Genomic DNA, 401,051 nt, shown 5'->3' on the forward strand with positions numbered 1-401,051 from the left:
GCTCGCCGCGCGCTTCACGCTGCCGTGGTCCGCCTACGTGCGCCTCCTTTCCGTGAAGACGGCCGCGGCCCGCGCCTTTTACGAGACGGAAGCATTGCGCGAAGGGTGGTCGGTGCGCCAGCTCGACCGCCAGATCGGCAGCCAGCTCTACGAGCGGCTGGCACTGTCACGCAACAAGGCGGCACTGCTCAGGAAAGCAGCTGACTCCCAGCCGGGTGATCTCCTCACACCCGAGGAGGCCATTCGTGATCCGTTCGTACTCGAGTTTCTCGACATCAGGGACGAGTATTCCGAGTCGGATCTCGAGGCTGCGCTCATCCAGCACCTGGCAGACTTCCTGCTTGAGCTCGGCGACGACTTCGCCTTTGTGGGCAGGCAGCGGCGGTTGAGAATCGACGACACGTGGTTCCGGGTCGATCTGGTGTTTTTCCACCGGCGCCTGAAATGCCTGGTCATCATCGATCTGAAGGTCGGCCGCTTCAGCTATGCCGACGCCGGGCAGATGCATCTCTATCTGAACTACGCACGTGAGCACTGGATGAAGCCCGGCGAAAACCCGCCGGTCGGCCTGATCCTGTGTGCGGAGAAAGGGGCGGCCGAGGCCCACTATGCGCTCGACAATCTGCCCAACAGGATTCTGGCCGCCGAGTATCAGACCGTGCTTCCCGACGAAACGCTGATCGCGCGGGAGCTCGAACGGTCCCGTGCAGAACTGGAACGGCGGGGAATGTCCGGCGAGCCTGGCGATGCCGAATAAACTGGGTCGTGACGGCAGTCGCTTGCGGCTGCAACGCTTGCTGGCACAGGAGCGACATTGCGTGCGGTGCTCATGTGGGGCACTGGCGCAGACCCGGGCGAGGCACTTCTGCAAACGCCCCGGTTGTCACATCCAGCCGCCAGTAGAGGTTGACCTTGGCGACCAACGCAAGGTACGCGGTTTCAGGAAGCAGCCGATTTTGGCAATGCTCATGTTGCCAAGGTCGTCACGGCATATTGCGCGCCGTCGTTTCAGCAAGCTTACGTTTTCCGATACGTCGCCGGCCCCTTGGCCGCAACTTAAGCGAGGCTCGTCGCCACCTTGTTTCGACCGGTCGCCTTGGCGTTGTACAAAGCCTCGTCGGCTGCCTTGATGACTGTCGTTACATCAACATCCTGCTCTGGATCCCAGCTCGCGGAACCGATGCTGGCCGTTACGCGTCCGTATTCACTGCCCGCGTGTTCAATGGCGAGTTCACTAATGGCCGAACGGATCTTCTCGGCAATCACGGACGCGCCGTCCGGCGGAGTGTCGGGCAGGACAACAATGAACTCTTCGCCGCCGTAGCGAGCTGCGGTGTCGGCCGGTCGCCGAATGTTGTCGCCGATACAGCGAGCCACGGCAGCCAGTGCATCATCGCCTGCCTGGTGGCCGTATGTGTCGTTGTAAGCCTTGAATCGGTCAATATCAACAAACAGCAGTGAGAACACGCTTCGCGTGCGCTTGGCCCTGCGCCACTCCTGTTCGAGAATCTCCCCTAGGGTGCGCCGGTTGTTGAGACCAGTGAGGCTGTCAGTTCTAGCGAGCAACTGCAACTCGGACTCAGCACGCAGGCGACGCTGGAGCTGTGTACCGAGTATGAATGAGAGTGCGATGAACCCCAACGCGAACGCGCCCATCAGTGAGCCTATCGTGAGCGCCCGCCGGTGCCACGCGGCATAAATATCCGGCTCCGCTTCGGCAACCATGATGATCAGCGGCAGATGCGGGAAGTTCTTGAAATAGTAAAGGCGGCGCACCCCATCGATCGACGCAGTGTCGGAAAAACTGCCTTCCGGCGCGGACCTGAACTGCCTGAAGGTGCTGGCCCTGCTGACGTCGCGCCCGACAATCTTCGAATCGTAGGGCTGACGCATGATCATGAGGCCGTTGCCGGCGATCAGCGAAATGGCTCCGTGAGGGCCAAACGACAGTCCTCCGAACAGATCGTGAAAATACTCCAGGCTAATCGCCATCAGCACGATGCCGGCGAATGAGCCGTCCGGGTGCGATACCCGGCGACTCAACGCGATGCTTGGCGAACCATTGCGCAGACGGGAGCGGAAGGGGGCGCTCACGTAGAGGCCGGCATTTGGGTTGTCGCGCTGGACCTTGAAGTAGTCCCGGTCGGCGAAGTTGCCCTTGCGCGGTGTATCGTTGCCGGCGTCGATGATGACGTTGCCCGACGCATCTAGCACCAGCATCGAACCCAGATTTTTTGCGGTCGCGGCCCGATCGAACAGGAGCTGTCCTCGCAGATCAGGCGGCAAGGCCATCACCTTCTGATTGCCGAGCCCATCAACAACGGCCTGAAGCGAAAGCGCATAAAGCTCGAAATTGCGCTCGATATCGCGTTCTGCGATGAGCGTGAGGTTTCGCGACGTTTCGCGCGCCCGGTCCAGTGCATCCTTGCGACTCTGGTAGAGGGAGGTGACGCACAGCGACACCATAACGACAGCAATGACCAAGCCGCCCCAAAAAAGAGCGTGCGGTCCCATGAGCCACCTGAGCAAGTTATTCTTATTGGGTAGTGACGGCATGTTTACCTTGTCTTTGTAGAGTCGGAGCGCTGCGACAGGAGGCGAAAGAGGGTAGATCGGTGAATGCCGAACAAAGCCGCGATTTCCTGCATGCCGGTATTGCCCTCGTCGGCCAGACGATAGATATGGTCAAGCTGCGTCGGCGTGAGCGTCGGCTTACGGCCGAACCTGGTGCCGCGCGCCTTGGCCGCGGCCCGACCGCTGCTCGTGCGCTCAACGATCAGGCTGCGCTGGCATGCGCTGGTGCGCTACTGTGAAGACGGGCGCATCGAGATAGATAACAACACCGCGGAGCGATCGATCAGGCCGCTCGTTCTCGGCAGGCGCAACTATCTGTTCGCAGGTTCTGATGGCGGCGGACAGAGTGCGGCGGTCATCTACAGCCTGATCGGCACGGCACGCCTAAATGGCATCGAACCGTATGCATACCTGCGCACGGTGTTCGAGCGCATCGCAGAGCATCCCATCAACCGGATCGACGAGTTGCTGCCGTGGCGTTTGATGCCGCTGGAGCAGCCGCTCCGTCAGGCTGCATGACGATGGCATCGACTCGCAAACCCGCGTTGCGCGCGGTCAATTCACAGGTCCGGTCTACCAGCTGCACATCGAGCTGAAGTATCTGAAGCCAGCGGTCTGGAGACGGGTACTGGCCCCCGCCTCGATCAGGCTGCCGAAGCTGCACGTCGTGCTGCTATGGGCGATGGGCTGGGATGGCGGCCACCTGCACGAATTCGTGTTCGGCGACATCAACTACGGGGTGCCCGATCCGGACTTCCCGAGTGACCCGCCGAAGCTCAACGAAGCGCGGGTGAACCTGGGCCGTGCGCTCGGTGCGCTGAAGTCATTCACCTACATCTACGATTACGGTGACAACTGGCAGCATCGCGTGAAGGTCGAGAAGGTCCTGCCGCCTGATCCTGAGTTGCGCTCGCCCATCTGCCTGGACGGCCGCAATGCCTGTCCGCCGGAAGATGTTGGCGGCGTACCCGGCTACATCGAGTTCCTCGACGCGATCATCGATCCGGCTCATGAGGAACACCAGCGGTTGCTCGACTGGTGCGGCGGTAGCTTCGATCCTGCTGCCTTTGACCTCAAGGACGTCAACCAACGCCTCTTCGAGATCAAATTCTGATCGTCAAGGCGGCCGCCAAATGTCGCTTACCTTGAAGCGGCGCACGGTAATGCTCGGATTGGCATTCGCAGTTGCGACAACGGCGATGGCGCCCGCTGCTAACGCGCAGACGCTGAAAAAAAGGTATCTGAAGAGGACGAGCTCACGATCGGGATTGCAAACACGTGGCCTTGGGGAGTGACCAGTAAGTCAGGTGAAGTTTCGGGTATCTATCCTGACGTGATTGAAGCAGTGGTCAGTACGATGGGGGTTAAAAAAGTTGATTTCGTCGTCATGGATTGGAGCGCTCTCATCCCCAGTCTTCTGGCAAGAAGGATCGACGTTGTCGCCGCAGGCCTATACATTACGCGGGCGCGGTGTGAGCAAGTTATTTTCTCCGATTTGGTCAACTCCAGTGGCGTCTCTGCTACCGTGAAAAAGGGCAATCCCTTGGATATCCATGGGTTTGATGGAATCGCAAAGAATCCTCAGATTCGAGTAGGCGATATTCGTGGCGACTCCACAACGGCCGATGCGGTCGCGGGGTATTTCAAAAGAACGCATTCAGATGTATCAGGACAATACCGCTGGTATCGCCGCTCCGCAGGGAGGCCGGATTGATGCCTTGTTCCCGATAACATCTATCCGCCCGTCAAGCAGTTCGCGGGGGAGGTTCTATCGCGCTATGGTGTGACGTTTGGTTTTTACGATCCCATGAACTTGCAGTCGCTTTGTAATTTGGTAAAAAGCGGCCAAACCAAACTTATTTGGATGGAGGCACCCGGTTCCACCACGATGGAAGTCTGCGACATGCGGTCCGTCGTGCGAGTTGCAAAGTAAGCGTCACGGCACGGCCGTCTTGATCTGTGCAGTCGGAGACGCCAAAGTGGTTCCCACCACTTGAGTAGCGGGAGCCATTTTGGGATCAGAAGAGAAACCAGCGTCGGGAACGCGTAAAGTCAGTCCGAACCATAGCCCAGAGTTTCGGCGGTGCCTTGCTGCGGCCGCATGTGAACCGGGCGTATCTGTTTCGAAGCTCGCCCGAGAACATGGCATCAACGCGAACATGTTGTTCAGGTGGCGGCGACGGTATCGAGCGGACCAACATGCTGGGACAACCGAGCTTGTTCCGGTGACGGTCGTAAGCGAAGCGCCGGTCACCGTCACGCCGACATCGTCGGTCGAACAGGAGATCGTGAAGCCCACCGCGACCGTCGGCACAATTGAAGTTCGGATCGGCCGGGCGGTAGTGAAGGTCGATGGCGCGGTTGACGCCGAAACGCTGCGTACGGTGCTCAGGAGTGTGCGATCGTGATCGGCCTGCCAACGGATACGCGCGTGTGGATCGCGGCGGGCGTAACCGACATGCGCAGTGGTTTCCCGGCTCTTGCCACGAAGGTGCAAACGGCACTCGAAGAGAATCCGCTCGGCGGCGACGTGTTCATTTTTCGGGGACGTCGCGGCGATCTGGTAAAGATTTTCTGGGCAACTGATGACGGACCATGGCTTCTGGCGAAGCGGATTACCCGCGGGCGTTTTGTCTGGCCCCAGGCTGATGGTGGCAAGATCTATCTCACGTCGGCACAGCTGTCGATGTTGCTGGAAGGCATCGATTGGCGACAACCCCGTCGTACGGCCGTATTGTCGATGTTGTAAACCGGATAGAAGGCTCGTAAACTGCAGCGCATGCGCGATCATGCGCCACTTCCGGACACCGTTGCCGAGCTCCAAACCCTGGTGCTCGAGCCGCAGGCGTCGATGGCAAAGATGCTGCAGCAAATCGCGGAGCGCGACCGGGAGATTGTCGAACGGGACCAGGAGATTGAGCGCCTGACGGCCCAGATTGACAAGCTCAGGCGTATGCACTTCGGTCGCAAATCCCAGCAACTTGAGCGACAGATCGATCGGCTCGAAACCCAACTCGAAGATCTAGCAGCGGGCAGCGGCGTCGCCGATGTCCGCCGTGCGCGCGCTCGTGCATCAAGTTCAGGCGTGTCTGCGGCATCCCCGCAGGAAGCCTTGCCGCACCACCTGCCACTCGAGAAGCGCGTGCTCGAGCCCGCCTCGAACTGCCCGAAGTGCGACAACGTCATGGAGTTACTCGGCGAAGACGTGTCCGAGCAGCTCGCACGCGTCACGGCGATGTTCAAGGTCATCCGCACGATCCGTCGCAAGAGGATCTGCACCGGTTGCGGCCATATCGCGCAACCTCCCATGCCGGGACTGCCGATCGAGCGCAGCATCGCGCATCCGAGCTTGCTGGCCGAGATCATCGTTTCGAAGTATGCAAACCACACGCCGCTGTATCGGCAATCCGAGATCGCGGCGCGCGACGGCGTACGTCTCGATCGGGCCACCATGGCACGCTGGGTCGGGCAATGCGAAGAGCTCTGGCGGCTGCTGACTGAAGCACTGCGTCGCTACACGATGGCGACTGCCAGGCTCCACGCGGACGACACGCCGATCCCGGTGCTCCCGCCCGGCAACAGGAAGACCAGGAGCGGTCGGTTGTGGGTCTACGTGCGCGATGACCGACGCTCAGGTTCGCGCGAACCCGCTGCTGTCTGGTTCGCGTACTCGCCGGACCGCAAAGGCATCCACCCTCAGACCCATCTCGCCGGATTCGAAGGCGTCCTCCAGGCGGACGGCTATGCCGGCTTCAACGAGTTGACCGAAAGCGGCAAAGTTCGTCTGGCATCTTGCTGGGATCACGCGCGCCGATATGTGTTCAACGTCCATGAGACAGCCCCGTCGGAAACCACGAAGCGATGGCTCGACATGATCGGCGATCTCTACGAAATCGAGGCTGCTAGGTAAGGTCGCACGCGTATGTCCGGCCTGTTTGCGCAGGTCGTGATGCCTGCCCGCCTCTATGGAATGCGCTGGCGGGGTCCTCATCTGATCATCGAACACGAAGGTTCATATGCCTTATCGGGTTATCCCTGCCCCGGTCCAACCTGTTAGCCAATGTGGGTCTATCGCTTGCGCACCTCGATGAAGTAGTGCCGCGCGTCAATCAAGATGAGAGGACTGGCCACGCCGCGCCGGGAAGGATTCTCCTCAGTGGGGAGCTTTATCGGTGGTCGCGGTAAATCGGGTATCAACGAGCCTTCCATGACATGGGAGGCCTCGGTGCCCGGACGACACGTCAACGACCACCAGATGAGGCTTTACATGAAGCACAGACTCCACGAAGGGGCGCCCAGGGCGGCTGCTCGCGCCGGGTTCAGCGTCGCCACTGCCTACCGCATCGAAGAGGATCCGCGTTTACCATCGCAGAAGAAGGCGCCGCGCGAGCGCCGACGCGTGGATCCGCTTGCCGAGATATTCGACGCTGAGATTGTTCCGCTGCTTAAGTCCGCTCCTGGCATTCGGCCGGTTGGGGTGCTGGAAGAGATGCTTCGGCGCCATCCTTATCTGTCGCGCGGGGTGCGCCGGACACTGGAGCGACGCATCCGCGTGTGGCGTGCACTCCATGGCGAGGAACGTGAGGTTATGTTCCGTCAGGTGCACGAGCCCGGTCGTCTTGGGCTATCCGACTTCACCGAGATGCAAACTCCCGGCGTCACCGTGGCCGGTATCGTACTGGATCACCGCCTGTACCACTTCCGCCTGGCCTGCTCGGGCTTTGAGCACGCTCACGTCATTCTCGGCGGCGAGAGCTACGTCGCACTTGCCGAAGGGCTGCAGAACGCGTTGTGGGCTCTGGGTGGCGCGCCGCACGAGCATCAGAGCGACAGCCTTTCCGCGGCATTTCGCAACCTCGATCGCGAAGCGCTGTGTGCTCACTACGGTATGCAGCCCACGCGCAACAACCGCGGCATCGCCCACGAGAACGGCGCCATCGAGAGTCCCCACGGCCACCTCAAGAGCGTGATCCGTGACGCGCTGTTGCTACGTGGCAGCGTCGACTTTACCGACCTCGCAGCCTATCGCTGCTTCATCGACGAGATCGTCAGTCGCGTCAACGCGCGCAATGCCAAGCGAATCGAGGCCGAACATCCCTTCCTGCAGTTCTTCCCCTTTTCCTTATCTCCGAGTCAACGCAGGCATTCTCTCGTTGCCCTGGCAAGGGCTTGCATAGCGACTTCCGTAGAACGTTGACGAAGTCCGTCGCTCCGCCCACGCGTAAGCGACTATCAAAGGGAACTTTGACCGGGCATTGTCAATGCCGCCCGCATTTTCCCCAAAGGGGGCGGAGACCTGCAACTGGGAAGACCGCCTTCGTGACTTTGAGCATGATTGATTAGAATTGTTCTTGAACGGCGCCCCAAGCGGCCGAGCTGGTCAATCGGCGTGGGTAGAATCGAGACCCGTCAATACACGAAAAAAAGCGGTCCTCCGTGATAACACGAAGGACGGAAGCAAGCCGGCCACGGACGGGGGTTGTGGCAGCAAGGGCCGTGAAGGACGTCTGGACCAAGAGAATCCGACCTTCGACACCGGGCGCCACTCTACTGGGTATCAGCCGCGCATTGTCTACCGTCCGTCTGACAGGTCTCTCATTCTGTCGGAATCGGGCATGGATTCAGTCATCACCTGTCGCTTGAAACGTGCAGCTTAGTAAACTTCGACAGCGGGAAGGCCTGCGCCGTTTGCGGACGGTCCTGTCACGATAGGTTCGGATTTCATGCCCCACGCGATATTGATCTCGGGATCGTTCCAGCAAACAGTGCGCTCAAAGGTTGCGATCCGCTTCGACGTCGCTCTGACAAGTATCTCTGCAACGTCCGAGCGCACATGAAATCCATAGGCGAATCCCGGTGGAATCCACATCTGCCAGTTGTTTGCCGAAGAGATCCGCTCCCCAACCCAGCGCCCAAATGTGACTGACCACCGTCGGAGATCGAGCGCAACGGCGAATACCTCGCCGGTAACTACTCGCAACAACAGACCTCGAGGCTGCTGAATCTGATAGTGGAGTCCGGTCAATACGTTACGGGAAAAGACCATATGCTGATCCTGAACGAAGGTGTACCCGCGCGCCACATTCTCTTCAAACCACTCCTGGTCGAAGCTATCAAAAAACAGCCCGCGCGCATCGTTAGCGATGTGCGGTTCGACGATCTTCACATCGCGGATGTTGGTATGGCGTATACGACAAGGCATGGATTGGGCGGAAAAAAGGGTAGATGTGCTCATTCAAGGTCTCAAGACCCGATGCGTGAATCGATAGCTTGATTCCGAATGCCTTGGCTGCTCAAGCTACGTTGCAGACAAACTATTATATGAATCCGCCATCATGTGCTGCCGGAACAGATGCGCACGTTTCTTCCTGACGCGACGTCCAAAGCGAAGCCGCAACTGAGAGTACGCGCGTGACGTCGTGCGCCATGCGATACGCATACCCGTCTTCGACTTTCGACCCCCTTTACGACCCTTCAAGTCGATGGCGAGCATCCCTCCTGTTCTCCTCAATAACATGAGCGAGTTTAAGCGGCAAGAGCAATGCTGGCCATCATCTTCAGGAGTCTTGATCGGGGTCATTCTTAACTATGAAACTCGAATATCGACATCAATTTGCGTTCTAACGATTTGCACTTCGCCGCCATTCTGTTGTTTGTTTATGCTAGGCATCTTTCGTTGAGCCGCGATCAAGATATGATGCGCCGCAACGCAAGGAAACGTAATACGGAACATAGTAGAAACAAGCGACGGATCGCGCGGTCGGGGAAAAGATGAAGCGTAGCGTTCGCGGATGTGATGACGAAGTGCAAGAGAAGAAGGGGCGATCCGTCGCTCGTCATATCGGCATTCTGTTGTTTGATGGATTCTCTCTACTAAGCACAAGCGCTATTGCTGAGATATTCCAGCTCGCCAATGAGATCTATAGAAGCCGCAATCATGATCACAGGCCGTACAACGTCAATTTTTACTCAGCGAAAGGTGCAAAAATTCGATGTTCCTCGTCAATTGACATATGGACACGCGCATGCGATTTCGGCGACGTTGCCGAGTTCGACGCAGTGTTCATAGCAGATGGACCGGGTGTCGGGAATGCGCTCCTGGACAGCCGGGTCGTCAATTGGCTATCGGACCTAGTCGGGCGCGGTGTGGAGATTGCACCAATCGGTGAAGGGTGGCGACTATTGGAAGTTGCGGTGCGAAACCGGTCTACACGCGCGTTAAATGAAGGAATGGTTACGGGATTGAACGGCATAGGCGTGGGCGCCTCGCTTTACGATCTGGCTGACAGTGTTGAGCCCGCGCAAAATGCGCTGAAGATGGTTGCGAAAGACATTGGTGAGGAGGCCGCACGCGAAATTGCGGTTCGTATCCGCCCGGTCGGAGGAGGCGGCCTCTCGTTGATCTTTCCGCCAACGCGTGAGGACACCGCAACTGAAAAGATCAGGGCTGCGGCGCAGTGGATAAGGCAGAACTGCGACCATGTCACCTCTGTTCGCGATGCAGTGGGGATTGCGGCCATGAGTGAGCGAAACTTCCTGCGCCGCTTCAAGCAGGAGATCGGCGTTACGCCTTCAGAGTATCTGACTCAAGCGCGACTCGACCTAACTTCAAGACTGCTCGTCGAAACCAGATTGCCAATCGACAGTATCGCAAAGCAGTGTGGGTGGACAAACGGAGCGCGCCTGTCTCGTGTCTTCAAACGGCGCTTTGCGGCGACTCCGACTGAGTTCCGCGCACGCTTAGGCTGTCGGCAGTCGCCGGCGTAGTAGGCAGCAGGCAATTCTCAGTTCTCCCGCGTCCTGCGTTGATGGATCGCGTAGATCGGTCGGTCATCAGGGACCGGCTTGCAGTACCGCTCCGCTAGGAGTCCAGAAAGGCTATAAATCTTTACTTGGGCATGTCCTCTTTGGCTTCCGCATAGGTAACTTAAGAAAAGACACGATTTGGACACCTAGATGCGCAGGCCGGCCTAAATCGGTTTGACGCGACGTGACGCAAGGTTCGACGCTTATTGAAGGAGAAAGAAATGCAAAGCGGACAAGGACTCGGGGCCCGCTCATTGGACGGCATCTGCGTGGTTGCAGGCGCGCTGCTGGCAACGAACATACGCTTTGGCGAGTACCTTCAGGGGCGACCAGATAGCCCTCACGTCACGCTCGCACTGGCGATCGCGCTTGTTCTCTTCCCCGCCTTCGGTTTATATGAGTCATGGAGAGGTCGTCCGGTGTGGCGCCTACTTCGGCAGGTGTTTATTGCTTGGCTGGCGGTGCAGGCGTGTGGACTGGTCGTGATGTTTTCACTGCATCGTGCAGAGTTGATATCTCGTCTTTGGTTCGCTTACTGGACGGTGATGTCTGGCGGCGCGCTCATTCTCGTGCGACTCGTTGTATATAGCACCCTGCGTAAGATTCGCCATGCCGGACTTAACTTGCGGAATGTTGCGATAGTCGGCGACGGTAAGCATTGCCGTGAACTTGTGGAGAACGTCGATGGAACTCCGGACAACGGGTTCCGGGTCGCTGTTGTCTTCAATGTGCGTGACGGCGGAAAATCTCTTGGTGTACTGGTACCGATACACAACAACTTCCCGGAGTTTGTTGCTCATGTTCGGCGCGACGGGGTCCAAGAGATCTGGCTTGCACTGCCGCTTTCGGAAGAGGAAACGATCCAGCGCGTCGTAGACGAGTTCCGCTATGACCTGGTTAATGTGCGCTTTATCCCAGATGTGCAGAGTGTTGCGCTCTTTGCCGGGGGCGTTATCGACCTGATTGGTGCACCTGCCATCAATCTGATTGCTTCACCGGTGCCGACCCGTTCGCTTGTGCCGAAAGAAGTTTTTGATCGTCTGTTCGCATTCGCCGCGCTGGTTGCACTACTGCCGGCATTCATTGCCATTTCGATTGCTGTAAAGCTTTCTTCGAAAGGGCCAGTGTTCTTCCGGCAGTATCGGAAGGGGGCAGATGGCCGCGTGTTCCGAATCTACAAGTTTCGGTCGATGCGCCAACATGGGGAACAAACCGGCGTCGTCACTCAAGCGACTCGCCGTGACCCCCGCATCACCCAAGTTGGATCGTTTCTTAGGCGAACGAGTCTCGATGAGCTTCCCCAGTTTATCAATGTATTGCGCGGTGAAATGTCGGTTGTAGGTCCGCGTCCCCATGCGATAGAACATGATGAACTCTATCGAAAGGTAATTGATAACTACATCCATCGATACCGAATCAAGCCGGGAATTACCGGTTGGGCGCAGGTCAACGGATTTCGTGGCGAGACGGACCGCGTCGAGATGTGGTGGTCAAGTAATTTCGGACAGGCAGATAGGTTCTTTTGCTGTCGATTTCGCCTCGTAGGCGGCGGGCGACAGATAGCCCAAAGTCGAGTGCAAGCGCACGGGGTTGTAGAAGCCGACGATGTACTGCGTGATGTCCTGCCGTGCCTCGTCGTGATTGGCGTACCGGCGCTGCCATACGCGCTCCATCTTCAGGTTCAGGAAGAAGCGTTCCATCACCGAATTGTCCCAACAATTTCCCTTGCGGCTCATGCTGCAAACCACGTGATGCCGCTTGAGCAAGGCTTGATATGCGTCGCTTGCATATTGGCTGCCACGGTCCGAATGCAGGACCAATCCCGGCACTGGCCGGCGTTGCTGCAACGCCATGGTCAGTGCCGACATGACCAATCCGGCCGGCATGCTGGGTGCCATGGACCAGCCCACGACCTTGCGCGAGTAAAGGTCCAGCACGACCGCCAGATAAAGCCAGCCCTGGGCCGTGCGGATATACGTGATATCCGAAACCCACGCCCGATTCGGCTCAGCCACGTCAAACTGACGGTCCAGCACGTTCTCGGCCACCGGCAACGTATGCTTGCTGTCGGTCGTCGAAACGAACTTGCGCTTCCACGTCGTGCGCAAGTCCGCTTCGCGCATCAGCGTGCGCACCCGATGGCGGCCCGTGCGAAGCCCTTGCTCGCGTACGGCATGCATCACACGCCGGCTGCCGTAGCTCGCGCCGCTGGCAGCAAATGCTGCCCTGATGTGGGTCTGCTCATGCAGGCGCTTTGGGCTCGGCTTGGCGCGCCGGTGCGCATAGTAGCCCGAGCGGCTTACCCCCAATACCCGGCACGCGGCACTGACCGATACGGCCTTCTCTTGCAAGTGGGCTACCGCGCGGTAACTCACTTCAGTTCCCGTGCAAAGAAGGCCGAGGCTTTTTTTAGCAGGGAGTTGTCTTCACGCAGTTGCCGGTTCTCCGCCTCCAGTTGCCGAATGCGTTGCTGTTCGGCCGTCAGCGGCTTGCCCGCGCCAGCACCGCCCGCGCATTCCGCGTCGTACTGCGCCAGCCAGCGCCGTACCCCCGTCTCGCCAAGGTCCATCGACCGGCAAACCTCGCCCACCGACAAGCCTTGGTCTCGTATCATCTTCACCACTTCCAGCTTGAAGCTGGCATCGAATTGTCGGCGCTTCCTTGTCATCTAGCTCTGTTCCTCGTCGATTCCGGATTGTCCTCCTATCGACCTGTCCGAGGGAATTAGACCATTACAAGAAAATGGAAAAGCGTGTGGAGTACGACTTGTATTACATAAAGAATTGGTCGTTCATGCTGGATGTGAGGATCGTCCTTGCGACCATCGTAAAAGGATTTGTGAGCCGCAACGCTTACTAACGTTTTCCGAGCGCCCCGCAGTGGACCCCCTCGGGCGAATCCCGGCTGATACGTAAGTGCGACGCTCGCTCGAGTGACAGGAACATTAAAACAGATGGATGTTATGGCTTCATCAAATGTGTTTATCGAAAAGGTACGTCGCCTTTTTTCCTGCGGCGTTCTAGCGGGTGGTGGTCTTGTGGGCCTTATCGCACTTCTTAGCGGGTGCTCCGTTGCGCCGGGGATGCGGATGGTGCGGCCACCCGAGTTGCCGGTTTCGGCCGACTCTTCCGGCAAGAAGACCGGGAAGCGCGTCGAAATCCAGGAGATTACTGTTGGTTTGTTGCAGATGCTCAAAGAGAAGGAGCAAGGCAATGACAGAGGAGCGGTTCGTGAGCTGACCGTCCCGTCTAGTCCCTACACCATCGGCGTAGGAGATGTTCTGCAGATTATTGTCTGGGGCCACCCCGAGCTGATTGCCGCACAGGGACCACAAACACAGACGGTTACCCGCCAGGCCGACCCGGTGCCCGGCTTTGTAGTTGATCAGCGCGGAAATGTCGAGTTTCCATACGCCGGTAGCGTACAAATGGCCGGCCTGACAACCGAGGAAGCGCAGAAAACGTTGACCGTCGTCCTCAGTAGGGTTGCGTACAAGAATCCGCAGATAACTCTGCGCGTCGCGTCATATCGAGCGCGCCAGGTGTACATCGATGGTGAGGTGCACACGCCTGGAGAACTGTCTCTCAATGACATTCCGATGTCGCTCTATGAGGCAATAAGCCGTGCAGGTGGCTTTACCGCGGCAGCAGATCAGAGCCGTATGTCGCTGTCACGGGGTAAGCAGGTATACAACTTAAACCTGCCGCATCTTAGCGCTAGCGGCAGTGACCCGCGGCTTATCCAACTTCGTAGCGGTGATGCCCTTCGCGTGCCATCGCGAGACGAAAACGGCGTGTACGTAATGGGCGAAGTGAACAAGCCGGTTACAGCACTGCCCATGAAGGATGGGTCCCTTTCGCTAAGCGATGCAATCTCGCAAGCTGGCAGTGTCAATAGTGTGGTGGTCAAGTAATTTCGGACAGGCAGATAGGTTCTTTTGCTGTCGATTTCGCCTCGTAGGCGGCGGGCGACAGATAGCCCAAAGTCGAGTGCAAGCGCACGGGGTTGTAGAAGCCGACGATGTACTGCGTGATGTCCTGCCGTGCCTCGTCGTGATTGGCGTACCGGCGCTGCCATACGCGCTCCATCTTCAGGTTCAGGAAGAAGCGTTCCATCACCGAATTGTCCCAACAATTTCCCTTGCGGCTCATGCTGCAAACCACGTGATGCCGCTTGAGCAAGGCTTGATATGCGTCGCTTGCATATTGGCTGCCACGGTCCGAATGCAGGACCAATCCCGGCACTGGCCGGCGTTGCTGCAACGCCATGGTCAGTGCCGACATGACCAATCCGGCCGGCATGCTGGGTGCCATGGACCAGCCCACGACCTTGCGCGAGTAAAGGTCCAGCACGACCGCCAGATAAAGCCAGCCCTGGGCCGTGCGGATATACGTGATATCCGAAACCCACGCCCGATTCGGCTCAGCCACGTCAAACTGACGGTCCAGCACGTTCTCGGCCACCGGCAACGTATGCTTGCTGTCGGTCGTCGAAACGAACTTGCGCTTCCACGTCGTGCGCAAGTCCGCTTCGCGCATCAGCGTGCGCACCCGATGGCGGCCCGTGCGAAGCCCTTGCTCGCGTACGGCATGCATCACACGCCGGCTGCCGTAGCTCGCGCCGCTGGCAGCAAATGCTGCCCTGATGTGGGTCTGCTCATGCAGGCGCTTTGGGCTCGGCTTGGCGCGCCGGTGCGCATAGTAGCCCGAGCGGCTTACCCCCAATACCCGGCACGCGGCACTGACCGATACGGCCTTCTCTTGCAAGTGGGCTACCGCGCGGTAACTCACTTCAGTTCCCGTGCAAAGAAGGCCGAGGCTTTTTTTAGCAGGGAGTTGTCTTCACGCAGTTGCCGGTTCTCCGCCTCCAGTTGCCGAATGCGTTGCTGTTCGGCCGTCAGCGGCTTGCCCGCGCCAGCACCGCCCGCGCATTCCGCGTCGTACTGCGCCAGCCAGCGCCGTACCCCCGTCTCGCCAAGGTCCATCGACCGGCAAACCTCGCCCACCGACAAGCCTTGGTCTCGTATCATCTTCACCACTTCCAGCTTGAAGCTGGCATCGAATTGTCGGCGCTTCCTTGTCATCTAGCTCTGTTGTGAATGGCGGTCGGAATCCGACATTGGATGGCGGCGTCGGACAGCCGGGCGACGCGATTGCTGTTCAGCCCGGCGACTCTGGGACGTTTCATGAGGCTCACATTCGGGTGCGTCGGAGGGAGCCCGTAGGGCGAGCGCAGACGCACCGGGGATGTTCGGTTCGGCAGGGGGATGACGCGGGAATCGGGATGCGGTAGAAGAACGACTACAACTGACCGCCGAAGAAACAGGCCCGACACCGGTCCTAACCGCCAAGTTCATTCCAGTGTCGAGCCCCACACGCGCACAACGGGGTACGGGTGCCGGGCCAGTATGGCACGGCTGATCCGCCTCGTCGATTCCGCTTCGGCATTGACGGGGACTGCCGATGCCGGCCACTGGCCGCCTCTTTCTGTGCGCCCGCTGCCGGGCGCAGGTCGTCGTGTGCCGCCGTTGCGATCGCGGCCAGATTTACTGCGGTGGCGACTGCTCACAGGCCTCGCGCCGCGCCCGCCTGCGCGAGGCTGGCCAACGCTATCAACTCAGTCGTCGTGGCCGCTTTGCACATGCCGAACGGATGCGTCGCTATCGTCAGCGCCTCAATAAAGTGACGCATCAGCGTTCCCCGACACCCGTCGCCAATGCTCTACTGCCACTGACTTCGACGACGACGGCCACCGCATCGACATCCACTGTCGCCGCGCCCGGATCGACGCCTTGCTGCTTCTGTCGCCGCATCTGTTCGGGCCTTGTACGCATCGGGCCACTGCGCCGTCGGGTCTTCCGTGATGTTCGTACTACTACTGACAGAACAGGAAACGACCCATGACCATTGGAGCTGAACTCGAGGCGCAGATCCTGCGCTATTACCACGTGGAGAAGTGGCGTTGCGGCACCATCGCGCGCCAGTTGCGCGTGCACCGCGGCACCGTCCAGCGCGTGCTGGCCCAGGCCGGCCTGCCCAGGATTGGCGCCGTGCAGCGAGCCTCACAGATCGATGCTTACCTGCCGTTCATCCACGAGACGCTAAAGAAGTTTCCCTCGCTCACGGCCAGTCGCCTGTATGCGATGGTGTATGAGCGCGGCTACCGGGGCAGTCACCACCACTTCCGGCACCTGATCTCGCTGCACCGGCCACGCCCGGTACCTGAGGCTTACCTGCGCCTGCGCACGCTGCCCGGGGAACAGGCGCAGGTCGATTGGGCCAGCTTCGGTCACCTGCAGATCGGTCGGGCACGACGACCGCTGATGGCCTTCGTGATGGTGCTGTCGTGGTCACGGCAGATCTATCTGCGCTTCTTCCTCGATGCCCGTATGGACAGTTTCCTGGCAGGACATGCCGGCGCCTTCGAAGCATGGTCCGGGGTCCCCAGGGTTCTGCTTTACGATAACCTGCGTAGCGCCGTGCTTGAGCGTCAGGGCGATGCGATCCGCTTCCACCCGACATTGCTCGCGTTCGCCGCGCATCATCGTTATGAGCCTCGTCCGGTGGCTGTCGCACGGGGCAACGAGAAGGGGCGCGTTGAACGGGCAATCCGCTTTGTACGCGAGAGCTTCTTTGCCGCTCGCAGATTCACGGACCTCGACGATCTCAACGCCCAGGCGGCAATCTGGTGCGCGGGACCCGCTGCTGAGCGGCCCTGCCGCGAAGAACCCATGATCACCGTGCGCGAGGCCTTCGGGCGCGAACAGCCCAGCCTGCTCACGTTGCCGGAGAATCCGTACCCGTGTGAGCTGCTTCTCGCCGTGAAGGTCGGCAAGACGCCCTACGTGCGCTTCGACCTGAACGACTATACGATCCCGTATACCCATGTGCGACGCACGCTCACGGTACGAGCTGATCCCCGGCGCGTACGCATTCTCGACGGCGCCGATCTGCTCGCCACCCATGAACGCAGTTACGATCGCGGCGCGCAGATCGAGATTGCCGCACACATCGATGCGCTCGTCGCAAGGAAGCACGAGGCCCGTCACCATCGCGGTCTTGATCATCTGGCCCGGGCTGCGCCGGCCAGCCGGACCCTGATGCTGCACGCCGCTGAGCGTGGCGGCAATCTGGGCAATATCACCACGCACCTGCTGCGACTGCTCGACCGCTATGGCCCGGCCGAACTGCAGGCCGCGATCGAGGAAACCCTTGCCAGCGACGCGGCGCCTCATCCCAATCCGGTACGTCTGGCGCTTGAGCGCCGGCGCGAGGCACGGCAGGCCCCGCCGCCAGTCACCCTCATCCTGCCCGAACACGTGCGCAACAAGGACACGCTGGTGACACCACACCGGCTCGACATCTACGACCAGCTTGCGGGAGGCGCCGATGAACACGCCTGAGAACCTTCATGGGCGCGCGAACGCCCTGCGTCTGTACGGACTGCTCGCGCATTGGACCGATGTGGCCGCCGAACAGTGGGTCGCGCCGCTGTTGCAGTGGGAAGAGGATGAGCGCGCCCGCCGATCACTGGAGCGACGTATCCGCGATGCCCGCCTGGGCAACTTCAAGCCGCTGTGCGACTTCGACTGGAGCTGGCCCACGCGCTGCGACCGGCTTGCCGTTGAAGAGTTGATGTCGCTCGGGTTCGTCAGGGATACCGCCAACGTCGTGTTGATCGGCCCGAATGGTGTCGGCAAGTCAACCCTCGCGCTCAATCTCGCCTATCAGGCGCTCGTGCACGGTCACACCGCGCTGTTCACTACCGCCGGTCAGATGCTCGGCGAACTGGCCGCACTGGACAGCGATTCGGCGCTGCGTCGACGCCTGCGCCGCTATGCATCCCCTGACGTCCTGGTGATTGATGAGGTCGGTTACCTCTCGTACTCAAACCGCCACGCCGATCTGCTGTTCGAACTGGTCAGCCGCAGGTACGGATCGGCAAGTACCGTGGTCACAACCAACAGACCGTTCTCCGAATGGCACGAGGTGTTCCCGAACGCCGCCTGTGTCGTCTCGCTCGTTGACCGGCTGGTCCATCGCGCCGAAGTCATTGCCATCGAGGGCGAGTCCTACCGGGTCAAGGAAGCGCGCGAGAGGGCCGAGCAACGCGCCAGCAGACGCAGTAGCGCGCGTGCGGAGAAGAAATCATGAAGCGCCTGGCACACCTGCCTTCGGGCATCACCCGTGGGCTCGACTTCCTGATACCGGACAACTGGTCGCCGGAACAGGCGCTCGCCGTCGTCGAACTCATCGGGGATCTGCGTGCCCGGATCTGCATGCACTATGACCTCGCCCTGCATGACCTGCTGCACGAACAGCATTCCCCTCCCGAGGATCCCAATCTCAACGACATCGGCGATCCATTCTGATTGGGACCGGCCACCCCGACCGAGGCCGTCAACGGCGCTTCATTGTTGACGGTCCTGGTGAACCTTGTGCCGCCATTTATGTGCGGATTTACGCCGCCGTCAACATCTGTTCCTCGTCGATTCCGGATTGTCCTCCTATCGACCTGTCCGAGGGAATTAGACCATTACATAGCAATACGGCAGATGCAGCGCAAATGTTTGTCATACGCGGGATGAGCGGTAACTCTCCGAAGATATATCACCTTGATGCGAGATCACCAGTGTCAATGGTGCTCGCAAACCAGTTTGCGTTAGAGCCGAAAGATGTTGTGTACGTAGATGGCAGCGGCCTTGTCAGGTTCAGTCGTGTCCTGAGCCTTCTGTTGCCGGGAATTACCGCCGGGCTAACCGCAGCAATTCTGACGAAATAGTCAAGGGGAAACGTAGGAGGCTTTTGGCGCTACGTTTCGCCGTCGCCCAAAAGCTCGTGACCCATTATATCGGCAGCTAGAACTCGAAGAATACACTGATTAAAGCGCTTGGGAAGACTGGTCCAATCGATGATTCAAAGCATTCTCATTGTCTGTGTCGGGAACATATGCCGCAGTCCGATGGCTGCTGCGTTGCTCAACGAGCGTTTGCCAAGGACGAATATTGTGTCTGCGGGTCTTGGTGCCCTGGTCGGTCGGCCTGCCGAACCGGAGGCCGCGGCATTGCTCGCTGCGCGCGGGCTGGATGTGTCAACACATCGCTCACAGCAACTGACCGAGTTATTGTGCAAGCAGGCCAACCTTATTCTGGTGATGGAGCGCGGTCACAAGGATCAACTCGAGAGGCATTATCCCTTCACTCGCGGCAAGGTGTTTCGGTTGGGGGATCATGGCGGTTATGACATTTTCGACCCATTTCGACAAGGCAGAGAACGATTCGAAGCGTGCTACGAGTTGATCGATGCAAGTGTCCAAAGGTGGGCCCAGAGCGTGATGCGGTTGGCGTAGAAGATCCCCAACAAGGGCGTTTTGCACATGATGCTTTCGGTCAGGCAATTTGAAATGCGAATTCTCAATTCATGAACACAAATACTGGGCGCGGAGCGCTGAATCAAGATGAAGGTGAGGATATTGACTTCTCGTCCCTCATAGACACGCTGGTTAACGACTGGCGACGCATTGCCGTATCGGCGCTCGTCGTGTTCGTTGTCGCCTGCGCGTACATGGTGGTTGCGAAACCTGTCTTTCAATCTTCGATTCTGATCGAAGTCGAGGACAACCCAGACGCCTCCGCAAAAAACCTGCTGGGTGACATTTCGTCACTATTTAACGTTAAAGCTTCGTCAGATGCCGAGATTCAAATTCTCGGTTCGATGATGATCGTCGGTGGGACCGTCGATAACCTTGCACTCTTTGTAGATGCGAAACCTAAGTATTTTCCGTTACTTGGACGCTTTATTGCGAGACACAACTCGGGTCTCTCAACCCCCGGACTCTTGGGATGGGGTGGCTATGCCTGGGGTACGGAGTCGATCGAGGTTCCAAAGTTCGACGTGCCTCGAACATTTGAGGACGACAAATTCACGCTACTGAACCTGGGTGAGGGGCGGTATCGCATCGACGGTTCGGATCTTGACCATGCTGTGGAAGACCAAGTAGGGCGCAGCTTGGTGATCCAGACGGCCAAGGGGCCAATCACACTCGAAGTGAAGAATATTTACGCAAAGCCGGGTGCAGCGTTTTCGCTAACTCGCCACGCGCGACTTGAGACCATACCCGAAGGATAACGCAGCATATCTAAAGCTTGGACTCTACATTCCCGGCGGTTGGAGGCAAGCTAAGTTCGATCCCGTCGTGATTTTTTACGGACCTGTTTGGATGTGGCAACGGTAGCGTTCTCTCGGAGGATGAAATGGTTCGAATCAATCTATTGGGATGCCCGATGGATGTCACAACAATGAATGAAACCGTTGCGCTAATTACCGAGCGGGTACGACGCGGCGTTTTTACTCAACACGTGGTTGTGAATGCGGCAAAGATAGTTAATGCACGGAAAGACTCGGAACTTGCCCGGTCGATTAAGGCTTGTGATTTGATTAACATTGAACCGCCCCGGGAATCGTGGAGGCTGGTTGGTTTAAGTTGATGCGGGTTCTGCGGCAGCTGTTTCAAGTTGCCGATAGTAGTTTGCCTCAGCTTCGGCGGGCGGGATATAGCCGAGGGGTTCCATCAATCGATGATGATTGAACCAGGCCACCCACTCCAGCGTTGCTAGTTCAACGGATTCCCGCGTTTTCCAGGTGCGGCGATGAATCAGTTCAGCCTTGTACAAACCGTTGATCGTTTCAGCCAAGGCGTTGTCATAGCTGTCGCCCCGGCTGCCGACCGACGGTTCGATGCCCGCTTCGGCCAGCCGTTCGCTGTAGCGAATGCTGACGTATTGGGACCCTCTGTCCGAATGGTGTATCAAGGTTCCGTCGTCGCCCGGGCGCCGCGCGTAAAGCGCCTGTTCAAGTGCATCCAGAACGAAGTCCGTGGTCATCGAGCTGCTGACTCGCCAGCCGACGATACGGCGAGCGAACACATCGATCACGAAAGCCACATACAGCCAGCCCTGCCACGTCGAAACGTAGGTGAAATCCGAAACCCAGAGCTGGTTCGGCCGTGCCGCCTTGAACTGGCGATTGACCCGATCCAGCGGGCGCGGGGCTATGGCATCAGGAACAGTCGTGCGAACACGCTTGCCTCGCATCACGCCTCGCAAACCCAGTTGCTTCATCAACCGTTCGACCGTGCAGCGCGCCACCGCGATACGCTCCCGGTTCATCTGTTTCCAGACTTTATCCGCGCCGTAGACCTGCATGTTGGCCTGCCACACACGCTTGATCTCCGGCCGCAGACGTTCATCGCGGATTGCGCGAACAGAGCGCCGCGACGGATCACGAAGCTGCGCGGCATGGCGTCGGTAACCCGACGGGGCAATCCGCAAGACCTTGCAGATCGGCTCGACCCCGAAGGTGTCGCGATGCTGATCGATGAAGGCCTTCAGGACTTGAAACGGCGGTCGAGCTCCGCCTGGGCGAAAAACGCGCTCGCGACCTTGAGAATCTCGTTGGCACGACGCAACTCCTTGACTTCGCGCTCCAAGGCCTTGAGGCGCTCGCGCTCGTCTGTGGTCACGCCATCGCGCTCACCGTGGTCGACCTGGTCGCGCTTGATCCACTCGTGCAGTGTCTGCGGTGTGCAGCCGATCATGGGCGCAATCGATTCGACCGCCGCCCACATCGACGGATGTTCGCTACGCTGCTCGCGCACCAGCCGCACTGCGCGCTCCCGGACTTCCGGGGAAAACTTGGTTACCTTCTTGTTCATGGCTCCATTCTCTCAAGAGTTGGAGCCTCCACAAAATCCCTCAGGATTACCCACAAGTAATGTGATGGTGCTATTCGTTTTGCCTGAATATTCGGTACATCATCGTGATTTCGTGCAGGACAAGAAATCCACGCCAGATGACGGTAGGACCAGGCGGACGATCATGCTTTCGAGCGAGATACCCGCCGAGTCTGGCGATCCACAAGATGACCTGCGCCAGTGATGGCGGTTTATCAGGTATTTCAGTACTGCCATGCGTACGACAGTAGAGGGCTCGCCACTCGATTGGCTGCAGCAATACTTCGCATGGCAGGTTGCCATCAAGCCTTGCGAGCAACATGGAGTACAGGATCCTCCAGCTTACTACGGCGAACAATGCGGTGGCGCGGACGAATCGATCGAGATTGCCAAATTGGCGGGCTTCAATGCGACAGCCACTTTTAAGCACACGATGCCACGATTCAATCGTCCATCGGCGCGCATACCATGCCAGACGCTCAAGGGCCTGAGCGTGCGTTTGCGTAGGCACCGAAGTCAGTAGAAGCCATTCCAATGGCTCTGCTCCTTCGTCCAAGTTCGTTTCCTGTGCATGAATTGCAAACACTTCAATTTCGGGAAGCTTCTCGCGACGACGATTTTGCGGCGGACGAAGGCGTACGGGCATGCAGCGCACAACCAGCCGTGCGGTGCGTGCCGGGCGGTTTTCGCGTGCAGGCACCTGCAGTTGGGCCTCTCCAAGCACTGGCGAGGCCAGCACGGTTTCCCACAAATATCGATCGGGGTGAGCAACGCGTCGGTTCCACGACGCGCGCACCAACCAGTCGACGCCGGCAGGCCGCTGCGCCAGGAACACATCATAGACATCGCCTTCACGGTCGCTCACGCCGATGACATGCGTGCACGGACAGTGCGCCTTGAGTACGCCCAGTTGCTCGATGCCTTCGAGCCATTTCGCGCTCTCTTTTTGTTGTACGGTTCGTTGCCCGCGCAGATGTTTCTTGCCCAACTCCTCGTGCCTACGTTTCCAGGTCTTCATCCCGATCACCCCGAGTGGCAGCCCCTCTGGCGTGAGCGCAAGCAGACTGTGTATCAGGAAACCACGCACGTGTGGATCGGAGCCATATCCCAGACCTTCGGTTGCCCGCAGATGAGACAAATTGAACTCGGTGGTGTCCTGAACAGCAAGGACGACTGGCACCTGTTGCATACGACACAGCGTTTGACCGATGTGCCCACCCAGCACGCCATCGACATCCACGTGCGGGTTGTCGAAAAAACGATATGCCGCCTTCAGCTCCGAACCATTGAACGACTGCGGAAAAGAGCAATGTGGGCCCAACGAAAGCTTGCGTGCCAACGTCACGAGCCGTCTGGTCAGGCGAGCGTCGCCGAGCTCGGCGGCGCCAAACTCTTCATTTGCCCAATCATCAAGGTCAGAGGTGTCCGACAATGCCCGGCATCACAGATCACGAACCGGATCAAAGTTAACATCGGTCGTCACCGTTTACAAGCCATCGCCCTTCAATCGCATAGTCACGAGCGACTTATGGGTAATCCTGAGACAAAATCCGGGGCGGTTCACATCGATGGCATGGCCGTCGTCTGGGCGGCTCGGATACTCGGACACTATGTGCCAGAAAGAGTGGCCGGTGTCGATCTTTTCAGCAGACTGATCGAGGAATCGGCGCAACAGAGATTTCGCGTTTTCCTGCTCGGCGCATCCGACGCGGTGGTGTCTCGTGTCGCTGAAATCTGCACGGAACGTTACCCAGCGGTAGATATCGTCGGATACCATAACGGTTATTTTTGGGACGATGAACGAGCCGTAGTCGAGAAAATCAAAACTTCGAAGGCACAATTGCTATTCGTCGCGATTACGTCACCAAAAAAGGAAAATTTTATACACAGGTGGGGTAGCGAACTGGGTGTCTCATTTGTAATGGGTGTCGGCGGGACATTCGATGTCGTCGCCGGGAAGGTACGACGCGCGCCGGTATCGATCTGGGCGACAAGCGCCTGAACCGGCGTGCGGTCCTGTTGGCCGAACAACTGTCGGGCAGCCCATCGGCAAGCATCCCCGAGGCGTGTGGCGGCTGGGCCGAGACGGCGGGGGCTTACCGTTTTTTTGCGCAGGACAAGCTGGAATGGTCCGACATCATGGAGCCGCATTGGCGGTGTTCGGCTGAGCGAATGCGCGCGTGCGAGGTGGTGCTTTGCATCCAGGATACGACGGAGTTGAACTTTAACGGGCAGGACATTGCCGGGCTAGGACCGTTGTCGTACGAGGCCCAGCGCGGGATGTACGCCCACGCGACCTATGCGGTGACGCCACAACGCGAACCGTTGGGCGTACTGGATGCCTGGATGTGGGCGCGCGAAGCGAGGGACGCCAAAGGTGTGCGCGGCGGCATGAAGGAGAGCACGCGCTGGATCGAAGGCTACGAGCGGGTTGCCGAACTGGCCGAGACGATGCCGGGCACGCGTCTGGTGTACGTAGCGGACCGGGAATCCGACATTCTCGACTTGATGGTAAAGGCACATGAGATCGGATGTCCGGCGGACTGGCTGCTGCGCTCCCAGCACAATCGGGTGTTGCCTGAAGGCGGCAAGTTGTGGGACGAGGTCCTCAGTGGTGAGCCGCTGGGCGAGATTCGCTTTACGCTGGCTGCCCGCCAGGGCCAGAAAGCCCGGCAAGTCCAGCAGCAGGTCTGGGCAAGGCGTGTTGACGTGCCGGGCACGGCAGATAGCATGATCCCTGTCACTTGCATCGTGGCTCGGGAAGTCGGGGCGCCGGCAGATGTCAAACCGCTCGAATGGCGCCTGCTGACCAACCGCGAGACGGGTGATCTGCAGGCAGCGGCACAACTGATCGACTGGTATCGCGCGCGCTGGGAAGTGGAAATGTTCTTTCATGTGTTGAAGAACGGATGTCGGGTTGAAGCGCTGCAGCTAGCGTCAATCGATCGTATCCAGCGGGCACTGGCGTTGTTCATGGTCGTGGCCTGGCGCATTGCGCGGCTCATGCGCTTAGGTCGAACTTGCCCCGAACTCGACGCGCAATTGTTGTTCGAGCCCGATGAATGGCGCGCAGCGTTCATCCTGAACCGAAAGACGCCGCCCGACACGCCACCGTGTCTGAACGAAGTGGTTCGGCTGGTCGCGATGCTCGGCGGCTTCCTGGCCCGAAAGGGTGACGGCGAACCCGGCGTCAAGACTATCTGGCAGGGCCTGCAGCGTGTCATGGATTTCGCCGCCGGCATTAGGTTCGCGCGACAGATCGGACATGACTGACTTATGTGTAATGAGGTGCGTTCAAGCATGGGAGTTTTCACTTGTCGGAGGTACGTTTTGTTCGGCCGTATGCCTCGTTTCTTTTGCGAAGATGGCCTTTCCATTCAGGCCCTCTAGCAGGTCGCTCGCCAAGCTGGCACGATTTGGATCTTCCGCAAAAGGTCGCGCCTATATTTTCGTCGGGCTGGCGGTAGGGATTTTTGCCATGGTTGTGCTTGGCACATCAAAGGGCATTACCCTTTCGGTTGGAAACTACGGCTCACGATTCGAAGCCAATGCGGGAACCGGCATCTTTTCGATCTTTTCTTACGTCGTCGTTTCGGTAGCCGTGGTACGGTTGGCCTGCAGCCCGCATCGCAGCACTGTTTTGACTTCGCTAATGATTTCCGTTGCTTACGGCATGATCTTGTTTTTGACCCTAGGGGGAGAGCGTAATTACCTTGTAGCGGCTGTCGCACCTGTATTGCTACTTTCGTATATGCTCAGAATAATAGACGGTAAACGCTTGCTATTTTTCGTGTTTTTATGCGTTGTTGGCATAACGGGGCTCGCATTTGTGCGATACGGGGATCGCATTACATCCGGCGTTTGGTTGCTGGTCGCCACATACACTAGGGATACGGTTTTCCCGGTCGAGTCGCTTGAAACGATATTTTATCGAGATCATTTGAAATTCGTCGGGTTTGAATTTTTCTTTGAACAATTTTACTCAATAATTCCCCGCTTTATGTGGCCCGGAAAGCCGATTTATCTCGATACGATTGCATACTACTTCACCGAACATGTTTACGATTACGGTAAAGGCTTGGTTATCGCGCCAACGGGGATCGGATCGCTTTACCTGATGGGCGGGTGGCTTTATGTGATTATCGGTGTAAATATTGTGATAGGGATTTTTTTCATACTGGACTACTTAATATTCAATTGCAATATTCTATTTTTTGTGTCGCTATGGCCAACGGTCTTTTTTTCGTTCTTTAGCTTTCGCGAATCGATAGAGCTTGGGCTCTTCAAGATCATTGTCCATTCACTGGGCACTTTATGTATCTGTTTTTTGGCAGGGCTGGTTTATGCGCTGCTCCCCAAAAAACACGGTCATGCTGGCCGTCTTGAACGGGAAGGAGCGCTGTCCGTGCAAGACGTTTGAAGCTTCGAGGCAGGGAACCGCGCGGAAGGGTGTAACAGAAGGATCGTCCGTCGTTGACATTTTGTGGGCTGCCCCGATGTAAGGTTATGCATTCGCGAGGCGGCGGCCGTCATGGCAGCTAACATGGAGCGCGGATTGGGAGCCTTAAATGGTTTAATGCATGGCGTGGAAATGCTGAGCGTGCGGGCAACTGTTAGCGCGCACCGTCGCAGCTGACGGTTGGCTGGCGGCAAGAAGGCATTGCCGTGCGCTTTTCGTCCGTTATCTTTAAGTTCGGACCGGATAACCGCCGTCGTTGCTGAGTAGGATTCGCATCCGACAATTGCAACCGAGGACATGGTACGACGTCGACTCGAAGGGTCGCGTCCGCGCCCGTCCCTGCTCTACACCGAGGCAACTTCAGTGAGGCGAAGACATGCGCGCCGGAAAGCGGCGAGTGAATTTCCCCGACGTGCGCTCTCTCAAGGTCAGTGGCAGACGGTCGTATAGAGCGTCGCGTACTTGTCGATGATGACGGCGGATCCGAACTTTTTCTGGGCGGCGCGCTTTCCTGCCTTGCCCATGCCATTGGCGCGCGCGGCGTTTGACCAAAGCTCGCCGATTCTTTCTGCAAGCAGCGGTATGTTACGCGGCGGAACCAAGTATCCGGTCTCGCCTTCTTGCACGAGATCGGGAAATCCGCCAACAGCCGTGCCGATTACTGGGCGCCCCGCCCACATTGCCTCGAGCGTCGAAATCCCAAACGATTCAAAGTAGCTTGGCATACAGAAAATCGACGCGCGCGCAAAAGCGGCGATTTTTGATTCACCCACAATCCAGCCAATGAACTCCACCTGGTCTTCGATTCCAAGCGTTTCAGCTAGGCCGCGCCAACGAGCCGTATCTCCTGAACCCGCTACCTTCAATGGCACGCAGAGGCCGCGCAGCCGAAGTTCTCTGACCGCGCGAAACAACTCCTCTAAACCTTTGCTCTCCGCTAGCCGAGCAGCGAAAAGCACGTATCGGCCGTCGTCTATCGGTTGTGCACACGAAAGACAAGCACGTTCGGCCTCAACGGCACAATTTCCGATTACCGTTGGTAGCGATGTCGTGCCGAATGTCTTCAGCATATCGTCGCGATGACCACTTGACACGACGACACGTGCATCTGAATGGCGAACCATGCATTTTGCCGCGGCGCGATAGACTGCTCCAGCGCCCTCATAGTACTCAAAGAAGTCTCCCGAATGGACGTGAAAGATGCACCGCCGACGCATTACCTTTGCGGTTGCAAATATGACACCTTTTCGGACAAGCGAGCCGCGGGACGCAACGTGTAGATGCACGATATCTGCGTGCCATGCAGCATGTATGAAGCGAAGAATATCGGTGGAGACGAATTTCAGAATGTTCGTCGCAGACTTGAAGCTTCTTGTCGGAAAGATTGCTGTTTTAATCCCCAGCGATTGAAGGTTGTCGGCCTTGGACCGTAGGTCATTGAGCACTGTAGCGATCCCGCCTTTCTGTCCATATCCGGGCCCAACATGCAAAACGCGAATATTTCGATGTCTGGATCGTTTCATCCCTTTAGTCAAGCGTTGAATACTATTCATTAGTGTCACCACAATTTGTGGAATGATCCGTGATTCCGCGCTCGGTACCACAGGAGTACATCGGTAAGATGCTCACAACGAGCCCGATGGCGGAAGTGGTCCATCAGGCGGAAAGCTGGCCCACGCGCAGGCAAGAGGCGAGAATTGCGCAACTGCGCAATGCGGTCGCGCAGAGGCGGGATTCCGACAGATGCTTTCGCCTGCCCCGACGATGGACGATAAATAACGTACGCATACATCCAGCGGGATGTAGGAAGAAACAAATGCCACTACTCATATGGAGCGGGCGCTACTCTACGGTCACCGATTTCGCAAGGTTTCGTGGCTTGTCTACATCCGTGCCTCGACCGCATGCCGTGTGATATGCGAGCAGTTGTAGCGGCACGACGTGCAGGATCGGCGAGAGCAGTCCGTAGTGCTCTGGCATACGGATAACGTGGATGCCATCGTCGCTCTTAATGTGCGTGTCGGAGTCCGCAAAGACGTAGATGTGACCGCCACGAGCGCGCACTTCCTGCATGTTCGACTTGAGCTTGTCGAGAAGCGCGTCGTTCGGTGCGACGGTCACCACAGGCATTGCCTCCGTCACGAGTGCGAGTGGCCCGTGCTTGAGCTCACCAGCCGAGTACGCCTCAGCGTGGATGTACGAGATTTCCTTCAGCTTCAGCGCGCCCTCTAGCGCGATCGGATAATGTAACCCTCGGCCGAGGAACAGCGCGTCCTCCTTGCGCACGAAATCGTCGGACCACGCGATGATCTGAGGCTCAAGCGCCAGAACGGCGTTGAGCGCCGCGGGAAGGTGGCGCAGCTGATGGATATACTCTGCTTCCTGCGCGTCGTTGACATGGCCGCGAACCTTTCCGAGCGTCACTGCCAAAACGAACAGCGCGACGAGCTGCGTCGTGAACGCCTTCGTCGACGCGACGCCGATTTCCATTCCTGCATGGGTGAGGAACTTGAGCTCGGTGAGGCGCACCATAGCGCTTGTCGCAACGTTGCACACGGCGAGCGTATGTGTCATCCCCTGGGACTGCGCGTGCTTGAGCGCAGCAAGCGTGTCGGCAGTTTCCCCCGACTGTGAGACCGTCACCACAAGCGCGCGTGGGTTCGGCACCGACTCGCGATAGCGGTACTCGCTCGCGATTTCGACTTCCGTCCGGATCTTCGCGACCGATTCGAGCCAATACTTGGCGGTAAGGCCGGCGTAGTAGCTGGTGCCACAGGCGAGAATCAACACGCTGTCGATGCCGCGGAACACGTCGCTGGCCATCTCGCCAAACAACCTCGGACGAAACGTATCTGTGGCCGGAATTGTGTGGGAGATCGCGCGCGGCTGCTCAAAGATCTCCTTCTGCATGTAGTGGCGATACGGCCCAAGTTCGACCGCGCCACCATATGCCTGCACGCGGCGCGGATTCCGGACGACCTTGTCACCTCGAAAGTCGACGAGGCGCACGCCCTTGAGCGCGATCTCGCAGATGTCGCCCTCTTCGAGATAACTGATGTGCTCCGCGCTACCCGCGATGGCGAGCGCATCCGAAGCAATGAAATTCTCGTCATTGCCATAACCCACAACCAGCGGTGAGCCGGCGCGCGCGCCCACTAAGGTGTGTGGGTGGTCTTGATGCACTACGCCTATCGCATAGGCGCCCGTGAGTTGACGCACAGCTTCACGCACAGCCGCGAACAGGTCCCCCTTGTATAGGCTGTGAATCAGATGCGCGATGACCTCGGTGTCGGTCTGCGAGACGAACTCGTAGTGCTGCTCGCGCAGCGTTTCGCGCAGTGCCTCATAGTTCTCGATGATGCCGTTGTGCACAATTGCCAGCGAGCCGCTCGAGAAGATCGGATGTGCGTTGTTTATGGTCGCCGCCCCATGCGTCGCCCAGCGTGTATGCGCGATTCCCGTCACGCCTTCGAACCGCACTTCGCTCGCTTGATTGTCAAGCTCCGCCACGCGCACGACGCTGCGCACGCGCCGTGGACCGTCGCTCGTCACGACAGCCAGGCCGCAGGAGTCATATCCCCGATATTCGAGCCGCCGCAGTCCTTCAACCAGGACGGGAACGATATTACGACGCGCTACTGCGCCGACAATGCCGCACATGTAGTTTGGTCCTTTAGATACGAGAGGGTGAGCGTCTAGATGGCGGGAGGCTGAACCAACATCCAGCAATTCAGTCGCTGCTGTTCACCGGCAGGTCGCAACTGGCCTTTCGGGATTCAACGAACAACGCATCGGGGTTGAGCGAGCGTTGGCGACGTTAATATGCGTTCGCCATCCCGCTAGCGTCTGGGTTGGAATGCGTCGCTTTGATGAAGTTGCCTGGTACGGTGCGAGACACTTCACTGCGCTTCCGGTATTCGGTCGGCGTCGTCGATAGATGCTTTCGGAACAGCTTGGCCAGATGTCCTCCGCTGCCGATACCGCAGTGGCGTGCGATCTTATCGACGGGTAGGCGTGTTTCGACAAGCATCCTGCAACACAAATTCAGCCGAGCGTAGAGCAGATAGTCGGACGGCGTCATGCCCATTTCATTTTTAAAGCGCCGCAGGAAGTTTCGCTCGCTCATCGCCGCGACCTTCGCAGCAAGTTCCATTGAGACAGACCGACCGACGTTCTCGTCAAGCCATCGGGCAGAAGCGTTGATCTTGTCGCTGACATCCGAGGCAGCGTTCGTTCGAAAGAATGCGCCGGGAGGCGTGTTGCCTTGTGGCGCCATTGATTGGGCTATGTGTTGTGCTAATTCGGCGCCCAGATCCTCTTCGACGATATCTAACGCCGCGCGCACCGGTCTCATGCTTTCATCGAATAGTCGCGGCGCGATCTCAGGTCTTCCTGCGCCGATGCGGTCCATCTGCGGGTCAAGACATTTTTTCGCTTCGGCGGCGTCGTACAACAAGCGGCCCTCAGCAATAGGGTGAACCGTAGCGCTTGCATGACATACCCGACGCAACCAAGGGATGAGAAGTTCGTCGTGCAATGCCCGATGAGCGCTTATGCCACCTGCGATGAACAGCCTGTGCAAGTCGCTTTCGTATTGAAGCGAGCCGACGCGCTCCGTCCATACATACACAGCGGAGGAACTCGCAACCCGTCCGCCCGATGTGGACAACAGTGAGACTTCGTATCGAGAGTGTGCGCCATGATGCTGCAGTACAAGCGCGTTAGCTTTGTGAAATATTTCTATTACCCGCGGCCGTGTCTGGGAGTGCAAATCCATCGAACAACACCAAGCCGATGCGTTTGATATTTTGCATTTCCGGTGGTGCGTGGGACTTAAGCACGTCCGGTCGCGGCTTTGTGCAAGCAAACTCCATCGTACTTTCCCCGAGAATATGTATTCGGCGTCGCAGTAAAGGACTTTCCTCATGATTATGGGGTTTATCGCACGTAATTCGGCAAGAGCCGTTGTCGAATGGCCGAATGCGCCAACATTTTGACCGCTGAGGTCAAACAAACCGGTATTTCAGCCTATTGCCATCGCTCGGCTGCTCGACGTCTGATGCGCTCGGAATGTGTAGCTCGTCGCTGAACGCGTGGCAGCGTGTGAAGCACACTATCTTGCTTAAGCTGGGGCTTGAGCCTCTTGTGGCCCGTGCGATAATTCGAGAGAAGATCGGTCGCCATATGCAAGCTGCATCGCACCGCGCGCGTTGTCGATAGGACAAACAAGCGGCAGTGATGGCGATCAAGCAGGGCCTCTCACACAGGCAGTTTGTCTCGAAAGCGATGGAAGTAGGCGAGCGGTCTTGCCACGCGCCCGGTCAGGCAAGGTTCCACGAAAAAAAAGCCGCTGCTCGAGGAGCGGCGGCCGCAAAGTCAAAGGACTAGGCTGGCCCGCCTACTTGTCCTTCGCATTTCCAAGCGCGAATTCTAGCGCGAAGAGGAAGGGCACGCGCAAGGACTGCGGAATGCGACACGGTTTTGGCCAAAAGCGGGAGCTGCTATCCGTTGCCAACCCGAATCAGGACGAAGACACGCGCAGTGGAACTGCCTTCCGCGCGTCTCGGTACGCTGTCGGCGTGGTCGAAAGATATTTCCGGAACAACTTCGACAACTGTCCGCCATCACTGAAACCGCAGTGACGTGCAATCTTGTCGACGGGCAATCGCGACTCGCCCAGCATTCTGCAGCAGAGACTCAGCCGTGCGTGTAGCAGATAGTCGGACGGTGTCATGCCTATTTCTTTCTTGAACCGCCGCAGAAAGTTGCGCTCGCTCATTGCAGCGGCTTCTGCTACGGCGTCGATCGAGATCGGGCACGTCAGGTTCGCGTTCATCCAACGAACGGCGACCTTGATGTTGTCACTCGGCGGCCGGTCAACACTCGTTTCGAACAACTCGCTGAAGGACGGAGCCTGATGCGTGGACAGCGAGCCTGAAATCAGTTTCACGGTACTTGCGCCGAGATCCTGTTCGACGATGCGTAATGCGACGAGGGCAGCGCCCGACGTCGGTGTGAGCGACCCGTATATTTCATGAAGCGACCCGTCGCCGTTGGAATCGGACAGGCACTTACTTGAAAGAGCGGCCGCATCCAACAGACACCGTCCTTCTGCGATTGGCTGAACCATTTCACTCGATGAATACTGGTGACATAGCCAGTCGATCATGCGCTCATCCTTGGATGCATCGCGTACCCCGACTCCGCCAGCGATAAAGAACAATCGCTTGTCGTCCTTGCCACGGTGGCAGTCGAAGCGTTCTGTCCACACTACAACTGACGAAGAGCTGACGATGCGACCGCCTGACGCGGAGAGGAGCGCGACTTCATAGAGGGGGTGGTGATCTGAAAGGGTGGCGATTAGAGCGTTCGCTTTATTGAATATTTCAATAACTACTGCAACTTCGGGCAGCGCAAAGCCATCGGCCACCAGGATGTCGGCACGCGTTAGCGCCCGAATGGAAGATTTGCTCCACTGCAGCGGCAGGTGATTATCAGATTCCATTACGTTCTTTGCTTCCGAAAGAGTCGATGTGTTGAACTCTATGGTTGCGACGGTTGAGTTGTGCGGACCTGCGAGGGCCGCCGCTTGCCGAAATATGGCTAGGGTCGGTCGGATAGAGACGCGCGGTGCGTTCACCGACGTGGGACCCGCGTATTCTAAATGAAAACTTGATCGGTAATGACACTGCGTCTCGTTTTCATCGGGATTTTTTTCCAAGCCAAGAGGGAGGTGCGGACGGGGAATGCAACTGACCGGAACATTTTGCCAAATTCCAGTCGGATTTACGCACTTGCGGAACCGGTTCCTTTGGTATTCTCAGACAGAATGCTCGCGGCATCCGCCGACTGCCGGCAACGCTTTGCTACACCTGTACAATCCGCTCTCACCCCTTGTGTCATTTTTCCTTCATGAGCAACGTCGGAGTCCGGTAGACGAACGGGTGTGTACCGGGCTAAAGAAACAAAGACGCGCGACCGATAAAGATTTATGCGTAAAGAAGACATCCGAACCATCGTCGAAGCTGCCTGCGAAACCGCGGACTCAATTGTGGGCGCGAGAGCTTGGAAGACGGAAGAAGACGCCAGTGCTATGCACGATGTGATCTTTTGGGACATGCTTACCAAGCAACTGCCGGGCTACACGGTCGCCGAGGTCTTGGCAATTTTCGAAGAGGAGATTCAACCGAAGGCAAACCGATCAAGCTGAAGCTCGATCGACTTCGCCACGCTGTACAAGGCACGGGAAGTGTAGGTGCTCGACAACAACTTAGGCCGCGGGCGCAACGCAGGAGGCTGAGTAACCGTCGCTCAATTGGTCCACAGACTGCCCGCCCTCAAGTGGATAACGACTCGTTCGAGAGTCAGCCAATTCGCGCAGCTGCAGTGCTCGACTCGCTCGTTCAATTCAGAGTCGCCCCTTAAAGCAACGTGTTGCACGGCTATTGCACCTAGCTCATGAGCACTTGCCGACAACATCGGAGAAGAATCCGCCGCAGCCCTCGTTCGTAATGACGGAGGGGGTAGAATCCCCTCGGTCACTCGCGGGAAGGCCCTCGGAAAAATCCCGTCGAGCTCGTGGTACCCGCCGGTGTCCCGCGATCCGGCGGGTCTTTTTTTGCGGTGAGGAATCCGTTCAATCTTGTTGGTCGGGCTGTGACGCGGGCCCCTGTCACACAGTGCGAAAAACACAGGCGAAGCACGAGCCGCGAAGACCTCGCCGATCCTCGCAAGCGGCGTGTTGGGGCACGAGAGTTAGAACTTCACTCGGACGCCCGAGAACGAGGCCGCTTGCCTGTTGCTGGAAGATGCCGTGCCGACTTGGCAATTGCCGCGATGTTCTGATAACTGCTGCCCACGCGGGCCGACGCATCGCCTGCCGCGACTTGAAAGACCCCCTACAGATACAGGTCCGTCCGCTTGGATCGCGCATAGTCGACGCCGAGCGTGAACTTATGCCAACGCGGCTTGAAGTTCGCGCCGTTCGTACCGGCCAGATTGGTCACGCGTCCATCCGCGTATGTGCAGTCGCCGATCAGCGTAAGCAGGCGTGAATAGAAACGTGCGTTCAGATCGTTGTGAGCTCGTCGTCATAGGCGTCACAACATAGCGGCCTCTGATACTTCATAGTGTGGTGGCGGCTTGCTGCCACTTTGTCCGACTTCCGACATGCAAGTGCCGCTCATCGCTCGAGGAGTTAGTTTTTTCCGACGCAATTCGTGACTTCAAGGGCCGGCGAGTCCGGCTGCTCAATGATCCTGTCGAGACGATCGCTTGCGTCGAGCAGTAAATGGAAGGGTGTATCTCGCAATTGCCTGTCGTGTTCATTGAGAACCTGCGTAAGAAGTACGATGGTCTCGGGCGGATAGTTCCAGTCGCCGGCTTCGTTGCCATGCTCAAAGATGGTCGTAAGCTGCTTATCTGAGTCTTCAATTACGCGCGAATCGAGCAGCCCATGTCCGGCATCCGTGAGGAAGCGCGCGAGTAGCACGGCCGTGTACAGTCGACGGGTTGCTGCTCCCTTGCTCGCTGAGCCAGCACAGAAACGCTTGAACGTGCCAGCATCGATTGTGGATCGTATGCGGCGACTGGCCGCGCTCCTCGCGCAAGTAGCGGTCGAACCGTTGAACAAGATCGCCGAATGGCGGCGTATCAGGTTGCTGCTCCTGCAGTCGTCCCAGGAAGCGAAGCCAGGTGTAGCGGTCTGAATAGATCGTTTCCGCGAGAACTTTCCCGTCAGGATTCACTGATGCCGTCGGTGGTAACGAACCCAGCGATCGGCTGCCATCTCGACCTCCGCAGACGGAATCAATCGCCCGTTGTCGAGCGTGATACGCTGGGAAATAGCCAGGAGCTCAGGTGCAAGGCCCAACAGCGTTGAATGGGCTGCACCATCCTGTGCGCAGTGGGCCAGATAGCGTTCTCGATCATCGGCCGATGGACCATTGCGATGACGGGTCAGTACACGAGGGTAATGAAACAATGTACCGAACATGATCGGATCCCCGCCATGCAGGCCGAATCGCTGATCAGTGGCGGCAGACTGGTTGCGCTCGCCCCTGGGCACGACCTGATGATCGATCTTTACTGGCATCACTGGGAGCAGGAGCCCGAGCCGCTCGCGACGATCAGTGAACTGGTCATGGAAGCGGCGCGGCGAAGCCTGGTTCAGCCGGTCCCGGGGGGAAGAGCGCGCGAGTTGACGGAGCATTGCGACTCGCCGACGCGATGCTTTGCGTCGACCCTTCAGATCGCGGTTATCACGCCGCTCGTCGCCGGCATTTTTTCATGGAGGCAGTGGACGCGAACATGATGGTCGTAGCGCCGCCTGCGGTCGCCTGATCCGGGCAGTGATCGCGTCGCTGCGACAATCGGATCACCAACTGCGTTGTGGGCCTCGGCGTAGCAGGCTTGTCGACCGTTTGATGGTGCCGGTTGGTCGCTACATGGCTAACCCGAAGGAGCACGATCGGGGCCGGTTCGGGTGGCCAGGCGATCTATGACCGCACGCGCCCGAGTAACGGCGCGAACTGCCATGCGACCGGCACACAGGCGGAGGCGAGCAGCCCTGCCGGAAGCGGGAGCCAACCGGACAGATTGCCGATATCGGTCCAGTTCATTGCCGAAACGAGGAGGGAAACGATGGCGCCAGACAGCAACATCGCTGATGCCCAGTGCGGTGACGACCGCCAGTCAAAGTCGGCGTAGCGCAGTTTTATTCCGATTGTTCGACCGAGGTACCCCTTGCGCCGAAGATCATCGGAAACCCTTGTGCAAAGCTCCGTAAAGACGGCCGAGAGGGCAGGGCGACAAAACCAAATCGAACGCTCTCGGACCTCAATGGTCGATGGCAACGGCGATGGTTTCAAAGCGGGGCGATGCCGAGGCGGTGAGCCCACCGCACGAGTTCGGCGATGTTATGGGCATCAAGCTTCTGCATCATGTTCAGGCGGTGTGTTTCGACGGTTTTCGGGCTGATGGTGAGGCGTTCGGCGATATCGCGGTTGCGGCCGCCTTCGGCGATCAGCTTGAGCACCTGGCGCTCGCGCGTGGTGAGCAAGGCGCTGGTGACGTGCGAGCCGACCTTGATGGTTTGCCGGCGCATCGACTCGATCTGATCGAGGTTCAGCGCTGCATCGATATATTGCTGGCTGGCGCGCAGCGCAAGGATCGCGTCGAGGAGTGTGCCGGAGCTGCTGCGCTTCAGTACGTAGCCGTGTGCGCCGGCATTGAGCGCCTCGGCGACGCGGATCTCCGTGGTCGTGGCGGACAGCACGAGGATGCGCGTGTCGCGCCAGCGGCGGCGGATCGCGCGGATCGTATCGATGCCGTCGAGCGAGGGCAGCTGCAGTTCCATCACGACGATGTCGGGGCGGTGTGCTCTGCATGCGGCAATCGTCGCGTGGCCGTCGCCGGCGTCGGCCACCACGTCGATATACGGTGCGTCGGCAAACAGTCGACGCAGTACGTCACGAATCACTCCGTGCTCGTCGGCGATCACGATGGTGCTCACGCGGGACACGGCATGAAGTCTTGCCAGCCTGCCGCATGACCTGCCCGCCCCAGCGCGAAGAGGTCGCGGATGCGGAGGTGAGAGATTGGACAATGACATGATGGCTCCGGGGTGGTTAAATTTCATGTAAGTGTTGGTGCTGTCACGTTGACGATTCCGGGACAAAGCGGTGGCAGGTAAAGGGATCGCTCTCTCAAGAAACAAAAGTGTAGATGGCAACTATCATGCTGCCATCTACATGGTTATGCGCGATACTTCAAATTCAGGTTTTGCGTCCTGATTAACCGAGATCAACGATACGCAAATCAGCGGGCTCCGGTGCAAATAGCGCGGGGGCGAATCGGTTAAGGTGTCGGGTGAACGAATTGGGAACCGACGATGAGCAAGCTGAAGAGCCTGGAGGAATTGTTCGCAGGCCGTCACTTTGACCGCGATGTGATCATTCTGTGTGTTCGCTGGTACCCCCGGCGTCATAGTAGTTGTCGCCTCTGAACTTTCTTATCAAGAAGAGTCAGAGGTACAAGTTGAAGACGAAACAAACGTATTCTGTTGAGTTCAAGGAGCAGGCGCTGTCGAAGGTTCTGCAGCGCGGGAGCCGAACGGTTGGCGCCGTGGCTGACGAATTGAACGTGAACGTACTGACATTAAGGAATTGGATGAGAGGCACCGCCGCCGCGAACCGGAGCTCGAGTTCTGGGCACACAAGGCGTCCGGAAGACTGGTCGCTGGAAGAACGCCTGATTGCCTTGCAGGAGAGCCACGGCCTGGCGGACGAAGCATTGAACGGCTGGTGTCGGGAGCGCGGCCTGTTTTTGCATCATCTCGCGCAGTGGCGAGCGGATTTTTGCGCCGTTGGCGCAGCCGGTAGCCGACGTGAGAGCGCCCAGGAAGTACGGGATCTGAAGCAGGCCAATGTTCAACTGCGGCGCGAACTGAAGCGCAAGGAGCAGGCGCTGGCCGAAGCTGCGGCGCTACTGGTGCTGCAAAAAAAGTACCGCGCGCTCCTCGGGGACGAGGCCGAATGACGGCCCCTGAAGAGCGCAAGGCATTGATCGGCCTCATCAACGAGGCGACCCTGGCCGGGGCTCGGCAGGCGCACGCGTGCGAGATTCTGGGGCTCAGCGCGCGCACAGTTCAGCGCTGGCAGCGGGGCGAGCCTGACGCGATGGACGGGCGCTCGTTACGGCACCACGAGCCGCGCCACAAGCTCTCTGCCGAGGAACGCGCCGAGCTTCTGGCAGTCGCGAACTCGGCCGAATTCGGTCATCTGCCGCCAAGCCAGATCGTGCCGCGACTGGCAGACCAGCAACGCTATATTGCCTCCGAATCGACGTTCTACCGGGTACTGAAGGCCGAGAAGCAACTCGCCCACCGGCGCAGCGAACGGCCGGCCCACGCTCGCAGCAAACCCCGTTCAGTTTGCGCCGACGCGCCGAACCAGCTGTATTCCTGGGACATCACGTATTTGCCGACGACGATCCGTGGACAGTATTTTTATCTCTACCTGTTTCTGGATGTCTTCAGTCGCAAGATCGTCGGCTGGCAGGTCTATGCCGAGGAAAGCAGCGTACTGGCCAGCGAAGTCCTCAGGGACCTCTGCGCGCGCGAAGCGATACGGCCCAACCAGGTGATTCTGCATTCGGATAACGGCGGCCCGATGAAAGGCGCGACGATGCTCGCCACCCTCCAGGCGCTGGGCGTCATGCCGTCGTTGAGTCGCCCGGGCGTGAGCAACGACAACCCTTATTCCGAGTCGCTGTTCAAGACCCTGAAGTACCGGCCCGCTTACCCGCTCAAAGCGTTCGATACCCTGCTGGCCGCACGTACCTGGGTCGGCGCACTGGTGCGCTGGTACAACGATGAGCATCGTCACAGCGCAATCCGGTTTGTGACGCCCGCGCAGCGTCATGCCAACCTCGATCAGGATATTCTGGAACGACGCACGGCGCTTTACGCGAGTGCTCGGCAGCGCAATCCGCTTCGATGGAAGGGCCGCACGCGCAACTGGCAGCGCGTCGATGCTGTGCATCTGAACCCTGATCGCATCGATGACCAGGGCATCCATCAACAACGCCGCAATCTGGAGCGAAAGGCCGCCTGAAATTTATTCGTTGAGGCGACAACTAGCTTGAAAATTTCCGAGCCACAGAGCCCAGAAGATGTCGCGCAGCGATGAGAATTGACAGCCCAGTGAATCCCGACGTGGATGGCGAGGGGAACGTCGCCGAGCCTGCACCCGGACGGTCCCAGACGTCGCGGCCGGAACCTGCGGCCCGGCGCACCGGCACGGCCCTTGACATGTTGCCCCGGCGAGAAGGGCCGGGCGCGCATCGCCAGGCGCGCAGGATGCAGCCTTATTCTGAACCTCAACGGCAAGGGGCGCGCTCTTCGCGGGCGCAGGGCGGGGAGGATACCGCCGGGCATGCGTTGCGCGCTTTGCGCCGGCGCGAGTGGCCAGTATCCGACAGGACGGCGGACGATGCGCCCCGCAGGGGCCACACAGGTCCCCCGTCGTGGCCGCCGGGCACGCGCGACCTGCCCGGCTACCCGCGTCGGCCGGCTTTTGCCCGAAGCGGTATCGGGAGACCCCAGGTCGAGGCGACGGGCCCATCGCGCAAGCGAACGGCGCGCGATCCGATTGAAGTGCTGGATGAAAGGGACCGCACACGGGGGCGCATCGGCCCGCGTGAACCAGGAGATAACGTGCTGGCTCAGCGCACCGGCTACGGGCGGGAGCGGGTTTTTTCGCGCCCGGGGCATGCCGGCGACAACGTGCGCTCCCTGGATCATTATTTGCGCTACGGGGGCGAACACGGTTCGCGACCCGGAGAAGTCAGCAAGGCTGTCGAATGGGTGGCGGATCGTCTTGTAGACACCGACCGGTACCGGGGCGCGCCGGCTGCAAGCTATGCACACCTTGCCAACAAGCTGTGCAAGTATGCCGATCGTGAGGTCTGCCGGCTGGCACTGCAACGCATCGCGACCGAAGTGCTGAGGCCGGGCGCGCTGGACGGGCTCAGAGCGCGGGAAGCAGCCCTTCTGGGCAATGCGCTGTCCAAGGCGCGGCAGCACGGGACGTGCCGCGAGGCGGTGTCGGGTCTTGTCGGGCATCTCCGATCGCGCGGCCTGATCAGGACGCTGGACGCCCGGGATGTTTCGAATCTGCTGAATGCCCTGAGCAAGTGGTCTGACGATAGTAAGGTGCAGGGCGAAATGCGGGTCCTGGCCAGGCGCGTCGCAAGCGATGCGCGGCTGTGCCAGTCGATGAACGCACAGGATCTGGCCAACGCCCTGAATGCCCTGTCGAAGTGGCCCGATGAGCCCGACGCCCGCGCTGCGGCGCGGCGCCTGGCCGGGCGGCTGGCATCGGATACGGATGCGGACGCGCGGCTGCGCCAGTCGATGAATGCGCAGGCCGTGGCCAACGCCCTCGGCGCCCTGTCGAAGTGGCCGGACGAGGACTGGGCCCGCGCTGCGGCGCGGCGCCTGGCCGGGCGGCTGGCATCGGATACGGATGCGGACGCGCGGCTGCGCCAGTCGATGAATGCGCAGGCCGTGGCCAACGCCCTCGGCGCCCTGTCGAAGTGGCCGGACGAGGACTGGGCCCGCGACGCAGCGCGGCGCTTGGCCGGGCGGCTGGCATCGGATACGGATGCGGACGCGCGGCTGCGCGAGTCGATGGACGCGCAGGCTGTGGCCAACGCCCTGAATGCCCTGTCGAAGTGGCCGGACGAGGACTGGGCCCGCGACGCGGCGCGGCGCCTGGCCGGGCGGCTGGCATCGGATACGGATGCGGACGTACGGCTGCGCGAGTCGATGAATGCGCAGGAAGTGGCCAACGCGCTCGGCGCCCTGTCGAAGTGGCCGGACGAGGACTGGGCCCGCGCTGCGGCGCGGCGCCTGGCCGGGCGGCTGGCATCGGATGGGGATGCGGATGCGCGGCTGCGCCAGTCGATGAATGCGCAGGAAGTGGCCAACGCGCTCGGCGCCCTGTCGAAGTGGCCCGATGAGGACTGGGCCCGCGCTGCGGCGCTGCGGCTGGCCGGGCGCCTGGCATCGGATGCGGATGCGGACGTACGGCTGCGCGAGTCGATGAATGCGCAGGAAGTGGCCAACGCGCTCGGCGCCCTGTCGAAGTGGCCGGACGAGGACTGGGCCCGCGAGGCGGCCTGGCTTTTGGCGGCACGCCCGGGCCGCCCCCCGCTGCCATGGAACGCGTTCGACATGGGCCAGATCGGCCAGATCGCCAACGCGCTCGCCCGACTCGGGCGGGCCGAAGACCGGGACGCCGAACGCGCGCGCAGCGTACTCAGGGGGGTGGCGGTGCATCTGGAACTGCGCCCCGAACGTTTCGAACGCGCCGCCGGCGCCGCCGTGGGTACGCTGCTCAAGGCCTTCGGGCAATTGCGGATGCAGGACGCGCTGCGACCGATCGGCACGGCGGCGCTCGGGCGTGTACAGGCGCTGTGCCGCGACGGGCGGCTGCGCGACGCACCGCTGGAGAGCGTGGGCAACCTGTGCATGGGACTGCTTCCGCTGGCGCGCAGCGCGCAGTTGCGGCGCCACCGGGTGTCTGCGCTGCAGACGTTCAATGCGCTGCAGCCGGTGGTGGCGCGCAAGATCGACGCGTATCTGCGTCAGGCCCCCGGGGCAGGTGCCGGTGCGGCGCTGCGCCTGAGGGACGGCGATGAAGCGTGCGGCACCCGCTGTCCGGCATTGTCCATGTATCAGGTGCTCAAGGCGTACAGCCTGGTCGCCCACCAGTGGAAGCGGCCTTACATCGAGGGTGATCGCCCGTCCGTGAAGACGCGCCGGGAGGCCCTGAAGAACTGGGTGCAGGACACGCTGGACAGGACGCGCCCGCTCATCGAAGCGGACCTGCAGGAAAAGAGCTGGAACCTGATTGCGCAGATCGAGGCGGACGACGAGATCCTGGACGCGCTGGATCTTCGGCTGTCCAGCGGCGAGCATCGGGCGGCCCTCACGGCGCGTCATGCGCCCAGCCGGTTCGATCTGGCTGACCGCCATGAGAGCCTGCGCACAGCCGCAGGTGAGGTGCGGCCGCCGGAGCCGGGCGTGGGCGACACCGCGCATGTCACGGTGGATCTGCAGGGACGGGTTCTGGAGCCGAACGCGTCGTCCGACCCGGCGCAGCCTGCCTACTCGTTCCATGCCCGCCTGACCGGCTTGCCTCTGGTGGAGGTGCGCCTGCCGGGCGCGCTAAGCGGCTTCATGCTGGCGCGCACCTTCGAGTATCAGGGCGAGCCCTGGCGCTTCGACATGTTTGGCGGCAGCCGCCTGACGCGCGGACGGAGCAAACAGGCCAGGGACATCGCCGCGGGCCGTGGCGCGCCCCCGTCGGTGCTGCCGGCGGTGCGGTATGCCGACAGTGTGCCGGGCTGTGCGTTCATGGACCTGACGCAGAAACTGGCGCCCCAGCGCGAGGACTGGTCGCGCATGCAACGGGCGCTGACGGAGAGGGTGCCGCGCGACCATGTGGTGGAGGGCACGTTGCGGCTTGGCTGGTTTGAGGACTTGCCTGGAGCAGAGCATGCCTTCAGGCTGTCGGGGCCGCAGGGCGAGCGCATCGCGCTATGCCCGAATGACGGCTGTGGGTTGCTCAGATGGGACGTGGCGATGCGCATTCCGGTGGTGCGCGAGCATATCGAGGCATGGCAGGCGGTCAGGGCTGGACGTGGCAGTGAGGCGCAGAGAAAGCTGGTGGAGGGTCGGGAGCCGGGGTTCAACACGATGCCCCCGCAGGCATTGATGCATTTCCCGCGAGACGAGGCGGCGCTGGCCGAAGCCCGTGAGGCAATGAAGCACAGACTGGACGGCTTGCACGAGCAGGACCGGGGTCGGAATGCTGGCGCTGCGGGGCCGCAGTTGTTGCCGGAAGCGGTGGATCGCCTGACGCTGTACCAGCTGGCGGTTAGCGGTGGTTATCTGGGACGGCGTATCCGCGCGGTGCCCTCGGCAGACGACAGGCTGTATCTGCCGTCGATTCCCCTGCCGGGCTTCGGCAGGTTGCAGGACGATGTGCTGGTGGGCAAGCCGCCGTACGACAAGGAAAATCTGTTGCCAATTGCGCTCGGGCAGGTGGTTACGCCCGGGCAGGGCGATGTTACGGCACAGTTTCTGGACGAGTGCTTTGCCATCCAGTACAGCTATACCGGTTTCGATGACGACTCGGCCACGGCGGCCGACATGCTTCACAGCAAGGGCATGCTGATCATTGCCCCGCAGGGATACTGGTCGCCGGACCATCCTGAGCTGCATCTGGCGTGTTCGCGGGAGGACCTGAAGACGCTGTCGCGCTGGAAGCACGGGCGCGAGCGCGCCGCGCTACCGCAGCGGATGCTCAGCACGGGCAGCCTGCGGGTCAAGGACGTGCTGTTGCCGGGGCGACTCGGGGCGATTCCGATTGCGGAGCTTCGCACGCGGAACATGGACACGGACGGGGACGATGCGTTCGTGTATGCGGGCTATCCGGCGCTGGCGGCGCATATCCGTCGCGAGATGGCTGGGCGCCGCGAGCGGCGAGGTGCCGAGCGTTCGTTCAAGCCGCCGAAGACCGCCCACGCGGCCCTCGATGAACAGGGGCGTTACCATCCCGGACGGGCGCGCGAAATCCTGGCCGAGCAGCGCGGCGGGGCACTGCTCGGGCAAGCCAGCACGCTGGCCATGCGCTTTCTTGCGCAACCGGATGAGCTGCGCGAGGCCATGGCGCGAAGCATGATGTTCGGCACCTACGACGGGGTGGAGCGTGATTTGCGCAACGGGTTGCGCAAGCTGCTCAGCCAGGACGAGGATGCGCCGTCCTTGCAACAGTTGCAGACGCAGGCGTATGAGGCCATTGAGCGGGCCCATGAACCACAGGCGCACGAGGCGGCGCACCTGCTGCATGCGCTGAGCGGGCAACTGGGCACGGACCGGGCCCAGGCACCGCCGCTGCCGCCCGCGCTGGCGCAGCGATTCACGGCGCTGGGCAGCGCCTATGGACAGGCCGGCGACACGGCCGGGCGTATCCACGCGGTCCTGGACAACTACCCGGTGTGCCGTCTGTCGCGTGCGCAGTTTCCCGGCGGGCAACCCGGGCTGGTGCGGGGCGAACCTGAACTGTCCATGCGCAATCTCTTTACAGTGGCGGTGAAGGTGGGCACCGACGCGCTGAAGTCGGACACGGGCACGGATCTTTTTACGAGCGTGATCGAGCACTGCGAGATGGTCGAACGCCACTACCCCGACCGTTTGCGGCAGGTACCGTACAGCAAGCAGACGGTGGCAGAAATACGGGATGGGCGCTTCGATCCGCAGCGGGCGCAGACAGTGCTGCGGCAGATGCCCACGATGGCTGCGGGCGTCATGGAAGACGCCGTGCGGGCGCTGCAGCAGGCCGGGCTGCTCGGCGTACCGGCCACGCCGGCCGAGCGGGCGCGGACGGTGTCCCAGGAGGCGCTTGAGCGGGAGGCACGGGTGCTCAATGAACGCGCCCAGTGGGCCGAGCCGCGGATCACGGCGCTGCTGCGGGCAGCTCTGGAGGGGTGCGGTGTGCGCGGACATGAGCCCGAGCAGGCCGGTCTGGCGGGCGAGCAGCACCGGCTCAAGTCGCTGGGATCGCTGGGGGCCAAGCTGAGGAGGTTGATCGGCGGAGAGCCGCAGCTGGATCTGGCCCAGGCGAGCGCCCGGGTCAACGATGCGCTGCGCTATAGCGTGGTGCTACCCAGGCAGACGTTTGTGGCGCACTATCGGCAGATTCTTGCGGGACTCGATGGGCAAGGGTATGCCATGATCCAGCGTATCAATCACTTCAACCGGAAAAGCAGCGCTTTCCGGGCCGTAAGTGTCACGCTGCAGGGTCCGGACGGTCCCGCATGGGAAATCCAGTTCCATACCGTGGAAACGTTCGGATGCAAGGAGCAGCACCAGGACCTGTACAAGGAGGCGCAACGAAAGAGACAGGAGGGCGCCGCCCAGGACACCATCTGGTCGCTGCTCAGCCCGGCGCGCGAGGCCTTTTGCCTGTTAGCCGTTCCACCGGGGGTGGAGGAAATCGAGGACTGGAAGCCAGAAGCGGAGTTGATGGTTCGGCCCAGGCCCCCCGCGCCAGCGGTGCAGGGCGAGCCCGTGGCCCTTGTGGGGCTGGCCAGTCAGATCGAGATGCGCGCCAGGCGTATCGAAAGCGCGGTGTCGCCATCGCTGCAGCGAGCGCTGGCCCTCCATGGCGCGAAGCTGCGCGAGGACGGAACGGGCGGGGACTGGCGCAAGTTCATCTTCAAAAAGCCGAAAAAGATTGCGGACAAGATTGCCCTGCTGCAGCGCGATCAGCGCCTGGGCACACCGCAGGAAGCGGCCGTGCGGGTACGCGACGCTCTGCGCTACGAGGTCATTCTCAAACCGGAGGGCTTCGTGCAGGCCGCGCAGGGGATTCTTTCCAGTCTGCAAGGCGACGGCATGACAGTCATGCGCGTGAACAACGGCTTCACTGCGGAGCAGACCAGCTATGCCGGCCTGAACGTCAATATGCACGCCACTGATAAAGACGGCGGGGGCGACTGGGAAATCCAGTTTCATACTCCCGACAGTCTCCATTGCAAGCTGCGCACCCACAGGACTTACGAACGGATGCGCGCACTGCCGCCCCAAGACCCGGGCAAGGAGGCGCATCTGGAAACGCTGCGCAGCGCGGCGAAAGGCGTAGGGCGTCCCCCGCATATCGGGATGATCGCGTCCTTCGTCGGCTATCGGGAATCAGCAACGGCGCACCAGGCCCAGGGCGGCCCGATGAACCCGCCGTCTGGTGGGACAGCCGCTGGTCGTCAGGGGGGCGAGCCTGCAACGGCGCACCGGGCTCCGGCTCCCCGCCATGTCGTTGGCATTGACCGGAGGCGCGGCAACCCCGGGCGTGCTGACGAGCGTGCACGGGAATCTGGACTGGCTGCCATGCGTATTCCACGCAAAGAGAACAGCCATTCGACGGCAAAGTGAATCGTGATTCCACGGCAAAGTGAACAAGGATTCCACGCCATCGCGAACAAACGGAGCGCAGCGACGCGGGACCTTTACCTTTTTACTCGGACTGCGGCTTTGCGGTCAATCGACTGCGCGTCTTGCGCAGCGATTCGCCCGCGAGCGTGATGCGATGAGCGTTGTGCACCAGCCGGTCAAGGATCGCGTCGGCGACAGTGGGTTCGCCGATCGCCTCATGCCAGTGGTCCACCGGGATCTGGGAGGTAGCGAGCGTGGAGCGGTGCCCGTGACGGTCGTCAAGAACCTCAAGCAGATCGCGCCGCGCGGAATCAGTCAGCGGCGCCATTGCCAGATCGTCGAGAATCACGAGATCCGTCTTGGCAAGTTGGGCGAGCCATCGCGCGTAGCGCCCGCTGCCGTGTGCGATCGCCAGTTCCTCGTTCAGTTTCGGCACGCGCAGATAGCAGGCGGAGAACCCCTGGCGGCACGCCTGGATGGCGAAGGCGCAACCCAACCAACTCTTGCCGAGCCCGGTCGGGCCAACCAGGATCAGGTTCTGCCTCTCCCGAAGCCACTCACCGGTCAGCAGTCGGGCGGTGAGCGCCCGGTCCAGGCCGCGGGCGGTGCGATAGTCGATGTCCTCGGGCGAAGCGTCGGGGACCTTCAGTCTGGCCCGGCGCAGCCGGGCCGCCGTTTGTCGCGAGTCACGTTCACTGGATTCACGCTCGACCAGCAGCCCCAGACGTTCTTCAAAGCCCAGTCGGTCAATGCCGTCCTGGGACTGTTGCTCGGCAAGCGCCGCCGCCATGCCGGGCAGGCGCAGCGCGTGCAGTTTGTCGACAGTGGGATGATGCAGCATATAGACTCCCTTTCAGCTTCAGTGGTAGTACGAAGGCCCGCGCACGTTGGCATGCACAAGCGGCAGGTCGGCCTGCCCGGTGGCAGGTTCGGGCTCCCGGTCCAGGCCGTTCTTCAGCGTCGAGTCAATGAACCTGTAGTTCGGCGCTTTCAGATCGATCGCGCGGCGGCAGGCAGCTTCGAGCCGGTCGCGTCCGTAATCCTTGCCCATGCGCAGCACACCCAGGCAGGTGCGATACGACTGCTGGGGGTGCTTGCGGGCACCCAGCAGGTGCTGGATGACAGCCGCCGTATGCGGGCCGATGTCGGCGGCCCAGTTGCGCAGCCGCTCCGGGTCCCAGCCCTTGGCGACCGCCAGGTGCTCCGGCGGCATGTGCGCGTCGATCGTGGTGTGGTAGCGACGGCGAGCGCTTTTGCCGTGAGCGGCAATGCGTTGGCCGCGATGGAAGATCTCGACGGTGTTGATCGTGTGGCGCACGTCGACCTGTTCGCGCGCGTAGCGATATGGGACCGAGTAATAGTGCTGATCAAGTTCAACGTGATAGTCAGGGCCGATACGCGCGACCTTCCACTCAGCGTACTGATAGGGCTGCTCGGGCAAGGGCCTGAGTGCCGGACGATCGATTTCGTCGAAGACGCTACGGCGGGAGCCGGGCAGTTTCTTGAAGGGCCGGTTGTTCAGATCGCCCAGTAACGCGGCGACCGCCCGGTTGGCCTCGCCCAGGCTGAAGAAGCGCTGGTTGCGCAGGCGGGCGAGGACCCATCTCTGCACCAGGAGGACCGACAGCTCTGCTTTCGGCTTGTCCCTCGGCTTTTTACTGCGAGCCGGGATCACAGCCACGGAGTAATGCCTGGCCATGTTGACGGCGGCGTAAATCCGCACATAAATGGCGGCACAAGGTTCACCAGGACCGTCAACAATGAAGCGCCGTTGACGGCCTCGGTCGGGGTGGCCGGTCCCAATCAGAATGGATCGCCGATGTCGTTGAGATTGGGATCCTCGGGAGGGGAATGCTGTTCGTGCAGCAGGTCATGCAGGGCGAGGTCATAGTGCATGCAGATCCGGGCACGCAGATCCCCGATGAGTTCGACGACGGCGAGCGCCTGTTCCGGCGACCAGTTGTCCGGTATCAGGAAGTCGAGCCCACGGGTGATGCCCGAAGGCAGGTGTGCCAGGCGCTTCATGATTTCTTCTCCGCACGCGCGCTACTGCGTCTGCTGGCGCGTTGCTCGGCCCTCTCGCGCGCTTCCTTGACCCGGTAGGACTCGCCCTCGATGGCAATGACTTCGGCGCGATGGACCAGCCGGTCAACGAGCGAGACGACACAGGCGGCGTTCGGGAACACCTCGTGCCATTCGGAGAACGGTCTGTTGGTTGTGACCACGGTACTTGCCGATCCGTACCTGCGGCTGACCAGTTCGAACAGCAGATCGGCGTGGCGGTTTGAGTACGAGAGGTAACCGACCTCATCAATCACCAGGACGTCAGGGGATGCATAGCGGCGCAGGCGTCGACGCAGCGCCGAATCGCTGTCCAGTGCGGCCAGTTCGCCGAGCATCTGACCGGCGGTAGTGAACAGCGCGGTGTGACCGTGCACGAGCGCCTGATAGGCGAGATTGAGCGCGAGGGTTGACTTGCCGACACCATTCGGGCCGATCAACACGACGTTGGCGGTATCCCTGACGAACCCGAGCGACATCAACTCTTCAACGGCAAGCCGGTCGCAGCGCGTGGGCCAGCTCCAGTCGAAGTCGCACAGCGGCTTGAAGTTGCCCAGGCGGGCATCGCGGATACGTCGCTCCAGTGATCGGCGGGCGCGCTCATCCTCTTCCCACTGCAACAGCGGCGCGACCCACTGTTCGGCGGCCACATCGGTCCAATGCGCGAGCAGTCCGTACAGACGCAGGGCGTTCGCGCGCCCATGAAGGTTCTCAGGCGTGTTCATCGGCGCCTCCCGCAAGCTGGTCGTAGATGTCGAGCCGGTGTGGTGTCACCAGCGTGTCCTTGTTGCGCACGTGTTCGGGCAGGATGAGGGTGACTGGCGGCGGGGCCTGCCGTGCCTCGCGCCGGCGCTCAAGCGCCAGACGTACCGGATTGGGATGAGGCGCCGCGTCGCTGGCAAGGGTTTCCTCGATCGCGGCCTGCAGTTCGGCCGGGCCATAGCGGTCGAGCAGTCGCAGCAGGTGCGTGGTGATATTGCCCAGATTGCCGCCACGCTCAGCGGCGTGCAGCATCAGGGTCCGGCTGGCCGGCGCAGCCCGGGCCAGATGATCAAGACCGCGATGGTGACGGGCCTCGTGCTTCCTTGCGACGAGCGCATCGATGTGTGCGGCAATCTCGATCTGCGCGCCGCGATCGTAACTGCGTTCATGGGTGGCGAGCAGATCGGCGCCGTCGAGAATGCGTACGCGCCGGGGATCAGCTCGTACCGTGAGCGTGCGTCGCACATGGGTATACGGGATCGTATAGTCGTTCAGGTCGAAGCGCACGTAGGGCGTCTTGCCGACCTTCACGGCGAGAAGCAGCTCACACGGGTACGGATTCTCCGGCAACGTGAGCAGGCTGGGCTGTTCGCGCCCGAAGGCCTCGCGCACGGTGATCATGGGTTCTTCGCGGCAGGGCCGCTCAGCAGCGGGTCCCGCGCACCAGATTGCCGCCTGGGCGTTGAGATCGTCGAGGTCCGTGAATCTGCGAGCGGCAAAGAAGCTCTCGCGTACAAAGCGGATTGCCCGTTCAACGCGCCCCTTCTCGTTGCCCCGTGCGACAGCCACCGGACGAGGCTCATAACGATGATGCGCGGCGAACGCGAGCAATGTCGGGTGGAAGCGGATCGCATCGCCCTGACGCTCAAGCACGGCGCTACGCAGGTTATCGTAAAGCAGAACCCTGGGGACCCCGGACCATGCTTCGAAGGCGCCGGCATGTCCTGCCAGGAAACTGTCCATACGGGCATCGAGGAAGAAGCGCAGATAGATCTGCCGTGACCACGACAGCACCATCACGAAGGCCATCAGCGGTCGTCGTGCCCGACCGATCTGCAGGTGACCGAAGCTGGCCCAATCGACCTGCGCCTGTTCCCCGGGCAGCGTGCGCAGGCGCAGGTAAGCCTCAGGTACCGGGCGTGGCCGGTGCAGCGAGATCAGGTGCCGGAAGTGGTGGTGACTGCCCCGGTAGCCGCGCTCATACACCATCGCATACAGGCGACTGGCCGTGAGCGAGGGAAACTTCTTTAGCGTCTCGTGGATGAACGGCAGGTAAGCATCGATCTGTGAGGCTCGCTGCACGGCGCCAATCCTGGGCAGGCCGGCCTGGGCCAGCACGCGCTGGACGGTGCCGCGGTGCACGCGCAACTGGCGCGCGATGGTGCCGCAACGCCACTTCTCCACGTGGTAATAGCGCAGGATCTGCGCCTCGAGTTCAGCTCCAATGGTCATGGGTCGTTTCCTGTTCTGTCAGTAGTAGTACGAACATCACGGAAGACCCGACGGCGCAGTGGCCCGATGCGTACAAGGCCCGAACAGATGCGGCGACAGAAGCAGCAAGGCGTCGATCCGGGCGCGGCGACAGTGGATGTCGATGCGGTGGCCGTCGTCGTCGAAGTCAGTGGCAGTAGAGCATTGGCGACGGGTGTCGGGGAACGCTGATGCGTCACTTTATTGAGGCGCTGACGATAGCGACGCATCCGTTCGGCATGTGCAAAGCGGCCACGACGACTGAGTTGATAGCGTTGGCCAGCCTCGCGCAGGCGGGCGCGGCGCGAGGCCTGTGAGCAGTCGCCACCGCAGTAAATCTGGCCGCGATCGCAACGGCGGCACACGACGACCTGCGCCCGGCAGCGGGCGCACAGAAAGAGGCGGCCAGTGGCCGGCATCGGCAGTCCCCGTCAATGCCGAAGCGGAATCGACGAGGCGGATCAGCCGTGCCATACTGGCCCGGCACCCGTACCCCGTTGTGCGCGTGTGGGGCTCGACACTGGAATGAACTTGGCGGTTAGGACCGGTGTCGGGCCTGTTTCTTCGGCGGTCAGTTGTAGTCGTTCTTCTACCGCATCCCGATTCCCGCGTCATCCCCCTGCCGAACCGAACATCCCCGGTGCGTCTGCGCTCGCCCTACGGGCTCCCTCCGACGCACCCGAATGTGAGCCTCATGAAACGTCCCAGAGTCGCCGGGCTGAACAGCAATCGCGTCGCCCGGCTGTCCGACGCCGCCATCCAATGTCGGATTCCGACCGCCATTCACAGGCCATTTCCTGGTAGGTTGGATTGATGTCCGGATCGTAGAACCCCGGCTTGTGGACGCCCGATTTTAGATTGTCGGGCACCAGGATCTCGACCAGGCCGTCATAGAACGCGAAGGCGCGCACGTGCGAGCCGATCCAGTCGGGCAACTGCTGGGTCCAGGTGAGCTCAGCGAAGGTAAAACCGGACACGCCGAGCGCGGCGACGAACAGTTCAGCCTCGCGGACTTCACCGGTGTCCGGATTGATGATGCCGAGCTTCTTGCCCGAGTAGTCGACGAACAGCTTCTGGCCCGGCACGTGCGTTTGCCGCATCGTGACAGGAAGCCGCTGCGCCCATTCCTGGTAAGCCTTGCAGAACCAGCTATAGCCGCAGCCGTCCGGATGCTGCGCCTTGTATTCCTGCCACAGCAGATCGAGCGTGACGCCTTTCCTGCCGATCTCGCGATGCACCGCCGGCCAGTCCGGCATGCCGCGCGTTGGCTCGCGCCGTGCCGGCGGCGGATACAGTCTCGCCTCGAGCGCCGCGTCGTCCGTCAGCAGTTCCGGTGGCAGGGGCCAGCCCAGCCCCGCCAGCCGCGTGCGGCGCAGGTAATGCCACACCGTCGTTGTCGAGGCACCGACCGCGTCGGCGATCTCCCTCTGGTTGCGGTCACACTCGAAATGCAGCCGCAGCACTTCCCTGATTTTGCGCATGGTCAACCTGACATTTGCCATTCGGCACTCCCGACAAAACTGTCGATCGTGCCACCGTTGACCCGCGTCGCCGCCACCCCGAAACCGTGTTCGCGATGGCGTGGAAACCCTGTTCTTTTTGCCGTGGAATCGGCATTAACTTTGCCGTGGAATTCGTGTTCTTTTTGCCGTGGAATCCCTGTTCACTTTGGCGTGGAATATTCACTGCCACGCTGGTACAGGAAATCGCCCCTCTACCAAGTGGTCCTGTGTCTTCCGATCTTCAATCGCTTCTTGAGCAAATCAGCGCCGATGTGGGGGTGGCCAGCGGCCGGGAAAACAATTGCCTGCTGGACACGGTTGTGCAGCTCGCCCGCAACATAAGGAGCGGGCACGGACAGGAAATGCAGCAGACGCAACCCGAAGAGCTGCAGCACTTGCGAAACGCTCTGATTAACAGGGGCGCAGCTCGGCGCAATGAGGAGATCGACATTTACGGCGGAGCGGGGACGTGGCTCACGCAAAGGTTCGGTCTGCGCATTCAGGTCATTACTGACCTGCAAGGCACGGTGACAGCGCATCCGATCCTGGGTCAGCAAGGCCGGCTTGTGCATATCCTGCACACCCCAAACCATTTCCAGCCGCTATGGCCGAGGCCATCCAGAGCTCAGAAGTGAGGCCGCGCGGCTCTGGTGTATGGCGCGGGGATCTGGATGAGAGGCGCGCGACAAACAAGATCAACTGGTTGCGGGTTTTCGACGGCCATGGAGTTTGTCTGCAAGCCGCGCCCGGACTGGATTTCAGGTCAGAGTAGCCAGATCGGCTAAAGTCCAGATTTCTGGACGCAGCGAATGGCCCGAAGCCCATGCTGGCAAAAGATTCCAACAAGATTGCGCCTGGAGCAGTTCGAGCAATCTGTCTGGCCGCATCTGAGCCTGGACCGTCGCGGACCTCGCCCCACGCTGGCCTTGCACAAGATCTTCAACTACATCCTGCAGGCGCTGTACATGGGTTGTCAATGGAAGATGCTGCCGATCGACAGGAATGCAGAAGGTCACCCTGAAATCCACTATACGCGCATTTACCGCACGTTTCGTCGCTGGCAGGCCGATGGTTGTATCGATGCCATCTTTTTTTCGGGCTCGGTGCAGCAGCTTCATCAGGACCAGCTGCTTGACCTTTCGGTCATCCACGGCGACGGTACCACGACGGCGGCGAAGAAAGGCGGCGACAATCTCGGGTATAGCGGGCACAAGCATCTGAAGGGCGACAAGGTGGTAGCCTTGTGCGATCGCAACTGCAACGTCATTGCACCATTCATCAGCGCTCCCGGCAACCGCAACGAATCACCGCTGTTGCGCGACGCGCTGCCAAGCCTCACCGCCATGGCCCGCGCCATTGGCGCGGGCCTGCACGGTTCAATCGTCAGCCTGGATGGCGTCTACGACTGCAGGGCCAACCGCAAGGCGATCTTCAATCGCGGCATGACCCCGAACATCCCCGAGAATCCGCGCGGACGCAAAACACCGAAGCGAGGCCGCAAGCAGCGCTATGATCCGGCCATCTTCGAGGAGCGCTTCAGGACCATTGAGCGGGTCTTCGCCTGGGAGGACAAGTTCCGCCGTCTGCTGCTGCGCTTTGAGCGCATCAGTGACGTTCACTATGCGTTCAAGACGCTTGCCTATACGATGATCAACCTGCGCCACTACTGCTGAACCAGCGCGGGGCTCGCACTTCACTGACGGCGCCATGCGCCATGATCGCTCACGCCTGTTGCGCTCGCATTCCTGATCATAATGTACACCTCGATATCGAGATACCTGTCGCTTTTCACAACGATGTGCCTGGCTTCGCACGATCACCAACGGCCATCGTAGTTCTTCTCCGTTCGCAATGGACGGAAACCCGCAACCAGTTGGCTGATTACGCGTAGACCTTCGACACGGCGACCGGTTGGCCCGCGGCGGCAGTGAGCGCCCGCTCGATTTCCTGCAGCCGGAAGCCGTCGATCGATGCGCTGAAGTGGGTGGTTTCGCCGTCGTTCTTCGTAGGATCTTTCAGCCGCAGTACGCGGAAGGCCTGGTTGCGCTCGGGCAGCGTCTCGCGTTTCGCGTGGGTCGCGCTGTTGACCGGCCCGGCCACGCGTCGGTCCGGTCGTCTCACCAGTTGCTCCGCTTGCTGCAATGATGCGGCGTGCTTGAAGAAATCTGCGGGCAAGACGTCGGCCCCGTGCGCGGCGTGAGCTGTCAACAGCTTCGCGCGAAAGGTGTCCTCGAGGCTCGCCAGCGACGTGGACCGTCGCGACGTTCCCGAGGCATCCGGGGTGCTGCCTTGTTGCAAGCGGCTGTGCAACACATCGAACTCGGCTGCGTTCTTATGTGCCTTGATCGCGTAATGAAGCGAGAACATTACGCAGTCGTCGATCGATTTCTGCGCGGAGGTTTCGATGACGGCCACACGAGAGAGGTCCATGCCGGCGTTCTCCAGCGCGTCAAGCAGGCGGTTGTGCTTGGCCAACTGATTCGACTCGGGCATAACCTCTGCAAAGATGATCGCGGATTCGGTGATAACGATGCTCGGCGGCTGGCCCGGGTGCCTGCGCATGTCGGCCATGACATAATGATCACCAGGCTTGCCGGTGAGCGGCATCGACAGCGGGAAGACGGCGCGGAACGACGCAGGCCCATCGGCTCGCAGTACATCGACGAATTCGTCCTGATGTTCGAACCGGTGCAGGTTCAATCCCGGATTGCGCTGGTTCTCGACCTCAGCCATGGCGCCGAGATGCGCGATATCGAGGGTGGTGATCGACGGCGCGTTCGGAGCGCGCCGACGCACGCGGGCGACGGCCTCCTCGGCGTAGTCGCGCAACGGGCCGCTCGCATGGAGCAGCGCCTGTTCTACCGCGGCGATCTTCGCGCGTAGACGCGGCGGCAGGTGTTTGTCCTTCGACGGACGCACGAACGATATCGCGTGCCGTTTCAAGGATTCGAGGGAGGGACACAAGGACTTCCCCCGCTCGCGCGTTTTCGCTTCCGTACCGACTCGCAGCGGCGACGGCGGCGCGGTGCCTGAAGACGACGAACCTTGTGCATGGTCCGGGCCAAACAGCGACTGCACCGCCTTCTTGTTCAATGCGTTCTGGCGTCGCAGACTGGGCCCTGGCGAAGCAGGCGGCGACAGGCGACGCATGCTTGGTTCCGCGTGCTCTGGCGAACCGGCACCGTGTCTCGTGGCTGCAAATCTGCCGAGCGACGCCAGCATCGATCCGGTGATAGGACGTGCGGGCTCGCGAAACTGCGCTGCAGCTTCCGACGTCCGGCTCTCGACGCCGCGATCGCCCTCCGGACGGTCGACGTCCACGTGAAAACGCGAGGTCGGATTGATTTCCATGATTCGCTTCTCTCTGCCTATACGTACCGGTTGATCGCTTGGTAACGGGCCGTGGAAAGAGCGTTCCAACGCGACTCGCGTCTGTCTCGAAGCCGTGCTTCGCCCGTAATCCGGTTGCATCTGGCTCTGGCGTTCGAGTCCGGGTACCTCACTGCCGAGAAGCCGGTTTCAGCTGCGCTGGTCGAGTCCCTGTTGTCGCGTCAGCTTGACGACCTGGAGCCGACCCTGACCCGTCACGGCTATCGCGTCAAAGACCTCGTGGAGCAGTTCGACGCCAAACCGGCGGAGATCAAGGCGCTCTTCAGTAATTCACTGGACCCGGTGCGGACCGCGACGTTGCGGGACAAGATGCTCGCGACCGGGCTGCCGATCTGACTTCCGTTAGTTGCAGATAATGTGAGCACGCGGCGATGGAAAGCGAGCACAGTCGCAGATAATCCAAGCACGCGCGTCCGGTCAGTTGCAGTTATTCTAAGCAGGAATCGTCGTCGATTGCAAGCACGGCCAGTTTCGAATGCAAGCAGCTACAGCTACGCCCGCCAGAATCAGACAAAGAAAGCGTTGTGGGAGCTCGATAACTTGTGCCGTACGCTCTATATCCTCGAATTCATCGACGATGTCGGTCTGCGTCAGAGCGTCCAGAAAGCCTTGAACCGGGGTGAAGCCTACCACCGCCTGCGCCGCGCCATTGCTTACGTGAACGGCGGAAAAATGCGTGTCCGCACCGAAGCCGAGCAGCAACTCTGGAATGAATGCGCGCGCCTGATCGCCAACGCGATCATCTACTACAATACCGAACTGCTCTCACGCGTCTATGAACAGAAACGAGCGGCCGATGACCACGACGCGATGAAGCTGATGCGCCGCGTGTCGCCCGTCGCCTGGCAGCACATCAACCTGTTCGGATCGTTTGAATTCAGCCCGACCGGCTCGAGCATCGATATCGAGGCGCTCGCGGCCTACTACGCCGATCGGGCGTACTGGAGCCGGATTCTGCGCGAAACCGTAGACCCGCTCGAAGGCTGATGGCGTCACTCGAGTGACTGGCCCGCGTAAGATTGCCGCTCACAATGTTAACCTGATTCCATCAGCCGATGTCCGTCTTCTACGATCCAACTGGTTGCGGGTTTCCGTCCATTGCGAACGGAAGAACTACGATGGCCGTTGGTGATCGTGCGAAGCCAGGCACATCGTTGTGAAAAACGACAGGTATCTCGATATCGAGGTGTACATTATGATCAGGAATGCGAGCGCAACAGGCGTGAGCGATCATGGCGCATGGCGCCGTCAGTGAAGTGCGAGCCCCGCGCTGGTTCAGCAGTAGTGGCGCAGGTTGATCATCGTATAGGCAAGCGTCTTGAACGCATAGTGAACGTCACTGATGCGCTCAAAGCGCAGCAGCAGACGGCGGAACTTGTCCTCCCAGGCGAAGACCCGCTCAATGGTCCTGAAGCGCTCCTCGAAGATGGCCGGATCATAGCGCTGCTTGCGGCCTCGCTTCGGTGTTTTGCGTCCGCGCGGATTCTCGGGGATGTTCGGGGTCATGCCGCGATTGAAGATCGCCTTGCGGTTGGCCCTGCAGTCGTAGACGCCATCCAGGCTGACGATTGAACCGTGCAGGCCCGCGCCAATGGCGCGGGCCATGGCGGTGAGGCTTGGCAGCGCGTCGCGCAACAGCGGTGATTCGTTGCGGTTGCCGGGAGCGCTGATGAATGGTGCAATGACGTTGCAGTTGCGATCGCACAAGGCTACCACCTTGTCGCCCTTCAGATGCTTGTGCCCGCTATACCCGAGATTGTCGCCGCCTTTCTTCGCCGCCGTCGTGGTACCGTCGCCGTGGATGACCGAAAGGTCAAGCAGCTGGTCCTGATGAAGCTGCTGCACCGAGCCCGAAAAAAAGATGGCATCGATACAACCATCGGCCTGCCAGCGACGAAACGTGCGGTAAATGCGCGTATAGTGGATTTCAGGGTGACCTTCTGCATTCCTGTCGATCGGCAGCATCTTCCATTGACAACCCATGTACAGCGCCTGCAGGATGTAGTTGAAGATCTTGTGCAAGGCCAGCGTGGGGCGAGGTCCGCGACGGTCCAGGCTCAGATGCGGCCAGACAGATTGCTCGAACTGCTCCAGGCGCAATCTTGTGGCTCTTTTGAAAATGCAGTGGGTAACGGGGCTCACGAGGCATGCGGGTTGAAGCCGGAGAAATCGAGCTTGCCAGCAACGAGAAAGAGGACCGTGCGCATCGTCGCGAAGCGCGTGTAGCCGCGAGCCTTTCGCTTGGCCGCTTGAAACAAGCCGTTGATTGCTTCGATGAAGCCGTTGGTCTGGCGCGTCTGAGTCCAGGCGACGATGCCGTCGAAGTGCCGACGAATCAGACGCGCGACGTCCTTCATCGGCTCGACTTTCGAGCGCATGACGTTGGTGCACCACTGCCGCAACATCTCGGAGACGACATGGATTTGCTTGCGCTCGAGAATCTCGCGCAGTTGCTCGCGATACAGCCATGCGCGCGCGGTGCGCTTGGTGGCGTACTGCCTGAGCAGCGCCTCGAGGTCGGTCAATTGCGCCAGATTCAGTTTGTTGGCGTCCTTGAGCAGCGTCCAGCGCATCCCTTTAAGTTGTGGGTCGGCTTTCTGTTGTTGGCGGCGCACCGTATCAAGCGCCTTGGACGCGTGGGCGACGACGTGAAACTTGTCGAACGTCAGCCGCGCATTGGGCAGATGTTCGCCCACGCCTTTGATGAAGGCGGGCGACATGTCGATGCTCACCGAGGTGACCTGCTCGGGCGTGCCGTGGTGTTGGCTCAGATATGCCGCGAAGCCTTCAATCGTCTTCGCGTCACGCCCGGGCGTGACGAACACGACCCGTCGCGCCTGCATGTCGGCGACCAGCGTCAGATACTCGTGGCCGCGCCGGTACGAGGTTTCGTCAATAGCTACCGTGCTCACGTCCGACAGGTTCGCCGACGCGAGCGCGAGTTCCACATAGCGCGAACAGATGGCGTGCACGCGGTGCCACGACAGATTGACGATGCGTGCCACCGCGGCAAACGGCATCTGCTGCGCCAGCATCAGCACCAGCGCTTCGAACAGCAACGTGAAGCCGTCGAGTTGGCCGACCCAGTCGGGTTCCACCAGCCGTACCGCGCCATCCGGCAAGCGCACTCGCGGTACCCGCACTTCCAGATAGCACTCGTGCTGGAAGAAATTCAGGTGGCGCAGTCGCTTGATTTGCGTGTCATGCACTGGGTGCTCACCGGCGACCCCGGGGTAGGCGAAGCGGCTGCCAGCGACAAAGTCCACGGCAATCGTGAGCTGCCGTTTGGCCGTGTCGAAGTCGACGCCTTGCACGTACCACGGGGCCTTGATTCCCAAGGCGGCTTCAAAGAGTTGATTCGTCATGTTCGCTTCGTCTCGCATGGCTGGTTGCCGCATTCTGCCGCAACCAGCCATGCACCAGCTTGTCGGTTCAGGGCGCCTCAAGGGTTCGCTGCGCCGGGCTCACGCCCGCCCTTGACCCGCCAAATCACCCACTCGGGTTTCAAAAGAGGCGAAAAGATGGACGAAGAAATCGCGACGATCGAGAGGCGGTTGCGGGAGTGGAAGAAGGAAGACAAGGCAGTGAAGGCGATCATCGAAATTCCGGGCGTGGGCCTGCTGACGGCGACGGCTGCGGTCGCGATGATCGGAGATCCGAAGGCGTTCAGATCGGGGCGCGAGTTTGCGGCCTGGGTCGGAATTGTGCCGAAGCAGACCGGTTCGGGCGGCAAGGTGAACCTGCACGGGATCAGCAAGAGGGGCGACACCTACCTGCGCACGCTACTGATCCACGGCGCGCGGGCCGTGCTGACGCGCGCGAAGGACCCTGGTCCGTGGGTTGAGCAGATGAAAAAACGGCGACCACCAAACGTGGTGGTGACTGCTTTGGCGAACAAGATGGCACGGACGATCTGGGCGGTGCTCGCTCATGACCGATCGTATGAAAAAGGGTACGTGAGCATGAAGCCCGTCTGAGCGGCGGCCGAAACGTAGAAGATTAACGTTTAACACAGGGTGGATGTCGAAAAGTTGCGTTGGCAATCGCGTGAGATGACAAGACAGGTCGGACCGGGACTCACTAAACCTGAACTGGTTGCCGAGCTTCGAGCTGGTACCCGCAATGAGGCGTGAGTCAGCGGATTTCATCGGGGCCCGCAGCGACAGTATCGGCTGCAACAAGGCCGGATATACAGCTGCAACCCATCCTGTCGATGTCGGAACACACGAAACACTGGCGCAATCGGGACGCGTTCATATACAACCAGTTGAGCGTGTGGCCCATGTAACGCAGTTCGCTAGCCGTCTTGCCCTTGCGGTAAAGCCGTGCATCGGGATCGGTACTGGATTCGTGCGTCTCGTTGCTTCGCCTGCTACCCCTGAAGCCGCCGTCGCCACTGCCGCCGTCGTTATCGCTGTCGTCACTGTCCTTGCGCACAAAGCTCTTGTGCCCCGCCCACGCCTGGATCAGCGTGCCATCCACGCTGAAGTGCTCGCCCGACAACCAGTTCTTCTTCTGCGCGATGGCCAGCACTTCGTTGAAGAATTCGACCACCGCGTCGTGCCGGATTAAACGCTCGCGGTTCTTCGTGAACACCGTCGGCACCCACACTGAATCGTCCATCGACAGGCCGATAAACCATCGAAAAAGCAGGTTGTATTGCGTTTGCTCCATGAGCTGGCGTTCGGACCTGATGCTGTACAGCACCTGCAGCAGCATCGCCCGCAGCAGTTTCTCTGGCGCGATGCTCGGCCGGCCGCCCTTGATGTCAGCCTCATACATTCCGGCGAACAACCGGTCCATCTTCGCCAGCGCCTCATTCGCCATGACGCGAATCGAGCGCAGCGGATGCGAGTCCGGAACGAAATCGTCAGCTTACGCACGGAAAACAGACTTTCGGTGAACGTGTCGGCGCCGCGCATGATCTCCTTGGGGGTCGGGTGAGCTTCTCATATCAACGCTTTTACTATCCGTCGCGATGACTTCCGCGCGAGGTATTTCCGCAACCTGCTAGACGTACCGTACTGGCGCGAAGTCGTATCGCTTTATCTGGTCATCGTGGGTCAACAACACGATTCCTTCTGCCATCGCTTGACCGACGAGGAGCCGGTCGAACGGGTCCTTGTGAAGAGGCGGGAGGGCCGCAACTTCGAACGCATGCTGTGCTTCAATCGACAGCTCTTCATAACCAGCATCAAGCAGGTTCCTGCGAAGAACGCGCGCATCGACCTGAAAGTCCTCACGGCCCAGTGCGCTTTTGATGACAATTTCCCAGATGCTGGCGACGCTGAAGTAGAGGGTGTTGTCGGCGTCCTCGATGGCAGCGCGCGCTTCGTTCGACAAGCTAGGATCGTCAGCCGCAGCCCAGACCAACAGATGAGTATCGAGCAACAGCCTCACTTTGTCTTACCCTCAAACATGTCGCAGATCTCGTCCGCTGCCATAGTGTCGAAATCTGCGGGTACTTTGATTTGCCCCTTTAGGAACCCGATGCGCCGCGGCGGCTTTGCGGCTTCGGCATCGACGCGCACGACCTTGACCAATGGCTTGCCGGCCTTAGCGATTACGAACGGCTCGCCGCCGTTCACGGTTTCCTCGATTAGCCGCGACAGATTGGTCTTGGCATCGTGAATGTTGTAAATACGCATGGCAGCACCATATGAACTTAGTTTAGTGAACTTAGTTTATCCAAAACTTTATCCTCCCGCAATACGTTCAAAGTGGTGCTTTAGTGGTGCTTTGCCACGCGCGCTGCCTCAGATGGCGTGTTCGCGCCCATGCCCGCGGTGAGGTGGCTAAGCTTTACGACCGCTGACATCAGCTCAACCGCTGTTCGAAACGTGGGCCGGTCGCGCAGTCCGTGCTGCAGATGGGCGAAGCTCCAAGGGTTTTCACGCGCAGCATTCGGGCGATTTGACATAAAAGAAAGAGTGCGTTATCCGCTCTGGGTGGCTTGCCAGATAAATCCGCACACCTATACTCCTATTTGCCTGATGATATAGGCTATGCCGCTACTTCTACCAGGGCGGTTGCTGATTTCCGTGCCTCTATTCAGGCGGATCGCTGGACTTCCGTGCCGATCGCGGGCGCTCTGGTATCCAAAAGATATGGCAAATATTGCCGGAGACGGGCCCGTGAATACGACCATTTCGATCGAAGAACCACCCCGCATTATCGGGGCCGTGACCCGGATCTATTCCAGTTTGTTGCTCATCGGCTTTGCCCTGGTCCCCGCGTATCTGATTGCCTATCTGGCCGTTTTCCAGGACCCCAGCCTCAAGTTCGAAAATCACCTGTTCCACGAGGTCGCCATTGCCGCGGCGACGCTTGAGGGGCTGTTTGTCACGTACGTGACGTGGCGCTGCTACATGTCGTCGGGCGAGCCGCTGCTGCGATGGTTGACGCTGGGCTTTCTCGGCTTTGTGCTCGTCTACGCGCTGCATGGCGCATTCACCGGCCTGGCTCATTCTCATATCTGGCTGTTCCTGCTCTACGGACCGGCCTCGCGTCTCGTCATGTCGGTGCTGTTGCTGGTCGGGCTACTGTCCTACAACGAGCCCCCGCACGCCGTCGAGCGGCGCACGAAGCCGCGTCCCTGGCTGATGTGGTTTGCCGTGTTCGCCGTGATCGACCTTGCGGTGGCGTACATCGCGACCTCACCGATCGCGGGCGCGCTCGCGGTGCGCCTGTTAATGGAAGGCGGGGCGCTTGTGTTCTCGACGCTGAACGTCATGGCGCTGTTGCTGCGTCGCATCCGCACACCGCTGATGGCGATCTTCGGCATCTCGGTGACGTCCTTTGCGCTGGCATCGCTCGCGTTTATTCTCGGCAAGCCCTGGAATCATATGTGGTGGCTGGCGCATGTGATCTTCGCTGCGGGCTTTTTCCTTCTGAGTTACGGGGTCGTTCAGGCGTTTCTGACGACCCGGTCATTTTCGACGATCTACAGCCAGCAAGACCTGATGGCCCGGCTTGCCGAGGCGATGGCGCGCACAGAACGGGCGTTGCAAGAACTCCAACGGACAAATCAGAAGCTCGAACATCTCGCCGCAACGGATCCGCTGACCGGCGCAGCGAACCGGCGCCAGTTCATCCAGCGAGTCGAGGCGGAAATCGCGCGGGCCAAGCGCGGCGGAGCACCGTTCTCGTTGTTGGCACTCGATCTCGACAATTTCAAGAAAATCAACGACAGCTACGGCCATCAGGCCGGTGACGAGGTCCTGTGCCGCTTCGTGGAGAAATGTCTCGAGGCCATCCGCCCCTACGACGGCGTGGCCCGGGTCGGCGGAGAAGAATTCATGGTGTTGCTGCCGCAAGCCGCGATGGAGGCGGCACGGATGATTGCCGAGCGCGTCCGGGATGCCATCGCCAGCGCCGCGTTCGACAGCGGAACCGGGCGGGCCGTCCCCGTGACAGTCAGTGTGGGTGTGTCCGAGTTCGGCCGCGACGGTGACACGATCGACACGATCTTCCGGGTCGCCGATGAGCGGCTTTATCAGGCCAAGCACATCGGCCGCAATTGCGTGGTTGCGGCATAGCTGTCGCTGCCTGCATTTGAAACCGGGCGTCCAGCGCCGGCCTCTGACGACGCTGTGTCTGGACAGTCGCAGCAGGCAGGAGCACGGAGATCAGTGGGCTGGCCCGGTCGTTTTCGACAGCAACCACGTCGCAGGTGTGCGAAAAAATCCGTTTCTTGCAGGCGGTAACTCCCACCTTGGCTCAGGCTCGTGGGCATTCTCGCGTAATGTGGTTCCTGGCCGATGTAATCGGGCTGTTCTCAAACAACGTGGTCCCGTACTCACGCAATGTGGTCCCACGCGTGCCGATATTCTCCCAACTGGTTGCGGGTTTTCGACGGCCATGGAGTTTGTCTGCAAGCCGCGCCCGGACTGGATTTCAGGTCAGAGTAGCCAGATCGGCTAAAGTCCAGATTTCTGGACGCAGCGAATGACCCGAAGCCCATGCTGGCAAAAGATTCCAACAAGATTGCGCCTGGAACGGTTCGAGCAGTTGTTCGAAATCCGCCTTGCTTGCAATCGACGCGGCTTCTGGCTCGAATTAACTGCAACTGACGGAACTCACCTCTGCCCGGTGGCCAGCATCCGGTCGCATAGGGTTGCGACGGCAGCGGATCAAGAGTGCTGGGCTGACCTCTCTTCCAACAGTCGTCAGAATGGCTTCTGCGCGATAACAGTGGGAAACATCCGGGCGCGATCATCGATGAACCGAATATCGGCAAAACCGGCATCCTCAAGTTGTGCCAAGGTTTGTGCATGGGTGCGAAATGCGCTCCATTTCACCTCAATGACGCGCACAAATAAGAGATGCTGAAGCGACAACGATTCCTGGTCGATTTCCGTCAGCTTCCATGGCGATTCTGCTGACAGAGTTGGCGGTGGCGTAAGGAAACTGGTAACTAGCGAGCCACCCGGCTTTAGCATGTCGAAGAACGCGCGATATAGGGCGGTAACGCGGCCATTGTCTGGTTCATAGATATTGAGACCATTGCTGGTCAGTACGTCAATGGTGGCTTTCAGATTCGGCGTCCATGCGTCCTCGAGACGGAGCGACAGGCGCCCGGCTAGCCCCCGTTCCTCTGCGAGGTCGGATGCGTCGTTCAATGCCAGTTGATCCAGATCTATGCCCGTCAGAGTGACGTCCGGGTGCAGCTTATAGTCGAGCAACAGCAATTCATCCATCAACCCGCAAGGAACCGATGCCAGAGCAAGGCCCGGTCTGAGCAAGGCTTGCAATTGCTGCCGGAAAATTCCAAAACGTTCCCGGGTTGCGAGTACAACGGGTAATTTCTCAAAAATTCGGTACTCGAGATCGGAAATCGATCCTGCTGACATCGTTCCCGGGCGGTAGGTCACCAGTTGATGCCCCCGGCGTCATAGTAGTTGTCGCCTCTGAACTTTCTTATCAAGAAGAGTCAGAGGTACAAGTTGAAGACGAAACAAACGTATTCTGTTGAGTTCAAGGAGCAGGCGCTGTCGAAGGTTCTGCAGCGCGGGAGCCGAACGGTTGGCGCCGTGGCTGACGAATTGAACGTGAACGTACTGACATTAAGGAATTGGATGAGAGGCACCGCCGCCGCGAACCGGAGCTCGAGTTCTGGGCACACAAGGCGTCCGGAAGACTGGTCGCTGGAAGAACGCCTGATTGCCTTGCAGGAGAGCCACGGCCTGGCGGACGAAGCATTGAACGGCTGGTGTCGGGAGCGCGGCCTGTTTTTGCATCATCTCGCGCAGTGGCGAGCGGATTTTTGCGCCGTTGGCGCAGCCGGTAGCCGACGTGAGAGCGCCCAGGAAGTACGGGATCTGAAGCAGGCCAATGTTCAACTGCGGCGCGAACTGAAGCGCAAGGAGCAGGCGCTGGCCGAAGCTGCGGCGCTACTGGTGCTGCAAAAAAAGTACCGCGCGCTCCTCGGGGACGAGGCCGAATGACGGCCCCTGAAGAGCGCAAGGCATTGATCGGCCTCATCAACGAGGCGACCCTGGCCGGGGCTCGGCAGGCGCACGCGTGCGAGATTCTGGGGCTCAGCGCGCGCACAGTTCAGCGCTGGCAGCGGGGCGAGCCTGACGCGATGGACGGGCGCTCGTTACGGCACCACGAGCCGCGCCACAAGCTCTCTGCCGAGGAACGCGCCGAGCTTCTGGCAGTCGCGAACTCGGCCGAATTCGGTCATCTGCCGCCAAGCCAGATCGTGCCGCGACTGGCAGACCAGCAACGCTATATTGCCTCCGAATCGACGTTCTACCGGGTACTGAAGGCCGAGAAGCAACTCGCCCACCGGCGCAGCGAACGGCCGGCCCACGCTCGCAGCAAACCCCGTTCAGTTTGCGCCGACGCGCCGAACCAGCTGTATTCCTGGGACATCACGTATTTGCCGACGACGATCCGTGGACAGTATTTTTATCTCTACCTGTTTCTGGATGTCTTCAGTCGCAAGATCGTCGGCTGGCAGGTCTATGCCGAGGAAAGCAGCGTACTGGCCAGCGAAGTCCTCAGGGACCTCTGCGCGCGCGAAGCGATACGGCCCAACCAGGTGATTCTGCATTCGGATAACGGCGGCCCGATGAAAGGCGCGACGATGCTCGCCACCCTCCAGGCGCTGGGCGTCATGCCGTCGTTGAGTCGCCCGGGCGTGAGCAACGACAACCCTTATTCCGAGTCGCTGTTCAAGACCCTGAAGTACCGGCCCGCTTACCCGCTCAAAGCGTTCGATACCCTGCTGGCCGCACGTACCTGGGTCGGCGCACTGGTGCGCTGGTACAACGATGAGCATCGTCACAGCGCAATCCGGTTTGTGACGCCCGCGCAGCGTCATGCCAACCTCGATCAGGATATTCTGGAACGACGCACGGCGCTTTACGCGAGTGCTCGGCAGCGCAATCCGCTTCGATGGAAGGGCCGCACGCGCAACTGGCAGCGCGTCGATGCTGTGCATCTGAACCCTGATCGCATCGATGACCAGGGCATCCATCAACAACGCCGCAATCTGGAGCGAAAGGCCGCCTGAAATTTATTCGTTGAGGCGACAACTAGCTTGAAAATTTCCGACCTCGATATCGAGATACCTGTCGCTTTTCACAACGATGTGCCTGGCTTCGCACGATCACCAACGGCCATCGTAGTTCTTCCGTTCGCAATGGACGGAAACCCGCAAGCCGTTGATTGAGTGCCATGTCGTCGATCCGGCCAGCATTCCGGTCGAACGCCATCGGTCGACCTCGATTCCGCGTTCGGCCATCATCTCCTCCAGATGACGCAGACTCAGTGGAAACGCGACGTACCAGCGCACACACGTCAGAATCACTTCCAGTGGATAATGCAGGCGCTTCAGCACCTTGGCCAACCCCGGGTTCGGCATCTTCATCGATTCACTCATCAGCGACTTTGTGTCAGCCGGATCCAGTCCAACAATCGCTATCTTCATGATGAACGCTCCTTTGCCGTGGATATCACGACCTCTCCACTCTGGCATAAATCTCTCGCTGCGTAGCGGGATTCGTCCATCACATCAGAACGCACGGCGAAACGGCCGACGGACAGCGCAAAGCGCTCGCGTTCGCGTTCGCGGAAAACTATCTCGCGGTTGACACGGGTCAACCAGCTTCTGACTGCCTCGTGTACATTGGACGCACTGCTGCCGCGCACGCATTTTCCGCAGCCTCTCGTTGCATGCATGCGGACCGCTTCATCACGTCAGGATGATCCATCATGGCAGGCAAATCCGTCACACCCTTCGATCTGGACCGCGCGAATCTCTCGTTTGCGCTGCAAATGGTGAGTTTCAGCCACGAAGCCCGGCAGCAGGTTTCCGAGTTCGAGATGCAGCGCATCCGGCGCGATCTGGCGGCGGCGCATGCCATTCGCAATGCGGTGTCGACCGCTCATGACTGGAGCGAACTCTCGGCGTCTTACCAGTCCACGGTGCGCGATTACATGGCGAGCACCACAAACCTCTGGCAGCAAGGGCTGGACTCTGCCGTGCGACTGCAAAGCCAATTCAGCGAAGGCCTGCGCGAAGCGTTGGCGACCTGGCAATCGGCCTGGAGCGAGCAATGGCCGACGCATGCCCCCATGAATCCGGTCATGCTGCCGTGGCAGGAATGGCTGCGACGTATGGCAAGCACGGCGGCGGGCATGGCCTACGGACAAGCGGGCCGAGGCGACGTCTCCAGTCAGGTTACGCCGGTGACTTCGGCTAAATCGCCGGCCTCCAGCAACCGTCCGGAGCAGGGAGAGCATCATGCCGGCTAAGCGCGTAGCTTTCATTACCGGTGGCATGGGTGGCTTGGGCGCCGCGATCAGCCGGCGTCTTCACGATGCGGGCATGGTGGTCGCCATGTCGCACTCCGAGCGCAACGATCACGTTGCCACCTGGCTCATCCATGAACGCGATGCCGGTCGCCATTTCGTCGCCTATGAGGCCGACGTCTCCAGCTTCGATTCGTGCGCCCATTGCGCCGAGCGCGTGCTCGCCGAATTCGGTATGGTGGACATTCTGGTGAACAACGCGGGCATCATCCGCGACTCGACTTTTGTCAGGATGAACAAGGAAGATTGGGACAAGGTGCTGCGCACCGATCTCGATTCCATGTTCAACATGACCAAACCGCTGCTCGGCGGGATGCTCAAGCGGCAGTTCGGGCGGATCGTCAATGTCAGTTCGGTGAACGGCGCGCGCGGCGCGTTCGGGCAGACCAATTACGCGGCGGCCAAGGCAGGCATTCACGGCTTCACGATGTCGCTCGCGCTGGAGGTGGCCAGACACGGCGTGACCGTCAACACGGTATCACCTGGCTACCTTGCCACGGCGATGACCGCGGCGGTCCCCAAGGACGTGATGGACACGAAGATCCTCCCGCAGATTCCGGTGGGCCCATCCGACATTAAACTTTTGTTTGGAATGAATATGGCAACCGGAACAGTAAAGTGGTTTAACGACGCCAAGGGCTTCGGCTTTGTCACGCCGGATGACGGCGGAGAAGACCTGTTCGCTCACTTCTCTGATGTTCAGGGCAGCGGCTTCAAAACATTGCAAGAGAACCAGAAGGTCAGCTTCGAAGTGAAGCAGGGGCCAAAGGGCAAGCAGGCTGCCAACATCAAACCATTGTAACAAGCCCGGACGCTCCCCTCCTCGCGATGAATGGACTGTTATACGGTCTATTGATATTTCCGTAAATCATGACAACCGTTAAGCGCCTCAAGCGTTATATTTCCAGGACGGTCCTGGGGACAAGTTGGCATGGCGCAAAGTCGATTGAGCGAAGCAGTAAAGAAGGTTCTGGTGCAAATGGCTGGTCAGGCCGATATTTTTCCTATCGGTATGGATACCTTATCGATTGAACAGGACAGCATTCCAGACAGCGGGAGCAGCGGTATCTTTAAGCCCGAGCATGGAGAAGTTGAACTGAACCGTCTGCCGGCGGCTGCTCGAGATCAACGTATTCCTCTCCAGTGGCACGCTGCCCGCCGCCTTCACGTTGAATCCGGAAAGCGGACACGTGCTGTTCAGCTATCGCACGCCGCTTGCAAGCTGACCTCAAGACGCTCGCCAACAGCCTGCAGCTTTGCGTCGAGCAGGCGGAGAGTTGGCGCGTCGGCTATTTCTTCGACAGTCCCGTCGACAATTGGAATCTGTCCGGCGAGCCCGGTTCGCGGATTACGGTCTGAGCAAAAAGACAGCATGGTGCGGTGGCTAGGACTCGCACTCCCCATTCAACTGAACGAGGTATCGAGCGTGGCATACGAAAACTACATGAAGCTCTTGCATGACGTCTGTGATCTGGTGGGACTGGATGACGTCGCGCGCCTGATCGACGGCGGTCAGTTGGATATCTCCGGCCATACGGTGTCGATCCGCTACGACGAGTCCGTCGATCCGTTGGGTGTTGTGGCTGACATCGACCTCGGCCCGGTGCCCGAAGAGGACCGCGAAACCATCTACCGTCATGCGCTCGAAGTGAACTTCCATTCGGCGCCGGCTGGCAACGGCACGCTGAGCCTCGATCCGCAAGCGGAGCGGCTGCAGTACTCGTTCCGCTTCCCGCTCGACGGCACGCGCACGGCCACGGACCTGTTCGATACCGTGACCGATCTGCTGGACAGCCTGAATGACGTCGACAGATTTCCTTGCCTTGGTCGTAGGTGAAGCTCTGTCGTAATGGCTCGGCAATCAAATTGAGTTTGGTAGAGAAGCCTGCCAGCGCGGAAGCAGCCGTGGCATCTTCCATCTTCGCCAGCAGCACCAGGCGTCCGGTCCGTTCGACCAGTACTCCGACTGAAGACGCATTGTTCGCACCCTTGTCGGGTAAGAACGTACCGTTACCGGCACGTTCTCCCCTAAGAACCGGACGGGCGAGTCACCTCGCATCCGGCTCAAGCCATTCTTCAGCACCATGGGGTGGCACCGGACAAGCCGACGGGATGTTTCACGGCGCGACGACGGGCAAAGTAGGACGTCCATGCCGGATCAAACGGATTAGCGGGCCCACGGATCTTGACGTGACGCATGATTGCGACCGTCATTGCGCGGAATAGCCGCAGACTGCCGATGCTGCCGTCAGCCCGGGTTTCTTCCGTCGCAAAGTCCCATGACCGCTGTCCGTCTGTCCGGAAGTATCGCCTCCTCACCCATCGTGCTCCTTTCGTGGGGTGCCTGCGCACAGCCCACTTCCAGAGCAGTTGCCAGATGTGCGAGTCTATCAATGAGAAGGTTGCTTTCGCCACGACGTGGCGGTGATACATGGCCCAGCCCCGGATGAGCGGGTTGAGTTGCCGTATCAGCGCTTCCTGGGTGGCGCCCGCGTTGCCCTTGATGACCTCCCGGACCTTGTCAAGCAACGATTTGATGCTCTTCTTCGCTGGCTTGATCAGCAGTTTGCCGCCGTACTTGCGTACGTTCTGGCCAAGGAAATCGAGACCCTCCGTTATGTTCGTGATCCGGGTTTTCTCCTCCGACAGTTCCAGACCACGGTCCGCCATGAAACGACGGATCGCCGGAAGAACGCTGGATTCGAGCACTTCTTTCGAAGCACCGGTCACCACGAAATCATCGGCATACCGGATAACGTTGAGCTTGGCCGTGCGGCGTGCGAGTTTCGAGACACCGATACTCGCGTGTACTGCTGCCTCAAGTCCATCCAGCGCCATATTCGCGATCACGGGCGAGATGATACCGCCCTGGGGCGTGCCCGCCCGCGATTGGAACAGGGTTCCCTCATCAATATAGCCAGCCTCAAGCCACTTGCGCAGGACCGTCTTGTCCATCGGTATGTGCTCCAGGAACCAGAGGTGACTGAAGTTATCGAAACAACCCCGTATGTCACCTTCCAGAACCCACTCTGGCGATACACGCCTTGCCAGAGTGATGAAGCACTGTTCGATGGCGTCGGCAGTCGAGCGTTCGGGCCGAAAGCCGTAGGAATTCAGGTCCGCCAGGGTCTCCGCAATGGGTTCCAGAGCGAGCTTCCATAAAGCCTGCATCGCCCGACACCGCATACATGGGATTCCTAAAGGACGCTTCTTTCCATTACTCTTGGGAATGTAAACACGCCGCAACGGCATCGCACGATAACCCCGATGACGCAGCGACAACACGCCTTTACATCTGGCCGCCGAGGATGACCAGATCCTGCCGTCCACCCCCGGCGTTCTCTTGCCGCGATTTTCCGTCACCCGCTTCACGGCCAGCATCTTGCCGCTATGCGAGCGGGTCAGCAGACGTTGCAAGGATTGCACCTTGCCCCACCGGCCTTCCCGGACCGCCTTGGCGATACGCAACTGAAGTCGTCTCACCTCTGCCTCGATGGATGCCCAGTTTGCCTGGTCCCACATCCGGGCAGCGTGCGAGGGCGCACCAGCGCCCGACACTTCCGTGTCGTGCGCCGTCATCTGCTTTCCCTCGTATAACGATTGATCAAGTTTCTCTCGCCATGAATGACCGCGCGGAAGTCTGCCCGCTTTCGCGTCGGGCAATGTTTCAGCCCGTATCCCGTCCGTTACAGCCGGGCATTCGCTTTCTCCGCATTCCTTTACCCGCACCGCCAACAGCTCGCCTTGCGGTTCGCCTGCCCATTGGGCAGCGATACGGGCTTACCCTGTTCCACATGATTCTCCGGATGGTTCGGACCCGTCCTATGCGCCGGCGGCGTACTGTCCATGATGGCCCATTCATCAGAAGCCATTCCTTGCCGCATACCGTTTTTTGGTTCAAGCCTGTCAGCACGTTTGGCTTGTTAGGCGTAACGGCGCGTTTCGGACGTTCACATGTGTTGGTCGTACCCACCCATCCCTTGCGGTGTGGTGGTCAAGTAATTTCGGACAGGCAGATAGGTTCTTTTGCTGTCGATTTCGCCTCGTAGGCGGCGGGCGACAGATAGCCCAAAGTCGAGTGCAAGCGCACGGGGTTGTAGAAGCCGACGATGTACTGCGTATGTCCGGGGGTGTCCGGAATTTTGTGTAAACGGGTTGAGGTTTAACCCGGCACCAGCCGCTCTTCGAACTGGATTGTGAAGCGGTTCAGGGCCGCTTTCCAGTCGCGGATAGGCATCGTCCACTTCTTGCTGATGTTGTTCAGCGCCAGGTAGAACAGCTTGGTCACGGCCTCATCGGTCGGAAACGAGCTGCGGGTCTTGATTACTTTGCGCAGACTCATGTTGATCGATTCTATGGCATTCGTGGTGTAAATCACCTTCCTGATTTCCGGCGGGTAATCGAAGAACGGAATCACGCGTGCCCAGTTGCGCCGCCAGCTCTGCCCGATGGAAGGGTAGTCCTTGTCCCACCTGGCCTCGAAGACGCCGAGCATCTGCTCGGCCAACTCTACGGTCGATGAAGTGTAGATCGTCTTCAGATCGGCGGCGACTTCCTGCTGTATTTTCCACGGCACGAAGTTCAGGCTGTTGCGCACCATATGCACGATGCACAGTTGCACGGCCGCCTTCGGATAGACCGCTTCAATGGCTTCAGGGAAACCTTTGAGCCCGTCGACGCAGGCGATAAAAATGTCCTGCACGCCGCGCGTCTTCAGCTCAGTGACCACTTGCAACCAGAACTTTGCACCCTCGGTCTGGGCAATCCACAGTCCCAGAACCTCCTTGTGACCGGTCATGTTCACGCCGATGGCCAGGTACACTGCCTTGGTGCGCACCGCGCCGCTGTCGCGCACCTTGACGTGGATGCAGTCGAGATAGACGATCGGGTAAAGCGCATCGAGCGCACGGCCTTGCCAGACCTTCACCTCCTCGCTGACGGCGTCGGTGACCGCCGAGATGAGCGTGGGCGACACCTCCGTGCCGTACATCTCTTCCAGATGGCCCTGGATCTCGCGCACGCTCAGACCTCGCGCGTACAACGAAATGATCTTGTCGTCGAAGCCCGTCCAGCGCGTCTGATGACGCTCCACAAGCTTCGGCTCGAATGCGCCCTGACGGTCGCGCGGAATATTGAGCGGCAACTCGCCAAACTCCCCCTGCAATGTCTTGGCGCTATGCCCATTCCGGGTGTTGCCAGTGGCATTAGTCACCGCTTCGCTCTTGCCATGGCCCAAGTGCTCGGACATCTCCGTCTCAAGCGCTCGCTCCACCAGCATCTTCGTGAGCTGCTTGAGCAACCCGTTCTCGCCTATCAGATCTTCCGGCTTCTGGTAGTTCGCCAGCAGGCTGTCTGCCAGCTTGACGAGTTCAGGATCGGGTTTTTCTCTTTTGTTGCGTTTCGCTACGGTCATCTGTGCTCCTGTTGCTGACAGTTTCCTGCCAAATGACCGTTTACACAAAAATTTTTACACCCTCCCGTGCCTCGTCGTGATTGGCGTACCGGCGCTGCCATACGCGCTCCATCTTCAGGTTCAGGAAGAAGCGTTCCATCACCGAATTGTCCCAACAATTTCCCTTGCGGCTCATGCTGCAAACCACGTGATGCCGCTTGAGCAAGGCTTGATATGCGTCGCTTGCATATTGGCTGCCACGGTCCGAATGCAGGACCAATCCCGGCACTGGCCGGCGTTGCTGCAACGCCATGGTCAGTGCCGACATGACCAATCCGGCCGGCATGCTGGGTGCCATGGACCAGCCCACGACCTTGCGCGAGTAAAGGTCCAGCACGACCGCCAGATAAAGCCAGCCCTGGGCCGTGCGGATATACGTGATATCCGAAACCCACGCCCGATTCGGCTCAGCCACGTCAAACTGACGGTCCAGCACGTTCTCGGCCACCGGCAACGTATGCTTGCTGTCGGTCGTCGAAACGAACTTGCGCTTCCACGTCGTGCGCAAGTCCGCTTCGCGCATCAGCGTGCGCACCCGATGGCGGCCCGTGCGAAGCCCTTGCTCGCGTACGGCATGCATCACACGCCGGCTGCCGTAGCTCGCGCCGCTGGCAGCAAATGCTGCCCTGATGTGGGTCTGCTCATGCAGGCGCTTTGGGCTCGGCTTGGCGCGCCGGTGCGCATAGTAGCCCGAGCGGCTTACCCCCAATACCCGGCACGCGGCACTGACCGATACGGCCTTCTCTTGCAAGTGGGCTACCGCGCGGTAACTCACTTCAGTTCCCGTGCAAAGAAGGCCGAGGCTTTTTTTAGCAGGGAGTTGTCTTCACGCAGTTGCCGGTTCTCCGCCTCCAGTTGCCGAATGCGTTGCTGTTCGGCCGTCAGCGGCTTGCCCGCGCCAGCACCGCCCGCGCATTCCGCGTCGTACTGCGCCAGCCAGCGCCGTACCCCCGTCTCGCCAAGGTCCATCGACCGGCAAACCTCGCCCACCGACAAGCCTTGGTCTCGTATCATCTTCACCACTTCCAGCTTGAAGCTGGCATCGAATTGTCGGCGCTTCCTTGTCATCTAGCTCTGTTCCTCGTCGATTCCGGATTGTCCTCCTATCGACCTGTCCGAGGGAATTAGACCATTACACGCCTCTCCGCCTTTGTGCTGGCAGATTCCGCCTTACCTCACGGCTAGGCGTACCGGGTATCCGGCGGCTACGTTGTCCCCGAGGCTTCACACAGAACTGTTACCGGTTCTGCATGCCCGGGTAGGGAACAGCTGATGGAACAGCTGGTTTCATCAGGTCATACCTGCCCCCGTGAAACAGAGAAACATGCGACTTGCAGGTCGCACGATGAAGTCGCCCTCCCAATGTCCGGGCAGCAGTCGGTCTTCGACTTCGGGCGGCCGCACATGAATACTTACCATGTCGGGAATCTGCCAGCGTCGGTCTGTACCCCGTGTGCGCGGCATGCGCGTGCTGTGGCCCTGGCGCAGGCAGGCAATAAGCTGACGGCGCAGTTCGCCGCGCGGCTGGGCATAGATGGCGGTGTAGATGATTTCGTGCGAAACCTGCTGGGTCGGGTCAGTCGGATACATACGCTTCAGTGTGCCCGATATTTGCTGGGGTGACCATTTCCATTCAAGCAGGGTGAGAACGATGCGCCAGCAGACGCTTTGCCGGCAAAGCTTTGCGGGACGGCACCCGCACTGCGACGCGAGGCGCTGAGCGCATGCGCAGGTACGCAGTAATGGTTTCCTGGTCAAAGATGAAGACGTGGCGCGGCTTTCCGCGTTTGGCCACGACCACATCAACCTGCTGGGGCGATATTCGTTTGCGGTGCCGGATGCCGTCGCTCGTGGCGAGCTACGAGCACTCTGGCACCCAGATGAGGCTTAAGTCGGTTGGCTGTTCCATCACCCCCATTTCAGGGGGTTACCCGATCGTGCCGTTTGGTCGTTTGCCTGACACTCTCCGCAGTGCGGAAGTCCGTGAGCGCGTTTCGCGAGATCCACGCTCACCGCGATTTTCCACTCATACGATCCTGAGAGTGAAATCTGCGATGAAAGTCCCAGCAAAGAGTATCGCTGGCGTCATGACGGCGTCCGCAGTCGTGTTCGTGTTGACGCATGCAGCGCTTGCGCGTGCCATCGAGACCGAGCCAGTCCCATGCACTACCTGTGCTGAGGCGATCGCGATCGAGCCGGCCATCCAGTTGCCAGATCCAGCGGGCGAATCCGTTGCCGACGGTGAGGCAATACCGTTGTCTCCAACGCCGCAGCGAGTCGTGATCGATCCGCCTGACTCGCAGCAACAGTCCGCCTTGGCGGAGCCCGTGGTGCTGCCCGCTCTTCCTTCCGCTGCCGTGCCATATGGCGCGATGATCGACGATGCCGCACGCGAATACAACGTTCCGCCGGCGCTGGTCCGTGCAATGGTGACCACCGAGTCGAACTTTGATCCGCAGGCGGTATCTCCCAAGGGCGCGATCGGCCTGATGCAACTGATGCCCGCGACAGCGAAGCGCTTTGGCGCGGTCGATCCCGCCGACCCGCGCACCAACCTGCGCACGGGCACCCGGTATCTCCGGTGGTTGCTCGACCGCTTCGGCTCAGACCTGAAGCTGGCCGTGGCTGCGTACAACGCCGGTGAAGGCGCGGTCGACAAATACGGCGGTCAGGTTCCGCCTTATGCCGAGACGCGCGATTATGTGACCAAGGTCCTGAACCACTATCGCATATACAGCGGAGGTGGCGAAGAGGTATTGCCGACGGCAGTCAATGCTGCGCAACCCCTTCTCAAGACCTCGTCAGGGCCTGCTCGCCGTGTGAACGCCGAGCAGGCGTTGCAAGGCGTATCGCGTCTGATGCAGGCGGCCCTGTTTTCAAATTCGGCCAGCTGAGGGAGGGCGCGCAAGGTTGCCCCGGTAAATCACGCACCACGAATTTCCCGCCGTCTCGCAATAATTCAGGTCATCACCCGATCCTCGTCAGACGGGCTTTCGTGAAAAATGACTTCCATGCACACAGACACGCTTTAACAGAAGGGCGAACGATGGACTGGCTGCAGCGCTTGATTCAGGTTCCGTTTGTTCTTGTGATGTCCGCGCGCAACAGCACTGCAACACTCGAAATAGATGGATCGGTTGCCGAACTCCTCTCTGTCGGAGACTCAACGTTTATCGGTGTGGTTCTGCGGGGTATTGCGACGGATCGCGACGAGAATTGGTTGATTCGCGCCACGCTGATGCTCGCCGCGAGAGAGGATGCCCTCGATGATGCTTTGCAATGGAACAAGGGGCGGTGGCTGATCTGGCGGCGGTACGGACTCGAAACGTTCGAAGCCCAAGATGGTGCGCTCGAGCAACGTCTGACCGCACATCTAGAGTTGGCACGCGGGCTGAACAGTATTGCGAAACCGCGGCGAAGGCTGCTTAACTCAAACGTCGGGAACCTGGTATGAAGCTTTCTAAAACGTACTCACTCCTGGTCGCCCCGTCGATACTGTCCGCGGCATGGGGCACCGCGAATGCGACCATTGAGTTGAAAGGTCCAGATTTCTTTGTGGCGACGCGCGGCATGAAGGTCGCCTCCCTTCTAAAAGACTTTGGCGCTAACTATAGCGTGCCGGTTATCGTGAACCGCACGGTCAACGATACATTCATCGGCACGTTGAGCGGCATGGACGCGGAAGCGGTGCTCGGGCGGCTGGCGGGACTCTACAACCTCGCGTGGTACTTCGACGGCCGCGCGCTGTATGTCTATAAAGCGCAGGAAGTCGCGAACGAAGTGCTCGCGCCCGGTTACCTCGGCGCCGCCGAACTGTCGACCTATTTGCGTGAGGCCGGTGTGCTGGACAGCCAGTACTGCTCGGTCAGGCCAGCGGGCAAGTTCAATGCACTCGAAGTGTTCGGCGTGCCGGTGTGCGTCGCTCGTGTGAAGCAGCTTGCCAAAAACCTGGATGAGCAGATGCTCGACCAGGCGCAAAACCAGGAAACCGTGCAGGTATTCCCTCTGCGTTATGCGGCGGCGACCGACGGCTCATATGCTTACCGCAGCCAGTCAGTGGTGATCCCGGGCGTAGTGACGGAGTTGCGTGAAATGTCGCAAAGTCGCTCGCTGCCGATTGCCGCGAACAACGGCAAGATGGTGCCGAACGCGAGTGCCGGAGGCCTGCCGTTGTTCTCCGCGGATTCGCGCCGCAACGCGGTGATCGTGCGTGACCGCAAAGCGAACATGCAGTTGTATAGCGAGCTCATCAAGCAGATCGACCAGCGTCCGCAACAGATTCAGATCTCGTTGGCGATCATCGACGTCGATGCTGGCGACCTCAAGTCGCTCGGCGTCGATATGTCCGCTTCCATGCGCATCGGTCCGGGCCGTGTCGGCTTCAACACGGGTGGCGAATCGAGCAATGACGGGATGTTCTCTTCTCTGTTGTCCAACACGGGCGATTTCCTCGTGAAGGTCAACGCACTTGAGCAGACTTCGCGCGCAAAAGTGTTGTCGCGTCCGTCCATCGTGACGCTGAACAACATGCAGGCCGTGCTCGACCGAAACGTGACGTTCTACACCAAGTTGCAGGGCGACCGGGTCGCGCAGCTCGCGTCGGTCCCGGCTGGCTCACTGCTGCGCGTCACGCCGCGAGTGATCAAGGACGACGCTCAGGATGAAGTGATGCTGACGCTCGATCTGCAGGACGGCCGCCAGGGCAGCCCGACCAGCAATGCCGAACCTTTGCCGCAGGTACATAACTCCGGAATCGCCACGCAGGCGATCCTGAAGACTGGACAAAGCCTGTTGCTTGGCGGCTTCGTTCAGGATAACGAGAAGGAGGAAGTGCGCAAAGTTCCGCTTCTCGGGGACATTCCTCTACTCGGGAAACTCTTCTCGACCCGCACGACGGACAAGGGCAGCGTGGTGCGTCTGTTCCTGATCAAGGCCGAACCGCAAGGTTCGATCTAGGAGCGGCGAGATGGAAAAAACTTACTACCTTACTGTTCTCAACGGTCCACTTACAAGGCGCCACATCAGGCTTCCGGCTGGCGAAACTCGAATCGGAGGTGTCGATCCAGATCTGGCCGTCACTCTTGAGGATGCGCAGAGCGCAACGCTCACCGTATGCGCCAAAGGAGTCCGGATAGATAGCGGCGCGAATTGCTGGATTCGCGGCGAACGCGTATCCCTGCCGGAATGTGCACCCCTCGATCGGGTCATCGATCTCGGCGGTCTGGCTTTCGTGTTGCGCGATTCGGCAGAAGGCGACGGGCCGTCGGAAAGTCTGACGGTGCCGCCTCGCAGGAGTGGCCGTCCGGTGCGTGCTGCGACCGCGATTCTGGTGGCGTCGGTGGCGGTGTTCGGCGGAACCACGTTTGCTCTCGAACGTCTGTTGAGCGTGCCTACGGTGGCGGCGCAGGCGGACAACACTGCTGCCTGGCTCGCCGGTATCCAGAAGCGCTTCGCAGTAGATGGTCTCGCCGTGAAAACAGACGATCGGGGCGTTGCGACCATTACGGGGCAGTGTATGGGCTCGTCGCGCCTCGGGGCTTTGCGTGATGCGCTGCGCGAGCGTGGCGTGGCGTATCGGGACAACGTGATCTCTCAAAATGACATAGTGAATAGCGTCAGTGCCGCACTGAAGATGAACGGCTACGAAGACGCAACCGTCAAGTCGGGTGCGGAGTATGGAACGGTGGACATCGCCGGTCGCATCGATGCGGATGAGCGCTGGCAGCGCGTCGCCGAGATGCTGTCGACCACGCCGGGACTGAAGAACTGGATGGTGCGGGACCGCAGCAACGGCAGTGTCAAGGACCTGATCGCGCGACTGCGCGCAGCCGGGATGGTCGGCAAACTGAGTGTGTCTCGTGCCCGCGACGACATTCTGGTGACGGGCCTCCTCAGTGGCGCGGACAAGGCCCGGCTCGATGCGGTGATCGCCGCATTCACCCGCGATAACCGCGACGCATCGCGAGTAGTCGTTCAGGACATCGCGGCAGCGCCTTCGCTCAACAGGGTTTCCCCCGCACCGGTTGTCAGTTTCGGCGGGAGTCAACCTGCGATGTTCATCGAACTCGCCAATGGCACGCGGCTCACGGTGGGCAGCAGGTTGCCGAGCGGTTACGAGATCGTGGGGCTCGATGCCAATGGTGTCGATCTTTCGAAAGACGGTGAGCTAGCTCACTTTCCGCTCAATTTATAAGGAGTAGCGCATGTACTTGACCGAAATAGAAAATTGTTTGAGCAACGATACCGATGGCGGATGGCGTGAGTTTCTGCTCGGCCGTCTCGCGGAGATTCGCGCGGAATTTGCGGCACAGCTCGCAATGCCTCTCGCGCCGGCGGACTTTCGTCATGCGCTCGCGCGCGTCGACGCTTGCGATGCGGCCAATAGCGTAATCAATACCTTGGCGCGGCGATTCGACAAGTCGTAGCTGGCGGTTGCGATGTTTGGACGGCGTTTTGTGAAAACCCGAAGAAGCGTGTGTTTTTCCAATCGATAACCCGTGTGCGACTCCCTATAGTAGGAGCAAGCTCCAAGGAGAATCGGGATGAAATCGGTAGAAAGAATGGAACGGATGGTTCGCGGTCTGGAACAGACGCAGAACGAGCTGATCCGCATGGTGGCTCAATTCGACGTGCTTCAGAAACGCGTCACTGCATTGTCCGCGCAGGCAATGAACGACCCTGCTGCAGCGGAACAATTGAAGGCAATCGTCAAGGCGACGACCGAGCCGGATAGCAGCGGCAAGAGTCTCAAGGAGCAGACCTCGGACGTGATAGCCGCTGTGCGGGAAGCAGATCGCCACAGCAAGATTCTCAAGAAACAGTTGAGTCAGCCGGCCGATGTGGCTCCGGTTCCCGCAGCCGCCCCCGCGGAAAAGCCTTCGCGGACGAAGGCAATCAATCGGCGTTTTGCTTAATTGCACGCAACTTTAAACAGGGGATCAGTTATGTGCGTTAAGAGAACTGCGGACCCGGACCACGAATCCGGCGATGATGGAAGGTCGATCGGCCCTCCGAGCGCGCCGACAGACTACGGCGATTGGAACCTGCTGGAGTTCGCACAGGAAATCATGATGTACGATGTGTTGACCATGCAGCAGCTTGCCGCGAAGAAGTTAGCTCAAATCCTAGCCAATTCGAAGCTTGCGCGAGACGCGCAGGAAAAGGCCAATCTTGTTGATGAGTGTCTTTCTCGTTACACCGGACAAGACCCGAACGACACAAAAGATCTCCCGACGGAGGTTCGGAAATTTATGCAAGAAAACGGCATCCTGGTTGACGGTAAGGCCATTCCTGACACAGGGAATGTTACGAGAGGCGAAATGCAGGCAATCAAAGCTGCCATTGATAACTTCGTAAGCCGACAGACGGATATCAGTCAACAGGCGAATCTGGAGATCCAGAAGATCACGACAACGTACAATTACCTGATCGAGGCCACTAAAACCCTCATTTCGAAGGCGGCGGATCTCAATCAGGGCATCTACAATAAGCTGTGATGAAACCGCTTATCGAACATGGGCGCGCACAGGCCCTTCAACTGGTTCAGGAACTTCTGTCGATGGGTGCCTCGCTAAGCGGACTGCAAGGTGTCGACCAGAACGACCTCGATCAGGTGTACGCCTACGGTTACGCGCTCTTCAATCACGGCGACTTCGAAGGGGCCAGGCGGGTTTTTTATACGCTTGCGCGGATCGATCACAGCAGCTTCGAATACTGGATGGCGCTCGGGCTTTCCCTGCAGCGGCTGGCTGAGCATAACGAAGCACTCTTCTGCTTTTCCCGCTCCGCTGCGATTCGCCTGTCTGATCCGCGTTCGGCATACCTCGCCGGCTTAAGTTATCTCATCCTCGGCAACGAAGTCTACGCAAAGAAGGCGTTTGGCGCATCGATCAAATGGTGTGGGCAGCGGCCGGAGCATCAGGCACTGCGTGAGAGAGCCCAACGTTCGTTGGCGCAGTGTGATAATGAAGAGTGAATTGAATCCTAATGCAGTAACCCAAGGAGGCATTGACACGCCCAATGCGCAGGCGTACATGCAGTCCGGAATCCGGGGCGCGACCGGTAACGAGTCGGATGTGTCGATTGCGAAGAAGAAAACGCACTTGCATGTGGCGTCGGAACTGTTTGTCAGTCTGTCCGCTGGCGAGCGTGATTCGCCGCGCGGCGCGGCCGACTTCGTCCTGATGCCGGACACACCTGTCACGGCCGCCACTCAGGCTCAGGCTCGAAGTGCGTTGACCAACATACTGACGAAGCTGAATGTGGCGAGCGCCGTTGTGGTGGGGGGCATGGTGGTCGACAGCGACTCGCAGATACCTATGAGCGTAATCATGTATGCAGTGGGTGTCGTATCGCTGCAGTCGCTGAGCAATACCGTGCGCTTGGTCGGCAAGGCGCTGGAAATTCAGACCGACCGCCAAACCAAGGCCGTGCTCAAGCGCCTCGACGATTATCGTGAACAATTGCGCAAGCAGCAGGAGGAAATGGAGCAGGCTCGCAAGAGCAATATCTTTACGATGGCGTTCGACTGGGTGATCGGCGCAACCGAGGTCGTGGCGGGAATCGCGACGCTGGTGATCGGCGACGTTGCGGGCGGTGCCTTAGAAATCTACGCTGGCGTCCTGGGTCTTGCCAAAGCAACGCTGGAAACCGTTGCGCTATTCGACGAAGACGACGCAAAAGAGTTGCTGGATGTTGCAGGCGAGATCGGCATTGCGCAGATGATTCTGGAATGCGTGTCGATGCTGGCAGGCGCGGGACCTTACGGCGTCGCGCTGCGTCTTGCGCTGCAATCCGGCATGCAGGTCGGCAACGCGGTGATCGATCTGCAAAAAACCGATGCGCAGAAGGGGGCGGCCTCCGCAGGTGTGCAGATGGACGCGCAGCAACACATCATTGACGCCACGGAGAAGAGCCGCAAACAGACAGTCGAGTTCCTGCGGGATCTGTACTCGAAGAACGAGGCCGTCGTACGCGGCACCAGCGACATGATCAATTCGATCATGGAGGGACAATCGCGTATCGCCAGAAGCCTCGGTGGGTCTGCTGGCCGCTACCTATAACAGGGAGTTTGAAAATGACAACTGAAGTGATGCGCACAATCCAGTTCGACCAGAGCGTTTCGATGTTTCAACAGAAGTCGGCTGGCAACCGCGTGGATCGCGCGAGCACAGGGTTTGCATCGCCAGTCGGTCCGAATGCACTTTCGGATCAGGACCAGCAGGAACTGATTTCGTTTGCCGAAATCGGGCTGTTGATCGCGGTGGAGTTCCAGAAACTGCAAAACGCCGTGCGCGATTATTTGAGCACGGCGTTGATCAACGAATTCAAGCAAATGATCTTCGTTCTCAAGAAGAAGAATGACGCGATCGACGAAAATTTTAAAGCGGCGATTATCAAGAATACGATGGAGATGGTTTCGGGCATGGTCAGCCTTGCGTTTGCGGGCGCGGGTACGGCCCTCGGCGCCGGCAAGCCGACCGGGAATAAAATCGAAAACATGACGAAAGGGATGGAGCTGGGGGCTTTAGTTAGTACGGGGTTCGGCAAGATCGTCTCGTCCGTCGGAGATCTCGCGGCCGCCAGCGTCACCAAGGAGGCACAACAAGACCAAGCGGAGGCGGAGTTCGCTTCGCAGAACACCGACCGCTATTCCAAAGGCATCGAGCGGCTCGAAGGGATGTTGCGCGATCTCAGCGACAAATTCTTGCAGGCGCTCGCGGCGTTCCGTAAGCTGTATGAGCGTCTTACCAACTCGATGAAAGTCGCCTGATCCCAACGTCCCTGTAGAGAACATCATGACAATGGCCGAAAGCGAGCCGGTTACGCGTTATCTGCATTCGCGCGGATTCGATACTCGCATCGCTTATTTCGAGGACAGTGAATTCCAGCGCGGCATCGAAACCGTGTGGGGCGAACTCGAGTTGGTGTATCGCTTCGAAGAGGGCGTGCTGCTCGTGTGCCATGTTGCGGCATTGCGTGCTCCACAGGGCATTAGCGGGGCCGTCGGCAAGCTTGTGGACCTGCTTCACGACATCATGCGCGGGGTGCCGGACGTCAGCGAAGTTCGCGGTCTGGTGCCGGATGGCGGCCGTACCCCGGAGCAGCGGATCGCCCGCAGGCGCTACAAGCAATTGCTGATTGCGCAGGGTGCGCAAGAGGTTGAGCGCGATGGTGAGATGTGGCTGAGTTTCACCGTTCACTGAGTTGCGCTGCAGGGTGTCTTGCAGCACGCCGGCGGCACGCGCAGACGAGATGTTCCGTGCGGCTTTGCGTATTGCCGGTCCTCGCGTTCAGTTGAAGGTTCAAGCGCGCGATTACTCTCGATTCCATAAGCTGAATATGCTGTTCTATGAGAAATGCGGCGTATCGGCGAAACACTGGTTGCTCGAGCAGCATCTTGGAAAAGTACGTGAACTCCTTCTTGCAACAAGCATGAAGATAACGGACGTCGCGCAGGAGTGCGGATTCAATGGTCATGCGCACTCCTGCGAGAGTTTCAAGCGACGCTACAAGGACTGCATGCGAAGCCTCAGGCAGAAGAACAATCTCACTTTAGATGCAATGGAGGACAGCAAATGAGTATAAGTTCGAGCGATCCGAACCAGATATACAACACTCTGGAGCAGCAGACCGCGCAGCTCGGCCAGGAAGTGACGAGTATGGCGCAGAACGTCGATTTGACCGATCCCAAGCAGGCACTGCAGTTCCAGCGGGCCACGATGAAATACCAGACACTCTTCGGCACCAACAGTGGCTACATCGACATGTTGAAACGATTGCTTAGCGGGATCATTCAGAAAATATGAAAAACTTTGACCAAAGTGCCCGCCACTTGCTGATTCAGGCGGCCTTCGCGGCAGCGAATCATCGTCTTGGCTGGCAGATCGAAGCGTTGTACGCGATCTTGCCCGATATCGTCGAAGACGAGCGCGACCGGGAATTGGTCAGCGCCGTCATGCTGTACGGTCTGCGCAGCCGGGATGAGGCGTTGATGGAGATCGCGGGACGCGACGATCCCGAGGCGCGCGCGGTGCGCGCATTGATTTCCGGCGAGGAACTGTCCGACGAAGCCGGCGTGGCGCATCAGGACTTTGAGCATCTGCGCTGGCAACCCCTGCGTGTCACGCTGGAACGACGCCACTAGCATTACGATTTTCTGACTATCGCAGGAGTGCATGATGGACATTACGGCAATCAAGCTGGCGGCAAACCAGTTCGCGTCACAGACGCAGCAACCCGTCGCGCCGAATCAGGACGACGTGCACGCATTTGCGCGCGCCATGACGCGCGGCACGGAGACGCCCGACCAAACGGTGATCGAAGCACTGAACCTGGCGGAGCAGCACGCCACGCGGCCCATGAAGGATATCAGTGCGGCCGGCACCCGCCTGCTCGATCCGCAGGAAATGATCACTGTGCAGCTCGGCCTCGCGAAGATGTCGGTGGACCTTGATCTCGCGGCAAAGGTTGCGGGCTCGATCTCGCAAGGCGTCAACAAACTGGTGACCATGCAATGAAAACCGTCAGATTGAAATGGGTCGTGTTGGTGGTCGCACTCTTTCTCGCCGGATGCAAGGTTGAACTCTACAGCAGCCTGCCTGAAAGCGAAGCCAACCAGATGCTCGCGCTGTTGATGCTCAAGCAGATCCCTGCCGACAAGCAGACCGGCAAAGGCGGAGCTGTCACGCTGCGGGTGGAGAAGGACGCCTTTGTCAACGCGGTGGAGATTTTGCGGCAGAACGGTTTTCCGAAAGCCGCTAGCAAGAGCATGACCGACCTGTTTCCATCGAATCAACTGGTCACGTCTCCGACGCAGGAGCGCGCCAAGATGATGTATCTGAAAGAGCAGCAGCTCGAGTCGATGCTCGCCGCAATGGACGGAGTGATCACCGCCAATGTGGCGATCGCCCAGAGTACGGACGAGAGCGGCAAGCAGACCGGCGCGCCGTCCGCGGCCGTGCTGCTCAAATACTCGCCGGAACTGAATCTCGGCAACAAGGAAACGCAGATCAAGAGCCTCGTGCGCGACAGCGTGTCCGACATCGACGCGTCGAATATCAGCGTCGTGCTGCAGCCTGCGACTTATCGCTACGTGCCGGTGCGCGCGTCCACGGGCGACGACATCACGCAGCAATGGCGTGCGCGGATCGCGGCGAATCCGTCGCTGGCGATTGGCGCGGCTATTTCGGCTGCGCTCGCGATGATCGCGGCAATCGGTGCGGGCATCTGGCTCCTGCGCAAGCGTTAAGCCGCAGCTGCGCCAAGCGACCCTTTCCCCCAATCAGGACGCCCCAGTCATCATGAATGCGCGAACAGAACTGCCAGCCATTGACATGCATACGCCGATCGACCCGTGGCTGGCGCGCCTTTACCAGCTCGCCTGGAAGCCGGGCGAATGGATGGACGCGCAATGGTGGAGCACGCTCGGCCTGAGCGCCTGGCAGGACACTTACGCGGCACGTGCATCATGCCGGCCCGCGGTGGATGCGGCGATCGTGAAGCGCCGCGGCTTTCCCGATGCCGTGCTGCCTGCGAGCCTCATGCCTTCGCAAAAGCAACTGATACAGCTGGAACCTCATCTTCTGATGCGAGTTACCGCGCTTGGGCTGAGCGGCTTGAACTGCCAGGCTTACCTGCTGCTAGGTGAATACCGCCGGGTGTTGGCGCCGGTTCTCGGGGCGTCGGCCTGCGACCAGCTGATGGCGCTCCCGGCGCCGCGCGGGGCCCGACCCATCGAGGGGATCGAGCCGGAGCATCTGGTCGGGCGCGCAGCGGCGCTCGGACACGCATGGCTCGGCAAGCAACTGGAAGGATGTCCGGTATGGCGAGCCCTCGAAATGCGTTTGCCACCCGCTGCGCCATTGGCGTGCGATGTGCCGTCTGATCCCGCTATGTCTACTCTCAACCGGTTGGAGCGTTTTTTATGAATCACTTTGGACTGAGCGTCATGGAGCTGGATGGCGAAGCGCCTGCCGGTCCAGTGGTGAGCGCCGCGGAACTCGATCGCTACATAAGCGCGGCGGCTCGCATCGGCGCGGCCCGTCAACGGGCGGCGCGGAAGCTTTGGCGAACCCGGTGCGCACTCGCGGACGCACGTCGCGGGTCACGCGCGCGGACCGAAGCATACGCCTCCGAACTGTTGGCCGCGGCGCGCCGCGAAGCAGCGTGTCTTTCCGACGAAGCGCGTCTGAGCGCTGTCGGCGAAACGGTGACGTGGCTGGTTGCCGAGAGCGCGCTCGAAAGGTCGGTGGCCGCCCGGCTCGAACAGCGCTTTCGCGATCTGCTGGGAAGCGCGCTCAAGGCGTATGCCGCAGCGGAGCCATCGGTAAACCTGATCGCTAACCAGGTCGCGCGCCATTTGGAAGAACTCGCGGAGCACGGCAAACTGACTTTGCGCGTGGCTGCCGAGCGGGTCGAGCCGATTGCGGCGCGCATCGACCAGCTGACGCAGCAGAAGATGAATCTGGAAGTCGTGGCCGAGGCGACGTTGTCCGATGCTCAAGCCGTGCTTGACAGTCCGTACGTGCAGATACGGGTGGACCTCGAACGCCATCTCGACGAAATATTGGGCCGGCTGGCCGGTCCGGCAGGCGAACCGGAAGCGGATCATGGCCGGTATTGAAAAAGCTGCGCCGGACATGCGCATTGCAGACCGCGGCACGCAGTTGGCGGGCAACGGGCCTGTCAACGCACCCTATCAAGTCACGTCGGCGGCCAGCGCGTCGAGCCTGATCGCCGCGGAACTGGCAAACCTCGATCAGGAACAGCTCACCGAAGCGGAGGAAGGCGCAGCGCTGAATCTGGGTACCCGGCTGCGCGGCACGCTGTCTCCCCGCCGTCCCGACAGCTCGATTGTGCGCGGCGTGCTTGCGAAAATGAAGGCGAGCTTCGGCGACGAGCAGCGCGCGCGCGTGGAAGCGCTGGTCGAGCAGTTCGACGCGCTCGGCGACGACGAAGATCCGCTTGGCACACTGCGCGACGCAGGCTTGAGTGACGGCACGATCGCGCTGGTTCTTGCATCACTGCATGCGCGGGCGAATGGCGGGCGCCGCAAGCGGCTGAGCGATGCAATGGAAGCGTTGCTGGCCGAGGAGACCGACTGGGCGATGGAACTGTTCGGCCTGCTCGAACTCGGCCCGCATACGGCCGGGACCGCAGCCGAACTCAAGCAGTTGTATCAGCGCGCCAGCGAGGGCATGACTGGCCTGAGCCGGTGGCTGGGCGAGCTGAAAAAAGCCCGCGATCGGCGCGCCAAGATCAAGGCATTGCTGCGGGTGCTGGGACTTGAACTGTCGGACTCCGGCGCGGGAGCGAGCGACGAACGGCTGGGCGCGACCGTGATGGACCTGAAACGCCTGCTGATCTTCCTCGGTATCGAGGAGCAATGCGAGTACATCGCACAGTTGCTCGACACGGCCGGTGTCGACGGCGAACGTGTGCTGTCGAGCGTGCTGTCGATGGTCGATGGGACGTTCCTCTATCCGGACTGGATCCGGGACGAAGCGAGGACGCTGGGCCTGCCCCCGGAACGCGCGGCGACGTACTGCCAGCACATGCTGCAGGTGGTGAAGATGCTGCCGATGCCGTGCTTCAACGAGGCGGATCAGCGCTCGCAGATGATCGATACGCTGCTCCAGGTGGCTGAACAGTACGAGACGGAATAAGGAGGTGACGCACCGGCGCACCCCGCCGGACGGGCCCGCGCTGCTGATTCGCCGCTCCTGCGCCTGCGGCGCCCTTACGAGGCCTTACCGCACCCGGCGCGATTGCGTTCAGCGGCACGCCTCGTCGCGTGCTCCGCCAGCGCCCGCTGACCGCTATTCCCATTGCCTGCTCCGCTTTCCCCTGATCGCCAAGTTCAGGTCATCGCCTGATGGGCGCGATCGGCGCCGCAACGCACCATAGCGTTAAAGGAGGCCAACGCATGGACCTGAAGCTGGAGCGCAACCTGGAAACGTTCTTTCGCATGCTGCGGGTCCGGCCGGTGCGCATCGCGCCGTCGATTGAACTGACCAACGGCGAGCGCAGAACCTTCGTGGAAGTGCGCAACGAGCGCGTGATCCTCACGCTGGCAGCACCCATCGACGCGTGGCAGCGCGCTCCCGCTCTGCGGCTGATCGCTGCGTGCTGGCGCCCCGAGCGTACAGCGGGAATCGCGGTGCGGGCCTTTTTTGCGTCGGGCTATCTATGCGTGAGTTGCGCGTTACCACCGGATAGCAAGGCGGACCTCTGGTTGCGCCTGCATGGCGTGCTGCTGGAACTACTGGAATCATCTTTGAGGGGCGAACAATGAAGCGTATCAGCGGATGGCTGAATTTCAGCGGGGGGCGCCAGGAGATGCTGCTCGCGGTGATGCTCATGTTGGCAGTGTTCATGATGATCCTGCCGCTGCCGACGTTTCTCGTCGACGTGCTCATCGCGATCAACATCGCGCTGTCGATCCTGCTGCTGTTGACCTCAATCTCGGTGAGCGAGCCACTTGAGTTCTCCGTGTTCCCGTCGTTGCTGCTGATCTTGGCGCTGTACCGGCTCGCGCTCACCGTCAGCACCAGCAAGCTGATCCTGTTGCAGCACGACGCGGGCGACATCGTGTCCGCCTTCGGCAATTTTGTCGTGGGCGGCAATCTCGCGGTCGGCATCACGGTTTTCGGGATCGTCACGATCGTTCAGTTCATCGTGATCACGAAGGGTGCCGAGCGGGTCGCGGAAGTGGGCGCGCGGTTCTCGCTCGACGGCATGCCGGGCAAGCAGATGAGTATCGACGGCGATATGCGCGCCGGAGCGATCGACGCCGTCGAAGCGAAGCGCTTGCGATCGCTGGTACAAAAGGAAAGCCAGCTGTACGGGGCGATGGACGGCGCAATGAAGTTCGTCAAGGGCGATGCGATCGCCGGCATCATCGTGATCCTCGTGAACATCATCGGCGGCATGCTGATGGGTGTGTTCCAGAACGGCATGGACGCTTCGGAAGCGGTATCGGTCTATTCGGTGCTGTCGATCGGCGACGGTCTGATCGCGCAGATTCCCGCGCTGATCGTCTCGATCGCGGCGGGCATCATGGCGACCCGGGTGCCGGGCGAAGAGCGTCACCACCTGGCCCACGAGCTCGGCTCGCAGATCATGCGCCGCCCCCAAATGCTGATGGTCATTGCCGGCATGTTGGTAGTGTTCGCACTGGTACCCGGTTTTCCGATGGTCGTGTTCCTGCCGCTCGCGGCGGCGACCGCAGGCCTCGCCATCCTAGCGGTGAGGCCCGCGAAGCGGGCGGGGGCCGACGGCGCGAAGGCGGCCGGCGGCAGCGAGGTTCAAGCGAGCGTGACACCGGGTGCGGATGCGTTGACGGTGAAATTCGCGCCCGGCTCTATCGACGAAAAGGTACTGGCGGATGGGCTGGAACACCTGCGCTGGTCGACGTTCGACAAGCTCGGGGTAGCGGTGCCGCCGATGCGGCTCAAGGCCGATCCGTCCATGAGCGCCGAGAACATCCAGGTGTGTCTGTACGACGAGCCGGTGCTCACGCAACGCGTGCCGGGCAAGCTGATCCTGCTCGCCAAACAGGGCATGGATGCACCGGCCGCCGCGCAGGTGGACCGCTTGCCCTTTGGAGGCTTCGTGCTCAACTGGCTCGAACCCGGTGCGGCGGATGGGCTGGCGGCCATCGGTGCGCCGCTCGCACGGGACGAGGAGCGAATTGTCTATTGCGTCTCGCTGGTGATCGACCGTTTCGCCGAAGAGTTCATCGGAGTTCAGGAAGCGCGTCATTTGATGGATGCGATGGAGGAGCGCTATCCCGAACTGGTGAAGGAGTTGCAGCGGCAGTTGCAGATCAACAAAGTGGCGGAAGTGTTGCAGCGGATCGTCGCCGAGCGCATCTCGATCCGCGATCTGCGCACGGTGTTCCAAGCGCTGATCAAATGGGCACCGAAGGAAAAAGAGGCCGTCATGCTGTGCGAATACGTGCGCGTGGCGCTGCGGCGACAGATCATCGGCCGCCATCGCAGTGTGCAGGGCAACATTGGTGTCTGGCTGGTCGGCGAGACCATTGAGAACATGATTCGCAGTTCGATCCGTCAGACCGCGGCAGGTTCTTACTCGACCTTGGCACAGCCGCAGATCGATGCCGTGCTCGCGTCGATTCAGACAGCGCGAGCCGGCCGCGAGGACGCCGCCGCATTGCTCACGGAGATCGATGTGCGGCGTTTCCTGCGCAAGTTCATCGAGCGCGACATGTTTCATATTCCGGTGCTGTCGTATCAGGAACTGGGCGACGACGCGAACCTGAAAGTGTTGGGCAATATCGATCTGGACGAGGAGTTTAGCGATGCGAATGCCTGATGCCGACATCCTGGTGCGCCAGATCGGCGGAAATCTCGACCAACTCGTATTCGGCAGCGGCGTGACGCGGGCCGGCCGGGTAGTCGAAGCAGGACCGACGCTGGTGAAGGCGACGCTGCCGGGCGTGGCGATGGGCGAGTTGTGCATCATCGAGCCCGATGGCATGCAGGCCGAAGTGGTGGCGCTCGAACACGAGGTGGCACTGCTGTCGCCGTTCGCCGAAACGGTTGGTCTCCGCGTCGGCCAGATCGTGCGGCCGCTGGGCGCGGGTCACCAGGTGGAGGTTGGCGATCACCTGATCGGTGCGGTGGTCGACGGGTTGGGCCGCCCGCTCGTGGAACTCCCGTCTGACTCGCCGCGCGAGTGCCGTTCGCTCGACGCCCCGCCACCGAATCCGCTGACGCGGCGCCTGATCGACGAGCCGCTGCCACTTGGCGTGCGTGCCATCGACAGCGTGCTGACTTGCGGGCGCGGCCAGCGGTTCGGCGTGTTCGCCGCGGCGGGCGGGGGCAAGAGCACCTTGCTCGGCATGATCTGCTATGGCGCCGAGGCGGATGTCATCGTGCTAGCGCTGGTGGGTGAGCGCGGCCGTGAGGTGCGGGAATTCCTCGATCAGGTGCTCTCGGCTGAGGCCCGCGCGCGATCCGTCGCGGTGGTGGCGACGTCGGATCGACCCGCGTTGGAGCGCCTGAAGGCGGCGTATACGGCGACGACGATCGCCGAATACTTTCGCGACCAGGGCAAAAACGTGCTGCTGATGGTCGACTCGCTGACCCGCTTGGCAAGAGCGGGGCGAGAGGTCGGTTTGGCCTCCGGCGAGCGTCCGGCGAGCGGCAGTTACCCACCGAGCGTGTTTGCGCGCTTGCCTCGTCTGCTCGAGCGGGCCGGCAACGCGATGACGGGCAGCATCACCGGCATCTACACGGTGCTGGTCGAGGGTGACAATATGAACGAGCCGGTCGCTGACGAGGTTCGCTCGCTGCTCGACGGCCATATCGTGTTGTCGCGCAAACTGGCCGAGGCGCACCACTATCCGGCGATCGATGTCTCCGCGAGCGTGAGCCGCGTGATGAACCTGGTCACCGGACCCGATCACCAGGCACGCGCGGGCCGCTTGCGGCGTCTGTTGAGCCGGTACCGAGAGATCGAACTGTTGGTGCGGGTGGGCGAATACCAGCGCGGGCAGGACGCGGAAACGGACGAAGCGTTCGACCGGCGGGCGGCACTCGATAACTTCCTGCGCCAGTCGCGCACAGAGCGAAGCAGCTTTGACGAGACCTTGCGCGGGCTTGAACTGGCAGTGGGAGGCTAACGATGGACCTTGCGGCATTGAATGAATTGTTGAAGCTCAAGCTGATCCGTGAGCGCGGCCTGCGCTACAAGCTCTCCGCGATCGACAGGCGTGAAGCGGCACTGACCGACGAACGGCGTCGCTCCCTCAAGAGCCAGGCCGAGCTGCGCGTGGAGCGCGATGCGCTATTCACGAGCCAGCCAGTCGTCGAACCGGGCACCTTCAAGACGCTGAAGTATCAGCTTGCGCGGCTCTACGAACAGGACCGGGCCGCCGACGAGCGCGTCGTCGAGATTCATGCAGATCTTCAGGAACGCGAAGAAGATCGTCGGGCCAGGACTGCGGAACTGAACCGCAATCTGCGCGGCCAGGAAAAATTGACCTACCTGTTGGGAAAACTGGATGGCCGTTACACCGGTTGAGCGCAGCGTCGCTCCAGTCGCACGCAACGAGTCGCAGCAGCGCAATCCGTCGCCGTCGACCGAGCACGAGCGGCAGTTCAGAGAGAAGCTCGGCGAACGCCGCGGGCGCGAGCGTGACCGTGACGGGGAGCGGACCGGCAAGGATGTTTCGACGCGTCAACATGACGGCTCGTCGTTTGCCTTCCTGGTGCCGAGCCTGCAGCGCTGGAAAGACAATGACGATTCCGGCGGGGCGTCGTCGGAATCCGATACCGGCGCGAACATAAACGGCGCCGGGGTGATGAATGGCGACACTTTGCCGACCAGCCTGCAGACGCCCGAGGGAGCGCAGTTCAGGTTGAAGGCGCAGACCGACGGGACGTGGGAAGGCCGGCTGATCGGCGGGAGCTGGGATGGTCTGAGCATCGCCCTTACGGATCAGGGCGGTCAGCTGCGTGTGCGTCTGCGGCCTGCGGATCGCGCACAGCACAGCCGGTTGCAGGCGGTGCAGCGCGGCGCCGAGGCGGCCTTGACGGATACGCTCAGGCGCAATGTGTCGATCGAAATCGAACAGGGGAATTACGATGCAAATTCATGAATGGACTGACGAAGATCTGGCGCTCGCCGAAGAAATGGGCGCTGGTGGACGGATCGGTGACGATGCGCAGGCCTTCTCGTTCGGCTATCGTGAACTGGGAGGCGAGGGCCTGGTGGTGTCGTTGAACATGGATGGGCGCGATGCCGAGGCTTGGGTGGCCGAAACAGCGTTCTGCGAGTGGGTCTCGCCTTTGCTCGCCGCGCCGGCGTACGACGCTTTTCCGCCGGACCTGACAGGCGCGCTGGCAGCCTGGGCGCTCGCGCCGCTCGCCGAATTTGCGGAACAGTGCGGCGCCGGCGCGATCGCTGTGAAGGGCATCGCGCGGGGCACATGCTCCATCGCGTTCGGCAGTGCGCTCACGCTTTCGCGTGACGGATGGCACCTTGCGATCCGCCCGCTCGGCTGGGATACCGAAACGCTGCGCAAGTTCGGCGCCGTCATGCCGCCCGCGACGGTTGCCGCGCCAATCGTGGTGCCGGTTGCGCTGGTGGCGGGCTGGGCCTATCTGAGGCAGGGGCAAATCGATGCGCTCGCGCCGGGCGACGCGATCGTGCTCGATGCTTCGGCAAATGTAAAGCGGGGCGAGGCGTGGATGTTCCAGCAGCGTCCGTTGGCGAAAATTGTGGCATATGAAAGCGCGTGGCGCGTGGAGAGCGTGATGAACCAGGTAGAAGCGGAGATGATGCATTTCAACGGCGGTCTGGCGCTGCCGGATGAGTTGCAAGAGCTGCAGGATTTGCGCGAGATGCAGGCCTTGCAGGAGACGCGGGCGCTGGATGAAACTCGAGCGTCGCTGGTGCCGCGAGGCCATCCGGCAGTTGGCCGTTTCGATGACGTGAGGTTTGCGCTCACCGCCGAGATTGCATCGATGACTGTGCCGCTGGATACGCTGCGCAACCTCGCGCCGGGCCAGATGCTCGATACCGGCGTCACAGGCGAGGGCCGCGTCTCGCTGAAAGTCAACGGCTTGGGGATCGGTACGGGCAGGATCATCCGGGTCGGTGAGCGGCTGCTGGTGCGGGTGGATTAGGCAACGCAGAGCAAGGGCGCGCCACGACGGGCAACGGTGCCGGCTCGTTGCCCGTTCAAAGCCGGCGCGCAGTCAGGGCGCCGGCTTGACTGCGCGCGCGTCGAGCAATCTCAGGTTTTCGCCGGATGGGGGGCGAGGCATCAGTCCGCGACAATGCATCCATACTCAACGGAACCCGAACCATGCCCTTTGCCAACAACCCCATTCAGCTGATCGCGCTGCTCTTCGCGTTGTCGCTCCTGCCGCTGATCGCAGTGATGGGCACCTCGTTCCTGAAGCTTTCCATTGTGTTGTCGATGTTGCGCAACGCACTCGGTATCCAGCAAATCCCGCCGAACATTGCGATCTACGGCCTCTCACTGATTCTTACGGCGTTCATCATGGCGCCGGTCGGCATCGCGATCTCCGACAATCTGAAACAGAACACCATTTCGACCGACTCGCCCGATTTCAATCTGCAGGTCGAGCAGAACGTGCTGACGCCCTATCGCACGTTTCTCGCGAAGCAGGCCAAGCCGGAGCAGGTCAAATTCTTTGCGGGCATCGGCAAGAAGATGTGGCCGCAGGAATATCAAAGCCGCATTCCGGACGATTCTCTGGTCGTGCTGATGCCGGCGTTTGTCGTCAGCCCAATTGATCGAATCGTTCAAGATCGGACTCCTGCTGTACCTGCCGTTCATTGCTATCGATCTGATCGTCTCCAACGTGCTGCTCGCGCTGGGAATGATGATGATGTCGCCGATGACAATTGCGTTGCCTCTCAAACTGCTTGTGTTCGTTCTGATCGACGGCTGGGAACGGTTGCTGGCCCAACTCGTGGCGTCCTACTCATGAGCAACGTTGTCATTACCCAACTCACGTCGAACCTGCTGTGGCTCGTGTTGCTGCTCTCGTTGCCCGTGGTCGCCGTGGCGTCCATCGTGGGGGGCGGGGTCAGCCTGATTCAGGTTCTGACCCAGGTGCAGGATCAGACCATCCAGTTCCTTATAAAGCTCGTGGCGGTCTGTATCACGCTCGTTCTCACGTATCACTGGATGGGATCCGCGCTGCTCAGTTACACGATCGCGATCTTTGACCAGATCAGCATGATGGGGGAGTAAATGACTCACTGGACAGTATTCCTCTCGACAGTTGGGCTGTGCATGATGCGCCCGCTCGGCGTACTCATTCTGCTGCCGATGTTCACCAGCCGCAGTCTGGGGGGAAGTCTGGTGCGCAATGCGTTAGTGCTGCTCATCGCGCTCCCGGTGATTCCGGTCTATCTTGGCACGTCGGTGGCGGGCGTCGGAGCCAGCTTCAGCGGAACCGAGTTCATGGTGCTTTACGGCCGCGAAATCATGATCGGTCTGATGATCGGTTTCTGCGCCGCGTTGCCGTTCTGGGCGATGGATATGGCTGGCTTCGTGATCGACACGATGCGAGGAACGTCGATCGCCTCCGCGATCAACCCCGCTCTCGGGGAACAGTCGTCGATCTTCGGCATCCTGTTCTCGCAGATTTTGTCCGCGATCTTTCTCGTGTCGGGCGGATTCACGACGCTGCTCTCGGCGATCTACGATTCTTACGTCGCCTTGCCGCCGCAGCCACGCCTCGTCATCGGGCCTGGATTGATGCAATTCATCAGCAGCGAGTGGCGCATGATGGTGGACCTGTGCATCTCGTTCGTGCTGCCGGCGATGGCGGGCATGGTACTGGTCGATATGGCGTTCGGCTTCGTCAATCGCGCCGCTGAGCAATTGAATGTCTTTTTTATCGCCATGCCGATCAAAAGCGGCGTCGTCCTGTTCGTCACCGCGATCGGCATCAATTTCGCGCTAGGGGGGTTCAACGCACGCTTTGCCGGTTTCAAGGCGGTATCGGCGCAATTGATCGGGTTATTGCAATGAGCGAGAAGACCGAAGCGCCAACCGCGAAAAAGCGCCGCGACGCGCGCGAGAAAGGACAGGTTGCGAAAAGCGTCGATCTGACCACTTGCGCGCAGCTGAGCGTGCTGCTTGCGTTCTTCTGGTTCGAAGGCGCGGCAATGTGGCAAGGCATGCAAGGCCTCATCATTGTGACACTCGATTCGGTGAACCTGCCGCTTGAGCGTGCGCCCAGTCAGATCCGAGATGCTTTCTTCGCCTTGTCGCTGAAATTTATGGTACCACTGTGCGGCATTCTGTTTGTATCGTCGGTGGCGTCGATCCTCGCTCAGGTGGGTGTGATGGTCAGCCCCGAGGCGCTGGCGTTCAGAGGCGACAAGCTCAATCCGGTCAACAACGCCAAGCAGTTCCTGTCGATGAAGCGTCTGGTGGAGTTCGCCAAGTTGCAGGTGAAAAGCGCGGTGTTGGCGGTGATTTTCTACTACCTGATGCGCCGTTATCTCGGCTCGCTGCAGTTTCTTCCGCTGTGCGGCGCGCAATGCGGCGTCAAGTTGACGGCGGAGCTCATCAAGAACCTGTGGCTCGCGCTGATCGTTGTGTATATCGTGATCGGCGGATTCGACTTTGCATATCAGCGCTATCAGTTGAACAAGGAACTGAAGATGTCGCGCGATGAGGTTCAGCGCGAGTACAAGGATACGGACGGAAATCCCGCGATCAAGAGGAGGCGCAAGAAGGCGCACCGGGAGATCCAGAACAGCAATCGTGCGGCCAACGTCAAAAAATCGAGCGTGCTGGTGCGCAATCCCTCCCATATTGCGGTGTGCCTGTACTACAAGGACGGAGAGACGCCGTTGCCGCAGATTCTCGACATGGGCGTGGATGAGGTCGCCAAGCAGATGGTGCGGATCGCGGAGGCGGAGGGCGTGCCTTTGGTGGAGCACATCCCGGTTGCCCGTACGCTGTATGCGAAGTCCGCGGTGGGCGACTATATTCCATCGTCGCTGATCGATCCGATTGCCGAGATTCTGCAAATGGTCGGATCGCTCGACCGCGAGAAATGACCTTTGTTTGCGGCAAGCCGGTGTGTTGCCGCAAACCGGTAAATCGTCGCAAAACCCGGAAGAATCGCTATCGACGCCGCGCTAGGCTAACGAAGCACACTAATTTCGGATTACATATGACATATTCAACGATAGCTGTACGGCCCAGTCCAGACCAGTTCGACAGTTCGCGCGAGTCTAGCGAACAACCAGACTGCATGCACAACTTCGCTGCTGTGCGCATGCTCGAATTCGGTTTCGTGTTCGATGACGTACTGATGAAGTACCGGCAGGGCAACAATGGGACAGGGTCGCTCGTCATCGACGGAGCGGGCTGGAAAACTCTCATGGCCCAGATATTCTGTTTTTACGAGCGTCAGGAGGCGCGGTTGGACACCTACCTGAAGCTGATCGAGCAGACGGCAGTAGAGCAGGCGTCCTCGCGCGCAGCCCTTCCGAAAACGTTTGAAAAACAGCTTGATGCAAACCACTTAAAAATCAGCCAGTTGAAGGGAGAGCGTTCGATTTCGTGGGGTCCGGGCTCCGCAGGGCACCGGTCGGAGGATTGTTCGAGTTGCCGATAATCGCTCCATGGTGAACGACGGAGATGACCGTGAAATTCGAATTGATCCTGGCGGTGAGGGGCGAAGACGGCGCAACGAGCGAGGTGTCACTTGCCCATATCAGTCGAACCGGCGACGCGGAAGTGGCGATGCTCGGGCCGAGGCTGTCCAAAGGAAAGCAGGCCGTCGCACGGCTTCAGCACGAGATCGTCATGCACGAATTTGCGGCGACAACGCAGCAGGGGCGGCATTGCGCACGATGCTGCGTCGCGCGACCGATCAAGGACTGTCACGGCTCACAGTATCGCAGCCTGTTTCGCGACGTCGATCTGCGCGTGCTACGGTACGTGAAGTGCGGATGTAAGAAACCGCCTCGGGGCGCTGCACTGGCAGGTTCCCGTGCGCTTCGTCAGCGCTGCATCTCGGCCGAACTCGAGTGCGTGCAGAGCGAGTTGGCCGCTACGGTGTCCTATGGGCCAGGTGCGAACCTGCGTCCTCGATGGTCGTCTTCAGCAAGACCTCGCGAGGTGGCACCCGGCTTCCAGCCAACGACTCAACCTTTTTGACTACTACATGACTCCACCAAATCGAACGCTCTCGCGTCGTACAGTCTTCGATCTCAGCTCTGAGAGAGACAACACTTCGTTCGGGATCCGAGAGTACTCAATGCTAGTTAAAGGTAACTCGTCGCAAGCATCCCCGCCGGATCACGACTCCGATGAAAATAGTGTCGGCCAACTCAAAAGTAACAACCTAGAGAGAGACAACCGGGCGACACACTTGTTTGGTCATCCAGATCTGCTACCGCGCCCGCGGTCTCGATCCATTTCGCCGTCAGATGAGATGAATCAGGGAGACCGCGACGCGGCCCTCTTTGGGGCGGGCAGTTTGAGCGGAATTGAGGCAACTCCGGTGAGCAGTATCGACTATGCGGGTCTCGGATGGGAGTCACGAAAGACGCAGACCATCGAACCGGGAAGTCGTTTTAACCATGCAAACACTAGCGAAACCTTGCATGGCACTGGCCAAAGTGGTCACAGGGGGGATGCGATCTGGATGACTTCCGGACACCATGTCGACGCGGCCAGAGGTTACGCAGGACAGTCAGGAAAGCTCTTTGTTCTCGAAAGCAGAGCGTCACTCAATCTTGCTGTGCTGGATGAGCTGGGAAATCAAGTGTTTCCTGATGAACTTGAGGCGTGGAAAAATGCAGCGAAAGCGCATGGCCTAGATGGAGTTAAGACGACTTATCCAGATTTTGATGAGGTGGTGCTGTTCAATCGATCGAAACTAGATCACGTCACCACCCAAGACATCTAAAACTCACTGCTCTCTGGACGGCTTTGTCACGTTGGCGCTGCGGTCAGTTAGTAAGCAACTCAGCAAGGCCGTTCGCTGTTTCGCGTGAACATATTGCATGATCCGGACACAGTCTGGATGCCGAATGAAAGGGTGTCCATGTTCCATTCTCCGGATCGGCCAACATGTCAGAAACCTTAGATGACGAAACCGGCGCACGTCGCCGCACTGAGGTCGGTCGGAATCCGTGGACGCCAACGGATTAAGCAGCGATTTTACGCAAATGGAATCGCTGCGTGAAAGCGGCCGGCGACAGATAGTCCAAACGCTCCTGTGCGCGCTGCCGGTTATAAAAGATCTCGATGTATTCCGTGATTTCTTTCTGGGCCTGATTGCGGGTGACAAACTTGCGATGATAGACGAATTCATTTTTCAGCGAGCCCCAGAATGATTCGATGGGTGCGTTGACGCTCCTATGTCAAGCAGAGGCCCTGGAATCCGCTAAATCGGCGAGGATGAGCGGGTACAGTTCTCGAACTATGTAGCGCTTCAGTGGGTAGCGGCAAGGTAAGCGTAAAATTCCTATCATAAGCTTTGGGGTTATATAGACGCACGGAATCATTTCGAATTGACCTGGTAACGACTGGATTTTCTTCGGCTAATCTGAGCGGCCCGCTGCGATCAGGACGACTCGCATGGCCACCATCGAACGCACTGCCTATCCGCGCTTTCCCAAGGTCCTTGCCACGCGGGACCTGCAAGCCTGCTACACACCGCTGCCCGATGAACTGGAATAGGCGCGGCGGTCGTCCCGGGGCGAGCGCCCCCGGCTGGGTCTGCTGGTGCTCCTGAAAGTCTTCCAGCAGATGCATCATTTCCCGTCGCTCGACAGCATCCCGGTGGCCGTCGTCGAACACGTGCGCGCGATGGCAAATATCGGTCCCGCGGTACGCTTCGGATATGACACGCAGGCATCGCCGACGCTGTTCCGGCATTACGCCGCAGTGCGCGAGCACCTCGGTGTCAAGCCGTACTACGGCACCGACGCGGGCACGATTGCGACGCGTGCCGCACATACGGCTGCGCTGTCCATGGACCAGCCGGTCGACATCATCAATGCCACGATCGACGAACTGATCGCGCAGGACATCGAACTACCGGCTTTTTCGACGCTGGACCGGATTACCGAGCAGATCCATGCAAAGACCCAGGCGCGGCTTTTCCGGCGGGTCGCACGACGCCTTACCGATGAACAGAAGAACAATCTGGACCGTTTGCTGGCCCGCGACCTGTCGAGCCGGCAGACCGACTACAACCGCATCAAGCGCCACGCGAGGCGGCCATCGCGGCAGCACCTGGACCTGCTGATTGACCAGATTACCTGGCTCGACGAGATCGGCGACTTCACGATCGCGCTCGCCGGCGTCCCGGCATCAAAGCTGCGCTCACTGGCCATGCAGGCGATGTCACTCGACGCGTCCGCTCTCCGGAAAGACACCCTTTCCGAGAAACGCTACACATTGATCGTGGCGCTGCTTAATCGCATGCGCGTGCGTGCCCGCGACGATCTCGCCGACATGTTCGTGCGACGTATGGGTGCGATCCACAAGCGCGAGCGACGAACTGGAAATCGTTCAGCGCAGGCAGCGTGACAAGGTCGAGGATCTCGTGGTCCTGCTCGATGGCGTCCTCGACATTCTTGCTGACGAGTCCGACGAGAGGACGATCGCGCAGTCCATACGAAAGTGGCTTGCACCGAAAGGCGACCTCGAACCGCTGCGTGAGAGCTGTGCCGAGATCCGCGCATTCAGCGGCCGCAATCACCTGCCGCTGCTCTGGAAGCATTTTTGGGCGCACCGTTCGGTCCTCATGCGTCTCGCCCGCACGCTCGTATGGGATTCCACGAGCCAGGTACGCACGCTCCTCGATGCGCTCGGCGTTGTGCTGGAGAACGAAACGTTACACCGCGAATGGATCGATGCCGATGTGGACCTGAGTTTCGCAGCGGCGCGCTGGCGCAAGCTTGTGCGCCGCTCCCACGGTGAAGGGGCGCCGACCAACCGGCGCTATCTTGAGCTGTGCGTGTTCTCGTACATGGCGGAGGAACTGCGCGTCGGCGACCTGTGCGTGTCCGGGTCCGATGCCTACGCCGACTATCGCGGCCACCTGCTGCCGTGGCGACAGTGTGAGCAACAGTTGCCCGACTACTGCGCGAAAGTCGGCCTGCCGGAAACGGGCAGCGAATTCGTTGCCCAACTGCGTCAATGGTTGACCGACGCGGCGCGCAAGCTTGACGACGAGTATCCGCGCGAGCGCGAACATGTCACGATCGACCAGAAAGGCGAGCCAATCCTGCGCAAGAACACCGCCAGGGAAATTCCAGCCAGTGCAATCGCGCTGCAGGAGCGGATCAATGCGCGCCTGCCGACCCGCAATGTGCTCGACATTCTCGCGAACATCGAGCACTGGACGCATTTTACCCGGCCCTTCAGACCATTGTCCGGGATCGATCCGCAGATACGCAAGGCGGTCGAGCGGTATTTGCTGACAATCTTCGCGATGGGCTGCAACCTAAGCCCGACCCAGGCGGCGCGCCATCTCTATACCGACGTGACGGCGCACATGCTGTCATTCGTGAACCGTCGGCATATGAATCTGGACAGGCTCGAGGCCGCGCAGCGCGAGTTGATCGAGCTATACCTGCGGCTCGATCTGCCAAAGCACTGGGGCGACGGCAAGACGGTAGCGGCCGACGGCACGCAGTACGACTTCTACGACAATAACCTGCTTGCTGGCTATCACTTCCGTTACCGGAAAATGGGTGCGGTCGCCTACCGCCATGTCGCCGACAACTATATCGCGGTATTCCGGCATTTCATCCCGCCGGGCGTCTGGGAAGCGATCTATGTAATCGAAGGGCTGCTCAAGGCCGGCCTGTCCGTCAAGGCTGACACCGTGCATGCGGATACGCAGGGACAATCGGCCGCCGTGTTTGCGTTCACCCATCTGCTCGGCATCAAGCTGATGCCCAGAATCCGCAACTGGAAAGATCTCGTGTTGTACCGCCCGCACAGCGACGCGAAGTACAGGCATATCGACAGGCTTTTCACGGCGACCATCGACTGGGTGCTGATCGAACGGCACTGGCAGGAGCTCATGCCGGTGGCTGTGTCGATCCAGGCGGGCACGATCTCCTCACTCTTGCTGCTGCGCCGCCTTGGGTCGGAGAGCCGCAAGAACCGCCTGTATCTCGCTGCACGCGAACTCGGCAATGTCGTGCGGACGGTCTTTCTGCTTGAATGGATCGGCAGCCGGGAACTGCGCCAGGACGTGACTGCAAGCACCAACAAGATACAGTCGTACAACGGCTTCGCGAAATGGTTGTCGTTCGGCGGCGATGTGATCGCGGAGAATGAGCCGGAAGAGCAACAAAAACGGCTGCGCTACAATGACCTCATCGCATCGGCCGTGATCCTGCAGAACACGGTGGATATGATGCGGGCCCTGCGCGACATGGTGGCCGAGGGCGAGAAGGTCCGCACCGAGGACATTGAATTCGTGAGCCCATATGCGACGCACAACATTCGCCGCTTCGGGCGCTACCTGCTGCATCTGGAACGTCCGCCCGAAAGCTGGATCAACGATGCCCTGTTTGGCCGGGCGGCCCGGCCTCACGACGAAATGAGGTAACGCTGGATGAGTGCGAGAGCCGCGGTGACCACCACCCCGTACGGTGAAGTTGATGCCGCCGCACTGGAGGGACTGCAGGCGCGCTATGACACGACGCGGGGGCGTTGTCACGTTCGCGCGCTGGTCAGCTACGATGACGTGATGAAGAAGACGAAATCGCTCTACCATGGCCATCGATTCCCGGCGTCAGTCATCAGCCACGCGGTTCGGTGGTATTTCCGCTTTCAACTCAGCCTTCGCGACATCGAGGAGCTACTGTTCGAGCGCGGCGTGGTTGTCAGCCGTATCGATCCGGCGGTGGACGGACAAGTTCGGCGCCAGTTTTGCGCATCAGGTCCGGACTGTTGACGGCGGCGTAAATCCGCACATAAATGGCGGCACAAGGTTCACCAGGACCGTCAACAATGAAGCGCCGTTGACGGCCTCGGTCGGGGTGGCCGGTCCCAATCAGAATGGATCGCCGATGTCGTTGAGATTGGGATCCTCGGGAGGGGAATGCTGTTCGTGCAGCAGGTCATGCAGGGCGAGGTCATAGTGCATGCAGATCCGGGCACGCAGATCCCCGATGAGTTCGACGACGGCGAGCGCCTGTTCCGGCGACCAGTTGTCCGGTATCAGGAAGTCGAGCCCACGGGTGATGCCCGAAGGCAGGTGTGCCAGGCGCTTCATGATTTCTTCTCCGCACGCGCGCTACTGCGTCTGCTGGCGCGTTGCTCGGCCCTCTCGCGCGCTTCCTTGACCCGGTAGGACTCGCCCTCGATGGCAATGACTTCGGCGCGATGGACCAGCCGGTCAACGAGCGAGACGACACAGGCGGCGTTCGGGAACACCTCGTGCCATTCGGAGAACGGTCTGTTGGTTGTGACCACGGTACTTGCCGATCCGTACCTGCGGCTGACCAGTTCGAACAGCAGATCGGCGTGGCGGTTTGAGTACGAGAGGTAACCGACCTCATCAATCACCAGGACGTCAGGGGATGCATAGCGGCGCAGGCGTCGACGCAGCGCCGAATCGCTGTCCAGTGCGGCCAGTTCGCCGAGCATCTGACCGGCGGTAGTGAACAGCGCGGTGTGACCGTGCACGAGCGCCTGATAGGCGAGATTGAGCGCGAGGGTTGACTTGCCGACACCATTCGGGCCGATCAACACGACGTTGGCGGTATCCCTGACGAACCCGAGCGACATCAACTCTTCAACGGCAAGCCGGTCGCAGCGCGTGGGCCAGCTCCAGTCGAAGTCGCACAGCGGCTTGAAGTTGCCCAGGCGGGCATCGCGGATACGTCGCTCCAGTGATCGGCGGGCGCGCTCATCCTCTTCCCACTGCAACAGCGGCGCGACCCACTGTTCGGCGGCCACATCGGTCCAATGCGCGAGCAGTCCGTACAGACGCAGGGCGTTCGCGCGCCCATGAAGGTTCTCAGGCGTGTTCATCGGCGCCTCCCGCAAGCTGGTCGTAGATGTCGAGCCGGTGTGGTGTCACCAGCGTGTCCTTGTTGCGCACGTGTTCGGGCAGGATGAGGGTGACTGGCGGCGGGGCCTGCCGTGCCTCGCGCCGGCGCTCAAGCGCCAGACGTACCGGATTGGGATGAGGCGCCGCGTCGCTGGCAAGGGTTTCCTCGATCGCGGCCTGCAGTTCGGCCGGGCCATAGCGGTCGAGCAGTCGCAGCAGGTGCGTGGTGATATTGCCCAGATTGCCGCCACGCTCAGCGGCGTGCAGCATCAGGGTCCGGCTGGCCGGCGCAGCCCGGGCCAGATGATCAAGACCGCGATGGTGACGGGCCTCGTGCTTCCTTGCGACGAGCGCATCGATGTGTGCGGCAATCTCGATCTGCGCGCCGCGATCGTAACTGCGTTCATGGGTGGCGAGCAGATCGGCGCCGTCGAGAATGCGTACGCGCCGGGGATCAGCTCGTACCGTGAGCGTGCGTCGCACATGGGTATACGGGATCGTATAGTCGTTCAGGTCGAAGCGCACGTAGGGCGTCTTGCCGACCTTCACGGCGAGAAGCAGCTCACACGGGTACGGATTCTCCGGCAACGTGAGCAGGCTGGGCTGTTCGCGCCCGAAGGCCTCGCGCACGGTGATCATGGGTTCTTCGCGGCAGGGCCGCTCAGCAGCGGGTCCCGCGCACCAGATTGCCGCCTGGGCGTTGAGATCGTCGAGGTCCGTGAATCTGCGAGCGGCAAAGAAGCTCTCGCGTACAAAGCGGATTGCCCGTTCAACGCGCCCCTTCTCGTTGCCCCGTGCGACAGCCACCGGACGAGGCTCATAACGATGATGCGCGGCGAACGCGAGCAATGTCGGGTGGAAGCGGATCGCATCGCCCTGACGCTCAAGCACGGCGCTACGCAGGTTATCGTAAAGCAGAACCCTGGGGACCCCGGACCATGCTTCGAAGGCGCCGGCATGTCCTGCCAGGAAACTGTCCATACGGGCATCGAGGAAGAAGCGCAGATAGATCTGCCGTGACCACGACAGCACCATCACGAAGGCCATCAGCGGTCGTCGTGCCCGACCGATCTGCAGGTGACCGAAGCTGGCCCAATCGACCTGCGCCTGTTCCCCGGGCAGCGTGCGCAGGCGCAGGTAAGCCTCAGGTACCGGGCGTGGCCGGTGCAGCGAGATCAGGTGCCGGAAGTGGTGGTGACTGCCCCGGTAGCCGCGCTCATACACCATCGCATACAGGCGACTGGCCGTGAGCGAGGGAAACTTCTTTAGCGTCTCGTGGATGAACGGCAGGTAAGCATCGATCTGTGAGGCTCGCTGCACGGCGCCAATCCTGGGCAGGCCGGCCTGGGCCAGCACGCGCTGGACGGTGCCGCGGTGCACGCGCAACTGGCGCGCGATGGTGCCGCAACGCCACTTCTCCACGTGGTAATAGCGCAGGATCTGCGCCTCGAGTTCAGCTCCAATGGTCATGGGTCGTTTCCTGTTCTGTCAGTAGTAGTACGAACATCACGGAAGACCCGACGGCGCAGTGGCCCGATGCGTACAAGGCCCGAACAGATGCGGCGACAGAAGCAGCAAGGCGTCGATCCGGGCGCGGCGACAGTGGATGTCGATGCGGTGGCCGTCGTCGTCGAAGTCAGTGGCAGTAGAGCATTGGCGACGGGTGTCGGGGAACGCTGATGCGTCACTTTATTGAGGCGCTGACGATAGCGACGCATCCGTTCGGCATGTGCAAAGCGGCCACGACGACTGAGTTGATAGCGTTGGCCAGCCTCGCGCAGGCGGGCGCGGCGCGAGGCCTGTGAGCAGTCGCCACCGCAGTAAATCTGGCCGCGATCGCAACGGCGGCACACGACGACCTGCGCCCGGCAGCGGGCGCACAGAAAGAGGCGGCCAGTGGCCGGCATCGGCAGTCCCCGTCAATGCCGAAGCGGAATCGACGAGGCGGATCAGCCGTGCCATACTGGCCCGGCACCCGTACCCCGTTGTGCGCGTGTGGGGCTCGACACTGGAATGAACTTGGCGGTTAGGACCGGTGTCGGGCCTGTTTCTTCGGCGGTCAGTTGTAGTCGTTCTTCTACCGCATCCCGATTCCCGCGTCATCCCCCTGCCGAACCGAACATCCCCGGTGCGTCTGCGCTCGCCCTACGGGCTCCCTCCGACGCACCCGAATGTGAGCCTCATGAAACGTCCCAGAGTCGCCGGGCTGAACAGCAATCGCGTCGCCCGGCTGTCCGACGCCGCCATCCAATGTCGGATTCCGACCGCCATTCACACGGACTGCCCGTCGCAAGCCGGGCAGCACATGGCATCTCGACGAAATGTTCGTGACGCTGCGCGGCGAGCCCTAGCTGCTGTGGCGTGCAGTCGATGAGCACGGCATTGAACTCGACATCCTGCTTCAGAAGCGCCGCGACAAGGCCGCTGCCAAACGCTTCTTCAAACGGGTGTTGGCGGCCTGTCCTGCGGCGCCGAAGAAAATCGTCACCGACCAGTTGCGCAGCTACCCGGCCGCGAAAACAGAGATCCCTGAGCTGGCGAATGTGAAGCACGTGTTCGTCAAGGCCTGCGCGCGCGCGAACAACCGCGCTGAAAACAGATCATCAACCCACGCGTGAACCCGAGCGCCGGATGCGAGGGTTTCGCTTGCCCGACGCACGCAGTCATTCCTGTCGTGCTTCGGTCCGATCCGCCAGCACTTCGCGCTCAAGCGTCATCTGCTGAGCGCCTCGCTCTATCGCAAACAGCTCGCCGCGCGATTTGAAGCGTGGCGTCTCTTCACCGGCATTGCCCAAGCTCCGTCCACCGTCTTCTGAGACACGACTGTCCTTGCCGATATCTCGTCATGGAGTCAGCAATGTGACAGCGCCGACCTGGTTAGTGCCGTGCGTATCGGTGGAATAAAGGCGCGGAAAGCCATTCGGACCATAACAAGGGCTGTCCCTTCGGATTCGACTTGGCATACTCGTAGAAAAGCGAAATTAACTCCAGCCGATCATTGCGAAAATCTGAACGTCCTTCGTGGGCGACATCTTTGTGAAAATCCAAGGCTCGGCCGGGATTGAACGCGAGTTGCCGATTTATGATGTCGTCAAACGACACCGTTGCGGCATTGCACAGCATGTCGTGCATGGCAATGAAGATACCTGTACGACCCTGACCTACTCCACAGTGCACGTGCAACTTCCGTGGCTCGCCATACCCCGCTCCATCGCAACAAACGCATCCACATCCTCCGCGCGCGGTCCCAGATGGTCAGTCACCGTCAAGCGCACGTATTTTGCGCCCGCCGTTTTTACAAGTTCTTCTTCGCTAAAGATCGGTGGCCTGTTCAAGGTCACCGCGCGCGGGTTTTCCACGGCGCTCTTGACATCTTTTCGGTGAAGGATCTGCACCGTCTCTTGCCCCTTTAGCGCATGGATCCTTTCATGCTCGTCTGCGAGCACTTCTTCACGAGATTTTCCGACATTGGCCCAGTTATTGGGCACCCGCCAGGTACCGGGGTAACCGCCAACAATGGCATGAGACTCCTCGCGAACGTCCAGTACGGTCACCGGGCTCTCCGTCGACGGGCTCAACCTGGTAATTTGCTCGATGGAAGCGATACTCGCGCTGCCCGACACATGCAGGTCCTTCCAGCCCGTCGGGTTACAGTTTTCGGGCAGCTCAAACTCATCCGATGAACGAAAGTTCTCCGCAGATCCTGGGCTTCTGTCGTACTGTAGAACGGCAGCCGACGAGGGCCGTGGCGGGAGCGGCAATGAGTCTCTGAATTTCTGGATGAGTTGCGAACGGCGTTCGGTGCCCGACCTAGGAGACAAAGTGCTCGGTGAGTCAGCAGAGCTTGACGTAGTCCGCTTGCTTCGCCCCGGCAAGCCGTCGAACTCTGCGGGAGCCGAGCGCTTGGCATGATTGGGCACGATGTTCTGCTCAGCATCAACAGGAGAGTGCGCGCTCGAGATCTCGCTATTGTCGCCTGGTGGCGTAAAGGAGCTGGAGATGGGATTGGGCATTTAATTCATCCGTCGAAATAAGGTTCCGTCGCAATAAGGAAGCAGGCCGGCAAGAGCACCGAAATACAGAGGAATGCTTATGCAAATAGCGAATAGAATTGGCGGGCGGGAGAGAGTGCCTTACCGCTGTCGTTCATCTGACTTTTGCGAATCATATGCATGGTCTCGATTCCGCCCAGAATGATGCGTGCGCAACGAAAATTCCTGAAGCCCATCATTGGGCGGGTTTGACGCTTGATGGCCCGGTGATCCTGTCGACAATGTTGTTCAGATACTTTTTCTGGCGGACCTTGCTCGGCGCTTCCCGCTTGGCGTTGATCGCTTGCAAGGCAAGCCAGATTCGATCCGCTCCTATCGATCGTCACGGTCTGGGGCTCGCCATTCTGGTCGATTGCCTTTTCGAAATAAGCCCGGGCCGCAGCCTTGTCCCGTCGGGCTCGCAGCAGAAAATCAACGGTGTTGCCTGCCTTGTCGACAGCTCGGTAGAGATACCGCCACTCATCCCTGATTCGAATGTAGGTCTCATCCATCCTCAAGCTCTTGCCGACCGCCCGTTTGCACCGTCGAAAAGCCTTTTCCAGGACCGGCAACAGCACCAGAACCACCAGCACTATGCTTGATTTGACATTACCTCGGACCGCCTGAGTGAATCATGGGGTTCCAAGCCCAAAGCCCAATATTTTTGGAAAGTCTGTAAAAACAGCGGGTTAGGGGATGTACGGGATGAATCCGCGTCGAAAAGCTTCCTCCTGGAAATCGCGCGGCATCTGGCGCGCATCGACGATGTAGCCGTTCACCTCGAGCATCCAGGCCATGGGATTCTCGGCCAGCTGACTGGGCAGTGACCAGCGCGGATCCATTGCGCCGATTTTCAGCAGCGTGACGATTCCGCTGGCCTTGGCGGATCCGGTTTTCGGGCTCACCCTGAAATGCTCGCACAGCACGTCGGCCCGCATGTGCGGCGTCTGATGCCGGTCGAACAGGAAATTGACCCGGCCCACGGCATACGCAATCCCGCAGGCCCAGGAGCGCGCCGGGCCATTGATGAGTGGCGACGGACGTTTGCGGCACAGGGTCGCCGCCATGCGGCGGCAGAGGTCCCGGTACTCGTCGGTCAGGTGTTGCGCGCAGACGGCGTCGGTCAGCGTGATGATCTCGTCGTACCGGCCTTGCAGCGCGACCGGGATGCGCTCGGTTGGGTGGAGCATGGGTGTGGCCTCGATGTCAAAAGGGATTCAGTCCTGCCAGAAGTCCCGGAACCGGTCCGGCGCCAGTTCGGTGTACCGCGTGGTGTGCTGGATATTGCGGTGGCCGAGGTAATGCTGGATGGCGCGCGTGTCGTGTCCGTCGTTGGCCAGCTTGTAGCCGGTGGCGTGGCGCAGCATGTGGGGATGAACCGGGAAGGCCAGCCCCGCCTGCTGGCCAGCGCGGGTCACGATCTTGCGCACCGCGTCCGGGGTCAGCGGTGCCTGGCGCTCGCTGACGAACACGTAGGCGGTGTCCGGATAGTCGCGTCGCAGCCGCCGCAAGGCGCGCAGTTCAGGTCCGCGCAGCGGATGCACGGCGGGCATGCCGTTTTTGCGCCGGACAATATGCACCAGGGCCTGGGCGAGATCCACCTGGTCCCAGCGCAGACTGACCAGCTCGGAGACGCGCAGACCGTGACGGTAGGCGATCAGGATCAGGGCGGCATCACGCGCGCCGTGCCGACCTTCGCGAGCAGCGGCGGCAATCAGGTCCGCGACTTCCTTTTCCAGCAGATATTCGCGACTGCGGTAGGCGGCATTCGGTCGCCGTCGCGGAACTTTCCGGTTAACGATATCTGGCACGGGTCACTCGAGCGGTCCGCAAGCCGCGCCACGGCGCATGGCGGGGTCTTGAACTTTCCGTAATTGGACCATTATAGGGAAACTCGCGACTTTCTCCATCGCCTGGATGCGTGCCCATAACAAGAATCTCACCCTGCTGCCCGAGGCCGAGCGCCAGGCGCTGTATGACCTCCCGGATTTCGACGACTTCCAGCGTGCCGAGTATTTTGCGTTCACACCGGCCGAACTCGCGCTGGCTCAACAGCGCGCGGGATTGCCAGAACAGATCCTGTGTCTGCTGAAGATCGGTTATTTCAAGGCCAAGCGGGCGTTCTTCACCCTCACCGAACTGCCTGATGAAGATGCCGCATTCCTGCGCGAACGGTATTTCCCGGAACAGTCGCTGCAACCGAGACCGATCCGGTCGGCCGAGTACTATGTTCAGCGTCGCCAGATCCTGCAGCTATTCGACTACCGATCATGCTCACAGCAAGACGGCGAGCAACTGGCGCGCAAAGCGGCATACCTGGCTCGGCGGGATGTAACGCCCGCCTTCATCCTGACCGAACTCGTCGCCGGGTTGGCCGAGCAGCGCATCGTTCGTCCAGGGTACACCGTATTCCAGACGATCATTAGTGCCGCCCTGAGCGCGGAACGGCAGCGCTTGGGCGAACTGATTGAAGCCGCCCTGACAGATGAAGTAAAAGCCGCGCTGCAGGGTCTGCTTGAGCGCGAAGACACGTTGTCTGAACTGGCCGCCATCAAGCAGGATGCAAAACATTTTCGTCCCCACATGATGGCACGTGAGCGCAGCAAGCGTGCCTCGCTCGCGACGATCTACGATCTCGCCAGAGTCCTGCCGCCACAGCTCGATATTTCGCAACAGAATGTCACGTATTACGCGAGCCTCGCTCACTACTACACCATCTACGATCTTCGCCGGCTGCAGCCGGGTCAGCCGCGCCTTTACCTGCTCTGCTACGCGTGGCAACGCTACCGGCAACTGAACGACAACCTGGCCGACGCGCTACGCTATCACACGAAGAAATTCGAGGACGACAGTAAGGCCCGTGGCGAACAGCAATTCATGCACGCCCAGATCCAGCGACAGAAGGAAACCACCCAGGTCGGCAAACTCCTGCTGCTCTATGTCGACGAAACGCTTGATGACACTACGCCATTCGGCTCCGTGCGACACCAGGCTTTCGGCATCATGCCGAAAGTCGCCCTGCTGCAGGCGGGGCAGCGACTGAGCAACAAAGCCGTCAGTCAGATGGAACTACGCTGGCAAGCTGTAGATGCGCAAGCCGGGCAGTTCCGCTCACGATTACGTCCTCAGGCAATGGCACTCAATTTCTGCAGCACCGATGCCGTAGACCCATGGCTGGCCGCCTTGCGGTGGATGACGGGTGTCTTCGGCCGGCGACAACGCCTCGAACAACGCCCGCTTTCCGAAGTGCCGTCCGGTACGATTCCCAAACGGCTTCGACCTTACCTGCTCACGTTCGATGACGCGGGTCAGCCAACGGGGCTGCGAGGCGAGCGTTACGAATTCTGGATCTACCGGCAACTCAGAAAGCGTATCGATTCCGGGGCACTGCATCTCGACGACAGCATCCGGCATCGACGTTTCAGTGATCATCTGGTGACCCCTGACCGGGTCGCCTCCGTTCTCGATGAACTGGACCTGGCCTGGTTGCGTCAGCCATACACCGTTGCCATCGACAGGCTGTTCGACGAACTTCACGAGCAATGGCAAGTCTTCGATCGCGAACTGCGGCAGGGCAAACTCAAACATCTCGACTACGACGCCGAACGTGCGAAGCTGACGTGGCGCAAACCGAAAGCCGACAAGGAAAGCGAGGCCCAAACAGATTTTTACGCGAGGCTGCCGTTGCGCGATATCGCCGACATCTTCCGGTTTGTGAATGATCGATGCGACTTCACGTCGGCGATGACGCCGCTACAACCACGCTACGCGAAGAAAGTCGCCGATGAGGACAGCCTGATGGCCGTGATCATTGCCCAGGCGACCAATCTCGGCAACTTCAGCATGGCTCAGACATGCGATATCCCGTACCACGTGCTGGAGGCGACGCATCAGCAATACTGCCGCCTTGCGAACCTGCAGGCCGCCAACGACCGGATCAATAATTTCGTCGCGCAACTGCCGATCTTCGACCATTATTCGTTCGGCATCGAGACGCTTTTCGGTAGCGTTGACGGACAGAAATTTGCATCGGCTACACCAACGACCAAGGCCCGGCATTCAAAAAAATATTTCGGCGGCAGCAAGGGCGTCGTCGCATTTACATTGCTGGTCAACCATCTCGCGCTACGCACCAATCTTCTCGGTGCCAACGAGCACGAAAGCCATTACGTGTTCGACATCTGCTACAACAATACGACCGATATCGTGCCCGACATGATTACCGGCGACATGCACAGTATCAACAAGGCGAACTTTGCCGCCCTGTACTGGTTTAGCATGCGGTTGGCACCGCGTTTTACCAGCCTGCAGGCCCAGTTGCCTCACCTGTACTGCGGCAATGATATCGGACAATACGCACGCTACCTCATCAAGCCCGCGGGACAGATAGACCGGTCGTTACTCGACGATGGCGAAGCGGACATCAAACTGATCATCGCGTCGCTCGGTCTGAAGGAAATGAGCCAGCAGACACTGATCCGCAAACTTTGTGCGCTGTCAGCGCATCATCCAACCCGCAAGGTGGTCTTCGAATTCGACAAGCTGGTGCGCAGTATCTACACCCTGCGTTATCTGCGCGACCCGCAACTGCAGCGCAACGTCCATCGGTCCCAGAACCGGATCGAGGCCTATCACCAGCTACGGTCGGTCATCGCCCAGATCGGCGGCAAGAAGCAGCTTATCGGCAGGACCGATCTCTCTATCGCGATCAGCAACGAATGCGGCCGCCTGCTGGCCAACGTCGTGATCGCCTTCAATTCCGTGCTGCTGTCGGCCCTGTTCGAGCGCTATCAGCGCGAGGGCAATCAAAAAGCACTGGCCATGCTCGCGAAGATCTCACCCGTCGCCTGGCAACACATCCACTTTCTCGGACACTACATGTTTCGCGGCAATCTGAACCCCATCGATCTTGGCGTCCTGCTGTCCGGCCTCGACATTCGACATCCTCTAACGCATTGAATTTAAAGCATTCCCAAAATTATTGGGGTTTGGGCTTGGAACCCCGAACACACAGAAGTCCTATCTGATTCAGGTATCCAGTTTCGCCCGCCACTTTCGCCGTTCGCCCGAACTACTGGGCCCCGACGAGATCCGGGCCTGGCTGATCTATCTCCGGGAAGAGCGCAAGCTGGCACCCGGCAGCCTCGGCCCAACGATCGGCGCACTCCGGTTTCTCTACCGTGTGACGCTTAAGCGCGACTGGAGCGACGAGGATTTTCCCTTGCCGCGGAAGCCGTTCCGGCTGCCAGTCGTCCTCAGCCTGGAGGAGATCACCACCTTCTTCGAGTCGGTCGCCAGTCTCAAGCACCGCACCATCCTGATGACCGCGTACGCCGCCGGACTGCGGGTGTCGGAAGTCGTGCATCTGAAGGTCACCGATATTGACAGCAAGCGCATGGTTATTCGTGTGAACCAGTGGAAGAACCGTAAGGATCGCTATGTAATGCTCTCGCCGAGGCTACTCGAGATCCTGAGGCTGTACTGGCAGGACGCCCATCCGAAGGAATGCCTCTTTCCAGGCAGCATTCCGGGGCGGCCCATCACCCGCCATGCCGTGGGCGACGCATGCGAGCTTGCACGCAAGCGCAGCGGCATCACCAAACCCGTGACACCCCATTCTTTGCGACACGCATGTGGCAAGGGACACATGCTCCGCATCGAAGACATGCCCGGCAGCCTTCCACGAGCCCCGCCAGGTCCCACCCATGCGCGCTAGTTGCCACCGCACCTGTTTCCGTACACGTTCGCCTTTCCTGACGAGGCCAATGCGGCTGCACTCGTGCCTTCGATCTGCTGGCGCACCAGCGTACTCCAAAATGGCGGGTGATTTGCCGGTTCACGCGCACATTCGCGCTTCCTTTACACGTGATGCTTCCCACTCTCGCCGGAAGTCCGTGTGTGATCGCCTCTGCAAGACATCACAAATTACCGCGGCGGTCATTCAATGCCCATAGCGGCCACCGCCTGTGGAGCGGTTTAGCACAAACATTTTTTTGATTACCGGTCGCGGATCAGGTCCGACGACATGGCGATGCGCTGGTTGCCGCGACCGCCAACCAAAAAAATCTCTGCCTAACGTTATGTGTAACGTTAATTGACGAACTCGGATATTTGCCTGTCGACAAACAGGGCGCCGACGCGCTGTTCCAGATCATCAGCCAGCGCTACGAGCACGGCCCGACCATCATCAGTTCAAATCGCGCGTTCAAGCACTGGGCGGAGATCTTCAATCACGACAGCACACTGACCTCCGCGCTGCTCGACCGGCTCCTGCATCATGCCGAGACCGTCGTTATAGAAGGCAAAAGCTACCGCATGAAAGACCAGGACGGCACCGATTCCGCTACCCTGTGATCGCCTTCGCCATGGTGAGTTTCAAACCGTCCGTTTTAGACGAAATTCACGCCGCTGCTAACACCTGGGGCGACACGCCGTGCCATGGCGATGTGTTTCACACATCCAGCACCAGTGCGAGACGCTCGCCAACACGCTGGGCAACCTCGCCCGCGGCGCCCGGTCGCGGCGCGAGAAGCTGGAAGTCAAGATCAACCAGCCCCGCTCGCGGGGGCGCGCCGGCGGCCTCGCGGCCGGGATGGGGCCGGCCCGTCGGAGTCAAGCGCAGGCGCATCAGTTGGCGCGCGACCTCCGCACGCTGACTGAATGGCTGCGTCATGACATTCTGTCGCTGGCGGGGCCGCCACTCGCCACGCGCGAAGCGCTGTTCGATTTCATCGTCGGGCAACTGCGTGAGCGCGAAGCGCTGGATGCACGCCGTATCCGCCCGGTGCGCATCGCGCTGCAGAACCAGCGCGATGACCTGCTCGCGTTCGCCGGTGTGCTCGATGGGAAGCTCGCCGCGATCGCGCAGCGCGCCCACGTCCCGGAAGAGTTGGTGCGCGCCGCGTGCGTGCTGCACCGCAAGCCGCGCACCTCGCCGGCGTACTGGCAGGGATGGGGCAGGCTGCGCGCCAGGCTGGGCGGCCAGTTCCACGCCGTGTTTGGCGCGGTGTCCGAGGCGATGGCCCACACGCCGCGCAGCAGTTCACTGGTGGAGAACCTCAATTCGCGACTGCGCAACCATTTCACGCTGCGTCGCCATCTGGGGGCCCCTTATCTCGACCTGCTGCGCTTCTTCCTCAATCATCGGCGCTTCATGCGCAGCCGCCGGGCCGGGCGTCAAGGCAGGAGTCCGTGTGAGTTGATGACGGGGCGGGACCACCCGCACTGGCTCACGCTGCTGGGACTCGGAACGCTTCAATCGCGGCAGGCCTGAGCGCGGAAGGTCGAGACCCAGGACCTCCAACTCAATCGGGCTGCTCATCAAAAATCAAAATTCCACCGCCCTACGAGCGGTGCGGATCAGCTCGTCCGTGTTACCCAAAATCGGCGATTTTCGAACCACGCCGGGTTTTGCCAGTATGGCAAAACCCGCCGCGCCAACTTCCGGTCACGCTCGTTCAAACCCGCGCCGACAAATTGCTGAGTTCCCGCCGCGCGCTCACCTGCTTGACCGACTGCGCTGTGCCGACATACGACAGCCCCGACGTGCGCGACGCCGCATTCGACTCGTAGCTGTACAGCCCATGATTGGTCCAGCTTGCCGGCGATTGGAGCAGTTGCGCGATCTCGCCGCGAATGCGCAGCATCTCCCTCTGGTCGTCCTCGGTCGGCACGCGGCCGCCCTGCTCGAACATCCGCAGCGTGCTACGATACGCGTTGATTTCGGCCGCGGCATCCGGCTTGATGCGTTGCCGCTCGCCGTAGAACTGATTGCCGCGCGTCGCGTTGAGCTTGACCTTGGTTTGATACCTATTCAACGCCGCCTGGTCGCCGCCCATCGAATGGGACCATGCGTCGTGGCGGCTGTCGATGTATTGCAGGTAATTGCCGACCTTGGTGAACTCGGTGTCGCGATAGGTGCGCTCGGGCACGATGTCGCCGTCCTCTTCGTACAGCCGCAGCGTCGAGCCGGTGCCGGTCTGCATCAAGGTCGTGCCGACGCCGACCAGCGGCGCGCTCGAAAACGATAGCGAGTTGAACGGCCCGATGTTGCCGATCGGCACCGGCGGCGGACTCGCGACCATCGTGATGCTGCCGTTGAGGGCCGCGCGATGGCTGCTGCTCGATTTGTCGACATTGCGCGCGCCGCTCCGGTCGGTCGCGTGCGCTTTGGTCGAACTGATGACGCCCTCGCCGGTCACGAGCGGGCCGAACTTGACGTTGGCCGGGCTCACGTAGCGCGCGCCGCCCGTCACCGCGGCCGCGCCGTAGTTCGTGCTGCTCTTGTTGTCGACCCAGCCGATCGACACGTCCGGATCGGCGAAGAACTCGTGCGCCATGCCGTTCCACATTTCGTCCTTATTGCGCGGCAGTTGTCCGCCAGGACCGGAGCCGCCGAGCGTGCGCACCACCTGGGTCATCTTGCCGCGCCATGCTTCGGCGTCGGTGCTGCCGGTCTGGGCGAACGGCGTGCGGATCACGACGCCGCGCGGATTGCTGGTGTCGTGTCCGCCGACCACCGAACCGTAGCCGCTCGCCATCGCCTTGCCGCCCGCGAGCGACCAGCCGATGAACCCGCCGACGCCCAGGTGCGCGGACTTGCGCTTGTCGGTGCCGATGAAGATTTCGCCGTGATGCGATGTCGAGCCGACTTCGAGCACCGCGTGACGGCCTTTCAGATAACGCACGTCCGGCGCCACCGACGCGCTCGGCGCGCCGACCAGACCGAGCGCGGTCGCGATGTTCTCCGAGATGTTCGCGTCGAGCCCGTAGACGCCGCCGCTCGACATCTGCACGCTCCACGTGCGCGGCACGTTTTCGACCAGCTGGCACAGCGAATCGATGTTGCCTTGCGGCGTGGCCGGCGTCGCCATCGGATCCTCGCGGATCGCCTGCATGCGGTCGAGATTTTCGCCGAGCGTGCGGCGGGTCGCGCCGATCTGCGCGTTCATGTCCGCGCCCGCGCCGGTTGCCCAGCTGCGCAGCGTCCCGGCGTTCATCGTCGGCAGATCGCGGAACGCCGGGCTGTTGCGCACCGTGTCCCTGTCGACGTTCAGCGCACGCGCGACGTCGCCGGCGATCTGATTGCGTTGCAGGCGGCCGAACCTGGTGTCGTCGCGCAGCCAGCCCTTGATGCCGATGCTCGCCTTCCAGTGGCGCAGCGCCGCGGCGCGCACCGCGGCGTTCATCGTCGCGTTGCCCGGCGGCTCGCCGCGCCGCCGTTGCGGTGCGCTCACCACCTGGGTATTCAGCGCGTCGACCACCGTGTCGATCGATTGCAGCGTGCTGAAGTCCTTGTCCGGATGATCCATCAGACCGCCGGCGGTGCCCATGCCGAGCGCCGACAGCGGATCCTTGTCGTGGCCGAAGCTTTGCTTGACGCCGGTGCGAAAACGCTGCGCCGTGCGGTTCATCCACGAACCGGTGCGCGCCGACGTCGCATTGCGCTGCGCGTGTTTGACCACTGAGTACATCCGGTTCTGCACCTGGCCGACATCGGCTTCGGCGATCCCGTTGCGATGCGCGAGGTAGGCCGAGCGAAAACGCGTTTCAGGCTGCGCCCGCGGGCTGCCGAGCAACGCGTTGCCGCACAGCATCGCCTTGGCGGTCTGCGTATGCGGCGCCAGCGCGAGACTGATCGCGGACTGCTGCTGGCTTTGCGCGACTGGCGTATTGGTATCGCGTTCGGCGGGCGGCAGCATGGCGTTGGCCGCTTCGCCGAGTGCTTGCAGCGAGCCCGGCTTTTCATGGCCGGCCGGCCATGCCGACAACAGCGTGCCGGCCGCACGCCACGTCTGCCAGTCGGCTTCCGCGTGGACCTTGCGGTCGCGGTCGTTCGGCGCCTGGAGATTGCCGCCCATCGCGGGCGCCGCTTCGACGTCGCGCAGCGCGCCGAACGCGGCGCGCGATCGCGCCATCGCGCAGCGCGTCGCGAACGCGTCGCGCGCCTGCTGCGGATCCGGATTCTGGATGGTGCCTTGCAGCACGCCGAGCACATCGTTCGCGCGTTGCACATTGCCGCCGGTCGCTTCGGCGAGCGCGTGGCCGAGGAAGCGCGCTTTCGCGAGCGGCGGATTGCCACGCTGACCTTGCGGGATCGCTTCGCGGATGTCGTGCAACAACGTGTTGCGGGCGGTTTCGAACTGGGTGCCCGGCTCGGCCGGAAAGCTCGCGGCGAGATGCGCGTCGGCCGCGTCCTCGTCGCGCAACTCGGTGTGCGCGCGCGACTCGGTGCGCTCGTTCTTGCCGACCGCCGTCTTCACGTTGGTCTTGTTGTGCGAGTTGACGCCGAACGGCGTTGTCGCGTGTGGGTCCGGCGTATGCATTTGCGCGACGCTCGGCAAGATGTTGGGCGCGGGCCGCGACGCGCGCACCGTCGAGCGCGCATGGAACGGCGTGTTGGCCTGCGCCTGATTCGGCTGCGGGCCCGCGGGCGCTTGCGCTTGCTGTTGCTGAACCGGCGGCGCGTCGCCGGTGGAAGAAGAAGCCGAAGCGCCGGCGCCGCCAAAGCACGCCGGTCTCAGAAGCTGGCCGATCTTGCCCAACCCCGCACGGCTCCGCTCGGATTGTCGCGGCCGCGGCTGCGGCGGCGGTGTCGCGTCGCCGCCGCCCGGGGGTTCCGTCGCGGGCCGGGTTGTTGTCCGGAATTTCTTCTTCAAGAGGTCCGCGAGTTTGCTGAACCGTGTGCGAGCCAGCGGGCGAGCTGGCGGCCGTGGAGGTGTTGGGGTTGGCGAATACGACGGGGGTTTCCGTTGCAGACCGCTCGGCCGGCGAAGGGGAGCTCGCCGATTCGGCAGGCACAATCTCAGGCCGCGCAACAAGTGAGGATATCGGGGCTGTGTCCATGACGCATGGGTCGTTAGGTATTGTCAACTTGTTCGGTGAGCGGACGAGCAGAGGCGTTGCGAAGGTGTGCGATGCTGCTTACGCCGCCCAGCGGGCGCACGAAGCCCTTTCCCAGGTCGCCATGGCCTGGACACGTGCCTCGCGTTTCTGCGGTGCATTGCGGTTGTAGCCACAGCCCATGAACAGGTTGGCAACCTGCCCGTGGACCGAGGTGAATTGTTGAAGCTGGCGTGCCGATTTGAAACGCCTCATGACCTTCTCGCGCACCCGGGTCGGCTCATGCGAATTCTCGGCCCGGTTGTTCAGCCCCTTGTGCTGCCGGTGATCGACGTTCAGGCCGATCTCGTCGTTGGCCGCCTTGTAGCTGCGCAGCTTGTCGGTCACGATCACCCGCGGCCGGCCGAAACGCCTGAGCAGTTTGCGCATCAGCCGTTTCGCTGCGGCCTTGTCGCGTCGGCTTTGCACCAGCACATCGAGCACCGCGCCATGCTGGTCGACTGCCCGCCACAACCAGTGCTTCGTGCCGTTGATCGTCACGACCATCTCATCCAGGTGCCACTTGTCGCCCGGCCCGGGTGCGGTGGTACGAATCCGCTTCGCGATCGCCAGGCCGAAGTGTACCGACCACTTCCGGACTGTTTCGTACGTGAGCTCGATGCCGCGCGCGGCGAGCATCTCTTCGACCATGCGCAGGCTGAGCGGGAAACGGTAGTACAGCCACACCGCATAGCTAATCACATCCGGCGGAAACCGGTAGCCTTTGAACGAGATCGGTGCGTCACCTGGCGGTAGGGCAGAAACGGATTCTTTCTTCATGCCCCATTTTAACCGCACACCGCCCGCCAAGTTGACAATACCATGCCAGGTGCTTGCGAGACAAGTGTGAGTCCGACCACGATCTGGGTTATGCGTTGATGAAGCGCTTTCTGCCGATCTTCGTGAAGCGGCTGGACGCAACGAGGCTGCAATTGCTCGATGTCTACGGAAAGCGCTGAGATGGCTGCCGCTTGGGCCCCGGATCCGTTCGTGCCACAGATCTATCGTGTCGCCCGGACACGCCGCGAACTCGCCGACACCACAACGCTCGAGTTGGTACCGCTCGCCGGGAAGCGACCCGCTTTTGTGCCGGGGCAGTTCAACATGCTCTACGTGTTCGGTGTTGGCGAAGCGGCGATCAGCATGAGCGGCGACCGGAGCGACGACCGGTCTTTCGTGCACACTGTTCGCAACGTCGGTGCTGTCAGTGCGGCGCTCGCGAAGCTGGAAGGGGGCGCGACGGTCGGGCTGCGCGGCCCGTTTGGAACGGGCTGGCCGGTCGCCGCCGCCGAGGGCTCGGATATCGTCATCGTAGCCGGCGGCCTTGGCCTCGCGCCGCTGCGCCCGGCCATCTACGACGTGCTGGCCAACCGGAGCCGCTATGGACGCGTGATCATTCTGTTCGGAAGCCGCAATCCGAAGGAATTGCTTTACCGCCGCGAACTGGAACAGTGGCGACAGCGGCTGGATGTCCAGATCGAGGTCACCGTCGATCACGCCGACGCGGGGTGGCGTGGCCACGTCGGCGTCGTGCCGGCGCTGGTAGCGCGTGCGGCCTTCGATCCGCGCGAGACCTTTGCGCTGGTCTGCGGGCCCGAGATCATGATGCGCTTCACGGCCAATGCGCTGCGCGATGCCGGCGTTTCGCCCCAACGTATCTATCTCTCGATGGAGCGCAACATGAAATGCGCGATCGGCCTGTGCGGGCACTGTCAGTTCGGCCCTGCATTCATCTGCAAGGACGGGCCGGTGATGCGCTTCGACACGATTGCGGGCATCTTCGCGGTCCCAGAGATCTGAGATGGGCGTATCTGCAACGACCCCGCGCAAGCGGCCGCGGCTCGCGGTCTGGAAGTTCGCTTCCTGCGACGGATGCCAGCTTTCGCTGCTGGATTGCGAGGACGAACTCCTTGTGCTTGCCGATGCCATCGAGATCGCCAACTTCCCGGAAGCGTCCAGCACCATCGGGACCGGGCCTTACGACCTCTCGCTGGTTGAAGGATCGATCACCACACCGCACGACGCAGAGCGCATTCAGGCGGTGCGGCGTCAGTCGAAACATCTCGTGACGATCGGCGCCTGTGCGACCGCCGGCGGGATCCAGGCGTTGCGCAATTTTGCGGACGCACGCGAGTTCGTGGCCGCGGTCTACGCGTCACCGGAATACATCACGACGCTCTCGACCTCGACACCGATCTCCTCACACGTGCCGGTCGACTACGAGCTGCGTGGCTGCCCGATCAACAAGATGCAGCTCATCGAGGTTATCTCGGCATTTCTCGCCGGCCGCAAGCCGGCGATCGCGAGTCACAGTGTCTGCCTGGAATGCAAGCAGCGCGGCACGGTGTGCGTAATGGTGCAGGGCACGCCCTGCCTCGGGCCGGTAACGCATGCCGGGTGCGGTGCGATCTGCCCGGCTTTCCGGCGTGGCTGCTACGGTTGCTATGGCCCGATGGAGACGCCGAACATGGGTGCGTTGACACGCGAATGGCAGGCGCTCGGCGCGAGACCGCTGGATATCCGCCGCGTGTTGCGCACCTTCAACGCGACGGCACCCGAGTTTCTCAAGGAGAGCGAGGCTCATGGCGACGAAGACGATCCGGGTTGACTATCTCACCCGCGTCGAGGGGGAGGGCGCGCTCGATCTGCATTTCAAGGACGGGCAGGTGATATCGGCGCAGCTCAATATCTTCGAGCCGCCGCGCCTGTTCGAAGCGTTGCTGCGCGGGCGCGGTTTTGCCGAAACGCCTGACATCGTGGCCCGCATCTGCGGGATCTGCCCGATCGCCTACCAGATGAGTGCGGTCCATGCGCTCGAAAACGCCTTCGGCATCAAGGTCGACGGACAGCTACGCGTGTTGCGCCGGCTGATCTACTGCGGCGAATGGATCGAGAGCCATGCGCTGCACGTCGTGATGTTGCATGCACCAGACTTCCTGGGTTTCCCGGACGCGATCCAGATGGCTCGCGAGCACGGCGATGCAGTCCGCCGGGGCCTTGCCTTGAAGAAGGCCGGCAACGAATTGATGCGGCTGCTGGGCGGACGCGAGATTCATCCCGTCAACGTGAAGGTGGGCGGCTTCTACCGCGTGCCGGGCCGCGATGAGCTCGCGCCGGTCGCCGAAAATCTCCAGCGCGCCCGCGACCATGCAGTGGATCTGCTCCGTTGGGTGGCGGGCTTCGATTTTCCGGAATTCGAGCGCGACTACGAGTTCGTGGCGCTGCGGCACCCGGACGAATATCCGTTCAACGAGGGGCGGCTCGTCTCCACCCGTGGTATCGATATCGACATAAGCGACTTTGACACCGAATTCGAGGAGCGGCACGTTGCCCACTCGACTGCGCTGCATGCTGTGGTGAAGCAGCGCGGCGCGTATCTGGTCGGGCCGCTCGCCCGCTACGCCATCAATTTCGATCGTTTTCCGCAGCCGGTGCAGGCGTTGGCCCATGAAGCCGGGCTTGGCCCGGTCTGCCGGAACCCGTTTCGGAGCATCGTGGTGAGGGCGCTCGAACTGGTCTACGCGTGCGATGAGGCGCTGCGACTAATCGCGGCCTATGAGCCGCCAGAGTTCCCCGCTCTGCCGGCCGAGCCGCGCGCGGGCACGGGCTTCGGCTGTACCGAGGCGCCCCGTGGGATCTGCTGGCATCGATATCGCCTCGATGCAGACGGAGCGATCATGGAGGCGCGCATCGTGCCGCCGACCTCGCAGAACCAGCCGAGTATCGAGGCGGACCTGATGGCTGTCGCGACCGCCTCGCTGGATCAACCCGACGACGTGCTGCGGGATCGATGTGAACGCAGCATCCGCAATTACGATCCATGCATCTCGTGTTCCGCTCACTTCCTCAAACTTTCGGTGCAGCGGACATGACCCGAACCGTCGATCAGTGTGGCGCGCCACGCAAGGTGTTGGTGGTCGGCATGGGTAACCCCGATCGAGGCGATGACGGCGTCGGAGCACTCGTCGTGCGCAGCATCGCCGGACGGCTGCCGGCCGATGTATCGCTCGTCGTACGCAGCGGCGATGCGCTGTCGCTGATCGAGGACTGGGCCGGTTTCGATGCGCTGGTGTGCGTGGATGCTGCCGCGCCCGAGGCGACGCCGGGCCGCATCCTCCGGATCGACCTCGCCTCGGAGCAACTGGTGCGGGAGATGTCGTTTGCGTCGAGCCATGCGTTCGGCGTGGCCGAGGCAATCGAACTTGCCCGCACGCTCGGGCTTGCGCCACGCGAGATGGTCGTCTATGCGATTGAAGGCGTCTGTTTCGACCGTGGCGCGCCGGTTACCCCGGAAGTCGCGGCCGCTGTCGATGAAGTGGCCGGGCGTGTGGTGGCCGAGGTGGAGCGGCTTAGGCAACCCCTCAGGAAGACCGTTACGGAGATCGAACCTCATGCATGAATCAGGCATCGTCCGAAACCTGGTGCACCGGCTGGAGATTGCCGCACAGGAGAACCGCGCCTTGCGAGTCAGCGGGGTCGACGTTTGGCTTGGTGCGCTCAGCCAGTTTTCGCCGGAACACTTCCGCGAGCATTTCACCGACGAAGCGTGCGGCACCCTGGCGGAGGGCGCCGCGCTGCATATCGAGGTGTCGCAGGAAGTCCGCCATCCAGATGCACAGGACGTGATGATCACGGGCATCGAGTTCGACGTCCCGGACGGGGAAGGGTGACACGCCATGGATACGACGGGCGTCGATACCGCCGAAGCGGGGACGCGACTCCGGCTGCGGCTGGATGTCACCGGCGCGGTGCAGGGGGTGGGGTTTCGGCCCTTCGTTCATCGGCTTGCCGTCGGCGAGGGGCTGGGCGGCTTTGTACGCAACACGGGCGAGGGCGTGTCGCTCGAAGTCGAAGGCGCCCCACAGGCGCTTGAGCGCTTTCTGGCCAGACTCGACGCGGAAATCGCGCCGCCGGCAGCCATTCATCAGCGGCAAAGCTGCCGGCTTCCAGCCCAGGGGGAGCAAGACTTCGTGATTGCCCCAAGCGCGACCGGCGGCCCACGCTCGGCCATGGTGTTGCCCGATCTTGCCGTCTGTCCGGAGTGCCTTGGCGAACTTTGCGACCCGAACGATCGCCGCTACCTGTATCCGTTTACGACCTGTGTGCACTGCGGACCACGCTACAGTCTGATCGAGGCTGTGCCGTACGATCGCTCACGCACGGCCATGCGACACTTTCCGATGTGCGCGGGCTGTCGCAACGAGTACAGCGAACCGGCGTCGCGGCGTTTTCACGCAGAAACGAATGCCTGCCCCGAGTGTGGGCCCCAACTCGCGCTATGGGATACGGCGGGCGCCGTGCTGGGCGAGCGGCATCAGGCCCTACGGTCTGCGGCCGAAGCCGTGCGCCAGGGCCTGATCGTCGCTCTCAAAGGACTAGGGGGGTTCCAACTGATTGCCGATGCCCGCAGCGACACTGCGGTGCGCCGTCTGCGGGAGCGCAAGACGCGTCCGGCCAAGCCGTTTGCCGTCATGGTTCGGAGCTTGGCCGATGCGTCGATGGTCGCCGAGCTTTCCGAGATCGAGCAACGGCTCCTCTGCTCGGCTGCGGCGCCGATCGTTCTGGTCAAGGCGCGAGCGGATCTGCCTGGGATTGCACGAGGCATAGCGCCGGCCAACCCGTTGCTCGGGATCATGCTGCCCTGCACGCCGCTGCATGCCCTGTTGATGCTTGAGCTTGGCTTTCCCGTTGTGGCCACGAGCGGCAACCGGGGCGGCGAGCCGATCGTGACCGACGAGCGCGAAGCACTCGAACGGCTTGCGGGCATTGCCGATCTCTTCCTCGTGCACGACCGCCCGATCCTGCATCCGGTGGATGATTCCGTAGTACGGGTGATAGCGGGACGCGAGGCGGTGTTGAGGCGCGCGCGGGGCTACGCGCCGCTGTCGCTCGCCCTGCCGTTTTCGGCTGGCGCCGAGCCGGGACTCGCGCTCGGCGCGCACCAGAAGAGCACGATCGCGCTCGCCGTCGATGGACAGATCGTGCTCGGCCCTCATATCGGCGAGCTCGCCGCACCCGCAACGCGTGAGGCCTTTGCGCAGGCCGTCGAGGCTATGACGACGCTATACCACGTGCGCCCCCGGCATGTCGCGTGCGACCTCCATCCGGACTATTACAGCACCCGTTTTGCGGATGCATCAGGACTGCCGGTGCGACGCGTGCCGCATCATCTCGCGCACGTGCTGGCCGGCATGCTCGACAACGATCTCGCGGGCCCTGTGCTCGGTGTTGCATGGGACGGCGCCGGCTATGGTACGGACGGTTCGATCTGCGGCGGTGAGTTCCTGGCCGTCGACGCGACCTGGTACAGACGGGTTGCGCATCTGCTGCCGTTTCGCCTGGCCGGTGGGGAGGCCGCCATGCGCGAGCCGCGCCGTGCCGCGCTCGGCGCCCTCTATGCGACCTTTGGCGATGCCGCATTGGCGATGACGGACCAGAAGCCCGTCGCCGCTTTCGCCGCGCGAGAGCGACAGACGCTCGGCGTCATGCTGCGCCGCGGCGTCAACGCGCCTCTGACATCGAGCGCGGGTCGGCTCTTCGACGCGATTGCTGCGCTGCTCGATCTCGTGCAGGTCGCCAGCTTCGAAGGCGAAGCAGGGATGGCGGTCGAGTTTGCCGCGCAGCGCGCGCTGAGGTCGGTATCTCTGGCGGCGCCGCGCCTGTCGGAAGACGCCAGCGGCCTCGTGCTCGACTGGCGTCCGATGCTGGCCGCCGTCGTGGCCGCGTGCCGCGATGGCGTCCCCACACCTTCAGTGGCGGCGGCGCTTCATGACGCCCTGGCCGAGGCCATCGTCTCCGTCGCCACCCGCGTTGGGCTCGAGCGCGTACTGCTGAGCGGAGGTTGCTTCCAGAATGCGCGACTCGTCGAGCGGGCGGTTGAGCGGCTACGCGAGGCGGGCTTCGATCCGTACTGGCATCGCCGCATTCCGCCGAATGACGGCGGCATTGCCGTAGGCCAGGCCGTTTTCGCAGCCCGGCCGCTGAGCGGGGAGAAGATCTGATGTGTCTCGCCATTCCCGGACAGGTTCTGAGCATCGCAGGCGATGAGCCGCTGTTGCGGCAAGGACGGGTCGCCTTCGCCGGCATCGTCAAAGAGGTCTGCCTCGCCTACGTCCCCGAAGCGCAGCCTGGCGACTATGTGCTCGTCCACGCCGGTTTCGCCATCGCCGTGATCGACGAGGTGCAGGCCCTGAGAACGCTGGCTTACCTGGCCGGATTCGAGCCCGAGGATCTCAGATGAAATACGTCGACGAATTTCGCGACCCGGCCGTGACCCGCCGTTATGCCGACGCGATTGCTCGCATCACGACGCGGCCGTGGACCATCATGGAGATCTGCGGTGGTCAGACCCATTCGATCGTGCGGCACGGCATCGACCAGATGCTGCCTCGCGGCGTGAGTCTTCTGCATGGACCGGGCTGCCCCGTGTGCGTGACGCCCGCCAGCATCATTGACGCCGCGATCGCTATTGCCAGCCGGCCCGACGTAACCTTCTGCTCGTTCGGCGACATGCTGCGGGTGCCGGGTGAAACGGGCAGTCTGCTCGCCGCGAGGGCGCGCGGCGCCGACATCCGCATGGTCTATTCGCCGCTCGATGCGTTGACGATCGCGCGTCACAGACCGGAGCGCGAAGTCGTCTTCTTCGCGATCGGTTTCGAAACCACTGCGCCCGCCACCGCCATAGCTGTGTTGCAGGCGGAGCGCGAGGGGCTCGCGAATTTTTCGTTGCTGGTGTCTCACGTCCTTGTGCCGCCCGCTATCGACGCGCTTTTGAGCGACCCGGCCAACAGCGTGCAAGGTTTCCTGGCCGCCGGCCATGTCTGCACGGTGATGGGATATTGGGAATACGAGCCGATCGCACGCCGCTTCGGCATTCCGATCGTCGTGACCGGCTTCGAACCCGTCGATCTGGTGCAGGGCCTCTACCTGTGCATCCGGCAACTGGAAGAGGGCCGCGCCGAGGTTGAGAACCAGTATCTGCGCACCGTGCAGCGCAACGGCAACCGCCCCGCGCAGGACGTGCTCGGCCGCGTGTTTGCCGTTCAGTCTCAGCGGTGGCGCGGTATCGGCGAAATCGCCCGCAGCGGCTTTGGTCTCGCGCCCGCATACGCGCGCTACGATGCGCTGCAGCGCTTTCCGGATATCGCAGTGCCGCCTGAACGGTGCAGCGAATGCATCAGTGGCGAGGTGCTGCGCGGGTTGAAGAAGCCGGGGGAGTGCCCGGCTTTCGGCACCCGCTGCACACCGGAGCATCCGCTGGGCGCGACCATGGTGTCGTCCGAAGGCGCTTGCGCCGCCTACTATCGCTATCGCAGGCCGCTGTCCGCCGATGCAGCGGGTGCGCTCGGCTGCAAGGGGGGCCTATGAGCGAAACTCCACGCTTCGTCGCGAACTGTCCGCTACCGGCGACGGGCGGCGACACCATTGAACTCGCCCATGGCGGTGGTGGCCTGCTGACCCAGCGGCTCATCGATGGGCTCTTTCGTCCCGCCTTCGCGGGATCGCCGGACGATCTCACGCATGACGGGGCCGTGTTCGATATCGGTGGCGCCCAGCTTGCCTTCACGACCGATTCCTATGTGGTGCAGCCGCTGTTCTTTCCCGGCGGTGACATCGGCTCGCTTGCCGTCAACGGGACGGTGAACGATCTGGCCATGTGCGGCGCCGAACCGCGCTATCTGAGCGTCGGGCTGGTGCTCGAGGAGGGCTTTCCGATCGACGATCTGGGCCGCGTGGTGGTGTCCATGCGCGATGCGGCACGGGCGGCAGGTGTGCGCATCGTGACCGGCGATACGAAGGTGGTCGAGCGCGGCAAGTGCGACGGCCTCTATGTCAACACGTCTGGCGTCGGACTCGTTCTGGCGAGCTCTCCGGTTTCGCCCCGGCAAGTCAGGGCGGGAGATGCCGTGGTGCTGAGCGGCGACATCGGCCGCCATGGCATCGCCATCATGGCAGTACGCGAGGGGCTCGGATTCGAGACCACGATTGCAAGCGACTGCACGCCGCTGGCGGCCTGCGTGCGGGCGCTGATCGACGGCAAAATCGAACTGCATTGCATGCGCGACCTGACGCGCGGCGGGCTCGCGACCGCATTGATCGAAATCGCCTTGGCGGGCAGGGTGGCGATCCGGCTCGATGAAGCGGCCATTCCTGTGTCGGATTCGGTCCGCGGCGCCTGTGAGATCCTGGGCCTCGATCCGCTTTATGTCGCGAACGAAGGGCGGTTTGTCGCGTTGATGGCGCCTGCCTGCGCGGAGCGGGCCGTCGCGATCCTGCGCCGCTTTTTTGGGGACGCGGCCATCATCGGCACCGTCGAAACCTCCGCCCGGGCGGGCACAGTTGAACTGGGGACGATCGGCGGCGTGCGCGCACTCGACATGCTCGCGGGGGAGCAGTTGCCGCGCATATGCTAGTCGCACAGAAGGGGGGGATTGGCGTGCAGGATTGCCAGGCTCTGAATGGAAGTGGCCAGCAATCACAGGAATGCTTAAAACACGTCGACGCAGCCAAAGCCGTGCAAGGTTGAAGCGGACACGCTGATGTTTGAGCCAATCGGCTGCTGTGACGGCGTCGATTTCGCGGCCCGCACCGTTGCTGGAAAACGCGTATCCATGGTTCAACGGAAACTGGCCGAACAACTCGTCGCAGGTGCCGTAACCCCCCGGAAAAAACACAGCGGCTTTCGCACGTTCGAGCAGATGAAGCTTGCGGATCGCGAAGTAGTGAAAGCGGAAACAGAGGTCCGGTGTCAGATAGGGATTCGGCAATTGCTCGCGCGGCAGCGAGATGTTCAGGCCCACGCTTGGCGCGCCGCATTCGTAGGCGCCGCGGTTGGCGGCTTCCATGATGCCCGGACCGCCGCCCGTGATGACAGCGAGATGCCGCGACCGCGCCTGGTTCGCCGGGCGGCCGATCAGCTTCCCCAGTTCACGGGCCACATCGTAATAACCGCTGCGCTCGAGCAGCCTTGCCGCGACCCGCAACGCCTGCTGATTGGCCGGTGTAGCGGGATGCGCCGCCAGCGCGCGCTGTGCGTCTGCCAGACGCCGACGGGCTAGCCGCGGGTCGACGATGCGGGTGCTGCCATAAACGACGATCGTCTCGTCGATACCGAGCCTCTGCAGGCTCTCTTCGGTCTTCCAGTAGTCGAGCTGCAGTCGCACGCCGCACATCTCGGGGCGTTGCAGGAACGACGCGTCTTCGTCGGCCTGCAGGTATGTCGGGCTTTCGAGAAGATGGCGCACGCGTGGTGACAGCGTTCGACCGGCTGCGCGCGTGGGTGCCAGCTTACCGGGCATCGTCACGCGCGGCCATGCGGGCCGTAACGGCTTGCCTGTCGCGCGCTTGACGGCGCGGCCGCGCGCGAGGTTTTGCGCAGGGCGTGACATCAGCTCTGCGCTGGGCCGGAGATCGAACATGCCGCAGCGGCGGCCGCGGACCGGCCGTCGAGCGCAGACCTTTCCGCCAGCTCGACGCTTTGCTGATACACCGGCACCGTGCAAGGCCAACCAAGCGTGTCGGTGATTCGACGGCGCAACGCATCGGCGGCGGCGGGCTCACCGTGCGTAATGAACGTTTGCGCGGGCGCCGGCGATATCGCTGCGAGCCAGTTCAGCGTTTCGCTATAGTCCGCATGCGCGGACAGCGACGAAATCGTCTCGACATGTGCGCGAATTCGCACGTACTCGCCGTGAATCTTTACCGCTGGCTCGTGTGCGGCAATGGCGGCGCCGCGCGTGCCCGCGGCCTGATAGCCGACCAGCGCGATCGTATTCCTGGGGTCCGGCGCATACAGGCGCAAATGATGGAGCACGCGACCGCCGGTGGCCATGCCGCTGCCAGCGATAATGACCATCGGACCATGATGCGCGGCGATCGCTTTGGACTGCTCGACCGAGCGCACCATGACTGCCGCCTTGTCGATCATGGCCGCCTGCGAAGCCGTCAGGCGGTGCTCGCTCAGATGGTGCCGGTACACCTCCGTGACGCCGGTGGCCATCGGGCTGTCCAGATAGACCGGCACGTTTGCCATGCGCCCGGTCTGCTTCAGATGCGCGATGTAATAAAGGATTTCCTGAGCTCGTCCGACCGCAAAGCAGGGCATGACCGCGACGCCGCCGCGCGCGAACGTCCGCTCGAATAGCGCAGCCAACTCCTGCTCGGGATCGGTCGTGGCATGCAGGCGGTCGCCGTAGGTCGACTCGACGACCAGATAGTCCGCGTGCGCGAGCTTCATGGGGGCGCGCATGATCGGATCGTTCGGCCGGCCGAGATCGCCTGAAAAAGCCAGCACCGTATGGCGCCAGCAGAGCACGACGCTGGCCGCGCCCAGGATATGTCCGGCAGGCAGAAAGCGGAAGCACAACTCGTCGTTCAGTGGGGTGGGGACATCGAATTCGCGTGGCACGATGAGCCGCAGCGCGCGCTGTGCGTCGTCGAGCGTGTAAAGCGACAGAGCCGGCTTGTGCTTCGAGAAGCCATGACGGTTCGCGAAGTCGGCTTCCTCTTCCTGTAGACGCGCACTGTCGCGCAGCATGATGTCGCACAGGTCGGCCGTGCCGGGCGTGCAGTAGACGGGGCCGCGATAGCCGCTGCGCGCGAGCACGGGCAGGTAGCCGCTGTGATCGATATGCGCGTGCGTGAGGATCACGGCGTCGAGCGTGTCGACGGGCATGGGCAGCGGGCTCCAGTTGCGCAGGCGCAGGTTTTTCGTACCCTGAAACAGACCGCAATCGATCAGAATCCGCAAGCCGGCGGCTTCGAGCAGATATTTCGAGCCGGTGACGGTTTCCGCGCCACCCAGAAAAGTCAGTTTCATCATGCCCTCGCGCGGAACCCGCCCATGGCGGCGATAAATACCATTGCACTGCATTGGTCCGGCGCAGCTTTGACATGGATCATCGAATGCGGCCGGGCGGTTCGGCTTTCGCTTCACTATCGCATTCGATCGCGCGCCAGAATTCGCATAACTGGGGATGAACAGCGTCGTGCCAGCGTGGGCCCGTGAAAAGATCGTAATGGTCGCACTGGCCGATGGTCGCGCGCCGATGCCATGGCGCGTCCGGCGCATGACCTAGCACGTGCGCGCAATGAGTCTGATCCGCGCCGGTGACGTCGTCGCGGTCTGCCTCGATCGTGCAAAGCGGGACTTGCCCAAGCGCGCCGGTATTCCAGGCCGACCTGACGCGCAGGGTGCGCGACCAGGATGGCAGCCTGCTGGATGAAGCCCGGATAGATCCGGCGTCCGGACGCAGACGTTGAGCGCGCTTTCGGCGAACGCCCTGGCGAGGCGCCGTTGTGTATCGAGCAGGCCGTACCACATAGGTTGCCTCTTCGGATCAGGCATGCTGCCAACGGAACCCTGCCGGCCGCCCGATAACCGCATCGCACGTGCGGCGCGCGAAACGCGGGTTGCCGGCCACCGCTGCGCGCCACGCCGCCTCAATCCGCGAGCGAATTCAGTGTCGTTGCCAGCGCGCCTACGGTTTGAGCCAGGATCGGCAATTCGTCCTCGTTCAATTTCAGTGCGTCGCTCAGCGAGCGATGATTGATCCAACCCCGTACGACGCATCCGAGTCCGGCTGAAGCGCAATACAGCGACACGTTCTGTGCCATCGCGCCCGCCGCGACGGCGGAAAAAATATCGCGCTGCTGAGGCGGCATCGTCAGCAGGCGCGACATGTTGACGACATACACGAGATCGAGCGGTGCGTCGCCGACAAAATCCTGGTATCCCGTCATATTGCGCGCGTCGCTGTCGTGTTTGAGTACGAGCCGATGGTTTGGCGCGTCATAGCGATAGACTCCGTTCGGCAGCACCGCATAAAGGTCGATTTCATTGAAGGCATGGGCCGACGGCGCCGTGCGGCCGCCTGTCGCCGGACGGTTGACGCCGTCCGCCGCCCATAGCAGCGCACCAAGCGTCGCGGGCATCAAGGGTGTGTCGGAAAATTCGCGGGTGCTGGCGCGCAGCGCGAGCGCTTTCATCAGCGGCATGCCGCCGGCCATGTCAGGCCTGGGCAGCGTGATCACGGCAGGCGTTTCGCCGCGGGTACGAGCGGGGGCGCGTCCGGGCGCCGGTTCATAGGACAGCAGTTGCATATCGGTCATGATCGACTCCGTTCAAGGTCAGCGCCGGTGCATGCGCAGGTGAACCGCGCACGCGTTTTCACCATAGCCGCGCTGAACGCCTGTGCTTTGATGCGTGTCAACCGATCCTTCTCGCCGCGTATGAATCGTACGGCGCTCATGGTTGTCCGGCTCTCGTTGATGCAAATCAACCCGTATCGCAGCCGCGTACGTAGTCTCACTGCTGGTATCAGGGATGCCCGACAGTTGTTCACCGTGCGTCCGCAGTGCCCGGCACGCCGACCCGACTCAGTCGCAACCGGTTGAGCGCTGCTGCGCTTCGATGGCGAAGGGACGTGCCCCGCGCCCGCTCTGGCTCGCATGGCGGCTAGCGCCATTGAGCGCGGATTCGGCCATCAGGCGCGGCATTCATACACGATGACCTCGACAAGGATGAACCTGAACGTGAGCGTAGACCATCCGACTGAATTCCCCCATGCGCCGCAAGCCATGAAGCGCTCCGCATCTCGGCCGACTACCCTGGCGGCTGCCAATCAACTGTCCGGGGCGCGGGACGGCCATGGCGCGCCCGTGCCTGCACTTTCGCGCAACGAACTGGACCTGGCCGCGCACGCGGCGGTCGCGGCGCTGACAGGCGGTTTGTCGCCGGCTTCGATAGTCATGGCGGCTCAAGACTGGGCACTGCACATGATGCTCTCGCCTGGTAAGGCACTCGACATGGTCAACCGGTGCGCAATGGCGTATAGCGAGCTGACAGAACACGTACAGGTCGCGCCTACGGCTCATTGGCGCGCCGAGCCGGTGCGCGAAGACCCTCGGTTCTCTGGCGATTCATGGTCGCGGTGGCCTTACTGGCTATATCGGGATGCCTTCCTGCAAGTCCAGCAATGGTGGGAAGCGGCGACCACGGCGATACCGGGCGTCGAACGGCATCATGAGGAACTGGTGCGCTTCCTCGTGCGCCAATGGCTGGACGCATGCTCACCCAGCAACTGCATCGCAACCAATCCCGCGATACAGACGGCGGCGTGGCGAAGCGGCGGACTGAATTTCGTGGTGGGCATGCAGCATTGGCTTGAGGACCTGCGCGAGCTTGCCGGCGCGGCGCAAGACGACCGGGCATCCCCTTCGCATGCGTGGCTGCCCGGAAAAGACGTGGCCATTACCTCCGGCAACGTAGTGTGGCGCAACACCTTGTGCGAGTTGATTCAGTACGCGCCTGCAACAGCCACCGTGGCGCGCGAACCGCTCCTGATCGTCCCGTCCTGGATCATGAAGTACTACATTCTCGATCTTCAGCCGCACAATTCCCTGATTCACTATCTCGTGGACGCTGGCTACACGGTGTACACAATATCGTGGCGCAACCCGCCCGCAGCGTTTCGTGACGTCGGACTCGACGACTACCTGCGCGACGGTTTGTTCGCCGGGCTGGCTCAGGTCCGTCTACGTCACGCACAGCCGGTGCATGCCGTCGGCTATTGCCTTGGGGGCACGCTCCTCGCGATGGCGGCTGCAGCGCTGTTTCGCGATGGAAGAGGGCACGAACTGAAGACGGTGACGCTCCTTGCGGCGCAAACGGACTTTGCTGAGCCGGGCGAACTGGGCCTGTTCATCGATGCGAGTGAACTTGCCGCGCTCGACGCATTGATGTGGCACCAGGGCTATCTGGACGGACGGCAGATGTCGAGCGCTTTCCAGCTGTTGAATGCGCGCGATCTGATCTGGTCGAGGATGATGAGCGAATACCTGCTCGGACGGCGCTCGAAGCCCAACGACCTGATGGCGTGGAACGCCGACACCACGCGCCTGCCTTATCGCATGCACAGCGAGTACCTCACGCGGTTATTCCTGAACAACGATCTTGCCGAGGGACGCTACTGCGTCGATGGCCGGCCTATCGCCTTGTCCGACATCGAAGCGCCGACCTTTGTCGTCGGGACGGAGCGGGACCACGTGTCACCCTGGCGCTCGGTCTACATGCTGCATCTGCTGACGCATAATCCGTTGACTTTCCTGCTGACGGCAGGCGGACATAATGCGGGAATCGTGTCCGAGCCCGGCCATGCGGGCCGTTACTACCGATGTGTAACCCGTCCTCGCGGAGCGCCTTACCGCAGCCGCCGCGATTTTCTCGCCCAGACCACACCTGTCGAGGGGTCGTGGTGGCTCTGCTGGAACCAGTGGCTACGCGAGCAGTCGAGCGGGGAGGTGGCTGCCCGTGCAGTCGACGGCGCCCTCTGCGACGCGCCGGGAACCTATGTCTTCGAAAAATAGGTGAAATTCATATGAATGAGGCCGATAGGCTCGCTAATCCGGGGCTTACATGCGTCTCGATTGCCGTCGGCCGACATGGGGCGACGCGATGAACGACGAGCTGCGATCAGACGCGTCGGTCCGATCCGTTCGGCCGCGCCCTCTTGAGCACCATGAACGCCACGATCGCTTCCCCGAAGGTATCGTCGGGACGGCCGACCACTGCGGCCTCGGCCACCGCGACGCACGCTGACGGGCGCACTGCAACATTTCCCCGGCCGGATGTCGCCGCGCCTGCCGTTACGTGGCGCTGACCACGCAAAGCAACCGATTCTTGATGCGTATCAATTGCAATAGCGCTATCGGGTCGATGATGGATTCGTCGCGACGGCTCGCAAGCCGACACGCGCTCAGACATCGCGTGCGTCAACTGACGAAGGAAGGACATCATGGTCCACGCAGAACCGAGAATCATCGTCGCCGCAGCGGCCATTTTCACAGCGTTGGCCGGGATTGGAGGAACCATTCGTGGGCTGCTCTGTTCGCCAGCCCTGGCTTTATTCGCTGGGGCGCGGTCGCGGTGGTAGTCGGCGTCGCCTGCTTCGTCGCCTTGCTGAACTCTACGCCACGAGACGACGCCTGGCCCGCCGCGTGCCGCTGTCAGAACACTCCGCCCTCGCTTTCGCAGCCCTCATCCGGCCCGCCATGAAAGGCATCCTTCGACTCGCCTTCAAGTTGCTCATCAACGACAGCGCTAAATTCACCGCGCTGCTCGTCGGCATTAGCTTCGCGGTGTTCCTGATGATCGAAATGACTTCGCTGTTCGCCGGCATCCTGGACAAATCGTCGTCGACGGTGATCAACATCGGCGCGAAGATGTGGGTGATGGACCCGGCGGTGCAGACCATCGCGAACAGCATCGGCATGCCGGACTACGTCCTCGACGCGGTACGCAGCACCGACGGCGTCAAATACGCGGTGCCGCTGTATTCGGGCGGCGCGCTGGTCAAGCTGCGCGACGGCACTTATCAGGCCGTCACGGTGATCGGACTCGACGACGCCAGCCTGTTCGGCTGGCCGATCATGAAGCAGGGCAAGATCGAAGACATCTATGCCGAGAACGGCTTCATCGCGATCGACGACGCCGAGTTAGTGAAGCTGAAGAACCCCACGCTCGGTACGGATTTCGAGCTGAATGATCATCGCGGCGTGGTGGTCGGCATCGCGACTGTCGCGAGCAGCGGCCTGTTCGGCACACCCACGCTCTACACCACTTACAAGCGTGCTATCACCTACATCCCCACGACCCGCTACACCACCTCGTACATCCTCGTCGAGCCGAAGTCGCCAGCCGATATCGCGCATATCAAGCAAGTGGTGAAATCGCTCGGCTACGTCGCATACACGAAAGCCGAGTTCATGGCGCGCATCTCGCGCTTCTACAAATATGAAACCGGCCTCGGCACCAACATCATGCTGATGACGGTGATCAGTTTTGTGGTCGGGCTGTCCATCTCCGGGCAGACGTTCTACACGTTCATCCTCGAGAACCTCGAAAAATTCGGGGCGCTGAAGGCCATTGGCGCGAAGCGTCATGAACTGATTGCGATGATCCTGTTTCAGGCGACTTTCACGGCGCTGACCGGTTACGGTCTCGGCATCGGTCTGTGCGTGGCGCTGATCAGCCTTGCGCGGCTGCGCATTCCCGATTACGCGGCGATCATCACCTACGGCAACCTGGCGCTCGCCTTCGGCATGGTGGTGGTAATCGCCGCGCTGTCGAGCTACATGGGCATTCGACGCGTGCTGAGCATCGAGCCGTTCGACATTTTCCGGGGCTGACATGCCGAAATTCGCCATCGACGCGCATGGGGTCACGAAATGCTTCGGCGAGGGCGACGCGCGTACCTGCGCGTTACGCGACGTGTCGGTGCAGGCGAAGTTCGGCGAGATGCTGCTGATCGTCGGCCCGTCGGGCAGTGGCAAGACGACCTTGCTGAGCGTCATCTCCGGCATCCTGCGGCCCGATAGCGGCGACGTCGCGGTCGACGGCGTCGACTTGTGGAAGCAGTCCAACGACGCGATCGCGGATTTCAGGCTCAACCGCATCGGTTTCGTGTTTCAGGACTATCACTTGTTCGCGCGTTTGACGACCGCCGAGAACGTCGCGATTCCGCTGATCCTCAAACGGAAACCATGGGACGCGGCCATCGACGAGGCGCTCAAGTACCTGAAGATCGTCGGCCTCGAAAACCGCGCTCAACTGCCGCCGGTGAAACTGTCCGGGGGCGAGCAGCAGCGTGTGGCGATTGCCCGCGCGATCGTCAGCCAGCCCGACATCCTGATCTTCGATGAACCCACTGCGTCACTCGACGGCGATACCGGCCGCAGCATCATCGAGTTCGTCAAGCATCAGGTGCTCAATGAAAATCGCTGCATCCTGATCGTCACGCACGACAGCCGCATTTTCGATTACGCCGACCGGATTCTGCACATGGAGGACGGTCAACTCAAAGGCATCGATCTGGGAGGCGCCAAATGAAACGCAAGCTTGTCTTCATCCTTGCGTTCCTGGGCTTCGTCGCGGGGCTGCTGGCGGCATATGTGTACGGTATACAGCAACCGCCCCAGCCTCCCGTATTCACACCCGCGTCTAACCCTTATGCGCGCGGCCTGTACGCTGAAGGCATCGTCGAGAGCGATCAGCCTGCGGGCGAGAACGTCAACATCTATCCAAACGTGACAGGCACCGTGATGAGCGTGGCAGCTCAGGAGGGGGCGGCGGTGAAAGCGGGAGAAGTGCTGCTGACGATCGACGACTCCGTGCAACGCGCCACCGCCGCACAACTTGCGGCCCAGGCGGAAGCCGCCGCGGCGATGCTCGACGAACTGAAATCGCAGCCGCGCAAGGAAACGCTCGAGGTGGCGAGCGCTCAGGTCGGCGCGGCGGCCGCCAGCCTCAAGATGGCGCAGGACCAGTTCGACAAGCAGCAGCACGCGTTCGCCATTGAACCGAAAGCGGTCAGCAAGGACACGCTGGACAACGCGGCTAACGCGCTAAAAGTTGCGCGGGCCAATCTGGATGTCGTCACGCGGCAGTATCGGCTCACCCAGGCGGGCGCCTGGATTTACGACATTCGCAGCCAGCAGAAGCAGGTCGACGCGCTGCGCAAGGCGGCCGCTTCCGCGGACGCGCTGGTCGCCCAGTACACGATTCGCGCACCCAGCGACGGCGTGCTGCTGTCGGTGAATGCGGCCGCCGGCTCGTACGTTTCCCCTCAAGGGGTCTATCAACCCTACACGCAAGGGCAGGCGCCGGTACTCGTGATCGGTGCGCCCAACGGTCAATTGGCCGTGCGCTGTTACGTCGACGAAATCCTGATTGACCGCATGCCGGATCCGCACGCGTTGAAGGCGCGCATGTCCGTGCGCGGCACACACATTGAAGCGCCTTTGGAGTTCGTCCGCATTCAGCCTTATGTAACGCCGAAGGTTCAGCTAACGGACCAGCGGGCGGAACGCGTCGACGTGCGCGTGCTGCCGGTCATCTTCCGGGTCGCGCTCCCCAAAGGCGCGCATCTTTATCCAGGGCAGCTAGTCGATGTCTACATTGCCGCCGGATGACGCGCGCCACGCGCGCTGGCTCGACGCGTTGCGCCGTCGTGCGACACGCGCCGGTGCGCTGTTGCTGGCGCTGCTGCTCAATGCCTGCAGCGTGGGCCCTGATTTCTCACGGCCGCCGCCGCCGAAAGTCAATCAGTTCGTGCAAGGCGACGTGCTTCGCACACCACTCCTGGCGGCAGGCAGTGAGCAGACCTTTTCCGCGCAAGCGGAGGTGCCGACCGACTGGTGGACGCGCTTCGGTTCAATGGCCATCGACAGCGCAGTCGACGAAGCGCTGACCGGCAACGCAACGGTTGAAGGCGCGCAGGCTGCGCTGCGCCAGAGCAAAGACGAGATGCGCGCGGGCGCCGGCGTGTTTTTCCCGCAGGTGGACGCGGGTTTCAGTGCGTCGCGGCAGAAATATTCGCCGTTGCGGATCGGCGCGAACGAGCCGTCGACGCTTTTCAACCTGTTCACCCTGTCGGCTAGCGTGAGCTATGCGCTCGACATCTGGGGCGGTCAACGTCGCATGGTGGAAGCATTGCAGGCGCGCGCCGACGCGCAGCGTTACGCGGTTCTGGCCACCTATCTGACGCTGACCGTCAACGTCGTCAACGCAATGATCGCGCGTGCCGCCTATCACGATGAAATCACGGCGACGCTTGAAATGACCGATCTGCTGCGCGAACAGATCCGCATCACGCGAGCGCAGGTCGACGCCGGTGCGAGCGCCTATACGGCGGTCGTGACGCTGGAAAACGAACAGGCCACGCTCGAAGCGTCGCTGCCCGCGCTCGAACAGAAGCGCGCGCAGGCCGAGGATCTGCTGGCGTCGCTGTCGGGCATGCTGCCGGCCGACTGGGATGCGCCTGATCTGTCGCTCGGCGACATTACGCTGCCGGCGACCTTGCCCGAGACCGTGCCGGCTTCGCTGGTGCGGCGCCGCCCGGACATCCTGCAAGCGGAAGCGGCGCTGCACGTGGCGAGCGCCAATGTCGGCGTCGCCACTGCCAACCTGCTGCCGGGCATTACGCTGTCGGCGTCCGGCGGGTACGACAATACGTCGATGAGTACGCTGCTGCACCGCTCCGGCCAGATCTGGACACTCGCGGCCGATGTGACAGCGCCCATCTTTCACGGCGGCACGCTCTGGTTCGAGCGCCGCGCCGCATTCGATGCCTATGCGCAGACGCGTGCGTCATACCGGCAGGTGGTGCTGAGCGCCTTCGCGCAGGTGGCCGACACATTGCGGGCGCTCGAAAACGACGCGCATGCGCTTGACGCGCAAACCCGCGCACGGGACGCCGCCGCGGAAGCGCTCCGGCTCGTCAAAGCCGAGTACGTCGCCGGCACCGTGGGCTATGTGCAGATACTGATCGCGGACAGCCAGTTTCATCAGGCGCGCATTGCGTGGCTACAGGGCGTGGCGCAACGGCTGCAGGATACGGTCGCGTTATATGCGGCGCTGGGTGGGGGATGGCAGAGCGGGCAATGACCGGGCAAGTTTTTGAGTGAGAGTTCGCGGGCATCGCGCCGGGAGGGCGATGCGTGGAGGGCGCGGGATCGAGGCCCGCGCAGCGTGCGCCTCAGACGTTGCGCGCCTTAGGTGCGGAAGCCGTCGACGCCGGCGCGTCACCCGGCTGGTTCCGCTCGCAACGTTCGAGCCGCAACGCGCCCCAGCCGAGCGGAGCGAACACGCGACCGCCAGCAAGCTCGACCTGCTCGACAAACGATTCGAGCGTCACGCCAGCCATGATGTGAATCGGCGCGTTGCTGATGAGATCCTGCGTGCGCAGCCACGGAGCGTCGCCCCGATTGATCTCGATGACGCTGCGCTTCTTGCCGTCGTAGCCCGCATCGGGCGGATACAAGGGACCGTCGAAGGCGACCGTCAGAATCTGCTGCGGCATGTCATCGTAGGGGACGCCGGCATGTTGTTCATACGGCACCTGTTCCCAGCCGTCGCCCCATTGCTGATCGAGTGGCACACGCGTGAAATAGGCCCACGGGGCGCGCACGAAACAGAGTCCATACGCGTGCCGTACGCCGTCCAGATCCGCGGTCAATCCCATGAGCGCACCTCGTTGTCGTGACGGTTCAAATAAGGTTCAGGCAGTGTCGTCATCCGCGAAAATGCCATTTTCAGGCTCCGCGCCCTCGTGGTCGACACATTGAATGTGCCAGTGGCCGCTCATCAGCGTCCTGCCTGCGTTGGCGCACCATTGCGCACGCCCGGCCTCACCTTCGAACGGGCCGCCGGACACGTTCAGATCAAGCCCCTCAAGCACACAGCAGGGCACCGAATCGTGCGGGCCGCACACGAGTGTATTGCCGCAGTCGACTTGCAGCGTGCCCCATTCGGGCAGTTCGAGGCCCAGGTGCCCCTCGCGCGACCATTGACGCGTTTCATTGTCGAGCCACAGGATGGCGAATGCCATCGGATTGACACGGTCGAATGTGTCGAGGTGGATGGTCAGGCGCATGACTTTCTCCACGAGTACCAAATGCGTTCGCAGTAAGCGGCTAGAGTCGGTTCATTGCGGTTCATTGACTGAGGACCCATTGGATCAGCGTGTGGGCGTCTTCGGGCGTAAGCGGTCCACCGCGATCTGGCGGCAGCGGCATGGCCATGTCGCCCCAATGCGCCTTGCCGCCGACCCGTAGTTTGTGTTCGAGCATCACCTGCGCATTCGGCTCGTTGCGATAACGTTCCGCGATCTGCTGGAACGAAGGGGCGAGAAACGGCGCGTCGCGGGTATGGCAGAACATGCAATGCTGTTGATCGACGAGGGCGGTCGGCTCGGACTGCGCGAACGCCGCGCCGCTTGCTGTCAGCAGGAGCCCGACTACATGCGCGGCCAGGTACGGCGGAAACATGGCTTTCACGAGACACACTCCACGAAAGGTTGCAGGCTCAGTCTACGTTTGACGACGCGGTTGCAATTGACTCACGTCAAGCCGACGTTTGCCCGCGCTCCATCGCGCGTTTGCGTGAGTCATCAGGCGTCGCCGGCGCCAGCGGATAAATCAAAGTGGCCCACCGTTTGAGCGAGCACCGGAACGCTGTCGCGCGGCAGGCGCATTTCGATACTCAGCGCACTGCGGTTGAGCCAGCCGCGCGCCGCGACAGCGAGTCCTGCGGCCGCGCAGAAGAGATAGACGTTCTGCACCATCGCGCCGGCGCTCGCCGACGCAAAAGGTTTGCGCTGCGACGGTGCGATGTCGTGCATGCGTGCAAGATCGGCGACGTACACCAGAATCGTGTCGTCCAGCAAGTCGGCAGCGAAGCGGCGCGTTAGATGTTTCATGAACACGTCGTCCTCGTGCAAGCCGGAACTGCAAACGGCACCCCGTCATCGTGTACCACCGCGGCATTTAATGATTGACTCAAATCAACCGGCTTTCGCGAACATGGGGCTGTTCGAGGCCTGCCGTCAGGTGATGTCACCCGCTTGATCCGAGTCAGCCAGGATCGCCACCAAAAAATTGGCGACGTTTCAAGCGCGGCTATTCTGAACACATCAGAGCGCCGAGCGTGGCCGCACTCTGGTTATCCGCGCCGCTTCCGTCGGCTTTGTTCAAGCCACGTACTTTCACTCTCACAGGCACCGGCCATGCATATCCATTTCCCGCAGGAACGTCCCGAGTACTGCGCGCGCGATCTCGTCGTCGCCTTTCCGGCGGAGGTCGACGGTGAGCGCGTGCAGTGCGCCATTACCGCGGAGGCGCTGGAAGACCACTTCGGCGCGCCGTCGTTGCGTGAAGACGATCTGATCGAAGCGTTCGATACACACCGGCTGCCCATCGAGGCCGCCGCGCGAAATTTGCTGAAAGAAGTGGGCGCGAAGCCGGTCATGATGCACAGCGGCTACTTTCGCTTCCGCGATTGAAGCCGCGCGGCCGGGCCGCTGATCGGCCCTTTGACTGCGCCGCGCTACGACACCACTTCGGCAAGTGGGCGCCGCGGCGAATGCGGCACGGCGCCGCCACGGCCAACCCGGATCAGCAGTTGCGGAACGGCGTCCAGATTGAGCGCGGCGCGCAGGCGCTCGCGCAGCGAAGCCACTTCGATCGGTTGATTCAGGTAGGAAGCCGTCATGCCTTCGGAGGCGGCGGTGAGCAGCACCCGTTCGAGCGCCTGCCCGGCCGCGAGCCATGCGGCCGCGTCGTCCGTGCCGGTGCCGATGCACAGCAGCAATGGCGAGCCGGCGACGAGTGTCTGATGCGCTGCGGCGGGCTTGACTCCGATCAAACGGCGGCGAGCGTGCGCGGCTAGACGCGGGCGAGACCTTCCCTGTCGAGAATCCTGATCTGCTTGCCGTGGGTATCGAGCAGGCCGTCCTTCTGAAACTTCGACAGCATACGGCTGACGGTTTCGAGTTTCATCCCGAGGTAGCTGCCGATCTCTTCCCGCGTCATGCGCAGATGAAATTCCGCCTGCGAATAACCGCGCGACTTGAGCTTGCCCGACAGGTTCAGCAGGAACGTCGCGACCCGCTGGTCCGCGGACATCGTGCCGAGCAGCATCATCAGCGTCGCCTCGCGCACGATCTCGCCGCCCATCAGCCTGTGCACATGCTGCTGCAATGCCTTGACGTCGCGGCACATGGCTTCGAGCAAATGGAACGGGATGATGCAGACCTTGCTGTCCTCGATGGCGAGCCCATCGCAGCTATGCTTGCCTGAACCGATGCCGTCGAGACCCAGCACATCGCCCGCAAGATGAAACCCGGTGACCTGTTCACGGCCGTCGCGATGCATCACGACGGTCTTGAACGAGCCCGCGCGAACTGCGTAGATGCTCTGGAACGAATCGCCTGCGCGAAACAGGGATTCGCCATTTTTGATCGTGCGCGAAGGGCAGATCAGCGCGTCGACCCGTTCGGTCTCTGTCGCCGTCAGACCTTCCGGCAAGCAGGAAGCACGCATCGCGCAACTCGGGCAGTTGGCGCCGCCGTGCTTCGGCCGGGCCGGTGCGAATCCGGGATCTTTCAGCGCGTGCAGCGGAATCTGCGCGATGGTCCGGGTCTGGGAATATTCGGCAACGTCAGACATGATGGGCTCCGAGATGGTAGAGGCCGCGCGCGCAATGCTGGTGGGCAATTCGCTCGATGGTGTTGCATGCAAGATCGAATTCACTGGTCTTGTCGAAGAAGTACTGCGCGCCGTTGGCGACGCACGCCTGCCTGAACCACGTGCCCGAATGATTCGTGATCACGGTGGACATGCTCTGCGCGAGGTTGCGCAGCAGGTCGATGCCGCTGCCGCCGCTCAGATGTAAATCCATCACCACGACGTCGGCTGCCGTCGCGCCGATGGCATCCAGTGCGGCACCGGGTTCCTCGGCTTCACCGACGATCTCGACGCCTTCGATCTGACCGAAACGCGCGGCGATCCGTTTCCTGATCGAAATCGCGTCGTCCACGAGGAACACGCGTACGGCTGGCTGTAACGGGCTTGAGTCCATGGCTCGAAGTATCGGCCGCGTCATCTCAAAATAAAATCAGCGGGGAACGAGCTTCGGGTAGGCGAGCGGGAAGTGTTGTAGGGAATTTCCTACGTGCGCTCTGTGACGGCAACGCCGCCGCGCGAGCAGCCACGGATGTGACGGGGGTAACGACGGAGCGGCCCCAGTGACAGCGGCGCCGTGACCGCGCTAGATTTCGTCGTCGTCCTCGAGCAGCTTGTGGCGCAGCGCATAGCGCACCAGCGCGGCTTCGTGCGGCATCTGCATTTTCTCGAGGATGCGGGTTTTATAGGTGCTTACCGTCTTGCTGCTGACACACAATTCGGTGGCAATTTCCGTGAGTGTCTGTCCCGCGGCGATGCGCCGGAAAACGTCGAATTCGCGATCCGACAGGCGCTGGTGGGGCAGTGTGTCGGCGGGCTCGTTCAGGCTTTGCGCGAAGCGCTCGGCCATCGCGAGACTGACATAGACGCCACCCGAGGCGACCTTGCTCACCGCCGAGACCAGTTCCGCGCTCGCGCTCTCCTTGGTGAGATAGCCCGATGCACCGGCTTTGAAAGCACGCACGGCGTACTGTTGCTCCGCATGCATGGTGAGTACGAGAATGCGCAGCGCTGGCATCTCGTCCTTGATCTGCTTGATCAACTCGACGCCGTTGCGCCCCGGCATCGACAGATCCAGCACCAGCACATCGGCCGGGTGCGAGCGAACCAGAGCAATCGTACTGACGCTGTCGCTGGCTTCTGCGGCCACTTCGAAGCCGTTTGTGTTTTGCAAAATATGTCGCAGGCCATCGCGCACGAGCGCGTGATCGTCGGCTATCAGCACGCGAATCATGTTAGCGTCTCCTGCTGTTGCACGGCCACGGCCGGGAACGTGACGGTCAGTGAAAAGCCCTTGCCGCTGGACGTATGTATTTCGACGGTGCCGCCTAGCATATGCGCACGTTCGCGGATCCCGAGCAGCCCGAACGATTTTTCGGCGCGCGCGTCTGAACGGCCCGCACCATGACCGTTGTCCGCCACTCGCACAATGCAGGCGTGCTCTTCGCGGCGCACCGTCAGCATGACGACCGTGGCTTCCGCGTGGCGGGCGACGTTGGTGAGCGCCTCCTGCACGATGCGGAATAGTGTGGTTGCGCCTGCCGGCGTAAAGGGTGTGTCGCCGACTTCGATGTCACGTTTCACCTCGATGTCGTAGCGGTTCGTAAAGTCGTTGGCGAGCCATTCGATGGCCGGGATCAGGCCGAGATCGTCGAGCATGACCGGGCGCAGGTCGGCCGCGATCCGGCGCACCGACGCGACCGTCGCGTCGATCAGCCGTCGCATGTCGCTGAGTTGCCGCAGAATCCCGGACTCGGCGGTGGCTTCGACCATTTTCAGTGCGGTCAACTGCTGGCCGAGGTCGTCGTGCAATTCGCGGGCAATACGGGTTTTTTCGTCCTCGCGAATCATCTGCAGATTGGCCGACAGTTCGCGCAATTCCTCGCGCGATTTGCGCTGCGCGTTCTCGGCTTTGACCCGTTCCGTGATGTCGCGCAGCATGACGGTGTACAGCTTGCTGTCACCGTCGGCCACCTGGGAAATCGACGCTTCGATCGGAAATTCTTCGCCGTTGCTGCGCAGCCCGAATAGCACGCGCTGCTGTTTGCCCATCTGGCGGTCGGACACGCCCGTGACGCCGAACTGGTCGACATGCCGCTCGTGCGCCGCGCGAAAACGTTCCGGAATGAAGCGCGACAGCGAAGCGCCGAGCGCGTCCGCCGCGCTGCAGCCGAATACCTGTTCGGCCATCGGGTTGAAGATGACAATCTTCTGTCGTTCATCGACGGTGATGATGGCTTCCATCGACGAGCGGATGATCGCCATCATGCGTGCCTCGTTGACGCTCGACTGGCTTCGCGCTTCGCTAGTCAAGTTCGAGACGCCGCGTGCGCGGGCAAGCAGAAAGACCACGACGGCGAACAGACAGGCAGCGGCGATGCATGCCGTCAGCAAGCTGTTTTCCCGGAGCGGGGCTTCGCGCGGCGACCATTCCGCCAGCCAGCGCCAGATGCCGAGCGCCAGTGTGAGCCCGACGACGAAGGCCAGCGCGCCGACGAACACAGGGTGTCGTACATAGGTCGCGACTCGCGACCGCGAGGACGGCCCGGGCGCGAAGGGCGTTTTATCGCGAAGGGGCATGCGCGCCTCGATGGATAACGGATAACTCACGACGCCGGCCGACGGCAGGCGCCCGTTGGATCACGAATGCCACGATATTTTTCAACTCGTGGCGTTTCAGCCTTTGCGATGGGCGACAGACCATGCTGCGCTGTTTATTTTGCGCGATCCGCACGGATCATGCCAGTAGCTGCGGTTGATGACGCATTCGTTGGGGATGCGTCAAAGTTCAGGAGCATGTCATGTACAAGCGGATTCTCGTGGCAATCGACGGCAGTCAAGCCGCCCAACTCGCGCTTCAGGAAGCGCTGACCATCGCGGAGACGGCACAGTCGACCGTGACAGCGGTATTCGTCGCCGAACATGCTGCGCAAATGGTCGACGTCGGCATCGGCCTGATCGATCAGCAGAGCCGCTCGACGGTGTCGGCCGAGGCCGCGATGGCGACGCTGGAAGATGCTAGCGCGCTATTCGAGCAGCGTGGGGTGCGTGGCTTGACGCGAGTTGTCGACGCGTACGGCGAGGACATCGCGGGGGTGCTCTGCCGTATCGCCGGCGAATGCGAAGCCGATCTCGTCGTGATGGGCACGCATGGACGGCACGGGATAGGACGCTTGCTGGTGGGCAGTGTGGCTGAAGCCGTCTTGCGGCGCACCGAGGTGCCGGTCCTGCTGGTCCGGCGCGAACGGGATCTGGACGAGATACCCTCGGGCCTGTGACGGCTTGAAGTACAACCTTGGCCTGTGGATCGCGGACAAAAGAGGCGCCCCGACGAGCGGGCGCCTTGAAAGTTTCGTGAGGGGCTATCGCCGCGTAATGCCTAAAAACCCGTACATCGCGAATCCGTTTCGAATCAGTGCGACATCAGCACCGGCACGGTCATCGACTGCAGCATGGTTCGCGTGACGCCGCCGAGCAACCTTTCCTGAACGCGCGCATGCCCGTACGCGCCCATCACCAGTAGATCGATATGACGGTCGGCAAGCATGTTCAGCAGCAGCGCGCCGGTCGATACACCGTCCACTCCGGGCGTCCCGGCGAATCCCGCCTCGATGCCGTGCCGCGCGAGCCAGGCGGCGACGTCGATGCCGGCCGGTTCACCGCTCTGCGAATGGCGCTGCACCGTCATCACGGTGACGAATTTCGCTTTCTTTAGCACCGGCAGTGCATCGGCCACGGATCGCGCGCTTTCGCGGCTGCCGTCCCACGCAATCAACACGTTTTGCCCGAACGACCGGACGGCTCCGGCGTAAGGCAGTACGATGGCCGGGCGGCCCGCACTCATGACCACGTCCTCCACAAAATGGCGGGCGATATAGGACGAAGGCTCCTTCGGATCGGACTGACCGAGAATCAGAAGGTCCGCGTGGCGAGCGTGCAAAGCCGCTGTTTCGACCGCATCACCGGCTGGCGCGCGCCATTCAACGCTCAGGCCGGCGCGCTCGCCGGCCGCCAGGAAGCGTGCCTGGGCGTCCTTCAGATTGGCGTCGCGTTGCGCTTCCTGCGCAGCCACCCAGGCGCCTTCTCCATCCAAAAAGATCGGTCGCGCGAGTTCCTGGCACACCACGTACAAGCCGATCAGATGCGCTTCGTACCGGCGGGCCAGGTCGAGCGCGAATTCGGTGCGCGCGGCGCTATACGGACTGTCGTCCAGATGCACGAGCAGGGTTTTGCAGTTCATGATTGCTCCTTGGCAGCTTCGGCCGTTGGCAATTGTTCGCCTGTAGCCGGGTTCATGCAGTGCGCGGAGATCAGAAGCACCGGGCACTGCGCGATGCGCAGAAAGCGTTCGGCGACGCTGCCGAGCACCATCCGCCGGAAACCTCGGCGCCCATGGGTGCCTATCACCACCACGTCGGCCTTGAACTCGGCAGCGGCGCGCTGGATGCATTGCGCGACGTCGTCGGCGACCGGATCCGCCTCGACGATGCGCGGTGAGCCCGCCACGCCGGCGCGGCGCATGCGCGCGGCGTCGTCGTCGATCACATGCGCGCCTTCTTCGAGAAGCGCGTCGCGGACGTAAGAGGGATCGTAAGAGGGCACGTCATACGTCATGAGCGGGACGTTCACGACATACAACGGCTGCAATTGCGCGCCGGCTTCGTGTGCAAGTTGCAAGGCGGCGTCGAGCGCATGACTCGACGTTTCACTGCCGTCGACCGCCACCAGAATCTGCTTGTACATGGCGAACTCCCCTTAAGGAGGCGGCTTAGGGCCGCGCCTGCAGAGCGCCTGCGATTGTCAGTGCGACATCAGCACCGGCACGGTCATCGACTGCAGCACCGTGCGGGTTGCGCCGCCCATCACCAGTTCCTGCCAGCGGGCATGGCCGTAGGCTCCCATCACGAGGAGGTCCGCACCGAGCCCGGCTGCTTCCGATAACAGGGTGTCGCCAACCGACGCGGCCGGACCGGCTTCGACGTCCTTGACTTCGACCTTGATGCCGTGCCGCGCAATCACCGCTGCGATGTCGGCGCCCGGAATACGGGAGCCCGTTTCCCTGCGAGCGCCGTTGACCGCGACGATCGTGGTGAGCCGCGCTGTGCGCATGAACGGCAGCGCGTCATGCACGGCACGGGTGGCTTCGCGGCTGCCGTCCCAGCCGACCATCACATGGCCGCCGGGGGAAGTGACGCTGCTGGCGTTCGGCACCAGCAGCACCGGCCGGCCCGCGGACATGACCAGGTTTTCGGGGAAATAGTTGCCGACGTACGACTCCGGATCATCCGGATCGTCCTGGCCGGCGATGATCAGATCCGCGCAACGTCCCCGGTGCGGCACCGCGAGACTGGCTGACTGAGCGACGGCGACCCACTCGCCCGCCACCCCGGCCCGGCTCAGCTCCGCATGGAAGAGGCGTTCGAGCGCGCCGCGCCGCTCGGCGCGCAACTGCTCATGCGTCGCGTAGTAGCTGATGGTGCCGGCCATCACGTACAGCGAGCGCGGATCGGGACTGAACAGGGCGAATACGCCGGTCAGATGGGCACCGAAGTGCTTCGCGAGGCGCAGCGCGATTTCGAGCCGCGGATGCGCGCGCCGGCTCGTATCCAGATGAACGACGATGGTTTTGTAGCTCATTGCAAAGCTCCCGGAAAGTGAATGGGCGGCGCCCGACCATGTGAACTGAGTCTATGAGCCGATGGCGCTGCGGCGTTGATTCAGATCAACCGTGCGACTGGTGGGGCGAGGACAGTGGAACCTGAAGACGACGGGGCGCGCCGGTCCCCAAACGCCCCGTTCACGGGCGCCCCGAGCCTGCCAGCGCACGTTCCGCCGTCAGCTTGGCGAGTGCGGCGGATGCGAGCCTTACGCGCACGCTGTCGGCACGGCTCGTGACGATGATCGGCAGCCGCGCGCCGAGCACGAGACCAGCCGCGTCGGCGCCGGCGAAGTACATGAGCTGTTTGGCGAGCAGGTTGCCGGCTTCCAGATCTGGCGCCAGCAGGATGTCCGCCTGACCGGCCACGGGCGAATCGATCTGCTTGATTTTCGCGGCCGCCAGGCTGATTGCATTGTCGAAGGCGAGCGGGCCGTCCACCAGCGCGCCCGTGATCTGACCGCGCGCGGCCATGACGGTCAGCGCGGCGGCGTCGAGCGTGGTCGGCATGCGCGAGTTGACCGTTTCGATCGCGCCGAGGACCGCGACCCGCGGGAGTTCGACACCCAGCAGGTGCAACAGGTCGATGGCGTTCTGGCAGATATCGCGCTTATGGTCGAGCGATGGCGTGATATTGACCACGGCGTCGGTGACCACCAGCGGCTTCGAATAGGCCGGCACGTCCATCGCATAGACATGGCTGATGCGCCGCGAAGTGCGTAAGCCGGATGTCCGCGCGACGACCGCGCCGAGCAGTTCGTCCGTGTGCAGACTGCCTTTCATCAACGCGGCGACCCGACCGGCCGCGCCCATTTCCACGGCACGCGCAGCCGCCGCATGACTGTGCTCGACCGCTTCGATCGGCACACCCGCGAGGCTGAGATTGGCGGCCTCGGCAGCGGCGCGGATTTTGGCTTCGGGGCCGATCAGCACCGGTTCGATCAGGCCTTCGTCGCGCGCTTCGATCGCTGCCAGGATGGCTTCTTCCGAGCAGGGATGAACGATCGCCGTGCGCAATGCGGGACGCACGCGCGCCTGCCGCATAAACGCGTCGTAGCGGTCGTGACGTCGCAAGGCGACTTCGGCATTCGCGGTGCACGGCCACACTACCGGCATCGACGGTGCAACGACCGTTGCCGTGCCGAGCAGCACGCTGTCGCCCCTCTGGTTCGTGCAGCAGATGTCGAGCAGGACGATGCGTCCGTCACTGCGCTTTTCCTTCACCTTGACCATCGCGGTGATGCTGTCCCCCGCTGAGACAGGATGACGGAACTGCAGGGTCTGGACGAGGCAGATCGTGCCGGGGCCAGGCAGCCGCTTGCCGAGCAGCGCGGAAATCAGCGCGGCGGTCCACATGCCGTGTACGACTCCATGGCCGGACAGCGCGCCCGCGGCGATCGCCGCATCTTCATGCGCGGGATCGAGATCGCCCGATACGGCCGCAAACAGATCGATATCGTTCTGCAGGGCCACGCGTACGAGCGACGCCGACTCGCCGATTTCGATTTCGTCGAAAGTGCGGTTGCGCAAAAGGTTGTCGTTCACGATGGCTCCGACACGACACGATGCCGTGTGACTTTCAGGTACGTCGATTAAGTCATGCCGAGGCTCCGGTGAGTTGATCTGCATCATCTGTTTCGGAGACGCGGCTGCTGGCGTCCTGCATTCCGTCAGACCGGCGCACGCTGACCGACGGTGTCGCACAGCGCTTCGGCGAAGCGTTTGAACGCATGCAGCGAGCCCGCGATGCTCTGGTATTTTTCGCGGCCGATCTGTCCGTCGAGCGTAATCAGCAGCCCCGACTCGCGCGCGAGCGCGAGGATGGCATCGAATTCAGGGATCGCGTTGCGCGCGTCCTGTGATGGTTCCGCCGATGTCGCGGCGCGGGCGAAAAAGGCTGTGTTCGACATGGCCGGTCTCCTTACGGGTCTACCTCGGCACGCGCACCGGGCGCATCGCGAGGGCAATCGATTCGGGCTGTCACGAATCCAGTATGGGTCGGCACCCGGCCGGTGCAAATCAGGTGGCACCGAGCTTCAGGTAGGACGTTCTGCATGCTTGTCAGGTTTTTCCTACGCAACGATCCGCCGGTCATGACGGCCAGGTTCATCGCTTGATATGGATCATGAGAATTCGCTTCAACCGCGCCTATGCTCGTGGCATGCGCTGCGAATCCAGCATGTGAATGCACAACCGCGAGTGATATGGAGGCTGAAATGTCCGCAGCGAAAGTCCTTGTCGTCTATTTCTCACGCACCGGGACCACGCGTCTACTCGCGTCGGCGATTGCCGGAATGCTGGCCGCCGATCTCGAAGAGATCTGTGATTGCAGCGATCGCGCAGGGCCGGGCGGCTATCTGCGCTCGCTGATCGATGCAATCCGCAAGCGGCCCACGGAAATCGTTCCGGCCGGCTTGAGCGTGTCGGCCTATGACCTCGTCGTGATTGGTTCGCCGGTATGGGCCGGTTCCGTGTCGGCCCCGGTGCGTTCGTATCTCATCGAGAACCGGGCGCGACTGCCTCAGGTTGCATTCTTCTGCAGCTTCGGCGGACACGGTGCCGACGCGGCGCTTCGCGAGATGGGCGAACTGGCCGGGAAGCCGGCCGTTGCCGAATGCAAGGTCACCGCGGCCGCGGCGCACCAGGGCGCGCAGGCCGCGCTGGCTGCGTTCGTCGGTGGGCTCAAACGGCACCTGGCGCGGGCCGGCGAATTCGAATGGATGTGTTGAGTCGCATGGGGAGCGGGCGAACATGAACTGGCGGCTCTTTCCGATACTCGCCGTCGCGGGACTTGCGGCGTGCAGTTCCGAGGCACGCATTGCCGCATTGCGCGACAGTGAGATTCAACTGCAGCAGGCCCGCACAGAGGCGTGGGTGAACTGCTCCGCTGGCGCCGACTGCGATCGCCTTTGGACATTGACGAAAAAATACGCCGCGCAGCGCTCGGTGACGCCGATTCGCCGTGCCGACGACACAGCGATCGAAACCACCGAGCCGCATATGTTCGGCGCCGTCTATGTCTGGGCAACCAGGACCACCGATGACGCAGGCGCCTCGACCATCAGGCTCAAAGGCATGTGCCGTGGCATGTATCGCACCGACGGTAACCCCGGTTGGCTGTACAAGAGCTGCGCCCGGCAGATTCGCGCGGTCGAAACCGATTTTCGCGCGTACCTCGGCGCCGCGTCGTAGTTCTTCAGCTGATCGCACGTTCACTGTGACCGTGTCGCGGCGTGCTTTTTTCCTGCTTTTCTCTTATTCGGGAATAAACATCAGCAGCGCGGCCACGCCCATCACCAGGGTGGCGATCGAGCCGAGCACGATCAGCGGTTTGCTGGCCGTGAACGCGCCCATCACCGATTTCCTCGACACGAGAATCATGACGACCACCAGTAACGGCACCGCCACCACGCCGTTGATGACCGCGCTCCAGAACAGCGCCTTCATCGGACTGATCGGCGAATACTGGATCGCGAGCGCCGCCAGCACGCTGACGGCGATGATCGCGTAGAAGCCGCGCGCGTCGCGCACCTTGCGCTCGAGCCCCTCATGCCAGCCCATCGCTTCGGATAGTGCATACGCGCCTGAACCCGCCAGCACCGGCACGCCGATCAGGCCGACGCCGAGAATGCCCGCCGCGAACAGGATGTAAGCGAAGTCGCCGGCGAGCGGGCGCAACGCGCTCGCCGCCTGCGCCGCTGTGGTGATATCGGTCACGCCGGCCGCGTGCAGCGTGACGGCGGTCGCCAGCATGATGAAAAAGGCGGTGAGGTCGGAATAGAACATGCCGGACCATGTGTCCCAGCGGATCCGCTCAAGCTCCCGGGGCGCCGCGCCGGCATCCAGGATGAGCGCGACACCGCCGCGATGAGCGTGCATGTCTTCCACTTCTTCGGATGCCTGCCAGAAAAAGAGGTAGGGGCTGATGGTGGTGCCGAACACGCCGACGACCATCGCCGCCGCGTTGCCGTTCAGCGTCAGATGCGGCCACAGCATGCGCCAGGCCACTTCGCGCCAGGGCACCTGAACGGTCAACAGCACGACGGCATAGGCGAGCAGCGAGACCGTCAGCCACTTCAGAAAGAACACGTACCGATGGTACGGAACGAAAACCTGCAGCAGCAGCGTGCCGAACACGAAGCAGGCCGTCATCAGGTGCCGGTCGACGCCGCTCACCAGTTCCGCCACTTCGCCCATCGCGGCGACATCGGCTGCGATGTTCAGCACGTTCGCGACCAGCAGCAACGAGACGACGCCCATCAGCACGACAGGTGGGAACGCGCTCTTGATGTTGGCGGCGAGCCCTTTGCCGGTCACCCGGCCGAGGTTCGCGCACATTGACTGGACCGCGGCCATCAACGGAAAGGCGAGCGGCATCGTCCACAGCATGTTCAGGCCGAACTGCGCGCCAGCCTGCGAATAGGTGGCGATGCCGCTCGGATCGTCATCGGCGACGCCCGTGATGAGGCCCGGACCGACATGGGCCAGCGGATGCTCCTTCAGACGCGCGAGCAGCGTCCGCAGGCTTTTGGTATGCCGCAAACTGTCGACTTCCACTAGATCACCTCGCTAATGGTCCCGCAGCGTCGCGAATGCCTTGTAGACGATCCGCGGGTCATGCTGCCCCTTGTAGACAGCCGGTGCGGCCCGATCGAGCCCGAGCAGTGCATACACCGCGTTCTGCGCCGAGCGCACCGAGTATTCGACGGTGAACACGACGTCGTCGGGCAACTCGCAGAACTGCCCGATGAAGGCGAGATTGCGCCATTCGTCAGGTACCACGGCAGGCCGGTCGCCGCGCCGGCGCGGCAGGAACTGGCTCGTGATGAACGGCATCATGCAGGGAATGCAAACCGCGTGCTCGAGGATTCGGGCCGACTCCGACTGCATCTTCAGATGACCCACGATCTCCGTGAGGATTTCGCGGCCGGTGCAGGCCTGCATCGGCTTGTCGACGAAATCGCCGGGCTGATTGACTCGCAAGCCGTACCCCCAGAACACCTGCACGTCCGCCGGCTGACCGATGAAATGCGGCTGATGCGGCAGCACGATCGACACGAGCCAGTTCGACTCCGGAAAAGTAATCAGGCCGCCTTCGCCGGGCACATTGCCGGTCAGATCGCGGATCAGCCGGAACAGCGTCGGGTCGCGCAGCGTCACCGTCAAGGAGAGCCACTTCGACGCGTCGACATGATCGGCGAAGATGGACGGATGACCGAATTCCGGCCGGCCCGCGGCGATGTTTTTCCACAGGCTCCAGGCCCCCGTTGCGTCGACCGTATCCAGCGGCGCGGGACGGTCCATGCCTCCCAGGCTGGAGGCGGCCGTCATCGAGCCGAGCGTGACGATCACCTTGTCGGCGGGATCGACCGGCAGATCGAAGCGCCCGTGCGCCGTTTCGCCCACTATTGCGCTGACCCGGTTCAGTGGGCCCGTTTCGTCGAAGCGAAGATCGGTGACCCGGGTGTCCTGCCGGAATGCCACGCCGTGGTCGTCGAGCCAGCGGCGCAGCGGCCGGATCATCGAATCGTACTGGTTATAGACCGTGCGCATGATGCCGTGCAACTGGTTGAAACCGGTGGACATATGCGCGAAACGCAACAGATAGCGGCGGAATTCGACCGCGCTATGCCACGGCTGGAACGCGAACGTCGTGCACCACATCAGCCAGAAATTGGTTTCGAAGAAGGACGTGTCGAAGTGATCGGCAATCCGGCTAGCGCCGAGCATCGCTTCCGGTTCGATCGACAGGCGGCCGAGCGTGACCAGATGCTTTTCATCGAGCCCGTAGGCCGGCGCGTCTTCGCGTTTGCCTTCGCGCACGAGCCGCGCTCGCGACGAGGTTCGCATGGTTTCGTTCCAGTCGAAGATTTCCTGCGTCACGCTTTTGGTGCCGTCCAGTGTGGGGATCGACGAGAAGAGGTCATATGTGCACAGATACTTGCGTTCGAGCATGCGCCCGCCGCGCGCGACATAGCCGCTTTCGGGATTGCCCGCACCATCCAGGCTGCCGCCCAGCTTGTCGAGCGCTTCGAAAATGGTGATGTCGCAGCCGCGCACGTGGCCGTCGCGGATCAGGAAGGCAGCGGCCGCCAGCGAAGCGATGCCGCCGCCGACAAGATAGAACTTGCCGTTCTCTGCGGCATGGCCGTCACGGTCGACGTCGGCGCGCGGCGCATGTGCGTGAATCGGATCAGAATTTTGCACGTTGTTTCCCCTGTCGAGGTTCGCTGCAATCGAACTGCAGCCGGACCGCCCTGCCGCGCAGAGCGGGCGTTGTTCCAACATACGCGAGGCTTGGGTGGTCCGATTGAGTTGGATCAAGCAACGATCGCGGCGGCGCGCTCGGGCGGGCGTCGAACTCAGGTTGATTCGCAAAGGCGACGCGGGCGGCGCTGCGACCACCGCGGCGTTGATCGCGGCCATCGCCCGGCGCATCGGCGCGAATGCCCGCAGTGGTCCCCACAGCGGCAGCGCCGCGCCGACCAGCAAAAACGATGGTCCGATCAGAAAAGGCCGGCATCCCCTCGATGTCTTGACGCAAGTCAAGTGGCTCAAACCGTCCCAGCCGATGATCCAATCATCCCGCCGGTTGCGTCTCGTCAACTCACCCCCGCCACCGCGGCGGGCGAATTCGCTACGGAACCCGCGCGAAAACGCTGGACGCCTGGGAGAGGGCACATGGGAGTCGGCATGCAAATCGTCTATCTCGGCTTTGCCGGGACGTCGCAAATCGAAGCTGAGGCGGCTTCGCAACTGGTGCGCCTGGAGCGGTTCAGCAGGTTCATCGCGGGTTGTGATCTGGTGATCGAATCCGTCCATGCCGCGCTTCCTGACCATCGGGCCAACGTGCCGCCAGGCGATGCGCGCGGTCGGCTGTTCGAGGCCCGGCTCGACCTGATCATGCGCAGCGGCGAACTCGTCCCGATCAGACGTTGTGTCGACGCCAACGCGGAAGTAGCGATCCAGGCGGCATTCAATTCCGCCGAGGAGCAACTGGCGTGCAATCCGGTGCGTAGCCGGTCCTGATCATCGCAACGAGTCGTGCGACGGCAGCGCTTTTTAATGCCCTACGAGGAGAAAGTCATGTACCAAAACATTCTGGTTGCCGTGGATGGCAGCGAGGCGTCGAAACGCGCGGTTAGTGAGGCTACCCGCATGGCCAAGCTGGCGCATGCGAAGCTGACCGCAGTGTATGCGATCGACCAGTCGGCGGCCTTTACCTACGCGGGCGCGTGCGACCCGCATCTGTTGACCGATGCCGAGCGCCAGGTCGGACGAAGCCTGCTGGACGACGCACTCGCGAAAATGGAAGTCCTCGACGTGGCCGGCGATTCTGAAATCATCGAAACCCAGGGCATCGCCGAAGACATCGCGAGTTGCATCGCACGCTGTGTCGAGCGGCGCGGCGCGGATCTGGTGGTGATGGGTACGCATGGCCGGCGCGGCATGCGGCGCATGGTGCTCGGCAGCGTCGCCGAGCGTTTCGTGCGGCATTCGCCGTGCCCCGTGCTGCTGGTTCGGGAAAGCGCCGCCGACGCCTGAGCATCGTCCTGACAGGCGCGCCATGTGCGGGACTGCAGCACACTGGCGTGCGTTGATGCAGGTCAACCGCACTTCGACGCCCGGGCCTACATTGAACTGTCTGCTGTGTTGCGCTGACCGGCAGTGTGAATTGCGGGCCCGCCTGCATCCCCACCAAAGCGACTTGAGGACCCTCATGGCAACTGACTCCACCACGCCCCTGAATCTGTATCGTGCGAACCTGGGACTCGCATTGCGGATGCTCGGTTGCGGACACGAATACCGCCGGCAAGCCTGCGAGTTCGAGATGTTGCGCATCAAGCGCGATCTTGCCGCGTTGAATGCGACGCGCGACGCGGCAACCGGCGCGCACGACTGGAGCGAACTCGCGGCAGGCTATCAGACGATGCTGCGCGACTACATGGCGGCTACCACGAATCTCTGGCAACAGGGGCTCGTTTCGGTGGCCCGGCACCAAACCGCGTGCAGCGACGACATGCGCGACGCGCTCGCCGGATGGCAGGCCGCATGGACCGGCAACTGGCAGCAGGGCGCCGGCATGAATCTCGCGGCGCTGCCGCTGCAGGACTGGATGCGGCGCTTCGAACAGACGGTCAGGAACGCGCTGGACTGCGGCGCGCCATTCGGTCGGCGCACGGATTCGGCGACGCCTCCCGCGACGGCACGCCGCTTTGCGCCACCGGCAGAACAGCATGTCGGCTAAGCGCGTTGCCTTCATCACCGGCGGCATGGGCGGACTCGGCGCCGCCATTAGCCGTCGTCTTCACGACGCCGGCATGGTGGTCGCCATGTCGCATTCGGAACGCAACGATCACGTCGCCACCTGGCTGGTGCGCGAGCGCGACGCCGGCCGCCGTTTTCATGCCTACGAAGCCGACGTGACCCGTTTCGATTCGTGCGCGCATTGCGCAGAACGCGTGCTCGACGAATTCGGCACGGTCGACGTTCTCGTCAACAATGCCGGCATCACGCGCGATTCGAGCTTTGCGAAAATGAACCAGGACGACTGGGATGCGGTACTACGCACCGATCTCGACTCGCTGTTCAATATGACCAAGCCGTTGCTCGGCGGGATGGTCGCGCAACGCTTCGGGCGCATCGTGAATATCGGCTCGGTGAACGGCGCGCGCGGCGCCTTCGGCCAGACCAACTACGCGGCGGCGAAAGCGGGGATTCATGGCTTCACGATGTCGCTGGCGCTGGAGGTTGCGAAACATGGCGTGACGGTCAACACCGTCTCGCCCGGTTACCTCGCGACCGCGATGACCGCGGCCGTGCCGAAGGATGTGATGGAGACGAAGATCTTGCCGCAGATTCCGGTGGGCCGCCTCGGGCAACCCGACGAAGTGGCCGCGCTAGTGGCGTTCCTCTGTTCGGACGACGCGGGTTTCGTCACCGGCGCAAACTTCGCCATCAACGGTGGGATGCATATGGGGTGAAGCGGGGCGGCGAACGTTTCCAGCGGGCGGCGACCGACGACTATCGCTTGATACATGTCAATCCATGTGGCACGAGACGGCCTAAAGTCGGTCGTATGGCAGGCCAGTTTCCCTCAACGGAGGTAGCACATGAAGGCGCTCGTCTATCACGGTCCCGGCAAAAAATCGCTCAAGGAAAGGCCCATTCCAGAACTCGCCGCGCCCACCGATGCGATCGTCAAAATGACGCGCACTACGATTTGTGGCACCGATCTGCACATTCTCAAAGGCGACGTTCCGAGTTGCGAGCCGGGGCGCATTCTCGGCCACGAAGGGGTCGGCATCGTGCAGCAGATCGGCGCGGCGGTGTCGTCGTTCAAACCGGTGATCGGGTGCTGGTTTCGTGCATTTCGTCGTGCGGCAAGTGCGACTACTGCCGGCGCGGCATGTATTCGCATTGCACCACGGGCGGCTGGGTTCTGGGCAACAAGATTGATGGCACCCAGGCCGAGTACGTGCGCATTGCGCACGTCGAGACGAGCCGATGCTGCTAAAGACGGTCCGAGCGGGTCGCATCGATCCCGCGCGGCTGATTACGCACCGCTTCAAGCTCGAAGACGTGGCCGGTGCCTACGATACCTGCAGCCGTGCCGCGGACACGCATGCGCTGAAAGTGATTATTGAAGTGTCCTGACCGGCGCGTTGCGCGGACGCATGCGCACCCGCGCCATTAACCCAGCCCCCTATCCATGACCGTAATGGATGATCCAAGGAGTAACACGATGAGCAACTTGACCCGTTTTGACCCGTTTGCAATCGAACCCATGTCGGATCTCTTTCAGGGCCTGTTCCGCCCACTGCGCGGTGGCGCGGGCGGGGAGGCGCCGCTTGCCGATATCAAGATCGATGTGACGGAGAGCGATACCCAGTACACCGTGAAAGCCGAACTGCCCGGCGTCGAGAAAGACGATATCGACGTGAAGATCGACAGCAATCTCGTATCGATCAGCGCCAAGGTCGAGCGTAAGCAGGAGCTGAAGGAGGGCGAACGCGTGGTTCGTCGCGAACGCTATTCGGGCGCCGTCAGCCGTTCGATCTCGCTGCAGAGCGAGATCGATGAAGCCACTGCAACGGCGCAGTACAAGGACGGCGTGCTGTCGCTGACGCTGCCCAAGAAAGCGGCCTCCGCGCGCAAACGCCTGCCGATCAACTGATTGGCGCGGCGCCGGGCGCACCGCTGTACGTCCCGGCGCAGCGGCAACCCTTGCATGCCAACAAGGAGCAGGCAATGAAGTCAGACATGGAATTACAGCAGCAGGTCGAAGAAGAGCTGGCTTGGGATCCGGCCGTCAGCGTCACGGACATCGGCGTCGAAGTATGCGACCGCGTCGTCACGCTGTCCGGCCACCCGGTCAGCTACGCGGAAAAAGTCGCGGCGGAAAAGGCGGCGCAACGTGTCGCGGGCGTGAAGGCCGTGGTCGTGGAAATGGATGTTCGCCTGCTGCATACGGATGTGCGCGCCGACGAAGACATCGCCAAAGCCGTTCGCACGATCCTGCGCTGGACCGTCGGGCTGAGCGAAGAGTCGGTCAAGGTGCAGGTCGAAAAGGGCTGGGTGACACTAAGCGGCGAAGTCGACAATGCCTATCAGAGTCATGTCGCGACCCGCACCATTTCGCATATGCGTGGCGTGACGGGCGTATCGAACGTGATCCGTATCGTTAGCGACGCGGCCGCGCAGGATATCGGCGAGCAAATCAGCCAGGCCCTGCAGCGTCACACGGACCGTGAAGCGAAGCATATCGCGATCAAGGCACACGAAGGCACCGTGACGTTGACGGGCAAGCTCGATTCGGCGGCGGAGCGCTCGGCTGTGCGCGGGGCCGCGTGGTCGGCGCCGGGCGTGCATGCGGTCATCGACAATCTGACCGTGGGCTAGCTTGCGGCGTGGCGGCCGGCGCGCATTTGCGTGCGCCCGCGTCACTTCATCTGGGTGAAACATCAGGAGCGACTCATGACGCTTTCCGGAAAAGTTGGCGACGGCCATTGGTCGGTATCGGTCGTGACGCATCCGACGGCGGGCGGTTTCAACTGCTCGATACAGCTCAGTCACACGACACCGGAAGGCGTCTTCACCCACGAGTTCACGCACAGCAGCGTACTTCCGAGCGAACGCGAAGCCGTGCTCGCCGGGCTGCGCGAGGGGATGGTGTGGATGCAACTGAAGATGTCAAAGACGTTGTCGCTTCAGGCGGCAGACCAAGCTCAACTCAAACCACACTCAACGCAATAGTCAGGAGACTTGCCATGCGTGCTTTCGACATAATGACCCGTAACGTGGTATCCGTCAGGCCCGACATGACCGTGCGCGAAGTCGCGAGGATGTTCGTGGAAAAGAGAATCAGTGGCGCGCCGGTAGTCGATGCGGCCGACGCTATCGTCGGCATGATCAGCGAAGGCGATCTGCTTCGACGCGTTGAGCTCGACACCGATAAACCCGTGCGTTCATCATGGCTCGACCTGTTCTCCGCGAGCGACGACGCTGGCAACTATGTGAAGTCGCATGGACTGAAAGTCGAAGACGTGATGTCGCCCGAGGTCGTCTCCGTGGACGAAGACACGCCGATCAGCAACGTCGCCACACTTCTCGAAACGCAGCATATCAAACGCGTGCCCGTGACCAGGGCCGGCAAGATGAGCGGCATTATCAGCCGAGCCAATCTGATTCAGGCATTGGCCAGTCTCCCGGAGGAGCCTGCGCGCGACGCCGGCGCCGACGTCACGGACCGGGAGATTCGTGCGATGTTGATGGGCGAGTTGGCCGGCCACAAGTGGGCATTCGCAGGACGCAACATCGTCGTGAGCGACGGCGTGATCCATCTCTGGGGCGTCTTCCACTCGGCGGAGTCCATCCAGGCGGTTCGCGTGGCAGCCGAGAGCATCCCCGGCGTGAAGGGCGTCGACGACCATACGGAGCCGTATCCGGTCATGCCGGGTATTTGAACGGCCGGCCGTCGGCGAGAGAGCCGCCGCGGCTCTGCCGGGCTGTCCGGATTGGTATAAAGTGAATCGGGCGCCGCCACTGGCGCGTTGGACCCATATTGCCGCCCCCGTTCCTCATCGGTCAGCCTCCAAAATGAAATACAGGGACTATTACGAGATCCTGAGTCTCGAACGCAGCGCTTCTCAGGAAGACATCAAGCGTTCGTATCGTAAGCTCGCGCGCAAATATCATCCTGACGTCAGCAAGCATGACGATGCGGAAGACCGCTTCAAGGAGTTGGGCGAGGCGTACGAGGTGCTCAAGGACCCCGAGAAGCGCGCGGCCTACGATCGCATGGGCGACAAATGGCGCGACGGTCAGGATTTTCAGCCGCCGCCTAACTGGGACGAAGGCTTCGAATTCCGCGGCGCGGGCAGTCAGCCGGGTGCGCAGACCGACTTCCATGAATTCTTCGAGTCGATGTTCGGCGGCGCACGCGGCGCGCATGCGCATGCGGGGCCCAGGGCGTTCAACGTGCGAGGCGAAGATCATCACGCGAAAGTGCTGATCGATCTCGAAGACGCGTATCGCGGCGCGCAGCGTTCGATTTCGCTGCAAGTGCCGGTGATCGATGCGCAAGGCCATGTCGCACTGGAATCGCGCACGCTCGACATATCGATTCCGAAAGGGATACGGGCGGGCCAGCATCTTCGGCTCGGCGCCCAGGGCGGCGCGGGTGCCACGCCCGCGGACGCTGGCGACCTCTACCTGGAAATCGGGTTTCGCGAACATCCACGCTTTCGCGTCGACGGCCGCGACGTATCGCTCGAATTGCCGGTCGCGCCGTGGGAAGCCGCGCTGGGCGCGAAGATCGCGGTGCCGACGCCGGATGGTATGGTCGAGATGACAATACCGCGGGGTTCCGCCGGCGGCCGACGGCTGAGACTCAGAGGCAAGGGGATCCCCGCCGACCCGCCTGGCGATCTCTACGTGATACTGAACATCGTTCTGCCGCCGGCGGACAGCGAAACGGCGAAGGCCGCTTACGAATCGATGCAACGGGCCTTCAACTTCGATCCGCGCGCGCACTTTTATGGAGGATCATCGTGAAAGAGACCAGGACGACGACCTGCCTGCAAGGACAGGTTGTCGACGAGAGTGTCGAGTTTACGCTCGTCGAATTAAGTCGGGCGAGCGGGGCATCGGAAGAGGAATTGAGGCTTTGGGTCTCCGAAGGCGTGTTCGAACCCAAGGGGGATCAACCGCAGGAATGGCGTTTCAGTGGTGCGGCGTTTCGGCGCGTACGGACCGCACAGCGGCTCGCACGCGATCTTCAGATCAACCCGCCTGGCATCGCGCTCGCCCTCGATCTGCTCGACGAAATCGACGCGCTGCGCGCGCGTGTCAATCGTCCTCGTGTTGGTTAGACGCTGGTGCGCGATGTGTGCTGCGGCGTTGCGTCAGGCTACGCGCAGTGCGTCGTCTTTCGCCGGCCGCGCTGACGCGTCGCTGGGAGATAGCACCGGCAAGGAGGCCTGTACTGCCTCGGCAATGGCAAGCGAGAGTCTGTAGCGACAGAGGTCGCTGGGTCGGCCGGTAGGGTCGTAGGTGCTGTAGGCCAAACTGGATGTGCCATCGTCCGAGTAGTCGCCGGTGTCCGCTACGAGCAGGCTGATCAGAACTTTACCCGGTTTCGTGCCGTCGCCTGGCAAGCACAGTTGAATCCTTGCAAAGAGATCGGGACTGTCGCCAGACCGGTCCAGCACGTGTTCATATACGGGCAGCAAGGTGAAGCCGTGGAGGGCGACGGTAAAGCCGGGCTTGTTGCCTAACGCCTTGTACACGATACCTTTGAGGGTGAAGCGGGGCTCATGGCAGGGCGCCTCCAGCGCTACCGACAATGCCCGCGCGGCGGCGTCAAGCGAGGCCCCGCGGTCTAGCAGATAAGCGACTTCGTCGGCATTGTGGGACATGGCGAACTCCATCTGAAATATGCGAACACCCTAACGAGCCGCCCGGACGATGTTGTCCAGGATCAGTATGGCCGCCAATCTGACGGGCATCACCACCAAGCTTAGTGACGTGTCCGCCGCCGCATTTGATGCAAATCAATCTGGCCGAAATGTTCGCTGCCCGTGTGCTGCGCTGGCTGGTCCATTACCGCTTCGGATTTATCGGCGCGGCTTGTAGACGAGCGACATGGCGGCAGAGCGTGTCCAGCCATCGTCGCCCGGCCGTATCCAGCGGATCGATCTCGCCACGGACGAACTGGCGCGGGACATCTCGTTTGCGTCGAGCCATGACATCGGCTTTGCAGAGGTGATCGGACTTGCCCGTGTGCTCGGGCTTGCGCCGCGCGACATGGTCATCTCGCGATAGAAGGCGCGTGCTTTGACGGGCGGTGCGTCCATTACGCCGGAAGTCGCTGCCGCGGCGGCGTGGGCCGTTGAGCGCGTGGTGGCCGAGGTTGCCGGCTCAGGTCGACAGGCGGCGATATGACGCCAAAAGGGGCGTGCCGTAGTTGCGGCGATGTTGAATGCTCCCGTGGCTTCCCGATGTGAACCGCGTCGACGCTCCGTAGTGCGCGCTGGTCGTCCGCGATGACGCTCTCCGAGGATGCCAGCCGGATCGGCTCAGTCTGATCGGTGCGACGAAGGAAGTCAGTCGGAATTGAGACTATATTGAATGACAGAATTTCCATGCACATCGCGCGGGTTGGGTGGCGCACAGTCATGGGTGACCCGGCCGGGGTTCCGGGTATTCCCTACAGGAGGCACGAGATGAGGCGCATCTATTTCCTGTTGCCCAACGTCGAGAGCGCAAAAGGGATCATCGACGAACTCCTTCTCAAGCGCGTCGAATGGCGGCATATCCACGTGCTGGCCCGCCCCGATGTACCTCTCGAAGACTTGCCCGCAGCGACGCTTGCGCAGCGCAGCGACCTGCTTCCCGCGCTCGCGCGGGGGACCGCAGCGGGTGGCGTTACCGGCATGCTCGCCGGCCTCGTCGCGATGGCCTTTCCTCCGGCCGGACTCACCATTGCCGGCGGCGCCGTGGTCTTGATGACATTGGCGAGTGCAGGATTTGGAGCGTGGACTGCGACGATGATCGGCGTCGACGTGCCCAACACTCGTCTGAAGCGCTTCGAAGACGCGGTCGCGAAAGGTGAATTGCTGATGATGGTCGACGTCAGGACCGACCGCGCTGAAGAAATTGAACTGCTGGTCAAGAATCACCATCCGGAGGCGGATGTCGAGGGCACGGATCCGACCATACCTGCGTTTCCTTAATTTCCGCAGACCCGATAGGGACGTAAAGAAGCCGATAGGCGTGCACAGGAGACCACAATGAGAGACGAATACGGGACGAAACGCCGACAGTTCGTTCATGCCTTGGCGGCAGGCGGCCTGATAGGCATGGGTGGCGGTTGGGTACGCCGCTCGTGGGCTGCCAATGCAGTGACGCTGCCGTTCGCGAACGGTCTGCGAGAGTTGACGAGTGGGTTTCCGCATAAGGGTGAGATGCTGCTCTTGCGAAGCCGCCCGCCTTTGCTCGAAACGCCGTTTTCCGTATTCGACGAAGGCGTGTTCACCCCAAATGACCGGTTTTTCGTGCGTTGGCATCTGGCCGGCATTCCGACCCGGGTCGACGGCGGCGCCTTCCGACTGGTGGTGCGGGGACTGGTCGGCCGCGAACTTAGCCTGAGCGTCAGCGAAATCATGAATGGCTTTGCTCACGTCGAAGTGGCTGCCGTGAATCAGTGCGCAGGCAACTCTCGCGGTTTCTTCAAACCGCGTGTCGCCGGCGGAGAGTGGGGCAACGGCGCGATGGGCAACGCCGTGTGGACCGGCGTGCGGCTCAAGGATATTCTGGATCGGGCAGGGGTTAAGGCGGGCGCCGTTCAGGTTCGTTTCAATGGGCTCGACACAGGGGTGATCGCGGCCACGCCCGACTTCATCAAAACGCTCACTGTCGACCATGCCCGCGACGGCGAAGTGATCGTGGCGTTCGCGATGAACGGCCAGGCGTTGCCGTTTCTGAACGGGTTCCCGTTGCGGCTCGTGGTGCCCGGTTGGTATTCGACATACTGGATGAAGATGCTGAACGACATCGAGGTCATCGACCGGCCGGACGAGAATTTCTGGATGGCCAAGGCGTACCAGATTCCCGACACACCTCACGCGAATGTCGAACCCGGACAGACTGGCGTCAAGACGGTGCCCATCAACCGGATGGTGCCAAGATCGTTCTTCACGAACCTCGGCGACGGTTCCGTGCTCCCGGTGATGCGGACGCAGACGGTCAGGGGAATCGCATTCGGTGGCGACGCGGGTGTGCAGCGGGTCATGTTTTCCTCCGACGGGGGCGGTTCATGGATGCCGGCGCGCCTTGAAAAAAGCTATGGAAAATACAGCTTCCGCCGCTGGGATGCGCAGTTCACGCCCCATTACGCCGGCCAGTTTGTGTTGAAGGTGAAGGCGGTCAACGAGAACGGCGTTGAGCAGCCGGACACACCGAACTGGAACAGCGGCGGCTATATGCGCAATGTCGTCGAATCGGCAACTGTGGTCGTCGCGTGAGGAGGCGAACATGAAAGCGTCTGCTGCAGTGCTGCTCGTATGGGCGAGTTGTGTGAGCGCGTCTGCCATGGCCGGGCCGGACAAGCCTGGAGGCGCCGCCGTAATCCGGACCGTCGACGTCACGCTGCCCAATGGCAGCCTGACTTTCCCGCCGGGCGTTGGTTCGAACCTCGCGAACGCGCAATGCGTGATTTGCCATTCAGCCGGAATGGTCACCCGGCAACCGCCATTGTCGTTTCAGGAGTGGAAAGCGGAGGTGACCAAGATGCGTGCGGTCTACGGTGCGCCGCTGGCTGCCGATGAGGTTGATCAGATCGCACGATATCTGACGGCGATCAACGGGAAGCCTTGAATCCTTGCGCGTCGGATACGCGATAGTAAGAGCATTAATCACCACAACCCGCTGTCGGCATTGTGCCTGCCACCGCGGCTTTCCAAACTTTCCCCGGAGCAGCAAATGGCAAAGAAAGTACTTACGGCCGAACAAATCCGTGAAGAAGTGCGTAGGCGCATCCATCAGGACAAACCAGCAGGTGAAGACCGGGTGGAAATACCAGTCCCGCTGCCGAAGGTCCACGCGGTAGATGCCGAGACGCGCAACTGGAATATGGAATCGATAGGTCACGCTGGGCACGACGCCTACGTCCGGCGTGTTATCGAGGAGGCGAGAAGAGAGTTCTTTCTATCTGACGCCGCTGAGCACGACGAAAAGTTAGGCGATTCGATCGCGCGCCGCTGAGTACCGCACGTTTCTGACCGGGTACCAGACTGTGCTTGCCGACGAAACGCTGATCGCGAAGGAGCTCAAGCGGTGCAGACAACGGCATCAGGGTGGTCAAGGTGGTAAATACATAGTCTTCCGAGGGTGAGGTTCCTTGAGCACTTTGCCAACCGGGCTCCGTGCCTGATCGGAATGGAGGCGTGTGGCGGTGCGCATCACTGGGCGCGGCAGCTGATGAAGATGGGACACGAGGTGAAACTGATGCCTGCCGAATTCGTGAAGGCATTCAACATTCGCGACAAGATCGACGCGGCAGACGCCCGCGCTATCTGGCTAGCGGTTCAGCAACCGAGCAAATCGGTGGCAGTGAAGTCGGAAGTGCAACAGGCGATGATGGGACTGCACCGGATGCGCGAACAACTGGTGAAGTTCCGCACTGTGCAGATAAATGGATTGCGCGGGTTGCTGACCGAATACGGTGAGGTGATGAGCAGAGGTCGAGCGAAACTGGACAGAGAGATACCAGCGGTGCTCGAACGAGTCGCCGAGCGACTACCCGCAGTGCCGATCGATACGCTACGTGACCAGTGGAATGAGGTGGCGAAGCTCGACAAGCAGATAGCCGAGATCGAACGGCGCATACGCGAGTGGAAGAAGGCTGATGGTCGGTACTCACGCCGTTATGGCGCCTGCAACTGAGCGCCGCGGGGAGCGTTTGGCCATTACCTGCTGGTGCGGCGCAGTCGCGATGAGACCCGCGAGCACGCGTATTACGTCGTCTGTGCTCCCCGCAGCAAGGTTACCCGTCAGACGCTGGTCAACGTCGCCGGCAGGCGATGGGAAATCGAAGTCGGATTTGATGTGGCCAAGGGCGAATGCGGCCTTGATCAATACGAGGTTCGTCGCTTGCAGGGCTGGTACCAGCACATCACACTGGCATTGCCGGCGCACGCGGTGCTTGCTGCCCTGAGGGCACAGGCCAAAAAAAAACAGCTGAAGGTTCACTGCCGTTCAGCGTTCAGGAGATCCGCCGGCTACTGTGTCGACTGATATCGCGAACGCTCCACTCCATTGAGCATGTGATGTCTCGTGGTCAATCTGGCGGCGTCGACATCAATACCGCGCCCAGCAATGCCACTACCGGCGACGCGGCGGCGTGCCTCCGGCGTATCTACCGCTGTAGTACTAAGAGACCCCGGAGTCATTGGGTGAAAAACCCATGGTTGCCGGTCCCGCGGCAAAACTATCGTTACAGCGTCTCAACTCCGTCACTGGCCAAGCTGCCAGCGCAGAACGGGATGCGTCGCTCCATTCGGCATCGCCCATACGCCCGTCGGACTGAAGTCATAAGATACAAAGGATGCGGGCGTGCTCATTTGAGCGGTCGTGAGGCCATTCGAAGCTGGTATCGGCGTGCCGTACACGACGCCGACCGCAGCTGTCGTCGTATTCTTGTCCCAATAGACGTCGTTCGTGATGGTGCCGTTATTTGTTCGTGCAATTCCGATGGGCTGATAGAACGGCTGCGTGACCGGGCCCGTCGCAAACGACTGACTGATTGTCCCTTCGTTGACGATGACAAGTCCAGCACCGCCGCACGGCGTATAGCTAGGGCCGCGGCAGTAACCTCTGAGCAGCGTTGGGCTCGTCGAATAGGACTGGTTGATCACACCCGTGTTGTAGCCGACGAGGCCCCCTGCGCCCTGGTTGCCGTAGCTCAGCGATTCAACCGAACCACTCGAGAACGATTGGGTGATCAGGCCGCTATTCGCGCCCACGAGGCCACCCAATACATTGCCCGCAATCACCGAGACACTGCTGGAAGAACGCAGGACCGTGCCGGCGTTAGCTCCCAAGAGGCCACCGGCTACCGTAGCGTCCAGTCCGAAGGCAGTTGCGTTGCTATTGAGATTGCCAGACGCGTTGACGCCTACAACGGTCCCGCTGTTCATACCCGCCAGCATGCCCATGAAGCCGTAAGGGGCGTTGTAGGGCTCCGCGAAAACCCCAGTGCCTTGCACGTTCAGGTTTCGCACGACACCTTTGCTGCCGATGACGCCGAACATCCCCATCAATTGCGGACTGTTTTGGTCGGCAGGCTCCCACGGTTGCAGCGTCAGCGAACTGACTGTATGCGCTTGTCCGTCGAATTGCCCCATGAACGGCGTGACGCTGTTGCCGAGAGGCGCATATGATCCGTCGCTGGTTGCGCTCGCATTGATATCCTTGCCGAGCGCGTAGTTGCCGGCGAGGTCGCTCGCGACGCTCTTCAGATCGGTAAGGGAATTGACGAGCTTGTACGCGGTGCTTTGCGTCAGCAGCCCGCTGTAGGGAGCCGGTGTCCATGCCATATTGGTAAGTTGCGTGCCGGCGCCGTACGTGCCGTTCATGTCGTACAAAGCACTGAAGGCGCCCGTGCTTTTCGACCAGTCCAGCGCGCCAAGGTTGGTGACACTGCCGCCATTGTCGATGCCGTATGCGTCGGCACGCAAGGTCAGATTGCCCGCGCCGTCGTTCGCGATCGTCGTGCCACCCGTGACCGACACATTGTGGTACGCCGCGAGCGTGAGCGAAGCCGGACCCTGCCAGCGCAGGCTCGAAGCGATGCCGAGGTCGCCCGTTGCGCCGTTGCCACCCGTGGTCGTGACATCGACCGAGGTGCCCGCGCTCAGGCTGCGCTGCAACGTCCGTGCCGCAGCGTCATCGATCGTAAAAGCGGGCGTTGAAAGATTCCACTGGCCGGCGCGAACGGCTGCGTGCCTGCCGAACGCCAGCTGCGCCGCCTGCGTGTCGACCGTTCCGCCGCTGCCGTCGGCATTCGTTGCCGCGATCCTGCCTTGCTGCCTGACGAGGCCGCTGTCCGCGATCAACCAGACGTGGCCATCCCGGGTGGCCGTGCCCGTCGCGCGGATCCGGGTGCCGCTGCCTGCGAGCGCATAGACGTTGCCATCGGCAGCCTGAAGACTGACCTGCGCGGCCTTGATGCGCCCCTCGTTGAGGACGGTGCCGTGACTGCCTGCCTGCACGAACACCTGCCTGCTGCTGGCCGAGTCCTGCAACAGCACCGTCTCGCCAGCCGCCAGTTCCACCGTGCCGCTGGGCGCCTTTACCGTGCCCGCGTTGATGACTGCCTGACGCGCGATCAGGAACACATCGCCGCCGCTGGAACTGATCCTGCCGAGGTTGATCACGCTCGCGTCCGACTTGCCCGACAGCGTCAGTGCATCACCGCCGTTGATGAAGGCGTCGTTGCAGATATCCAGGGTGGACGCGACGAAACGTCCGCCCGTGCTAACAACGCCCGACGACCCCACGAGGATGCCTTGCGGATTGATCAAATACACGCTGCCTGTCGCATTCAGGCTGCCGAGAATCGCCGAAGGCGCGCTGGCCGTCACGCGATTGAGCGTTGCGCCAGAACCGTTGTCGAAAGTGACAGTGTTGCCCTTGCCGATCGAAAAGCTGTTCCAGTCGATCACGCCGTGGGTTGAGCCCGGCTGCGTGACGACGAGCGCGGCGCCCTTGCCTGCTATGGTTCCCGCGCCGGCAATGTAGTGACCGCCTTGCGGAAGGACGCCGCCAGCAAACGCCGCGTGCGCAAAGGACAATCCAGCGAGCGAGATGCCGATGAGGAGCCGGATGCGTCTGGGCGACTGCTGGCTCGTCACCGGACGTGGTAGGGACGAAAGTGCCATACATCCCCCTTCCGCGTAGAGCGGAATGGACGCCAACATCCCCACAATCCGACCGGAGTCGCGTGCACCGTGGCGTATCCATCATCAGGATTGTAGTTATCGTGACCGCTCTATGCCAGTAAATGTCATGATGTCCCGGCTTGTCTGGCTTTGCTGCACGGTATCGAGCATTGCAAAATTGGCAGCATGCGGCCGGGTATACGCGCAGGATGCGCACGACGAGCATTCGCAACGGTTGCGATGGTGCGACAGGCGAGTTCGAATTCCGATGTCGTGTCGAAAACACACAGGCCCATGTCGACCAGTATTGGCGACGGCATCTCAAAACTGTCTCAGCGGCACTTTAAGCGGGGCCAGGAGTTACGGCATTCGTCGTAGCAAGATTCTTAGGGGCGGGAGACAAGCGCGAGGAAGGGGCGGTAAAGCGCTACAGGTCGGTTTCGTCGTCGAAGAGTTTGTGGCGGATCGCATAGCGAACGAGCCCGTTCTCGTTCGGCATCTGCATTTTGTCGAGGATGCGCGTCTTGTGCGTGCTGATCGTCTTCACGCTGACGCATAGTTCGTTGGCGATCTCGGTGATATTCTGGCCCGCGACGATGCGCCGGAATACCTCGAATTCGCGATCGGACAGCCGCTGGTGCGGCAGCGCGTCGGCAGGCTCGTTCAGGTTCTGGGCAAAGCGTTCGGCCATCGCGAGGCTGACATAGACGCCGCCGGACGCGACCTTCGTCACCGCGCCGACCAACTCCGCGCTCGCGCTTTCCTTGGTCAGGTAGCCGGACGCCCCCGCCTTGAATGCGCGCACCGCGTATTGCTGCTCGGCGTGCATGGTTAGCACGAGAATTCGCAGGTCGGGTTTTTCGTCCTTGATCTGTTTGATCAGATCGATGCCATTGCGTCCCGGCATCGACAGATCGAGCACGAGCACGTGCGCGTGCGCCGCGCGAATCAGCGCGATCGTCGTCGCGCTGTCGCACGCTTCGCCGGCCACCTCGAAGCCGCTCGCTTGCTGCAGGATATGACGCAACCCGTCGCGCACGAGCGTGTGGTCGTCAGCCAGCAACACCTGGATCATGGGTCGATATCTTCCTGTTGCATCGATTGAAAGGAAAATGTAATCGAAATCGCGAAGCCCGCGCTTTGTGCTGTATTGCTCCGAACCGAGCCGCTAGGCATGTGCGCGCGCTCGCGCACGCCGATCAGGCCAAACGGCTTGTGGTGACGGATGCCTTCGACTGCCTCGCGGCTGACTCCGTATCCATTATCGACTATCCGCGGCAGACAGCGCGTGTCGCTTGGGTGCAGCGTCAGTTCGACCCTGCTCGCTTCCGCGCGGCGGGCGACGTTATTCACCGCGCGTGTGAAGTCGGCGCGGCCGTGTTCTTATTTTGCGCGCTTTCGACGTTTTGGCGGGTTCAACGCTCGGCGGCCGCTCAATGTCCCGTCAGGACGGGCACGGTCATCGATTCGAGCATTGTCCGGGTCACGCCGCCCCACACGCGCTCGCACGCGCGCGAATGCGCGTATGCGCCCAGCACGAGCAGATCGGCGTGCAGATCCGATACCCGGTTCAGCAGCGTCGCGCCCGTGCCGGCGCGTTCGGCTGCGGCGAAAAACGCATCCCGAGCCCTTTGCAGCCGCACCTCTGCCTGCGTGGCGAGCTGGGCAACGAAGTCGTCGTCCGTGCCGAACAGCGGTCTCGCGAGATCCTGGCTCATCACGTACAGGCCGATCAGGTGCGCATCCCAACGTTGCGCCAGATCGAGCGCGATCGCGACGAGGGGGTCGCAGCGGCGGCTATCGTCGATGTGAACGAGCAGAGTCCTGTAACGCATGTCAGCTCCTTTTCGGCGAGGGCCGGGGCAGTCGGGTCGGCGGTCGCGCCGTTCGCGCTGGCCGGAATCAGCAGGACCGGACAACTGGCACTGCGCTCGGCGACGCTGCCGAGCACCAGCCGCCGGAAGCCGCGGCGCCCGTGCGTGCCCATCACGATCATGTCGCAGCCAAGCTCGTCCGCCTGCGACAGCAGCGCGTCTCCCACCGGTGTGTCGGATTCGACGCTCAGCTCGCGCAGGTCGATCTTCACGCCATGACGCGCGACGGTGAGCGCGATGTCCGCGCCCGGAAGCCGGTCGCGCGGCGGTTGATCGGTGGGGGAATGGACTGTCAGCAGGGACACTTTCGCGGCATGCGCGAGGTACGGCAGCGCATCGTGGATCGCGCGGGTTGCTTCCCGGCTGCCGTCCCACGCGATCAGCACGTGCCGGCCCGGCGGCACGACGTCGTTCGCGTAGCCGTCCGTGGCGATCCACTGACCGTCGATTTTCGCGCGCGCGAGTTCCGCATGAAACAGCCGCTCAAGCGCGCTAGCGTGCTCATGGCGCTGGCGCTCGTGCTCCGCGGAATAGTCGGCCGTGCCGGCAATCACGAAGAACGCGTGGCGCGGCGGCACGTAGCTCGAGAACAGGCCGGTCAGCCGCGCGTGAAAACGGTGCGCGAGCTGTAGCGATCTCGAGGCGCAGATGCGCACGCGCGCTCGTATCGAGGTGAACGAGAATGCTTTTGTAGCTCATCGCCGGTGCTCCGTGGCAGAACATGGAGAGACGGGCGGCAGCCCGTGCTGAGATCGAGTCCAAGGGCCGGGTAAGCGCGGCTGTTGACGCAGATCAAGCGCGCTAAACCCGCAGCGAACCGCGCAACGCGCCGAAGTCGGTGCGTGGATGACGGTGGACAGGCGTCGGGTCCGGCACCGTGAAAGTCGGCTTGTCGCGCTGCGGATGCATGACATCCGCAAGGTGCAAAGGCAAGCCGTGACGCGCCGCGTTGTAGCGCCGTGCCGCTTCGTCGTAGCGCTCGCGCGCGAAGGTGATCCGGCCGGCCGACGAGGCGAGCCGCGACTGCAGCGCGTGAAACGGCGGGCTCGCGCTCAGACGGTGGACACCCTCGCAGGCGATCAGCAGTTGCGAAATCGCGTCGGTCAGATCGCGTTGCGCGACATCGAAGTGTTCAAAAGAAGCCGGCGAATCGAGCAGCGCGGGCGATGCATGCAGATCCGCGACGGCCGCGCGTGACCTTGCCACTTTCGCGAGCACCGGCGCATCGGGCGGCAGATACCCGCGCGCGAGCGTGAGCGCCTGCGCTGTCAGGTCGAGGCGTGCGTCGTACAGGTCCAGCACGTCGGCGAACGCCGCGGCGAGTTCGTGATCGGTAGCCGGCGCCGGATCGGTCCCGCATCCGGACATGCAAAGCAGCGCAAACAGAATCGAAACGATCAGAGCTGCTCTCATGTCGTCCTCGCTGCGGGGTGATTACGTGGCCGTGGCCGTGTGCATCGCCAGCGTAAGCGCCCCGCGCAGGTTCGGCTTGATCGTCGTCAATAAAGCGCGGTTCGGCATCGCGACGCGGGTCTCGGCGCGTGTCCCCGGCCGGTGTCGCTTGCGAGGTTTGATCAGGATCAGATTTCATGCGCGGCGTACCGCTATCGTGGGGATTCCAGAACCGATCGTGGAGTGCGCGACGCGAGCGCCGTGGGCGGACGCGACGCAAGCAGATTGGAGCCGCGATGAGCAGCAAACTCAGTGAGATCGAGCGCCGCATTACCTCGGCAAGACAGCTCGACACGGTGATCGGCGCGATGCGCGGCATCGCCGCCGCGCGCGAGCGCGAGGCGCAGGCGCGACTCGCGGGCATTCGCTCGGCGGCGGCGACCGTCGGCGAGGCGATCGGCATGGTGCTGGCGGCGGCGCCGTCGGCCAACCCGGCGGCATCCGCGCCGCCGGAACACGCCGCGCGCATCATCATCGTGCTGTGCACCGAGCAGGGTTTCGTCGGCGGCTTCAACGAGCATCTGCTCGCGCGCGTCGAACGACTGAAGGCGGATGAGCCGGGCGAGATTTTCATCGTCGGCGCGCGCGGCATGATGCTCGCGCAGGAACGCGCATTGCGCTACGGCTGGTCCGTCGGAATGGCCGTGCACGCGGAAGACGTGATGCGCGTGGCCGGTCGGCTCGCGGACGCGGTATTCGCGCGCTTTCGCGATCACGCGTCGTCGCAGGTGTGGCTCGTGCACGCGACGCCGGGCCCCGGACTCGACGAGCGCATCGTGACGCGGCGGCTCGTGCCGTTCGATTTCACGCGCTTCAGGGTGGCGTCGCGCGGGCAGGCACCGCTTCTGAACCTGCCGCTCGACGACTTGCTGAGGGGCCTCACCGAGCGCTACATGTACCTCGAACTATGCGAAGGCCTGATGCAGTCGTTCGCGGCGGAAAGCGCCGCGCGCGTCGCGGCGATGCTGGCGGCGAGCCGTCATGTGAAGGACCGGCTGCAGGAACTCACGCGCGACTACCGGATCGTTCGGCAGGACGAGATCACCGCCGAAATCGCCGAACTGGCCGCGACGGGCGCCTGCGCGCCGATGACTCCGTCGGCACAGGGGCAGTCATGAAGCGCGCCGCGTGCTGGCTCTGTGTGTCGATGCTCGGTCCGGTGCTGATCGCCGGTTGCTCGAGCGCCGCGCGCGAAGCGGCCTTCCGTCGCGAGGAGGTCGCGCTGTTTGAGGCGCGCCAGCAGGCCGCCGTGCGTTGCGAAGCCCAGGACGATTGCGAGGCGGCGTGGGCGCGCGCACGCGCGTTCGTCGCCACGCATTCGGCGAGCCGGATCGTTCGCGCTGACGACACACAGATCGAAACCGCGCGACCGCATTCGTTCGGCTTCGTGTATCTCGCGGCGCTGAAGGAGCACACGGACGAAGGTAACACGCTGATCCAGCTGAAAGCGATGTGCCGCGGTATGTACGACACCGACGGCAAAGCGAGCCTGCTGTATTCGACCTGCGCGGATGCAATCGTCGCGGTCGAAGGCGAGTTTCGCGCATGGATGCGCTCGGCGAGATGACGCAGGCCGCCGTGCACGAGTGCATATCAGTCCGCGCCAAGGTGAAGCTGTCGTCCGATCGTTCATCGAGGGTCAGCCGATTCCTACGATCGGTCTCGACGGACTACCCGCGTTTCCGCCGTCGCTGATTTAGATAACGCGGTTCGTTGCCAATAATAGATTCGACGGCACGCCGCATTGCACGGCGTCCACGTCGGCGAGACTGAGGAGTAGGCAATGAACGACACTGTCAATCCGCTGCGGGCACTGGTCGAGAAATGGCTTGCGCCAACCCGCGCGACACCCGCGCATGTCGTGCGCACCGGCCGCATGGCGATCACGCGGGCGCGTTATGTCCGGTTCGAAGGCGCGATTTCTTCAAGACCCCTGACGATCGTTTTTTTCCGGCACGGCACCGGTTCGTGGGATGTGTTCCCGCCCGATGAACAGGTACCTGCGATGAGCGCACGGTTTTAAGCGCCGATAGGTATTCGGTGACGCGCGCGGACCAATGACCGCTTGCACCGCTCTTCATCGCGCTTGACTCAGGTCAATGACCAGGTTTTGCGTCGTAACACTATAAGCCCGTGGTAACTGGCGCTGACCACGGACGGTTCGCAGAGCGTCCGGACGACATACGAGAGGGGAGCGGAGGATGGGCATCGGCATGCAGATTGTCTATCTTGGCTTCCCAGGCGCGGCGCAGCTTGAAGCGGAGGCAGGTGCGCAACTGGTGCGTCTCGCGCGGTTCGAAGCGCTCTTGTCGAACTGCCATCTGGCGATCGAGGCATTACGCCCGGACCGCACCAGCCTCCTTTACGACGTGCGGCTCGATCTGATCACGCCCGCGCACGAATTCAAGCCGATCGCTCATTGCGCAGGCGACAACGCCGAGGCGGCGATTCGTGGCGCGTTCGATCTCGCGGAACAAGAACTCGAAACGATCGCAGCGCGAGCGCGCACGCACTGACCGACGGCGGCCCGACACACGCTTGATTCAGGTCAAGCCGCAAATGGGGTAGCGATCGAAGATAGCAGCGAGGTTGGGCGCGAGGCGCATGCGTACAGCCCGATCGGGAGGACATCATGGTGCGCGACATGTATCGGATCGTGTGCTGTCGGTCATCTGCGTTTTCTTCGCCCTTGGCGCGCTTGCGTGGGCGTTGCACGGCCTGATTTTCGACGATGTCTTCGCGATCCACTTCGGCGTCGTGATCGTGATGGCATCGATCACCACGGTCGTCGCACTACTCAACAGCCAGTCGGACGGCGATTCGTGAAGGCGCATGTCAGCGTTTGCAAGCGAAAGGAACGGCGCATATGAAGGGAATCCTGCGTCTCGCGTTCGAGCTGCTCGTCAACGCTAGCGCGAAGTTCACGGCGCTGATCGTCGGGATTACGTTTGCGGTGTTTCTGATGATCGAGATGACCTCGCTGTTTTGCGGGCATTCTGAACAAGTCGTCGTCGACAGTGATCAACGTGGGCGCGAAGGTCTGGGTGATGGACCCGGCCGTGCAGACGATCGCGAGCAGCATCGGCATGCCCGACTATGTGCTCGACGCGTTGCGCAGCATCGACGGCGTCAAATACGCGGTGCCGCTTTATTCGGGCGCGGCGCTGGTGCGCCTGCGCGACGGCACCTACCAGGCGGTCACGGTCATCGGGCTCGACGACGCGAGCCTGTTCGGCTGGCCGAAGATGAAGGCCGGCCGGATCGAAGACATCTACGCCTAGAACGGCTTCATCGCGATCGATGACGCCGAGTTCGTGAAGCTGCACAATCCGCAGCTCGGTACCGATTTCGAACTCAACGATCACCGCGGCGGCGTCGTGGGGATCGCGACGGTGGCGAGCAGCGGCCTGTTCGGCACGCCGACGCTGTACACCACTTACACGCGGGCGGTCGAATATATTCCAACGACGCGTTACACCACCTCGTACATTCTCGTCGAGCCGAATACCGACGCGGACATTGCGCACATCAAGCGCGTCGTCGCATCGCTAGGATATGCGGCCTATACGAAGAACGAGTTCATGCAGCGCATCGCGCGCTTCTACAAATACGAAACGAGCCTCGGCACCAACATTCTGCTGATGACGGGGATCAGTTTTATCGTCGGCCTGTCGATCTCCGGGCAGACCTTCTACACGTTCATTCTCGAGAACCTCGAGAAGTTCGGCGCGCTGAAAGCGATCGGCGCGAAAAGCCACGGACTCGTTGCGATGATCCTGTTTCAGGCCACTTTCACCGCATTGACGGGCGACAAACTCCGCGTGGGACTGTGCGCGGAGTCGATCAGCCTTCGCGCGGCTGCGCATTCCGGACTACGCGGCGATTATCACGTTAGGCAATCTCGCGCTCGCGTTCGCGGGTTTCGTGGCGGGCATCGCGACGGCGTGGGTCTACGGTATCCGGCAGCCGTCGCAACCGCCCGTTTTCAATCTCGCGTCGAACCCCTATGCGCACGGAGTTTACGCAACCGGTATCGTCGAGATCGAGCAGGCCGCCGGCGAGAACATCAACATTTATCCCGACGTGTCGGGCTCCGTCACGCGAGTCCTCGTCCATGACGGCGACAGGGTGAGCCGTGGCCAGCCGCTGCTGACGATCGACGACGCGGTGCAGGCGGCCACCGTCGCGCAGCTTGTCGCGCAAGCCGAGGCGGCACGCGAAATTTCGCGCGCTTTCCGGTATGGGTCGGCGCCGCTCACGCGTTTGACCCCGATCAACATCCGCGCTGCCAGGCTCCGTAGGCTTGGAAGTGGAACGTCGGTCAGCTACCCGTACGACGACGCACCTGACCGGGCGCAATTCGACTGTGTTCATTAAAGGCATTGCGAATCATGGAAGACGCTTTCGAAAGGCGCGCCCTGTTGCTTCATCTGGGGCGTGTGATGCAATTGATCGTTCGGCTCGACGCAACGGCGCCCGCCGCGGCGACCATCGGCGAACTGATCGCGCAGAATCCGCTTCTTGAAGACGAGCCATTGCTCGACCAGCTGCGCCCGGATCTGTCCGTCGACGAGTTCAGAACCCACGCGCTTCACGCATTCTGTCTGTGGCCGCGATGGTTGCTCGAAGCGCCCCTCGACCGGGCTGCGCTCGCCGCGTCTGCGCGTGACCATCTGTTCAAGGACAACCCGCGCGGCTGGCACGCCTACGTCATCGGCTTGCGCGGCGACGTGGCGTGGTTCGATGCGAAGCCGGCTGGCCGCCGGCGCCCATCGCGTCGCGTCGGGGACGTGGCATCGTCCTTTCCGGACGACGAGCCGCCGGCATTCGACGGGCCGGCCCCCCGAGGCGTCGCAATGGATGTCGAACGCGGCTTCGGCGCCGCCGGCCATCACATCGAAAGCGTGGAAGGATCGGGCCCATGCGATGCAGGCCGCCCGGACGAGCAGCGCGTCGCGCCATGCGAATAGCGCGCGGCGGCACACGAACCCGACGGACCGCGGCCCATGATGACCGAACCTGATCCCGTGATCGAAACGCGCGAGCTGGTGCGCCGCTTCGGCACGCTGACTGCCGTCGATAGCGTCAACCTGTCGGTCGCGGCCGGCGAAATTGTCGGTCTGCTCGGGCGAAACGGCGCGTATGACCACGAGCACAAGCACGAGCAGACAGAGAAGTCCTACGATCCAGGCTGCCCGCGTACGCCTTCCAGGGTCCGGTGCAAGCGTCGCCCGCAGAATACTCGCGGCAAGTCGCGCAAGAGGCGCGGTACGCCGCTCGCTTTCGGGAGGGCGGCGAGAAGGCGAGCGGCCAGCATTCATCGAAACCCTGTCTGATAGAGGACGGAGCGGCAGCGCAATGCGGGTTGATTGCACACCGGGAGGGGGAGTCTTCCGCGCGGACCAAAGGCCGGACTTGATGCATGTCAATTTCGCAGGCGCTCTGTGCTTCGGATGAGCGCGCACTTCGGGGCGGAGGAACGCGCGCGGAGCAGTGTTGCCGCTTGCGCTCGCCCGACTTGACTGTTCAATGCTGGAATGCGAAGGACAAGCGTCCTGACCAGGCAGGCATCCAGTCATGGACGAGCTCGCAAGCCAATAGCGTGATCAGCACGCGCACGGCCCGGGCAGGATTGCGAATGCAGGCTTCGACCTGCGCGCTTCTTCCATGCCCCCATACACACCACTGGCACAAATGCTCGCAGTTGTTGGTGAGCAGCCTGTAGTTGCGCTCGCCGAGTCGTGATGCCGCGCGGCGCGCCACTTCACGGCCCGTGTACGGCGCGTGCGGGTGCCGGACGATTTCGATCCTGAAGCCTGCGGAGAAGTGTTCGAACGGGATCGCCTCTACCGGGCCGCCGCAGCATCGGCCGCAAAGACCCGCGTAATGAATCACGCGGCCGCCGCCGATATAAATGCCGTGGTGCATATAACCGGGACGCCGCGAGGCGAGGTGGGCGCCGACCGGCAAATCGTGCATGAACACGCTGTCCATACGTTCTGCTTGATGTTGGCTCATGACTCGCTCCCAAGGGTAGCCACGGCGCCGGGCTCCATCGGAATAGCGATCTGAATGGCGGCTTAGCCCGACATGTGCCCGAACATGCGTGCTTCTGTCACGCCTTAAGAATGGGCGGTGGGCCGCTCGACAACAATCAGTCCTCGCTGGCATTCGCGTCCGATTCGCGGCCGCGAGTGTCGGAAATTTCTGAGACGCGCTGGGTGAAATGCTGATATCGAAGCGGGATAACGACGGCATTTCGAATGCGGTGGGCAACCCCGCGTGCCGAACGCGGGGAGGGATGCGGAGGGGAGCGCGAGGCAGTCGGCTTAACGGCGACGGTCGCCCAGCAGGCGCAGCAGCATCAGGAAGATGTTGAGGAAGTCGAGATAGAGCGCGAGCGCGCCGACGATTGCCTTCTTGCCGGCAATTACATCATCCTCGCCCGCGATATAGATGTCGCGAATGCGCTGTGTATCGTAGGCGGTGAGGCCCGTGAACACCAACACGCCGATTACGGAAACGACAATTTGCAACGCTGTCGAGGCGAGAAACAGATTGACGAGTCCTGCGATCACGATGCCGGCGAGCCCCATGAACAGGAAAGAACTGAAGCGAGACAGATCGGCACGCGCCGTGTATCCATAGAGGCTCGTTGCCCCATAGGTGGCCGCACTGACGAGAAACACGCGCGCGATGCTTTCGCCCGTGTACACGAGAAAGATGCCGGACAGCGAGAGGCCGACCAGTGCGGCGTACGACCAGAAGCTGATCCGGGCCGCGCCGAGGCCGATGCGCTCGATGCGAAAACTCAGCAAAAAGACCAGCGCGAGCGGGGCCAGCAGCACCACCCAAAACAGCGGCGTGGCGGCGATCGACGCATACAATCCGCTCGCCGCCCCTACATAAGCAACGACGCCCGTCAGCACGAGGGCCGCGGCCATATGATTGTAGACACGCAGCATATATTGCGAGAGGCCGGGCTCGCTGCTTTCGAGTCCGCGCTGCGCCGCCGCGGGGCGGTCGTTGCCGATGAATCTGTGTTCCATGATCGCTCCTCTCGCTGGAATCGGGGGACCGGCTCAGCGCACCGGCGCGCCGTCCCGCGTGATCTGAACCGCGGTCGCCTCGACGTAGTCGACTCGCACGCTGTCGCCTGCCTCGAGTCCGTCGAGCAGGCGGTCGGACGACGCCTGCAGCACCACCGTGCGTGTCGGGCCGCGCAACGTCAGCTGACGCTTGCCGCGATCGATCTGCACGACCGTGACCACAGCCTCGACGCGGTGCATGGCGAGGGACGCGCCGGTCGTGAATCCTTTGTCGACGCGCTCGCGTATGCCGCGCGAGTTCGATTTGTCAGCGCGCAGCAGCAGGGCGCGATTGAATGTGACGGCGACGGTGTCGCCCAGCCGCAATTTGCCGACGTCGCCAATACTCCGGTCCACCGCCACGTCCACGGGTTCGCCCTTGTCTTCCAGTAGCGTCATGCTGTTTCGTCCGGTATCGATGGCGAAGACGACCGCGTTCGCATGCGCGACGCTGGTGCCCGAGAAGGGGTTCTCAGGGGGCGCCTGCGTCGTGGCTTCTTCTCCCATTGCCGCGAGCATCGCCGCCGCGCTGAATACGAGCCCCGCTATGGCAGCAAGTAATCCATATTGCCCTCTGCGTTTCATCGTGTGTCCTCCGCGCCATTTCGACTCAAATCCGGTTGTTCACGCCGCCACGCCCGAAATGTCTCAACGGCGCATTCCTTCTGTTCACATGCGCCAGCAGCTGCGGCGCGTAGGTGAGTTCGGCCAGCCTCGCGCGGAAGCGAGGATGAACGCACGCGAGCGACACGACGACCAACGACCCCGGCAGCGCGAGAAATCCAATGAGCAAGATCCGTTTGAGCATGCTGAGCCTCGTTTGAGCTTCACGTACGGTTTCAGCGTAAGCCCTCGCGCGCCGGTGCGTTTGATGCACATCAACGGCGACGCGCATCTTGCGGTCCGCGACGGCATCGTGGTCTACGTTTCGTCGGTGATCGCGGAGGCGGGCAGGCGCGATCTCACGGACGAGGACAGGTGGCCAGCCGCATCGGGCTCGCCGCAGCGCGCGAGGATGGAGGCGCGCACCCGCTCGCGCAATCGCGCGGTCGCGGCAAAGTCAATGCCATCGGGCGCAACAGGTGGCAAAACGGCGATCGTGATGGAACCGTGCCTTGGAACCCATTCGCCGTCGCGCAATGCGGCGCGCGCGCCGCGCAGCGCAATCGGAACGATGCGCTGTCCAGTCATGCAGGCGCACCGGAAAGCGCCCAGATGAAACTCACCCAAGCCGGCTTCGCGCACGAAGGTCCCTTCGGGGAAAAACAGCAGACGCTCTCCCGCCTTCGCGAATTCAAGCAACCGCGCTTCGTCGGCGAGGCTGCCCGCGTAGACCCCGCGCTCGACAAAACGCGCACCGATTGCCCGCAACAACGGACCGGCGAACGGCCTCCGCGCCAGTTCCCGTTTCGATACAAAGGCAACCGGCGCGGGCAGGAATGTGGTGAGCACCACTACGTCGAGATAGCTGGTGTAATTCGACACGATCACCGCATGTGGCTCGCGCAGTGCGTCGAGGTTTCCCTCGACATCCACGTGCAATCCCGCCGCGCGCAGGAACAGGCGGCAGGCCCGCGCGAGGATGCTCCAGTTACGCGCTTCATCGCGGCGAAACGCGATACGGAGCCGCGCCACAAGGCGCGGTCACGCCTCAAAGCCCCGATACCGCAGCGTTCGACAAGAGTCTGGCGGAGTTCAATGAACTGATGAGGACGATGCAGTCGCAGATGAACGAGATTCGTCAGACGCAGGATCCGCGGGCACGCAAGAAGCTTCTGCAAAAACACTGGGCCACGATGCAGAGTGCAATGGCCACGATGCGAGGCGTGTGGGGACCTGGGATGATGGGGTATGGTGGAATGCATCACGGTATGACGGGACCGGGAATGATGGGGGGCGGTTGGGGCCACATGGGAGGGTATTACTCCCGTCTTACGCAGGAGCAACTGCGGCAGCGGCAGTATATGACCGACCAGTACCTCCAGATGCAAGAGGAAATGATGAACAACATGATGTGGCAACAGCAGTACTGGATGGCTCCTCCACCCTCGCCTCGCCCAAGTAATAGCTGGTATAGCGCCGGCGAATTCCAGCGCTATACCTTGTGGTGGAGCCGTCCGCGTGGGCTCCCGTCCGTTGTCGGGACAACGGACGACGGTTCACCTCGGTACGCGCTATTCCATCGTCAGCACGATGCGCCCGTCCACCTTGCCTTCCCGCAGCGCGCCTAACACCGTATTGATGTTCTCCAGCCGATCACGGTGGATATGCGCGTGCACGCTGCCCTCGGCCGCGAAGTCGAGCGATTCCTGCAGATCGCGCCGTGTGCCGACTATCGAGCCGCGCACCGTGATGCCGTTGAGCACGGTCGAAAAAATCGGCAACGGGAAGTCGCCGGGCGGCAGCCCGTTCAACGACACCGTGCCGCCGCGGCGGAGCATGCCGAGCGCCTGCGCGAACGCGCTGCGCGAGACGGCTGTTACGAGCACGCCGTGCGCGCCGCCGATTTCTTTCTGGATCAGCGCTGCCGGGTCTTCGGTTTTCGCATTGATCGCGAGCTTCGCGCCAAGCTTGCGCGCGAGTTCCAGTTTGTCGTCGGCGACATCAACGGCGACGACGTGCAGGCCCATCGCAATCGCGTATTGCACCGCGACGTGACCAAGCCCCCCGATACCGGAGATCGCGAGCCACTGACCCGGACGCGTGTCGGTCATGCGGATGCCTTTGTAGACCGTCACGCCGGCGCAGAGGATCGGCGCGATTTCATCGAAGGCTACGTTGTCGGGGAGGTGGCCGACATAGTTCGGATCGGCCAACACGTACTCCGCGTATCCCCCGTTGACCGAATAGCCGGTGTTCTGTTGTTCGTGACACAGCGTTTCCCAGCCGCTAAGGCAGTGCTCGCAGTGGCCGCATGCGGTGTAGAGCCACGGCACGCCGACGCGGTCGCCTTCCTTGACCGCAGTCACGCTGCTGCCGACCGCAGCGACATAGCCGACGCCCTCGTGCCCGGGGATGAACGGCAGGCTCGGCTTGACCGGCCAATCGCCGTCGGCTGCGTGCAGATCGGTGTGGCAAACGCCCGAGGCCTTGATGTTGACGAGAATCTGTCCGGGTCCCACCTCCGGGACAGGCACTTCTTCGATGCGCAGCGGCGCGCCGAACTGGTGGACGACGGCGGCTTTCATGTGACGGGTCATATCACGCTCCTCGAAATGGCCTGTCCAGTATTCGTTCGACGGGAGACCTCGATGTTGACGAAGGTCAAGTGAAGCGAACGACGACAGTTATGCGCATGGGCGGTTCGAACCGAGGTTCACCTGCGCGAGCGCTGGCGCATCGGCCGCCAGATGCTTGCGCTGTCAGATCAAGACGTTCGTTGTAGAGGTCAAGCACGTCGGCGAACGCTGCGTCGACTTCTTGATCGGCGCCCGGCATCGAACTGGGCCGACATGCGTACATCAGAAGCAGCGCAAACAGAATTGAAGCGATCGGTGCGGATCTCATGGTGTCCTTGCTGCAGGTGCGTGCGTGACGGTGACGACGCGCATCGACAGCATAGGCGCCCGGCGGGCTCGAGGCTTGATCGTCGTCAACGGAGCATGATTCGGCCGCCGTGCGGATCTCCGCGAGGTTCACGTGCAGGCAATGCCAGAAGCTTTGATCAGGATCAGTTTCGATCCGGGGCACACCGCTATCGTGAGTGCATTGATGACCTGATCGTGGAGAGCGCGACGTGCCGATAGCCGCGGGCAAAGCCTGTCAGAACACCGCACCGCCCACGGCTACGGTCGGCGCAAGCGGGCGCGTGAGCGCCGTGCGCGGCGCGGTCGTCGATGTCCAGTTCGACACGCACGAACTGCCGCCAGTCGATACCGCGCTGTGGATCACGCGGCCGGACGGGACCTCGATCCTCGCGGAAGCGCAGGCGCACACCAGCGAGCGCACGGTGCGCGCGCTGGCGTTGCAGGCCACCGCGGGCCTCGCGCGCGGCGCCGTCGTGCGGGTCGGCGCGGGCCCCATCGAGGTGCCGGTCGGCGACGCGGTGCTCGGCAGACTGCTCGACGTCGCCGGTGTGATGCGCGACGGCGGCGCGCCCGCGCCCGAGACCGTGGAACGCAGGCCGATCCATCGCGCCGCGCCGCCGCTCGCGGCGCAGCGCGGCGCCACGCGGCTGTTCGAGACCGGCATCAAGATCGTCGACCTGCTGACGCCGCTCGCGCATGGCGGCAAGGCCGCGATGTTCGGCGGTGCGGGCGTCGGCAAGACGGTGCTCGTGATGGAGCTGATTCACGCGATGGCTGCGCGCTACGGCGGCATGTCGGTGTTCGCCGGCGTCGGCGAGCGTTCCCGCGAGGGGCACGAAATGCTGTCGGACATGCGCGGCTCGGGCGTGTTGCCGCGCGCCGTGCTCGTCTACGGACAGATGAACGAACCGCCTGGCGCGCGCTGGCGGGTGCCGCTCACCGCCCTGACCATCGCCGAGTACTTTCGCGACGAGCGCGGCCAGAACGTGCTGCTGCTGATGGACAACGTGTTTCGCTTCGTGCAGGCGGGGGCGGAAGTGTCGGGGCTGCTCGGGCGCATGCCGTCGCGGGTCGGCTATCAGCCGACGCTCGCGAGCGAGGTAGCAGCGTTGCAGGAGCGCATCGTATCGGTGGGCAACGCGGCGGTCACGGCGATCGAGGCCGTCTACGTACCCGCCGACGACTTCACCGACCCCGCCGTGACGACGATCGCCTCGCACGTCGACAGCATGATCGTGCTGTCGCGAGCGCTCGCCGCCGAGGGCATGTATCCGGCGATCGATCCGCTCGCCTCGTCGTCGATCCTGCTCGATCCGCTTGTCGTCGGCGCGGAGCACGCGGCGCTCGCCAACGAGGTGCGACGCCTGCTCGAACATCAGCGTGAGCTGCAGGACGTGATCGCGTTGCTCGGTATCGAGGAACTCGGCATCGACGACCGGCGCGCCGTGCAGCGCGCGCGCCGTCTGCAGCGCTTTCTGACGCAGCCGTTCGCGGTCACCGAAGCGTTCTCCGGACAGCCCGGCAGAACGGTCGCGCTCGCCGAGACGATCGTCGGCTGCAAGGCGATTCTCGCCGGGGAGTGCGACGACTGGCAGGAGCGATCGCTGTACATGGTCGGCGCGCTGGACGAGGCGCGCGACAACGAAGCCCGCGGCAGGTCGGCGGCCGCGAGCGCCGTCGCGGCGTGACGAGGAGTGTGCGATGCCCCGGCATGGCCTGTCTCTGACGATCGCGACACCGGCGCGCGTCATGGTCGACGGCTTGCCGGTCGTGTCGTTGCGCGCCGAGGATGAAAGCGGTGCTTTTGGCGTGCGCGTGGGGCATGCGGACATGGTCACGCTGTTGAGCGCATCGGTGGTGCGCTGGCGCACGGCGGATGGCGGCGAGCATTACTGTGCCGTCGATGGTGGCGTGCTGATCGTGTCGCACGGCACGGCCGTCTCGCTTGCGTGCCGCGAAGCGGTGCAGGGCGACTCGCTCGAAGCGCTCGAGGCGGACGTGCGCCGCGCGCGTGCCGCGCAGCTCGACGCGATGCGGCGCGCGCGCGTGGAGCAGACGCGTCTGCACGCGCAGGCCGTGCGCCAGATGCTGCGCTATCTGCGCCCGCAAGCCACACGTGGAGAACCGGGATGACGATGCGGCCTGCTGCCGGCAAGGCAAACGGGAAAACGGATGGCAAACGCGCCGAACCTGGCGAACCCGCCGATCGCGTCGCGCAAGCCGCGCAGCGCGCGGCGAGCCGCGAGCGGACCGGGCGCGCGAATCCGGAGCCGTCGCTGGGCGCGCGACTCGGCCAGATCGGCATTCTCGGCTGGACGATCGTGCTGCCGATCCTGCTTTGCCTCGCGCTCGGGCGCTGGCTCGACCGCATCGCCGGTACGCGGGTGTTTTTTGCGGCGCCGCTTCTGATGATCGGCGCGGGCATCGGCCTATGGTCCGCATGGCGCTGGATGCATCGACAGCAAAGGAGAGATCGTGATTGACGCCACCACGTTTCATTTCACCGACACGCTCGCGCTTGCCGCCACGGGAATGGCGGTCGGCTTGCTGAGCGGTGCGCTGCACTTCGCGACGCTGCGCTGGAACGTCGCGTACTTCGCGCGAGGACGCGTGCTGCGCGCCTTCGCGCTGCAACTGGCGCGGCTCGCGCTGACGGCCGCCTTATTCGTCCTGCTGGCGAAAGCGGGCGCGTTCGCGTTGCTCGGCGGCATCGGCGGTTTCCTGTGGGCGCGCGGTGTGGCGCTCGGCATGCGGCGAGCGACGTCGTGATTCATTCGCCGCTCGTCACCGAGCCGCTCGTACGCCTCGGTCCGCTCGTGATCACCACGCCCGTGGTCGTCACGTGGGTGATCATGGCGGTCATGACGGTCGTCTCGCTGTGGCTCACGCGCAAGCTGTCCATCATGCCGTCGCGCACGCAGACCGCGCTCGAACTGCTGGTCGGCACGCTCGACGCGCAAATCCGCGACACGATGCAGACCGAGCCCGCGCCGTATCGCGCGCTGATCGGCACGTTGTTCCTGTTCGTGCTGATCGCGAATTGGTCGTCGCTGATTCCGGGCGTCGAGCCGCCCACCGCGCACCTGGAAACGGATGCCGCGCTCGCGCTCGTCGTGCTCGCCGCGACGCTCGTGTGCGGCGTGCGCTCGCGCGGCTGGCGCGGCTATCTCGCGACGTTCGCCGAACCGGCCTGGGTGATGATTCCGCTGAACGTCGTCGAGCAGATCACGCGCACGTTTTCGCTGGTGGTGCGCCTGTTCGGCAACGTGATGAGCGGCGTCTTCGTGGTCGGCATCGTGCTGTCGCTGGCCGGGCTGCTCGTGCCGATTCCGTTGATGGCGCTCGATCTGCTGACCGGCGCGGTGCAGGCCTACATTTTCGCGGTGCTCGCGATGGTATTCATCGGCGCCGCCGTCGGCGAGTCGCGCGCCGCCGTTCACGACAATCAGAAAGGACCGGCATGAACCTCATCGAAATCGTCAGCATCGCCGCCGCCGCGCTCGCCGTGGCGTTCGGCGCGATCGGGCCCGCGCTCGCCGAGGGCCGCGCGGTCGCCGCCGCGATGGACGCGATCGCGCGTCAGCCCGATGCGGCGGGCACGCTGTCGCGCACGCTGTTCGTCGGGCTCGCGATGATCGAGACGATGGCGATCTATTGCCTCGTGGTCGCGCTGCTGTTGCTGTTCGCCAACCCGTTCGTCAAGTAGGGCGCGCGATGAAAATCGACTGGTCGACGCTCGCGTTGCAGACGCTCAACGCGCTGATTCTGGTCTGGCTGCTCGCGCGCTTTCTGTTCCGTCCGGTCGCGAAGATCATCGCGGAGCGACAGGCGAGCGCGAATGCGCTGACCGGCGACGCGAACGCCGCGAAGCTCGCGGCGCAGGCCGAACGCGAGGCGCTGCGGGCCGAACGAGAGCAACTCGCCGCGCAGCGCGCGCAGGCGTTCGCGACGATCGAGGCCGACGCGCGCACACAGCACGCGGCGCTGCTCGACGCCGCGCGCGACGAGGCCGAGCGGTTGCGCGCCCAGGCGGCCGCGGACCGGCAGCGCGAGCGCGCGGGCGAGGCCGAAGCCGCGTCGGCGGCGGCCGCGCAGCTCGCCGTCGACATCGCGGGCAAGCTGCTCGACCAGTTGCTCGACCGCTCGCCCGAGGACCTGCGCGTTGCCGGGTTCATCGACGGACTCGCGGACGGCGTGCGCCGGCTGTCGCCCGGCGCGCGCGCCGCGCTTGCCGGGGACGTGCCGCTGCGTGTTAGCGCGCCGCGCGCGTTGACGCCGGACGAGCGCGCCGCGTGCGAAACGGCGCTCGCGGCCGCCTTCGCACAGCGCCTCGAGTTCGATACCGACATCGACCGCACGCTGCTCGCGGGGCTCGAACTGTCGGGCGCGCACGCCGTGGTGCGCAATAGCTGGCGCGATCAGCTCGACCAGATTCACGGTGAACTGCTTCGCGACGATGGCCACGCGCGCTGACACCGCCGACGCGTGGCTCGCGCGCAAACGCGCCGCGCTCGCGCGCGTCGCGCTCGAACCGCGGGCGGCGAGCATCGGCCGCGTCGAACAGATCGCCGATGGCATCGCGTTCGTCTCGGGTCTGCCCGACGCCGCGCTCGACGAGGTCGTCGAACTCGAATGCGGCGTGCGCGGCTTCATTCATTCGCTCGACGTGGCGAGCGCGAGCGTCGTGCTGCTCGATAGCGGCGACGCGGTGCGGGCCGGCATGCGCGTCGTGGGGACCGGCAGCGTGCTCGACGTGCCGGTCGGCGACGCGCTGCTCGGCCGCGTCGTCGATCCGCTCGGCCGGCCGCTCGATGACGGCGAGGCACTCGGTGCCGTCACGCGTTTGCCTGTCGAGCGCGCGGCGCCCGCGATCATCGAGCGGGACTTCGTCAGCGAACCGCTGCAGACGGGCGTGCTCGTCGTCGACGCGCTGTTCGCGATCGGGCGAGGGCAACGCGAACTGATCATCGGCGATCGCGCGACGGGCAAGACCTCGCTCGCCGTCGAGGCGATCGTCAATCAGAAGCACAGCGACGTGATCTGCGTGTATGTCGCCGTCGGGCAGCGCGCGACGGCGGTACAGCGCGTGATCGATGCCGTGCGCGAGCATGGCGCGTTCGAGCGCTGCATCTTCGTCGTCGCCTCGGCGGCCGCGCCGCCCGGACTGCAATGGATCGCGCCGTTCGCGGGTGTGTCGATCGCCGAGTTCTTTCGCGATCGCGGCCAGCACGCGTTGATCGTGATCGACGACCTGACCAAGCACGCGGCGACGCATCGCGAACTCGCGCTGCTCACGCGCGAGCCGCCCGGACGCGAAGCGTATCCCGGCGATATTTTCTATCTGCACGCGAGACTGTTGGAACGCGCGGCGAAACTGTCGCCCGCGCTCGGCGGCGGTTCGCTGACCGCGTTGCCGATCGCCGAGACCGACGCCGGCAATCTGTCGGCCTACATTCCGACCAACCTGATCTCGATCACGGACGGACAGATCGTGCTCGACGCCGCGCTGTTCGCCGCGAACCAGCGGCCCGCCGTGGATGTCGGCCTGAGCGTGAGCCGGGTCGGCGGCAAGGCGCAGCATGCGGCGCTGCGCGACGTCGCGGGCCGCTTGCGGCTCGACTACGCGCAGTTTCTCGAACTGGAGATGTTCAGCCGCTTCGGCGGTCTCGCGGACGCACGCGTCAACGCGCAGATCGAGCGGGGCAAGCGGATTCGCGCGCTGCTCACGCAGCCGCGTTTCAACGCGTTGCGCGTCGCCGATCAGATCGCGCTGCTCGCGGCGCTCGCCGCTGGCGTGTTCGACGGCGTCGCGCCGGAGGTGACGACGTGGGTGCGCGACAAGCTGAGCTCGGCGGACGACGCGCACACTGACGCGGCCCCCGCGGCGTGGCTGCGCAACGCGCTCGACGACACGCTGCGCGACAGTCTGAGCGGGCGCATTCGCGCGCTCGTCGAACGTGCGATGCATGAGCGTCCGGACACGGCGCAACCGGCAGCGAGTCCTGCTGAGCAGCCAGCTCAGTGAGAAGGCCGTCGCAGGCACTCACGCGCGACTATCGGATCGTTCGGCAAGACGAAATCACTGCGGAAATCGCTGAATTGGCCGCGACGGGTGCTTGCATGCCGGCGGCTGCGACGCTCGAAACGAATGCGCGGCTTGACGAAAGCCGGTAGCGCAACAGCAGGCGTCGATACGGGCGTGAACAATGACACACAAAGAAAGCGGCCTGCGTGGGAGCGGGCCGATTCGATTCTTTGAGGCGCGACATGCGCCCGCCACAAGGCTTCAGCGAACTACATGCTTCTGTCGCACCTCGTAGTACCGCCTTAGCCGGATGTGCAATACGAGATCGGGTAAGGAAGATCAATCAAACGGGTTTCGATTAGCGCGACGAGATGACGAAGCCCACCGCGCACGGATGCCTAAGGATCCCCGAATCAGTCCGCAAACCGCGTCACCACCGCGGCACTAACCGACTCCATTTCGACGAGAGCGGGTTTAGCGCCGATCGGCAGCACGGTACGGCCCAACGACTCGTTGATGATCTCCGCCGCCGACAGATAGAACGCCAGCAGCGCGGTCAGCAGTCCGCCATAGCCTCCCGCGTGTCGCAGTGTCGCCGAACCGAGCCATTCGCCGGCCGCGAGCAGAAAGAAGGTTGCCCACAGCGCGACGAACACGCCCTGCAGCGCGCGCGACGAGCGGAACGTCGCGATCCACATGTAGAACGTGAAGACGCCCCACAACAGCAGATACCAGCCGACGAACGCGGCCGGCACCTGCTCGTGCAGGAACAGCGCAAACAGGGCGAACGACCACCAGAACGCGCCATAGCTCAGAAACGCGGTGGCGCCGAACGTGTTGCCGCGCGGAATCTCCATCAGTCCGGCGACGATCTGCATGCTGCCGCCGAACGCGAACGCGACGGCGAGCACGAGACCGAGCGAGCCGCCGCTGAACCAGCCTGCGTTGATCATGCTGAGCAGCCACGTGGTCAGCGCGAAAGCCGCAAGGCCGAGCGATGCGGGGTTGGGTGCGGTGGGTTTCATCGTGAAGTCTCCTGAATCGATCCGGGGGGGCTTACTCGTGGTGACCGAACTGCCGCAGCACGGCGGGGTTTTCGACGGTCGACATGTCCTGCGCGAGCGTTTCTCCCTTCGCGACCGAACGCAGCAGGCGCCGTACGACCTTGCCGGAGCGCGTCTTCGGCATGCTGTCGCCGAAGCGGATTTCCTTCGGCTTGGCGATCGGCCCGATTTCCTTGCCGATCCATGCACGCAGCTGATCGGCGATCTTCTTCGCTTCGGCGCCTTCCGGGCGCGAGCCCTTGAGCACGACGAACGCGACGATGGCTTCGCCGATGGTCTCGTCGGGCCTGCCGACGACCGCGGCCTCCGCGACCAGCGGATGCGCGGCGAGCGCCGATTCGATTTCCATCGTGCCCATGCGGTGGCCGGACACATTCAGCACGTCGTCGATGCGGCCGGTGATCGTGAAGTAGCCGGTCTGCGCATCGCGGATCGCGCCGTCGCCGGCCAGATAGAGCTTGCCGCCCAGGTCCGCGGGGTAGTAGCCGCTGCGGAACCGCTGGGGATTGCCCCAGATCGCGCGCAGCATCGACGGCCACGGCTCCTTGACGACCAGCAGCCCGCCCTGGCCGTTCGGCAGTTCGCAGCCGGTTTCGTCGACGATCGCCACCTCGATGCCAGGCAGCGGCAACGTGCACGATCCCGCGACGAGCGGTGTTGCGCCCGGCAGCGGCGTGATCATGTGGCCGCCCGTTTCGGTTTGCCAGAAGGTGTCGAGCACCGGACAGCGCCCGCCGCCGACTTCGCGCGCAAACCACTCCCACGCGCTCGGATTGATCGGTTCGCCGACGGTGCCGAGCAAACGCAACGAGTCGAGGTCGAAGCGGCGCGGATGCACGCCGCTGTCCGTCTCGGCGGCCTTGATCAGCGAGCGGATCGCGGTGGGCGCCGTATAGAAGATGCTGACCTTGTGCCGCGCGATCATCTCCCAGAACCGTCCCGCGTCCGGCCACGTCGGCACGCCCTCGAAAATCACCTGGGTCGCGCCGACCGCGGTCGGGCCATAGCAGATGTAGCTGTGTCCCGTGATCCAGCCGATGTCGGCCGTGCACCAGTACACGTCGTCCGCGCGGAGGTCGAAGGTCCACTTCATCGTGACGGCGGCCCACAGCAGATAGCCCGCCGTACTGTGCTGCACGCCCTTCGGCGTGCCGGTCGAACCGGATGTGTACAGCACGAACAGCGGATGCTCGGCACCGACCCATTCGGGCTCGCAGGTGTCGGGTTGGGCCGCTTCGAGTTCGTGCAGCCAGCAGTCGCGCGGTTCGTCCCACAGGATCGAGCCGCCCGTGCGCCGATAGACGATCACGGTATGGATGCCGTCGGTGCCTGCCATTTTCAGCGCTTCGTCGACGACGGATTTCAACGGCAGGTTCTTGCCGCCGCGCATCTGCTCGTCGGCGGTAATGACGGCGACGGCGCCGACATCGACCATCCGTTCATGCAGCGACTTCGCCGAGAAGCCGCCGAACACGACCGAATGCAACGCGCCGATGCGTGCGCAGGCCTGCATCGCGACGACGCCTTCGATCGACATCGGCAGATAGATCATCACGCGGTCCCCACACGCGATGCCGCGCGCGCGCAGCGCGTTCGCGAGGCGGCACACGCGCGCATGCAGTTGCCGGTAGGTGATGGTCGTCACGCTGCCGTCGTCGGCCTCGAAAATGATCGCGGTCTTGTTGGCATTGCCGTCGTGCAGATGACGATCGAGGCAGTTGTACGACGCGTTCAACAGACCGTCGTCGAACCATTTGAAGAACGGTGCGTTCGATTCGTCGAGTACCTTGGTGAAGGGCCGGTGCCAGCTCAGATGCTCGCGCGCGAGCCGCGCCCAGAAGCCGGTCCGGTCGCTGCGCGCTTCGTTGACGAGCGCTTCGTAGGCGGCCATGCCGTCGATGGCCGTGTCCGTCAGAAGCGGCGGGGCGGCCGTTTCCGGCGCTTGATGGTTGATGGCGACAGTGGACATAGTCTCCTCGCTGGCTTGAATGAGTGATATGGGACGGGCACACCGCGACCGCCGATATCCAACGATCGGCGGCGCGGCTGCGCGCATGACTCGAACAGTGCTCTGGATGTCGCGACCAGTGTGGTGCGGGAAGCAAGGGGCACGATTGACCCAGATCAAGCGCGGATGGGTGATGCGCGATTGAAGCTCCGCGGAGGAGCACGAATCGTGGCGTCCGATTGTCCAGCGGGGGCAGCCGATTCCTGCGAGCGGCCTGGACGGACTACCCGCGTTTCCCCCGTCGTTGATTCAGATAACGCGGTCCATTGCCAATAATGGATTCGACGGCGCGCCACATTGCACGGCGTCGTGGTCGGCGAGACTGCGAACGCGCTGCCGTGGTGCCGGACGAGCTACTACGACCCGAGCGCTATCAAGACGCTGATCTGCCGATGCGTCGATTTCGACTCGCTCGCGGCCCGGCGCGGTTGCTGATCGGCGAGGTCAGTGTCGAAGACGTCGATCAGAGGGCCTTCGATAGCTACGTTGATCGCCTGACGCCGGACCATCCGCTCGCGAGCGGCAACCTTCCGCGCGCGATGCCGTGGACCACGATCGACGGGCGTGCCTACTGGGACGGCGGCATCGTCAGTAATTCGGCTCCTGAGTTTGTCATTGAGCGGTGCGGACGCGTTCATGCGCGAAGTCGAAGCTGAGACTGCAAGGCGCTTTCAGCAGCGACTCAATTACATCCGGCTGATGGGCAACCGCACGCCGGTGCACGTGTCGCGAATATCGTTGCGCGACGAGGTCCCAATTGTCGCCGACTTCGACTTCTCGGCCGGGACCATCGAAGCGCTGCAGCGGCGCGGTCGCGAAGCCGCGCGCAAAGCGCTCGACGATCCGCCCGCCGGTGAGCGCGCCGCGTCGTCGCCGCGCGTTGACGATCGCCGCGAGTGATCGACCTCGATCAATTGCACTGCGCCCTTGCGCGCTAGTCTGGGTGCGAGTGCTTGCGTGCGTCGCTGAGGACTGCGCGAGAAACCCGATTATTCTTTGGCGTCAAGGCGGTTTCGCGTCGATGCGATTTGTGGAGGGCACCGGCTATGAAAGCGGACAGTCAATTGCGTGGGGAAGCCGAGAACCAGCTGGCGAACAATCCGGCGATCAATGCAAACCGGATCGGCGTCGCAGTCGCCGACGGCATCGTTACACTGAGCAGCCAGGTGCCCACCTACGTGCAGAAAGTCGCCGCCGAAAAATCCGTGCTCGGGATCGCCGGTGTCGTCGCCGTGATCATGCGTATAGACGTCGTACTGCACGAAGCCGACCGCAGTAGTGACGAGAACCTCGCGCTGAGCGCGAGCGCTGTGCTCGACTGGATCGCGGGCCTCGAGAAAAGCGCGGTCAAAATCAAGGTGGAAAGGGGCTGGGTGACGTTGAGCGGCGAGGTGCGGGACGGTTATCGCAGCCACATTGCCGAGAAAAATTCACGGACAAGGCCGGCCTCGCGCCCCTGTTCAGACTGGCAGGCCCTTCGCGACAGAACGCTCTCCCGGGCGGCGAGCGGGAAACCTGGCCGTCGACGTAGAGCGCGCGCTCCTCGCGCGAGCGATCTAAGTCCATTTCTGGCTCTCACGGAGGTGCCGATACGGTCCGCTCGCAGGATATTCGCGGACGGCGGTAGCGCATCAAAGCCATCGCAGAACGACCGGACTTCCTGGTTGACGCCGTCCAGATGCTGCCATTTTGGTATAAAATGGATGCCAAATGGCAGGAGGTGAAAATGGTGAATCTTATCGGAAGGGTGTCCGCCGACTCACTGCTCGGAGGTCGCACTGTATTCCCGCGCGCGCCTCGATCGGGTCTTGAGTGGGTGGACGTGGTCCGCCATGGGATTTCAGCGCAGGCACTCGACGCCATGCTCAGGTCCATCGGCTTATCGCAGGCGGAATTGGCGCAGGCGCTCGACATTCCTGAGCGAACGCTGGCGCGTCGAAAGCGGGAAGGTGTGTTAAGTCGTGAGGAGTCAGCAAAGCTGCTGCGGCTTGCGCGGGTGGTGGCGCGTGCTGCGGAGGTTTTTGAGGATCTCGACCCGGCGCTCGCCTGGCTCAAGACTCCGATCGCCGCGCTGGAGGGTGCGACACCGCTTAGCCTTGTGGATACCGACATTGGCGCCGATAGTGTGATGGACACGCTCGGGCGCATCGAGCATGGCGTGTTTGCGTGATGCTCACGGTATGGCGGGTGGTCACCGGGCGGTATGCGGATACCGCTTTTTCCGGAGAAGGCGCGCGACTGTACGGTGGCCGGTGGAATCCCAAAGGCGTCGCGATGGTGTACACAGCGCAAACGCAATCGCTGGCGCTCCTGGAGATGCTGGTTCAGGATTCACCGTTGCGTGCGCACTATGTGATGATTCCAGCCAGATTCCCCGAAAGAATCGTGGAACGTATCGATCCCGCCAGTTTGCCTGCCGACTGGCGGGACATCTCCACGCGCGGTGAACTGCAGCAGGTCGGGGCCACGTGGTCGCAGACGCGCACCAGTGCCGTGCTGGCCGTTCCCAGTGCAGTCGTTCCTGCTGAAACCAACTACCTGCTCAATCCCGATCATCCCGATTTTGTCCATGTCGAAATCGGGGCGCGTGATGAGTGGCTGACCGATCCGCGGTTGCTGCGGCGCGCTGCGGCGCCGGACTAGCGAGCGGCGAGTGAGTGTGGACCAACGAGCCCAAGGACATCCAAGCCCAAAAACTTTACATAAAAGGAATTGGCAACAATTGCATAGGTATCCTATTTAATATAAACGCGATCGATGTCCGTTGCCCCTTTGTGACGGGAATCAGCGGCAACTACATGACATGACATAGTCCGGCGCACGGTTGACCACACGTGAGCCTTCCGCACAATGCCACGGCGCTCGCATTCGTTGAGATACACCTTAATCGATTTGGTGGCTTCAATCCGAGGCCGCAGCTCGTCGGGCGCTTCAAAGTCGGCAAAGCCGCTTGCCGTTGATATCCACACTGAATACGCCCCGGCCAGCCTCGAACCTATAGACCGCCTCATATCCGGCGATCTTCAACATGCGCGGACGGGATGGATCTGGCCCAAAGCTCGTCGGCTTCTCGGCTGCCGGGCTAAACCGCAGAAAATGAACACCAGCCAGTGGCCACTACAGCAGGCTTTGCTGCAATGGCTCGCGATGTTCCCAGACCTTTACGATGATCGACTCTGTGACCAACTTCCCAGCGTCGACGCTTTGCACTTTGCGCAGATCAACAAGCAGGACGTCGCCCTTGCCGAACCTTTCGCCGGCGTCAATTTTCGCCAGGAACTCGGAATCTTCAATCGACGCGTGGAACGCCGCGACGCCGTCATGCACGCGCCACTTGTTTCCGTCCTTGAACGTCAGCGATTCGATCTGCAGCATGATTTTTTCCGAAGTCGTGTCCGAGATAATCTCTGCTCCGTTGTCGGTGACGGCCGCGCTGAACGAAGGAACCTCTTCGGCATGGATATCGAGCACCTTCTCGCCGCCCATGACGATACCGAAGTCGTCGATCCCTTCGCGTTCGAGCGGCGACACAACCTTTTCAAGACTGTTACGTACGACGCTGTTTCGATAGATTCGAATGACGTTGCGCTCAACCTCAACCGATTCGGTTTGCGTGATCCATACGCGCGCGATTTCGCCTTGCTGCTCAATTCTGACGGGCTTGCAGCCTTTGAGCTTGCGTAGCAGCTGGACGAGACCGACGCCACTGGATGCGCTCATGCCGATAAGGCCGAGGATGCCCCCGGCATTCGCGATTGCTGACGCACCCGTGCTCGAAAAGATGTCCTTGAGCTGGGAGAGGAGGTGCTGGGTTGCGATAAGGTCAATGCCAAACGAGCCGGCCTTGAAGCTCGCATTTACCTGTACACGAACGTCAGCAGCGTCGCCGTTGACTTCCTTGTTCACAGCGGTGAACAGATCTGCGAAGGCTACGAGGGCAGGCGCGAGGTCGCGCACGTCCATCCGGTGCTCCGCGAGAGCCGGACCGTCGTACACGACATGGAAGCGCTCATGGTTAGCCATTTCCATAGTCTACAGGGTGTCGGGTGAGTTCAGATTTTACGTCGTGGCACCGAAGTGGGTGCGCGCATGATGCCCGAGCCGAGATTAACTAGCAATTGGGAAACGGCGAGGATGGCGAGCGCCGGAGCGTCGTATGATGTCCGAAAACGAGATCCGAAGCGCGCTACGGGCTTCAGAAAAGCAAAACGTTAATATTCGTACACGGGCTTACAGGGCCGCCCGACACCGGTCGAAATCGGCCACACGCGTATCTTCGCGTGCTGCGATATGGCCGCTCGCGTAATGCCGAGCGTACCGATCATCGCCTGCGTCACGCCTTCGCCGTACCCGAAAATGGCGCGTGCGTGGTTCGATTGTTTGCGGCTGGTGTCGGAATAGTGGGCCATGACGAAATCACCTCGGACGGATGTTTATCGAAGCATCCGTTTGCGACAGGGTCTGTGTTGACGGCGGTTTAGCTGATAACTAACCCCTTTCGGGTTGGCATGATCCGTTGATATTCCGTAACCTATGAGTTACAATAATTGGCATGATAAAGCTGATCGTTACCCCCGAATTCGACGCTTGGCTTTCCCGCGTGCGAGATCGCCAAGCGGCAATGGCGGTCACTGGTCGGCTCAAGCGGGCGGCGCTAGGCAACCTCGGATACTGGCGAGCGGTTGGCGGCGGCGTCTCGGAGATGAAGATCGACGTAGGCAAGGGGTACCGGGTTTATTTCACGCAGCGCGGCGACGTGATGGTGATCATCTTGTGCGGTGGCGACAAGTCCACGCAGTCCGAGGACATCAAGCGGGCGAAGGCCATCGCGAAGGAACTGGAGGATTGAGATGAAAGTAAGCGAGTTGATGGAATTCGACGCTTCAAAGTATCTGAAGGACGAAACCGATTACCGCCTGTACCTTGCGCAAGCATTTGAGGGCGGCGATCCGGTCGAGATTCAGGCGGCACTCGGCGACGTAGCAAAGGCGCGGGGCATGACGGCACTCGCGCGCGAGTCAGGGATTGCGCGTGAGGCGCTGTATCGGGCGCTTTCCAACAAGGGCAATGCCGAGTTCGCGACGATCATGAAGGTGATTGCGGCGATGGGCCTGCACCTGACGCTGACGAAGCCCGATGAAGGTGTGAAGGCGATGGTTAAGACAAAGACAACAGCGAAACCTGTCACGGCGAAGAAGACCGCGCCAGTCGCAAAGCATGGCGTCCGCCCGGCGACGAAGGGTCGTGCCAATGCTGCGACCGGGAAGGCCACCAAAGGCCGAGCCCGAGCCAGCGGCGCGCACGCCCACGCCTGAAGCACAATCGTCCACGCAGCCCGCTATCAGCCGACATCGGCATCGCGGGTTCTTTCATTCGGAACATCCAACAACGCATGGAACGCGAATACCGGCTCGAGCTGCATCGGGACGACTTCGCCAAGGCGGTTAGATCATTGTTCACGAAGGACGAGCGAGATGATGGCTATCTGGTGCTTTTCGTTCAACGATGAACGGCTTACGCTGACGCGGATTTACCGCATCATTGCGTAGGGTGGATGTATCCGCATCATGCCGCCCGCCCCAAAACCATGAATAAAGATAGGGGCAAACACGACATCTGTAGCGGGACCACGACATTTGAACTAGGCGGGGACACCGTCATAGGCTTCTGCGAAGTCGAGACGACGCAATAAGCCCGAGTTAGAGTACTGACTGTCTCACGGACGTCTTGTTGGAGTTGTTTGGCTTGTCCGACCGCTATCTCAGTGCACAGCCCTGATAGTGCATTGTCAACTTGACATAATTAAATTAGCAACATTGCGTATGTAGGAATACATATGAATGTCAGCCGGAGAAGAGCCCGCGCGCGAGCATCGCACCATTGAAAATGCGACAATAATTGCCTTCAGTGTGCAGCCGGAGGAACATTGATGCCCGATAACACCTGTGTGCGGTGCGGAGCTGTCACACCACCGCACGACGTAGTCAGCGTCGCCTCAGCCGATGGCGCCTTCCGGTTGCTATGTAGTCGCTGTTTCAACGTCGAGATGGCGCATCGTGCAAAGATCCACACTTTCGAGCATCCGGAGTTCACGCCCGTGCGTCTGGCCGATGCTGATGGTGTCGTACATGAGTTCCATTTCCGCAGCCTGCTGTTCGGCGACCAGCTCTCGCTGGAGGCATTCGAGCTGGTTTCCGGGAACGAGGACTGCGCAGGCTTCCGTTTCCAGCTTCTCGGCGATCCCAGGTCGGACCCGTTCGAGCTACTCGGCGATCTGGTGCAGAAGGTCAAACGCGCTCTGGCGGTCAGGCACCTGGTCGAGCATGCCGGCAAGCTTGATGTAGCCGGAACGATGGTCCGTGGGCGAATCGAGTGGGACGGCAATGACAACGGCCGCATGCCATGTGTAGTCATTGACGGCAGACGGGTCGACTGGACCGATTTTGGCGCGATGTTAATGGCGTTCGAAGGGTGGCAGTTCCGGGTTGAGCTGGTGGATCCGAGCGATGAGGCATGAGGCCGATTGATGTTGACGTCGAAGATGACGTGAGGCCCGATCTGGATGGATGAATCGGTGCTCACGCGCGAGCCTTCGGCCCGACACCACGGCGCGCGCAACCGGCTAGGGACACGGCCACTAGAAGTGCACCTTCGACGAGCAGTAGCACCCTGTGCCGCGCGTTAAAGTCGACAGCGTCATCCAGGCTGACAGACCCGGCACGGGACATGCCGCTGGTCGGATTGAACGACATCATCGTCGCGTAGCCGACGATCATCACGAGGCGCACCCATGGCCGCGTGTCGCGATTCGGTTACAAGGAAACCTCGGCCGTCAACGCGTCCCACGGCGCGCTCAGACGTCCTTCTTCACGCACGACAAGGCCAGCATTCTCCAGAATCACCACGTCTTCGTAGACCCGTTTGTAGTCCCGATCCAGCGCAGTTGCCAACGCCTTCACGTTCTCTGCGCCTTCGCGATGTAGATGACGAAGCATCTCGAGGCGCTTTGGCGACAGCGCAGCCAGCATCTCCTCGAGCGACAAAAACGTCACGTGCCGCTCTTCGAAATTCTCGCCTGCCTGAGCACGGTTGAACGCCGCCGCGAATCGACGACCCATATCGCGCGTACCACCAACATGCACATTAAGTTTGCTCATGATTCACCTCGCTCACGTTCTACATCATCCAGAAAATCAGCCACCATCTGCTCAGGTGTCGAAAACGCGTACGGCTCTTCCTGATCGCGATAGTGCCGGTGGTCGCCTTTGCCCCGCTCATTGTCGTAGCCGATGATTCGCTGACCTGCACGACCGTAAAACAGGCAGTACTTGAGACCATGCGGTCTTTCGGCGTCGCTTTCCGGAAGTCGCCAGATGCGCATTTCGAGAATGGCCCCGTCCGGGTAGGCGGTTCGGTCCTCGAATAGGAGTGTGGCTTTCATCTTCATATGGCGTAAGATGCCATACAGACGTTATGGCGTCAAGCGCCATAATAGAGAGCAGGGAGTCCGGCGACGCGAGGGTGTGGTCCGCTATGCGCGACCTGCAATGTTAAGCGTTGTTCGACGTCTGCCCATGTCTGCGGACGCGTGAGTCCGCAGCGGCGTATGTGGGCAGGCGTTGGACAACGCTCGAGGGAGGAAACCGCGGAGTGTACCGACGCGGCTATGGGGATTGAAGTGATCGCGCGGCCCGGTTGATCACACGTTGATGAGCTGAAGCCGGGGCTGGCTTGATGCCGTTGTAATAGCGATGCTGTCGCACAGCGCCTCTGTCGGGATTCTCAACAGGCGGCAACCTCTGCCGGGTGAGATGCACACGAGCGTCTCCTGTTGGCGCTCGTTGCCGAAGAGCCGACAGTCGGACTGATGATGCCTGATGCCTGGTCATTCTGGTTCACGCCTTACCTCTGGAGCCAGGTGGCGCGCGAATCGGGTGGCTGCGCAGCAGGATATCGAGGATGACCATCGGCGCGCCGCAGTGCCGGCAGACGAATGGCGGTGCCGTTGTGTGGGCTGACGCGTCGTCACTGGCGGCAGTGGTTGCCGGAGCGCGCAGCAACGCGCGTATCGTCGCGAGGCTCTGCCGCCGCACCGGGTTGGCGAGCAGACCGTAATGGCGGATGCGGTGGAAGCCTTCGGGCAGCACATGCAGCAGGAAGCGCCGCATGAACTCCTGGGGCGCGAGCGTCATCGTCTTGTGGCGTGTACGACCGCTGGCCCGATAGTCCTTCCAGCGGAAGGTCACGCCGCGCTCGTCGAGCGCGATGAGTCGCTGGTTGGAGATGGCCACGCGATGCGTATAGCGCGACAGATACGCAAGCACAGCTTCTGGTCCTGCGAACGGCCGCTTCGCATATACGACCCATTCGCATGCGCGCAGCGGCGCGAGCCACCGCGCGAAGGCAGCGGGATCGGCAAGTGCGGCGTAATCACCGAAGAACCGCAGCTTGCCCTGGCGATACGCATGGGTGAGCTCTTCCAGTACGATCGCAGCAGTACGGACCTTCTTGAGACGCCGATGACGGATGAGCCGCCAATGACCGGGTACGCAGTCGGGTTGCTCCGCCATGTCTTCGCCGCGATCGTTGAGTGCGCCGTCGTATCGCGGACAGCTTGCATCATCACGCTGGCGAACAACGTGTTCTCGCGGTAGGCGTTCTGTTGGTGTTGCGTATACGCGTGTTTTGAACTCAAGCGCTACGCGTGCCGTGTGTCGTTGCACGCCCGATTTTCCTTCGGGCACATAGTGAGGGAAAGTGCTTTTACTCTTCCTGGATAAGTCCAGGTCGATATCGACCGTGACGTAGGGCTGCTCCTGACTAGTCGATGCCAGCACGTTGCCATCTGGGTCAATCACCCAACCTAACCCTCCGCAATTTGCTCGATCGCCGGCTGGGCACCAAAGATTGGACGATAGGCTATATGCCCCAGAGCACACCGCTAGCGCGTCCGCCAGCCAACCACTTGTCGGTTGATTCGTGCGGAGTAGCCCCAGGAACGCAGACCATATCGGCCTTCTCGGTTCCATAGAAGCGAGCCCATTCCAAAAACACTTGGTCGACTTATTGAGTGCCTTCGGGCGGTGGTACAACTTGTTTCGCGCACCCTTGGGCTCAATGGATGTCAATCATGGACGATGGATTTAGAATTTGGGGTGTAACAGTTGTTCTTTTTCCTCGCCTACTTTGCGACGCGGCGTATTGCTTCCTGCCAGCGTGCGAGCGCATTTTTTACTCGGTACACACGGCGATCATTCGATAAGCGTGCCGCGATATCTGCCATTTGATAAAGCACCTTTGCACGATCGGCGTGCTGACAGAGAACGAAGAACCAGGTAAATGGGTCTGAAGAAAACACGCGATCAAAGTTTTCGACCATAAGCTCGCGTGGCCGAATCGGGAACAGATGCTGGATTGCTGACGCCAATTCGCGGAGCGATTCGCTGGAAGAAAACGCTTCGCAGAGCGCCTGCCTGAGCGGGCGATAGAACTCTGGCCACAGGCCTACGCAATGCAACGGATCCGAGTTGCCATGCAGCAGCAACTGTCCGTCCTCAGGAGGAAGCGGGGGTACTTTCTGAAGCCTTCTGAACCAGGCTTGAAAAGCCGCCCACGGCTGACCATCGAGGTCATGGGCATCGTCCTCCCATGCTTCGGTTTGAAGGTGATCGAGGATAACCGAAGGCGTACCCTCCAAGTCCCGCCGGCATGAAACCAGTCCTGCGATTGGGATCGAACTCAAGTTCGGCTCTAGGAACTGCCAGTCGTGAATGGCCGCAATTCGTGCCATCTGTTCGGATCGAACTTCTGCTTTCAGGAAATCCTCAGCCAGGAAACGCCTCCCTTCGAATGCTTCGACCATTACCATGGTATCAACGATCTTCAAAGTGCTTCCATAGGGCTTGCAGCGCGGTAGCCAGGTTTCGATCAGTTCGATCATGTCGGGTGGAAGAGGCCCTTCCGTGCCAAACATCCGCAGACGCGTGAGCCAGTGCATTCGCATGAGCATCGGTCGCCAGCGGCGGGGACCGTCCCGGAACTCGTCCGATATTTCTTGGCAAATTGCACCGGTCGACAGCCGTAACTCGTCCCACCATCCGCTGTCGCAAGCAGCTTGCAAAGCAAAGGTCGGAGGACGGCCGATCTCGCGGGTCGGCCTATCAAGATACAGCTTCAGGGCAGTGAGCGGATCACTGTTGTCGACGATGTACTGACCTCGGCCTGCCTTGCCATTTACCCCCTCCAGCAACGCCGACCAACTTGATGGAGTGAGTTGTTCCATCGCTTCATGGATGTCGATCTCTTTCCCTGCCCGGTTTGAAACGAGCGCACGCAGCATGGCAGGCAGTTCATCAACGTAGGGGCGCAGTACGCTGCTGTATCGAGCGACCTGCTCAGACAGTTCAGCGGCTTCGGCTGGGTTACGAGCGTCCATCATGCGGTGGTACAGCGCCATAGCCTCGTGCCACATTCCGGTTCGAGTCGTATGGTATCTAAGGGCGCGGGCGCGAATTCTCGTTGCGAGCGCCATTGATTCAACATCGCTTCTGCTGAGTTTGATCAAGATTTCGCGAAGGTCGGGTCGCAACCGCAAACGGCTACCGTAAACGGTCATCACGAGCCAATTTACTCTACTCAAAAGGTCGAAGATCTTCTCGGCACGGCTTTGCCGAGAGTCAATCTCTGGCTCAATTTCGGGAATGAGGACGTCCCGGATCAGTTCAATGTCGATTTCCGGGAGCGTCAGCGAGGGGAGGGCGTAGCGCCTCGCGAGCGGATTGTCCACATGCTTCAGGATGCGCTCATACAGGTAACCGGCGACCAGTTCCGGCGGAATGTTTCCTTTCTCCAGCGACGCAATGAGTTCAGCCTGCCGCTCTTCAGGCTGATTTAACGTCGCTTCAGCAGCAAGATGTACAACCAGTGGTGTACGGCTTGGCAGGGCTTCAACAAGTGCCCGCGCAAGTTCCTTATCACATCCACGATTCTGAAGCAGCTTTTGCGCTCCGTTCCGTGTCAGGTCGCCGACGTTGATGTTTTCACGTTTTAAGATGGGCATCTGAACGTCTTCAAGCGTCGAGCGTGCGGCTATGATGATCGAGACGCTAGTGTGTTCGTTCGACGTCTGAACGCTTTGCATCCACTCAAGCATCGACGCAACGGCGTCTGAACCCGCGCTTTCAACACGCTCAAACGTATCTGCAACGATCACAAAGTGTGTGACACTCTTGCGCGCCTGGAACAGGATATCGATCAGGCTCGAACGATCGAAGCCCCGGCTTCCTTCACGGATGTGCGATGAACTATATGCGTAGCCGGAGTCGGAATCGTCGAAAGAACGGTTGCTGCGAAGTTTGTCCGCAATTTGATCGGCCAGATTCCTACGCATAGCCCGCGCCATTTCTGCGCACTGCGACGCTAGTTCTGGTATGGATCTACCGATCTGCGTGACAAGTTCACGGTCAAGGGCGCCGGGATTTTGAACGTCGAGATCAGCCCGATCGAAGTCGAGCAGAACAAACATCGTGCGGGATCTCTCGCGGTCAACCTGGGCCATCAATTGCGCGATTAATGTTGACTTGCCGACACCGCCTCTACCGCTGACGCAACATACGTTCAACGTCGAACTCGGATAATCTGCTCGACGCCCGAGGAACGCACGTAAGCGTCGCATCGGACCGGCCCGGTCGAAAAAACCATAATGCGTCATTCGCTCAACATCATCCTGTCGGGTCGCCTGATCAAGACGTTTGACCAGATGGTTGGCAATCCCGTCATATGCGAGTGCCGTCGTCGCAGAAGTCCATTGTTGTGCAGCTATAAAGTCCTTGATCTCACGAACGCTTGCGTCGTCGAGACGGAACGGCACAGCACCGAGAGCCTGACCAATGGCGAGCGCCACTCCGTCCCGTGTTTCAACCGCAATCTTCCGCGCCGCAATTTGTACGTCTTGAAGTCCCCACTCCGACAGTATATTTCGGCGCGGCGTGTCTAGCATCCTCCATTTGCCATCCTGGTCGCCCCGACCAATTTCGCAATCCTCGAAAAGTCGATCGATGAGGTACAGAACAAGCTCAGGATGCAGGATCTTTTGGACCAGATCATATGGCTGGGTCCAACCGCGAAGCGCCATCGCACGTCGCAACTGTGGTAATAGTCTTGTTTGCACAAGACCATCTTTGTCGAGAGAATTCATGTAGTGTGCTCCGCGACGGAAAGTTCGTGGGCCACCTGAAGCACGATGCGCGCTGCGTCGATGAGCGCGAGATGTTTCATCCTCACACCTAGCCGATTGGGGGCATCCCACAATTCCTTCGCGCGGGTAAGCGCAGTTTCTATGTCAATCCCTCGTTGCTCACTGACTGTTCTGATATGCGAATTGACTTGGCCAATTTTCAATGTCCTTGGTTCACTCAAGCCGAGTATCTCGTGCGTAAGCAATTCATCCGTTAAGTCCTGAGGTGGAGCACAGAGCAACATCTTCAGCCGCGAGCGTTGGGCGCAGAGAATCGAAAACTGTAGCCAGAATGGCTCAACCTCCTGCCAATACGCGCCTTCCTCGAGCTCGACGGCAATTGTGAGTTGTCCCCGGGCATTATTTGCTGCCAGCGATTCGTAGTGGTTCAGGATTGTTTCAGCGTAGGTATTCCGGATTTGGCCGTCCAACGACCGCCACCGTTCGTCAAAGGTCACGTCTGGAGCCAATTGCTGCGCCATATCGCGCAAGGGCAACTGACTTGCGACCCCTGACGGAATGATCACGATCTCGTCGGCCGCACAGCGCGCCCGTGCGAGTCGGAGTGCGAACGACTTGCCCGCGCCCGGTGGTCCGACCACCGCCAGCAGTCGAGGTTGCAATCCCGGATCGTACTCGTCGAGGCTGCCTGCAAGGGTGCTCGCATCGGCGGCCAACCATTTGTCAAGGTCAGGATTTGGAAAGACTGGATAGTAAACGTCGTCAGGAGACGCGCTGCTCAGGCCATCGGGTGACATGCCTGCCTGCTTAAGTGCAGTCCACCACGCTCCAGCAGATGCCGCATCTTCGGCAACCTGACGTGCGGCGTAGTTTGCCCAGTCGTGTCGTACATCTTTTGACTGAAAGTAAGTTGCGCCCTTGGCGTTGCCGTCAAACAGCTTGGGCTGCGTTGCGTCGATCGCCGCCACGATATTCTGGATGATCGTCGCCCGGTTATGAAGGATGTTCCCCTGATTATCGAGAATCTTGCCCTCATGCAATCTGTAATGGTCTAATTCCCTCGGACAGGTCGATAGGAGGACAATCCGGAATCGACGAGGAACAGAGCTAGATGACAAGGAAGCGCCGACAATTCGATGCCAGCTTCAAGCTGGAAGTGGTGAAGATGATACGAGACCAAGGCTTGTCGGTGGGCGAGGTTTGCCGGTCGATGGACCTTGGCGAGACGGGGGTACGGCGCTGGCTGGCGCAGTACGACGCGGAATGCGCGGGCGGTGCTGGCGCGGGCAAGCCGCTGACGGCCGAACAGCAACGCATTCGGCAACTGGAGGCGGAGAACCGGCAACTGCGTGAAGACAACTCCCTGCTAAAAAAAGCCTCGGCCTTCTTTGCACGGGAACTGAAGTGAGTTACCGCGCGGTAGCCCACTTGCAAGAGAAGGCCGTATCGGTCAGTGCCGCGTGCCGGGTATTGGGGGTAAGCCGCTCGGGCTACTATGCGCACCGGCGCGCCAAGCCGAGCCCAAAGCGCCTGCATGAGCAGACCCACATCAGGGCAGCATTTGCTGCCAGCGGCGCGAGCTACGGCAGCCGGCGTGTGATGCATGCCGTACGCGAGCAAGGGCTTCGCACGGGCCGCCATCGGGTGCGCACGCTGATGCGCGAAGCGGACTTGCGCACGACGTGGAAGCGCAAGTTCGTTTCGACGACCGACAGCAAGCATACGTTGCCGGTGGCCGAGAACGTGCTGGACCGTCAGTTTGACGTGGCTGAGCCGAATCGGGCGTGGGTTTCGGATATCACGTATATCCGCACGGCCCAGGGCTGGCTTTATCTGGCGGTCGTGCTGGACCTTTACTCGCGCAAGGTCGTGGGCTGGTCCATGGCACCCAGCATGCCGGCCGGATTGGTCATGTCGGCACTGACCATGGCGTTGCAGCAACGCCGGCCAGTGCCGGGATTGGTCCTGCATTCGGACCGTGGCAGCCAATATGCAAGCGACGCATATCAAGCCTTGCTCAAGCGGCATCACGTGGTTTGCAGCATGAGCCGCAAGGGAAATTGTTGGGACAATTCGGTGATGGAACGCTTCTTCCTGAACCTGAAGATGGAGCGCGTATGGCAGCGCCGGTACGCCAATCACGACGAGGCACGGCAGGACATCACGCAGTACATCGTCGGCTTCTACAACCCCGTGCGCTTGCACTCGACTTTGGGCTATCTGTCGCCCGCCGCCTACGAGGCGAAATCGACAGCAAAAGAACCTATCTGCCTGTCCGAAATTACTTGACCACCACAATCCCAATGGAACCGCGCGAGCATCGAGCAACGGTGCTCCCGACATACCGGCCGCTGTGTTGAGCGAATGCAGCAGACGCGCTGCCGCTTTGTCGATGCCGGTCAGAGGTGCTAGGTCATATTTGCAGTCAGAGCCACCGGGGTGCCCAATGATGAAATAGCGGCGCCCGTCGGGATCGGTGCCGATCGAATCGGGGAGCCGGCGGCCTTTTTGCCGGATATCAACGGCGGGGATATGTTCAGGCACAGAAACCTGGAGGCGTACCAGTACATAGTCGAGGCAATCGGCTGATCGCAACGCATCGTCCTTGTTCGCGATGCACGAAGGGCTCCACGATACATTCCATGCCTCAGCGGGTCGAACTTCGAGAGGCCACGTGCCCGCCAAAGTGTCAAATCGATTGTAGAACACAAAGCGCAATCGATCGCTGCAACTCTCGTCGGCTACGCCATTCTTCATCAGGCCAGTGTCCTCGAGGACGTGAGCCGCAGTCAGGATGAGATCAGGTGAAACTAGGAAACCTGTGCCAATCGCTGAGCCGCCGTCTTTGACGAGACAGACGGCCTTGGCAACGCGAAGGACGCGGCTAAGGTTTTCTACATCCTCGAGTCCCTGGCCAGCGTTAATAATCCCCTCAGCAAGCCCCTTTGTAGATCCGCTAACAAGCTCCAGCCGACTTTTTCCCTTGAGCACTTGCGACTCCAGTGCCAAGGCATTTGCTAACACTGGAAGCAATTTGGCCTTGGAAGCGGCGTTCACAGCCACTTGACACGCTACCTTGGCATCGCCGTAGGTCGCCCGAATCGCTGCAAAAGACCGGCAAGACGGGTCCCGAACACGTACATGTTCTTCATATACTAGTTCGAAGGCAGCGATGTCTTGGATCGCGAAGAAATACAACGCTTCTTCCTGATCAGGAACTGGCAGCGAATCGAATGTAGGGTGCGGTGAATCTGGCAACAGATTTTTCATATAGTTTTTGGCATGGTCACTTCATGCGGCAGATCCAAGGCCAAGCGCGTACAGCATTGCGCGCGCGGAAGGCGTGGAAAATCCATGCGCACAGTTTTTTTCGAGATCCTCTCCCGAAAAATGAAGCCCGAACGCGCGGCCGCCGTCGAGCCATGCAAAAACACCTGAGCCTGAATTGCCGCCGAGGGTGGTAGCGTCGTGCCCGAACACCCACACTTGCGTATCATCGGCGATGAATCCAGGCGAGCGGTGGATCACCCCCGGGGCGACGCGTTTTACTCCGTATGCCTGTCCAAAGAGCTGCTGGTCAATCCATTGCCAGTCAATGCCATTGACAATGCCTGTTCTTTCGTATGGCGGCCCGGGAAATCCGACAATGCAGATTGAATTCAGCGCCGACGCCTTTTCAAATTCCGCATTACCATCAATCTGCACGTCTTCAGGCCATTCTTGCTTCCCAAGCGGATCGAGTCTCATCACTGCGATATCCAGTGACGAGAAGGGTGCGCGTCCCACGGCCGGAATCAGCACGTCCCGGACCGGAAATACGTAGCGATCTTCGGAGCCGAACTCTCCATCGAATTCGATTTCCAATCCGTCGAGCACAGCGTAGCGGCTAACATGCGCATCAGAATTCCTGATCTTTTCTTTCACGATGTCTGCCGATTTCAGAGCATCTACTGCAACATGACGGTTCGTGACTACAACGCCTGTTTCACCGTTACACAGGAATCCCGATCCGAAATATCGCGTGCTGGAGCCGTTCACGGGTTGAATTCGCCCCGTTGCGGACGCGATTCGCGTGAGCCGACTCCCCGCAGCGACGAGCGATTCTTGCCAAAGGGCTGCGCACGGATGATTCACATCCGGCTCGCCATGACGAAGCAACAGACTCGGACGTGATCCATCCGCCCTGATCACAGCTTCAAGCGCGCAGAAATCGTTTCTCGTAATCGAAGTTGGGGCTTGATCAAGCTTGTCGAGCGCGTGTTCGACAAGATGATTGACTATTCCTAGGGCACTTGTTCGGGCGCGCTCGTCAGAGGTCATGCCGTCCGCATGCGAACGCAAATCTGCGAGCGCGCGATCAAAGTCATGCAGAACATCGTCAGCAGAGGGAAGAGCATGTGCAGTGCTCAGTCGTGTTACGGCTTCCACCGCAGTAGCTCCGTGGCTAACATCTCGACGAGCAGAAAGTAACGTCCGCAGGCGCGCGATGTGAGATTCGGCGTGCGCGACTGGGGCGGTCGTGTTCATTGGATTTCGCCCTCAATCAATTCTGCCAGCTTTGGTGATGTTGCAACCGCCCGACTTAACCGGCCCGACAGGCGGGACCGCGAGGCGCGAAGAGTTGCACTTTCGCCACGTTCACCGGCTTGACGCACTTGCGAAAACTTATGTGACTGGAGCAGCGGAAATTTTCAAGCTAGTTGTCGCCTCAACGAATAAATTTCAGGCGGCCTTTCGCTTCAGATTGCGGCGTTGTTGATGGATGCCCTGGTCATCGATGCGATCAGGGTTCAGATGCACAGCATCGACGCGCTGCCAGTTGCGCGTGCGGCCCTTCCATCGAAGCGGATTGCGCTGCCGAGCACTCGCGTAAAGCGCCGTGCGTCGTTCCAGAATATCCTGATCGAGGTTGGCATGACGCTGCGCGGGCGTCACAAACCGGATTGCGCTGTGACGATGCTCATCGTTGTACCAGCGCACCAGTGCGCCGACCCAGGTACGTGCGGCCAGCAGGGTATCGAACGCTTTGAGCGGGTAAGCGGGCCGGTACTTCAGGGTCTTGAACAGCGACTCGGAATAAGGGTTGTCGTTGCTCACGCCCGGGCGACTCAACGACGGCATGACGCCCAGCGCCTGGAGGGTGGCGAGCATCGTCGCGCCTTTCATCGGGCCGCCGTTATCCGAATGCAGAATCACCTGGTTGGGCCGTATCGCTTCGCGCGCGCAGAGGTCCCTGAGGACTTCGCTGGCCAGTACGCTGCTTTCCTCGGCATAGACCTGCCAGCCGACGATCTTGCGACTGAAGACATCCAGAAACAGGTAGAGATAAAAATACTGTCCACGGATCGTCGTCGGCAAATACGTGATGTCCCAGGAATACAGCTGGTTCGGCGCGTCGGCGCAAACTGAACGGGGTTTGCTGCGAGCGTGGGCCGGCCGTTCGCTGCGCCGGTGGGCGAGTTGCTTCTCGGCCTTCAGTACCCGGTAGAACGTCGATTCGGAGGCAATATAGCGTTGCTGGTCTGCCAGTCGCGGCACGATCTGGCTTGGCGGCAGATGACCGAATTCGGCCGAGTTCGCGACTGCCAGAAGCTCGGCGCGTTCCTCGGCAGAGAGCTTGTGGCGCGGCTCGTGGTGCCGTAACGAGCGCCCGTCCATCGCGTCAGGCTCGCCCCGCTGCCAGCGCTGAACTGTGCGCGCGCTGAGCCCCAGAATCTCGCACGCGTGCGCCTGCCGAGCCCCGGCCAGGGTCGCCTCGTTGATGAGGCCGATCAATGCCTTGCGCTCTTCAGGGGCCGTCATTCGGCCTCGTCCCCGAGGAGCGCGCGGTACTTTTTTTGCAGCACCAGTAGCGCCGCAGCTTCGGCCAGCGCCTGCTCCTTGCGCTTCAGTTCGCGCCGCAGTTGAACATTGGCCTGCTTCAGATCCCGTACTTCCTGGGCGCTCTCACGTCGGCTACCGGCTGCGCCAACGGCGCAAAAATCCGCTCGCCACTGCGCGAGATGATGCAAAAACAGGCCGCGCTCCCGACACCAGCCGTTCAATGCTTCGTCCGCCAGGCCGTGGCTCTCCTGCAAGGCAATCAGGCGTTCTTCCAGCGACCAGTCTTCCGGACGCCTTGTGTGCCCAGAACTCGAGCTCCGGTTCGCGGCGGCGGTGCCTCTCATCCAATTCCTTAATGTCAGTACGTTCACGTTCAATTCGTCAGCCACGGCGCCAACCGTTCGGCTCCCGCGCTGCAGAACCTTCGACAGCGCCTGCTCCTTGAACTCAACAGAATACGTTTGTTTCGTCTTCAACTTGTACCTCTGACTCTTCTTGATAAGAAAGTTCAGAGGCGACAACTACTATGACGCCGGGGGCCACGTAATTATGCCAAACGACGTACGGCATGAAGCCCGAGATGAGCGATCAGCCTAGACCTCGGATCTACGGGCCTCATGTACGAGGCAATTCACGGCTCTATGGTGGGCTCAGCCGACGCCGGAATACAGCTGGCAATCGAACTCTAGCGCATCGTATGGTACTCGCAAGAACTTCAAATATCGACCAAAACTAAGCTGGCGTCATCCTTTGATCGGCGGGGCATCGAATCGGCGTACTGTGGCGATCGAAACAGTCGCCCCAGGTTATCCATCTTTGACTGCGGGGTTCCCCCTGCCGAAATCGTAAAGCGAAGCAATCTTGTCACCGCATCATGCCCACAAGAGCAGGGGGAGCGTTAAAAACCTTGGGGGTTCGAGTTTGGGCGCCTGGGCTTTCGACAGTGAGGTACGCCGGAGACGGAAATGAAAGTCACAATTCGCGTCGACCTCACCACGGACTATGGTGAAACAGAGAGCCACCATTAATGGTGCGGAGGAACAAAGATGACGCCTCGGTCTACCTTCGCGATAGCTCAGAATTTTCTTCAGCTATTCCAGCACTGAACCGCCCCGGATTTGGTGGAGGCTTGGCGCGATCAAATTTGAAGCGCAACACCTTGCTCGTGTAAGGTGTGCCAATGCAAAAAAGAAGTTACCAACAACTGCAGCCTGAAGAACGCATGACGATTGCAAGCATGAAGCAGCAGGGTTCGAGCGTTCATGTCATCGCCCGAACACTCGGGCGCGCGGCGTCAACCGTGAGCCGCGAGCTGACCAGAAACACGTGTTCTGCCGTGGGCTATGCGTCTGCACCAGCGCAGGCGCTCAGCACGAGCCGACGCGAGGCTGCGCGCCCGTGTCCCAAGCTGCACCCTCAAAGCGTGTCGTGGCGCGTGGTACTCACCCTGCTGGAATGGAAGTGGTCGCCCCAGCAGATCTCAGGTACCCTCAAGCGCATGTGGCCCAACGATCCGACCCAGCACGTCTCGCACGAGACCATCTACACCGCCATCTATGCCCAGCCACGCGGTGAGCTGCGCCGCCAGCTTATCGCCTGTCTGCGCCACGGCCACAGCACGCGTATGTCACGCAAGCGGGGCACTGACCGGCGCGGCCAGATCCCCGACATGGTGAGCATCCATGTGCGCCCGCCTGAGGTCGACGACCGGGTGATGCCCGGCCATTGGGAAGGCGACTTCATCGTGCGACCTGCAAGTCGCATGTTTCTCTGTTTCACGGGGGCAGGTATGACCTGATGAAACCAGCTGTTCCATCAGCTGTTCCCTACCCGGGCATGCAGAACCGGTAACAGTTCTGTGTGAAGCCTCGGGGACAACGTAGCCGCCGGATACCCGGTACGCCTAGCCGTGAGGTAAGGCGGAATCTGCCAGCACAAAGGCGGAGAGGCGCAAGGGATGGGTGGGTACGACCAACACATGTGAACGTCCGAAACGCGCCGTTACGCCTAACAAGCCAAACGTGCTGACAGGCTTGAACCAAAAAACGGTATGCGGCAAGGAATGGCTTCTGATGAATGGGCCATCATGGACAGTACGCCGCCGGCGCATAGGACGGGTCCGAACCATCCGGAGAATCATGTGGAACAGGGTAAGCCCGTATCGCTGCCCAATGGGCAGGCGAACCGCAAGGCGAGCTGTTGGCGGTGCGGGTAAAGGAATGCGGAGAAAGCGAATGCCCGGCTGTAACGGACGGGATACGGGCTGAAACATTGCCCGACGCGAAAGCGGGCAGACTTCCGCGCGGTCATTCATGGCGAGAGAAACTTGATCAATCGTTATACGAGGGAAAGCAGATGACGGCGCACGACACGGAAGTGTCGGGCGCTGGTGCGCCCTCGCACGCTGCCCGGATGTGGGACCAGGCAAACTGGGCATCCATCGAGGCAGAGGTGAGACGACTTCAGTTGCGTATCGCCAAGGCGGTCCGGGAAGGCCGGTGGGGCAAGGTGCAATCCTTGCAACGTCTGCTGACCCGCTCGCATAGCGGCAAGATGCTGGCCGTGAAGCGGGTGACGGAAAATCGCGGCAAGAGAACGCCGGGGGTGGACGGCAGGATCTGGTCATCCTCGGCGGCCAGATGTAAAGGCGTGTTGTCGCTGCGTCATCGGGGTTATCGTGCGATGCCGTTGCGGCGTGTTTACATTCCCAAGAGTAATGGAAAGAAGCGTCCTTTAGGAATCCCATGTATGCGGTGTCGGGCGATGCAGGCAACTGGTTGCGAGTTTCGGTTGAAGCGATCTGGCGGCGGTCAACGGAATGGGCAAGCGGGCGAGACCAGCCGCGTCGAGGAGGGGGACGAGGCAGTTTTGTGTTGTCATGGATGTATTTCCGCAGGATGAGGACGAACGGGATCACGGCGCGCTGCGCCGGACATGAAGCATGGACCTCAACTGTCAGATCAACTACCGCAATGGTGTCGTAGATTGATCATCGTGTAGGCCATGATCTTGAATGCGTAGTGCAACTGACTGATACGATCGAAGCGAAGTAGCAGGCGACGAAACTTATCTTCCCATGCGAACACGCGCTCGATCGTTCGGAATCGCTCTTTAAAATTTCCTGAGGGCGACGTAGCAGTAAATCTCGACGGTGGATCAAGCTGATATCCGCGGATTGGCTACCGCATTACAGATGTCCGCCCAATGAGCCTTCCGCTACCTACCACCGCAAGTCGGATGAGATCCGTTGCCTACCCTGGTCGCGGGTTACTCGTGTGCCGGGCTACGCCGCCTTCAGGAAACTCCTGCACGTGTGGTTACGGTGGATGCAGACGCAGGGCATTGCTGTACATCATGGCATCTGTGTCTCGCGCGGTATGGCCAGCGACAAGGAAAGCCGGCAGATGTCCCAGATGAATCCGCTGAGTTCACGGGCAACTGCGACTACGGCGATATTCTTCTGCTTGCCGCGCGCGACGAGTTTGCGATAGCGTCGGCACAAGCGCACCTGTGCGTCCCATGCTCGATCTACAATCGGTTTAGGCAGACCTTCGTGGCGACGCTGAATATCGGGGCTCACACGCGCAGGGTGGCGATAGCTCCATGCAGCTTCAACTAGCAGCTTTCTTGCATAACTGTTGCCGCTTTTAGTGATGCTGCCCTGACGACGCTTGCCGCCAGATGAGTGCTCGGAGGGCGTCACCCCGAGCCACGCCATCAACTGGCGTGGGTGCACGAAGCGTGAGAGATCGCCCAGCTCGGCGAGCATGCCCACTGCCGTGGTGAACTGGACACCGCGCATTGCCTGCAGGCCCAGGACGGCGGGATAGAAGCGCCAGTTGACGACTGCCTCACGCAGCGCAGACTCCAGCCGGTCACATTGGGCGAGCCGGTCTTCGATCGCGCGACGTAGCTCTTCAAACGCAAACTGCTGCCACGCACTGTCGAAGCTGTGTGCGCTCAGCCAGCGTCGGTGCGCCGGCCCCCAGTCGGCAGAGCGGGTGTAGCGCACGCCGTGCGACAGCAGAAAGGCTTTTACCCTTTGCCGTGCACGCTTGAGGTCGTCCTTGGCAATCACCCATGCGCGGGCCAGATCCCGGAATGCTTCATCGTCGACGCTGGGGACGTATACGGCCGACAGGTCGCCGGCACGCAGCGATCGGACGAGCTTGACGGCATCACGTCTGTCAGTCTTGATGTGCTCACCTGGCTTGCGGGGAATCAGCGAGGGCGCGCAGACCATGCACTGGAATTCTTTCTGGACAAGCTGCCGGTAAAGCCCATATCCGCACGGACCGGCTTCGTAGACGATGCTGACGCATCGCGCTTTAGATTGCAGTCGCTTGCACAACCGTTCCACGTCGGCCTGCGTAGTACCGATCTTGCCGAGCAGTTCAACCTCGCCCGTACCAATGGCATAGGCGACCGTGATCGAATCCTTATGAACATCAAGACCCACGTAAAGAGTGCTATCGTGCTCCATGCTGGCCTCCGCGTCGGAAATCGCCGGGTGCGGCACGTCCGCACCGTGCGGCTCTGACAGCAATGCTAACCCGCGTTTGATTCCGTTGCGGCAGGCCAGCCTCTGTCCCGCAGGAAGTCATACTGCCTACCAGGTTTTGACCGAAAGTTCCTAACACCGTCTATGCTCTTCTCCTGTTCGAGGATCGCCCGTTCGTGGTCGGCAATCGTGTGTTTCAAATGGCCGTTTTCCCGGGCGCTCTGATCGAGGGCTAGCTTGCTGTCAGCGAGCAAACCTTCGATGTTAGCCACGTGAGTTTCTTTATCCGCAATCTCTTCTTCTTTCAGCCGGAGCGCTTTCACGAGCTTCGCGACGTCCTCGCGGGACATCTCTGGCGTCGCCTGCTTCTGCTTAACGACGGCTTCGATCTGCTCATCCGTTACGTCATCCGCGGCCAGTATCCTTAGCTCACCAAAGCTGAACATCTGCACAGCTTCGGCTTTGTCCGCAAACTTCATGTGATAGCGCATGTAACTGTATGCAGAAGCCCGCGTCAGCTTCATGGCCCGTTCGAAGAATGCAAAGCACAGTTGCGCGCCTCGTCTCTGACTCTTTGGGGTGTCACCTACTAGGCCGGTGTGATGGTTGATCGCCATCGTCATCATTTGCTGGAGGTGTCCGCCCAGAATGATCAGTTCTGAGACGACCTTCTCCCGCGACTCGGAGACGGCCATCATGTGTTCGACGAGGTTGGCCACCAGTTCGGTGGTCTCTGCGCCGCCGCCGAATACGTCACGTGCCGCAGCCGCGATCTTGTCGCGGGTAGCAGCTTTCGGGTCCTGCATGCTGAAAACTAATTCGTCCAGCGGGTCGAAGGGCACCATTTGCCCAGCGTTAGCGTCGGTCGGAGGCAGTGAGCCCTTGGTTACGAACCCCGGCACCAGCCCGCGCCCATTGGGCCGGCGATCGGGACTGGACGTCTTGCCATTTTGCATTCTTCTCTCCAGAAGTTAATAGGAACGACCACCCTGGTTGTCGTCGTCAGATTGAGCAGATTGCTCGCGAGACTGGACGGCGCAAATGCCGCGCTGTCTGAGCCGCGTTTGGCCTTCTCCCGACGAGCTTCGAGCGAACGCTGACGCAGCAGATCCAGCTCGTATTCGTTCAGGCTGCCCTTCAAGCCGAGCAGCAAACGATCGTTGCTCTGCCGCGGTGAGTAGACGGTCTCCTGATCGACGAGCACCGTGTCGACGACGCGGCACACCTCAACCAGTTGCTGCCACTCGCGACTGTTGCGCGCGAATCGTGAAACCTCGCGAGCGGCAACTGCGCCGACGTGCCCAAGACAGACCTCTGCGACCATCCGTTCGAAGCCCGTGCGCGTTTGCGTTCCGGCCGCAGAGCGTCCCAGATCCTCGTCGATCACCTCGATCTCGTTCCAGCCCAACTGATGCAGACGATCCTGCATCGCATACTGCAGCTTCTGGCTCTCCAGATTGTGGCTGACCTGATAGGCCGACGACTGGCGCACGTACAGCATGGCCTTGCGCGCCAGATGCTGCGCCCGAATCTTGTCACTCATCGCGCACCTCCGGCTCGTGTTCGGCGGCGAACAGCCCGCGACGGTGTTGCCGCAGCAGTTGCGCCAGCAAACGCACCGTCTGCTGCCGGACCTCCTGCGGCAGGTGCGCCCATTGTGGTGTCTTCGGAAAGGGACGGAACAGGTCGAGTTGACCGCCCGGTTGGGGGTTTGTCTGGCGTCGCATCAGCACCTCCTGTACGGAGCAAAGGATGGTGCTCGGCTTGTACCATACCGCGCGGCGTGGCAGCAGGCGCCTGCGCCAGCAGGTACTTCAGTTCCCTCAATGCTTCACAGCCGACGGCGGGAGACGTTGCCGAGGTAATGCGACAGCAGGCAACGGGATCGAACATCCATTGCGGCACCTCCAGGAGGCCTGCCGTGTCGAACGGCTCTCGCCGACAGCGCAACACTGACTCGGCGTTCTTCCTCTCTATCGTGGTGAAAATCCATACCGTGTGCCCGTACCACGGATGCCAGCGGTAGAGAACCTCCTTTGATTCGCTGATATGGGCGTTGTGTTGACGGCTTGTATAACCAGAACCGGCCTCATTCCAGGCTGGCCGATCAGACACCGGATGAAGCATACTTCGCCACGCTGCCAGCGATAAAATCGGCAGCTTGATTGCCTCAGCAATTCCACTTAAAAACTCGCTGATCCTGTCCGAACGAACGAGGCCACCTCTGACCTCGGCGACGTCGCCGTCGAGGCTGCGACAATGCGCAGCGAGCTGGTACAGCAGGCAGGCGCTTGGCGGCTCGACCAGGGTGTGCGTCTCGATGCGCTGGCACACGGCGAGAAAGGCAGGGTCGGTCAGCCGTGGCTCCAACGGCGGCGTCGGGTGGGGGCGTCGGACGAAGCGCGAGGCCGAGGTGGCGGAACACCAGCCGGTTCAGCTTCTGAACAAAGGCGGAGGGTGTAGCGGATTGTCTAATCGCTCAAAAGACCTCGATTCCGGTTTCGCGCTCGAACGCCTGCGCGTCGCCCCTGTTGTTGACGAACGGTTTGCCCTTCACGTTAAGGCTCGTGTTCAGCAGCATCGGACAGCCCGTGCGCGCATGGAACGCCTGCAACAGGCGATGGAGCGACGGGTTCTGACTGGCGTCGACCGTCTGAACCCGGCTCGATCCGTCGACATGGCAAATGCCGGGGAAGCGCTCGGGGAAGCGGCAACGCGCGGTCCATTGCATGTAAGGCGAGGACGGCTGTGGCAAATCGAAGTACTCGTCCGCCAGTTCCGCGACGACGACCGGCGCGAAGGGGCGAAACGGCTCGCGCCGCTTGATCTGGTTCACACGTTCCTTGATTTGCAGATCTCGCGGATCGGCGAGCAAACTGCGATTGCCGAGTGCGCGTGGACCATACTCGGCCCGGCCGTGCGCCAACCCTACGACGCCGCGCTCGAGCAACGCCGCAATTGCGCCGTCGAGCGCGGGGCGCCGGGCGAGATCGTGGCCGAGATAAGGGCCTGTCCAATGCACGCGGCGCTTGCCGAAGGCCAACGCGGCGCCGAGCGCGTTCCCTGCGTCGCCGGGGTTGGGCATGATCCAGATGCGCTCGAACAGGCTGCTGCGGCACAGCTTTTCGTTGACCACGCAGTTCAGCGCGAGCCCGCCGGAAAACACCAGATTGCGGCTCGGCACCGTTTGTGCGACCCAAGCCATCAGTCCTAGCAACACGTCCTCCGCGATGGCCTGGACGCTCGCGGCGATGGTCTCCGGCTCCGTCCAGTCGGGTCGCCACGCACCGAGCCCACGATGCAGGTTGCGCTTCAGGCGAAAGTGCGGCGCCCGCGCGAGGCGAACGAACTCGAGCTCTATCGCGTCCCGGTGGGTCGGGCGGCCAAGGGCGGCCATCGCCATCAGAATGGACTCTTCCTCGTTCGGTTTCAGACCGCAGCGCTGCGTGAACGCGGCATAAAAAAGGCCGAGGCTGTGGGGATAGTGTTGGGCGAAGATGCGCTTCAGCCGGCCGTTATGTGCATGCCAGACGGAGACGGTATCCCATTCGCCGATGCCGTCGACCACCACGACCGCCGCCTCGTCAAACGGCGCGGTGAACAGACCACCCGCTGCGTGTGCCTCGTGGTGGCCGACGGTCGCGAGCGGCACATCGGCAAACGTCCTGAACGAGCGAATGTGGGTGATTGGCGAAGGGCTGAACGCCGCGCGCCATTGGCCCGACCAAGCGTGGCGGACCCGAGTGCGCCACGGACGTTCATGGAAAACGATGCGCTCGGGAGGGCCCGCGACGCGCAGCGCGTCGTCGATCAGCGCTTCGTTGAGGAAAGCGTCGTTCTTGATGCCGGAATAGCGCTCGGCATGAGCGGCGAAGACAATCTGGTCGCCGCGCACGACCGCCAGCCCGGCGTCGTGGCCGAAGCAGCTGATTCCGTAGAGGGTCTCGTCGGCTGGGGCACTCATCGTTGACCTATGGATAAATGTAGGGGCCCTGCTCGATACCCCGGCTGCGGCGCAGCGTGAGCCGCAGCCGATCGAGCCAGCGTGTGGCGTGCGTTCCCGGCGCGAGGGAGCCGAGCAGGTCTTCGCGCTGGAGATGGTCGGCAAGCAACCCTGCCCAATAGTCGTGTCCATCTTCCGCGGGGTGGCGGCCTTTCCAGTTGGGTGTAACCGCCGAAAGGATCGACGCCATGCTGCCGCCGCAGTTGGCGAAGTGCAGGTAAGTGCGGCTGTCGATCGCTCGCACATGAGCGACTTCGGCGCGCGCCGGCGCGAAGGTTTCCTGACACGACTTCAAGGCGTCGAAAAACAGGAAGCGCACACCGTGGTGCTGCATGAATGCCTGCAGCGCCAGCGCCTGGGTTGCGAAGCGGGCGGCCGACTCATGGTCGTTCCAGGCGACCTCGCGATAGATGGCGTTAAGGCGGTTCAGCGATGGTTGATCGGGGTAATCGTGATAGGGAATCGTCTGCTTCCAGTCGTCGTCGATGAAGTACTCCCGGCGCATGGGATCGGACCAGCCGATCACGACCAGCAGGCGTTGTCGCCCAGCCTCGCCTTCTGCCGCGAGATAGTTGAGCATCCACTTGATTGTGGTGCGGAGAATGCGGTCGTTGGAGCCCCCGGGAATGCTGTCGTTCACCACGCGCCAGTCGCCGAGACGTGCCGCCAGGCGGGCAGGCCAGGCGTGGGCCTCGCGGTAGACGTCGTCGAGACAGACATGAGTGTGGGGGTCGTCGATCAGTTCATAGCCGTAGGTCATCGAGCAACCGTTCGCGTACAGGAGTCCGACGCCGCCATCGCCATGCAGTTGGGACGCGCCATTGCCACTTTCCCGGAAGATTTCGACCATGGGCTTCATTCATCCTGCATGCGAAATGGTTCACGTATCCGGTAGGCATAGCGATATCGCCCGCCGGGTGAAAAAACTGTTGTCACTATAGCTGTGCAAAGGATGCTGTGTCCAACTCAGCGTTTGCCGTGTCATGAGCGTGCGGGAAGGGCTAGAGTCTAAAATCAGCGTGTCGAGGCTTGCTCAAAGGAGAGCATCCGATCATGCGCACAGATCAGACAGATATGACGGACGCCCGGGAGGTGGCGCTGGCCGTATCACTCGAACTGGCGACCGCGGAGTGGAAGGTGGCGCTGCACGATGACCGGCGCGACAGCCCAGCCATCCACACCGTCGCACAAGTCCAGGCGGCTGACCGGCTGCAAGCCGTACGCAGCCTGATTGAACAGCATCGCCAGAAGTGGGCGCTGCCAGCCAGTACACGGGTGGTGGTGAGCTACGAAGCTGGCCAGGACGCGTTCTGGATCTGCCGCGCCCTACAGGCTCGCGGGATCGAATGCCATGTCGTCGATCCCGCGAGCATCCCCGTCGAGCGTCATAAACGGCGTGTGAAGATGGACCGGCTCGATGTCATCAAACTGGTCGGCGCTGATAATCATATAGCCGGCCCCCTCCGTTCGACTCGAACGGCTGGCGTAGCGTCGGAGGTGCGAACACCGACGTGACGCACAGGAGGCCGGCATGAACAAGTTTAGTGGAATCGACCTGCACTCGAACAACAGTGTGGTCGTGGTCAGCGATGAAACGGACCGGGTTGTCTACCAGCGGCGGTTACCGAACGATGCGCTCCAGATTCGGGCCGCTCTGGCACCGTACCGGCCCGAACTGGTCGGGGTGGTCATCGAAGCGACGTTCAACTGGTACTGGCTGGTGGATGAGTTAATGGAGGATGGCTATCAGGTCCATCTGGCGAACCCGGCGGCAATCAGGCAGTACGAGGGCCTGAAATACAGCGGTGACTTCACCGATGCAGCCCATCTGGCGCAACTCCTGCGTCTGGGGCTATTGCCAGAAGGCTACATTTATCCAGCAGAAGAGCGGCCAGTACGGGACCTCTCGCGCAAACGAATGCAACTGGTGCGCTGCCGGACCGCACAGATACTCTCAATCGAAAACCTGCTTTCCCGACAGACAGGTCAGCGGATGACCGGAGAAGTGATCAAGCATCTGAGCGACGAGCAGGTAAATGAGCTCGGTTTTGCGCCTGATGTGACGCTCGCCATGCAGGCCAATCTGGCGGTGATGCGCACGCTGCAGGAGGAAATTGCCATCTTGCAGAAGCGACTCATGGAGCGTGTACAACTGCGCCCGGATTATGCGCTGCTGAAGTCGATACCCGGTGTCGGCCCCGTACTGGCGACAACGATCATGCTAGAGACGGGCGCCATCACGCGCTTTGCCGACGTTGGCAATTTCAGCTCATATTGTCGCTGTGTGGATAGCCGACGGGAAAGCAACAACCGCAAGAAAGGGGAAGGCAACACGAAGAATGGAAACAAGTACCTCGCCTGGGCGTTTGTCGAGGCGGCGAACTATGCCATTCGCTACTGCCCGCAGGCCAGGCGTTTTTATGAGCGCAAGAAGCGCGCAAGGAATGGAATCCTCGCAATCAAGGCGCTGGCGCACAAGCTGGCACGCGCGTGCTATCACATGTTGCGTGAGCACCAGCCGTTTGACGTGAAGCGATGTTTTGCCTGACGGGTCGACGCATGGAGGCGAGCCAGTAACGTGACTGGCCTGCAGCCAGGGCTACTGATTGGACGTGCTCATGCGCCGGCCCCACTGTTTGCGAAAAACCGGATCGCCCAGGCGATGAGCCACAATTGACTGGCGTCGCGAAAGTGACAGCCACGGCTCTGCGATGCAACCCATTGGACGTCGCCTGGCACCAACGTTTCTCTGGGGCGGCAATAGTCGCCAGGGCGGCTGCAGACCTGCGGCATGCTTGATCCCGATGGGTGTCTGGTGCGACCCGGTTCGCAACCAGCTGAGAGAAAGCGGATGTGATCAGGCTCCGTAGGCAGCATGACAGGCAACGGAAAAGCATCGCCGGATTGCAGTGCCGATGGAAATACCATCGCCACTGCAATCCGGCGATGCATGATTTCGTGCCTTGACTTGGGCCGGCTAATGGGTGTCACGTTGACGGCCGCTCGCGTTCACGCGTGGGCTGATGGCTGTTCTCTGCGCGGTTGTTGACGCGAGCCACAGCCTTGACGAACACGTGCTTCACGTTGACCAGCTCCGGGATGTCGGCTTTCGCCGCCGGATAGCTACGCAACTGATCGGTGACGATCTTGCGTGGCACCGGGTTAGCGCGCAGCACACGGCTGAAGAAACGTGTGGCGGCGGCCTTGTCGCGCTCCTTTTGCCGCAGGATGTCGATTTCGACGCCGTGCTCGTCGACTGCACGCCACAGCAGGTACGGTTCGCCACGCAGGGTGACAAAGATCTCGTCGAGGTGCCACGTACTGCCCGGCTTGCGACGGGCAGCCTTCACACGATTCGCAAAATCAGCGCCGAACTTGTTTATCCACCGACGGATCGATTCGTGGCTAACGACCACGCCGTGCTCGAACAGCAGCTCCGCGATATCGCGAAGGCTAAGCTGAAAGCGAAAATACCAGCGAACGGCGGGGCTGATGATCGATGCCGGAAACCGATGACCGTGATACAGCGATTTCGTCTTTTTCATAACGTCAACTTAGCCCACGGCCCAACGAACGTGACAGAGCCCTTTGGACTGCAGGCGATCCGGTGTCTGAATGCGACAATGAATCGCCCCGGATTCCCGGGGCGGTTCACAACGCCGTCTGGACAATTGACGCACCGCAAGGTTTGCGTATGTTCGAAGTGTTCAGCATCTCAATTCCTCGTATGATTCACTCAGGCGGCCCAAGGTAATGTCAAACCAAGCATAGTGCTGGTCAGAATGGCATTGGGAAGAAAAGCGATCGTCATCTACGGCTTTCGTTTTCCTGCAGCGGTCATCGGCTGCGCAGTACGCTGGCACCACCGCCTCAATCTTAGTCCACGGGAATTGCGCTGCACTATATCGGTTGGCTAATTCCCCTCTAAGACGATGTTTCAAAAAGAGTACGGCTACTGTTAAGGAAGGTCTGCAAAAGTCCTGGCATTGCGTTGCTGCTGAGCTATCCGAAACAGAGCGAATTAGTTGAGGAGCAGTGTGATGACGCAACTTGGTCTTGGTCTGGATCTGTCAACGAAGCGCACGCGCAAACGGGAATTTCTCGATGAGACGCGACGTGTTGTGCCCTGGTTGAAGCTGATTGCGCTGATTGAGCCGCACTATCCCACGGGCAAAACCGGTCGGCCGCGGTTCCCGATTGCAACGATGTTGCAGATTCATTTCATGCATGTATGGACCCGACGCTTTTTGCAAGCTTTCTTTTGTGACGTAAAACGGTCTGCAAACATGTATCCGGCTTGCTTGGTGGGCTAGCAACATGCCCGCAGCCTTGATGAGATCCGCGCGCCCCGTCCTTGGCAGCAGTTCGGCCTTTTTTATCGGCCGGCATAAAGTACAGGATCGTGGGGCGCTGGTCTAACCGGTTTTGTCATCACAATCAGGAAGCTTCGCAAACCAGTGATGGTTATGTCGCTACCACTAACATTGGTTCTTCGTAGTTTTCAGTGCCTTCATGAATCAGCCAGTGCAACAGGCTTGTATGTGGCTTCGGTGCTCAGCAGCACCTAAATGATGCGTGCATTCTTGTTGGCCAGCGCAACGCAGGCTCGGTTATAGCCTCGACGCGCAATCAATTCCTGCAGCCAGCGGCTGCGGGCGTCGAGTTTACCGGACACGCGTATCAGAACAGATCTGGCTCCGTGAATTAACAGCGTCCGTAGATACTTGTCTCCTCTTTTACTGATGCCGTAGAGTTGCGATTTCCCACCGGACGAGTGCTGCCTCGGCACCAAGCCAAGCCACGCCGCAAGATGACGGCCATTCCTGAAGCCGTCAGCTCGACCGACAGCGGCGACGATGGCCGTCGCTGTAATTGGGCCGATTCCTGGCACGGCGGCGATCTTCTGGCACAGAGCCGAGCGATTCATGAACGAGCGAATCCAGCCTTCCGCTACAGTTATTTCCTCTTCCAGCGCACGTAGGTGCTGAACAAGCGTCATGATCAGGGACTGGCAGAAGCTGGTGAGCTCCCCCTCACTCTGTAAGAGAATCTCGGGTATCGCTCGTCTGAAGGCTGCTGGAGACTGGGCTATCGCGATGCCGCGCTCGCCCAGAAGACCTCTTGCCTGATTGATAATCGCGGTTCGCTGCTGGACCAGAAGTTCGCGCACGCGATGCGCTGCCTGCATGTCCTGTTGTTCAACCGACTTCACGGCAACAAAGTTCATGGACGGCCGGGATGCGGCCTCGACGATAGCTTCAGCGTCGTTGCGATCATTCTTGTTCGTTTTAACGAAGGGCGAAACGTAGTGGGGGCTGATGAGGCGCACCTCGATACCTGCCTCCTGGAAACGCCGCGCCCAGTGGTGGGCAGAGCCACAAGCTTCCATCGCGATCATCTGAGGACGCAAGGCCCGCACGGTTTCAATCAGAGCCGTTCGTGAAACCTTATTGCGATACACCGCCCGGCCGCGCGCATCGGCGCCGTGGAGTTGAAAGACACGCTTGGCGAGGTCAATGCCGAGAAGATCGATTTCCATGGTGTGCCTCCACATCGGTTCGTGAGAACGAGATGCTCAGTTTCCCCCGGAAGGTGCGTCGGGTCCATCTCAGTAGCAATGGTTCGGTCTGTCAGACCCTGCCATGGAAGAGGCACTCTATGACGTTCCGCTGTATCGCGAGTTCGCGGGTCTCGACGGCGGGATGGTTCGCTTGCCGGATGAAAGCACGATTCTCCGGTTCCGCCATCTGCTGGAAACGCACGGACCTGGCGGTGCAAATGCTGGCGCTGGTCAATGAAATCCTGACGGAGAAAGGCCTGATGCTCAAGGCTGGATCGGCAGTCGACGCCACTCTGATTGCCGCGCCCAGTTCGACAAAGAATGGCTCCGGCACGCGTGATCCGGAAATGCAATCAACGCAGAAAGGTGGCAACTGGTACTTCGGGATGAAGATGCATATATCGGCGTAAACGCCGACCCGGGCCTGGTTCATACGGTCATCGGAACGGCGGCCAATGTTCACGACATCAACGTAGCCCAGGCATTGCTGCATGGTAAAGAAACGGATGTGTACGCGGACGCCCGATATCAGGGTATCGAAAAGCGTTGTGAGGCTGACGCGGTTCGTTGGCATGTTGCAATGCGACCGGCAAAGCGCAGGAAACTGGATCTGAGTGATTCGGTGGACGCGATATACGATCAGATCGAACGCCTGAAGGCGGGTATTCGAGCCAAGGTCGAACACCCGTTTCGCATCCTCAAGCGGCAGTTCGGTTACATGAAGACCCGCTATCGTGGTTTGATGAAGAACACCGCCCAGATCACTACGCTGTTTGCTTTGGGCAATTTATGGATGGTATGGATGGCGCGTAGAGCTTTGCGCAAAGCTTGAAACACCGAGCCGATAAAGTCCGTATGTCTGGTTGAAGCGCTCCGGCGCGCGAAAAAAGCCCCGGCGATTGACTCGCCAGCAAAGATCTGAACGCAGAGGCCGCGCTGGATATGAAAGATAACGCTTGCAAAGAGGGTTGTGCAGACCTTCCTTAACTCAAACGCAAAGCTGTTAACCTCGACCGTTGTGACGAGCGGAGCGAGGGGATGGCCAAGCAAATCATCGACGACGAATTGTGGACATTGATCGAACCACTTCTACCGCCAGCAAGGCCGAGACGCTTCCGGTATCCAGGGCGCAAGCCCGGGGCCAATCGGGCCGCGCTGACCGGGATACTGTTCGTGCTCAGAAGCGGCATTCGCTGGAGCGATCTGCCCGCCGAAATGGGCTGCAGATCGGGTATCAGTTGCTGGCGGCGCTTGCGCGACTGGCAACAGGCCGGCGTCTGGGATCGGCTCCACGAGATCCTGCTCGCAAAGTTGCGTGCCGCCGACCGGATCGACTTTTCTCGCGTCGTCATCGATTCCACTTCTGTTCGATCGGTTGGGGCGGGCGAAAAACTGGACCGCGCTGACGTTTAGTCAATCGCTTCTTGCCCGCACTTTCTGCTTCTGCAAAGCTGATCTGCCGCTTCATCACTATGGGGAACGCACGCGGGCCCGGTGCAAACCGGCGTTCGTCGAGTACATGAAGAAGCACCTGGACTTGTTGCGGCCCGCGCTGCCGCCGGGCGAGGACATCGAGCAATTCTCCGAGCGGAAACTCGATGCCGTCGCAGCATTCGCGTTCAAGCGTTATTCGCAGAGCGCCGCGCTGATCGGCACGCCAGGCAGCTGCGCGACGATCGTCGAACAACTGCGCGCAGTGGGAGTCGACGAAGTTGCGTGTCTCGTCGACTGGCTGCCGCCCGAAGATTCGCGCGGTGGACTCGAACCACTGACGGCCCTGAAAGATCTCGCGCGCTCGCATGCGAGCCGGATCGACACGGTTCGCGATTACTGCCGCGAACGGCTGCCGGCGGAGTCTCAGCCCGACCTGATCGTGGAGGCGCACGCATGAGTTCGGTCGATTCCCTGCATCGTCCGTTTGCCGATACCATCGAACCGCGTCGTTGGACGATGCTGACGATCCTGTTGTGCGGTATTTTCCTCGCGCCGCTGGATTTTTTCATCGTTAACTTCGCGTTACCGGCGATCCAGGGCGAACTTCACGCGACGGCCGCGCAGCTGCAACTGATCATCTCGACGTTCGCCGCGTCGTACGCGGTGTTCCTGATCATCGGTGGGCGCCTCAGCGACCTGTACGGACGCACGCGTGTGTTCACGATCGGGCTGCTCGGTTTCGTCGCGTCGTCGATCGTATGCGGCCGCGCACCGACGATTACCGTCCTCATCGTCGGGCGGGCGCTGCAGGGACTGTCGGCGGCGGCGATGGTGCCGCAAGGGCTGGCGACGGTCAACGTCATCTTCCCCGCGCAGGAAAAGCCGCGTGCGTTCTCGATCTACGCGGCCACCTACGGCTTCGCGTCGGCCGCCGCGCAGATCATCGGCGGCCTTGTCATTTCGCTCGACATCTTCCATCGCCGCACGCAAGCTCGACGTGAACGGCGTGATCCTGCTCGCGCTAGCGCTCGCGTCACTGATCGTGTCGCTGATCGAAGGGCGCGAGGCCGGCTGGCCGTGGTGGTCGTTCGTGCTGCTGGTGGTCGCGTTCCCGTTGCTGCTGCGTACATTCTGGCGGCATGAACAATGCACGGCGCGGGACGGCTGGCCCCTGGTCGACCCGGAAGCACTGCGGCTGCCGGCAGTCCGGCTCGGACTGGGTGCGGCGCTGTTCTTCTATTCAATTGCGGTGATGTTCCTGCTGCTCGCGATCTATCTGCAAGATGCGCTCGCAGAGGATCCGTTCACGGCGGGCATGCGTTTCGCTCCGTTCGGCATCGGCTTCTTCCTAGGACCGCTGTGCGCGCCGCGAGCGACGCGGATCGCGGGCGCCTGGGCGGTCGTGCTCGCGCTGGTGCTCGAGGTCGTCGCGCTGCTTGCGACCGCGGCGCAGGTACGCACTGCGTTGCCCACATCGACCGATGCGCTCGTGCCGCTGCTGTTTCTGATCGGATTCGGCCAGGGCCTCGCGATGCCGATGCTGCTGCGCGGCATCCTCGCGGAAGTGCCGGCGCATTTTTCGGGACTAATGTCTGGCACGATCAACTCGACGTTCCAAATCAGCGCGGCGCTGGGCGTGGCAGTGATCGGCAGCGTGTACTACGCCTGGCTCGGCGCGCGCAGCGAGCCTGCGGCGATCGGTTTCGCGTTCGCGGTGGCGCTCGTGTGCGTGGCGTTTTGCTTGAGCATGTCGGTATTGTTGATCGCGCTCATGATTCGCACGCCAAAGCGAGCCGCGTAGATCGTGCATCTCGCCTCGGAGACTATCGAGGTGCATACCCTCGATGTGCCCAGTGCCGGCGCCGGTGCCGCTGGCGTCGAATTGCTGTCCGTTACCTTCGATTTCGGCGTTAGGCTCGATGCGCCGGTTTTCGCGGTGCTGAACGACGAAGAGCGGGCGCTCGCCGCTCACTTCATTCGACACGAAGACGCAATCGGGTATGCGGCGACACGTGCGGCGTTGCGCCATGCGCTCGCCGCACGTGTTGGCTTACCGGCGTTTCAACTGCGGTTCGAACGAGATTCGGCGGGACGGCCGAGGCTTGCACCGACTCAAAGCGCAGCCGTTGCGAAGATTGACTTCAACGTTTCCCATTCAAAGCAACACGCCTTGATCGCGCTTTCGGCCGAACGTCGGGTAGGCGTCGATATCGAGATTCGCGATGCGGATCTGAATTGGCAGACACTCGCAAATGTCGCGCTTGCAGGGAGTGAGGAAGTGCGTATCGCGACGTTGCCGGCCCATCTGCAGCTCGATGCGTTTTACGATGTTTGGACGGCCAAGGAAGCGCTGTTGAAGGCGCTCGGTATCGGGATCACAGGGGAAATGACGTGGTTTTCGGTTCTTGGCAAACTAAGTGGTGAACCGATGGTACGCCTAGTCGATGAACGTGCAACCGGCGCGGATGGTCTGACGGAATTTGATGCTGTTTGGTGCAAGGTCCGAGACGGCTACGCCGCTTGTTTGGCGTGGTCGCGTGAGACGGGCGACCAAGTTCGGATGTCCGCGACGTCGCGCGTCATCTCAAGCGCCTGAGATTCGACGCTTCTATAATTACCCACTGCCAAAGTAGCCATACTAACCTGCAACGTGGCAAACGCTGCCCATCGAGTAGAACGGCTTTGTCGCAGTAAGGATCAAAGAGCGAGCGAGATCGATATGCGAAGTACTGCTTATATTGCGAACTCGTAGAATTGATCAGCGGCGGACGGGTGGGTTCCGCGAGCACATTTCATCTGTCCTTTGGCGATCATGTGCATAATCTCAATGCCGGCCAGAAGGATCCAGGCACAGCGAAAGGTCTTGAATCCCAGCGTGGGCCGCGTTCGTTGCTTGATCGCCCGATGATCCTGCTCAACCAGGTTATTGAGATATTTGGCTCTTTTGAAAATTGTGTGGGTAATGCGGCTCACGATGCATGCGGGTTGAAGCTGGAGAAATCGAGTTTGCCGGCGATGAGAAAGAGCACGGTACGCATGGTCGTGAAACGTTTGTAGCCCCGCGCCTTGCGCTTGGCAGCCTGAAAAAAGTCGTTGATGGCCTCGATGAAGCCGTTGGTCTGGCGGGTCTGCGTCCAGGCAACGATGCCGTCGAAGTGCCGGCGAATCAGATGCGCGACGTCCTTCATCGGCTCAACTTTCGAGCGCATGACGTTGGTGCACCACTGCCGCAACATCTCGGAGACGACATGAATTTGCTTGCGCTCGAGAATCTCGCGCAGTTGCTCGCGATACAGCCATGCGCGGGCGGTGCGCCTGGTGGCGTACTGCTTGACCAGCGTCTCGAGGTCGGTCAGTTGCGCCAGATTCAGTTTGTTGGCGTCCTTGAGCAGCGTCCAGCGCATCCCTTTGAGTTCCGGGTCGGCTTTCTGTTGTTGGCGGCGCACCGTATCAAGCGCCGTGGACGCATGGGCGACGACGTGAAACTTGTCGAATGTCACTCGCGCGTTGGGCAAATGTTCGCTCACGCCCTTGATGAACGCGGGCGACATGTCGATGCTCGCGGAGGTGACTCGCTCGGGCGTGCCGTGGTGTTGGCTAAGGTAAGCCGCAAAGTTCTCAATCGTCTTCGCGTCGCGACCGGGCGTGACGAACACGACGCGGCGCGACTGCATATCGGCGACCAGCGTCAGATACTCGTGGCCGCGCCGGTACGAAGTCTCGTCAATGGCTACCGTGCTCACGTCCGACAGGTTGGCCGACGCGAGCGCGAGGTCTACATGGCGAGAGCAGATGGGGCTCTGTCGCATTAACGCGGGGGAGGTAAACTTCGAGGCTGATGAAAACGCTTTGTTCGCACGATGAAGAAGACACTGACACCACGAACTACGCTTGCTCCGGCCATCGCCAAGGTTCTGAAGCGGCTGCACTATCCCCTTGAAGTGATGCTGCTGTGCGTGCGGTGGTACGTGGCCTACTCGCTGAGTCTTCGGAACCTTGAGGAAATGCTGGCTGAGCGTGACATTGACGTCGACCATTCGACGGTACATCGCTGGGTCATCAAGCTGGTGCCGCTGTTTGAAAAGACGTTTCGCAAGTACAAGCGTCCGGTCGGCAAGAGCTGGCGGGTTGATGAAACCTATATCAAGGTCAAGGGCTCGTGGAAGGCAGTATGACTTTCCGTGAGGCAGAGGCTGGCCCGCCGTGAGGAATCAAACGCGGGTTAGCATGTCTGCCAGAGCCGCACGGTGTGGACAGGGCCACACCCGGCGATTTCCGGCACGGAGGCCAGCATGGAACACAATAGCACGGTGTACGTTGGACTCGATGTTCACAAGGAATCGATCACGGTCGCCTATTCGATCGATGCCGGCGAAGTCGAGTTGCTCGACAAGATAGGAACGACCCCGGCAGAGATTGATCGGCTGTGCAAGCGGCTGCAATCGAAGGCACGGCGCGTGTGCGTGGTGTATGAGGCAGGTCCCTGTGGCTATGGTCTGTACCGGCGACTGGTCGAGCAGGGTTTCGAGTGCATGGTCTGTGCGCCGTCACTGATTCCAAGGAAGCCGGGTGAGCGCGTGAAGACCGACCGGCGCGACGCAATCAAGCTGGTGCGGGCGCTACGTGCGGGTGACCTCTCGGCCGTGTACGTGCCTGGCGTTGAAGATGAAGCGTTTCGGGATCTGGCTCGCGCGTGGGCATGCGCGCGGGATGACCTCAGACAGGCACGGCATCGACTGAAGTCCTTCCTGCTCGCGCACGGCGTGCGCTATACCGGCAACGCCAACTGGGGCCCCGCCCATCGACGCTGGCTGAGTGAGCATACGTTTGACAGCGAGTGGCAACAACTGGCGTTTAACGAACACCGGCGCACGATCGAGGACCGGCTTGCGCAATGCGAGCGTCTCGAGACCGCCTTGCGCGAGGCGGTGATCAACTGGCGGTTCTATCCGGCCGTACTCGGGTTGCAGGCGATGCGCGGTGTGCAATTCGTCACGGCCGTCGGAATGCTCTCGGAACTTGGTGACCTATCACGATTTGAACATCCCCGTCAGTTGATGGCATGGCTAGGAGTGACACCGTCGGAATATTCCTCGGGCGGCAAGCGGCGTCAGGGCAGCATTACCAAGACCGGCAACAGCTACGCCAGAAAGCTGCTGGTCGAGGCGGCCTGGAGTTACCGGCATCCGGCGCGCGTGAGCCGCGACATCCAGTGCAGGCACGAGGGCATCCCAAAGGCCATCATTGATCGTGCCTGGGACGCACAGGTACGGTTGTGCCGACGGTATCGCAAGCTGGCCGCACGCGGCAAACACGTCAATATCGCGGTGGTTGCCATAGCCCGCGAACTGGCGGGTTTCATCTGGGACGTTGGCCGTCTGGCGATGTCGCTCGCCATACCGCACAATGCAAAGGCAGCGTAAGCGTAAGCTGGCCTGTCACGCAACCACCAACGATATTGCACGAGTTTCCTGAAGGCGGCGTAGCCCGGCACTCGAGTAACCCGCGGAGGTATTTCGCAACAGGCATCACCAATTTGCGGCGGAAGAAAGCGGCAGGCTCATGAGGCGGACCCCTGTAATGCGGTACCCAACCCGCGGATATCAGATCCTATGAAGCGAGGGCCTCGACGTGCTGACGTCTAAAATCAGCTTGCCGAGGTTTGCTTACAGGAGAACATCATGCGTACCGATCAGGCATACACGGGTCATGGTGACGTACTCGTGCTGGCAGTGTCGCTGGAACTGGCGGCGGCCAAATGGAAAGTCGCGCTTCACGACGGCCGGCGCGAGAAGCCGGCCGTGCACACCCTCGCACAACCACAGGCCGCAGCGCGTCTGCAGGCGGTCCTGGACCTGATCGAGGCACACAAGGAGAAGTGGTCGCTGCCGGCCGGCGTACGCACGGTCGTGAACTACGAGGCCGGGCAGGACGCGTTCTGGATCTGTCGCGCGCTGCAGGTGCACGGCATCGAGTGCTACGTCATCGATCCGGCCAGCACCCCGGTTGAACGTCACAGACGGCGCGCGAAGACCGACCGGCTCGATGTAATCAAGCTGGTGATCAATCTGCGCGCATGGCTGCGCGGCGAGCGCGACCGCATGCACGTTGTGCACGTGCCGTCACCGCAGGATGAGGCATCGCGCCAGCTGATGCGCGAGCGCGGCCAACTGCAGAAGGAAGTGCTGCAGCACCGCGACCGGATGCGCAAGCTCCTGGTCACGCTCGGTTGCTGGGATGCGGTCGATCACCGTACCTTCGCCAAGCGGCTCGAACGCGAGGAGGTGCGCTGCCATGACGGAGCGCCGTTACCGCACGAGCTGCGTGAGCGTTTAATGCGCGAGTGCGAACGCCTCGCACTCGTCGAACAACAACTTGCGGCGCTGGAGAAGACGCGACAGGCAAACGTACCGGCACCCGCGCGCCAGCGTTGCGATGCGCTGGCGCGCCTGCAGGGGATTGGCGAAGTAGGCGCCTCGCGCCTTGCCCTCGAGCTATTCTGGCGAGAGTTCGACAACCGCCGCGAAGTCGGTGCGTGCATCGGGCTCGTGCCACAGCCCTACGACAGTGGCGAAAGCCAGGTCGACCAGGGGATCAGCAAACAGGGAAACCGGCGGGTGCGCGCGCTGCTGATCGAGATGGCCTGGACCTGGCTTCGCTACCAGCCCGGCAGCGCATTGGCGAAATGGTTTAACCACCGCACACAAGGTACGGGACCGAACCGACGCGCGCGACGCATCGCCATCGTCGCGGTCGCGCGACGTCTTGCCATTGCGCTGTGGCGCTATCTGAAAGACGGCGTCATCCCTGACGGCGCACAGCTGAAGTCCACATAAGCCCCTACAGTTTGGCAGGAAGGAGATAAAGGTTTGGCCAGGCAGTGACGTGGCAAACATGGTTGAAGTGAACATCCCGTGGTCACACTGGGTTGCTGAAGCAACCGAATACTTTCAGATGGGGCATGTTCCCGGGGCAAATGATTCCGGCGTAACGCGCATGCAGGATAAGGCTGGTGATACGCCAGCGGATAGAAGGCGGTGAGAATGCTGGTTCTTCTCACGAGCGCAAGGGCGGCTTCAGACCAAACACAGGTCAGACAGGTTATGGAAATTTCGGGAAAAGGGATCTTGACAGAAGTCTGCTCATAGAAGTGTGACCCACCGTCGAGACTTACTGCTACGCCGCCCTCAGGAAATTCACGCGCGTATGGAGTCAAACCGAAAAAACCTATCCCGATTGACACGGAAAATGGAATGAACGCCTCCCACCCGAGTGGCGTGGAAGCCACGAAAAACGTCGATTCTCGCGAGGTAACAGGGGCCATCGGGTATCCCCCGTCCGGAGGATCATGAGGGCCATAGGGCCAACCAACCGGAGGAGGATTCAAAATGAAACTCACGCCAGTGGGAGTCGACATTGCCAAGAACGTATTCCAGATCCATTACGTGAATGCGGAAACGGGCGAGATCGTGAACAGGCAGATCAAGCGAGCCAGGTTTCTGGAGTACTTTGCGAACCTGGCCCCCTGCCTGATCGGCATGGAAGCCTGCGGCGGGTCGCAGCACTGGGCGCGGCGGCTGCTCGAAATGGGGCATCAGGTGAAGCTGATGCCGGCAAAATTCGTCAAGGCCTTCAACATCGGCAACAAGAACGACCCGGCTGATGCGCGCGCAATCTGGCTGGCGGTGCAGCAGCCCGGCAAAGCGGTGGCGGTGAAGACCGAAGCGCAGCAGGCCGTGCTGGCGCTCCACCGCATGCGGCAGCAACTCGTGAAGTTCCGCACAATGCAAATCAACAGCCTGCGAGGTTTGCTGACCGAGTACGGTGAGGTGATGGGTAAAGGCCGGTCCAGGTTGGATAAGGCAATAGCAGGCGTACTTGAGAAGTTGACCGAGCGGTTGCCCACGGTACTCATTGAGACGCTACGCGAGCAGTGGAACGGGCTGGAAATGCTGGACCGGCAGATTGCCGAGATAGAGCGACGCCTTCAGGAGTGGATGAAACAGGACAAAGCATGCAAGAGCATCGCCGCGGTACCCGGCGTAGGTCTGCTGACGGCGACGGCAGCAGTTGCGACGATGGGTGATCCCAAGTCGTTCAGATCGGGGCGCGAGTTTGCCGCCTGGCTCGGTTTGGTACCCCGACAAACGGGTTCCGGCGGCAAGGTGCTCTTGCTGGGGATCAGGAAACGGGGAGATACGTATCTGCGCACACTCTTGATTCACGGCGCCCGCAGTGTGCTGTACAACGCGAAGGATCCCGGGACATGGGTTGAGCGCATCGGAAAGCGGCGACCACCAAACGTGGTACTCGTAGCCCTGGCTAACAAGATGGCTCGGACAATCTGGGCGATCCTTGCCCATGATCGGCCGTACGAGAAGGGTTTCATAAGCGCGAAACCCGCATGAACCATGTACCCTGCGCAGAACGTATTTACCATCTGGTAAGGACCCACATCTCGAAGAGGTTGCGTCGGCGATTGAGTGCGATGACGAATCAGGTCGGACCGTGACTCGCTAAACCTGCATATGACAGGGGGCTCCGAGCTCTTACGGAAAATGAGGTGCGAGTCAGCGGATTTCATCGGGGCCCGCAGCCACTATCAGGCTGCAACAAGGCCGGATATAAAGCTGCAGCCCAACCTAAGTTACGTCAAAGCGCACAAATGCCTCGCAAACGGGAGGCGTTCATATAAAGTCATATTAATATCTTTACCGTGCGGTGGATAAGGCGGGCAATACCATTGACTTTCTGTTCAGAGCTAGGCGGGACAAGGCTGCTGCGCGGCGCTTCTTCGAAAAGGCAATCGGTCAGAACGGTTCGCCCGAGACGGTGACCATCGACAAAAGCGGCTCCAATCTGGCCGCGCTTAACGCGGTGAATGCCGAGCGCAACATGCCCATCAAGGTTCGTCAGATCAAGTATTTGAACAACATCGTGGAGCAGGACCATCGGGCCATCAAACGCCGAACCCGACCGATGCTCGGATTCAAGGATTTCAACTGTGCGCGTGTCATTCTGAGTGGCATCGAATTAATGCACATGATCAAGAAAGGACAGCTGCAATGTTCTGGCAACAGTCCGCTGTCTGCCGCCCAGCAATTTTACTCGTTGGTTTCATAAGCTATCCTTCGCATATCGCCTTTGTTTGTCCTGCCTGCCTTAATGCGACGGAACCACCAGTTCCGCCTTCCACTGCGCAACCGAAGCACGATACTCAAGCTGGCCGTTACGAGTTGCAGCGTTACGTGTCAGTTCCCGTGAGACCGTTGACGGGCTGCGTCCAATACGGCGAGCAATCTCTCGGACCCCGACGCCCTGGAACGAAAGTAGTCCAATCTCTTTTCGCTCCGCGAACGACAAGTACCTCCCGGATATCGGGCTCGACATGGAAAGTGGCATGCCACCATTATGACGGAACCAGCGAGTGCCTACTGCCTGCGACACGCCAGCCGCCTCTGCTGCTCTCTCGCTCGTGATACCGGTGGCAATCTGCTTCCAAAATAGACGCTCGATCTCACGCCGATGCGACGGTGCACCTGGCGAGCGCCTCGCCCTGTCAACTTCTGCATCCACCCCGCTGGTCGTCCCATAAACACCTCCTCGATTAAAGGTGTTGCGACGACCGGTTGAATCCGCCCAGTAGCAAGCGATGAATACCAGGCCTTGCTGAAGCAGCATCACGTGGTTTGCAGCATGAGCCGCAAGGGGAATTGCTGGGACAACTCGGTAATGGAGCGGTTCTTCCTGAACCTGAAAATGGAGCGCGTGTGGCAGCGCCAGTACGCCAACCAAGACGAGGCACGGCGCGACATCAACCAGTACATCGTCGGTTTCTACAATGCCGTACGTTAGCACTCGACTTTGGGCTATCTGTCGCCCGCCGCCTATGAGGCGAAACCGACAGTGAAAGAACCTATTTGCCTGTCCGAAATAACTTGACCACTACACTGGAACTGGCATTGCGTGAATCTGTCATCAGCTGGCGGTTTTACCCAGTTGTACTCGCATTGCAGGCTATGCGCGGGATTAACTTCACGTCGGCGATCGGCCTGGTCTCCGAGCTGGGTGAGCTGTCGCGCTTCGAGCATCCGCGACAGCTCATGACGTGGCTCGGCGTGACGCCTTCTGAGCACTCCTCAGGTGGAAAGCGGCGGCAGCCGCTTTCTCAAATCCTTCAATCACCAGCATCTGGTTACATACTCGCATGGCCACACACTCTGTCCAGCCGGTGGCGATATCAGTCAGCGTGAGGGTGTGGACGAACTCGCTGTCGGTCTTCGAGCCGCCGCAGTGTTCGACCATATCGATCTCGAAGAAGCCCGGTGGCGGATCGCGCCAGTCGACGAAAGTACGCACCGGAATGCAGCGCCGGATGGCCGAGCCCACACTCGTGCGCCGTTTGCGCTGCCCATCGATGTGCGCACGCGCATTGGCCAGCATGCGATCGATGGTCGCCGCGCTGACCTGAAGGAGTTTGGCCTTGACGACCGGGTCCAGGTCGAGATGGCCGTGCCGCTCCATGGCATCAACCAGCTTCGGGATCAACGCCTTCAGTCGCTTGCCGCAAACCCGGTCGGCTGCTTCCCACAATACCGTCAGCGCCTAGCGTACCACCTCGTCGTACAGCCGGTTGCGCTCGCGCGTCCCCTTTGCCGCGTCGGGCTCTTCCCGTAGCAGCCGAATGGCGTGCTTGCGGTGATACCCGGTCAGAGCCACGAACTCATCGAGAATCCTGATCCGGTCGCTTTATCGAAAGCAGCTCGCGACCCGGTTTGAAGCCTGGCGTCTTTTCGCCGGTCCCACCCACAATCCGTCTGCTGTTTTCTGAGCGATTGTATCGCCTGCACACGATTTGTTCGGTGATCGGCAACCTGACAAAGCCCTCTGCATCGGTTCCAGGCGTCCTTTAAAAAAATCTCCATGACAGGCAGGCAAACGAAATCCGTTGTGGCATCGTGCGCCCCGCGCTTCGCCAGCTATTTTGCAATCATTGTCTGAACCGCGCCAGCATCGGACCGCGCATTCAGTCGAGGTCGAACAATGCCCGGTCTGCCGGCCGCATGAGAGCACCATCCATCATCTGCCGAAACTCGGCTTCGTCCATGTCCCCGCGCTCAACCCGTCGCAGGACAGCCTCACCCACGAGCGTGAGCTTGCGCGCCCGGTCGGCTTTGCTCTCCCTGTATGCCTTGCGGCGCGCCTTGTCGGAAGCCTTCCGTGCCTCCTTCAGCGCGTTCAGTTTCTGCTCCGTCGTGGCGATGCGGTCTTTCAACAATGTCATCGGGTGCTCCTTACAGGGGTTCGGGGAAAGGGTATGCGGCCCGGGCATCTGCCCCCGCCGCCTCGCATCGGCTGCGCATTCTGCAAACGGTCCAGACGGACAAGGTGTAACCATACCATGCTCGTCCGCCACGGAAGTCTCGTGCGGCCGCGCGACGGCGCTGCCGCTTCCCGGTTCACGCCAGTCACGGAAAATGGATCAGCATAAGAGCCAACAGCCCGCGCTGGCGTCACTGTCAGGTCATCCAGAACCATTTCCTGCGTTACGCAAATGTCTTTACGATCAACTGGTTGCGGGTTTCGATCGTGATCAACCGCAGCACGGTTGAGAGAGCGTGTGAGACTGGATGAATGGCGGTAACCAGACGCGCGATGCGAAGATGTGTGTCGTTGCGTGAAGGTGCCCGCAGCGGCAATGAATGGCCGATTACGTTGCAGTGGCGATCACAGAAGGCAACGACCTTGTCGCCCTTGAGCTGCTTGTGTCCGCTGTACCCCAAGTTGTCGCCGCCTTTTTTCGCCGCAGTGGTGGTGCCGTCACCGTGAATGACCGTGAGGTCAAGCGGCCCGTCCTGATGAAGCTTGCGCACCGAGCCGGCAAAAATCCTGTCGATACAGCCATCGGCCTCCCACCGCCGCAGCCCCCGATAGATACGCGTGTAGTGAATTTCAGGGCAACCTCCGGAATTTTTTCGATCGGCAGTGCCTTCCACTGACAGCCCGTGTACAGCAGTTGCAGGATGTAGTTGAAGATCTTGTGCAACGCCAGCGTCGGTGGCGGTCCGCGTCGGCCCCGGCTCAGATGCGGCAAGACAAATTGCTCGAACTCTGCCTCACTCAATTTCGTTGGAATCGCATACCAGCATTGACTTTCAGCCATCCGCAATGTCCGCAAATCTGGACTATAACCGATCTGGCAGCGCAGATCACCAACTCTAGTCCTGACGCGGCTCGCAGACAAATCTAGCCGCGTCAGAAAACCCGCAACCAGTTGTAACTGACCACAGCGCCAACGTGACAAAGCCGCTGAAGTCTATGTCGTGAAGCTGACACCGATTCTGCCCAAAACCGAACACTACGGTAATCGAAATATTCTGCTCGTGGCGTTGCAGCTCCTGGTTTTCGGGCGTTTTTGGGTACGGCTCGTTGCAAGCGCTTTTCGCTGGCGCAACAATTGCGTATAAGACAACTGATCTCTTATCCCATGCTTGTCTCCTGCGGGATCTGCTGAAGGCGAAGACAGGCTCCGCCCAACTTCGAAGTTGTTGCGAAATTAGTGAGAACCCAGTTCAAAACCCCCTTGAGGGGATGCTAACCTTCTCGGCGAGTTGTTAACCTTGGGCACCTGTACAACGGAAGTCCAAGAATGGAAGCGCCGGTCATTGACGACGACTTGTGAACGCTGATCGAACCATTACTGCCGCGCCCGAAGCTACGGGGGAAGCACGATCCTGGTCGCCCGCGCGTGTCCGATCGCGCGACGCTCAACGGCAACCTGTCGTGATGAAGACAGGAATGTGCTGGAACCACCTGTCGACGCGATTGGGGTTCGGCTCAGGCGCAACTTGTTGGCGCCGACTGCACGACTGGCAGGAAGCCGGCGTATGGGACAGTCTGCACGAACTGCTGCTGGCGAGACTACGCGAGGCAGGCCAGTTCGACCGCTCGTATGCTGCCGTCGATTCTTCGTCGGTGCGAGCCGTTGGGGCAGGCGAAAAACTGGTCCGAACCCCCACAGATCGCGGGCGCCCCGGTTCCAAACGCCACATCCTCGTAGACGCCAGCGGCGTGCCGGTCAGTCCGGTCCTGACAGGCGCGAATGCTCACGACGTCACGCAGTTGTTGCGGCTCGTCGATGCGATTCCACAGATTCGTGGCGTGCGCGGTCGTCCGCTCCAAACGTCCAAGACTCTCTATGCCGATCGCGGCTACGATTCTGATTCCCACCGTCATGAACTGCGCCAGCGCGGTATCAACCCGGGGATCGCGAATCGCCGCAGTGAACACGGTAGCGGCCTGGGCAAATTTCGCTGGGTCGTCGAACGAACTTACTCCTGGCTCCACAACTTTCGTCGTCTTCGTATGCGCTTCGAGCGTTGTGCCAACATTCATAGCGTTCTTGAAACTCGGCTGCTCTCTCGTCTGCTGGAATATCTTCAGGCGTACAGAGCAGGCTTTTTGAATTGGCCTATAAAACAAAGGCTTGAGACGGGGCCGGCAAGTCAAGGCACAAGTCAAAGACATAAAGGCATCGTGAACATGTGCGTATTCCACGAGCGTGTGGACGCCTGCGAGGCAAGCGATCGGGCTTGGCGAGGCACTCCCCCGGCGAATTGCTTCAGCGTGTTCGTTGGCAGTGGTACGCTCGCCGTCAGGTGCGCTCAGTTGGCAATGGATATGGGACACGTCATTGGCGCGGCGCTGTGCGCCGACGCGATATTCGCCGATTGGACGGCTCGCGCCAATATCTTGTGCCTGGACAATGTCGAAGAACTCGCTACGCTTCTGAAATTCGAGCCGGCGAAGTGGTTTTTTTTCGTTGTCAATCCGTTCGTATTGCCCGCGAAAGTGACGGGGCGGGTGCGACAAGGCGCGTTCAACTATTACGACGGGCCATTGCCGCGATATGCGGGAACGCATGCGACGCCCTGGGCGCTTTTGGCCTAGGAAAGCGAACATGGCATCACTTGGCACCATATTGATGGTGGTGTTGATACGGGCGATGTGGCGGTTCAACGCCAGGTGCTGATAGCGCCCGCCGACACGGCATTGACCTTGAGCCTTATATGTTATGAAGCCGCGGCCGACGGCTTCCACAAGCTTCTGACTGGCTTGGCGAACGGAGAACTTACAGGCCGTCCGCAGCCCGTGATGGACAGAACCTATTTTCCGAGTCACCGCCGTTCAGATGCTGGGGGCTGTCTGCGATGGGATCGAAGTGCGCAGGATTTGTCGGCGATGGCGCGCGCCCTAGACTTTGGGCCTTATGATCCCAATCCCCGCAGTTTGTCCAAGGACATTCTAGGCGATGACGCAGTCGGCGTCCGGCGCCTGACGGTACTGCCTCAAGACGCGGTCGTTGCGGCAGGTGGCCTGCTTGAAATCCACCCCGACCACTGGCGTGTGGCGACGAGTACGCAGGATGTTGATGTCTGGTTTGGCAGCCCGGACGATCAGGTTCTGGACGCGCGAGTTCTCGCTATGGACGGCGGTCTGGCTGCAGGCGATCGCCGTTCGATATTGAGCGATGCACAGGCACGGAGTTTGACAGCTATCTATGAAGAGTTGGCGCCTCGGGAGGACTTCTGGCGAGCGCGCCTAAAGAAGCATAAACATTGCAGCTTCCTTGCGTGTCGTCGTCCGTAGTCGTGGCGCCGGCCAGTTGGCAGTCGGGTTCGTGGCAGGTAGCAAGTGTGCTGGCTGATCTGCCTGCCAGTGATCGTGTGGGGTGGTTAATAGCTGCGTGGCTACCCTAGCTTGCGCGCATCACGGGTGAAACAGAGCTTCAACTGGGCTGGACGCCAGTGCGGAACGGGGAGGGCGTCGGGTTGAAGGCGGTCAACGCTTTTTGCTTCTGTCGTGCCGATGGAAATTACCATGATCTCGCGCAGGCTTTTGAAGAAATGCGCAAAGCCGTGGTGGCCGAATGCGCTTTGCTGAGGAAGCGCGACGGCTTTACGCGTGATCTTATCGCGCGCTGCCCGACCTTGCGGGGTATGGAGGTGCTACGGTCGCGCCGCCTCTGGCCGCTTGGTAATACGACTACTGCAAATGGTTGTTCTGCCTCTGACGATCTGACGCCGGGCCAGAGTGCTGGAGGAAGACGTTGCGGTGAGGTGCTGATGTTTGAGGTTTGTGCGCTGGATGGGAGCTTTCGGTGGCACTTTGATGCAAGTCGGCTGGCGCAGAGCAGTGATCACTTGACAATCCTTAGCGTTCCAAAAAATCGTCGAATTCCTGCCGGAGCTATGTCAACGGCCTTAAAGCGAGTGCGCTGGTGAAAAAGATCTCTAACGAACGGCTCAAAAGGCTCGGGGGGCAATTATGTCCAGTCCCAAGGGCCAAACCATGGTTTGTAACAACCTCCGGCCCCGATCCTGACATTGCACAAGTGCAGAACAAGCTGAAACTCGCCACGCAGATGTCGCCCGAAAGTTCACAAGAGCGGGGCGCAAGGGTGTCGAAGATCCCTACGATTGCGGTGCCAGTCGTTTTGCTGGGTACGCTCGCAATCATGAAGGCAGTGGATTTCTCGATCAGCGTGCCGTCGATGTTTGGTCTCGTACTCGCCATCGGTGTCGAGGGCTTGTTGCCGCGCGACGCAACCCACGAGACGATGGACCACCACAGGAGTACTGGCCGGCATGGCGCAAGCGGAGTTCGTGCCCGTTGCGTTAACGGGCGGCTCGGCCGGCGCGATTTATCGTCAGTTTCCCTACTATCGTCCAGCCAGGGCAAAAAACACCGCGTGAAATTCTATCATCCTTCCCGTCGTCTATTGATCATCGCAGGCGTGGTCATTATCTGCATCATTGTGTGGCAGATGCTCGAAGCCCTGCACAAGCCACCGAGCCATGTTGCAGCCGAGACGCCTGTCACAGTCGGCAATGTGCAGCGCGCCGACATTCCACTGCAACTCGACGCGCTCGGCACCGTCACGCCGCGCGCGACCGTCACCGTGAGAACGCAGGTCAACGGCACGCTCGAAGCGGTGCTCGTGAAGGAAGGCCGGCGCGTCAAAGCGGGGGAGGTCATTGCGCGGATCGACTCGCGCGCGCTGCGCGCGCAGTGGCTCGAAGCACAAGGCACGCTCGAACACGACGAAGCGCTGCTCGCGAATACGCGCGCTGACCTGACGCGCTACGAAAGGCTAATCGACGCCGGTGCGATATCGCGTCAAACGCTCGACACGCAGCGCGCGACGCTGCGTCAGTATCAGGGCACCGTCAAGGCGGACCAGGGCAGCGTGGCGAACCTGCGCGTGCTGGTGGGCTATTGCGACATCGTCGCGCCGATGGACGGCACCATCGGCCTGCTGTCCACCGACGCCGGCAACTACGTGACGACGAGCGACACGATGGGCATCGCGACCATCACGAGCGATTCGCCGACTACCGTCGTCTACGCGCTGCCTGAAGACAGGATGGGCGACGTGGTCGACGCATTCCACGACAAGGGGGCGTTGCCCGTCGACATCTTCGCGCGCGACAAGCGCACGGTGCTCGATCACGCGACGCTCGCCGCGATCGACAACCAGGCCGACACGACAACGGGCACGGTCAAGCTGAAAGCGAGCGCGCCGAACCGCGAAGGCCGGCTGTTCCCGAACCGCTTCGTCAACGTGCGGATGACGGTCGGCACGTTGCACGACGCGTTGACCGTGCCGACGGTCGCCGTCCAGCACGGCGCATCGGGCGACTTCGTGGTGACGCTGAGCGCCGCCGACGCAAAGCGCGGCGCAGGCAAAGTCGCCTTGCGCCGCGTGACGGCGGGCGTTGCGTACCACGATGCCACCGTGATCGAGCAAAGCAACCTAAAAGCGGGCGACGTGATTGTGCTGGATGGCGCGGACAAGCTCGACGACGGCAGCGCCGTGAAGATCGTTGGCCACTGACGCGCGCTTTCGAACCGACAGAAACCGATGGATATTTCCCGCCCGTTCATTCGCCGTCCTGTCGCGACGGGCCTGATGACGCTCGCCTTGCTGTTGGTCGGCCTGATCGCTTACCGGCTGATGCCCGTGTCCCCATTGCCCGAAATCGACTACCCGACGATTCAGGTCTACACGCAGTATCTGGGCGCATCGCCCGATGTGATCAGCACGTCCGTCACCGCGCCGCTCGAAAAGCAGTTCGGCCAGATGGCGGGACTCAAGCGCATGAACTCGACGAGTTCGCTGGGCGTGTCGCTCGTGACGCTGCAATTCCAGACCTCGACCCACCTCGACGACGCCGAACAGGAAGTGCAGGCCGCGATCAACAGCGCGAACAGCACGTTGCCGTCGAACCTGCCTTATCCGCCCGTCTACAGCAAGGTCAATCCCTCCGACACGGCCGTGCTCACGCTCGCCGTCACGTCCGATGCGTTGCCGCTCACCCGCGTCGAAGACCTGACGGATACGCGCATCGCGCAGAAGCTGTCGCAGGTGTCGGGCGTCGGGCTCGTAACGCTCTCGGGCGGCGCGCGGCCTGCTGTGCGCGTGCAAACCGACACGCGCGCGCTGAACGCGATGGGCCTGTCGCTCGAAGACGTGCGAACGGCTGTCGGCGACGCGAACGTGAGCAGCGCGAAGGGTACGATCGACGGCCCGTTGCAGGCGTTCACGATCGACGCAAACGATCAGCTCACATCCGCCGCCGATTACGCGGACCTGGTGCTCGTTTATCGTGGAACTTCCAGGAACAGCGCGCCCGTGCGTCTGTCGGATGTCGCGAAGCTCTCGGAGACCGCGGAGAACCCGCGCCAAGCCGCGTGGAGCGGCGCGACTCCCGCGATCGTCGTCAACGTGCAGCGGCAGCCCGGCGCGAACGTGATCGAGGTTGTGAACCGGATCGAAGCGCTGTTGCCGCAACTGCGCGCGTCGCTGCCCGCAACTGTGAAGACCAGCGTGCTCAGCGACCGCACGCAAACCATTCGCGCGTCGGTGCATGATGTGAAGATGGAACTGGCGGCGGCGATTGTGCTCGTCGTGATGGTCGTGTTCGTGTTTCTGCGGCGGCTCGAATTCACGTTGATTCCGGCCGTGACGGTGCCGTTCGTGCTGGTCGGTACGGTGGCGGGCATCTACGCGCTCGATTTCTCCGTCAACAACCTCACGCTGATGGCGCTGACGGTGGCGACCGGCTTCGTGGTCGACGACGCGATCGTGATGCTCGAAAACGTGATGCGCCACATCGAGAACGGCGAGACGCCGCTCGACGCCGCATTGAAGGGCGCGCGGCAGATCGGCTTCACGATTCTGTCGATCTCCGTGGCGCTGGTGGCCGTGCTGATTCCGCTGTTTTTCATGCCCGATGTGATCGGCCGCCTGTTCCGCGAATTCGCGCTGACGCTCGCGATTGCGATTGTGATTTCCGCGTGGGTGTCGCTGACGCTCACGCCGATGATGGCCGCCCGCATGCTGCGCGCGGACCATGCCGCAAGCGACAGCGATGCGAATGCCAACGACTGGCTCGCGCGTCTGAACCGGGGCTATCTACGCGCGCTCGACTGGGCGTTCGCGCATCGTTTGACGGTGCTCGGGCTGGTGGCCGTCGCCACGCTGCTGACAGGCGTGCTGTTCATGTTGCTGCCGAAGGGGCTGTTTCCTGTGCAGGACACAGGTTTGATCGAAGGGATTTCACTGGGGTCGCCGCGTGCTTCGTTCGAGCGGATGGCGGCTTCGACGCACATGCTGGCGGGCCGCATTGCGAGCGACGACGCGGTGGCGAATGTGTCGTCTTTCGTCGGCATCGACCAGAACAATCCGACCATCAACCAGGCGCGCGTGCTGATCAGCCTGAAGGACAATGGCGCGGTGAGCCGCGATGTGATCGACAGGCTCACGCGCGACGCGGCGCAGCGCGCGGATCTCAAGCTTTATCTGCATCCCGTGCAGGACCTGACGCTCGATGATCAGATCAATGCGAACAGCTACCGCATCGGCGTGCAGGCCACCGACCGCGCGGAGCTGGCCGACTGGACACAGCGCCTGCTCGCCGCATTGCGTGCCGATCCGATGTTCACGGATGTGCATAGCCAGGCGCAGCAGCAAGGCAACGTGCTGAAGTTTGACTTCGACCGCGCGACGGCGTCGCGTCTTGGCCTGTCGGCGCAGGACATCGACAACGCGCTATACGACGCATTCGGCGACCGGCAGATTTCGACCATCTATACGCACGTCAACCAGTATCACGTGACGCTGGGCGCGGATGTGCGGCTCGTTGGCGAGTCGCCGCTCGCGTTGCTCGATGGGCTTTACGTGGGGACGTCGAGCAGTTCATCTTCTTCGTCTTCATCTTCCACTTCGACCAGCGCTTCGTCGTCTTCGCTTGCGCCGCTGTCGAGCATCGCCAGCGCGACAATCGGCGCCGCGCCGCTGACGATTCAACGCCAGGCGCAGTTCCCGTATGCGGACGTCTCGTTCAATCTCGCTGACGACGTGACGCTCGGCACGGCGATCAACAGCATCGAAGCCATTCAGGCAAAGCTGAACCCGCCTGCCAGCGTGCAGATGAACCTCGAAGGCGCAGCGCAGCTTTACAGCGCGTCGCTCGGCAACGAAGCGCTGCTGCTGGTCGGCGCGCTGGTGGCCGTGTACATCCTGCTCGGCATCCTGTACGAAAGCCTCGTGCATCCGCTGACGATTCTCTCGACGCTGCCTTCCGCCGCATGCGGCGCGCTCGCGGCGCTGCTGCTGTGCGGGGGCGAGCTGGACATCATCGGCCTGATCGGCATTGTGCTGCTGGTCGGCATTGTGATGAAGAACGCGATCATGATGATCGACTTCGCGCTCGAACAGGAACGCACGCTCGGTCTCGCCGCGAGCGACGCGATGCGCCTCGCGTGCGAACTGCGCTTCCGCCCGATCCTGATGACGACCTGCGCGTCGCTGTTCGGCGCGCTGCCGCTCGCGCTCGGGACCGGCACGGGCCACGAACTGCGGCAGCCGCTCGGCATTGCGATCATCGGCGGGCTGGTGGTGAGCCAGTTGCTCACGCTGCTCTCGACGCCCGTAATCTTCCTCGCGCTGCATCGTTTCGCGACACGTGCCGCCATCACGCCGTCCGACGATGCGAACGCGAGCTAGTGCCCCGTTTCGCTGATTCGCGAACAAAGTCTGTGTAGCTTTTCGAGGATGGAATCAGCGGAAGCGGTCCACATGAATGGTTTGCAGTTTTCGTTGTAGTGGGAAACGAACTGATCGATACGCGTGATCAGTTGTTTGACCGATCCAAACGAGCCATCGGCGGATGGGCTTGTCGGTGATCAGCGCAAAGAAGTGTTCGACCTGGTTAAGCCACGAACTGTAGGTGGGAATGAAATGCATGTGCCAGGGCTTTGCTGCCAGCCACGCCTTAACCTTGGGATGCTTGTGACTGCCATAGTTGTCCACGATGCAGTGCACGTCGAGTTCAGCCGGCACAGCCTTGTCGAGTTCGCGCAGAAACAACAGGAACTCCTGATGCCGGTGGCGCGGTTTGCAGGTGGCGAGCACTGCGCCATTGAGTACGTTCAGGGCGGCGAGCAGTGTTGTGGTGCCGTGACGAACGTAGTCGTGGGTAACCCCTTCGACGTAGCCGAAGCCGATCGACAGCATGGGTTGCGTGCGTTCGAGCGCCTGGCATTGGCTCTTCTCGTCCACGCACAGGACCAGCGCGTTCTCGGGCGGGCTCAGGTACAGGCCGACCACATCGCGCAGTTTCTCGATGAAGAATTGATCGGTCGAGAGCTTGAAGCTTTCACTGCGATGCGGTTGCAGGCCCAGCAGCTTGAAGTAACGGCGCACACTCGTCGGCGAGATAGCTGTTTCGGCGGCAATCGTGCGCACGCTCCAGTGCGTGGAGCCATCCGCAGGCCTGGTGTGCAGGGTCTTGTGAATCAGTTGGTCCAGTCGCTCGTCGTCAATCGTGCGCGGCTTGCCGGAACGTACTTCGTCATACAGCCCGTTGATGCGATGCTCCAGAAACCGGATAGCCACTTGCCCACCGTGGCACGCGTGAGTTGCAGGCGCTGGGCAATTGCGCTGTTGGGCTCCCCCGCAGCAGCTGCCAGCACGATGCGCGTACGTGTCACCAGCGCCGCCGAAATGAGCGCGAACGCGCTATCGAGGTCAGTTGCGAGCGCTCATCTTCACTCAACACCAGTTCGGCCTTCGGTCGTCCCATTGGCATGCTTATATCTCCCGTTCCGTTGATACCAGCATGCTACGTGAACATAGATTAGTTAACAACAGAACGGGACACTAGACGGTGTTAGGAACTTCGAAGTACTGGGATTGCATGGACAAGCATAAGCATGGCGAAGACGACAAAATGCAGACCTGCGAGTGTTTCGGGCAAGCGTTCGTAGTCACGTGCGAGGCGTCGAAAGCGGTTGAGCCATCCGAAGCTGCGCTCGACTACCCATCGACGTGGCAACAGCACGAAACCCTTTTTCGCTTCATCGAGCTTGACCACCTGGAGATCAATTCCCTGAGCGCGCGCGGCCTGCGCAGGAGCTTCGCCCGTGTAACCCTGATCGGCAAAGGCCACTTTCACGGTTTCTCCCGTTGCCTGCTGCACCTGGCGCGCCAGCTCTGCGACCTGTGCGCGCTCCTGCTCGTTGGCCGGGGTCACGTGTACGGCAAGCAACTGACCCAGCGTGTCGACCGCCATATGCACCTTGCTGCCACGCTTGCGCTTGTAGCCGTCATAGCCTGCGCGTGGACCGCTCTCACATGTCGATTGCATCGTACGGCCATCAAGGATCACCGCGCTGGGCTGCCCCCGCCGCCCCTGCGCGACACGGATGATCGAACGAAGATCACTCACCATGCACTCGAAACAGCCGGCCGCCAGCCATCGTTGCGTCTGCTGGTACACGAGTTCCCACGGCGGAAAGTTGGTCGGCAGCATTCGCCACGCAGCCCCAGCGCGAGCCATCCAGCGCAACGCATTGAACATCTCGCGCAACTCGTATTTACGCTGTGGTGCACTCTCATCCATCAACGTCAGATACGCTGCTACGAAGCTCCATTCTTCGTCTGACACGTCTGTCGGGTAGGCTTTACGTTTCTCTCTTGTCATCCCTCCAGGGTACCAGGTTTTGACCGAAAGTTCCTAACACCGTCTAGGGGCGCACGATGAACCTCTCCGCTCCGTTGATCCGCCGCCCGGTCGGCACGATGTTGCTGGCGATTGGCCTTGCGCTGTTCGGCATCGTCGCGTTCCGGCTGTTGCCTGTCGCCGCGCTGCCTTCGGTGGACTTCCCCGTCGTGATCGTCTTCGCGACCGTGTCGGGCGCGAACCCCGACACGGTCGCGAAGACCGTGTCGGGGCCGCTCGAACGCGCATTCGGCTCGATTGCGGGCCTCACGCAGATGACGTCGCAAAGTTCGTCGGGTTCGTCGCAGATCGTGTTGCAGTTCGATCTGAACCGCGACATAGACGGCGCGGCGCGCGACGTGCAGGCCGCGATCAACGCCGCCCGCAGCAATCTGCCGACCACGCTTACGCAAACGCCGACGTATCGCAAGATGAATCCGGCTGCTGCGCCTGTGATGATCGTCGGGCTCACGTCGGATACGGTCGGGGTCGGGCAGATGTACGACTACGCGTCGTCGGTGCTGCAACAGAAGCTATTGCAGGTGCCTGGCGTCGGCGACGTGACGGTGGGCGGCGGCGCGCTGCCCGCCGTGCGTATCGAGCTGAATCCCGATCAGCTGAGCCACTATGGCATCGCGCTCGACACCGTGCGCATCGCGTTGACGGACGCCAGCGTCAATCTGCCGAAGGGCGCAGTCAGCATGAACGGCGAGCACTATGTCGTGGCCGCGAACGACCAGTTGGCGAACGCCGACGACTACAAGCCGCTCGTGATCCGCACGCATGACGGCCCGGTCGTGCATGTGTCGGATGTCGCGCAAGTGGTGAAGTCGATTGAAGACCAGCGCAACTATGGCCTCGCGAACGGGAAGCCCGCCGTGCTGCTGATCGTGTCGAAGCAGCCGAACGCGAACGTGATCAAGACCGTCGATGCGATCCGCGCCGCGCTGCCGCAACTCTCGGCAAGCCTGCCGTCGACAGTGAAGCTCGGCGTCGTGCTGGACGGCACGCAAACCATCCGCTCGTCGGTGTTCGACGTCGAGATGTCGCTGCTCGCAGCCGTGCTGCTGGTGACAGCGGTGTCGTATGCATTCTTTCGCGACTGGCGTAGCGCGCTGATTCCGGCGATCACGGTGCCGCTCGCGCTCGCGGGCACGTTCACCGCGATGTACTTTCTCGGGTACAGCCTGAACAACCTGTCGCTGATGGCGCTGACGATTTCGACGGGCTTCGTGGTCGACGACGCCATCGTGGTGGTCGAAAACATCATACGGCATCTGGATCAGGGCAAGACGCCGCTGGCCGCCGCACTCGACGGCACGCGCGAAGTCGGCTTCACCGTGCTGACCATCAGCGTGTCCCTCGTGGTCGTGTTCCTGCCGCTGATCATGATGAGCGGCATCGTCGGGAGGCTGTTCCGGGAGTTCTCGGTGTCGCTTGCCATTGCGATCATGATTTCGATGGTGATTTCGCTGACGCTCGCGCCGACGCTCGGGCGTCTGCTGCTGCGCCACGCGCCGTCGAAGCATCGCGACGCGGCGCCTGGGCAGCGTGTCGAACGCGCATACGGCAGCAGTCTGCGGTGGGCGCTGCGTCATCCGAAAACGATGCTCGCCGTCACCGTGCTGTTGCTGTTCGCGAACGTCGGCATGGTCGCCGTGATGCCGAAAGGGTTCTTCCCGGTCGAGGACACAGGGCGGTTGATGGGCATGATCCAGGCATCGCAGAGCATTTCGTTTCAGGCGATGAAGCAAAAGTTCGACGAGATCAACCGGCGCATGCTGCAAAACCCGGATGTCGAATCGGTATCGGGCTACGTTGGCGGGCGCGATGCGGTGAGCAACGGCATGATGTTCGTGACGCTCAAGCCGTTATCGGAGCGCACGCACAGCGCGGATCAGGTGATCGCGGACCTGAGTCGCCGCACGGCCGACCTGCCCGGTGTGCGCCTGTTGCTGCAATCGGCGCAGGATCTGATGTTTGGCGCGCGGCAAAGCGCGGCGCAGTTTCAATACACGGTGATGGCCGAGAACCAGAGCAAGCTGGACGCGTGGCTGCCGCGCATCGAAGCGAAGCTGCGCGCGCTGCCGCAGTTGCGCGACGTGAACGCCGACGTGCAAAGCGCCAGCCTTTCGATGATGCTGCAGGTGAATCGCGATGTGGCCGCGCGCGTAGGCGTGCCGTTCGAAGCGATCGACGATGCGTTGAACGACGCGTTCAGCCAGCGCCAGATCGCGACGATCTACGGTCCGGCGAACCAGTATCACGTTGTGATGGAAGTCGCGCCGCAATACTGGCAAGACTCGAAGACGCTGGACACGCTTTATGTGCCCGCGACGAATGCGACCGGCACGAGCAATTCAACGTCTTGTTCGACCAGCAGCGCCGCCGCGAACGCGACGCTCGTGCCGCTTTCCGCGCTCGCCACGCGCACGCTGGAGCACGCGCCCGTCATCATTGCGCACGACAACCAGTTTCCCGCCGTCACGCTGTCGTACAACCTGCGCGAGGGCGTGTCGATGAGCGATGCGAACGAGGCCATCCAATCGGCTGTCGCGTCGCTCAACCTGCCGAATACGGTATTGCCTTCGTTCGCGGGGCAAGGCGCGCAGATGCAGCAATCGGGCGGCAGCGAACTGCTGCTGATCATCGGCGCGCTGGTGGCGGTCTATATCGCGCTCGGCATTCTGTACGAGAGTCTCGTTCATCCGCTGACGATTCTCTCGACGCTGCCCTCGGCGGGGCTCGGCGCGCTGATCGCGCTATATGTATGCGGCTACGAGCTTTCGGTCATCGCGTTGATCGGCATCGTCCTGCTGATCGGCATCGTGAAGAAGAACGCGATCATGATGGTCGATTTCGCCGTGACCTACGAACGCGAACACGCGGCGAGCGCCGAAGAGTCGATCTATCGCGCGTGCCTCACGCGCTTCAGGCCGATCATGATGACGACGCTCGCCGCGCTGCTCGGCGCTGTGCCGCTGATTGTCAGCTCGGGCTATGGACATGAGTTTCATCATCCGCTCGGCGTCGCGATTCTGGGCGGCCTGATTGTCAGCCAGTTGCTGACGCTCTTCACCACGCCCGTGATTTACCTTTGGCTCGACCGCTTCAACGGCCGGCGCGCCTCACGAAACGGAACCCCATCATGAAGCAACAACGAACGCGCGCGATGCGGCGTCTCTATCGCCCGATCGTGGCGGTCGCGATTGCAACGCTGTGCGCGGGCTGCGCGGTCGGCCCCGATTACAAGCGGCCCGATGTTGCCGTGCCGGTCACGTTCAAGGAAATGAACAGCCCCGATGCGAGCGGCCTCTGGCAACAGGCGAAGCCCGATCCCGCCGCATCTCTCGACAGCCGCTGGTGGACGATGTTCGGCGACGAGACGCTCAGCGCGCTCTGCGAGCGAGCGCTGAAAGCGAACCAGACGATCGCGCAATACGAAGCCGTGTATTGTGCCGCGCGCGCACAGCTGGCGTCCGCGCGGGCGAGCCTGTTCCCCACCGTGTCGTTCACGGGCGCAGGGACGCACATCCGAAGTGGCAGCACGACGCAGGTGTCATCGAGCGGTCGTGTCAGCAGTTATGTGTCGAAGAGCGTGTCGGCGCAACCGGAAGCCAGCTGGGAGCCGGACCTGTGGGGCAGCGTGCAGCGTTCCGTCGAAGCGAGCGAGGCGGGCGCACAGGCCTCCGACGCGCAACTGGCGGGCGGACGCCTGAGCGTGATCGCCACACTGGCCGTCGACTACTTCACCGTGCGGGCCGCCGACGCCGATCTCGCTCAGCTCGCGCAAGAGCGCCGCATTGACGCGGCGTTGCTCGCGCTGACAGAAGCGAAGTACAAGCAAGGCGTGTCGTCGTACGACGATGTGCAAACCGCACACAACACGTTGCAAACCATCGACGAAAGCATTGCGAGCGCGCAACTCACGCGGCGTCAGTATGAACATGCGGTTGCCGTGCTGGTCGGCGAAGCGCCCGCCGCATTTTCTCTGCCGGTTCAGGCTGATTACCGGTTCGATTTGCCCAGCTTGCCCGCCGAGTTGCCGTCCGCGCTATTGCAACGGCGCCCCGATATCGTGCAGGCCGAGCGCACCGTCGCGCAGTACAACGCGAAGATCGGCGTCGCGAAAGCCGGCTATTTCCCGACGCTCACGCTGTCCGCCGACGGCGGCTGGAGCGGCACGTCGCTCGCGCATCTCGTCTCGCTGCCTACGCGCTTCTGGTCGCTCGGACTCGATGTCGCGCAGGCCGTGTTCGACGCGGGCGCGACGAGCGCCTCCGTGCGCAACGCGCGCGCCAACTATGACCAGGAAGTCGCCGCGTACCGGCAGACGGTGCTCAACGCGTTCCAGGACGTCGAAGACTATCTGAGCGCGGTGAAGATTGCGTCGCGCCAGGCGGCGGCATCGCGCGATGTCGCTCATCGCAGCGGCGAACTCGCTGCAAACCAGCAGCGCAATTTCGCGGCGGGCACGTCGAGCCGCCCCCCCCCGCGTCACAATGGTTGTCGCCTGGATAAAATTGGAATCTGGGGGCGATAAAGAGAGAACAAGTTGGCGCGTTACGGAAAGACATTCAAGGACAGAGCGGTGGCGCGGTTGCTGCCGCCGGAGAGCGCATCAGTGGAAGAGGTTGCGCGAGAGATCGGTGTGGGCGCGCAGACGCTGGAGCGCTGGCGCAGTGATGCGCTGTCCATGCCCGCTCGCGAGCGGGCATGGACAGCGGCCGCCCGTTTCGAGGCGGTGTTGAACACGGCGGCGATGGACGAGACGGCGCGCAATGCGTGGTGCCGCGAGCATGGCGTGTATCCGCAGGAACTGGCGCAGTGGCGGCAAGCGGCCACGCAGGCGCTGGCCGAGCCCGAAGAAGCCCGCGCGAGCCCGCAGCAGACGAAGCAGGATCAGCGCCGCATCAAGGCGCTCGAACGCGAACTGCGGCGCAAGGAGAAGGCGCTGGCTGAGACAGCAGCGCTGCTGGTACTGTCAAAAAAAGTCGCGGCGATCTTCAACACGGACAAGGGCGAGGACGAATGATCGGCCTCGAAGATCGCCAGCTCCTGGCCCGGGAAATCGATTCGGCCAATCGGGCTGGCGCACGGTTGCGCCTGGCCTGCGAGGTGGCCGGGATCGACGTGCGTACCCTGCAGCGCTGGAAGGCCCATGAGGGGCTCGTCAAGGGTGACGCCAGGCCCGGCGCGACGCGCCCGCTGCCCGCGCACGCCCTGAGTCCGGAGGAGCGGGCGAACGTGCTGCGCCTAGCCAGCGAGCCGCGCTTTGCCGACATGCCACCGGCGCGCATCGTGCCGATGCTGGCCGACGAAGGCGTGTACATCGCCAGCGAATCGACCTTTGCACGCGTGCTGCGCGAGCATGGGCAGATGACGCGCCGTGGCCGTGCCAGAACGCCTTCGAGCGCCCGGCCGCCGACCACGCACGTCGCCACGGCACCGCGCCAGGTGTGGTGCTGGGACATGACCTATCTGCCGGCAACGGTAACAGGGCGATGGTTCCACCTGTACCTGATCCTGGACCTGTACAGCCGCAAGATTGTCGGCTGGGAGGTGCACGACAGCGACGCGGCCGAACACGCTGCTCATCTCGTGCGTCGCACGGCGCTCTCCGAAGGCATTGCCGTCCTTGAGACCCGGCCGGTGCTGCACGGCGATAACGGTGCGACGCTCAAGGCCACCACCGTGCTGGCGATGCTCCACTGGCTGGGTGTCAAGCCGTCGTACTCACGCCCCCGTGTCAGCGACGACAACGCCTACGCCGAGGCGCTGTTCCGAACCGCGGAGTACCGGCCGGAGTTTCCGGTCACAGGCTTCGAGGACCTGAACGCTGCTCGCAACTGGGCTGCCGGCTTCGTGCAGTGGTACAACTTCGAGCATCGTCATAGCGGCATCCGTTACGTGACGCCTGCGCAGCGTCATGCCGGCGACGATCGTGCGCTTCTCGCAGCACGTCACGCACTGTACGTCAAGGCGCGCGCATGCAATCCGGCCCGCTGGTCGTGTCACACGCGCAACTGGACACCGGTTGGTGCCGTGACGCTTAACCCCGAACGTGACTCAGTCGTTGAGATGGCGTCGATCGGCGCAAATAAACAGCCTCTGGCTGCATGAGTGAGGCGACAACCTGCTTGACGCGCGCCGCCGCATGGACGTGCTCGACGTGCAATTGACGCAAGTGCAGGACCGCAAGATCGCACTCGATTACAGCAGCACGGCTTTGCAGAACGCCGTTAACTTGGTGAAAACATTGGGCGGCGATCCCGTGGCAGCGAGATCTTCTGACAGGTAACGGCTATCGCGTTAGTCCGAAGTTCCTGTAAGCGCCGAGCGAGTTTGTCCTTGAGCGCCGGGCACCTGGCGTGAAAACGGGGTTCGGGTTTCTGTCTACAACTGGATCTGCTGGAGCAGCTCTAACGCGCGCTGTTGCGTGGCGTTGGGCGTGGTGAGGATCTCGAAAGTTGGGGCGTCGGGCCCGGCGTTTGGCGTGTGGCAAGTATTGCGCACGAGGTTGGTGAGCTCGGCCATCAAGGTGGCGAAGCTGTGTGCCGGAGTGCCGTCGATGAGGCAATGGGTAGCGGCCTTGGCCTGTGCCGACGCGGATCGCTCAGCTGGCGCCACGGGGTCGCGCGTGGCCTTGGCCTGCTGCTCGGTATCGGCGAACATCAACTCGCGCCAGACCTCACGCAGGTGCCACTCGACGTAGTAGGCAAGCATGCACAGGAAGATGTGTGCGCGCACCCGATCGGCCTTGCGGTGGTGGATCGGGCGCACCTTCAGGTCAATGGTCTTGAGCGAGCGGAAGGCGCGCTCCACGTTAGCCAGCGACTTGTAGTTGCGCACGCACCCGGATGCATCCATCTGCGTGGCGGGCACTGAGGTGCGAATGATGTAGATGCCGTCCAGTGCGGCTTCGGCGGCGATGCTGTCGTGCTTGCGCGCGAAGGTGCACGTGTTCTCGCCGATGGCAAGCTCGAAGTGCTTGGCCATCTTGTACTGGTTGACGAGCTTGCCCACACGAACGCCGATCTCGGCGGCACCAGTGAGCCTGGCCGCGTCGACCCGGGCTTTGATCTTCTCGAGGTTGAGCTCGGTGGCCCTGAGCAACTCCTCGCGCTTGTGCGCACGCAGCTTCGCAAGCTCCGGGTTGCGGCACGCCACCAGACGCTCGCCGGGATAGTCCGGCGAGCTCAGTTCGGGCAGATTGCGCTCGTCGAACAAGCCCAACTGCAGTTGCCCCTGCTCGACGAGCGAGCGGATCGAGGCACTCTTGAGCGCGGTGATCCAGCCGATGCCCTCGGTCTCGCGCATCTCGTCGATGGCCTTCTGGGAGATCATGCCGCGATCACCGACCATGACCATGCGCTCGATGCCGAAGTCCTCGCGCAGCTTGTGCAGCGCGGGCATGAAGGTGCGGCTGTCGGCCGTATTGCCCTCGTGCACCGACGCCGCCACCGGGCAGCCACGGGCATCGGTAAGCAGGCCGTAGTTGACCTTGCAGCAGGCCCTTCTTGCCGTCGCGGCTGTAGCCGAGCCTGGCCAGCGGACAGGTTGTGCCCTCGAAGTAGCTCGACGACAGGTCGTAGAGTACCAGGCCGCCGTCGGACAGATGGCGCGAAGCCAGCTTCTTCTGGATCCTGTCCTGACGCGCGAGCAGCCAGTCCATGGCGGCGTACAGGTCGTCCTCATTGGCATCGGCCACGCCGAAGTCATCGGCCAGCGTCGAGGTGTGCCACCAGCGGGTGGTGGCAAGCTTCGTATGGGGCGCCACGATGCGCGAGGCGATCATGGCCAGCACCAGGTCGCGTTCGCGACAGGACTGGGAGGCAATCAACGAGGCGAGCCCCAGGCGCTGCATCGCCGTGACCACGGCCTGCACATGGCCGTGCGGGCGCGAGCGCGTGATCTCGAAGGCCTGCGCCAGAGGCACGAAGGTCTCGCCCTGCAGCGAGCGACGGATGATCTCGATCAGCGGCTCGGGCAGGTGCGAGAGATTGCCCAGCGTCTCGTTCCTGACAGTGCCGCCCTCGCGGTAGCTGCGCCGCAGTAGGTGCGTGCGATAGACCTGCCCCTTGTACTCGCGGGTCGTGGTGACGACGTGGGCAGTTCCGGTTCGCGCTGGAATACGGTTAAATATAGGAGAAAATCACATAACTTCAAATATTTTAGTGACTACAAATTAAAATAAAAAAGACCTTCGCCCGGGTAATTCATGAGGCCCCACAGGGGCTTACCGCCGTCAACGACACTGCGAGATGGGCGGAACTTCCGCCTAGTGGGTGTGATCGACGAAAAAGACCGCGTGCTCGCCGAGAATCGGTTGCCCAACGATCTGACGAGAATTCTGGCGTTTCTTGCGCATGAGTTGAGTCGGTATCTCGATCGAAAGCTCGTGCGCTGGGTTCAGCGAGAGGTGGCTTCAGGAATTCGGACAGTTGGTTGAGTGGAAAAGCTGGGGCGTGAGTCGGGCCATAATGGCCGGCAACAAGGAACCAGAAGATGACGAAACGAAACCGACGGACACACTCACCGGCGTTCAAGGCAAAGGTAGCCTTGGCGGCGCTCAAGGGCGACAAGACGCTGGCAGAGCTGGCCCAGCAGTTTGATGTCCATCCGAACCAGATCACGGACTGGAAGAAGCAACTGCAGGAGCGGGTTGCCGATGTGTTCGACGTGGGCAGCGCGGCGCCGGCGGCACCGCTAATTGACGTGAAGGTACTGCACGCGAAGATCGGGCAGTTGACGCTGGAGAATGATTTTCATATGGCCTAATTTTGCAAGCAGAACGAGCGCGCCCCTCGCTGCCGCGATCTCGAACATCAACGTATCCGACCTGATTGGTAACGCGGCACACGGGCTGTTTATCGACGATGGATCAAGCTCATATCCGCGGGCTGGTTACCGCATTTCATCTTTCCGTCACGGGGCTGCCTCGCTCTTAGAAACGGAGATCACGCAGTCGCGTGCTCACAAAAAAATCTCGAGGGTTCCCCACATCGCGCCCGATGCCGCGTTACCGATCAGGTGGAAGATAGAAGTCTTGCTATGGCGGCTCCTTACTGAAATGACGTGGACAACAAATGACCGAAATGTTCAGGCTGGCTGCAGTCGCGTTCCAATGTCCCAGATGAATCCGCATAGTTCACGCGCGATTGCAGCACACGTTTTGTTCTGGTGAACGCCTCGTGCCCGAAGGCGGCGGAATCTGTGGCAGAGCCGAAGCTGCGCTTTCCGGATCGTCGGCGGAATCTGTGGGTGAATTATTGTGCGCGGCTAGCCAGGTGAAGCTCGATTCCGATACTGATAGAGCTTGCGACATGTTGCATCAAAGGAATCCTGTTCTGACTCGGAGATAGCTGGCCATATGAGGGGGCCGCCATCTTCTTCGATGAGTTCGTCCAGGAGGGTTTCCGCCGGGATGGCAAGGCGATCAGGATTTTCATGGCGGCGTCGAATCATTTCGCCGCCGAGCATCCAAATGTGATCGCGGTGCCGAAGCAATGTCTTGCGTGCGTATCCCAAGGTCAGGAGATGCTCAAGGAAAGGCGTGAGTATGGCAACGATTTCCCGTCCAGTCGAAATATCCTCATCGTCGACTCGCCACGACGCAGGCCAGTTATGCAGATCTGGGACGTACAGCGCGAGCGCTTGCTGTTCGGTGACAATGGCGGCTTTGTCCTTGCCGGTTCTGAGCTTTCTTACCATGTTGCTGACCCGTCTGCTTAACGCCTGTCATCATTTTCCCGGCTTTGTATATGAAGGTGCACGGCTGTGCGAGGCAACCCAATCCATCGAGATCGACGTTCGGCCGCGCAAGGGTTCGAAGCCGATTTGCTCATGCTGTAACCAGCCTGCGCGGGGTTACGACTCGCTCACGCAGCGCCGCTTCGAGTTTATCCCCGTCTGGGGCTTTGCCGTGTATCTGCTCTATACCATGCGGCGCGTCGATTGTCGTACCTGTGGCGTGAAGGTCGAAGCTTTGCCGTGGGCCAATGGCAAGCACACGCTCACCCGCGCTTACATGATCTTCCTGGCGCAATGGGCTCGCAAGTTGTCCTGGAAAGAAACCGCACTCAGCTTTCGAACCAGTTGGGAGAAGGTCTTCAACGCAGTGCAATGGGTTGTCGAGTGGGGGCTGGATCACCGGGAACTCGGAACGATCAGCGCTTTCGGTGTCGATGAGATCCAGTATGGGAAAGGACACAATTACCTCACGCTCGTCTACCAGATCGAGGCCGGGTGCACGCGACTGCTCTGGGTCGGACAGGAGCGCACGAAGGAAAGCTTTGCGAAGTTCTTTGCCATGATCGGACAGGAGCTGTGTGAGAAGGTTGAATTCGTGTGTTCGGACATGTGGAAGCCTTATCTCGAAATGATTGAGCGTCATTGCCCCAATGCACTGAATATCCTCGATCGCTTCCACATCGTCGCGAAGATGAACCAGGCGATCGACGAAGTTCGTGCGGACGAGGCCCGGCGCATGACTCGCGATGGTTACGAGCCGGTGCTGAAGAAATCGCGTTGGTGCCTGCTCAAGCGCCGCGAGAATCTCACCGGCAAGCAACGCACCCGCCTCAAAGACGTCCTTCAATACAATCTGCGCACCGTACGCGCGTGGTTGCTCAAGGAAGAGTTCCAGCAACTCTGGGACTATAGCTCCCCCACGTGGGCGGGCAAATTCCTTGATCAATGGTGCACCGACGTCATGCGTTCACGCATCGAACCAATAAAGAAGTTTGCCCGCACGGTGCGCTCCCACCGGGAGCTGATCCTCAACTATTTCCGGGCAAGAAAACAGTTCTCCAGCGGGGTGGTCGAGGGATTGAACAACAAAGCGAAAGTGACCATGAGAAAAGCGTACGGCTTCCGAACCTTCAGGGCGACAGAAATCGCGCTTTATCATGCACTTGGAAAACTTCCCGAGCCTCCATGCACCCATAGTTTCTACTGACGAACCCGCTTTCCAGGCGATGTCGATGATGTGCCGAGGTTGTCCTTCCAGCCGAGGCTGGAGCGATTCACCGATTCTCGCCGGCAACCGGTAATTCCATGCTGCCTCGACAAGTATCCTGCGCACGTGCGTGTTGCCCGTCCTGGTCAGCCTGCCTCTTTGCTTCGAGTTTCCGCTGGAACGTTCTGACGGCACAAGTCCCAGGTAGCCCATGAATTCGCGCGGATGCGGAAAGCGGCGCAAGTCGCCCAACTCGGCGACGATGGTAAGCGCGGAGATGAAGTCGATACTACGTAGGGTCATCAGGCCTTTGACCATCGGCAACCACCGCCAGGATTCGGCATGGGCGCGCAGCGACTGCGTGAGGCGCGGTTCTGTTGCAGTAAGGCCGGTCCGCTATGATATGCGGAACGACATGAACGACTGAAAGCTCGATGAAGACGATGAATCCGGCGGTGGCCGGAGTGCTCAAACGCCTGCATTATCCGCTCGACGTGATTCTGACTTGCGTGCGCTGGTACGTGGCCTATTCGCTGAGCCTACGGCACCTTGAAGAATGATATGAACGCCTCCCACCCGTGAGCGGTGGAAGCGAAGAAGGAAGGTGGACCCTCACGGGCCAACGGCATCAAAGTGCCCAAGGTGGGAGATCATGCAGATCTTCACAGGCAACCGGAGGGTCCGACATGAAGTTTACGACAGTAGGTGTGGACATTGCAAAGAGCGTGATGCAGCTCCATTACATCGACGCGGAAACGGGCGAGATCGTGAACAAACCGGTCAAGCGTGTGGCGTTTCTCGAGCACTTTGTGAACCAGTCGCCGTGCCTGATCGGGATGGAAGCCTGCGGCGGCTCGCAGCACTGGGCGCGCAAGCTCACGGCGATGGGCCATCAGGTGAAGCTGATGCCAGGGAAGTTCGTGAAGGCATTCGTGATGGGCAACAAGAATGATGCGGCCGATGCGCGTGCGATCTGGATGGCGGTGCAGCAGCCGGGCAAATCGGTCGCGGTGAAGACGGAAACGCAGCAAGCGGTACTGGGACTGCACCGGATGCGAGAGCAACTGGTGAAGTTCCGCACGATGCAGACGAATAGTCTGCGCGGCCTGCTGACCGAGTACGGCGAAGTGATGGGCAAGGGCCGGCCTGCGCTGGACAAGGCGATTCCGGGTGTGCTGGAACGGCTGGTGGATCGTTTGCCGACGATCCTGATCGACACGCTGCGCGAACAGTGGAGCGGCCTGGCTGAACTGGATAAACAGATTGCCCAGATCGAACGACGTCTGCAGACGTGGATGAAAGAGGACAAGGCGTGCAAGGCGATCGCTGCAATACCGGGCGTCGGTCTGCTAACGGCGACGGCGGCGGTCGCAACGATGGGCGACGCGAAGACATTCCGGTCGGGGCGCGAGTTCGCGGCCTGGATCGGATTGGTGCCAGCGCAGACAGGATCCGGTGGCAAGGTCCAGCTCCAGGGGATCAGCAGGCGTGGTGACACGTATCTGCGCACGTTGTTGATTCACGGCGCGCGCAGTGTGCTCTTCCACGCGAAAGAGCCGGGGCCATGGATTGAGCAGCTCAAAAAGCGGCGACCACTGAATGTGGCGATCGTGGCGCAGGCCAACAAGACTGCCCGGATGATTTGGGCGATCCTGGCACATGACAGGCCGTATGAAGAGGGTTACGTGAGCGTGAAGCCGGTCTGAATGGTGAGCGGCACGCAGGAAGATCAACTTTTACAGAATGACACGTCGAAAGGTTGCGCTGGCAATCGTATGTGATGACAACACAGGTCGGACCGGGACTCGTTAAACCTGAATCATCTCTAGTGTCGTGAGTTGGAAGTTCGTTGTATTAATGTCCTGTACTGTCAGCGATGACGAAGTGCTGCTTAAAGAGCCGCTCGGACTCACGTAATCCTTCTTCGGTGAAGATGACAGACTTCGTTTTATTAACCGGGTCGCCAATGAGGCCTCGTTCGTAGAGCCGATTCAGCACATCCCAGTCGAAGCCCTTCCATGCCCGGTTGTGATCGTGCAGGGTCAGGTAAAGAAGTGCGAGGGCGACTTCGTCGATCGCGTCGGTATTGATGTTCATCGCGCGCGTCCTTCGACCTTCTGGACCCGCACGCAAAACCGTTCAAGGCTGGTCAGGATCTCATCGGCCGACTTGCTCCAGGCGAAGGGATGGGGATTTGCGTTGTAGCCTTCAAGGTAATGGCGGATGGCGTCTTCGAGTTGGCGGGTCGAACGATGCGTGCCGCGTCGAAGGTACTTCTCTGTGAGCGTGGCGAACCATCGTTCAACCTGATTGAGCCACGACGCCGAGGTCGGCGTGAAATGAACATGGAAGCGAGGATGGCGAGCGAACCACGCCTTGATCGAGGGCGTCTTATGCGTGCCGTAATTATCCATCACCAGATGCACATCCAGCGACCGCGGAACGTTGGCTTCGATCGTGCGCAGGAACAGCAGAAATTCGCTGCTGCGATGGCGTCGGTGCAACTCCCCGATCACTTTACCGGTGGCGATGTCCAATGCCGCGAACAGCGTGGTCGTGCCGTGACGCATGTAATCATGGGTGCGCCGCTCGGGAATGCCCGGTGCCAACGGCAGGATGGGCTGCGTGCGGTCCAGCGCCTGGATCTGGCTCTTCTCGTCCACGCACAACACCATGGCCTTGAGCGGCGGATCGAGGTAAAGCCCGACGATATCGCGAACCTTGTCGACAAACAGCGGATCGCTGGAAAGTTTGAAGGTCTCCTGCCGGTGCGGCTGCAACCCGAAAGCTCGCCAGATCCGGGTCACTGCCGTTTGCGAGAGGTTCATCTCGCGCGCCATCGTACGCGTGCTCCAGTGCGTGGCCACCGCAGGGACAGACTCGAGCGTCTTCGCGATCACTGCGTCGACGCGCGAATCATCGATCGTTCGGGGCGCGCCCGGGCGCGGCGCGTCGAGCAATCCATCCAGACGGTCTGCAACGAAGCGCGCGCGCCACTTGCAAACAGTCTGCTGACTTACACGCTGTGCCTTTGCGACCATCCGGTTGTCCATGCCATCGGCACAGGCCAGCACGATGCGCGCTCGCAAAGCCAACGCCTGCGCTGTCTTGCGTCGCATCGTCAACGCCTTAAGCTGTTCGTGCTCCGATTCGCTCAGCACAAGCTCCGCCTTAGGTCTTCCGCTCATCGCCACGTCCTCATACCAGTGCTACACAAGACACTTTAGTACGCAGTGAACATATTTCAATGAATTTTTAACTCACGACACTAGAGCTCCGAGCTCGTTTGAAGAATGAGGTGCGGGTCAGCGGATTTCATAGTGGGCCGCAGCGTATCAGGCTGCAACAAGCCCGGATATAGAGCTGCAACCCATCCTGTCGTCGTCTGAGCACACGAAAAACCGTCGCAAACGGGAGGCGTTCATATAGACATGATGGCTGAGCGCGGCGTTTCGGTCGATCATTCGACTGTGCACCGCTGGGCCATCAAGCTGTTGCCGGTGCTGGAGAAAGTGTTTCGCCGCCGCAAGCGGCCGGTGGGTAAGAACTGGCGGATGGACGAGACGTACATCCGCGTCAAGGGGGAATGGCGGTATCTTTACCGGGCCGTCGACAAGGACGGCAACACCATTGACTTTCTGCTACGCGCCCATCGGGACAAGACTGCGGCCCGGCGTTACTTTGAGAAATCGATCGCCCAGAACGGTGTACCCGAGACGGTAACCATCGACAAAAGCAGCGCCAATCTCGCCGCGCTCGAAGCGATCAATGCCGATTGTGAAGCGCCCATCAGGATCCGCCAGTCCAAATATCTCAATAACCTGGTTGAGCAGGATCATCGGGCGATCAAGCGACGAACGCGGCCCACGCTGGGGTTCAAGACCTTTCGCTGTGCCCGGATCCTTCTGGCCGGCATTGAGATTATGCACATGATCGCCAAAGGACAGATGAAATGTGATCGCGGAACCCATCCGTCCGCCGCTGATCAATTCTACGAGCTCGCAATATAAGCAGTACTTCGCATATCGATCTCGCTCTTTGATCCTTACTGCGACAAAGCCGCATGTGTTCGTCAAGGCGGCCGCCCGCGTCAACAACCGTGCAGAGAACAGATCAGCCCACGCGTGAACGCGAGCGACGTATGCGTGGTTTCCGCCTGCCCGGGCGCACGCAGGCGTTCCTGTCGTGCTTCGGTCCGATCCGGCAACACTTCGCGCTCAAGCCTCATCTGCTGCGCGCTTCGCTTTATCGAAAGCAGCTCGCGACCCGGTTTGAAGCCTGGCGTCTTTTCACCGGTCTCTCCCAGAATCCGTCTGCTGTTTTCTGAGCCATTGCATCGCCTGCACACGATTTGTTCGGTGATCGGCAACCTGACAAAGCCGCGTGAGTTGATCGCCGACAAAACGAATTGTTCAGGGACGACTTTTTAGAGTCGTCTGGCCGGAGGCAAGTGTCTAAAATACATACGCTTTTCGCATTTCCAGTTTTTAATTTTTGTCATACGTTGTTGCGCTCGCGCTTCAGCGTGTGGATCTGCCCATTCAATCGACTCATCCGCTTTGCGAAGGGATGCTATGCTCAACACAGATGCGGTCTCGAATGCCAAGATGCTCGACTTCCCCTTCCGTTGGGGGGGCGTCGACGGGGTGTTGCCTGCCGATGGGCAGGCCACGCAAATGTGCGACGACTTTCCGGTCGACTCGTTTCGCTACCAGCACCACCTCAACGGGCGCTACATGCGCCGCCTGCTGATTGCGTTCGGCACGAACGAAGCTTTTCGCGGCGAGGAACTGTCCGGCGCCTACCGGGAGTTGGCGTCCGATCTGACCAGCGGGGCTTACCGAAGCGCGTCATCGCAGGCGACCGGCGTCGACCTGAGCAATGCGCCGATGGAAGCCACAATGTGGCGTTCCGACGCGGGCACCCAGTTCGCTGCGCACGACGACCAGGAGTCCAAACTGCTGACCCATGTGATCTATCTCAATCAGGGATGGACCAAGCAGGACGGCGGGGTTTTCCAGGTGCTCGCGTCGAAGAACGAGAACGACGTGGCATTCGAAATCTTGCCGCGGCTGGGTCTGTCCGTGGTGATTCCGCGCTCGGACGATTCGTGGCACAACATCACGGCGATCAGCCCGGATGCGCCGGACTCCCGCAACACTATCACCGTGCATTTCTACCGTCCGGGCACGAGCGAACAGGATCTCCCCGTTCGTGAAGTCTCGGCGCAGCCCGGCATGAATGGCGATCGACCGCCGCGCCTAGCGGCCTGCACCGCGTTTTCCAAGCGGTGCAGGTCCGCCGCAATCGATCCGACATGGCAACGGGTGCTGTGCGGCATCGGCGTCAATCTTCGTCCGCTGGCTGAGCGTGCGGGGATCTGCGCCGGTATCTACCGTACGGGCGACGTGACGGCCATCGATCGGCAGGGCGCGCGTTTGCTGCGCGACCGGTTTGGCATCCGCAATTACATCGATCTGCGCAGCGAAGACGAACGGCGTCGTTATGGCGACGCCGATGCCCTCGAGGCTGCCGGTATTGCCGTCGTGCCGTTGCCGATCGTGATGAACGACCGCTCGGCCATCGGCGGGCGCCACCCCGGAGTGCGTGAATATGCCGACTATTACTGCACGGTCCTCGAAGACATGAAGCCGTGTGTTCCCGATCTGTTCTCCTGCTTTGCGGCGTCGGGCGGTGCGCCGTTCCTGTTCGGTTGCCATGCCGGGAAGGACCGCACCGGCCTCGTTTCCATGCTGTTGCTGCATGTGTGCGGGGCCGGCGCCGACATCATCGCGCGCGATCATGAACGAAGCGGGGGCTGCCTGGCGCCGCACCTCGATCGTTTCCGGGATCAATGGGAACGCAAGGGCGAGACGCGCGGAGACTACGCGGTCCGCCTTGCTTGCAAAGGAGAGACGATGCACCAGATAATGCTTAGGCTGGGCGAGGTTTATGGTGGCCTGGACGGCTATCTAAAGCATTGCGGTGTGCGGCCGGCGCTTCAGCACATGCTGCGCGACCGGTATCGCGTCGCGCCGTATGCAGGAGGCGTCGCGTGAAGATTCTCTGCCTGATTCCACCGTATGTGCCGAGCTATTTCAATGCCGGACATCATTTGTCGGTGTTCATGACCGGCGCATTCCTGCGCGAGCGGGTCAAGGGCGCGTCGATAACATGCTTCGACGGCGCGGCGCTCAACTGCACGTGGCGGGCGCTCGGCGAGGTGCTGATCGCTCGCTACGATCTCGTCGTCCTGATGAACGACTTCGACGGCATCGATAGCTTCGAGCGCACGATCGCTTACATCCGCGCGTTGAGTCCGCCAGCGCGGATTCTGACAGTCGGCCGCCTGAGCGCTCACTTGCCGGGGTTGTTCGAACGCTTCGATCTCGACGCCATTCACGCCAGCGGCGACCCGGAGGCGGCGGCGCTCGCTTACGTTGAACAATTGACCGTAACGCATCCCCGGGAGTCCGTGAGCGGCGTGTCGGTGCGCCGCGCGGACCGCTCCTTTGCCACGCCCGGCCCGGGCACGCGCCTGCCGGCCGAGGAATGGGTGTTGCCCGACGTCATGGAGATTCCCCACGACGCCTACGACCGCCTCTATCTCGACGATCTGAACAAGTTCTGCGGCATTCCCGAGCGGCTCGAACTGGTCGTGCCCGTGGCGCGCGGCTGCCCCGTGGGCTGCGCGTTCTGCGACGTGCCGGCGTTGCAGGGCGCCGGCGAACGGCGGCTGACGGTGGCGCGCACGCTTGCCTATATCCGCGATACCTTCCGCCGCAAACCCTTCGAGTACGTCAGCTTCTACGCGCCGACATTTACGCTCAAGGCGAGCTGGCTTCGCGACCTGTGCGACGCGATGATCGCCGAAGGCAGTCCGTGGCCGTGGAAGTGCGTCACCACGCTGCGCCATGTTGACCGCGAGATGGTGGAACTGATGGCGGCAGCCGGCTGCGTGCGCATCAGCATCGGACTTGAGACGCTCGAACCTGCCGCGTTGCCCGGCTTGCCAAAGCTCAAGCAGACGCAGCGAGCCGAGTTCGATGCCCTCGCCGCGTGGTGCCGCGAAGCCGGGATGGAACTCAATTGTTTTGTCATCCTCGGTTTGCCGGGTGACTCGCTGGCCGGCGTGCAGGCAACGGCGCAGACCGTCGGCGAGGCGGGCGCGCGCCTGCGGACGTCGATTTACACGCCGTATTACGTCATGACCGCCGACATGGACCGCGAGACGGCGGCGGGCTTCAACCGCCAACTGTTCGTCGGCGACCATCCCGGCGGCGCAGAGCGGGCGGCGTACTATCGACTGTTCTTCGGTCGCGACACGGAACCGACCCAGGTCATGCAAGCCATCCCTCGACGCCGGGAGGCCTCCGGTGCCTAGCCATGCCGCCGCTTCCCGCAGCGCGGGGGCGTCCGACGCCCGGTTCGACCCCGCTGCGTTTATCGTCCCGGCACTCGCGCAGCTGCCGGTCAAGGACAAGACCGATTATCGCGGGGTCGTTAATCTGTCGAGCAACGAGAGCGATCTTGCCGGACTGCGGGCGCTGTTTCGCCGTTATCTAAACCAGGCGCCGGAGACTTGCGCGACGCGCTATCCGGACTGGCCGACCCTGCTTCGCGAGACGGCCTCGTTTTACGGCCTGCCTGCCGCGGGGCTGGTGATGGACGCCGGCTCGGACAGCACCATCCGCGCGATCGCGGGTCTCTTCGGCCGGGCGTGCGGGAGCATGGTCGTGCAGGAGCCGAACTACCCCAACTATCGCTATTACGCCGCCCTGGCCGGCTGCGAGCTGACCGGGCTGCGCCATCCCGCGGATCACTGGGACGAAAACATCGTGGATCTCGCCCGGCCGCTGCTGGCCGGGCGGGCGCCGTCCGTCGTCGTCGTTACCAACCCTAACGGTTTCACCGGAAGCGCGATTCCGCTGCCCGAGATGGAGCGGTTGTGCGATCTGTGCGCGCAAGGCAATCATCTGCTGGTGATCGACGAGGCCTATGCGCCGTTTGCTACCATTTCGCATCGATCGCTGCTTGAGCGCTATCGCGGCGCGATGATCGTGCGCAGTTTCTCGAAATGCTGTGGCATGGCCGGACTACGGCTCGGGCTGACGATCGCTGACGAGCCGCTCGCGGCTTATCTGCGGCGCTGGTGCGGTGTCAATGCGGTCAGCGCGATGGCGGCCGGCTGCCTTTCGTATTGCTTCGCTCATGCCGACGAGGTAGCGGCCCAGCGCGACCGGATGGAGATCGTCCGCGCCGAGGTGGCGGCAGAGGTGGCACGCTTGTTCCCCGCCTGGCGAAGCCCACCCTCGGCGGCCAATTTCCTGTTATTCGATACCGGTTCAGCCGCTGTCGCCGACGCGCTGGCCGCTCATCTGGCAGCGCGCCGCATTATCGTCAAGCACTTCCCGGACGGCCCCGTCGGCTTGCGCGCCTGCCTGCGGATGACGCTCGGCGACCGCGAAGTCATGGTCTCCGTGCTCGCCGGGATGCGCGCGTTCGCCGCCACCATGGAGTCCATCCGATGAATGCTCCCTTGGACCTGCTCATCACGCCGGCCGAACTGCGTCCGATCGAGCTGACGGTCGGCGGCTACAAGCACGCCACGGTCGGACTGATCGCGCTCGCCATCGCGCTCGCCCGCCCGGTCATGCTAAGCAACGTGCCCGACATCGAAGACGTGATGGTGTTGAGCCAGATTATTCGCGACGGTGGCGGCATCGCGACGTGGGACAACGGCGTCCTGCAGCTGGACACGCGCGACTTCTGGCCTGGCGAGATTCCCGAGTCGTTGAGCAAACGCGCCCATGGGGTGCTCTATCTGCTGCCAGCGCTGCTCGGGCGGTTCGGCCATGTGCGGCTCGGCGAGAGCGGCGGCTGCGCGCTGGATGGCAGCGGTTCGGGGCCGCAACGGCCATTACATCATATGATGTCGGTGCTGGAACGATTTGGCGCGCGCTTCCGTCAGCACGGGCACACGATCGATGGCGAGGCCGACAGGCTCGTCGCCTGCGAGATCGATTGCATGGCGTACTCGGAGCGCGCCGACCTTCTCACGGGGCCGCTGGTCTCGGGGGCGACCAAGACCGCGATGCTTGCCGGCGCCTGTGCGCATGGCGGCGAAACCCGGATCCGCCACTACTACCCCAAGCCCGATGTATTGGAACTGCTGGCCTTTCTCGAGCAGGCTGGTTTAGGCGTGCGTTTCGAGGGCAAGGACATAGTGATCCGTCCTGCCGCTTCCGGTGCCGCTGGCGGACAGCCTCTGCGCCATCATGTGGTGTCGTGCGTTAGCGAGGTAATGACCTATGTCGCGCTGGCCCAGCACTGCCGCTTGCCGCTCACGCTGACCGGGCTGACTGGCGCGCGTCTGCGCAACGGGCTCGCTGCCGAACTCGCGCTACTCGACGTCATGGGAGTACGGCTCGATTGGAGCGAAGATACGCTGGTGATTCATCCTGTCGAGCGACTGCACTCATGCGACATCGACGTGACCAGCGTCGGCATTTATTCCGACCATCAGCCATTCTTCGCCTTGATGCTGCTGCGCGGAGACCGTCCCGCGCGCATTCGTGAGTTCGTCTGGAAAGCACGCTTCTCGTATGCCAGTGAACTGTGCCGTCTCGGTGCGCGCATCGTCGAAGAGGGCCGCAGCGTCACGATCCTGCCGTCGTCGCTGGATGTGGGCGGACAAACCGTTGCCGCCAGCGATCTGCGCGCGGCCGCCGTACTGGTGCTGGCCGCCCTCACGGTGCCGGGCGGGACCTTCGTGCGCAACGTCCAGCACCTGGGGCGCGGCTATCCCAACTTGCTGGCGGTGTTGCGCGGCATGGGCGCCAGCATCGACGAACTGCCGTCGCGTACCGGGTCTTTGGTGGCGACCACGGAGGCGGCGCCATGACATCCGCACTTTTGCTGGGGGCCACCAAGGGGCTCGGGCTGGAACTGGCCCGTGAAGGCGCGCGGCGCCAGATCTCGCCGATTATCTATGGCCGCAGCGTCGGCAATCCCAACGCCATTACCGAGGCACCGCATGGGGCGACGCTGCATCGCCTCGATCTGCAATCGCGCGATAGCGTGATGCAGGTGCCATTGCCCGACCAGCCGGTCGCCTACGTGCTCTGGATTGCCGGAGCCTTCCACAAGGCGCCCCTCGAACACACCGATCCGGACGATATCGATTTGCACACCGATCTGCACTTTCGCGGTCCGGTGCATTTCCTGCACCGCTTCCTGCGCCACCGGCTCGAGCCGTTCCATCTCGTGACGATCGGCTCGGTTTCGTCGTGGCGGCTGCGTGAGGACGAGGCGCTGTATTGCGGCCTCAAGGCCGCGCAGACCGCTTTCACCCGCAACCTCGCCGTCGAACTGGCGCGCGACCGGCCGGGTGCCCGCGTAACCGTGGTCAACCCCGGCGGCCTCAATGTGCCGACCTTCTGGGAAAAGATGCCGCAGGACCTCAGCGGCTTCCTAGACCCGGCGATGGTCGCGCGATTCGTGTGGGACAGCGTGGCGGAGCAGCGCGGACCGTATCGGGAAATCCAGATCATGCGGCCCAAGCCGGCAGTCGTGGGCAGCCCGCCGCTGATCGAGTACGGACCGCGTTGCCCGGAAGTGCTAGACGGCGCCGCGCCAAGAGGATCGGTATGATCGGCGACTTTCTCGATCTCGACGTGGTGCAGGGGGCGCCGCTCGCGGCCGGGCCGTTTCGTTTCGCGCTGTGGCGCGATCCGCTCCGGCCCGCCGTGGGCCGCCGGCTCACCGAAGAATTCCCCACTGACGGCTTCGTGCGCAGCTTGCGCCGGGCAGGGGGCAGCAAGACCTACAGCTTTCTCGTCCGCAAAGCGGTGGACAAGAATCGCCGGTTGCCATCGTGCGACGAACTCAGCCCGGCCTGGCAAGCGTTTATCTCCGAGCTCGCCGGCCCCGGCTACCGCGCCCTGGTCGGCGAGATGGTCGGCGAGCGTCTCGACGACTGCGCGATCGACGTCGGCTTCTTCGTGTTCACCGACGGCAACTACATCTCCATTCACACCGATCACCTGATCAAGGCCGCCACGAACGTGCTGTATTTCAGTCACGCTTGGGAGCCTGAATGTGGCGGCGAGCTGTGTCTTTACCGGCGTTGGTCCGATGGCCGGTTCGAGGCGTTCGATCGTCTCCTGCCGCAGGCCGGCAACGGCATGCTGCTGGTGCCGGGCGCCGCATCCTGGCATGGGGTGAACGCGGTGACGCCCGCCGCTAGGGGGCCGCGGCTGACGCTGCAGATCGAGACCTGGCGAACGCTCAGGGAGCAGACATGATGCGGATTCTGGTGACGGGAGGCTGCGGCTATGTCGGCAGCCGGCTGACTCCCGTGCTGCTGGCCGAGGGCCACGCAGTCACGGTCTACGACGCGCTAATTTTCGGCCCGAACATGCTGCCGGATCATCGGCGATTGCGTGTCATCGAAGGGGATATCCGCGATAGCCGGCACGTGGAGATGGCCATGCGCGAACAGCAGAGCGTGATCCATCTCGCGTTTCTGTCCAATGATCCGCAATTCCGTCTCGACCCGGCCGTGGCTACCGCGGTCAACCTGCGCGGTTTCGAAACGGTGCTGGAAGCCGCGCTGGCGAACGGCGTCGATCGCCTGATCCTGGCGTCGTCATGCAGTGTCTACGGCACCGCAGCCGGGTACGGCGAGATGGCCGACGAGGGGCATCCTCTGACTCCGCTGACGGCCTATGCAATGCACAAGGCCGAGTGCGAAAAAAGACTCTTTGCCGCGGCGCAGCCCGGGTTTTGCTCAGTGAGCCTGCGGGCCACGACCGTCTGCGGCTACGCTCCCCGGCAACGGCTCGACCTGACGTTCAACCGGTTCGCCGTCGACGGTTATCTGAAGCGTCGCATCGTCGTGCGTCGGGGCGCGAGTTATCGCCCATTCGTCGCGCTATCCGACCTGGTCGCCGTGTATGCGTTGCTGTTGCGAGCGCCGCGCGAAGCGGTGTCGGGGCGCGCGTTCAATGCTGCTTATGGCAATCTGACCTTGGCCGATTCGGCGTTGGCTCTTGCTGCGCACATCGGCGCGGACGTGGCGCTCGAGGCTGACGACAACAACGCCGACGACGCGCGCTCCTACCGTATTTCGTCGCGCCGCCTGGAGCAGGCGCTGGGTTTTCGGCCGCACTCCCATTTCGTCGACGCCGCATCGGAAGTGATTGCCGGGATCCGGAGCGGCCAGCTCGTCGATCCGGAGACGAACCCGGCCTACGACAACCTCACATTGCAGCAGCGCTATGACTGGTCGCGATTTGCACTTGCTTCCGGATAGTGCCTCGTCGGGGCGGCGGCTCGCATCGGACGACGGCAGTGTTGAGCGCGGCGCGCGGCGCATTGTCGTGCTCGGCTCGCCAGGCAGCGGCAAGACCACATTGTCCCGGCGACTGGCCGTGGCGTTGAGCCTGCCGCACGTCAACCTCGATGATCTGTACTGGCAACCCGGATGGCGCCGGCCGCCCGAACCGGCGTTCCTCGCGAGCCTCGATGCCGCCGCTGCCGGGAACGCGTGGATCATCGACGGCAACTACAGTCGCTGCCTCGCGTCTCGTCTGGCACGGGCCGACACGGTGGTATTGCTCGATCTCGCGCCGTGGCGCTGTGCGCTACGGGCACTGCTGCGAGGCATGCGGCGGGCGTTTGGCGAGCGCGCCAGCTTGCCGTGTGCCGTGGCTGCGCAAGCTGGCGCCAGGCGGCCAGCGCTTCCCGATTGGCGCTTCTGCCGGCTGATCCTGGGTTTTCGCCGCGACACCCTGCCTGGCATGCTGGCCGAAATCGCCGCGACGCCTGACTTGCGTCTCGTCGTATTGCGCGGCACGACGGAGGGTGCCGCATTTCTTGCCGCGACCGGGGCGGTCCAATGACGGCAAGCCAACCGCTCGTCCGCGTGCCTGGGAAACGGGAATGCATCAGTTGGCTCGCCGCGCCGGCAGACGGCTTTGTCAGGTTGCCGATCACCGAACAAATCGTGTGCAGGCGATGCAATGGCTCAGAAAACAGCAGACGGATTCTGGGAGAGACCGGTGAAAAGACGCCAGGCTTCAAACCGGGTCGCGAGCTGCTTTCGATAAAGCGAAGCGCGCAGCAGATGAGGCTTGAGCGCGAAGTGTTGCCGGATCGGACCGAAGCACGACAGGAACGCCTGCGTGCGCCCGGGCAGGCGGAAACCACGCATACGTCGCTCGCGTTCACGCGTGGGCTGATCTGTTCTCTGCACGGTTGTTGACGCGGGCGGCCGCCTTGACGAACACATGCGGCTTTGTCGCAGTAAGGATCAAAGAGCGAGATCGATATGCGAAGTACTGCTTATATTGCGAGCTCGTAGAATTGATCAGCGGCGGACGGATGGGTTCCGCGATCACATTTCATCTGTCCTTTGGCGATCATGTGCATAATCTCAATGCCGGCCAGAAGGATCCGGGCACAGCGAAAGGTCTTGAACCCCAGCGTGGGCCGCGTTCGTCGCTTGATCGCCCGATGATCCTGCTCAACCAGGTTATTGAGAGTAAGCGCTCATTCAACCCGCGTCTGTCAGCCCCTTGCGCTCTGATATCGAATCAGCTAAGCAGTGACATCGGTGCCGGGCGCAGGCTTGCCCAGTTTCCACGGCAAGAGGGCCTCGTAGTCGTCGGCACTATTCGCATACGGCAATGCCTTGAACAGATCAATCAGGTATTGATAGATATCGACGTTGTTGGCGCGACACGTTTCAACAAGCGAATACAAATTCGCACTTGCCTTCGCGCCAGCCACCGTGTCGCTGAAGAGCCAGTTTTTTCTTCCAATTACATATGGACGAATCGAATTTTCACAGGCGTTGTTGCATATTGGCCAGAGACCGTTTTCAACATAACGGCATAGCTTCGGCCACTGTCCGCTGAGATAGCCCAGCGCCTGTCCCAGCTTGCCCGAAGGCAATGTCGTTTCAAGATACTGATCCAGCAACGTGTGGATCCTGTTCAGCACCTTGCTGCTATATCGCCGGCGAAGTACCGTACGGCGTTGCGGCGTCATTTCCGCTTCCTTCGCGCGCGCCTCCGCGGCATAGAGCCGGCCGATCAGAAGAAGAAACTGCGTGGCGGGCTGATGGGGACCGCGCGATTCCTTGGGCAGCAGTGCTTCAGCCTCGAAGAAATAACGACGGCAATGACTCCAGCAACCCAGATGGACCAGGTCATTGGCTTTCGCGATGATGTCGTAGACATCACCGCCGTCGCTCATCAGCGCTGCGTGCTTACGCATGCCGGCCCACAGGGCGACACCATATTTTGCATCATGGCCTGACGCGTAGCTGAACAGCCGTACGGGTGGCCCGACGACATTCATCTGCACCCACATCGCACTTTTCGTCTGCGCGGCCTTGCCCGATTCCTTGAGAACCTGTACGTTGGTTTCATCGCCTTGCGCGACCTCGTCGTCGAGCAGCACATCGCGCATCAGATTGATAACCGGCTGGATCGACTGGCCGAGCCGGATCACACTCGCGGCCAACGTATTACGCGAGATGTTCCCACCAAAGCGACGCAGCAGCGCCGCGATCCGGTATAGCGGCAGCCCGTCCATGAACTTCGACAGTACGATCCATGCCAGTGCCGCTTCAGTGAACAACCCTCGGGGAATAATGCGAAGTGGTGCCGGGGCGACCTTCAGACCATGATCGCATTTCCTGCACGCATACTTGACCCGCTCGTGACGGATCACCTGGATCTTTTGCGGGATGATGTCGAGCTGCTCGCTGACCTCGACGCCGATCTCGAACAGTTCGGTGCCATCCTGCGCACAGAACCGCTCGGCCTCCGGTGTCTCGTAGCGAACCACTACGCGCGGCAACGCCGGATCCAGCGGCTTACGACCGCGCTTCTTGCGTTTGTGCGCCGCCACCTCGGTGTCCGGACCGTCTTCCAGTGCCGGCAGCGTCGCCGCTGTCGGCGCCAGCATCTCGGCTTCGTTCAGGAACAGATCTTCTTGCCGGGGATCGCGCTTCTCGCTCTTCGCACCGAACAACCTGCGCAACATGACCTGCAGCTGCTCTTTTGCGAGATCGCGTTCTACCTTCGCTACCCGCAACTCGCCGCGCAGTTCATCGTGTTCGACGCGCAACGCCTCAAGCGCATCGCGCGCGGCGATGAGCGCGTTGAATTCTTCGACGGTAATCGAGAGGCGTTCGCGGGTCATGCCGCAACCATAGCGAATCGCTGGGCCTAATGGGTATACGTATTTTTGTAGCAGCCCGAACTCACTCGAAGCTCGCCTCAGCAGCAAACGCTACGAGCGATCAAACTCGCTCGTAGCGTCGCACGGGATGCCTGTGCATTGCCTGCAGATCGATACCTTCGAGCAACCAGTGCAACTGCTCGGCGTTCAGCTCAAGCACCGTTTCGCCGCCACGTGGCCACGCGAACCTGTCAGCTTCCAGGCGGCGCAGCATTAGCCAGAATCCGTTGCGCTCCCACAGCAGCAGTTTTAGACGGTCGGTACGTCGGTTACGAAATACGTAAACCGCTCGCGCGAATGGGTCCAGCCCCAGCGCGTGCTCCACGATCGTCGACAAGCCGGCAATGCCCTTGCGGAAATCTACAGCGTCGCGATGGACGTAAACTTTCACATCAGCGTCGAAGCGGAACATGGCGGCTCCCCAGTGTCTCCACCATCGCTGTCACCAGCGCCGCATCATGACTGGCGCACTCCAGCCGCAAGACAACGCCGTTGGGCAGTTCGGCGACCAGCCATGAACCCTGAGCCGCCTGTGCGGGTATCGACATCTCGCGCGGCTCGCAGGCCACCGCATGAGCCCGGCTGACCGCAACCACGGGAACAAAGGCGGGCGAGTTCTCGACAACCTGGTCCGTGGCTACGCCGCCGGGTTGTTGCTGCTCGTACTTGCTAATCCACTTGCGCAGCAGATTTGCATTCAGCCCGTGCTCGAGAGCAATGCGGGCCACGGAAACGCCCGGCCGCAAGCAGGCCCGCACGAGTTCATCCTTGGCTTGAGGATCGAAGCGACGACGACGCCCCTCGCGCTCAAACCCCGTTACCAGGCGTTCCTTCAGTTTGCTGTCCTCTGGCATGGTGTCCACCTATTCGTTGAAGTGGACACCAGCTTGCCCTGGCATTCATCGCGACGAAAGTACGTGGTTCATTGAGCGCTTACTATTGAGATATTTGGACTGGCGGATCCTGATGGGCGCTTCACAATCGGCATTGATCGCTTCGAGCGCGGCGAGATTGGCGCTGCTTTTGTCGATGGTTACCGTCTCGGGTACACCGTTCTGGGCGATCGATTTCTCAAAGTAACGCCGGGCCGCAGTCTTGTCCCGATGGGCGCGTAGCAGAAAGTCAATGGTGTTGCCGTCCTTGTCGACGGCCCGGTAAAGATACCGCCATTCCCCCTTGACGCGGATGTACGTCTCGTCCATCCGCCAGTTCTTACCCACCGGCCGCTTGCGGCGGCGAAACACTTTCTCCAGCACCGGCAACAGCTTGATGGCCCAGCGGTGCACAGTCGAATGATCGACCGAAACGCCGCGCTCAGCCATCATGTCTATATGAACGCCTCCCGTTTGCGACGGTTTTTCGTGTGCTCAGACGACGACAGGATGGGTTGCAGCTCTATATCCGGGCTTGTTGCAGCCTGATACGCTGCGGCCCACTATGAAATCCGCTGACCCGCACCTCATTCTTCAAACGAGCTCGGAGCTCTAGCAGGCTGTTGAAATACCTCGTTTCTCCGTCATCCGGGACGAAGGAGTAAACGTTGAAGGTAATGTCATGAATGTGAGCGGGATGAAACGGATGCGCGGTGCCGATGGTTTTACGGAGTCGATGTTCACGGTGTTGAAGCTGGATGATTTTGTGCCGAAAGACCATCCGTTGCGTCCGATTCGCACGTGGCTCAACGATGCGCTCAAACGCATGGACGACGTGTTTGCCCGGATGTACGAGGCTGATGCGAAAGGTGGGCGGCCGAGCATTGCACCGGAGAAGCTGGTGCGAGCGTTACTGCTTCAGGTGCTGTACTCGATTCGCAGCGAGCGCATGTTGATGGAACAGATTTCCTACAACATGCTCTTTCGCTGGTTCGTCGGCTTGCCGATGGATGGGACGGTGTGGGACCACTCGACATTCAGCAAGAACCGCGACCGACTGCTTGAACACGATGTGCTGGTATTGCTCTTCAACGAGACGGTTGAGACTGCGCGCGAGCGTGGGCATCTGTCGGGTGAGCACTTTAGCGTTGACGGCACGCTGATTCAGGCATGGGCGGGACACAAGAGCTTTGTGCCGAAGGCAAGTCCGGACGAAGACGATACGCCGCCCGACGAACCGCCGGCGCCCCATGACAACTGGCACGGTCAGAAGCGCAGTAACGCGACGCATCAGTCCACGACCGACGAGCAGGCGCGCCTGTTTCGCAAGAGCAAAGGAACCGGTGCGATGCTTTGCTACATGGGCCATGTACTGACTGACAACCGGCACGGCCTGGTAGTCAACGCGCAGGTGACGCTGGCGACGGGCACCGCCGAGCGCGACTGCGCCGCGCAAATGCTTGCTGACGCCGCGAAGGTGGCCCAGGGCGGCATGACGGTCGGGGCAGACAGGAACTACGACACGGCCGGCTTTGTCGCCACCTGTCGAGCAAATCGCGTCACGCCTCATGTGGCGCAAAACGATGGGCGTCCAGGAGGTTCAGCGATTGACGAGCGAACCACGCGTTGGCCGGGTTACGCGGTCAGCCAGCAAAAACGTAAGCGGATTGAGCAGGTGTTCGGATGGGGCAAGACAGTCGGACGAATTCGACAGGCGATGTATCGAGGACTTGAACGCGTGGACCAGCTCTTCGTGCTGACGCAGGTCGGCTACAACCTGACGCGTATGCGCACACTTGCCCGTTGAGGGCCGGGATGCAATGGATAACATCGATATGGTGAAACCGTTAGCAGCCTCGAACGCCCGGAAACGTGTTCCGCGTATCAGAAGTGCGAACTCAGCATCCGTCGCAATGCACCTGAGTGTGTGATGGTCTAATTTCCTCGGACAGGTCGATAGGAGGACAATCCGGAATCGACGAGGAAAAAGAGCAAGATGACAAGAAGGCGCCGACAATTTGACGCCAGCTTCAAGCTGGAAGTGGTACGGATGGTACGGGACCAGGGGTTATCGGTCAGCGAAGTGTGCCGGTCGATGGACCTGGTTGAGACAGCCGTGCGGCGCTGGGTGGCTCAGTACGACGCGGAGCGTGCTGGCGGCCCTGGCGAGGGCAAACCGCTGACGGCGGAACAGCAGCGCATCCGGCAACTCGAGGCGGAGAACCGGCAATTGCGCGAGGACAATGCGCTGCTAAAAAAAGCGTCGGCCTTCTTTGCACGGGAACTGAAGTGAGTTACCGCGTGGTAACTCACTTGCAACAGGAGGCCGTATCGGTCAGTCACGCCTGCCGGGTTTTGCAGGTGAGCCGTTCTGGCTACTATGCGCACCGGCGCGCCAGACCGAGCGCAAAGAGCCTGCAGGAACAGACCCACGTCAAGGCGGCATTCACCGCCAGCGGCGCGAGCTACGGCAGCCGGCGTGTGATGCATGCGCTTCGGGAGCAAGGGCTACGTATCGGGCGCTACCGGGTGCGTACGCTGATGCGCGAAGTAGGTCTGCGCACGAGCTGGAAGCGCAAGTTCGTCTCAACGACCGACAGCAGGCATACGCTACCTGTGGCAGAGAACGTGCTCGACCGGCAGTTTGACGTGGCCGAGCCCAATCGCGCGTGGGTTTCGGACATCACGTATATCCGCACGGCGCAGGGCTGGCTGTATCTGGCGGTCGTGCTGGACCTGTACTCACGCAAGGTGGTCGGCTGGTCCATGGCGCCCATCATGCCGGCCGGACTGGTCATGTCGGCGTTGACCATGGCGCTGCAGCAGCGTCGGCCAGCGCCGGGACTGGTCCTGCATTCGGACCGGGGCAGCCAGTATGCGAGCGATGAATACCAGGCCTTGCTCAGGCAGCATCACGTGGTTTGCAGCATGAGCCGCAAGGGAAATTGTTGGGATAATTCGGTGATGGAGCGGTTCTTCCTGAACCTGAAGATGGAACGAGTGTGGCAGCGTCAGTACGCCAACCACGACGAGGCACGGCGCGACATCAACCAGTACATCATCGGTTTCTACAATGCAGTACGCCTGCACTCGACTTTGGGCTATCTGTCGCCCGCCGCCTATGAGGCGAAACCGACAGTGAAAGAACCTATCTGCCTGTCCGAAATAACTTGACCACTACAGTGCATCAACGACGGATATTTCAACAGCCTGCTAGTGTCGTGAGTTAAAAATTCATTGAAATATGTTCACTGCGTACTAAAGTGTCTTGTGTAGCACTGGTATGAGGACGTGGCGATGAGCGGAAGACCTAAGGCGGAGCTTGTGCTGAGCGAATCGGAGCACGAACAGCTTAAGGCGTTGACGATGCGACGCAAGACAGCGCAGGCGTTGGCTTTGCGAGCGCGCATCGTGCTGGCCTGTGCCGATGGCATGGACAACCGGATGGTCGCAAAGGCACAGCGTGTAAGTCAGCAGACTGTTTGCAAGTGGCGCGCGCGCTTCGTTGCAGACCGTCTGGATGGATTGCTCGACGCGCCGCGCCCGGGCGCGCCCCGAACGATCGATGATTCGCGCGTCGACGCAGTGATCGCGAAGACGCTCGAGTCTGTCCCTGCGGTGGCCACGCACTGGAGCACGCGTACGATGGCGCGCGAGATGAACCTCTCGCAAACGGCAGTGACCCGGATCTGGCGAGCTTTCGGGTTGCAGCCGCACCGGCAGGAGACCTTCAAACTTTCCAGCGATCCGCTGTTTGTCGACAAGGTTCGCGATATCGTCGGGCTTTACCTCGATCCGCCGCTCAAGGCCATGGTGTTGTGCGTGGACGAGAAGAGCCAGATCCAGGCGCTGGACCGCACGCAGCCCATCCTGCCGTTGGCACCGGGCATTCCCGAGCGGCGCACCCATGATTACATGCGTCACGGCACGACCACGCTGTTCGCGGCATTGGACATCGCCACCGGTAAAGTGATCGGGGAGTTGCACCGACGCCATCGCAGCAGCGAATTTCTGCTGTTCCTGCGCACGATCGAAGCCAACGTTCCGCGGTCGCTGGATGTGCATCTGGTGATGGATAATTACGGCACGCATAAGACGCCCTCGATCAAGGCGTGGTTCGCTCGCCATCCTCGCTTCCATGTTCATTTCACGCCGACCTCGGCGTCGTGGCTCAATCAGGTTGAACGATGGTTCGCCACGCTCACAGAGAAGTACCTTCGACGCGGCACGCATCGTTCGACCCGCCAACTCGAAGACGCCATCCGCCATTACCTTGAAGGCTACAACGCAAATCCCCATCCCTTCGCCTGGAGCAAGTCGGCCGATGAGATCCTGACCAGCCTTGAACGGTTTTGCGTGCGGGTCCAGAAGGTCGAAGGACGCGCGCGATGAACATCAATACCGACGCGATCGACGAAGTCGCCCTCGCACTTCTTTACCTGACCCTGCACGATCACAACCGGGCATGGAAGGGCTTCGACTGGGATGTGCTGAATCGGCTCTACGAACGAGGCCTCATTGGCGACCCGGTTAATAAAACGAAGTCTGTCATCTTCACCGAAGAAGGATTACGTGAGTCCGAGCGGCTCTTTAAGCAGCACTTCGTCATCGCTGACAGTACAGGACATTAATACAACGAACTTCCAACTCACGACACTAGAGATGATTCAGGTTTAACGAGTCCCGGTCCGACCTGTGTTGTCATCACATACGATTGCCAGCGCAACCTTTCGACGTGTCATTCTGTAAAAGTTGATCTTCCTGCGTGCCGCTCACCATTCAGACCGGCTTCACGCTCACGTAACCCTCTTCATACGGCCTGTCATGTGCCAGGATCGCCCAAATCATCCGGGCAGTCTTGTTGGCCTGCGCCACGATCGCCACATTCAGTGGTCGCCGCTTTTTGAGCTGCTCAATCCATGGCCCCGGCTCTTTCGCGTGGAAGAGCACACTGCGCGCGCCGTGAATCAACAACGTGCGCAGATACGTGTCACCACGCCTGCTGATCCCCTGGAGCTGGACCTTGCCACCGGATCCTGTCTGCGCTGGCACCAATCCGATCCAGGCCGCGAACTCGCGCCCCGACCGGAATGTCTTCGCGTCGCCCATCGTTGCGACCGCCGCCGTCGCCGTTAGCAGACCGACGCCCGGTATTGCAGCGATCGCCTTGCACGCCTTGTCCTCTTTCATCCACGTCTGCAGACGTCGTTCGATCTGGGCAATCTGTTTATCCAGTTCAGCCAGGCCGCTCCACTGTTCGCGCAGCGTGTCGATCAGGATCGTCGGCAAACGATCCACCAGCCGTTCCAGCACACCCGGAATCGCCTTGTCCAGCGCAGGCCGGCCCTTGCCCATCACTTCGCCGTACTCGGTCAGCAGGCCGCGCAGACTATTCGTCTGCATCGTGCGGAACTTCACCAGTTGCTCTCGCATCCGGTGCAGTCCCAGTACCGCTTGCTGCGTTTCCGTCTTCACCGCGACCGATTTGCCCGGCTGCTGCACCGCCATCCAGATCGCACGCGCATCGGCCGCATCATTCTTGTTGCCCATCACGAATGCCTTCACGAACTTCCCTGGCATCAGCTTCACCTGATGGCCCATCGCCGTGAGCTTGCGCGCCCAGTGCTGCGAGCCGCCGCAGGCTTCCATCCCGATCAGGCACGGCGACTGGTTCACAAAGTGCTCGAGAAACGCCACACGCTTGACCGGTTTGTTCACGATCTCGCCCGTTTCCGCGTCGATGTAATGGAGCTGCATCACGCTCTTTGCAATGTCCACACCTACTGTCGTAAACTTCATGTCGGACCCTCCGGTTGCCTGTGAAGATCTGCATGATCTCCCACCTTGGGCACTTTGATGCCGTTGGCCCGTGAGGGTCCACCTTCCTTCTTCGCTTCCACCGCTCACGGGTGGGAGGCGTTCATATCATTCTTCAAGGTGCCGTAGGCTCAGCGAATAGGCCACGTACCAGCGCACGCAAGTCAGAATCACGTCGAGCGGATAATGCAGGCGTTTGAGCACTCCGGCCTTACTGCAACAGAACCACCAGTTGCATGTTTTCGTCATGTCCGGTTCAAGACACTATGTCCGCAATTAGACACGGAGGCTTAAGTATTCGCCGCCGCCGAGGGGCAAAGAGTGTGTTCTTTCTCTCTTCAAGCCACGCTTTGCACAACCGTTTTGCGGCACGATGATTGCTTTGAGATGGCGAAGGATCTGTCGGACTATAGCGGTCCCGCGGTCGCCCGCCCACACAGGCAGATGAAGCTTGTTCGACTGATGCAATGCACCGCCCTAGACGCTGCACTGTTAAGTGCGGTCCCGTCAAGAAGCTTCGTCGCGTCCGTCGGAGGGGCCGCTGTCGTTCGTCGCGCTGGATAACTCTCAAGGGCGGAGGCTGGACTCAATTAGCATTGAGCACGGAACTCTCGAGCAACTCCTGACCGGTGCGGCAGGCCGTACGGAGCGCCTTGGGTGGAAGCAGCTCAACCTACGCGGGAGTGGATGAGGGATGAAGATGGTACATCGGTCTCCTCCGAGGCGCACAGATGCCTGCGAGCCAAGCGAGGGTAGTAGGCTGCAAGCTACAACTCGGTCAATCAATTCTAGCGTCTTTGTTGGTAGCGGTACGCTCGCGATCAACTGCGCGCAGCTGGCCATGGAGAGGGGCCACGATATTCGCGCGGTGCTGTGTGCCGACGCGATATTCGCCAACTGGGCGGCTCGCGCCAATGTCCCGTGCATGGCAAGTGTTGAAGAGCTCTCGAGCTTCCTGAAGACCGAGCCGGCGGAGTGGCTTTTTTCCGTTGTCAATCCGTTCATCTTGCCGGCCGATGTGTTAGGGCGGATCAGTCAAGGTGCTTTCAACTACCATGACGGCCCCTTGCCGCGATATGCCGGAACTCACGCGACGTCTTGGGCGCTGCTGGCGCAAGAGACCGAGCATGCCATCACGTGGCATCGTATCGATGACGGTGTTGATACGGGTGACGTGGCGGTTCAGCGCCACGTGTTGGTGACGCCTGCCGATACGGCGCTGACCCTGAACCTCAAATGTTACGAAGCCGCTGTCGAGGGCTTCCGCGAGCTTTTAGCTGGCTTAGCGGGGGGCAAGCTCAGTACCCGTCCGCAGGCACTGGAAAACAGAAGCTACTTTCCCAGACGTCGGCGTCCAGATGCGGCAGGTATACTGCGTTGGGATCGATCCGCGCAAGATCTGTCGGCGATGATGCGGGCCTTGGATTTTGGGCCGTATCATACCAATCCATTGGGTCTGTGCAAGGCTCTCGTAGGGGAAGAGGGTGTCGCCGTCAGGCGCTTGGAGGTGCTGCCTCGCCGTTCGGGCTTTGCGGCAGGTCGCCTGCTTGAAATCCACCCGAGCCACTGGCGTGTGGCGACGGGTACGCAGGATGTCGACGTCTGGTTTGGCAGCCTGGACGGTCAGGCTCTGGAGGCACAAGCACTCGCCGATCACTGCGATCTGGCTGAAGGCGACGCCCTTCCTGTCTTGAGCGACGATCAGGTGCGGCGCCTAACTGCTATCCATGAGGAGATAGCGCCTTCAGAGGACTTCTGGCGGCAGCGGCTTGAGCAGTTTAAAATAGTGAAGCCTCCTTTCCTGTCGTCCGGCACAGCCGAAGCGCCGGCGAGATGGCAGTCGAGTTGGTGGCTAATTCCAAGGGCCTTGACTGAGCTGTCCGTCATTGATCGGGTGGAATACCTGGTAACGGCTTGGCTGATCTATCTGGCCCGCATTAGTGGCCAGGCAGAGCTTCAGTTGGGATGGACGCCGGCGCCGAAAGCGTCGCGAGCCGGCGTGCAAGCAGTGGAGGCCCTTATCGCTTCTGCCGTGCCGACGGAAGTCACCATCGACCTTGCCGATGACTTCAAACAAATACGCAAAGTGGTGGCGGCCGAATGTGCTCAACTGAGGGAGCGCGATAGCTTTGCGCGCGATCTTATTGGGCGCTGCCCGCCATTAAAGGGGATGGAGGCGCTACGATCGCAACGGCCCTGGCCGGTTGGTATGGCGATTGCGGCAGAAAACAGTTCTGCCGTTGTTCACTCAGCCTCGAATGTGTTTTGCGAGGCAGCCCTGCCGGGCGAGTTGCTGACATTTGAGGTTTGCGCTCTGGATGGGAGCTTTCGCTGGCACTTTGATGCCAGTCGATTGGCGCCGGAGCAGGTCGAGCGCATGACACAGCATTTGCAAGCTTTGTTGTGCGGTGTGCTGGCCGATGCCGGGCAGCCGGTCGGCCACATCGAGCTTTTGTCGGCCGCCGAACGCGGCTATCTCCTGGAGGATCTGAACCGGACGGCGGCGGACTATCCTTCGCAGCTGTGCATCCACGAGCTGTTCGAGGCGCAGGTGCGCCAGGCACCGGACAGGGTGGCGGTGGTGCATGAGGCTGAGGAGCTGGGCTATGGCGAGCTCAATCGGCGCGCCAACCGCCTGGCGCATCATCTGATCGGCCTTGGGGTGAAGCCGGACCAGCCGGTGGCGATCTGCCTGGAGCGCAGCCCGGCCATGGTGGTTGGGATTCTGGCGATCCTGAAGGCGGGCGGTGCCTATGTGCCGCTCGACCCGGCCTATCCCAGCGCGCGGCTCAACCAGGTGCTTGAGGATGCCGCACCCCGGCTGCTACTTTGCGATGCGGCGGGGCGCCAGGCCCTCGGCGCGGATGCTCTTGGTCAGGTGAGCGTGGTCGACCTCGACACCGCCACGCCGGGCTGGGCCGGGCGGCCATCGTCGGATCCCGACCCGCGCGCGCTGGGGCTCACCGCGCGCCATCTTGCCTACATCATCTACACCTCAGGCTCCACCGGCACGCCCAAGGGCGTCATGGTCGAGCATCAAAGCACCGTGAACCTGCTGGGTTGGAACAGCGACGTGTTTGCGCAATCGGAGACCAGCCGCATGCTGTTCTCCACCTCGATCAGCTTCGATCTGTCTGTCTACGAGTGCTTCGGTGCGCTCTCGCAAGGGCGGCACGCTCTATCTCGTTGAGAATGCCCTGGCACTGGCGCAGGCGCCTTTGGACGTCTCGCTGATCAATACAGTACCCTCTGCCATCACCGCTCTGCTCGACGAGGAAGCAGTCCCCGCCTCGGCAAGCGTCATCAATTTGGCGGGCGAACCGCTGAGCGCAGGTCTGATCGAAAGAATCTTCGAGAACACGCGCGTCCAAAAGATTTGCAATCTGTACGCTCCTTCGGAGACCACGACGTATTCGACCTGGGTTTGCATGCCCAGGGGAGACACGGTCGTTGAGACGATCGGCCGTCCGGTCGCGAACACGCGGGTGTATCTGCTGGCCGGTGATGGCGCGCCGGTGCCGTTCGGGGCGGTTGGCGAGCTCCATATCGGCGGGGCAGGGGTGGCGCGCGGCTACCTGAACCGTGCCGGGCTGACGGCGGAGCGGTTTTTGGCCGATCCGTTCAGTGATGAGGCAGGCGCGCGGATGTACCGGACCGGGGATCTTGCGCGCTACCTTGCGGACGGCAATCTGGAGTTCCTGGGCCGCAATGACGACCAGGTGAAGATCCGCGGCTTCCGCATCGAGCCGGGCGAGATCGCGGCGCGCCTTGTCGAGCACGAGCGGGTGCGCGATGCGGTGGTGGTGGCGCGTGAGGATCGAACGGGCCAGATGCGGCTCGTCGCCTATGTGGTGTACGCGCCGGAAGCGGGAGCCCAGGAGGAAGATCAAGGCGCGCTTGCCGGCGCCTTGCGCGCGCATCTTGGCGCGCGGCTGCCCGACTACATGGTGCCGGCGGCCTTCGTGCGGCTAGCGGCGCTGCCGCTGACGGCCAACGGCAAGCTCGACCGCAAGGAGCTGCCTGTTCCCGACGACGATGCCTATGCGCGGGCCGCCCATGCGGCGCCGCAAGGCGAGATCGAGACGGCGCTGGCCGGCATCTGGGCCGAGCTTCTGGGGCTGGAGCGGGTCGGCCGTCACGACCACTTCTTCGAGCTCGGCGGTCATTCGCTGCTGGCGGTGCAGCTGATGGAGCGGCTGCGGCGGCTGTCGCTTGGGGTGGAGGTGCGCACCCTGTTCGCCAGGCCGGTGCTCTGCGATCTGGCCGCAAGCCTTGGAAGCCATCGCGAGGTGGCGGTGCCGGCCAACCTGATCGACGAGCACAGCACGTCGATCAGCCCGCAGATGCTGCCGCTGATCGAGCTGACGCAGGAAGAGATCGACCGGGTCGTCGCCACGGTGCCGGGCGGGGTCGCCAACATCCAGGACATCTATGGCCTGTCGCCGCTGCAGGAAGGCATCCTGTTCCATCATCTGTTGGCCGGGCGGGGCGATCCGTATCTGCTGGTGTCGCAAATGGCCTTTGCCGATCGCGAGCTGTTGGAGCGCTATCTTGGTGCGGTCCAGCAGGTGGTGGACCGTCACGACATGCTGCGCACGGCCTTTGTCTGGGAGGGGCTCTCGAGCCCGGCCCAGGTGGTGTGGCGTCGTGCGCGGCTGGAGATCAGCGAGCTCGAGCTGGATGAAGATGACGGCCCCGCTCATGAGCAACTGAAGCGCCGGTTCGACCCGCGTCACTATCGCATCAGCCTTGGGCGGGCACCCTTGTTGCAGTTTGTGATCGCGCGCGAGCCGGGCACGGGGCGCTGGCTGCTGCTGGAGCTGCAGCACCATTTGATCGGGGATCACACGACGCTGGACGTGATGCATGCCGAGGTGCGGGCGGTGCTGGAGGAGCGCACGCATGAGCTTGGCGCGCCGCAGCCGTTCCGCAATCTGGTGGCGCAGGCGCGGCTGGGGGTCGATGCCAAGGCGCATGAAGAGTTCTTCCGGGCGATGCTGGCCGACATCGACGAGCCGGTCCTGCCGTTCGGGTTGAGCGAGGTCCATGGCGACGGCAGCGGGATTGGCGAGGCGCATCGGAGGCTGCCGCAGGCGCTCAACGATCGGCTGCGGGCCCAGGCGCGGCGGCTGGGGGTGAGCCTGGCCAGTCTGTGCCATCTGGCCTGGGGGCAGGTGGTGGCGCGCAGCAGCGGGCGCGAGCAGGTGGTGTTCGGCACGGTGCTGTTCGGGCGCATGCATGCCGGTGCCGGCGCCGACCGTGCGCTCGGGCTGTTCATCAACACCTTGCCTGTGCGGCTCGACCTCGACGGCACCGGGGTCGAGGCGAGCGTGCGGGCCACGCATGCGCGGCTTTCCGAGCTGCTCGCGCATGAGCATGCCTCGCTGGCGCTGGCGCAACGCTGCAGCGGCGTCGCAGCACCCGCGCCGCTGTTCGGCGCGCTGCTGAACTACCGTCACAACGCGCCGGCGGCCATGGCCGGCTCCGGGACGGATGATGGTCTGTCCGGCATTGAATGGCTGGGTGGGGAGGAGCGCACCAACTATCCGCTGAGCCTGTCGGTTGAAGATTTTGGCCAGGCGCTCGCCCTCACCGCACAGGTGGCGGAGCCTGTCTCTGCGGACCGGGTCTGCGGCTACATGCAGCGGGCGCTCGAAGAGCTGACCGAGGCGCTGGAGCGGGCGCCGAACACGCCGGTGCGGGAGCTCGACATCCTGCCGGCCGCCGAGCGCGGCTATCTCCTGGAGGAGCTGAACCGGACGGCGGCGGACTATCCTTCGCAGTTGTGCATCCACGAGCTGTTCGAGGCGCAGGTGCGCCAGGCACCGGACAGGGTGGCGGTGGTGCATGAGGCTGAGGAGCTGGGCTATGGCGAGCTCAATCGGCGCGCCAACCGCCTGGCGCATCATCTGATCGGCCTTGGGGTGAAGCCGGACCAGCCGGTGGCGATCTGCCTGGAGCGCAGCCCGGCCATGGTGGTTGGGATTCTGGCGATCCTGAAGGCGGGCGGCGCCTATGTGCCGCTCGACCCGGCCTATCCCAGCGCGCGGCTCAACCAGGTGCTTGAGGATGCCGCACCCCGGCTGCTGCTTTGCGATGCGGCGGGGCGCCAGGCCCTCGGCGCGGATGCTCTTGGTCAGGTGAGCGTGGTCGACCTCGACACCGCCACGCCGGGCTGGGCCGGGCGGCCATCGTCGGATCCCGACCCGCGCGCGCTGGGGCTCACCGCGCGCCATCTTGCCTACATCATCTACACCTCAGGCTCCACCGGCACGCCCAAGGGCGTCATGGTCGAGCATCAAAGCACCGTGAACCTGCTGGGTTGGAACAGCGACGTGTTTGCGCAATCGGAGACCAGCCGCATGCTGTTCTCCACCTCGATCAGCTTCGATCTGTCTGTCTACGAGTGCTTCGGTGCGCTCTCGCAAGGCGGCACGCTCTATCTCGTTGAGAATGCCCTGGCACTGGCGCAGGCGCCTTTGGACGTCTCGCTGATCAATACAGTACCCTCTGCCATCACCGCTCTGCTCGACGAGGAAGCAGTCCCCGCCTCGGCAAGCGTCATCAATTTGGCGGGCGAACCGCTGAGCGCAGGTCTGATCGAAAGAATCTTCGAGAACACGCGCGTCCAAAAGATTTGCAATCTGTACGCTCCTTCGGAGACCACGACGTATTCGACCTGGGTTTGCATGCCCAGGGGAGACACGGTCGTTGAGACGATCGGCCGTCCGGTCGCGAACACGCGGGTGTATCTGCTGGCCGGTGATGGCGCGCCGGTGCCGTTCGGGGCGGTTGGCGAGCTCCATATCGGCGGGGCAGGGGTGGCGCGCGGCTACCTGAACCGTGCCGGGCTGACGGCGGAGCGGTTTTTGGCCGATCCGTTCAGTGATGAGGCAGGCGCGCGGATGTACCGGACCGGGGATCTTGCGCGCTACCTTGCGGACGGCAATCTGGAGTTCCTGGGCCGCAATGACGACCAGGTGAAGATCCGCGGCTTCCGCATCGAGCCGGGCGAGATCGCGGCGCGCCTTGTCGAGCACGAGCGGGTGCGCGATGCGGTGGTGGTGGCGCGTGAGGATCGAACGGGCCAGATGCGGCTCGTCGCCTATGTGGTGTACGCGCCGGAAGCGGGAGCCCAGGAGGAAGATCAAGGCGCGCTTGCCGGCGCCTTGCGCGCGCATCTTGGCGCGCGGCTGCCCGACTACATGGTGCCGGCGGCCTTCGTGCGGCTAGCGGCGCTGCCGCTGACGGCCAACGGCAAGCTCGACCGCAAGGAGCTGCCTGTTCCCGACGACGATGCCTATGCGCGGGCCGCCCATGCGGCGCCGCAAGGCGAGATCGAGACGGCGCTGGCCGGCATCTGGGCCGAGCTTCTGGGGCTGGAGCGGGTCGGCCGTCACGACCACTTCTTCGAGCTCGGCGGTCATTCGCTGCTGGCGGTGCAGCTGATGGAGCGGCTGCGGCGGCTGTCGCTTGGGGTGGAGGTGCGCACCCTGTTCGCCAGGCCGGTGCTCTGCGATCTGGCCGCAAGCCTTGGAAGCCATCGCGAGGTGGCGGTGCCGGCCAACCTGATCGACGAGCACAGCACGTCGATCAGCCCGCAGATGCTGCCGCTGATCGAGCTGACGCAGGAAGAGATCGACCGGGTCGTCGCCACGGTGCCGGGCGGGGTCGCCAACATCCAGGACATCTATGGCCTGTCGCCGCTGCAGGAAGGCATCCTGTTCCATCATCTGTTGGCCGGGCGGGGCGATCCGTATCTGCTGGTGTCGCAGATGGCCTTTGCCGATCGCGAGCTGTTGGAGCGCTATCTTGGTGCGGTCCAGCAGGTGGTGGACCGTCACGACATGCTGCGCACGGCCTTTGTCTGGGAGGGGCTCTCGAGCCCGGCCCAGGTGGTGTGGCGTCGTGCGCGGCTGGAGATCAGCGAGCTCGAGCTGGATGAAGATGACGGCCCCGCTCATGAGCAACTGAAGCGCCGGTTCGACCCGCGTCACTATCGCATCAGCCTTGGGCGGGCACCCTTGTTGCAGTTTGTGATCGCGCGCGAGCCGGGCACGGGGCGCTGGCTGCTGCTGGAGCTGCAGCACCATTTGATCGGGGATCACACGACGCTGGACGTGATGCATGCCGAGGTGCGGGCGGTGCTGGAGGAGCGCACGCATGAGCTTGGCGCGCCGCAGCCGTTCCGCAATCTGGTGGCGCAGGCGCGGCTGGGGGTCGATGCCAAGGCGCATGAAGAGTTCTTCCGGGCGATGCTGGCCGACATCGACGAGCCGGTCCTGCCGTTCGGGTTGAGCGAGGTCCATGGCGACGGCAGCGGGATTGGCGAGGCGCATCGGAGGCTGCCGCAGGCGCTCAACGATCGGCTGCGGGCCCAGGCGCGGCGGCTGGGGGTGAGCCTGGCCAGTCTGTGCCATCTGGCCTGGGGGCAGGTGGTGGCGCGCAGCAGCGGGCGCGAGCAGGTGGTGTTCGGCACGGTGCTGTTCGGGCGCATGCATGCCGGTGCCGGCGCCGACCGTGCGCTCGGGCTGTTCATCAACACCTTGCCTGTGCGGCTCGACCTCGACGGCACCGGGGTCGAGGCGAGCGTGCGGGCCACGCATGCGCGGCTTTCCGAGCTGCTCGCGCATGAGCATGCCTCGCTGGCGCTGGCGCAACGCTGCAGCGGCGTCGCAGCACCCGCGCCGCTGTTCGGCGCGCTGCTGAACTACCGTCACAACGCGCCGGCGGCCATGGCCGGCTCCGGGACGGATGATGGTCTGTCCGGCATTGAATGGCTGGGTGGGGAGGAGCGCACCAACTATCCGCTGAGCCTGTCGGTTGAAGATTTTGGCCAGGCGCTCGCCCTCACCGCACAGGTGGCGGAGCCTGTCTCTGCGGACCGGGTCTGCGGCTACATGCAGCGGGCGCTCGAAGAGCTGACCGAGGCGCTGGAGCGGGCGCCGAACACGCCGGTGCGGGAGCTCGACATCCTGCCGGCCGCCGAGCGCGGCTATCTCCTGGAGGAGCTGAACCGGACGGCGGCGGACTATCCTTCGCAGCTGTGCATCCACGAGCTGTTCGAGGCGCAGGTGCGCCAGGCACCGGACAGGGTGGCGGTGGTGCATGAGGCTGAGGAGCTGGGCTATGGCGAGCTCAATCGGCGCGCCAACCGCCTGGCGCATCATCTGATCGGCCTTGGGGTGAAGCCGGACCAGCCGGTGGCGATCTGCCTGGAGCGCAGCCCGGCCATGGTGGTTGGGATTCTGGCGATCCTGAAGGCGGGCGGCGCCTATGTGCCGCTCGACCCGGCCTATCCCAGCGCGCGGCTCAACCAGGTGCTTGAGGATGCCGCACCCCGGCTGCTGCTTTGCGATGCGGCGGGGCGCCAGGCCCTCGGCGCGGATGCTCTTGGTCAGGTGAGCGTGGTCGACCTCGACACCGCCACGCCGGGCTGGGCCGGGCGGCCATCGTCGGATCCCGACCCGCGCGCGCTGGGGCTCACCGCGCGCCATCTTGCCTACATCATCTACACCTCAGGCTCCACCGGCACGCCCAAGGGCGTCATGGTCGAGCATCGGGGCTTGGTCAATCTGGGGCTGGCTCAGATCGGGCTTTTTGACGTTGGTTCAAACAGCCGTGTGGTGCAGTTCGCCTCCTTGGGTTTTGATGCAAGCGCCTCGGAAATTGTTATGGCGTTTGGCTCAGGAGCCGCATTGCATTTGCCTTCGGATGAGCTCCGTCAAGCGAGTACCAAGCTATCAGACTATCTGCGAAGCGGAGCCATCACTCATGCGACGTTGCCTCCAGCATTACTTCAGGAAGGCAGGAATGTGGAATATTTGGCGTCGCAAGCTCTCATTCTTGCTGGAGAGCTGCCGAAGGCTGAACTCATCCGACACCTGCCTGCAGCATCTATCGTCAACGCCTATGGACCTACCGAAACAACGGTCTGTGCGACGACATGGAGTTGTCCGGCTGCTTTTGATGAGGCAATCGTCCCGATCGGCCGTCCGATCGCGAACACGCGGGTGTATCTGCTGGCCGGTGATGGCGCGCCGGTGCCGTTCGGGGCGGTTGGCGAGCTCCATATCGGCGGGGCAGGGGTGGCGCGCGGCTACCTGAACCGTGCCGGGCTGACGGCGGAGCGGTTTTTGGCCGATCCGTTCAGTGATGAGGCAGGCGCGCGGATGTACCGGACCGGGGATCTTGCGCGCTACCTTGCGGACGGCAATCTGGAGTTCCTGGGCCGCAATGACGACCAGGTGAAGATCCGCGGCTTCCGCATCGAGCCGGGCGAGATCGCGGCGCGCCTTGTCGAGCACGAGCGGGTGCGCGATGCGGTGGTGGTGGCGCGTGAGGATCGAACGGGCCAGATGCGGCTCGTCGCCTATGTGGTGTACGCGCCGGAAGCGGGAGCCCAGGAGGAAGATCAAGGCGCGCTTGCCGGCGCCTTGCGCGCGCATCTTGGCGCGCGGCTGCCCGACTACATGGTGCCGGCGGCCTTCGTGCGGCTAGCGGCGCTGCCGCTGACGGCCAACGGCAAGCTCGACCGCAAGGAGCTGCCTGTTCCCGACGACGATGCCTATGCGCGGGCCGCCCATGCGGCGCCGCAAGGCGAGATCGAGACGGCGCTGGCCGGCATCTGGGCCGAGCTTCTGGGGCTGGAGCGGGTCGGCCGTCACGACCACTTCTTCGAGCTCGGCGGTCATTCGCTGCTGGCGGTGCAGCTGTTGAGCCGGCTGTCGCGGGCTGTTGGCGTGGACGTGCCGCTGACGACGCTGTTCGCCAGGCCGGTGCTTGCCGATCTGGCGGCAAGCATTGTCGAGGTGTTGAGCCGCTCTGGCCCGCACGAGCTGCCGGCGATCATGGCGGTGTCGCGCGAGCAGCCGCTCGTGCTGTCGTTCGCACAGCAGCGGCTGTGGTTCTTGGCGCAGCTGGATGAGGCCAGCACCAACTACCACATACCGCTGGCCTTGCGGCTTACGGGTCGGCTCGAGCGGGCCGCATGGCAACTGAGCCTTGACCGTCTGTTTGCGCGTCATGAGGCGTTGCGCAATGTCTTTGTCGCGCCGCAAGGCAAGCCCCGGGTCGAGGTCCTGCCGCCGGATGCGGGTCTGCCGCTGGTCGAGCACGATCTATCCGGCCGGCCGGATGCCGAGACCGCACTTTTGGATCTGTGCCGTGAAGAGGCGGACACGCCGTTTGATCTGTCGCGCGGGCCGCTGATCCGCGCTCGTCTGATCCGGCTGTCGGATGAGGAGCACGTCTTTCTGCTGACGCAGCATCACATCGTCTCGGACGGCTGGTCGATGGGCGTCCTGGTGCGTGAACTGAGCAGCCTTTACCGGGCGTTCGTGGCTGGGCAGGACGATCCTTTGCCGCCGCTTGCGATCCAGTATGGAGACTATGCCGCCTGGCAACGGCAGTGGCTGTCGGGGGAGCGGCTGCACAGCCAGGCGCAGTACTGGCGCGACACCCTGTCGGGCGCTCCGGCCTGTCTTGGCTTGCCGACGGACCGTCCGCGGCCGGCGCAGCAGTCGTTTGCCGGGGCCGGTGTGCCGGTCGTCATCGATGCGGCTCTGACGCGGGGGCTGAAGCGGCTGGCCCGGCAGCATGGCACGACGGTGTTCATGGCGGTGCTGGCGGCCTGGGCGGCGGTGCTCTCGCGTCTGTCGGGGCAGGACGACGTTGTGATCGGTGTGCCGAGCGCCAATCGCGGCCGGCGCGAGGTGGAGGAGCTGATCGGCTTCTTCGTCAACACGCTCGCGCTTCGCCTGGACCTGTCGGGCGCGCCGAGCGTGGCCGAGCTTTTGGAGCGCACGCGGCGCACGGCGCTGGCCGCGCAGGAGCATCAGGACCTGCCGTTCGAGCAGGTGGTTGAGATCGTCAAGCCGCCGCGCGCGCTCGATCACACGCCGTTGTTCCAGGCGATGCTGGCCTGGCAGAACGAGGCCGTCGAGACGCTCGATCTGCCAGGGCTGAGCGTGGAGGCAACCGGCAATGGCTTCGCTCAGGTCAGGTTCGACCTGGAGCTGAGCCTTGGCGAGTGCGGCGAGGAGATTGCCGGATCGCTGCACTATGCCACGGCGCTGTTCGATCAAGCGACGATCGGGCGGCAGCGCGGTTATCTTTTGGCCTTGCTGCGGGCGATGGTTGCCGATGCCGGGCAGCCGGTCGGCCGCATCGAGCTTTTGTCGGCCGCCGAGCGCGGCTATCTCCTGGAGGAGCTGAACCGGACGGCGGCGGACTATCCTTCGCAGCTGTGCATCCACGAGCTGTTCGAGGCGCAGGTGCGCCAGGCACCGGACAGGGTGGCGGTGGTGCATGAGGCTGAGGAGCTGGGCTATGGCGAGCTCAATCGGCGCGCCAACCGCCTGGCGCATCATCTGATCGGCCTTGGGGTGAAGCCGGACCAGCCGGTGGCGATCTGCCTGGAGCGCAGCCCGGCCATGGTGGTTGGGATTCTGGCGATCCTGAAGGCGGGCGGCGCCTATGTGCCGCTCGACCCGGCCTATCCCAGCGCGCGGCTCAACCAGGTGCTTGAGGATGCCGCACCCCGGCTGCTGCTTTGCGATGCGGCGGGGCGCCAGGCCCTCGGCGCGGATGCTCTTGGTCAGGTGAGCGTGGTCGACCTCGACACCGCCACGCCGGGCTGGGCCGGGCGGCCATCGTCGGATCCCGACCCGCGCGCGCTGGGGCTCACCGCGCGCCATCTTGCCTACATCATCTACACCTCAGGCTCCACCGGCACGCCCAAGGGCGTCATGGTCGAGCATCAAAGCCTGGTCAACCTTACAGCATGGCATGTGCAAACGTTCTGTCCGCAACCAGAAACCTGCTGCACACTCACGGCCGGATTAGCATCCGATGCCAGCGCTTGGGAGCTATGGTCTGCCTTATACAATCGTAGCACCTTGCTGCTCCCACCCAGAGCGGCAGCGGGAGATTCCTCGCGTCTGTTGCAATGGTGGCGTGATCAATCGTTGGAGACTGCCTTCTTAGTTACGCCGCTGGCTACAACCGCGCTGGAAGACAAGCTGGTAAATCTCACGTTGGAGTACTTGCTGATCGGCGGTGATCGTCTCCAGCGCGTGCCTTCCCTGCTACCGTCGCCTCTCAAGCTAATAAACAACTATGGCCCTACTGAAGTTACCGTCGTGGCGACCTCGGGACGGATCTTCAGTGACAACGTTGTGCCACATATCGGCCGTCCGGTCGCGAACACGCGGGTGTATCTGCTGGCCGGTGATGGCGCGCCGGTGCCGTTCGGGGCGGTTGGCGAGCTCCATATCGGCGGGGCAGGGGTGGCGCGCGGCTACCTGAACCGTGCCGGGCTGACGGCGGAGCGGTTTTTGGCCGATCCGTTCAGTGATGAGGCAGGCGCGCGGATGTACCGGACCGGGGATCTTGCGCGCTACCTTGCGGACGGCAATCTGGAGTTCCTGGGCCGCAATGACGACCAGGTGAAGATCCGCGGCTTCCGCATCGAGCCGGGCGAGATCGCGGCGCGCCTTGTCGAGCACGAGCGGGTGCGCGATGCGGTGGTGGTGGCGCGTGAGGATCGAACGGGCCAGATGCGGCTCGTCGCCTATGTGGTGTACGCGCCGGAAGCGGGAGCCCAGCACGAAGCGGGAGCCCAGGAGGAAGATCAAGGCGCGCTTGCCGGCGCCTTGCGCGCGCATCTTGGCGCGCGGCTGCCCGACTACATGGTGCCGGCGGCCTTCGTGCGGCTAGCGGCGCTGCCGCTGACGGCCAACGGCAAGCTCGACCGCAAGGAGCTGCCTGTTCCCGACGACGATGCCTATGCGCGGGCCGCCCATGCGGCGCCGCAAGGCGAGATCGAGACGGCGCTGGCCGGCATCTGGGCCGAGCTTCTGGGGCTGGAGCGGGTCGGCCGTCACGACCACTTCTTCGAGCTCGGCGGTCATTCGCTGCTGGCGGTGCAGCTGATGGAGCGGCTGCGGCGGCTGTCGCTTGGGGTGGAGGTGCGCACCCTGTTCGCCAGGCCGGTGCTCTGCGATCTGGCCGCAAGCCTTGGAAGCCATCGCGAGGTGGCGGTGCCGGCCAACCTGATCGACGAGCACAGCACGTCGATCAGCCCGCAGATGCTGCCGCTGATCGAGCTGACGCAGGAAGAGATCGACCGGGTCGTCGCCACGGTGCCGGGCGGGGTCGCCAACATCCAGGACATCTATGGCCTGTCGCCGCTGCAGGAAGGCATCCTGTTCCATCATCTGTTGGCCGGGCGGGGCGATCCGTATCTGCTGGTGTCGCAGATGGCCTTTGCCGATCGCGAGCTGTTGGAGCGCTATCTTGGTGCGGTCCAGCAGGTGGTGGACCGTCACGACATGCTGCGCACGGCCTTTGTCTGGGAGGGGCTCTCGAGCCCGGCCCAGGTGGTGTGGCGTCGTGCGCGGCTGGAGATCAGCGAGCTCGAGCTGGATGAAGATGACGGCCCCGCTCATGAGCAACTGAAGCGCCGGTTCGACCCGCGTCACTATCGCATCAGCCTTGGGCGGGCACCCTTGTTGCAGTTTGTGATCGCGCGCGAGCCGGGCACGGGGCGCTGGCTGCTGCTGGAGCTGCAGCACCATTTGATCGGGGATCACACGACGCTGGACGTGATGCATGCCGAGGTGCGGGCGGTGCTGGAGGAGCGCACGCATGAGCTTGGCGCGCCGCAGCCGTTCCGCAATCTGGTGGCGCAGGCGCGGCTGGGGGTCGATGCCAAGGCGCATGAAGAGTTCTTCCGGGCGATGCTGGCCGACATCGACGAGCCGGTCCTGCCGTTCGGGTTGAGCGAGGTCCATGGCGACGGCAGCGGGATTGGCGAGGCGCATCGGAGGCTGCCGCAGGCGCTCAACGATCGGCTGCGGGCCCAGGCGCGGCGGCTGGGGGTGAGCCTGGCCAGTCTGTGCCATCTGGCCTGGGGGCAGGTGGTGGCGCGCAGCAGCGGGCGCGAGCAGGTGGTGTTCGGCACGGTGCTGTTCGGGCGCATGCATGCCGGTGCCGGCGCCGACCGTGCGCTCGGGCTGTTCATCAACACCTTGCCTGTGCGGCTCGACCTCGACGGCACCGGGGTCGAGGCGAGCGTGCGGGCCACGCATGCGCGGCTTTCCGAGCTGCTCGCGCATGAGCATGCCTCGCTGGCGCTGGCGCAACGCTGCAGCGGCGTCGCAGCACCCGCGCCGCTGTTCGGCGCGCTGCTGAACTACCGTCACAACGCGCCGGCGGCCATGGCCGGCTCCGGGACGGATGATGGTCTGTCCGGCATTGAATGGCTGGGTGGGGAGGAGCGCACCAACTATCCGCTGAGCCTGTCGGTTGAAGATTTTGGCCAGGCGCTCGCCCTCACCGCACAGGTGGCGGAGCCTGTCTCTGCGGACCGGGTCTGCGGCTACATGCAGCGGGCGCTCGAAGAGCTGACCGAGGCGCTGGAGCGGGCGCCGAACACGCCGGTGCGGGAGCTCGACATCCTGCCGGCCGCCGAGCGCGGCTATCTCCTGGAGGAGCTGAACCGGACGGCGGCGGACTATCCTTCGCAGCTGTGCATCCACGAGCTGTTCGAGGCGCAGGTGCGCCAGGCACCGGACAGGGTGGCGGTGGTGCATGAGGCTGAGGAGCTGGGCTATGGCGAGCTCAATCGGCGCGCCAACCGCCTGGCGCATCATCTGATCGGCCTTGGGGTGAAGCCGGACCAGCCGGTGGCGATCTGCCTGGAGCGCAGCCCGGCCATGGTGGTTGGGATTCTGGCGATCCTGAAGGCGGGCGGCGCCTATGTGCCGCTCGACCCGGCCTATCCCAGCGCGCGGCTCAACCAGGTGCTTGAGGATGCCGCACCCCGGCTGCTGCTTTGCGATGCGGCGGGGCGCCAGGCCCTCGGCGCGGATGCTCTTGGTCAGGTGAGCGTGGTCGACCTCGACACCGCCACGCCGGGCTGGGCCGGGCGGCCATCGTCGGATCCCGACCCGCGCGCGCTGGGACTCACCGCGCGCCATCTTGCCTACATCATCTACACCTCAGGCTCCACCGGCACGCCCAAGGGCGTCATGGTCGAGCATCAAAGCCTGGTCAACCTTACAGCATGGCATGTGCAAACGTTCTGTCCGCAATCAGAAACCTGCTGCACTGTCACGGCCGGATTAGCATCCGATGCCAGCGCTTGGGAGCTATGGTCTGCCTTATACAATCGTAGCACCTTGCTGCTCCCACCCAGAGCGGCAGCGGGAGATTCCTCGCGTCTGTTGCAATGGTGGCGTGATCAATCGTTGGAGACTGCCTTCTTAGTTACGCCGCTGGCTACAACCGCGCTGGAAGACAAGCTGGTAAATCACGTTGGAGTACTTGCTGATCGGCGGTGATCGTCTCCAGCGCGTGCCTTCCCTGCTACCGTCGCCTCTCAAGCTAATAAACAACTATGGCCCTACTGAAGTTACCGTCGTGGCGACCTCGGGACGGATCTTCAGTGACAACGTTGTGCCACATATCGGCCGTCCGATCGCGAACACGCGGGTGTATCTGCTGGACGGTGATGGCGCGCCGGTGCCGTTCGGGGCGGTTGGCGAGCTCCATATCGGCGGGGCAGGGGTGGCGCGCGGCTACCTGAACCGTGCCGGGCTGACGGCGGAGCGGTTTTTGGCCGATCCGTTCAGTGATGAGGCAGGCGCGCGGATGTACCGGACCGGGGATCTTGCGCGCTACCTTGCGGACGGCAATCTGGAGTTCCTGGGCCGCAATGACGACCAGGTGAAGATCCGCGGCTTCCGCATCGAGCCGGGCGAGATCGCGGCGCGCCTTGTCGAGCACGAGCGGGTGCGCGATGCGGTGGTGGTGGCGCGTGAGGATCGAACGGGCCAGATGCGGCTCGTCGCCTATGTGGTGTACGCGCCGGAAGCGGGAGCCCAGCACGAAGCGGGAGCCCAGGAGGAAGATCAAGGCGCGCTTGCCGGCGCCTTGCGCGCGCATCTTGGCGCGCGGCTGCCCGACTACATGGTGCCGGCGGCCTTCGTGCGGCTAGCGGCGCTGCCGCTGACGGCCAACGGCAAGCTCGACCGCAAGGAGCTGCCTGTTCCCGACGACGATGCCTATGCGCGGGCCGCCCATGCGGCGCCGCAAGGCGAGATCGAGACGGCGCTGGCCGGCATCTGGGCCGAGCTTCTGGGGCTGGAGCGGGTCGGCCGTCACGACCACTTCTTCGAGCTCGGCGGTCATTCGCTGCTGGCGGTGCAGCTGATGGAGCGGCTGCGGCGGCTGTCGCTTGGGGTGGAGGTGCGCACCCTGTTCGCCAGGCCGGTGCTCTGCGATCTGGCCGCAAGCCTTGGAAGCCATCGCGAGGTGGCGGTGCCGGCCAACCTGATCGACGAGCACAGCACGTCGATCAGCCCGCAGATGCTGCCGCTGATCGAGCTGACGCAGGAAGAGATCGACCGGGTCGTCGCCACGGTGCCGGGCGGGGTCGCCAACATCCAGGACATCTATGGCCTGTCGCCGCTGCAGGAAGGCATCCTGTTCCATCATCTGTTGGCCGGGCGGGGCGATCCGTATCTGCTGGTGTCGCAGATGGCCTTTGCCGATCGCGAGCTGTTGGAGCGCTATCTTGGTGCGGTCCAGCAGGTGGTGGACCGTCACGACATGCTGCGCACGGCCTTTGTCTGGGAGGGGCTCTCGAGCCCGGCCCAGGTGGTGTGGCGTCGTGCGCGGCTGGAGATCAGCGAGCTCGAGCTGGATGAAGATGACGGCCCCGCTCATGAGCAACTGAAGCGCCGGTTCGACCCGCGTCACTATCGCATCAGCCTTGGGCGGGCACCCTTGTTGCAGTTTGTGATCGCGCGCGAGCCGGGCACGGGGCGCTGGCTGCTGCTGGAGCTGCAGCACCATTTGATCGGGGATCACACGACGCTGGACGTGATGCATGCCGAGGTGCGGGCGGTGCTGGAGGAGCGCACGCATGAGCTTGGCGCGCCGCAGCCGTTCCGCAATCTGGTGGCGCAGGCGCGGCTGGGGGTCGATGCCAAGGCGCATGAAGAGTTCTTCCGGGCGATGCTGGCCGACATCGACGAGCCGGTCCTGCCGTTCGGGTTGAGCGAGGTCCATGGCGACGGCAGCGGGATTGGCGAGGCGCATCGGAGGCTGCCGCAGGCGCTCAACGATCGGCTGCGGGCCCAGGCGCGGCGGCTGGGGGTGAGCCTGGCCAGTCTGTGCCATCTGGCCTGGGGGCAGGTGGTGGCGCGCAGCAGCGGGCACGAGCAGGTGGTGTTCGGCACGGTGCTGTTCGGGCGCATGCATGCCGGTGCCGGCGCCGACCGTGCGCTCGGGCTGTTCATCAACACCTTGCCTGTGCGGCTCGACCTCGACGGCACCGGGGTCGAGGCGAGCGTGCGGGCCACGCATGCGCGGCTTTCCGAGCTGCTCGCGCATGAGCATGCCTCGCTGGCGCTGGCGCAACGCTGCAGCGGCGTCGCAGCACCCGCGCCGCTGTTCGGCGCGCTGCTGAACTACCGTCACAACGCGCCGGCGGCCATGGCCGGCTCCGGGACGGATGATGGTCTGTCCGGCATTGAATGGCTGGGTGGGGAGGAGCGCACCAACTATCCGCTGAGCCTGTCGGTTGAAGATTTTGGCCAGGCGCTCGCCCTCACCGCACAGGTGGCGGAGCCTGTCTCTGCGGACCGGGTCTGCGGCTACATGCAGCGGGCGCTCGAAGAGCTGACCGAGGCGCTGGAGCGGGCGCCGAACACGCCGGTGCGGGAACTCGACATCCTGCCGGCCGCCGAGCGCGGCTATCTCCTGGAGGAGCTGAACCGGACGGCGGCGGACTATCCTTCGCAGCTGTGCATCCACGAGCTGTTCGAGGCGCAGGTGCGCCAGGCACCGGACAGGGTGGCGGTGGTGCATGAGGCTGAGGAGCTGGGCTATGGCGAGCTCAATCGGCGCGCCAACCGCCTGGCGCATCATCTGATCGGCCTTGGGGTGAAGCCGGACCAGCCGGTGGCGATCTGCCTGGAGCGCAGCCCGGCCATGGTGGTTGGGATTCTGGCGATCCTGAAGGCGGGCGGCGCCTATGTGCCGCTCGACCCGGCCTATCCCAGCGCGCGGCTCAACCAGGTGCTTGAGGATGCCGCACCCCGGCTGCTGCTTTGCGATGCGGCGGGGCGCCAGGCCCTCGGCGCGGATGCTCTTGGTCAGGTGAGCGTGGTCGACCTCGACACCGCCACGCCGGGCTGGGCCGGGCGGCCATCGTCGGATCCCGACCCGCGCGCGCTGGGACTCACCGCGCGCCATCTTGCCTACATCATCTACACCTCAGGCTCCACCGGCACGCCCAAGGGCGTCATGGTCGAGCATCGGGGCTTGGTCAATCTGGGGCTGGCTCAGATCGGGCTTTTTGACGTTGGTTCAAACAGCCGTGTGGTGCAGTTCGCCTCCTTGGGTTTTGATGCAAGCGCCTGGGAAATTGTTATGGCGTTTGGCTCAGGAGCCGCATTGCATTTGCCTTCGGATGAGCTCCGTCAAGCGAGTACCAAGCTATCAGACTATCTGCGAAGCGGAGCCATCACTCATGCGACGTTGCCTCCAGCATTACTTCAGGAAGGCAGGAATGTGGAATATTTGGCGTCGCAAGCTCTCATTCTTGCTGGAGAGCTGCCGAAGGCTGAACTCATCCGTTCACACCTGCCTGCAGCATCTATCGTCAACGCCTATGGACCTACCGAAACAACGGTCTGTGCGACGACATGGAGTTGTCCGGCTGCTTTTGATGAGGCAATCGTCCCGATCGGCCGTCCGATCGCGAACACGCGGGTGTATCTGCTGGCCGGTGATGGCGCGCCGGTGCCGTTCGGGGCGGTTGGCGAGCTCCATATCGGCGGGGCAGGGGTGGCGCGCGGCTACCTGAACCGTGCCGGGCTGACGGCGGAGCGGTTTTTGGCCGATCCGTTCAGTGATGAGGCAGGCGCGCGGATGTACCGGACCGGGGATCTTGCGCGCTACCTTGCGGACGGCAATCTGGAGTTCCTGGGCCGCAATGACGACCAGGTGAAGATCCGCGGCTTCCGCATCGAGCCGGGCGAGATCGCGGCGCGCCTTGTCGAGCACGAGCGGGTGCGCGATGCGGTGGTGGTGGCGCGTGAGGATCGAACGGGCCAGATGCGGCTCGTCGCCTATGTGGTGTACGCGCCGGAAGCGGGAGCCCAGGAGGAAGATCAAGGCGCGCTTGCCGGCGCCTTGCGCGCGCATCTTGGCGCGCGGCTGCCCGACTACATGGTGCCGGCGGCCTTCGTGCGGCTAGCGGCGCTGCCGCTGACGGCCAACGGCAAGCTCGACCGCAAGGAGCTGCCTGTTCCCGACGACGATGCCTATGCGCGGGCCGCCCATGCGGCGCCGCAAGGCGAGATCGAGACGGCGCTGGCCGGCATCTGGGCCGAGCTTCTGGGGCTGGAGCGGGTCGGCCGTCACGACCACTTCTTCGAGCTCGGCGGTCATTCGCTGCTGGCGGTGCAGCTGATGGAGCGGCTGCGGCGGCTGTCGCTTGGGGTGGAGGTGCGCACCCTGTTCGCCAGGCCGGTGCTCTGCGATCTGGCCGCAAGCCTTGGAAGCCATCGCGAGGTGGCGGTGCCGGCCAACCTGATCGACGAGCACAGCACGTCGATCAGCCCGCAGATGCTGCCGCTGATCGAGCTGACGCAGGAAGAGATCGACCGGGTCGTCGCCACGGTGCCGGGCGGGGTCGCCAACATCCAGGACATCTATGGCCTGTCGCCGCTGCAGGAAGGCATCCTGTTCCATCATCTGTTGGCCGGGCGGGGCGATCCGTATCTGCTGGTGTCGCAGATGGCCTTTGCCGATCGCGAGCTGTTGGAGCGCTATCTTGGTGCGGTCCAGCAGGTGGTGGACCGTCACGACATGCTGCGCACGGCCTTTGTCTGGGAGGGGCTCTCGAGCCCGGCCCAGGTGGTGTGGCGTCGTGCGCGGCTGGAGATCAGCGAGCTCGAGCTGGATGAAGATGACGGCCCCGCTCATGAGCAACTGAAGCGCCGGTTCGACCCGCGTCACTATCGCATCAGCCTTGGGCGGGCACCCTTGTTGCAGTTTGTGATCGCGCGCGAGCCGGGCACGGGGCGCTGGCTGCTGCTGGAGCTGCAGCACCATTTGATCGGGGATCACACGACGCTGGACGTGATGCATGCCGAGGTGCGGGCGGTGCTGGAGGAGCGCACGCATGAGCTTGGCGCGCCGCAGCCGTTCCGCAATCTGGTGGCGCAGGCGCGGCTGGGGGTCGATGCCAAGGCGCATGAAGAGTTCTTCCGGGCGATGCTGGCCGACATCGACGAGCCGGTCCTGCCGTTCGGGTTGAGCGAGGTCCATGGCGACGGCAGCGGGATTGGCGAGGCGCATCGGAGGCTGCCGCAGGCGCTCAACGATCGGCTGCGGGCCCAGGCGCGGCGGCTGGGGGTGAGCCTGGCCAGTCTGTGCCATCTGGCCTGGGGGCAGGTGGTGGCGCGCAGCAGCGGGCGCGAGCAGGTGGTGTTCGGCACGGTGCTGTTCGGGCGCATGCATGCCGGTGCCGGCGCCGACCGTGCGCTCGGGCTGTTCATCAACACCTTGCCTGTGCGGCTCGACCTCGACGGCACCGGGGTCGAGGCGAGCGTGCGGGCCACGCATGCGCGGCTTTCCGAGCTGCTCGCGCATGAGCATGCCTCGCTGGCGCTGGCGCAACGCTGCAGCGGCGTCGCAGCACCCGCGCCGCTGTTCGGCGCGCTGCTGAACTACCGTCACAACGCGCCGGCGGCCATGGCCGGCTCCGGGACGGATGATGGTCTGTCCGGCATTGAATGGCTGGGTGGGGAGGAGCGCACCAACTATCCGCTGAGCCTGTCGGTTGAAGATTTTGGCCAGGCGCTCGCCCTCACCGCACAGGTGGCGGAGCCTGTCTCTGCGGACCGGGTCTGCGGCTACATGCAGCGGGCGCTCGAAGAGCTGACCGAGGCGCTGGAGCGGGCGCCGAACACGCCGGTGCGGGAGCTCGACATCCTGCCGGCCGCCGAGCGCGGCTATCTCCTGGAGGAGCTGAACCGGACGGCGGCGGACTATCCTTCGCAGCTGTGCATCCACGAGCTGTTCGAGGCGCAGGTGCGCCAGGCACCGGACAGGGTGGCGGTGGTGCATGAGGCTGAGGAGCTGGGCTATGGCGAGCTCAATCGGCGCGCCAACCGCCTGGCGCATCATCTGATCGGCCTTGGGGTGAAGCCGGACCAGCCGGTGGCGATCTGCCTGGAGCGCAGCCCGGCCATGGTGGTTGGGATTCTGGCGATCCTGAAGGCGGGCGGCGCCTATGTGCCGCTCGACCCGGCCTATCCCAGCGCGCGGCTCAACCAGGTGCTTGAGGATGCCGCACCCCGGCTGCTGCTTTGCGATGCGGCGGGGCGCCAGGCCCTCGGCGCGGATGCTCTTGGTCAGGTGAGCGTGGTCGACCTCGACACCGCCACGCCGGGCTGGGCCGGGCGGCCATCGTCGGATCCCGACCCGCGCGCGCTGGGGCTCACCGCGCGCCATCTTGCCTACATCATCTACACCTCAGGCTCCACCGGCACGCCCAAGGGCGTCATGGTCGAGCATCGGGGCTTGGTCAATCTGGGGCTGGCTCAGATCGGGCTTTTTGACGTTGGTTCAAACAGCCGTGTGGTGCAGTTCGCCTCCTTGGGTTTTGATGCAAGCGCCTCGGAAATTGTTATGGCGTTTGGCTCAGGAGCCGCATTGCATTTGCCTTCGGATGAGCTCCGTCAAGCGAGTACCAAGCTATCAGACTATCTGCGAAGCGGAGCCATCACTCATGCGACGTTGCCTCCAGCATTACTTCAGGAAGGCAGGAATGTGGAATATTTGGCGTCGCAAGCTCTCATTCTTGCTGGAGAGCTGCCGAAGGCTGAACTCATCCGACACCTGCCTGCAGCATCTATCGTCAACGCCTATGGACCTACCGAAACAACGGTCTGTGCGACGACATGGAGTTGTCCGGCTGCTTTTGATGAGGCAATCGTCCCGATCGGCCGTCCGATCGCGAACACGCGGGTGTATCTGCTGGCCGGTGATGGCGCGCCGGTGCCGTTCGGGGCGGTTGGCGAGCTCCATATCGGCGGGGCAGGGGTGGCGCGCGGCTACCTGAACCGTGCCGGGCTGACGGCGGAGCGGTTTTTGGCCGATCCGTTCAGTGATGAGGCAGGCGCGCGGATGTACCGGACCGGGGATCTTGCGCGCTACCTTGCGGACGGCAATCTGGAGTTCCTGGGCCGCAATGACGACCAGGTGAAGATCCGCGGCTTCCGCATCGAGCCGGGCGAGATCGCGGCGCGCCTTGTCGAGCACGAGCGGGTGCGCGATGCGGTGGTGGTGGCGCGTGAGGATCGAACGGGCCAGATGCGGCTCGTCGCCTATGTGGTGTACGCGCCGGAAGCGGGAGCCCAGCACGAAGCGGGAGCCCAGGAGGAAGATCAAGGCGCGCTTGCCGGCGCCTTGCGCGCGCATCTTGGCGCGCGGCTGCCCGACTACATGGTGCCGGCGGCCTTCGTGCGGCTAGCGGCGCTGCCGCTGACGGCCAACGGCAAGCTCGACCGCAAGGAGCTGCCTGTTCCCGACGACGATGCCTATGCGCGGGCCGCCCATGCGGCGCCGCAAGGCGAGATCGAGACGGCGCTGGCCGGCATCTGGGCCGAGCTTCTGGGGCTGGAGCGGGTCGGCCGTCACGACCACTTCTTCGAGCTCGGCGGTCATTCGCTGCTGGCGGTGCAGCTGTTGAGCCGGCTGTCGCGGGCTGTTGGCGTGGACGTGCCGCTGACGACGCTGTTCGCCAGGCCGGTGCTTGCCGATCTGGCGGCAAGCATTGTCGAGGTGTTGAGCCGCTCTGGCCCGCACGAGCTGCCGGCGATCATGGCGGTGTCGCGCGAGCAGCCGCTCGTGCTGTCGTTCGCACAGCAGCGGCTGTGGTTCTTGGCGCAGCTGGATGAGGCCAGCACCAACTACCACATACCGCTGGCCTTGCGGCTTACGGGTCGGCTCGAGCGGGCCGCATGGCAACTAAGCCTTGACCGTCTGTTTGCGCGTCATGAGGCGTTGCGCAATGTCTTTGTCGCGCCGCAAGGCAAGCCCCGGGTCGAGGTCCTGCCGCCGGATGCGGGTCTGCCGCTGGTCGAGCACGATCTATCCGGCCGGCCGGATGCCGAGACCGCACTTTTGGATCTGTGCCGTGAAGAGGCGGACACGCCGTTTGATCTGTCGCGCGGGCCGCTGATCCGCGCTCGTCTGATCCGGCTGTCGGATGAGGAGCACGTCTTTCTGCTGACGCAGCATCACATCGTCTCGGACGGCTGGTCGATGGGCGTCCTGGTGCGTGAACTGAGCAGCCTTTACCGGGCGTTCGTGGCTGGGCAGGACGATCCTTTGCCGCCGCTTGCGATCCAGTATGGAGACTATGCCGCCTGGCAACGGCAGTGGCTGTCGGGGGAGCGGCTGCACAGCCAGGCGCAGTACTGGCGCGACACCCTGTCGGGCGCTCCGGCCTGTCTTGGCTTGCCGACGGACCGTCCGCGGCCGGCGCAGCAGTCGTTTGCCGGGGCCGGTGTGCCGGTCGTCATCGATGCGGCTCTGACGCGGGGGGCTGAAGCGGCTGGCCCGGCAGCATGGCACGACGGTGTTCATGGCGGTGCTGGCGGCCTGGGCGGCGGTGCTCTCGCGTCTGTCGGGGCAGGACGACGTTGTGATCGGTGTGCCGAGCGCCAATCGCGGCCGGCGCGAGGTGGAGGAGCTGATCGGCTTCTTCGTCAACACGCTCGCGCTTCGCCTGGACCTGTCGGGCGCGCCGAGCGTGGCCGAGCTTTTGGAGCGCACGCGGCGCACGGCGCTGGCCGCGCAGGAGCATCAGGACCTGCCGTTCGAGCAGGTGGTTGAGATCGTCAAGCCGCCGCGCGCGCTCGATCACACGCCGTTGTTCCAGGCGATGCTGGCCTGGCAGAACGAGGCCGTCGAGACGCTCGATCTGCCAGGGCTGAGCGTGGAGGCAACCGGCAATGGCTTCGCTCAGGTCAGGTTCGACCTGGAGCTGAGCCTTGGCGAGTGCGGCGAGGAGATTGCCGGATCGCTGCACTATGCCACGGCGCTGTTCGATCAAGCGACGATCGGGCGGCAGCGCGGTTATCTTTTGGCCTTGCTGCGGGCGATGGTTGCCGATGCCGGGCAGCCGGTCGGCCGCATCGAGCTTTTGTCGGCCGCCGAGCGCGGCTATCTCCTGGAGGAGCTGAACCGGACGGCGGCGGACTATCCTTCGCAGCTGTGCATCCACGAGCTGTTCGAGGCGCAGGTGCGCCAGGCACCGGACAGGGTGGCGGTGGTGCATGAGGCTGAGGAGCTGGGCTATGGCGAGCTCAATCGGCGCGCCAACCGCCTGGCGCATCATCTGATCGGCCTTGGGGTGAAGCCGGACCAGCCGGTGGCGATCTGCCTGGAGCGCAGCCCGGCCATGGTGGTTGGGATTCTGGCGATCCTGAAGGCGGGCGGCGCCTATGTGCCGCTCGACCCGGCCTATCCCAGCGCGCGGCTCAACCAGGTGCTTGAGGATGCCGCACCCCGGCTGCTGCTTTGCGATGCGGCGGGGCGCCAGGCCCTCGGCGCGGATGCTCTTGGTCAGGTGAGCGTGGTCGACCTCGACACCGCCACGCCGGGCTGGGCCGGGCGGCCATCGTCGGATCCCGACCCGCGCGCGCTGGGGCTCACCGCGCGCCATCTTGCCTACATCATCTACACCTCAGGCTCCACCGGCACGCCCAAGGGCGTCATGGTCGAGCATCAAAGCACCGTGAACCTGCTGGGTTGGAACAGCGACGTGTTTGCGCAATCGGAGACCAGCCGCATGCTGTTCTCCACCTCGATCAGCTTCGATCTGTCTGTCTACGAGTGCTTCGGTGCGCTCTCGCAAGGCGGCACGCTCTATCTCGTTGAGAATGCCCTGGCACTGGCGCAGGCGCCTTTGGACGTCTCGCTGATCAATACAGTACCCTCTGCCATCACCGCTCTGCTCGACGAGGAAGCAGTCCCCGCCTCGGCAAGCGTCATCAATTTGGCGGGCGAACCGCTGAGCGCAGGTCTGATCGAAAGAATCTTCGAGAACACGCGCGTCCAAAAGATTTGCAATCTGTACGCTCCTTCGGAGACCACGACGTATTCGACCTGGGTTTGCATGCCCAGGGGAGACACGGTCGTTGAGACGATCGGCCGTCCGGTCGCGAACACGCGGGTGTATCTGCTGGCCGGTGATGGCGCGCCGGTGCCGTTCGGGGCGGTTGGCGAGCTCCATATCGGCGGGGCAGGGGTGGCGCGCGGCTACCTGAACCGTGCCGGGCTGACGGCGGAGCGGTTTTTGGCCGATCCGTTCAGTGATGAGGCAGGCGCGCGGATGTACCGGACCGGGGATCTTGCGCGCTACCTTGCGGACGGCAATCTGGAGTTCCTGGGCCGCAATGACGACCAGGTGAAGATCCGCGGCTTCCGCATCGAGCCGGGCGAGATCGCGGCGCGCCTTGTCGAGCACGAGCGGGTGCGCGATGCGGTGGTGGTGGCGCGTGAGGATCGAACGGGCCAGATGCGGCTCGTCGCCTATGTGGTGTACGCGCCGGAAGCGGGAGCCCAGCACGAAGCGGGAGCCCAGGAGGAAGATCAAGGCGCGCTTGCCGGCGCCTTGCGCGCGCATCTTGGCGCGCGGCTGCCCGACTACATGGTGCCGGCGGCCTTCGTGCGGCTAGCGGCGCTGCCGCTGACGGCCAACGGCAAGCTCGACCGCAAGGAGCTGCCTGTTCCCGACGACGATGCCTATGCGCGGGCCGCCCATGCGGCGCCGCAAGGCGAGATCGAGACGGCGCTGGCCGGCATCTGGGCCGAGCTTCTGGGGCTGGAGCGGGTCGGCCGTCACGACCACTTCTTCGAGCTCGGCGGTCATTCGCTGCTGGCGGTGCAGCTGATGGAGCGGCTGCGGCGGCTGTCGCTTGGGGTGGAGGTGCGCACCCTGTTCGCCAGGCCGGTGCTCTGCGATCTGGCCGCAAGCCTTGGAAGCCATCGCGAGGTGGCGGTGCCGGCCAACCTGATCGACGAGCACAGCACGTCGATCAGCCCGCAGATGCTGCCGCTGATCGAGCTGACGCAGGAAGAGATCGACCGGGTCGTCGCCACGGTGCCGGGCGGGGTCGCCAACATCCAGGACATCTATGGCCTGTCGCCGCTGCAGGAAGGCATCCTGTTCCATCATCTGTTGGCCGGGCGGGGCGATCCGTATCTGCTGGTGTCGCAGATGGCCTTTGCCGATCGCGAGCTGTTGGAGCGCTATCTTGGTGCGGTCCAGCAGGTGGTGGACCGTCACGACATGCTGCGCACGGCCTTTGTCTGGGAGGGGCTCTCGAGCCCGGCCCAGGTGGTGTGGCGTCGTGCGCGGCTGGAGATCAGCGAGCTCGAGCTGGATGAAGATGACGGCCCCGCTCATGAGCAACTGAAGCGCCGGTTCGACCCGCGTCACTATCGCATCAGCCTTGGGCGGGCACCCTTGTTGCAGTTTGTGATCGCGCGCGAGCCGGGCACGGGGCGCTGGCTGCTGCTGGAGCTGCAGCACCATTTGATCGGGGATCACACGACGCTGGACGTGATGCATGCCGAGGTGCGGGCGGTGCTGGAGGAGCGCACGCATGAGCTTGGCGCGCCGCAGCCGTTCCGCAATCTGGTGGCGCAGGCGCGGCTGGGGGTCGATGCCAAGGCGCATGAAGAGTTCTTCCGGGCGATGCTGGCCGACATCGACGAGCCGGTCCTGCCGTTCGGGTTGAGCGAGGTCCATGGCGACGGCAGCGGGATTGGCGAGGCGCATCGGAGGCTGCCGCAGGCGCTCAACGATCGGCTGCGGGCCCAGGCGCGGCGGCTGGGGGTGAGCCTGGCCAGTCTGTGCCATCTGGCCTGGGGGCAGGTGGTGGCGCGCAGCAGCGGGCGCGAGCAGGTGGTGTTCGGCACGGTGCTGTTCGGGCGCATGCATGCCGGTGCCGGCGCCGACCGTGCGCTCGGGCTGTTCATCAACACCTTGCCTGTGCGGCTCGACCTCGACGGCACCGGGGTCGAGGCGAGCGTGCGGGCCACGCATGCGCGGCTTTCCGAGCTGCTCGCGCATGAGCATGCCTCGCTGGCGCTGGCGCAACGCTGCAGCGGCGTCGCAGCACCCGCGCCGCTGTTCGGCGCGCTGCTGAACTACCGTCACAACGCGCCGGCGGCCATGGCCGGCTCCGGGACGGATGATGGTCTGTCCGGCATTGAATGGCTGGGTGGGGAGGAGCGCACCAACTATCCGCTGAGCCTGTCGGTTGAAGATTTTGGCCAGGCGCTCGCCCTCACCGCACAGGTGGCGGAGCCTGTCTCTGCGGACCGGGTCTGCGGCTACATGCAGCGGGCGCTCGAAGAGCTGACCGAGGCGCTGGAGCGGGCGCCGAACACGCCGGTGCGGGAGCTCGACATCCTGCCGGCCGCCGAGCGCGGCTATCTCCTGGAGGAGCTGAACCGGACGGCGGCGGACTATCCTTCGCAGTTGTGCATCCACGAGCTGTTCGAGGCGCAGGTGCGCCAGGCACCGGACAGGGTGGCGGTGGTGCATGAGGCTGAGGAGCTGGGCTATGGCGAGCTCAATCGGCGCGCCAACCGCCTGGCGCATCATCTGATCGGCCTTGGGGTGAAGCCGGACCAGCCGGTGGCGATCTGCCTGGAGCGCAGCCCGGCCATGGTGGTTGGGATTCTGGCGATCCTGAAGGCGGGCGGCGCCTATGTGCCGCTCGACCCGGCCTATCCCAGCGCGCGGCTCAACCAGGTGCTTGAGGATGCCGCACCCCGGCTGCTGCTTTGCGATGCGGCGGGGCGCCAGGCCCTCGGCGCGGATGCTCTTGGTCAGGTGAGCGTGGTCGACCTCGACACCGCCACGCCGGGCTGGGCCGGGCGGCCATCGTCGGATCCCGACCCGCGCGCGCTGGGGCTCACCGCGCGCCATCTTGCCTACATCATCTACACCTCAGGCTCCACCGGCACGCCCAAGGGCGTCATGGTCGAGCATCAAAGCACCGTGAACCTGCTGGGTTGGAACAGCGACGTGTTTGCGCAATCGGAGACCAGCCGCATGCTGTTCTCCACCTCGATCAGCTTCGATCTGTCTGTCTACGAGTGCTTCGGTGCGCTCTCGCAAGGCGGCACGCTCTATCTCGTTGAGAATGCCCTGGCACTGGCGCAGGCGCCTTTGGACGTCTCGCTGATCAATACAGTACCCTCTGCCATCACCGCTCTGCTCGACGAGGAAGCAGTCCCCGCCTCGGCAAGCGTCATCAATTTGGCGGGCGAACCGCTGAGCGCAGGTCTGATCGAAAGAATCTTCGAGAACACGCGCGTCCAAAAGATTTGCAATCTGTACGCTCCTTCGGAGACCACGACGTATTCGACCTGGGTTTGCATGCCCAGGGGAGACACGGTCGTTGAGACGATCGGCCGTCCGGTCGCGAACACGCGGGTGTATCTGCTGGCCGGTGATGGCGCGCCGGTGCCGTTCGGGGCGGTTGGCGAGCTCCATATCGGCGGGGCAGGGGTGGCGCGCGGCTACCTGAACCGTGCCGGGCTGACGGCGGAGCGGTTTTTGGCCGATCCGTTCAGTGATGAGGCAGGCGCGCGGATGTACCGGACCGGGGATCTTGCGCGCTACCTTGCGGACGGCAATCTGGAGTTCCTGGGCCGCAATGACGACCAGGTGAAGATCCGCGGCTTCCGCATCGAGCCGGGCGAGATCGCGGCGCGCCTTGTCGAGCACGAGCGGGTGCGCGATGCGGTGGTGGTGGCGCGTGAGGATCGAACGGGCCAGATGCGGCTCGTCGCCTATGTGGTGTACGCGCCGGAAGCGGGAGCCCAGGAGGAAGATCAAGGCGCGCTTGCCGGCGCCTTGCGCGCGCATCTTGGCGCGCGGCTGCCCGACTACATGGTGCCGGCGGCCTTCGTGCGGCTAGCGGCGCTGCCGCTGACGGCCAACGGCAAGCTCGACCGCAAGGAGCTGCCTGTTCCCGACGACGATGCCTATGCGCGGGCCGCCCATGCGGCGCCGCAAGGCGAGATCGAGACGGCGCTGGCCGGCATCTGGGCCGAGCTTCTGGGGCTGGAGCGGGTCGGCCGTCACGACCACTTCTTCGAGCTCGGCGGTCATTCGCTGCTGGCGGTGCAGCTGATGGAGCGGCTGCGGCGGCTGTCGCTTGGGGTGGAGGTGCGCACCCTGTTCGCCAGGCCGGTGCTCTGCGATCTGGCCGCAAGCCTTGGAAGCCATCGCGAGGTGGCGGTGCCGGCCAACCTGATCGACGAGCACAGCACGTCGATCAGCCCGCAGATGCTGCCGCTGATCGAGCTGACGCAGGAAGAGATCGACCGGGTCGTCGCCACGGTGCCGGGCGGGGTCGCCAACATCCAGGACATCTATGGCCTGTCGCCGCTGCAGGAAGGCATCCTGTTCCATCATCTGTTGGCCGGGCGGGGCGATCCGTATCTGCTGGTGTCGCAGATGGCCTTTGCCGATCGCGAGCTGTTGGAGCGCTATCTTGGTGCGGTCCAGCAGGTGGTGGACCGTCACGACATGCTGCGCACGGCCTTTGTCTGGGAGGGGCTCTCGAGCCCGGCCCAGGTGGTGTGGCGTCGTGCGCGGCTGGAGATCAGCGAGCTCGAGCTGGATGAAGATGACGGCCCCGCTCATGAGCAACTGAAGCGCCGGTTCGACCCGCGTCACTATCGCATCAGCCTTGGGCGGGCACCCTTGTTGCAGTTTGTGATCGCGCGCGAGCCGGGCACGGGGCGCTGGCTGCTGCTGGAGCTGCAGCACCATTTGATCGGGGATCACACGACGCTGGACGTGATGCATGCCGAGGTGCGGGCGGTGCTGGAGGAGCGCACGCATGAGCTTGGCGCGCCGCAGCCGTTCCGCAATCTGGTGGCGCAGGCGCGGCTGGGGGTCGATGCCAAGGCGCATGAAGAGTTCTTCCGGGCGATGCTGGCCGACATCGACGAGCCGGTCCTGCCGTTCGGGTTGAGCGAGGTCCATGGCGACGGCAGCGGGATTGGCGAGGCGCATCGGAGGCTGCCGCAGGCGCTCAACGATCGGCTGCGGGCCCAGGCGCGGCGGCTGGGGGTGAGCCTGGCCAGTCTGTGCCATCTGGCCTGGGGGCAGGTGGTGGCGCGCAGCAGCGGGCGCGAGCAGGTGGTGTTCGGCACGGTGCTGTTCGGGCGCATGCATGCCGGTGCCGGCGCCGACCGTGCGCTCGGGCTGTTCATCAACACCTTGCCTGTGCGGCTCGACCTCGACGGCACCGGGGTCGAGGCGAGCGTGCGGGCCACGCATGCGCGGCTTTCCGAGCTGCTCGCGCATGAGCATGCCTCGCTGGCGCTGGCGCAACGCTGCAGCGGCGTTGCAGCACCCGCGCCGCTGTTCGGCGCGCTGCTGAACTACCGTCACAACACGCCGGCGGCCATGGCCGGCTCCGGGACGGATGATGGTCTGTCCGGCATTGAATGGCTGGGTGGGGAGGAGCGCACCAACTATCCGCTGAGCCTGTCGGTTGAAGATTTTGGCCAGGCGCTCGCCCTCACCGCACAGGTGGCGGAGCCTGTCTCTGCGGACCGGGTCTGCGGCTACATGCAGCGGGCGCTCGAAGAGCTGACCGAGGCGCTGGAGCGGGCGCCGAACACGCCGGTGCGGGAGCTCGACATCCTGCCGGCCGCCGAGCGCGGCTATCTCCTGGAGGAGCTGAACCGGACGGCGGCGGACTATCCTTCGCAGCTGTGCATCCACGAGCTGTTCGAGGCGCAGGTGCGCCAGGCACCGGACAGGGTGGCGGTGGTGCATGAGGCTGAGGAGCTGGGCTATGGCGAGCTCAATCGGCGCGCCAACCGCCTGGCGCATCATCTGATCGGCCTTGGGGTGAAGCCCGGGGATTGCATTGCGACACTACCGGACCGCTCCGTCACCCTTGTGGTGGCGCAGTTGGCGATTCTGAAGACGGGCGCGGTTTATGTGCCGATCGATCGCGCTCTTCCATCTGCGCGACAAGAATGGCTGATGGCCGATTGTGCTGCACGCCTGGTGCTTAGCGAGAGTAACGATCTTGATCTCGTCGAGGTGACGATCCCTGCTGTGCCCATTGAGCCGTTAACGGCCGATGCAGAACTGAGTACCGATCCTGGGCTGACGTTGAGCGCCGAAGATGCCGCTTACGTGATGTACACGTCCGGCTCGACCAGCCTTCCCAAGGGAGTTGTTGTTCCTCATCGTGCTGTCAACCGGCTCGTGATCAATAATGGATATGTGAAAATCGATGCCGGAGATCGTGTGGCCTGGGCGGGCAATCCCGCCTTCGACGCCAGCACATTTGAAGTGTGGGCGGCGCTGCTTAACGGTGGCTGCGTTGTTGTAATGAATGCCACCACTGTCTTAGATGCATCAAGCTTTTCCAAGGCGCTTGAACGTCAGAAAGTGACGTCACTGTTTTTAACAACAGCGCTATTCAACCGGTATACGTCATCGATTGCCCCCACGTTAGCACAACTTAGATCCCTCCTGTGTGGAGGCGAGCGGAATGACCCCTCCTCCTTCCTAAGGTTGCTGAAAGAAGAAGGCCCTGTACGTCTCATTCACTGCTATGGTCCGACCGAGACGACGACCTTTGCGACTTCCTACACTGTGGGTCCGATGCAGGAGAAAGCTCTCAGTGTCCCGATCGGCCGTCCGGTCGCGAACACGCGGGTGTATCTGCTGGCCGGTGATGGCGCGCCGGTGCCGTTCGGGGCGGTTGGCGAGCTCCATATCGGCGGGGCAGGGGTGGCGCGCGGCTACCTGAACCGTGCCGGGCTGACGGCGGAGCGGTTTTTGGCCGATCCGTTCAGTGATGAGGCAGGCGCGCGGATGTACCGGACCGGGGATCTTGCGCGCTACCTTGCGGACGGCAATCTGGAGTTCCTGGGCCGCAATGACGACCAGGTGAAGATCCGCGGCTTCCGCATCGAGCCGGGCGAGATCGCGGCGCGCCTTGTCGAGCACGAGCGGGTGCGCGATGCGGTGGTGGTGGCGCGTGAGGATCGAACGGGCCAGATGCGGCTCGTCGCCTATGTGGTGTACGCGCCGGAAGCGGGAGCCCAGGAGGAAGATCAAGGCGCGCTTGCCGGCGCCTTGCGCGCGCATCTTGGCGCGCGGCTGCCCGACTACATGGTGCCGGCGGCCTTCGTGCGGCTAGCGGCGCTGCCGCTGACGGCCAACGGCAAGCTCGACCGCAAGGAGCTGCCTGTTCCCGACGACGATGCCTATGCGCGGGCCGCCCATGCGGCGCCGCAAGGCGAGATCGAGACGGCGCTGGCCGGCATCTGGGCCGAGCTTCTGGGGCTGGAGCGGGTCGGCCGTCACGACCACTTCTTCGAGCTCGGCGGTCATTCGCTGCTGGCGGTGCAGCTGATGGAGCGGCTGCGGCGGCTGTCGCTTGGGGTGGAGGTGCGCACCCTGTTCGCCAGGCCGGTGCTCTGCGATCTGGCCGCAAGCCTTGGAAGCCATCGCGAGGTGGCGGTGCCGGCCAACCTGATCGACGAGCACAGCACGTCGATCAGCCCGCAGATGCTGCCGCTGATCGAGCTGACGCAGGAAGAGATCGACCGGGTCGTCGCCACGGTGCCGGGCGGGGTCGCCAACATCCAGGACATCTATGGCCTGTCGCCGCTGCAGGAAGGCATCCTGTTCCATCATCTGTTGGCCGGGCGGGGCGATCCGTATCTGCTGGTGTCGCAGATGGCCTTTGCCGATCGCGAGCTGTTGGAGCGCTATCTTGGTGCGGTCCAGCAGGTGGTGGACCGTCACGACATGCTGCGCACGGCCTTTGTCTGGGAGGGGCTCTCGAGCCCGGCCCAGGTGGTGTGGCGTCGTGCGCGGCTGGAGATCAGCGAGCTCGAGCTGGATGAAGATGACGGCCCCGCTCATGAGCAACTGAAGCGCCGGTTCGACCCGCGTCACTATCGCATCAGCCTTGGGCGGGCACCCTTGTTGCAGTTTGTGATCGCGCGCGAGCCGGGCACGGGGCGCTGGCTGCTGCTGGAGCTGCAGCACCATTTGATCGGGGATCACACGACGCTGGACGTGATGCATGCCGAGGTGCGGGCGGTGCTGGAGGAGCGCACGCATGAGCTTGGCGCGCCGCAGCCGTTCCGCAATCTGGTGGCGCAGGCGCGGCTGGGGGTCGATGCCAAGGCGCATGAAGAGTTCTTCCGGGCGATGCTGGCCGACATCGACGAGCCGGTCCTGCCGTTCGGGTTGAGCGAGGTCCATGGCGACGGCAGCGGGATTGGCGAGGCGCATCGGAGGCTGCCGCAGGCGCTCAACGATCGGCTGCGGGCCCAGGCGCGGCGGCTGGGGGTGAGCCTGGCCAGTCTGTGCCATCTGGCCTGGGGGCAGGTGGTGGCGCGCAGCAGCGGGCGCGAGCAGGTGGTGTTCGGCACGGTGCTGTTCGGGCGCATGCATGCCGGTGCCGGCGCCGACCGTGCGCTCGGGCTGTTCATCAACACCTTGCCTGTGCGGCTCGACCTCGACGGCACCGGGGTCGAGGCGAGCGTGCGGGCCACGCATGCGCGGCTTTCCGAGCTGCTCGCGCATGAGCATGCCTCGCTGGCGCTGGCGCAACGCTGCAGCGGCGTCGCAGCACCCGCGCCGCTGTTCGGCGCGCTGCTGAACTACCGTCACAACGCGCCGGCGGCCATGGCCGGCTCCGGGACGGATGATGGTCTGTCCGGCATTGAATGGCTGGGTGGGGAGGAGCGCACCAACTATCCGCTGAGCCTGTCGGTTGAAGATTTTGGCCAGGCGCTCGCCCTCACCGCACAGGTGGCGGAGCCTGTCTCTGCGGACCGGGTCTGCGGCTACATGCAGCGGGCGCTCGAAGAGCTGACCGAGGCGCTGGAGCGGGCGCCGAACACGCCGGTGCGGGAGCTCGACATCCTGCCGGCCGCCGAGCGCGGCTATCTCCTGGAGGAGCTGAACCGGACGGCGGCGGACTATCCTTCGCAGTTGTGCATCCACGAGCTGTTCGAGGCGCAGGTGCGCCAGGCACCGGACAGGGTGGCGGTGGTGCATGAGGCTGAGGAGCTGGGCTATGGCGAGCTCAATCGGCGCGCCAACCGCCTGGCGCATCATCTGATCGGCCTTGGGGTGAAGCCGGACCAGCCGGTGGCGATCTGCCTGGAGCGCAGCCCGGCCATGGTGGTTGGGATTCTGGCGATCCTGAAGGCGGGCGGCGCCTATGTGCCGCTCGACCCGGCCTATCCCAGCGCGCGGCTCAACCAGGTGCTTGAGGATGCCGCACCCCGGCTGCTGCTTTGCGATGCGGCGGGGCGCCAGGCCCTCGGCGCGGATGCTCTTGGTCAGGTGAGCGTGGTCGACCTCGACACCGCCACGCCGGGCTGGGCCGGGCGGCCATCGTCGGATCCCGACCCGCGCGCGCTGGGGCTCACCGCGCGCCATCTTGCCTACATCATCTACACCTCAGGCTCCACCGGCACGCCCAAGGGCGTCATGGTCGAGCATCAAAGCACCGTGAACCTGCTGGGTTGGAACAGCGACGTGTTTGCGCAATCGGAGACCAGCCGCATGCTGTTCTCCACCTCGATCAGCTTCGATCTGTCTGTCTACGAGTGCTTCGGTGCGCTCTCGCAAGGCGGCACGCTCTATCTCGTTGAGAATGCCCTGGCACTGGCGCAGGCGCCTTTGGACGTCTCGCTGATCAATACAGTACCCTCTGCCATCACCGCTCTGCTCGACGAGGAAGCAGTCCCCGCCTCGGCAAGCGTCATCAATTTGGCGGGCGAACCGCTGAGCGCAGGTCTGATCGAAAGAATCTTCGAGAACACGCGCGTCCAAAAGATTTGCAATCTGTACGCTCCTTCGGAGACCACGACGTATTCGACCTGGGTTTGCATGCCCAGGGGAGACACGGTCGTTGAGACGATCGGCCGTCCGGTCGCGAACACGCGGGTGTATCTGCTGGCCGGTGATGGCGCGCCGGTGCCGTTCGGGGCGGTTGGCGAGCTCCATATCGGCGGGGCAGGGGTGGCGCGCGGCTACCTGAACCGTGCCGGGCTGACGGCGGAGCGGTTTTTGGCCGATCCGTTCAGTGATGAGGCAGGCGCGCGGATGTACCGGACCGGGGATCTTGCGCGCTACCTTGCGGACGGCAATCTGGAGTTCCTGGGCCGCAATGACGACCAGGTGAAGATCCGCGGCTTCCGCATCGAGCCGGGCGAGATCGCGGCGCGCCTTGTCGAGCACGAGCGGGTGCGCGATGCGGTGGTGGTGGCGCGTGAGGATCGAACGGGCCAGATGCGGCTCGTCGCCTATGTGGTGTACGCGCCGGAAGCGGGAGCCCAGGAGGAAGATCAAGGCGCGCTTGCCGGCGCCTTGCGCGCGCATCTTGGCGCGCGGCTGCCCGACTACATGGTGCCGGCGGCCTTCGTGCGGCTAGCGGCGCTGCCGCTGACGGCCAACGGCAAGCTCGACCGCAAGGAGCTGCCTGTTCCCGACGACGATGCCTATGCGCGGGCCGCCCATGCGGCGCCGCAAGGCGAGATCGAGACGGCGCTGGCCGGCATCTGGGCCGAGCTTCTGGGGCTGGAGCGGGTCGGCCGTCACGACCACTTCTTCGAGCTCGGCGGTCATTCGCTGCTGGCGGTGCAGCTGATGGAGCGGCTGCGGCGGCTGTCGCTTGGGGTGGAGGTGCGCACCCTGTTCGCCAGGCCGGTGCTCTGCGATCTGGCCGCAAGCCTTGGAAGCCATCGCGAGGTGGCGGTGCCGGCCAACCTGATCGACGAGCACAGCACGTCGATCAGCCCGCAGATGCTGCCGCTGATCGAGCTGACGCAGGAAGAGATCGACCGGGTCGTCGCCACGGTGCCGGGCGGGGTCGCCAACATCCAGGACATCTATGGCCTGTCGCCGCTGCAGGAAGGCATCCTGTTCCATCATCTGTTGGCCGGGCGGGGCGATCCGTATCTGCTGGTGTCGCAGATGGCCTTTGCCGATCGCGAGCTGTTGGAGCGCTATCTTGGTGCGGTCCAGCAGGTGGTGGACCGTCACGACATGCTGCGCACGGCCTTTGTCTGGGAGGGGCTCTCGAGCCCGGCCCAGGTGGTGTGGCGTCGTGCGCGGCTGGAGATCAGCGAGCTCGAGCTGGATGAAGATGACGGCCCCGCTCATGAGCAACTGAAGCGCCGGTTCGACCCGCGTCACTATCGCATCAGCCTTGGGCGGGCACCCTTGTTGCAGTTTGTGATCGCGCGCGAGCCGGGCACGGGGCGCTGGCTGCTGCTGGAGCTGCAGCACCATTTGATCGGGGATCACACGACGCTGGACGTGATGCATGCCGAGGTGCGGGCGGTGCTGGAGGAGCGCACGCATGAGCTTGGCGCGCCGCAGCCGTTCCGCAATCTGGTGGCGCAGGCGCGGCTGGGGGTCGATGCCAAGGCGCATGAAGAGTTCTTCCGGGCGATGCTGGCCGACATCGACGAGCCGGTCCTGCCGTTCGGGTTGAGCGAGGTCCATGGCGACGGCAGCGGGATTGGCGAGGCGCATCGGAGGCTGCCGCAGGCGCTCAACGATCGGCTGCGGGCCCAGGCGCGGCGGCTGGGGGTGAGCCTGGCCAGTCTGTGCCATCTGGCCTGGGGGCAGGTGGTGGCGCGCAGCAGCGGGCGCGAGCAGGTGGTGTTCGGCACGGTGCTGTTCGGGCGCATGCATGCCGGTGCCGGCGCCGACCGTGCGCTCGGGCTGTTCATCAACACCTTGCCTGTGCGGCTCGACCTCGACGGCACCGGGGTCGAGGCGAGCGTGCGGGCCACGCATGCGCGGCTTTCCGAGCTGCTCGCGCATGAGCATGCCTCGCTGGCGCTGGCGCAACGCTGCAGCGGCGTTGCAGCACCCGCGCCGCTGTTCGGCGCGCTGCTGAACTACCGTCACAACACGCCGGCGGCCATGGCCGGCTCCGGGACGGATGATGGTCTGTCCGGCATTGAATGGCTGGGTGGGGAGGAGCGCACCAACTATCCGCTGAGCCTGTCGGTTGAAGATTTTGGCCAGGCGCTCGCCCTCACCGCACAGGTGGCGGAGCCTGTCTCTGCGGACCGGGTCTGCGGCTACATGCAGCGGGCGCTCGAAGAGCTGACCGAGGCGCTGGAGCGGGCGCCGAACACGCCGGTGCGGGAGCTCGACATCCTGCCGGCCGCCGAGCGCGGCTATCTCCTGGAGGAGCTGAACCGGACGGCGGCGGACTATCCTTCGCAGTTGTGCATCCACGAGCTGTTCGAGGCGCAGGTGCGCCAGGCACCGGACAGGGTGGCGGTGGTGCATGAGGCTGAGGAGCTGGGCTATGGCGAGCTCAATCGGCGCGCCAACCGCCTGGCGCATCATCTGATCGGCCTTGGGGTGAAGCCGGACCAGCCGGTGGCGATCTGCCTGGAGCGCAGCCCGGCCATGGTGGTTGGGATTCTGGCGATCCTGAAGGCGGGCGGCGCCTATGTGCCGCTCGACCCGGCCTATCCCAGCGCGCGGCTCAACCAGGTGCTTGAGGATGCCGCACCCCGGCTGCTGCTTTGCGATGCGGCGGGGCGCCAGGCCCTCGGCGCGGATGCTCTTGGTCAGGTGAGCGTGGTCGACCTCGACACCGCCACGCCGGGCTGGGCCGGGCGGCCATCGTCGGATCCCGACCCGCGCGCGCTGGGGCTCACCGCGCGCCATCTTGCCTACATCATCTACACCTCAGGCTCCACCGGCACGCCCAAGGGCGTCATGGTCGAGCATCAAAGCACCGTGAACCTGCTGGGTTGGAACAGCGACGTGTTTGCGCAATCGGAGACCAGCCGCATGCTGTTCTCCACCTCGATCAGCTTCGATCTGTCTGTCTACGAGTGCTTCGGTGCGCTCTCGCAAGGCGGCACGCTCTATCTCGTTGAGAATGCCCTGGCACTGGCGCAGGCGCCTTTGGACGTCTCGCTGATCAATACAGTACCCTCTGCCATCACCGCTCTGCTCGACGAGGAAGCAGTCCCCGCCTCGGCAAGCGTCATCAATTTGGCGGGCGAACCGCTGAGCGCAGGTCTGATCGAAAGAATCTTCGAGAACACGCGCGTCCAAAAGATTTGCAATCTGTACGCTCCTTCGGAGACCACGACGTATTCGACCTGGGTTTGCATGCCCAGGGGAGACACGGTCGTTGAGACGATCGGCCGTCCGGTCGCGAACACGCGGGTGTATCTGCTGGCCGGTGATGGCGCGCCGGTGCCGTTCGGGGCGGTTGGCGAGCTCCATATCGGCGGGGCAGGGGTGGCGCGCGGCTACCTGAACCGTGCCGGGCTGACGGCGGAGCGGTTTTTGGCCGATCCGTTCAGTGATGAGGCAGGCGCGCGGATGTACCGGACCGGGGATCTTGCGCGCTACCTTGCGGACGGCAATCTGGAGTTCCTGGGCCGCAATGACGACCAGGTGAAGATCCGCGGCTTCCGCATCGAGCCGGGCGAGATCGCGGCGCGCCTTGTCGAGCACGAGCGGGTGCGCGATGCGGTGGTGGTGGCGCGTGAGGATCGAACGGGCCAGATGCGGCTCGTCGCCTATGTGGTGTACGCGCCGGAAGCGGGAGCCCAGCACGAAGCGGGAGCCCAGGAGGAAGATCAAGGCGCGCTTGCCGGCGCCTTGCGCGCGCATCTTGGCGCGCGGCTGCCCGACTACATGGTGCCGGCGGCCTTCGTGCGGCTAGCGGCGCTGCCGCTGACGGCCAACGGCAAGCTCGACCGCAAGGAGCTGCCTGTTCCCGACGACGATGCCTATGCGCGGGCCGCCCATGCGGCGCCGCAAGGCGAGATCGAGACGGCGCTGGCCGGCATCTGGGCCGAGCTTCTGGGGCTGGAGCGGGTCGGCCGTCACGACCACTTCTTCGAGCTCGGCGGTCATTCGCTGCTGGCGGTGCAGCTGATGGAGCGGCTGCGGCGGCTGTCGCTTGGGGTGGAGGTGCGCACCCTGTTCGCCAGGCCGGTGCTCTGCGATCTGGCCGCAAGCCTTGGAAGCCATCGCGAGGTGGCGGTGCCGGCCAACCTGATCGACGAGCACAGCACGTCGATCAGCCCGCAGATGCTGCCGCTGATCGAGCTGACGCAGGAAGAGATCGACCGGGTCGTCGCCACGGTGCCGGGCGGGGTCGCCAACATCCAGGACATCTATGGCCTGTCGCCGCTGCAGGAAGGCATCCTGTTCCATCATCTGTTGGCCGGGCGGGGCGATCCGTATCTGCTGGTGTCGCAAATGGCCTTTGCCGATCGCGAGCTGTTGGAGCGCTATCTTGGTGCGGTCCAGCAGGTGGTGGACCGTCACGACATGCTGCGCACGGCCTTTGTCTGGGAGGGGCTCTCGAGCCCGGCCCAGGTGGTGTGGCGTCGTGCGCGGCTGGAGATCAGCGAGCTCGAGCTGGATGAAGATGACGGCCCCGCTCATGAGCAACTGAAGCGCCGGTTCGACCCGCGTCACTATCGCATCAGCCTTGGGCGGGCACCCTTGTTGCAGTTTGTGATCGCGCGCGAGCCGGGCACGGGGCGCTGGCTGCTGCTGGAGCTGCAGCACCATTTGATCGGGGATCACACGACGCTGGACGTGATGCATGCCGAGGTGCGGGCGGTGCTGGAGGAGCGCACGCATGAGCTTGGCGCGCCGCAGCCGTTCCGCAATCTGGTGGCGCAGGCGCGGCTGGGGGTCGATGCCAAGGCGCATGAAGAGTTCTTCCGGGCGATGCTGGCCGACATCGACGAGCCGGTCCTGCCGTTCGGGTTGAGCGAGGTCCATGGCGACGGCAGCGGGATTGGCGAGGCGCATCGGAGGCTGCCGCAGGCGCTCAACGATCGGCTGCGGGCCCAGGCGCGGCGGCTGGGGGTGAGCCTGGCCAGTCTGTGCCATCTGGCCTGGGGGCAGGTGGTGGCGCGCAGCAGCGGGCGCGAGCAGGTGGTGTTCGGCACGGTGCTGTTCGGGCGCATGCATGCCGGTGCCGGCGCCGACCGTGCGCTCGGGCTGTTCATCAACACCTTGCCTGTGCGGCTCGACCTCGACGGCACCGGGGTCGAGGCGAGCGTGCGGGCCACGCATGCGCGGCTTTCCGAGCTGCTCGCGCATGAGCATGCCTCGCTGGCGCTGGCGCAACGCTGCAGCGGCGTCGCAGCACCCGCGCCGCTGTTCGGCGCGCTGCTGAACTACCGTCACAACGCGCCGGCGGCCATGGCCGGCTCCGGGACGGATGATGGTCTGTCCGGCATTGAATGGCTGGGTGGGGAGGAGCGCACCAACTATCCGCTGAGCCTGTCGGTTGAAGATTTTGGCCAGGCGCTCGCCCTCACCGCACAGGTGGCGGAGCCTGTCTCTGCGGACCGGGTCTGCGGCTACATGCAGCGGGCGCTCGAAGAGCTGACCGAGGCGCTGGAGCGGGCGCCGAACACGCCGGTGCGGGAGCTCGACATCCTGCCGGCCGCCGAGCGCGGCTATCTCCTGGAGGAGCTGAACCGGACGGCGGCGGACTATCCTTCGCAGCTGTGCATCCACGAGCTGTTCGAGGCGCAGGTGCGCCAGGCACCGGACAGGGTGGCGGTGGTGCATGAGGCTGAGGAGCTGGGCTATGGCGAGCTCAATCGGCGCGCCAACCGCCTGGCGCATCATCTGATCGGCCTTGGGGTGAAGCCGGACCAGCCGGTGGCGATCTGCCTGGAGCGCAGCCCGGCCATGGTGGTTGGGATTCTGGCGATCCTGAAGGCGGGCGGCGCCTATGTGCCGCTCGACCCGGCCTATCCCAGCGCGCGGCTCAACCAGGTGCTTGAGGATGCCGCACCCCGGCTGCTGCTTTGCGATGCGGCGGGGCGCCAGGCCCTCGGCGCGGATGCTCTTGGTCAGGTGAGCGTGGTCGACCTCGACACCGCCACGCCGGGCTGGGCCGGGCGGCCATCGTCGGATCCCGACCCGCGCGCGCTGGGGCTCACCGCGCGCCATCTTGCCTACATCATCTACACCTCAGGCTCCACCGGCACGCCCAAGGGCGTCATGGTCGAGCATCAAAGCACCGTGAACCTGCTGGGTTGGAACAGCGACGTGTTTGCGCAATCGGAGACCAGCCGCATGCTGTTCTCCACCTCGATCAGCTTCGATCTGTCTGTCTACGAGTGCTTCGGTGCGCTCTCGCAAGGCGGCACGCTCTATCTCGTTGAGAATGCCCTGGCACTGGCGCAGGCGCCTTTGGACGTCTCGCTGATCAATACAGTACCCTCTGCCATCACCGCTCTGCTCGACGAGGAAGCAGTCCCCGCCTCGGCAAGCGTCATCAATTTGGCGGGCGAACCGCTGAGCGCAGGTCTGATCGAAAGAATCTTCGAGAACACGCGCGTCCAAAAGATTTGCAATCTGTACGCTCCTTCGGAGACCACGACGTATTCGACCTGGGTTTGCATGCCCAGGGGAGACACGGTCGTTGAGACGATCGGCCGTCCGGTCGCGAACACGCGGGTGTATCTGCTGGCCGGTGATGGCGCGCCGGTGCCGTTCGGGGCGGTTGGCGAGCTCCATATCGGCGGGGCAGGGGTGGCGCGCGGCTACCTGAACCGTGCCGGGCTGACGGCGGAGCGGTTTTTGGCCGATCCGTTCAGTGATGAGGCAGGCGCGCGGATGTACCGGACCGGGGATCTTGCGCGCTACCTTGCGGACGGCAATCTGGAGTTCCTGGGCCGCAATGACGACCAGGTGAAGATCCGCGGCTTCCGCATCGAGCCGGGCGAGATCGCGGCGCGCCTTGTCGAGCACGAGCGGGTGCGCGATGCGGTGGTGGTGGCGCGTGAGGATCGAACGGGCCAGATGCGGCTCGTCGCCTATGTGGTGTACGCGCCGGAAGCGGGAGCCCAGCACGAAGCGGGAGCCCAGGAGGAAGATCAAGGCGCGCTTGCCGGCGCCTTGCGCGCGCATCTTGGCGCGCGGCTGCCCGACTACATGGTGCCGGCGGCCTTCGTGCGGCTAGCGGCGCTGCCGCTGACGGCCAACGGCAAGCTCGACCGCAAGGAGCTGCCTGTTCCCGACGACGATGCCTATGCGCGGGCCGCCCATGCGGCGCCGCAAGGCGAGATCGAGACGGCGCTGGCCGGCATCTGGGCCGAGCTTCTGGGGCTGGAGCGGGTCGGCCGTCACGACCACTTCTTCGAGCTCGGCGGTCATTCGCTGCTGGCGGTGCAGCTGATGGAGCGGCTGCGGCGGCTGTCGCTTGGGGTGGAGGTGCGCACCCTGTTCGCCAGGCCGGTGCTCTGCGATCTGGCCGCAAGCCTTGGAAGCCATCGCGAGGTGGCGGTGCCGGCCAACCTGATCGACGAGCACAGCACGTCGATCAGCCCGCAGATGCTGCCGCTGATCGAGCTGACGCAGGAAGAGATCGACCGGGTCGTCGCCACGGTGCCGGGCGGGGTCGCCAACATCCAGGACATCTATGGCCTGTCGCCGCTGCAGGAAGGCATCCTGTTCCATCATCTGTTGGCCGGGCGGGGCGATCCGTATCTGCTGGTGTCGCAGATGGCCTTTGCCGATCGCGAGCTGTTGGAGCGCTATCTTGGTGCGGTCCAGCAGGTGGTGGACCGTCACGACATGCTGCGCACGGCCTTTGTCTGGGAGGGGCTCTCGAGCCCGGCCCAGGTGGTGTGGCGTCGTGCGCGGCTGGAGATCAGCGAGCTCGAGCTGGATGAAGATGACGGCCCCGCTCATGAGCAACTGAAGCGCCGGTTCGACCCGCGTCACTATCGCATCAGCCTTGGGCGGGCACCCTTGTTGCAGTTTGTGATCGCGCGCGAGCCGGGCACGGGGCGCTGGCTGCTGCTGGAGCTGCAGCACCATTTGATCGGGGATCACACGACGCTGGACGTGATGCATGCCGAGGTGCGGGCGGTGCTGGAGGAGCGCACGCATGAGCTTGGCGCGCCGCAGCCGTTCCGCAATCTGGTGGCGCAGGCGCGGCTGGGGGTCGATGCCAAGGCGCATGAAGAGTTCTTCCGGGCGATGCTGGCCGACATCGACGAGCCGGTCCTGCCGTTCGGGTTGAGCGAGGTCCATGGCGACGGCAGCGGGATTGGCGAGGCGCATCGGAGGCTGCCGCAGGCGCTCAACGATCGGCTGCGGGCCCAGGCGCGGCGGCTGGGGGTGAGCCTGGCCAGTCTGTGCCATCTGGCCTGGGGGCAGGTGGTGGCGCGCAGCAGCGGGCGCGAGCAGGTGGTGTTCGGCACGGTGCTGTTCGGGCGCATGCATGCCGGTGCCGGCGCCGACCGTGCGCTCGGGCTGTTCATCAACACCTTGCCTGTGCGGCTCGACCTCGACGGCACCGGGGTCGAGGCGAGCGTGCGGGCCACGCATGCGCGGCTTTCCGAGCTGCTCGCGCATGAGCATGCCTCGCTGGCGCTGGCGCAACGCTGCAGCGGCGTCGCAGCACCCGCGCCGCTGTTCGGCGCGCTGCTGAACTACCGTCACAACGCGCCGGCGGCCATGGCCGGCTCCGGGACGGATGATGGTCTGTCCGGCATTGAATGGCTGGGTGGGGAGGAGCGCACCAACTATCCGCTGAGCCTGTCGGTTGAAGATTTTGGCCAGGCGCTCGCCCTCACCGCACAGGTGGCGGAGCCTGTCTCTGCGGACCGGGTCTGCGGCTACATGCAGCGGGCGCTCGAAGAGCTGACCGAGGCGCTGGAGCGGGCGCCGAACACGCCGGTGCGGGAGCTCGACATCCTGCCGGCCGCCGAGCGCGGCTATCTCCTGGAGGAGCTGAACCGGACGGCGGCGGACTATCCTTCGCAGTTGTGCATCCACGAGCTGTTCGAGGCGCAGGTGCGCCAGGCACCGGACAGGGTGGCGGTGGTGCATGAGGCTGAGGAGCTGGGCTATGGCGAGCTCAATCGGCGCGCCAACCGCCTGGCGCATCATCTGATCGGCCTTGGGGTGAAGCCGGACCAGCCGGTGGCGATCTGCCTGGAGCGCAGCCCGGCCATGGTGGTTGGGATTCTGGCGATCCTGAAGGCGGGCGGCGCCTATGTGCCGCTCGACCCGGCCTATCCCAGCGCGCGGCTCAACCAGGTGCTTGAGGATGCCGCACCCCGGCTGCTGCTTTGCGATGCGGCGGGGCGCCAGGCCCTCGGCGCGGATGCTCTTGGTCAGGTGAGCGTGGTCGACCTCGACACCGCCACGCCGGGCTGGGCCGGGCGGCCATCGTCGGATCCCGACCCGCGCGCGCTGGGACTCACCGCGCGCCATCTTGCCTACATCATCTACACCTCAGGCTCCACCGGCACGCCCAAGGGCGTCATGGTCGAGCATCAAAGCACCGTGAACCTGCTGGGTTGGAACAGCGACGTGTTTGCGCAATCGGAGACCAGCCGCATGCTGTTCTCCACCTCGATCAGCTTCGATCTGTCTGTCTACGAGTGCTTCGGTGCGCTCTCGCAAGGCGGCACGCTCTATCTCGTTGAGAATGCCCTGGCACTGGCGCAGGCGCCTTTGGACGTCTCGCTGATCAATACAGTACCCTCTGCCATCACCGCTCTGCTCGACGAGGAAGCAGTCCCCGCCTCGGCAAGCGTCATCAATTTGGCGGGCGAACCGCTGAGCGCAGGTCTGATCGAAAGAATCTTCGAGAACACGCGCGTCCAAAAGATTTGCAATCTGTACGCTCCTTCGGAGACCACGACGTATTCGACCTGGGTTTGCATGCCCAGGGGAGACACGGTCGTTGAGACGATCGGCCGTCCGGTCGCGAACACGCGGGTGTATCTGCTGGCCGGTGATGGCGCGCCGGTGCCGTTCGGGGCGGTTGGCGAGCTCCATATCGGCGGGGCAGGGGTGGCGCGCGGCTACCTGAACCGTGCCGGGCTGACGGCGGAGCGGTTTTTGGCCGATCCGTTCAGTGATGAGGCAGGCGCGCGGATGTACCGGACCGGGGATCTTGCGCGCTACCTTGCGGACGGCAATCTGGAGTTCCTGGGCCGCAATGACGACCAGGTGAAGATCCGCGGCTTCCGCATCGAGCCGGGCGAGATCGCGGCGCGCCTTGTCGAGCACGAGCGGGTGCGCGATGCGGTGGTGGTGGCGCGTGAGGATCGAACGGGCCAGATGCGGCTCGTCGCCTATGTGGTGTACGCGCCGGAAGCGGGAGCCCAGCACGAAGCGGGAGCCCAGGAGGAAGATCAAGGCGCGCTTGCCGGCGCCTTGCGCGCGCATCTTGGCGCGCGGCTGCCCGACTACATGGTGCCGGCGGCCTTCGTGCGGCTAGCGGCGCTGCCGCTGACGGCCAACGGCAAGCTCGACCGCAAGGAGCTGCCTGTTCCCGACGACGATGCCTATGCGCGGGCCGCCCATGCGGCGCCGCAAGGCGAGATCGAGACGGCGCTGGCCGGCATCTGGGCCGAGCTTCTGGGGCTGGAGCGGGTCGGCCGTCACGACCACTTCTTCGAGCTCGGCGGTCATTCGCTGCTGGCGGTGCAGCTGTTGAGCCGGCTGTCGCGGGCTGTTGGCGTGGACGTGCCGCTGACGACGCTGTTCGCCAGGCCGGTGCTTGCCGATCTGGCGGCAAGCATTGTCGAGGTGTTGAGCCGCTCTGGCCCGCACGAGCTGCCGGCGATCATGGCGGTGTCGCGCGAGCAGCCGCTCGTGCTGTCGTTCGCACAGCAGCGGCTGTGGTTCTTGGCGCAGCTGGATGAGGCCAGCACCAACTACCACATACCGCTGGCCTTGCGGCTTACGGGTCGGCTCGAGCGGGCCGCATGGCAACTGAGCCTTGACCGTCTGTTTGCGCGTCATGAGGCGTTGCGCAATGTCTTTGTCGCGCCGCAAGGCAAGCCCCGGGTCGAGGTCCTGCCGCCGGATGCGGGTCTGCCGCTGGTCGAGCACGATCTATCCGGCCGGCCGGATGCCGAGACCGCACTTTTGGATCTGTGCCGTGAAGAGGCGGACACGCCGTTTGATCTGTCGCGCGGGCCGCTGATCCGCGCTCGTCTGATCCGGCTGTCGGATGAGGAGCACGTCTTTCTGCTGACGCAGCATCACATCGTCTCGGACGGCTGGTCGATGGGCGTCCTGGTGCGTGAACTGAGCAGCCTTTACCGGGCGTTCGTGGCTGGGCAGGACGATCCTTTGCCGCCGCTTGCGATCCAGTATGGAGACTATGCCGCCTGGCAACGGCAGTGGCTGTCGGGGGAGCGGCTGCACAGCCAGGCGCAGTACTGGCGCGACACCCTGTCGGGCGCTCCGGCCTGTCTTGGCTTGCCGACGGACCGTCCGCGGCCGGCGCAGCAGTCGTTTGCCGGGGCCGGTGTGCCGGTCGTCATCGATGCGGCTCTGACGCGGGGGCTGAAGCGGCTGGCCCGGCAGCATGGCACGACGGTGTTCATGGCGGTGCTGGCGGCCTGGGCGGCGGTGCTCTCGCGTCTGTCGGGGCAGGACGACGTTGTGATCGGTGTGCCGAGCGCCAATCGCGGCCGGCGCGAGGTGGAGGAGCTGATCGGCTTCTTCGTCAACACGCTCGCGCTTCGCCTGGACCTGTCGGGCGCGCCGAGCGTGGCCGAGCTTTTGGAGCGCACGCGGCGCACGGCGCTGGCCGCGCAGGAGCATCAGGACCTGCCGTTCGAGCAGGTGGTTGAGATCGTCAAGCCGCCGCGCGCGCTCGATCACACGCCGTTGTTCCAGGCGATGCTGGCCTGGCAGAACGAGGCCGTCGAGACGCTCGATCTGCCAGGGCTGAGCGTGGAGGCAACCGGCAATGGCTTCGCTCAGGTCAGGTTCGACCTGGAGCTGAGCCTTGGCGAGTGCGGCGAGGAGATTGCCGGATCGCTGCACTATGCCACGGCGCTGTTCGATCAAGCGACGATCGGGCGGCAGCGCGGTTATCTTTTGGCCTTGCTGCGGGCGATGGTTGCCGATGCCGGGCAGCCGGTCGGCCGCATCGAGCTTTTGTCGGCCGCCGAGCGCGGCTATCTCCTGGAGGAGCTGAACCGGACGGCGGCGGACTATCCTTCGCAGCTGTGCATCCACGAGCTGTTCGAGGCGCAGGTGCGCCAGGCACCGGACAGGGTGGCGGTGGTGCATGAGGCTGAGGAGCTGGGCTATGGCGAGCTCAATCGGCGCGCCAACCGCCTGGCGCATCATCTGATCGGCCTTGGGGTGAAGCCGGACCAGCCGGTGGCGATCTGCCTGGAGCGCAGCCCGGCCATGGTGGTTGGGATTCTGGCGATCCTGAAGGCGGGCGGCGCCTATGTGCCGCTCGACCCGGCCTATCCCAGCGCGCGGCTCAACCAGGTGCTTGAGGATGCCGCACCCCGGCTGCTGCTTTGCGATGCGGCGGGGCGCCAGGCCCTCGGCGCGGATGCTCTTGGTCAGGTGAGCGTGGTCGACCTCGACACCGCCACGCCGGGCTGGGCCGGGCGGCCATCGTCGGATCCCGACCCGCGCGCGCTGGGACTCACCGCGCGCCATCTTGCCTACATCATCTACACCTCAGGCTCCACCGGCACGCCCAAGGGCGTCATGGTCGAGCATCAAAGCCTGGTCAACCTTACAGCATGGCATGTGCAAACGTTCTGTCCGCAACCAGAAACCTGCTGCACACTCACGGCCGGATTAGCATCCGATGCCAGCGCTTGGGAGCTATGGTCTGCCTTATACAATCGTAGCACCTTGCTGCTCCCACCCAGAGCGGCAGCGGGAGATTCCTCGCGTCTGTTGCAATGGTGGCGTGATCAATCGTTGGAGACTGCCTTCTTAGTTACGCCGCTGGCTACAACCGCGCTGGAAGACAAGCTGGTAAATCTCACGTTGGAGTACTTGCTGATCGGCGGTGATCGTCTCCAGCGCGTGCCTTCCCTGCTACCGTCGCCTCTCAAGCTAATAAACAACTATGGCCCTACTGAAGTTACCGTCGTGGCGACCTCGGGACGGATCTTCAGTGACAACGTTGTGCCACATATCGGCCGTCCGATTGCGAACACGCGGGTGTATCTGCTGGACGGTGATGGCGCGCCGGTGCCGTTCGGGGCGGTTGGCGAGCTCCATATCGGCGGGGCAGGGGTGGCGCGCGGCTACCTGAACCGTGCCGGGCTGACGGCGGAGCGGTTTTTGGCCGATCCGTTCAGTGATGAGGCAGGCGCGCGGATGTACCGGACCGGGGATCTTGCGCGCTACCTTGCGGACGGCAATCTGGAGTTCCTGGGCCGCAATGACGACCAGGTGAAGATCCGCGGCTTCCGCATCGAGCCGGGCGAGATCGCGGCGCGCCTTGTCGAGCACGAGCGGGTGCGCGATGCGGTGGTGGTGGCGCGTGAGGATCGAACGGGCCAGATGCGGCTCGTCGCCTATGTGGTGTACGCGCCGGAAGCGGGAGCCCAGGAGGAAGATCAAGGCGCGCTTGCCGGCGCCTTGCGCGCGCATCTTGGCGCGCGGCTGCCCGACTACATGGTGCCGGCGGCCTTCGTGCGGCTAGCGGCGCTGCCGCTGACGGCCAACGGCAAGCTCGACCGCAAGGAGCTGCCTGTTCCCGACGACGATGCCTATGCGCGGGCCGCCCATGCGGCGCCGCAAGGCGAGATCGAGACGGCGCTGGCCGGCATCTGGGCCGAGCTTCTGGGGCTGGAGCGGGTCGGCCGTCACGACCACTTCTTCGAGCTCGGCGGTCATTCGCTGCTGGCGGTGCAGCTGATGGAGCGGCTGCGGCGGCTGTCGCTTGGGGTGGAGGTGCGCACCCTGTTCGCCAGGCCGGTGCTCTGCGATCTGGCCGCAAGCCTTGGAAGCCATCGCGAGGTGGCGGTGCCGGCCAACCTGATCGACGAGCACAGCACGTCGATCAGCCCGCAGATGCTGCCGCTGATCGAGCTGACGCAGGAAGAGATCGACCGGGTCGTCGCCACGGTGCCGGGCGGGGTCGCCAACATCCAGGACATCTATGGCCTGTCGCCGCTGCAGGAAGGCATCCTGTTCCATCATCTGTTGGCCGGGCGGGGCGATCCGTATCTGCTGGTGTCGCAGATGGCCTTTGCCGATCGCGAGCTGTTGGAGCGCTATCTTGGTGCGGTCCAGCAGGTGGTGGACCGTCACGACATGCTGCGCACGGCCTTTGTCTGGGAGGGGCTCTCGAGCCCGGCCCAGGTGGTGTGGCGTCGTGCGCGGCTGGAGATCAGCGAGCTCGAGCTGGATGAAGATGACGGCCCCGCTCATGAGCAACTGAAGCGCCGGTTCGACCCGCGTCACTATCGCATCAGCCTTGGGCGGGCACCCTTGTTGCAGTTTGTGATCGCGCGCGAGCCGGGCACGGGGCGCTGGCTGCTGCTGGAGCTGCAGCACCATTTGATCGGGGATCACACGACGCTGGACGTGATGCATGCCGAGGTGCGGGCGGTGCTGGAGGAGCGCACGCATGAGCTTGGCGCGCCGCAGCCGTTCCGCAATCTGGTGGCGCAGGCGCGGCTGGGGGTCGATGCCAAGGCGCATGAAGAGTTCTTCCGGGCGATGCTGGCCGACATCGACGAGCCGGTCCTGCCGTTCGGGTTGAGCGAGGTCCATGGCGACGGCAGCGGGATTGGCGAGGCGCATCGGAGGCTGCCGCAGGCGCTCAACGATCGGCTGCGGGCCCAGGCGCGGCGGCTGGGGGTGAGCCTGGCCAGTCTGTGCCATCTGGCCTGGGGGCAGGTGGTGGCGCGCAGCAGCGGGCACGAGCAGGTGGTGTTCGGCACGGTGCTGTTCGGGCGCATGCATGCCGGTGCCGGCGCCGACCGTGCGCTCGGGCTGTTCATCAACACCTTGCCTGTGCGGCTCGACCTCGACGGCACCGGGGTCGAGGCGAGCGTGCGGGCCACGCATGCGCGGCTTTCCGAGCTGCTCGCGCATGAGCATGCCTCGCTGGCGCTGGCGCAACGCTGCAGCGGCGTCGCAGCACCCGCGCCGCTGTTCGGCGCGCTGCTGAACTACCGTCACAACGCGCCGGCGGCCATGGCCGGCTCCGGGACGGATGATGGTCTGTCCGGCATTGAATGGCTGGGTGGGGAGGAGCGCACCAACTATCCGCTGAGCCTGTCGGTTGAAGATTTTGGCCAGGCGCTCGCCCTCACCGCACAGGTGGCGGAGCCTGTCTCTGCGGACCGGGTCTGCGGCTACATGCAGCGGGCGCTCGAAGAGCTGACCGAGGCGCTGGAGCGGGCGCCGAACACGCCGGTGCGGGAGCTCGACATCCTGCCGGCCGCCGAGCGCGGCTATCTCCTGGAGGAGCTGAACCGGACGGCGGCGGACTATCCTTCGCAGCTGTGCATCCACGAGCTGTTCGAGGCGCAGGTGCGCCAGGCACCGGACAGGGTGGCGGTGGTGCATGAGGCTGAGGAGCTGGGCTATGGCGAGCTCAATCGGCGCGCCAACCGCCTGGCGCATCATCTGATCGGCCTTGGGGTGAAGCCGGACCAGCCGGTGGCGATCTGCCTGGAGCGCAGCCCGGCCATGGTGGTTGGGATTCTGGCGATCCTGAAGGCGGGCGGCGCCTATGTGCCGCTCGACCCGGCCTATCCCAGCGCGCGGCTCAACCAGGTGCTTGAGGATGCCGCACCCCGGCTGCTGCTTTGCGATGCGGCGGGGCGCCAGGCCCTCGGCGCGGATGCTCTTGGTCAGGTGAGCGTGGTCGACCTCGACACCGCCACGCCGGGCTGGGCCGGGCGGCCATCGTCGGATCCCGACCCGCGCGCGCTGGGGCTCACCGCGCGCCATCTTGCCTACATCATCTACACCTCAGGCTCCACCGGCACGCCCAAGGGCGTCATGGTCGAGCATCAAAGCACCGTGAACCTGCTGGGTTGGAACAGCGACGTGTTTGCGCAATCGGAGACCAGCCGCATGCTGTTCTCCACCTCGATCAGCTTCGATCTGTCTGTCTACGAGTGCTTCGGTGCGCTCTCGCAAGGCGGCACGCTCTATCTCGTTGAGAATGCCCTGGCACTGGCGCAGGCGCCTTTGGACGTCTCGCTGATCAATACAGTACCCTCTGCCATCACCGCTCTGCTCGACGAGGAAGCAGTCCCCGCCTCGGCAAGCGTCATCAATTTGGCGGGCGAACCGCTGAGCGCAGGTCTGATCGAAAGAGTCTTCGAGAACACGCGCGTCCAAAAGATTTGCAATCTGTACGCTCCTTCGGAGACCACGACGTATTCGACCTGGGTTTGCATGCCCAGGGGAGACACGGTCGTTGAGACGATCGGCCGTCCGGTCGCGAACACGCGGGTGTATCTGCTGGCCGGTGATGGCGCGCCGGTGCCGTTCGGGGCGGTTGGCGAGCTCCATATCGGCGGGGCAGGGGTGGCGCGCGGCTACCTGAACCGTGCCGGGCTGACGGCGGAGCGGTTTTTGGCCGATCCGTTCAGTGATGAGGCAGGCGCGCGGATGTACCGGACCGGGGATCTTGCGCGCTACCTTGCGGACGGCAATCTGGAGTTCCTGGGCCGCAATGACGACCAGGTGAAGATCCGCGGCTTCCGCATCGAGCCGGGCGAGATCGCGGCGCGCCTTGTCGAGCACGAGCGGGTGCGCGATGCGGTGGTGGTGGCGCGTGAGGATCGAACGGGCCAGATGCGGCTCGTCGCCTATGTGGTGTACGCGCCGGAAGCGGGAGCCCAGCACGAAGCGGGAGCCCAGGAGGAAGATCAAGGCGCGCTTGCCGGCGCCTTGCGCGCGCATCTTGGCGCGCGGCTGCCCGACTACATGGTGCCGGCGGCCTTCGTGCGGCTAGCGGCGCTGCCGCTGACGGCCAACGGCAAGCTCGACCGCAAGGAGCTGCCTGTTCCCGACGACGATGCCTATGCGCGGGCCGCCCATGCGGCGCCGCAAGGCGAGATCGAGACGGCGCTGGCCGGCATCTGGGCCGAGCTTCTGGGGCTGGAGCGGGTCGGCCGTCACGACCACTTCTTCGAGCTCGGCGGTCATTCGCTGCTGGCGGTGCAGCTGATGGAGCGGCTGCGGCGGCTGTCGCTTGGGGTGGAGGTGCGCACCGCTGTTCGCCAGGCCGGTGCTCTGCGATCTGGCCGCAAGCCTTGGAAGCCATCGCGAGGTGGCGGTGCCGGCCAACCTGATCGACGAGCACAGCACGTCGATCAGCCCGCAGATGCTGCCGCTGATCGAGCTGACGCAGGAAGAGATCGACCGGGTCGTCGCCACGGTGCCGGGCGGGGTCGCCAACATCCAGGACATCTATGGCCTGTCGCCGCTGCAGGAAGGCATCCTGTTCCATCATCTGTTGGCCGGGCGGGGCGATCCGTATCTGCTGGTGTCGCAAATGGCCTTTGCCGATCGCGAGCTGTTGGAGCGCTATCTTGGTGCGGTCCAGCAGGTGGTGGACCGTCACGACATGCTGCGCACGGCCTTTGTCTGGGAGGGGCTCTCGAGCCCGGCCCAGGTGGTGTGGCGTCGTGCGCGGCTGGAGATCAGCGAGCTCGAGCTGGATGAAGATGACGGCCCCGCTCATGAGCAACTGAAGCGCCGGTTCGACCCGCGTCACTATCGCATCAGCCTTGGGCGGGCACCCTTGTTGCAGTTTGTGATCGCGCGCGAGCCGGGCACGGGGCGCTGGCTGCTGCTGGAGCTGCAGCACCATTTGATCGGGGATCACACGACGCTGGACGTGATGCATGCCGAGGTGCGGGCGGTGCTGGAGGAGCGCACGCATGAGCTTGGCGCGCCGCAGCCGTTCCGCAATCTGGTGGCGCAGGCGCGGCTGGGGGTCGATGCCAAGGCGCATGAAGAGTTCTTCCGGGCGATGCTGGCCGACATCGACGAGCCGGTCCTGCCGTTCGGGTTGAGCGAGGTCCATGGCGACGGCAGCGGGATTGGCGAGGCGCATCGGAGGCTGCCGCAGGCGCTCAACGATCGGCTGCGGGCCCAGGCGCGGCGGCTGGGGGTGAGCCTGGCCAGTCTGTGCCATCTGGCCTGGGGGCAGGTGGTGGCGCGCAGCAGCGGGCGCGAGCAGGTGGTGTTCGGCACGGTGCTGTTCGGGCGCATGCATGCCGGTGCCGGCGCCGACCGTGCGCTCGGGCTGTTCATCAACACCTTGCCTGTGCGGCTCGACCTCGACGGCACCGGGGTCGAGGCGAGCGTGCGGGCCACGCATGCGCGGCTTTCCGAGCTGCTCGCGCATGAGCATGCCTCGCTGGCGCTGGCGCAACGCTGCAGCGGCGTCGCAGCACCCGCGCCGCTGTTCGGCGCGCTGCTGAACTACCGTCACAACGCGCCGGCGGCCATGGCCGGCTCCGGGACGGATGATGGTCTGTCCGGCATTGAATGGCTGGGTGGGGAGGAGCGCACCAACTATCCGCTGAGCCTGTCGGTTGAAGATTTTGGCCAGGCGCTCGCCCTCACCGCACAGGTGGCGGAGCCTGTCTCTGCGGACCGGGTCTGCGGCTACATGCAGCGGGCGCTCGAAGAGCTGACCGAGGCGCTGGAGCGGGCGCCGAACACGCCGGTGCGGGAGCTCGACATCCTGCCGGCCGCCGAGCGCGGCTATCTCCTGGAGGAGCTGAACCGGACGGCGGCGGACTATCCTTCGCAGCTGTGCATCCACGAGCTGTTCGAGGCGCAGGTGCGCCAGGCACCGGACAGGGTGGCGGTGGTGCATGAGGCTGAGGAGCTGGGCTATGGCGAGCTCAATCGGCGCGCCAACCGCCTGGCGCATCATCTGATCGGCCTTGGGGTGAAGCCGGACCAGCCGGTGGCGATCTGCCTGGAGCGCAGCCCGGCCATGGTGGTTGGGATTCTGGCGATCCTGAAGGCGGGCGGCGCCTATGTGCCGCTCGACCCGGCCTATCCCAGCGCGCGGCTCAACCAGGTGCTTGAGGATGCCGCACCCCGGCTGCTGCTTTGCGATGCGGCGGGGCGCCAGGCCCTCGGCGCGGATGCTCTTGGTCAGGTGAGCGTGGTCGACCTCGACACCGCCACGCCGGGCTGGGCCGGGCGGCCATCGTCGGATCCCGACCCGCGCGCGCTGGGACTCACCGCGCGCCATCTTGCCTACATCATCTACACCTCAGGCTCCACCGGTACGCCCAAGGGCGTCATGGTCGAGCATCAAAGCCTGGTCAACCTTACAGCATGGCATGTGCAAACGTTCTGTCCGCAACCAGAAACCTGCTGCACACTCACGGCCGGATTAGCATCCGATGCCAGCGCTTGGGAGCTATGGTCTGCCTTATACAATCGTAGCACCTTGCTGCTCCCACCCAGAGCGGCAGCGGGAGATTCCTCGCGTCTGTTGCAATGGTGGCGTGATCAATCGTTGGAGACTGCCTTCTTAGTTACGCCGCTGGCTACAACCGCGCTGGAAGACAAGCTGGTAAATCTCACGTTGGAGTACTTGCTGATCGGCGGTGATCGTCTCCAGCGCGTGCCTTCCCTGCTACCGTCGCCTCTCAAGCTAATAAACAACTATGGCCCTACTGAAGTTACCGTCGTGGCGACCTCGGGACGGATCTTCAGTGACAACGTTGTGCCACATATCGGCCGTCCGATTGCGAACACGCGGGTGTATCTGCTGGACGGTGATGGCGCGCCGGTGCCGTTCGGGGCGGTTGGCGAGCTCCATATCGGCGGGGCAGGGGTGGCGCGCGGCTACCTGAACCGTGCCGGGCTGACGGCGGAGCGGTTTTTGGCCGATCCGTTCAGTGATGAGGCAGGCGCGCGGATGTACCGGACCGGGGATCTTGCGCGCTACCTTGCGGACGGCAATCTGGAGTTCCTGGGCCGCAATGACGACCAGGTGAAGATCCGCGGCTTCCGCATCGAGCCGGGCGAGATCGCGGCGCGCCTTGTCGAGCACGAGCGGGTGCGCGATGCGGTGGTGGTGGCGCGTGAGGATCGAACGGGCCAGATGCGGCTCGTCGCCTATGTGGTGTACGCGCCGGAAGCGGGAGCCCAGCACGAAGCGGGAGCCCAGGAGGAAGATCAAGGCGCGCTTGCCGGCGCCTTGCGCGCGCATCTTGGCGCGCGGCTGCCCGACTACATGGTGCCGGCGGCCTTCGTGCGGCTAGCGGCGCTGCCGCTGACGGCCAACGGCAAGCTCGACCGCAAGGAGCTGCCTGTTCCCGACGACGATGCCTATGCGCGGGCCGCCCATGCGGCGCCGCAAGGCGAGATCGAGACGGCGCTGGCCGGCATCTGGGCCGAGCTTCTGGGGCTGGAGCGGGTCGGCCGTCACGACCACTTCTTCGAGCTCGGCGGTCATTCGCTGCTGGCGGTGCAGCTGATGGAGCGGCTGCGGCGGCTGTCGCTTGGGGTGGAGGTGCGCACCCTGTTCGCCAGGCCGGTGCTCTGCGATCTGGCCGCAAGCCTTGGAAGCCATCGCGAGGTGGCGGTGCCGGCCAACCTGATCGACGAGCACAGCACGTCGATCAGCCCGCAGATGCTGCCGCTGATCGAGCTGACGCAGGAAGAGATCGACCGGGTCGTCGCCACGGTGCCGGGCGGGGTCGCCAACATCCAGGACATCTATGGCCTGTCGCCGCTGCAGGAAGGCATCCTGTTCCATCATCTGTTGGCCGGGCGGGGCGATCCGTATCTGCTGGTGTCGCAGATGGCCTTTGCCGATCGCGAGCTGTTGGAGCGCTATCTTGGTGCGGTCCAGCAGGTGGTGGACCGTCACGACATGCTGCGCACGGCCTTTGTCTGGGAGGGGCTCTCGAGCCCGGCCCAGGTGGTGTGGCGTCGTGCGCGGCTGGAGATCAGCGAGCTCGAGCTGGATGAAGATGACGGCCCCGCTCATGAGCAACTGAAGCGCCGGTTCGACCCGCGTCACTATCGCATCAGCCTTGGGCGGGCACCCTTGTTGCAGTTTGTGATCGCGCGCGAGCCGGGCACGGGGCGCTGGCTGCTGCTGGAGCTGCAGCACCATTTGATCGGGGATCACACGACGCTGGACGTGATGCATGCCGAGGTGCGGGCGGTGCTGGAGGAGCGCACGCATGAGCTTGGCGCGCCGCAGCCGTTCCGCAATCTGGTGGCGCAGGCGCGGCTGGGGGTCGATGCCAAGGCGCATGAAGAGTTCTTCCGGGCGATGCTGGCCGACATCGACGAGCCGGTCCTGCCGTTCGGGTTGAGCGAGGTCCATGGCGACGGCAGCGGGATTGGCGAGGCGCATCGGAGGCTGCCGCAGGCGCTCAACGATCGGCTGCGGGCCCAGGCGCGGCGGCTGGGGGTGAGCCTGGCCAGTCTGTGCCATCTGGCCTGGGGGCAGGTGGTGGCGCGCAGCAGCGGGCGCGAGCAGGTGGTGTTCGGCACGGTGCTGTTCGGGCGCATGCATGCCGGTGCCGGCGCCGACCGTGCGCTCGGGCTGTTCATCAACACCTTGCCTGTGCGGCTCGACCTCGACGGCACCGGGGTCGAGGCGAGCGTGCGGGCCACGCATGCGCGGCTTTCCGAGCTGCTCGCGCATGAGCATGCCTCGCTGGCGCTGGCGCAACGCTGCAGCGGCGTCGCAGCACCCGCGCCGCTGTTCGGCGCGCTGCTGAACTACCGTCACAACGCGCCGGCGGCCATGGCCGGCTCCGGGACGGATGATGGTCTGTCCGGCATTGAATGGCTGGGTGGGGAGGAGCGCACCAACTATCCGCTGAGCCTGTCGGTTGAAGATTTTGGCCAGGCGCTCGCCCTCACCGCACAGGTGGCGGAGCCTGTCTCTGCGGACCGGGTCTGCGGCTACATGCAGCGGGCGCTCGAAGAGCTGACCGAGGCGCTGGAGCGGGCGCCGAACACGCCGGTGCGGGAGCTCGACATCCTGCCGGCCGCCGAGCGCGGCTATCTCCTGGAGGAGCTGAACCGGACGGCGGCGGACTATCCTTCGCAGCTGTGCATCCACGAGCTGTTCGAGGCGCAGGTGCGCCAGGCACCGGACAGGGTGGCGGTGGTGCATGAGGCTGAGGAGCTGGGCTATGGCGAGCTCAATCGGCGCGCCAACCGCCTGGCGCATCATCTGATCGGCCTTGGGGTGAAGCCGGACCAGCCGGTGGCGATCTGCCTGGAGCGCAGCCCGGCCATGGTGGTTGGGATTCTGGCGATCCTGAAGGCGGGCGGCGCCTATGTGCCGCTCGACCCGGCCTATCCCAGCGCGCGGCTCAACCAGGTGCTTGAGGATGCCGCACCCCGGCTGCTGCTTTGCGATGCGGCGGGGCGCCAGGCCCTCGGCGCGGATGCTCTTGGTCAGGTGAGCGTGGTCGACCTCGACACCGCCACGCCGGGCTGGGCCGGGCGGCCATCGTCGGATCCCGACCCGCGCGCGCTGGGACTCACCGCGCGCCATCTTGCCTACATCATCTACACCTCAGGCTCCACCGGCACGCCCAAGGGCGTCATGGTCGAGCATCGGGCTCTTATCAATCGCCTGATGTGGATGCAGAAAGCCTACGCTCTCAAGACCACTGATGTTGTCTTGCAAAAAACGTCCTTTGGCTTCGATGTCTCGGCTTGGGAGTTCTTCTGGACATTGCTTGAAGGGGCGGCCCTGGTACTGGCGCCTGCGGGTGCGCACAACGATCCCGATGCACTTGTAAGCCTGATAACCAGCCAAGGCATCACCACGGTTCACTTTGTGCCATCCATGCTGATCAGCTTCATGGATACGAAGGGTGTCGAACGCTGCATATCGCTACAGAGTCTCCTATGCAGTGGCGAGGCGCTTCCTGCATCGCTTGTACACAAGGTTCAGCGCCTGTTGCCTAGGATCGGCGTGCACAACTTATACGGTCCCACCGAGGCTGCTATCGACGTTACAGCCTGGAATTGCCCGGCTGGATTTGAGGGGTCTATTGTCCCGATCGGCCGTCCGATCGCGAACACGCGGGTGTATCTGCTGGCCGGTGATGGCGCGCCGGTGCCGTTCGGGGCGGTTGGCGAGCTCCATATCGGCGGGGCAGGGGTGGCGCGCGGCTACCTGAACCGTGCCGGGCTGACGGCGGAGCGGTTTTTGGCCGATCCGTTCAGTGATGAGGCAGGCGCGCGGATGTACCGGACCGGGGATCTTGCGCGCTACCTTGCGGACGGCAATCTGGAGTTCCTGGGCCGCAATGACGACCAGGTGAAGATCCGCGGCTTCCGCATCGAGCCGGGCGAGATCGCGGCGCGCCTTGTCGAGCACGAGCGGGTGCGCGATGCGGTGGTGGTGGCGCGTGAGGATCGAACGGGCCAGATGCGGCTCGTCGCCTATGTGGTGTACGCGCCGGAAGCGGGAGCCCAGCACGAAGCGGGAGCCCAGGAGGAAGATCAAGGCGCGCTTGCCGGCGCCTTGCGCGCGCATCTTGGCGCGCGGCTGCCCGACTACATGGTGCCGGCGGCCTTCGTGCGGCTAGCGGCGCTGCCGCTGACGGCCAACGGCAAGCTCGACCGCAAGGAGCTGCCTGTTCCCGACGACGATGCCTATGCGCGGGCCGCCCATGCGGCGCCGCAAGGCGAGATCGAGACGGCGCTGGCCGGCATCTGGGCCGAGCTTCTGGGGCTGGAGCGGGTCGGCCGTCACGACCACTTCTTCGAGCTCGGCGGTCATTCGCTGCTGGCGGTGCAGCTGTTGAGCCGGCTGTCGCGGGCTGTTGGCGTGGACGTGCCGCTGACGACGCTGTTCGCCAGGCCGGTGCTTGCCGATCTGGCGGCAAGCATTGTCGAGGTGTTGAGCCGCTCTGGCCCGCACGAGCTGCCGGCGATCATGGCGGTGTCGCGCGAGCAGCCGCTCGTGCTGTCGTTCGCACAGCAGCGGCTGTGGTTCTTGGCGCAGCTGGATGAGGCCAGCACCAACTACCACATACCGCTGGCCTTGCGGCTTACGGGTCGGCTCGAGCGGGCCGCATGGCAACTGAGCCTTGACCGTCTGTTTGCGCGTCATGAGGCGTTGCGCAATGTCTTTGTCGCGCCGCAAGGCAAGCCCCGGGTCGAGGTCCTGCCGCCGGATGCGGGTCTGCCGCTGGTCGAGCACGATCTATCCGGCCGGCCGGATGCCGAGACCGCACTTTTGGATCTGTGCCGTGAAGAGGCGGACACGCCGTTTGATCTGTCGCGCGGGCCGCTGATCCGCGCTCGTCTGATCCGGCTGTCGGATGAGGAGCACGTCTTTCTGCTGACGCAGCATCACATCGTCTCGGACGGCTGGTCGATGGGCGTCCTGGTGCGTGAACTGAGCAGCCTTTACCGGGCGTTCGTGGCTGGGCAGGACGATCCTTTGCCGCCGCTTGCGATCCAGTATGGAGACTATGCCGCCTGGCAACGGCAGTGGCTGTCGGGGGAGCGGCTGCACAGCCAGGCGCAGTACTGGCGCGACACCCTGTCGGGCGCTCCGGCCTGTCTTGGCTTGCCGACGGACCGTCCGCGGCCGGCGCAGCAGTCGTTTGCCGGGGCCGGTGTGCCGGTCGTCATCGATGCGGCTCTGACGCGGGGGCTGAAGCGGCTGGCCCGGCAGCATGGCACGACGGTGTTCATGGCGGTGCTGGCGGCCTGGGCGGCGGTGCTCTCGCGTCTGTCGGGGCAGGACGACGTTGTGATCGGTGTGCCGAGCGCCAATCGCGGCCGGCGCGAGGTGGAGGAGCTGATCGGCTTCTTCGTCAACACGCTCGCGCTTCGCCTGGACCTGTCGGGCGCGCCGAGCGTGGCCGAGCTTTTGGAGCGCACGCGGCGCACGGCGCTGGCCGCGCAGGAGCATCAGGACCTGCCGTTCGAGCAGGTGGTTGAGATCGTCAAGCCGCCGCGCGCGCTCGATCACACGCCGTTGTTCCAGGCGATGCTGGCCTGGCAGAACGAGGCCGTCGAGACGCTCGATCTGCCAGGGCTGAGCGTGGAGGCAACCGGCAATGGCTTCGCTCAGGTCAGGTTCGACCTGGAGCTGAGCCTTGGCGAGTGCGGCGAGGAGATTGCCGGATCGCTGCACTATGCCACGGCGCTGTTCGATCAAGCGACGATCGGGCGGCAGCGCGGTTATCTTTTGGCCTTGCTGCGGGCGATGGTTGCCGATGCCGGGCAGCCGGTCGGCCGCATCGAGCTTTTGTCGGCCGCCGAGCGCGGCTATCTCCTGGAGGAGCTGAACCGGACGGCGGCGGACTATCCTTCGCAGCTGTGCATCCACGAGCTGTTCGAGGCGCAGGTGCGCCAGGCACCGGACAGGGTGGCGGTGGTGCATGAGGCTGAGGAGCTGGGCTATGGCGAGCTCAATCGGCGCGCCAACCGCCTGGCGCATCATCTGATCGGCCTTGGGGTGAAGCCGGACCAGCCGGTGGCGATCTGCCTGGAGCGCAGCCCGGCCATGGTGGTTGGGATTCTGGCGATCCTGAAGGCGGGCGGCGCCTATGTGCCGCTCGACCCGGCCTATCCCAGCGCGCGGCTCAACCAGGTGCTTGAGGATGCCGCACCCCGGCTGCTGCTTTGCGATGCGGCGGGGCGCCAGGCCCTCGGCGCGGATGCTCTTGGTCAGGTGAGCGTGGTCGACCTCGACACCGCCACGCCGGGCTGGGCCGGGCGGCCATCGTCGGATCCCGACCCGCGCGCGCTGGGACTCACCGCGCGCCATCTTGCCTACATCATCTACACCTCAGGCTCCACCGGCACGCCCAAGGGCGTCATGGTCGAGCATCAAAGCACCGTGAACCTGCTGGGTTGGAACAGCGACGTGTTTGCGCAATCGGAGACCAGCCGCATGCTGTTCTCCACCTCGATCAGCTTCGATCTGTCTGTCTATGAGTGCTTCGGTGCGCTCTCGCAAGGCGGCACGCTCTATCTCGTTGAGAATGCCCTGGCACTGGCGCAGACGCCTTTGGACGTCTCGCTGATCAATACAGTGCCTTCGGCGATCGCCTCCCTAGTCAACCAGAAAGCTGTGCCGGCTTCGACAAGCGTCATTAATTCGTGCGGTGACCGATTGAACGCGGATTTGATCAATAAAGTCTTCAAGACTAGTGGCGTCCAGAAGGTCTGCAATCTGTACGCTCCTTCGGAGACCACGACGTATTCGACCTGGGTTTGCATGCCCAGGGGAGGCACAGTCGTTGAGACGATCGGCCGTCCGATCGCGAACACGCGGGTGTATCTGCTGGCCGGTGATGGCGCGCCGGTGCCGTTCGGGGCGGTTGGCGAGCTCCATATCGGCGGGGCAGGGGTGGCGCGCGGCTACCTGAACCGTGCCGGGCTGACGGCGGAGCGGTTTTTGGCCGATCCGTTCAGTGATGAGGCAGGCGCGCGGATGTACCGGACCGGGGATCTTGCGCGCTACCTTGCGGACGGCAATCTGGAGTTCCTGGGCCGCAATGACGACCAGGTGAAGATCCGCGGCTTCCGCATCGAGCCGGGCGAGATCGCGGCGCGCCTTGTCGAGCACGAGCGGGTGCGCGATGCGGTGGTGGTGGCGCGTGAGGATCGAACGGGCCAGATGCGGCTCGTCGCCTATGTGGTGTACGCGCCGGAAGCGGGAGCCCAGCACGAAGCGGGAGCCCAGGAGGAAGATCAAGGCGCGCTTGCCGGCGCCTTGCGCGCGCATCTTGGGCGCGCGGCTGCCCGACTACATGGTGCCGGCGGCCTTCGTGCGGCTAGCGGCGCTGCCGCTGACGGCCAACGGCAAGCTCGACCGCAAGGAGCTGCCTGTTCCCGACGACGATGCCTATGCGCGGGCCGCCCATGCGGCGCCGCAAGGCGAGATCGAGACGGCGCTGGCCGGCATCTGGGCCGAGCTTCTGGGGCTGGAGCGGGTCGGCCGTCACGACCACTTCTTCGAGCTCGGCGGTCATTCGCTGCTGGCGGTGCAGCTGTTGAGCCGGCTGTCGCGGGCTGTTGGCGTGGACGTGCCGCTGACGACGCTGTTCGCCAGGCCGGTGCTTGCCGATCTGGCGGCAAGCATTGTCGAGGTGTTGAGCCGCTCTGGCCCGCACGAGCTGCCGGCGATCATGGCGGTGTCGCGCGAGCAGCCGCTCGTGCTGTCGTTCGCACAGCAGCGGCTGTGGTTCTTGGCGCAGCTGGATGAGGCCAGCACCAACTACCACATACCGCTGGCCTTGCGGCTTACGGGTCGGCTCGAGCGGGCCGCATGGCAACTGAGCCTTGACCGTCTGTTTGCGCGTCATGAGGCGTTGCGCAATGTCTTTGTCGCGCCGCAAGGCAAGCCCCGGGTCGAGGTCCTGCCGCCGGATGCGGGTCTGCCGCTGGTCGAGCACGATCTATCCGGCCGGCCGGATGCCGAGACCGCACTTTTGGATCTGTGCCGTGAAGAGGCGGACACGCCGTTTGATCTGTCGCGCGGGCCGCTGATCCGCGCTCGTCTGATCCGGCTGTCGGATGAGGAGCACGTCTTTCTGCTGACGCAGCATCACATCGTCTCGGACGGCTGGTCGATGGGCGTCCTGGTGCGTGAACTGAGCAGCCTTTACCGGGCGTTCGTGGCTGGGCAGGACGATCCTTTGCCGCCGCTTGCGATCCAGTATGGAGACTATGCCGCCTGGCAACGGCAGTGGCTGTCGGGGGAGCGGCTGCACAGCCAGGCGCAGTACTGGCGCGACACCCTGTCGGGCGCTCCGGCCTGTCTTGGCTTGCCGACGGACCGTCCGCGGCCGGCGCAGCAGTCGTTTGCCGGGGCCGGTGTGCCGGTCGTCATCGATGCGGCTCTGACGCGGGGGCTGAAGCGGCTGGCCCGGCAGCATGGCACGACGGTGTTCATGGCGGTGCTGGCGGCCTGGGCGGCGGTGCTCTCGCGTCTGTCGGGGCAGGACGACGTTGTGATCGGTGTGCCGAGCGCCAATCGCGGCCGGCGCGAGGTGGAGGAGCTGATCGGCTTCTTCGTCAACACGCTCGCGCTTCGCCTGGACCTGTCGGGCGCGCCGAGCGTGGCCGAGCTTTTGGAGCGCACGCGGCGCACGGCGCTGGCCGCGCAGGAGCATCAGGACCTGCCGTTCGAGCAGGTGGTTGAGATCGTCAAGCCGCCGCGCGCGCTCGATCACACGCCGTTGTTCCAGGCGATGCTGGCCTGGCAGAACGAGGCCGTCGAGACGCTCGATCTGCCAGGGCTGAGCGTGGAGGCAACCGGCAATGGCTTCGCTCAGGTCAGGTTCGACCTGGAGCTGAGCCTTGGCGAGTGCGGCGAGGAGATTGCCGGATCGCTGCACTATGCCACGGCGCTGTTCGATCAAGCGACGATCGGGCGGCAGCGCGGTTATCTTTTGGCCTTGCTGCGGGCGATGGTTGCCGATGCCGGGCAGCCGGTCGGCCGCATCGAGCTTTTGTCGGCCGCCGAGCGCGGCTATCTCCTGGAGGAGCTGAACCGGACGGCGGCGGACTATCCTTCGCAGCTGTGCATCCACGAGCTGTTCGAGGCGCAGGTGCGCCAGGCACCGGACAGGGTGGCGGTGGTGCATGAGGCTGAGGAGCTGGGCTATGGCGAGCTCAATCGGCGCGCCAACCGCCTGGCGCATCATCTGATCGGCCTTGGGGTGAAGCCGGACCAGCCGGTGGCGATCTGCCTGGAGCGCAGCCCGGCCATGGTGGTTGGGATTCTGGCGATCCTGAAGGCGGGCGGCGCCTATGTGCCGCTCGACCCGGCCTATCCCAGCGCGCGGCTCAACCAGGTGCTTGAGGATGCCGCACCCCGGCTGCTGCTTTGCGATGCGGCGGGGCGCCAGGCCCTCGGCGCGGATGCTCTTGGTCAGGTGAGCGTGGTCGACCTCGACACCGCCACGCCGGGCTGGGCCGGGCGGCCATCGTCGGATCCCGACCCGCGCGCGCTGGGACTCACCGCGCGCCATCTTGCCTACATCATCTACACCTCAGGCTCCACCGGTACGCCCAAGGGCGTCATGGTCGAGCATGCGCAGATTGCCCGTTTGTTCGAGGCGACCCAGGATTGGTATGGCTTCACCGAACACGACGTATGGTGCCTGTTCCATTCCTTCTCGTTCGACTTCTCAGTGTGGGAGCTGTGGGGTGCGCTGCGCTACGGCGGGCGTTTGATACTCGTGCCGGTCGATACCGCTCGCTGTGCTCCTGACTTCCATGATCTAATCTGCAAGTCGGGCGTGACGGTTCTGAACCAGACCCCCTCGGCGTTCAGAACGTTCATCGATGCGGACTGCCAGAGCAGTGTTCGCAACCGTCTTCGATATGTGATTTTTGGCGGGGAGGCCCTGGAGCCGCCGATTCTGAGGGCTTGGTATGCAAAGTATCCAGATTCCACCCCGCAACTGATCAACATGTACGGCATCACGGAAATTACCGTGCATGCAACCTATCGACCTCTTGGCGAGCCCGACACTTCCGTGTCGGGAAGTCCGATTGGTGCGCGCATCCCCGATCTTCGGGTGTATCTGCTGGCCGGTGATGGCGCGCCGGTGCCGTTCGGGGCGGTTGGCGAGCTCCATATCGGCGGGGCAGGGGTGGCGCGCGGCTACCTGAACCGTGCCGGGCTGACGGCGGAGCGGTTTTTGGCCGATCCGTTCAGTGATGAGGCAGGCGCGCGGATGTACCGGACCGGGGATCTTGCGCGCTACCTTGCGGACGGCAATCTGGAGTTCCTGGGCCGCAATGACGACCAGGTGAAGATCCGCGGCTTCCGCATCGAGCCGGGCGAGATCGCGGCGCGCCTTGTCGAGCACGAGCGGGTGCGCGATGCGGTGGTGGTGGCGCGTGAGGATCGAACGGGCCAGATGCGGCTCGTCGCCTATGTGGTGTACGCGCCGGAAGCGGGAGCCCAGCACGAAGCGGGAGCCCAGGAGGAAGATCAAGGCGCGCTTGCCGGCGCCTTGCGCGCGCATCTTGGCGCGCGGCTGCCCGACTACATGGTGCCGGCGGCCTTCGTGCGGCTAGCGGCGCTGCCGCTGACGGCCAACGGCAAGCTCGACCGCAAGGAGCTGCCTGTTCCCGACGACGATGCCTATGCGCGGGCCGCCCATGCGGCGCCGCAAGGCGAGATCGAGACGGCGCTGGCCGGCATCTGGGCCGAGCTTCTGGGGCTGGAGCGGGTCGGCCGTCACGACCACTTCTTCGAGCTCGGCGGTCATTCGCTGCTGGCGGTGCAGCTGATGGAGCGGCTGCGGCGGCTGTCGCTTGGGGTGGAGGTGCGCACCCTGTTCGCCAGGCCGGTGCTCTGCGATCTGGCCGCAAGCCTTGGAAGCCATCGCGAGGTGGCGGTGCCGGCCAACCTGATCGACGAGCACAGCACGTCGATCAGCCCGCAGATGCTGCCGCTGATCGAGCTGACGCAGGAAGAGATCGACCGGGTCGTCGCCACGGTGCCGGGCGGGGTCGCCAACATCCAGGACATCTATGGCCTGTCGCCGCTGCAGGAAGGCATCCTGTTCCATCATCTGTTGGCCGGGCGGGGCGATCCGTATCTGCTGGTGTCGCAAATGGCCTTTGCCGATCGCGAGCTGTTGGAGCGCTATCTTGGTGCGGTCCAGCAGGTGGTGGACCGTCACGACATGCTGCGCACGGCCTTTGTCTGGGAGGGGCTCTCGAGCCCGGCCCAGGTGGTGTGGCGTCGTGCGCGGCTGGAGATCAGCGAGCTCGAGCTGGATGAAGATGACGGCCCCGCTCATGAGCAACTGAAGCGCCGGTTCGACCCGCGTCACTATCGCATCAGCCTTGGGCGGGCACCCTTGTTGCAGTTTGTGATCGCGCGCGAGCCGGGCACGGGGCGCTGGCTGCTGCTGGAGCTGCAGCACCATTTGATCGGGGATCACACGACGCTGGACGTGATGCATGCCGAGGTGCGGGCGGTGCTGGAGGAGCGCACGCATGAGCTTGGCGCGCCGCAGCCGTTCCGCAATCTGGTGGCGCAGGCGCGGCTGGGGGTCGATGCCAAGGCGCATGAAGAGTTCTTCCGGGCGATGCTGGCCGACATCGACGAGCCGGTCCTGCCGTTCGGGTTGAGCGAGGTCCATGGCGACGGCAGCGGGATTGGCGAGGCGCATCGGAGGCTGCCGCAGGCGCTCAACGATCGGCTGCGGGCCCAGGCGCGGCGGCTGGGGGTGAGCCTGGCCAGTCTGTGCCATCTGGCCTGGGGGCAGGTGGTGGCGCGCAGCAGCGGGCGCGAGCAGGTGGTGTTCGGCACGGTGCTGTTCGGGCGCATGCATGCCGGTGCCGGCGCCGACCGTGCGCTCGGGCTGTTCATCAACACCTTGCCTGTGCGGCTCGACCTCGACGGCACCGGGGTCGAGGCGAGCGTGCGGGCCACGCATGCGCGGCTTTCCGAGCTGCTCGCGCATGAGCATGCCTCGCTGGCGCTGGCGCAACGCTGCAGCGGCGTCGCAGCACCCGCGCCGCTGTTCGGCGCGCTGCTGAACTACCGTCACAACGCGCCGGCGGCCATGGCCGGCTCCGGGACGGATGATGGTCTGTCCGGCATTGAATGGCTGGGTGGGGAGGAGCGCACCAACTATCCGCTGAGCCTGTCGGTTGAAGATTTTGGCCAGGCGCTCGCCCTCACCGCACAGGTGGCGGAGCCTGTCTCTGCGGACCGGGTCTGCGGCTACATGCAGCGGGCGCTCGAAGAGCTGACCGAGGCGCTGGAGCGGGCGCCGAACACGCCGGTGCGGGAGCTCGACATCCTGCCGGCCGCCGAGCGCGGCTATCTCCTGGAGGAGCTGAACCGGACGGCGGCGGACTATCCTTCGCAGCTGTGCATCCACGAGCTGTTCGAGGCGCAGGTGCGCCAGGCACCGGACAGGGTGGCGGTGGTGCATGAGGCTGAGGAGCTGGGCTATGGCGAGCTCAATCGGCGCGCCAACCGCCTGGCGCATCATCTGATCGGCCTTGGGGTGAAGCCGGACCAGCCGGTGGCGATCTGCCTGGAGCGCAGCCCGGCCATGGTGGTTGGGATTCTGGCGATCCTGAAGGCGGGCGGCGCCTATGTGCCGCTCGACCCGGCCTATCCCAGCGCGCGGCTCAACCAGGTGCTTGAGGATGCCGCACCCCGGCTGCTGCTTTGCGATGCGGCGGGGCGCCAGGCCCTCGGCGCGGATGCTCTTGGTCAGGTGAGCGTGGTCGACCTCGACACCGCCACGCCGGGCTGGGCCGGGCGGCCATCGTCGGATCCCGACCCGCGCGCGCTGGGGCTCACCGCGCGCCATCTTGCCTACATCATCTACACCTCAGGCTCCACCGGCACGCCCAAGGGCGTCATGGTCGAGCATGCGCAGATTGCCCGTTTGTTCGAGGCGACCCAGGATTGGTATGGCTTCACCGAACACGACGTATGGTGCCTGTTCCATTCCTTCTCGTTCGACTTCTCAGTGTGGGAGCTGTGGGGTGCGCTGCGCTACGGCGGGCGTTTGATACTCGTGCCGGTCGATACCGCTCGCTGTGCTCCTGACTTCCATGATCTAATCTGCAAGTCGGGCGTGACGGTTCTGAACCAGACCCCCTCGGCGTTCAGAACGTTCATCGATGCGGACTGCCAGAGCAGTGTTCGCAACCGTCTTCGATATGTGATTTTTGGCGGGGAGGCCCTGGAGCCGCCGATTCTGAGGGCTTGGTATGCAAAGTATCCAGATTCCACCCCGCAACTGATCAACATGTACGGCATCACGGAAATTACCGTGCATGCAACCTATCGACCTCTTGGCGAGCCCGACACTTCCGTGTCGGGAAGTCCGATTGGTGCGCGCATCCCCGATCTTCGGGTGTATCTGCTGGCCGGTGATGGCGCGCCGGTGCCGTTCGGGGCGGTTGGCGAGCTCCATATCGGCGGGGCAGGGGTGGCGCGCGGCTACCTGAACCGTGCCGGGCTGACGGCGGAGCGGTTTTTGGCCGATCCGTTCAGTGATGAGGCAGGCGCGCGGATGTACCGGACCGGGGATCTTGCGCGCTACCTTGCGGACGGCAATCTGGAGTTCCTGGGCCGCAATGACGACCAGGTGAAGATCCGCGGCTTCCGCATCGAGCCGGGCGAGATCGCGGCGCGCCTTGTCGAGCACGAGCGGGTGCGCGATGCGGTGGTGGTGGCGCGTGAGGATCGAACGGGCCAGATGCGGCTCGTCGCCTATGTGGTGTACGCGCCGGAAGCGGGAGCCCAGGAGGAAGATCAAGGCGCGCTTGCCGGCGCCTTGCGCGCGCATCTTGGCGCGCGGCTGCCCGACTACATGGTGCCGGCGGCCTTCGTGCGGCTAGCGGCGCTGCCGCTGACGGCCAACGGCAAGCTCGACCGCAAGGAGCTGCCTGTTCCCGACGACGATGCCTATGCGCGGGCCGCCCATGCGGCGCCGCAAGGCGAGATCGAGACGGCGCTGGCCGGCATCTGGGCCGAGCTTCTGGGGCTGGAGCGGGTCGGCCGTCACGACCACTTCTTCGAGCTCGGCGGTCATTCGCTGCTGGCGGTGCAGCTGTTGAGCCGGCTGTCGCGGGCTGTTGGCGTGGACGTGCCGCTGACGACGCTGTTCGCCAGGCCGGTGCTTGCCGATCTGGCGGCAAGCATTGTCGAGGTGTTGAGCCGCTCTGGCCCGCACGAGCTGCCGGCGATCATGGCGGTGTCGCGCGAGCAGCCGCTCGTGCTGTCGTTCGCACAGCAGCGGCTGTGGTTCTTGGCGCAGCTGGATGAGGCCAGCACCAACTACCACATACCGCTGGCCTTGCGGCTTACGGGTCGGCTCGAGCGGGCCGCATGGCAACTGAGCCTTGACCGTCTGTTTGCGCGTCATGAGGCGTTGCGCAATGTCTTTGTCGCGCCGCAAGGCAAGCCCCGGGTCGAGGTCCTGCCGCCGGATGCGGGTCTGCCGCTGGTCGAGCACGATCTATCCGGCCGGCCGGATGCCGAGACCGCACTTTTGGATCTGTGCCGTGAAGAGGCGGACACGCCGTTTGATCTGTCGCGCGGGCCGCTGATCCGCGCTCGTCTGATCCGGCTGTCGGATGAGGAGCACGTCTTTCTGCTGACGCAGCATCACATCGTCTCGGACGGCTGGTCGATGGGCGTCCTGGTGCGTGAACTGAGCAGCCTTTACCGGGCGTTCGTGGCTGGGCAGGACGATCCTTTGCCGCCGCTTGCGATCCAGTATGGAGACTATGCCGCCTGGCAACGGCAGTGGCTGTCGGGGGAGCGGCTGCACAGCCAGGCGCAGTACTGGCGCGACACCCTGTCGGGCGCTCCGGCCTGTCTTGGCTTGCCGACGGACCGTCCGCGGCCGGCGCAGCAGTCGTTTGCCGGGGCCGGTGTGCCGGTCGTCATCGATGCGGCTCTGACGCGGGGGCTGAAGCGGCTGGCCCGGCAGCATGGCACGACGGTGTTCATGGCGGTGCTGGCGGCCTGGGCGGCGGTGCTCTCGCGTCTGTCGGGGCAGGACGACGTTGTGATCGGTGTGCCGAGCGCCAATCGCGGCCGGCGCGAGGTGGAGGAGCTGATCGGCTTCTTCGTCAACACGCTCGCGCTTCGCCTGGACCTGTCGGGCGCGCCGAGCGTGGCCGAGCTTTTGGAGCGCACGCGGCGCACGGCGCTGGCCGCGCAGGAGCATCAGGACCTGCCGTTCGAGCAGGTGGTTGAGATCGTCAAGCCGCCGCGCGCGCTCGATCACACGCCGTTGTTCCAGGCGATGCTGGCCTGGCAGAACGAGGCCGTCGAGACGCTCGATCTGCCAGGGCTGAGCGTGGAGGCAACCGGCAATGGCTTCGCTCAGGTCAGGTTCGACCTGGAGCTGAGCCTTGGCGAGTGCGGCGAGGAGATTGCCGGATCGCTGCACTATGCCACGGCGCTGTTCGATCAAGCGACGATCGGGCGGCAGCGCGGTTATCTTTTGGCCTTGCTGCGGGCGATGGTTGCCGATGCCGGGCAGCCGGTCGGCCGCATCGAGCTTTTGTCGGCCGCCGAGCGCGGCTATCTCCTGGAGGAGCTGAACCGGACGGCGGCGGACTATCCTTCGCAGCTGTGCATCCACGAGCTGTTCGAGGCGCAGGTGCGCCAGGCACCGGACAGGGTGGCGGTGGTGCATGAGGCTGAGGAGCTGGGCTATGGCGAGCTCAATCGGCGCGCCAACCGCCTGGCGCATCATCTGATCGGCCTTGGGGTGAAGCCGGACCAGCCGGTGGCGATCTGCCTGGAGCGCAGCCCGGCCATGGTGGTTGGGATTCTGGCGATCCTGAAGGCGGGCGGCGCCTATGTGCCGCTCGACCCGGCCTATCCCAGCGCGCGGCTCAACCAGGTGCTTGAGGATGCCGCACCCCGGCTGCTGCTTTGCGATGCGGCGGGGCGCCAGGCCCTCGGCGCGGATGCTCTTGGTCAGGTGAGCGTGGTCGACCTCGACACCGCCACGCCGGGCTGGGCCGGGCGGCCATCGTCGGATCCCGACCCGCGCGCGCTGGGGCTCACCGCGCGCCATCTTGCCTACATCATCTACACCTCAGGCTCCACCGGCACGCCCAAGGGCGTCATGGTCGAGCATCAAAGCCTGGTCAACCTTACAGCATGGCATGTGCAAACGTTCTGTCCGCAACCAGAAACCTGCTGCACACTCACGGCCGGATTAGCATCCGATGCCAGCGCTTGGGAGCTATGGTCTGCCTTATACAATCGTAGCACCTTGCTGCTCCCACCCAGAGCGGCAGCGGGAGATTCCTCGCGTCTGTTGCAATGGTGGCGTGATCAATCGTTGGAGACTGCCTTCTTAGTTACGCCGCTGGCTACAACCGCGCTGGAAGACAAGCTGGTAAATCTCACGTTGGAGTACTTGCTGATCGGCGGTGATCGTCTCCAGCGCGTGCCTTCCCTGCTACCGTCGCCTCTCAAGCTAATAAACAACTATGGCCCTACTGAAGTTACCGTCGTGGCGACCTCGGGACGGATCTTCAGTGACAACGTTGTGCCACATATCGGCCGTCCGGTCGCGAACACGCGGGTGTATCTGCTGGCCGGTGATGGCGCGCCGGTGCCGTTCGGGGCGGTTGGCGAGCTCCATATCGGCGGGGCAGGGGTGGCGCGCGGCTACCTGAACCGTGCCGGGCTGACGGCGGAGCGGTTTTTGGCCGATCCGTTCAGTGATGAGGCAGGCGCGCGGATGTACCGGACCGGGGATCTTGCGCGCTACCTTGCGGACGGCAATCTGGAGTTCCTGGGCCGCAATGACGACCAGGTGAAGATCCGCGGCTTCCGCATCGAGCCGGGCGAGATCGCGGCGCGCCTTGTCGAGCACGAGCGGGTGCGCGATGCGGTGGTGGTGGCGCGTGAGGATCGAACGGGCCAGATGCGGCTCGTCGCCTATGTGGTGTACGCGCCGGAAGCGGGAGCCCAGGAGGAAGATCAAGGCGCGCTTGCCGGCGCCTTGCGCGCGCATCTTGGCGCGCGGCTGCCCGACTACATGGTGCCGGCGGCCTTCGTGCGGCTAGCGGCGCTGCCGCTGACGGCCAACGGCAAGCTCGACCGCAAGGAGCTGCCTGTTCCCGACGACGATGCCTATGCGCGGGCCGCCCATGCGGCGCCGCAAGGCGAGATCGAGACGGCGCTGGCCGGCATCTGGGCCGAGCTTCTGGGGCTGGAGCGGGTCGGCCGTCACGACCACTTCTTCGAGCTCGGCGGTCATTCGCTGCTGGCGGTGCAGCTGATGGAGCGGCTGCGGCGGCTGTCGCTTGGGGTGGAGGTGCGCACCCTGTTCGCCAGGCCGGTGCTCTGCGATCTGGCCGCAAGCCTTGGAAGCCATCGCGAGGTGGCGGTGCCGGCCAACCTGATCGACGAGCACAGCACGTCGATCAGCCCGCAGATGCTGCCGCTGATCGAGCTGACGCAGGAAGAGATCGACCGGGTCGTCGCCACGGTGCCGGGCGGGGTCGCCAACATCCAGGACATCTATGGCCTGTCGCCGCTGCAGGAAGGCATCCTGTTCCATCATCTGTTGGCCGGGCGGGGCGATCCGTATCTGCTGGTGTCGCAGATGGCCTTTGCCGATCGCGAGCTGTTGGAGCGCTATCTTGGTGCGGTCCAGCAGGTGGTGGACCGTCACGACATGCTGCGCACGGCCTTTGTCTGGGAGGGGCTCTCGAGCCCGGCCCAGGTGGTGTGGCGTCGTGCGCGGCTGGAGATCAGCGAGCTCGAGCTGGATGAAGATGACGGCCCCGCTCATGAGCAACTGAAGCGCCGGTTCGACCCGCGTCACTATCGCATCAGCCTTGGGCGGGCACCCTTGTTGCAGTTTGTGATCGCGCGCGAGCCGGGCACGGGGCGCTGGCTGCTGCTGGAGCTGCAGCACCATTTGATCGGGGATCACACGACGCTGGACGTGATGCATGCCGAGGTGCGGGCGGTGCTGGAGGAGCGCACGCATGAGCTTGGCGCGCCGCAGCCGTTCCGCAATCTGGTGGCGCAGGCGCGGCTGGGGGTCGATGCCAAGGCGCATGAAGAGTTCTTCCGGGCGATGCTGGCCGACATCGACGAGCCGGTCCTGCCGTTCGGGTTGAGCGAGGTCCATGGCGACGGCAGCGGGATTGGCGAGGCGCATCGGAGGCTGCCGCAGGCGCTCAACGATCGGCTGCGGGCCCAGGCGCGGCGGCTGGGGGTGAGCCTGGCCAGTCTGTGCCATCTGGCCTGGGGGCAGGTGGTGGCGCGCAGCAGCGGGCACGAGCAGGTGGTGTTCGGCACGGTGCTGTTCGGGCGCATGCATGCCGGTGCCGGCGCCGACCGTGCGCTCGGGCTGTTCATCAACACCTTGCCTGTGCGGCTCGACCTCGACGGCACCGGGGTCGAGGCGAGCGTGCGGGCCACGCATGCGCGGCTTTCCGAGCTGCTCGCGCATGAGCATGCCTCGCTGGCGCTGGCGCAACGCTGCAGCGGCGTCGCAGCACCCGCGCCGCTGTTCGGCGCGCTGCTGAACTACCGTCACAACGCGCCGGCGGCCATGGCCGGCTCCGGGACGGATGATGGTCTGTCCGGCATTGAATGGCTGGGTGGGGAGGAGCGCACCAACTATCCGCTGAGCCTGTCGGTTGAAGATTTTGGCCAGGCGCTCGCCCTCACCGCACAGGTGGCGGAGCCTGTCTCTGCGGACCGGGTCTGCGGCTACATGCAGCGGGCGCTCGAAGAGCTGACCGAGGCGCTGGAGCGGGCGCCGAACACGCCGGTGCGGGAGCTCGACATCCTGCCGGCCGCCGAGCGCGGCTATCTCCTGGAGGAGCTGAACCGGACGGCGGCGGACTATCCTTCGCAGCTGTGCATCCACGAGCTGTTCGAGGCGCAGGTGCGCCAGGCACCGGACAGGGTGGCGGTGGTGCATGAGGCTGAGGAGCTGGGCTATGGCGAGCTCAATCGGCGCGCCAACCGCCTGGCGCATCATCTGATCGGCCTTGGGGTGAAGCCGGACCAGCCGGTGGCGATCTGCCTGGAGCGCAGCCCGGCCATGGTGGTTGGGATTCTGGCGATCCTGAAGGCGGGCGGCGCCTATGTGCCGCTCGACTCGGCCTATCCCAGCGCGCGGCTCAACCAGGTGCTTGAGGATGCCGCACCCCGGCTGCTGCTTTGCGATGCGGCGGGGCGCCAGGCCCTCGGCGCGGATGCTCTTGGTCAGGTGAGCGTGGTCGACCTCGACACCGCCACGCCGGGCTGGGCCGGGCGGCCATCGTCGGATCCCGACCCGCGCGCGCTGGGGCTCACCGCGCGCCATCTTGCCTACATCATCTACACCTCAGGCTCCACCGGCACGCCCAAGGGCGTCATGGTCGAGCATCAAAGCACCGTGAACCTGCTGGGTTGGAACAGCGACGTGTTTGCGCAATCGGAGACCAGCCGCATGCTGTTCTCCACCTCGATCAGCTTCGATCTGTCTGTCTACGAGTGCTTCGGTGCGCTCTCGCAAGGCGGCACGCTCTATCTCGTTGAGAATGCCCTGGCACTGGCGCAGGCGCCTTTGGACGTCTCGCTGATCAATACAGTACCCTCTGCCATCACCGCTCTGCTCGACGAGGAAGCAGTCCCCGCCTCGGCAAGCGTCATCAATTTGGCGGGCGAACCGCTGAGCGCAGGTCTGATCGAAAGAGTCTTCGAGAACACGCGCGTCCAAAAGATTTGCAATCTGTACGCTCCTTCGGAGACCACGACGTATTCGACCTGGGTTTGCATGCCCAGGGGAGACACGGTCGTTGAGACGATCGGCCGTCCGGTCGCGAACACGCGGGTGTATCTGCTGGCCGGTGATGGCGCGCCGGTGCCGTTCGGGGCGGTTGGCGAGCTCCATATCGGCGGGGCAGGGGTGGCGCGCGGCTACCTGAACCGTGCCGGGCTGACGGCGGAGCGGTTTTTGGCCGATCCGTTCAGTGATGAGGCAGGCGCGCGGATGTACCGGACCGGGGATCTTGCGCGCTACCTTGCGGACGGCAATCTGGAGTTCCTGGGCCGCAATGACGACCAGGTGAAGATCCGCGGCTTCCGCATCGAGCCGGGCGAGATCGCGGCGCGCCTTGTCGAGCACGAGCGGGTGCGCGATGCGGTGGTGGTGGCGCGTGAGGATCGAACGGGCCAGATGCGGCTCGTCGCCTATGTGGTGTACGCGCCGGAAGCGGGAGCCCAGCACGAAGCGGGAGCCCAGGAGGAAGATCAAGGCGCGCTTGCCGGCGCCTTGCGCGCGCATCTTGGCGCGCGGCTGCCCGACTACATGGTGCCGGCGGCCTTCGTGCGGCTAGCGGCGCTGCCGCTGACGGCCAACGGCAAGCTCGACCGCAAGGAGCTGCCTGTTCCCGACGACGATGCCTATGCGCGGGCCGCCCATGCGGCGCCGCAAGGCGAGATCGAGACGGCGCTGGCCGGCATCTGGGCCGAGCTTCTGGGGCTGGAGCGGGTCGGCCGTCACGACCACTTCTTCGAGCTCGGCGGTCATTCGCTGCTGGCGGTGCAGCTGCTAAGTCGAGCCTCAAACCTTGGACTGAAGTTGAGCGCCAGCGATCTCTTCCGGACACCCATTCTGAAGGACCTAGCATCGAAGCTCAATTTGGAACCACAGCCAAGTAATCCGGGAGTGATTCCCGTCCGTACGACGGGATCGCAACCGCCGCTCTTCTTTGTTCCGACAGGGTTGGGAGACTGTTCCTACGCCGTCAAATTGGTAACCGAAATGGACATAGACTGTCCCGTCTATGCTGTGCCATGGCCGCCTTTCAATGAACTTTGCCCATCAACTCTTGAGGAAATAGCCGCGCAGGCAATCGAGGTGATCAAAGAAATCCAGCCGTCGGGGCCGTATCGCCTTGCTGGATATTCGTCAGGCGGAATCTTGGCCTACGCAATTGCGCAGCACCTATTGAGGCTAGGCGAACGTGTTTCATTCATGGGATTCATCGATGTTGCGCTACCTGCAAATGGCTCAAGCATATCACCCACCCAAATCGCCAACAAACTAGTTCTGGAAGGCCTCGAATCGTTGGATGACGAGCGCTTCGCAGAGCTTGAACGCTTCGCTGAACAAAGCTCGATTGCTCAGCTGCTTGAAAAGGCGCAGCAAATTGGAGCGATCCCTTCAAAAGGCGATCTGCGAAACGATGTGGTGATGTATGAAAAAATTGCTCGGTTTCACGGGGCGCTGCAGGGGTACCAACCTCCATCCCTGCCAGTTGGAATGCATCAGTTTTATGCCACTGAAATTCGCCCCCCTCGTGGGGCACGAGCCAAGAGTTCAATAGATCCACAAGCAACTTCGCCCATGCGGGGGTGGGACCGGGTTTTGAGTGCGGCGGCTATTCATACCGTGCCGGTTCCAGGCGACCACGTGACCATGGTGAGCATTCCAGAAAACCGCCGAGTTTTGGCACGAGCCATTTCAATGAACGTAAGCGTGATTTCTAGTGCACATGGTTTCTCGTAGGCTGAAGGGTAAGCGGCTCGGCAGGGCCGGTACCCGATTCGGGGTAGTCGTCCTTTTTGGGGATACCCCGCTTTCGCGGACAGTTCTGCAATTGAATTTTAGGCCGTTGGCTGACCTCCAGTTGAGATGATGCTGTGGGTTGTCCACGGCCGGGCGGCGGGTCGTCCGACCATGACGCTGCGCGGCGGTGGGCAACCCACAGGTGGACAATGTCGCTGTTTTTGCAGCGTGCAGCTGTTCGTAGGCGAGGGGCGAGCGATACTTCAGGCTGCTATGGATGCGGGCGGTGTTGTACCAGCCTTCGATGAATGAGAAGATCTCATGCCGGGCCTGCTCATGTGTATCGAAGTGAGTGCGCGCCAGCAGCTCGCACTCCAGGGTAGCGAAGAATGACTCGCACATGGCGTTGGAGTTCGCAGACAACTGCGCCCGTGAGTGACGTTGAAAGCCGACGTTTTCAGGTAACTCATCCGTACCATCCCCTTCATTTGCAGGAATTCGAACTGGTCCTTCACGCCCAGAACTGGCATGAGGACAGGGTTTGGTTTCACGACGCGAATGGCCGACTGCGGGCGCTGCCCGCCAGCTGGACGAGCGTCGTCGGCGAAGACCCATTCAACGTGGTCGCCGCTGGACGCGCCTTGTTTCGTGTGGAAGAACTTCTTGAACTGGGGCGTTTGATCGCGACGCTGGGGCCATGACAGCACAAGCACATGTAAAGCCAAATACGCCGGAAATGTAAATTCAATTACGCCTGACCTCGCCTTGTAGGGCGATCCAGTGTCCGAGATAGAATGCTGTTTTACCGGCAATACGTCGGCGATATTCCATAAACCGGCCTTGTATATTCAGAATTATGGTACATAATTGTATTTACAATAATTTGGCCTCCTTCCCTGGAGTTCGTGCATGGCGACAGACCGACGCAAAGAGGACAAGCACCGCGCGCTGCGGGAACCGGCGAGCCTCAATCCGCGCCCCGATGCCGTGACTCATCCGCTGTTTCGCGACGGCGACTTCTTCGACCCGCACGATCTGCTGCAGGTCAAGTACGAGATGCTGCGCGCGGTGCACATCGACAAGTGGACCATCAGCGAAGCCGCCAGGGCGTTTGGCTTCTCGCGGCCGTCGTTCTATCAGGCCCAGGCGGCATTCGAGGACGCGGGCCTGGGCGGCTTGATCCCCCACAAGACGGGCCCGCGCAGCGGCCACAAACTGACACCGGCGGTGATGGAGTGTTTTTGATTCGGGCGCGGGTTGCCGAGCCGGCTGTGCGAGCGGAGCGACTGGCGAGTCTGGTGCACCAGAACTTCGGCGTACAGGTTCATCCGCGCAGTATTGAGCGACAGTTTTTGCGCCAAAAAAAACCGTAACGAAGCCGTCCGTGTCATTGCCGGACTGTGCGCTGTGCAATGACGGACTGATCTCCCGTTATGAAGAGCTGAGACAACAGGCACTTGGATTGCCGTGCGAGATTCCTCGCGGTCAGGGCCTCGTGCTGTTGATGCGCAGCGGCATGAGAGCGTGGATGCAGGCATGGGCCCAATGCGCGACCACGGTTGTACGGCGGCAGCCGCCGCCTGGTGAGGCAGGGATCGTCCCCTTCACGCTGCATCAGGAGGCGACGATGATTCTGGCTTCAATGCTTTTATATGGGCGTCAGGAGGCAGCAGCATGAAGAGCGATCCTCACCAGAAGGTCCAGGCGAGCCATCTGAAGCGCAACGCCTATCTGTATATCCGCCAATCCACATTGCGCCAGGTGTTCGAGAACACCGAGAGCACCAAGCGCCAATACGCGCTGCGCCAACGGGCCGTCGCCCTGGGGTGGTCCGAGGACCGCATTATTGTGATCGATAGCGACCTCGGCCAGTCGGGCGCTTCGTCGGCGGACCGGGAAGGCTTCCAGCGCCTGGTCGCCGAAGTCGGCGTGGGGCATGCCGGCATCGTGCTTGGACTGGAAGTATCGCGCCTGGCGCGCAACTCTACCGACTGGCACCGGTTACTCGAGATCTGCGCAATCACCGACACTTTGATCCTTGATGAGGATGGCGTATACGATCCTGCCCATTTCAACGACCGGCTATTACTGGGGCTGAAGGGCACCATGAGCGAGGCCGAATTGCATGTGCTGCGCGCACGACTGCAAGGAGGAATCCTAAGCAAGGCGAGGCGCGGTGAGTTGCAGATGCGCCTGCCCGTGGGCTTCGTGTATAACGCCGCGGGCGCGGTCGTTCTCGATCCGGACCAGCAGGTCCAGCACTGTCTGAGGTGGCTGTTCGACACCTTCCGCGGTACGGGATCGGCGATGGCCACCGCACGCGCCGCGCATCACCTCGAACTGGCGTTTCCGCGACGGTGCTGCAAAGGTCCGCACAAAGGCGAACTGCTGTGGGGCAGTCTCGGTCACAGCCAGGTGGTGCGCATTCTGCACAACCCGAGGTATGCCGGCGCGTTCGTCTATGGTCGCACTCATACGCGCAAGACTGTCGATGGACGCACGCGTGTGATTCGCAACCCGCGAGACCAGTGGGATACGCTGATTCCGGGTGCCCATGCCGGTTATCTGTCCTGGGAAGAGTACGAGCAGAACCAGAAGCGTTTGCATGAGAGCGCACAGGTGATTGGAGCCGACCGGCGCCGTGGCGCGCCGCGTGAGGGTCCAGCACTTCTTCAGGGACTCGTGGTCTGTGGTCGATGCGGGAACCGCATGACGGTCCGTTATCACAGCCGCCAGGGCGGCTTGTGTCCCGAGTACATCTGCCAACGCGAAGGCATCGAACAGGCCGAACCGGTGTGCCAGCGCATCCACGGCGCGGCCATCGATGAGGCCATTGGCGAACTGCTCGTCGAAGCGCTCAACCCGCTTGCCATTGAGGTGAGCCTGGCGGTTCAGCGCGAACTCAAGTCCCGCATCGAAGAAGCCGACCGTCTGCGCCACAAGCAGGTCGAGCGTGCCCGGTATGAAGCCGATCTGGCGCAGCGTCGCTACATGCGCGTCGACCCCGAGAACCGGCTGGTTGCCGACTCACTCGAAGCGGACTGGAACCATAAGCTTCGAGCGTTGACTGAGGCTAACGACGACTATCAGCGTCGCCGCGAACAGAACGCGCGCATCCTGACGGACGAGCAGCGCGCCGTCATCGTCTCGCTGGCGTCCAACTTCCCCCGGCTATGGCGCGATCCCGCCACGCCCGACCGGGAACGCAAACGCATGATGAGGCTGCTTCTGGAAGACGTCACCCTGAACCGCGACCAGCAGGTTACCGCACACATCCGCTTCAAGGGCGGCGCTCACCGGACCCTCAGGCTGCCGTTGCCGCTGAAATCGTGGCAACGATGGATTACCCCCGCCGCGGTGATCGAGCAGATTGACGCATTGCTCAATTGTGAATGGCGGTCGGAATCCGACATTGGATGGCGGCGTCGGACAGCCGGGCGACGCGATTGCTGTTCAGCCCGGCGACTCTGGGACGTTTCATGAGGCTCACATTCGGGTGCGTCGGAGGGAGCCCGTAGGGCGAGCGCAGACGCACCGGGGATGTTCGGTTCGGCAGGGGGATGACGCGGGAATCGGGATGCGGTAGAAGAACGACTACAACTGACCGCCGAAGAAACAGGCCCGACACCGGTCCTAACCGCCAAGTTCATTCCAGTGTCGAGCCCCACACGCGCACAACGGGGTACGGGTGCCGGGCCAGTATGGCACGGCTGATCCGCCTCGTCGATTCCGCTTCGGCATTGACGGGGACTGCCGATGCCGGCCACTGGCCGCCTCTTTCTGTGCGCCCGCTGCCGGGCGCAGGTCGTCGTGTGCCGCCGTTGCGATCGCGGCCAGATTTACTGCGGTGGCGACTGCTCACAGGCCTCGCGCCGCGCCCGCCTGCGCGAGGCTGGCCAACGCTATCAACTCAGTCGTCGTGGCCGCTTTGCACATGCCGAACGGATGCGTCGCTATCGTCAGCGCCTCAATAAAGTGACGCATCAGCGTTCCCCGACACCCGTCGCCAATGCTCTACTGCCACTGACTTCGACGACGACGGCCACCGCATCGACATCCACTGTCGCCGCGCCCGGATCGACGCCTTGCTGCTTCTGTCGCCGCATCTGTTCGGGCCTTGTACGCATCGGGCCACTGCGCCGTCGGGTCTTCCGTGATGTTCGTACTACTACTGACAGAACAGGAAACGACCCATGACCATTGGAGCTGAACTCGAGGCGCAGATCCTGCGCTATTACCACGTGGAGAAGTGGCGTTGCGGCACCATCGCGCGCCAGTTGCGCGTGCACCGCGGCACCGTCCAGCGCGTGCTGGCCCAGGCCGGCCTGCCCAGGATTGGCGCCGTGCAGCGAGCCTCACAGATCGATGCTTACCTGCCGTTCATCCACGAGACGCTAAAGAAGTTTCCCTCGCTCACGGCCAGTCGCCTGTATGCGATGGTGTATGAGCGCGGCTACCGGGGCAGTCACCACCACTTCCGGCACCTGATCTCGCTGCACCGGCCACGCCCGGTACCTGAGGCTTACCTGCGCCTGCGCACGCTGCCCGGGGAACAGGCGCAGGTCGATTGGGCCAGCTTCGGTCACCTGCAGATCGGTCGGGCACGACGACCGCTGATGGCCTTCGTGATGGTGCTGTCGTGGTCACGGCAGATCTATCTGCGCTTCTTCCTCGATGCCCGTATGGACAGTTTCCTGGCAGGACATGCCGGCGCCTTCGAAGCATGGTCCGGGGTCCCCAGGGTTCTGCTTTACGATAACCTGCGTAGCGCCGTGCTTGAGCGTCAGGGCGATGCGATCCGCTTCCACCCGACATTGCTCGCGTTCGCCGCGCATCATCGTTATGAGCCTCGTCCGGTGGCTGTCGCACGGGGCAACGAGAAGGGGCGCGTTGAACGGGCAATCCGCTTTGTACGCGAGAGCTTCTTTGCCGCTCGCAGATTCACGGACCTCGACGATCTCAACGCCCAGGCGGCAATCTGGTGCGCGGGACCCGCTGCTGAGCGGCCCTGCCGCGAAGAACCCATGATCACCGTGCGCGAGGCCTTCGGGCGCGAACAGCCCAGCCTGCTCACGTTGCCGGAGAATCCGTACCCGTGTGAGCTGCTTCTCGCCGTGAAGGTCGGCAAGACGCCCTACGTGCGCTTCGACCTGAACGACTATACGATCCCGTATACCCATGTGCGACGCACGCTCACGGTACGAGCTGATCCCCGGCGCGTACGCATTCTCGACGGCGCCGATCTGCTCGCCACCCATGAACGCAGTTACGATCGCGGCGCGCAGATCGAGATTGCCGCACACATCGATGCGCTCGTCGCAAGGAAGCACGAGGCCCGTCACCATCGCGGTCTTGATCATCTGGCCCGGGCTGCGCCGGCCAGCCGGACCCTGATGCTGCACGCCGCTGAGCGTGGCGGCAATCTGGGCAATATCACCACGCACCTGCTGCGACTGCTCGACCGCTATGGCCCGGCCGAACTGCAGGCCGCGATCGAGGAAACCCTTGCCAGCGACGCGGCGCCTCATCCCAATCCGGTACGTCTGGCGCTTGAGCGCCGGCGCGAGGCACGGCAGGCCCCGCCGCCAGTCACCCTCATCCTGCCCGAACACGTGCGCAACAAGGACACGCTGGTGACACCACACCGGCTCGACATCTACGACCAGCTTGCGGGAGGCGCCGATGAACACGCCTGAGAACCTTCATGGGCGCGCGAACGCCCTGCGTCTGTACGGACTGCTCGCGCATTGGACCGATGTGGCCGCCGAACAGTGGGTCGCGCCGCTGTTGCAGTGGGAAGAGGATGAGCGCGCCCGCCGATCACTGGAGCGACGTATCCGCGATGCCCGCCTGGGCAACTTCAAGCCGCTGTGCGACTTCGACTGGAGCTGGCCCACGCGCTGCGACCGGCTTGCCGTTGAAGAGTTGATGTCGCTCGGGTTCGTCAGGGATACCGCCAACGTCGTGTTGATCGGCCCGAATGGTGTCGGCAAGTCAACCCTCGCGCTCAATCTCGCCTATCAGGCGCTCGTGCACGGTCACACCGCGCTGTTCACTACCGCCGGTCAGATGCTCGGCGAACTGGCCGCACTGGACAGCGATTCGGCGCTGCGTCGACGCCTGCGCCGCTATGCATCCCCTGACGTCCTGGTGATTGATGAGGTCGGTTACCTCTCGTACTCAAACCGCCACGCCGATCTGCTGTTCGAACTGGTCAGCCGCAGGTACGGATCGGCAAGTACCGTGGTCACAACCAACAGACCGTTCTCCGAATGGCACGAGGTGTTCCCGAACGCCGCCTGTGTCGTCTCGCTCGTTGACCGGCTGGTCCATCGCGCCGAAGTCATTGCCATCGAGGGCGAGTCCTACCGGGTCAAGGAAGCGCGCGAGAGGGCCGAGCAACGCGCCAGCAGACGCAGTAGCGCGCGTGCGGAGAAGAAATCATGAAGCGCCTGGCACACCTGCCTTCGGGCATCACCCGTGGGCTCGACTTCCTGATACCGGACAACTGGTCGCCGGAACAGGCGCTCGCCGTCGTCGAACTCATCGGGGATCTGCGTGCCCGGATCTGCATGCACTATGACCTCGCCCTGCATGACCTGCTGCACGAACAGCATTCCCCTCCCGAGGATCCCAATCTCAACGACATCGGCGATCCATTCTGATTGGGACCGGCCACCCCGACCGAGGCCGTCAACGGCGCTTCATTGTTGACGGTCCTGGTGAACCTTGTGCCGCCATTTATGTGCGGATTTACGCCGCCGTCAACATCAATCACCATACTGTCCTGCAGATCGCGAATATTCTGAACGAACGTAGTGCGCCCTCGGGCACGGGTAGGCCCTTCAATGCAAAAATGGTCGCGCGCCTGCAGCGCAACTACTGTCTGAAACCACGCTATGACCGGTTGCGCGAAGCGGGTCTCCTGACGCTGCAGGAGATGGCCGACGCGCTGCACGTCACGCCGACGAGCGTAAAGATATGGAACCGTCGCGGACTCATCCACGGTCACGCCTACAGCGACAAGAACGAGTGCCTGTACGACCCACCGGGCAATAATCCGCCCAGAAAGGCGATGGGCGTCAAGCTGTCCTGCCGGCGTCGCCATCCCGACGTCGTTTCTGATCGCCGCGAGGAGGTGTAGTGTGAAACGCAAGCCTTGTCAAAGCAGTCTCCCGCCGACCCCATGGACGGCCGCACTCCCGCTTCGTGGCAGTGGCGCCCGAAGGCGATTGACGTGTACTGGCAGCCCTGATCTGAATGATGAATGACCCCATCATGGCGGCGCTGTCCCCGGCGGTCGGTCAAATTCCGCCGGGTATGGTCACTTCAAATTCCCCCACCTGACGACCGTCGATTGAGCTGACGGGAGAAGTGTTGCAGGACGTCTATCTTCGTCTCCTTCGAACAAGAAGGAGTTCAGGGAGTGAACGTCTTGAAGCCGCACCTGCAAAGCACCGTATTCACACTACTCGAGCGTAACAAGAGTCAGCGCCAGATCCAGCGGCTCACGGGCATCGACCGCAAGACGATCCGTCGCTATCAGGCGATCTTCGAGTCCGAGAAGTCCGCTTCGGCAAACTCCTCCATGGTGACCACCGGCTCCGAAACGGTCGTCACGCAAACTCCTCCACCGCCGCGACCACCGGCTAGCGACGATTCCGGCAAGACCACAGCGTTCAATTTCGCCCGCTCGGCAAGCGAACCGCATCGCGAATGGATCGTAAGCGATCCATTTTCGGCGTCTAGCCGCTGGGGACAGGAGCGAGGAGCATAGGTGTCCACCTATTCGGAGGTGGACACCTATGGCTGACAAAGATCCAGAGTTAAGAGTAGTTCGACGCAGCAGCGACGGTCGCCGTCGTTACGACGATAAAGGCAAGCGTGCGCTAGTTGAGGAAGCGCTGCGTTCTGGCGTGTCGGTTGCCCGCCTGGCGCAGGAGCACGGGATCAACGCCAACCTGCTACGCAAGTGGATCACGAAGTACCTGCTGGAGCGCGAGAAAGGCATATCGCCGGCATCGCAGGATGATGCTACCGGCGAACAGGAACGTCCGCATGCCCCGGAGGAAATCGTACTGGAGGGCGCGCTCGCGGTGATTGATGGCGCGCCCATTGACATCCCGGGTTCGCGCAAACGCTCCCCACCTGTCGCCTCGCCCACGGCATTCGTGCCTGTCGTTGCAGCACCACCAGCACTGCCAACCGCACCGCCGTCGCTGTCGCCGTCACCGTCACCATCGCCATCGCCATCGCCATCGCTGACGCTCGCACTGCATGTGCGACTGTCCAACGGCGTCGAGTTTGATCTCGGCGAGGCGAGCATCGACGAACTGACCGCCGTGGTCCAGATGCTGGGGAGGATGCCGTGTTCCGGTTCGACGAAGGCCTGAAGGTCTACCTGCATCGGGAACCAGTCGACTTCCGCTATGGCATGAACAGCCTGTCGATTCTCGTGGAGCAGGCCATGCATTTGAACCCGATGGATTCCTCGCTCTATGTGTTTACCAACCGGAGATGCGATCGCATCAAGATCCTGGGCTGGCAGGGCAACGGTTTCTGGCTCATGCTCAAGAGACTCGAGGCAAACGATCGCTTCGTGTGGCCTGACAGCGCGAACCGGGTCGCGACACTGAGCGTCGAGCAGTTGCACTGGCTTATCGAGGGCATCGACATTGCCGCAGTCCAGCGACATCCCAGTCGAAATTATGCACGCGTGAGCTGAACACGTCACCGGCGTGCCGGTCTAAGCGGTATGCCGATCAACGTGATCATCGACGCCGACGAACTCAAGGCACTGCTCGCGATGCGAGAGGCCTATGGTTCGCTTCAGCGCGATCATGAGGAGGTTCGCAGCGCACTGCGCCTCGTGACAGCTGAGCGCGATCTCGCCGAGGAACGACTGCGCGCTTACCGTCGCGAACTGTTTGGCGCGAAAAGCGAAGCGCGCGCCTCGGACCAGTTCGGCCTGTTCAACGAAGCCGAAGCGCTCGGCGCGAACGCCACTCCCGCGCAGGAAGATACCCCCGGAACCGAGGTCGCGGCCCACAAGCGCAAGAAGCGCGGCCACCGCAAGCCTCTCGATCCCAATCTGCCGCGTGATGTCGTGCGACACGAACTCCCTGAGGCAGAGCGCTTCTGCGATCACGACGGACACGCGCTCGTCGAGATCGGCGTCGAGATCAGTGAGCAGCTCAATGTCATTCCCGAGCAGTTGCGAGTCACCCAGCATCAGCGTATCAAGTACGCCTGCCTATGTTGCGATCTCGGCATCAAGGTTACGCCGGCACCGCCCCGTATCATCCCGCGGGGGCTGCTGAGTGAATCGGCGCTCGCGTGGATCGCCACCGGCAAGTACCAGTTCGGCATGCCGCTCTATCGCCAGGCCGGTCTGCTGCGTCGCTTCGGCGGCGACATCTCGTCGAACACGATTGCCGCGAGCATGGTCCGCGTCGGTCTTGCGACGCAACCCGTCATCAACCTGATGCGCGATGCGCTGCTCGATGCCGAACTGATCTACGGCGACGAGACGACGTTCCAGGTCCTGAAGGAGCAAGGGCGAAAGCCGCAAACGAAAAGCTATCTGTGGGCGCAGATGACCGGTTCGGGCATCCCCATCCGTTGCTTCACCTATACGCCAGGTCGTGGCGCCAGGCTGGCTGACAGGCTGTTTGCCGGTGTCCGTAAAGGTGCCGCCCTGATGACCGATGGATACGAACCCTACAACGGCATCGCTGAACAGTACCAGCTCGTGCACCTCGGATGCTGGACGCACGCAAGACGGTACTTTGTGAAGGCGGAAGACAATGTCCCCAAAGCAGCGCGCCCGCCCGATCTGCTCGCGACACGCTTCATCAGCCTGATCGGAAAACTGTTCGCGGCCGAAGCGCGAAGCCAGACGTGGACGGCTGGGCGACGACAGCGATTGCGACGACGATACAGCGCGTGCGTACTCGATGTTATCGAAAAGCTGATGCTTGAGCACTCGCCTGGCGTCGTCCCCAACAGTCTGCTCGGCAAGGCGCTGACCTATCTGCACGGGCAGTGGCCGAAGCTGATCCGTTACGTTGAAGACGGCAACTGGCCCATATCGAACAACCCTTGCGAAAATTCCATTCGCCCGTTCTGCCTGGGACGCCGCGGCTGGTTGTTTGCTGACACCGTCGATGGCGCAAACGCGAGCGCCAATCTCTACTCACTGGTCGAAACCTGCAAGGCGAACAGCATTGATCCGTATCGCTATCTCACCTGGCTGTTACAGCGTCTCCCGCTGGCACAGACCGTCGACGACTACGACGCGCTCTTGCCCTGGAAGATGCCCATCGATCTCCGCTGACTGAGCCCTGTACCACATCTCATGACAACCGCGCCCTTACTCTGAGGGGTGTCGTCAATGGATCGCGTACGGACGAACTGGGCGGCCAAACGCATTCATGGCCGCACCCGGCGACAGGTCGAGGCCATGTTCCAGGAGGAGAGGCCGCATCTGCGGCCGTTGCCGACCACCGGCTTTCGCTACTTCATGGAGGTCGTGCGTACCGTCTGGGACGACACCACTGTCAACATCGATCGTAGCAACTATGCGGCACGACCTGCGCCGATCGGCAGTCTCGTTTCAGTGCGCATCTACGATTGCATCATCGAGATGCGTATTCCACGCAAAGAGAACAGCCATTCGACGGCAAAGTGAATCGTGATTCCACGGCAAAGTGAACAAGGATTCCACGCCATCGCGAACAAACGGAGCGCAGCGACGCGGGACCTTTACCTTTTTACTCGGACTGCGGCTTTGCGGTCAATCGACTGCGCGTCTTGCGCAGCGATTCGCCCGCGAGCGTGATGCGATGAGCGTTGTGCACCAGCCGGTCAAGGATCGCGTCGGCGACAGTGGGTTCGCCGATCGCCTCATGCCAGTGGTCCACCGGGATCTGGGAGGTAGCGAGCGTGGAGCGGTGCCCGTGACGGTCGTCAAGAACCTCAAGCAGATCGCGCCGCGCGGAATCAGTCAGCGGCGCCATTGCCAGATCGTCGAGAATCACGAGATCCGTCTTGGCAAGTTGGGCGAGCCATCGCGCGTAGCGCCCGCTGCCGTGTGCGATCGCCAGTTCCTCGTTCAGTTTCGGCACGCGCAGATAGCAGGCGGAGAACCCCTGGCGGCACGCCTGGATGGCGAAGGCGCAACCCAACCAACTCTTGCCGAGCCCGGTCGGGCCAACCAGGATCAGGTTCTGCCTCTCCCGAAGCCACTCACCGGTCAGCAGTCGGGCGGTGAGCGCCCGGTCCAGGCCGCGGGCGGTGCGATAGTCGATGTCCTCGGGCGAAGCGTCGGGGACCTTCAGTCTGGCCCGGCGCAGCCGGGCCGCCGTTTGTCGCGAGTCACGTTCACTGGATTCACGCTCGACCAGCAGCCCCAGACGTTCTTCAAAGCCCAGTCGGTCAATGCCGTCCTGGGACTGTTGCTCGGCAAGCGCCGCCGCCATGCCGGGCAGGCGCAGCGCGTGCAGTTTGTCGACAGTGGGATGATGCAGCATATAGACTCCCTTTCAGCTTCAGTGGTAGTACGAAGGCCCGCGCACGTTGGCATGCACAAGCGGCAGGTCGGCCTGCCCGGTGGCAGGTTCGGGCTCCCGGTCCAGGCCGTTCTTCAGCGTCGAGTCAATGAACCTGTAGTTCGGCGCTTTCAGATCGATCGCGCGGCGGCAGGCAGCTTCGAGCCGGTCGCGTCCGTAATCCTTGCCCATGCGCAGCACACCCAGGCAGGTGCGATACGACTGCTGGGGGTGCTTGCGGGCACCCAGCAGGTGCTGGATGACAGCCGCCGTATGCGGGCCGATGTCGGCGGCCCAGTTGCGCAGCCGCTCCGGGTCCCAGCCCTTGGCGACCGCCAGGTGCTCCGGCGGCATGTGCGCGTCGATCGTGGTGTGGTAGCGACGGCGAGCGCTTTTGCCGTGAGCGGCAATGCGTTGGCCGCGATGGAAGATCTCGACGGTGTTGATCGTGTGGCGCACGTCGACCTGTTCGCGCGCGTAGCGATATGGGACCGAGTAATAGTGCTGATCAAGTTCAACGTGATAGTCAGGGCCGATACGCGCGACCTTCCACTCAGCGTACTGATAGGGCTGCTCGGGCAAGGGCCTGAGTGCCGGACGATCGATTTCGTCGAAGACGCTACGGCGGGAGCCGGGCAGTTTCTTGAAGGGCCGGTTGTTCAGATCGCCCAGTAACGCGGCGACCGCCCGGTTGGCCTCGCCCAGGCTGAAGAAGCGCTGGTTGCGCAGGCGGGCGAGGACCCATCTCTGCACCAGGAGGACCGACAGCTCTGCTTTCGGCTTGTCCCTCGGCTTTTTACTGCGAGCCGGGATCACAGCCACGGAGTAATGCCTGGCCATTTCCTGGTAGGTTGGATTGATGTCCGGATCGTAGAACCCCGGCTTGTGGACGCCCGATTTTAGATTGTCGGGCACCAGGATCTCGACCAGGCCGTCATAGAACGCGAAGGCGCGCACGTGCGAGCCGATCCAGTCGGGCAACTGCTGGGTCCAGGTGAGCTCAGCGAAGGTAAAACCGGACACGCCGAGCGCGGCGACGAACAGTTCAGCCTCGCGGACTTCACCGGTGTCCGGATTGATGATGCCGAGCTTCTTGCCCGAGTAGTCGACGAACAGCTTCTGGCCCGGCACGTGCGTTTGCCGCATCGTGACAGGAAGCCGCTGCGCCCATTCCTGGTAAGCCTTGCAGAACCAGCTATAGCCGCAGCCGTCCGGATGCTGCGCCTTGTATTCCTGCCACAGCAGATCGAGCGTGACGCCTTTCCTGCCGATCTCGCGATGCACCGCCGGCCAGTCCGGCATGCCGCGCGTTGGCTCGCGCCGTGCCGGCGGCGGATACAGTCTCGCCTCGAGCGCCGCGTCGTCCGTCAGCAGTTCCGGTGGCAGGGGCCAGCCCAGCCCCGCCAGCCGCGTGCGGCGCAGGTAATGCCACACCGTCGTTGTCGAGGCACCGACCGCGTCGGCGATCTCCCTCTGGTTGCGGTCACACTCGAAATGCAGCCGCAGCACTTCCCTGATTTTGCGCATGGTCAACCTGACATTTGCCATTCGGCACTCCCGACAAAACTGTCGATCGTGCCACCGTTGACCCGCGTCGCCGCCACCCCGAAACCGTGTTCGCGATGGCGTGGAAACCCTGTTCTTTTTGCCGTGGAATCGGCATTAACTTTGCCGTGGAATTCGTGTTCTTTTTGCCGTGGAATCCCTGTTCACTTTGGCGTGGAATATTCAATCGAGATTCGGGATCGCCGTACGCAGGCGTTGCTGCGCACTCATCCGCGCGCCGTAAAGGCCGGTTCGCTTGAACTGCCCGAAGACGAACGCCCGTTCAATCCGTCCCGCCAGAGCGCCTTCCTGCTCGCGAGCGCTGGCGACATCGGGCCGCAAACAAAGGCGCTGTGCCAGTACATGTTCGACAGCGAAGGTCGCGTCGGCCATCGCGCCATGTGGGGCATCGTCGGTCTGGCGAAGAAGTATCCCGCCCGGCTCGTTGAACAGGCCTGCGATCACGCGTTACGTCATCACGTCTACCGCTACAAACAGGTGCGCGCGATCGTCGAGCGGCTGTTCGAACAGGCACTCGAGCGTCTCGATCAGGCACCGCAACTCGAACTGCCCCTCACGCAGGATCACCCGCTGATCCGTCCTGCCGCCGAATACGGCGAACTCTTTGCCCTCGGTGCGCAGCACGGCGCCGAACCTCAACCTCCGACGGGAGAAACGCAGACATGACCATGACATTACCGGAAATCGAACGGGCCCTCGGACAGCTTCGCCTGTCCGGCGTACGCGACACACTTGAAACGCGCGTGCTGCAGGCCCAAGGCTCCCAGCAGCCGTTCCTTGAAACCTTCGCACTGATCCTGCAGGACGAACTGGATCGCCGCCAGTCCCGGCTCATCGAACGCCGCTACAAGCTCTCCGGCCTCGAAGACAAACTCACGCTCGCCGAATTCGACTGGGGCTTCAATCCCAAAGTGCCTCGCCAGACCTGCTTCCAGCTACACACGCTGAAGTTCATCGCGGCCGGCGACAACGCGCTGATCATCGGCAAACCTGGCACCGGCAAATCGCACGTTGCGAAGGCCGTCGCCTACCAGGCCGTCCTGCAGGGACACAAGGTGCAGTATCTTGAGACCGACGACTTCTTTAACCGTTACGCGCTGAGCCCGACTGCTCAGCGCGAAGCCCGGCTGCGAGCCATCCTCGAAAGCGATCTGCTCGTGCTGGACGACCTGTTCCTGTCGCGTACGATCCCCGACGCCGCCGGCGCGCTGCTGCAAACGCTGATCCATCAACGCTACAAACTGCATCGCAGCGTTGTCGTCACATCCAACCGCGTTGTGCAGGATTGGGGTGCATACCTGGGCGACAACACGATGAGCACCACGATCCTCGACCGGCTCATGCATCACTGCCACCTGCTCGAGTTCGATGGTCGCAGCTATCGCCTTAAAGAGGCCGCTGAAACGCTTGCGAGAAAAACGAAAACCAGCTAAATAAAACCCTTAGTCCTGCTGCGCAGGGTGGGGGAATTTGCGCGACCATAAGTGGGGGAGTTTCAACTGACCGTCCGGGGCGCTGTAGCAACGCCATGTCCAGCGCGCGCAGCATCAGTTCGGTGTACAGATGGTTGGACATCGCCCAACCTACGATGCGGCGGCTGAACACATCGAGCACCACGGCGAGATACAGGAACCCTTCGCCGGTCGGCACATATGTCGCGTCGGCCACCCATAGCCGGTCCGGGGCACTGGCGCTGAAGTGTCGCTGCACCAGATCGGGCGCCGGGCGTGCATCGGGCCGCCGCCGCGTGGTGGAGTGCCAGCGGCGCCGGCTTACGCCGCAAAGACTTGCGATACGCATCAGCCGGGCAACCCGCTTGCGCCCGACGTGGATGCCCTGCGCGCTCAGTTCAGCATGAACGCGCGGCATCCCATAGGTGCCGCGTGAGCGCATGTAGATCGCACGGATGCGCGCGAGCAGGTCGGCGTCGGCCACTGCGCGCTTCGATGGTCCGCGCGTGAGCCACGCGTAGTAGCCGCTGGCGGAGTGCCGATCAACGTGACCATTGACGCCGACGAACTCAAGAGGCTGCTCGCGATTCGCGAGGCGTACGGTTCACTGCAACTTGAGCACGAGGAGGTCCGTGGTGCGTTACGTCTGGTGATCGCGGAGCGCGATCTGGCCGAGGAGCGGCTGCGTGCTTACCGTCGCGAGCTGTTCGGCGCAAAGAGCGAGGCGCGCGACTCAGACCAACCCGGCCTGTTCAACGAAGCCGAAGTACTCGGCACAAACGCGGCACCCGCGCAGGAAGACACGCCCGCAACCGCGATCGCCGCACACACACGCAAGAAGCGCGGTCATCGCAAACCGCTCGATCCCAATCTGCCGCGCGAAGTCGTTCGGCACGAACTTCCCGAAGTCGAACGCTTCTGCAACCACGACGGCCATGCACTTGTCGAGATCGGCGTCGAAATGAGCGAGCAGCTCGACGTGATTCCCGAGCAACTTCGCGTCATCCAGCACCAGCGCGTCAAGTATGCCTGCCCGTGCTGCGATCTTGGCATCAAGGTCACTCCGGCGCCGCTGCGCATCATCCCGCGTGGACTGCTGACGGAATCGGCGCTCGCGTGGGTCGCCACCGGCAAGTATCAGTTCGGCATGCCGATCTATCGCCGGGCGGGCCTGCTACGACGCTTCGGTGGCGACATCTCGTCGAACACGCTCGCCGCGAGCATGGTCCGCGTCGGTCTCGCCACGCAGCCCGTCATCAATCTGATGCGCGACGCGCTGCTCGATGCTGACGTGATCTACTGCGACGAGACGACGTTCCAGGTGCTGAAGGAGAAAGGGCGCAAACCGCAAACAAAGAGTTATCTCTGGGCGCAGATGACCGGATCGGGAACACCCATTCGCTGTTATGCCTACACGGCGGGTCGCGGCGCGAAGCTGGCAGACAGACTGTTCGCCGGCATCCGCAAGGGCGCGGTTCTGATGACCGATGGATACGAGCCTTACAACGGCATCGCTGAACAGTATCAGCTCGTGCATCTCGGATGCTGGGCTCACGCGAGACGGTATCTGATCAAGGCCGAAGATAACGTGCCCAAGGCAGCGCGCTCGCCCAACTTGCTCGCGACTCGCTTCATCAAACTGATCGGCAAGCTGTTCGCCGCCGAAGCGCGCAGTCAAACGTGGACGGCCGAACGACGACAGCGATTGCGACAACGATACAGTGCACGCGTGCTCGATGCCATCGAAAAGCTGATGCTCGAACAGATACCCGGCGTCGTGCCTCAAAGCTTACTCGGCAAAGCGCTGACCTATCTGCACGGGCAGTGGCCTAAGCTGATCCGTTACGTCGAGAACGGCAACTGGCCCATATCGAACAACGTCATTCATGCCGTTAGCGGCATGACAAGGGTTATGCCGACTCCCCAATTATGCCGCGTCATGCATGCGCGTGGCGATGGGTATGGCCTTTCATGATCGCTGTGTCGGCATAAACGTATGATTTCTCAGGCTGGCTATGGTGCTGGCCAGGAGAGATCAGATGAATGCGACACGCACAGTCAGCGAATCCGGCGGGCTGCCGGCTCATCACATCGATGCATTTCTTGATCGTCTACGGACGGCACACTATTCCGAGGTATCGCTTCGCAAGAAACGAAGAGTCCTGTGTGCGTTCTCTGGGTGGATGAAGAACAGGAACATCGACCTGATTGATCTCGATGAGTCTGTCACGGCTCGTTTTATGAAGCGCATGATCGACGCATCACGAGATCGCGTCCAGCGTGCGCGTCCCACATTACGGCAGTTTCTCGCCTATCTGCGCGCGGAAGCCATTGTGTGTTCGCCGACGTTGGGCGGCCAGTCCGCGATCGCGCACATTTATCGCCGATACCTGGACTATCTGAGGCAGGATCGTGGACTCGCTAAGAACTCTCTGCTCGTCTACGGCCCCTTCATTCGCGACTTTCTCGACAGCCACTCGGCCAACGACGGAAGTATATTGCCCGATGCATTTGACGCCGTAACGATCCGAGATCATTTCCTTGCCTACAGCAAAGGTCGATCGGCGGAGTACACGCGGCTGGTGGCAGTTGCGCTTCGCTCGTTCTGCCATTTCCTGTTTTTGCGCGGCGATACGGCCCGAGACCTGTATGAGTCAGTGCCTTCGGTTCGTAAGTGGCGACAGTCGACTGTGCCGACGTTCCTCACGCCTGAGCAGCAAGAAGCCCTCATTGCATCTGCAGACCGCTCGACTCCGACTGGGCGCCGCGACTATGCAATCCTGCTGTTGTTGGCGCGGCTCGGTCTACGTGCCGGAGAAATCGTCGCAATCGAGCTTGACGACATTCACTGGCGTTCGGGAGAACTCGTCGTTCATGGCAAGGGGCGAATGGTCGAGCATGTCCCCCTTCCATCGGAGGTTGGAGAAGCAATCGCAATATACCTCCGCGATGGTCGCGGAGCGAGCGCATCGCGCCGCGTCTTTCTTCGCATATGGGCATCTCGCGTTGGTTTGGCTGGACCGGCGGCCATTGGCAAGATTGTTCATCTGGCCTTCGCGCGTGCCGGTTTCAGCCCCGCGTGCCGGGGCGCCGCACATCTATTCCGTCACGGTCTGGCGACGACGATGATTCGCCACGGTGCCTCGATGGCAGAAATAGCCGAGGTCTTGCGACACCGCTCACAGGACAGTACCGCGATCTATGCAAAGGTCGCGTTTGAAGACCTGCGTGGAATCGCGCGCTCATGGCCCGTGGCAGGAGGTGCAATATGACTGCGATCCGCGACTCTCTCACACGGTACGTGGCGGTCCGCCGTGCTCTCGGGGCGTCATTCTATGAACCTGCGTTGGCACTCGGTCATTTCGTTGATCTTCTGGAACGCGAAGGCGCCGAGTTCATTACCACCGATCTGGCTCTGCGCTGGGCGACGACTCCTGTACTCGTCGAACGTGCCACCTGGGGGCGTCGCCTCTCCCAAGTCAGAGGATTCGCCAGATGGATGAACGTCATTGACAGTCGAAACCAGATTCCTCCAGCAGGACTCCTGACTGCCCGCAGACGGCGCAATACACCGCATATATACACTGAGCAGGAAATTGACCTGCTTATGACCCAGGCCGCTCAACTGCGCTCCCGAACCGGCATGCGGGCACTGACCTATTCGACGCTCATAGGGCTTCTTGTAGCGACGGGCCTCAGGCCAGGCGAAGCGCTTCGACTCGACCGGTCCGACGTTGACCTCGTTAACGGGATACTGTCCATCCGGGAGTCGAAGTTCGGCAAGTCTCGCTTTGTTCCTGTACAAGAGTCGACCCGGTTGGCACTCGAACACTATGCCCAGAAGCGCGATAAAGTCTATCCTTTACGATTGAGCGAGGCGTTCCTGGTTAGTGAGCGCGGCAACCGGCTGAAGGCCTGCACTGTGCGAAGCATGTTCGTCAGAATGTCGCGCGCGATCGGTCTGCGATCGGCGACAGAGAATGGGCGCGATGGTTACGGCCCGCGCCTCCAGGACTTCCGGCATAGCTTCGCGACTGGAAGGCTGGTCGAATGGTATCGCGCCGGTCTGGACGTAAGTCGAGAATTGCCGAAACTTGCCACCTACCTCGGGCATGTCAACATCGGTCTTACGTACTGGTACATCGAAGCGGTTCCTGAGTTGCTTGAACTCGCGGCAGCCTATCTCGACAAGAACTATCCGGGAGAACGGCCGTGAGCGCCGCCGGCCTCCCATCCCTCGTTCAGCGGTTTTTTACCCAGCGCCTGCTCGAGCAGCAAGGTCTGAGTTCGCATACGGTGGCAAGTTACCGTGACACGTTCCGGCTGCTGCTAGCGTTCGCCACGAAGCATATGGGGCGCGCGCCGTCAAAGCTGCGAATCGAGGACTTCGACGTGTCGTTGATCGAGGAATTCCTGCAGCATCTCGAACGCGGCAGAGGCAATTCGGTGCGAACACGCAACACGCGGCTTGCCGCCGTGCATGCCTTCTTCCGGTTCGTCGCGGTCAGCGAGCCTGCGTTGTTTCTGCAGTGTCAGCGCATTCTTGCAATTCCATCTAAACGCTGCGAGCACGGCCCTGTTGAGTTTCTGACTGAGAGCGAGGCCGCCGCTCTGGTAGGGGCGCCTGACGTACGAACGTACGCGATCCATTGACGACACCCCTCAGAGTAAGGGCGCGGTTGTCATGAGATGTGGTACAGGGCTCAGTCAGCGGAGATCGATGGGCATCTTCCAGGGCAAGAGCGCGTCGTAGTCGTCGACGGTCTGTGCCAGCGGGAGACGCTGTAACAGCCAGGTGAGATAGCGATACGGATCAATGCTGTTCGCCTTGCAGGTTTCGACCAGTGAGTAGAGATTGGCGCTCGCGTTTGCGCCATCGACGGTGTCAGCAAACAACCAGCCGCGGCGTCCCAGGCAGAACGGGCGAATGGAATTTTCGCAAGGGTTGTTCGATATGGGCCAGTTGCCGTCTTCAACGTAACGGATCAGCTTCGGCCACTGCCCGTGCAGATAGGTCAGCGCCTTGCCGAGCAGACTGTTGGGGACGACGCCAGGCGAGTGCTCAAGCATCAGCTTTTCGATAACATCGAGTACGCACGCGCTGTATCGTCGTCGCAATCGCTGTCGTCGCCCAGCCGTCCACGTCTGGCTTCGCGCTTCGGCCGCGAACAGTTTTCCGATCAGGCTGATGAAGCGTGTCGCGAGCAGATCGGGCGGGCGCGCTGCTTTGGGGACATTGTCTTCCGCCTTCACAAAGTACCGTCTTGCGTGCGTCCAGCATCCGAGGTGCACGAGCTGGTACTGTTCAGCGATGCCGTTGTAGGGTTCGTATCCATCGGTCATCAGGGCGGCACCTTTACGGACACCGGCAAACAGCCTGTCAGCCAGCCTGGCGCCACGACCTGGCGTATAGGTGAAGCAACGGATGGGGATGCCCGAACCGGTCATCTGCGCCCACAGATAGCTTTTCGTTTGCGGCTTTCGCCCTTGCTCCTTCAGGACCTGGAACGTCGTCTCGTCGCCGTAGATCAGTTCGGCATCGAGCAGCGCATCGCGCATCAGGTTGATGACGGGTTGCGTCGCAAGACCGACGCGGACCATGCTCGCGGCAATCGTGTTCGACGAGATGTCGCCGCCGAAGCGACGCAGCAGACCGGCCTGGCGATAGAGCGGCATGCCGAACTGGTACTTGCCGGTGGCGATCCACGCGAGCGCCGATTCACTCAGCAGCCCCCGCGGGATGATACGGGGCGGTGCCGGCGTAACCTTGATGCCGAGATCGCAACATAGGCAGGCGTACTTGATACGCTGATGCTGGGTGACTCGCAACTGCTCGGGAATGACATTGAGCTGCTCACTGATCTCGACGCCGATCTCGACGAGCGCGTGTCCGTCGTGATCGCAGAAGCGCTCTGCCTCAGGGAGTTCGTGTCGCACGACATCACGCGGCAGATTGGGATCGAGAGGCTTGCGGTGGCCGCGCTTCTTGCGCTTGTGGGCCGCGACCTCGGTTCCGGGGGTATCTTCCTGCGCGGGAGTGGCGTTCGCGCCGAGCGCTTCGGCTTCGTTGAACAGGCCGAACTGGTCCGAGGCGCGCGCTTCGCTTTTCGCGCCAAACAGTTCGCGACGGTAAGCGCGCAGTCGTTCCTCGGCGAGATCGCGCTCAGCTGTCACGAGGCGCAGTGCGCTGCGAACCTCCTCATGATCGCGCTGAAGCGAACCATAGGCCTCTCGCATCGCGAGCAGTGCCTTGAGTTCGTCGGCGTCGATGATCACGTTGATCGGCATACCGCTTAGACCGGCACGCCGGTGACGTGTTCAGCTCACGCGTGCATAATTTCGACTGGGATGTCGCTGGACTGCGGCAATGTCGATGCCCTCGATAAGCCAGTGCAACTGCTCGACGCTCAGTGTCGCGACCCGGTTCGCGCTGTCAGGCCACACGAAGCGATCGTTTGCCTCGAGTCTCTTGAGCATGAGCCAGAAACCGTTGCCCTGCCAGCCCAGGATCTTGATGCGATCGCATCTCCGGTTGGTAAACACATAGAGCGAGGAATCCATCGGGTTCAAATGCATGGCCTGCTCCACGAGAATCGACAGGCTGTTCATGCCATAGCGGAAGTCGACTGGTTCCCGATGCAGGTAGACCTTCAGGCCTTCGTCGAACCGGAACACGGCATCCTCCCCAGCATCTGGACCACGGCGGTCAGTTCGTCGATGCTCGCCTCGCCGAGATCAAACTCGACGCCGTTGGACAGTCGCACATGCAGTGCGAGCGTCAGCGATGGCGATGGCGATGGCGATGGTGACGGTGACGGCGACAGCGACGGCGGTGCGGTTGGCAGTGCTGGTGGTGCTGCAACGACAGGCACGAATGCCGTGGGCGAGGCGACAGGTGGGGAGCGTTTGCGCGAACCCGGGATGTCAATGGGCGCGCCATCAATCACCGCGAGCGCGCCCTCCAGTACGATTTCCTCCGGGGCATGCGGACGTTCCTGTTCGCCGGTAGCATCATCCTGCGATGCCGGCGATATGCCTTTCTCGCGCTCCAGCAGGTACTTCGTGATCCACTTGCGTAGCAGGTTGGCGTTGATCCCGTGCTCCTGCGCCAGGCGGGCAACCGACACGCCAGAACGCAGCGCTTCCTCAACTAGCGCACGCTTGCCTTTATCGTCGTAACGACGGCGACCGTCGCTGCTGCGTCGAACTACTCTTAACTCTGGATCTTTGTCAGCCATAGGTGTCCACCTCCGAATAGGTGGACACCTATGCTCCTCGCTCCTGTCCCCAGCGGCTAGACGCCGAAAATGGATCGCTTACTCTCAGATGTTCACGAGAGTGAAGCTCGCCAAACCAACCTGCCTGGGTGAAGCCCGGAAAGGCCCAGCGGCAGCGAGATAATCAACGGTGGCGGGTCGCTAGCAAGCGAGGCCAGGCTTTGCGTGAGGTAACTCACGTGGGGACCTCAACTGTTCCAACCGCCCGGTGCGGACCCGCATGCCGGGTGGTGTGGGAGGGGTCGGGCCGTGAGGCCTGCCCCTATCCCGATTAGATTTTCACGAACTCATCGGCTCCGGCGTTGATGGACGCCCACTCATCACCCGACGCAACCTGCTTCGTCATCTGCCAGAGCGTACTTATCCTCGTGTCGCCCGTGTTCGGCTCAGATTGGCCCACCCAAGCCGTGATCGCTTGGAAGTCGCGCCAATGAACGACAAACGAAATCAAGTCGCCATCGACATAGCCCCGAAGGTCGCCAGTCGTGGTGCCGCCTCCTGAACTCACCTTGCTTTCGTAGGTTCCAGTCAAACTGTCGCCCTGCTGCGCAATTTGCATCGTCGAACCAAGCTCGTTCTTCCACGACCCAGAGAAATCGATCGACGGACCCGTGCCTGCTTTTGCATATTTCAGTGATTGTTCCAGATGCGACATCTCAAACCTCCACAGTGCAAATCGACGGCGACCGGCCGGCGAGCGGGGCGCTTCGCGCCTGATGTTTTCCTACGCAGAATCCGACTTATTAGAACACGCGAAAACTGAATGCGTCTTCCAGGTCTCGCCGAAGTCCCATGCATCCTTTGACTACGATCAAGGCTGAAGAAACCAGCCGCACATCCCTATCGCGGTCATTACTGCGCTCGGGAGACCATACCTTGGCTCCGTGGAAAAGGTTATTTCGTACACGCCGCACCATCAATAGGGTCTGCTGCGACTTCGGCAGGTTCACGTCTGGCGCAGATTCTTGCCACTCGATGCGGCCCCCTCTGAGCACTTGCTTGCGAGGCGGTTCAGTGAGTAGGTAGGCGACGCTTTCCTTGAAGTGCTCATCCTTCACGCGTGCGAAATGCCAATCGATGGAAGTTGCAAACTTGTCCCAATCCGCTTCGACGGATTTTTGGCTACCCTTCGCGAAACCCGAACACTTCAAGCCATATTCACAACGAGCAAAGGTGCCAAGAAACTCATAGGTCAACTGTTCTGGAAGCGACACTTGTGGGAATACGATATTTTCTTGCACTGTGTTTTCCGCTGTCAGTTACCGGCCCAGACGGTCGGGATCATGCCGAAATTGCCCATTTCTTCCCAGCCAGCACCGTCCAGTTCGTAGAGGTCGTCCGCACCCAGCGTCGAACCGTCTACCAGCGTCACGTCACCGGTGCTGATCAAGGTGTCCCAACGCCGCCGCCCGATGAGCTTGTCGTCACGGAACAGGCTGACCTGTATCTCCGTGTTCGGCGGGTTGAAAGGATACTTCCCCGCCGCATCCGGTTTCGGCATGGGAATCAACTCAATCCGTGCAACCACGCCGCTTGGAAGAGCAATCGGATTCGGCAAGAAGGTTTCGATGTTCGTCATGTGTTTTCCGTCGTGTTCTCAGACTACCGGCTGAGCCGGTGGCACAGGGTCGCAGCAGCGCGTGGGGAACTCCCAGCTCGCTTCTTCGAGCTTCGGGCCACTCGCGTAAAACCAGTCGAAGTCGTCTCCGCGATCTGCCGTGACCAGCCGAGGTTTTTCCCAAGAGGGCGCCCATACCCAAAGTGCCCTACCTGCGAACCACTCTTCGCCTTCGTCAAACTTGCGCCAGTTGGCCAGTTCCATTTCCTGTTTTCCTAGTGCCCGCAGTGCGCTTCAGTGCGCGCGGCCCAGAGTGCGGTAATCGCGTCCAAGTTCGACTTGAACGTTCCAAGTTCCCGACTATCGCTGTCCCTTTCTTCGTCATACGGAGCATTGATCGAAGCGCTCCACTCGCCAGAAAGTTTGCGCTCGTAGCTGCCGATGCACTCGTAGCCGCCAGGCGTCGTCGCGGAAAATTCGCACCGACGTTGAAGAAAGCCGTTCGTAGTCGCTGCATCGCCGTTGCAGTTGCGTTCGATATAAAACTGGCCATCGTCCAGCAGCATGAATTTGTTATCCATATTCGGCCTCTTTTCCCTTTCTCGGTTGCCTCAGCTTTGCAGCGGTTCCGAATACCAATGCTCGACGCGATCAAGTTGGAAGCGTGCCACCACTCTGTCAGCATCTCTCACGATGAGAATAAAGCCGTCATCTACCGCATCAGTCGCAGGGATTTCCTTTTCGGCATCATCCCCTTTCAGCTTCACATGGATAGTCATGGTAGCCACGCCTCCTCTCCTGTTCCGTTTTCCGTTTTAAAAAGGGCCGCCAGTACGGGCCGACCAACACGCCGCGACAGGGACGTACTGCCACGGTAAAGCCGTTTTCCGATCTACGACTATCCAGCTTCGGCGGCCACATGGCGACCCCCGAAGCGCTTCACGTCTGCTTGAATCCGCGATAGATCCAACGTACAGCAAAACCTATCGCAAGCGCAGCGAGGCATGGCAGCAGCCATATTGCCAGCAGACGCACTGCGAGATGCCGCCAAGCGGAGACCCGCAAGACATGAACGTATGCCTTGCCGATCGCTGCCGCTTGGGCCTTAGTCGTGCCACCTGGGACTTCGAACCTGTGCCCGTTTGGCATTTCCAGGACGAGAGGCGCGCTTTCCCACCACGGAGCACTCGCTGACGCGGGCGCGCTGGCTTCACTAGCAATCAACGCGACCTCATCAGCTGGTAGGCGCTGCAACTGCTCACTTTCGAAAGGTACACCTGCAACGTCCAGCAAACTGTCAAACAAGACGTACGTCACGGAACCGATCGCTACGCCATAGACAACCGTCAACGCTAACCACAATCGCCACCAACCGCCGATGCGACGTGCCATGTTCTTTTCCTATGCTCACCCAGCACTAACCAACCGGACCTTCATCTGTTTGGTCAGAAGCGTGAGTACCGTCAATGGGGCATTCGCGAGGTGTGTTTGTAGGCGGAGAAAATGCGGAAGAAGCATTGGTGCATCGCTGACCAAATACATCGCACCATCATCGTCTCTGTACGCACCATCCAAAACGCTGATAGCGACCTTGGCCGCATTGCTCGGCGTCGGATCGAAGACATCAGGATCGGTCTCGTCGCTCTTTTGTATGTCATCGACTACGGCCTGGGCAAAGAGGTCGATCACCGCACGCAGGTTTTGTTGATCGGTCGATCCAAAGACGCTTCCGTCAGGAGCCAGTATCTCATTCAGGCCCCTCGACAGGCCTCCATCGACCTCACCCAAAACGACGTCCGACACCTTCAGGACAAAACGAACGTAGGCCAAGTAGCTGCCGACATATAGTGCGGTCAAATACAAGTGTGCGACGAACGGGTTGGCAGCAATCAGCGCCCCTCCCGGCAAAAGTGGACCAGGCCCACCTTCGCCAAAGCACGATTCGAAGAGTTCACGCGCAGGTTCATGGGAGAAGCGAAGCAAACCGTACCCGAAATCTCGTGGCGTGAGTCGATTGCCGTCCGCGAAAACAAACGTGGACTTCGGAGTCCGCGACGGTTCGTTCAGAAACCAACTCAAGATGCCCATTGAATCTCCTGTCTAGTCGTACGGGCTGCGTTCCGTAGGCGGTTTTCCTATCGGACCGGTACCAGCACCAACACGCCGGGCCCGTCTTGCCGGACTTGGCCGGGACCATATTCGCTCACCTGGCCGTTCCGCAGGACCACGGTGTAGTCCGTACGGTTCCACGACCATCCGCTAATCAGACGATCGGTGTAGCGCAGCGCTTCATACTCGCCACTTTGTTGATACCCGTCGGGGTTTCCGAGTATCGAAACGACTTCCCCTTTCGACATTCCCGCATGAATGTCGCCCATCTTCTGGCCGGTCACACATCCGCTTATCAACCCAGCGACTGCGAGCACCGCTACCGCGAATCTCGCTTTCGTCATTGTTCTTGTTCTCCGCGTTTTCCGTTGTGCAGTTAGTTACCAGCGTGCGATACGTCGCCGCGTTGATGCGACTTCCAGGCCCGCAGAATCGCCTTAGAACGCGCGCGCCGACCGCTCCCCGATGCGAGTGCCAGGAGGGGGCCAAAGAACGCGGAAACGAACGCCAAAAAATACATACCCGAATAAACGTTGAAGGACGCGCCAAGCCCCTGCGTGACACCGCCCACGACCGCGAACGTAATGAGTGGATAAGCGCCCGCCCGGAATCCGTCCGCGCGTTGAATGCCAGCGCCTCGCGCAACTATCTCCGTCACGATCCCAAGCATCAATACAGCCGCAACCAACATTCCGTACATATCAGTCCCTTGTTTTCCGTTACGTTGAGACCTGACCGTTGCCGTTTGTAGGAAACGGCAATCGTCAGGTCACGACATTAAAGTTGATCCCCGTCGCAAAACGTGCCTTTCGTTGCGGACACGGTGCCATCTGCCGCGACGGTCGTCTGTTTCAGATACTCATGACAGACCTTGCCACTATTGGCTTTCGTGTCAACCAACTGCACCGATTGCCCACCCACTTGCACGGTCTTGATTGATACGATTTTCGCCGTTTGCATGTTCACTTCCGCGTGTGCTGCACTGCAAGCGATGCTCAATGCGAAAAGTACGGTTTTCTTCATGGTGATTGCCCCTTTTTGTGTGGTCGTTGCTGCTGAGTCGGATGACTCACGGTTGCCGCTTGGTATCGGCAACGATCAGGCATCCGTGTTTTCCGATCTATTCGACTGCGTTCGAGAGGCGATGCAGCGACACAACATAGTCTCTACCGTCTGCCCCGTGAATGACGCCGCCCCGCGCCCCGGCAATCGTCAGCGCCACATGTTGCGTGCTCGATGATCGACCCTCAATGCCCGCTGGTTTCTCGAACAGGTCAGCATCGACAATGGCGCCCCCGTCGCCCTGGTAGCTGACCTTGTTGATTCTTAGTCGCCACGATCCGCTGTACGGAGCGGTGGCGGGCTTGCTACCGTCCACGTAGTCAACCGCTACGGGATAACCGTAATGCTCACTGAAGTCCGCTTTGCCCGTCCACGTCGCCTGCGCCTGAACCCATGTTTGATAGCCCCTTGCATTCAGAACTCGGACCGTGATCGCCGTCACGTCGTCGCCCGCAAATGCGCCGGTAGTCGCAAGCAGCGCTGCGCTAACCATCAGCAAACTAATCTTCTTCTTCATTGGCCCCTCACGTTTTCCGTGGTCTATTTCACGCTCTTGGCGTCTGCAATGCCGCGTTCGAGGTCCGCAATGTTCTGGACCGCAGCGGTGTACGAAACGTAGGGCGTTGCTCCATGCACTTCGACTGTGGCCGCCGCGTCGCCCACGGCATCGCGTACCGCCGCAACGGTTTGAGTGAACGCCTCACCCTGAAAACGGGCTTTCTGTTCGGCCGACGCGCCGGCCAGGTTAATCGTGATCTGCATGTGTGTTTTCCGGTTAGTAAAATCAGATCGTGATTACGAGTTCGGAGTACTTCCCCACGGTGTCATCGTCGGTTAGCAGCCGCAATGGCTCAGTGATAGCCTGCGCAACTAGTAACCGATCAAACGGATCGCGGTGAATCTCGGGCAGATCGCGCACCGCTGCAGCGTGGAGCGCCGTCACAGGCAGCTCACGAAAGCCCGCCTCTGCCATGCGTTCTACCAGTTCGTTCACGTCTGCATCCAGCTTCCCGATTCCGGACTTGATTGCGATTTCCCAAATGCTAGCGGCGCTCACAAAAACGGTGTCTGCAGCCAGCATAATTTCCTCGGCCTTCTTCGTGAGTTGCTTGTCGCCACTCATGGCCCACAGAAAAACATGCGTGTCGATCAAAAGGCGCATTACCGACCCTCAAACGTTGCCAAAATGTCGTCGGGCAAAGGCGCGTTGAAGTCGTCAGCGATCTTGATCTTTCCCTTCATCAGACCGAAGCGAAGTTTTGGCTTCTTTTCGACCGAAACGAGGCGCACCAACGGGGTTCCAGCCTTTGCGATCACAACATCTTCGCCACTGACAACCGCCTCGATGAGTCGCGACAGTTGCGACTTCGCCTCATGAATATTTACGGTTTGCATAGCACCTCCTCAATATGGACTTAGTTTAGCCTAGCTAACCATGAAATGCAACTGAAGATTTAACGCCCCGTCACTCGCCCAGCTCGATCGCCGCGAGCGCTTCGCGTCGATCGCGTTCGGACACGTCCAAATACGGCGAAACGTGGTCGAGATGCGTTTTTATAAGTGCCCGATATCACAACCTATGCGGCGCCGTAGTCCAAAGATATGACTCTCATATTTGGAGCCGTGGCTAAGCGAGGATTTTGCGGATGGCAGACGCGAACCCCGCCGGAAACACCACCTGACCGCTGTCCGTCAGAACGCGGCCGATTTTGTCGATCTTCCAGGCCCAATGGTCCATCGTCTTGCCGGATATCGCCGTCGCGAGGGCCTTTTTTTCTTGCGCGGTCAGTTCCACTCCATTGCCTACATCGGAAGGCGGTTCCTGCGGCGTATCGCCCAGAACAAGGACTGCTTTCTGGGCAGCGATATGCCGGGCCGCTAGCAGCTGGGCGCGCGTGGATTCAAGATCGGCAACGAGCAGATTGATCCGGGTTCGCAAGACGGGGTCTGATATTCCCTCCAGCAATTCCTCCGCCGCGGAGGCCTTGGTCGCAGAGACCTTCTTTTTCCTGCCGCCCGCATGCTCCGCACAGGCCGCAATGAGGGCTCGGTATTTCTCGCCGGTCTTGTTCCGAATCGCCGGGGCACTTGGCCCACCGCGCTCGGCCGACAGCCTGCCGATCATTGCAACGGAGTAGTCTGCGCTGCCACGACTCTCCTGTTCCTTGCAGATCGCAAAAATTAAGCGCAGGGAGGCCTCCGTGCGCGGGTGTACGTTCCGACAAAGCTCTTCGAGAAACGCAGTCGGTTCAGTCTTCGTCATCGTTACGCCGTTTTCCGAAGTTTGAGAAGTTGGCCTGAAGCCACCTTGTTGACGGACAACAACCGCTCCACTTCGTCGGTCATACCCAACTCATCGAGCAGAAGACGACCTTCGACCAGTGCGTTGGTTTCGGGCCGCCCGACACGCGCCATCAGCAGTTCGACAAACTGGTTGCCCACGGCCAGAGCCTCAGATTCCGATAGCGCGGCGAAGACGGCCGGCCGGCCATTGCGCGACAACAGAGCATCGAGCAGGCGACCGCGCCGGAGATTCGCGACGAGCACGTTCTCGTTAGGGTAGACGTTCGCACGCTGGCAAACCGCGTCATATAGCTCGAACTCGGTGCACTCTGCCAATGCCGCACGCAAGTCAGTAACCCCGCCGCTCAGTACGAGAGCCAGTTTCTTGTCATCCTTTTCGCCCGCGGACGACATAGCCGCCTTGCAACGCTCTATGAGGCGGTAATTGGCATGCCATGTGTGCGCAATGGAATCGACCTCATCGAGGACGCGATCCCGCCGGTCATAGGCAAGGCCAATCTTGCCGGACTGATCCTGATCGCGCCCGTCGAAGGCCGCCTCCTCCAGTCGGTAGATTTCGTCCTCAAGCGTGCGCAGTCGCTCTGCTGCTGTCGTCAATGACACACCGACGGCGTTGAAGCGGGCAACGAGCCCTGCGAGGAAAGCAGGCCCAGTTATGAAAAACCGGCAGCGAACACAATTCTTGGCGCCGCCCGGGACAGGCGAGTACAACGGCTTACTCGCCGCGCTGTTCTGAATTTGACCACCCTGATCGCAGCGAGTCCCCCCAACGGGGCAAATGCCAATATCGCCAACGACCCAGGACCCTGGCGCGCTTTGTTCGAGGGCCGATGCCCCTGCGCCCTCGTTCGAGATGACCAACGAGCTGGCATTTCTCACCTCTTCGTTTTGCAGGAACCTGAGGAAATTGCTGGTCTCCGCGCGTTGAACCTTTTGCTGCGCCTCGGCCAGAACCTCCGTAACATGTGCGGCCCCCGGCTTGTTGTAATAGAGGGTCATCAGAATCGTCGCGTGTCCGGCAACACACTTCGAAAGGATCTGTATCGGCACGCCACCTTCTGTGGCATACGCCGTGATGAGAGAGACCCGCAGGGTATGCAAATCGTAGTTTGCCCGACAATTCCCACCTGACTGCGACGTCACGAATTGGATCGCTGCGCCCGTTTGCCAACCGCTCGCCACGCGCGAGAACGCGAGTCTCAAGCTGCCGGAGCAGCAACGCCCAGAAGACTTGAAGACGTGAGTCCAAGACCGGCTCAGACGGATAAACCGCACAGGGATCGCGGAAGAGGAAGCACGCTGGTTCACGCAGTCGCAGCATCTCCGGGGTGTATGAGCGCAGGACCGTCCTATCGTGAATAGCCTGCCACGGCAACGATGCGGTGACGGGGTTGAACGTCTCCTGCCACTCTCGCAGCTCACGGGCGATCCTTATGACCTCGTCATGCTGCCACGGGATTTCATATCCGCGATCGTTCTGATCCTTTCCAGAATCAGCAGTCTTGTTAGTGTTCACAAAAAAACCAGTGAACTCCCGGCCGGTAACCGCGTCATCGAATTTTCTCAGGAAGCCGCGCCGGGTCTGCCGCCGACGCTCCTTTTTCGGCGCAAGTCGACCAGTGTTTGGCAGCCACTCCTTACCGTCATATTGCTCGGTATCTGCCTCGCCGGAATCAACCATTCGAACCTGATAGGTTCGCAGTGGCAGCATTAGCTTGACGAGGATGGCGTATGCCCTGACGGGATTCCACTGCTTCGAGAACTCTCCGGTGACGGGATTCTTCCACATGAAGTAGTCGCCCCGTAGCGTCTTGGGCCACGCGTAATCGTTCTCGGTGACAATCCGCACTAGTTCGTGCAAGTAGCGCAGCGGTAATGCCTCTCGGTGCGTTTCTGCCTGCCTTGCGCGTACAGCGAGCCGGGTAATCGGGTTGTAGTGATTGGGGCTGGCAACGGGCCGCCCGAAATCGTCTTCACCAGTCAGTACAGTGGCCAAATACCAATCAAAGAAATCGGCAAAATAGTTTGTGTAGTGCCGTCGGCTGCTGTCCGCCCAACGCCGCGCGTCGACCCACTCGGACCAAGTCGGCTCAATGCTGGCCTTACGGTCACAATACGCCGCGACCGTTCGCGGAAGATTAGGGTTGTCGATCAGGTACTGAAGTGCCCGCTCGGCCATATATGTTCGCAAAGCAAGCCCCTGGCGCTGATCGCTCAACCACTGAGACATAGCGTGCCGCCAATCGGAAAGCGTCGGTTCGTGTTCGGTCGCCCACGCGAACGTCCGATCTACGCCCACCTTGCGCTTGACACGCCCAAGACCCCACGAACTACGGTTGTACGTGGCTCTCGATCCGTAATAGTCACGCTGCACGAGCAGCAGCGGCGGCACCATAAACGAGAGCAGCCGACTTTCGTCGATCGGAGGTACAGGCGCGACAGTTTCCGGAACAATATCGCCCGGCTCCATCACACCCAGAGTGCGCCCGGCAATTCGAAACACCGTCGTAACCACTCTCGCTCGATTAGCGCCGCCGTACGCCTCCTGGAGTTCGCTCAACCAGGGGAACCCGTGCATCATGAACGGGTTGGGAAAGAGCGAGGTCTTCGTCGCGAAAGGGAAGTCGCGAGAAATCGCGACGATACCGCCGGACCAGAGACGGAGCAGCCAGCCATAGATGTGATTCTTCTGCCCCGGTGACTTCTCACACTCGCGGCCTGCATCCATCAGGGCGTCGATTTTCCGCGCGAAGTCGTGTGACGACCCGATGCTGGCGAATGCACGGATCGCGGCAGATACGGCCCTTGTAGGATGCTTCATCTTCCCATCCGGCGAACGGAGAGCCTCAACCCATTCCGCTGCGATCGCGGGGGCAGCGAATACCCTTTCAGGGTCCACAAGGAGCTTGTCCGTAGATCGGTTCACCTTCAGCTGTCGCCCGGTGATAGGAGACTCGCGGACGTCGAATTCGTCGACCTGGCAATATCGCGCCCCCAACGTCATCAATCGTTCTCTCCAAATGGATCCGGATTCCACGAAACGGACTGCCGCAACCTTGATTCAGCAGCACTGAGGGCGCTGTCGATAGCACCTGGTGTAGGCGTGGTGTACGGGGCCTGTGACTCAATCGCCTTGTGATGCAGCGCGTATTGAACAACCTTCTGATCGACACCCGCACTGACCAGGCTTTGTCCGTAGGCATGCCGATGCCCGTGCGGCGTGGTGCCCAATTCCTTGCCGACGGCGAGTCCAATGCGTCGAACTGCTTTTGCGTGCGCTTGACGGAACGAGTCAATGGTGTAGGGGTCGCCCGCGACCGTGTCCTTGTGGCTGACGAACAGATAAGGATGCGCGTATCGGCGCGATCGATACTGGGTTATGTAGATGCGAAACAGGAACAGGAAGACTTCACCCCAAAAGGTGGGGAACCAGTGGACCAGCGCATATTTCTCTGACTGATCGGTCAGCTGAAGGTCTTTCCAGCCGGCATGGAATCTGCCGTGCAACAGCGTGCGGGGTTCGAGCTGCCACTTCGTCTGGAGGTATGTCTCGCGATCGCCGTGAAGCTTTTTCCTTGTCACAGGATCAATAAAATCGGGCGGCGCAGATCCCTGCTCAGGATGAAACAAACGCACCATGGCCCTCTTTGGAGCGAGAGGGTCAATCGCGACGTCGCTCACGTATAGATGAAACGGCTCAGACTCGCGCAGGCCACCGCCGTGCAGCAAGATTGTGATCATAGCGTCGCGGATGTTGATCCGCTCATACCACGGCAAGGATCGGTCTTTTCCGGGCAGCGCGAAGCCCTTGGTGATCAGATCCACCATGGCCCTGTCCGGAAAAGTCTTGGGCGGTGAGCCATGGGCAACCGCGGTTTTCCGCAATATCTGGACGGTCCTTGCGCGCTTCGCTGCATCCACATGATCGCTGCGGTTCATGGTATGGCTCAGCAATGCATGTGCGCGGCGCTTCTCGAAGCGTCGCCAATACGCAATCTGCTCCGCAACCGACGCCGACCGCCACGGATTCAGAGCAGTCGTGTCGTAGCGGTTCACCAACCAATCGGAGAACGCCGTGACCGCATTCAAGATCACCGTAGCGCGCGAAACGGATTTAGGCTCCCAATACAGGCCTGACGGATCGAATCCGCCCAAATCAATCGTGCCGCCCACGAGCGCATCAGCAAATGCAGCCCACGCTCGGGGACGGTTAGGCTCGTTGCGAAAGTGCTCGGCATTCGCGCGAAGGAAGTCAACCAGGAGGCCCACCGCGCGGGCCAGATCTCGCTGCCACGCCAAGGATCGCGTGCGACCATGCTCGATGACGTACTCGACGAGCGGCACCATGGGAGCTGGCGTAGCGCTGGCCTCCATGCACAGGTACAGCACATAGATTCGAATATCCGGCCGACCTGCACGGCGTACCACTGTGTGGACTACCGTGTGATAGAGCGCATATTCTCGGCGGAACGCCATACGTTTTTCTGTTTCCTGTAGCAGCTTGCCGGAGTTTCCGCTGTCTAGATCGAACTCCAATCCTATATCGAGAACGTGACCTTAGCAGCGGGTGGAAAATCAAATCCGAGGGCCTCTCGGAACGCTTGAACCGCACGGGCTTTGTTGGCCCCGGCTTCCCTTACTCGCTGTGTCAGCGTATTCGCTGCGTCCAACCACCCACCGCTCGTCAACTCTCCACGAAACATCTGCGTCACTGTGGCAGTCGGCATCGAGTTCGGCAATATGAGCCACCCGCGCAGAAGGGTTAGCTTTCGCTGGGACACGCTGATCTGGTCTACGGTAGGAGGTGGAAGCCCCTCTAGCACCCGGGTGAAATTAGCTTCCCAATACGCAGCGGCTTCCGGATATGCGGCGATCTCCAATGGCACGACATAAGCATGATCAAAATCATTGTTCAGCTCTTCCACGTTTCGCCGCAGCTGCTCCTCAGGCTGGCAGGCCGACATTGCTGGTGCTCCTTCCACGTTCTTAAACCGCACGTGCAAAAGCTCGTGATAGACCTGATGAGCGTGTGCGTTCGCAGCAAAATAGATCCTCCAGACGCCTTCGTTTGAGTGCCAGTCCGCTGTCGCAAACGTCCCCCCATTCCCTGTGTGTGGGCTCCTACCTCCAGGGAAACACTCGACGCGCACCCCCGAAGCAACAACCTCTTTATACAGGGCCACGACGGGTGCGCTATTCCCAATGAGGCCATCAACAAAGTCCGAACTTGCCATCGGTTTCTATCCTAGACGTTCATCAATCAATGCTCGTTGTTGTCGTCCTCGTACCCGCTGTAATCGTCCTCGGGTGCGTAAAACTCGGCGGCATCATAGGTGGACGTTTTGGTGTAGGGTTCGCCAAGGCCACAGGCCGACAATCGAGACAGTCCTGCAATCTTCAATCGACAGGCGACGCACTCGAACTTGCTCGGCAAGTAATCTTGTGTTTCGACGATTAGGTCGCTTTCGAGCCGGCGCTTTGGTTCCGAAATCGGTTCTCCGACAACCAAAGCTTCGTTGTCGCAAGCAGGGCATGTAACACGATGCCCCGCCTGGCGCGTGGCCCACGTGGATGCCTGTTTTGTGAGCTTTTTCTGCTCATCCACGTCGACTTTCTCCCACACGGTCTTATGTGCCTCAATATCTCTCTTGACCGATTTGGCAGACTCGTCCTTAAACGACGCAATCATCATGGCTGCCGCCTTGGACTCTTGCTCTGGTAGCAGCAACGAGAGATCTTCGCCTAGCGAGTTGAGCAATACAGTCAAAACTTCATAAAAGCGTGCTTGCCAACCGGTTTTCAGGCCATCAAACGGGGTGCCGCCGCTGTGCAGCTCCTCGTTTCTTCGATTGATATGCTCGAGAGCGAAGCCTCTTAGCTCCTCCGTGAATTCCGGCACTATCGCCTGCATGCGGTCCAGCACCGCGTTGATATCGACCGAGCGAGGTTTGAACTTTGCTTTTTTCGGATGATGGCCAAGTGCGAAGTACAGATGGTCCCACTCCTTCGGATCCGCTAGGAGTGCCGGACTCACGTTTGCAAGCACGGCGCGCGAGACAAACTCAAGGACAAAGGTGGACGTTAACCCGAAGCGCCAGTTATCACGTGAATACGACAGCATCTCTTCTGCATATCGCTGCGCCTTCGCCACCAGCAAGTCCTTATCCCACACGTGAATGGACTTCGATGCTTCCTCTGCTTTTCGTTTCATGCTATTAACCTCATGTAGGCTCGATCGATATGGCGAGCGTGTGCATCGATTGGCGTAGCTGAACGCCCATGAAGCATCCGCCAATTGTCTATAAGCAGCGTGTCGCCTGGTTGCAAAAGGACGACTTCCATAGGCTTCACATTTGAGACGAAATTGATAACCTTCTCGAACGTCTTCTCAGATGTTGGTGTCGAGGGTCTAATATATATACTGTCCCATCGAATACGAAGCCCATCTGCACCCTCGACACGCTCCAAGAGGCGCAATAGTTGCATTCCGTCGCGCATGGGGCGCCTGGGCTGAACAACAGTCATCCGAAGCGTATTGATCCCCAATTCTCTAATCAGTGCATTTCCGTCGTAGAGCCGAGTAGCCACATCGGCCCGACCTCTTACGCAGCGAAGTGCAAGGTATCTTGGAGGTTTCGCCCAATGCGCAAGATCGGTATGGAGTGGGAACTCTCCCACTCCAAAGTTGCCGCTGTACGTGTTCGGTGTTGCCTCAAACAATTTCTTCGGAGTCAGCTGCTGAATCGCTGCCAAACCATCTACGGCGTCAATCTCGCCGATCTCCTGCAGCACGACGTCCGTCGCCTTGGACGGGAAATGGCGTCTCAACAGCACATACCCGTTGTGTACAAGCTCTGCGGCAATTTCAGTTGTTTTCATACTGGCGCTCAACCGTCCTTTCCCTCAGGTCTCGCAAGGACGCCATACGTCAATGACCTTGCACTCACTTGCTCGCGCATTACGCCGCCTCCGTATGGACAAACCGTGCAGATCGCTTTGCGACCGTGTGGACAACAAACACCCGTTGCCCACACTTCTGCACCGTTTGCCCACACTACGGCGGGTTCTGCCTCATCGGACCACAATGTTCGACTGACGCCCTTCGGTTGCCATCCCTAATGAGATGTGTGGTGCCAGCCCAACCCTATATCTGATATTACACTATGCACTAGCATCTTATGTTGAATCCGGGGACAAAAAAGGGGCCTACGCCCCAAGAATCCCACATCACCAACGTCAAATATTACGTTTCCCTCACTTGCATAAAGGTGCGAGTGTCCTAAGAGGATCTGCACCGTTTCGAGCGAATGGCCGTTGGCAACCAAGCGCGTCGCGAACGTTCTTCGGCCTGAATGACTGCTGTACCCAGCACCGAGTCCAGCGGCCCGATACAGCGCCGTGACGTAGCTTTGCAGGCTATCGGCGGCCCAATAATCCACTGGTTCACCATCTGAATTGACGCGGCGTTTGACGCTCAGCTCGAATGGACCTCCCTTTTGCGTGAGAATCAGCCGCGAGCGCGGCATTAGACCGCGATACTCCCGCCGATCCAGCGCAACGCCGTCGCCGCGTCGATACCGCCATTCCACAAAGCGATCGAAGGCATCAATCGCTCGCGGGTGCGAGAGAAACACGCAACGCGCGCGGCAACCCTTGGTGATGCTGCCTGGAAGGGGCACTTCTTCTCGCCGCGCCCCTGATTTCGTGAGCACATGATGGACTTCGAGGCGTGCGATTTCTGTGACGCGCATTCCGCATGTAACGCCAAGCAACAAGATCAAGGTGTCGCGCTCAGGGAAGCGACTGGTCGCTCCAGTTACGCGCACGAGGTGCTTAAATTTGGCAGGCGTGAGGACTTTGGCCGCGCTTCGGTTCATGCTTCCTTTCTCGTAATACGTTCGTTTTCAACCTCTGTTACGAGAGAAAAAGCGTAGAGCGCTCCTTTCCAGTGTAACCCGCGAAAAGCGTGGCCTTATCGGAAAAGCTCGTGTTGAATTTGTTGGTTTCGTGGGGGCTGCGTCCATCGCGACAGATACAAGGGTACTCGTAGACAAAGCCAGTTACTTGGCGTGGGGTTGGATCGTGATGACGATCCTTGGATTCACTGCGTATCTCGCCACTCCACCGCGCGGCGTTGAAAGGTAGCAAAAACCATGACGGCGAAAACACGCATCGCGAAGCACGTGGGAAAAGTTGAGGACCTGGCCGCGTTCTTGGGGGCGATCCACGGCGCCCTGGGTGGCGATATGTCCGCCCTGTTCCGTGGACACCGCGATGTGCAGTGGACACTAGTCCCGGCGGTCGCCCGGCAACTGCTAACAATCACGCCCCCGGAGGAAGCCGCGATGCTTGATGAATTCAAACGGCGCGCGATTCCTTACCTCGAGTCCAGTCGCGACCTGAGCGAAACCGACTGGCTCGCGATCGCCCAGCATCACGGCATGCCTACGCGGCTACTCGACTGGTCGGGTAGCGCGCTGACTGCGCTGTGGTTTGCCATCAATGAGCCCGCAAACGGCAAGGCCCACGCGGCTGTCTGGATCCTCGCCTACGGCAAGAGCGATCTGATGCGCAACGACGAGCGCGATGGGCCGCTGGCTGTTGGGCGCACAGCCCTAGTCCGACCGCGCCATGTCTCGCGGCGAATCACTGCGCAGGACGGCTGGTTCACCCTGCATCGTAGCCACTACGGCGATGACGAGTCGCCTACCTTCGTGTCCCTCGAAACAAACACTGCCTACAAGAAAAGTTTGTTCTACGTGACGATCCCGCCAGACGCGTTCGGTGCGATGCGGATGCAGTTGGCCCAGGCTGGCGTGACGAGCGCCGTGCTTTATCCCGATCTCACTGGCGTCGCGTCATATGTGACATGGCGGCATGTCTGCAGGGATGACGAGTTCTCGCCGCGCCTTGGCTTATAACGCACCGGAAAACCATGCGCAAGGAATACGAGCTACAGACTGATGTGCTGGCGACGATCGTGGCGGCCACGCCGGTCACAAAAAACCACACCGCCTTGCTGACGACTCTTTCCACGCGCACGGAGTACCGCGGCGCGCGTTACGTGATGACGCGCGACGTGTATGGCGAGCAGCCGGCGCGCGTCATCGACGCTGAGGATCGCGAGATCGCGGCCGATTACCGGGTGTGGATCGATGCGCAGCTCGAAGCGCATGGCGACTCGGTGCGCGCCGTGTGGGAGGCGCACAAGAACGCCGGCTTGCGACTGACCGAGCGGCGGCCGCTCCTGCATTACTTCGTGCAGGACAGGGGCGCAGCGCAAGAGAACTTCGTTCAGCTCGAGGTATGGGAGGAGCAGGAGTTTATCGAGCGTGAACTGTTTCCCCGCGATGACCGTTGGGGCTTGCCTCACGTCGACGAGCTCCGGCGCGGCTCGACCGGCATGGCCCTCGTTGAGCGCAGCGAACCGCGCAATCTGGGAGCGCCCCGATATCGGCTCGAGCGGGTGATCGACATGCACCAGTTCATGGCGATTGGGAACGCGGTGTACGAAGCCCGACGCCGCACCGAGGGCGATCAACGCTGGGTCGAAACGAACCCGGCCACCGGCGAGCAGCGCACCGTGACCGCACGCGAACTGATGCCCGGTTACGATCAACTGCGCTGGGAGAGCCGGCGCTTTTTTGACGACTGGACTGCCTCTAGCGCGGGGCGGGCAGGGGAGCGAACCTGCCTGCGTTGGACCTTCAACACGTCGGACTATCTCGACCCGAAGGGCGTGCGATACATGAGCTTCGTGCTGACGTCCTACGACCGGCTCTTCCCGAACCAGGATGTGCTGCCCAAAGGCGGCTTCGGTAACCTCATTGCCATGCCACTGCAGAAGCAGCCGCGCGAGCATGGTTGGAGCGTGTTCGTCGATGACGGCTTTCAGCCGTACGCTGACCAGTGGTCGTATCTCGCGTCCGTGCAAACCATGGACAGCCGCGACATCGAGGGGGTGATCTTTCGCGCCACGGGCGGTGCGCACCCGCTCGACGTTGCGTTCATCGCCGAAGAGGATCAGGCCGAACCGTGGAAGCCACCGCCCGCGCAGCCGAAGCGGCTGGCCGGAACGATGCCAGCGTCGCTCAAACTGACGCTTGCGAACCAGCTCTATCTTGAAAAGGCGCAGCTTCCGCAGGGACTGCTCAACCGGCTCATCCGGCTGGCCGCCTTCCAGAATCCGGAGTTCTACCGGGCCCAGGCGCGCGGCTTCAGCGTATGGGACAAGCCACGCATCATTGGGCGCGCCGAGAACTGCCCGCGCCACATTGCATTGCCGCGCGGATGCCTTGACGACGTCATGACGCTACTGCGCGATAACGACATCGCCTGCGACATCCGCGACGAGCGCTGCACCGGCGAGCCGCTTGCAGTTCCGTTTGCCGGCACGTTGCGCGATGACCAGCAGGCGGCCGTTACCGACCTTCTGCGACACGACACCGGCATCCTGCATGCGCCGACGGCGTTCGGCAAGACCGTGACGGCGGCCGCGATGATCGCGCAGCGTGGCGTCAACACGCTCGTGCTCGTGCACCGCCGGGAACTGCTTGACCAGTGGCGCGAACGCCTGCAGTCGTTTCTCGCACTCGACGCGCGCGCGATCGGCACGATTGGCGGCGGCAAGTCGAAAGCGACCGGCCGGATCGACGTCGCGATGCTGCAGTCGGTGGCGCCCGATGGTGCCCGCGGCGAGCTGTTGCGGCGTTACGGCCAAGTCATCGTCGATGAATGTCATCACGTCTCCGCGGATTCCTTCGAGGCCGTGCTCAAGGGCGTCAATGCACGCTACGTGCTCGGCCTGACGGCGACGCCGGTGCGGCGCGACAGTCAGCAACCGGTGATGTTCATGCTGTGCGGGCCAATCCGGCATGCGGCTAAATCCCCGGCCAGCGCGCCCCAGATGCTCGAGGTGTTCCCGCAAAGGCGCACCTCTGCAGTAGACGTTACGACCGACGCGCCGATCCAGGAAGTGTTCGCGCGTCTCGCCCAGGATGCGTCGCGCACGCACATGATCGCCACTGCCATCCGTGAGCAATACGCGCAGGGACGCAACGTGCTGGTGCTCACCGAGCGCACAGACCATCTCGAAAGCCTGCAGCAAGCCCTGGAAGACACAGTACAACCGCTGTTTGTGCTGCACGGTCGCCTCGGCAGGAAAGCGCGGGTCGCACAGCTGGCTGCCCTTGACGCGCTGGCCGGTGACACGCCCCGCGTGGTGCTGGCGACTGGCAGGCTCGTAGGCGAAGGCTTCGACCATCCGGCGCTGGACACCCTGGTGCTGGCCATGCCGGTTGCGTGGAGGGGCACGCTGCAGCAGTACGCCGGCCGGCTGCACCGCGAGCATGCGGGCAAGACCGGCGTACGGGTGATCGATTATGTGGATGGCGGCCACCCGGTGCTGCAGCGCATGTGGGAGAAACGCCAGCGCGGCTACCGGGCGATGGGCTATCAGGTCCGCACGCCCGGAGAAGATCTCCAGCTGCAGCTGGCCTGAAATCGGGCAGCGAATCCGTATTCCGTACCGTTTCCGGCCGCCGGAGGTCCACTTGTCGGCCCTCACATTCGATAATCCTCCTTTATCGCAGGCCAGTAATGCCCACATCATGGGGCCATTGACCGCGCACGGTGATACGTATATACATGGTACGTAATACAGTACGATATTCGAGTGAGGAAGCAGATGGCCCGCACCGGTCTTACGCGCATGGACGTAAAGCGCGCCCGCGACGCGTTGCTCGCGCAGGGGCAGCACACATCGATCGACGCGATACGTATGCGCTCGGCAACACGGGCTCGAAAACCACGATCCACCGGTACCTGAAGGAACTGGAGGAAGATGAGGGCGCGTCACTCACACGCGCCGGGTCGCTCTCGGACGCGATCCAGGATCTGGTGGCCCGGCTCGCGGCCCGCCTGCATGAAGAAGCACAAGCCCTCGTCGACCAGCAGGCCGCCGCTGCGGCCGCGCAGCGCCAGCAGGCGCAGTCCGAAATCGCAAGGCTCGGCGCTGAGCTGGCCACGGCGCGGGAGCTACTCTCTGGCGCGACCGCCGCCCTTTCCGCGGAGCAGGACGCGCACGCCGGGACTCGCGTGTCGCTGCATCAGCGCGACCTGGACGTCGAGCGGCTCACCCAGCAGGTATGCGACCAGACCGAGCGTCTTGTGGAGCAGAAAGGCTTCCGCCTGTCGCTTGAGGCCAAGCTCGTGCATGCGCGCGATTCCCTTGAGCACTTCCGTACGGCCGCGCGCGAGCAGCGCGAACAGGAAGCGCAACGACATGAGCAGCAGGTCCAGCAGGTGCAGGCTGAGCTACGCCAGGCGAACCAGACGGCCATCGTCCGGCAGAACGAGATCACACAGCTGAACCGGGACAACGCGCGGCTCGTCGCAGAAGCGACGGCCACGACCAGGCTCGCACGCGATCAGCAGGCACATGGCGAGGCGTTGCAGTCCGCCCTCAATCGTGCGCTCACCGATCGGGCGCACGCCGAGGCCGAGCGCGATGCTGCGCAGTCGGCAGCCGATGCGCGGGCAGCCGAGCTGCTCCAGGTACGCAAGGCTCGCGACTCGCTCAATGCGGACCTGACGAAGCTGGCCGCGCAGCTCGAAGCACAGCAGCAGCTCCTGGTGGACTACCGGATGCGGCTGGGCGGCGCGGACGCGGCTGGCTGAAAGCGCCGCAGCGCGTGCCGAAAGGACGTCACAATGACAATGCGCACGCCTTTCGGCGCTTGCCATGAAGCATTCTGGCTTTCGCGTCGGCCCGCAGTTTCATGGCTCCGGCGGGTTGGGCACCAGCACATTCACCTTCTTCTCTTCCATGCGCTTCGCTACGGGAATCTGGCATGAGCGAATACCCAATACTACGAGTTTGCATGCGTCGACCAGCTGCTTACGGCGACCCAGCAGGCAGAGTTGCGCAGTTTCTCTACGCGGGCCACGATCACCGCCTCAAGCTTCGTCAACGAATATCACTGGGGAGACCTCAAGGGCGACCCGCTCGAGTGGGTACAGCAATATTTCGATGCCCACGTCTACTCCTCCAACTGGGGCAGCTGCCGCCTGCTTCTTCGCCTGCCGCACGGGATGTTTGACGCGGCGACCATCCGCGATTACGTCGAAGCTGGACGAAAGAGGCGCTCCCGTTTCGAGAAAGCATTCGAGGCCATGGACGTCGATGACTGGTGCATCCTCGACTGGTCGTTCAACGATGACTCGGGCGAACACACCCGCTTCTCGGAGGAGATGGATGGTGCGGGATGGATGACGCACCTGCTGCCTGTACGCGACGAGCTGCTCGGCGGCGATGCTCGCCCGCTTTATCTTGGGTGGCTTGCCCGCCTCGGGAATGATGAGCTACACGATGACGAAATCGAACCGCCGGTACCTGCGGGATTACAGGCGTTGACGCCCGCACAGGTAGCACTGGCCGAGTTTTTGATGCTGGATGCGGACTGGCTCGCCGCCGCCGCCGAGGCCAGCCCGTCATTATTGGCCCCAGAATCCAGCGGGAGCGAAGACAGTCGCTTTGATCCCTGGTTACGTGAGTTGCCGGTTGATGAAATGCGGGCGAAACTGCGCATGCTGCTACAAGGACGCAGCCGTGAAGCGGAGAGAACGCTTCGAAACGCTTTTCTCAAATGGGAGAAGGGTAGGAATGCAAAGCAATTGAGTTTGCCCGGGCGCCGTCGAATATCCGAAATCGAATCAAGGGTCGCCTCTTATTGCGCCATCCGTGAAAGAAGGGAACAGGAAGCCCGCCAGGCGGCCGAGGCCCGCCGTCGTGAGGAACGCACACGGTACCTCACATCACTTCTCGAACAGGAAGACGCGGCGTGGTCAAGCATCGATGCACAACTGCGACGCACGACGGGCAGCGCCTACGATCAAGCATTCCAGAAATTGCAGGATCTCGCCGAAGCGTATGAAAACGCCAGGCGGGATGCCGTATTCCGGCGTCGTCTGGCGCAATTGATGTCGAGTGATGGCAAGCGGGGAGCCTGGCTTGCCCGGCTGCAAAAAGCTGGGTATTTGTGGCAACCCAAGTCTTAGCCTCTCTGGCCTGATCTGCTGAATCATTTCCGCAAATCTGGGATGAACTCTGAGCCAGTTGGCCCGGCATATGTGCCAATTTTCGGCGATTTGACCAAGTCACAATAACTTGGACGCCTATGATAGGAAATTGCGCTTACCTTGTTCGCCCCCCTTATAGAGGCGACGTTGTCATCTAATGCGTCAGTTGCTACATATGCGTCCTCCGCCACCGGCCTCCAGCGCCCAAAAGACCGCCCTCATGCTGTCACATTTCGACGTTAAGCTTTTTCGCCCTCGGTAGTAAGCCCACCGTTGTGGGTGGTCACCGAACGCCCGTCACCGCAACACCTGACGACGATCGTTTCTCTCTTTGCATCAGGAGCATCCCGTGCTGAGCGCCCACGAATTTGCAACATTGATGCTGGTCAAGGACTTCGCCGATCACATTGCCGATCGGGAAGAACTTGGAACATTGCTTGAACGCCAGCTTGTCGCACTGGAGCGACTTGCGGGCGGGGCAGTATGCCCTCGCATCACGGAGGACGGGGAGTCTCTTCTCCGTAACCTTGCTTTTATCAATTGATGAGAGAAAACCGTCGGGTGCCTCTCAGGATTTTCCACCCGCCCGACTCGCAGGCGGTACTGCCTCAACGCAGCGCTTCCAGGCGACGTTGGCAACGTTTGTCGTCTCCACCGCGTCGATAGCTCTGCATGGCCTTTGTGCGGTCCGGGGCAACGCTCCTGTCTTCTGCGCCCCACACGCCTTCCCAGAAAAGACCGAGATTATGTGCCGAGGCTTTATGCCCCAGTTCAATGGCCTGCTCGTAAAGCGAGCGCGCGCGGCTCACGTCCACCTGCATGCCTCTTCCGAGGCGCGCGCTATCGGCCAGCGCGGCGGCGGCCATGCCGCGCAGACGACCTTCGGCGGTTTCATCCTTCATCACATCCTCGAGAATCGCGTTACCTCTTCCCAGGTCTGGCTCCGCCCCAGTCGGGGTGACCAGAGAAATGGCCATTGCCAGTCGCCAGACTGGATGACGGTTCGCGCCAAGGCGCTCGAGTAACCAGCGTCCCAGATCGGGTGCGCGGTTTAAC

General features: G+C 62.4%; 306 protein-coding genes, 81 pseudogenes and 1 other annotated feature (1 of these 388 cut by a window edge). Of the genes and pseudogenes, 231 read left to right on the top strand and 156 right to left on the bottom strand.

All coding sequences use genetic code 11. The features are described 5' to 3' along the window. A protein-coding gene (locus OKW30_RS39105; RefSeq protein ID WP_429349391.1) for a PDDEXK nuclease domain-containing protein crosses the window boundary here: on the top strand, positions 1–757 show its 3' portion. 419 nt of this gene lie to the left of the window's left edge; only the last 757 of its 1,176 coding nucleotides appear in the window; the start codon falls outside the window, past its left edge; its stop codon occupies positions 755–757. A gap of 299 nt (positions 758–1,056) precedes the next feature. Here the strand turns inward: OKW30_RS39105 and OKW30_RS39110 are convergent, their stop codons facing one another. Continuing rightward, complete coding sequence (locus OKW30_RS39110; RefSeq protein WP_429349392.1) at positions 1,057–2,514, bottom strand: sensor domain-containing diguanylate cyclase; 1,458 nt, start codon at positions 2,512–2,514, stop codon at positions 1,057–1,059. A 44-nt stretch (positions 2,515–2,558) separates the two neighbouring features. After that, on the bottom strand, positions 2,559–2,780 hold the full coding sequence (locus OKW30_RS39115; RefSeq protein ID WP_429349619.1) for a helix-turn-helix domain-containing protein: 222 nt from the start codon (positions 2,778–2,780) through the stop codon (positions 2,559–2,561). A gap of 4 nt (positions 2,781–2,784) precedes the next feature. Between OKW30_RS39115 and OKW30_RS39120 the strand changes: the two are divergent. The 8 genes and pseudogenes from OKW30_RS39120 to istA (OKW30_RS39155) form a co-directional block, all read left to right on the top strand. Next, a pseudogene (locus OKW30_RS39120) lies at positions 2,785–3,093 on the top strand (transposase domain-containing protein); the annotation flags it as partial. 82 nt (positions 3,094–3,175) lie between these two features. After that, positions 3,176–3,688, top strand: coding sequence for a plasmid pRiA4b ORF-3 family protein (locus OKW30_RS39125; RefSeq protein WP_429349620.1), 513 nt, complete (start codon positions 3,176–3,178; stop codon positions 3,686–3,688). 153 nt (positions 3,689–3,841) lie between these two features. Further along, positions 3,842–4,288: a transporter substrate-binding domain-containing protein gene (locus OKW30_RS39130; protein WP_429349621.1), complete on the top strand. Its 447-nt coding sequence runs from the start codon at positions 3,842–3,844 to the stop codon at positions 4,286–4,288. Positions 4,289–4,303: 15 nt separating this feature from the next. Continuing rightward, positions 4,304–4,507, top strand: a pseudogene (locus OKW30_RS39135) (PLP-dependent transferase); the annotation flags it as partial. A gap of 79 nt (positions 4,508–4,586) precedes the next feature. Beyond that, positions 4,587–4,982, top strand: a complete 396-nt coding sequence (gene tnpA, locus OKW30_RS39140) for an IS66-like element accessory protein TnpA (protein WP_090812654.1) — start codon at positions 4,587–4,589, stop codon at positions 4,980–4,982. Further along, complete coding sequence (tnpB, locus tag OKW30_RS39145; RefSeq protein WP_429349393.1) at positions 4,979–5,323, top strand: IS66 family insertion sequence element accessory protein TnpB; 345 nt, start codon at positions 4,979–4,981, stop codon at positions 5,321–5,323. The genes tnpA (OKW30_RS39140) and tnpB (OKW30_RS39145) overlap by 4 nt, the downstream gene beginning before the upstream one ends. A gap of 30 nt (positions 5,324–5,353) precedes the next feature. Continuing rightward, a pseudogene (gene tnpC, locus OKW30_RS39150) lies at positions 5,354–6,475 on the top strand (IS66 family transposase); the annotation flags it as partial. A 324-nt stretch (positions 6,476–6,799) separates the two neighbouring features. Then, positions 6,800–7,705, top strand: a pseudogene (gene istA / locus OKW30_RS39155) (IS21 family transposase); the annotation flags it as partial. A gap of 522 nt (positions 7,706–8,227) precedes the next feature. Here the strand turns inward: istA (OKW30_RS39155) and rfbC are convergent. Beyond that, positions 8,228–8,809, bottom strand: coding sequence for a dTDP-4-dehydrorhamnose 3,5-epimerase (gene rfbC / locus OKW30_RS39160; protein ID WP_429349394.1), 582 nt, complete (start codon positions 8,807–8,809; stop codon positions 8,228–8,230). A gap of 569 nt (positions 8,810–9,378) precedes the next feature. Between rfbC and OKW30_RS39165 the strand changes: the two genes are divergently transcribed. After that, a complete protein-coding gene (locus OKW30_RS39165; protein WP_429349395.1) occupies positions 9,379–10,341 on the top strand; it encodes a GlxA family transcriptional regulator in 963 nt (320 codons plus the stop codon). 260 nt (positions 10,342–10,601) lie between these two features. Further along, positions 10,602–11,840 (top strand): annotated as a pseudogene (locus OKW30_RS39170) (exopolysaccharide biosynthesis polyprenyl glycosylphosphotransferase); the annotation flags it as partial. 30 nt (positions 11,841–11,870) lie between these two features. Here the strand turns inward: OKW30_RS39170 and OKW30_RS39175 are convergent. After that, positions 11,871–13,048, bottom strand: a protein-coding gene (locus tag OKW30_RS39175; RefSeq protein WP_429346789.1) for an IS3 family transposase whose coding sequence is annotated in 2 segments (ribosomal slippage) — positions 11,871–12,781 and positions 12,781–13,048 — 1,179 coding nt in all. Because the reading frame shifts where the segments join, the coding sequence is not laid out codon by codon here. 74 nt (positions 13,049–13,122) lie between these two features. Here OKW30_RS39175 and OKW30_RS39180 point away from each other — a divergent pair. Beyond that, the gene (locus tag OKW30_RS39180; RefSeq protein WP_429349396.1) at positions 13,123–13,239 is read left to right on the top strand and encodes a sugar transferase; all 117 of its coding nucleotides are present in this window, start codon (positions 13,123–13,125) and stop codon (positions 13,237–13,239) included. A 94-nt stretch (positions 13,240–13,333) separates the two neighbouring features. Next, entirely contained in the window at positions 13,334–14,293 is a 960-nt protein-coding gene (locus OKW30_RS39185; protein ID WP_429349397.1) for a polysaccharide biosynthesis/export family protein, read from the top strand. Here the strand turns inward: OKW30_RS39185 and OKW30_RS39190 are convergent. From OKW30_RS39190 to OKW30_RS39200, 3 genes are all read right to left on the bottom strand, one after another. Continuing rightward, positions 14,286–15,463 (bottom strand): IS3 family transposase gene (locus OKW30_RS39190; protein WP_429346789.1). Its coding sequence is split into 2 segments (ribosomal slippage): positions 14,286–15,196 and positions 15,196–15,463, totalling 1,179 coding nucleotides; the frame shifts between segments, so codons are not numbered across the junction. The two genes, OKW30_RS39185 and OKW30_RS39190, sit on opposite strands and share 8 nt — an antisense overlap. A gap of 481 nt (positions 15,464–15,944) precedes the next feature. Continuing rightward, the gene (locus OKW30_RS39195; RefSeq protein WP_256211476.1) at positions 15,945–16,070 is read right to left on the bottom strand and encodes a hypothetical protein; all 126 of its coding nucleotides are present in this window, start codon (positions 16,068–16,070) and stop codon (positions 15,945–15,947) included. Beyond that, positions 16,070–16,213 carry a hypothetical protein gene (locus OKW30_RS39200; protein WP_176133875.1) on the bottom strand — a complete coding sequence of 48 codons (144 nt, stop codon included), beginning with the start codon at positions 16,211–16,213 and terminating at the stop codon, positions 16,070–16,072. The genes OKW30_RS39195 and OKW30_RS39200 overlap by 1 nt, the downstream gene beginning before the upstream one ends. Before the next feature lie 66 nt (positions 16,214–16,279). Between OKW30_RS39200 and istA (OKW30_RS39205) the strand changes: the two genes are divergently transcribed. From istA (OKW30_RS39205) to OKW30_RS39230, 6 genes and pseudogenes are all read left to right on the top strand, one after another. Beyond that, the gene (gene istA, locus OKW30_RS39205; protein WP_429345680.1) at positions 16,280–17,782 is read left to right on the top strand and encodes an IS21 family transposase; all 1,503 of its coding nucleotides are present in this window, start codon (positions 16,280–16,282) and stop codon (positions 17,780–17,782) included. Further along, a complete protein-coding gene (istB, locus tag OKW30_RS39210) occupies positions 17,769–18,533 on the top strand; it encodes an IS21-like element helper ATPase IstB (RefSeq protein ID WP_429345679.1) in 765 nt (254 codons plus the stop codon). Before istA (OKW30_RS39205) ends, istB (OKW30_RS39210) begins: the two co-directional genes overlap by 14 nt. Then, entirely contained in the window at positions 18,530–18,751 is a 222-nt protein-coding gene (locus OKW30_RS39215) for a hypothetical protein (protein ID WP_429345678.1), read from the top strand. The genes istB (OKW30_RS39210) and OKW30_RS39215 overlap by 4 nt, the downstream gene beginning before the upstream one ends. Positions 18,752–18,915: 164 nt before the next feature. Then, a pseudogene (locus tag OKW30_RS39220) lies at positions 18,916–19,161 on the top strand (polysaccharide biosynthesis/export family protein); the annotation flags it as partial. A gap of 129 nt (positions 19,162–19,290) precedes the next feature. After that, positions 19,291–19,728 (top strand): low molecular weight protein-tyrosine-phosphatase, encoded by a 438-nt coding sequence (locus tag OKW30_RS39225; RefSeq protein ID WP_090812929.1) that lies wholly within the window; start codon positions 19,291–19,293, stop codon positions 19,726–19,728. A gap of 71 nt (positions 19,729–19,799) precedes the next feature. Next, positions 19,800–20,507 carry a Wzz/FepE/Etk N-terminal domain-containing protein gene (locus tag OKW30_RS39230; RefSeq protein ID WP_429349398.1) on the top strand — a complete coding sequence of 236 codons (708 nt, stop codon included), beginning with the start codon at positions 19,800–19,802 and terminating at the stop codon, positions 20,505–20,507. 350 nt (positions 20,508–20,857) lie between these two features. On the opposite strand, the gene OKW30_RS39235 is transcribed toward OKW30_RS39230, so the two are convergent. Next, a protein-coding gene (locus OKW30_RS39235; RefSeq protein ID WP_184072271.1) for an IS3 family transposase occupies positions 20,858–22,092 on the bottom strand; the annotation gives its coding sequence in 2 pieces (ribosomal slippage) (positions 20,858–21,801 and positions 21,801–22,092; 1,236 coding nt in all). Next, positions 21,695–21,811 (bottom strand) — a sequence feature (AL1L pseudoknot). It overlaps the preceding gene by 117 nt. A gap of 70 nt (positions 22,093–22,162) precedes the next feature. Beyond that, positions 22,163–23,542 carry an IS4 family transposase gene (locus OKW30_RS39240; RefSeq protein WP_429345740.1) on the bottom strand — a complete coding sequence of 460 codons (1,380 nt, stop codon included), beginning with the start codon at positions 23,540–23,542 and terminating at the stop codon, positions 22,163–22,165. Between the two features lie 96 nt (positions 23,543–23,638). Between OKW30_RS39240 and OKW30_RS39245 the strand changes: the two genes are divergently transcribed. The 3 genes from OKW30_RS39245 (at position 23,639) to OKW30_RS39255 (ending at position 26,530) form a co-directional block, all read left to right on the top strand. After that, positions 23,639–24,112, top strand: a complete 474-nt coding sequence (locus OKW30_RS39245; RefSeq protein WP_429349399.1) for a WecB/TagA/CpsF family glycosyltransferase — start codon at positions 23,639–23,641, stop codon at positions 24,110–24,112. After that, the gene (locus OKW30_RS39250) at positions 24,049–25,383 is read left to right on the top strand and encodes an IS4 family transposase (RefSeq protein ID WP_429349622.1); all 1,335 of its coding nucleotides are present in this window, start codon (positions 24,049–24,051) and stop codon (positions 25,381–25,383) included. The genes OKW30_RS39245 and OKW30_RS39250 overlap by 64 nt, the downstream gene beginning before the upstream one ends. A gap of 91 nt (positions 25,384–25,474) precedes the next feature. Next, positions 25,475–26,530 carry a WzyE family oligosaccharide polymerase gene (locus tag OKW30_RS39255; RefSeq protein ID WP_429349400.1) on the top strand — a complete coding sequence of 352 codons (1,056 nt, stop codon included), beginning with the start codon at positions 25,475–25,477 and terminating at the stop codon, positions 26,528–26,530. Positions 26,531–26,997: 467 nt separating this feature from the next. Here the strand turns inward: OKW30_RS39255 and OKW30_RS39260 are convergent, their stop codons facing one another. From OKW30_RS39260 to OKW30_RS39275, 4 genes are all read right to left on the bottom strand, one after another. Next, positions 26,998–28,122, bottom strand: a complete 1,125-nt coding sequence (locus OKW30_RS39260) for a glycosyltransferase family 4 protein (protein ID WP_429349401.1) — start codon at positions 28,120–28,122, stop codon at positions 26,998–27,000. Between the two features lie 289 nt (positions 28,123–28,411). Then, positions 28,412–30,229 carry a glutamine--fructose-6-phosphate transaminase (isomerizing) gene (gene glmS / locus OKW30_RS39265; RefSeq protein ID WP_429349402.1) on the bottom strand — a complete coding sequence of 606 codons (1,818 nt, stop codon included), beginning with the start codon at positions 30,227–30,229 and terminating at the stop codon, positions 28,412–28,414. Positions 30,230–30,386: 157 nt separating this feature from the next. After that, positions 30,387–31,025 (bottom strand): helix-turn-helix domain-containing protein, encoded by a 639-nt coding sequence (locus OKW30_RS39270; protein ID WP_429349403.1) that lies wholly within the window; start codon positions 31,023–31,025, stop codon positions 30,387–30,389. Positions 31,026–32,090: 1,065 nt separating this feature from the next. Then, positions 32,091–33,074, bottom strand: a complete 984-nt coding sequence (locus OKW30_RS39275) for a GlxA family transcriptional regulator (protein ID WP_429349404.1) — start codon at positions 33,072–33,074, stop codon at positions 32,091–32,093. A gap of 486 nt (positions 33,075–33,560) precedes the next feature. Here OKW30_RS39275 and OKW30_RS39280 point away from each other — a divergent pair, with 486 nt between their 5' ends. After that, positions 33,561–33,779 (top strand): hypothetical protein, encoded by a 219-nt coding sequence (locus tag OKW30_RS39280; RefSeq protein ID WP_429349405.1) that lies wholly within the window; start codon positions 33,561–33,563, stop codon positions 33,777–33,779. Positions 33,780–34,766: 987 nt separating this feature from the next. On the opposite strand, the gene OKW30_RS39285 is transcribed toward OKW30_RS39280, so the two are convergent. Both OKW30_RS39285 and OKW30_RS39290 read right to left on the bottom strand, forming a co-directional pair. Next, positions 34,767–35,060 carry a hypothetical protein gene (locus tag OKW30_RS39285; RefSeq protein ID WP_429349637.1) on the bottom strand — a complete coding sequence of 98 codons (294 nt, stop codon included), beginning with the start codon at positions 35,058–35,060 and terminating at the stop codon, positions 34,767–34,769. Then, positions 34,999–35,316: a site-specific integrase gene (locus OKW30_RS39290; protein ID WP_429349406.1), complete on the bottom strand. Its 318-nt coding sequence runs from the start codon at positions 35,314–35,316 to the stop codon at positions 34,999–35,001. Before OKW30_RS39290 ends, OKW30_RS39285 begins: the two co-directional genes overlap by 62 nt. Before the next feature lie 254 nt (positions 35,317–35,570). Between OKW30_RS39290 and OKW30_RS39295 the strand changes: the two are divergent. Next, positions 35,571–35,750 (top strand): annotated as a pseudogene (locus OKW30_RS39295) (HTH-type transcriptional regulator ArgP); the annotation flags it as partial. A gap of 316 nt (positions 35,751–36,066) precedes the next feature. Here the strand turns inward: OKW30_RS39295 and OKW30_RS39300 are convergent. Together OKW30_RS39300 and OKW30_RS39305 are read right to left on the bottom strand one after the other, a co-directional pair. Continuing rightward, positions 36,067–36,378 (bottom strand): annotated as a pseudogene (locus OKW30_RS39300) (hypothetical protein); the annotation flags it as partial. A gap of 56 nt (positions 36,379–36,434) precedes the next feature. Continuing rightward, the gene (locus OKW30_RS39305; RefSeq protein WP_429349407.1) at positions 36,435–37,070 is read right to left on the bottom strand and encodes a response regulator; all 636 of its coding nucleotides are present in this window, start codon (positions 37,068–37,070) and stop codon (positions 36,435–36,437) included. A 390-nt stretch (positions 37,071–37,460) separates the two neighbouring features. Between OKW30_RS39305 and OKW30_RS39310 the strand changes: the two are divergent. From OKW30_RS39310 to xopAD, 3 genes and pseudogenes are all read left to right on the top strand, one after another. Next, positions 37,461–37,568: pseudogene (locus tag OKW30_RS39310) on the top strand (IS6 family transposase); the annotation flags it as partial. A 38-nt stretch (positions 37,569–37,606) separates the two neighbouring features. Continuing rightward, positions 37,607–39,183, top strand: a pseudogene (locus OKW30_RS39315) (IS3 family transposase). Between the two features lie 602 nt (positions 39,184–39,785). Beyond that, entirely contained in the window at positions 39,786–46,070 is a 6,285-nt protein-coding gene (xopAD, locus tag OKW30_RS39320) for a XopAD/skwp family type III secretion system effector (RefSeq protein WP_429349408.1), read from the top strand. Between the two features lie 82 nt (positions 46,071–46,152). On the opposite strand, the gene istB (OKW30_RS39325) is transcribed toward xopAD, so the two are convergent. The 5 genes and pseudogenes from istB (OKW30_RS39325) to istA (OKW30_RS39345) form a co-directional block, all read right to left on the bottom strand. After that, entirely contained in the window at positions 46,153–46,911 is a 759-nt protein-coding gene (gene istB / locus OKW30_RS39325; RefSeq protein ID WP_184071868.1) for an IS21-like element helper ATPase IstB, read from the bottom strand. A gap of 18 nt (positions 46,912–46,929) precedes the next feature. Beyond that, positions 46,930–47,772 (bottom strand): annotated as a pseudogene (locus tag OKW30_RS39330) (Mu transposase domain-containing protein); the annotation flags it as partial. A 101-nt stretch (positions 47,773–47,873) separates the two neighbouring features. Then, the gene (locus OKW30_RS39335) at positions 47,874–48,095 is read right to left on the bottom strand and encodes a hypothetical protein (RefSeq protein WP_429345678.1); all 222 of its coding nucleotides are present in this window, start codon (positions 48,093–48,095) and stop codon (positions 47,874–47,876) included. Then, positions 48,092–48,856, bottom strand: coding sequence for an IS21-like element helper ATPase IstB (istB, locus tag OKW30_RS39340; RefSeq protein ID WP_429345679.1), 765 nt, complete (start codon positions 48,854–48,856; stop codon positions 48,092–48,094). Before istB (OKW30_RS39340) ends, OKW30_RS39335 begins: the two co-directional genes overlap by 4 nt. Then, complete coding sequence (gene istA, locus OKW30_RS39345) at positions 48,843–50,345, bottom strand: IS21 family transposase (protein WP_429345680.1); 1,503 nt, start codon at positions 50,343–50,345, stop codon at positions 48,843–48,845. Before istA (OKW30_RS39345) ends, istB (OKW30_RS39340) begins: the two co-directional genes overlap by 14 nt. Before the next feature lie 66 nt (positions 50,346–50,411). Between istA (OKW30_RS39345) and OKW30_RS39350 the strand changes: the two genes are divergently transcribed. Further along, complete coding sequence (locus OKW30_RS39350) at positions 50,412–50,555, top strand: hypothetical protein (RefSeq protein ID WP_176133875.1); 144 nt, start codon at positions 50,412–50,414, stop codon at positions 50,553–50,555. Continuing rightward, a complete protein-coding gene (locus OKW30_RS39355; RefSeq protein WP_256211476.1) occupies positions 50,555–50,680 on the top strand; it encodes a hypothetical protein in 126 nt (41 codons plus the stop codon). Before OKW30_RS39350 ends, OKW30_RS39355 begins: the two co-directional genes overlap by 1 nt. Positions 50,681–51,142: 462 nt before the next feature. Here the strand turns inward: OKW30_RS39355 and istA (OKW30_RS39360) are convergent. Next, positions 51,143–51,865 (bottom strand): annotated as a pseudogene (gene istA, locus OKW30_RS39360) (IS21 family transposase); the annotation flags it as partial. Here istA (OKW30_RS39360) and OKW30_RS39365 point away from each other — a divergent pair. Then, positions 51,859–52,500 (top strand): hypothetical protein, encoded by a 642-nt coding sequence (locus OKW30_RS39365; RefSeq protein ID WP_429349409.1) that lies wholly within the window; start codon positions 51,859–51,861, stop codon positions 52,498–52,500. The pseudogene istA (OKW30_RS39360) and the gene OKW30_RS39365 overlap by 7 nt on opposite strands. 174 nt (positions 52,501–52,674) lie before the next feature. Continuing rightward, on the top strand, positions 52,675–53,538 hold the full coding sequence (locus tag OKW30_RS39370) for an IS5 family transposase (protein WP_429349410.1): 864 nt from the start codon (positions 52,675–52,677) through the stop codon (positions 53,536–53,538). 208 nt (positions 53,539–53,746) lie between these two features. On the opposite strand, the gene OKW30_RS39375 is transcribed toward OKW30_RS39370, so the two are convergent. Beyond that, on the bottom strand, positions 53,747–55,216 hold the full coding sequence (locus OKW30_RS39375; RefSeq protein ID WP_429349411.1) for a YopJ family acetyltransferase: 1,470 nt from the start codon (positions 55,214–55,216) through the stop codon (positions 53,747–53,749). 114 nt (positions 55,217–55,330) lie between these two features. Between OKW30_RS39375 and OKW30_RS39380 the strand changes: the two genes are divergently transcribed. Together OKW30_RS39380 and OKW30_RS39385 are read left to right on the top strand one after the other, a co-directional pair. Further along, positions 55,331–55,591 (top strand): phosphoribulokinase, encoded by a 261-nt coding sequence (locus tag OKW30_RS39380; RefSeq protein ID WP_429349412.1) that lies wholly within the window; start codon positions 55,331–55,333, stop codon positions 55,589–55,591. Positions 55,592–55,744: 153 nt separating this feature from the next. Further along, a pseudogene (locus OKW30_RS39385) lies at positions 55,745–56,242 on the top strand (Tn3 family transposase); the annotation flags it as partial. Positions 56,243–56,530: 288 nt separating this feature from the next. On the opposite strand, the gene OKW30_RS39390 reads toward OKW30_RS39385, so the two are convergent. Beyond that, a complete protein-coding gene (locus tag OKW30_RS39390) occupies positions 56,531–57,355 on the bottom strand; it encodes an IS5 family transposase (RefSeq protein WP_429349413.1) in 825 nt (274 codons plus the stop codon). A 38-nt stretch (positions 57,356–57,393) separates the two neighbouring features. Continuing rightward, on the bottom strand, positions 57,394–58,620 hold the full coding sequence (locus tag OKW30_RS39395; RefSeq protein ID WP_429349414.1) for an ISL3 family transposase: 1,227 nt from the start codon (positions 58,618–58,620) through the stop codon (positions 57,394–57,396). Positions 58,621–58,731: 111 nt separating this feature from the next. Here OKW30_RS39395 and OKW30_RS39400 point away from each other — a divergent pair, with 111 nt between their 5' ends. Continuing rightward, positions 58,732–59,232 carry an IS110 family transposase gene (locus OKW30_RS39400; RefSeq protein ID WP_429349415.1) on the top strand — a complete coding sequence of 167 codons (501 nt, stop codon included), beginning with the start codon at positions 58,732–58,734 and terminating at the stop codon, positions 59,230–59,232. Between the two features lie 289 nt (positions 59,233–59,521). Here OKW30_RS39400 and OKW30_RS39405 read toward each other — a convergent pair. The 3 genes and pseudogenes from OKW30_RS39405 to OKW30_RS39415 all read right to left on the bottom strand — a co-directional run. Continuing rightward, positions 59,522–60,177 (bottom strand): annotated as a pseudogene (locus tag OKW30_RS39405) (IS5 family transposase); the annotation flags it as partial. A gap of 88 nt (positions 60,178–60,265) precedes the next feature. Beyond that, a complete protein-coding gene (locus OKW30_RS39410; RefSeq protein WP_429349416.1) occupies positions 60,266–60,655 on the bottom strand; it encodes a type II toxin-antitoxin system VapC family toxin in 390 nt (129 codons plus the stop codon). Further along, positions 60,652–60,903, bottom strand: a complete 252-nt coding sequence (locus tag OKW30_RS39415) for a type II toxin-antitoxin system Phd/YefM family antitoxin (protein WP_429349417.1) — start codon at positions 60,901–60,903, stop codon at positions 60,652–60,654. Before OKW30_RS39415 ends, OKW30_RS39410 begins: the two co-directional genes overlap by 4 nt. Before the next feature lie 459 nt (positions 60,904–61,362). On the opposite strand from OKW30_RS39415, the gene OKW30_RS39420 reads away from it, so the two are divergent. Continuing rightward, on the top strand, positions 61,363–62,793 hold the full coding sequence (locus OKW30_RS39420; RefSeq protein ID WP_429349418.1) for a GGDEF domain-containing protein: 1,431 nt from the start codon (positions 61,363–61,365) through the stop codon (positions 62,791–62,793). A gap of 630 nt (positions 62,794–63,423) precedes the next feature. Here OKW30_RS39420 and OKW30_RS39425 read toward each other — a convergent pair. Continuing rightward, positions 63,424–64,137: pseudogene (locus OKW30_RS39425) on the bottom strand (SAM-dependent methyltransferase); the annotation flags it as partial. A 63-nt stretch (positions 64,138–64,200) separates the two neighbouring features. On the opposite strand from OKW30_RS39425, the pseudogene OKW30_RS39430 reads away from it, so the two are divergent. Then, positions 64,201–65,777 (top strand): annotated as a pseudogene (locus OKW30_RS39430) (IS3 family transposase). Between the two features lie 204 nt (positions 65,778–65,981). Here the strand turns inward: OKW30_RS39430 and OKW30_RS39435 are convergent. After that, a pseudogene (locus tag OKW30_RS39435) lies at positions 65,982–66,134 on the bottom strand (IS6 family transposase); the annotation flags it as partial. 344 nt (positions 66,135–66,478) lie between these two features. On the opposite strand from OKW30_RS39435, the gene OKW30_RS39440 reads away from it, so the two are divergent. Both OKW30_RS39440 and OKW30_RS39445 read left to right on the top strand, forming a co-directional pair. Beyond that, a complete protein-coding gene (locus tag OKW30_RS39440; RefSeq protein ID WP_429349419.1) occupies positions 66,479–67,021 on the top strand; it encodes a hypothetical protein in 543 nt (180 codons plus the stop codon). Next, positions 67,011–67,880, top strand: a complete 870-nt coding sequence (locus OKW30_RS39445; protein ID WP_429349420.1) for an SDR family NAD(P)-dependent oxidoreductase — start codon at positions 67,011–67,013, stop codon at positions 67,878–67,880. The genes OKW30_RS39440 and OKW30_RS39445 overlap by 11 nt, the downstream gene beginning before the upstream one ends. A gap of 219 nt (positions 67,881–68,099) precedes the next feature. Here OKW30_RS39445 and OKW30_RS39450 read toward each other — a convergent pair. Further along, positions 68,100–68,177: pseudogene (locus tag OKW30_RS39450) on the bottom strand (IS6 family transposase); the annotation flags it as partial. A gap of 116 nt (positions 68,178–68,293) precedes the next feature. Here OKW30_RS39450 and OKW30_RS39455 point away from each other — a divergent pair. Beyond that, positions 68,294–68,437, top strand: a complete 144-nt coding sequence (locus tag OKW30_RS39455; protein ID WP_158447332.1) for a hypothetical protein — start codon at positions 68,294–68,296, stop codon at positions 68,435–68,437. 85 nt (positions 68,438–68,522) lie between these two features. Continuing rightward, complete coding sequence (locus OKW30_RS39460; RefSeq protein WP_429349421.1) at positions 68,523–68,915, top strand: CesT family type III secretion system chaperone; 393 nt, start codon at positions 68,523–68,525, stop codon at positions 68,913–68,915. Here OKW30_RS39460 and OKW30_RS39465 read toward each other — a convergent pair. The 5 genes and pseudogenes from OKW30_RS39465 to OKW30_RS39485 all read right to left on the bottom strand — a co-directional run. Then, a pseudogene (locus tag OKW30_RS39465) lies at positions 68,884–69,069 on the bottom strand (IS30 family transposase); the annotation flags it as partial. The gene OKW30_RS39460 and the pseudogene OKW30_RS39465 overlap by 32 nt on opposite strands. 85 nt (positions 69,070–69,154) lie before the next feature. After that, a complete protein-coding gene (gene ltrA, locus OKW30_RS39470; protein WP_429349623.1) occupies positions 69,155–70,807 on the bottom strand; it encodes a group II intron reverse transcriptase/maturase in 1,653 nt (550 codons plus the stop codon). Between the two features lie 433 nt (positions 70,808–71,240). After that, on the bottom strand, positions 71,241–72,491 hold the full coding sequence (locus OKW30_RS39475) for an IS256 family transposase (RefSeq protein WP_184073972.1): 1,251 nt from the start codon (positions 72,489–72,491) through the stop codon (positions 71,241–71,243). A 43-nt stretch (positions 72,492–72,534) separates the two neighbouring features. After that, positions 72,535–73,598: pseudogene (locus tag OKW30_RS39480) on the bottom strand (IS3 family transposase); the annotation flags it as partial. 276 nt (positions 73,599–73,874) lie between these two features. After that, positions 73,875–74,258, bottom strand: a pseudogene (locus OKW30_RS39485) (IS30 family transposase); the annotation flags it as partial. A 314-nt stretch (positions 74,259–74,572) separates the two neighbouring features. On the opposite strand from OKW30_RS39485, the gene OKW30_RS39490 reads away from it, so the two are divergent. The 32 genes and pseudogenes from OKW30_RS39490 (at position 74,573) to OKW30_RS39645 (ending at position 97,975) form a co-directional block, all read left to right on the top strand. Then, positions 74,573–75,424 carry a lytic transglycosylase domain-containing protein gene (locus OKW30_RS39490; protein WP_429349422.1) on the top strand — a complete coding sequence of 284 codons (852 nt, stop codon included), beginning with the start codon at positions 74,573–74,575 and terminating at the stop codon, positions 75,422–75,424. Positions 75,425–75,576: 152 nt separating this feature from the next. Beyond that, the gene (locus OKW30_RS39495) at positions 75,577–75,984 is read left to right on the top strand and encodes a hypothetical protein (protein WP_429349423.1); all 408 of its coding nucleotides are present in this window, start codon (positions 75,577–75,579) and stop codon (positions 75,982–75,984) included. Next, positions 75,981–77,486, top strand: coding sequence for an EscC/YscC/HrcC family type III secretion system outer membrane ring protein (locus OKW30_RS39500; RefSeq protein WP_429349424.1), 1,506 nt, complete (start codon positions 75,981–75,983; stop codon positions 77,484–77,486). The genes OKW30_RS39495 and OKW30_RS39500 overlap by 4 nt, the downstream gene beginning before the upstream one ends. A 10-nt stretch (positions 77,487–77,496) precedes the next feature. Next, complete coding sequence (sctD, locus tag OKW30_RS39505; protein WP_429349425.1) at positions 77,497–78,723, top strand: type III secretion system inner membrane ring subunit SctD; 1,227 nt, start codon at positions 77,497–77,499, stop codon at positions 78,721–78,723. A gap of 10 nt (positions 78,724–78,733) precedes the next feature. Further along, positions 78,734–78,955: an EscE/YscE/SsaE family type III secretion system needle protein co-chaperone gene (locus OKW30_RS39510; protein WP_429349426.1), complete on the top strand. Its 222-nt coding sequence runs from the start codon at positions 78,734–78,736 to the stop codon at positions 78,953–78,955. A gap of 117 nt (positions 78,956–79,072) precedes the next feature. Beyond that, entirely contained in the window at positions 79,073–79,444 is a 372-nt protein-coding gene (locus OKW30_RS39515; RefSeq protein ID WP_429349427.1) for a hypothetical protein, read from the top strand. A gap of 30 nt (positions 79,445–79,474) precedes the next feature. Then, positions 79,475–80,026 (top strand): hypothetical protein, encoded by a 552-nt coding sequence (locus OKW30_RS39520; protein WP_429349428.1) that lies wholly within the window; start codon positions 79,475–79,477, stop codon positions 80,024–80,026. Next, positions 80,026–80,505, top strand: coding sequence for a SycD/LcrH family type III secretion system chaperone (locus tag OKW30_RS39525; RefSeq protein WP_132460004.1), 480 nt, complete (start codon positions 80,026–80,028; stop codon positions 80,503–80,505). Before OKW30_RS39520 ends, OKW30_RS39525 begins: the two co-directional genes overlap by 1 nt. Next, positions 80,459–81,592: a type III secretion system translocon subunit SctE gene (gene sctE, locus OKW30_RS39530; protein ID WP_429349429.1), complete on the top strand. Its 1,134-nt coding sequence runs from the start codon at positions 80,459–80,461 to the stop codon at positions 81,590–81,592. Before OKW30_RS39525 ends, sctE begins: the two co-directional genes overlap by 47 nt. 14 nt (positions 81,593–81,606) lie before the next feature. Beyond that, positions 81,607–82,302: a hypothetical protein gene (locus OKW30_RS39535; RefSeq protein ID WP_429349430.1), complete on the top strand. Its 696-nt coding sequence runs from the start codon at positions 81,607–81,609 to the stop codon at positions 82,300–82,302. Between the two features lie 25 nt (positions 82,303–82,327). Continuing rightward, positions 82,328–82,735 carry a hypothetical protein gene (locus tag OKW30_RS39540; RefSeq protein WP_429349431.1) on the top strand — a complete coding sequence of 136 codons (408 nt, stop codon included), beginning with the start codon at positions 82,328–82,330 and terminating at the stop codon, positions 82,733–82,735. A gap of 49 nt (positions 82,736–82,784) precedes the next feature. After that, positions 82,785–83,111, top strand: a complete 327-nt coding sequence (locus OKW30_RS39545; RefSeq protein WP_132460008.1) for a helix-turn-helix domain-containing protein — start codon at positions 82,785–82,787, stop codon at positions 83,109–83,111. After that, the gene (locus tag OKW30_RS39550) at positions 83,108–83,338 is read left to right on the top strand and encodes an EscF/YscF/HrpA family type III secretion system needle major subunit (protein WP_429349432.1); all 231 of its coding nucleotides are present in this window, start codon (positions 83,108–83,110) and stop codon (positions 83,336–83,338) included. Before OKW30_RS39545 ends, OKW30_RS39550 begins: the two co-directional genes overlap by 4 nt. Further along, a complete protein-coding gene (locus OKW30_RS39555) occupies positions 83,335–83,676 on the top strand; it encodes an EscG/YscG/SsaH family type III secretion system needle protein co-chaperone (protein ID WP_429349433.1) in 342 nt (113 codons plus the stop codon). The genes OKW30_RS39550 and OKW30_RS39555 overlap by 4 nt, the downstream gene beginning before the upstream one ends. 34 nt (positions 83,677–83,710) lie before the next feature. Continuing rightward, positions 83,711–84,049 (top strand): type III secretion system inner rod subunit SctI, encoded by a 339-nt coding sequence (gene sctI / locus OKW30_RS39560; RefSeq protein ID WP_429349434.1) that lies wholly within the window; start codon positions 83,711–83,713, stop codon positions 84,047–84,049. Further along, positions 84,046–84,780: a type III secretion system inner membrane ring lipoprotein SctJ gene (sctJ, locus tag OKW30_RS39565; RefSeq protein WP_429349435.1), complete on the top strand. Its 735-nt coding sequence runs from the start codon at positions 84,046–84,048 to the stop codon at positions 84,778–84,780. Before sctI ends, sctJ begins: the two co-directional genes overlap by 4 nt. Positions 84,781–84,832: 52 nt before the next feature. Continuing rightward, positions 84,833–85,459 carry a type III secretion system domain-containing protein gene (locus OKW30_RS39570; RefSeq protein WP_429349436.1) on the top strand — a complete coding sequence of 209 codons (627 nt, stop codon included), beginning with the start codon at positions 84,833–84,835 and terminating at the stop codon, positions 85,457–85,459. Positions 85,460–85,779: 320 nt separating this feature from the next. Then, entirely contained in the window at positions 85,780–86,154 is a 375-nt protein-coding gene (locus OKW30_RS39575) for a hypothetical protein (protein WP_429349437.1), read from the top strand. Further along, positions 86,141–87,196, top strand: a complete 1,056-nt coding sequence (locus tag OKW30_RS39580) for a TyeA family type III secretion system gatekeeper subunit (protein ID WP_429349438.1) — start codon at positions 86,141–86,143, stop codon at positions 87,194–87,196. The genes OKW30_RS39575 and OKW30_RS39580 overlap by 14 nt, the downstream gene beginning before the upstream one ends. Before the next feature lie 260 nt (positions 87,197–87,456). Further along, positions 87,457–87,825, top strand: a complete 369-nt coding sequence (locus tag OKW30_RS39585) for a hypothetical protein (protein WP_132460015.1) — start codon at positions 87,457–87,459, stop codon at positions 87,823–87,825. Then, on the top strand, positions 87,822–89,867 hold the full coding sequence (sctV, locus tag OKW30_RS39590; protein WP_429349439.1) for a type III secretion system export apparatus subunit SctV: 2,046 nt from the start codon (positions 87,822–87,824) through the stop codon (positions 89,865–89,867). The genes OKW30_RS39585 and sctV overlap by 4 nt, the downstream gene beginning before the upstream one ends. Then, positions 89,860–91,179, top strand: coding sequence for an EscN/YscN/HrcN family type III secretion system ATPase (locus OKW30_RS39595; RefSeq protein WP_429349440.1), 1,320 nt, complete (start codon positions 89,860–89,862; stop codon positions 91,177–91,179). Before sctV ends, OKW30_RS39595 begins: the two co-directional genes overlap by 8 nt. A gap of 2 nt (positions 91,180–91,181) precedes the next feature. Continuing rightward, entirely contained in the window at positions 91,182–91,580 is a 399-nt protein-coding gene (locus tag OKW30_RS39600) for a hypothetical protein (RefSeq protein ID WP_429349441.1), read from the top strand. Then, positions 91,561–92,157 carry a hypothetical protein gene (locus tag OKW30_RS39605; RefSeq protein ID WP_429349442.1) on the top strand — a complete coding sequence of 199 codons (597 nt, stop codon included), beginning with the start codon at positions 91,561–91,563 and terminating at the stop codon, positions 92,155–92,157. Before OKW30_RS39600 ends, OKW30_RS39605 begins: the two co-directional genes overlap by 20 nt. Then, on the top strand, positions 92,144–93,187 hold the full coding sequence (gene sctQ, locus OKW30_RS39610; protein WP_429349443.1) for a type III secretion system cytoplasmic ring protein SctQ: 1,044 nt from the start codon (positions 92,144–92,146) through the stop codon (positions 93,185–93,187). The genes OKW30_RS39605 and sctQ overlap by 14 nt, the downstream gene beginning before the upstream one ends. A 182-nt stretch (positions 93,188–93,369) precedes the next feature. Next, positions 93,370–94,021 (top strand): annotated as a pseudogene (sctR, locus tag OKW30_RS39615) (type III secretion system export apparatus subunit SctR). After that, complete coding sequence (gene sctS / locus OKW30_RS39620; protein WP_132460021.1) at positions 94,018–94,287, top strand: type III secretion system export apparatus subunit SctS; 270 nt, start codon at positions 94,018–94,020, stop codon at positions 94,285–94,287. The pseudogene sctR and the gene sctS overlap by 4 nt, the downstream one beginning before the upstream one ends. Continuing rightward, positions 94,288–95,073, top strand: coding sequence for a type III secretion system export apparatus subunit SctT (sctT, locus tag OKW30_RS39625; protein WP_132460022.1), 786 nt, complete (start codon positions 94,288–94,290; stop codon positions 95,071–95,073). Next, positions 95,070–96,113 (top strand): EscU/YscU/HrcU family type III secretion system export apparatus switch protein, encoded by a 1,044-nt coding sequence (locus tag OKW30_RS39630; protein WP_132460023.1) that lies wholly within the window; start codon positions 95,070–95,072, stop codon positions 96,111–96,113. Before sctT ends, OKW30_RS39630 begins: the two co-directional genes overlap by 4 nt. A 197-nt stretch (positions 96,114–96,310) precedes the next feature. Then, entirely contained in the window at positions 96,311–96,676 is a 366-nt protein-coding gene (locus OKW30_RS39635) for a hypothetical protein (RefSeq protein WP_429349444.1), read from the top strand. 29 nt (positions 96,677–96,705) lie between these two features. Next, positions 96,706–97,221: a hypothetical protein gene (locus OKW30_RS39640; RefSeq protein ID WP_429349445.1), complete on the top strand. Its 516-nt coding sequence runs from the start codon at positions 96,706–96,708 to the stop codon at positions 97,219–97,221. A 277-nt stretch (positions 97,222–97,498) separates the two neighbouring features. Continuing rightward, complete coding sequence (locus OKW30_RS39645; protein WP_429349446.1) at positions 97,499–97,975, top strand: hypothetical protein; 477 nt, start codon at positions 97,499–97,501, stop codon at positions 97,973–97,975. A 241-nt stretch (positions 97,976–98,216) separates the two neighbouring features. On the opposite strand, the pseudogene OKW30_RS39650 reads toward OKW30_RS39645, so the two are convergent. After that, positions 98,217–98,420, bottom strand: a pseudogene (locus OKW30_RS39650) (IS3 family transposase); the annotation flags it as partial. Between the two features lie 229 nt (positions 98,421–98,649). On the opposite strand from OKW30_RS39650, the pseudogene OKW30_RS39655 reads away from it, so the two are divergent. Both OKW30_RS39655 and OKW30_RS39660 read left to right on the top strand, forming a co-directional pair. Beyond that, positions 98,650–101,644, top strand: a pseudogene (locus tag OKW30_RS39655) (Tn3 family transposase). A 141-nt stretch (positions 101,645–101,785) separates the two neighbouring features. Further along, positions 101,786–101,984 (top strand): annotated as a pseudogene (locus tag OKW30_RS39660) (IS6 family transposase); the annotation flags it as partial. 107 nt (positions 101,985–102,091) lie between these two features. On the opposite strand, the gene OKW30_RS39665 reads toward OKW30_RS39660, so the two are convergent. The 3 genes from OKW30_RS39665 to istA (OKW30_RS39675) are packed head-to-tail and all read right to left on the bottom strand — an operon-like array spanning position 102,092 to position 104,563. Further along, positions 102,092–102,313 (bottom strand): hypothetical protein, encoded by a 222-nt coding sequence (locus tag OKW30_RS39665; RefSeq protein WP_429345678.1) that lies wholly within the window; start codon positions 102,311–102,313, stop codon positions 102,092–102,094. Further along, a complete protein-coding gene (gene istB / locus OKW30_RS39670) occupies positions 102,310–103,074 on the bottom strand; it encodes an IS21-like element helper ATPase IstB (RefSeq protein WP_429345679.1) in 765 nt (254 codons plus the stop codon). The genes OKW30_RS39665 and istB (OKW30_RS39670) overlap by 4 nt, the downstream gene beginning before the upstream one ends. Next, entirely contained in the window at positions 103,061–104,563 is a 1,503-nt protein-coding gene (gene istA, locus OKW30_RS39675) for an IS21 family transposase (protein ID WP_429345680.1), read from the bottom strand. Before istA (OKW30_RS39675) ends, istB (OKW30_RS39670) begins: the two co-directional genes overlap by 14 nt. 66 nt (positions 104,564–104,629) lie before the next feature. Here istA (OKW30_RS39675) and OKW30_RS39680 point away from each other — a divergent pair, with 66 nt between their 5' ends. The 3 genes and pseudogenes from OKW30_RS39680 to OKW30_RS39690 all read left to right on the top strand — a co-directional run. Then, positions 104,630–104,773 carry a hypothetical protein gene (locus OKW30_RS39680; protein ID WP_176133875.1) on the top strand — a complete coding sequence of 48 codons (144 nt, stop codon included), beginning with the start codon at positions 104,630–104,632 and terminating at the stop codon, positions 104,771–104,773. After that, positions 104,773–104,898, top strand: a complete 126-nt coding sequence (locus OKW30_RS39685) for a hypothetical protein (protein WP_256211476.1) — start codon at positions 104,773–104,775, stop codon at positions 104,896–104,898. The genes OKW30_RS39680 and OKW30_RS39685 overlap by 1 nt, the downstream gene beginning before the upstream one ends. Positions 104,899–105,369: 471 nt before the next feature. After that, positions 105,370–105,909, top strand: a pseudogene (locus OKW30_RS39690) (IS6 family transposase); the annotation flags it as partial. Positions 105,910–106,254: 345 nt separating this feature from the next. On the opposite strand, the gene OKW30_RS39695 reads toward OKW30_RS39690, so the two are convergent. The 4 genes from OKW30_RS39695 to OKW30_RS39710 all read right to left on the bottom strand — a co-directional run bounded on the left by OKW30_RS39695 (position 106,255) and on the right by OKW30_RS39710 (position 108,935). Continuing rightward, the gene (locus OKW30_RS39695; protein ID WP_429349447.1) at positions 106,255–107,106 is read right to left on the bottom strand and encodes a hypothetical protein; all 852 of its coding nucleotides are present in this window, start codon (positions 107,104–107,106) and stop codon (positions 106,255–106,257) included. Positions 107,107–107,183: 77 nt separating this feature from the next. Next, positions 107,184–107,717 carry an IS6 family transposase gene (locus OKW30_RS39700; protein ID WP_429349448.1) on the bottom strand — a complete coding sequence of 178 codons (534 nt, stop codon included), beginning with the start codon at positions 107,715–107,717 and terminating at the stop codon, positions 107,184–107,186. A 96-nt stretch (positions 107,718–107,813) separates the two neighbouring features. Further along, a complete protein-coding gene (locus OKW30_RS39705; RefSeq protein ID WP_429349449.1) occupies positions 107,814–108,314 on the bottom strand; it encodes a DUF6398 domain-containing protein in 501 nt (166 codons plus the stop codon). 27 nt (positions 108,315–108,341) lie between these two features. Next, positions 108,342–108,935, bottom strand: coding sequence for a tyrosine-type recombinase/integrase (locus tag OKW30_RS39710; protein ID WP_429349450.1), 594 nt, complete (start codon positions 108,933–108,935; stop codon positions 108,342–108,344). A gap of 106 nt (positions 108,936–109,041) precedes the next feature. Here OKW30_RS39710 and OKW30_RS39715 point away from each other — a divergent pair, with 106 nt between their 5' ends. The 4 genes from OKW30_RS39715 to OKW30_RS39730 all read left to right on the top strand — a co-directional run bounded on the left by OKW30_RS39715 (position 109,042) and on the right by OKW30_RS39730 (position 114,397). Next, the gene (locus tag OKW30_RS39715) at positions 109,042–112,083 is read left to right on the top strand and encodes a Tn3 family transposase (protein ID WP_429349451.1); all 3,042 of its coding nucleotides are present in this window, start codon (positions 109,042–109,044) and stop codon (positions 112,081–112,083) included. A 22-nt stretch (positions 112,084–112,105) separates the two neighbouring features. Beyond that, positions 112,106–112,840, top strand: a complete 735-nt coding sequence (locus OKW30_RS39720) for a tyrosine-type recombinase/integrase (protein ID WP_429349452.1) — start codon at positions 112,106–112,108, stop codon at positions 112,838–112,840. A 320-nt stretch (positions 112,841–113,160) separates the two neighbouring features. Further along, on the top strand, positions 113,161–113,478 hold the full coding sequence (locus tag OKW30_RS39725; protein ID WP_429349624.1) for an ATP-binding protein: 318 nt from the start codon (positions 113,161–113,163) through the stop codon (positions 113,476–113,478). A 79-nt stretch (positions 113,479–113,557) separates the two neighbouring features. Continuing rightward, positions 113,558–114,397, top strand: coding sequence for a hypothetical protein (locus OKW30_RS39730; protein WP_429349453.1), 840 nt, complete (start codon positions 113,558–113,560; stop codon positions 114,395–114,397). 184 nt (positions 114,398–114,581) lie between these two features. Here OKW30_RS39730 and OKW30_RS39735 read toward each other — a convergent pair whose 3' ends face one another. Together OKW30_RS39735 and OKW30_RS39740 are read right to left on the bottom strand one after the other, a co-directional pair. Further along, positions 114,582–117,668 (bottom strand): hypothetical protein, encoded by a 3,087-nt coding sequence (locus OKW30_RS39735; protein ID WP_429349454.1) that lies wholly within the window; start codon positions 117,666–117,668, stop codon positions 114,582–114,584. Positions 117,669–118,047: 379 nt separating this feature from the next. Beyond that, positions 118,048–118,785, bottom strand: a complete 738-nt coding sequence (locus OKW30_RS39740; RefSeq protein WP_429349455.1) for an IS6 family transposase — start codon at positions 118,783–118,785, stop codon at positions 118,048–118,050. A 53-nt stretch (positions 118,786–118,838) separates the two neighbouring features. Here OKW30_RS39740 and OKW30_RS39745 point away from each other — a divergent pair, with 53 nt between their 5' ends. The 10 genes from OKW30_RS39745 (at position 118,839) to hypE (ending at position 127,418) form a co-directional block, all read left to right on the top strand. Continuing rightward, positions 118,839–118,964: a hypothetical protein gene (locus OKW30_RS39745; RefSeq protein WP_429349456.1), complete on the top strand. Its 126-nt coding sequence runs from the start codon at positions 118,839–118,841 to the stop codon at positions 118,962–118,964. Positions 118,965–119,109: 145 nt separating this feature from the next. Then, positions 119,110–119,805: an FAD/NAD(P)-binding protein gene (locus OKW30_RS39750; RefSeq protein WP_429349457.1), complete on the top strand. Its 696-nt coding sequence runs from the start codon at positions 119,110–119,112 to the stop codon at positions 119,803–119,805. Between the two features lies 1 nt (position 119,806). After that, positions 119,807–120,613, top strand: coding sequence for an oxidoreductase (locus tag OKW30_RS39755; RefSeq protein ID WP_429349458.1), 807 nt, complete (start codon positions 119,807–119,809; stop codon positions 120,611–120,613). Then, positions 120,588–121,877 carry a Ni/Fe hydrogenase subunit alpha gene (locus OKW30_RS39760; RefSeq protein WP_429349459.1) on the top strand — a complete coding sequence of 430 codons (1,290 nt, stop codon included), beginning with the start codon at positions 120,588–120,590 and terminating at the stop codon, positions 121,875–121,877. The genes OKW30_RS39755 and OKW30_RS39760 overlap by 26 nt, the downstream gene beginning before the upstream one ends. Continuing rightward, positions 121,874–122,404, top strand: coding sequence for a hydrogenase maturation protease (locus OKW30_RS39765; RefSeq protein ID WP_429349460.1), 531 nt, complete (start codon positions 121,874–121,876; stop codon positions 122,402–122,404). The genes OKW30_RS39760 and OKW30_RS39765 overlap by 4 nt, the downstream gene beginning before the upstream one ends. Beyond that, the gene (locus OKW30_RS39770; RefSeq protein ID WP_429349461.1) at positions 122,397–122,675 is read left to right on the top strand and encodes a hydrogenase/urease maturation nickel metallochaperone HypA; all 279 of its coding nucleotides are present in this window, start codon (positions 122,397–122,399) and stop codon (positions 122,673–122,675) included. The genes OKW30_RS39765 and OKW30_RS39770 overlap by 8 nt, the downstream gene beginning before the upstream one ends. 6 nt (positions 122,676–122,681) lie before the next feature. After that, the gene (gene hypF / locus OKW30_RS39775; protein ID WP_429349462.1) at positions 122,682–125,006 is read left to right on the top strand and encodes a carbamoyltransferase HypF; all 2,325 of its coding nucleotides are present in this window, start codon (positions 122,682–122,684) and stop codon (positions 125,004–125,006) included. Next, positions 125,006–125,245: a HypC/HybG/HupF family hydrogenase formation chaperone gene (locus tag OKW30_RS39780; protein ID WP_429349463.1), complete on the top strand. Its 240-nt coding sequence runs from the start codon at positions 125,006–125,008 to the stop codon at positions 125,243–125,245. Before hypF ends, OKW30_RS39780 begins: the two co-directional genes overlap by 1 nt. Further along, positions 125,242–126,372, top strand: a complete 1,131-nt coding sequence (gene hypD, locus OKW30_RS39785) for a hydrogenase formation protein HypD (protein WP_429349464.1) — start codon at positions 125,242–125,244, stop codon at positions 126,370–126,372. Before OKW30_RS39780 ends, hypD begins: the two co-directional genes overlap by 4 nt. Continuing rightward, positions 126,369–127,418: a hydrogenase expression/formation protein HypE gene (gene hypE, locus OKW30_RS39790; protein WP_429349625.1), complete on the top strand. Its 1,050-nt coding sequence runs from the start codon at positions 126,369–126,371 to the stop codon at positions 127,416–127,418. The genes hypD and hypE overlap by 4 nt, the downstream gene beginning before the upstream one ends. A 219-nt stretch (positions 127,419–127,637) precedes the next feature. Here the strand turns inward: hypE and OKW30_RS39795 are convergent. From OKW30_RS39795 to OKW30_RS39810, 4 genes and pseudogenes are all read right to left on the bottom strand, one after another. Beyond that, a pseudogene (locus OKW30_RS39795) lies at positions 127,638–128,303 on the bottom strand (LOG family protein); the annotation flags it as partial. Between the two features lie 89 nt (positions 128,304–128,392). Next, positions 128,393–129,823, bottom strand: a complete 1,431-nt coding sequence (locus OKW30_RS39800) for an MBL fold metallo-hydrolase RNA specificity domain-containing protein (RefSeq protein ID WP_429349465.1) — start codon at positions 129,821–129,823, stop codon at positions 128,393–128,395. A 79-nt stretch (positions 129,824–129,902) separates the two neighbouring features. Next, positions 129,903–130,325, bottom strand: coding sequence for a hypothetical protein (locus OKW30_RS39805; protein WP_429349466.1), 423 nt, complete (start codon positions 130,323–130,325; stop codon positions 129,903–129,905). Between the two features lie 121 nt (positions 130,326–130,446). Further along, entirely contained in the window at positions 130,447–131,115 is a 669-nt protein-coding gene (locus OKW30_RS39810; RefSeq protein ID WP_429349467.1) for a SagB/ThcOx family dehydrogenase, read from the bottom strand. A gap of 468 nt (positions 131,116–131,583) precedes the next feature. On the opposite strand from OKW30_RS39810, the gene OKW30_RS39815 reads away from it, so the two are divergent. After that, positions 131,584–133,371: a PHA/PHB synthase family protein gene (locus OKW30_RS39815; RefSeq protein ID WP_429349626.1), complete on the top strand. Its 1,788-nt coding sequence runs from the start codon at positions 131,584–131,586 to the stop codon at positions 133,369–133,371. Positions 133,372–133,489: 118 nt separating this feature from the next. On the opposite strand, the pseudogene OKW30_RS39820 reads toward OKW30_RS39815, so the two are convergent. Beyond that, positions 133,490–133,603, bottom strand: a pseudogene (locus OKW30_RS39820) (AMP-binding enzyme); the annotation flags it as partial. Between the two features lie 196 nt (positions 133,604–133,799). Between OKW30_RS39820 and OKW30_RS39825 the strand changes: the two are divergent. From OKW30_RS39825 to OKW30_RS39845, 5 genes are all read left to right on the top strand, one after another. Next, on the top strand, positions 133,800–133,937 hold the full coding sequence (locus OKW30_RS39825; protein ID WP_429349468.1) for a DUF2964 family protein: 138 nt from the start codon (positions 133,800–133,802) through the stop codon (positions 133,935–133,937). Positions 133,938–134,055: 118 nt separating this feature from the next. After that, entirely contained in the window at positions 134,056–135,192 is a 1,137-nt protein-coding gene (locus tag OKW30_RS39830; RefSeq protein WP_429349469.1) for an ABC transporter permease, read from the top strand. A gap of 1 nt (position 135,193) precedes the next feature. Beyond that, positions 135,194–135,892, top strand: coding sequence for an ABC transporter ATP-binding protein (locus OKW30_RS39835; RefSeq protein ID WP_429349470.1), 699 nt, complete (start codon positions 135,194–135,196; stop codon positions 135,890–135,892). Next, the gene (locus tag OKW30_RS39840; RefSeq protein ID WP_429349471.1) at positions 135,889–136,974 is read left to right on the top strand and encodes an HlyD family secretion protein; all 1,086 of its coding nucleotides are present in this window, start codon (positions 135,889–135,891) and stop codon (positions 136,972–136,974) included. Before OKW30_RS39835 ends, OKW30_RS39840 begins: the two co-directional genes overlap by 4 nt. Further along, positions 136,952–138,448, top strand: a complete 1,497-nt coding sequence (locus tag OKW30_RS39845) for an efflux transporter outer membrane subunit (RefSeq protein ID WP_429349472.1) — start codon at positions 136,952–136,954, stop codon at positions 138,446–138,448. Before OKW30_RS39840 ends, OKW30_RS39845 begins: the two co-directional genes overlap by 23 nt. A 91-nt stretch (positions 138,449–138,539) precedes the next feature. On the opposite strand, the gene OKW30_RS39850 is transcribed toward OKW30_RS39845, so the two are convergent. From OKW30_RS39850 to OKW30_RS39865, 4 genes and pseudogenes are all read right to left on the bottom strand, one after another. Beyond that, a complete protein-coding gene (locus OKW30_RS39850; protein ID WP_429349473.1) occupies positions 138,540–139,025 on the bottom strand; it encodes a hypothetical protein in 486 nt (161 codons plus the stop codon). Between the two features lie 36 nt (positions 139,026–139,061). Continuing rightward, positions 139,062–139,436 (bottom strand): DUF3564 domain-containing protein, encoded by a 375-nt coding sequence (locus OKW30_RS39855; protein ID WP_429349474.1) that lies wholly within the window; start codon positions 139,434–139,436, stop codon positions 139,062–139,064. 61 nt (positions 139,437–139,497) lie between these two features. After that, a complete protein-coding gene (locus tag OKW30_RS39860; RefSeq protein ID WP_090804947.1) occupies positions 139,498–139,830 on the bottom strand; it encodes a c-type cytochrome in 333 nt (110 codons plus the stop codon). A gap of 122 nt (positions 139,831–139,952) precedes the next feature. Continuing rightward, positions 139,953–140,210, bottom strand: a pseudogene (locus OKW30_RS39865) (nitroreductase family protein); the annotation flags it as partial. Between the two features lie 357 nt (positions 140,211–140,567). Between OKW30_RS39865 and OKW30_RS39870 the strand changes: the two are divergent. Beyond that, positions 140,568–140,843, top strand: coding sequence for a DUF1488 domain-containing protein (locus tag OKW30_RS39870; protein WP_090804945.1), 276 nt, complete (start codon positions 140,568–140,570; stop codon positions 140,841–140,843). 44 nt (positions 140,844–140,887) lie between these two features. Here the strand turns inward: OKW30_RS39870 and OKW30_RS39875 are convergent. The 5 genes and pseudogenes from OKW30_RS39875 to OKW30_RS39895 form a co-directional block, all read right to left on the bottom strand. Then, a pseudogene (locus OKW30_RS39875) lies at positions 140,888–141,193 on the bottom strand (nitroreductase family protein); the annotation flags it as partial. Positions 141,194–141,225: 32 nt separating this feature from the next. Then, positions 141,226–142,008 (bottom strand): fumarate/nitrate reduction transcriptional regulator Fnr, encoded by a 783-nt coding sequence (fnr, locus tag OKW30_RS39880; protein ID WP_090804943.1) that lies wholly within the window; start codon positions 142,006–142,008, stop codon positions 141,226–141,228. Beyond that, positions 142,001–142,420, bottom strand: a complete 420-nt coding sequence (locus OKW30_RS39885; protein ID WP_429349475.1) for a response regulator — start codon at positions 142,418–142,420, stop codon at positions 142,001–142,003. Before OKW30_RS39885 ends, fnr begins: the two co-directional genes overlap by 8 nt. A 189-nt stretch (positions 142,421–142,609) precedes the next feature. Then, positions 142,610–143,257, bottom strand: coding sequence for a response regulator (locus tag OKW30_RS39890; protein ID WP_429349476.1), 648 nt, complete (start codon positions 143,255–143,257; stop codon positions 142,610–142,612). Further along, the gene (locus OKW30_RS39895; protein ID WP_429349477.1) at positions 143,254–144,603 is read right to left on the bottom strand and encodes a PAS domain-containing sensor histidine kinase; all 1,350 of its coding nucleotides are present in this window, start codon (positions 144,601–144,603) and stop codon (positions 143,254–143,256) included. The genes OKW30_RS39890 and OKW30_RS39895 overlap by 4 nt, the downstream gene beginning before the upstream one ends. Positions 144,604–144,824: 221 nt before the next feature. Between OKW30_RS39895 and OKW30_RS39900 the strand changes: the two genes are divergently transcribed. Then, positions 144,825–145,301, top strand: coding sequence for a universal stress protein (locus OKW30_RS39900; RefSeq protein ID WP_429349478.1), 477 nt, complete (start codon positions 144,825–144,827; stop codon positions 145,299–145,301). Positions 145,302–145,435: 134 nt separating this feature from the next. On the opposite strand, the gene OKW30_RS39905 is transcribed toward OKW30_RS39900, so the two are convergent. The 5 genes from OKW30_RS39905 to OKW30_RS39925 form a co-directional block, all read right to left on the bottom strand. Next, positions 145,436–146,263, bottom strand: coding sequence for a universal stress protein (locus OKW30_RS39905; RefSeq protein ID WP_429349479.1), 828 nt, complete (start codon positions 146,261–146,263; stop codon positions 145,436–145,438). Further along, positions 146,260–146,766 (bottom strand): universal stress protein, encoded by a 507-nt coding sequence (locus tag OKW30_RS39910; RefSeq protein ID WP_429349480.1) that lies wholly within the window; start codon positions 146,764–146,766, stop codon positions 146,260–146,262. The genes OKW30_RS39905 and OKW30_RS39910 overlap by 4 nt, the downstream gene beginning before the upstream one ends. Before the next feature lie 57 nt (positions 146,767–146,823). Next, entirely contained in the window at positions 146,824–147,660 is an 837-nt protein-coding gene (locus tag OKW30_RS39915; RefSeq protein ID WP_429349481.1) for a universal stress protein, read from the bottom strand. Positions 147,661–147,820: 160 nt separating this feature from the next. Continuing rightward, complete coding sequence (locus tag OKW30_RS39920; protein ID WP_429349482.1) at positions 147,821–149,224, bottom strand: bifunctional enoyl-CoA hydratase/phosphate acetyltransferase; 1,404 nt, start codon at positions 149,222–149,224, stop codon at positions 147,821–147,823. 125 nt (positions 149,225–149,349) lie between these two features. Then, positions 149,350–149,589: a hypothetical protein gene (locus OKW30_RS39925; RefSeq protein WP_184037616.1), complete on the bottom strand. Its 240-nt coding sequence runs from the start codon at positions 149,587–149,589 to the stop codon at positions 149,350–149,352. Between the two features lie 384 nt (positions 149,590–149,973). On the opposite strand from OKW30_RS39925, the gene OKW30_RS39930 reads away from it, so the two are divergent. Together OKW30_RS39930 and OKW30_RS39935 are read left to right on the top strand one after the other, a co-directional pair. After that, positions 149,974–150,408, top strand: coding sequence for a flavodoxin family protein (locus tag OKW30_RS39930; RefSeq protein WP_429349483.1), 435 nt, complete (start codon positions 149,974–149,976; stop codon positions 150,406–150,408). A gap of 22 nt (positions 150,409–150,430) precedes the next feature. Beyond that, positions 150,431–150,871 carry a hypothetical protein gene (locus tag OKW30_RS39935; RefSeq protein WP_429349484.1) on the top strand — a complete coding sequence of 147 codons (441 nt, stop codon included), beginning with the start codon at positions 150,431–150,433 and terminating at the stop codon, positions 150,869–150,871. 63 nt (positions 150,872–150,934) lie between these two features. On the opposite strand, the gene OKW30_RS39940 is transcribed toward OKW30_RS39935, so the two are convergent. From OKW30_RS39940 to OKW30_RS39950, 3 genes are read right to left on the bottom strand one after another with little or no spacing between them, the layout of a single operon-like run. Then, a complete protein-coding gene (locus OKW30_RS39940) occupies positions 150,935–152,236 on the bottom strand; it encodes an NRAMP family divalent metal transporter (RefSeq protein WP_429349485.1) in 1,302 nt (433 codons plus the stop codon). 12 nt (positions 152,237–152,248) lie between these two features. Continuing rightward, positions 152,249–153,886, bottom strand: a complete 1,638-nt coding sequence (locus tag OKW30_RS39945) for an oleate hydratase (RefSeq protein ID WP_429349486.1) — start codon at positions 153,884–153,886, stop codon at positions 152,249–152,251. Then, positions 153,873–154,223, bottom strand: a complete 351-nt coding sequence (locus OKW30_RS39950; RefSeq protein WP_429349487.1) for a hypothetical protein — start codon at positions 154,221–154,223, stop codon at positions 153,873–153,875. Before OKW30_RS39950 ends, OKW30_RS39945 begins: the two co-directional genes overlap by 14 nt. Before the next feature lie 5 nt (positions 154,224–154,228). Between OKW30_RS39950 and OKW30_RS39955 the strand changes: the two genes are divergently transcribed. The 12 genes and pseudogenes from OKW30_RS39955 (at position 154,229) to OKW30_RS40010 (ending at position 161,052) form a co-directional block, all read left to right on the top strand. Continuing rightward, positions 154,229–154,708 carry a hypothetical protein gene (locus tag OKW30_RS39955; RefSeq protein ID WP_429349488.1) on the top strand — a complete coding sequence of 160 codons (480 nt, stop codon included), beginning with the start codon at positions 154,229–154,231 and terminating at the stop codon, positions 154,706–154,708. Between the two features lie 57 nt (positions 154,709–154,765). Continuing rightward, positions 154,766–155,224 (top strand): universal stress protein, encoded by a 459-nt coding sequence (locus tag OKW30_RS39960; protein ID WP_429349489.1) that lies wholly within the window; start codon positions 154,766–154,768, stop codon positions 155,222–155,224. 175 nt (positions 155,225–155,399) lie between these two features. Beyond that, positions 155,400–155,927 carry a hypothetical protein gene (locus OKW30_RS39965; RefSeq protein ID WP_429349490.1) on the top strand — a complete coding sequence of 176 codons (528 nt, stop codon included), beginning with the start codon at positions 155,400–155,402 and terminating at the stop codon, positions 155,925–155,927. Continuing rightward, positions 155,917–156,663 carry a beta-ketoacyl-ACP reductase gene (locus OKW30_RS39970; protein ID WP_429349491.1) on the top strand — a complete coding sequence of 249 codons (747 nt, stop codon included), beginning with the start codon at positions 155,917–155,919 and terminating at the stop codon, positions 156,661–156,663. Before OKW30_RS39965 ends, OKW30_RS39970 begins: the two co-directional genes overlap by 11 nt. Positions 156,664–156,792: 129 nt before the next feature. Then, positions 156,793–157,184: pseudogene (locus OKW30_RS39975) on the top strand (alcohol dehydrogenase catalytic domain-containing protein); the annotation flags it as partial. A gap of 2 nt (positions 157,185–157,186) precedes the next feature. Beyond that, positions 157,187–157,336: a hypothetical protein gene (locus tag OKW30_RS39980; RefSeq protein ID WP_429349492.1), complete on the top strand. Its 150-nt coding sequence runs from the start codon at positions 157,187–157,189 to the stop codon at positions 157,334–157,336. An 88-nt stretch (positions 157,337–157,424) separates the two neighbouring features. Further along, positions 157,425–157,856 (top strand): Hsp20/alpha crystallin family protein, encoded by a 432-nt coding sequence (locus OKW30_RS39985; protein WP_429349627.1) that lies wholly within the window; start codon positions 157,425–157,427, stop codon positions 157,854–157,856. Positions 157,857–157,930: 74 nt separating this feature from the next. Further along, positions 157,931–158,581 (top strand): BON domain-containing protein, encoded by a 651-nt coding sequence (locus OKW30_RS39990; RefSeq protein WP_429349493.1) that lies wholly within the window; start codon positions 157,931–157,933, stop codon positions 158,579–158,581. A 75-nt stretch (positions 158,582–158,656) separates the two neighbouring features. Next, positions 158,657–158,935, top strand: a complete 279-nt coding sequence (locus OKW30_RS39995) for a UDP-glucose 4-epimerase (protein WP_090804916.1) — start codon at positions 158,657–158,659, stop codon at positions 158,933–158,935. A 14-nt stretch (positions 158,936–158,949) separates the two neighbouring features. Next, positions 158,950–159,645, top strand: coding sequence for a CBS domain-containing protein (locus tag OKW30_RS40000; RefSeq protein ID WP_429349494.1), 696 nt, complete (start codon positions 158,950–158,952; stop codon positions 159,643–159,645). Positions 159,646–159,778: 133 nt separating this feature from the next. Further along, the gene (locus tag OKW30_RS40005; protein ID WP_429349495.1) at positions 159,779–160,735 is read left to right on the top strand and encodes a DnaJ C-terminal domain-containing protein; all 957 of its coding nucleotides are present in this window, start codon (positions 159,779–159,781) and stop codon (positions 160,733–160,735) included. Beyond that, positions 160,732–161,052 (top strand): chaperone modulator CbpM, encoded by a 321-nt coding sequence (locus OKW30_RS40010; protein ID WP_184037555.1) that lies wholly within the window; start codon positions 160,732–160,734, stop codon positions 161,050–161,052. The genes OKW30_RS40005 and OKW30_RS40010 overlap by 4 nt, the downstream gene beginning before the upstream one ends. A gap of 33 nt (positions 161,053–161,085) precedes the next feature. Here the strand turns inward: OKW30_RS40010 and OKW30_RS40015 are convergent, their stop codons facing one another. Continuing rightward, a complete protein-coding gene (locus tag OKW30_RS40015; RefSeq protein ID WP_429349496.1) occupies positions 161,086–161,598 on the bottom strand; it encodes a hypothetical protein in 513 nt (170 codons plus the stop codon). Positions 161,599–161,824: 226 nt separating this feature from the next. On the opposite strand from OKW30_RS40015, the gene OKW30_RS40020 reads away from it, so the two are divergent. From OKW30_RS40020 to OKW30_RS40050, 7 genes and pseudogenes are all read left to right on the top strand, one after another. Then, complete coding sequence (locus OKW30_RS40020; protein WP_429349497.1) at positions 161,825–162,004, top strand: hypothetical protein; 180 nt, start codon at positions 161,825–161,827, stop codon at positions 162,002–162,004. A gap of 401 nt (positions 162,005–162,405) precedes the next feature. Further along, a complete protein-coding gene (locus tag OKW30_RS40025) occupies positions 162,406–162,915 on the top strand; it encodes a DUF1269 domain-containing protein (RefSeq protein WP_184044460.1) in 510 nt (169 codons plus the stop codon). Positions 162,916–162,972: 57 nt separating this feature from the next. Beyond that, the gene (locus OKW30_RS40030) at positions 162,973–164,205 is read left to right on the top strand and encodes a molybdopterin-dependent oxidoreductase (protein ID WP_429349498.1); all 1,233 of its coding nucleotides are present in this window, start codon (positions 162,973–162,975) and stop codon (positions 164,203–164,205) included. Positions 164,206–164,215: 10 nt separating this feature from the next. Further along, entirely contained in the window at positions 164,216–164,557 is a 342-nt protein-coding gene (locus OKW30_RS40035; RefSeq protein WP_429349499.1) for a c-type cytochrome, read from the top strand. A 105-nt stretch (positions 164,558–164,662) separates the two neighbouring features. Next, positions 164,663–164,944 (top strand): hypothetical protein, encoded by a 282-nt coding sequence (locus OKW30_RS40040; protein WP_429349500.1) that lies wholly within the window; start codon positions 164,663–164,665, stop codon positions 164,942–164,944. 117 nt (positions 164,945–165,061) lie between these two features. After that, positions 165,062–165,589 (top strand): annotated as a pseudogene (locus OKW30_RS40045) (IS110 family transposase); the annotation flags it as partial. 8 nt (positions 165,590–165,597) lie between these two features. Next, a pseudogene (locus OKW30_RS40050) lies at positions 165,598–165,976 on the top strand (transposase); the annotation flags it as partial. 218 nt (positions 165,977–166,194) lie between these two features. Here OKW30_RS40050 and OKW30_RS40055 read toward each other — a convergent pair. From OKW30_RS40055 to OKW30_RS40075, 5 genes and pseudogenes are all read right to left on the bottom strand, one after another. Next, on the bottom strand, positions 166,195–168,621 hold the full coding sequence (locus OKW30_RS40055) for a filamentous hemagglutinin N-terminal domain-containing protein (RefSeq protein ID WP_429349501.1): 2,427 nt from the start codon (positions 168,619–168,621) through the stop codon (positions 166,195–166,197). A 427-nt stretch (positions 168,622–169,048) separates the two neighbouring features. After that, the gene (locus OKW30_RS40060; protein ID WP_429349502.1) at positions 169,049–169,696 is read right to left on the bottom strand and encodes a response regulator; all 648 of its coding nucleotides are present in this window, start codon (positions 169,694–169,696) and stop codon (positions 169,049–169,051) included. 358 nt (positions 169,697–170,054) lie between these two features. Continuing rightward, the gene (locus tag OKW30_RS40065) at positions 170,055–170,456 is read right to left on the bottom strand and encodes a universal stress protein (protein ID WP_429349503.1); all 402 of its coding nucleotides are present in this window, start codon (positions 170,454–170,456) and stop codon (positions 170,055–170,057) included. Between the two features lie 62 nt (positions 170,457–170,518). After that, positions 170,519–171,194, bottom strand: a pseudogene (locus OKW30_RS40070) (universal stress protein); the annotation flags it as partial. 102 nt (positions 171,195–171,296) lie between these two features. Then, complete coding sequence (locus tag OKW30_RS40075; protein WP_429349504.1) at positions 171,297–171,908, bottom strand: LemA family protein; 612 nt, start codon at positions 171,906–171,908, stop codon at positions 171,297–171,299. Positions 171,909–172,183: 275 nt separating this feature from the next. On the opposite strand from OKW30_RS40075, the gene OKW30_RS40080 reads away from it, so the two are divergent. The 9 genes and pseudogenes from OKW30_RS40080 (at position 172,184) to OKW30_RS40120 (ending at position 177,283) form a co-directional block, all read left to right on the top strand. Next, on the top strand, positions 172,184–173,065 hold the full coding sequence (locus OKW30_RS40080) for a F0F1 ATP synthase subunit gamma (protein ID WP_429349505.1): 882 nt from the start codon (positions 172,184–172,186) through the stop codon (positions 173,063–173,065). Then, the gene (locus OKW30_RS40085) at positions 173,062–173,514 is read left to right on the top strand and encodes a hypothetical protein (RefSeq protein WP_429349506.1); all 453 of its coding nucleotides are present in this window, start codon (positions 173,062–173,064) and stop codon (positions 173,512–173,514) included. The genes OKW30_RS40080 and OKW30_RS40085 overlap by 4 nt, the downstream gene beginning before the upstream one ends. 216 nt (positions 173,515–173,730) lie before the next feature. Next, on the top strand, positions 173,731–173,970 hold the full coding sequence (locus OKW30_RS40090) for a hypothetical protein (RefSeq protein ID WP_429349507.1): 240 nt from the start codon (positions 173,731–173,733) through the stop codon (positions 173,968–173,970). Positions 173,971–174,148: 178 nt separating this feature from the next. Further along, positions 174,149–174,463, top strand: coding sequence for a hypothetical protein (locus tag OKW30_RS40095; RefSeq protein WP_184033782.1), 315 nt, complete (start codon positions 174,149–174,151; stop codon positions 174,461–174,463). Between the two features lie 88 nt (positions 174,464–174,551). Then, on the top strand, positions 174,552–174,773 hold the full coding sequence (locus OKW30_RS40100; protein ID WP_429349508.1) for a DUF2964 family protein: 222 nt from the start codon (positions 174,552–174,554) through the stop codon (positions 174,771–174,773). A gap of 40 nt (positions 174,774–174,813) precedes the next feature. After that, a pseudogene (locus OKW30_RS40105) lies at positions 174,814–175,913 on the top strand (ABC transporter permease); the annotation flags it as partial. A 117-nt stretch (positions 175,914–176,030) separates the two neighbouring features. Next, a complete protein-coding gene (locus OKW30_RS40110) occupies positions 176,031–176,324 on the top strand; it encodes a biotin/lipoyl-binding protein (protein ID WP_429349628.1) in 294 nt (97 codons plus the stop codon). A gap of 65 nt (positions 176,325–176,389) precedes the next feature. Continuing rightward, positions 176,390–176,917 carry a hypothetical protein gene (locus OKW30_RS40115; protein WP_429349509.1) on the top strand — a complete coding sequence of 176 codons (528 nt, stop codon included), beginning with the start codon at positions 176,390–176,392 and terminating at the stop codon, positions 176,915–176,917. Between the two features lie 36 nt (positions 176,918–176,953). Continuing rightward, positions 176,954–177,283: a hypothetical protein gene (locus tag OKW30_RS40120; protein ID WP_429349510.1), complete on the top strand. Its 330-nt coding sequence runs from the start codon at positions 176,954–176,956 to the stop codon at positions 177,281–177,283. Positions 177,284–177,473: 190 nt separating this feature from the next. Here OKW30_RS40120 and OKW30_RS40125 read toward each other — a convergent pair whose 3' ends face one another. The 7 genes from OKW30_RS40125 to OKW30_RS40155 all read right to left on the bottom strand — a co-directional run bounded on the left by OKW30_RS40125 (position 177,474) and on the right by OKW30_RS40155 (position 182,725). After that, the gene (locus tag OKW30_RS40125; RefSeq protein WP_429349511.1) at positions 177,474–177,965 is read right to left on the bottom strand and encodes a lecithin retinol acyltransferase family protein; all 492 of its coding nucleotides are present in this window, start codon (positions 177,963–177,965) and stop codon (positions 177,474–177,476) included. A gap of 311 nt (positions 177,966–178,276) precedes the next feature. After that, on the bottom strand, positions 178,277–178,996 hold the full coding sequence (locus OKW30_RS40130) for a Bax inhibitor-1/YccA family protein (protein ID WP_429349512.1): 720 nt from the start codon (positions 178,994–178,996) through the stop codon (positions 178,277–178,279). Between the two features lie 33 nt (positions 178,997–179,029). Then, the gene (locus OKW30_RS40135) at positions 179,030–179,620 is read right to left on the bottom strand and encodes a hypothetical protein (protein ID WP_429349513.1); all 591 of its coding nucleotides are present in this window, start codon (positions 179,618–179,620) and stop codon (positions 179,030–179,032) included. Positions 179,621–179,645: 25 nt separating this feature from the next. Beyond that, the gene (locus OKW30_RS40140) at positions 179,646–179,843 is read right to left on the bottom strand and encodes a hypothetical protein (RefSeq protein WP_429349514.1); all 198 of its coding nucleotides are present in this window, start codon (positions 179,841–179,843) and stop codon (positions 179,646–179,648) included. Positions 179,844–179,956: 113 nt separating this feature from the next. After that, positions 179,957–180,571: a lysophospholipid acyltransferase family protein gene (locus OKW30_RS40145; protein WP_429349629.1), complete on the bottom strand. Its 615-nt coding sequence runs from the start codon at positions 180,569–180,571 to the stop codon at positions 179,957–179,959. A 638-nt stretch (positions 180,572–181,209) separates the two neighbouring features. Further along, positions 181,210–182,235 (bottom strand): alcohol dehydrogenase AdhP, encoded by a 1,026-nt coding sequence (gene adhP, locus OKW30_RS40150; RefSeq protein WP_429349515.1) that lies wholly within the window; start codon positions 182,233–182,235, stop codon positions 181,210–181,212. Positions 182,236–182,299: 64 nt separating this feature from the next. Beyond that, a complete protein-coding gene (locus OKW30_RS40155; protein WP_429349516.1) occupies positions 182,300–182,725 on the bottom strand; it encodes a hypothetical protein in 426 nt (141 codons plus the stop codon). A gap of 52 nt (positions 182,726–182,777) precedes the next feature. On the opposite strand from OKW30_RS40155, the gene atpD reads away from it, so the two are divergent. From atpD to OKW30_RS40195, 8 genes are read left to right on the top strand one after another with little or no spacing between them, the layout of a single operon-like run. Further along, complete coding sequence (atpD, locus tag OKW30_RS40160; RefSeq protein WP_429349630.1) at positions 182,778–184,250, top strand: F0F1 ATP synthase subunit beta; 1,473 nt, start codon at positions 182,778–182,780, stop codon at positions 184,248–184,250. Positions 184,251–184,263: 13 nt separating this feature from the next. After that, positions 184,264–184,695 carry a F0F1 ATP synthase subunit epsilon gene (locus OKW30_RS40165; RefSeq protein ID WP_090805169.1) on the top strand — a complete coding sequence of 144 codons (432 nt, stop codon included), beginning with the start codon at positions 184,264–184,266 and terminating at the stop codon, positions 184,693–184,695. Next, a complete protein-coding gene (locus OKW30_RS40170) occupies positions 184,692–185,045 on the top strand; it encodes an AtpZ/AtpI family protein (protein ID WP_429349517.1) in 354 nt (117 codons plus the stop codon). The genes OKW30_RS40165 and OKW30_RS40170 overlap by 4 nt, the downstream gene beginning before the upstream one ends. Beyond that, positions 185,038–185,331, top strand: coding sequence for an ATP synthase subunit I (locus OKW30_RS40175; RefSeq protein WP_311540827.1), 294 nt, complete (start codon positions 185,038–185,040; stop codon positions 185,329–185,331). The genes OKW30_RS40170 and OKW30_RS40175 overlap by 8 nt, the downstream gene beginning before the upstream one ends. Further along, the gene (locus tag OKW30_RS40180; RefSeq protein WP_429349518.1) at positions 185,328–186,026 is read left to right on the top strand and encodes a F0F1 ATP synthase subunit A; all 699 of its coding nucleotides are present in this window, start codon (positions 185,328–185,330) and stop codon (positions 186,024–186,026) included. The genes OKW30_RS40175 and OKW30_RS40180 overlap by 4 nt, the downstream gene beginning before the upstream one ends. Beyond that, positions 186,023–186,268 (top strand): F0F1 ATP synthase subunit C, encoded by a 246-nt coding sequence (locus tag OKW30_RS40185; protein WP_090805166.1) that lies wholly within the window; start codon positions 186,023–186,025, stop codon positions 186,266–186,268. The genes OKW30_RS40180 and OKW30_RS40185 overlap by 4 nt, the downstream gene beginning before the upstream one ends. A gap of 8 nt (positions 186,269–186,276) precedes the next feature. Continuing rightward, complete coding sequence (locus OKW30_RS40190; RefSeq protein WP_429349519.1) at positions 186,277–187,035, top strand: F0F1 ATP synthase subunit B; 759 nt, start codon at positions 186,277–186,279, stop codon at positions 187,033–187,035. Further along, positions 187,019–188,587, top strand: coding sequence for a F0F1 ATP synthase subunit alpha (locus OKW30_RS40195; protein WP_429349520.1), 1,569 nt, complete (start codon positions 187,019–187,021; stop codon positions 188,585–188,587). The genes OKW30_RS40190 and OKW30_RS40195 overlap by 17 nt, the downstream gene beginning before the upstream one ends. Positions 188,588–189,000: 413 nt before the next feature. On the opposite strand, the gene OKW30_RS40200 is transcribed toward OKW30_RS40195, so the two are convergent. Next, positions 189,001–189,612, bottom strand: a complete 612-nt coding sequence (locus tag OKW30_RS40200) for an acetate uptake transporter (RefSeq protein WP_429349521.1) — start codon at positions 189,610–189,612, stop codon at positions 189,001–189,003. A 31-nt stretch (positions 189,613–189,643) separates the two neighbouring features. Next, positions 189,644–191,542, bottom strand: a complete 1,899-nt coding sequence (gene acs / locus OKW30_RS40205) for an acetate--CoA ligase (protein WP_429349631.1) — start codon at positions 191,540–191,542, stop codon at positions 189,644–189,646. 455 nt (positions 191,543–191,997) lie between these two features. On the opposite strand from acs, the gene OKW30_RS40210 reads away from it, so the two are divergent. The 5 genes from OKW30_RS40210 to OKW30_RS40230 all read left to right on the top strand — a co-directional run bounded on the left by OKW30_RS40210 (position 191,998) and on the right by OKW30_RS40230 (position 194,302). Next, the gene (locus tag OKW30_RS40210) at positions 191,998–192,315 is read left to right on the top strand and encodes a patatin-like phospholipase family protein (RefSeq protein WP_429349522.1); all 318 of its coding nucleotides are present in this window, start codon (positions 191,998–192,000) and stop codon (positions 192,313–192,315) included. After that, complete coding sequence (locus OKW30_RS40215) at positions 192,296–192,559, top strand: DUF3734 domain-containing protein (RefSeq protein ID WP_429349523.1); 264 nt, start codon at positions 192,296–192,298, stop codon at positions 192,557–192,559. Before OKW30_RS40210 ends, OKW30_RS40215 begins: the two co-directional genes overlap by 20 nt. A 146-nt stretch (positions 192,560–192,705) precedes the next feature. Continuing rightward, a complete protein-coding gene (locus OKW30_RS40220; protein WP_429349524.1) occupies positions 192,706–193,383 on the top strand; it encodes a BON domain-containing protein in 678 nt (225 codons plus the stop codon). 2 nt (positions 193,384–193,385) lie between these two features. Next, the gene (parS, locus tag OKW30_RS40225) at positions 193,386–193,829 is read left to right on the top strand and encodes a type II RES/Xre toxin-antitoxin system antitoxin (RefSeq protein ID WP_429349525.1); all 444 of its coding nucleotides are present in this window, start codon (positions 193,386–193,388) and stop codon (positions 193,827–193,829) included. Beyond that, entirely contained in the window at positions 193,829–194,302 is a 474-nt protein-coding gene (locus tag OKW30_RS40230; protein ID WP_429349632.1) for an RES family NAD+ phosphorylase, read from the top strand. The genes parS and OKW30_RS40230 overlap by 1 nt, the downstream gene beginning before the upstream one ends. Positions 194,303–194,776: 474 nt before the next feature. Here OKW30_RS40230 and OKW30_RS40235 read toward each other — a convergent pair whose 3' ends face one another. After that, positions 194,777–195,622, bottom strand: coding sequence for a hypothetical protein (locus OKW30_RS40235; protein ID WP_429349526.1), 846 nt, complete (start codon positions 195,620–195,622; stop codon positions 194,777–194,779). 248 nt (positions 195,623–195,870) lie between these two features. Beyond that, a complete protein-coding gene (locus OKW30_RS40240) occupies positions 195,871–196,068 on the bottom strand; it encodes a hypothetical protein (RefSeq protein ID WP_429349527.1) in 198 nt (65 codons plus the stop codon). Between the two features lie 143 nt (positions 196,069–196,211). Between OKW30_RS40240 and OKW30_RS40245 the strand changes: the two genes are divergently transcribed. From OKW30_RS40245 to OKW30_RS40255, 3 genes and pseudogenes are all read left to right on the top strand, one after another. Continuing rightward, positions 196,212–196,508 carry a type II toxin-antitoxin system RelE/ParE family toxin gene (locus OKW30_RS40245; RefSeq protein WP_429349528.1) on the top strand — a complete coding sequence of 99 codons (297 nt, stop codon included), beginning with the start codon at positions 196,212–196,214 and terminating at the stop codon, positions 196,506–196,508. A 1-nt stretch (position 196,509) separates the two neighbouring features. Further along, positions 196,510–196,786 (top strand): annotated as a pseudogene (locus OKW30_RS40250) (addiction module antidote protein); the annotation flags it as partial. Between the two features lie 802 nt (positions 196,787–197,588). After that, positions 197,589–198,176, top strand: coding sequence for a DUF7713 domain-containing protein (locus OKW30_RS40255; RefSeq protein ID WP_429349529.1), 588 nt, complete (start codon positions 197,589–197,591; stop codon positions 198,174–198,176). A gap of 295 nt (positions 198,177–198,471) precedes the next feature. Here OKW30_RS40255 and OKW30_RS40260 read toward each other — a convergent pair whose 3' ends face one another. The 5 genes and pseudogenes from OKW30_RS40260 to OKW30_RS40280 form a co-directional block, all read right to left on the bottom strand. Beyond that, positions 198,472–198,816 carry a hypothetical protein gene (locus OKW30_RS40260; RefSeq protein ID WP_408370626.1) on the bottom strand — a complete coding sequence of 115 codons (345 nt, stop codon included), beginning with the start codon at positions 198,814–198,816 and terminating at the stop codon, positions 198,472–198,474. Then, complete coding sequence (locus OKW30_RS40265) at positions 198,813–199,106, bottom strand: toxin-antitoxin system TumE family protein (protein WP_429349530.1); 294 nt, start codon at positions 199,104–199,106, stop codon at positions 198,813–198,815. Before OKW30_RS40265 ends, OKW30_RS40260 begins: the two co-directional genes overlap by 4 nt. Before the next feature lie 448 nt (positions 199,107–199,554). Continuing rightward, a pseudogene (locus tag OKW30_RS40270) lies at positions 199,555–200,211 on the bottom strand (IS91 family transposase); the annotation flags it as partial. A 629-nt stretch (positions 200,212–200,840) separates the two neighbouring features. Further along, the gene (locus tag OKW30_RS40275; protein WP_429349531.1) at positions 200,841–203,855 is read right to left on the bottom strand and encodes an ATP-binding protein; all 3,015 of its coding nucleotides are present in this window, start codon (positions 203,853–203,855) and stop codon (positions 200,841–200,843) included. Further along, positions 203,852–204,895, bottom strand: coding sequence for a hypothetical protein (locus OKW30_RS40280; protein WP_429349532.1), 1,044 nt, complete (start codon positions 204,893–204,895; stop codon positions 203,852–203,854). The genes OKW30_RS40275 and OKW30_RS40280 overlap by 4 nt, the downstream gene beginning before the upstream one ends. Before the next feature lie 71 nt (positions 204,896–204,966). Here OKW30_RS40280 and OKW30_RS40285 point away from each other — a divergent pair. Beyond that, a protein-coding gene (locus OKW30_RS40285) for an IS3 family transposase (RefSeq protein WP_429346789.1) occupies positions 204,967–206,144 on the top strand; the annotation gives its coding sequence in 2 pieces (ribosomal slippage) (positions 204,967–205,234 and positions 205,234–206,144; 1,179 coding nt in all). 24 nt (positions 206,145–206,168) lie between these two features. Here the strand turns inward: OKW30_RS40285 and OKW30_RS40290 are convergent. The 3 genes and pseudogenes from OKW30_RS40290 to OKW30_RS40300 all read right to left on the bottom strand — a co-directional run. Further along, a pseudogene (locus tag OKW30_RS40290) lies at positions 206,169–207,125 on the bottom strand (trypsin-like serine peptidase); the annotation flags it as partial. Between the two features lie 21 nt (positions 207,126–207,146). Next, positions 207,147–208,382, bottom strand: coding sequence for a trypsin-like peptidase domain-containing protein (locus OKW30_RS40295; protein WP_429349533.1), 1,236 nt, complete (start codon positions 208,380–208,382; stop codon positions 207,147–207,149). 195 nt (positions 208,383–208,577) lie between these two features. After that, positions 208,578–210,154, bottom strand: a pseudogene (locus tag OKW30_RS40300) (IS3 family transposase). Between the two features lie 704 nt (positions 210,155–210,858). On the opposite strand from OKW30_RS40300, the pseudogene OKW30_RS40305 reads away from it, so the two are divergent. Together OKW30_RS40305 and OKW30_RS40310 are read left to right on the top strand one after the other, a co-directional pair. Further along, positions 210,859–211,422: pseudogene (locus OKW30_RS40305) on the top strand (IS30 family transposase); the annotation flags it as partial. A 611-nt stretch (positions 211,423–212,033) separates the two neighbouring features. Beyond that, a complete protein-coding gene (locus OKW30_RS40310) occupies positions 212,034–212,579 on the top strand; it encodes a reverse transcriptase N-terminal domain-containing protein (RefSeq protein ID WP_429349534.1) in 546 nt (181 codons plus the stop codon). Between the two features lie 451 nt (positions 212,580–213,030). On the opposite strand, the gene OKW30_RS40315 is transcribed toward OKW30_RS40310, so the two are convergent. From OKW30_RS40315 to OKW30_RS40340, 6 genes are all read right to left on the bottom strand, one after another. After that, positions 213,031–214,161 (bottom strand): IS110 family transposase, encoded by a 1,131-nt coding sequence (locus OKW30_RS40315; protein WP_429345856.1) that lies wholly within the window; start codon positions 214,159–214,161, stop codon positions 213,031–213,033. Positions 214,162–214,226: 65 nt separating this feature from the next. Then, positions 214,227–215,135 (bottom strand): hypothetical protein, encoded by a 909-nt coding sequence (locus OKW30_RS40320; RefSeq protein ID WP_429349535.1) that lies wholly within the window; start codon positions 215,133–215,135, stop codon positions 214,227–214,229. Then, a complete protein-coding gene (locus OKW30_RS40325; RefSeq protein ID WP_429349536.1) occupies positions 215,066–215,722 on the bottom strand; it encodes a recombinase family protein in 657 nt (218 codons plus the stop codon). The genes OKW30_RS40320 and OKW30_RS40325 overlap by 70 nt, the downstream gene beginning before the upstream one ends. Next, complete coding sequence (locus tag OKW30_RS40330; RefSeq protein ID WP_429349537.1) at positions 215,715–215,906, bottom strand: hypothetical protein; 192 nt, start codon at positions 215,904–215,906, stop codon at positions 215,715–215,717. Before OKW30_RS40330 ends, OKW30_RS40325 begins: the two co-directional genes overlap by 8 nt. Before the next feature lie 752 nt (positions 215,907–216,658). Then, complete coding sequence (locus tag OKW30_RS40335; RefSeq protein WP_429349538.1) at positions 216,659–218,143, bottom strand: carbamoyltransferase family protein; 1,485 nt, start codon at positions 218,141–218,143, stop codon at positions 216,659–216,661. Between the two features lie 7 nt (positions 218,144–218,150). Next, entirely contained in the window at positions 218,151–219,032 is an 882-nt protein-coding gene (locus OKW30_RS40340; protein ID WP_429349539.1) for a DUF6071 family protein, read from the bottom strand. Positions 219,033–219,235: 203 nt separating this feature from the next. Here OKW30_RS40340 and OKW30_RS40345 point away from each other — a divergent pair. Together OKW30_RS40345 and OKW30_RS40350 are read left to right on the top strand one after the other, a co-directional pair. Continuing rightward, positions 219,236–219,616 (top strand): annotated as a pseudogene (locus OKW30_RS40345) (IS110 family transposase); the annotation flags it as partial. A gap of 97 nt (positions 219,617–219,713) precedes the next feature. After that, positions 219,714–220,730, top strand: a complete 1,017-nt coding sequence (locus OKW30_RS40350; RefSeq protein WP_429349540.1) for an IS110 family transposase — start codon at positions 219,714–219,716, stop codon at positions 220,728–220,730. 451 nt (positions 220,731–221,181) lie between these two features. Here OKW30_RS40350 and OKW30_RS40355 read toward each other — a convergent pair. Then, a pseudogene (locus OKW30_RS40355) lies at positions 221,182–221,727 on the bottom strand (IS6 family transposase); the annotation flags it as partial. Between the two features lie 495 nt (positions 221,728–222,222). On the opposite strand from OKW30_RS40355, the pseudogene OKW30_RS40360 reads away from it, so the two are divergent. Further along, positions 222,223–222,417: pseudogene (locus tag OKW30_RS40360) on the top strand (IS5/IS1182 family transposase); the annotation flags it as partial. Between the two features lie 329 nt (positions 222,418–222,746). Here the strand turns inward: OKW30_RS40360 and OKW30_RS40365 are convergent. Beyond that, positions 222,747–223,721 (bottom strand): IS110 family transposase, encoded by a 975-nt coding sequence (locus OKW30_RS40365; protein WP_429349541.1) that lies wholly within the window; start codon positions 223,719–223,721, stop codon positions 222,747–222,749. A gap of 76 nt (positions 223,722–223,797) precedes the next feature. Here OKW30_RS40365 and OKW30_RS40370 point away from each other — a divergent pair. From OKW30_RS40370 to OKW30_RS40390, 5 genes and pseudogenes are all read left to right on the top strand, one after another. Continuing rightward, positions 223,798–224,574, top strand: a pseudogene (locus OKW30_RS40370) (IS5 family transposase); the annotation flags it as partial. Between the two features lie 206 nt (positions 224,575–224,780). Further along, positions 224,781–225,134: pseudogene (locus OKW30_RS40375) on the top strand (transposase); the annotation flags it as partial. Positions 225,135–225,261: 127 nt separating this feature from the next. Continuing rightward, positions 225,262–225,633, top strand: coding sequence for a hypothetical protein (locus tag OKW30_RS40380; protein ID WP_429349542.1), 372 nt, complete (start codon positions 225,262–225,264; stop codon positions 225,631–225,633). Further along, positions 225,630–226,319 carry an MFS transporter gene (locus OKW30_RS40385; protein ID WP_429349543.1) on the top strand — a complete coding sequence of 230 codons (690 nt, stop codon included), beginning with the start codon at positions 225,630–225,632 and terminating at the stop codon, positions 226,317–226,319. Before OKW30_RS40380 ends, OKW30_RS40385 begins: the two co-directional genes overlap by 4 nt. A 688-nt stretch (positions 226,320–227,007) precedes the next feature. Further along, on the top strand, positions 227,008–227,772 hold the full coding sequence (locus tag OKW30_RS40390) for a 4'-phosphopantetheinyl transferase family protein (protein ID WP_429349544.1): 765 nt from the start codon (positions 227,008–227,010) through the stop codon (positions 227,770–227,772). Between the two features lie 137 nt (positions 227,773–227,909). Here the strand turns inward: OKW30_RS40390 and OKW30_RS40395 are convergent. After that, positions 227,910–228,119 (bottom strand): annotated as a pseudogene (locus OKW30_RS40395) (DDE-type integrase/transposase/recombinase); the annotation flags it as partial. Positions 228,120–228,145: 26 nt separating this feature from the next. Then, positions 228,146–229,105 (bottom strand): ISL3 family transposase, encoded by a 960-nt coding sequence (locus OKW30_RS40400; protein ID WP_429349545.1) that lies wholly within the window; start codon positions 229,103–229,105, stop codon positions 228,146–228,148. Between OKW30_RS40400 and OKW30_RS40405 the strand changes: the two are divergent. From OKW30_RS40405 to OKW30_RS40425, 5 genes and pseudogenes are all read left to right on the top strand, one after another. Continuing rightward, a pseudogene (locus OKW30_RS40405) lies at positions 229,037–229,342 on the top strand (IS6 family transposase); the annotation flags it as partial. The gene OKW30_RS40400 and the pseudogene OKW30_RS40405 sit on opposite strands and share 69 nt — an antisense overlap. A gap of 126 nt (positions 229,343–229,468) precedes the next feature. Further along, positions 229,469–230,599: an IS110 family transposase gene (locus OKW30_RS40410; protein WP_429349546.1), complete on the top strand. Its 1,131-nt coding sequence runs from the start codon at positions 229,469–229,471 to the stop codon at positions 230,597–230,599. Between the two features lie 258 nt (positions 230,600–230,857). Next, complete coding sequence (locus OKW30_RS40415; RefSeq protein ID WP_429332816.1) at positions 230,858–232,012, top strand: IS110 family transposase; 1,155 nt, start codon at positions 230,858–230,860, stop codon at positions 232,010–232,012. A 552-nt stretch (positions 232,013–232,564) separates the two neighbouring features. Next, positions 232,565–233,584, top strand: coding sequence for an IS110 family transposase (locus tag OKW30_RS40420; RefSeq protein WP_429349547.1), 1,020 nt, complete (start codon positions 232,565–232,567; stop codon positions 233,582–233,584). A 298-nt stretch (positions 233,585–233,882) separates the two neighbouring features. Beyond that, positions 233,883–234,299: pseudogene (locus OKW30_RS40425) on the top strand (IS6 family transposase); the annotation flags it as partial. Positions 234,300–234,353: 54 nt separating this feature from the next. On the opposite strand, the pseudogene OKW30_RS40430 reads toward OKW30_RS40425, so the two are convergent. After that, positions 234,354–234,752, bottom strand: a pseudogene (locus OKW30_RS40430) (helix-turn-helix domain-containing protein); the annotation flags it as partial. Positions 234,753–234,821: 69 nt separating this feature from the next. On the opposite strand from OKW30_RS40430, the pseudogene OKW30_RS40435 reads away from it, so the two are divergent. Together OKW30_RS40435 and OKW30_RS40440 are read left to right on the top strand one after the other, a co-directional pair. Further along, a pseudogene (locus tag OKW30_RS40435) lies at positions 234,822–235,118 on the top strand (integrase core domain-containing protein); the annotation flags it as partial. Between the two features lie 8 nt (positions 235,119–235,126). After that, a pseudogene (locus OKW30_RS40440) lies at positions 235,127–235,336 on the top strand (transposase); the annotation flags it as partial. Here the strand turns inward: OKW30_RS40440 and OKW30_RS40445 are convergent. The 3 genes from OKW30_RS40445 to OKW30_RS40455 all read right to left on the bottom strand — a co-directional run bounded on the left by OKW30_RS40445 (position 235,278) and on the right by OKW30_RS40455 (position 237,172). Beyond that, positions 235,278–235,769 (bottom strand): hypothetical protein, encoded by a 492-nt coding sequence (locus OKW30_RS40445; protein WP_429349638.1) that lies wholly within the window; start codon positions 235,767–235,769, stop codon positions 235,278–235,280. The pseudogene OKW30_RS40440 and the gene OKW30_RS40445 sit on opposite strands and share 59 nt — an antisense overlap. Positions 235,770–236,202: 433 nt before the next feature. Next, positions 236,203–236,460 carry a hypothetical protein gene (locus tag OKW30_RS40450; protein ID WP_429349548.1) on the bottom strand — a complete coding sequence of 86 codons (258 nt, stop codon included), beginning with the start codon at positions 236,458–236,460 and terminating at the stop codon, positions 236,203–236,205. Positions 236,461–236,722: 262 nt separating this feature from the next. Beyond that, positions 236,723–237,172, bottom strand: coding sequence for a hypothetical protein (locus OKW30_RS40455; protein WP_429349549.1), 450 nt, complete (start codon positions 237,170–237,172; stop codon positions 236,723–236,725). A gap of 689 nt (positions 237,173–237,861) precedes the next feature. On the opposite strand from OKW30_RS40455, the pseudogene OKW30_RS40460 reads away from it, so the two are divergent. From OKW30_RS40460 to OKW30_RS40490, 7 genes and pseudogenes are all read left to right on the top strand, one after another. After that, positions 237,862–238,641: pseudogene (locus OKW30_RS40460) on the top strand (IS5 family transposase). A 203-nt stretch (positions 238,642–238,844) separates the two neighbouring features. Further along, the gene (locus tag OKW30_RS40465; RefSeq protein WP_429349550.1) at positions 238,845–239,126 is read left to right on the top strand and encodes a hypothetical protein; all 282 of its coding nucleotides are present in this window, start codon (positions 238,845–238,847) and stop codon (positions 239,124–239,126) included. A 204-nt stretch (positions 239,127–239,330) separates the two neighbouring features. Further along, positions 239,331–239,825, top strand: coding sequence for a hypothetical protein (locus OKW30_RS40470; RefSeq protein WP_429349551.1), 495 nt, complete (start codon positions 239,331–239,333; stop codon positions 239,823–239,825). Positions 239,826–240,007: 182 nt separating this feature from the next. Then, complete coding sequence (locus OKW30_RS40475) at positions 240,008–240,460, top strand: hypothetical protein (RefSeq protein WP_429349552.1); 453 nt, start codon at positions 240,008–240,010, stop codon at positions 240,458–240,460. Positions 240,461–240,633: 173 nt separating this feature from the next. Next, positions 240,634–240,892: pseudogene (locus tag OKW30_RS40480) on the top strand (efflux RND transporter permease subunit); the annotation flags it as partial. A 35-nt stretch (positions 240,893–240,927) separates the two neighbouring features. After that, positions 240,928–242,073, top strand: a complete 1,146-nt coding sequence (locus tag OKW30_RS40485; protein ID WP_429349553.1) for an efflux RND transporter periplasmic adaptor subunit — start codon at positions 240,928–240,930, stop codon at positions 242,071–242,073. Positions 242,074–242,100: 27 nt separating this feature from the next. Further along, on the top strand, positions 242,101–245,247 hold the full coding sequence (locus tag OKW30_RS40490; RefSeq protein WP_429349554.1) for an efflux RND transporter permease subunit: 3,147 nt from the start codon (positions 242,101–242,103) through the stop codon (positions 245,245–245,247). On the opposite strand, the pseudogene OKW30_RS40495 reads toward OKW30_RS40490, so the two are convergent. Both OKW30_RS40495 and OKW30_RS40500 read right to left on the bottom strand, forming a co-directional pair. Beyond that, positions 245,244–246,331: pseudogene (locus tag OKW30_RS40495) on the bottom strand (IS630 family transposase). The gene OKW30_RS40490 and the pseudogene OKW30_RS40495 overlap by 4 nt on opposite strands. Before the next feature lie 81 nt (positions 246,332–246,412). Next, a complete protein-coding gene (locus OKW30_RS40500) occupies positions 246,413–247,225 on the bottom strand; it encodes an IS5 family transposase (protein ID WP_429349555.1) in 813 nt (270 codons plus the stop codon). 56 nt (positions 247,226–247,281) lie between these two features. Here OKW30_RS40500 and OKW30_RS40505 point away from each other — a divergent pair, with 56 nt between their 5' ends. The 4 genes from OKW30_RS40505 (at position 247,282) to OKW30_RS40520 (ending at position 253,544) form a co-directional block, all read left to right on the top strand. Next, on the top strand, positions 247,282–250,395 hold the full coding sequence (locus tag OKW30_RS40505; protein WP_429349556.1) for an efflux RND transporter permease subunit: 3,114 nt from the start codon (positions 247,282–247,284) through the stop codon (positions 250,393–250,395). Then, a complete protein-coding gene (locus OKW30_RS40510; RefSeq protein ID WP_429349557.1) occupies positions 250,392–251,786 on the top strand; it encodes an efflux transporter outer membrane subunit in 1,395 nt (464 codons plus the stop codon). The genes OKW30_RS40505 and OKW30_RS40510 overlap by 4 nt, the downstream gene beginning before the upstream one ends. 12 nt (positions 251,787–251,798) lie before the next feature. Next, a protein-coding gene (locus OKW30_RS40515) for an IS3 family transposase (protein WP_429349558.1) occupies positions 251,799–253,366 on the top strand; the annotation gives its coding sequence in 2 pieces (ribosomal slippage) (positions 251,799–252,237 and positions 252,237–253,366; 1,569 coding nt in all). A 34-nt stretch (positions 253,367–253,400) separates the two neighbouring features. Then, positions 253,401–253,544 (top strand): hypothetical protein, encoded by a 144-nt coding sequence (locus tag OKW30_RS40520; RefSeq protein WP_429349559.1) that lies wholly within the window; start codon positions 253,401–253,403, stop codon positions 253,542–253,544. Between the two features lie 95 nt (positions 253,545–253,639). Here OKW30_RS40520 and OKW30_RS40525 read toward each other — a convergent pair whose 3' ends face one another. Continuing rightward, a complete protein-coding gene (locus OKW30_RS40525) occupies positions 253,640–254,965 on the bottom strand; it encodes an IS1634 family transposase (RefSeq protein ID WP_429349560.1) in 1,326 nt (441 codons plus the stop codon). Between the two features lie 46 nt (positions 254,966–255,011). Between OKW30_RS40525 and OKW30_RS40530 the strand changes: the two genes are divergently transcribed. Both OKW30_RS40530 and OKW30_RS40535 read left to right on the top strand, forming a co-directional pair. Continuing rightward, positions 255,012–255,302 (top strand): hypothetical protein, encoded by a 291-nt coding sequence (locus tag OKW30_RS40530; RefSeq protein WP_429349561.1) that lies wholly within the window; start codon positions 255,012–255,014, stop codon positions 255,300–255,302. A gap of 449 nt (positions 255,303–255,751) precedes the next feature. Further along, positions 255,752–256,012: pseudogene (locus tag OKW30_RS40535) on the top strand (transposase); the annotation flags it as partial. Between the two features lie 333 nt (positions 256,013–256,345). Here OKW30_RS40535 and OKW30_RS40540 read toward each other — a convergent pair. Both OKW30_RS40540 and OKW30_RS40545 read right to left on the bottom strand, forming a co-directional pair. Next, positions 256,346–256,480 (bottom strand): annotated as a pseudogene (locus OKW30_RS40540) (IS110 family transposase); the annotation flags it as partial. 45 nt (positions 256,481–256,525) lie between these two features. After that, positions 256,526–256,957: a hypothetical protein gene (locus tag OKW30_RS40545; protein WP_090807251.1), complete on the bottom strand. Its 432-nt coding sequence runs from the start codon at positions 256,955–256,957 to the stop codon at positions 256,526–256,528. Between OKW30_RS40545 and OKW30_RS40550 the strand changes: the two genes are divergently transcribed. Continuing rightward, positions 256,956–258,203: an ISL3 family transposase gene (locus OKW30_RS40550; protein ID WP_429349562.1), complete on the top strand. Its 1,248-nt coding sequence runs from the start codon at positions 256,956–256,958 to the stop codon at positions 258,201–258,203. The two genes, OKW30_RS40545 and OKW30_RS40550, sit on opposite strands and share 2 nt — an antisense overlap. 105 nt (positions 258,204–258,308) lie before the next feature. Here OKW30_RS40550 and OKW30_RS40555 read toward each other — a convergent pair. Next, a pseudogene (locus tag OKW30_RS40555) lies at positions 258,309–258,521 on the bottom strand (transposase); the annotation flags it as partial. Positions 258,522–258,637: 116 nt separating this feature from the next. Between OKW30_RS40555 and OKW30_RS40560 the strand changes: the two are divergent. Both OKW30_RS40560 and OKW30_RS40565 read left to right on the top strand, forming a co-directional pair. Then, positions 258,638–258,760 (top strand): annotated as a pseudogene (locus tag OKW30_RS40560) (IS6 family transposase); the annotation flags it as partial. 129 nt (positions 258,761–258,889) lie between these two features. Beyond that, the gene (locus OKW30_RS40565) at positions 258,890–259,909 is read left to right on the top strand and encodes an IS110 family transposase (RefSeq protein ID WP_429349563.1); all 1,020 of its coding nucleotides are present in this window, start codon (positions 258,890–258,892) and stop codon (positions 259,907–259,909) included. Between the two features lie 148 nt (positions 259,910–260,057). Here the strand turns inward: OKW30_RS40565 and OKW30_RS40570 are convergent, their stop codons facing one another. Then, on the bottom strand, positions 260,058–260,300 hold the full coding sequence (locus OKW30_RS40570; protein ID WP_187620085.1) for a DUF6429 family protein: 243 nt from the start codon (positions 260,298–260,300) through the stop codon (positions 260,058–260,060). Beyond that, positions 260,297–261,391 (bottom strand): IS630 family transposase, encoded by a 1,095-nt coding sequence (locus tag OKW30_RS40575; RefSeq protein WP_429349633.1) that lies wholly within the window; start codon positions 261,389–261,391, stop codon positions 260,297–260,299. The genes OKW30_RS40570 and OKW30_RS40575 overlap by 4 nt, the downstream gene beginning before the upstream one ends. Positions 261,392–261,631: 240 nt before the next feature. Between OKW30_RS40575 and OKW30_RS40580 the strand changes: the two are divergent. The 10 genes and pseudogenes from OKW30_RS40580 to OKW30_RS40625 all read left to right on the top strand — a co-directional run. Continuing rightward, positions 261,632–262,213, top strand: a pseudogene (locus OKW30_RS40580) (IS6 family transposase); the annotation flags it as partial. A 52-nt stretch (positions 262,214–262,265) separates the two neighbouring features. Next, positions 262,266–262,530 (top strand): annotated as a pseudogene (locus OKW30_RS40585) (IS6 family transposase); the annotation flags it as partial. A gap of 247 nt (positions 262,531–262,777) precedes the next feature. After that, entirely contained in the window at positions 262,778–264,262 is a 1,485-nt protein-coding gene (locus OKW30_RS40590) for a tyrosine-protein phosphatase (RefSeq protein ID WP_429349564.1), read from the top strand. A gap of 62 nt (positions 264,263–264,324) precedes the next feature. After that, entirely contained in the window at positions 264,325–265,587 is a 1,263-nt protein-coding gene (locus OKW30_RS40595; RefSeq protein WP_429349634.1) for a B12-binding domain-containing radical SAM protein, read from the top strand. Continuing rightward, complete coding sequence (locus OKW30_RS40600) at positions 265,580–266,734, top strand: aminotransferase class I/II-fold pyridoxal phosphate-dependent enzyme (RefSeq protein ID WP_429349565.1); 1,155 nt, start codon at positions 265,580–265,582, stop codon at positions 266,732–266,734. Before OKW30_RS40595 ends, OKW30_RS40600 begins: the two co-directional genes overlap by 8 nt. Next, positions 266,731–268,107, top strand: coding sequence for a hypothetical protein (locus OKW30_RS40605; RefSeq protein WP_429349566.1), 1,377 nt, complete (start codon positions 266,731–266,733; stop codon positions 268,105–268,107). Before OKW30_RS40600 ends, OKW30_RS40605 begins: the two co-directional genes overlap by 4 nt. Next, on the top strand, positions 268,104–268,856 hold the full coding sequence (locus OKW30_RS40610) for an SDR family NAD(P)-dependent oxidoreductase (RefSeq protein ID WP_429349567.1): 753 nt from the start codon (positions 268,104–268,106) through the stop codon (positions 268,854–268,856). Before OKW30_RS40605 ends, OKW30_RS40610 begins: the two co-directional genes overlap by 4 nt. Further along, a complete protein-coding gene (locus tag OKW30_RS40615; protein WP_429349568.1) occupies positions 268,853–269,509 on the top strand; it encodes a 2OG-Fe(II) oxygenase family protein in 657 nt (218 codons plus the stop codon). Before OKW30_RS40610 ends, OKW30_RS40615 begins: the two co-directional genes overlap by 4 nt. Next, positions 269,506–270,519, top strand: coding sequence for an NAD-dependent epimerase/dehydratase family protein (locus tag OKW30_RS40620; protein ID WP_429349569.1), 1,014 nt, complete (start codon positions 269,506–269,508; stop codon positions 270,517–270,519). Before OKW30_RS40615 ends, OKW30_RS40620 begins: the two co-directional genes overlap by 4 nt. Further along, positions 270,506–271,108 (top strand): hypothetical protein, encoded by a 603-nt coding sequence (locus tag OKW30_RS40625; RefSeq protein ID WP_429349570.1) that lies wholly within the window; start codon positions 270,506–270,508, stop codon positions 271,106–271,108. The genes OKW30_RS40620 and OKW30_RS40625 overlap by 14 nt, the downstream gene beginning before the upstream one ends. A gap of 125 nt (positions 271,109–271,233) precedes the next feature. Here OKW30_RS40625 and OKW30_RS40630 read toward each other — a convergent pair. From OKW30_RS40630 to OKW30_RS40655, 6 genes and pseudogenes are all read right to left on the bottom strand, one after another. Continuing rightward, positions 271,234–271,498: pseudogene (locus tag OKW30_RS40630) on the bottom strand (IS6 family transposase); the annotation flags it as partial. Positions 271,499–271,550: 52 nt separating this feature from the next. Continuing rightward, a pseudogene (locus OKW30_RS40635) lies at positions 271,551–271,748 on the bottom strand (DDE-type integrase/transposase/recombinase); the annotation flags it as partial. Positions 271,749–271,805: 57 nt separating this feature from the next. Then, positions 271,806–273,419 (bottom strand): IS66 family transposase, encoded by a 1,614-nt coding sequence (tnpC, locus tag OKW30_RS40640; RefSeq protein ID WP_429349635.1) that lies wholly within the window; start codon positions 273,417–273,419, stop codon positions 271,806–271,808. A 100-nt stretch (positions 273,420–273,519) separates the two neighbouring features. After that, on the bottom strand, positions 273,520–273,870 hold the full coding sequence (tnpB, locus tag OKW30_RS40645; protein ID WP_429346560.1) for an IS66 family insertion sequence element accessory protein TnpB: 351 nt from the start codon (positions 273,868–273,870) through the stop codon (positions 273,520–273,522). Next, the gene (tnpA, locus tag OKW30_RS40650) at positions 273,851–274,312 is read right to left on the bottom strand and encodes an IS66-like element accessory protein TnpA (RefSeq protein WP_429346559.1); all 462 of its coding nucleotides are present in this window, start codon (positions 274,310–274,312) and stop codon (positions 273,851–273,853) included. The genes tnpB (OKW30_RS40645) and tnpA (OKW30_RS40650) overlap by 20 nt, the downstream gene beginning before the upstream one ends. A 63-nt stretch (positions 274,313–274,375) precedes the next feature. Next, positions 274,376–274,786 (bottom strand): annotated as a pseudogene (locus OKW30_RS40655) (IS6 family transposase); the annotation flags it as partial. 250 nt (positions 274,787–275,036) lie between these two features. On the opposite strand from OKW30_RS40655, the gene OKW30_RS40660 reads away from it, so the two are divergent. From OKW30_RS40660 to OKW30_RS40675, 4 genes are all read left to right on the top strand, one after another. Next, positions 275,037–276,137 (top strand): IS5 family transposase, encoded by a 1,101-nt coding sequence (locus OKW30_RS40660; RefSeq protein WP_429349636.1) that lies wholly within the window; start codon positions 275,037–275,039, stop codon positions 276,135–276,137. Positions 276,138–276,326: 189 nt separating this feature from the next. Next, positions 276,327–277,504, top strand: a protein-coding gene (locus OKW30_RS40665) for an IS3 family transposase (protein ID WP_429346194.1) whose coding sequence is annotated in 2 segments (ribosomal slippage) — positions 276,327–276,594 and positions 276,594–277,504 — 1,179 coding nt in all. Because the reading frame shifts where the segments join, the coding sequence is not laid out codon by codon here. Positions 277,505–277,627: 123 nt separating this feature from the next. Beyond that, the gene (locus OKW30_RS40670) at positions 277,628–278,722 is read left to right on the top strand and encodes an IS630 family transposase (RefSeq protein WP_429349633.1); all 1,095 of its coding nucleotides are present in this window, start codon (positions 277,628–277,630) and stop codon (positions 278,720–278,722) included. Then, a complete protein-coding gene (locus OKW30_RS40675) occupies positions 278,719–278,961 on the top strand; it encodes a DUF6429 family protein (protein ID WP_187620085.1) in 243 nt (80 codons plus the stop codon). The genes OKW30_RS40670 and OKW30_RS40675 overlap by 4 nt, the downstream gene beginning before the upstream one ends. Before the next feature lie 148 nt (positions 278,962–279,109). Here OKW30_RS40675 and OKW30_RS40680 read toward each other — a convergent pair whose 3' ends face one another. Continuing rightward, positions 279,110–280,129 (bottom strand): IS110 family transposase, encoded by a 1,020-nt coding sequence (locus OKW30_RS40680; RefSeq protein WP_429349563.1) that lies wholly within the window; start codon positions 280,127–280,129, stop codon positions 279,110–279,112. 129 nt (positions 280,130–280,258) lie between these two features. Further along, a pseudogene (locus OKW30_RS40685) lies at positions 280,259–280,396 on the bottom strand (IS6 family transposase); the annotation flags it as partial. Between the two features lie 592 nt (positions 280,397–280,988). Between OKW30_RS40685 and OKW30_RS40690 the strand changes: the two are divergent. The 14 genes and pseudogenes from OKW30_RS40690 to OKW30_RS40755 all read left to right on the top strand — a co-directional run bounded on the left by OKW30_RS40690 (position 280,989) and on the right by OKW30_RS40755 (position 357,040). Next, positions 280,989–283,337, top strand: coding sequence for an AMP-binding protein (locus tag OKW30_RS40690; protein ID WP_429349571.1), 2,349 nt, complete (start codon positions 280,989–280,991; stop codon positions 283,335–283,337). After that, positions 283,300–296,493 carry an amino acid adenylation domain-containing protein gene (locus tag OKW30_RS40695; protein ID WP_429349572.1) on the top strand — a complete coding sequence of 4,398 codons (13,194 nt, stop codon included), beginning with the start codon at positions 283,300–283,302 and terminating at the stop codon, positions 296,491–296,493. Before OKW30_RS40690 ends, OKW30_RS40695 begins: the two co-directional genes overlap by 38 nt. 70 nt (positions 296,494–296,563) lie before the next feature. Beyond that, a pseudogene (locus tag OKW30_RS40700) lies at positions 296,564–300,406 on the top strand (amino acid adenylation domain-containing protein); the annotation flags it as partial. 186 nt (positions 300,407–300,592) lie between these two features. Next, positions 300,593–303,691 (top strand): annotated as a pseudogene (locus OKW30_RS40705) (amino acid adenylation domain-containing protein); the annotation flags it as partial. Positions 303,692–303,877: 186 nt separating this feature from the next. After that, positions 303,878–304,705: pseudogene (locus tag OKW30_RS40710) on the top strand (condensation domain-containing protein); the annotation flags it as partial. 136 nt (positions 304,706–304,841) lie between these two features. Next, positions 304,842–310,421: pseudogene (locus tag OKW30_RS40715) on the top strand (amino acid adenylation domain-containing protein); the annotation flags it as partial. 102 nt (positions 310,422–310,523) lie between these two features. Then, positions 310,524–313,730: pseudogene (locus tag OKW30_RS40720) on the top strand (non-ribosomal peptide synthetase); the annotation flags it as partial. A gap of 54 nt (positions 313,731–313,784) precedes the next feature. Further along, positions 313,785–316,985: pseudogene (locus tag OKW30_RS40725) on the top strand (non-ribosomal peptide synthetase); the annotation flags it as partial. A 108-nt stretch (positions 316,986–317,093) separates the two neighbouring features. Continuing rightward, positions 317,094–329,981, top strand: a pseudogene (locus OKW30_RS40730) (amino acid adenylation domain-containing protein); the annotation flags it as partial. A gap of 150 nt (positions 329,982–330,131) precedes the next feature. Further along, positions 330,132–333,197 (top strand): annotated as a pseudogene (locus tag OKW30_RS40735) (non-ribosomal peptide synthetase); the annotation flags it as partial. 193 nt (positions 333,198–333,390) lie between these two features. After that, positions 333,391–336,291 (top strand): annotated as a pseudogene (locus OKW30_RS40740) (non-ribosomal peptide synthetase); the annotation flags it as partial. A gap of 186 nt (positions 336,292–336,477) precedes the next feature. Then, a pseudogene (locus tag OKW30_RS40745) lies at positions 336,478–339,600 on the top strand (amino acid adenylation domain-containing protein); the annotation flags it as partial. Positions 339,601–339,786: 186 nt separating this feature from the next. Next, positions 339,787–342,642: pseudogene (locus OKW30_RS40750) on the top strand (amino acid adenylation domain-containing protein); the annotation flags it as partial. Positions 342,643–342,775: 133 nt separating this feature from the next. Further along, entirely contained in the window at positions 342,776–357,040 is a 14,265-nt protein-coding gene (locus OKW30_RS40755) for an amino acid adenylation domain-containing protein (RefSeq protein WP_429349573.1), read from the top strand. Between the two features lie 222 nt (positions 357,041–357,262). On the opposite strand, the pseudogene OKW30_RS40760 reads toward OKW30_RS40755, so the two are convergent. Then, positions 357,263–357,457, bottom strand: a pseudogene (locus tag OKW30_RS40760) (IS3 family transposase); the annotation flags it as partial. 14 nt (positions 357,458–357,471) lie between these two features. Here OKW30_RS40760 and OKW30_RS40765 point away from each other — a divergent pair. The 4 genes from OKW30_RS40765 to OKW30_RS40780 all read left to right on the top strand — a co-directional run bounded on the left by OKW30_RS40765 (position 357,472) and on the right by OKW30_RS40780 (position 360,523). After that, the gene (locus OKW30_RS40765; RefSeq protein WP_429349574.1) at positions 357,472–357,741 is read left to right on the top strand and encodes a DUF5372 family protein; all 270 of its coding nucleotides are present in this window, start codon (positions 357,472–357,474) and stop codon (positions 357,739–357,741) included. 208 nt (positions 357,742–357,949) lie between these two features. Next, positions 357,950–358,285, top strand: a complete 336-nt coding sequence (locus tag OKW30_RS40770) for a helix-turn-helix domain-containing protein (RefSeq protein WP_429349575.1) — start codon at positions 357,950–357,952, stop codon at positions 358,283–358,285. A gap of 139 nt (positions 358,286–358,424) precedes the next feature. Beyond that, the gene (locus tag OKW30_RS40775; protein WP_429349576.1) at positions 358,425–358,718 is read left to right on the top strand and encodes a hypothetical protein; all 294 of its coding nucleotides are present in this window, start codon (positions 358,425–358,427) and stop codon (positions 358,716–358,718) included. Beyond that, complete coding sequence (locus OKW30_RS40780; protein WP_429349577.1) at positions 358,715–360,523, top strand: recombinase family protein; 1,809 nt, start codon at positions 358,715–358,717, stop codon at positions 360,521–360,523. Before OKW30_RS40775 ends, OKW30_RS40780 begins: the two co-directional genes overlap by 4 nt. Positions 360,524–360,898: 375 nt before the next feature. Here OKW30_RS40780 and OKW30_RS40785 read toward each other — a convergent pair whose 3' ends face one another. Both OKW30_RS40785 and OKW30_RS40790 read right to left on the bottom strand, forming a co-directional pair. After that, the gene (locus OKW30_RS40785) at positions 360,899–361,024 is read right to left on the bottom strand and encodes a hypothetical protein (protein ID WP_256211476.1); all 126 of its coding nucleotides are present in this window, start codon (positions 361,022–361,024) and stop codon (positions 360,899–360,901) included. Further along, the gene (locus tag OKW30_RS40790) at positions 361,024–361,167 is read right to left on the bottom strand and encodes a hypothetical protein (RefSeq protein ID WP_176133875.1); all 144 of its coding nucleotides are present in this window, start codon (positions 361,165–361,167) and stop codon (positions 361,024–361,026) included. Before OKW30_RS40790 ends, OKW30_RS40785 begins: the two co-directional genes overlap by 1 nt. A gap of 66 nt (positions 361,168–361,233) precedes the next feature. On the opposite strand from OKW30_RS40790, the gene istA (OKW30_RS40795) reads away from it, so the two are divergent. From istA (OKW30_RS40795) to OKW30_RS40835, 9 genes and pseudogenes are all read left to right on the top strand, one after another. Continuing rightward, on the top strand, positions 361,234–362,736 hold the full coding sequence (gene istA, locus OKW30_RS40795) for an IS21 family transposase (RefSeq protein ID WP_429345680.1): 1,503 nt from the start codon (positions 361,234–361,236) through the stop codon (positions 362,734–362,736). After that, positions 362,723–363,487: an IS21-like element helper ATPase IstB gene (gene istB, locus OKW30_RS40800; protein ID WP_429345679.1), complete on the top strand. Its 765-nt coding sequence runs from the start codon at positions 362,723–362,725 to the stop codon at positions 363,485–363,487. The genes istA (OKW30_RS40795) and istB (OKW30_RS40800) overlap by 14 nt, the downstream gene beginning before the upstream one ends. Then, positions 363,484–363,705 (top strand): hypothetical protein, encoded by a 222-nt coding sequence (locus OKW30_RS40805; RefSeq protein WP_429345678.1) that lies wholly within the window; start codon positions 363,484–363,486, stop codon positions 363,703–363,705. The genes istB (OKW30_RS40800) and OKW30_RS40805 overlap by 4 nt, the downstream gene beginning before the upstream one ends. An 80-nt stretch (positions 363,706–363,785) precedes the next feature. Next, a complete protein-coding gene (locus OKW30_RS40810) occupies positions 363,786–364,184 on the top strand; it encodes a hypothetical protein (RefSeq protein WP_429349578.1) in 399 nt (132 codons plus the stop codon). A gap of 246 nt (positions 364,185–364,430) precedes the next feature. Beyond that, positions 364,431–364,763: pseudogene (locus OKW30_RS40815) on the top strand (IS21 family transposase); the annotation flags it as partial. 82 nt (positions 364,764–364,845) lie between these two features. Beyond that, entirely contained in the window at positions 364,846–365,433 is a 588-nt protein-coding gene (locus OKW30_RS40820; protein ID WP_429346843.1) for a transposase, read from the top strand. Then, the gene (tnpB, locus tag OKW30_RS40825) at positions 365,409–365,765 is read left to right on the top strand and encodes an IS66 family insertion sequence element accessory protein TnpB (RefSeq protein WP_090812713.1); all 357 of its coding nucleotides are present in this window, start codon (positions 365,409–365,411) and stop codon (positions 365,763–365,765) included. The genes OKW30_RS40820 and tnpB (OKW30_RS40825) overlap by 25 nt, the downstream gene beginning before the upstream one ends. Before the next feature lie 30 nt (positions 365,766–365,795). Then, complete coding sequence (gene tnpC / locus OKW30_RS40830) at positions 365,796–367,376, top strand: IS66 family transposase (protein WP_429346844.1); 1,581 nt, start codon at positions 365,796–365,798, stop codon at positions 367,374–367,376. A gap of 75 nt (positions 367,377–367,451) precedes the next feature. Then, positions 367,452–367,691 (top strand): annotated as a pseudogene (locus OKW30_RS40835) (IS21 family transposase); the annotation flags it as partial. Between the two features lie 121 nt (positions 367,692–367,812). On the opposite strand, the gene istB (OKW30_RS40840) reads toward OKW30_RS40835, so the two are convergent. Together istB (OKW30_RS40840) and istA (OKW30_RS40845) are read right to left on the bottom strand one after the other, a co-directional pair. Beyond that, entirely contained in the window at positions 367,813–368,571 is a 759-nt protein-coding gene (gene istB, locus OKW30_RS40840) for an IS21-like element helper ATPase IstB (RefSeq protein ID WP_184071868.1), read from the bottom strand. 18 nt (positions 368,572–368,589) lie between these two features. Beyond that, entirely contained in the window at positions 368,590–370,137 is a 1,548-nt protein-coding gene (gene istA / locus OKW30_RS40845; RefSeq protein ID WP_184071870.1) for an IS21 family transposase, read from the bottom strand. 180 nt (positions 370,138–370,317) lie between these two features. On the opposite strand from istA (OKW30_RS40845), the pseudogene OKW30_RS40850 reads away from it, so the two are divergent. Together OKW30_RS40850 and istB (OKW30_RS40855) are read left to right on the top strand one after the other, a co-directional pair. Then, positions 370,318–370,821 (top strand): annotated as a pseudogene (locus OKW30_RS40850) (IS21 family transposase); the annotation flags it as partial. After that, positions 370,818–371,588: an IS21-like element helper ATPase IstB gene (gene istB / locus OKW30_RS40855; RefSeq protein WP_187639674.1), complete on the top strand. Its 771-nt coding sequence runs from the start codon at positions 370,818–370,820 to the stop codon at positions 371,586–371,588. The pseudogene OKW30_RS40850 and the gene istB (OKW30_RS40855), both read left to right, overlap by 4 nt. 64 nt (positions 371,589–371,652) lie before the next feature. Here istB (OKW30_RS40855) and OKW30_RS40860 read toward each other — a convergent pair. Further along, positions 371,653–372,204 (bottom strand): annotated as a pseudogene (locus OKW30_RS40860) (IS3 family transposase); the annotation flags it as partial. On the opposite strand from OKW30_RS40860, the pseudogene tnpC (OKW30_RS40865) reads away from it, so the two are divergent. From tnpC (OKW30_RS40865) to OKW30_RS40880, 4 genes and pseudogenes are all read left to right on the top strand, one after another. Then, positions 372,142–373,485: pseudogene (gene tnpC / locus OKW30_RS40865) on the top strand (IS66 family transposase); the annotation flags it as partial. The pseudogenes OKW30_RS40860 and tnpC (OKW30_RS40865) overlap by 63 nt on opposite strands. Before the next feature lie 160 nt (positions 373,486–373,645). Next, complete coding sequence (locus OKW30_RS40870; protein ID WP_429349579.1) at positions 373,646–374,878, top strand: site-specific integrase; 1,233 nt, start codon at positions 373,646–373,648, stop codon at positions 374,876–374,878. Next, positions 374,875–375,822 carry a tyrosine-type recombinase/integrase gene (locus OKW30_RS40875; protein ID WP_429349580.1) on the top strand — a complete coding sequence of 316 codons (948 nt, stop codon included), beginning with the start codon at positions 374,875–374,877 and terminating at the stop codon, positions 375,820–375,822. The genes OKW30_RS40870 and OKW30_RS40875 overlap by 4 nt, the downstream gene beginning before the upstream one ends. Then, a complete protein-coding gene (locus OKW30_RS40880) occupies positions 375,819–376,259 on the top strand; it encodes a site-specific integrase (protein ID WP_429349581.1) in 441 nt (146 codons plus the stop codon). Before OKW30_RS40875 ends, OKW30_RS40880 begins: the two co-directional genes overlap by 4 nt. A 54-nt stretch (positions 376,260–376,313) precedes the next feature. On the opposite strand, the gene tnpC (OKW30_RS40885) is transcribed toward OKW30_RS40880, so the two are convergent. The 25 genes from tnpC (OKW30_RS40885) to OKW30_RS41005 form a co-directional block, all read right to left on the bottom strand. Then, positions 376,314–377,894 (bottom strand): IS66 family transposase, encoded by a 1,581-nt coding sequence (gene tnpC / locus OKW30_RS40885; RefSeq protein WP_429346844.1) that lies wholly within the window; start codon positions 377,892–377,894, stop codon positions 376,314–376,316. Between the two features lie 30 nt (positions 377,895–377,924). Then, the gene (gene tnpB, locus OKW30_RS40890) at positions 377,925–378,281 is read right to left on the bottom strand and encodes an IS66 family insertion sequence element accessory protein TnpB (protein ID WP_090812713.1); all 357 of its coding nucleotides are present in this window, start codon (positions 378,279–378,281) and stop codon (positions 377,925–377,927) included. After that, entirely contained in the window at positions 378,257–378,844 is a 588-nt protein-coding gene (locus OKW30_RS40895) for a transposase (RefSeq protein ID WP_429346843.1), read from the bottom strand. Before OKW30_RS40895 ends, tnpB (OKW30_RS40890) begins: the two co-directional genes overlap by 25 nt. Positions 378,845–379,154: 310 nt before the next feature. Next, positions 379,155–379,538: an avidin/streptavidin family protein gene (locus OKW30_RS40900; protein ID WP_429349582.1), complete on the bottom strand. Its 384-nt coding sequence runs from the start codon at positions 379,536–379,538 to the stop codon at positions 379,155–379,157. A gap of 88 nt (positions 379,539–379,626) precedes the next feature. Then, the gene (locus tag OKW30_RS40905; RefSeq protein ID WP_429349583.1) at positions 379,627–380,124 is read right to left on the bottom strand and encodes a hypothetical protein; all 498 of its coding nucleotides are present in this window, start codon (positions 380,122–380,124) and stop codon (positions 379,627–379,629) included. 14 nt (positions 380,125–380,138) lie between these two features. After that, entirely contained in the window at positions 380,139–380,462 is a 324-nt protein-coding gene (locus OKW30_RS40910; protein WP_429349584.1) for a hypothetical protein, read from the bottom strand. A gap of 18 nt (positions 380,463–380,480) precedes the next feature. Further along, on the bottom strand, positions 380,481–380,705 hold the full coding sequence (locus OKW30_RS40915) for a hypothetical protein (protein ID WP_429349585.1): 225 nt from the start codon (positions 380,703–380,705) through the stop codon (positions 380,481–380,483). An 11-nt stretch (positions 380,706–380,716) separates the two neighbouring features. Next, positions 380,717–381,022 (bottom strand): hypothetical protein, encoded by a 306-nt coding sequence (locus OKW30_RS40920; protein ID WP_429349586.1) that lies wholly within the window; start codon positions 381,020–381,022, stop codon positions 380,717–380,719. 30 nt (positions 381,023–381,052) lie between these two features. Continuing rightward, positions 381,053–381,229: a hypothetical protein gene (locus OKW30_RS40925; protein ID WP_429349587.1), complete on the bottom strand. Its 177-nt coding sequence runs from the start codon at positions 381,227–381,229 to the stop codon at positions 381,053–381,055. 151 nt (positions 381,230–381,380) lie between these two features. After that, complete coding sequence (locus tag OKW30_RS40930) at positions 381,381–381,833, bottom strand: hypothetical protein (protein WP_429349588.1); 453 nt, start codon at positions 381,831–381,833, stop codon at positions 381,381–381,383. A 15-nt stretch (positions 381,834–381,848) separates the two neighbouring features. Continuing rightward, positions 381,849–382,529, bottom strand: a complete 681-nt coding sequence (locus tag OKW30_RS40935; protein ID WP_429349589.1) for a hypothetical protein — start codon at positions 382,527–382,529, stop codon at positions 381,849–381,851. A gap of 47 nt (positions 382,530–382,576) precedes the next feature. Continuing rightward, entirely contained in the window at positions 382,577–382,894 is a 318-nt protein-coding gene (locus tag OKW30_RS40940) for a hypothetical protein (RefSeq protein WP_429349590.1), read from the bottom strand. 433 nt (positions 382,895–383,327) lie between these two features. Then, on the bottom strand, positions 383,328–383,573 hold the full coding sequence (locus OKW30_RS40945) for a hypothetical protein (RefSeq protein WP_429349591.1): 246 nt from the start codon (positions 383,571–383,573) through the stop codon (positions 383,328–383,330). 97 nt (positions 383,574–383,670) lie between these two features. Further along, a complete protein-coding gene (locus tag OKW30_RS40950) occupies positions 383,671–384,129 on the bottom strand; it encodes a hypothetical protein (protein ID WP_429349592.1) in 459 nt (152 codons plus the stop codon). 23 nt (positions 384,130–384,152) lie between these two features. Further along, a complete protein-coding gene (locus OKW30_RS40955; protein WP_429349593.1) occupies positions 384,153–384,374 on the bottom strand; it encodes a hypothetical protein in 222 nt (73 codons plus the stop codon). Between the two features lie 22 nt (positions 384,375–384,396). Further along, positions 384,397–384,774, bottom strand: coding sequence for a type II toxin-antitoxin system VapC family toxin (locus tag OKW30_RS40960; protein WP_429349594.1), 378 nt, complete (start codon positions 384,772–384,774; stop codon positions 384,397–384,399). Continuing rightward, positions 384,774–385,007: a type II toxin-antitoxin system Phd/YefM family antitoxin gene (locus OKW30_RS40965; RefSeq protein WP_429349595.1), complete on the bottom strand. Its 234-nt coding sequence runs from the start codon at positions 385,005–385,007 to the stop codon at positions 384,774–384,776. Before OKW30_RS40965 ends, OKW30_RS40960 begins: the two co-directional genes overlap by 1 nt. A 232-nt stretch (positions 385,008–385,239) precedes the next feature. Continuing rightward, positions 385,240–385,875, bottom strand: coding sequence for a gamma-mobile-trio protein GmtX (gene gmtX / locus OKW30_RS40970; protein ID WP_429349596.1), 636 nt, complete (start codon positions 385,873–385,875; stop codon positions 385,240–385,242). A 2-nt stretch (positions 385,876–385,877) separates the two neighbouring features. Continuing rightward, positions 385,878–386,513 (bottom strand): hypothetical protein, encoded by a 636-nt coding sequence (locus OKW30_RS40975; RefSeq protein WP_429349597.1) that lies wholly within the window; start codon positions 386,511–386,513, stop codon positions 385,878–385,880. Between the two features lie 118 nt (positions 386,514–386,631). Further along, the gene (locus OKW30_RS40980) at positions 386,632–388,737 is read right to left on the bottom strand and encodes a VPA1269 family protein (RefSeq protein ID WP_429349598.1); all 2,106 of its coding nucleotides are present in this window, start codon (positions 388,735–388,737) and stop codon (positions 386,632–386,634) included. Between the two features lie 182 nt (positions 388,738–388,919). Beyond that, positions 388,920–390,452 carry a gamma-mobile-trio recombinase GmtY gene (gene gmtY, locus OKW30_RS40985; RefSeq protein ID WP_429349599.1) on the bottom strand — a complete coding sequence of 511 codons (1,533 nt, stop codon included), beginning with the start codon at positions 390,450–390,452 and terminating at the stop codon, positions 388,920–388,922. Positions 390,453–390,454: 2 nt separating this feature from the next. Next, positions 390,455–390,880 (bottom strand): hypothetical protein, encoded by a 426-nt coding sequence (locus OKW30_RS40990; RefSeq protein ID WP_429349600.1) that lies wholly within the window; start codon positions 390,878–390,880, stop codon positions 390,455–390,457. A 296-nt stretch (positions 390,881–391,176) separates the two neighbouring features. Further along, entirely contained in the window at positions 391,177–392,127 is a 951-nt protein-coding gene (locus tag OKW30_RS40995; protein WP_429349601.1) for a hypothetical protein, read from the bottom strand. Beyond that, positions 392,124–392,795, bottom strand: coding sequence for a TauD/TfdA family dioxygenase (locus OKW30_RS41000; protein WP_429349602.1), 672 nt, complete (start codon positions 392,793–392,795; stop codon positions 392,124–392,126). Before OKW30_RS41000 ends, OKW30_RS40995 begins: the two co-directional genes overlap by 4 nt. 236 nt (positions 392,796–393,031) lie before the next feature. After that, positions 393,032–393,793 carry a tyrosine-type recombinase/integrase gene (locus tag OKW30_RS41005; RefSeq protein WP_429349603.1) on the bottom strand — a complete coding sequence of 254 codons (762 nt, stop codon included), beginning with the start codon at positions 393,791–393,793 and terminating at the stop codon, positions 393,032–393,034. A gap of 276 nt (positions 393,794–394,069) precedes the next feature. Between OKW30_RS41005 and OKW30_RS41010 the strand changes: the two genes are divergently transcribed. The 5 genes from OKW30_RS41010 to OKW30_RS41030 all read left to right on the top strand — a co-directional run bounded on the left by OKW30_RS41010 (position 394,070) and on the right by OKW30_RS41030 (position 400,539). Then, positions 394,070–394,837 carry an FRG domain-containing protein gene (locus OKW30_RS41010; RefSeq protein ID WP_429349604.1) on the top strand — a complete coding sequence of 256 codons (768 nt, stop codon included), beginning with the start codon at positions 394,070–394,072 and terminating at the stop codon, positions 394,835–394,837. Positions 394,838–394,851: 14 nt separating this feature from the next. Beyond that, positions 394,852–397,416: a TOTE conflict system archaeo-eukaryotic primase domain-containing protein gene (locus OKW30_RS41015; RefSeq protein ID WP_429349605.1), complete on the top strand. Its 2,565-nt coding sequence runs from the start codon at positions 394,852–394,854 to the stop codon at positions 397,414–397,416. A 146-nt stretch (positions 397,417–397,562) separates the two neighbouring features. After that, the gene (locus OKW30_RS41020) at positions 397,563–398,594 is read left to right on the top strand and encodes a DNA-binding protein (RefSeq protein ID WP_429349606.1); all 1,032 of its coding nucleotides are present in this window, start codon (positions 397,563–397,565) and stop codon (positions 398,592–398,594) included. A 243-nt stretch (positions 398,595–398,837) separates the two neighbouring features. After that, a complete protein-coding gene (locus tag OKW30_RS41025; RefSeq protein ID WP_429349607.1) occupies positions 398,838–399,974 on the top strand; it encodes a hypothetical protein in 1,137 nt (378 codons plus the stop codon). A gap of 370 nt (positions 399,975–400,344) precedes the next feature. After that, entirely contained in the window at positions 400,345–400,539 is a 195-nt protein-coding gene (locus tag OKW30_RS41030; RefSeq protein WP_132460037.1) for a hypothetical protein, read from the top strand. A gap of 64 nt (positions 400,540–400,603) precedes the next feature. Here the strand turns inward: OKW30_RS41030 and OKW30_RS41035 are convergent. Beyond that, a partial coding sequence (locus OKW30_RS41035) for a sel1 repeat family protein (RefSeq protein WP_429349608.1) occupies positions 400,604–401,051 on the bottom strand: 448 nt, incomplete at its 5' end.

The organism is Paraburkholderia sp. Clong3, assembly GCF_050436485.1.
Lineage (GTDB): Bacteria > Pseudomonadota > Gammaproteobacteria > Burkholderiales > Burkholderiaceae > Paraburkholderia > Paraburkholderia tuberum.

Excerpts from the sequence above, each read along its gene's own strand:
- OKW30_RS39850 (WP_429349473.1), bottom strand. The coding sequence starts at position 139,025 with ATGGGATTGACCGCGGATCTGGACGGCGTACGGCACGCGTATGGACTC.
- OKW30_RS39780 (WP_429349463.1), top strand. The coding sequence starts at position 125,006 with ATGTGTCTCGCCATTCCCGGACAGGTTCTGAGCATCGCAGGCGATGAG.
- OKW30_RS40420 (WP_429349547.1), top strand. The coding sequence starts at position 232,565 with ATGAAACTCACGCCAGTGGGAGTCGACATTGCCAAGAACGTATTCCAG.
- OKW30_RS39570 (WP_429349436.1), top strand. The coding sequence starts at position 84,833 with ATGAATGCGCGAACAGAACTGCCAGCCATTGACATGCATACGCCGATC.
- OKW30_RS40255 (WP_429349529.1), top strand. The coding sequence starts at position 197,589 with ATGCCCGATAACACCTGTGTGCGGTGCGGAGCTGTCACACCACCGCAC.
- OKW30_RS40930 (WP_429349588.1), bottom strand. The coding sequence starts at position 381,833 with ATGGCACGTCGCATCGGCGGTTGGTGGCGATTGTGGTTAGCGTTGACG.
- istB (WP_429345679.1), bottom strand. The coding sequence starts at position 103,074 with ATGAACACGCCTGAGAACCTTCATGGGCGCGCGAACGCCCTGCGTCTG.
- OKW30_RS39985 (WP_429349627.1), top strand. The coding sequence starts at position 157,425 with ATGAGCAACTTGACCCGTTTTGACCCGTTTGCAATCGAACCCATGTCG.
- OKW30_RS39420 (WP_429349418.1), top strand. The coding sequence starts at position 61,363 with ATGGCAAATATTGCCGGAGACGGGCCCGTGAATACGACCATTTCGATC.
- OKW30_RS40265 (WP_429349530.1), bottom strand. The coding sequence starts at position 199,106 with ATGAAGATGAAAGCCACACTCCTATTCGAGGACCGAACCGCCTACCCG.
- OKW30_RS40500 (WP_429349555.1), bottom strand. The coding sequence starts at position 247,225 with ATGACAAGAGAGAAACGTAAAGCCTACCCGACAGACGTGTCAGACGAA.
- istA (WP_429345680.1), bottom strand. The coding sequence starts at position 104,563 with ATGACCATTGGAGCTGAACTCGAGGCGCAGATCCTGCGCTATTACCAC.
- OKW30_RS40670 (WP_429349633.1), top strand. The coding sequence starts at position 277,628 with ATGAGCGGAAGACCTAAGGCGGAGCTTGTGCTGAGCGAATCGGAGCAC.
- OKW30_RS39630 (WP_132460023.1), top strand. The coding sequence starts at position 95,070 with ATGAGCGAGAAGACCGAAGCGCCAACCGCGAAAAAGCGCCGCGACGCG.
- adhP (WP_429349515.1), bottom strand. The coding sequence starts at position 182,235 with ATGACCCGTCACATGAAAGCCGCCGTCGTCCACCAGTTCGGCGCGCCG.
- OKW30_RS39685 (WP_256211476.1), top strand. The coding sequence starts at position 104,773 with ATGCGTCACTTTATTGAGGCGCTGACGATAGCGACGCATCCGTTCGGC.
- OKW30_RS39475 (WP_184073972.1), bottom strand. The coding sequence starts at position 72,491 with ATGACCGTAGCGAAACGCAACAAAAGAGAAAAACCCGATCCTGAACTC.
- OKW30_RS40960 (WP_429349594.1), bottom strand. The coding sequence starts at position 384,774 with ATGCGCCTTTTGATCGACACGCATGTTTTTCTGTGGGCCATGAGTGGC.
- OKW30_RS40680 (WP_429349563.1), bottom strand. The coding sequence starts at position 280,129 with ATGAAGTTTACGACAGTAGGTGTGGACATTGCAAAGAGCGTGATGCAG.
- OKW30_RS39215 (WP_429345678.1), top strand. The coding sequence starts at position 18,530 with ATGAAGCGCCTGGCACACCTGCCTTCGGGCATCACCCGTGGGCTCGAC.
- OKW30_RS39910 (WP_429349480.1), bottom strand. The coding sequence starts at position 146,766 with ATGTACAAGCAGATTCTGGTGGCGGTCGACGGCAGTGAAACGTCGAGT.
- OKW30_RS40790 (WP_176133875.1), bottom strand. The coding sequence starts at position 361,167 with ATGCGTACAAGGCCCGAACAGATGCGGCGACAGAAGCAGCAAGGCGTC.
- OKW30_RS40065 (WP_429349503.1), bottom strand. The coding sequence starts at position 170,456 with ATGCGTTACAGGACTCTGCTCGTTCACATCGACGATAGCCGCCGCTGC.
- OKW30_RS39445 (WP_429349420.1), top strand. The coding sequence starts at position 67,011 with ATGCCGGCTAAGCGCGTAGCTTTCATTACCGGTGGCATGGGTGGCTTG.
- OKW30_RS39635 (WP_429349444.1), top strand. The coding sequence starts at position 96,311 with ATGCACAACTTCGCTGCTGTGCGCATGCTCGAATTCGGTTTCGTGTTC.
- OKW30_RS40940 (WP_429349590.1), bottom strand. The coding sequence starts at position 382,894 with ATGACGAAAGCGAGATTCGCGGTAGCGGTGCTCGCAGTCGCTGGGTTG.
- OKW30_RS40350 (WP_429349540.1), top strand. The coding sequence starts at position 219,714 with ATGAACAAGTTTAGTGGAATCGACCTGCACTCGAACAACAGTGTGGTC.
- OKW30_RS39230 (WP_429349398.1), top strand. The coding sequence starts at position 19,800 with ATGAACACAAATACTGGGCGCGGAGCGCTGAATCAAGATGAAGGTGAG.
- OKW30_RS40085 (WP_429349506.1), top strand. The coding sequence starts at position 173,062 with ATGAAGCGCGCCGCGTGCTGGCTCTGTGTGTCGATGCTCGGTCCGGTG.
- OKW30_RS40130 (WP_429349512.1), bottom strand. The coding sequence starts at position 178,996 with ATGGAACACAGATTCATCGGCAACGACCGCCCCGCGGCGGCGCAGCGC.
- OKW30_RS40805 (WP_429345678.1), top strand. The coding sequence starts at position 363,484 with ATGAAGCGCCTGGCACACCTGCCTTCGGGCATCACCCGTGGGCTCGAC.
- OKW30_RS39980 (WP_429349492.1), top strand. The coding sequence starts at position 157,187 with ATGCTGCTAAAGACGGTCCGAGCGGGTCGCATCGATCCCGCGCGGCTG.
- OKW30_RS39935 (WP_429349484.1), top strand. The coding sequence starts at position 150,431 with ATGAACTGGCGGCTCTTTCCGATACTCGCCGTCGCGGGACTTGCGGCG.
- OKW30_RS39110 (WP_429349392.1), bottom strand. The coding sequence starts at position 2,514 with ATGGGACCGCACGCTCTTTTTTGGGGCGGCTTGGTCATTGCTGTCGTT.
- istA (WP_429345680.1), top strand. The coding sequence starts at position 16,280 with ATGACCATTGGAGCTGAACTCGAGGCGCAGATCCTGCGCTATTACCAC.
- OKW30_RS40415 (WP_429332816.1), top strand. The coding sequence starts at position 230,858 with ATGCGTACCGATCAGGCATACACGGGTCATGGTGACGTACTCGTGCTG.
- gmtX (WP_429349596.1), bottom strand. The coding sequence starts at position 385,875 with ATGACGAAGACTGAACCGACTGCGTTTCTCGAAGAGCTTTGTCGGAAC.
- OKW30_RS39280 (WP_429349405.1), top strand. The coding sequence starts at position 33,561 with ATGCGTAAAGAAGACATCCGAACCATCGTCGAAGCTGCCTGCGAAACC.
- OKW30_RS39680 (WP_176133875.1), top strand. The coding sequence starts at position 104,630 with ATGCGTACAAGGCCCGAACAGATGCGGCGACAGAAGCAGCAAGGCGTC.
- OKW30_RS40020 (WP_429349497.1), top strand. The coding sequence starts at position 161,825 with ATGGCGGCAGAGCGTGTCCAGCCATCGTCGCCCGGCCGTATCCAGCGG.
- OKW30_RS39800 (WP_429349465.1), bottom strand. The coding sequence starts at position 129,823 with ATGAAACTGACTTTTCTGGGTGGCGCGGAAACCGTCACCGGCTCGAAA.
- OKW30_RS39830 (WP_429349469.1), top strand. The coding sequence starts at position 134,056 with ATGAAAGGCATCCTTCGACTCGCCTTCAAGTTGCTCATCAACGACAGC.
- OKW30_RS40505 (WP_429349556.1), top strand. The coding sequence starts at position 247,282 with ATGAACCTCTCCGCTCCGTTGATCCGCCGCCCGGTCGGCACGATGTTG.
- hypF (WP_429349462.1), top strand. The coding sequence starts at position 122,682 with ATGGATACGACGGGCGTCGATACCGCCGAAGCGGGGACGCGACTCCGG.
- OKW30_RS40980 (WP_429349598.1), bottom strand. The coding sequence starts at position 388,737 with ATGAAGCATCCTACAAGGGCCGTATCTGCCGCGATCCGTGCATTCGCC.
- OKW30_RS39890 (WP_429349476.1), bottom strand. The coding sequence starts at position 143,257 with ATGATTCGCGTGCTGATAGCCGACGATCACGCGCTCGTGCGCGATGGC.
- OKW30_RS39255 (WP_429349400.1), top strand. The coding sequence starts at position 25,475 with ATGGCCTTTCCATTCAGGCCCTCTAGCAGGTCGCTCGCCAAGCTGGCA.
- OKW30_RS40565 (WP_429349563.1), top strand. The coding sequence starts at position 258,890 with ATGAAGTTTACGACAGTAGGTGTGGACATTGCAAAGAGCGTGATGCAG.
- OKW30_RS40335 (WP_429349538.1), bottom strand. The coding sequence starts at position 218,143 with ATGAGTGCCCCAGCCGACGAGACCCTCTACGGAATCAGCTGCTTCGGC.
- OKW30_RS39965 (WP_429349490.1), top strand. The coding sequence starts at position 155,400 with ATGGCAACTGACTCCACCACGCCCCTGAATCTGTATCGTGCGAACCTG.
- OKW30_RS39245 (WP_429349399.1), top strand. The coding sequence starts at position 23,639 with ATGGGTAATCCTGAGACAAAATCCGGGGCGGTTCACATCGATGGCATG.
- OKW30_RS39495 (WP_429349423.1), top strand. The coding sequence starts at position 75,577 with ATGGACTGGCTGCAGCGCTTGATTCAGGTTCCGTTTGTTCTTGTGATG.
- istA (WP_429345680.1), bottom strand. The coding sequence starts at position 50,345 with ATGACCATTGGAGCTGAACTCGAGGCGCAGATCCTGCGCTATTACCAC.
- OKW30_RS40410 (WP_429349546.1), top strand. The coding sequence starts at position 229,469 with ATGGAACACAATAGCACGGTGTACGTTGGACTCGATGTTCACAAGGAA.
- tnpA (WP_429346559.1), bottom strand. The coding sequence starts at position 274,312 with ATGCCAGAGGACAGCAAACTGAAGGAACGCCTGGTAACGGGGTTTGAG.
- sctS (WP_132460021.1), top strand. The coding sequence starts at position 94,018 with ATGAGCAACGTTGTCATTACCCAACTCACGTCGAACCTGCTGTGGCTC.
- OKW30_RS40955 (WP_429349593.1), bottom strand. The coding sequence starts at position 384,374 with ATGCAGATCACGATTAACCTGGCCGGCGCGTCGGCCGAACAGAAAGCC.
- OKW30_RS40610 (WP_429349567.1), top strand. The coding sequence starts at position 268,104 with ATGACATCCGCACTTTTGCTGGGGGCCACCAAGGGGCTCGGGCTGGAA.
- OKW30_RS39750 (WP_429349457.1), top strand. The coding sequence starts at position 119,110 with ATGCTCTACGTGTTCGGTGTTGGCGAAGCGGCGATCAGCATGAGCGGC.
- OKW30_RS39370 (WP_429349410.1), top strand. The coding sequence starts at position 52,675 with ATGGCCCGAAGCCCATGCTGGCAAAAGATTCCAACAAGATTGCGCCTG.
- OKW30_RS40545 (WP_090807251.1), bottom strand. The coding sequence starts at position 256,957 with ATGGTAAGAAAGCTCAGAACCGGCAAGGACAAAGCCGCCATTGTCACC.
- OKW30_RS39225 (WP_090812929.1), top strand. The coding sequence starts at position 19,291 with ATGATTCAAAGCATTCTCATTGTCTGTGTCGGGAACATATGCCGCAGT.
- OKW30_RS40165 (WP_090805169.1), top strand. The coding sequence starts at position 184,264 with ATGCCCCGGCATGGCCTGTCTCTGACGATCGCGACACCGGCGCGCGTC.
- fnr (WP_090804943.1), bottom strand. The coding sequence starts at position 142,008 with ATGTCTGACGTTGCCGAATATTCCCAGACCCGGACCATCGCGCAGATT.
- OKW30_RS39600 (WP_429349441.1), top strand. The coding sequence starts at position 91,182 with ATGGACCTTGCGGCATTGAATGAATTGTTGAAGCTCAAGCTGATCCGT.
- OKW30_RS40785 (WP_256211476.1), bottom strand. The coding sequence starts at position 361,024 with ATGCGTCACTTTATTGAGGCGCTGACGATAGCGACGCATCCGTTCGGC.
- sctT (WP_132460022.1), top strand. The coding sequence starts at position 94,288 with ATGACTCACTGGACAGTATTCCTCTCGACAGTTGGGCTGTGCATGATG.
- OKW30_RS39555 (WP_429349433.1), top strand. The coding sequence starts at position 83,335 with ATGAAAAACTTTGACCAAAGTGCCCGCCACTTGCTGATTCAGGCGGCC.
- OKW30_RS40920 (WP_429349586.1), bottom strand. The coding sequence starts at position 381,022 with ATGGATAACAAATTCATGCTGCTGGACGATGGCCAGTTTTATATCGAA.
- OKW30_RS40660 (WP_429349636.1), top strand. The coding sequence starts at position 275,037 with ATGCGCGGTGCCGATGGTTTTACGGAGTCGATGTTCACGGTGTTGAAG.
- OKW30_RS40780 (WP_429349577.1), top strand. The coding sequence starts at position 358,715 with ATGAAGAGCGATCCTCACCAGAAGGTCCAGGCGAGCCATCTGAAGCGC.
- OKW30_RS39375 (WP_429349411.1), bottom strand. The coding sequence starts at position 55,216 with ATGGAAATCAATCCGACCTCGCGTTTTCACGTGGACGTCGACCGTCCG.
- OKW30_RS40235 (WP_429349526.1), bottom strand. The coding sequence starts at position 195,622 with ATGGACGTGCGCGACCTCGCGCCTGCCCTCGTAGCCTTCGCAGATCTG.
- OKW30_RS40340 (WP_429349539.1), bottom strand. The coding sequence starts at position 219,032 with ATGGTCGAAATCTTCCGGGAAAGTGGCAATGGCGCGTCCCAACTGCAT.
- OKW30_RS39840 (WP_429349471.1), top strand. The coding sequence starts at position 135,889 with ATGAAACGCAAGCTTGTCTTCATCCTTGCGTTCCTGGGCTTCGTCGCG.
- OKW30_RS39770 (WP_429349461.1), top strand. The coding sequence starts at position 122,397 with ATGCATGAATCAGGCATCGTCCGAAACCTGGTGCACCGGCTGGAGATT.
- hypE (WP_429349625.1), top strand. The coding sequence starts at position 126,369 with ATGAGCGAAACTCCACGCTTCGTCGCGAACTGTCCGCTACCGGCGACG.
- OKW30_RS39395 (WP_429349414.1), bottom strand. The coding sequence starts at position 58,620 with ATGACGAATCAACTCTTTGAAGCCGCCTTGGGAATCAAGGCCCCGTGG.
- istB (WP_429345679.1), top strand. The coding sequence starts at position 362,723 with ATGAACACGCCTGAGAACCTTCATGGGCGCGCGAACGCCCTGCGTCTG.
- OKW30_RS39180 (WP_429349396.1), top strand. The coding sequence starts at position 13,123 with ATGGAAAAGCGTGTGGAGTACGACTTGTATTACATAAAGAATTGGTCG.
- OKW30_RS40025 (WP_184044460.1), top strand. The coding sequence starts at position 162,406 with ATGAGGCGCATCTATTTCCTGTTGCCCAACGTCGAGAGCGCAAAAGGG.
- OKW30_RS40965 (WP_429349595.1), bottom strand. The coding sequence starts at position 385,007 with ATGCAAACCGTAAATATTCATGAGGCGAAGTCGCAACTGTCGCGACTC.
- OKW30_RS40950 (WP_429349592.1), bottom strand. The coding sequence starts at position 384,129 with ATGAAGAAGAAGATTAGTTTGCTGATGGTTAGCGCAGCGCTGCTTGCG.
- OKW30_RS40170 (WP_429349517.1), top strand. The coding sequence starts at position 184,692 with ATGACGATGCGGCCTGCTGCCGGCAAGGCAAACGGGAAAACGGATGGC.
- OKW30_RS40325 (WP_429349536.1), bottom strand. The coding sequence starts at position 215,722 with ATGAGTGACAAGATTCGGGCGCAGCATCTGGCGCGCAAGGCCATGCTG.
- OKW30_RS40510 (WP_429349557.1), top strand. The coding sequence starts at position 250,392 with ATGAAGCAACAACGAACGCGCGCGATGCGGCGTCTCTATCGCCCGATC.
- OKW30_RS40015 (WP_429349496.1), bottom strand. The coding sequence starts at position 161,598 with ATGTCCCACAATGCCGACGAAGTCGCTTATCTGCTAGACCGCGGGGCC.
- OKW30_RS39535 (WP_429349430.1), top strand. The coding sequence starts at position 81,607 with ATGACAACTGAAGTGATGCGCACAATCCAGTTCGACCAGAGCGTTTCG.
- OKW30_RS41005 (WP_429349603.1), bottom strand. The coding sequence starts at position 393,793 with ATGAACCGAAGCGCGGCCAAAGTCCTCACGCCTGCCAAATTTAAGCAC.
- tnpC (WP_429349635.1), bottom strand. The coding sequence starts at position 273,419 with ATGACCCGCGAACGCCTCTCGATTACCGTCGAAGAATTCAACGCGCTC.
- OKW30_RS39350 (WP_176133875.1), top strand. The coding sequence starts at position 50,412 with ATGCGTACAAGGCCCGAACAGATGCGGCGACAGAAGCAGCAAGGCGTC.
- OKW30_RS40245 (WP_429349528.1), top strand. The coding sequence starts at position 196,212 with ATGATAAAGCTGATCGTTACCCCCGAATTCGACGCTTGGCTTTCCCGC.
- OKW30_RS39545 (WP_132460008.1), top strand. The coding sequence starts at position 82,785 with ATGTTCCGTGCGGCTTTGCGTATTGCCGGTCCTCGCGTTCAGTTGAAG.
- OKW30_RS40060 (WP_429349502.1), bottom strand. The coding sequence starts at position 169,696 with ATGATCCAGGTGTTGCTGGCTGACGACCACACGCTCGTGCGCGACGGG.
- rfbC (WP_429349394.1), bottom strand. The coding sequence starts at position 8,809 with ATGAGCACATCTACCCTTTTTTCCGCCCAATCCATGCCTTGTCGTATA.
- sctV (WP_429349439.1), top strand. The coding sequence starts at position 87,822 with ATGAAGCGTATCAGCGGATGGCTGAATTTCAGCGGGGGGCGCCAGGAG.
- OKW30_RS40200 (WP_429349521.1), bottom strand. The coding sequence starts at position 189,612 with ATGAAACCCACCGCACCCAACCCCGCATCGCTCGGCCTTGCGGCTTTC.
- OKW30_RS39855 (WP_429349474.1), bottom strand. The coding sequence starts at position 139,436 with ATGCGCCTGACCATCCACCTCGACACATTCGACCGTGTCAATCCGATG.
- OKW30_RS40520 (WP_429349559.1), top strand. The coding sequence starts at position 253,401 with ATGGACGTGCTCGACGTGCAATTGACGCAAGTGCAGGACCGCAAGATC.
- OKW30_RS40995 (WP_429349601.1), bottom strand. The coding sequence starts at position 392,127 with ATGAAACGAAAAGCAGAGGAAGCATCGAAGTCCATTCACGTGTGGGAT.
- OKW30_RS40620 (WP_429349569.1), top strand. The coding sequence starts at position 269,506 with ATGATGCGGATTCTGGTGACGGGAGGCTGCGGCTATGTCGGCAGCCGG.
- OKW30_RS40005 (WP_429349495.1), top strand. The coding sequence starts at position 159,779 with ATGAAATACAGGGACTATTACGAGATCCTGAGTCTCGAACGCAGCGCT.
- OKW30_RS40875 (WP_429349580.1), top strand. The coding sequence starts at position 374,875 with ATGACTGCGATCCGCGACTCTCTCACACGGTACGTGGCGGTCCGCCGT.
- OKW30_RS40615 (WP_429349568.1), top strand. The coding sequence starts at position 268,853 with ATGATCGGCGACTTTCTCGATCTCGACGTGGTGCAGGGGGCGCCGCTC.
- OKW30_RS40575 (WP_429349633.1), bottom strand. The coding sequence starts at position 261,391 with ATGAGCGGAAGACCTAAGGCGGAGCTTGTGCTGAGCGAATCGGAGCAC.
- OKW30_RS39595 (WP_429349440.1), top strand. The coding sequence starts at position 89,860 with ATGCCTGATGCCGACATCCTGGTGCGCCAGATCGGCGGAAATCTCGAC.
- OKW30_RS40220 (WP_429349524.1), top strand. The coding sequence starts at position 192,706 with ATGAAAGCGGACAGTCAATTGCGTGGGGAAGCCGAGAACCAGCTGGCG.
- OKW30_RS40895 (WP_429346843.1), bottom strand. The coding sequence starts at position 378,844 with ATGGCTGACAAAGATCCAGAGTTAAGAGTAGTTCGACGCAGCAGCGAC.
- OKW30_RS39525 (WP_132460004.1), top strand. The coding sequence starts at position 80,026 with ATGAAACCGCTTATCGAACATGGGCGCGCACAGGCCCTTCAACTGGTT.
- OKW30_RS40090 (WP_429349507.1), top strand. The coding sequence starts at position 173,731 with ATGAACGACACTGTCAATCCGCTGCGGGCACTGGTCGAGAAATGGCTT.
- OKW30_RS39760 (WP_429349459.1), top strand. The coding sequence starts at position 120,588 with ATGGCGACGAAGACGATCCGGGTTGACTATCTCACCCGCGTCGAGGGG.
- OKW30_RS40190 (WP_429349519.1), top strand. The coding sequence starts at position 186,277 with ATGAAAATCGACTGGTCGACGCTCGCGTTGCAGACGCTCAACGCGCTG.
- OKW30_RS40000 (WP_429349494.1), top strand. The coding sequence starts at position 158,950 with ATGCGTGCTTTCGACATAATGACCCGTAACGTGGTATCCGTCAGGCCC.
- OKW30_RS41010 (WP_429349604.1), top strand. The coding sequence starts at position 394,070 with ATGACGGCGAAAACACGCATCGCGAAGCACGTGGGAAAAGTTGAGGAC.
- OKW30_RS40675 (WP_187620085.1), top strand. The coding sequence starts at position 278,719 with ATGAACATCAATACCGACGCGATCGACGAAGTCGCCCTCGCACTTCTT.
- istB (WP_187639674.1), top strand. The coding sequence starts at position 370,818 with ATGACCATGACATTACCGGAAATCGAACGGGCCCTCGGACAGCTTCGC.
- OKW30_RS39740 (WP_429349455.1), bottom strand. The coding sequence starts at position 118,785 with ATGAAGAAAGAATCCGTTTCTGCCCTACCGCCAGGTGACGCACCGATC.
- OKW30_RS39960 (WP_429349489.1), top strand. The coding sequence starts at position 154,766 with ATGTACCAAAACATTCTGGTTGCCGTGGATGGCAGCGAGGCGTCGAAA.
- OKW30_RS40320 (WP_429349535.1), bottom strand. The coding sequence starts at position 215,135 with ATGCAAAATGGCAAGACGTCCAGTCCCGATCGCCGGCCCAATGGGCGC.
- OKW30_RS39275 (WP_429349404.1), bottom strand. The coding sequence starts at position 33,074 with ATGGAATCTGATAATCACCTGCCGCTGCAGTGGAGCAAATCTTCCATT.
- OKW30_RS39585 (WP_132460015.1), top strand. The coding sequence starts at position 87,457 with ATGGACCTGAAGCTGGAGCGCAACCTGGAAACGTTCTTTCGCATGCTG.
- OKW30_RS40385 (WP_429349543.1), top strand. The coding sequence starts at position 225,630 with ATGAGTTCGGTCGATTCCCTGCATCGTCCGTTTGCCGATACCATCGAA.
- OKW30_RS40035 (WP_429349499.1), top strand. The coding sequence starts at position 164,216 with ATGAAAGCGTCTGCTGCAGTGCTGCTCGTATGGGCGAGTTGTGTGAGC.
- tnpC (WP_429346844.1), bottom strand. The coding sequence starts at position 377,894 with ATGCCGATCAACGTGATCATCGACGCCGACGAACTCAAGGCACTGCTC.
- OKW30_RS39500 (WP_429349424.1), top strand. The coding sequence starts at position 75,981 with ATGAAGCTTTCTAAAACGTACTCACTCCTGGTCGCCCCGTCGATACTG.
- OKW30_RS39885 (WP_429349475.1), bottom strand. The coding sequence starts at position 142,420 with ATGGACTCAAGCCCGTTACAGCCAGCCGTACGCGTGTTCCTCGTGGAC.
- OKW30_RS39970 (WP_429349491.1), top strand. The coding sequence starts at position 155,917 with ATGTCGGCTAAGCGCGTTGCCTTCATCACCGGCGGCATGGGCGGACTC.
- OKW30_RS39415 (WP_429349417.1), bottom strand. The coding sequence starts at position 60,903 with ATGCGTATTTACAACATTCACGATGCCAAGACCAATCTGTCGCGGCTA.
- OKW30_RS39520 (WP_429349428.1), top strand. The coding sequence starts at position 79,475 with ATGTGCGTTAAGAGAACTGCGGACCCGGACCACGAATCCGGCGATGAT.
- sctQ (WP_429349443.1), top strand. The coding sequence starts at position 92,144 with ATGCAAATTCATGAATGGACTGACGAAGATCTGGCGCTCGCCGAAGAA.
- OKW30_RS40125 (WP_429349511.1), bottom strand. The coding sequence starts at position 177,965 with ATGAGCCAACATCAAGCAGAACGTATGGACAGCGTGTTCATGCACGAT.
- OKW30_RS39665 (WP_429345678.1), bottom strand. The coding sequence starts at position 102,313 with ATGAAGCGCCTGGCACACCTGCCTTCGGGCATCACCCGTGGGCTCGAC.
- OKW30_RS40295 (WP_429349533.1), bottom strand. The coding sequence starts at position 208,382 with ATGAACACGACCGCCCCAGTCGCGCACGCCGAATCTCACATCGCGCGC.
- OKW30_RS39185 (WP_429349397.1), top strand. The coding sequence starts at position 13,334 with ATGGATGTTATGGCTTCATCAAATGTGTTTATCGAAAAGGTACGTCGC.
- OKW30_RS39900 (WP_429349478.1), top strand. The coding sequence starts at position 144,825 with ATGTACAAGCGGATTCTCGTGGCAATCGACGGCAGTCAAGCCGCCCAA.
- OKW30_RS40900 (WP_429349582.1), bottom strand. The coding sequence starts at position 379,538 with ATGTCGCATCTGGAACAATCACTGAAATATGCAAAAGCAGGCACGGGT.
- OKW30_RS39905 (WP_429349479.1), bottom strand. The coding sequence starts at position 146,263 with ATGAACTGCAAAACCCTGCTCGTGCATCTGGACGACAGTCCGTATAGC.
- OKW30_RS40260 (WP_408370626.1), bottom strand. The coding sequence starts at position 198,816 with ATGAGCAAACTTAATGTGCATGTTGGTGGTACGCGCGATATGGGTCGT.
- OKW30_RS40450 (WP_429349548.1), bottom strand. The coding sequence starts at position 236,460 with ATGACATTGTTGAAAGACCGCATCGCCACGACGGAGCAGAAACTGAAC.
- OKW30_RS40115 (WP_429349509.1), top strand. The coding sequence starts at position 176,390 with ATGCAATTGATCGTTCGGCTCGACGCAACGGCGCCCGCCGCGGCGACC.
- OKW30_RS39860 (WP_090804947.1), bottom strand. The coding sequence starts at position 139,830 with ATGTTTCCGCCGTACCTGGCCGCGCATGTAGTCGGGCTCCTGCTGACA.
- OKW30_RS39990 (WP_429349493.1), top strand. The coding sequence starts at position 157,931 with ATGAAGTCAGACATGGAATTACAGCAGCAGGTCGAAGAAGAGCTGGCT.
- OKW30_RS39645 (WP_429349446.1), top strand. The coding sequence starts at position 97,499 with ATGAATCAGGGAGACCGCGACGCGGCCCTCTTTGGGGCGGGCAGTTTG.
- OKW30_RS40240 (WP_429349527.1), bottom strand. The coding sequence starts at position 196,068 with ATGGCCCACTATTCCGACACCAGCCGCAAACAATCGAACCACGCACGC.
- OKW30_RS39335 (WP_429345678.1), bottom strand. The coding sequence starts at position 48,095 with ATGAAGCGCCTGGCACACCTGCCTTCGGGCATCACCCGTGGGCTCGAC.
- OKW30_RS40365 (WP_429349541.1), bottom strand. The coding sequence starts at position 223,721 with ATGGAAATCGATCTTCTCGGCATTGACCTCGCCAAGCGTGTCTTTCAA.
- OKW30_RS40310 (WP_429349534.1), top strand. The coding sequence starts at position 212,034 with ATGACGGCGCACGACACGGAAGTGTCGGGCGCTGGTGCGCCCTCGCAC.
- istA (WP_429345680.1), top strand. The coding sequence starts at position 361,234 with ATGACCATTGGAGCTGAACTCGAGGCGCAGATCCTGCGCTATTACCAC.
- OKW30_RS40095 (WP_184033782.1), top strand. The coding sequence starts at position 174,149 with ATGGGCATCGGCATGCAGATTGTCTATCTTGGCTTCCCAGGCGCGGCG.
- OKW30_RS39895 (WP_429349477.1), bottom strand. The coding sequence starts at position 144,603 with ATGCCCCTTCGCGATAAAACGCCCTTCGCGCCCGGGCCGTCCTCGCGG.
- acs (WP_429349631.1), bottom strand. The coding sequence starts at position 191,542 with ATGGCCGCCTACGAAGCGCTCGTCAACGAAGCGCGCAGCGACCGGACC.
- OKW30_RS40195 (WP_429349520.1), top strand. The coding sequence starts at position 187,019 with ATGGCCACGCGCGCTGACACCGCCGACGCGTGGCTCGCGCGCAAACGC.
- OKW30_RS39515 (WP_429349427.1), top strand. The coding sequence starts at position 79,073 with ATGAAATCGGTAGAAAGAATGGAACGGATGGTTCGCGGTCTGGAACAG.
- OKW30_RS39550 (WP_429349432.1), top strand. The coding sequence starts at position 83,108 with ATGAGTATAAGTTCGAGCGATCCGAACCAGATATACAACACTCTGGAG.
- OKW30_RS40380 (WP_429349542.1), top strand. The coding sequence starts at position 225,262 with ATGAAGAAGCACCTGGACTTGTTGCGGCCCGCGCTGCCGCCGGGCGAG.
- OKW30_RS41015 (WP_429349605.1), top strand. The coding sequence starts at position 394,852 with ATGCGCAAGGAATACGAGCTACAGACTGATGTGCTGGCGACGATCGTG.
- OKW30_RS39260 (WP_429349401.1), bottom strand. The coding sequence starts at position 28,122 with ATGAATAGTATTCAACGCTTGACTAAAGGGATGAAACGATCCAGACAT.
- OKW30_RS40230 (WP_429349632.1), top strand. The coding sequence starts at position 193,829 with ATGCTCACGGTATGGCGGGTGGTCACCGGGCGGTATGCGGATACCGCT.
- OKW30_RS39755 (WP_429349458.1), top strand. The coding sequence starts at position 119,807 with ATGGGCGTATCTGCAACGACCCCGCGCAAGCGGCCGCGGCTCGCGGTC.
- tnpC (WP_429346844.1), top strand. The coding sequence starts at position 365,796 with ATGCCGATCAACGTGATCATCGACGCCGACGAACTCAAGGCACTGCTC.
- OKW30_RS40330 (WP_429349537.1), bottom strand. The coding sequence starts at position 215,906 with ATGCGACGCCAGACAAACCCCCAACCGGGCGGTCAACTCGACCTGTTC.
- sctI (WP_429349434.1), top strand. The coding sequence starts at position 83,711 with ATGGACATTACGGCAATCAAGCTGGCGGCAAACCAGTTCGCGTCACAG.
- OKW30_RS40570 (WP_187620085.1), bottom strand. The coding sequence starts at position 260,300 with ATGAACATCAATACCGACGCGATCGACGAAGTCGCCCTCGCACTTCTT.
- istB (WP_184071868.1), bottom strand. The coding sequence starts at position 46,911 with ATGCTGCATCATCCCACTGTCGACAAACTGCACGCGCTGCGCCTGCCC.
- OKW30_RS40215 (WP_429349523.1), top strand. The coding sequence starts at position 192,296 with ATGCGCGAAGTCGAAGCTGAGACTGCAAGGCGCTTTCAGCAGCGACTC.
- OKW30_RS40185 (WP_090805166.1), top strand. The coding sequence starts at position 186,023 with ATGAACCTCATCGAAATCGTCAGCATCGCCGCCGCCGCGCTCGCCGTG.
- OKW30_RS39845 (WP_429349472.1), top strand. The coding sequence starts at position 136,952 with ATGTCTACATTGCCGCCGGATGACGCGCGCCACGCGCGCTGGCTCGAC.
- OKW30_RS40490 (WP_429349554.1), top strand. The coding sequence starts at position 242,101 with ATGGATATTTCCCGCCCGTTCATTCGCCGTCCTGTCGCGACGGGCCTG.
- OKW30_RS40075 (WP_429349504.1), bottom strand. The coding sequence starts at position 171,908 with ATGAGAGCAGCTCTGATCGTTTCGATTCTGTTTGCGCTGCTTTGCATG.
- OKW30_RS40040 (WP_429349500.1), top strand. The coding sequence starts at position 164,663 with ATGGCAAAGAAAGTACTTACGGCCGAACAAATCCGTGAAGAAGTGCGT.
- sctJ (WP_429349435.1), top strand. The coding sequence starts at position 84,046 with ATGAAAACCGTCAGATTGAAATGGGTCGTGTTGGTGGTCGCACTCTTT.
- OKW30_RS40935 (WP_429349589.1), bottom strand. The coding sequence starts at position 382,529 with ATGGGCATCTTGAGTTGGTTTCTGAACGAACCGTCGCGGACTCCGAAG.
- OKW30_RS39930 (WP_429349483.1), top strand. The coding sequence starts at position 149,974 with ATGCTGGCCGCCGATCTCGAAGAGATCTGTGATTGCAGCGATCGCGCA.
- OKW30_RS40605 (WP_429349566.1), top strand. The coding sequence starts at position 266,731 with ATGAATGCTCCCTTGGACCTGCTCATCACGCCGGCCGAACTGCGTCCG.
- OKW30_RS40820 (WP_429346843.1), top strand. The coding sequence starts at position 364,846 with ATGGCTGACAAAGATCCAGAGTTAAGAGTAGTTCGACGCAGCAGCGAC.
- sctD (WP_429349425.1), top strand. The coding sequence starts at position 77,497 with ATGGAAAAAACTTACTACCTTACTGTTCTCAACGGTCCACTTACAAGG.
- OKW30_RS40315 (WP_429345856.1), bottom strand. The coding sequence starts at position 214,161 with ATGGAGCACGATAGCACTCTTTACGTGGGTCTTGATGTTCATAAGGAT.
- OKW30_RS40030 (WP_429349498.1), top strand. The coding sequence starts at position 162,973 with ATGAGAGACGAATACGGGACGAAACGCCGACAGTTCGTTCATGCCTTG.
- OKW30_RS40135 (WP_429349513.1), bottom strand. The coding sequence starts at position 179,620 with ATGAAACGCAGAGGGCAATATGGATTACTTGCTGCCATAGCGGGGCTC.
- OKW30_RS39605 (WP_429349442.1), top strand. The coding sequence starts at position 91,561 with ATGGCCGTTACACCGGTTGAGCGCAGCGTCGCTCCAGTCGCACGCAAC.
- OKW30_RS39835 (WP_429349470.1), top strand. The coding sequence starts at position 135,194 with ATGCCGAAATTCGCCATCGACGCGCATGGGGTCACGAAATGCTTCGGC.
- tnpB (WP_429346560.1), bottom strand. The coding sequence starts at position 273,870 with ATGTTCCGCTTCGACGCTGATGTGAAAGTTTACGTCCATCGCGACGCT.
- glmS (WP_429349402.1), bottom strand. The coding sequence starts at position 30,229 with ATGTGCGGCATTGTCGGCGCAGTAGCGCGTCGTAATATCGTTCCCGTC.
- OKW30_RS39195 (WP_256211476.1), bottom strand. The coding sequence starts at position 16,070 with ATGCGTCACTTTATTGAGGCGCTGACGATAGCGACGCATCCGTTCGGC.
- OKW30_RS40470 (WP_429349551.1), top strand. The coding sequence starts at position 239,331 with ATGGACAGAACCTATTTTCCGAGTCACCGCCGTTCAGATGCTGGGGGC.
- OKW30_RS39580 (WP_429349438.1), top strand. The coding sequence starts at position 86,141 with ATGGCCGGTATTGAAAAAGCTGCGCCGGACATGCGCATTGCAGACCGC.
- OKW30_RS39815 (WP_429349626.1), top strand. The coding sequence starts at position 131,584 with ATGAAGCGCTCCGCATCTCGGCCGACTACCCTGGCGGCTGCCAATCAA.
- OKW30_RS40140 (WP_429349514.1), bottom strand. The coding sequence starts at position 179,843 with ATGCTCAAACGGATCTTGCTCATTGGATTTCTCGCGCTGCCGGGGTCG.
- OKW30_RS40055 (WP_429349501.1), bottom strand. The coding sequence starts at position 168,621 with ATGGCACTTTCGTCCCTACCACGTCCGGTGACGAGCCAGCAGTCGCCC.
- OKW30_RS40770 (WP_429349575.1), top strand. The coding sequence starts at position 357,950 with ATGGCGACAGACCGACGCAAAGAGGACAAGCACCGCGCGCTGCGGGAA.
- istB (WP_429345679.1), top strand. The coding sequence starts at position 17,769 with ATGAACACGCCTGAGAACCTTCATGGGCGCGCGAACGCCCTGCGTCTG.
- OKW30_RS40100 (WP_429349508.1), top strand. The coding sequence starts at position 174,552 with ATGCGTACAGCCCGATCGGGAGGACATCATGGTGCGCGACATGTATCG.
- OKW30_RS40590 (WP_429349564.1), top strand. The coding sequence starts at position 262,778 with ATGCTCAACACAGATGCGGTCTCGAATGCCAAGATGCTCGACTTCCCC.
- OKW30_RS39810 (WP_429349467.1), bottom strand. The coding sequence starts at position 131,115 with ATGACCGATATGCAACTGCTGTCCTATGAACCGGCGCCCGGACGCGCC.
- OKW30_RS39510 (WP_429349426.1), top strand. The coding sequence starts at position 78,734 with ATGTACTTGACCGAAATAGAAAATTGTTTGAGCAACGATACCGATGGC.
- OKW30_RS40915 (WP_429349585.1), bottom strand. The coding sequence starts at position 380,705 with ATGGAACTGGCCAACTGGCGCAAGTTTGACGAAGGCGAAGAGTGGTTC.
- OKW30_RS39765 (WP_429349460.1), top strand. The coding sequence starts at position 121,874 with ATGACCCGAACCGTCGATCAGTGTGGCGCGCCACGCAAGGTGTTGGTG.
- parS (WP_429349525.1), top strand. The coding sequence starts at position 193,386 with ATGGTGAATCTTATCGGAAGGGTGTCCGCCGACTCACTGCTCGGAGGT.
- OKW30_RS39460 (WP_429349421.1), top strand. The coding sequence starts at position 68,523 with ATGAAGCTCTTGCATGACGTCTGTGATCTGGTGGGACTGGATGACGTC.
- istA (WP_184071870.1), bottom strand. The coding sequence starts at position 370,137 with ATGGCAAATGTCAGGTTGACCATGCGCAAAATCAGGGAAGTGCTGCGG.
- OKW30_RS40525 (WP_429349560.1), bottom strand. The coding sequence starts at position 254,965 with ATGACTTCGGCGTGGCCGATGCCAATGAGGACGACCTGTACGCCGCCA.
- OKW30_RS40530 (WP_429349561.1), top strand. The coding sequence starts at position 255,012 with ATGGGGCGCCACGATGCGCGAGGCGATCATGGCCAGCACCAGGTCGCG.
- OKW30_RS40275 (WP_429349531.1), bottom strand. The coding sequence starts at position 203,855 with ATGAATTCTCTCGACAAAGATGGTCTTGTGCAAACAAGACTATTACCA.
- OKW30_RS39715 (WP_429349451.1), top strand. The coding sequence starts at position 109,042 with ATGCGTGCCCATAACAAGAATCTCACCCTGCTGCCCGAGGCCGAGCGC.
- OKW30_RS39870 (WP_090804945.1), top strand. The coding sequence starts at position 140,568 with ATGCATATCCATTTCCCGCAGGAACGTCCCGAGTACTGCGCGCGCGAT.
- OKW30_RS39355 (WP_256211476.1), top strand. The coding sequence starts at position 50,555 with ATGCGTCACTTTATTGAGGCGCTGACGATAGCGACGCATCCGTTCGGC.
- OKW30_RS39915 (WP_429349481.1), bottom strand. The coding sequence starts at position 147,660 with ATGAGCTACAAAACCATCGTCGTTCATCTGGATACGAGCCGGCGCGCG.
- OKW30_RS40550 (WP_429349562.1), top strand. The coding sequence starts at position 256,956 with ATGTTGCTGACCCGTCTGCTTAACGCCTGTCATCATTTTCCCGGCTTT.
- OKW30_RS41000 (WP_429349602.1), bottom strand. The coding sequence starts at position 392,795 with ATGAAAACAACTGAAATTGCCGCAGAGCTTGTACACAACGGGTATGTG.
- OKW30_RS40910 (WP_429349584.1), bottom strand. The coding sequence starts at position 380,462 with ATGACGAACATCGAAACCTTCTTGCCGAATCCGATTGCTCTTCCAAGC.
- OKW30_RS40990 (WP_429349600.1), bottom strand. The coding sequence starts at position 390,880 with ATGTCGGCCTGCCAGCCTGAGGAGCAGCTGCGGCGAAACGTGGAAGAG.
- OKW30_RS39925 (WP_184037616.1), bottom strand. The coding sequence starts at position 149,589 with ATGTCGAACACAGCCTTTTTCGCCCGCGCCGCGACATCGGCGGAACCA.
- OKW30_RS39995 (WP_090804916.1), top strand. The coding sequence starts at position 158,657 with ATGACGCTTTCCGGAAAAGTTGGCGACGGCCATTGGTCGGTATCGGTC.
- hypD (WP_429349464.1), top strand. The coding sequence starts at position 125,242 with ATGAAATACGTCGACGAATTTCGCGACCCGGCCGTGACCCGCCGTTAT.
- OKW30_RS41020 (WP_429349606.1), top strand. The coding sequence starts at position 397,563 with ATGGTACGTAATACAGTACGATATTCGAGTGAGGAAGCAGATGGCCCG.
- OKW30_RS40870 (WP_429349579.1), top strand. The coding sequence starts at position 373,646 with ATGAATGCGACACGCACAGTCAGCGAATCCGGCGGGCTGCCGGCTCAT.
- OKW30_RS40120 (WP_429349510.1), top strand. The coding sequence starts at position 176,954 with ATGATGACCGAACCTGATCCCGTGATCGAAACGCGCGAGCTGGTGCGC.
- istB (WP_429345679.1), bottom strand. The coding sequence starts at position 48,856 with ATGAACACGCCTGAGAACCTTCATGGGCGCGCGAACGCCCTGCGTCTG.
- OKW30_RS39695 (WP_429349447.1), bottom strand. The coding sequence starts at position 107,106 with ATGCCCAATCCCATCTCCAGCTCCTTTACGCCACCAGGCGACAATAGC.
- OKW30_RS39705 (WP_429349449.1), bottom strand. The coding sequence starts at position 108,314 with ATGCTCCACCCAACCGAGCGCATCCCGGTCGCGCTGCAAGGCCGGTAC.
- OKW30_RS40945 (WP_429349591.1), bottom strand. The coding sequence starts at position 383,573 with ATGAAGAAAACCGTACTTTTCGCATTGAGCATCGCTTGCAGTGCAGCA.
- OKW30_RS39440 (WP_429349419.1), top strand. The coding sequence starts at position 66,479 with ATGGCAGGCAAATCCGTCACACCCTTCGATCTGGACCGCGCGAATCTC.
- OKW30_RS40080 (WP_429349505.1), top strand. The coding sequence starts at position 172,184 with ATGAGCAGCAAACTCAGTGAGATCGAGCGCCGCATTACCTCGGCAAGA.
- OKW30_RS39200 (WP_176133875.1), bottom strand. The coding sequence starts at position 16,213 with ATGCGTACAAGGCCCGAACAGATGCGGCGACAGAAGCAGCAAGGCGTC.
- istB (WP_184071868.1), bottom strand. The coding sequence starts at position 368,571 with ATGCTGCATCATCCCACTGTCGACAAACTGCACGCGCTGCGCCTGCCC.
- OKW30_RS39825 (WP_429349468.1), top strand. The coding sequence starts at position 133,800 with ATGGTCCACGCAGAACCGAGAATCATCGTCGCCGCAGCGGCCATTTTC.
- OKW30_RS40690 (WP_429349571.1), top strand. The coding sequence starts at position 280,989 with ATGGAGAGGGGCCACGATATTCGCGCGGTGCTGTGTGCCGACGCGATA.
- OKW30_RS39540 (WP_429349431.1), top strand. The coding sequence starts at position 82,328 with ATGACAATGGCCGAAAGCGAGCCGGTTACGCGTTATCTGCATTCGCGC.